Raw genomic sequence first — 461,373 nt, 5'->3', positions numbered from 1 at the left:
AATTTTGGACATGAACCCCTCTGTCTGGCATATGCTGGGAAGAGGGGTTTGTTTTATATTAGAGTAATTCTTTCACATTTGCTATAATTAACTGGTAGCTTGTTTTAAAGAAATGGGGTTGTCCTCTTATGTTCAGAATTTTATTAGCTTTAATTATAGTTGTACCCGCACTGGAAATATGGCTCCTCATTACAGCTGGTAAGCTGATTGGGGCGATTCCCACGATCATGTTGATAATCCTTACTGGAGTTTTGGGAGCTTGGCTTGCAAAATATCAGGGAGTATCTGCTCTTAGAAGTGCTCAACAAAAAATGAACAGTGGGCAGATGCCAGGTGATGTAATTATTGATGGCTTATGTATTCTAATTGGCGGTGTGGTTCTATTAACACCCGGATTTATTACAGATGCAATCGGCTTTGCCTTACTTTTACCACCTACAAGGAATTTGATTAAACCGTCCATTATGCGTGCAATCAGAAACAGAATGGATCGCGGGCAATTTATTGTTATTAACAGAAGATAAAGAGAAAGCAATTGATAATATTAGTTTGGGGGAAATGTAATGAAGCATTGGTTTAAATTGTTGCTAGTGTTGACCTTGGTTTTATCTGGCCTTACATTATCAAATGTTGTACAAGCTGCTGGCGGAGAAGATGAAGAAGAGAGCATCAATGAAAAGTTCGGACTTCCTATTGTTGTATACGGCGGGACCTTGAATGATGACCAAAAGCAGGAAGTTCGCGAGCATTTAAAGGTTAAGAACCCTGAAATGGTCGAGGAAATCACAGTAACAGGAGAAGACCTTGTTACCTATATTGAGGGAGAAGACAGAAATGCCCGCATGTTCTCCTCTGCTAAAATTACCAGAAAAGAAAAAGGGGAAGGGCTTATTATTAAAAGAGCCACTCCTGAAAACATCACACAAGTAACAGATGATATGTATGCGAATGCCCTCTTAACTGCCGGAATTGAGGATGCTGAAGTTATCGTCGCATCTCCAGTCAAGGTTAGTGGTCATTCCGCACTTGTAGGCATATACAAAGCATATGAAGTAAGCGGAGAAACACTTAACAAAGATCGCATGGAAGTGGCAAACGAAGAATTGTCCATCGCAACAAAACTTGCGGAAGAAGAAGGCATGGACAGTGAAAAAGTCAGTGAGTTGCTGACGGAAATCAAAAAGCAGATTGCAGAGCAAAATCCCGCAACAAGAGAAGATGTTGAGAAGATCGTAGAAGAGCAATTGGCAAAGTTAAATATCGAGTTAAGTGAAGAAGACCGACAACTGTTAATTGATCTCTTTGAAAAAATGCGTGAGTTGAATATCAACTTTGATAGCGTGAAGAATCAGTTAGAGCAAATTTCTACTGATATTAAGAATAAAATTGACGAAGTGGTAGGAAATGAAGGTTTCTGGCAGGGTGTTCAAGACTTTTTCCGTAACCTGTTCCAATCCATTGCTGATTTGTTTAAATAGAAACATATGAAAAAGGCTGTCCGCTCTGGACAGCCTTTTTTATGTATTGGTTATACTAGTTGATTTCCGTTCCAGGCGCTTCGCTTGCCTGCGGGCGGTCCGTGAGCCTCCTCGGCTTTGCCTGCGGGGTCTCACCTGTCCCTTCCTCCCGCGGGCGTCTGCCCGCCTTCCACTCCAATCAACAAGAGGACTTCATTTAATTAAGGTTAAAGAAATACTGAAGTTTCTAATTATTATAGCAAATAAATATGGTATTTTATGTTAATATAAAGATAAAGATGTTATTCCATTAAAGGGCAGGATTGTTGAATAATGGCTTAAGTGAAGAAAATTTGGGAAGTAATAGCTTATGAGGTGATAGTATGAGTTTTAACAAAGTAATATTAAAGTTTTTACTTTACTTTATAGTTTTTACAGCCAGTAACTTAATACTTAAAACAGTCCTTTTACCTGTACCTTTAAATATTAGTGATGTTATATCTACAATTCTTACGACAGGTACAATATCTATTGGTATTGTATGGGTTGAGTATTCTTTAAGAAATAAAGGAAAGTGATTAATTTTCCTTTTAAGCAATCTAGGAGCGATTGTTAAAAACGGAACTGTAATATAGAAGGAGGACTGAAATTGGAAAAGGAATATTTTGTACAATATTCGGACCAAAGCATAATTAATAGTTTCAACTTTCCAAAAGATATTTTTTCATCTATATCTATTGGAATGACTGACATCACATATGATTTAATTATATCGTTAGTCCAAAAAATGTTCGGTCTTCCTGTTTTCTTTGTTTTACACACAATGACCTTTGGATATGAGAAAGAAACTTTAATTTCTAATAACATTCCATTTTTTCAATTTTCGTCAGACGGAGCTGTCATAAAAGTAGACTCAACAGATAAGCTACATATTATAAGTAAGCTTGGAGAAGAACTGGTTTCCAATGGTCTGAGTGTATTCATTTTTCACGGGAATGATCTATCAGAGCAAGATTTAATTCCTCCAAAACATTGGGTGGATAAACCTTTAGTATTTGTAAACCTTGATGTAAATAAACTCGAAACTTTTCTAGATATTGAGGAGGTGGGTTTCACCATATTTACTAAAAGTAGTTTATTTGACTCTCCTGAGAAAATCCCAAACTACATACCCAATGATTATCTCCTTAATATTGATAGTAGTGATATTTAACTTATCCGTTATGGTCATTGCCCCGCAATCTAGGAGCTTTTATGGAAAAAAGGTAGTAACTCTTACTCAAACAAGCTGAATAATTCGTTTTTTCTAAACAAGCTAAGGAGGCTTAGTATTAGTATGGAAAGCTCTTGGGCAGGATTTTTAGATATAATTGGTTTAAATCAAGATATAAGACAAAAAGCGGAGTTAAAGACATTAATTGAATTCCCATTAGCAGAACCAAAAAAAGAATTATTAATAGGCTTATTTGACTTCATAAAAAGTGTTTATGGCACCGAAAAATGCACGATTCTTTGGTGGTATGAACCAAGCTGCATTAATGATAAAAACATAGTTAATCCATACACTAAAATTATTTGCAAAGATGAATTGAAATATTTACAGGGTATATGGGAAAGAATTGGTGGGGACTATATTTTGTTTTTACCAGAAGAATTCAACACAAAAATAGATATCAATGATGAAGAAGAGTTTATCGGAGTATGCTTAACAAAATACTCTCAATTGCTATTAAAAACTCCTGATGGAAATGAAGTATTATATTTACGTCTTAATGAATGATTCCTTATTCAACAAACTAGGAGCGATTGCGGAACAATGGTATTTAATAGAAGCAGGAAAAGGCTAAAAGGGAAGCAATTAGGATATTTCATATTTAAGGTAATAATTGCACATACTAAAATCTGAATTTATGATAAAAAGGATGTGGTTATTATCAAGAGAGTGAAAATATTCCTGTTATGCATTGTCTTCACCTTTTCTTTTTCATTTGTTGCTAAAGCTAACTACACAAGCGAAGAATTTCAAGAATCACTTTTTGAAATTGGCTATAAAAGCATTTATGATGCTTTAAACGAAGGTAATGAATATTTTAATCAAGAAATAGTTTTGCCAGTACAGCTACCTCCAGTTGCTTTTACGCATAGTTTCGGAAGATTCGAAAACCCAGATGGCGAAGTAAATGATAGGTACGACATTGAATACGTGAATAAAGATAAACCTCAAAACCACTTTAATATTACTATACAACCTGTTAAATATGGGGTAGATTTTAGGGATAATCAAATCGACCAAAGAATTAAATTGGGTGATGGCAATGAAGCCATATATAGTACAAAAGCCGTAAATGGATTTAATTTACTAGTATTTGAAAAGGATAAATTCCAGTACATTTTGAGTGTGGACAAAAGAATCTCTGATATAGCTACTTCCGATATATTAGTTGAGATTGCAAATTCAATTAAATAAAAAACAAAAGAGCATTGGTTGCTGTTCAACCTATGCTTTTTTTGTTGTTTGTGTGTGATCCACTATTACATACTAAGACAGAAGACCAATGAGATATTATGTGTAATATTGATATTGTTGTTGTTATTTAATTAAATAGGGCGATTGTAAAAAACTTATAGCTCCTTACTAAGGAAAAGGACGTAACTAGATTAAAATGAGGAGGGTGTGTTTTGGATAAAAGAAACCTAGGAATTATATTTGGCGTTACATCTATATTAACTGTGTTAATAAGCATTGTTATTTTTTATATACAAAGAGGTCCTAATGCTGATATTGATTTTGGTATAACAGTTTTTATCATATTATCAATTTTTGGGATTTCATTTGCTATTTTCTCTTGGTTGATGTCCAAACGCATTATTTTATTAATTGTTGGTTTATTAGGGAACGGTGCGGTTTTAGCCTTTACTTTTCTTTTACTAGTAGCAATGGGGATAAGCGAACCATAAAAAAAGCCTTCTTCAACTATCTAGGAGCGATTGCGGCATAGTGGTTCGCTCCTTACTTAAGAATTGGGCAGCATTGCGTAGCACGGTTAACTGAAAACTATTGGAATATGCAGGATGAAATTATTGTAACTAATTATTTTATAAAAATATTTTGAAACTTTTATTATACTTATTCGTACTATTAAGTAAGAATATATGGGGGTGCTTATATGGGAAAATATTTTATTGCTATCTTAATGCTTTTTACTGTATTGGTAGGTTGTTCAAATGTTGAAAATACTTCACAGATTACATTAAATGAGTACAATCAATTAGAAGAAGGTATGACATATGAAAAAGTAGTGGAAATAATTGGGAGCGAAGGGGATAAAGGTACAGTTGATACTAAAGAAGAAGACAAAGTAGAGAAATTTGTTTGGAAAGGTACAGAAGATGAGTCAATGGCTGAGATTTCTTTTCTGGATGGTAAACTTAGAGGTAAATGGGAAAATAACTTAAAATAATTTTTATGCAGAACCACACAGTAATTCTGTGTGATTTATCTTTTCAACAATCTAGGGCGATTGTTGGATAAGGATTTATTATTAATAATTTACAACTAAGAATTTCATATGGGAGAAGATTAAATAAAAGTGAAACGAGTCTTTGAAAAAGTAATATATTTTATTTTTGCTCTACTAATTTTTATCGTATTATGGAAATTGATGTCTATTTTGTGGGACACTTTTGTGCCTTGGAATTATAAAACTGACCTATTAGGACTTTTTGTGATAACACCAATACTAATAGGAGTATCATTTATTTTAACAAGCTTGTCCTTTAAAGTTATAAGGAGTTCGAGATAATCTCGTTTTTCCGCAATCTAGGGCGATTGTTGAATAATGAAATAAAGTAAAAAGGCTTAGATAGGAAAACACTCTAAGCCTTTTTAATGTAGAAAATGTCGTAGTTTTCATAGTGATTTGCCCTGTGTTTTGGTTGTTTGCACCACACAATTTTTTTTTGACAAGTATCAGAACCTGTTGGTCTAATTGAGTTTTTTAAAAGAATAAACGTTTATTTACATATTTTCTAGCTGTGTATTGGAGCAAATGGCAAAGACTCCAGCGGGGGAGTAACGGTAGGTTGAGACCCCGCAACGAAGTGAGGAGGCTCAAGCACCGTCCCGCGGAAAGCGACGCCATTTGCGAAAAGGAACAGCGGTCGTTAACCTTACAACCCAAATTAAACCACTCTATTTTTCCCAACTATAAATAGGTAAATGTCTTTAATAACTCCCGCATTCCACAGTGTGTTAAAAATAACTACTGTCACTGGACCGACTATTAGACCAAGAAAGCCAATCAGCTGGAAGCCGACAAATAAACTTACTAATGTCGCCAATGGATCAAGGCCGATACTGGATGATAATATCTTTGGCTCCATCAACTGACGCTGCACGATCACAATTAAATACAGAATGCCAAGTCCAATAGCTAAGGGCAAATTTCCGCTTATGGCTAAAAAGATAATCCATGGAACAAAAATCAATCCTGTTCCAAGATACGGAATCAAGTCTACCAAACCTATGATTAACGCAACGGTAATGGCGTATTCGACCCGTAAGATCAATAATCCTATTAAGACGATGATAGTAGTGATGGAAATAAGCGTTGCCTGTGCCCGCATGAAACCGAAGAAAGCTTTCTTTAAGCTTACAAACACTTTAGTCAGGCTTCCTTGCGCTTTAATAGGAGTAATTTTCTTCAGTCTTCCTTTTAGCTTGTACCAGTCCTTACTAATGAAAAAGGTTGCTAATAACGAGAATATTAAAACTGTGGCAACACTTGGGATCCATGTAATAAGTTTTGGAAGATTTGTAAGGAAGGACTGAATGAACTCTCCAACTGTGCTGGCAACAGTTGCACCGATATTTTCAACATTAGTTAAGAGTGACTGTTGTTGATCCTCTTCCAAACTATGAAACATGGTACTGACCTGATTAAACAAAGGAAGTATGTTATTTACAACAAACTGTTCTACATAGACGACTAACGTTTCAAAATGTCCCGGTACTACTTTTGCCAAGTACTCGGTACCTGAAACAATTTCAACAATGAGCAATGTGACAACGCCGACTACAGTAGCAAACAGCGCCATGATGGATAGAAAAACGGCCAAACTTCTTGGGAGCCGCCCACTCTTTTCAAGGAAATTGACGAGCGGGTTTATTAAAAACGCTAGAATTAATGCGATGATGAATGGATAAGCAATGGAGAAGAGATGAAAAAATGAAACAAGACCGAACGTGATGATGAGAAGCACAAGAAGGAGACGAAAAACGATATGTACATAATTCCAATTCAAGCATAACACCCCTTATGAATACCGGAATTTCCTTACTTCATATTTTACAACCTGCCATATTGTTTTCATAGTTTTATATTTAAAAATTAGGAAAATTCTGTACGGTCTTAATTCTTTTTATTTCGCATTTTATTATGGTAGTATGGAAAAAGGGTCTGGTTTTGGAAGGATGAAACAGAATGATAAGTCAAGCTACCGTGTTTTTACTAATACTTCTATTAATCGGCTTTATTGCAAAGAATCCATCCTTGATGTTTGCTGTGGCAGTATTGCTTGTTATTAAAGTTATTGGTCTGGATAATAAAGTATTCCCTTATCTGCAATCTAAAGGAATCAATTGGGGAGTAACGATCATAACTATTGCAGTTTTAGTTCCGATTGCTACTGGGGATATAGGATTCAAGCAATTACAGGAAGCGTTAAAGTCTTCCTATGCTTGGGTGGCGTTGGGAGCTGGTATAGCTGTTGCACTAATTGCCAAAAGCGGATTAACATTGCTTGCCAATGACCCACATATAACTACGGCATTGGTTTTTGGGACAATCCTGGCGGTTTCCTTGTTCAATGGAGTGGCTGTTGGCCCGTTGATTGGGGCCGGAATCGCTTATCTTGCAATGAAGGTAGTAGAGTATTTCACATAGGGAATCTTTCACAAATTATTTTTTCGTGATAATATTTTTTGCAGGACTTTCGTTCTTTTCATTCACAAAAGTCAGATAATTGTTTATAATAGGGACAAGGACACTTCCTTCCTACTAAGCAAGAGAAACATTGTTCGCCGAAAATGCGCGCACCCCCATGAACATAATGGATATGGCGCTTATTTTTTTGAATGGAAATGTAAGCATTTTCTTAGTTTGCTAGATTCTGAATTAATGAATTACTCTAAATATTTATGCAGAGCATTAATTTTTATCATTATGGTGAGCAAGCGTTCGGGTGGGCAATGGTAGATAAGGATTTGAAGAAATTTTTCACATAAAGGAGAGGTTTGAAATGACAACAACTAAAGGTCTAGAAGGAATTGTAGCAACAACTTCCGCTATCAGTTCCATTATTGACGACACACTAACGTATGTTGGCTACAACATTGATGACTTAGCAGACTATGCTAGCTTCGAAGAGGTAATCTATCTTTTATGGCATCAAAAATTGCCTAACAAGGAAGAATTGGCTTCCCTGAAGAAAGAATTAGCTGAAAATGCTGCGCTTCCTGATGAAGTCATCAATCACTTTAAAACTTATCCAATCGATAAAGTTCACCCTATGGCTGCATTACGTACGGCAGTATCATTATTAGGTCTATATGATGCAGAAGCAGATAACATGGATCCTGAAGTAAACTATCACAAGGCTGTTCGTTTGCAAGCTAAAATGCCGACAATTGTGACAGCGTTCTCAAGAATCCGTAAAGGGTTGGATCCTATTGCTCCAAGAACAGATCTTGGCATGGCAGCTAACTTCTTATACATGTTAACTGGAGAAGAGCCATCTGAGGTTGCCATTGAAGCATTCAATAAAGCATTAGTTCTTCATGCTGACCATGAGTTGAATGCATCTACTTTCACTGCACGTGTATGTGTAGCGACATTATCTGATGTTTACTCTGGTGTTACTGCTGCAATTGGGGCGTTAAAAGGTCCATTGCACGGTGGAGCAAACGAAGCGGTTATGAAGATGCTTTCTGAAATTGGGGAAGTAGAAAATGCGGAAAGTTATATCCGTGAAAAACTAGCAAATAAAGAAAAAATCATGGGCTTCGGTCACCGCGTATATCGCCAGGGTGATCCTCGTGCGAAGCATTTACGTGAAATGTCTGAGAAACTTACACACCTGACAGGTCAGCCTAAATGGTATGAAATGTCCGTGAAAGTGGAAGAAATCGTGACTTCCGAGAAACCGCTTCCGCCAAACGTTGATTTCTACAGTGCGTCTGTGTATCATTCTTTAGGAATTGATCATGACTTATTCACACCAATCTTTGCTGTGAGCCGTGTATCCGGTTGGTTGGCTCATATCCTTGAGCAGTATTCCAACAACCGCTTGATCCGTCCGCGTGCAGATTATACTGGCCCTGGCAAACAGGACTATGTACCATTAGAAAAACGTAGCTAATTAAACATAACGTTACAACAAGATACATTGATTGAATTTTTGCTATAATACATGGGGAGGGGAAATCCCTTTCCCAAACATCTATTGTCATCATATTCTTAGGAGGTTTTTACTTTGACACAAGGAACAAAAATTACAGTTACAGATGGTGTTTTAAACGTACCTAACAACCCAATTATTCCATTCATCGAGGGAGACGGAATTGGTCCTGACATTTGGGCATCTGCATCCCGTGTTTTAGAAGCAGCTGTTGAAAAAGCATATAATGGTGAAAAGGAAATTGTTTGGAAAGAAGTATTGGCTGGAGAAAAAGCATTCAACCAAACAGGTGAATGGTTGCCAAGTCAAACACTTGATGATATCCGTGAGTACATAATTGCAATTAAAGGACCTCTGACTACTCCAGTTGGTGGCGGAATCCGTTCTCTTAACGTTGCTTTACGTCAAGAGTTGGATCTATTTACATGCTTACGTCCTGTTCGTTATTTCCAAGGAGTTCCTTCTCCTATTAAACGCCCTGAAGACACTGACATGGTTATTTTCCGCGAAAACACAGAAGATATTTATGCTGGAATCGAGTATGCGAAAGGTTCTGCGGAAGTAGAAAAGCTAATCAACTTCCTTCAAACAGAAATGGGAGTTAACAAAATCCGTTTCCCTGAAACTTCCGGTATCGGAATCAAGCCTGTATCTGAAGAAGGTACTTCCCGTCTTGTTCGTGGTGCCATCAACTATGCAATCGAACATGGCCGCAAATCTGTAACACTAGTTCACAAAGGAAACATCATGAAATTCACTGAGGGTGCTTTCAAAAACTGGGGTTACGAGCTAGCTGAAAAAGAATTCGGCGATAAAGTATTCACTTGGGCACAATATGACCGTATCGCGGAAGCGGAAGGTAAAGATGCTGCAAACAAAGCGCAAGAAGCTGCAGAAGCAGAAGGCAAGATCCTTGTGAAGGATTCCATTGCTGATATCTTCTTACAACAAATTCTTACTCGTCCAAAAGAGTTCGATGTTGTGGCAACAATGAACCTGAACGGTGACTACATCTCTGATGCACTTGCTGCACAAGTAGGTGGAATCGGAATCGCTCCAGGAGCAAACATCAACTATGAAACTGGTCATGCAATTTTCGAAGCTACACATGGTACTGCTCCGAAATACGCTGGTCTTGATAAAGTAAACCCATCTTCTGTAATCCTTTCTGGTGTATTAATGCTTGAGCACCTAGGCTGGACAGAAGCTGCTAAACTTGTAGTAGATGCTATGGAAAAATCCATCGCTTCTAAAGTTGTAACTTATGACTTTGCACGTCTAATGGACGGCGCAACAGAAGTAAAATGCTCCGAGTTTGGCGACGAACTAATCAAAAACATGTAATTTCAAAAAAAGCAAAAACTCTCGAAGGGTTTTTGCTTTTTGAAAATAAGCTAGTGGTAAACGATGCACTCTAGCTGATGATTGGAGCAAAAGGCGAAGACTCCAGCGGGGGAGTAACGGTAGCTTGAGACCCCACAGGCGAAGCCGAGGAGGCTCAAGCACCGTCCCGCGGAAAGCGAAGCCGTTTGCGTAAATCATCAGCGGTGTAAGAGTTGCCCATTAATAGGTTAGGGAGGAATGAATATGACAATGAGACGTAAAAAGGTATCGGTAATCGGAGGAGGCTTCACGGGTGCAACCACTGCATTCTTACTCGCGCAAAAAGAACTCGCAGACGTTGTACTTGTAGACATCCCGCAAATGGAGAATCCTACTAAAGGAAAAGCTTTAGATATGTTAGAAGCAGGTCCAGTCCAAGGATTTGACGCAAACATTACAGGAACATCCAACTATGAAGATACAGCTAATTCCGACATCGTTGTCATTACAGCCGGGATCGCCCGTAAACCAGGTATGAGCCGTGATGATTTGGTTACGACAAATCAAAACATCATGAAAAGCGTAACGCGTGAGATTGTGAAACACTCACCTGATTGTTATATCATCGTGTTGACCAACCCAGTAGACGCCATGACATACACTGTATTCAAGGAGTCCGGGTTCCCTAAAAACCGAGTAATCGGTCAATCAGGAGTGCTAGATACCGCTCGATTCCGTACATTTGTATCTCAGGAACTAAATCTTTCTGTTAAAGATGTTACAGGATTCGTGCTTGGAGGTCATGGCGATGACATGGTGCCGCTTGTCCGATATTCCTATGCAGGTGGAATTCCGCTAGAAACATTGCTTCCGAAAGATCGTCTAGATGCAATTGTGGAAAGAACAAGAAAAGGCGGCGGCGAAATCGTCAACCTGCTTGGCAATGGTAGTGCCTATTATGCGCCTGCAGCATCGATGGTGGAGATGGTAGAAGCGATACTGAAAGATCAACGCCGAATCCTACCTTCCATCGCCTATCTTGAAGGAGAATACGGACACGATGGAATCTACCTTGGCGTACCGACTATCCTTGGCGCTGGCGGCATCGAGAAAATTATTGAACTAGAGCTGACAGAAGAAGAAAAAGCCGCACTTTCCAAATCTGTCGAATCCGTTAAAAATGTCATGAATGTCCTATCCTAAAACTATTAAGAGGATGTAGAAAGTTTTAAGAATCTCTAGCTGTTGATTGGAGCACAGGGCGAAGACTCCTGAGGGAGATAGCGGTAGCTTGAGACCCCGCAACGAAGTGAGGAGGCTCAAGCACCGCCCCTAGGAAAGCGAAGCCCGGTGCGGAAATCAACAGCGGTGTATAACAGAAGAATGTAATTGATTCGGGGAATTCTTTCCCCGAATTTTTACCACACTATTGTAAACGGTTACAAGCAACAAGGGGTATTTTCCAACATCATCAGGGGGTGTATGTATGTTACTAGGTAAAAAGAGAAAACTCGGAAGAAAACTTGCAGAAATTCAAGTCGGCGAAAAACTAGAGCTGACCGAAAAAATAGAAGACAAAGATCTATTATTATACCTTGGCTTAACTAATGACGCGAACCCTCTCTATATCCAGCATGACTATGCGTCCCAAACACCATTTAAAAAACCAATTGTACCTAGCATCATGTTAACTGGTATCATTACTTCCGCTGTATCCAAATATTTACCAGGTCCGGGAAGTCATGTTGTACACCAAGACATTTCTTTTCCAAAACCGGTCTACCACTATGGAAGCGTTCAATTTCTTTTTGAAGTGGTAGAAATTAAAGAAAAAGATCATTGTGTTGTAATGAGTGTTCACGGTACAAATGAAGAAAATCAAACGGTTGCTAAAGGCTCCATTACAGTCTGTCCTCCTCATCGTCTTGAACCGATGGAGAGCAGCGCGATGGAAAACTTTTAAAAAAGAGCTTAGGCTCTTTTTTTATTTTAGAAAACTAAATTCCCACGCGGATATCTCGAGTGGTAAGCTTTTCTTTATTGTGATGAATAATGAATACGTGTAAAATGGAAAAGTAATAATAGAGAAATTATAGAATTGCTAATTGGGTGAAAAAAATGGGTTTTCCAAAACAGTTGGTGGAGGAAAAGAATGAAAAAGATTCTTATTGTAGATGATGAACAATCGATTGTAACATTGTTACAGTATAATTTACAGCAAGCAGGATATGATGTTTCCGTTGCAATGGACGGAGAAGAAGGCTTGAATAAAGCGATGGAAGATCGATTTGATATGATCGTTTTAGATCTGATGCTTCCAAAAAAAGATGGAATAGAAGTATGTAAAGAATTAAGGCAGCAAAAAATCCATACCCCAATTCTGATGCTTACTGCTAAGGATGATGAGTTTGACAAGGTGTTAGGATTAGAATTAGGTGCCGATGATTATATGACCAAACCCTTTAGTCCGAGAGAAGTGGTTGCCAGGGTAAAGGCTATTCTTCGCAGAATGCAACAAATGACAAATAACACAGAGGCACCAAAAGTAGAAGAAGACGCCACTGAAAAGATTGTAATCGGTGATGTTAAAATATTGCCTGAACACTATGAAGCTTATTTTCGTGAAGAACGATTGGAACTTACGCCAAAGGAATTTGAGCTTTTGGTCTACTTATCTAAGAATAAGGGTAGAGTGCTGACACGCGATCAACTTTTGAGCGCGGTGTGGAACTATGATTTTGCCGGTGATACACGTATTGTCGATGTTCATATAAGTCATCTGAGAGAAAAAATAGAGACAGATACAAAAAAACCTACATATATAAAAACAATTAGAGGTTTAGGGTACAAGCTAGAGGAACCGAAAATACATGAATAGGTTTCGCTCAAGGCTGCTGTTTGCACTCATCACTTTAATTATCGTGGTGCTTGTGTGCTTGGGGCTATTGCTTGGGCAGCTCTTTAAATCCTTTTATTTAAACACCTTTAATCAGAGGCTTATCAAAGAAACAGAGCTTGTCACAATGCTGGTGGAAGAGGAGACCAGTGTGACACCGACTCTGCAAAAGCATTTAGAAGATGTTAGTAAGACCTTAGCGGCAAGAATCAGCATTACCGATAAAGATGGAACGGTAGTATATGAGACCGCAGGGCCGACTGTTTCTGGCGTGGACTCACATCAGGAAATAATAAAAGAGGCAGTTAAAAAGAATAAGAATCGTGACAGAATATTTTATGAGCAAAATAATGAAATGTATTATTACGGGAATTCCATTTCCAGAAATGGAGTTCGAGATGGATTTTTAATGTTAAGTACTCCAATAGATTCTCTCCAAAGGGTCAATCAACAAATTTGGGGACTGTTAATTGCAAGCCTTGGTGCTGCCTTTGTAGTTATTTTGCTTCTTGGTGTGAGAATCACCTCCCAATACACAAGGCCAATTGAAGCTGCAACCAAAGTGGCAACCGAGCTTGCAAAAGGAAACTATAAAGCGAGGACCTTTGAAGAGCATGTGGATGAAACAGGCATGTTAAGTCAATCCATCAACATATTAGCACGAAATCTTCAGGATATGACGAAAGCCCAAGAAATGCAGCAAGATCGCCTGCGCACTCTAATTGAGAGCATGGGGAGCGGATTGATTTTAATTGATGGTCGAGGCTATGTGAACCTCATCAACCGCGCTTATAAAGAAACATTTGATGCAAATCCTGGAGAATATTTATACAGGCTTTATTATGAAGCGATCGAACAAAAAGAAGTTGTCACATTGATTGAAGAAATTTTTATGACCGAGGTAAGTGTGCGAAAGCAAATTCTGCTTCCATTAACGATTGAACGCAGACACTTTGAAGTGTATGGGGCGCCTATCATAGGTGTTAACGATGAATGGAAAGGGATTGTCCTTGTTTTCCATGACATAACAGAATTGAAAAAGCTTGAACAAATGAGAAAAGATTTTGTCGCCAATGTGTCGCATGAGTTAAAAACGCCAATCACTTCTATCAAAGGGTTCTCAGAAACCTTGTTGGATGGAGCGATGAATGATAAAGATACCTTAGAGTATTTTCTTTCCATCATTTTAAAAGAAAGTGACAGACTTCAGTCACTCATTGAAGACCTGCTTGATCTTTCTAAAATTGAGAAACAAGGATTTAGATTGAACCCTGAATATTTAGAAATAAACGATCTATTGGAAGAGATATTTGTAATATTGGAAGGCAAGGCAAGAGAGAAAGAAATTGACCTTGCTCTATCCAAACCTAAGAAAGAGCTATATTTGTTTGCAGATGTCTCCAGGATTAAACAGGTTTTCATTAATCTTATTAACAATGCCATCGCATATACACCAGCCGGTGGAGAAGTAAAGGTGAAAGTGGAAGAGGTAGGAAAAGAGGTAATCATTGTGGTGTCCGATACTGGTATTGGGATGGAGCAGAATGAGATACCAAGGATTTTTGAACGTTTTTACCGGGTAGATAAGGCGAGGAGTCGGAACTCAGGCGGAACCGGTTTAGGACTTGCGATTGTCAAGCATATCGTGGAAGCCCATCATGGCAGTATTTCTGTTACGAGCGAGCTGAATAAGGGGACTGCCTTTACGGTGAAATTGTCTAAAGAAAATGAAGATTTACAATAGCTTTACATGTCTTTCATAACGTCTTTACAAACCTTTGTTAATATAATCTATGAAAACCCCTTCATCCAAGGAGCCAATTTTGGAAGAGGAGAGAGCCCACCCTGCTCTCTCCTTCTTTTTGTTTAAAGATAAGAAAGCATTTTATCCGGTTGATTTCCGTTCTAGGCGCTTCGCTTGCCTGCGGGCGGTCCGGGAGCCTCCTCACTCCGTTGCGGGGTCTCCCCTGTCCCTTCCTCCCGCGGGCGTCTGCGCGCCTTCCACTACAATCAACAAGGTTACTTCAATCACCTGAAATTTTGAAAAATTATTTTCCAAGTATATAGAATTTCGAGCTGTTGATTGGAGCAAAAGGCGAAGACTCCAGCGGGGGAGTAACGGTAGATTGAGACCCCACAGCGCAGCGAGGAGGCTCAAGCACCGTCCCGCGGAAAGCGAAGCCGTTTGCGGAGATCAACAGCGGAGTAAAACCAAGCAACTAAATATCCATTTAAATAATGAAACCTTCCCCTTCTTCATACGTATTAGTTATGGAGAACATAAAAAGGGGAGAATACAACTTTGATGAGTTTAAAGCGAATTTACACGACCGTTTTTCTTGTAATACTTGCTGCTGTCATAGGGTCAGTTGCTTTAACGTCATGGTACACAGTAGACCAATCAGAGCAAGCTGTGATCATGACATTTGGAAAAGTAGAAGAAGGAATCAGTGAACCGGGGCTACATTTTAAAATGCCTTGGCCTATCCAAACCGTAGAGACAATGTCCAAGGAAACATTCAGTTTACAATTCGGCTATACAGAAAGAGATGGAGAAGTAGTCGAACATACCAATGATACGAAAATGATAACAGGTGACGAAAATATCGTCTTAGCAGATATGGTTGTCATGTGGAAAATAAGCGATCCGGGAAAATACTTATTCAATAGTGACGATCCTCAGGCGGTCCTATACAATGCAACATCAGCATCACTGCGTAGTATCATCGGGAGCACGCAGATTGATGAAGCATTAACTTCAGGAAAAGCACAGATTGAAGTAGAGGTTTTTGACTTGCTTACATCTCTGATGGAAACCTATGATATTGGTATTTCCATTACATCTGTCAATCTTCAGGATGTGGAACTACCAAATGAAGAGGTCCGGAAAGCATTTACAGATGTAACAGATGCACGTGAAATGGAAAATACGAAGAACAATGAAGCGAAAAGATATCAAAACCAGCGCATGAATGAGGCTGAAGGGGAAAAGGATGCCATCATCTCCAAAGCAGAAGGTGAAAAGGCAGAAAGGATTGAACGTGCACGTGGTGACGTAGCAAAATTCAATTCCTTGTATAACGAATACGTAAACGCTCCGGAATTAACAAAAAAGCGTTTAATTTTAGAAACAATGGAAGAAGTATTACCGTATGCCGAAATCTACATTATGAACGATGACGGCAATACGATGAAATATTTCCCGCTCCGTACCGAAAATCCAGCACCAAAACCACCAGCGAACCCGGAAGGAAGTGGGAACAATGAGTGATCAAAACATTATCAATCTAGAAAAGAAAAAGCCTGATTTGCAATGGAAAACCATTATCCGCGGAGGATTAATTGGAGCTGTTATCCTTATTGCTCTTGGCTTAATCCTTGCGAATGTATTTGTTGTAAAAGAAGGAGAATATAAGGTTGTTAGACAATTTGGAGAAGTAGTCAAAATTGTAGAAGAGCCTGGCTTAAATTTCAAAACACCTTTTATTCAGTCAGTAACAACTGTGCCTAAATATCAAATGCTTTACGATGAAGCCAGTGCTGAAATAAACACTCGTGACAAGAAACGAATGCTTATTGATAATTATGTAGTATGGCGAGTAGAAGATCCTGAATTGATGATTAGTAACCTTGCAAGCCTTGTGAATGCAGAAACCAAAATGTCCGAGTTTGTATTTTCTGTTGTCAGAACAGAACTCGGACAACTTAACTATGATGATATTATCAATGATGAAAAATCATCAAGGGGAAGTCTGAACGATAGAGTTACAGAAAGAGTAAACGAACTGTTGGCAAGAGATGAATACGGAATTGTCGTCACGGATGTGCGCATGAGAAGAACCGACCTGCCGCCTGAAAATGAAGCTGCCGTGTTCACACGAATGATTTCAGAGCGTCAGTCAACGGCTCAAGAATATCTTTCTCGCGGTGATGCCGACAAAAATAGAATCATGGCAAATACAGACCGTGAAGTAAAAGAAATACTTGCAAAAGCCCAAGCGGATGCAGACACTATCCGGGGCCAGGGTGAGGGAGAAGCTGCTAAAGTTTACAATGACGCATTCTCTAAAGATGCAGAATTCTATGAGCTTTATCGCACACTAGAGTCCTATAAAAAGACCATCGATGGAGAAACCGTCATCGTTCTTCCATCCGACTCCCCATACGCCAAACTCCTAATGGGCGGAATGGAATAAGATGATTGAATTGAAGCGAAAGGCACTCGACTCCAGCGGGGGATAGCGGTAGGTTGAGACCCCTGAAGCGTTGTGAGGAGGCTCAAGCACACGCCCCGCGGAAAGCGAGTGCCTACAGCGGAAAGAAACGACCAAACTTTAAAGTGAAGCTCCACTTATAACAACAAAGCCACAACTTTTGTTTCTGTTCTTATCCATGATAGAATAGAAGAAGAATTGTGGCTTTTTATAGTTGGGATTATACATACGAAAAATCAAAAAGAAACAAAGGAGGAGTAGCAAACATGGCAAAAAACAAACTAGTACTGATCGATGGCAACTCCATTGCCTACCGTGCGTTCTTTGCACTTCCACTGTTAAGTAATGAAAAAGGAATACATACCAATGCAATTTACGGTTTTACCATGATGCTGATGCGCATTTTAGAAGAAGAAAAGCCAACTCATATGCTTGTGGCATTTGATGCAGGCAAAACTACATTCCGTCATAAAACGTTCGGAGAATACAAAGGGGGACGCCAAAAAACTCCACCTGAACTATCCGAACAATTCTCCTTCCTTCGAGAACTACTGGATGCGTATAACATAAAGAGATACGAGCTGCCTGAATATGAGGCCGATGATATTATTGGGACACTCGCTCAACAAGCTGCCAAAGATGATTATGAAGTGAAGATCATTTCAGGCGACAAAGATTTAACACAGCTTGCAACAGATAAGATCACGGTTGATATCACCAAAAAAGGCATTACGGATGTAGATTCCTACACACCTGCTTTCATTGAAGAAAAGTACGGATTGAATGTGGATCAAATCATCGACATGAAAGGTCTGATGGGGGACTCTTCGGATAACATTCCTGGTGTTCCTGGGGTTGGAGAAAAAACCGCCATTAAACTGTTAAAGGAATTTGGCACCATTGAAACACTTCTTGAATCCATTGACAAGGTTAGTGGAAAGAAACTGAAAGAGAAATTAGAAGATAATAAAGAGCAGGCAATCATGAGCAAGCAACTCGCCACCATCATGACCGAAGCACCGGTAGAAGTTACCGTAGAAGAACTTCTTTATGAGGGCTTCGATAAAAAGAAAGTGGTCGATATCTTCAAAGAACTTAGTTTCAACTCCCTGTTAGACAAGCTTGGAGAAGATGGAGAAACGCTGACAGAAGATCTTGAGGATATTTCCTTTGAAATACTTGAAGAAGTAAAAGAAGAGCACTTTGCAAAAGAAAACTTCTTTATGGTGGAAGTGCTGGATGAAAATTACCACCGTGCAGATATTCAAGGGATTGCCCTTGTGAATGAGACCGGAAATTATTTTATCCCGACAGAAGTAGCCATGCAGTCAGAAGAGTTTGCGACATTTGCATCAGACCATAAAAGAAAAAAGACGGTTTTTGATGCAAAAAGAGCAATCGTAGCATTGAAGTGGAAGGGAATTGAACTGAACGGAATTGACTTTGATTTTATCATTGCCTCTTATATCGTTAATCCGTCCGAGACGTCCACAGACCTTGCAGAAATTGCCCGTAAAAAAGGCTATTATCAGATCGAAACAGATGAAGCGGTTTACGGTAAAGGTGCCAAGCGAGCTGTCCCTGATCAGCAAAAAGTTGCAGATCATCTGGTGAGAAAGACTTTCGCCATGCAGGAAATGAAAGAGTCATTTATTCACGAGTTAAAGGACAATGAACAGTTGGAATTATTTGAAAAACTGGAGATGCCTTTAACATTGGTGTTAGCAGAAATGGAAGCACTCGGTATTAAAGTGGATAAAGCTCGATTAGAAGAAATGGGAACCGATCTTGGTGAGAAGCTGGAGAAAATTGAAGAGAAGATTTTTGAACTAGCAGGTGAAAAGTTCAATATTAACTCTCCAAAACAGCTTGGTGTCATTCTTTTTGAAAAGCTTGGACTACCGCCTGTTAAGAAAACAAAAACAGGCTACTCGACTTCTGCCGACGTTTTGGAGAAGCTTGCTGAAAAGCATGAAATAATTCAGCAGATATTACACTATCGTCAATTAGGCAAATTGAAGTCGACTTATATTGAAGGCTTATTAAAAGTTATCCATGAGGACTCTCATAAAATTCACACGCGCTTTAACCAAGCATTAACCCAAACAGGACGTTTGAGTTCCATTGATCCAAACCTTCAGAATATCCCTGTTCGTCTGGAGGAAGGTAGAAAGATAAGAGAGGCGTTTATTCCTTCTCATGAAGACTGGGTGATCTTTGCTGCCGACTATTCTCAAATCGAACTAAGGGTACTTGCACATATTGCAAATGACGAAAAACTGATTGAAGCATTTAAAGAAGATGCAGATATTCATACAAAAACCGCAATGGATGTGTTTCATGTTTCAGAAGATGAAGTCACTTCCAGTATGCGCCGTCAAGCAAAAGCAGTAAACTTCGGAATTGTTTATGGCATCAGTGATTACGGCCTTTCACAGAGCTTAGGCATTACGAGAAAAGATGCGAAAACATTTATTGATCGGTACTTGGAAAGCTTCCCTGGAGTGAAGGAATACATGGAAGACAGCGTCCTTGATGCAAAGGATAAGGGATACGTTACAACCCTACTGCACCGCCGCCGTTACCTGCCTGAGATAACAAGCAGTAACTTCAACCTGAGAAGTTTTGCAGAAAGAACAGCGATGAATACACCAATTCAAGGAAGTGCCGCTGATATCATCAAAAAAGCAATGATTGATATGGCAAACAAACTGGAAGAAGAAAATATGAAATCTAAAGTCCTCTTGCAAGTACATGATGAACTTGTATTTGAGGCTCCTAAAGATGAAATCGAAAAATTAAAGAAGATTGTACCAGAAGTAATGGAGCAAGCAGTGGAATTGAAGGTCCCGCTTAAGGTGGATTATTCCTACGGCTCTACATGGTACGATGCGAAATAATTGTTTTTGTGAGGATGTGTTACCATGCCAGAACTTCCTGAGGTTGAAACGGTCAGAAAAACACTAGTTGAGCTTGTACAAGGGAAAAAAATCAAACAAGTGAAAGTCTTATGGCCAAAAATGATAAAAGAGCCGGATGATGCCGCTCTTTTTGAAGAAATGCTTATTGGGCAAGAGATTGTGAAAATCGGAAGAAGAGGAAAGTTTCTCCTCTTCTACCTTAACGATTATTGCATGGTTTCTCATTTGCGAATGGAAGGCAAATATGGCCTCTATCAAAAAGAAGAGCCAGCGAATAAGCATACCCATGTGTTCTTCTATTTTGAGGATGGCACCGAACTTCGCTACCAGGACGTTCGCAAATTCGGTACGCTTCATCTTTATAAAAAAGGCGAGGAACTTGCAGCAAAATCGCTTGCCAGTTTAGGACCAGAGCCTTTTGAGGACGAGTTCAACCTTGATCTCCTTAAGGAAAGACTCGCAAAAACAAACCGCAATATCAAGGCTGTACTCTTAGATCAAACAGTTGTAGTAGGTCTTGGGAATATATATGTGGATGAGGCATTATTCAGAGCGGGAATTCATCCCGAAAGAACGGCAAGCAGTCTGAACGAGGAAGAGCTTATACAGCTGCAGCGCGAAATAGTCCTGACTCTGCAAGAAGCTGTCGACAAAGGTGGAAGCACCATTCGCTCTTATGTAAACTCCCAAGGTCAAATCGGTATGTTCCAACTCGAACTTTTCGTCTACGGCCGTAAAGGAGAGCCATGCAAAAAATGCGGCAATGAAATAGAAAAAACAGTCGTAGCCGGCAGAGGCACCCACACCTGCCCTAAATGCCAGCCAAAGCCATAAAACTGATATCATATAGTGCTTGGTGATTTCTAGCTATGGATTCGAGCAAAAGGCGAAGGCTCCAGCAGCGCCCCTCATAAAGCGAAGCCATTTGCGGAAATCCACAGCGGTGTCTATACAATATCTAAATTCAAAGCGAACACCCGGAGCGAAAGGCAAAAGGGAGTTAGAGTTAAAAAATATTTAGAACACATCGAATAGGCTCCTGCCATATACTATCTTAGTGATAGTTAGGGAGGAGCTCTTAATGATTCCATACATCTCACTTATCCTACTAGCCTTTGCTGTTAGTCTGGATAGCTTCAGTGTTGGCTTGACATATGGCCTAAGAAAAATGCATATGCCGCTTAAATCAATCAGTATCATCGCGTGTTGTTCGGCCGTCTCGCTTTTGCTTGCCATGTTAGTAGGCACCATACTTATGAAATTTCTCTCCCCTGCTTTTGCAGAGACAATTGGTGGAAGCATTCTAATTGTATTAGGAATGTGGGTTCTCTATCAGTTTTTCCGTGCCAGTACAGCCGAAGACAGTACCTCTTTTGCCGATGAACGCATTTTGTTCAACCTTGAAATCAAATCACTCGGTGTTGTAATTAACATTTTGAGAAAGCCAACAGAAGCCGACTTTGACCGTTCCGGTTCTATCACTGGATTAGAGGCTTTTTTTCTTGGTATTGCCCTGTCCCTCGATGCGTTTGGAGCGGGAATCGGTGCAGCTTTGCTTGGCTACTCTCCTGGGGTTATGGCGATTTCAGTTGCTGTGATGAGTTCATTATTTGTGATTACCGGGATAAAATTGGGAAGAGTCTTTTCCACCGTTTCGTGGATCAATAAGTTCTCCTTTTTACCAGGCGTATTACTTATTGTGATTGGAATTATTAAAATGTAAAAAAGAAACACTAGAGGTTGTCTAACGCAGCCTCTCTTTTATAAAGGAGGAATGGACATGCCTTTGATTATAGGACTAACAGGAGGAATCGCAAGCGGTAAAAGCACAGTGGCCAATATGCTGCGCGATAAAAATATACCGATTGTGGATGCTGATGTTGTGGCTCGAGAAGTTGTAGAAATTGGTACAGATACATATCAAAAGTTGGTCAGTGAATTTGGACAAGAAATACTTAATGACGACAAAACACTGAACCGACCTAAGCTCGGAAGCATTATTTTTCAAAATCAGGAAAAACGGGAAAAGCTCAATAACATTATGCACCCAAGCATCAGGACAAGCATGAAAGAAAAGACCCAACAATATTTAGAAGAAGGCCATGAAGTGGTTATCATGGATATTCCCTTACTTTTCGAAAGCAAACTGACTCATCTTGTAGATAAAACTTTACTTGTGTATGTAACAAAGGAAACCCAACTGAAACGCTTGATGGAGAGGAACGATCTAACCGAAAAGGAAGCAACAGACAGAATAAATTCGCAAATGCCTCTTTCCGAAAAAGTAAAACTCTCCCATGCAGTCATAGACAACAACGGATCTCTTACCAAAACAGAACAACAACTAAATGACATCTTAACCAACTGGCATATCCAGAAACCCAGTTGATCGCAGTGGAAGGCGCGCAGACTCCTCGAAAATGCTAACGCATTTTCTTCGTGCGATGAATCGCTGCCGTAGCCTTCCTTGTCCTGCGGGAGGAAGGGACAGGGAAGACCCCGCAACGAAGTGAGGAGGCTTCCGGACCGCCCACGGAAAGCGAAGCGCCTGCAACGGGGATCGACAGTAAATGCAAAATGTAAAATAATTGGTTGTGAAACAAAAAGGCATATCCCAAAATAGGGATATGCCCTTTTTGTATTTTTTACATGACATATAGAAATCAATTATGTTATACTAATTGCAGGATAACAGATTAATAAGTATAACATATATACAGAAAAGGGGAATTTACATGAAGGCAAAGGTTGCAATTAACGGGTTTGGACGAATTGGGAGAATGGTATTCAGACGCGCCATCCAAGAAGAAGGCTTAAATATCGTTGCAATCAATGCTAGCTATCCAGCGGAAACGCTAGCTCACCTGATTAAATATGACACAAACCATGGTCGCTTTGATGCGGATGTTTACGCAGAAGACAATGCCTTAATCGTAAATGGTAAGCGCATTCAATTAGTGAACAACCGTAATCCAGAAGAGCTTCCTTGGAAAGAAATGAACATAGATATCGTTATTGAAGCTACAGGAAAGTTTAACTCCCGCGACAAAGCGGCACTTCATCTTCAAGCTGGTGCTAAGCGTGTTGTACTGACAGCACCAGGTAAAAACGAAGATGTAACGATTGTCATGGGCGTAAACGAAGAAGTATTGGATATGAATGAGCACTTTGTCATCTCTAACGCTTCTTGTACGACAAACTGCCTAGCGCCGGTTGTAAAAGTGTTAGATCAACAGTTTGGTATTGAGAATGGATTAATGACAACTGTGCATGCTTATACAAATGACCAAAAGAATATTGACAACCCGCATAAGGATTTGCGCCGAGCAAGAGCATGCGGTCAGTCTATCATCCCTACCTCTACAGGTGCGGCAAAAGCATTATCCTTAGTTCTTCCACACCTAAAAGGAAAACTGCATGGTATGGCGCTGCGTGTTCCAACACCTAACGTATCGCTTGTTGATTTAGTGGTAGACTTGAAAAAACCGGTGACGGTAGAAGACGTGAATGATGCGTTCAGAAGTGCTTCGGTCGGTTCGATGGATGGGATATTAGGTGTAACAATGGAGCCGCTTGTGTCTGTGGACTTTAACACAAATCCACATTCTGCCGTCATTGATGGATTATCCACAATGGTGATGGGCGATACAAAGGTAAAAGTATTAGCTTGGTATGACAACGAGTGGGGATACTCCTGCCGAGTGGTAGATCTGGTTCAATTTGTAGCAGAAAAAATGGTAGAAGCAAAAGAGGTCATGGCTGGTTAATTCAACCAAATCAAAATTATTGTGATATAAATGTAAGCGGTTAACAGTCTGTGTTAATCGCTTTTTTGCATGTGTCGGGCAATGGAATTATTTTTTTCTAGTAATTCCTAGCTGTGGATTGTAGCAAAAGGCGAAGACTCCTGAGGGAGATAGCGCTAGGTGGAGACCCCACAGGCGAAGACGAGGAGGCTCCAGCAGCGCCCCTAGGAAAGCGCAGCCATTTGCGGAAATCCACAGCGGAGCATAACCAACAAACTAAAAGGTATTACATAGTTTTTCTTATAAATTCATAGCTTACTAGAAAAAAAGTCTTAAATGCCTGTTGCAAATCTAAAATAAAAGCATTATACTATTTTTCGTGAACTTCTTGAAACGATTATGTGGCTACTTAAAGGGTTAGGACCTCTCTGGACTAACTTTCCCCCGTGGTAGTAATACATCAATCACTCTTCACCTTTGAGGAATTCATGTATTTTAAAAAATGAAAAGGGGGAACGTGAGATGGAAACAGTAGGTCGTCACGTTATTTCAGAACTTTGGGGTTGCGATTTTGACAAATTGAATGATATGGATTACATCGAAAAAACATTTGTCGATGCTGCATTAAAATCAGGTGCAGAAGTAAGAGAGGTAGCTTTTCATAAATTTGCTCCTCAAGGGGTAAGCGGAGTAGTAATTATTTCCGAGTCCCACTTAACGATTCATAGCTTCCCAGAGCACGGATATGCAAGTATCGATGTTTATACATGCGGAGAATTAGATCCTAATATTTCAGCTGACTATATTGCAACTGCTTTAAATGCTCAGACGCGTGAAACAATCGAACTTCCACGTGGAATGGGTCCTGTTCAAGTAAACAAAGCAAAAGCTCTTTAAAATTATAACTAAATGCATTAAAATAAAAAGAGGTGTATAGCATGCACCTCTTTTTATTATACTCAAAATATATTATACATAAAAAAACAACAAGTTAAGGGGTTGTCAGGCTATAGTGGGAGCGATACAAAAGCTGAAAGGTATATTGAGCAATCACTCGGAAACGCGGGAAAATCATACAGAAGAATCCTTGCGTAGTCGTTATTATAAAACTACCAATAAGAATGCAATGAAGACCTTACAAGAATTGTTTAACAATATGGAAGGGGTAACGGTCAAATCCGTTTCTGAGGAGCACGGGGAAATGGCAGTGCAAGTGCACAAAGGCAAAAAAGCGTTTGTCATTGTCACTGTAATATCTGTCCGCCCTTTTGAAACCGCAGTTGATTTTTCCGTTACAACAGAAACCAAGCTACCTTTCGATTTTGGATACAGTCGTCAACTGATCAAACAAATGTATGAACGGATTGATAAATCGATGATCTATATTGGATCCGGGCTGAATTCGGGGAAAAAGTAGATTGGAAACGGAGTGGAAACCATCATGAAATGTCCTGCCTGTCACCATAATGGGACGAAGGTATTAGATTCACGCCCTGTAGAAGAGGGAAAATCCATCAGAAGAAGAAGAGAATGCGAATCTTGTTCCTATCGTTTTACGACATTTGAGAAAGTGGAAGAAATGCCGCTTATCGTCGTGAAAAAGGAAGGAATACGAGAAGAGTTCAGCAGGGAAAAAGTGCTGAGAGGCTTAATTCGGGCATGCGAAAAAAGACCGGTAGCCCTAAAACAATTGGAAGACATTGTGATGGAAGTGGAAAAAGAATTAAGAAATATCGGCATATCCGAAGTGAAAAGCGATATGGTCGGAGAAATGGTAATGGAGAGACTTTCTAAAATAGATGAAGTGGCATATGTGCGATTTGCCTCTGTTTACCGTCAATTCAAAGACATTAATGTTTTCTTGGATGAATTAAAGGAAATCATTGAAAAAGAAAGAAAATAAGAAGGCTGCAATAAGGAACCCTAAGGGAGAGAGGAAGTTATTTGCCTCTCTCTTTCCATTATTTCAATAAAAGAAAGGTTTGGATGTTTCATGTCTGATCGCCATTGGAAAGAGCTGGTCCCTGTAGACCGCTATATTGTCCGTTCAAACGGAGTGCTCCAACAGTTTGACCGTAAACTCCTAACAATGCTTTATCAACCTTTGCTCGGTTTCAGGGGATACAGTTTATATATGACCCTCTGGAGTGAGCTGGACCAAGATCGCTTGTGGGGCGGGGAAACGACGCATCACGGGATTATGACGACGATGCAATGCAACTTAAAGGATATCCATCAGGAAAGAATTAAACTTGAAGGCATTGGACTTTTAAAGACGTGGGTCAAGGAAGATGATCAGCTTCGAACCTTCATTTATGAACTTCAACCACCACTCTCCCCGGAAGCATTCTTTTCAGAACCCATGCTAACCATTTACTTATATAATCGACTAGGGAAAAATAAATACGCAAGTGTAAAGAAATACTTTTCCGATAAGATTATTCCTGTGGATGAATACCAGGAAGTGACTAGAAGTTTCAGTGATGTCTTCCAATCTGTTCAGTCAGAAAACATGGCATATGCGGCGAATGAGGAGATGATGGAGGAACTTCCATTGGAACAAGGAGAAGAGTGGTTGGAGCGCAAAAAGGGAAGTGAGCCAAGGGTAAATCAAGAAACCTTTGACTTTGATTTGTTCTTTGCAGGGTTATCTGAGGTGGTCATCCCGAAAAAATCGATCACCGCTAAAGTGAAAGAAGCGATTGTCAAACTGTCCTTCATTTATACCATTGATCCGATATCGATGCGCGATTTGATGATGAATGTAATTGATGTAGAAGAAAAAGTGGATTTAGAGAAACTGCGAAAGGCAGCAAGGGATTGGTATCAGCTTGAATATCAAGATACATTGCCTGGCCTTGTGGAAAAAACACAGCCGCTGAATTTAAGACAGTTTACAGATAAAAAGCCAGCAACTAAAGATGAACAGCTCATTCAACAGCTGGAGAATGTATCACCAAAGCAAATGCTGACAGATCTCTCAGGTGGATCGGAACCTTCTGCCTCAGACCTTCGAATAGTGGAAGACGTCATGTTCAAACAACAATTAACACCAGGCGTTGTGAATGTGTTACTTTATTATGTGTTGTTGAAAACAGATATGAAGCTAAACCGCAAATACGTCGAGAAGATTGCAAGTCATTGGGCGAGAAAACAGGTGAAAACTGTCAGTGAAGCGATGGAACTTGCCAAAGAGGAACATCGCCAATATCAGAACTGGGCGGATACAAAGCCAGCAGCTAAGAGCACAGGTGGAGGTAGCGCCTCAAAAGCAAAAGCAGGAAAAGTGGTGCGCAACCGTTTTGTCAGCTCAGACGGAGCGGCAACGGAGTCTGATGCCTTAGATAATCAGTCAGACAAGTTCAAAGAAGTAGAAGAAGACGAAAAACAGAAGCTGATGGAACGTTTGGCGAGAATGAAAGAGAAAAAGATACGATTAGATCCATAATGTAGAGGCCGTATGCACCTTTTAGGTGATGCGGCCTTCTTTTTTATCATGCTATTTCTCAAAAAGATGTTAATACTACCAAAAAAGGGTATCGTCTACTATAAGACTAAAGAAAAGGGGAAATAACCTTTGAAGAGAGTAGCGGTGATCGTTAATCCCAATGCCGGGAACAGAAAGTTGATCAATTCCATCGAACAGATAGAAGAAAGGTTATTGAGCACCTTTGAGGAAGTGACCATCCATCCGACCGAAAAAGAAGGGGACGGTGCCAGACTTGTGGAGAAGTTGGCAGACCATGTAGACCTTCTTATCGGTGCTGGCGGGGACGGAACCATTTTTGAGATAATCAACGCCTTGGCTCCTCTGGTAAAGAGACCTGTTTTTGCAATCATACCAGGCGGAACCTGTAATGATTTTTCAAGAACGCTTGGTATCAATCAGCATCCTATGAAAGCAGTGGAACAGATTATAGAGAAACGTACAGAAAAGGTAGATGTCGGAAAAAGTGATAATCAATATTTCTTGAATTTTTGGGGAATAGGGTTGGTATCAAAGGTTTCAGACAACATCGACAGCGGGACGAAACAGCTGCTTGGTAAAATATCTTATTATATCAGCGCCGGACAAACGGTAATGGAAGAGGAACCGTTCCAGCTTACTTTAGAAAGTGAAACACAATCTTATGAAGGGGATGCTGTCATGCTACTAATTGGTAATGGTTCCTTTCTCGGCGGTATTCAATCGTTTTTTCCCTCTTCAAGCGTACAGGACGGGGAACTGGATGTATTGATAATCAAGCAGACCTCCATTGCCCAGCTCTGGACATGGATGCAAACAAGACTTCAAAAGGAATTTCCGGCAGAAGGGAACGACGATTTAATCTATTTCCGAGCCAAACAACTAAAAATCGATGCCACTCCCAATCAGGAAATTGATTCAGATGGAGAAAAAACCTACTTTACCCCCTCTACTGTCTCCATTCTTCCAGGTCATCTAGAAGTCATCATTGGCGATTTTCCATTTGAGTAAAGAATAATAATACGCGCTGGTCCTTTTTATGGATGGACTGGCGCATATTTTTTTATATTTATTCATTTTTCCACCCTCCTGCCCATATACATTGAATTAGGTGTACCAAAGGGGGGACAAACTTGTTTGAGATTTCCTTTCGAAATGAATCGGACGCAAATGCGATATATATGAATGTATTGGAAAAAAATCCTGAGAGTGATTCTATCCTTTCTTTACATAAAGAAAAAATCGTCGTGGAATCAAAGGATGTTCATTTTTACAGAAACACCATTGTCCCGGTACTGAAGTATTACATTCACCGTACCAAAGAAAAAGAATGGATATTGTCGGTATTGGAAAATACGTTTTATTATAAAGAGGAAGAAGAACAGGAACAGATTCTCTGTATTCTGCAATCCATCCTGCTCGGAGAACGGCCGGATATTCCGAATCTCCCGGCTCTCGAACAACGTGATGCACAGTTGGAGTCTGTCATGCAGTCCTTTTTTCAAATGCCCGTATCCTTTTCATTTGATTCCTTTATAACATTCCGGTTGAAAGAATACTTTGAAGGATTGCAGGTGTTTGTAGAAGCGGCGATTGATGAGTATAAGCTGGAACAGGAATACCAATCGTTCGTCCATCAGCTGCGGGAATTGCTGACGACGACAGATTCCAAGCTTGACGAATTGCACCTTGTTTATCAATATCAATTTGATTTTTATGATAAGTCTTTCTCGCACATTCCAAAAAACCAGCTCATCAAATATATGAACAGAACTCATTTCAATAATTATTCGTATTATATAGACTCGGTCGTACTGGCTCCCTTGGTTTCAATCGCGCCGAAAAAACTCTTTCTATACACGGACAACACAGAGAATCAACTTGTGGAGACGATCCGAAATATATTTGAAGAACGTGCCGTTGTTTTACCTTTTCACTATTTTGGGCAAAATAAAAGTAAAATTGATTAAAGTGACCACTTGATTTTCCTTTAACAGGAGAATATAATAACCTACATAATCAATTTTAACTTCATAGCTCAAAAAGTATCGATGAGGACATGAGTGTTTTAAAAACGGATTTTAGAGAGGGAAGTCGCCGGCTGCAAGCTTCCTATCACGATTAAACCCTAACCACCTCTGAACTTCAACGGTGAACATCGCAGTAGCTGTTGACGGGGAAATCCCTCGTTATCCAATAATGAAGCCGTCTTTTAGACTTTTAAAAGATGGGAACTTGGGTGGAAACACGGATATTAAACTCGTCCCTTATATTAAATAAGGGACGGGTTTTTTTATTTTGGTTCGAAATAACTATTAGCAATTGCTTGGAGCAAAAGGCGTAGACTCCAGCGGGGGAGTAACGGTAGGTTGAGACCCCGCAACGAAGTGAGGAGGCTCAAGCACCGTCCCGCGGAAAGCGAAGCCGTTTGCGGAGAGCAATTGCGGCGTTATATGAACCAACAAAAATTCTAAAGAAGAGGTGACAGAGATGTCGGAATTAATGAAAATCACATTTCCAGACGGAGCGGTAAAGGAGTTTGAACGTGGTACGACAACAGAAGATATCGCTGCATCCATCAGTCCGGGTCTGAAAAAGAAAGCAATCGCTGGAAAACTAAACGGAGAACTCATTGACCTGCGTTCCCCGATTAATATAGACGGAGAAATCAGCATCATCATGCAAGACTCCGACGAAGCGCTTGGAATCATGCGACACAGTACTGCCCACTTGATGGCACAAGCGATCAAACGCCTATATGGCAACGTGAAACTAGGAATCGGTCCGGTAATCGAAAACGGATTCTACTACGATATCGACATGGAGGAATCACTAACTCCAGAAGACCTTCAAAAAATCGAAAAAGAAATGAAGAAAATCGTCAGCGAAAACTTGGATGTTGTTCGTGTGGAAGTGAGCAGAGAAGAAGCATTGCGCCGCTATGAAGAGCTGAATGATGAGCTGAAGCTTGAACTGATCCGCGAACTGCCAGAAGGAGAAACTATTTCCATCTACGAACAAGGCGAGTTCTTTGACCTTTGCCGTGGAATTCATGTACCATCCACTGGGAAAATTAAAGAGTTCAAATTGTTAAGCATTGCAGGTGCATACTGGAGAGGCGACAGCAAAAATAAAATGCTGCAACGTATCTACGGAACAGCCTTCTTCAAAAAAGCAGAACTTGATGAGCACCTTCGCCTGTTGGAAGAAGCAAAAGAGCGCGATCACCGTAAAATCGGAAAAGAACTTGACCTTTTCTTCAACTCCCAAAAAGTTGGGCAAGGCTTACCGCTATGGTTGCCAAAAGGTGCAACAATCCGCCGCGTAATTGAGCGTTATATCGTCGACAAAGAAGTGGAGCTCGGCTATGACCACGTTTATACTCCTGTAATGGGTAGTGTGGAGCTATACAAAACTTCCGGTCACTGGGATCACTATCAGGACGGCATGTTCCCTCCAATGGAAATGGATAACGAGCAACTTGTTCTTCGTCCAATGAACTGTCCGCACCATATGATGGTGTACAAAAACAGCATCCACAGTTACCGTCAGCTTCCTGTACGTATTGCTGAACTTGGAACAATGCACCGCTATGAAATGTCCGGGGCACTAGCAGGACTCCAGCGTGTACGTGGAATGACTTTGAACGATGCACACATCTTCGTTCGCCCTGATCAAATCAAAGATGAACTAAAACGTGTTGTGAACCTGGTTCTTGAAGTATATAAAGATTTCGGCCTGGATGACTATTCCTTCCGTCTATCCTACCGTGATCCAGAAAATAAAGAGAAGTATTTTGATGACGATGCAATGTGGGAAAAAGCACAAGGCATGCTAAAAGAAGCAATGGATGAGCTTGGTCTAGATTATTTCGAAGCAATCGACGAAGCAGCATTCTACGGTCCTAAGCTAGACGTTCAAGTTCGTACTGCCCTTGGAAAAGAAGAAACTCTTTCTACTGTTCAGCTTGACTTCTTACTTCCAGAGAAATTTGACCTGACTTATGTTGGGGAAGACGGCAAGCAGCACCGTCCGGTTGTTATCCACCGTGGTGTCGTATCTACGATGGAACGCTTTGTGGCATTCTTAATCGAAGAGTACAAAGGTGCATTCCCAACTTGGTTGGCGCCAGTACAAGTCCAAGTGATCCCTGTATCACCTGATGTGCATTTTGATTATGCAAAAGAAGTGCAAGACCTTCTAAAATCAAAAGGAATTCGCGTAGAAATGGACGAAAGAAACGAAAAGATCGGCTACAAAATCCGTGAAGCACAAATGCAAAAGATCCCATACATGATAGTGCTAGGAGACAATGAGATCCAAGAACGCGCAGTAAACGTCCGTAAATACGGCGAACAAAAATCCGAAACAATCTCACTAGAAAAGTTTGTGGATGAACTGGTGAAAGAAGCGAAGAGATAAGCTTTTCGTAATACGGGGGGAATGTCCTGGCTGAAGGTGCCAGGGCGTTCCCCTTTGTTGTGGTAAGCATACTGGCTGCACTTAGGGTTGTCGGAATTTGACTGAGTTTGTCGTTTGGCTTGTATTCGAGGTAGTTTGGACAGTAAATGCCTCACTTTCGCTCGTATTCTTAAATTTCGGACAGTATTCCCTCCAAACGGACAGTAAATGGGTACTTTCCGACAGTAAGCTAATTTAAATATTTATACAAACTCCCCTTGTCGACTGGAGTGTAAGGTGTGAGACTCCGGAGGGAGATAGCGGTAGTCTTGAGACCCCTGAAGCGTTGTGAGGAGGCTCAAGCACCGCCCCTCGGAAAGCGAACACCTGAAACGAAAGGAGACAAGGAGTTAACCCAAACACCTATCTTTTACACCCAACGAAAAAAACTATTGCACAATCGCAATTTATCTGATATCATTTAAAACGTTGTTTCATTTGATACGAATTCTTGACAATCAATCATCATTAATGATATATTATACAAGGTCAAATTGAATACTTGTTTGAGGACAAGAAGAAGCACCCGCTTCTCACCTGATTGACGCATCTGATGCAGTTGGCAGGTTTTACGAGAAAGATTTTATCTTTTACTTATGTAATCGTAAAGTGTGGGTGTATGTGTACATCCACACTTTTTTGTTTGTACAAAAGAGTAAATTGTTCGTCAAACGGTGTTCGGAATAAACCTTGGAGGTGGCTAATTATTAGCAAGGACATGATGGTAAACGATGGCATTCGTGCCCGTGAAGTACGTCTAATCGGTCAAAATGGAGACCAGCTAGGAATTAAGTCAAAAGTCGAAGCTCTAGAAATAGCAGCACGTGCTAACCTTGACTTAGTAATGGTTGCGCCTAATGCGAAACCTCCTGTATGCCGAATTATGGACTACGGAAAGTTCCGTTTCGAGCAACAGAAGAAAGAAAAAGAAGCGCGTAAAAACCAAAAAGTAATCAGCTTAAAGGAAGTTCGTTTAAGCCCTACAATTGATGAGCATGACTTCAACACGAAGCTTCGCAATGCAATCAAATTCCTTGAAAAAGGAGACAAAGTAAAAGCATCGATCCGATTCAAAGGACGTGCGATTACACATAAAGAAATTGGTCAGCGTGTGCTAGATCGTTTCTCTGCTGCATGTGCAGAAGTATCAACAGTTGAGTCCCATCCTAAAATGGATGGACGTAGCATGTTCTTAATTTTGGCACCTAAAAACGAAAAGTAATTCATATGAGGAGGAACTCCAATGCCTAAAATGAAAACTCATCGCGGATCAGCGAAAAGATTCAAGAAAACTGGATCTGGTAGCTTAAAGCGTTCTCACGCATACACAAGTCACTTATTCGCTAACAAGTCTCAAAAGCAAAAGCGTAAATTGCGTAAATCAGCTATGGTCAGCAAAGGTGATTTCAAACGCATCCGTCACATGTTAGACAACTTAAGATAATATTTTTTATAGGAGGTATTCATAATGCCAAGAGTTAAAGGCGGTACAGTAACACGCCAACGTCGTAAAAAAGTCATTAAATTAGCCAAAGGTTATTACGGTTCTAAACACACTTTATATAAAGTAGCTAACCAACAAGTAATGAAATCCCTAATGTACGCTTATCGCGATCGTCGCCAGAAAAAGCGCGACTTCCGTAAGCTTTGGATCGCTCGTATCAACGCAGCGGCTCGCATGAACGGTCTTTCTTACAGCCGTCTAATGCACGGTTTGAAAGTAGCTGGAATCGAAGTAAACCGCAAAATGTTAGCTGAGCTAGCAGTTAGCGACGAAAAAGCATTTGCTGAATTGGCAACTGCTGCGAAAAACAGCTTAAATAAATAATTACCCAAACAAAAGAGGCTAACAATTTGGTAGCCTCTTTTGTGTTTTGATAAAATAAGTTGAGACTGATAGATAGTTCAGTCTACATACAAAATGTGTGCACACATTCGAACGTCGGAGGATATGATGGAAGTACTCGTCGGTTATTATATCTTTATAAACATTGTAGGCTTCATTATTATGAAAGTAGATAAACAAAAAGCCATTGAACATCGCTGGAGAATACCTGAATTACATCTATGGGGAATTGCCATGCTTGGCGGTGCACTTGGGACGTGGATGGGGATGCAAACCTTTCGTCATAAAACAAAGCGCCTGTTATTCCGGATAGGTCTACCATTCATCACATTCTTACATATCGGGTTCTGGGGGTATTTTCTCATAGCCTGATAAGTTAACATAAAATATTGATAGTTGAATAAGCTTTAATATTAAAACTAGGAGGCAAGCCAAATGGACGAAAAATTGAACGTACTCTTTGTCATGATTGAAAGTCACTGGTGGCTGGCTTCTCTTGGTTTTATACTTTTCCATATATTAAGACAAGTTTTGTTTATTCCGGTAGTCATCATCTGCATTGCCGGTGGAGCCCTGTTTGGCGGAGTAATCGGCAGCATCTACTCAATGGCAGGCTTAACATTATCCAGTTTATTTTTCTACTTTTTATATCAGCAGTTTCCTAGCATATTCGGGAAAATTTTAAGAATGAAAGAAAGGTTCTTTGGCAATCGGGCAAACTTTTCCGTTGGACAGATCACTGTCATGCGTCTGATCCCATTCATCCATTTCCACTTACTTTCTCTCTGCTTGATTGAAACGACAAAAAGCTTTTCTCACTATGCAAAAGCTTCTCTCCTGACTAATATTCCTCTCGCCATAATCTATACCGTATTTGGCCAATTTATCACGGAATTTTCTCCAACTGCCATGGTTGCTGTGCTTATAGGACTGTTGCTTCTTATGTTGGTAATGAGACAAAAAGTCGTTGTCATGAAGTGGGAACAATTCTTTCATAAAGAAAAGCAATATAAAAGAGGTTAACGCTTATTTACAGTATTAATGGTTATTATGGATAAAAGATGGGGTAAATAGACTGAACTTAAATAATGATGGATATCCGATTACTTACTAAAAAAGTTCTTTAATTTAAAAAGCCTACTACCTGCAGGGTGCGGATAATAGGCTTTTTTATTTGAATTTAAACTCTGTTTGAAAACCAGGAATAAAGGAGGCTGTCTTAGCTAAAGGGGTTATCAACATAGTTGTACTGTGTAAAAAGATTTGAGGGACCAAAGTGGAACTTTCAAAGGTACATAGAGATTTTGATTTTACTATAGAACGTTTCTCATGATCCTATAGCGAGTATCTAGTCGTAGATTCTATTTGAGGATACTGGTTTTATAATGAAATTGTCTAGTAAAACTTCTTCAGCAATCATGGCCAGATTGTTGAAGATATAAATTTTACAACGTAGACGAATATCTTTAAGTATGTAGAAAAAGAGCATACTATGATGCCCTTTTTATGTGTTTTTTTTACTTAATTTTCTTTTTTACTAAAGAAATTAATATGCCGATGAAAACAACCGTAACGACTAAGCTGGACGTAACACCGAGAGTTGCTGCATGGTCACTAGATATGATGGAATTGTTTGTGACTTTTAGACTGAGAATTATACCAGTCGAAATAATGCTAAAACTAAGCAACACTATACTGAAGGTAATGAGATTAACCATTCTATCAATTTTTCTGTCTAAAAGCTTGTCACTTTGTAAATCAATAGTGATAGGTGTAGTACCTGTGGCTATATTCTTCAATGCCTTATTGACATGATTAGGGATGTCTTGAAGCGCCTCAAGCCATTCCATCTCCTTTACCTTGACCTCTTTAATCAATGAATTAGGTTGATATCTTTCTTTTAACATTTCTATTCCTGTATTTTTAATGAGGCTAGCAAGTGTTAATTCAGGATCGAGAAGGGCAATTGTTCTCTCAGCTTTTAGTAGTGCGCTACCAACCACCATCATTTCACTTGGCACATATAAGTCATATTCTTTCATAAGTTTGATTAAATCAAATAGTACTTCTCCTAATTTTACGCTTTTTACAGGAGAGTTTACATAGTTATCTGAGAATACAGAAAGATCATATACTAATTTCTTTTTAGTTTTTGCATCAAGATGCATGTCTTCTGCTAAAATTTCAGCAAGGTGTTCAAAATTTTCATTTGTTAAATGGAAAAAGAGTTTTCCCATCCACTTTCTTGTAGGGCCATAGACTTTACCTATGTTCCCGAAATCTAAGTATATGAGGTCATTGCCTAATATAAGGACATTTCCGGGATGAGGATCAGCATGAAAATAACCGTCTACAAATATTTGACAAAATAAGTGACTAGCAAACCGGTTAGCGAATTCCCTCTTCTGGGCTTGACTGGAAAACTGATGATGCGTAACCTTTTCACCTTGCATGTATTCCATAACAAGCACTTTTTTTGTAGACAAATTTCTATATACTTTAGGAACTAGAATGTTTGAACTTTTATTATATCTGGCGAAAGATTGCATATGGACCATCTCTTGTTCAAAATCTAATTCCTTTTGTAGGGAAACGGCAAATTCTCTCACAATGTCCGAATACAAAATCGTAGGGGATAGCCAGTTATCCAATTTCTTGGCCAATAAGGTAATAAGAGTGAGATCCTGCTGAATTTGTTTTTCAACACTAGATTTCTGTACCTTTATTGCTACCGTCTCTCCAGAAATGAGGACAGCTTTGTATACCTGACCAATGGAAGCATTCCCAAGAGGTTGTTCAAATATTTCTCTAAGAACGGTAGATATGGGTAGTTTCCATTCACTTTCTAATAGATGTTCTATTTCACCAAAAGGTAGTGCGTCCCCTTGATCTTGTAGTTTTTCTAATTCACGAAGAACCTCATCTGTAAACAGGTCATCTCTAGTACTTAAAAATTGACCTAGCTTAATGAAAGTAGGGCCAAGAGTCTGTAGCTGGGTGCGCAATAGGTTACCATTTAAAATTTCTTTACCCTGATAAGTTTGGAAAACTCTCGATTTCCAAATGGAATTCAATATTTGTATCAATCTTCTTAGGTGTATTACTATCATCCAATCACTCTTTTATTGTTTAGTGAATACAATTAATGCCCAAATGGCAATGAAAAGAAAAACTATCAAAAGATAATGTTTCTTACTCATCAAAAAGTTACCACGTTAAACCCCATAAGAAGCACAAGGGATAGTACCAAGAATAATAGAAGTAAGATTCCTCCATTTTTCTTTTCCTTCTTTCTCCTTACAAGAAGAATTTCCATTAGGGACACTAAGGTAACAGCCAGTAAACCTTTTAGAGTATAGTTGAAGGGATATCCCATTAAATGGAGCATCGAAATACCAGTACCCAACATCACAATGTAAAAAAGTCGCAAAACCATGTGAGCTATTTTCTTTTTGTTAATAAAATAGGTGATAAAAAAACTTATGACAAGTAACAGCCAAACACTGGCATGAATGGAATATAGAGTTTGAAACATCGTAAATTTCTCCTTTGTTAATCATTTTGAGGTATCATGTTTGTATGTGCTGAGCGTATATTCTCAAAATAAACCATGAGTATAATACTGAAAAACGTGATGAAGCTTAACACAATGAATGTCGTGACAGCATGTATGTCCAATAGGAATGTAAAAGCTAATGGTCCAATAATTCTACCGAGACTGTCCAAGGAGTAACTGATACCCGAAGCCAGACCTTGTTGATGTTCAGCCTGCAGGGTAATCAAGGAAATGGTGCACGTGCGCACGAGTGCGTTACCGGCCGAGAACAAGGCTAATGCTGCCCCAGCTATCCAAAGCTCTTGGGTAAAGGGGATTAATAATAAAGCTGCACCGGATGCTATTTGCCCTGCAATGATCCACCTAGCCTCCTGTCCACGCTTTATAAATGGAATGATTGCGCCTTGGACGATGGCATCAGCGAAACCGCTAATCATAAATAAAAGTCCTATCTGAACAGGCGTGATACCAATATTCTTGATTTCAAAAAGTTGGAAGGTAGACTCAAGTCCTGCCATCAATAAGGTAGCAATGAAGGTAAAGCTTAATAAGGCAATCATTTGATTACTGCGAAGCATCCCCCATTGCTTCTTGGACAGTAATCTATGCTTCATAGCGTTTTCTCCTTTTCTTATTGAATCTGGGAGAAACCGCCATGTGAGAATAAATAGGAGAAGAAGCAGGCCAGCTGAGGTATAAAAAGGAGCTGTCAGACTAAGGGTGCTGAGAAACCCTCCAATTGATGGGCCCAAAATAAAGCCAACCCCAATACTGATCCCGATAAACCCCATGTATTTTGTTCGGTTATCTTCATTTGTATTGTCGGCCACATAGGATATGGTCGCAGAATACAGGGCACCTGAAAATATTCCACCCAATACCCTTGATGCGTAAAGTCCGGCTAAGCTATTAAGGAATAATCCGAATAGGATAAAGGATAAAGAATAGCCCATTAATCCTATAAGCATCATGCTTTTTCTTCCAAATCGATCGGACAGACCTCCCCAGAAAGGTGCTGTGATAAATGAGGAAAGGGAATAGATTGCCAGGAGCCCCCCTAAGTGAACCGAGGTTGTGTCTAGCTTGCTAACAATCTCTGGTATGACAGGAATTATTATTCCAAATCCTAAATATATAAAGACTTGTATCATCATGAGTAATACGATACGTTTATTCATATGTCACCTCCTTCAAAACAGCTATATGTCATTATTGACATATTAATCATAAAGGGGACTTTGGATTTACACAATACATCACAGGTATCTGTAACAAACTGTTCATAGATGGAAAGGAGGATGTTACATGAGTTTAAAATATGCATTGCTTGGTCTACTCTCACAACATCCACAGACTGGTTACGAAATATATAAAACATTTAAAGAAAAAATGATATATTTTTGGAGTTCCACTCACTCTCAAATTTATACGGAGTTAAACAAAATGGAGAAGGACGAGCTAATCGAGTCGGAGTTTATTTATCAAGAAGGAACTCCTAATAAGAAGATGTACTCCATTACAAACCAAGGCAAGAAAATGTTGGTGGAGTGGCTAGTAGACGAAGCTCACAAGCCAGCGAAGATTAAGGATGAATTTCTTATAAAGGCAAGCGCTTTTCATCTCCTTACAAAAAAGGAAATTCTCACGCTGCTAGATTCCATCATCTCGAGGGAGAAACAAGTTTTAGATGGTACCTTGGCATGGCAAAAAGAACATCTGGAAAATTCTATTGGTATGATAGGAGATTTTGCCACTTCTGAATATGGGATCATGTATGCAAAAATGTATATAGAGTGGTGTGAGAAGGTGAAAGATGAGGTAATTACCCGTATGAAAGACTAGTAAAAGTATTAAAGGTACCCTTTTGGCACAAGTCCTTAATGAAGTGTATTAAGGTGAGGATGATTTTGTACAGAAGAGGATAACTCCAAGAAGCGTTATCCTCTTTCATCTTTTAAAAACTCTTTTATGGGACTTTTCCAATCAATTAAAGCATCTGGGTATTGCTTTCGTACCTCTTTTTGAATAAATTCAAAGTCATGCTTTTTTAATCCTTGCAACTTTTCGGGGTTCTTCGGCCAGATGAAAATGGAAATGACCTCGAACGCTCTGTCAGTCGTCCCCAAATATTTTTCCCCTTCAAACATGACCCCTTTGTAGGTCAGAAGAAAGTTTTTCCGTACATTGCTTTTCTGATCTAGAAGATAGAAGTTCTTCTGTTCATGCGCAATCTCGAGCTTCCTTTTCGGATTCAGGAGATACTTGAAAATGGAATAAATAATAAAAGCAAAAAGTGCAAGTAAAGCAAGACGAATGAGAATCATAAACATATTTGCTACTCCTTCGCAAAAATACAGTTTGTGTTATAAAATACCTTATATACGGGTGTAGGTATCAAAAGGTTTCATTTTTTTATAAATTTTTTTAAAAAGAAGGCGATATTTTTGAATTTAAGACGTTTATACGACATGCAAAGAGAGCTTGATGCAAAAATCGAATCACAACATGGGTTGCGGAAAGAAGATTTGGTTGAAGAAAAGATATTGGCCTTGCTTGTAGAGCTTGGAGAATTGGCGAATGAAACTCGTTGCTTTAAATTTTGGAGTGTAAAGCCACCGGCAGCACGCGAAGTAATATTGGAAGAGTATGTGGACGGAGTGCATTTTATTTTATCCCTAGGATTGACTTTTTGGTATGACGGTCCGGAAACTTCTAGAGGGCTTGCGGAGGAGGCAGCCTCGCTAACTGAGCAATTCAATAGAGTATATCAGCTGGTTTCTACTTTTAAAGACGATTTGTCTGAAGAAAATTACTATCTATTACTGGATTCCTATATTCAATTAGGTGAAATGCTTGGCTTTAAGTGGACCGAAGTGGAGCAGGCGTACTTGGAAAAAAACCAAGTGAATCACGAAAGGCAACAGCAAGGTTACTAATCCTTTTTACATTAGTAAGAGTTTTCTGTATAATAATTGTTGGATTGATATTTATTAAGGGGGTCGAAATACATGACAAAGCTAGATGAAACATTAACAATGTTGAAAGATCTAACAGATGCTAAGGGTATTCCCGGCAACGAAAAAGAACCACGCGACGTAATGAAAAAATACATAACGCCTTTCGCTGATGAGGTATTCACAGACGGATTGGGAAGCTTAATTGCTAAAAAAGTTGGAAAAGCGGACGGACCGAAAGTAATGGTCGCAGGTCACTTGGACGAAGTGGGCTTCATGATTACACATATTGACGATCGCGGATTCCTACGCTTTCAAACAGTTGGCGGCTGGTGGTCGCAAGTAATGTTGGCACAACGTGTAACGATCGTAACTTCTAAAGGTGACGTTACAGGTGTGATCGGGTCTAAACCACCACATATCCTGCCTCCAGAAGCACGCAAAAAACCGGTAGACATCAAGGACATGTTCATTGATATCGGTGCATCCAGCCGTGAAGAAGCACAAGAATGGGGAGTACGCCCTGGCGACCAGGTTGTTCCTTACTTCGAATTCACAGTAATGAACAATGAAAAAATGCTTCTTGCAAAAGCTTGGGATAACCGCATCGGCTGTGCCATCGCCATTGACGTGATGAAGCAGTTAAAAGACGCAGACCATCCAAACGTTGTGTACGGAGTAGGTACAGTACAAGAGGAAGTTGGCCTTCGCGGTGCGAAAACCTCTGCAAACCTAATCCAACCTGATATCGGATTCGGTGTGGACGTAGGTATCGCTGGAGACACTCCAGGCGTAACGGAAAAAGAAGCACTAAGCAAAATGGGGAAAGGCCCGCAAATCATCCTTTATGATGCATCCATGGTCTCCCACAAAGGTTTACGCGATTTTGTTACAGGTGTAGCTGACGAAATGGAAATTCCATATCAGTTTGACTCTGTTGCAGGTGGCGGAACAGATTCCGGTGCCATCCACCTGACAGCTCAAGGTGTACCGGCACTTTCCATCACAATCGCAACACGCTACATCCACTCTCACGCAGCAATGCTGCACCGTGATGACTACGAGAACGCGGTTAAATTAATTGCTGAAGTGATTAAGAAGTTGGATGCTGATACAGTAAGCAGATTGACGTTTGATTGATAGATTGGAGGGTCCGCCGCGGCGGGCCTTTTGTTTCTTTTCGTATTTTTTGGTCACATAATTAGTAGAAATTAGGGTGAAAATCATTTTGGCATCAACTCGTTGTGTTTTGGCACGAACTCGGGCGATTTTGGCACGAACTTGATGCATTTCGGCATGAACTCGACATAAAATGGCACGAACTATCAGGAAATCTCTTAAGAATCCTGTTATATTATGGTAAAATTAATTCAAATAAACCATTTGGAGGGAAAAATGATAATAAAACCACTAGAAAAACCGTTAACAATCAGTAAGCTAGAAACATTGTTGAGAAGAATTGATAAAAATCATCCCAAACGGCCACAAATTGAGCAGGATTTGGCAAAAAGACTGGCAGGATACAAAGGTGAGCAGTCCATGGAATATCATTTATCGTTTTTGGACGAGCGCAAATACTATATCTTGCATGCATTAAGACTACAATCATCTAGTAACTACTGCTTTCAAATGGATGTCCTCATTTTAACCTCAACATACTTCCTCATTATTGAAATAAAAAACATCATCGGCCAAGTCACTTTTGAAAATCATTTTGCTCAATTTATTCGGACACTAAATGGCATAGAAGAGGGATTTTATAATCCTCTAGATCAGGTGAAAAAACAGAATTTAAGACTATATTCTTTTATAGAAAGCCAAAAGATAAAGCGTCCTCCAATAAAGTCCCTTGTATGTTTTACCAATCCCCAAACCATTATCAGATCAGACTCCCGAGTGAAAGACTCTCAATCCGTCTTGCATGCACATAATATTTTTTCGAAACTAGAAGATTTTGAACATCAAACAGATACTTCCATCTTTACTGAAAATGAATTATTAAAAATATCACGGAAATTATTAAAGAAGCATTGCGAGGAAGATATTAACATCCTTCATCGTTATGGTATAAGGCCTGAGGAGATTATAAAAGGTGTAGCATGTCCGAGCTGTTCCTACATCCCCATGAATAGGAAGAGTGGATCATGGCTCTGTAAAGTATGCAATTTCAAATCTAAAGATGGGCATATATCAACCCTAGAAGATTATCGCTTACTTTTCGGTACAAACATCACCCATCTAGAATTAAAAGAATTCCTAGGATTAGATTCAGATTCAACCACATCTAAAATTATTTACTCTCTAGGATTAAAACACTGCGGCTCAAAATATAGGAGAATCTACAAGCTCAAATAAAAACAGCCCCTCAAAAAGGAGCTGCCTCATTTCCAATACTATTTCAATCCATCCTCTAAAGTTGAGAGCATTTCAGCTTTGTCCTGCTCAGAAGAATTCTCCCAAATCACTTCAAACAACACGCCTAAACCTGGAAGCATTTTTTCTTCGCCTTTATTAATGGCATCTAAGATTGTCTCTCTAAGCTGGTCTTGAGAATTTCCTTCCACATTCTGCCGGATCGCATGACGTAAATTTAAATTCATCCTTATCACCTCGTAGGAAAAATAGTATCAACACATAGCCTGTCCATAAGATGGTTTAATTATGTGTGCAAAATGCGTATAATAGCAGTATTGAGTAGCGGAAAAGGAGAAACAAGCATTGAAACATATAGAATCCATCAAGAACAATAAAGTGAAACAGTGGAAAAAACTGCAGAAAAAGAAAGAACGCGAACAGTCTGGAACTTTTATTATAGAAGGCTTTCACTTAGTGGAAGAGGCACTTAAAGTGGACAACCTTGTGGAAGAAATCATTATTTCTGAAGATCGCACCATCCCAAAAGAATGGGACCTCAACCATGTGGAACTCATTTACGCTGTTCCGAATGTATTAAAAGAAATCAGTGAAACGGAAACACCTCAAGGGGTGGCAGCGATCTGCCGCATACCAGAAGAAAATGAACACAAAATACAACCCAACCAAAAAATTCTTTTGCTTGATAATGTTCAAGACCCGGGAAATGTGGGCACAATGATAAGAACAGCGGACGCTGCCGGTATGGACATGGTTTTTTTAGGAGAAGGATGCGCTGATCTTTATAGCTCAAAAGTTATTCGTTCCACACAAGGATCGATCTTTCACTTACCGATAGCAAGGGGCGATCTTAGAAGCTATATTAAGCAGTGTAAGGAACTACAAACACCTGTTTACGGAACCTCCCTGCAAAATGGATTACCGTTCCAACAAGTACAACCATCCGAATCTTTCGCGCTTATTCTTGGCAATGAAGGAAAAGGAATGGCCCAGGAACATCTAGACATGACAGATCAGAACCTATACATCCCGATTCATGGTCAAAGTGAATCCTTGAATGTTGGCGTTGCAGCCGGAATTTTAATGTATTATTTACGTGGATAGAGTTGCATCTGGCACATGTTTTCAATATAATATAACAATAGTTACATACTGAACAAAGCAATGAGAGAGGCAAGTAGCTCCATTCAGACCTTATCAGGGAAAAGGTGCCGCAGACTGAAAGCATCTTAAAGGAAGAATGAGTGAAGATTTCACCTCTTGAGTGACACTTGGACCAGCAACCCAGAAAAGTTGCTGTAAAGGTGGACCGGTTAGATAGCCGTTATCTGGAACAGAGCGAACAAAGAGTATTTTTCTTTTGTTAACTAGGGTGGTACCGCGAATATCTCGTCCCTTTTTGAGGGGCGAGTTTTTTTGTTTTTTTATAGGCTCTGTTAAACGCCGCTGTTGATTTCCGCACTGGGCTTCGCTTTCCGAGGGGCAGTGCTTGAGCCTCCTCACTCCGTTGCGGGGTCTCAACCTACCGCTACCTCCCTCCGGAGTCTCCGCCCATTGCTCCAATCAACAGCTGGAAATCTAAACATCCTTTTTACTTACACTCAAAAATGAACCAAGGAGGAATAGATGTGGAACAACGATTGAAGGAATTAGAGACGCTTGCCATTGAGCAGGTAGAACAAGCACAAGATTTAAAAGCACTAAATGAAGTCCGTGTGGCGTACCTTGGAAAAAAAGGACCAATCACGGAAATTTTAAAAGGGATGGGTAAGCTGTCTGCAGAAGAACGCCCGAAAATGGGAGCACTGGCAAACGTCGTTCGTGGGAATGTTGCGGAAAAAATTGAAGCAAAACAAGCTGAGCTTGAAAAAGCAGAGGTAGCAAAGAAGCTTGCATCTGAAACAATTGATGTAACATTGCCTGGCCGCCCAGCACCAACAGGAAACCCGCACCCGTTAACAAAAGTCATTGAAGAAATCGAAGACCTGTTCCTAGGAATGGGCTACACGATCACAGAAGGACCGGAAGTGGAAACAGATTACTACAACTTTGAAGCATTGAATCTGCCGAAAGATCACCCAGCTCGCGATATGCAGGATTCTTTCTACATTACAGATGAAGTACTTTTAAGAACACAAACTTCCCCTGTTCAAGCAAGAACGATGGAAGCGAATAAGGAAAAGGGACCTATCAAAATCATATGCCCGGGTAAAGTATATCGCCGTGATGATGACGATGCGACTCACTCCCATCAGTTCACGCAGATTGAAGGACTTGTTATTGATGAAAACATCAGCATGAGTGACCTGAAAGGGACGCTTGAAACTTTTGCGAAAAAGATGTTTGGTGAAGACCGTGAGATCCGTCTGCGTCCAAGTTTCTTCCCGTTCACTGAGCCATCTGTTGAGATTGACGTGACATGTGCTAAATGTGGAGGAAAAGGTTGCAGTATGTGTAAAGGGACTGGCTGGATTGAAATTTTAGGAGCTGGTATGGTTCATCCGCGTGTGCTTGAAATGTCTGGATATGATCCGAAGAAATATCAAGGATTTGCTTTTGGAATGGGACCTGAGCGTATTGCGATGCTTCGTTACGGCATTGACGATATCCGCCATTTCTACACGAACGATCAACGTTTTGTAAAGCAATTCAATCGAGTTTAAGAGGAGGGGAAACCATGTTAGTATCTTACAATTGGTTAAAAGATTACGTAAATATAGATGATATTTCTGCGGAAGACTTGGCAGAGAAGATTACAAGAAGCGGTATTGAAGTAGAAGGCGTGGAAGTGCTGAACGACGGAATCAAAGGTGTCGTGGTTGGTCACGTGTTAGAAAAGGAACAGCATCCAAATGCGGATAAATTGAATGTATGCCAGGTGGACCTTGGAAACGGAGAGACTGCACAAATTGTCTGTGGAGCTAAAAATGTAGACAAAGGCCAGAAAGTGGCAGTGGCAACTGTTGGGGCAGTGCTTCCTGGTAATTTTAAAATTAAGCGTGCAAAGCTTCGTGGCGAAGAGTCCAATGGAATGATATGTTCTTTACAAGAATTAGGAATAGGTTCTAAGCTTGTTGCCAAAGAATTCTCTGAAGGGATTTTTGTATTCCCGAATGATGTGGAAGTTGGGACAGATGCACTAGAATATCTAAACCGCAATGACAAAGTGATGGAACTAGGGCTTACACCAAACCGTTCTGATGCATTAAGTATGCTAGGTGTGGCTTATGAAGTTGGCGCGATCCTTGGCCGTGACGTAAAATGGCCATCCACTGAATATGAAGCAAACAGTGAGCAAGCGTCTGACTATATTTCCGTAAATGTGGATGCTTCTGAAGACAACCCGTTATATGTCGCAAAAGTAGTGAAAAACGTGAAAATCGGTCCGTCACCGCTTTGGATGCAAGGTCGTCTGATGGCAGCCGGAATCCGCCCACACAACAATGTGGTCGACATCACAAACTACGTTCTATTAGAATACGGTCAGCCATTGCATGCGTTCGATTATGATCGTCTTGGCAGCAAGGAAATCCTTGTACGCCGTGCTCATAAGGATGAAAAAATTACGACGCTTGATGATGCTGAACGTACGTTAACAGAAGATCATCTTGTTATCACAAATGGTTCAGAGCCTGTCGCACTAGCTGGTGTTATGGGTGGAGCGAATTCAGAAGTTCAATCTGATACAACGACGATCCTATTGGAGTCCGCATATTTTAACGGAGTCACTGTCAGAAAAGCTTCGAAAGACCATGGTCTTCGCAGTGAAGCGAGTGCCCGCTATGAAAAAGGAATCGATCCGAACCGTACACATGAAGCGGCAGAAAGAGCAGTTGCCCTTATGGCAGAATATGCTGGAGGTGAAGTAGTCGGAGGTTCTGTGGAAGTAAACACATTAAAAGTAGAGCCTGCAGTTGTGACTACTACTGTAGAAAAGATAAATTCTGTTTTAGGAACATCCATCTCTTCTGAAGAAGTAAAAGATATTTTCACCAAGCTGCAATTCGAAGTGTCAGAAGACAACGGGAGCTTCACAGTAACCGTACCAACTCGTCGTGGGGATATCACGATTGAAGAGGATCTTGTAGAGGAAGTTGCACGTCTTTACGGATACGACAACATTCCAACAACATTGCCTGTAAGTGCGGCAACACCTGGCGTGTTGACTCCATACCAAGCGAAGCGTCGTAAAGTTCGTCGATACCTTGAGGGTGCAGGTTTGATTCAAAATATCACATACTCCCTGACAAGCGATGAGCGCGCGAAGCAATTCGCCCTTGAAGATGGAAAAGCGATCCGCCTTGCGATGCCAATGAGTGAAGAAAGAAGCACGTTGCGATTAAGCTTAGTGCCTCACCTTTTAGAAGCGCTTCAACACAATATTGCTCGTTCCTTGCAAGCAAATGCAGTTTACGAAATTGGTTCTGTTTTCATTGGAAAAGACGATGCAGTTTTACCGGAAGAAAAAGAGCGTCTCGCTGGTGCCCTGACAGGTCTATGGCAGCAACACCCATGGCAGGGAGAGAAAAAAGCGGTTGATTTCTTTGTAGCTAAAGGAATTCTAGAAGGCATGTTCTCTATGCTTGGAGTGAGTGAAACGATCACTTACACACGTGCTGAAAAAGATGGCTTGCACCCAGGGCGTACAGCGGAAATCTTCCTAAACGGTGAGAGCATCGGTTTCATTGGTCAGCTTCATCCAGAGAAATTAAATGAACTAGATCTACCTGAAACATATGTGTTCGAGCTTTCCTTAACAGCTCTACTTGGAGAAAGTATCGGAGAAATCCAGTACGAAGCAATTCCACGCTTCCCATCCATCAGCCGCGACATCGCGCTTGTGGTAGACCGCGAAACTCCAGCAGGTGAACTAGAAGCAGTCATCAAAACAACAGGTGGTTCTTTATTGAAAGAAGTTCAGGTATTCGACGTATACGAAGGAGACAAAATCGACTCATCCAAAAAATCAGTCGCTTTCGCATTGCGTTACTACCACCCAGAACACACACTAACAGACGAAGAAGTAACAAAAGTCCACACAAAAGTGCTTCAAGCAGTAGAAGAAAAATTCAACGCCGTACTAAGAAGCTAATATAAACAAAAAAGGGATTCCTAATGGGATCCCTTTTTTGGTGCTTTCTCAAAGAACAAGAAAGCAGATAACACAGTTGAACTTTCCAGGTGTATTGCTTTCCTGAGGGGTCTATACGCCTTCCACTCTAATTAAAAAGGTAATTTAATTCATTTAAAAGTAAATAAAAGCTATCTAATTGAGTTGACTGAAGAACCAGTAGAGTTTATATACCTTGTCTATAGCTATAATTTGGAGCAAATGGCGAAGACTCGTGTGGAAAAGGTAACAGAGAAGCCGCCTCAGAGCCCGAAGCTCCTTCGGAAAAGCAAAAACGGTAACAGAGAAGCCGTCTCAGAGCCCGAAGCTCCTCCGGAAAAGCAAAAACGGTAACAGAGAAGCCGTCTCAGAGCCCGAAGCTCCTCCGGAAAAGCAAAAACGGTAACAGAGAAGCCGTCTCAGAGCCCGAAGCTCCTCCGGAAAAGCAAAAATGGTAACAGAGAAGCCGTCTCAAAGCCCAAAACTCCTTCAAAAAGGGAAAAACGATGGTTATCGATTAACCAAACAAACTCAAACTCTTAGATTTAAATAAACCACTCTAATTGGCTTGTTTCTCTTAAAATCAAAACTAGGTATTTCGAATGATTTATAAGAACATGTGTTCTGTTTTTCCGATAGAATGGTATAATAGAGTGGACAGTATAATAGGAACGGGTGGTGCGGTGAATCCCTGTGGAGAACGGGGGTGACCGTATGAGCGAAATGCAGCTTTTCCTCACATCAGGACTATTCCTCTTTGCGTTTGTAAATCTAGTAATCGTGCTAATAAAAGAAATGACAAAAAAATAACCCACCCGTGACTTCTAATTCGCTGTTAGGCAGTCGGGTGAGTTACTTATTACGTTCGACTCCACAGTAGCCGTGCTTCTGCGGAACTTATACTGTTAAGTCAAAGTGCGTCCAACACTTTGGCTTCTTCAATCATGTGTATACACAAATTATAGCACAAGACAACCTACTGTAAACGAACTTTCGATTGGTAAAGTTATCTGACCAGTTTTTTTGCCTTTAATGTGTTGGCAAAATGGACTTTCGCCACTTTATTCAAAAATCCTTCTCCATGCTTTTCAATGACTCTTGCAGCTGCAGAATCTACTTTTGAACCCGCACCTTTAGGTATGGTGATTCCCGCAAGCTCGCTCAGCTTATCCATCTCCTTCAAGAAAGAATACCTCGCAATGATGGAAGCCGCTGCTACTGAAAGGTGCAGACCCTCCGCTTTTGTATGAAAATAAACATTTTCACGGACAATTTTCTTTTGCTGAGCCACATGTCTATAGTAGATCCCTGACTCCGCAAACTGATCAATCAATATGGCATCAGGTTTCTCAGGAGCGATCTTATCCAGAACATGTTGCAATGCTTTATTATGCAATAACGCCTTGATTTTCCCCTGACTCATACCACTCTGTTGCAGTTCATTATATTTTTCATTATGTAAAACTAATAGACTATAAGGAACATGCGGCAAGATTGCTTTGGCTATCCGCACAATCTTTTCATCATTTAATGCCTTCGAATCTTGCACACCAAGTTCTGTCAATTTAGCCATGTGCTCTTTTTTTACATATGCGGCACAAACAGTAATAGGACCAAAATAATCTCCTGTCCCAACTTCATCAGATCCAATGACAGAAAGGGAAGCAAAGCCAGCAGGCAGGGAGGATTTCGCTTTGTTTCCTGTTGATGACACCGTTGTTGCCTTCTTGCTAGATTTAGACGGTGCATCGGTAGCTCCAAACCCCTTCCATATGTTCGCTTCCTCGTCTGCTCCCTTTCCTTGAAACAAAACCTTCCCTGACCTGTATGCAGTAATATTACATGTAGGTGATTTGGCGACAAAAACGGCCCCTGATGGGAGTTTGTCTAGCTTATATTCCTTATAGAAACTCTCAATTTTGTTTAAAATAGTTCCAGATACCTGAATGACTTGATATGACAATTAATTCACTCCTACTACAAATTTTTACATTTTTCCATGTTTCTTTTCCACTTTAGAAAGTTTCATGGTATTATAAAGATTAGGATTTTAATGAATGGGGGCATACACGTTGTCAGAGCATAAAACTCGCACAACTGTCGACATATATGGACAACAATACTCGATTGTTGGTACGGAAAGTATAAGTCACATACGACTTGTTGCTTCCATTGTCGATGAAAAAATGAGAGAAATCAATAGCAAAAATTCAAACTTAGACATCAGTAAACTGGCAGTTCTGACTGCGGTTAACGTTGTACATGATTATATCAAATTAAAAGACGAATACGATATGCTTGAGAGAGAATTAAAGAAAAAGGGTTGAGTACGATGTTAGACTTAATTATTATCTTTCTATTTATTATGGGACTGATTGTGGGGATCCGCAGAGGATTCATTATGCAGATTGTGCATCTTTCCGGTTTTATTGCAGCTTTTGTGGTTGCGTATATGTTTTATGCTGATTTAGCGCCTAAATTAAAACTTTGGGTGCCGATGCCGAGTTTTGGAAACGCAGAGTTTTCCATGTTCTTTGAGACAATCAGTTTGGATACAGCTTACTACAGAGCTGTTGCTTTTGCGATCCTTTTCTTCGGAACAAGGATTGCGGCACAAATTATTGGCTCGATGCTAGATTTCCTTTCCCACTTGCCGATTTTAAAGCAGGTGAACAGCTGGGCTGGTGCGGTATTAGGATTTGTGGAAGTTTATTTGATTGTCTTTATTTTCTTATACATAGGAGCATTGGTTCCTTTAGAGATGGTGCAGTCATCAATCAGTGATTCTTCCATGGCGAAGGGTATTGTGGAAAATACCCCGATATTCTCAGAAAAGCTACAAGAGTTATGGTCTGGGTATATGGCAAGCAAGCAATAGTACAAACGATAAAACAGGCCTTCCTTGGGCCTGTTTTTTTATGGATGGAGTTTGTTCGATTGTACATTTGCCTCATTTATTTGTATGATTTAATAAGATAAGTCTACATAAGGTCAGGTGAGGAAACGTGAATAAAAAACAAATCGTGAAATGGCTTGAAACGATTGCGACATATATGGAATTGAAGGGTGAGAACGGCTTTAAAGTTTCGGCGTTCCGAAAAGCGGCGCTGGCCCTTGAAAATGATGAAAGAAGCTTAAGTCAAATAGAGGATTTTACAAAATTAAGCGGCATTGGAAAAGGAACGGCAGCTGTTATCCAGGAAATCTTGGAAACCGGGAAATCATCCGTTTTAGAGGAGCTTCAACAAGAAGTTCCAGAAGGATTGATTCCTCTTTTGAAGTTGCCTGGACTTGGCGGCAAAAAAATAGCGAAACTTTATCAAGAGCTAAACGTAGTAGATATGACAAGCTTGAAAGAAGCTTGTGAAGCAGAAAAAGTGCAGGCGCTTGCCGGCTTTGGAAAAAAGACTGAAGAGAAAATCCTTGCTGCAATCGAAGAAGTGGGAAAACGTCCTGACCGTTTGCCTATTTCTTTCATGACGCCAATTGCAGAGCAGATAGAAGAATTTCTTGCAAAGGTTGATGGAATAGAAGAGTACTCGCGTGCAGGAAGCTTGCGGAGATACAGGGAAACTATCAAGGATCTTGATTTTATCATTTCCACCACTGAACCTGGAAAAGTTCGGGAACAGCTTGTGGGGATGGACAGAGTTACTGAGATTATTGCCAATGGTGATACGAAAGTATCCATTATTTTAAAATATGATTATGATGTTTCGGTTGATTTCCGGATGGTGGAGCCACAGAGCTTTCCGACAACCCTTCATCATTTTACAGGCTCAAAGGACCATAATGTCCGTATGCGTCAGCTTGCGAAAGACCGCGGAGAGAAAATTAGTGAGTACGGTGTGGAAAATATAGAAACGGGAGAAATGAAGCATTTTGAAACGGAAGAAGCATTTTTCCGTCATTTTAATCTGCCATTCATTCCGCCCGAGATAAGAGAAGATGGTACAGAAGTGGATTATGCTTTGGAGCATGGCGAGATACCATTAGTGTCACTAGATGACATAAGGGGAGATCTTCATATGCACTCCACTTACAGTGATGGTGCCTACACAATCGAAGAGATGATAGAAGCAAACCGGGCAAAAGGGTATAAATATATGGCGATAACCGATCATTCTCAATATCTGAAAGTAGCAAACGGATTAACGCCAGAACGTCTTAGGCAGCAAAAAGAAGAAATTAAGAAACTTAATGAAAAATATGAAGATATTACGATATTATCCGGTGTGGAAATGGACATCCTCCCTGACGGCTCTCTTGATTATGATGACGAGCTAATGGAAGAGATGGATATTGTCATCGCATCGATTCATTCAAGCTTTTCCCAAAAAAGAGAAGTAATCATGGACCGCTTAAGAAAAGCGTTGGAAAATAATCATGTGGACATTATCGCACACCCTACAGGACGCCTGATTGGACGCAGGGAAGGGTATGATGTGGACGTGGAAATGTTGATTCAGTTGGCAAAAGAAACAGATACGGCGCTTGAGCTCAATGCCAACCCGAACCGTTTGGACCTTGCAAGCCATTATGTCCGACTTGCACAGGATGCGGGAGTGAAGCTTGTCATTAATACAGATGCCCATAGCATAGACATGCTCGATCATATGGAAGTTGGAGTGGCAGCAGCAAGAAAAGGCTGGATTAAAAAGGACAATGTAATCAATACATGGACACTAGACGAGTTAAAGAAATTTTTAACACGACACCATACGTAATGTAAAGACAGAAGGGAGTTATGGTACCGTGCAACCGAGGGTTTTAAAGGTATTAGAATTTAATAAAGTAAAAGATAAATTGGCAACTTTTTCGGCCTCCTCATTAGGAAAAGAAAAAGTGGCACAGCTGACACCTGCCACCAATTATGAAGAGGTGGTCAAGAGACAGCTGCAAACAGACGAGGCAGCAACGGTTCTCAGATTAAAAGGGGAAGTTCCGCTTGGAGGGATTACCGATATCCGTGGACATGTGAAACGCGCGGAGATAGGCGGGACATTGAACACCCATGAACTATTGGATATTGCGGGAACCATCTATGCGGCACGAAAGCTGGATCGTTTTGTGGAATCTATATTAGATGAAGATATATCCATTCCTATTTTAAAAGAGTACATGGAACAGTTAATTATCTATCCTGAACTAGAACGCAATATTAAAAATTGTATAGATGAATACGGAGAAGTACTGGATGGGGCAAGTGATAAACTGCGAGGCATACGTCAGCAATTAAGATCCACAGAATCCAGGGTGCGTGAGAAACTTGAGAGCATGATTCGCTCTTCCAACGCACAAAAAATGCTATCTGATGCCATCATCACCATTCGTAATGAGCGATATGTGATACCTGTAAAACAAGAATACCGCGGTTCCTATGGCGGAATCGTTCATGATCAATCCTCTTCTGGTGCGACATTGTTCATCGAACCGCAGCAGGTAGTAGACCTTAACAATATCCTTCAAGAAGCAAAGGTAAAAGAGAAGCTTGAAATAGATCGAATACTTGCCGAGCTTTCAGCAGAAGTGGCAGAAGTTGCCCGGGACCTTCTTGAAAATGTTCATATTTTGGCTGAAATAGACTTTATGTTTGCTAAGGCTAAGTATGGTAAGCATATTCGCGGAACAAAGCCTGAAATCAATAATGACAAATATATCAGGCTTGTCCAGGCGAGACATCCTCTGATCAATGAGGATGAGGTGGTTCCGAACACCATTGAACTTGGAAAAGATTATACCTCTATCGTGATAACCGGTCCGAATACTGGTGGTAAGACCGTAACGTTGAAAACACTTGGTTTGTTAACAATTATGGCGCAATCCGGGTTGCATGTACCCGCTCAAGACGGATCAGAAGTGGGAGTGTTCAACGCAGTTTATGCAGACATCGGTGATGAGCAGTCTATCGAACAAAGTTTAAGTACATTTTCTTCCCACATGGTTAATATTGTGGATATTCTTAAAAAGGTCGATCATGAAAGTCTGGTTCTTTTTGATGAACTAGGAGCAGGAACAGATCCTCAAGAAGGGGCAGCACTTGCTATTTCCATCTTGGATGAAGTCTATCAACGCGGTGCCTGTGTAATTGCGACCACCCACTACCCTGAGCTAAAGGCTTATGGCTATAACAGGGAAGGTGTGGTAAATGCTAGTGTGGAATTTGATGTGGACACATTAAGTCCAACCTATCGATTACTTATTGGGGTTCCAGGTAGAAGTAACGCATTTGAAATATCTAAACGACTAGGCTTAAGCATGGAAGTTATTGATCGTGCCAAAGAGTTTGTTAGCGAGGACAGCAACAAAGTCGAGAACATGATTGCTTCACTCGAAGCTTCTCAAAAAAGAGCGGAAGAGGAATGGAAAGAAGCAGAAGAACTAAGAAAAACGTCACAACAGCTGCATGAAGAGTTAGAACAACAAATGCAGGAACTTAATGAGCAGCGTGACAAACTGTACGAAAAAGCAGCCGCAAAAGCGGAGAAGATGGTCGAAGATGCCAAGGAAGAAGCAGAAAAGGTCATTCGCGAATTGCGTAAGATGCGTATCGAACAGCATGCGAATGTAAAAGAGCACGAATTGATTGACGCGAAGAAACGTCTCGAAGGCGCTGTTCCTACCGTTAAAAAATCTGCTACCACGAAAAAGCAGGAAGTTAGCAACCAAACACTTGAGCCTGGTGACGAAGTGAAGGTTATGAGTCTTAATCAAAAAGGCCATCTCGTCCAAAAAACGGGAGACAAAGAATGGCAAGTTCAAATCGGCATCATGAAAATGAAAGTAAAAACGAAGGATATTCAATATGTGAGCAGGCCAAAACCTGTGGAAACAAAGCCACTCGCAACCATCAAAGGGAAAGACTATCATGTAAGCATAGAACTTGACCTGCGAGGTGAACGTTTTGAAAATGCATTGATGAGAGTAGAAAAATATTTGGATGATGCAACACTTGCAGGCTATCACCGCGTTTCTATCATTCATGGTAAAGGAACGGGAGCATTGCGTGTCGGGGTGCAGAATTACCTGAAGAACCATCGTTCCGTCAAAAATTATCGATTTGGTGAGGCGTCTGAAGGTGGCACAGGTGTTACCGTCGTCGAACTGAAATAAGAGGGGAGCCTGATATGTCTGCTTTTTGGGAAAATGATATAGTCAGAACGGCCGCTAACTTTAGTGTGGTAGTACTATGTCTTGTTTTGTTTCTGGCAATTTTTGAACTAGTGACGAAATATAAAAACATGGAAGAAATTAAAAAAGGAAATTTTGCAGTAGCGATGGCAACAGGCGGTAAAATACTCGGAATCGCTAACATTTTCCGGTACTCGATCAGCGATCATGATTCGTTGTTGACGATGATTGGCTGGGGAGCGGCTGGGTTTGTCTTGTTGTTGTTTGCTTACTTTATTTTTGAGTTTTTGACACCAAGCTTTAACATTGATAAGGAAATTGAAAAAGGGAATTGGGCTGTTGGGTTTATTTCCTTTGTGATTTCTGTAGGGTTGTCTTTTATTATCGGGGCAAGTATTGGATAAGGAGTAGGGAATTTTGGAGACTTTAGCAAAGGTATTAATTGGTTGTTGTATTGTGTTTGTTTTAATTGGTATTATTTATCTTTTTGTAGCATAAAGAGTTAATAACAGTGAGGAAGAAGAAGCAAGTTTCACATTGCTGCTTCTTCCTTTTTTTTTCAAAAAATAATAGGGTATAAAATACTGTTGATTTCCGTTCCAGGCGCTTCGCTTGCCTGCGGGCGGTCCGTGAGCCTCCTTATTTCGTTGGAAGCCACTGAAAAAGTCTATAAATTTAGATGTAATTTAGACACCGCTGTTGCTTTCCTAGGGGCGCTGCTGGAGCCTCCTCGGCTACGCCTGTGGGGTCTCCACCTAGCGCTATCTCCCTCAGGAGTCTCCGCCTTTTTCTCCAATCACCAGCTAGAAATCATTTAAGTACATGAGTTTTTAGTTTTTCAGTGGCTTCGGTTTCGCCTTCCGGGGTCTCACCTGTCCCTTCCTCCAGCGGGCGTCTGCGCGCCTTCCACTCCAATCAACTAAGGTACTTTCATTTATCAAAGATGGGGTTAATGAAGACAATTTGGCGATCCAATTTCCGTTAAGATTGTCTTCATAGATGTGATGAAGACAATCTTGTAGGGGATTTTGTGTTGAGATTGTTATCATATGTAGAATGAAGACAATCAGATGTAAAATTTTCTTTTGACTTTGTCTTCATTGCAAGAAAATGACACACAAAGTTATATGAAAAGGCATCTAACCAATTTAACAGAATAAGCATTATCGTATCGTTCACGCGATTTTCAGCTGTGGATTGGAGCAAAAGACGTAGACTCCAGCGGGGGAGTAATGGTAGGTTGAGACCCCTGAAGCGTTGTGAGTAGGCTCAAGCATCGTCCTGCGGAAAGCGAAGTCGTTTGTGGAAAGGAACAGCGGCGATTAACCACTAACTAATGTTTTTCACTAAAAAGGACTGCGCAGTTTTTCTTCCCCCATTAAAAATTTTGGAGCAGGGAGATTAGGTTGGTTTGCAGAATATAGGTTTTATAGGAGGGGGTTCTTGAGATGCAATTTAAGACTACGGAACTACCGGGGATTGGGAAGAAGCTATCATTTGTGACGGCTGAAGGAAATATGGTGGTTTTGGTTGTTCACCATTCAGGTAAAAGGGAGATGTATTTTTTTGAAGATCCCGATCAAGATGAAGCAGACTTCTCGATTTCATTAACCTCAGACGAAACACGGGAACTTGGCGCGCAACTGCTTGGTGCCATTTATCAACCTGTAGATATGGATAAGATGAAAATATTCAAGAAACAAATCATCATTGAATGGATTGAAGTGAAAAAAGGTTCCTCTTTAATTGGGAAATCCATCGGAGAATCGAAAATAAGAACCAAAACAGGGGCATCCATTATAGGTATTGTGAAGGGAGAAGATAACATCGCCGTACCGGATGTCGATGTGAAGCTCCACGAAGAGGATGTGCTTATGGTGTGCGGCAAACAAGCGCAAATTGAAAAACTTACCAAGCTTTGCGGGGGAGGGACTGCTAACTGATGCATGACGGTACTCCAATACTTTTAAGCATAGGAGTCATACTACTTGTTCTATTTGTTATGGGGTATGTCGGGGGCAAAGTGAAAATTCCCGGCGTCATACTTTATATATTTTTAGGACTTGGCATCGGAACATTTATCTCACAAAACGAATTATTGCATACTGCAAGTGAAATTGGACTTGTTCTATTATTTTTTTTACTAGGTTTGGAATTCCCCCTGAAAAAATTAAAGAATATGGCAATCAAGATATGGAAACCAGGTCTATTGGATGTAGCCTTAAACTTTGGAATATCTACTGTCATTTGTCTATTCTTTGGACTAGATTTACTTACTTCCTTTTTAATAGGCGGGGTCCTTTATGCGACAAGCTCTTCGATTTCAGCCAAACTATTGGAAAGTACGAAACGCTTGGCAAATGCAGAATCGGAATATATCCTGGCGATTCTCATCTTTGAAGATATTGTGGCGCCAGTCATTGTTGCAGTCCTAATTGGATTAGCTTCGGACAGTGGAATAACATGGTCAGATTTTATGATACTTTTGGGTAAAATTTTGTTACTGACAGTTGGTGCAATGGTCATTGGTCGCTTCGGTTTCACTCGCTTGGAGAAATTCTTTGAGCGATTGGTCGGAAGCGATATCTTTATTATGTTAACAGTCGGGATAGCACTTTGTTATGCAGGCCTTGCATTGTTACTAGGATTATCAGAGGTTTTGGGAGCATTCTTGGCTGGTATCATGCTTGCTGAAACGAAGCGCTCAGAAGACATTGAGCAGGTTACTTTACCAGTGAGAGATTTGCTTTTGCCTATATTCTTTATGCATTTCGGAACGACGATCGATCTTGGAGAAGGAGTGCAGTATGTAGGTTTATTGCTAACATTGATTGGATGGGCTTTACTTGGGAAGGTTTTCGTCGGGATGCTTGGTGGAAGATGGTATGGGCTGACAAAAAGAGTAGCTTTGAGAGCTGGATTCTCTTTAACCCCAAGAGGAGAATTTTCCGTTGTCATTGCATCTATAGCCACTGGAGCGACCAAGGTTTTTAGTAGTGTGTTTATCTTGGCCTCAGCAATACTTGGGATTTTGATATTTATTTTTGCGCCAAAATTGACGAATCTTTTCTATGAAAAGAAAAGAATAAAAAAGAATATAAAGCTGAAAGTTCCTGGATAAGTAGTGTCATCTTTCATCATTTTTTGCAAAAATCAAAAAAATGTTATAATTTTTGTGGATTTGCTGATATACTATAACAAACAGATATGGGCCTTTTGTAGTAGTACAGGCCGATAAAGAGGAGGGAATGGAATGGAGCAAGTAGTGAATAAGCCGTGGCTATCACTTTATCCAGAAGAAATACCTCATGAGATCAACTTCGAAGAACGAACACTGCAGTCTTATTTAAAACAAGCGGCGGAAGAATATCCCGCAAAAACGGCAATTAGCTTCCTCGGCAAAAAGTTAACATTTGAAGAAGTGTATGATCAATCTTTAAAACTGGCAAACTACTTAAAAGGACTCGGCCTGGAGAAAGGGGATCGAGTGGCCATCATGCTGCCTAACTGCCCGCAAGCGGTTATCAGTTATTATGGTGTTCTGTTGGCCGGAGGAATTGTCGTACAGACAAATCCCCTATACATGGAACGCGAACTCGAATACCAGGTCAATGATTCCGGCTCCGAAATAATCATCACATTGGATATTCTGTATCCCAGAGTATCAAAAGTGAAAGCGCTCACAAAATTAAAGCATGTCATTGTAACGGGAATAAAAGACTATCTGCCGTTCCCGAAAAATATGCTTTATCCTTTTGTGCAAAAAAAGCAGTACGGAATAGTGGTGAAGGTGGAGCACAGTGGCCAAAACCACTTGTTTACCGAGATCATTAAACAATCGGAAGCTCAAACGATAGATGTACCTATCAACCCTAACGAAGACCTTGCATTGCTACAATATACTGGAGGCACAACAGGATTTCCTAAGGGTGTTATGTTAACACATATGAATCTTGTCTCCAATTCAATTATGAGTGTGAAATGGATGTACCGTTGCCAAAAGGCTCAGGAAAAGGTAATTGGAATTCTTCCGTTCTTCCATGTATATGGGATGACGGCCGTCATGAACCTTTCCATCATGCAGGCATATGAAATGGTACTATTACCTAAGTTCGACCCAGAAACAACATTGAAAACCATTCAGAAAGAAAAGCCGACACTTTTCCCTGGAGCACCGACTATTTATATTGCTCTATTGAATCACCCTGATATTAAGAAGTATGATTTATCTTCCATTGATTCATGTATCAGTGGATCCGCAGCATTGCCTGTTGAGGTGCAAGAACAGTTTGAACGTGTAACGGGAGGAAAACTGGTGGAAGGTTATGGGCTTTCTGAAGCATCACCGGTTACCCACGCCAATTTCCTATGGAATGAAAGGGTATCAGGAAGCATTGGGATACCTTGGCCAAATACAGAGTCTGTCATTCTTTCCATGGAAAATGGAGAACTGGCTCCAACAGGTGAAATTGGCGAAATAGCTGTAAGAGGTCCACAGATCATGAAGGGCTATTGGAATAGAAAAGAAGAGACCGAAGCTATCTTAAAAGATGGCTGGCTCCTAACCGGGGATTTAGGTTATATGGATGAGCGTGGTTATTTCTATGTGGTGGACCGTAAGAAAGATATGATTATTGCCGGAGGTTTCAATATCTACCCTCGAGAAATTGAGGAAGTACTATATGAACATGAAGAAATTCAGGAAGTAGTGGTAGCAGGAATTCCTGATGCTTACCGCGGTGAAACCGTTAAAGCCTATATCGTGAAAAAGGCCGGATCCAAGCTGACAGAAGAAGAGTTGGACCAATATACGCGTAAACATCTTGCTGCCTACAAGGTGCCAAGATACTATGAGTTCAGAGATGAACTGCCAAAAACCGCTGTAGGAAAAATCCTTAGAAGAGCATTGGTAGAAGAAGAAAAACAAAAAATAGCGAAATAGATAATTTGGAGAGGGAGATGAAAGTAGCCTCTCTCTCTTTTTTGTATAGTAACGAGCATAAAAATTATGATAAGATAATGATTGACAGTTCATTCATGGTACAGTATCATGAAAATATGAATGATTATTCATTCATTTTTAAAAAGGAGCGAAAAGGTTGAAACAACAAAAACCTAAATATAAACAAATAATAGATGCAGCGGTCATCGTCATAGCAGAAAACGGCTATCATCAGGCACAGGTTTCCAAGATCGCCAAACAAGCCGGAGTAGCAGACGGGACCATCTATCTATACTTCAAAAATAAAGAAGACATCCTCATTTCTCTTTTTCAAGAAAAAATGGGATTCTTTATCGAAAAGATTCGTCAAGAAATTGCAGGAAAATCGACATCAACAGAGAAATTATTAACGTTGATAGAAAAGCACTTCTCGCTGCTTGCTGCAGACCACCACCTTGCCATCGTAACGCAACTTGAATTAAGACAATCCAATTTAGAGCTTCGATTGAAGATTAACGAAGTGCTAAAAGGGTATTTACATGTTGTGGATGAGATCTTGGTTGCTGGTACAAAGAACGGTGAGCTTCGTTCCGACTTAGATGTCCGCCTTGCAAGACAAATGGTCTTCGGGACGATTGATGAAACTATCACCACTTGGGTCATGAATGACCAAAAGTACGACTTGACATCCATCGCACCAAGAGTACATGAACTATTAATCAAAGGGTTTGGAGCTACCCCTTAAGTAGCTCTGTGTTCTACATAAGGAGGGATTAATAATGGAATTCTTGCAATTGAAAGTAGAAGATAGAATTGCTCTCATCACTATTAACAAAGCCCCGGCGAATGCTTTGTCATCCGCAGTTTTGAAAGAGCTTTCATTATTGATGGATGACCTGGAAAAGCAAGAAGACGTTAGAGTAGTCTTGCTTCACGGAGAAGGTAGATTTTTCTCTGCTGGTGCGGATATTAAAGAATTCACTACAGTGGAAACTGGAGAAGAATTTGCAGAACTAGCGAAATTTGGTCAAGATCTATTTGAAAGAATGGAGAACTTCCCAAAACCGATCATCGCAGCCATCCACGGTGCAGCCTTAGGTGGAGGCCTTGAGCTTGCAATGGGTTGTCATATCCGTTTGGTCACTAAAACAGCCAAACTTGGTTTGCCGGAATTGCAATTGGGCTTAATACCTGGTTTTGCTGGAACACAGCGTTTGCCTAAACTGGTTGGTTCCGCAAAAGCTTTTGAAATGTTATTCACAAGCGACACTTTAACTGGGGAAGAAGCGGTTCAGTGGGGACTTGCGAATAAAGCCGTCGATGAAGAAGTTTTAATGGATGAAGCTTTGAAGATGGCGAAAAAGATTGCACAAAAGGGACCGATATCGGTTGCTTCTGTTATTGAATTGTCCCGCTTTGCTAAACATGAAGAATTTTATCAAGGGGTAGACAGAGAGGCACAATTATTTGGTAAAGTCTTCACATCAGAAGATGGTAAGGAAGGTATTACAGCGTTTATGGAAAAAAGAGCTCCCGAATTTAAAGGGAAGTAATTTTTTTTATAATATAAAATCTGAATATTACTAATAAAAATAATGTTTAAACAGGAGGTACTGTGATGAATATTTTTGTTTTATTAAAAAGAACATTTGATACGGAGGAAAGACTGACGGTTTCAAATGGCAGCATAAATGAAGATGGTGCAGAATTCATTATCAATCCATACGACGAGTATGCGGTAGAGGAAGCGATTCAAGTAAGAGACACGCATGGCGGAGAAGTAACAGTCGTAACGGTTGGTTCTGAAGAGGCGGAAAAAGAACTTCGTACGGCACTTGCGATGGGTGCTGACAAGGCTGTCCTAATCAACACAGAAGATGATGTAGAAAATGGAGATCAATTTACTACGGCGAAAATCTTGGCAGAATTCTTAAAAGATAAAGATGCTGACTTAATTATCGGCGGTAACGTAGCAATCGACGGCGGTTCCGGCCAAGTTGGACCTCGCGTAGCGGAATTATTGGATATTCCTTATGTTACAACCATCACAAAGCTAGACATCGAAGGCGGAAAAGCTACGATCGTGCGAGATGTTGAAGGTGATTCCGAAGTTATTGAAACATCCCTTCCATTGCTTGTAACAGCACAACAAGGTTTGAACGATCCACGCTATCCATCTCTTCCAGGGATCATGAAGGCAAAGAAAAAGCCTCTTGAAGAACTAGAACTAGATGACCTAGACCTTGATGAGGACGATGTAGAAGCGAAAACAAAAACATTGGAAATCTACCTTCCACCGAAAAAAGAAGCAGGTCGTGTGCTTCAAGGTGAATTAGATGAACAAGTAAAGGAATTAGTTTCCGCACTAAGAAACGAAGCAAAAGTAATCTAATACGATAAACAATTAGCGTTTGATTGGAGCAGATGGCGTAGACTCCTGCGGGAGGTAGCGCTTAGGTGGGACCCTGCAGGAGGCCTGAGGAGGCTCAGCAATTGCCCCGCGGAAAGCGAAGCCAGCTGCGGAAATCAAAAGCGTCTTTAAACAGATTAATTATAGATAGATACATGGACAGGAGGAGACAAACATGGCAAGAAAAGTATTAACATTAGCAGAAGTGCGTGATTCCGCATTGCGTAATGTATCATTTGAAGCAATTGCAGCAGGGAAAACAGTAGCAGAAGGTGGAGAAGTAGTTTCTGTACTAGTTGGGGAAGGCGTAGGATCACTTGCGCAAGAACTGATCGCTTACGGTGCAGACCGTGTTGTTACAATTGAACACGCAAACTTGAAAACGTACACATCTGATGGTTACTCCCAAGCATTAATGGCGGTAATCGAATCCGAAAACCCAGAAGGAATAATCTTTGGACATACAGCTTTAGGAAAAGACCTATCCCCTAAATTGGCTTCCAAATTAAACTCTGGCTTAATTTCTGATGCAACTGAAGTAGAAGAAGTTGGCGGAAACCTAGTATTCACAAGACCTATCTACTCTGGTAAAGCATTTGAAAAGAAAATCGTAACAGACGGAGTTATTTTTGCAACGGTACGTCCGAATAACATCGCTTCTCTTGAAAAAGATGAGTCACGTTCCGGTGACGTATCATCCCTTGATGTTGATGTGAAGGATCTTCGCACAATCATTAAAGAAGTTGTCCGCAAAGCAACGGAAGGTGTAGACCTTTCTGAGGCGAAAGTAGTGGTAGCTGGTGGCCGTGGAGTAAAATCTGAAGATGGTTTCGAGCCATTAAAAGAATTGGCAGACGTACTAGGAGCGGCAGTTGGTGCTTCCCGTGGAGCGTGTGACGCAGACTATTGCGATTACTCCTTACAAATCGGCCAAACGGGTAAGGTAGTAACACCTGACCTTTACATTGCATGCGGTATTTCCGGTGCTATCCAGCATCTTGCCGGTATGTCCAACTCCAAGGTAATCGTTGCAATCAACAAAGACCCAGAAGCAAACATTTTCAAAGTAGCTGACTACGGTATCGTAGGTGACCTTTTTGAAGTAGTACCAATGTTAACAGCTGAATTCAAGAAGTTATTGGTAACGAACTAAGATTGAATCATTAATCAGCCAGGCACTTTTGGGTGCTTGGCTGTTTTGTTGTGATGGATTAGGGATAACCTAGCTGGTGATTGGAGCAAATGGCGTAGACTCCTGCGGAGGAGAAGCGACAATGTTGAGACCCCTGAAGCGTTGTGAAGAGGCTCATGGTCGCCCCGCGGAAAGCGAAGCCGCTTGCGGAAATCACCAGCGGCGATTAGAGGGATTTTAGCCTGAAATAAAATGGCTGGAAACGGGTAATCCTATAACGAAGCAAATAATTAGCAACACTATGTGGTAAATGCTATACTTTAGCTATAGTAAAACTCTGAAAGATTTTCCATCTGTCAGAGAACACATTAACAGCATATATTGTTAACTGTGAGATAAAAGGCTTAGGAGGAATTTATTATGGCAATTACAAATGCAACTGACCAAAACTTTACACAAGAAACTGGCGAAGGCCTAGTTCTTGCAGATTTCTGGGCGCCATGGTGCGGACCTTGTAAAATGATCGCTCCAGTTCTTGAAGAATTAGATCAAGACATGGGTGACAAAGTGAAAATCGTAAAAGTTGATGTGGATGAGAACCAAGAAACTGCTGGAAAATTCGGCGTTATGAGCATCCCGACTTTACTTGTTATCAAAAACGGTGAAGTAGTAGACAAAGCAGTAGGTTTCCAACCGAAAGAAGCTTTGGCTGAACTATTAAACAAGCACGCTTAATGCGTTTTCGAGAAAGCCCGGTCATGTGACCGGGCTTTTTGCGTGTCTTAGGGGCATAAATAGTTGAATGAACTGGGGATATCGAGAAAAATCCAGATATATCAAGGAAAATCTCCATATATCAAGAAAATTAGAATTATATCGAGAAAAAATTAAATATATCAAGAAAAATCAGGATATATCAATAAAACCGTGAGTGCCCAACGTTTCCGTACCCTCCGTCCAAACATCCTCTCCAACTACCCTATTACTTCCAAATGGAACATACGTACGAAACAAGGTATAATAGATTACATACGAAAATCTTTGGTTGGGAGGAAAAAAACGTTGAACGAATCATTAAAAGAAAAACTTGCCATACTGCCTGACCAACCGGGATGTTACTTGATGAAGGATCGTCAAGGAACCATTATCTATGTCGGAAAGGCGAAAGTTCTTAAAAATCGTGTCCGCTCTTATTTTACAGGGAGCCATGACGGAAAAACGCTCCGACTCGTAAATGAAATTGTGGACTTTGAATATATTGTGACATCCTCCAATATCGAAGCGTTGATACTGGAACTGAATCTTATTAAAAAACACAATCCCAAATACAATGTCATGCTAAAAGATGACAAACGTTATCCTTTTATTAAAATTACGGCGGAAAAACATCCGCGTCTTTTGATTACCCGAAAAGTGCAAAAGGATAAAGGGAAATACTTTGGGCCATACCCAAATGTTCAAGCGGCAAATGAAACGAAAAAGCTGCTAGACCGGATCTATCCGCTTAGAAAATGCATGACGCTGCCAGACAGGGTTTGCCTCTACTATCACATGGGTCAATGCCTTGCTCCATGTGTGGAACATGTTTCGGAAGAAACGAACAAGCAAATGGTTGATGGAATTGTCCGGTTCTTGAATGGAGGCTATAAAGAAGTCAAAACCGAGCTTACAGAAAAAATGATGAAGGCCTCTGAAAACCTGGAATTTGAACGAGCACAAGAATTTCGGGATCAAATCATCAACATAGAAGCAACAATGGAAAAACAGAAAATGGAAATGAATGACTTTGTCGACCGAGATGTATTCGGATTTGCCTTTGACAAGGGATGGATGTGTGTACAGGTCTTTTTCATCCGTCAGGGGAAACTAATTGAGCGTGATGTGTCACTGTTTCCGATTTACAACGAACCGGAAGAGGATTTCCTCACATTCCTCGGACAATTCTATTCCAAACAGAATCATTTTGTACCTAAAGAAGTAATGCTACCTAGTGAAATTGACCTGCCGGTTGCACAAGAACTATTGCAAACCAATGTGCTTCAGCCGCAACGGGGGAAAAAGAAACAGCTGGTGGATTTGGCAAACAAGAATGCAAAAGTGGCACTTGTAGAAAAGTTCTCCTTGATTGAACGTGATGAAAGCCGAACGATAAAAGCTGTTGAGAACCTTGGGGAAATACTGGGCATCATGACCCCACACCGTATTGAAGCGTTTGATAACTCGAATATCCAAGGAACGGATCCTGTTTCTGCGATGGTTGTATTCATCGACGGCAAACCCGAGAAACGAGAATACCGAAAATATAAAACAAAAAGTGTTCAAGGACCTGATGATTATGAATCGATGAGGGAAGTGGTCAGAAGAAGATACACCCGTGTGCTAAAAGAATCTTTACCGCTCCCGGACCTGATTGTGATTGATGGTGCAAAAGGTCACATGAGTGCTGTTAGAGATGTGCTTGAAAATGAACTGGATTTATTTGTTCCGATTGTCGGCCTTGCCAAAGATGACAAGCATAGAACGAGCAACCTTCTTGCAGGCGAAGATGCCATGATCGTTCCGCTTGAGAGAACGAGTCAAGAATTCTATCTTCTGCAACGAATTCAAGATGAAGTCCACCGATTTGCGATTACCTTCCATCGTCAAATAAGAAGTAAGAGTGTCTTTCAATCAATACTTGATGAAATCACAGGGGTTGGGGCAACGAGGAAAAAGGCTCTTATGAAGCACTTCGGTTCTGTCGCGAAGATGAAAGAAGCCACAGTAGAAGAAATTCAGGCTGCGAAAATACCGAAACCTATAGCTGAAGAAATTTTTAAAAAACTTCGCGAATAGGTGTTGTAAGGAATCTTATTGTCTGATATAATCACTATTAATTTCATAATGTGCCACTTCAAATTGATGAAGTGATGATAGAGGTGCGAACTTCAAAAGTATGTAATCGGAGAAGAAAGAGCTTCCGAGATGATTACGGAAAGGGGAGGATCGCCGAAGTAAAAAAAAGTCTCTTTTTCTTTTTTTTACTGGTTCTGCGTTTAAGAAATGTAGGACTGTCAGGTTGTCTTTGTGCTGCCTGGAGAGCTATCTCACCGCGTGAACGGATTCTTTATTTTACCAATCACAGCAATGAGACATTAGCTCATTGCTGTTTTTTTATATCCAAAAAAGCTACATGGCTAAATGCGTACTGAGAACTATCTAACATTATGATGAGACTACAGATTCTGTAAATAAAATTAGTAACTTAGCTGTTGATTGGAGCACAGGGCGGAGACTCCTGAGGGAGATAGCGCTAGGTGGAGACCCCGCAGGCTTGCCGAGGAGGCTCTCGTCAGCCCCTAGGAAAGCGAAGCCCGGGGCGGAAATCAACAGCGGTGTTTAACAGAACTAATCAATGAAAAGGGAATGGTGCACATGTCAACGATTGTTGTACAGAAATTCGGAGGAACATCAGTAGGCTCGGTTGAACGAATTCAGCACGTTGCAAGTCGAGTCATCAATGAAGTGGAAAACGGCAACAAAGTGGTTGTCGTCGTATCGGCAATGGGCAAAACAACAGACGAACTGCTAACTTTAGCAAATGCAATTAACCCACACCCAAGCAAGCGCGACATGGATATGCTTTTGACAACAGGTGAACAAATCACCATCTCTCTATTGGCAATGGCATTGCAAGTTAGAGGCCATGAAGCAGTATCCCTAACTGGTTGGCAGGCAGGAATTCGAACAGAACCTGTACACGGAAACGCTAGAATTACGCATATTGAGACAGATTTGTTAAAAAGTTATTTGGATGCCGGTAAGATTGTCATTGTTGCGGGCTTCCAAGGAATTACTGCTAACAATGAGATTACCACACTGGGCCGAGGTGGTTCCGATACAACGGCGGTTGCATTGGCGGCTGCATTGAAGGCGGAGAAGTGTGATATTTATACTGATGTGACGGGAGTATTCACGACAGACCCTCGTTATGTAAAAGGGGCAAGAAAGCTTGCGGCAATTGCGTACGATGAAATGCTGGAACTGGCAAACTTAGGTGCAGGTGTACTTCATCCACGTGCGGTTGAATTTGCAAAAAATTACGGCGTACAGCTTGTTGTGCGATCCAGTATGGAAGAGGAAGAAGGAACGATTATTGAGGAGGAAGTATCCATGGAAAAAAATCTAGTTGTCAGAGGAATAGCATTCGAAGACCAAATTACCCGCATTACCGTATGTGGCTTACCAAATGAACTACATACCTTATCCACCATCTTCACTACATTAGCTCAGCACAGCTTGAATGTGGATATCATCATTCAAACGAGTATGGATAAAGATACAACAAATATTTCGTTCTCTGTTAAAACTGTAGACGTAAAAGAAACAATCGAAGTGTTGGAGCAGCATCAAAGTCGTCTTGGATTCACGGGTATCGAGCAGGAGAGCGGATTAGCGAAGGTTTCTATCGTTGGATCCGGTATGGTTTCTAATCCCGGGGTCGCAGCGGAAATGTTCCAAGTCCTGGCAACGGAAGGCATCCATGTCAAAATGGTCAGCACATCAGAAATTAAAGTTTCTACTGTCGTTGATGTTGCGGAGATGGTTCGTGCAGTGGAAGCACTACATGTGGCATTTAAGCTTGGAGAAGAGTCTGTGGAGAGAGTATTAAGCTAAAAGAATAGTAGTTTTTCATTGTGGAGTGCCCTTTTCAATGTGGAGAGGGTGCTTTTTAATGATGCGACGGGAATTTCCTGTCCGTAAAAAAGAAATACGAGCCAAACAGAGCAAAATACTGTCCGTAAAATGAAAATACGAGCCAAACTCAAACAAATACGAGCCAAACTCACCAAAATACGGTCCGAAAATAAAAAATACATGCCGTTCGACAAGGAACGACATGTTCTATCAAATTGCCACCCGGAAGGCAGTATCCCCCAACCCCAGCAACGAAACTAAACTAAGCTCAGGCCAACCACCCTGGAGGCAGCAACATTATTATTTATCCCATTGTACCGTAATCAGTATCTCTTTTTTCTTTTTTTGTTCTTCAATTGCTTCTGCAGTTTTGCCTTTTAGACGTTGAGTCTGCTCGGCAAGAAATCCTGCTTCAAGTTGGAATGTCGCGTCTTTATTCAAGTCAAGGCGGCGTGTCACCATTTCTCCGCGGATAACATACTTCACTTCATGCTTGTTCTGTTCCAATAATTCAAGTTCTCCCCAGCCTGCTTCCTTAAAGAACTGGCCGATTCCCTCTTGAGTATCAATAGTAAACTTGCGTGCGAGCTGTTTTCCTGCCCAATAGATGACCTGGGTGTGATCTTTCCCCAGTAGGTCAGGTAGGAGCATATCGCGGATCAGTTCGTACCCGAAGATAGGGACTTGAATTTGTGTGTCCATCACTTGTTGTTGGTTGTTCGATTCAGTCATTTAGTTCCCCTCTTTCTCTATGTTTATTATATACCATCCAATCGGGTTAATAAATGAAACGTATGGAGTATTTTATTCTATTAATATATTTTTATATTTTTCTGATAATTAACCAATGATAAAAGTATTTTTAAAAGTGCAATTTTTGGTCGCGTTTTCTTGACGCTACACATATAGGGGAGTAAAATAAATATGTCACATATTTGTCGATAAATCTGTAAAGGCTTTCATTTTATTGAAAGTTTAAAAAACAAGATGGAGAGTTCAATGATTTTTTACTATAATAGATAGTGAAAAGCAGAACTTACAAAACATCTAATCTATTTTCTTACTTGAAAAAGGGGGTTAAGTGATGGCAACTGAACGTGAATTTTTACTTCGTAGGCTCCACTCGTTACTGGGAGTCATTCCTGTTGGTCTTTTCTTGGTTCAGCATTTGGTGATCAACCACTTTGCGACAAAAGGGCCAGAATCATTCAACAAAGCGGCACATTTTATGGAAAGCTTGCCGTTCCGTTATGCACTAGAAATTTTTGTAATCTTTCTTCCAATCTTATTCCACGCTATCTACGGCTTATATATTGCTTTTACAGCAAAAAACAATGTAAGCAAGTATGGATTTGTACGTAACTGGATGTTTATGCTTCAGCGCTTTACAGGAATCGTTACATTAATTTTTATCGTATGGCATGTATGGGAAACGAGAATCGCAGCTGCACTTGGTGCGGACGTTAACTACAACATGATGGCAGACATCCTGTCCAGTCCGTTTATGTTCTGGTTCTACCTTGTTGGGGTAATTGCAACAATCTTCCACTTTGCAAATGGACTTTGGTCTTTCTGTGTAAGCTGGGGAATTACAGTAACTCCTCGTTCTCAACTTATTGCAACCTACGTAACTATCGGGATTTTCTTTGCTTTATCTTTCGTAGGGGTACGTGCAATTCTAGCATTCGTTTAATCAGCAACTATTAAGGAGTGAGTTACATATGAGTAAAAAAGTTATCGTGGTCGGCGGTGGACTTGCGGGATTGATGGCAACCATCAAAGTCGCTGAAGCCGGTGTACCAGTTGATCTATTTTCATTAGTACCAGTTAAACGTTCTCACTCAGTTTGTGCCCAGGGTGGAATAAACGGGGCAGTAAACACAAAAGGAGAAGGGGATTCTCCTTGGGAACATTTTGACGATTCCGTATACGGAGGAGATTTCTTAGCGAATCAGCCTCCTGTAAAAGCTATGTGTGAAGCAGCACCAGGAATCATCCATCTATTGGACCGTATGGGAGTTATGTTCAACCGTACGCCTGAGGGATTACTAGATTTCCGACGCTTTGGTGGAACACAGCATCACCGTACCGCATTTGCTGGAGCAACAACAGGTCAGCAGCTGTTATACGCATTAGATGAGCAAGTACGTCGCCACGAAGTGTCCGGTCTTGTTACAAAGTATGAAGGCTGGGAATTCTTGGGTTCTGTTATTGATGACGATGGCGTTTGCCGCGGAGTTGTCGCACAAAACCTTACAAGCATGGAGATCGTATCATTCCCGGCAGATGCTGTAATCATGGCAACTGGTGGACCTGGTATCATTTTCGGAAAATCAACTAACTCTGTTATCAACACAGGTTCAGCTGCATCCATCGTGTATCAGCAAGGTGCTTATTATGCGAATGGTGAGTTCATCCAAATTCACCCGACAGCCATTCCAGGAGATGACAAACTTCGTCTGATGAGTGAGTCAGCTCGTGGAGAAGGCGGACGTGTTTGGACATATAAAGACGGTAAGCCTTGGTACTTCCTTGAGGAAAAGTACCCAGCTTACGGTAACCTTGTACCGCGTGACATCGCAACACGTGAAATCTTTGATGTGTGTGTTAACCAAAAACTTGGTGTTAATGGCGAAAACATGGTATACCTGGATCTTTCTCATAAAGATCCGAAAGAATTGGATGTCAAACTTGGCGGAATCATTGAAATCTATGAAAAATTCATGGGTGATGATCCACGTAAAGTACCAATGAAAATCTTCCCTGCTGTTCACTATTCCATGGGCGGAATTTGGGTTGATTATGACCAAATGACAAACATCCCTGGACTATTTGCTGCAGGTGAGTGTGATTATTCACAGCATGGTGCAAACCGTCTTGGAGCGAACTCCTTACTATCTGCAATCTATGGTGGTATGGTAGCAGGTCCAAAAGCTGTAGAATATATGAATGGATTAGAAAAATCCACAGATTCTCTTGGAACGTCTCTATTCGATCGCTATGTAAAAGAAGAAGAAGCAAAGTGGAACAAAATCATGACAATGAACGGTACAGAGAATGCTTATGTGCTTCATAAAGAGCTTGGCGAGTGGATGACAGACAACGTAACAGTTGTTCGTTACAACGACAAGCTGAAGCAAACGGACGAAAAAATCCAAGAGCTTCTTGAGCGTTATGATAATATCAACATCCACGATACGGCAAAATGGAGCAACCAAGGTGCGGCGTTCACTCGTCAGCTACAACATATGCTTCAATTAGCACGAGTTATCACAATCGGTGCATACAACCGTAATGAGAGCCGCGGAGCGCACTACAAACCGGACTTCCCAGAGCGTAATGACGAGGAGTTCCTAAAAACGACAATGGCGAAATTCACAGGTCCTAAATCTGCACCAGAGTTCCATTACGAAGATGTAGATGTAAGCTTGATTCCGCCGCGTAAGCGTGACTACTCTAAGAAAAAAGGGGGTAAAGAATGATGGCTGAACAAACTAAAACTGTAACGTTTAAAGTGAAGCGTCAAGATGGTCCCGAGGGAACCCCTTACTATGAAACTTTTGAATTAGCATACCGCCCGAATATGAACGTAATCTCTGCACTGATGGAAGTTCGTCGTAACCCTGTCAATAAAGAAGGAAAAGAAACAACTCCTGTAAACTGGGATATGAACTGTTTGGAGGAAGTATGTGGAGCATGTTCCATGGTCATCAATGGCAAGCCACGTCAATCCTGTACAGCGCTTGTAGACCAATTAGAGCAACCAATCGTTCTTGAACCAATGAGCACATTCCCTGTTGTTCGTGACCTTCAAGTAGATAGAAGCCGCATGTTCGATTCCTTAAAAAAGGTAAAAGCATGGATTCCAATCGATGGCACATACGATCTTGGACCTGGTCCACGTATGCCGGAGAAAAAACGCCAATGGGCTTATGAGCTTTCCAAATGTATGACATGTGGTGTTTGCTTGGAAGCTTGCCCGAACGTTAACAGCAAGTCCGAGTTCATCGGTCCTGCACCACTTTCCCAAGTGCGTCTATTCAACGCGCATCCAACTGGGGAAATGAACAAGTCTGAGCGTCTTGAAGCAATCATGGGAGACGGAGGCCTTGCAAACTGTGGAAACTCACAGAACTGTGTGCAGTCTTGCCCGAAAGGTATCCCTCTTACGACATCTATCGCAGCGCTTAACCGCGACACGACGGTTCAGATGTTCAGAAACTTCTTTGGTTCCGACCAAGGCTAAAACAACCAACAGAACGCCTCTTTACACAAAGAGGCGTTTTTTTACAAAGTTACATGTTTGAAAATTCAGAATGATATAAACGACTGTTGATTTCCGTTCCAGGCGCTTCGCTTTTCTGCTGGCGGTCCAGGAGTCTCCTCGGCAAGCTTTCGGGGTCTCCCATGTCCCTTTCTCCCGCGGAAGTCTGCGCGCCTTCCACTACAATCAACTAGGTTTTCTGAAAGATATTAAGATATATATATTAATGCTAAAGTAGTTTCCCCTGTTGACTGAAGTGCAAGGTGTGAGACTCCAGCGGGGGAGTAACGGTAGGTTGAGACCCCACAGGCGAAGCCGAGGAGGCTCAAGCACCGTCCCGCGGAAAGCGAACACCTGGAACGAAAGGAAACAGGGAGTTAAAACTAACATATTAATATTTTTATACAAGGGGAGGAATTAGTTTATGAAAAAGCCAACTTATATAGAAGATTTGCAACAATGGGTGAATGAGTTCTCATTCAGTCACGAAGTAAGAGTGAGATTCTCAGAAACGGACATGTTCGGCCACTTAAATAACACCGTCCCATTCGTTTATTTTGAAGAAGCTAGAATCGAATTCTTCAAAAGTCTCGGATTTATGCAAGACTGGACGGACGCAGGAAGCAGCACCATTCCAGTCGTAGCGGACCTGCAATGCGATTTCCTGCAACAGGTTTATTTTGGAGAAGAACTTGAAGTTTGCGTGAAAGCACATCAAGTAGGAACATCTTCCGTTGATCTGCATTACCTAGGTAGAAAGGGGAATGGAGAACTATGTTTTGTCGGAAGAGGACGTATGGTACAACTTAATAAACTTACTGGAAAAGGGGAAGCTTGGAGTGAAGAACAACGAAATCTCTTTCTTTCCCGAGAAACACTGAAAAAATAATATAAAATACGTCTAAATACATGTAACTCCCGCCCTCCTTCTAACATATTATACCATGACTAAATATACACCCATCCGCTAGTTCAGCTCTGGCTAAGGCAAGGAGGGTTACAATTATTGAAGGAGAAAGAGTTTCAACCAAAGCCATTGCTTACCAAAAGAGAAAGAGAAGTATTTGAGCTGTTAGTTCAGGATAAGACAACCAAAGAGATTGCTGGTGAGTTGTTTATCAGTGAAAAGACAGTTCGGAACCACATTTCAAATGCTATGCAAAAGCTGGGAGTAAAGGGGCGTTCCCAAGCAGTTGTCGAGCTTCTTCGCATGGGAGAATTAGAGCTTTAAATTAAACTGCCGACTATCTTCTGACCAAACAGTTAAGAGTGGTAGTCGGTTATTTACCTTTGAATAAACCCAAGTATTTCTATGTGGGCAAATATGTTTATAAGCCTTTACATCTTGCATTTTATATGAAAACATAAGAAAATAAACATACTAGACACAGACTACATGACATCTATGTTCAGATAAGGCTATTTTTGTAACTTTGTTGCTTGACGTATTAATAAGTAACTCGTTCTACTCCTTACTGTCGTGCTCTTTTCTTGTTATTAACGAGAATAGCTGCATGCGTAAATTAAAGTAGATATATGGTAAAAAGTCCAATTGCCGACTTTTTTACGAGGATTAGCAACAATTCTTGAGAAAAGAGCTTAGATAAAAAGAAAATAGGGAAGAAAGAGGGTCGAGAATGACGAATCAGAATGAAGCAGTATTGCAGGATCCACAATTGGTAGCAGATATTGAGAAATCGTTAAGATACATAGCGACTTTAGTGAAGCAAAAGGGTCGCGAAATTTTAAGCAATTACACTATTACTCCTCCGCAGTTTGTTGCGTTGCAATGGCTTCTTGAGGGCGGAGATATGACCATTGGTGAATTGTCTACTAAAATGTATTTGGCTTGCAGTACAACTACAGACCTTGTAGATCGGATGGAAAAGAATGAACTTGTTCAACGTGTGAAAGATCCTAACGACCGCCGTGTAGTACGCATCCACCTTTTAGAAGAAGGGGAGCGCATTATTGCAGAAGTGGTGAAAAAACGTCAGGACTATTTGCAAAACATACTAAAGAACTATTCCAAAGATGAAATTTTCATGTTAGAAAAGTGTTTAGCACGATTACATCTAGAAATGAAAGAATGAGGGATTTAGTTGCAAAGACCAATTGGAGTTATTGATTCTGGTGTTGGCGGGTTGACCGTTGCGAAGGAAATTATGCGTCAGTTACCGAAAGAGCGCATCATTTACTTAGGAGATACAGCGCGTTGCCCTTATGGACCTAGGCCTGTTGATGAAGTTCGTCTCTATACTTGGGAGATGACAAGATATTTATTGACTCATGATATAAAAATGCTTGTTATTGCGTGTAACACAGCAACGGCTGTCGTGTTGGATGAAATACGAGAGCAATTGGACATTCCGGTAATCGGAGTGGTGGACCCAGGGGCCAGAACGGCCTTAAAGGTTACATCCAATTATCAGGTTGGTGTCATCGGGACTGTAGGGACAATCAACAGTGGTGCATATGCCAATGCTTTGAAATCTATTAACAATGAAGTAAAGGTAGAAAGCTTGGCGTGTCCAAACTTTGTTCCATTAGTGGAAAGTGGCGAATTTGAAGGAGAACGTGCGAAAGAAATAGTGGAAGATACCCTTCATCTTTTTAAAGGGTCTAAAATAGATACACTGATTCTTGGCTGCACGCATTATCCGCTATTAACCCCTACCATTCAAGCGGTTATGGGGGATGGCATTCAATTAATCAGTTCTGGGGATGAAACAGCTCGCGAAGTAAGTACTATCCTTAACTTCAAAAAACTGTTGAATAAAAAACAGCGTACAGAAAACCATCAATTTTACACAACGGGTTCAAAAGAGCTTTTTGAAAAGATAGCAAGCAAGCTTTTTGAACAGCCTATCGAGAATGTAAAGACGATTGTGTTGGATCCGATTGGGATTTAAAAAACAATGAAAACAGGACGGAAGCTTTTCGTCCTGTTTTTTTTGCGTTCATTTTTGTGGGGCAAAACTTTTTCCAAAGCTCGGTCTATTTTTTTGAATAGCTCGTATACATAGTAGTACAAACCGTCTTAGGAGGGAAACCTATGTCTCATAAAAAAGTAAAATTGACCGCTGCTGCTGTGCTTGCTTCTTCTGTATTGTTATCTGGATGTGGATTATTTGGAGGTGACGAGCAGGCAGGTAAAGAAGAGGATATTCCGCAAGATGTATCATATGTAGATGATGCTGCGAGTGAAACTGGTGCAGAAACAGATACAACAGGCGAAGAAATGGATGGGGAAGAAGCAGTTGTTTCGGAAAATGTGCAAAGAGAATTATACTTAATTGATAGTAATGGATATGTTGTTTCGCAAACACTGGAGCTTCCAAAAACAAATGAAGTGGCGAAACAGGCTTTAGAATACTTAGTTGCCGGAGGTCCGGTGGATGAGTTGCTTCCAAATGGCTTTAGAGCCGTCTTACCGGCTGGAACGGAAGTGGACGTAAACCTTAAAGAGGACGGTACTATTGTAGCCGACTTTTCCAAAGAATTTACTAATTATGATAAAGCAGATGAAGAAAGAATTCTTCAAGCCATCACTTGGACACTGACACAGTTTGAAAATGTGGAAAAAGTGCAAATCATGGTGAACGGGCATGAGCAAACGGTGATGCCAGTCAATCAAACACCGATTGGTGATGGGGTAAGCAGAGCCAATGGAATTAATTTTAATACTGCGAATGCAGTGGATTTAATGAATTCTCGAGCTGTAACCCTGTACTTTATGGCGGAAAGCAGTAATGGAGACCCATATTATGTACCCGTTACATCTCGTCTAAGTTTGGAAGGGAAAGACAAGTTTTCTGCGATTGTAGATGCTTTGATTAATGGCCCTTCCCATACTTCAGGTTTAACAAATGACTTGTCAAATGAAGTGGCGCTTCTAGATGAGCCGGTACTGGTCGATGGGAATCTCGTATTGAACTTCAATGAGGCTATCCTTGGCTTAGAAGGAAGAATTGTTTCAAAATCCATTGTGGACTCGCTGGTTCTAACATTAACCGAACAAACAGGGGTTGAAAGCATTGCAATTACAGTGGACGGGGAAGGCGATTTAATGGCAACAGATGGAACAAACATTTCTGAGCCTGTCGCACGCCCTGAAAAAGTAAACACAGGCAGATTTTAACGTCTGAAGTTTGTTATACTAAGGAAAGAATGATTAGAAGAGGTGCTATACTGCCTCTTCTTTATTTTATTGGAGATAAAAGGAGCTTGTAAGAATGTCTAGATCAGATGGTAGAGAGCAAAATGAATTGAGAACGGTTGAAATAATTACGGACTACATCACTCATCCTGAAGGATCTGTTTTGATTTGTGTAGGAAACACGAAAGTAATCTGTTCAGCCACCATAGAAGATAGAGTGCCTCCATTTATGCGGGGTGGGGGCAAAGGGTGGATCACAGCAGAGTATTCTATGCTTCCGCGGGCAACTGAAAAAAGAACGATGCGAGAGTCCACCAAGGGCAAGGTAACCGGAAGGACAATGGAAATACAGCGGCTGATCGGTCGTGCTCTTCGTTCGGTTGTAGAACTTGAGAAAATAGGCGAAAAAACAATTTGGATAGATTGTGATGTTATTCAGGCGGACGGAGGTACAAGAACAGCTTCCATCACCGGAGCATTTGTTGCGATGGTCCTGGCTTTTCAAAAACTCGTCGAAGCAAAGAAGATAGCAAGTCTCCCTGTTACCGACTTTTTAGCAGCAACCTCCGTTGGTGTGATGGAAGATGGTCAAGCCTTGCTTGATCTAAACTACATAGAAGATTCCACTGCCCAAGTGGATATGAACGTCATTATGACAGGCTCGTTGGATCTGGTGGAATTGCAAGGTACTGGAGAAGAGGCAACTTTTACAAGAAAACAGCTTAATGAAATGTTGGACCTGGCTGAAGAAGGAATTTTGCATCTGGTAGAAGAACAAAAGAAAGCGTTAGGAACATTAGCACAAGGTATCATTGCTAGTAGAAAAGGAGAAAATTAAGATGACGGAAATAATTATCGCAACTAATAACCCTGGAAAGGTAAAGGATTTTAAAGTGATTTTGGAACCAAGAGGATTCAAAGTGAAATCCCTTGCTGATTTTCCTGAAATACCTGACGTGGAGGAAACAGGAACCACTTTTGAAGAAAATGCTTTGTTGAAGGCGGAAGCGGTGTCAGCACACCTTGGGAAAATCGTGCTTGCAGATGATTCTGGTCTTGAGGTAGATGCATTAAATGGTGAACCTGGTGTGTATTCCGCGCGCTATGCGGGTATGGAAAAGGATGATAGAAAAAATATTCAAAAGGTACTTGATGGATTAAAGCGAGTTTCTGGTGAAAAGCGAACAGCACGGTTTGTATGTGTGCTTGCTGTGGTGGATCCTGAAGGAGAAAAGTTTACCGTTCGCGGGACATGTGAAGGAACCATCTCTCAAGAACCAATAGGAGAGAATGGCTTCGGTTATGACCCTATTTTCTATGTGAAAGAGAAACAGAGGACAATGGCCCAACTATCAAAAGAGGAAAAAAGTGAAATCAGTCACAGAGGAAATGCCATCAGTCAATTAACCAATCAGTGGGAGATGCTCTCCCGCAAAAACTAGGAGTGGAAGCATGAAAGTTTTAATTGTTAGTGACAATCATGGACAAGCAGAGGTGCTACGGCAAATAAAAGCCCGTCATCAAGGGGAAGTGGATTTATTCATTCATTGTGGTGATTCTGAACTTCCTTCTACAAGCGAAGAAATGAAAGGCTTTTATGGAGTAAGGGGAAACTGCGATTTTGACGATGATTATCCTCAACAATTAACCAAGGAAATTGGCAACCAAAGACTTTTTGCTACACACGGACACCTTTATCAGGTTAAATCTTCTTTACTGCCATTAAAGTATGCTGCTAAAGAGGAAAATGCGAATATCGCATGTTTCGGCCATTCACATATTGCAGGTGTGGAATATTTAGACGGAATCCTCTTTATCAACCCTGGCAGCATTGAACTTCCTCGTATGACACGGAATAAAACGTATGCTATACTAGATGCAAAAGATTCCTGTTATTTTGTACACTACTATAATGAAAAGGGAGAAAAACTTTCTTCCCATACATTTGAGAAGTGATAGGAGAGAGGGCTTTCCTCTCTCTATTCTCGAGAAAATAGGCCGCGGAAATTATTTGAGAAAAGTTTTTTAAAAACTGTTGACTTTAATGTGTGTATCTCATATAATAAATCTTGTCGCTGCTGATAATTAGAAAATATTTCTTATCGCAGAGTACATAATTTTAATTTTGTCCCAGTAGCTCAGTTGGATAGAGCACGATCGAATACGCTACCTGATTAAACTCCAGCGTAACGATTTTGAAAACTTCCTGAGTTATGATCCTAGCAAAATTGGGACGACGGTATAAAGAGAAATTAAAGTTATCCTATTTTAAATTTGTCCCAGTAGCTCAGTTGGATAGAGCAACGGCCTTCTAAGCCGTGTGTCGGGGGTTCGAATCCCTCCTGGGACGCCACTTATTTAAAAACACTATGTGCATTTTTATGAACATTTTTAGTAAGAGTGTTGATGAAAATGATGACATGGTGTTTTTTTTTAGAGAAGAGTGGGAATGTTGTTGTAAGGGAGCGGCAGAGTAATCTATAACTCGAAGCACTCGAAAGGTAACAGAGAAGTGGTCTCAGTGCCCGAAAACCCTTTGCACAAGCGCAAAAGGTAACAGAGAAGCCGTCTCAGTGCCCGAAAACCCTCCGTGCAAGCGCAAAAGGTAACAGAGAAGCTGTCTCAGTGCCCGAAAACCCTCCGTGCAAGCGCAAAAGGTAACAGAGAAGAGTCTCAGTGCCCGAAAACCCTTTGTGCAAGCGCAAAAGGTAACAGAGAAGCCGTCTCAGTGCCCGAAAACCCTTTGCACAAGCGCAAAAGGTAACAGAGAAGCCGTCTCAGTGCCCAAAAACCCTTTGTGCAAGCGCAAAAGGTAACAGAGAAGCCGTCTCAGTGCCCGAAAACCCTTTGCGCAAGCGCAAAAGGTAACAGAGAAGAGTCTCAATGCCCAAAATCCCCCACGTGAGTGCAAATGGTCTCCGATACACCTCCCCAATGCCCAGGTACCCACCCTTTTGCTTGTGCTCCCCTCCAAACACTGATAAACTTGTTTCAAATATTTCACAACAATAAAAATAGGACGGCTACCTACATATGAAAAAAGAGAAAAAGATCGTAGAGTTCCCCAATCTAAAACAAAGACTGCTGGAAAAAGCGATGCAAACAATGAAAGAAAAAAAGTTTTCCGAAGCGTTGGAGCTTTTTGAACAGGCCCGAGAAAATGAGTATGCGTATGCGGAAGTGGAGCTTGGGATGGTTGTTTGCTATATGGAACTAGGCCAGTTAACAGAGGCAAGAAACCGTTGCAAGAAAATGTTACGCGAGGATGTTGGCGATTATTTTCATGTGCTTCAAATATACATAACAATTCTTATTCAATTAAAAGAGTATGCGGAAGTCAAAACAACCATTGAAGCAATTCTTGAAGAGGACAAGCTTCCTGCACAATACGCACAAAATTTCTATCAGCTCTTGGAGTTTGCTAGAAAGATGCTGCCTTCAGAAGAAAATGAATCAATAGAACCAGATTATAACGATCAAGAGGAAGAACTGTTTTTGCTTCATGAAGGAAATGTCCAAAAACAATATGAACTCATCCAATCGTTGAAGCACCGCAACATTCGTCCCCTAATTCCTGAAATTGAAACATATCTAAAGGATGAACTGAAGCATCCGGTTTTAAAAACATTCTTGGTTCACATTCTGATAGAACAAGGCTGGGACAAGGAAACAGAGGTAAGCAAAATGGGGCAACAAACCATCATTGTTCCATCCAACTTAAAAAGTGGCGAGGAAGATCCTTTCTTAAATAAAATTATTTCTATATTAGAAGATACAGTGGAAAGCGATAATCCCTCTCTTTTCGAAGGGTTAAAAGAGATGCTCGTCCGGATACATACTGTTCAATTTCCTATGCCGTTCACACCAGACAAACCGGAAGTATGGGCGGCTGGATTGCATAGAGCTGGGGTGGAACTCTTTGGTTTAGATGCAAGCGACGAAGAGTTGGCAGCGCAATACCGCGTTTCGCCTCTCGAAGTTAAGGCGGTCACACGGGAGATCAATAAGCTTGAAGATTTTTCATATTTACGATTATAAGGCTATGTGTTGAACTCATCTGGGATTATGTTATAATGTAAGGGTTGTAAACTGTATATACGATATAGGTTCTTAGATTAACCTCTTGTAACAAGGGGTGTTTAAGACTGTGTACTTGCAGCAAAAATGTAGAAAACAACAACCACCATGTGTGGTTCATCAGATTAGATAGTGTTAAAATCATTATCTTTTTTGAAAATAGATGTTGGAGGGAAAATTATGTCTGCTAAATGGGAAAAGTTAGAAGGTAATCAAGGCGTATTAACAGTTGAAGTTGATGCGGAAACAGTTAATCAAGGTCTTGACGCAGCATTCAAAAAAGTAGTTACTAAAGTAAACGTACCAGGTTTCCGTAAAGGGAAAATTCCTCGTGGAATGTTCGAACAACGTTTTGGTGTAGAGTCTTTATACCAAGATGCTCTTGATATCATTCTTCCAACTGCATACTCTAACGCAGTTGTTGAAACTGGAATTGAGCCTGTTGACCAACCAGAAATCGACATCGAAACAATCGCTAAAAACGAAAAGCTTGTTTTCACTGCTAAAGTGATTGTAAAGCCTGAAGTTAAACTTGGCGAATACAAAGGATTAGAAGTTGAGCGTCTAGACGCTAACGTTACAGACGAAGATGTAGAAGCTGACTTAAAAGGTCTTCAAGAGCGTCAAGCTGAGCTTGCTGTGAAAGAAGAAGGAACTGTAGAGAACGGCGATACTGTTGTTATGGACTTTGAAGGATTCGTTAATGGCGAAGCATTCGAAGGTGGAAAAGCAGAGAACTATTCTTTAGAAATCGGTTCTAACACGTTCATCCCAGGTTTCGAAGAGCAATTAGTAGGTCTTGCAGCTGGAGCGGAGAAAGAAGTAGAAGTTTCTTTCCCTGAAGAGTACCACGCTGAAGAGCTTGCTGGTAAGCCTGCAGTTTTCAAAGTAACTGTACACGAAATCAAAACAAAAGAACTTCCTGCACTTGACGATGAATTCGCGAAAGATGTAGACGAAGAAGTTGAAACACTTGAAGAGCTTAAAGCAAAAACAAAAGCTCGCCTTGAAGAAGCGAAGAAAACTGAAGCTGACAACTACCTACGCGACACGCTAGTGGACAAAGCTGCTGCTAATGCAGAAGTGGAAATTCCTGAAGCAATGGTGAAAACTGAAACAGACCGCATGGTTCGTGAATTCGAACAACGCCTTCAAATGCAAGGTATGAACATGGAGCTTTACTTCCAGTTCTCCGGTCAAGATGAAGAAGCTCTTCGCACTCAAATGAAAGAAGATGCAGAAAAGCGTGTGAAAATGAACCTTACGCTTGAAGCAATCTCTAAAGCTGAAAACATCGAAGTAACGGATGAAGAAGCAAACGAAGAAATCGAAAAAATGGCTGGCATGTACAACATGTCTGTTGACCAAATCAAGCAAGCATTAGGTAGCTTGGAAGGTCTTAAAGAAGATTTGAAAATCAGAAAAGCAATTGATTTCCTTGTAGAAAACAGCAAAGATGTTGCATAATAGAGAATAAGAGACAAGGCGCGACTTGATCGTGCCTTGTTTTGTACCATCTAGACCTTTTTTAAAAGGATATTGTTAATCTATAAGAGCTTTATAGCTGTTGATTAGAGCATAGGGCGTAGACTCCATCGGGAGGTAGCGGTTAGAGGAGACCCCGCAGGCAAAGCCGAGGAGGCTCTGCAAGCGCCCCGAGGAAAGCGAAGCCCGGTGCGGAAATCACCAGCGGTGTCTAACAGAACTTTTTTAAAAGTAAAGTTTTCCGATTTTTCCATTCATCACTGTGTTATTAAAAGGAATTCATGGATACAATAGTACGGACCCATCTTCTAAAATATCCATACATAACCAAAGTATTATTATTAGAAATGTTAGGCTTAAATGTGGTAAAATGCAGTACATAACTATTTTTTAAAAGTGATGAGATTTTCTCATTTTTTAGGAAACCAGCCGATGGATGGGAAAAGAGAGAAATGATAAGGGGTGAAACAATTTGTTTAAATTTAATGACGAAAAAGGACAATTAAAGTGCTCTTTCTGTGGAAAGACACAAGATCAAGTTCGTAAACTTGTAGCAGGTCCAGGCGTATACATATGTGATGAATGTATTGAACTTTGTACGGAAATCGTAGAAGAAGAGTTGGGTACAGAGGAAGAAGTAGAATTTAAAGACGTTCCAAAACCAAAAGAAATTCGTGATATTTTGGACGAATATGTTATTGGTCAGGAGTCTGCGAAGAAATCTTTATCTGTAGCGGTGTATAACCACTATAAGCGTATTAATTCCAACAGTAAGATTGATGATGTTGAGCTTGCAAAGAGTAATATTGCCATGATCGGACCAACTGGTAGCGGTAAAACTCTTCTTGCTCAAACACTTGCAAGAATTCTTAATGTGCCATTTGCGATTGCAGATGCAACTTCCTTAACAGAAGCTGGTTATGTTGGGGAAGATGTAGAAAACATCTTGCTAAAGCTGATTCAAGCTGCTGATTATGATGTGGAGAAAGCTGAAAAAGGAATTATCTACATCGATGAAATTGATAAAGTAGCGCGTAAATCTGAGAACCCGTCCATCACTCGTGATGTATCCGGTGAAGGTGTACAGCAAGCACTATTGAAAATTCTTGAAGGTACTGTTGCGAGCGTTCCTCCTCAAGGTGGACGTAAGCACCCACATCAAGAATTCATTCAAATCGATACAACAAACATCCTATTTATTTGCGGTGGAGCATTTGACGGAATCGAGCAAATCATTAAACGTCGTCTAGGTAAAAAAGTTATCGGTTTCGGTACTGCTGAAACGAAAGCGGATGATTTAGAGCAAAAAGAATTGCTAGGCAAAGTATTGCCAGAGGACTTACTTCGTTTCGGTTTGATTCCGGAATTCATCGGACGTCTTCCTGTAACAGCAAGCTTAATGCCGCTTGATGAGGATGCGCTAATTGAAATCCTTACAAAACCTAAGAATGCACTTGTGAAGCAATATCAAAAGATGCTTGATCTTGATAATGTGGAACTTGAGTTTGAAGATGGTGCATTATCTGAGATTGCGAAGAAAGCAATTGAAAGAAAAACTGGTGCGCGTGGATTGAGATCTATCATTGAAGGACTTATGTTGGATGTTATGTATGAGTTGCCTTCTCGTGAGGATATCAAGAAGTGTGTGATTACAGCTGAAACGGTTGCTGATAATGTGGCACCGAAGTTGATTTTAGATGATGGGTCTGAGTTGAAACAAGACGAAAAGACTTCTGCATAATAAATGATGAGAGAGCACTTTCCTTCGGGAGAGTGCTTTTTTAAATGAAGAATTTGTTTAAACACCGTTGATTTCCGTTCCAGCCGCTTCGCTTTCCTGCGGGCGGTCCGTGAGCCTCCTCACTTCGTTGCGGGGTCTCACCTGTCCCTTCCTCCCGCTGGCGTCTGCGCGCCTTCCACTGCAATCAACTGAGTTTCTTCATGCATTTCAGTTATACCCTCCAATCTTTTCGTGGGAAGCCTATTTTATCCAAATGTTTTTTGTTGGATTATTACCCAATCCCACGGAGATACTACCATATAATCACATCAAGAATGCAGGAGGGTTTCTATGTCTTTCACGGGTATAGCACTGTTCATACAACTTTTCTTTGGGGTCATCATCGGCCTTTATTTCTGGAACCTGCTCAAAAACCAACGGACACAAAAAGTAACAATTGATAAAGAATCAAAAAAGGAAATGGAACAACTAAGGAAGATGAGAAGTATCTCACTTTCAGAACCACTGGCTGAGAAAGTAAGACCAACAAGCTTCAAAGAAATCGTCGGACAAGAAGATGGAATCAAGGCACTAAAAGCTGCTATCTGTGGGCCAAACCCGCAGCATGTTATCATTTACGGACCTCCTGGAGTAGGAAAAACTGCTGCAGCAAGACTTGTTTTGGAAGAAGCTAAAAAGAATCCAAAATCTCCATTTAGAGGCTCTGCCGTCTTTATTGAGTTAGATGCTACAACAGCTCGATTTGATGAAAGAGGAATTGCAGATCCATTGATTGGTTCTGTACATGACCCAATCTATCAAGGTGCTGGAGCAATGGGCCAAGCCGGAATACCGCAGCCAAAGCAAGGAGCTGTAACGCACGCACATGGAGGAATGCTTTTCATTGATGAAATTGGTGAACTTCATTCTATCCAGATGAACAAATTACTTAAAGTGTTAGAAGACAGAAAAGTATACTTAGACAGCGCCTATTACAGCGAAGAGAATAATCAGATCCCAACACATATTCATGATATTTTCCAAAATGGTCTACCAGCAGATTTCCGTCTTGTTGGCGCAACCACCAGAACACCAAACGAAATTCCACCTGCCATTAGGTCTAGATGTATGGAAGTCTTTTTCCGTGAGTTAGAACAAGAAGAGTTGGAGGCTGTGGCGAGAAATGCTGCTTCTAAAATCAATATGATGGTGGAAGAAGAAGGAATCAGCCTGCTTGCTTCTTATACAAGAAATGGACGAGAAGTGGTAAACATGATGCAGATAGCATGTGGACTTGCTATCACAGAAGACCGAGATACTGTAAAAGTGGCTGACATTGAATGGGTGGTACACTCCAGTCAATTGGCACCGAAATATGAAAATAAAATTAAGGAAGCAGCACAGCCTGGACTAGTCAACGGCCTCGCGGTATTTGGACCGAATTCAGGCGCTCTTCTTGAGATTGAAGTGACGGCAATCCCTACCGAAGAGAAAAAAGGGACTGTGAACATCACAGGAATCGTGGAAGAAGAAAGCATGGGTAACCAAGGCGGCAAATCCATCCGCAGAAAGAGTATGGCTAAAGGCTCCATTGAGAACGTTATTACTGTACTTAGAAAGCTGGGCGTTCCTGCAGCTGATTACGATATCCATGTGAATTTTCCAGGTGGTATCCCAATTGATGGACCTTCTGCAGGGATTGCAATGGCAACGGGAATCTATTCTGCCATTTTCAAAATTCCGGTCAGCAACCTTGTAGCAATGACAGGTGAAATCAGTATCCACGGAACAGTTAAGCCAATCGGAGGTGTCATTCCGAAAATTAAAGCGGCAAAACAGGCTGGTGCTAAGAGAGTAATTATTCCAGCTGATAACATGCAATCCATTATCAAAGAAATTGACGGCATTGAAGTCATTCCGGTAAAAGAGTTCCAAGAAGTATTAGATCTTACCTTATTAAGAGAAAAGATTACGGAAACAAACGTTGAAAGCATTTTGCACGCTCCAATGAGCATTCCAAAAACAGAATCCATGTAAAGGGTGGGCAGGCCTTGTAACGGTCTGCCTGTTTTACATATACTAAGCCTTACTTATTGCACTCAGGTCTTGAAAAGTGTAAAATTTTTACTACCATTTCTTTATTAACTAAGGCAAACTTGTAAAAGATAATAAAACAATATGCTTTTACAGGTTAAACTGTCTCTTTAATTAGACAGGGCAATTTAATTAGGATAGAATTGAACAAAGATACATAAAGGAAGAGCGTACGGGGGTGTTACCATGGCAACAAATAAGGAATATCATGTTCCATTATTGCCTTTAAGAGGACTGATGGTTTTTCCGACAATGGTTTTACATTTGGATGTCGGAAGGGAAAAATCAATAGAAGCGTTAGAACAAGCGATGCTTGGAGACGATATTGTCGTTCTTTCTACTCAGAAAGAAGTAGGAACCGACAATCCTGCTAAAGAGGACCTTTATACTTGGGGTACTTTAACAAAAGTAAAACAAATGTTAAAACTTCCAAATGGTACGGTCCGCGTCCTAGTAGAAGGTTTGGAGCGTGCAAAAATAGAAGAGTTCATTGAAAAAGATACACATTGGGAAGCTAAACTTTTGACCTATCCGGATACAGAAGAGAAAGACCCGGAAGATGAAGCTTTGATGAGGACTTTGCTGGACTATTTCCATACATACACAAAGCTCTCCAAGAAGACAACAATCGAAACATATCATACCGTTTCAGATATAACAGAGCCTGGGAGAATGGCCGATATCATTACATCTCACTTACCTGTCAACATGAAAGAAAAACAGGATATCCTGGAAACAAGAGATGTGAAAGAACGTCTGAACAAAGTGATCAAGCATGTTAATAATGAAAAAGAAGTGCTGCAACTAGAGAAGAAAATCGGCCTGCGAGTGAAGCGTTCCATGGAACGTACACAAAAGGAATATTATCTTCGCGAACAGATGAAAGCAATTCAAAAAGAGCTTGGCGACAAAGAAGGAAAAGGCGGCGAAATCGAGGATCTGAAAGAGAAGCTTGAAAAGATCGGAATGCCTGAAAATGTGAAAAAGACTGCATTGAAGGAAATCGACCGCTATGAAAAAATTCCATCCAGTTCTGCAGAAAGCTCTGTTATCCGCAACTATATTGACTGGTTATTGAACCTTCCTTGGACGGAAGCGACAGAAGATCAATTGAATATTATCAGAGCGGAAGAGATTCTTAACGAAGATCACTTCGGATTGGAAAAGGTGAAAGAACGCGTGTTGGAATACTTAGCTGTTCAACAACTGACGAAGTCCTTAAAAGGCCCGATCCTTTGTTTAGCAGGACCTCCTGGTGTAGGTAAAACCTCTCTGGCACGTTCCATCGCAAAATCACTGGATCGCAAATTTGTCCGCGTCTCCCTTGGTGGAGTTCGCGACGAATCTGAAATCCGCGGCCATAGAAGAACTTATGTAGGGGCAATGCCTGGGCGAATCATTCAAGGAATGAAAAAAGCAGGTACCATCAATCCTGTTTTCCTTTTAGATGAAATCGACAAGATGTCTAATGATTTCAGGGGAGATCCATCTTCTGCACTATTGGAAGTATTGGATCCTGAACAGAACTTCAATTTCAGTGACCACTATATTGAAGAGCCTTATGACCTATCAAATGTTATGTTCATCGCCACAGCGAACAATTTGGCGACCATTCCTGGGCCGTTACGTGACAGAATGGAAATCATCACGATTGCAGGTTACACAGAAATCGAAAAATTAAACATTGCAAAAGACCATCTGCTGCCACGTCAGGCAAAGGAACATGGTTTACAGAAGAACCTTTTGCAAATAAGAGACGAGGCATTAATGTCCATCGTCCGTCACCATACCCGAGAAGCGGGAGTGCGTAGTTTAGAAAGGCAGCTTGCTTCTATCTGCAGAAAAGCTGCCAAACTTATCGTTTCCGGTGATAAGAAAAGGGTAGTCATTACAGAGAAGAACCTTGCTGATTTCCTTGGAAAACCAAAATTCCGTTATGGTCAGGCGGAAGAAGAAGACCAGGTTGGCGTGGCAACAGGGCTTGCTTATACAACCGTTGGTGGCGATACGTTATCGATTGAAGTATCTCTATCACCAGGCAAAGGAAAACTTATGTTGACCGGTAAACTTGGGGATGTCATGAAAGAGTCTGCTCATGCAGCATTCAGTTTTATCCGATCAAGAGCGGACGAATTGAATATTGACCCCGATTTCAATGAGAAAAATGATATCCATATACATGTCCCAGAAGGCGCTGTTCCAAAAGACGGTCCTTCGGCGGGAATTACGATGGCCACTGCCTTAATTTCCGCCTTAACTGGCAGAGCGGTCAGAAGAGATGTGGGAATGACGGGTGAAATAACGTTAAGAGGGCGTGTGCTTCCAATCGGCGGATTAAAAGAAAAATCCCTGAGTGCACACCGCGCCGGCTTAAAAAAGGTTATACTACCTAAAGAGAATGAAAAAGATTTGGATGATATTCCAGAAAGTGTGCGCAAAGATTTAACGTTTGTTTTAGTATCACATTTAGATCAAGTGTTAGAACACGCATTAGCAGGAGAGAAAAAATGAAAGTAACACAAGCAGAAATAGTAATAAGTGCCGTTAAACCAGAGCAATACCCAAGTGAGCTTTTACCAGAATTCGCTTTAGCAGGCCGTTCCAATGTAGGAAAATCATCTTTCATCAATAAGATGATCAACCGTAAGAACCTTGCGAGAACATCCTCCAAACCAGGGAAAACACAGACATTAAACTTTTATCTGATCAATGAAATGCTGCATTTTGTTGACGTGCCTGGTTATGGATTCGCTAAAGTTCCGAAATCCGAGCGAGATGCATGGGGCAGAATGATGGAAACCTATTTGACAAGCAGAGAGCAGCTACGTGCTGTCTTGCAAATAGTGGACCTTCGTCACCCCCCATCCAAGGATGATGTCACGATGTACGAATACTTGAAGCATTATGAGCTTCCAGTTGTCGTCATCGCGACGAAAGCAGACAAAATCCCTAAAGGGAAATGGCAAAAGCACTTAAAAGTAATAAAAGAAACACTAGGAATGGATAAAGAGGATGAACTGATCCTCTTCTCCTCCGAAACCGGACAAGGTAAAGATGAAGTCTGGGGTATGTTACAAAAACGAATGAAGTAAAACCAAAACTGCGAATCAGAGAAAGAAATCCTCTGAACGCAGTTTTTTGGTTGTTAGAGGTAACCATAGCTTTTGATTGGAGCGCAGGGCGTAGACTCCGGAGGGAGGTAGCGGTAGACTTGAGACCCCTGAAGCGTTGTGAGGAGGCTCAAGCACCACCCCTCGGAAAGCGAAGCCCAGTGCGGAAATCAACAGCTGGTCATAAGAATATAGGAATTGGCACAGGAGTGATATTGATGGAAAAGTTATTTTATCAAGACCCTTATATACAAACATTCAACACTACATTAGCAAAACAAGCACAAGACGAAGCGGGAAAATGGTATGCGACTTTAGAACAAACCGCCTTTTATCCAAAAGGCGGCGGACAGCCATATGACACGGGAACGCTGAATGACCAAAAAGTTATCGAGGTACAAGAAATCAACGGAGAAATCAGGCATTATTTGGATCAACCGTTTTCTGAGGCCACAAAGGATGTCGCAGGCAACATTGATTGGGAAAGACGATATGACCATATGCAGCAACACGCCGGACAGCATCTTTTATCTGCTGCTTTTGAAGAACTATTTTCATACAAAACCAAAAGTTTTCATCTGGGTAAAGAAGTGTCCACCATTGATCTTGCTACAACAGGGTTGACGGAACAGGAAGTTCTGGAGGCTGAATCACTCGTAAATAGAATTATCCTTGAGAACCGTAAAATAGAGACCAAGTGGGTCACAAAAGATGAGCTATCAGATTACCCGCTAAGAAAAGAACTGTCCGTATCGGAAAATATCCGCTTAGTGATTATTCCCGAATTTGACTATAATGGGTGTGGCGGAACACATCCTCATTCAACAGGCGGGGTAGCTTCACTTAAAATTCTTTCGCTAGAAAAACAAAAGAACATGATCCGTGTATCCTTTGTTGCAGGAAATCGTGTGTTAAAACAACTTCATGATAAACAACAGGTCTTATCGGAGTTGTCCTCCTTATTAAATGCCCCTCAAAATGGTATGGGTGTTGCGGTCACAAGAATATTGGACCAGAGTAAAGAACAGGCAAAAGAGCTAAAAGATATGAAAGAAAAGCTTTTAGAATACGAGGCAGCTGCTCTTGTTTCTCAAAAGGAATTAGTTTCAGGTCGTACAATAATAAAATCTGTGCTTAAAAATAGGGAAATGGCAGAACTCCAAAGTATGGCGCGGAAATTAGTGTCTGCTAGAGATGACATCAACGTGTTTCTTGTAGCTGAAAATGTAGGGAAGTTACAATTTGTCGGGGCTAGAGGAAGCGATTCAGATATCAATATGAAGTTCATTGCCAACAAAGTCTTTGCTTTCATAAATGGAAAAGGAGGCGGCAGAGAAAACTTCGTCCAAGGTGGGGGAGAAACAACGCTAACAGGGGAAGAAGTGTTAGAAAAAATAACACATATTATAACAAACGATTAAAATTACAATAGGTTTCATAGCTTACTTGAGAAAAAGGCTATGGAATCTATTTTTTTGTTGTTAAAAAAATATGAAAAATTCTAAAAAATATGTTTATTAAAGTGGAGCAATAGGGAATAGGATGTACAAGGAGTAATTCCGAGCATACATAAGGTACATAGGTAGTCAGGTCTTCTGAAGTTAGAATTTACAGAATTATTAACAAATATGAAATTCAAGCTTATTTGTGGTAGTTTTCCGTAATTGTTAACATAAAAGGGAGACGAAAAAATGGACACTAAGGGGGATTTTGGAAATTGAAAAAAAGGGTATTGTTAGTCACATTATTTGTGCTGTCTACGATTCTAGCTGCTTGCGGCGGAAAAGTGACAACAAGTGAAGGGTATGAATTAGTAGAGGAAGGGAAGTTCAAGTTTGCTTCTTCAGGAGAATTTGCACCATTTAGTGTAACAGATGGTAACGGTAAGATGACCGGTTTTGATATTGAAGTCGGAGAAGCCATCGCTGCTGAGCTTGGTCTTGAACCTGATCAGGAGAAGTACACATTTGCGAGTATTGTTGAAGGAGTAAAAAGCGGTCGTTTTGATGCCGCAGTTGCAAGTCATACCATTACAGAGGATAGACTGAAGGAAGTGGATTTCTCCACGCCTTACTACTATTCTGGTGCACAGATTTTTGTAAGGCCTGACAGTGACATTGAAACATTAGAAGACCTGGAAGGTAAAGAAATTGCGGTTTCCAGAGGGTCTACATACGCAGACCTTGTTAGTGATATCTCTGACAATATCCAAAACTACGATAGCGATGTTGTAGCATTGGAAGCATTGAATAATGGCCGCCACGATGCCGTGGTAACAGACTTTGTCACTGGTCGTGAAGCAATTGGATCTGGCATGGAACTAGAAGGACGTGAGCTTCTCGACCGCAGTGAGCAGGCAGTTGGAGTTGCTAAAGGTAACGAAGCACTTCTTGAAGCAATCAATGACGCTTTAGAAACATTACGTGAAAACGGAAAGTTGAAAGAAATAAGTGAAAAGTACTTTGGAGAAGACATCACTACAGACCCGGATGAGCAAGAATAACAAGCTGAAACGCAGCTGACCATAAATCCAGTTCATAAAATGTGTGGTGTTCATTCACCACACATTTTTTATCAGGGATTTATATTAAGAGTTAGTAACAAAATTATAGCTGTTGATTGGAGCAAAAGGCGAAGACTCCTGCGGGGGAGTAGCGACAATGTTGAGACCCAGCAGGGCGCAGCCCGAGGAGGCTCAAGGTCGCCCCGCGGAAAGCGAAGCCGTTTGTGGAAATCAACAGCGGCGTTCAACGAATTTAAATATAGGGAGAGTGAAACCAGCATGCCCAGTTTTTTGCACTTTTTTGAAGTATTCTTAAATACATACGATATGTTTTTCAAAGGGATGATTAGAACCCTCCAAATAACAGCGGTTTCCATAGCGATTGCACTAATTATAGGGTTGTTTTTCGCTTTCTTAAAAATTTCCAAGATAAAAGCGTTAGAATGGATTGCCAATACTTATATCTTTTTAATTCGAGGGACACCGCTAATTGTTCAGATCTTTGTATTCTACTTTGGTCTAGTCACATTTGGTATTTCCCAATTCTGGTCTGTCACACTCGCTCTTGCTTTCCATAACGGCGCCTATATTGCAGAGATATTCCGTGGAAGTATTCAGTCCATAGACAAAGGACAGATGGAAGCAGGAAGATCACTCGGAATGACAGGAAATCTAACGATGAGAAGAATCATCTTACCCCAAGCGTTCAGAAGAGCGCTACCGCCGCTTGGTAACCAGTTCATTATCTGTTTGAAAGATTCCTCTCTTGCAGCATTTATCGGCTACTATGAGCTATTCAACGTTGCACAGACGCAAGGTGCCAACTCATATGACGTCATGACATATTTACTTGTCGTTTCTGTATACTACCTGATTCTTGTCGGATTAATTGGAATCGTCGTAAATCTATTAGAACGTAAATTCTCAGCGAGTGAAAGATAGGAGGTAGGACATGGGTAATAAAATTGAAGTAAAAGACTTAAATAAATCTTTTGGGGAACTGCATGTCCTCAAAGACATATCCTTAACAGTGAAAAACAAAGAAGTGGTGTGCCTCATCGGCGCGAGTGGCTCAGGAAAAAGTACGATCTTACGTTGTTTAAACTTTCTTGAGTTAAAAGATAGCGGTTCTATTGTTATTGATGGAAACGAAGTCGATGTGAAAAAAGATAACCTGAACAAAGTCCGTCAAAAAGTGGGAATGGTGTTTCAACATTTTCATCTTTTTCCGCATAAAACTGTCTTGGAAAATGTCATGGAAGCTCCTGTCCAAGTGGAAGGCTTGAAAAAATCCGAAGCGAAAAAAAGAGCTTCAGAACTTCTTGCAAAGGTTGGACTCTCCGACAAGGAAAATGTCTATCCGGAAAAACTTTCAGGCGGACAAAAGCAGCGTGTGGCCATCGCTCGTGCGCTTGCCATGAGACCAGACGTCATGCTCTTTGACGAACCCACCTCTGCCCTTGACCCTGAACTGGTAGGGGAAGTTCTTAAAACCATGAAAGAACTTGCCGAAGAAGGGATGACCATGGTGGTAGTCACCCACGAAATGGGATTCGCACAAGAAGTAGCCGACCGTGTCATCTACATGCACGACGGCAAAATCGTCGAAGAAGGCAACCCACAGGACCTCTTCAACAACCCAAAAAACCAACGAACAAGGGACTTCCTAGAAGCGGTTCTGTAACTACAAAAACAATTTTGGAGATGTAGATTCCCCCTGTTTCCTGGAGTGCAAGGTGTGAGACTCCAGCGGGGGGATAACGGTAGCTTGAGACCCCGCAGCGCAGCGAGGAGGCTCAAGCACCGTCCCGCGGAAAGCGAACACCTGGAACGCAAGGATACAGGGAGTACAGTGGTGGTTTTTAGCTGTTGATTGGAGCAAAAGGCGTAGACTCCTGCGGGGGAGTAGCGGCAATGTTGAGACCCCTGAAGCGTTGTGAGGAGGCTCAAGGCCGCCCCGCGGAAAGCGAAGCCGTTTGCGGAAATCAACAGCGGCGTCAAAACAATAACCATGACACAAAAAAGACCTACAACAACGGAATAACATCCATTGCCTGTAGGTCTCCTTTTATTTCTTCTTAAAAACAAAAAACGCACCAATCACAATCAACAAAACCGGCCAAAAAGTATGTAAACTAGCAACACCAGTCTCTACCACACCAAGCATCTCCATAAACGTATCGTAGAAAAGAAAGAAACTGGCAAGAATACATAACAGTACACCTTCAAACATCCCGCCCTTCGTCTTCTGCGAACGCAAGATAAAGCCAATCCCAATAATCAAGATAATCACCGCAAAATGATCGGGCCAAACTTCAACTATATCTTTAAGCTGAAAATGCAAACCAATTCCTAATAGGACAAAGCCGGGTAAGATATTAGGGTAATCACTCAGTTTATAAGCTTGTAATAAAAGTGCAATCCCTGTAATAACTAGGATAGTGGACCAGTGCAGCATCCCTTCCCACAACACAATGTTTAATTGTTGTAACAGGAAATATGCACCAAAAAATAATAAAAGCAAACCAGGCAGAAAGCTATTTTTCTTCATATTTTCCTCCTTGAGATCGAGGCTGAAACCTTGATTCTACAATGAAATTCTGTTAATGTACAAGTTGGTGAATAAAAGAATTGTAATGTTTGTAATATATAACTAAGAGAAACCATGAAAACGGTGTATTTTCTTGTATCCTAATTAATTAATTGGAAACTATTTGTTCACATTTTAACAAAAGTATCTAGCATTAGTCATGTTATAATTTTAGTAGATGATATTATTTTTTGTGGGGGTGTACGAACAAGTGCATATCATAGTAGTCGGTGTTAATTATAAAACGGCCCCTGTTGAAATACGTGAAAAATTGACATTTAATCCAGCTGATTTGAATAAAGCAATGGTAGCTTTAAAGGACCAAAAGTCCATCTTAGAGAACATCATTGTTTCTACCTGCAACCGTACGGAAGTCTATGCGGTAGTCGATCAGTTGCATACTGGACGTTATTATATTAAAGCTTTCCTTGCAGACTGGTTTGGTCTGGACAAGGAAGAGTTTTCTCCTTACTTGAACATATATGAACATGACGGGGCAATCGAGCATTTGTACCGCGTATCCTGTGGATTGGATTCCATGGTGCTTGGGGAAACGCAAATTCTTGGTCAAATCCGTACAAGCTTTCTTGCTGCACAAGAACATAAAACGGTCGGAACCATTTTTAATCAATTATTTAAACAAGCTATCACTTTAGCTAAACGTGCGCATTCCGAAACGGATATTGGATCCAATGCCGTATCTGTCAGCTATGCAGCGGTAGAGCTTGCGAAAAAGATTTTCGGTGATTTAAAAAACAAGCATGTATTAATTTTAGGCGCAGGGAAAATGGGAGAACTCGCCGTCCAGAATCTTCACAGCAACGGGGTAGAAAAGGTCACGGTTATTAACCGTACCTTGGAAAAAGCAACAAACCTGGCGAATCGATTCGCAGGCCAGGCAAAGTCCATGCAGGAGCTTTCCTGTGCGTTGGTAGAAGCGGATATTCTTATCTCTTCTACCGGTGCCAAAGACTATGTACTAAGTAAAGACGATATGACCTATGTCGAGCGTATGAGAAAAGGACGTCCACTTTTTATGGTGGATATTGCGGTTCCTCGTGATTTGGATCCAGAATTGGATAAGCTAGAGAGCGTCTTCTTATACGATATTGATGATCTTGAGGGAATCGTCAATGCCAACTTGGCAGAACGCAAAAAAGCGGCAGATGAGATTGAGCTGTTCATAGAAGAGGAGATTGTGGAATTTAAACACTGGTTGAACACACTTGGTGTCGTTCCGGTCATTTCCGCATTACGTCAAAAGGCGTTGGATATTCAATCCGAAACGATGCAAAGTATCCAACGAAAACTTCCTCATCTATCGGAACGTGAAATTAAGGTCTTAAATAAACATACGAAAAGCATCATCAATCAGATGTTGCGCGACCCCATTTTACGTGCGAAAGAACTTTCAGCCGAATCTGACGCAAAAGAATCTCTAGAACTGTTCACTAAAATCTTTAATATCGAAGAGGCGGTTCAACAAGAAGTTCAATCACAGTACTATGCTGTGAAAAAGGAGAAGAGTTCTTCTGCTCCTGTAGGAATTCCGCTTCCTCAAGCTGCGACATACAGGTCGTAAGAGAGGCTGTTAACTATGCTAGAGATGACAATCGCAAGGCTGTACGAATTAACGATTCTTCTTTATGCCTTAAGCGTGCTCTTATATTTTATTGATTTTCTTCAACATAACCAGAAGGCAAATAAAACAGCCTTCTGGTTACTTGCAATTGTTTGGGTATTGCAAACGGTATTCTTATTTTTACGAATGCTTGATACCGGTCGATTTCCAATACTGACTCTTTATGAGGGAATGTATTTCTATACGTGGGTATTAATTACCTTTTCGCTCGTCATCAACCGAATTTTGCGTGTGGACTTTATTGTATTTTTTACAAATGTGATTGGATTCCTAGTGATGGCACTGCACACATTCACACCAATTCAGCATGAATCACAAGTCGTTGCGCAAGCATTGGTATCTGAATTACTCATCATACATATTACAATGGCAATCCTGTCCTATGGTGCCTTTTCCCTTTCTTTCGCTTTTTCCTTGTTATATGTCATCCAATATCGACTGTTAAAGGAGAAAAAGTGGGGCAAGCGGTTATTACGCATTCAGGATTTGGCGAAACTTGATCATATGTCCTATGTTTTGAATGTAATTGGAGTACCGATGTTATTGCTGTCGTTAATTTTAGGAAGCATTTGGGCGTCTGTTAAATTGTCCGAATTTCAATGGTATGACATGAAAGTGATAGGGTCATTCATCGTCATCACCGCATATAGCTATTATTTTTATCAAAGACTTGCCAAAGGAATTAGCGGGAAGACAATTGCGAGTTGGAATATCGCAGCGTTTCTTGTCGTCCTCATCAACTTTTTCCTGTTCGGTAGATTATCAAATTTTCATTTTTGGATCTTATAGGAATCCCATCGGTTTTGGGTAAGGAGGAAATATGAGAAAAATAATTGTAGGTTCTAGAAGAAGTAAGCTTGCTTTAACCCAAACGAACTGGGTCATCGACCAATTGAAGGCATTGGGTGCGCCTTTCGATTTTGAAGTAAAGGAAATCGTCACAAAGGGAGACCAAATCCTTGATGTGACCTTATCTAAGGTTGGTGGGAAAGGTCTTTTTGTAAAAGAGATTGAGCAAGCGATGATGGATAAAGAAATTGACATGGCGGTTCACAGCATGAAAGATATGCCGGCGGTTCTACCGGAAGGATTGACGATTGGATGCATTCCGTTCCGTGAAGATCACCGTGATGCTTTTATCTCTAAGGATCATGTGAAATTTGCTGATCTACCGAGCGGTTCCATTGTTGGAACAAGCAGCCTGCGCCGTGGTGCACAGCTTCTTGCAAGACGTCCGGACTTAGAAATCAAATGGATTCGTGGAAATATTGATACACGTTTAGCAAAGCTTCAAAACGAAGATTATGATGCGATTATTCTAGCAGCAGCAGGGCTTGCAAGAATGGGATGGTCAAAAGATGTGGTGACAGAATTCCTTGATGAAGATTTGTGCTTGCCAGCTGTTGGACAAGGGGCTCTTTCCATTGAATGTCGTGAAGATGATGCAGAACTACTTGAAGCTTTAGGGTTATTCACGGACTCTGTTACAGAAAAAGCGGTTATCGCAGAGCGTACTTTCCTTCATAAAATGGAAGGCGGATGCCAGGTTCCGATTGCTGGATTTGCATCGGTTGGTCAGGATGACAATATCATCCTAACTGTTCTTGTAGGCGCTCCAGATGGTTCTGTTTTATATAAAGAGAGAATCACCGGAACAGACCCTGTAAAGATTGGATTGGAAGCTGCAGAGAGTCTTACTGCTCAAGGTGGAAAGAAATTAATTGATGATGTAAAAAAGGAGCTGGATCAGTAATGGATCGTACTTTGCCTTTAGCCGATAAACGCATTCTTATTACAAGAAGCAAAGAGCAGGCAAGGTATTTTTCCAAGCAGATTGCAGCACTCGGAGGGACCTCGCTTGAAGTCCCTCTTATTCAATTTCAGCATGTTTCAGATACCATGCAAATGCAGGCTGAGATTAAGGCAAACATTGACCAGTACGAATGGATTGTGTTCACTAGTGTAAATGGCGTGAAGTACTTTTTTGACATCTATCAAGGGTCCTTGTCAAACAAGATTGCAGTGGTCGGAGTGAAAACAAAACAAGCATTGGAATCGTACGGATATAACGTCGAGCTTGTACCAAAACGTTTTTCTGCCGAAGATTTAATAGAGAGTTTTCGAAAAGAGACAGTAAGTTCTGTCTTGCTCATACAGGGCAATCTTGCACGACCCCTTTTGCGTGAAGAACTTAGTAGAATAGGGTACAATGTTAAGCAGATAGTCGTATATGAAAACGTGATTCGAGTACCAGAGGAATTGGAATGGAAATGGGTAAAAAAGGGGAAAGTTGACCTATACACTTTTACCAGCCCTTCTACCGTACATAACTTCATAGAACTATTCGGACTGCCAGAAGGACCGGTAGCAACCATCGGTCCAATCACTAGAAATGCAGCAGAAAAGGCGGGAATACAGGTGGCAATTAGTCCATCTGAGTATACAATGAACGGTTTGCTTGAAGAAATCGTGAAATATTTTAAAAGGGAGGATACATAATATGAAAGACTTGCAATTTAATCGTCATCGCAGATTAAGAAATTCAGATAACATGCGCTCACTTGTGCGTGAAACATATTTACATAAGGAAGATTTTATCTACCCAATCTTTGTGGTAGAAGGAGAAAATATCCGAAATGAAGTACCGTCCATGCCAGGCGTGTTCCACCTTTCCTTGGATCTGTTAAATGCAGAAATGGCTGAAGTGACGGAACTGGGCATTAAATCCGTTATTGTCTTCGGTGTGCCAAAAGAAAAAGATGAAGTGGGAACGCAAGCCTACCATGACCATGGCATCGTACAGCAGGCAATTTCACAAATTAAAGAGAGTTTCCCAGAGCTTGTTGTCATTGCAGACACATGCCTATGCCAATATACGTCCCACGGGCACTGTGGAATTGTGGAAGAAGGGAAGATATTAAACGACCCAACGTTGGACTTGCTTGCGCGCACAGCTGTCAGCCAAGCACGTGCAGGAGCGGATATCATTGCACCTTCAAACATGATGGACGGGTTTGTAGCGGCAATCCGCGCAGGGTTGGATGAGAACGGTTTTGAAGATGTTCCAATCATGTCCTATGCAGTGAAATACTCATCCGCATTCTACGGACCTTTCCGTGATGCAGCGCACAGCTCTCCTCAATTCGGAGACAGAAAAACATATCAAATGGACCCTGCCAACCGCCAAGAAGCACTTCGTGAAGCAGAGTCAGACATGCTAGAAGGAGCGGACTTCCTAATTGTGAAGCCAGCCATGGCATACTTAGACATCATCCGTGATGTAAAAAATAACTTCAACGTACCAGTTGTTGCTTACAATGTGAGCGGAGAATACTCCATGATCAAAGCAGCAGCGATGAACGGATGGATCAACGAACGAGAAGTTGTAATGGAAAAACTAATTGGCATGAAACGTGCAGGTGTAGACTTGATTATCACGTATTATGCAAAAGACGTGGCGCGTTGGTTGGATGAGAAATAAGGCGGATGCCCGCAACGAAAATCCATTTCAGATAAAAGAAAGGATGATAGAAAAATGAGAAGTTATGAAAAGTCTAAAGAAGCTTTTATAGAAGCATCCAAGCTGATGCCAGGTGGCGTGAACAGCCCAGTACGTGCCTTTAAATCAGTAGACATGGACCCAATCTTCATGGAGCGAGGAAAAGGCTCGAAAATATACGATGTAGACGGGAACGAATACATAGATTATGTCCTTTCTTGGGGACCACTAATTCACGGCCACTCCAATGACCGCGTCGTGGAAGCAATTAAAAAGGTAACAGAATCAGGGACAAGCTTTGGTGCTCCAACACTTATTGAAAACGAACTTGCAAAGCTTGTTATTGAAAGAGTACCTTCCATCGAGGTAGTACGTATGGTAAGCTCCGGTACAGAAGCAACCATGAGTGCGCTACGTTTAGCACGTGGATACACAGGTCGCAACAAGATAATCAAGTTTGAAGGCTGCTACCACGGCCATGGGGATTCCCTATTGATTAAAGCCGGTTCTGGGGTTGCTACGCTAGGATTGCCGGACAGCCCAGGTGTTCCTGAAGGTGTCGCGCAAAATACAATCACTGTGCCTTACAATGACTTGGAGAGCATCCGTTATGCATTCAAGGAATTTGGAGACGATATCGCTGGTGTCATTGTGGAGCCTGTTGCAGGTAACATGGGAGTGGTTCCGCCGCAACCAGGTTTCTTGGAAGGCTTACGTGAGGTAACGACGGAGTACGGCGCAGTATTGATCTTTGATGAGGTAATGACTGGTTTCCGTGTGGATTACCATTGTGCCCAAGGATATTACGGAGTAACACCTGACTTAACATGTCTTGGTAAAGTTATCGGTGGAGGGCTTCCTGTTGGTGCATACGGTGGTAAAGCGGAAATCATGGCGCAGATTGCTCCAAGCGGCCCGATCTATCAGGCAGGAACATTGTCTGGTAACCCGCTTGCCATGACAGCTGGATATGAAACCTTGGCTCAACTGACTCCTGAAACGTATAAAGAGTTCGGCAAAAAAGCTGATCGTTTAGAAGAGGGGATTGTCGCTTTAGGTGAGAAGTACGATGTGCCTGTCTCTGTAAACCGTGCTGGTTCCATGATTGGCTTCTTCTTCAATAGTGAGGAAGTTGTGAACTATGATGTGGCGAAGTCTTCAGATTTAGGTTACTTCGCGAAGTTCTTCCGCGAGATGGCAAACAACGGTGTGTTCTTACCACCATCCCAGTTTGAAGGATTGTTCTTGTCCACAGCTCATACGGATGAGGATATAGAAAAGACATTGGATGCGATTGAAAAGTCTTTTGCTGCGATAAAGGGATAATAATGGATTTTCTTTTTGAGATGAGGTCCGCTCCGATGCATGTAAATGCATTGGGGTGGGCTTTTTAATTTATGTGGGATTTTTGTTGAAAGTGGGGGTTGTGCATTTCCCGAGCGAGCTTCTACAATTTCTCGGAAGACCTTCTACATTTCCCGGCCTCACTTCTACCATTTAAAACAAACCTTCTACATTTAACCCCAACCCCTCCAACAAAAACACCACATAGACCAAACAACCAAACATTAAACCACACACAAAATCATACAATCTACTAACCACCTCTAAATCCAAAGCCGCCTTCGACACACACCTCAAATCTCCTGCGAGGGTCTGACCCCTTTTTTTGACCCCTTTTTTTTACCCCTTTCATAAATTTCTCCCAACCATTCATATTCTCCTAAATCTCATCATACATCTTTATTGATATAGTAAATTTTTGATAGGTGTGAAAGGAGGAACCCCTTTGTCTTCAGATCAGCAATCGTGCTTGCGGTTTTCAGTAGAGGAATCTATATGGTTTCAAAAGGGACAGGAAGTATCTGAGCTCATCTCCATTGCGTTAGATCCTGATATACAAATTTATGAGCAGGACCAATATGTTTCCATACGTGGAGCTTTATTATTAGCGGGGGAATATCATGTGAATGCGGAGGCGGATGATGAGGAGGAGTATCAACCTCAAGCCCGTGTTGTCCAGGAAGTAGAGCAGCGGGAGGATGGCGTCTGTGTATTGAACCATCGCTTCCCGGTAGATATTACGATACCGAAGAACAGAATCCAGAGTTTAGACGATATTTATGTGGCCATTGAGTCATTTGACTACAGTGTCCCAACTCGAGGCTGCCTGCAATTGGATGCGGAGTTATCCATCTCTGGTATTTACGGCCATCAACAAAGCGCACCGTCCTGGGAAGAGGATCAAGACAGTCTAGAAGAATCATTTGAATATGAAGTGGAACCTAACCGGGACCATGAAGAAGCATACGCTTCACAAAATCAAGCACCGCAATACGAGCAAGATGCTCAAGCAGAAGAAACAGAAGAAGAAGAAGCATTTGAGTATGAACCAATGTATCGCAGTGCAAACTCCGATAATGAGTACGAAGAAGATACCTACCAGTACTATACAGAGGAAGATGACGACGAGGAAGAAGAAATCCTCAATCAAGATGAGATCGATAGGAATATGCAATACAATTACAATGAAGACGGCGAGTATGCACCGTTTGAGGTGGAGGCAAGAAAAGCTCCTGCAGTAGAGGAAGAAGCACCATATAATCCTGCAGATTATATTTATCAGAATAAGGCGGATGATGCTTATGCTCCGCTCCATTCCTTACATGCAGGGAACCACTATCAGGACGAGGAAGAAGCATCAAATGTTGTTTCCTTCTTTGATAAAAGGAAAGGCCAGCAGGCGGTTGCAGATCCTCAACAATATGAGGATTATGCCAATGAACCGCGAGATGAAAATGATCTATCCCTCACCAAGATTTTTGCAGATGAAGGTGGAGATGACTTCACCAAGCTGAAAATATGCATTGTCCAGCAAGGAGAGTCCATGGACCATATTGCTGAGCGATATGATGTATCCATTCAGCAGTTAATCAGGGTCAATAGGCTTTCCACAGATGATCACATCAATGAAGGGCAATTGTTATATATTCCGGTAAAGGCTTCCTCTAAGAGTCAATAACCGGCTTTGGAGGAAAGTGAGGAAGGGGTGACCTTTTCTCACTTCTTTTTTACCTGAAAATATTAGAGGAAGTGAGTTTTCGCGATGCAGACAAATGAGCAAAGCGTAGAAGAGTTGGTGTATCAATATGGCATCGTACCTGAATATATAGAGCAGCATAGCGGAGTATGGAGGGTTGCAACAAATAAAGGTGCCTTTGCCCTCAAAAAGATAAAAAAAGAACAGGCATATCCTTTGTTCCGCAATATCCATTCGCTCTTCCAACGTGGTATCAAAACAGTAGTACCTATCTATCAAACAAGGCAGGGGTATTATTTTATTGAAAGTTATTCAGATGCTTACTACTTGATGCCGTGGATAGAGGATAATGAAGAGCGGGAACTGGATTTCAAAGACAGCATGATGTTTAAAGAACTGGCCAAACTTCATAGCATGACGGTTCAAGAGAAAGAGTATCCTGAAGAGGAAATTACTACATTTTACGACCGGATTTCGGAAGAGTGGACGAAAGAGCAACAGGACCTAGAGAAGTTTGTGGATGTATGTGAGAAAAAGCTGTATATGTCCCCATTTGAGCTTCAAGTGTGCACGTATGCCCATGAAATATCGCTTGCCCAGAAATTTTCCCTGCAAAAGCTGGAAAACTGGCAGGAGGCGGTAAAGGAAACTAAAAAACATCGGGTGGCCATGACACATGGAAGGGTCTCGTTTCATCATTTTGTAAAAGATACAGAGGGCAGGGGTTATTTTATCAGCTGGGAGCGAGCCAAACAAGCTGCGCCCGCCAACGACATTATTTCTTTTTATCAACGATATTTAAGAACGTATCCGGTTTTCTGCGATGACTGTATTGACTGGTTCTATGAATATCAAAAAGGATTCAGTCTTCAAGAATATGAAAAAGATCTTACATTAAGTTATCTCTCTCACCCTGCTTCTTTCATGCAGGCAGTAACACAATTTCAACAACCTCCCAACCCTAACCAAAGAAAAGCCTATTCGGAAAGGGAATTGGTGAAAAAAATACAGGGAAGCTACTGGCAAGCCAAAAATATTGAATATGTGGCAGGCAGGATCAATCAAATTGAAGAGCAAAATAAAAACAAAGAGGCCCAAACCAGTTAAGCTGGGATGGGCCTGCTTTTTTATGCTTTGTGAACTGCTTTTGCTAACAACGTATCAGTCAACAACGACAAACTGACAGCCGATTGATTGATTTCTTTAAAAGAATTAACGATGATATCCAGGTCTGCTTTATTTTTGTTGAAACGATCGAGATAGTTATCCATCTCCATTTTTACAGTGACAATGCCGCCCTTTACTTGGACGATATTCTGTTGAGATTGCTCGGTTACTTTATGCATGGAAGACATCATGCTTGTCACATTGGTGATTTGCTGATCACTCTTGTCGATAAGTACTTTAATCTTGCTGCTTAGTTCCTTTGAGCTTTCGGCAAGTTTACGGACTTCACTCGCAACTACGGCGAAACCACGACCTTCATCACCGGCACGCGCTGCTTCAATGGATGCATTAAGGGCCAATAGATTCGTTTGATCGGCGATGTTATCAATTCCTTGAGTCATCGTGATGATTTCTTCGGAGACAGATTTCAATGTATGCATTTCCTCTAATGATTGACTGACTTCCTTCATGACTTCCTCAAAATTCCCTACCATCTTCTCCATCTGCATCTCATTGTCATTGGTTAAATGCAACAAGTTTTGGCTGCTTTTTTGTGTGAGATTGGTATCCTTCAACACTTCTTCCGCTTTTAGTGTGACGGTCTGGATAGTCTCTTCCGTCTCTGTCACAGTGCCGGCAACTTCTTCACTAATCTTAGTAAGTTCAGCCTGCAACGAACGGTTTGCTTCATTTGCCTGTTCAAGCAATTCAATACGTACATGGATGTACTCTTCAACAACCAGTTGAGAGTCAAGGTTAATAATATGTGTCAATGCGGTTAACGTGGTGACTAGGTCTTTTGGGCTGTCCTGAAGCAACTCCACTACCTTTGGAAGCAGAAGGGTCTGCATGGCGGAATAGGTCGCCAAAAACCAAGTAACGGGCAGATGAACCCCATTATGAGTTTGTCCGATACTTTTTCGCATTTTATAAAAATCGTCATCAAGCGTTCCGCTCAACAAACTTTGAAAATAGCGAACAAATACTGCCTTGAGTCTTTCCTTACTGGAATTACTTGTGGCAACCCGTTTCATCGGTGGTTGTTTATATAAATGTTCGAGCACTTTTTCAAGTACTTCATCTAGTATTTCAAATATGACAGGTTTTGCATTTTGTAAAGCTTGCAGATGTTCCTTTGTGAAGCCCATATAGTAAAGGCGGCTTGCCAGGTCGGCATCTTTTAAATGACTTACAACAGCTTGTCTTTCTGGAAACTGCATCTCAGCAGTGTAAGGAACCTTTTTAGGTTTTTGCATAAATGAAATCATGTACGTCTCCTTTAAAGTCGAAATTGGTAGAAAATTCATATCTTTATGTAGTATTATGGATGATTTTTAGGAAATATGCTATAGGTAATGTGTCGAAAGACGAAATAAAAACTGCCTCACAAAAAATCCGAGGCAGTTTTTCAGGTCGCCTAGATCCATTCCAAATGAAAACAAATGGCAACCACAATGCAAATGGCAAGAATGAGAACGTCAAAGGTTGTGGGAAGAAAGATGGTACGTATTCCTTGAAACACACAAATAGGAATAATAAATTGCGCGCATACACTTCGAACCTGTCTCAACCATGGCGGCAAGGAATAAGGGTTGTATTTTCGCATAAGGTACCTCCTAAAGACACTTTTCTCGATGTATATATACCTAAGATATGATTGTGTGCATAAGATAGTGCCCAATTTGGAACAAATATTTGATTTTGTGCATAACTTAATAAAAAATTGGAGAAGCTTATTGACTATTAGCATATCCTTTATGTAACATAGTAAGGTAATAAGATAAAGATTAAATACAGTGACAGGGAAGAGTACAATTGCAGACCCCTTTAGAGAGGGAAACCACTAGCTGAAAGGTTTCTCAGGAAAGTCGGATTGGAAGGTCGCCCTCGAGTAGTTTCAGTGAACGCATCGCGTCTAGTAGTTGAAACCGGTGGAGAGCCGTTAACAGATTTGAGTGTACAGGGGAAAGTCTATTTTTTTCACCCTGTAAAAAAAGGTGGTACCGCGAAACTTAACTCCTTTCGTCCTTTTATTTGGATGAAGGGAGTTTTTTATTTGGTTCTGGAGATTCACAGCTGGTGATTGGAGCGAAAGGCGCAGACTCCGGCGGGAGGTAGCGGTAGCTTGAGACCGCACAGGCGGAGCCGAGGAGGCTCAAGCATCGCCCCGCGGAAAGCGAAGCCTGGCGCGAAAATCAACAGCAGAGTCCAACAGAACCACATATGAGAATAGGAGGAGAAAAAGGATGGAAATGAATGAAGTAAACCTTCCGACAAAATACAATCCACAAACAATCGAAAAAAACCGTTATCAATACTGGCTGGACGGCCGCTTTTTCGAAGCGACAAACGACCAGGACAAAACACCATACACCATCGTTATCCCGCCACCAAACGTAACAGGCCGCCTTCACCTAGGCCACGCATGGGACACTACCCTGCAAGATATCATCACGCGCATGAAGCGTATGCAAGGTTTCGATGTTCTATGGTTGCCTGGAATGGACCATGCTGGTATCGCGACACAAGCAAAAGTAGACGAAAAGCTTCGTAACCAAGGGATCAACCGTTATGAACTTGGCCGTGAAAAATTCATGGAAGAAGCGTGGAAATGGAAAGATGAATACGCGCAACATATCCGCCAGCAATGGTCCAAGCTAGGACTTGGCCTTGATTACAGCCGCGAGCGTTTTACATTGGACGAAGGGCTTTCCAAAGCAGTTAACGAAGTGTTCGTATCGCTTTATAAAAAAGGCCTTATCTACCGAGGGGAATACATCATCAACTGGGATCCTGCAACGAAAACGGCTCTTTCTGATATCGAGGTAATTCACCAAGATGTTCAAGGTGCATTCTACCACATGAGATACCCACTGTCTGATGGTTCCGGCCACATTGAAATCGCAACAACGCGACCTGAAACAATGCTTGGAGATACTGCGGTAGCGGTTCATCCAGAAGACGAGCGCTACAAGCACCTAATTGGAAAAATGGTGACACTTCCAATCACAGGACGTGAGATTCCGATCGTTGCTGATGATTATGTAGACATGGAATTCGGTTCTGGTGCAGTAAAAATCACTCCAGCACACGACCCGAACGATTTTGAAATCGGTAACCGTCATAACCTGGAGCGTATCCTTGTTATGCACGAAGACGGAAGCATGAACGAAAAAGCCGGCAAGTACAACGGAATGGACCGCTTCGAATGCCGTAAGCAGCTAGTAAAAGACTTGCAAGAAAGTGGCGTTCTTTTCAAAATTGAAGAGCACTTGCATTCCGTAGGTCACAGTGAGCGAAGCGGAGCGGTTGTTGAGCCGTATCTTTCCACACAATGGTTCGTTAAAATGCAGCCACTTGCGGATAAGGCGATGGATCTTCAATCCCAAGAAGACAAGGTTAATTTCGTACCAAACCGCTTTGAGAACACATACATGCGTTGGATGGAAAATATCCGCGACTGGTGTATCTCCCGTCAACTATGGTGGGGCCACCGAATTCCGGCTTGGTATAACAAAGAAACAGGAGAAATCCATGTTGACCATAACCCACCGGAAGATATCGAAAATTGGGAGCAAGATACAGACGTACTTGATACATGGTTCAGTTCTGCGTTATGGCCTTTCTCCACAATGGGCTGGCCGGAAACAGAATCATTGGACTATCAACGTTTCTACCCAACAAGTACCCTAGTAACTGGGTATGATATCATTTTCTTCTGGGTATCCCGTATGATTTTCCAAGGACTTGAATTCACTGGCGAGCGTCCATTTAAAGATGTTCTGATTCACGGACTTGTTCGTGACGAAGAAGGCCGTAAGATGAGTAAATCCCTTGGTAACGGTGTGGATCCAATGGATGTTATCGAAAAGTATGGCGCAGATTCCCTGCGTTACTTCCTATCAACAGGAAGCTCACCAGGTCAGGACCTACGCTTCAGCTATGAAAAAGTGGAGTCTACTTGGAACTTTGCTAATAAGATTTGGAACGCATCCCGTTTTGCATTGATGAATATGGGAGATATGAAGTTTGAGGATATCGATTTGAGCGGCGAGAAGTCCGTTGCAGACAAGTGGATTTTGACTCGTTTGAACGAAACAATCGAGACCGTAACCAAGCTTGCTGAAAAATATGAGTTCGGTGAAGTGGGCCGTGCCCTTTACAACTTCATCTGGGATGACTTCTGTGACTGGTATATTGAAATGGCGAAAATTCCATTGTACAGTGAAGATGAAGCGGCGAAAAAGACGACTCGCTCTATTTTAGCTTACGTGCTGGATAACACCATGCGCCTGTTGCATCCGTTCATGCCATTCATCACAGAAGAGATCTGGCAGCAGCTTCCTCACGAAGGCGAGTCCATCACGACTGCAAAATGGCCGGAAGTTCGCGATGAGTTGACAGATAAAGAAGCGGCAGCAGATATGCGTTTACTAGTGGACATCATCCGCAGTGTACGTAACGTTCGTGCAGAAGTGAACACGCCAATGAGCAAGCAAGTTAAATTGCTTGTTAAAGCGAAAACTTCTGAGATTTCCGGTAAGCTTGAAAGCAACCGTTCTTACCTAGAGCGCTTCTGTAACCCAAGCGAACTATTAATTGGAACAGATGTTGCATTAGATGGTGGCGAGAAGGCGATGACAGCAGTAGTAACTGGTGCGGAATTGATTCTTCCGTTGCTTGGGTTAATTAACATTGACGAAGAGATTGCCCGTCTGAACAAGGAGCTTGCGAAGCTTGATAAAGAAGTAGAGCGCGTGCAAAAGAAGCTTTCCAACCAAGGCTTTATTGCTAAGGCACCTGCAAATGTTATAGAAGAAGAGAAAGCAAAAGAAAAAGATTATGTAGAAAAGCGTGATGCTGTTCAAGCTCGCATTGATGAGTTGAAAGGTTAAGAGCTTTTTGTGAGTTAGGTCCTGGGTGGATGTCCTTTTTATAGGGGGTGTCTGCTTGGGATTTTTTTGTTTTGGGGAGGATGGGGGAGATGTCGCTGATTTTGTGAGGGGGGAGGGGTGGCGGAGTAGGTGTGTCGAAAAATGTTGAATGGTTGAAGGTGGCATGTAAAGGGTAGAACCTCGCCTGTTTGTGGTAGAAGGTTTCGTCAAAAGTGTAGAACCTCCTTTGGGAAATGTAGAAGGTCATCTGGGAAATGTAGAACCTCCGCCAAAACTGATTTCCAAAACCAATTTCCTAAAAGAATTTCAGAAAAACCAAACCCAATAACTCTTCAGAAATTAAAAATAGCCCCGGCCTCCATCACAAATAGGTGGCCGAAGCATCATTTTATCCAATATCCATCAATGAATCTTTCCAAATCTCCTTGGCACTGCCGATCATCGATTGTGTTCCTACAATGAAGATGAGAGTAGGCTCCAAAGTCCGAACCTGTTCAACAGCCTCTGACAGCAAACCGACTTCCACAGCTCCTGAGTGGTATTTCTTAGCAACAGCAAGTGCATCATCCGGAAACATCTTATGCGAGTTATCTGGCTTTGTCACAACCAACACATCCGAAAACTCACTGCACACCTTTATTACCCCTTCATAATCTTTATTCGAAGGAACAGCAATGATGGTAGCAACCTTCTTTGAATCTACGAGTGGCAAAATCTCTTTTAAGTATGCTGCGGAGACACGATTAATAGAACCGTCCAGCACAACGGTCGGGTTCTCAGCAACCACCTCTAATCTGCCTGGCCATTTTAATTCCCGTAATGCCTCTTTCAGCAAGTCACCAGGCAAACCTCTTCCCATCACAGTTTCACAAGCTTGTATCGCAAGTGCTGCATTTTCCACTTGAAAGGATCCCAATAAGGGTAGTAAAAGATCATCGTATCTTGCGAACATAGTCCTTAACGTAAATGTACTGCCACTTAAACTAGTCGAGGTGAGAGAAGGAGAGTAATCCTCACCATAAAAAACCGCTGACTTCCCAACCATATCTTCCATCATTACCAACGCGTCCTCAGACTGCTTTCCAATCACGGCATACTCCGTAGACTCTTTCGCAATCCCTACTTTATGTCGTACAATATCCTCCAATGAATGCCCGAGGAAACCTAGATGTTCTTCCATGACCTTCGACACCACAGCCCATTTATTTTCCAAAACATTCGTGTCATCATACGTGCCACCGCGGCCAATTTCAATGACATTAATATCGGTTTCTTCAGATTGAAAGTGTGCAAGAGCGATAGACAACAGGATTCCGGTTGGCCCAAGGTAGTGTTGGAGATTTTCAATGGAAGCTGTAATCCTATCAATGGTTGGCGTATGCTGATTTAAATAGGTGAGAAATGCATCATCTGATATTGCTTTCCCATTCACCCGGATTCGCTCGTTATAATCAATCAGGTGGGGGGAGGTAAATAGTCCAACCTTCAATCCCATTTTGCGGAGGATGGCGGCCATCATGCGAGATGTTGAGCCTTTACCCTTGCTTCCGGTGACAAGTATGACTTTTTCACTGGAAGGGATAAGGTCAAGACAACTCAATAGTTCCTTTGTTAAATGGGGTGCGCGTGTCAGGGCATCATTTTCCTCGCTTTGAAAAGGCTTTGCTTTCAACAGTGAGGTGTAAATATAAGGAACAGCTTCTTTCATGGTCTTAAATGTCATGTAAATGTCTCTCCTGTTGAAAGCTTTTGTAAAATAAATTCTAAGTACAGTTTCACAATATTGATGTTGCTTGTTATGCATAAAGTCCTGCAGCCGACAACATCTTCTATTTCATTGAAAAGAAGTCTACCATCCTCATCAAATAAAAAGTCAATACCAACAAGGCCGAAATCAAACTGCTCTATAATCTTGTTCACGACATTCAATTCCTCTTCAGTGAGCGAGTACGCCTCTGCCTGTCCACCAAGTGTAAAGTTTGCTTTGAAGCTTTTTTGATTAGAACGCAGTACAGCTCCAACAATTTCACGGCCCAATACATAAACACGCAAGTCTTTCCCAGGTATTCCGGCAAGTGGTTGAGCGATTATGGAACGAGTGGATAGTTGATCATGTACCGCTTCTAATTGTTGCAAGTCCTCCACTTTATAAACATCCCCGCCTCCTCTGCCTGTCCGCGTTTTTATGACGAACGGGAATGGGAGAGGGCGGTTTCCGGTAAGCAGTTCGTCAGCAGTGGTGAAATATGTTTCCAACATTGATATCCCTTTGCCTGCTAAGTATTGATGCGTCCTGGCCTTATCGTTACAAATAAGGGAAACGTGATGGGAGTTGAAGCAAGGGATGCGCATCCGTTCTAGCTGCTCATTAAAAAGAGGATCAATGTTACGCATGATGACAAAGTCTGGTGAGTCAATGGATTCCTGGTCTAGTAATATCACTAATTCATTATTTTGGATTCCAAAAGAGATTCTAGATTGCAAAATGAAATCTAATTTTATTCCCAGTTCGTTTGCTTCACCCAAAAACCATTCGATAAAAGCTTTATTCTTTTCAGCATGTTTTTCTTCGTAAATAAGCCAGCCTTTAGTTTTCATGTTGGGTCTCTTTCCACTTCTGTAAAATATGTGGGACGATATAAGTCGCAACATTAATTCCGGTGCAATCAAAGATATTTTTGATATGGGCATTGGAGTTGATTTCACAAACAAGCGGGGAGCCATCTTCAGCAAACAGGAGATCTACCCCGGCAAAATCTGCCCCAACAAGTTTTGCACTGCGAATTGCTACTTCTTTTTCATAAGATGTCGGTTCATACTTCAACATTTTCCCGCCATTACTCACGTTTGCCCGGAAATCAGTTTCTGAGATTCGCATCATGGAAGCAACCACCTCGTCTCCCACGACATTTAAGCGGATATCTTTGCCTTTGCTAGAAGAGATGAATTCTTGCAACAGGAATGGGCGGTTCCCTAGTTCCTTGATTTTCACGAACAGTTCTTCTATTGTGTGTATCAAGTAAACTTGCATTCCAAATGAACCGTAAGCTTCTTTTAAAACAAGTGGAAAACCTAGAATTTCTGCCGCATGGTAAAAGGGTTCTAAATTCTCATGAGCATGGAAGACCATTGGTGTTAAAAGTGTTTTGGGCATTGGTACTCCGTGACCTGATAGCGTTTGAAAGGTGAGCGATTTGTTATCACAGATTTCAATGCAGGAAGCACTGTTATAGACCGGAATCCCCATTTTTTCTAGGTGACGGGCAAGTAAGACGTCTTTGTCCAGGAAAAAAACGAAATCTGGAAGCTCCTGATTGGGCAGAAGCATCTCTAATGTTGCTTCCCCGTTAGTCACGGTTGGGAACAGTTCATTATTTTTTATTAACTTAGTCGAAACGCTATATCTTTTAGCTTCCACATCAAACCATTCAGCTAGTTCGATAAATTTTTGCTGAGGAAGGTTTCCGTTATAGATAATCCAGCATAATAAATGTTTCATGATTGGTCCTCCATTGATGCGAGATAATGAATGACAGCCTTCATTGCATCAAGAATCTTTGCAAAGTAAGGAGAATCTGATAAATCTTTAAGTAGCTTCCAATTCATTTCAATTTGTAAACAAAAGATATTGCAGCTTTTTGAAACATCGGCAGATACCGTGTGTGGGTAGCCTGCGGTAAAGATATGATCAATAAGTACATCATTGATTCCGTGATCTAACAACGTTTTTCGAATATGATTAACAATCAACGGACCTTGAGTGTGCCTGATGTTTTTTCCTCTACCTGTGCCAAGGTCAATATTATAAGGTCTGGAAGGTGCCATAATATGAAAATCCAATAGAAAGTTAATGGAATGGTCCTCGATTTTTCTTTTTATATAATCACGATATGTGCTTTTAGAATCATAGTTGGCATCATCCATCAGATTATTCGTTTTAAAGATGGCATGGCAGTTTAATTGTTGCTGAAGGTGCATGACTATTGGACCTGTCAGAAATTCTCCCTGTTTCTCTTTTCCGTTACGTTGCTGTGTAACACTGTGAGGGGCGGATAAGAGAATCGGCAGGTCGCCTTCAATATAATGAAAGCCTTCTTGATTACCTTGAAAGCTTTCTTCAATGAATGTTTTTTCCCATAGATTAAAATTCATGAGTGGTCCATCCTTTTGTTTAGTAACTCTGTTTTTTATTGGAGATGCTATAACGAACTCTTGATAGCGTAACATACATTGATAATGGGACGAAAAGTAAGAGCAATAAAATTCGTGTCCATGTTGTAAAAATGGAAACAGATAGAACAGTGAACATGACCGCGATTATCGGTACAAATTGAATGTTCCAATTTTTCTTCAATAGAAATGTCATATCACGTTCCACAAGGATGACTTTTCCGATATTGTTCAATCCTAAGTGAGTCCTGATGGTTGACGGAACCGCAACAGATATATTCATCATGCTGCTAGAAGACATGATGTTTGTTTCTTTAATCAACTCCAGGTCATTCATCTCTAAAACTTGCGCTTTTGCGGTTTTATTGCGATAAGATAAGATTACCGTATCGGCCTCTTCAATTCCAAGCAAGGTCATGGTGCTTTTCGTCAAGCGGATGATGTTGCTTGTTTCGTCTGATGTATATGGCCTGATTACCTTTAATGAAAGTTGCTTGTTTCCGATAAAAGCAGTAAGTAGTTTGTTTGTGATTCGCTTTTTTACGGAAAGCTTTTTCGCTTCCTTGTAATAATGGTTAACAGGATACATGAATGTATGATAATATCCGGCCTTTTTCAGTACTTTTTTTAAGTTAAGTGATTCTTGGTAGCTGATCCGCTCTAAAACTTTCCCTTCCCCGTATGTACTTTTTAGTAATAGTTGTTCGGGCTCTGTCAAACTCAAATTCTGACAAAGGTCCTTTAAGACAGTGGGAGGAACAAAGTCTGGCGGCTGTTCATAATCTAAAAACTGTCTTTGTATGTAGTTCAGCTTGATAGTTTTGTCGTCTGATAGACCTGGCTGGTGAGCTAACTGAGAAATATGAAAGTCAAAGGATGCTCCGGTATGAGGATTCATTAATTCGATATATGGAGATTCCGTTGTCTTCAATGTATTCATCATGCTTTCCGATACAACAATTCGATTTAACTGAACATCACTGGCGCTCTGAGTTTGTATATGATGAACGGGAAATCTTGCCGCCTTTTGGATAAGCACGGGTTCAACAGCTGATGAACCGAACAAACTATTCTTAACCCCGATACTAAGGATAACTTCATTAGCACCTAATTCTTTCTTTGTTTCATAAACCACGCATTTACGAAAAGAGCCTGTGATTGGATTTAGAACAAAGACATAGTCATGTTCATTAAGCTCCCATTTTTCTTTCGTTTCCCTTGATAATTCCAACCGGTTAAAAGGAGTGATCATGCTTACTTTATAGGAATCGGACACAGAAGCAGCAGTCCAAGGTGCTTGATTATGCTCGATTTGGGTTGGCAACACTTTTAATAAGGAAAGAAGTACAGGTAAAAAAGATGTTGCATCGTTTTTATTGATGTAAAACTTCACAGATGGTTTATTTTCCTTGAGGCAATAATCCTCTTGCATTGTGATGGTATTGGGAACAGTTGTGTCTATGTATTTTTCTGTTATATAGTTTATGAGGGGATGAAAATGATCGTTGTACATATATTCATACCCGTTGTTTTCATTCTCCTCCACACCAATCAATCCACGGATATTGTTTTGGGCGATATACCGTTGAATCTTGTTTTCTATCTTTGGAGTCAACCTTTTTATTACCATCAAGTGACAATTGCTGATTTCTTGCAAGGTTATCCCCAGAGCCAGTAAGTTGATGTCAGTGGAGGGAATAACCATTAAGATAGGAGATGTTCCTTTAAAAAGTTTTACTTCTCCAAATGGCGATATAATGGAACGTTTAACCAGCATACTTTTATTTTTTGAGAAATCTGTCCGGATGTTTTCCGGAACAATGAAGGCATTTGGAAGTTTATTTATCATAGTTCCACCTCAATTTATTAATACTTTTCATTTTAACCTAACAGATAAACAAAAAGGAGATTAATATGTTTTTGTCATTTAAAGATTTGCAAGAGCAAGTGAGTTTTACGATAAAAAATGAAATCAATCTTGGTCTGAACAGGATGCTTCAGTTTTTAGATAAAGTGGGTAATCCGCAAAATCAAATACAAGTGGTACATATCGGTGGGACAAACGGAAAGGGCTCAACTCTGCGTTTTTTAGAGAGTGTATTATTAGAGGCAGAATTAGAGGTTGGCGTATTTCATTCGCCTGCATATCGTTTTATCAATGACCAAATATCCGTCAATGGAACACACATAACAGATAAAGAAATGATGGAAATAATTCACGTCTTTAATAAACATGGGTTAGAAGAAGCAGGGTTAACGGAATTTGAACTGCAGACGGCGATGGCGTTTTATTATTTTGCTACGATTAAAAAGGTGGATGTCGCGTTAATTGAAGTGGGACTCGGCGGGCGAGAGGATTCCACGAATGTGATGACCCCGTTGCTTAGCATCATTACCAACGTGGGCCATGATCATATAGGATTTCTTGGAACTTCTGTTGAAGAAATTGCCTATCATAAAGCAGGGATCATCAAAAGGGGAGTACCGGTTATTTCCGGGGAACGAAAACCAGCAGCCAAAGAGGTCATCCAAAAAGAAGCTTTGTTAACAGAAAGTCCGGTCTATTTCATAGGAGAAGATTTTTCTTATCAAATGGAAGAAGGAAATCTATCTTTTCAATCTGAAAAGAAGAATATGAAAGAAATAGAGTTATCTTTGCAGGGCGAGCATCAGGCTGCAAACGCTTCATTGGCCATTATGGCTTATGTACTTTTGATGGATAAGTGGAACATGAAGTATGAGGAGTGCGTGTTAAAAGCAGGGCTATTAAAAGCAGCGCATCCTGGGCGATTTGAATTAGTTCAAAAAGAACCACCTATTATTCTTGATGGTGCACATAATGAAGAGGCCGTTGACGCGTTAGTGAATACGATAAAAATGAATTTTTCTGATAAAAAGGTAGTGGTTTTGTTCAGCGCATTAAAAGATAAACCAATTGAACTGATGGTTCGCAAATTGGAACATATCGCAGATGAAATAATTTTTACTTCGTTTAATTTCCCTAGAGCGGCCCGTGCAGAAGATGTTTTTCAGGTCAGCTCCATTAAGAAAAGAGAGTTTGATGAGGATTGGAAAACAGCGTTACAGACTGCTTTATCAAGGCTTGATGACAATTCCGTGTTACTTATTACCGGTTCTTTATATTTCATTTCAGAAATTAGGACTATCCTCATATAAAACGGGGAAAAGAAATAAGGGAGAATTATCCTATTTTTGTTGTGACAAATGTTAGAAAATTTGATAATATTTAATTATTGCGAAAGTGTGTCGAAAAAAGGATAAAGAAGGGAGGGGTAAGTTTGGTGGTTCAAGCAGTAAGTCGCCAAAAAGAAATGGTCATCTGGACAAGCTTTGTTGTCATGGTTCCCATCTTTTTGTGGCTGGGATATCAGCTTTCTCCTGTTGTATTAGAAGATTTGCCGATGTGGCACCTTGTGGGATTTCTGGCGTTAGCAATCATTCTCGCCCTTATCCCAATCGTCGTCGGTGAGGTACCATTATTTCTGGCGCAGGGTGTTTCCTTGGCAGCCCTTTTATCCTTCGGTTTGTTTATTGAAATGATTGTGACATTGGTTTCTGTCCTCGCCTTGATGGCATATATGCGCTTCAACAGTGACAATAGACTCAGGATTCCAATCAATATGCTTATGTTTTCTGGCATATCCTTAATTGCTGGGTTCGTATTCTATCTATTTGGGGGGACACCGGGAGATACGAGACTATTGAATATTGGTGTAATAACGCCTATTCTTGCTCACGAACTAGTTTATTTTACCCTCAATACAGTTGCCCTTTATTTTATCCAGGTGCAAATTTATGATCGTAAAAGTAAATTCATCACTCCTGACACCAAGTGGGATGCTGTAACAAGTATTATGGTTCTGCCTGTAGGTTTAATTCTTTACATGCTATATGAACAGGTTGGCCCATTAGCACTGTTGTATGTCGGTTTACCGTTTGTCATCCTTACCCTCATTCTTCAACTTTATCATGCCAGTCAGAAGGTAAATGTTTACCTTCAGCAAGCAGCAGATGTCGGGCATCAGTTGACGGAAAGGCTTGATACACAAGGCGTTCTAGATGTTTTCTTAGATAAAATTTCAACGCTCTTTAAGGTGGATTATGCTGCCATCATTGATGTGAATGGGGAAAAAATTATGAAAGTCCTTCGCGTCATGGACAAGGAGAACAGCGTGGAGGCCAATACGATTTTGCATACAGATGATGAAGAGCTTTTGGAATATATGCTGAAACGCGGAAAAAGCGTCTGCTATTTTACTAAAAAAGAGTGGAAGCATATGTCTAAAACACATCTGCCTGCAAAAATTGAAAGCCTTATGTGTGTTCCGGTTATCCGAAACCACAAAATTGAGGGGCTTGTGTTGTTAGCCAGCACATCTAAGCGGACGTATGACAAATCCCAATTAATGATTGTCGATATCCTATGCTCTTACTTTGGAGTGGCAATGGAAAAAGCGCGACACTATCAAGAAACCAAGCAGAAAAGTGAACGCTGTGCATTAACCAAACTTTACAACTATCGCTTTTTTGAAAGTGTATTAGATAGAGAATACGATAAATTAAACAAAGGCCATTCGAAATCTCTCTCACTCATCATGCTAGACTTGGATCACTTTAAGAAAGTGAACGATGTGTATGGACATCAAAGTGGCAACGAAATCCTCATGCAAGTTGCAGACAGGCTCACTGCCCTTGTCGGCAGTAAAGGTACGGTTGCCCGTTATGGTGGAGAAGAGTTCGTAATCCTACTTCCTGATATGGAACGGGGACAATGCTTTGAACTTGCCGAACGCATCAGAGTGCACTTAGCCACAAGATCCTTTGCGCTAAAGCAACATATTCGAGAAACGCAAGGAGCTCAAATGGTGAAAGTTACGGCAAGCATCGGGTTCGCGACAGCACCGGATGATGCAGAGGACACGCTTGACTTGATCCGCCACGCAGACAGAGCGATGTATGTCGGCGCGAAAAAAGCTGGCAGAAATAAAGTTGCTGAGTATCGGAAAACTTCATAAATACAAAAACTCTCGTCGATAATGGCGAGAGTTTTTGTATTACTACTGAAACGAAAGGAAACAGGGAGTGAAAGAGATTTCTTCAATAAACAATTTTTTCAATAAAATGTTTTATCTAGTAATCTACTATTTCAAATTACCTGGCTTTATTATACAATTACAATAGTCTACTTACTTCTACAAAAAACGTAAATTACATAGAAAGCGGTGACGAGTTGGGGGACTATCTATTTGCCGGTCTGGCACTTCTACTACTGTTGGCACTATTCTTTTTATTTCCAATGAAATTTTCTAAAACTGGAAAATGGGTTATTCCCACAATTGCATTTGTGGTCAGCACGTTAGGTATATACATATTCGAACTTCTCACTCTATGGCATAGCATACTGTTAATGATACTTCTCCTGCTGCTTACTGCTATTCTTCTTCAAAGATTGCCATTATTCATATCTTCAACTGAACAACAACACACAATGGAACAAAAAAATAGCATCACAAACGGTTCATCCAAAGGTTTCTAGTAAAAAAGTTCGCAGCTATAAAAATTGATTAGGTGATTGTTTGGAGGGAAAGGGATGCAAAGTCTAAAACTATTGGCAGCTTTGCTAGTCTGTACAATATTTATTTTTGGTTTTTCACAAGTGGGAACCCTGATCACTAATCAGTGGCTGCCACACACCAATTCTTTTTCTGAATCCACCCTTATTGCGAATGCGGAAGTAAGTAATACGTCTAAAACGGATGCATTAGAGAAGGTGGAAGAGGCTAAAAACAGTTGGATAACCAATGGAACGATTTATTTAGAGTGGGCGGGTGAACTCCAACCTTTTCCGAAAGAAGCTTTTACTTTTTACATTCCTGAATCAGTAGAACTTGCGGAAGACAGTTCTCATAATCCATTAAAAGTAGAACTTCCAAATGGAAAATTGTTGGAGCAAATTGAATTGCTCTCTCAAACTTCTGATATTTTTGCTGCCATGGATACGGAAAACTTGAAAAAGGATCTGGAAGAAGTAGCTTCTCATCTAAAAGAAGGAGATCATACTTTTTCCTTTTCAGATTACCTAGTTGATGATGAAGTGATGGATCAAACAAATCTTCAAGTTACAGTGAATATTGCCGGTCAAACCGCTATGACAGAGCTTCAGGAAGTTTTGAATGGAAAAGAAATTAAACTTCTGGGAAGTGAAGCGTTCTCTGTTGAGGCATGGCTTGAGAAAGAAGAGCTAACTTTATCTGATGAGGCAGCAAGCATGTTTGCGTCCATGCTATTCGAATTAATAGCACCTACCAATTTCGGTGTAGTGGAGCGACATATTTCTAAAGAACTTCCAACTTGGGCATCAGAAGGGTATGAAGCACGTTTTCAAAAAGAAAAGATGGATTTCGCTTTTACCAATCCAAATACGAGTGAATATACCATTACCATATCAGTCAATGGCTCATCTCTTACAGGGGAATTAAAGGGCGGGCCACTTCCATACACCTATGAAGTGAATCAAGTGGAAATGCAGACTCTATCACCTAAAACAGTTATTCAGTATTCTGCTACAATTCCGGGCTCTGGAACGCGTGTAAAAGAGGCGGGGAAAAATGGTTCCTACATTCAACTCGTTCGAACAGCAACAGATGCATCCGGGCAAATAACAGAAACCATCGTTTATAGTGAGGATTTCTATGCCCCAATTCAGCGCGTGGAATTACATGCATTAACCCGTCCTGTCGTTACAACTGATCCAACCAGTCCTAATTCTATCGGGAATAATACCGGAACAAACACTAACACGAATAACGGCTCCAACATAAATACGGGAACGAATATTGGAAACACAAATACCAACACGAACACAAACACGAACACAAACACTTCCGGTACAAATAACAATACAACCGGAAACCAAAATACGAACACCGGTGAAACGAATTCGAATAACAATACCAACACAGGTAGCACTAACAACAATGATACAGGCTCAGGAAACGGGAATGCGAACGATGATGACAACGAAGACCCGGGCAGTGGCGGCTATATCGGCAAATAAGTGACACAAAAGGATGAATCCAATGGTACAAATCAGAAAAAGACTTGGTGACCTGCTAGTTGATGCCGGGATCATCACAGAAAGTCAATTGCAAAGCGCTTTAAAAGAAAAAACTCGCGAACAAAAAATTGGAGATGTCCTGCTTCAAAAAGGATATATTACCGAACAGCAGCTGATAGAGGTATTGGAATTCCAATTAGGTATACCCCATGTCAGCTTGTACCGATACCCTCTGGATGAAAAACTAATTCATTTAATCTCCAAGGATTTTGCGAAAAGGAACCTGATCATTCCTCTAAAAAAAGAACAGGATAAACTGTTTGTTGCAATGGCAGATCCAATGGATTTCTTCGCCATGGATGACCTTCGCTTATCCACAGGTTTTGAAGTCGAGCCTGTCATAGCAACAAAGGATGATATTCTCCGTTCCATCAATAAATATTATGAAACAACGGACTCCATGGACGAGCTATTGGACGGTTTCGAACCAAATGTAGAGATGAAGGTGCAGGAAGAGAGTATCACTGAAGATGATTCACCGATTGTACGGATTGTGAACCAGCTCCTGCAAAATGCTGTCCAGCAAAGGGCAAGTGATATTCATATCGATCCTCATGAAACGAAAGTGGTCGTGCGCTACCGTATTGACGGCGTGCTTCGAACCGAGAGGACATTACCAAAACACACGCAAAACGTATTGATAGCAAGAATAAAAATTCTTGGGAAAATGGATATTACCGAACACCGCGTACCACAGGATGGGAGAATCAAAACAAATATTGATTTTCACCCGGTAGATGTCCGTGTATCTACATTGCCTACCGTGTTTGGAGAGAAAATCGTAATGCGTATCCTCGATATGAGCAGCGCTTTAAACGACATCTCTCAGCTAGGGTTCAATAAAAAGAACAACGAGCGGTTTATGGACCTGATTCATCGACCAACCGGGATTATCCTAATAACAGGTCCGACCGGTTCCGGAAAATCCTCGACTCTTTATGCAGCATTGAATCACTTGAACAGTGAAGAGATAAACATCATTACCGTCGAAGATCCTGTCGAGTACCAGCTAGAAGGAATCAATCAAATTCAAGTGAATACCAATGTTGGAATGACGTTTGCCAAGGGACTCCGCGCCATTCTTCGTCAGGATCCCAATGTGATCATGGTAGGGGAGATTCGTGACAGAGAGACTGCAGAAGTGGCCATTCGTGCATCTTTAACAGGTCACCTGGTTTTGAGCACTTTACATACCAATGACTCTATCAGTACCATTACAAGATTGATTGATATGAAGGTAGAGCCATTCCTTGTGGCATCATCTATCAATGGCGTGCTTTCTCAGCGTTTGGTGAGGAAAGTATGCCGTGATTGCGCGAAAATGGAAGAGCCGACGGCAAGGGAGATTGAAATTTTCGCGAAACGCGGCTTAACCGTCGAAAAAGTTCCGCGCGGAAAAGGCTGTGGAACATGCAATATGACTGGATACAAAGGTCGTCTTGCCATTCATGAGCTATTAGTCATCAATGACAAAATGAAAAAAATGATTATGAACAACGAATCCGTATCGACCATTCGCGAACTAGCTTATGAACAAGATACCGTCTTTTTAATAGATGATGGATTAGAAAAAGTAAAAATGGGATTAACGACAACAGAGGAAATATTGCGTGTCGCTTTATCAGAGTAGGTGAATGACCATGATTGAAAAAATTAATAGTTGGCTTCATGCCGCATATGAATTCAAGGCATCCGACATTCATCTTTCTGTCGGAGTGCCACCTGTCTTTCGAGTCAATGGAGAGCTAAAGCGATACGGTGAAGATCCTCTTACTCCTGAGGACACCGAAACCCTTGCAAAGCAAATGATCCCCGAGTTTATGCTGGAGCGTTTTGAGGAAAGGGGCGAATTGGACTTTTCCTACAGTGTCCCTGGAATCTCCCGCTTTCGTGTGAATGCATACAGACAACGAAACTCTGTAGCGATAGCGATACGAATCATCCCGACTAGAATTCCTTCATTAGAGGAACTGCAACTGCCATCCATTCTTCAATCACTAATGGATAAGCCTCAAGGGTTAATTCTCGTAACAGGTCCAACAGGAAGTGGGAAATCTACCACTTTAGCATCCATGATTGATTTTATGAACAGGTCTCAGAAGAAACATATCATCACACTTGAAGACCCGATTGAATATTTGCATCGTCATAATCAATGTATGATTGATCAGCGTGAGGTTGGTATTGATACGGGAAGCTTTGCATCAGGTTTACGTGCGTCTCTGCGTCAAGATCCAGATATCATCCTAGTAGGGGAGTTGCGTGATCTGGAAACGATACAAACTGCGATTACGGCAGCAGAAACAGGACATCTTGTATTAGGCACGCTACATACGTCAAGTGCAGCATCCACCATTGACCGTATTATTGATGTGTTCCCTGGCCCGCAACAGGCACAAATTCGCATTCAACTTGCTTCTGTTCTAGTTTCAATTATTTCTCAGCGACTTTTTCCGACCATTGATCGACAGGGAAGAAAGGTGGCCACTGAGATATTAGTCAATACGCCGGCAGTAGCCAATCTTATTCGTAACGAAAAGATTCACCAGATTCAAAATGTGATGCAGACGAGCAGGGCGCAAGGGATGCACACACTTGATATGAGCATCAAAAGGCTCATTCAACAAGGCGATATAAGCCGACTGTCAGCCGAAAGCTTCTTACAGGAGTCGATGCATCATGCCTAGGTTTACCTATACTGGCAGAAATACAGCCGGCAAGCAGACAGGAAGCATCACAAGCAGCTCACGCCGGGAAGCGATTGTGACGCTAAAAGAAAAAGGAATACGTGTAATGAATTTAGAGGAAGTTCCCGAATCTATTTTCACAAAGGAAATTACTATCGGGAACCCAGTCAAGCTTCGTGACTTTGTTATCTTCCTTCGTCAATTCTCTACCTTGATCCGTGCAGGAATTTCAGTGGTAGAGGCGACAAATGTTCTGGCGCAGCAAACATCCAGCAAAGCATTGAAGCGAGTGCTATTTGATGTAGAAGAAGAGATGAAGCAGGGGAACCCTCTATCAGAAGCGGCAGCCAAGCATCCAAAAGTCTTTTCCACCATGTTTATCAACATGATCAAAGCAGGGGAAGCGAGCGGAGCGCTGGATGATACGCTAGATCGACTTGCCACACAGTTTGAAAAGCAGAACGAAACAAGGCAGAAAATTGTCTCGGCATTAACTTACCCGCTTGTGCTCGGGGTTATCGCCATTGGAGTTGTTATTTTTTTACTTGTAGGGGTGGTACCAACATTCGTTGCAATGTTTAGTGATTTTGGAGCGGACTTGCCTTTGATTACAAGATTCGTACTTGGTGCAAGTGAATGGATGCAGAGTTTTTGGTGGCTGTTTCTATTAATTGTTTTAGGTTTCGTTATGGGGATAATGGCGATGAATAAGCAGAAGCAGACGAAATACTATATTGACTATGCGTTACTGCGAGTTCCTATCTTCGGGCCGTTATTACAGAAGGCAGTTATTGCGAGGTTAACAAGAACATTGAGTTCGTTATTTTCCAGTTCTGTACCTATCCTGCAGGCCATCTCCATAGTGGAGAAGATTGTCGAGAATGAAGTCATTGCACGTGTTCTAGCTGCTAGTAAAATAGAACTAGAAAAAGGGGAGTCACTAACAGGTCCAATGAAAGAACACTGGGCGTTCCCGCCGCTTGTCACACAGATGATTACCATCGGAGAAAGCACAGGATCCTTGGATTCTATGCTTGATAAAATTGCTGAGTTCTATGAAAAAGAAGTAGACTATGCAACCGACAGATTAAAGAGTTTAATCGAGCCATTAATGATTGTTGTGCTCGCTGTCATAGTCGGGACTATAGTCACGTCTATTCTAGTTCCAATGTTCGATATTTTTAACCACATTCAAATGTAGAAACATGTAAAATCTTATTGAAAATTGAAAGATAGTATAATAGAATTATAGATAGAAATAAATACTACATATTTCCATTTAGGGAGGAAAATTACGATGTTACAAAAATGTAGAAAAATGCTTCGGAACGAAAAAGGCTTAACATTGATCGAGTTACTTGCTGTTGTTGTTATTTTGGGGATTATTGCTGCGATTGCTATACCTAGTATTGGGAATATTATTGAGAAGAGCCGTAATGATGCACATGTTGCAAATGCTCAACAAATTATGAGTGCAGCTAGATTGGCTCTTGCGAATAACGATGTTACTGTTACTGATAATAAAATTACTGTAGTCTCAACTACTGGAACCGGAGATGCTGCCGCAACTACAGTATCATCTCAAATGGCAAAATATATTGATAAAATTGACAAACAATACACGAGTGTAATAGTAAATGTTAATGGCAATAAAGTACAAAGTATTGATTTAGTTTGGGGCGATGGTAATGCCACTATTGATAAGGATGGGAAAAAATTATAGATACTAGTACTATTTATTTAGCTCAAGCTGTTTTCACTTTCGCCCTCCTCCTAGGCTCCTTCTACAACGTAGTCGGCCTCAGGATTCCAAAGGGTGAATCAATAGTCACACCAAGATCACATTGTACGAATTGCAAGACCACATTGACGGGGCTAGATTTAGTTCCCGTCCTTTCATATGTATTTCTTAAAGGGAGATGTCGGCACTGTCAAAAGTCCGTGTCTCCTATTTATCCATTATTCGAGCTTTTGACGGCTGTGCTTTTTGTCCTAGCTCCGCTTTTGATGGGTTGGACCTATGAACTGGTTGTTGCTTGGACGTTCATTTCGATGCTCATTATAATTGTCATTTCAGACTTTCATTATATGATCATCCCAAATAAGATTCTGCTATTTTTCTTAGGTCTTTTTGTTATAGAACGATTCTTCATTCCGTTCCAACCGATTCCGGAACACCTAATTGGAGTGGCTGTAGGATTCCTTATTCCATTTATAGTTGCCGTCATCTCTAAAGGCGGTATGGGTGGAGGGGACGTAAAGCTGTTTGCTGTCTTAGGTTTTGTTTTAGGGTGGGAATTAGTAATACTCACATTCTTTCTCTCTTCATTAATTGGCATGATTGCTGCACTTATAGGAATGCTGTTAGGAAAAGTGAAAAGAGGTGTCCCATTCCCGTTTGGACCTTCTATCGCTCTGGCAGCACTTATCACTTATTTTAAAGGTGAACAGATACTTCATTGGTATTTTAGCTTATTCTTCTAGTAAATCATCTTACATAAGGAGCTTTTTGGATGGAATTTTCGTTTCTGCAACCAAAGCAAAACAACTTCATAAATATTATTATCCGTGACCATGTCATTCGAATGGTAGAGTTGAAGAGTTTAGATCCTCTCACCGTTAAACGCACAAATGAGCGTTTTTTGCCACCAAATATTGTTCGTGATGGAAAGATTGTCGATGAGAATATTTTTCGTCTAATTTTAGAGGAATGTGTGGAAGACTGGGGACTGAAACGTAAGCATGTCCGTTTTGTCGTTCCAGATCAATACGTCGTCACTCGAAAACTGACCATTCCGTCTATCATTATGGATGATGAGATCATTGGTCACTTGTATTTGGAGTTAGGTTCCACCATTCACTTGCCTTTTGAGGATCCGGTATTTGATGTTCATGTTCTTCATCGCTCGGAAAAGACGGAGCTTGTGCTCTTTGCGTCTCCTGAAGAAGTGGTAACACAGATGTCCACCTTACTTGAAGAAAGTAAACTTAAGCCTGCTGCAGCAGATGTTTCCGCACTTTGTCTGTATCGCCTTTATTATGAATTTGGTCAGCGTAATGAACAGGATCATCTATTAGTCGTTCATTTTGACGTGAGCTGTATTACTCTGAGCATCTTCGTGAACCATGTTCCTGTGTTTATGAGGACCGTTGCCTTCCCTCAGGACATGAAGGTTTGGGAAGTATCGGTTACCAATACACAGCTGGAATGGGCAGGGGATATTGTTCAATTTAATGTCTTCTTAGAGGATTTCATCGTCGAAGTGGAGCGGATCATGAACTTCTTCCGTTACTCCTTAAATCAAGGAAATGAGGAAATCAACCGAATTCTTCTTCATGGTGACCATCCGAACTTTCCGTTAATATTGTCAAAACTACGAGAAAAGATTTCTGTAAAAGTAGATACGTTTGAGCAGGATGTTTATACACAAGACCAAGAGACGGTTGACCCGAAATACTACTATTCTTTAGGGTTGGCATTAAAAGAGGTGCAATGATGTTAGTTGATATCGACTTATTACCAAAGAGAAAATCACGAAATATCACCACACCTCTTGTGTATGGCATTTGTGCCTTTTTCCTATTGTTTGTAGCTATCATTCTTTTTACTTTTTCTAATATGGTTAATAATGATGTCCAAACTGCTGAACAGGATCTCGAGATGACGCAGCAATTACGGATTGCAAAAGAAGAGGCGATGAACCGTCCACAAAACTCTTCTTCGGCACAACGTTTGGAAGATACGGTAGCTTGGGCCGAGGAGTATCCGTTGGAAATGGTTCCAGTGATGCAGGATTTGATTAGGCTCTTGCCAGAACGCGGGTTCATTCAAAGTTTTTCTTATGATGAGACAGGTCTTCTAAATCTTTCGGTTCAGTTTGACGAATCAAGAGATGCAGCTTACTTTCTCTATCATTTAAATGAATCTCCTCAATATCATTCTATTGATCTTTCATCCATCTCAACTGTTGATGTTGGAGACGAAGATTCGGTGGATGTCCTGCCTAGGTATGTAGGTCAATATACGCTTGGATTTGACCGAGCTGCCTTTCAGTCAATGGATGAATTAGAAGAGGAAGAAACAGAGGACGGTACGGAGACAGAAACCGACACAGAAACCGACACCGATACCGATGAGGACGGAGGCGAAGAACTATGATGATTGAACTGCAACGAAAACATTATGTTCTTCTAAGCTCCTGTGTTCTTCTTATTGTATTAGGAATTGCCGGTTTCTATTATGTGTCCTATGCACCAAAGGAAGTACGAGCAGAACAGCTACAACAAGAAAAAGCTATTGAAGAGCAGCTTATTCAAGTGTTAGAGCAACAAGAGGAAACCGCCCAAGCTAATGGAAACACAACGGTAGAATTACAGCGTAAAATTCCTGTTACTCCTTTTTTAGAACAACTTATTTTAGAATTAGAAAAAGCAGAAGTGCTGTCTGAAAGTACAATTGTCAACATGTCTTTTGGAGAAGGGGAATTTATTCCTGCTTCTACTCTGGAAGACTATGAGACGATGCATGATGAAGAGGAAGAGACAGTGCAAGAGGAAGCGTATCTACCTGAAGGGTTAAAAAAAGTGACGGTCAATCTCTCTGTTGAATCGGAAGTATATGAGGATCTCTCAACTTTTCTTAGTTCATTAGAAAGTTTGACTAGAATCACTCAGATAGAATCGGTCAGCTTTACTGGTCAGCCGGAAGTTACCTCAACTGAACAGGAACTGCAACCATTAACGTATTCTGTTACACTTTCCGCTTTCTATCATCCAGAGTTGGAAGATCTAATAGAGGAACTTCCTCCTTTATCCGTTCCTGAACCTGCTAACCGAATCAATCCATTTCTCGACAATAACTAAATTATTTCCGTGGAAATGGTCGAAATTATTGGATCATCAAAGAAAGTGTCGGAAAAGAATTAGGACAAGACGACAAAAGTCTTGTTCTTTTTTTTATGGCCTATGATAGGATGAAACAAATCTGACCAAGACAAAAATTGTCAAAAGTACACGGAGGTGGGAAAAGTGGACAATCACCAGGTGAAAATAAAAATAAACGGGAAAGAAAGTTCATACAGCCACGGCAAAAAGAAGAAAAAGAACAAAAAGGAAAGTGTCCAATCTCAGCAAAAAGAGGTCCCGGTAAAAGATGATTTCCCTGAAGAGGAACTACCAATCATCATTGTGGATGAATCCGCAGCGGCAGCGGAGAAAAAGGAAGAAGAGTTTGAATGGGTCCTTCCAGAAGAAACACCAGCACCATCAAAAAACAATAAAGATACTTCAACTAAGCCCTCTTATATTGAAGATCTCCGCCAGCTTAATAAGGAAAAAGGAAAAGGATCCAAAGTGCGTCCGGCCCCATTTGGAAAAAAGAAAAAATTGGTCCCTCCATCTTTCTCAAAACAATTATTAGTATCTATAGGTATGGCGATTGGTATTGGTACTTGCCTCGGTTTTCTCATTCTTGGGGTTATGAACATGTCAGAATCACCGGTTAATCCTTCAGTTCCGACGGCTGCCCCGGCTACTACAGACACGACTGATACTCAAGAGACCCCTGCTTCAGTCAATGGAGATGGAACTGCGACTATCCCTGCTCAAAGTATATCCGTTCTTCAAGCAGGCGCTTTTTCCACAATGGACGGTGCCAACGCGGAAATGGACAGGTTGAAAGCTGCCGGTTTCCCTTCAGTCGCTGTCGGATCTGAACCTACTTTTGTCTTGATGGCTGTAGGACACAGTGTGGATGGAATGAAGCAAATTGCAACGGGTGTTCAAGCTAAAGGATTTGAACCTTTTGCAAAAGAACTAACTTTATCAGAAAAAACAATGGACTCACTGACGCAACAGGACACACTATTGTTGCAAGAGGGACAAGTGCTATACAATCAGCTAACGGTGGCAACAGCTCAACTTTTACAAGGCAGCTCTCTTGACAGCGCTACAGTGGAAAGCCTGAATGCTTCCTTTGAAAAAGTGGCAGCCATTAAAGAAGCAGAACTTACAGACGCAACAAAAGGCTGGAAAACATCTCTTTCCGGCGCTTTTGAAGACATCAAATCATACCAAGAATCCAACAGTGCAGAAACCCTATGGAACGCTCAACAAAAACTACTAGACGCAACCGCGTTTCTATATTAAAAGTTAAGTGGATTGGAGCGAAAGGCACTTGGCTCCTCGAAAATGCTACGCATTTTCTTCGTGTGATGAATTGCTGTCGATGTATTCCTTGTCCTGCGGGAGGAGGGGACAGGGGAGACCCCACAGGCGAAGCCGAGTAGGCTCCCAGACCGCACGCGGAAAGCAAGTGACTGTAGCGGAAAGTAACGTTAAACTTAAATCGTAAGCCTCAAAAACAATTTTTGAGGCTTTTTTCCTGCCTAAAAAACAATCTTTCCAAAACCCTATAAGATATTTGTTCTTACTACTTTTTTTGTGATAGGATTAACCTGTATCTCTCGAAAATTTTTGACTACTAGCGGAAGGTGATAAAACATGAAACCTCTTATTTTAGCCTCAGGATCCCCCAGAAGAAAGGAACTTCTCCAACAAGTACATCTCCCATTTACAGTCAAGGTAAGCAACATCGAAGAAACCTTTGACCCAGAACTTTCACCAGAAGAAATCGCCACTTCTCTTGCCTATCAAAAAGCGAAAAGTGTTTTTCAAGAAAATCAAGAAGCCGTTGTAATCGGCTCTGATACGATTGTCGTCCTTGGCGATAAGGTTCTTGGAAAGCCGGAAAGTGAAGAAGAGGCAAGAGCCACATTACGAACACTAAGTGGAAACACACACCATGTCATCAGTGGAGTGGCTATTCTCAGTCAGGATAAAGAAGTAACGTTTTATGAAAAGACATCTGTTACGTTTTGGGAACTGACAGATGAAGATATTAATTTCTACATTGAATCAGGAGAACCGATGGACAAGGCTGGTTCTTATGGTATTCAAGAAGTAGGAGCTCTTTTTGTAAAAGAAATTAAAGGAGATTACTTTTCTATTGTGGGACTTCCGCTTTCAAGAACGGTTCGTGAACTGAAAAGCTTTCGATAAAATGGCCGTTGCATGACCCTCCGCATAATAAGAGGAGGAAGAAAGAATTGGAATCCACTAAAACCACTGCACTAATGATTAAAGATTACCCAGAAGATCAACGGCCAAGAGAAAGAATGGTTCAGGATGGGCCAAAAAGCCTGTCCAATCATGAACTATTAGCAATCCTGCTTCGTACAGGTTCGAAAGAGGAATCGGTTCTGCAACTGGCAAACAAGTTATTAGTAAACTTTGAAGGCCTGAGATTGCTAAAGGACGCTTCTATTGAAGAGATTACGGATACAAAAGGAATAGGGAAGGTGAAGGCTGTCCAATTAATGGCAGCGGTGGAGCTTGGGAGAAGAATACACCGTTTGCAATATGAGGACAGGTATGTCATCCGATCACCTGAAGATGCAGCTAATTTTGTCATGGAAGACATGCGCTTTTTATCACAAGAGCATTTCGTCTGCCTTTACTTGAATACAAAAAACCAGGTTCTCCATCAACAGACCGTATTCATTGGAAGTTTGAATGCGAGCATTGTGCATCCGCGCGAGGTGTTCAAGGAAGCTTTCCGGCGTTCTGCAGCATCCTTCATTTGTATCCATAACCATCCATCAGGTGACCCAGCTCCTAGTCGTGAGGACATAGATGTGACAAAACGATTGAGTGAGTGCGGAAAGCTTATCGGCATAGAGCTTTTGGACCATTTAATCATTGGCGATCAGAAGTTCATCAGTTTGAAAGAAAAAGGCTACGTGTAAGTACTATGCTTTTTTGACATCCTACGCTATAATATTACTCATGAGTTTGGAAGGACAACCTTCTTAATCCATCAACTTTCTACAATAAACGTTATCCACATGTTAATGAAAATATAAGGGCATGCTTCGTCCGTTTAATCACTTTTCATTTACCACTATTACGCATTAGTATCAGAAAGGGAGATACACTTATATGTTTGGAACGAGAGATCTTGGTATTGACTTGGGAACAGCCAATACATTAGTTTTTATTAAAGGAAAAGGGATTGTAGTCCGTGAGCCGTCTGTTGTGGCGCTGCAAACTGACACAAGATCCATTGTTGCTGTCGGGAACGATGCAAAGAACATGATCGGTCGTACGCCGGGGAATGTTGTCGCATTACGTCCGATGAAAGATGGAGTTATTGCTGATTACGAAACAACGGCAACGATGATGAAATATTATATTAAACAAGCGTTAAAAAACAAAAGCTCCTTTTCCCGCAAGCCTTATGTGATGGTATGTGTACCATCAGGCATTACAGCAGTTGAAGAAAGAGCTGTAATTGATGCGACTCGCCAAGCAGGTGCGCGTGACGCATACCCTATCGAAGAGCCTTTTGCAGCAGCAATCGGTGCGAATCTTCCGGTTTGGGAACCAACGGGAAGCATGGTAGTAGATATCGGTGGCGGTACGACAGAAGTTGCGATCATTTCCCTAGGTGGAATTGTTACCAGCCAGTCCATCCGTGTTGCTGGTGATGAAATGGATGATGCGATCATCGCTTATATCCGTAAAAACTACAACCTGATGATCGGGGAACGTACAGCGGAAGCGTTGAAACTTGAAGTTGGATCTGCAGGAGATCCAGAAGGTATTGAACCGATGGATATCCGTGGACGTGACCTGTTAACAGGTTTACCAAAAACGGTTGAAATCACAGCTAAGGAAGTTGGAGAAGCGCTAAAGGATACAGTAACTGCTATTGTAGATTCTGTTAAAGCAACATTAGAGCGTACTCCACCAGAATTAGCATCTGACATTATGGACCGTGGAATTGTCCTAACTGGTGGCGGAGCTTTACTTCGCAACTTAGATAAAGTAATTAGTGAAGAAACGAAAATGCCGGTTATTATTGCTGAAAATCCATTGGATTGTGTTGCTATCGGAACAGGCAAAGCATTAGATTATATTGATGAGTTTAAAAAGAAATCAAGAGATTATCGCTAAGTAGGTGTTAAGTCATGCCACAATTTTTCCTCAATAAAAGGTTGATTATTTTGTTGGTGAGCTTAATTTTTCTGGTGGCATTGATTGGTTTCTCTTTAAAAGAACGGGACGATTTGACATGGCCTGAACAGTTTGTTAAAGACACGACAGGCTTTGTCCAATCTATCTTTTATAGACCCGCACATGTTGTCGCGGGTTTCTTTGATAATGTAGGATATCTAAAGGATACGTATGAAGAGAATAAAGTGCTGCGTGCTAGACTAGAAGAATATGCTCTCTTAGAAACGAAAGTCCAGAAGCTAGAACAAGAAAATGAAGAATTTCGCGAAGTGATCGGCGAGCTTGATTCACTGAGCGATTATGAACCAAAACCTGCTACAGTGATTGGCAGAAACCCAGACCAATGGGTCGAACAAATCACACTGAATAAAGGTAAGCAAAATGGCGTGGAAAAAGATATGGCCGTCATCACATCAGGCGGATTGATCGGTAAAATCAAGCAGGCCAATGCTTTCACTTCCACTGTCCAATTGTTGAGTTCATTGGATCCTAAGAATCGAATCTCTGCATACATACAAGGAGAAGAAGATATCTTCGGATTGATCGAAGGATATGACGAAGAAAAGGGAGCCCTGTTATTGAAACGGATTCCTCACCAAGCGGAAGTAAAAGAAGGAGAGACCGTGCTGTCCTCAGGTCTTGGCGGTGTATTCCCTGAAGGATTGATGATCGGAGAAGTAACTGAAGTAGTGGCAGATGAGTATGGTTTAACGCAAATGGCCTATGTGAAGCCTGCAGCTGATTTCTATGACATCAACCAAGTTATGATTGTCAAACGCACAATAATTTCCGCTGAAGAACCAGGAGAAACAGAAGAAGCAACTGAAGAGGGGGGCTCTGAGTGAGAAAATACGTCTTACCCGCCCTGCTTCTTTTCTTGTTTATCCTGGAAAGTATAAGTGTCGACTTCTTTGGACTGCATAGTTTCAATGAAAACTGGATTATCGTGCCAAGGTATATGCTGATTGTCATCGCTTTATGTGCCATCTATACAAGTCCGTATGTAGGTTTAATATGCGCGATGCTTTTCGGCTTTTTGTACGATATAGTCTACACAGAAATACTAGGTGTCTATCTGTTTGCTTTCGGAATATCGGTTTACATTGTGTCTAGTATCTTACGTTTTGTGAATACAAACTACTTGATCTCTTTCCTGATGGTCTTGGTTTCCATCTCCATAACAGAGCATCTTGTTTTTGGCATTCACTCCCTTATCGGAACGACCGAACTGACACATTCCGACTTCCTATCCATACGCATGATACCAACACTCATCTTCAATGCCATCATCGCATTGTTCCTGCTCTTCCCAATCAAACTGTTCATGGAACGCCTAGCAATCGAGCAGAAAGATGAGTTGACTTAATTTTGTAAGTGATTTTTAAGTTTAAAAGAATACCCCTGGAACGGAAATCTACAGGAGTTACAAGGGATAATATAAATTTTGTAAGTTTCCTATTAAAGCCCCATCCCCATTCAAAGGGACGGGCTTTTCCAATACATACTAATTCTAGCAATCTTTTTTTATTTTATGAGTATAGGAAAAAGGAAATAGAAGGACGATGTCGAATTATATACTTGTTGAGGTGAACGTCGTGAATAGACAAAAACAACAGTATGTAACCATTAAGGGCACAAAAGAGGGGCTAACCCTGCATCTCGATGATACATGCTCATTTCAAGAGCTTTTAGCTGAAATAGAAGCAAAACTAACGTCGAATAGCAATCCAGACGAAACCCCGCTCCTTGGAGTACGATTAAAAGTCGGGAATCGTTTTCTAACCAATAAGCAGCAGGAAAAACTGCGAGATGTAATACGAAGCAAGAAAAACTTTATCGTGGAAGATATCGAAAGCAATGTCGTCACAAAAGAACAGGCCATTCAGTGGAAAAAGGAATCAGAAATCGTTCCTGTTGCACGAATGATTCGTTCAGGTCAAGTCCTGGAGGTAGAGGGTGACCTTCTTCTTATTGGCGATGTCAATCCCGGTGGAACAGTGAAGGCAGGCGGCAATATCTTTATCCTTGGTGCATTACGCGGCAGCGCATATGCCGGGCTTCAAGGTAAAAAAGATGCCGTCATTGCAGCGAGCTTGATGAAGCCAACCTTGCTTTCTATCGATAACACGATAAACCGCGCTCCAGATTTAAGTGAGCAACTAGAAGGAAGCAGTGAAATGGAGTGCGCCTATATAAATGATTCAGATCAAATTGTCATAGACCGCTTACAATTGCTTTCACAACTAAGACCGATGTTAACACGGCTTGAAAGGAGAATGTAACAAGTGGGAGAGGCTATCGTAATTACTTCTGGTAAAGGTGGAGTAGGCAAGACAACAACATCTGCAAATATCGGGACGGCTCTTGCCTTACAAGGAAAAAGGGTATGTTTAGTAGATACAGATATCGGGCTTCGCAACCTCGATGTTGTCATGGGGCTTGAAAACCGTATTATCTATGACTTGGTGGACGTGATCGAAGGACGTTGTAAAACGCACCAAGCTTTAATCAATGATAAACGCTTTGAATGCTTAAAGCTCCTGCCTGCCGCTCAGACGAGTGACAAGTCGGCAGTAAAGCCTGAACAGATGAAGAAACTCGTTGCAGAGTTAAAGCAAGACTATGATTATATTATTATAGATTGTCCTGCAGGAATCGAACAAGGCTTCCAAAACGCCATTGCCGGCGCAGACAAAGCCATTGTCGTGACCACGCCTGAAGTTTCTTCTGTTAGAGATGCAGACCGTATTATCGGCCTGCTTGAAAAAGAAGAAAACATGGAACCACCAAGACTTGTCGTCAACCGTATTCGTAACCACATGGTGAAGAACGGTGAGATGCTAGATGTAGATGAAATTGTATCCATCCTAGCAATTGATATCATCGGAATTGTAGCAGACGATGACAGTGTCATCCGCGCTTCCAACAGCGGTGAACCAATCGTTATGGATACAACAAGTAGAGCGTCCATTGCCTATCGCAACATCGCAAGACGAATCCTAGGTGAATCCGTTCCACTTCAATCCCTTGAAGATGAGAATAAGGGAGTTATGTTTAAAATTAAAAAATTCTTTGGTGTACGCTAAGGAAATGATGAGGCCGTCTCCTATTTTAGGGGCGGTTTTGTTTTGGGAAAAGGGGTCATGAGGAAATTGAAAAAAATTAAAAAGACATTCAAATATATTGGCATAGGCATGATTTTATTGATTGGTTTTATGTTCTTGAATAACACCTCACTTTTTATGGATAAGGAGAATAGTGATCCTAAGCTACTGGCTCATAGGGGTGTTCATCAAACATTTTCAATGGACGGAATAAAGTGGGACTCTTGTACAGCGGAGAGAATTTATGAACCTGAGCATTCTTATATCGAAAACACGATTGCATCGATGGAAGAAGCTTTCCGACTTGGAGCAGATGTGGTGGAGCTGGACGTGCATCCTACAACAGACGGGGAGTTCGCCGTTTTTCATGACTGGACATTGGAGTGTAGAACAGACGGAGAAGGAGTGACCCGAGAACATACGATGGAAGAACTGCGTCAATTGGACGTAGGATATGGTTATACTGCTGATGGCGGAAAGACATATCCTTTACGTGGAAAAGGGAAGGGTTTTATTCCGACGCTCGGGGAAGTGTTGGAACAATTCCCTGATAAGGAACTTCTGATTCATATAAAAAGCGATGACCCAGAAGAAGGTGTTTTACTGGCAGATTATATAAAAAGCAATCCTCAAAGGAATATGGAGAGCTTAGCCGTTTATGGTGGGAATCAGCCTATTAATAGTCTTAAAGAAGAGATGCCTGATATGAGGGTGATGTCCAAAGGTACAATGAAAAGCTGTCTAATTCCATATATCGCCATCGGTTGGACAGGCTATGTTCCGGAAGCCTGTGAAGAAACCCAGCTGCATATTCCTGAAAAAATAGGACCGTTTTTATGGGGCTGGTCAGGCAAATTTCAGCAGCGAATGGATAAAGTGGATACAAGGGTAATCATTGTTGCAGGTGATGGTGGATTTTCTGATGGGTTTGATTCAGAGGAGGATATGGAGAGAGTTCCGGATAACTTTTCGGGGTATATTTGGACGAATCGGATTGAAGTAGTGAATGTTAAATAAATCGAAGCTAGCTCAAATAATGAGCTAGCTTTTCCTCAAGGCTTATTTACTACAGTGATTTTATTCAGGGCAGGATTTGTACAAGAGTCAGCATAAACAACAACCGGTTCAGGTTCAAAGGAGAATGAAGCTCTTCCTTCCACACAAATACTACCGTTATTCATTGTAATAGGCTTTTCAAAAATTCCAGCATTCCCTACTATTATTTTGGCTCCATTAGCGAGAGTGATCTTTTGAGCGAATAAGTTGTTTTCTACATAAAGTTCCGTGTTGCTTTTTAATATTAGATCACTCGTGAATCTTGCAGAATCACCTACATAGATGTCGGACTTTGACTCTAATGTAGTTTTAGAAGCTTGTAATCTATTTCCGATGATTAGTGAAGCATCTTTTTTTAGTTCTAGGTCTCCTGAAAGTCTAGCGTTAGAGAAGACGTTTAGTGTGGAACTTTCTTGAAGTACTGTTTTCCCTTTATTATAAAAACTTTCCGATATGTCCAGAGTCCCCGAAGATAGTTCTAAATTTTCCACAAATAAGCTCTTAGGAAAGCTACCACATTTCCCCTCTTTATTTGGTGGAAAGTTAAGAGTTCCGTTGTCTTTATAATTATGGTTTGTATCGTCGTATTTACAACTATTTAAGTCACCATTAGATAACTCTTTATATTGTGTAAAATCATCATTGTCAATTTCCTGAAACACTACTTGCTCTGTTGTTTCACTAGGGTTTGGCACTTCACCCGGAAGCTCTTCTTCATTTTCTTCCCACTCCCTTAAAACTTCATCAAGGGGTGTAATCCTCGCAATAGCTGTATTCATATCAAATTCTTGGCCTTGATTGTTTACTAGTGTGAATTTCACCAACAGTGGAGAATAAATATCTACACTATTAATACAATCATTTGTGCTTTCAATTGTTTTGTATGAGTCAGGGGTATTAACTGCATTAATGAATTCTACATTTTTAAATTTATAGTTTTCATTTCCTAAGGAATTAGTTAAAGTAGTGTCTAAATAAATTTTTTCATTAGATTCGTAACATAAAGAGTAAGAATAGGGCGCTTCATTTGAATCTGGCTCTTGATGTATTTGTCGCAATTTGGTAATAATTAAATTAGCTTCTTGTCTTAGGGCATTGTGCTCATAGGTCGTTTTATTTTGCTTAGCGGCAGAAACAAACACACTTGTTGCAAGGCCAATAACTATGGCCCCAATAACAATGGTTGCAAGCAACTCTATTAGAGTTAGGCCACGCTCATTTTGAAGATACTTTTTCATTTTTTCACCACTTTATCCACAAATTTTAAAAGAACAGTAGGTTGGTTATGTTGAAATTTACTAGGGAAAAGATAAATAATGACAGTGGTTTCACTTTGTTGGAGGTATTGGTATCAATTGTCATATTAAGTATCATAATTTTATCATTCTTAAGCTTTTTTTCACAAGCATTGCTTTTTTCTGTTAAAGAGGAGGATAATCTAGTTGGTGTAAATATTTCAGAAAGAATTTTGTATTATGTCGAAGGAAGTAGTACAATAGAATCAGTTATAAGTGCCAATACATACTCCTGTGATGCGGAACCTCATTCTTTAGTATCGTACATTGCAGATCAAGACCCTCAAGATGAATGGCAAACCTACCCTCCAGATTTAACAAAACTTTTCTTTACGCAAAATAATAGGACTTACTACTCATATGTTACCATATGTCAATCGGCAGAGGAAACAGATTTAAGGCTGCATCGTGTACATATCAAAACATATCAATCTATGAATAATTCTAACCAGGATAGATTTATTTATGAAACCTATCAATATATAAACCTGTTTGAATAGAAGGGGGATTTAAGTTGAATGTAGTTAGGAATGATAAAGGCTATACTATTCTAATTGTTCTTCTTACCATCGTAGTTATTGGTTTGATAGCACCGCCATTAATTAACAGCGTTATGAGCAGCTCCCTTCAAAATCAAAAAACAGAAGAAAATGTTCAACTCGAGAATTTAACAGAGATGGGAATCCATTATTTTAGAAATGATGTAGCGAAAAATATTACAGCTGGAGGCATGACAACAACAAAAAATCCGGATGAAATTATGTCCGCCTTAAAAAAGATAGATGAAGCGGAGTTAATTCAGCTAGATACAGACAGTGGAACGATGAAGTATCGAGTAGGTTACATTAATGAAGTTCGATTTGACCCTGAGGACTCTAACTACATATTAATTGACTATATGAGTGAAGCATATGTAAATGATGCTAAAGACGAGAAAGCTGAAACTTATCGTTTAAAGTATACAGGTCAACCTGTGAATGGTGGAGACAATGAAGATGAAGTTCAACCTCCTCCGACTAGTGGAAATGATAGAGCTTGCTTAGACTTGAACAGTAAAAATGGAAAAATACATCTCTCTGGACAAACGTATTGCTATCTTAATGGTAGTTTCGTAATTGATGAGCTAATCAAGATAACTGGTCAGGCTAAACTAGAGATTGATGGTTCTGTTGTTTTTCGCAAATCCGTTGATATTGCAGGACAAGGGACCTTAGATATATTTGGAGCAAGTCATTTCAATGAGAATGTCTTTGTAAGAGGGAATGGGATAATAGTTATTGATGGTTCTGTTCAATTTGACAAAATGCCTTCCAAAAAAGGCAACGGAAGTATCAAATATAATAACCGGGAATACAATTAAACTTTCTCTTTATAGGGAAAGTTTTTCTTTTTACACAAGACCGCCGTCATATCCTCCCCGGACAAGTCATAAAATGGTACAAACCTATTTGCGGGAAGGGTGTTTGTATGAATGATCGGATTGCGGAAATTAGAAGAAGGGCCGCAAAGAGAAGACGGCAGCGGCAGAATCAGTTGCCGAAACGAAATAACATAGGGTCAACACAACAGCTTGTGAGGGATGAGGAAAGGTATGGAGGTTCTAGTTACACCTCTTATGAGGGGGGACCTGATGGAGGTGGAGGGCATCCCTTATTTAACAAGGAGCTTTTCTTGTTTAAGATTTTGGCATCGGCGATTCTTGTGTTGGTGGTAGCCATCATGTTCCAGAATCCTACGAGTACTTTTGAAAAGCCGCGTCAGTTTGTTTCAGAAACAATGGAGCAGAGTTTTCAATTTGCAGCGTTCACATCTTGGTACGAGGAGAAATTCGGTAAGTCCTTGGCGTTGTTACCGTTACCAAACACCACAGATCAACCAAACGTCAATGCGGATGATTATGTCATCCCGGCTTCTGGACGAGTTTTCGAAAGCTTTGAGGCGAACGGGCAAGGCGTGATGGTGGAAACGATGGCCCATTCTAATGTGGAGGCCATGAATGGTGGGTTTGTGTCGTTTGTTGGGAACAGGGAGGATACAGGCAAGACAATCATTATCCAGCACCCTGATGATAGTTATACGTGGTATGGGCAGCTTGGGGAAGTAGATGTGAAGCTTTTTGACTTTATTGAAACAGGCGATGTGCTTGGCAAAACGACGGTGCTTGAGGACGGTTCAAAAGGGATGTTTTATTTTGCCATCCAAAAAGATAATGAATTTATCGACCCTATGCAGGTGATCTCATTTGAATAATAAATGGCTGAGGCTATTACAGAAGATTCATGTACATCCACTGATGTGGTTTCTCGCCGGGTTGGCCATTTTAACCGCCAATTTCCGGGAGCTGCTTATCTTATTTTTTATTGTATTTATTCATGAGTTGGGCCATGGAGTTGCGGCGACGCATTACAACTGGCGCATCAAACAGGTGTTGTTGCTGCCATTTGGCGGGGTTGCCGAAATGGAGGAGCATGGCAACCGTCCGTTGAAAGAGGAGCTGGTCGTAACACTTGCCGGTCCCTTGCAGCATGTATGGCTTTCAGCGGGCGCCTTTTTTCTTTTTAAGCTTGGCTATCTTTCCGCAGGGATGTGGGAGATGTTCTTTACTTTTAATATCATGATCTTCCTGGTGAACCTATTGCCGATCTGGCCGTTGGATGGTGGGAAAATCATGGGGCTGCTGTTTAGTCGCACGTCAGCCTTTGCGCAGGCGCACGAGCGAACTTTGCAGGCTTCCTTTGTGTTTTTAGCGCTTTTTTGTGCAACTTATCTGGTCATTGACCCGTTGCACATTAATATTTGGATTATCACAGTGTTCCTGTTTTTTTCCTTATATACAGAGTGGAAGCAGCGGCACTTTGTTTTTATGCGATTTTTGATGGAGCGGTACTATGGAAAAAATAATACGTTTTCTACCATAACGCCAATTGTGGTGGATGAAAAAGAAAAGATCCATCAGGTGCTTCAAAAATTTAAGCGGGACTGCAAGCACAATATTATCGTGATGAAGGGGAAGGACAAACAGCCTCCGCTTGATGAAAATGAACTGCTGCATGCTTATTTCAAGGAGAAGTTGACGACAATTGATATAGGAGATATCCTGTATTCATACTAGGTTCTTTTCGTATACGGTGTTGGTTGTCGTATTTTTATCACAACCGTTTTTATTGTTGCTGTCGTGCTCTTTTCTTGGAATAACAGAGAAAGGTTCCATGCCACATTTAGAGCAGCTCAGCGGTAAAAAGTCTAAAAGCTGACTTTTTACTAAAAAATAACAACAATAATTGAGAAAAGAGCCTCACTAAAACTTCACTTCGAAAGCTGAGGCTAATTCATTGATAGAGTTAATTATGGACATGAAGGCGACAGAAAAAAGAGTCGCGATAAAAGAGGATGATAAAATTGTTGAGCTGCTGATTGACCGGCCGACATCTCATCCAATAGAAGGGAATATTTATATTGGTCGCGTTGTGAATGTCCTGCCAGGCATGCAAGCCGCTTTTGTTGATTTTGGACAAAAGAAGCCAGGATATCTTCATCGCGACCATTTATGTTCTTATCAGACCTCCACGCTGTCTAAAACGGAAAAGGAACAGAAAGGGATTTCCCATTTTGTCCATCAGGGAGAAGCAATTCTCGTGCAGGTTGTGAAGGAGGGTGAAGGGACGAAAGGCGCCAAGTTGACGGGGCTGATAGAGTTTCCCGGGACACATATTGTGTACCAGCCATACGGAAAGTACAAAGCCATCTCCAAGAAAATGTCGGATGTTAAAAGGAAGGAGTGGCGTAGTCTTTTGCAAGAGTGGCTGACTTTGGATGAAGGAGTTATTTTACGAACAGCAAGTGAGCATGTTGCTTCAGAAGTGGTCGAGGCAGAACTCCTTGAGTTGCAGCGACAGTTCCTCGAGGTGCAGGAGAAACAAAGTGCGTCAGTCAAGGTGCCTTCACTTGTCCATGAAGAGGATCATTTTTTATCCAAAATAATTCGGGAGATTCCACCTGCTGAGGTGAAACTTGTAGAAGTGGATGATGCGGAGACCTCGCAACTTCTAAAAAAGAAAGGCTATCCTGTTCGCTTTTATCAAGGCAAGGAGGGCATTTTTAAAAGAAGAGGGATGGAACAGGAGCTTGAAAAAGCGTTAAAACGAATTGTGTGGCTGCCAAGCGGAGGGTACATTATTATCGAACATACTGAAGCGATGACGGTCATTGATGTGAATACTGGAAAATACATAGGAAAAACGGGGCTGCAAGAGACCGTGTTGAAAACCAATTTAGAGGCTGCAGTAGAGATTGCGAGACAGCTGCGTCTAAGGGAAATTGGTGGCATCATTATTGTTGATTTTATTGATATGGCTAGTGATGGTGAGCGGGAGCAGGTGTTGCGCAAGGTGAAGGATGCGGCTCGGAAAGATCGCTCCCATGTCAGAGTGATTGGCTTTACGGAATTAAACTTGCTTCAGTTAACCCGCAAGAAAGTTCGGGAGCCATTGACGAAGATGTTGCTGCAGCCGTGTTCACCTTGCGACGGCAAAGGTGAGGTGTTTTCATTGGATACCGTCACTTATCAGTTGGAACGCGAACTTTTGGAGTTCAAAGGAAGCGATGTTGACGCGGTTGTTGTAGAATCAAGTTCAGAAGTAGTGGACAAACTGATGGGGTTGCCTGATATAATGGAACGAAGTGGTCTTCAGATTTATTTTATAAAAAATGACGGAGTACCACGTTTTGATATACGTTTTGCCGGATCTATCGAGGATGCGAAAGAAAGGGTAAAAACGCTGTGAAACCTTATTGACATAAGGGTTTAGAATATGCTAAGATGTTCTTTGTTAGTTTGTAGCACCCGTGCTACAACCGCACAGTCCAGGTTCCGTGAAATATGAGCGTAAATTCGTTACATATACCTGATACTGGCGAGTCTGAGTCTATTGAGGAGGTGCAAGAGAATGTACGCAATTATTGAAACAGGTGGTAAACAAATCAAGGTTGAAGCAGGTCAAACGATCTACATCGAGAAACTTGATGGAGCTGCTGGAGATGTAGTAACTTTCGACAAAGTTCTTTTCGTTGGTGGCGACAATGTTAAAGTTGGTAGCCCACTAGTAGCGGGAGCAACTGTAACGGCTAAAGTTGAAAAACAAGGTCGTGCGAAGAAGCTTACTGTATTCAAGTACAAAGCGAAGAAAAACTACCGTAAAAAACAAGGTCATCGTCAACCTTACACAAAAGTTACTGTTGATGCAATCAACCTGTAATTTAAAGGTGATCGGATGATTAAAGTTACAATTAAACGAGATGATCACAAGTTGATCCAATCGTTTACCATAACTGGACATGCTAACTTTGCCAAAAAGGGTGCAGACATTGTGTGTGCCGGTGTTTCGGCCGTATCTTTCGGTGCGGTGAACGCGGTCATGTCATTATGTCAAGTTACTCCTGATATTGAGCAAGGGGCAGATGGATTTTTAAAGTGTTCGGTCCCATCCGGCTTGGATGAGTCGACATTTGAAAAAGTACAACTGTTGCTAGAAGGTATGGTTGTGTCTTTAGAGACGATTGAACGTGACTATGGAAATTATATAACCATTTCTAAGTAGGAGGTGGAATACATGTTAAGATTAGATCTTCAGTTCTTTGCTTCCAAAAAGGGAGTAGGTAGTACTAAAAACGGTCGTGACTCTCAATCCAAACGTCTTGGCGCTAAGCGTGCAGACGGTCAACAAGTTTCTGGTGGTTCTATTTTATACCGTCAACGCGGTACTAAAATTTACCCAGGAGCAAACGTTGGACGTGGAGGAGACGATACATTGTTCGCGAAGGTTGACGGAATCGTTCGTTTCGAGCGCCTAGGCCGTGACCGCAAACAAGTTAGCGTATATCCTGTTGCTCAAGAAGCATAATTCCAAAGGAACTCTAGCCTATGTTTAGGTTAGAGTTTTTTTAATGCAAGCGATTATAAGTTGATAATAAGCGATAATGAATTAGCGCTTTGTGGTTCCCTTCGACATAAAGGTCTAAAATCCTTTAGGGGTCTGACCCCCTTTTCTTCTTTTTTTGTGCTATAATCGACATAGTCAAGAAGGTATTGGAATTAAAGTTTGGACTAGGAGTACGGTATTATGAGAAATAGAGGGACGTTGGATGTGTTGCGTCATTCGAGGCATGATTGGCTTAATCGCATTCAGTTGATTAAGGCGAATTTGTCGCTTGGACGTTTGGAGCGAGTGAATAATTTGATAGAGGAGATTGTGCTTGAGGCCAATCATGAATCCAACTTGACGAATTTACAAGCCCCTGCATTTGCGGAATATCTGATTACTTTCCATTGGGAACCGAGACTCTTTTCGATGGAATATGAAATAATCGGAGAGCCTGTAAATCTGTCAAAAGCGGATGAGCTATTGTGCAAATGGATTTCTTCTTTGTTTACCGACCTGGAAAATGCGGTAAACAAAAAAGCAGATAACCATTTGTTTTTAAGTTTGCATATAGAAGAAGCGGAAGTTCGTTTCTTTTTTGATATAAATGGAATACTAGAAGATACAGACTTTTTAACGGAGTGGCTGCAAGTACAGCCGGATGGTTTCTCAGTGATTGGACAAGAAATAAATCCTGAGCAGAGTTCCATCCAAGTGTCTTACAAGCTTTAAAAAATGAACGCAAAAGGTGTTTTATCAACCTTTTGACATATCGGAGTGAATAATCAATGTTTGTCGATCAGGTCAAGATTTATGTAAAAGGTGGCGACGGCGGGAACGGAATGGTTGCCTTTCGTCGTGAAAAATATGTACCGGATGGGGGACCAGCCGGCGGTGATGGTGGAAAAGGAGCGGACGTTATTCTTCAAGTAGAAGAAGGCTTGCGTACCTTGATGGATTTCCGTTACAAGCGTCACTTTAAAGCAAACCGTGGAGAGCACGGAATGTCCAAAAACCAGCACGGAAGAAATTCTGAATCCATGATTGTTAAGGTTCCACCGGGAACTGTCGTCATGGATGACGATACAAAAGAAACATTGGCTGACTTAACAGAGCACGGCCAGCAATATGTTGTAGCAAAGGGTGGCCGTGGAGGTCGCGGGAATACACGTTTCGCGACACCAAGAAACCCAGCTCCAGAAGTTGCTGAAAACGGGGAACCAGGTCAAGAGCGCTATGTTGTTCTTGAGTTGAAAGTTCTTGCGGATGTAGGACTTGTTGGCTTCCCAAGTGTAGGGAAATCCACACTTCTTTCCGTTGTTTCTGCAGCAAAACCGAAAATCGCTGAATACCATTTCACGACTATCGTACCTAACCTTGGGGTAGTAGAAACGGAAGACGGCCGCAGTTTTGTTATGGCCGATCTGCCAGGTCTAATTCAAGGTGCGCATGAAGGTGTAGGTTTAGGACATCAATTCCTTCGTCACATCGAGCGTACTCGTGTCATCATCCATGTAGTGGATATGGGCGGATTAGAAGGCCGCGATCCATATGAGGATTACAAGACAATCAACGAAGAGTTAAAAGAATACAACCTGCGTCTGACAGAACGTGCCCAAATTGTTGTAGCAAACAAAATGGACATGCCTGATGCAGAAGAAAATCTTGAAATCTTCAAGCAACAAGTTGGCGAAGATGTGAAGGTGTTCCCTATCTCTGCCCTAACTCGCAGCGGTCTGCGTGACCTTTTATATGCGGTGGCAGATGAGCTTGAGCATGCACCAGAATATCCATTATATGAAGAGGAAGCAATCGAGCAACGCGTGGTATACAAGCATGAAGAAGAAGAACTTCCATTCATGATTACACGTGATCCAGACGGTGCATTTGTACTGTCAGGTGAAAAACTTGAAAAACTGTTTGTGATGACGAACTTCAACCATGAAGAGTCTATCAAACGTTTTGCCCGTCAACTTCGTGGTATGGGAGTAGATGAAGCATTGCGTGCACGCGGTGCGAAAGACGGCGACATCGTTCGTCTACAGAAATATGAATTCGAATTTGTTGAATAGATTGGCCGGAGGGGATAATTCATATTATCCTCTCTTCTTTACATATACGAAAAGAAGGAGAGAGATCCGATGTTAGAGGAGAAGTTCTTTTTAGTGCGGGAAGATGTCCTGCCAGAAGCGATGAAAAAGTCAATTGAAGTAAAAGAAATGCTTGCACGCGGGAAAGTGGATTCCATTGCTGAAGCCGTACAAAAGGTAGACCTCAGCCGGAGTGCCTTTTACAAATATCGTGATACCGTTTTTCCGTTTCACACCATGGTAAAAGAAAAAATCATGACTTTATTTTTTCACTTGGAAGATCAAACAGGAGCATTATCGCAACTTCTTGCAACAGTGGCAACGGTCGGTTGTAACGTATTGACCATTCACCAGACCATCCCCCTGCAAGGAAAGGCAAACGTGACACTTTCCCTTGATATGTCTGGGCTAAAAGGTGATATCAACGCTTTACTTTCGATGCTGAAGCGATTAGAATTTGTAGATAAAGTAGAGATCTTAGGGACAGGCGCTTAAGTCTATTACAAGTGCAATCCTAAGGAAGCATAGTGGAGATAGGGGAGTAGAGAGCATGACAAGAATTGGATTTTTAGGACCGAAAGCAACATTTACTGACATGGCGGTGACAAAGTTTTTTCCAAGGTTTGATAAAAAAGCATTTTCCACCATTCCTGAATGCATGGATGCGGTATTAGAGGGAAAGGTCGATATGGCTGTTGTTCCACTTGAGAATGCAATTGAAGGATCTGTAAATGTCACACTTGATTACCTTATTCACGATTGTCCCTTGCCGATTGTCGGCGAGCTGACCATCCCAATTAGCCAGCATTTATTAGTGCACCCTGATCATATAAAAAATGGCGAAGAGCTGGAAGTGATCTATTCACATTCCCACGCGATCGCCCAGTGCCATAAATACTTACATAAAAACTATCCAAATGCAGTGTATGAAACCACTTCGTCCACTGCCGCTGCAGCAAAACTGATCTCAGACCATAGACTTTCCCAAAAAGCCGCCTGCATTGCAAATTCGCTAGCTGCCAAAGAATATAACTTAAATGTGCTGCAGGAAAATATCCACGACTATGACAACAATCACACCAAGTTTATTATCCTGCATCGTGATGAGACAGTGATGCTTCAAAATGAAGAACATGCTAATATTGGTGAAAAGACAACCCTGATGGTGTCGCTTCCCACTGACCAATCTGGTGCCCTTCACCAAGTGTTATCTGTATTCGCATGGAGAAAGCTGAACCTGTCGAAAATAGAGTCCCGCCCAATGAAAACGGGTTTGGGTAATTATTTTTTCATTATTGATATTAATGAGGAAGTGGAACATCCGTTAATCCCACCCGCGATTGAGGAGTTGGAGGCATTGGGATGCTCGGTGAAAGTGTTGGGGAGATATAATAGTTATTTGTTGAGGTAGTGTTGTTTTGTTTGGAAAAACCCGTCTGGGGGTGCTGAAGTGAGGGGAATCATTGGGCGGGTTTTTAGTTTTTGTGGAGTTGGGGATCCTATATGCCCGAAGCCTAGAATAAAGCAGGTGAATGGTCAAATAGAAGGGCTCTATACGCCCGAAGCGTGGAGGGAGCAGGGTGAAAAGTCTAATAAAACGGTCTATACGCCCGAAGCCGAGGAAAAAGTAGGTGAAAGTCTAATATAAATTTGCTTCTCCGCCCGAAAACGCCCCGCGAGTAGTAAAACGGTAACAGAGAAGCCGTCTCAATGCCCGAAACACCCACGAACTCCACCAAACGGTAACAGAGAAGCCGTCTCAATGCCCGAAACACCCACGAACTCCACCAAACGGTAACAGAGAAGCCGTCTCAACGCCCGAAACGCCCACGAACTCCACCAAACGGTAACAGAGAGACCGTCTCAACGCCCAACCCCCAAACACCAAACCGGTAACAGAGCCGCCACCCTGCACTCTAACTCAAGCTCCTAAGCAAGCCTCGCCCCTCCCCAATAACCCTATTCCACAACCATCCCAGCTTCCTTCAACGCCGTACACGCCGCATCAAGCTTCTCCTCAGAATCCGCTTCAATCGTATGCAAATGCGTTCCGTCCGTCAATTGCGACAAATAGGATGCATTGGTTTGCTTTATTTTTCGGATAAAAGCGTCCACTTCAGCGCGACTGGACACCATGACGGACGCGTTCAAGTCGCCATAAACAGGGTGCTCAATCCGGACATCTTTTACCGTCACGCCGTGGTCCACCAGAATATACAGTTCTTCTTTCGTTCGGTGCGGCTCATGGAAACTAACAATTATCCGCTCTTTTTTTACCTGCTCACCGAAGGGTTTCATATAAACGTAGCCTTGGCTGGTTGCAAGGATCGGTTCGTTTTTGGCTTTTAAGAGGGAGATGTCTTGGACGATGACTTGTCTGCTAACATTCGTCCTTCCAGCTAGCTCTCCTCCAGTCAGCGGCTTGTCTTCCGTCTGCAGCCAGTGCAAAAGGAGGTTTCTGCGTTCTTCTCCTAGTACTTTCTTTTCTTGCGTCATAAGTTTAGCCGCTCCTTTTCATGCGTTCTTCTATAATTTCCTTTAGAGCCTCTACAGCAAGGTCAAGATCTCTAAGTGTGGTTTGTTTTCCAAATGAAATGCGAATGAATTCTCGTGCTTCATCCGGTGTTTTCCCGGTGGCAATCATGGTTCTGGAAGGGGATTGGGATCCCATTTGACAGGCGCTTCCTGTAGAGATCGCAATGCCTTTTCGATTGCACTCAAGCATTACGTGCTGTCCTTCGACACCGGATAGTCGCAGTCCGAGGATATGCGGCAGACCTTGTACATGCTCGCCTTCCACTACAATCGGCAGCCAAGATTGCTGAATCAACCTTAGAAAATGAATTCGCATCGTTTCATATTTTTCTTTTAAATCTTGCATGGACGCCTCCATTTGCTGTGCAGCAGTCAAAAAAGAAGCGATGCCGGGAACGTCTACGGTTCCGGGGCGCATTCCTTTTTCGTGACTCGCACCTTCGTAAATGGACTTCCAAGTTGCTTTTGGATTGATATATAATGCCCCGACACCTTTTGGTCCATAAATTTTATGCGACGATATCGAGATGCTTGTAAGGTGGAGCTTCTCCACGTCTATTGGTATTTTACCAAATGTCTGGACACAATCGCTATGAAAGTGGATATTTTTCTCCTTTAGCAGTGCGCCGATTGCTTCAAGCGGCTGTAAAATTCCGGTTTCGGAATTGGCATGGTGGATGGAAACAAGGCATGTGTCCTCCCGTAATGCAGCTTTTAATTGCGAAAGTGCAATGATTCCATTGCCGTCAACAGGCAGCCAGGTTACCTCATAGCCTTCTTGTTCTAATGACTTGCAAAGGGAGTGAATGGACGCATGCTCTGTAGAGGTGGTAATAATGTGCTTCCCTTTATCCCCACACCCTTTCAAAAGCGTGCGAATGGCCAGAAGGTTTGCCTCACTTCCGCCGCTTGTAAAGTAAATGCCTTCCTTTTTCCCTGAAATTATCCGTGCAAGCTCGCCACGGCAGGTTTCCAACAAATCAGATGCAGTGGTGCCAGTGTCGTGTAAACTACTGCTGTTTCCATAATAATTTCTTGCCACATGTTGGTATGCCTCCAAGGATTCATTGCTCATTGGGGTAGTAGCTGCGTAATCGAGATAGATCATGTTTGAAAACTCCTTCCCCTAAATAGACTGCTAAATCTAGCAAACTCTCGGTCTTGTAAAAAATCTCTTGTCATTAGTATAGAAATATGTAAATATAGGTGTCAAGACACTTATATACACAGGAGGTTTTTTTGTGTCTAGTATACAGCAAGATGTCATTGTAGTTGGAAGTGGTTTATCTGCTTTGTTGACTGCAAATTATTTAAGTGAACACATGAATGTGATTATTTTCACAAAGTCTAGTAAAAATGATAATAATTCTTTCCTTGCACAAGGTGGAGTTGCTTGTGCCATCGAACATACAGATTCTTGGCAATTACATTACGAAGATACCATGGCCGCTGGTTGTTACCATAACGAGGAAGATGCGGTAGAACTCCTTACCAAATGTGGCCCAGGCGAGTTGCAAGCATTCATTCAAAATGGGATGCAGTTTGATCGGGACGGTCTGGGTGAATATTCACTTGGCATGGAAGGTGCCCATTCCAAAAGGAGAATTCTACATGCCGGAGGAGATCAAACAGGCAAAGAATTGATGGAATGGCTTCAATCAAGGCTGTCAAAAAAAGTTCTCATGGTGGAGCATGAGACTGTTATCAAGTTGCATGTTCATAACGATCATTGTTGTGGGGTGCAAACATACAATTCCAACGGGGAACGGACAAACTATTTTGCTTCAAAAGTGATCTTGGCAACAGGTGGAGCGGGATCGCTTTATCCTTATACTTCCAATAATGAAAGCATTACCGGCATGGCATTGTCGCTTGCGTATCAGGCTGGAGCTACGCTAACAGATTTGGAATTCATGCAATTTCACCCAACAATGCTGTCAGTAGATGAAAAAGCTGTTGGGCTTGTTTCGGAAGCAGTTCGTGGGGAAGGGGCATTTCTTCAAAATGTGAAAGGCCTTAGGTTTATGGAAAATGTACACCCAATGAAAGATCTGGCACCGAGAGATGTGGTGTCACGTGCAATTTTTCAAGAACTTGACAATGGAGAAAAGGTTTACCTGAATATCTCCAAGGTGGAACAATTCCAAACAAGATTTCCTGCCATCACTAGGCTATGTGCAACAAACGGCATTGACTTGAGTACCAATCTCATACCGGTTGTGCCGGGAGCTCACTTTTATATGGGTGGTATTTATACAAATGTAGATGGAGAAACATCTCTAAAAGGTTTGTACGCAGTTGGAGAGGCTTCCTGCAACGGAGTGCATGGGGCCAATCGATTAGCAAGCAACTCCTTGCTTGAGACCATTGTTTTCTCTAAGACACTTGCGGATCACCTTTTAAAAGGAAGTCATCATGAATTCTGGCATAAAACCTCAATTGAAAAAATGGATAGGGATTTGCTTCAGCAAAGAGCTGTGCCACTTCCATCAAAAGAAGAGATTCAACATATGATGATGAAGCATGCGGGCATTGTCCGACATGAGGATGGCTTATTAGAGTTAAAGAACTGGCTGGAGCTTTACCTGCCATACTTCAAGGCGATAAACCAACTAACAGAAATTTTGCCACTAAAAGAAATAGAAACCATTCACATGCTTCAATTATGCTATCTGATTACAGAAGCGGCCTTGCAACGTAAGGAAAGTCGCGGAGCTCATTTTCGTTCAGATTTTCCTATAGCAAAAGAATCTTGGCGACAGGTCCGGATTTTGCATGTTCAAAAGGATGGTAATGCAATGCGAAAGGAGAAAGAACTAGATGAATTCAATCATGCTGCAAGAGATGCTGCATCATTTTTATAAAGAAGATATCGGTGAAAAAGACTTAACGTCTGAAGCGCTTTTTGATGAAAAAGAGACAGGATCAGGAAGCTTTATAGCAAAAGAAAACGGTATTTTTGTCGGAGAAAAGATTGTGCAGGAGGCCATGCGGTTACTGGATCCAGACGTTCAAGTGACTCTTTTCAAAAAAGATGGAGACAGACTCGAAAAAGGGGAAGTCATTGCAAGAGCAGATGGTAAAATGCGCGCGTTACTTGGTGCAGAAAGAGTGACCCTGAATTTGATGCAACGTATGAGCGGGATAGCGACGCTGACTGCTGCTGCCGTCTCCGAGCTTAATAGCAATCATACAAAAATTTGTGATACCAGAAAGACAACTCCAGGCTTAAGAATGTTGGAAAAATACGCGGTCACCTGCGGAGGCGGTTATAATCATCGTTTTGGCCTTTACGATGGGGTGATGATTAAAGATAATCATATCGAGTTTGCGGGAAGTATTACAAACGCCGTTCGACTTGTCCGTGAAAAAGTAGGACATATGGTTAAGATTGAGGTAGAAACAGAATCGTTGTCTCAAGTGCAGGAAGCTGTCGAGGCGGGTGCTGACGTGATAATGTTTGATAACCGCACACCAGATGAAATAAAAGAATACATTCAGCATGTACCAAAACATATTACTACAGAAGCTTCTGGGGGCATCAATCTTACTAATCTGGCCACCTATCGGAAAACTGGTGTTGATTATATTTCTCTCGGTTTGCTTACCCATTCAGCAAAATCACTAGATATCAGTTTTAACGTTGGGGCGAAAGGGGTTTAATAGAATGAACATACTAGATTTGGTAAAAAAAGATAACGGGCTATTGCCTGCCAAATATCGTGATATGACGATGGATGAAATGAGAGTAAGGGTGAAGGAGATAAAAGAGAAGCTTGGAGCGGATCTGTTTATTCCTGGACATCACTATCAAAAAGATGAAGTCATTGAATTCGCGGATGCCACGGGAGATTCTTTGCAACTTGCACAAGCTGCAGCGGAGACGACAGCAACGTATATCGTATTTTGTGGCGTGCATTTTATGGCCGAGACGGCAGATATTTTGACGAATGAAAATCAAGTGGTCATATTGCCGGATATGAGGGCAGGCTGTTCGATGGCGGATATGGCAGATATCCATCAAACCGAGCGTGCTTGGGAAAAGCTTGAAAAGGTATTTGGCGATACGATGCTGCCATTGACTTATGTAAATTCCACTGCAGCCATTAAAGCCTTTTGCGGAAAAAGGGGAGGAGCCACTGTTACTTCCTCCAACGCCCATAAAATGGTAGAGTGGGCCTTCACGCAAAAAGAAAGAATCTTATTCTTGCCAGATCAACACCTTGGCAGAAACACTGCTTATGATTTAGGGATACCGCTTGAGGAGATGGCGGTTTGGAATCCGATAACGGACGAACTGGAATACGACGGGGATCCTTCCAATGTGAAAGTAATCCTTTGGAAAGGACATTGTTCTGTTCATGAAAAATTCACGCTTGGAAATATCGAGCAACTGAGAATGGATAAACCCGACATGAACATTCTCGTGCATCCGGAATGTACGTGGGAAGTGGTACAAAAGAGTGATTTGGCAGGAAGCACGAAATATATCATCGAAACCATTGAAAAAGCAGATGCGGGCAGTCAGTGGGCAATTGGGACAGAGATGAACCTGGTAAACAGAATTATTCAACAGCATCCCGACAAGGAAATCGTGTCGCTTAATCCAAATATGTGCCCATGCCTTACCATGAATCGAATCGACCTTCCACATCTATTATGGGCGCTTGAATCAATCGAGACCGGACAAATCATCAATAGGATCCAAGTCGATCAAGAAACTGCAAACCAAGCCATATCCGCTCTAAACAAAATGCTCGAACACGCTTGAAAATATCAGAAACGTAAAATGTTTAATGAAATTCCTAGCTGTTGGTTGGAGCAAAAGGCGTAGACTCCAGTGGGGGAGTAGCGACATTGATGAGACTCCGCAGTGAAACGAGGAGGCTCAAAGTCGCCCCACGGAAAGCGAAGCCTTTTGCGGAAATCAACAACGTTTTTTAAGCAAACCTTAAAAATGGGCACCGCCGGAAAAATTATATTTTTCCCTGCGGTGTCCATGTTTTTTATCATAAACTCCCCTTTAGACGCATAAGTTGAGTTGAAGAATAGTGGCAAAATGCCTACACAACTCATAGACTGTAAAGACTTTGCTAAGGAGGGAAAATCCTTGAAAATCCATATTGTCCAAAAAGGGGATACATTGTGGAAGATTGCCCAGAAATACAATGTGAATTTCGAAGAACTAAAGAAATCGAATTCACAACTAAGCAATCCTGACATGATTATGCCTGGAATGAAAATAAAAGTGCCGATGGCAGGGGTACCTGTCAAGAAAGAAAGCCAAGTGATGGGTGTGACGAAAGAAGCACCAAAGCAAGTAATGGGAGTACAGGCGCCTAAAGCGCAGCATCCTTATAAAGAGATGCCGAAAAAGCCTGCGGTTAAAGAACAACCGGTAAAAGAAGCTCAGAAAACTCCATACAAACCGAAAATGCCGCAACTAAAGCCGTATTTTCCTGAAGTGGATGTAAATAATTATTTGACGGTTAATGTTCCTCACAAGCAGCCTAATGAAAAAATGCCGAAGATGCCGAACATTAAAATGCCAAATGCAAAAATGCCTAACATAAAGATGCCAAATGTGAATATGCCGAATCTTGGCATGGCAAATGAAAACATGCCAGTGAACATACCAAAACCAAAAGAGGAAAGTCCGGAAAGTCCGGAACAAGTGATGGGAGTGCAACAACCAGCAATGGAAGAGTGCTATCCTGTATCACCTGTATTGCCTGGAAGCGGATTATGTCCTCCATGTCCACCTAAACACCATCACCATCACCATGGATGGGGACCAGGTTGGGGAGGACCAGGAATGGGTATGCCAGGGATGATGCCAGGAATGCAAGGAATGGGTATGCCAGGAATGATGCCAGGAATGCAAGGAATGGGTATGCCAGGGATGCAAGGAATGGGCATGCCAGGAATGATGCCAGGGATGCAAGGAATGGGTATGCCAGGGATGATGCCAGGAATGCAAGGCATGGATGGATCACAAGTAATGGGAGTTCAACAAGGCGAAGAGTCTCCAGATGTGGACTATGGCCAAATGCAACAACAAATGATGCAGCAAATGCAACAGCTGCAACAAATGGGCCAAATGCCTAACATGAGCAATGAAGAAATGGAAAGTGCGGTAATGGGTGTTCAAGATCAAATGGCTCAAAATGGGATGCAGGGAATGGGCATGCCGCAGATGATGCCAGGAATGCAAGGAATGGGTATGCCGCAAATGATGCCTGGAATGATGCCAGGAATGCAAGGAATGGGCATGCCACAAATGATGCCTCAAGGAATGCCGATGGGACCAATGGGTGGTTATCCATGTTATCCAATGGGGCCAGTTTCTCCAGGTTCGGGATTCGGACAAATGGAGGGTGACCAACAACAGCAACAAGTTGCAGGAGCTAGCTCAGGTGGAGATTGTGGCTGTGGCGCACCTCAAGGTTATCGCAATGATGTACCTTATGGTTATGCACCGTATGGCTACCCTTTTGCTCCAGGCTATTATAATCCTCAAGGTTATGGCTACGGGGTTTCCAATGAAGAACGAAATGACGGATCCGATTTTGAAGGTCCGGAAACTGATGATGAAAACTGATCATCTGATCTTTAGAGACGATTTCAATCGAAATCGTCTTTTCTTACGTCTCGCACAGGAAACAAATCTAATCATCCATTCCTATACGAAAATAAAACATAACCTCTATAAAATCCTTACAGAAGAGGGTCTGTATATTTTAAAGGGTTATGCGGAATCAGGTAATCTGGACTCCATCATACGTTTCAGCCAACTTTTACATAAGAGCGGATTTCATACGGGGCTTATGTACGAGAAATTTAGGGATGGTCAATTCCTTCTTAATGAACAAGGTGTAGTTTGGGTACTGATAAATTATATTGCTCCTAAGAGAAAATTTAGTTTTTTAAAGGAGAAAGATAGAGAAGATGGCTTGCTTACTTTGCAAAAATTTCATCAGCACAGTAAAATCGTCCTGCCAAACCTTACACCTGGTCTCCCGAAGGAAAATACGATTGCAAAATGGCAAAATCGGCTTCTGGTTTTCGAAAATCATGTCCCTTTTTTAACAAAGTGGTTTAACCCTAATGTTATTGGTGAAATTGTATACTATAGTCATCTTTCATTGAGTAAGCTGGCGGAAGAGTACGAAGAAACAGATGAAGTGGTTCTTCACGGTGATGTGGTGAGTCATAATTTTATTAAGGCTGCAGATAATAAGGTGTATTTAATTGACTATGACCTGCTTTCCGTTGGAAGTGCAGATTGGGATTATGTTCAATATGCAAGCAGGATTCTCCCTTTTTTAAAATGGAATGGGAGCTTGTTTCACACGCATTTCAATCTAATGGAAATGGCTAAAGACCATCCGTGGTTTTGGACGGCGCTCTCTTTCCCAATGGACATTTTACGAGAAGGTAACCAGTTTTCTAAATCTATGGGTGATGAGACAATGCCAAGCAGCTTTGCCAATCTCTCCTACTTTATTTCTACTTGGGAATTACGCAAACAATTTTTGACGAATTACAACAATCTGATACAATAATTTATATTGCTAAATGGAGGGAAGAATACGTAATGGAAGAAAAAATTGCCAAGTTGGTACAATGGATACAAGAAAAAGTTAAAGATGCAGGACTGAATGGAGCAATTGTTGGGGTAAGTGGTGGAATCGATTCCGCTGTGGTCGCCCATCTAATCAAGAGAGCATTCCCTGAAGATTCTATAGGGGTTATTATGCCATGCAAAAGTGACCCGAAAGATCAGGAGTACGCGCTAGAGGTTATTGAAAGTTGTGGAATTTCCCATACGACCATCGACCTTTCTGAGACACACACCGTTCTTTTTTCTGCGATGGAAAAACAGCTTAAAGAAAAAGGCGAATGGAACGAGGAAACAGCCCGACTTGGTGATGCAAATACTCGTGCGCGTCTTCGTATGACGACCCTTTATGCAGTGGCTAACAATTATGGTTATTTGGTAGTTGGTACAGATAATGCGGCAGAATGGCATACTGGGTATTTTACTAAATACGGAGACGGTGGAGTAGACTTAGTTCCACTTGTGAATTTCACCAAAGGCGAAGTTCGTGAAATGGCGAAAGTACTTGGGGTGCCAGAGAGCATCATCAGTAAGCCGCCAAGTGCAGGACTGTGGGAAGGCCAAACCGACGAAAACGAAATGGGTACAACTTACAATATGATTGATAGCTACCTTAAGGGTGAAGAAATTCCCGAAAAAGATAAGCAAATCATCGATAGAATGCATAAACGCACAGAACATAAACGTCAATTGGCGTATGGCCCTCCAAAATTTTAAAAGCTTGGAGAGAACTAACAAAATAAAACACCCCTTAACTTGTCACCCTAATGGAGAGTACATCTATTGTACTCAACTGACTCGTTAGGGGGTTTTTACATTGAGGAAATCACTATTCACTGTAACCTCTGCGGCACTTTTAGTTGGCGGTTTAGCGGGATGCGGCCAAAAAGAAAGTGCAACAGACAATAGGTATTATGAGGAAACAAGACCTATTGGGTATTATACAAGCGAACACAATCCTTATGTAAACAATGACCGTACACGTCGCGAACCGGAAGAAAGAGGAAATGCCCGTCTTCTGGAAGATAATGATGGTCCTTTGAATGAAATCTTGGACCGTTCTGTTGTCTATGACGAAAACAGAGTAAGACGTAACAAAGATAATGGAGTCAGAAATGCAACAAATCGTAATGATGGTGGCGGGGATCTGAACATCGGATATGATACGCCGGATTACAGTCCCACAGATAAGAATTATCACGGACATCTTAACGGAATCGAGAATGTAGGCAATCCATCTTATTACAATAACTATGATGGCAACCTTGCAGATCGAATCGTGAAACGTGCTTCAAAAGTTGATGGAGTCGATGATGCCCGTGTGTTAATCAATGGGGATGAAGTGCTTGTTGCGGTAAATCCGGAGAATAGGACAGATGATACCCGTCAACTAAAACGTGAAGTGCGCGATGCAGTAGAACCTCTTTTGAAAAATAAAGAGGTGCGCGTTGCCGTTGATGCAAGTGTGTACAGTACAGTCAGAAGCGTGGACAATGACTTGCGTAATGGAGAATGGCATTTGCATGACTTGGACCACACGATGAATGGGATTTATCGTACCATGAGAAGATAACTATTTAGGAGCAGCCTCTAATAACTAGGGGCTGTTTTTTTGTTTAAGGAATCATTTTCAGGGGAGTTCTTCAAAGGCTAGATAAAGACCTCAGTGACGAGGAAAAAGGAGAAGAGGCGTTCTCATCGCGGTGATGAAGACCTTAGTGACGAGGAAAAAGAAGAAGAGGTGTCCTCATCGCGGTGATGAAGACCTTAGTGACGAGGGAAAAGAAGAAGAGGTGTCCTCATCGCGGTGATGAAGACCTTAGTGACGAGGGAAAAGAAGAAGAGGTGTCCTCATCGCAGTGATGAAGACCTTAGTGACGAGGAAAAAGGGTAAGAGGTGTCCTCATCGCAGTGATGAAGACCTTTGTAACGAGAAAAAAGGAGAAGGGAGGTTCTCATGAACGTGATGAATACATTTGTTACGAGGAAAAAAGTAGAAAGAAGTCTTCATCTTCGATTATGCAGCTAAAGGTAAGGTTCTGGCGATATTTCAGAGCATTTGAGACCATGATTTCATTTTTTGGAGTTAAACTAGGGTAAGTGTTTATTTATGTTACTAAATTTTCATGTATACTCATGGTTAATATTCCTAGATATGGTCAAACTAAAAAAGATAAGACCAATAGAATTGGAATAGAAATTAAACTAATGAGAATGTGAGGGGGCAATGTAACAATGAAACCCATCATACTTAAAAAGTGGATCCTTCTGGTAGTTGTGTTCGTTGCCGCATTTGGATTGCTTTATACGTTTACCACTTATGAAGGTGCAGCAGATGAGAATGAATATGTGGATGAAGAAGTATTGGAGGATGCGTTTGAAGTAAACGGTCCATTAACGTTGAAGGTTGTGTTGGAGCGGATTTACTTGGATGGTGAAGTAAGTGAGGAGATTGTAGACCAGACTGTATGGGCAATGGAGGACTTTTGGGCTCAATACGAAGACTGGCAAGTTATTGACCTTGACGGTGAACAAGTCGTGTTCCAACAGTACATTGATGACATATCACCACTATTGAAATCCAATGGATACTTTGGAATCTCAGAAGAGGGGATTCTTACTATCTATGAAGGTAAGCCGACAGAGGCCTCCAAGATAATCCAATCCTTTTTCCAAATTGATGTAGGGAAACTGGAAAGCCACCAGCATGAGCAATTAAAGGGTGGTATTAAAGTGGGAACCAAGGATGATTATGTTCAGGTACTGGAGACATTCAAGCCTTATACGACAAAAAAACAATAAACAGGCCGGCTTTCTGCTGGTCTGTTTTTCGCGTTGGTCTAGGACAAGGTGAAATACCTTAACAATTGTACTAAAATATGCTATCTTTTTCTTTTGAGCCGATTGTTTCTTCTATTCATGGTAAAATGAAGAGTAGAAGCTGAACGAAAAGGGGAGTATTTTTACGTTGATCGATTTTATTAGAGGTTTTGTGGAATACGTGTCACCGGAATACGTTGTGGTGGAAGTGATGGGAGTTGGTTATCAGGTGAATGCACCAAACCCTTTCATCTATCAGGTGGACCGCGACAAAGAAGTGACCATTTATACATATCAACATGTCAGGGAAGATATTCTGGCCCTATATGGCTTCAAAACAAGAGAAGATAAGAATTTGTTTATGAAGCTTTTGAACGTAACAGGCATTGGCCCCAAAGGCGCACTTGCCATTTTAGCATCCGGCCAGCCAGCTCAAGTTGTCCATGCGATAGAAAATGAGGATGAAAAATTTCTCGTGAAATTCCCTGGAGTTGGCAAGAAAACAGCAAGACAAATAATTTTAGATCTAAAAGGAAAACTGAACGATCTTGTTCCAAGTGCCTTTCCAGATCTGTTTCAGCCTGATGTAGAGGTCCATGTCACGACAAATACCAACTCTGCATTGGACGAAGCTCTAGAGGCATTGAAAGTACTAGGCTATGCTGACCGGGAAATCAAAAAAATTGTGCCTGCATTGAAAAAGGAAGACCTATCTACAGACCAATATGTTAAAAAAGCATTGCAGCTGCTTCTTAAATAATTTAGGATTTTAACCACTGTTTTAAGAAAGGGGGAACCACATGATGGACGATCGCATGGTATCGCAGGATGCAACATTAGAGGAACATTCTTTAGAATATAGCTTACGGCCTCAAACCCTGCAGCAATATATTGGCCAAGACAAAGTAAAGGAAAACCTCGAAGTATTCATCCAAGCGGCAAAGATGCGCCAAGAAACATTGGATCATGTATTGCTTTACGGCCCTCCAGGACTCGGGAAAACGACGCTTGCGGCCATCATAGCCAATGAGATGGGGGTTCAGCTTCGCACCACAGCAGGACCTGCCATTGAGCGCCCGGGAGATCTTGCCGCAATCTTGTCTGCCTTAGAGCCGGGTGATGTTCTTTTTATCGATGAAATTCACCGTCTTCACCGGTCCATTGAAGAAGTTCTTTATCCTGCTATGGAGGACTACTGTTTAGATATCGTGATAGGAAAAGGACCTACCTCAAAATCTGTTCGTCTGGATCTTCCTCCTTTCACACTAGTCGGGGCAACCACAAGAGTGGGCTTATTGACCGCACCTTTGAGAGACCGTTTTGGGGTACTCAGCAGGCTGGAGTATTATAACGAAGAGCAGCTGACAGAAATCTGTCTGCGCACTGCACAAATCTTAGAAATTGGACTAGAACTTGACGCAGCTGTAGAAATAAGCAGAAGAGCAAGGGGAACCCCTCGTATCGCCAATCGACTATTACGAAGGGTGAGGGATTTTGCCCAAGTTTTAGGAAAAGATACGATTAGTGCATCGCTTGCAAAAGAAGCGTTAGATCGCTTGCAGGTTGATAAACTTGGTCTAGATCATATCGATCATAAGTTACTTATGGGCATCATTGAAAAATTTCGTGGTGGTCCTGTTGGAGTGGATACAATCGCAGCAACGATCGGAGAAGAATCCCATACCATTGAAGATGTATATGAGCCATACCTCTTACAAATAGGATTTCTCCAACGAACTCCACGAGGCCGGGTTGTAACAGACCTAGTGTACCGTCATTTCAATATGGAGGTGCCAAACGAATAATGGAACTGCCTAAAATGCTGATGGTTGTTGGAGCAGTTCTTTTAATCGTAGGATTTCTCTGGCAAGTGGTCGGAAAAATCCCAGGAGACATCGTCGTAAAAAAAGGGAACGTAACCTTCTTCTTCCCAATCGTAACCTCCATCATCATCAGCATCGTACTCAGTCTAATTTTTTATTTCATCGGCCGATTTAGATAAAATGGATTCTACCTGTAGACTGGAGTGCAAGGTGTGAGACTCCAGCGGGGGAGTAACGGTAGCTTGAAGTCATAAAACGAAGGAAGCCGCTGAGAAACTGAAATATTATGTGCTTGTAATCTCTAGCTGTGGATTGGAGCAAAAGGCGAAGACTCCTGAGGGGAATAGCGCTAGGTGGAGACCCCGCAGGCCTAGCCGAGGAGGCTCCAGCAGCGCCCCTAGGAAAGCGAAGCCATTTGCGGAAATACACAGCGGTGTCTGAACAACACTTTAATTCAGAGATTGTTTTGAGGTTCTTCCAACACAGGTTAAGGAGGCTCAAGCACCGTCCTCTGGATAAGCGAACAACTGGAACGCAAGGAAACAGGAGTCAATGAGACTCTAAGATAGCAAACAAGAAAAGGTGACACTATGAAGATAGATTTATTTGATTTCCACTTACCAGAAGGACTGATTGCACAAACGCCACTAGAACAAAGAGAAGCATCACGCCTGATGGTACTCAACAAAGAAACAGGCAACCTAACACACGAACCAACCTTCCGCTCCATATTGAACTACGTAAAAGAAGGCGACTGCCTAGTCCTGAACGATACAAGAGTATTGCCAGCACGTCTTTTTGGCGTGAAAAGTGAAACAGGAGCAAAAATCGAAGTTCTCTTGCTGAAACAATTGGAAGGTGACACATGGGAGACACTTATTAAACCTGCCAAGCGAGTAAAAGAAGGCACTGTCGTATCCTTTGGTGACGGTCGATTAACTGCTATTTGCACCGGCGAAAGCGAGCATGGCGGCAGAAAGCTTGATTTCCGCTATGAAGGCATTTTTTACGAAGTATTAGATAGCTTGGGAGAAATGCCGCTTCCTCCATATATCAAAGAACAATTAGAAGACCGCGACCGCTATCAAACCGTCTTTGCAAGGGAAACTGGATCTGCTGCAGCTCCGACTGCAGGTCTTCATTTTACAGAAGAACTGCTAGAGGCTTTGAAGGATAAAGGAGTACATACTGCTTTCATAACCCTTCATGTTGGCCTTGGAACATTCCGCCCGGTAAGCGTGGATTCCGTGGAAGAACACGATATGCATGCAGAGTTTTACCAGATGTCAGAAGGTACTGCGAGGCTTCTGAATGAAGTTCGCAGCAAGGCCGGTAGAATCATCACAGTCGGAACCACTTCTACGCGAACGCTTGAAACGATCGCACGTGATCATGGAGAGTTTAAAGAGGTGAGCGGATGGACAAACATATTCATATACCCAGGTTACGAGTTTGCAGCCATTGATGGCATGATTACAAACTTCCATCTGCCAAAATCAACCCTAATCATGCTTGTCAGCGCCCTTGCCGGCCGCGAAAACGTGATGCACGCATATGAAGAAGCTGTTAAACAAAGATATCGCTTCTTCAGTTTTGGCGATGCAATGCTGATTTTATAATGGAACTCTCTTGAAGGGAAGAAGAAAGAATGAACATACTTATCCTTGATCCACAAGAGATCCCCGAGAATTTTCTATCAGGCTTTAAGCGGTTTCAGGAAACCAAGGACGTCTATGTGCTGGATAACAATGAACTGTTGAAAAAAGAGGATGCGTTTGTTGATGATTGGAACGAGCAACAGAAAAAGAACATCGCATCACATCTTAGAACAACCGCCGAAAAAGGTGGAGCAGTAATCTGTGTGAAAAAAGAAGGGAAGCTACTAGGCTTTTCTGTTATTGAACCAGACCACTTTGGAACGGAGTCAACCTATCTGGAACTATCCTTTATCCATGTTTCTGCAGACTATAGAGGACAAAAAATAGGAGAAAAGCTTTTTCGAAAAACCATGAAAAAAGCAAGAGAGATGGGGGCGGACAAGCTTTATATTGGTGCTCATCCAGCGGTCGAAACGCAGCATTTTTACAAAAAAATGGGCTGTTTGCCTGCTCAAGAAGTTCACCAGCCTATTTATGATCGAGAGCCGAGGGATCTGCAACTGGAAGTGACGCTTTAGTTTGACCTATGACATCAACAGCTTTAAATACTGCCCGCCTAAAGCGAACACCGAAACGGAACTCTACAGGAGTTTGCCAAAACAATGAAATGCTTTATAGAAATCCTAAGGAGAAAACAATGACAGCAATCAGATACGAACTAATCAAAACATGTAAACAAACAGGCGCACGCCTTGGAATCGTCCACACTCCACACGGAAGCTTTGAAACACCAGTATTCATGCCTGTAGGAACACTTGCAACCGTTAAAACAATGTCACCAGAAGACGTCAAAGCAATGGGTGCAGGAATCATCCTAAGCAACACCTACCACCTATGGCTGCGTCCAGGTAACGAAATCGTCAAAGAAGCAGGCGGTCTCCACAAATTTATGAACTGGGATCGTGCTATACTTACTGACTCCGGTGGATTCCAAGTATTCAGTCTGAGCGACCTTCGTAAAATTGAAGAAGAAGGAGTACACTTCCGCAACCACATGAACGGAGACAAGCTTTTCCTATCACCAGAAAAAGCAATGCACATTCAAAATGACCTTGGATCGGATATCATGATGGCATTTGACGAGTGTCCTCCATATCCTGCAACACATGAATATATGAAAAAATCAGTGGAACGTACTTCACGCTGGGCTGAACGTTGTTTAGAAGCACATCAGCGTCCGCAAGATCAAGGTCTGTTTGGAATTGTTCAAGGTGGGGAATATGAGGATCTTCGTAAGTTAAGTGCACAGGACCTAGTATCTATGGACTTCCCTGGGTATGCAGTAGGGGGCTTATCTGTAGGAGAGCCTAAAGATGTCATGAACCGAACGCTTGAATTCACGACGCCGTGGTTGCCAACAGACAAACCGCGTTACCTGATGGGTGTCGGATCTCCTGACTCCCTAATTGATGGAGCGATTCGCGGGATTGATATGTTTGACTGCGTATTGCCGACTAGAATTGCCCGAAATGGGACATTAATGACAAGTGAAGGCCGTTTGGTTGTGAAAAATGCGAAGTTTGCACGTGACTTTGGACCACTTGATCCAGAGTGCGACTGCTACACTTGCACAAATTATTCCAGAGCTTACATCCGTCACCTAATCAAATGTGACGAAACTTTGGGAATTAGGCTAACAACTTACCATAACCTTTATTTTCTGGTAAAATTAATGGAGGATGTCAGACAAGCGATCCGCGAAGATCGTCTGGGGGACTTCAAAGAAGAGTTTTTTGAGAAATATGGATTCAATAAACCGAATGCAAAGAACTTCTAAAATCTCTTCCCATACATGACTGATAAGAAAGGAGGCGTTACAACATGGAAGGAATGGCTGGTGCTATTTTACCTTTAGTATTAATGTTTGCTATTTTCTACTTCTTGTTAATTCGCCCACAACAAAAGCGTCAAAAGCAAGTTCGTGAAATGCAGACTGGCCTGCAAAAAGGGGACAAAGTTGTTACAATCGGTGGATTACACGGTATCGTGGATGCATTGGACGAGGACAAGATTGTCATCAAAGCAGGAGACGGATCTCGTCTTACATACGACCGTCAAGCGGTTAGAGATGTAGTTCAAGACTAATGAATAAAGAGCATGTTCCCGTTTTGGGTTCATGCTCTTTTTTTTAGGTTTTTGACGTATAACCACCGCTAATGTTCACTCCGATAATCCCCCCAAGAGCGGCAATCCCGATAAAGCCAAGGTGAAATAACATTTGCTGCATCGTGAAAAGAGCGTCATTTCCTAAGTACTGAAAAAGAAAAATGACAAGTGTGTAGGCACCGCCTGTTGCTCCGCCAAGTAACCAGCCTTTTTCTTTTCCGCGCCCACCGGAAATAAATCCACCAATAAACAGTGTGATAAAGGATAAGGTCACAATAATCCATGCCACACTAGTTTCTTGAAGTGATGTGAACCGTAAAAGTAGAGAAAATATAAAACTGATGACAATTGCCAACATAAAAACGGTAATTAAGCCATACATGATGGCTAAACCAAGTCGTTTTGATTCCATGCGTACTTTTCCCCTTTCATAGTACATGCTGAGTAATACAAGCATATTCACAAGAACGACATTATAGAATATAAATTTTTTTTGGGAGAAAGCTAAAGATACTATTGTCTTTTTAGGAAGAGGTGGGTGTGATGGAGGAATACGTGCTGATTATCGCCAGAACCATTTTTCTATATTTCCTTATCCTTATGATTTTTCGAGTTATGGGGAAGCGAGAGATAGGGGAATTAAGTGTTTTGGACCTGGTCGTCTTTATCATGATTGCGGAAATGGCTGTAATGGCAATTGAAAATCCAAAAGACCCACTGATTCATTCGCTTCTTCCGATGTTATTGTTGATGGGAATTCAGATAATGCTCGCTTTTGTGTCGCTTAAAAGTCAACGATTTAGAGACCTGATTGACGGGAAACCTAGCGTCATCATTAATAATGGGAAAATAGATGAGGACGCAATGAAAAAACAACGCTATAACTTTGATGACCTCCTTGTGCAACTTAGAGAGAAGAATGTGAAAAATGTGGCCGATGTCGAGTTTGCCATTCTTGAACCTTCAGGAAAACTTTCGGTATTTGAGAAAAAGAAGGAAGAAGACTCTGCTGATGGAGAAGAAGATTCCATGAACCTGCCGCTTGTTATGGACGGTGTCATTCAAGAAGAACACTTAAAACAGATCGATAAAAACAATCTTTGGCTTAGGCAACAATTAAGGTCTCTTGGATACAAAGATATTCATAAGATTTCTTATTGTAGCTATGATCATGGCGTGTTTTTTATTGATTTGATTGATGAATAAAATAAAAGGGTGTCTAGAATGGAGAACTCCAGACACCCCTGATGGCAAAACGCCTATTTTGCCAGCCACTTTTTTAAGAAAGGCAGCCTTGCAAGTTCTTCTCTTTTTACTAGTCCAAAAACTAAAAGTAGAGCCATATACAGAAGGCATGTTAGAACAATCATCAATCCGCTTCGTTGTCCCACTCCAAGCCCCAACAAGAAGTGATCAACCATCCACATTCCTGCAAAGACACATATCCCCATGGTAATGAAACTTTTTACATAATCACGGATATACAGGGAATAGTTAAGGGCCTTCATGATAGTTGCCATATGCAATAAGGTAACAAGCATCATCCCGATCACAATTCCAAGCGCCGCCCCCATGATCCCAAAAGCAGGTTTACTTGCCAAAACAAATATTACAGCTGTTTTCACTGCGGCACCAATGAAACTGTTGATCATGGCCGCTTTCGCGAGATCTAATGCCTGCAATGTAGCCTGAAGTGGTCCCTGGAAATAGTAGAACAAAAAGAATGGCGCCATGACTTTTATATAGATGGCCGCTTTGCTGCTGCCATACATTAATAACATGATAGGGTCTGCATAAACGAAGAGAAGTACGACTGCTAGTCCGCCTGTGACAAAGGAAAGTCTTAGTGCTTGTTGAAGGCGATGTTCAATAAGGATGCTATTCTTTTTCGCTGCTGCTTCACTTATGGCAGGAACGAGAGCGGTGGATAAAGAATAAGTAATAAAAGACGGAAGCATCATCAATGGAAGGGCAAATCCAACTAGCTCGCCGTATTGTTTGGTGGCCATGGCAGTTGCCACACCTGCAATAGCTAAACTTTGGGCAACGACGATTGGTTCGAAAAACCAGGCAACAGAACCAATCATTCGGCTTCCTGTCGTTGGAAGGGCAATCCGCATCAAATCACGGAATGTCTCTTTTCCTTCACCAACATAGTTAAAGAACTTTCGACGCAAACGGAATGATTTTTTATTTTTAAACACAAAAAGCATGTAAAGCAAGGACATCAGTTCTCCAACGACTGCGGAAAGCATGGCGCCTGCTGCTGCGTATTCAATTCCGTATGGTAGCAATGCTTTTGTACAAGCGGCAACTAAGGATATCCTAACCACTTGTTCAATGACTTGTGAAATGGCGGATGGTTTCATATTTTGTCTTCCTTGGAAATAACCGCGAAGGACAGATGAGATCGCGATTATCGGAACGACAGGTGCAATAGCCATCAATGGATAATAGGTTCTTGGGTCTGTAAAAAGATGATTGGATAAGTAAGGAGCAAGGAGAATCATGGCGGGAGTGAAGATAATGCTGAGTGCTCCAGTCGTGGCAAGGGATACGACCAAAATCTTTTTGATCTTCCGGTGATTACCCTGAGCTTCTGCCTCTGCGACCAATTTGGAAATGGCAACAGGCAATCCAAGTTGGGTAATAGTTATTGTCAGTACAAGTGTAGGAACAGCCATCATATATAGTCCCACGCCTTCTTCCCCGATAAACCTTGCGACTACGATCCGGTTGACAAACCCTAAAACCCTTGTAATCAATCCAGCAATAATTAGAATTAAGGTCCCTCTTAAAAATGTTTGCTTTGTCATGCCATTCCCTGCCTTCTCAATTACTGAGTTATCATATACAATTATCTATATGCACAAGAGTGGGCCAAGCATGACAAGTATTATCAAGGTGCTAGTGAAAGGAAAGAAGGTTTATAGTATAAGCATCATAATGAGAGAGTGAATTGAATGGGGGTTCAATGAACAATGAAAAAAGAAACCAATGAACATGCTTATGACCTTTTCCGGTACGACCTGGGTCCAATTTTGCAGAGCAAGCTGGAGGAATTTCAGCTTTTTGGCTATGACACCGTATCAGAGGATGAATTGTGGGAGTGCTTAACTAAAAAGAAATGGAAGCGCCCAGAAACCAAAAGACTATTTGAACTTGTCAATGATGTATACAGTTTATCGGTCACCGACTATATGAGTTACATCACCATTGAAGCGTACAAAGCACCAAATTATTTTACCTCACAAAAAGATTAAATTTTCAGCAAAAATTGACAGGCATTAATGGATGAATCATAATGGTACATGATGGCATTGAAACGGCTTATATTAACTATTTTACATAATTTTACGTGAAGCATGTAAGAAGCCAAGTGTCCATAAAACGGAAGTTATTTCATCGATTGTAAGTGCAGAAGGAGGATTTTTCACGAATGGTCAAAAGAGGAAGGATAGTAGCATTCTTTTTACTTCTTATTCTAATTGGAAGCACAATTGGAGTGTTTACGAATCCAATTACAAAAGATATTAAACTTGGTCTTGATCTTCAAGGGGGCTTTGAGGTCCTATATGAAGTAAAACCTATCAATGAAAATAGTGAAGTGGATCGTGATTTGCTTGTAAGTACGGTCAGTGCCCTAAATAAACGTGTCAACGTTTTGGGGGTAAGTGAACCGAACATTCAAATTGAGGGCGATGATCGTATTCGTGTCCAACTTGCCGGAGTGGAAGACCAGTCCAAGGCAAGGGAACTACTATCCACAGAAGCAAAATTAACCTTCCGTGATGTGGATGACAAATTATTAATGGATGGTTCAGCCCTGGCAGAAGGAGGAGCAAGCCAATCCTTTGACCAAAACAATGCTCCTAGTGTGGCCTTGACGCTTCGATCTGCTTCTGAATTTGCAGACATAACACGTCAGGTCCGTGATATGGGTGTTGGGCGCAACTTGATGGTTATTTGGTTAGATTATGAAGAAGGTGTAGATTCATATGAAGCGGAAGCCGGAAAAGAAGATCCTAAATATCTTTCGGCGGCTCAAGTTACGCAAGTTTTAAACGAAACGAATGTACAGATTACAGGGAACTTTACCATTGAATCTGCTAAAGAGTTAGCAGAACTTCTAAATGCAGGATCCTTGCCTGTTGAGTTGGAAGAAATCTATTCCACCTCTGTTGGAGCTAAATTTGGGGAAACAGCACTTCAGAAAACAGTACTGGCCGGAATCATCGGTGTTAGTGCTATCCTGATTTTCATGCTTGTATATTACCGTTTGCCAGGTCTGGTTGCGGTTGTCACATTAAGTACGTATATTTTCTTAATTTTGCTTGTGTTTGAACTGATGAATGGTGTGCTTACCCTACCTGGTATTGCAGCTTTGATACTTGGTGTAGGTATGGCAGTTGACGCCAATATTATCACCTATGAACGAATTAAAGAAGAATTAAAGCTTGGCAGATCTGCGATGTCTGCTTTCCGTGCAGGAAGCAGAAACTCATTTTCAACTATCTTGGATGCCAATTTAACGACGCTTCTAGCAGCTGGCGTTATGTTCGTCTACGGTACAAGCTCTGTAAAAGGGTTTGCGACCATGTTGATTGTCAGTATCTTACTAAGTTTTATTACAGCTGTTTTCGGCTCAAGACTATTGCTTGGTCTATGGGTTAACAGTAGATTTATGAATAATAAGCCACATTTATTCGGTGTGAAAAAAGAGGATATCCTTGATATCAATATGACGGATGAAAATACGGAACCTCCAAACCGATTTGAAAACTGGGATTTCTTGAAGCATCGCAAAAAATTCTTTATGCTTTCAGGAGCTTTGATTGTTGCCGGCATTATAGTGCTTGCTGTGTTCCGCTTAAACCTTGGTATTGATTTTGCAGCTGGAACAAGGGTTGAAATCTTAAGTGAAACAAGCCTGTCAGCTGATGAAATTACGGAAGAACTAGCTTCCATCGGCTTGCAGCCTAAAGATGTGGTTCTAGCAGGAAATGATAATGAAATCGCCGTTGCTAGGTATGTGGATGATTTTTCACAGGCCGAGATAGCAGAAGTGAAAGAATATGTGCAAAATAAGTACGGATCGGAACCAAGTGTTAGTACAGTCTCACCAACTGTTGGTCAGGAACTTGCAAGGAATGCTTTCTTTGCTATACTGATTGCTGCTGTGGGGATTATCATCTATGTAACCATTCGATTTGAGTGGATGTTTGCACTTGCTGCCATCGTGGCATTGTTCCATGACGCCTTCTTCATCGTCGCGTTCTTCAGCCTAACAAGACTTGAAGTGGACATTACTTTTATTGCAGCCTTGTTGACGATTGTTGGTTACTCGATCAATGATACAATTGTTACGTTTGACCGGATCCGTGAAAATCTGAAAAAGAAAAAGCGGGTTAAAACATATGAAGATTTAAAAGAAATAGTGAACAAAAGCTTGCAGCAAACTTTCGTCAGATCTCTTAATACGGTTGGAACGGTAGTAATTGCAGTCATCGCCTTGCTTATTTTCGGTAGTGAATCGATTACGAACTTCTCCATTGCCTTATTAGTTGGATTGATTGTTGGTACGTATTCTTCTTTATTCATTGCCGCACAGCTGTGGATGAATTGGAAGTACAAACAAATTACTAAACCAAAGAAGGCGTCTGTAGAAGATCCAGAGCCAGAGGTATAATATAAGAAATGTCACAGCGTTAAATAGATGCGCTGTGACATTTTTATTTCTGTGTTTTTTAGAAGGATTTGCCTTATTTCGGGTACAATAGAAAGTAGAGAATGCAAAGGGGTGTCGTAATGGAACATAATGAGCGATTTAAGAAGGCCGAATTTGCAGCACTGGTCGGGGTGGTGGGAAACATCGTATTGGCCGGATTGAAAGCTTGGGCTGGAGTAGTTGCCAACAGTCGGGCGCTAGTTGCGGACGCTGTTCACTCAGCATCTGATGTTGCAGGGTCTTTGGCTGTATACATAGGTTTGAGGGCAGCAAAGCAGCCACCTGATGAAGACCATCCATATGGACATGGGAAGGCTGAAAATATTGCTGCAATTATTGTTGCAGTTCTGTTGTTAATCGTCGGGTTTGAAATTGGAAAATCGTCTTTTCAGGCTTTTTTCGAACCGATTAAGGCACCCAAAGCTCTAGCTATTTATGTAGTTGTCTTTTCTATTATCGTAAAAGAAATAATGTTTCGTTATAAGTACAATTTGGGAAAAAGAATAAAGAGTGACGCCATCATCGTCAATGCATATGAACATAGATCAGATGTTTTCTCCTCCATCGCAGCTCTAATAGGTATTGCCGGTGCTGTCTTGGGAGGGTATATCGGAGTTGATTGGTTAGTATACCTTGACCCGGTTGCAGGGATTGTGGTAGCTCTTATGATTATCAAAATATCTTGGCAGCTTGGTTCGGAGTCCATTCACAATACGATGGACCATGTGATGCACGAGGAAGATACCGAGGAATTTCGCGAGGTTGTTTTAACTGTACCTGGTGTCATGAAAATTGACAGTCTGCATGCAAGGGAACATGGTCATTACGTCATCATTGATTTAAAGATTTCCGTTGATCCATACATTACAGTGGAAGATGGGCATAAAATAGGTAAAAACGTGAAGACAAAACTCGTTGAAAATAAAGAAGTACAGGATGTGTTTGTGCATATCAATCCATACTCTGAATAATTGAGGGGGAGGTTTTTGAGATGAAGACGCAATGGTATCTGTTGGCGGGAGTTCTTTTTACCATCGTTGTTGCCATTTTCGCAGTATTGAATGTTGCACCGGTGGAGGTGAACTACTTATTCGGGACAGCGGAATGGCCGTTGGTGTTAGTCATATTATTTTCGACTTTGATGGGGATTGTCATTGCTGGATCTATCGGGATTTATCAGGTGATTAAGGTTAAACGTCAGATGCAGCAGAAGCATGCAGGTGTTTCTGGCGGAGCAACTGGAGTAGAGCCGGTGGTTGAGGATAAGGATCAGAAGACGGTGGAAACAGTTGGGGAGAGACGCAGGTCGCGGTAGAGCGAAGTGCGGTACCAGACCCCAATATTTGGTATAGTGAAAATTTTATGAATTAGTTTTTGGGGTCAGGTACTTGGAAAAGGTGTGTTTTTTTAAGAAAACACGCCTTTTTTTGTTGTGGAAAATTGGTTCGGACACTTTTGATATGTGTTCGGTCAATTTTGGTTGGAATTTCGAAGGCTTCGGACATTTGGACTGATCATGTACCTGTCAAGTAGACAGTAAGATAACGGACACTATACATAATAAAATGGGCCGTTCCCATCGCGGCTTGACATGGAGCCTCTGCAGGCATGATCTCTTCTCGAAAGCTCGAAGCTCTCCTGTTTCGAGCCCCGGACAGGGTATCATGCCTGCCCCTCCATATAAAGCCGCTTAGTGTTGCTTTTTCCTGTTAGGCTGCTCCTTTCAAACGGTATGCTACTGGACTATTTTTTAGGTTTACACTAACACGTATGTTGTTATAATAATGAATATATTCTTCTACAGCTTGAGTAACTTCTTGTACTGTTTCTGGTTGACCAAAACAGTACATCTCGGATTTCAAATGTCCAAAGAAGCTCTCAATACTAGCGTTGTCCCAGCAGTTGCCTCTGCGGGACATGGATTGGGTTAATCCCATTTCTTTTACACGCTGAATGTAGCTCCGGTTTGTGAACTGAATGCCCTGATCACTATGAATGAGGGCACCTTTCGCAAACCCTTTTCTTTTTAGATAGTTAAAGGCTTTATGCACAAGCTCCATACTCTGATTGGTGCCAACGGCATATGCAACTATCTCTCCGTTGTACATGTCTTTAATGGCACACAAATATATCCACTTTTGATATCCCTTTACTTCTAAATAGGTAATATCAATGGCGAATTTTATCTTTTCTTTCACGGCCAAAAAATTTCTTTTTAATAAGTTTGGAATCATTCCATGGGGCTGAAGCCTCACCCTGAAGCCTTTTTGCCTAATCTTACAACGTAATCCGTACTTCTTCATTAAACGTGATATTCTCTTTTCACATACCTCTAAGCTGTATTCATTTTTTAATAATATTTTTATCCTTCTTCTTCCTACAGTTCCTTTGTGGTCATTAAACAACTTCTTTATATAAAGAAAGAGTTCTTCGTCAATCCGGTCTTGCCTATTTGTACCTTGCCGTTTTAGCCACTTATAATAACCAGAACGTGATACCTTTCTCTTTGTATTTTCTTCCACACTGTTGATATAATTTACTAACATTGATACAGGAAAATCCTTTGAATAAGCATGTATAAACGAAAATTCTTCTTCTTTACTTTTCACCCCCTGTTTAAGGCTATAAGCTTTTTTAAATAAGCAACCTCTAACTTCAACCGATAGTTTTCTTCTTCTAACGATTCTTTTTCCTTTTTCTTTTTCCCTGCACTGTATATTCCTCTATGGTCTTGTAGGCTAGAAAATCCATCGTTTTTAGCTTTTTTTACCCATTCATAAATCCTCTTGCGACTACTTAAATGAAACTTATCCACTATTTCGTTAATAGGTCTACCTTCAAAATACAACTCGACCACTTGCTTTTTTAATTCATAAGAATATTTTCTGTTTTTACTTGCGTTCATCCTAGATCAGCTCCTTCTATGACAAGTTATTGCCATAAAGTCCGCTTTTCTAAAACTGTCTACTTTTAGAACACCATATCAGACGCGGTCTTTGGACAATTATAATAGGGGGTTCGGTCATTTGAAATTTTGGTTCGGTCAACTTTTGAAAATCTTTGGACAAATTGGTGGAATCTTCGGTCAACTTTCGGAAAACTTCGGTCAAATTTGAGAAATCTTTGGACATTTGTTGAAAGTCACCAACAAAACTCTCATCGCTGAAAGGAAAAAAGATTAAGAGCTTAGGTGCGGTACCAGACCCCAGTATTGTGTGTAGTAGGTGCATAGGATTGTTGGTTTTTGGGGTCAGGTACCCTTTGTACCCCTCTGTAGCTCCTTTTTTCGCCCATTGAAGCTAATACAACTCTCTTGTATAATTAGATAGGCTAAGGGAGGAATTAGTTTGTTAGCTTCTAAATCTAGATGGAATGTAAGTGAATCGAGTAGAGAGCTAGTTGATCAACTGGCAGAGTCATTGAATATAGCCCCTCTTATTGCTTCCCTTTTGGTAAACAGAGGGTTTGACACGATAGATACAGCACGAGAATTTTTATATACAAATGATCAAGAATTTCATGATCCTTTTTTAATGGAGGATATGGACAAGCTTGTGGAGAGAGTCAATCAAGCAATTAATAACGAAGAGAAGATCCTTGTGTTTGGAGACTATGATGCAGATGGAGTCAGCAGTACCACCGTTATGGTGACTGCGTTACGTGAAATCGGCGCACTGGTTGATTTCTATATTCCAAACCGCTTTACAGAAGGCTATGGCCCAAATGAAAATGCCTTCAAGCAAGCAAAAGAAAACGGATATTCTGTCGTTATTACAGTCGACACAGGAATCTCCGCTCTTTATGAGGCTAAAGTTGCGAAAGAACTAGGATTGGATCTTATCATCACCGACCACCATGAACCAGGACCGGAATTACCTGATGCTTATGCGATCATTCATCCTAAAAAAGAAACATGCTCTTATCCATTTGATGACCTGGCTGGTGTTGGTGTTGCATACAAGGTCGCACATGCACTCCTAGGGAAAAACCCAGAGCATCTGTTAGATGTGGCAGCCATCGGAACCATTGCCGATTTGGTCCCATTAATCGGGGAGAACCGATTGCTTGCGTCTAAAGGAATTAAAAAGATGCAACAGACCACAAGAGTCGGACTGAAGGCGCTTCTTCAAAAATGCGGGGTTGAATTGCACACGGTAACAGAAGAGACGGTAGGGTTTTCGATCGGACCGAGAATCAATGCGGTAGGTCGACTGGATAATGCAGACCCCGCGGTTCATCTACTTATGACAAATGATCCGGAAGAAGCGAAAATGCTTGCAGAGGAAATGGAAAGTTACAACAGAGAGAGACAGCAAATTGTGACTCAAATTACCGAAGAAGCTATTCAACAGGTGGAGGAGAAATATCCCCCAGAAGATAATGGATTCATTATTGTGGAAGGGAACAACTGGAATGCGGGAGTAATTGGGATTGTCGCATCACGCCTGGTGGACCGTTTTTACCGACCAACCATCGTTTTAAGCCTAGATGAAGAAAAAGGCCTTGCAAAAGGGTCTGCGCGTTCCATTGCAGGTTTTGACCTATTTGAAAACCTTTCGGAATGCCGGGATATTTTGCCTCATTTCGGTGGACATCCAATGGCCGCTGGGATGACGTTAAAAATAGACGATGTTGCAGAACTCAGACGAAGAATGAATCAAAAGGCGTTAGAAATTTTGACAGAGGAAGATTTCACTCCTATTACGGACGTCGACATTGAATGTAAAGTGGAAGAGGTCACACTCGCAACGATTGAGCAGTTGGAAATGCTTGCTCCATTCGGAGTGGCCAATCCGAAACCGAAAGTGCTGGTCAAGGATGTATTGCCGCAGCAAATCCGCCAAATCGGAAACAAAAGCAACCATCTGAAACTGATCATTGAACAGGATGGCAGTTCACTGGATTGTGTAGGGTTTGGCTTTGGAGAAACGTATCATCACGTATCCCCTGGGGCATCTCTTGACGTTTTGGGAGAACTCTCTATCAATGAATGGAATAATTTCCGCAAACCGCAACTTTTTTTGAAAGATATCAGAGTGACAGATTGGCAGCTTTTTGATATTCGTTCCATTAAACAGTTAAATCAAGCACTAAATGGAATAGATAAAAATAAACTCCACATCCTATATTTTAACGAATCAACGCCAGATGAAATAAATCTGAATGATGATTTACGGCCATATGCAAGTTTGGTAACAGAGGGTACAACAGAAGATTTGACAGGAAACTACGTTGTCATTTTGGATATCCCATCTGAAGAAGCGCTTCTATCAAACTTATTACAAAACAGTATGCCTGAGCGGATTTATGCTTCTTTTTATCAAAAAGAGAATCATTTCTTCTCTACGATCCCAACAAGGGAACATTTCAAATGGTTCTATGGATTACTTGCGAAAAAAGGTTCTTTTGACCTTAGAAAACATGCAGAAGATATTGCCAAACACCGCGGCTGGTCAAAAGAAACAGTGGATTTCATATCACAGGTGTTTTTTGACTTAGAATTTGTTACAATAGACAAGGGTTTTATCGCATTAAACCATGCAGCGAAAAAAAGGGACTTTGAGGAGTCTCCAACTTATCGTAAAAAGCAACAGCAAGTGATGCTTGAAAACTTGTTTTTATATTCTTCATATAAACAATTAAAAGTGTGGTTTGATCAGCATCTAACCAAGCAATGCACTGTTCATTCATAGGAGGAAAATAGAAGATGGATTTAAAGAAATTCGTAACAATCGTTCCTGATTGGCCAAAACCTGGTATACAGTTCAAGGATATTACAACGTTGATGGACAATGGTGATGCATACCGTTATGCAACAGACCAGATCGTTGAATATGCTCGCGATAAAGAAGTAGATCTAATTGTTGGACCGGAAGCACGTGGATTTATCATTGGTTGTCCAGTAGCGTACTCTTTAGGAGTTGGCTTTGCGCCAGTTCGTAAAGAAGGAAAACTTCCACGTGAAGTAGCTCGTGTTGAATACGGTTTAGAGTACGGTAAAGATGTACTGACTATTCATAGAGATGCAATCAAGCCTGGTCAACGCGTATTAATTACAGATGATTTACTTGCAACAGGTGGTACAATCGAAGCGACAATCAAGCTTGTTGAAGAGCTTGGCGGAGTTGTTGCAGGTATTGCATTCCTTATCGAGCTATCCTACTTGGATGGACGCAGCAAATTAGACGGTTTCGATATTCTTACATTAATGAAATATTAATTTTTAAAAAGAACTAGGGCAATCGGATTGCTCTAGTTTTTTTCATATCTAATGGTAACGGCCTAGTACTATTTTCTGTTAGTATAAATAAAATGAAATGATAGGTAAAAAGACCGCTTTTATTAGAAAAGTATATTTTTTACACCAATTCCTGAAAAATCTGTCGACAAATCTTTATTTTTCCCTCATAATCTCTTTACATCTACATAAAATTTCACGATAATAAAAACAATATACTTTTTTGTTCTATTCAAGTAAAGAACGAAAGATTTCTGTCCATAATGGTAAGAAATTCAGTAGAATATAATAGGCGATTGCGCTTTTTTAATAGGATATGTCTAGTAAAATAAAAAAAGAAAGTCAAAAAGGTGAGTAGAAATATGGCAAATGAGCAAGTATTAACTGCAGACCAGGTGATAGATAATGCGAGGCGCTATCTAAAGGGTGAGGACATTGCCTTTTTGGAAAGAGCGTATGAGTTTGCGAAAAACGCTCATGCAGAACAGTATCGAAAATCCGGTGAGCCTTATATCATACATCCCATACAGGTCGCAGGAATCCTTGTGGACCTTGATCTAGATCCATCCACCATTGCGGCTGGGTTTCTTCATGATGTGGTGGAAGATACGTCCGTTTCCTTGGAAGAGATCAAGGAAGCCTTTAATGCCGAAGTGGCGATGCTTGTGGACGGTGTGACCAAGCTTGGGAAAATTAAGTATAAGTCCCAAGAAGAACAACAAGCTGAAAACCATCGAAAAATGTTTGTGGCGATGGCTCAGGATATCCGCGTTATTTTAATTAAGCTGGCAGACCGTCTGCATAATATGAGGACTTTGAAGCATCTTCCGCAAGAAAAACAACGTCGAATATCAAACGAAACCCTGGAAATTTTTGCGCCGCTTGCTCATCGCTTGGGGATTAGTAAAATTAAGTGGGAGCTTGAGGATACTGCATTACGTTATCTAAATCCACAGCAGTACTACCGCATTGTTAACCTCATGAAACGAAAGCGTGCCGAGCGTGAAGAGTATATTTCTGAGGTTATGAATGAAGTAAATGACCGTCTGGAAGAGGTGGAAATCACTGCAGAGCTTTCCGGTCGTCCTAAGCATATTTATAGTATCTATCGTAAAATGGCTAAACAGAACAAGCAGTTTAGCGAGATTTACGATTTATTAGCTGTCCGCATCATTGTAAACAGCATTAAAGATTGTTATGCCGTTCTTGGAATCATTCATACATGCTGGAAACCGATGCCTGGCCGCTTTAAAGATTATATTGCCATGCCAAAACCTAATATGTACCAGTCCCTGCATACAACTGTGATCGGACCTAAAGGAGATCCTTTGGAAGTGCAGATCCGTACAAGTGACATGCATCAGATTGCAGAGTACGGGATTGCTGCACACTGGGCGTATAAAGAAGACAAAGAAGCAGATGACCGTGCCTCTTTTGAAGAAAAATTAACATGGTTCCGCGAAATTCTCGAGTGGCAAAATGATGCGACAAACGCTGAAGAATTCATGGAGTCGTTAAAAATTGACCTGTTCTCTGATATGGTGTTCGTTTTTACACCAAAAGGAGATGTCATTGAGCTTCCTAGCGGATCTGTGCCGATTGATTTTTCTTATCGTATTCACTCGGAAATCGGAAATAAAACAATCGGTGCTAAAGTAAACGGCAAAATGGTCACATTGGATTATAAATTAAAAACAGGTGACATTATTGAGATCCTGACGTCCAAGCATTCCTACGGACCAAGTCAAGACTGGTTGAAGCTTGCTCAGACCTCCCAGGCTAAGAATAGAATCCGACAGTTCTTCAAGAAGCAGCGTCGTGAGGAAAATGTGGAAAAAGGCCGTGACCTTGTTGAAAAAGAAATCAAGGGTATGGACTTTGACCTCAAGGAAATTCTCAATGCCGAAAACATTAACCGCGTTTCGGAAAAATTCAACTTTATGACACCGGATGATATGTTTGCCGCAGTCGGCTATAACGGAATCACTGCTCTTCAGGTGGCAAACCGTCTGACTGAAAAGCAGCGTCGTCAGCGTGATAAAGAACAACAAATCACGGATATAACCGAAAATGCCGAGAAAAAGAAAACTGCTCCTGTCAAAAAACGCAAAGACGCAGGTGTCGTCGTTCAAGGGATTGACAGCTTGCTTGTACGCCTTTCTAAGTGCTGTAATCCTGTTCCTGGGGATGAGATTGTAGGTTTTATTACAAGGGGCCGTGGTGTGTCCGTTCACCGTGCAGATTGTGCAAACGTTGAAGCGGAAGGCACCACCGACCGTCTTATTGATGTTGACTGGGAAAGCGATGTTAAAGACAACCGCGAGTACAATGTGGAAATAGAAATAACAGGCTACGATCGCCGAGGCTTGTTAAATGAAGTGTTGCAGGCGGTTAACGAAACAAAGACCGATATTACGGCAGTTTCCGGCCGTTCTGATCGTAACAAAATGGCAACCATCCATATGGCTATTGCAATTCATAATATCAATCATTTGCATAAAGTCGTGGAGCGAATCAAACAGATTTCCGATATTTATGCTGTTCGAAGAATAATGCAGTAAGTGAGGTTCTTTTGACATGAGAGTTGTATTACAAAGAGCGAAGAGAGCGGAAGTGCGTGTGGACGGCGATGTAGTGGGAAAAATCGATCGTGGATTGATGTTACTCGTAGGCGTCACGCATGAGGATACGATGGAGGATGCCGCGTATGTTGCTGAAAAAGTCGCAAACCTCCGTATTTTTGAAGATGAGCAGGATAAAATGAACCTTTCCTTACTTGATGTGAAAGGTCAGATTCTGTCTGTCTCTCAATTCACTTTATATGGCGACTGCCGAAAGGGCCGCCGTCCTAATTTTATGGACGCTGCAAAGCCTGACCATGCAGAAACCATCTATAAAGCGTTTAACGAAGAGTTACGCGGCAAAGGTATTGTCGTGGAGACAGGCAGGTTTGGTGCCATGATGGACGTGGATTTTGTCAATGATGGACCTGTTACGTTGATTGTGGAAAGTAAATGATTTTTGAAGCTGGTTGTATGCCTTTAATTGGAGGTGTGCGGCTGGCTTTTTTTGTGAGGAAGTTGATCAAATTGTACCATTGTCACAATAACTGGTGGAAAAGTCACAATAACCTCCGAAAAAGTCACAATAGACGCTAAAAAGTCACAATAACCAAAAATATTCTGTCACAAACACAAATAAGAGGACCTTAAACTTCACAGGTCCTCCTTCATTCTTTTCAGCCAGTTAATTCCCTCTAAAATACTGTGCCAACCCCTGATAAATAGCAGTGGATGCCCGTTCTTGAAAATCACCCGAAAGGACGGTTATTTCCTCTCCACGGTTACTGATATACCCAAGTTCTAAAAGCAGGGAAGGTTGCATGCTTTCTCTCAAAACAAGATAGTTTTCTTGGCGTACTTCTCTGTCTCGTAAATTTGTAAATTGTACAAGAGAGGAATGTACACTATCAGCCAAGTCTTGGTCAGAAGGGCCGTAATAGTAAGTAGTGGTCCCTGTTACGCTCGTATCATCAATACTATCATAATGAATGCTTAGAAAAATATCTGCGCCATGATAGTTTGCCATTTGCGGTCTAGATTGCAAAGGTACTGATGTATCGGACATTCTAGTCATGTAGACTGTAGCACCTGCAGCTTTCAATTTGTCTTGCAATAGAAGCGCAGTCCTAAGTGTCAGGTCCTTTTCAAAGGTTCCTTGTGCTCCGATTGCTCCAACATCCCTGCCGCCGTGACCAGGGTCAATTACTATAACCCTATTGGATAAATATTGTTCCGCACCAGCCCTTTTTATGCTGGTGGCGTTTCCTTTCGTTGCCACGATCCAACCGGCAACATAGCCTTCTGATCCGTCTTGCAACTTGATTTTATACCAATTGTCTTCCACAGTTACAATGGAGAATTCTTCTCCTTCATCTGCACGCAATATCACTTTGGAATCGGTGGAAGGTGCACTTCTGATATTTGTGGCATCATCAACGATTACAATTGTTCCATCACTGCTTTGAGATGGAGTGGGAGATGAAACACCGCTCTTTTCTAAAAACCATCCAGCGATCCAACCTGTTTTTCCATTGTCATACTCTATTTCACACCAGTTATTTTTCTCACTGATAATGCTGACAGTTGTCCCCTGTGGTAGTTGGTCCAATACTTTCCCGTTAAGAGTCGGTTCACTTCTTACATTTAGCCCGGCCACTTTAATGGTTGCTTCTGCTTTAGGTGAGATTGAGGCTTGCGTGCCAGAAGGGGGTTCATTAATATTCGCGTAATCACTATGTATCCAGCCGACTGTTCCGTCATAAGAGATATTCAACCAATCTCCCCGAATGGCAAGTAGCTCTACCTCTTGACCACTTGTTAATGTACCTAGCACTTCGCTTTGTGTCGAAGGTTCACTCCTGATGTTCAACCCGTCAGTAGTGATAGTGGCACTTTGTCCTTCTGATTCTTCCGTTGACTCGGTAGGTTCAGGCTGTGATTTCTTCTTCTTTTTAGCCAGAATCGTCACAAACTCTTTTGAGACCCAACCTTCTACTCCGTCAGAATGAACCTTTACCCAGTTTTCATTTTCTTCCAAGTATTGCACTGATGGCGCGCTTGCATGAAGAAAGCCGACCACAGAAAAATTTGTGCCTGGACCTGAACGGACACGAAGGTCATCGGTCAGAATTTGTACATTGGCACCATCGCTTGATCTTGATGCTGTGGAACGAGCACCATCGCTGCTTTCTGTAACAAGGAAAGATGCCACCCATCCCGCCTTAGAAGAAGTGACTTGTATCTTTAGCCATTCTCCTTGACTGTCCACAACAGGATAGGATTCGCCTCGTTGTACTTTAGAAATGATGACGCCATTTGCATCTGGAGTCTCCCTTACGTTCAATACATCTGTTGCCACTACGACCGTTCTATTCGCCTGCACAGTGGAAGGGTCCAAAAAAGAAAAGATAGTAGAAAATAATAAAAGGGCAATAAGAAAACTATGTACTTTGTGACCCAAATTTTGTCCTCCTCATTTTTTTGTTCAAACTTTCTTTTTCTATAAAAGTGAAAAAAATCCTGCTATTTTTGAAAGAAACAGGCAAAAAAGGGACAGGATAGATACTAGTGTAACAAAAAAGGAGCGTAAAAAGATGAAATTTAGTGATAAACATAATCGTGCATACGGAAGTAGAGATGTTTTTGGGGTAAGTTTTCATGATTTCATTGAAAAAGAGAAGGATTCCACCTACGTGGAACTGGCATCTGAGTTCGGAATTACGATGCGTGATGTGAAATCGTTAAAAAAACAATTGAATCGAATTCAATAAAGCCTTGACAATTAGATTTGAAAGTATATATACTAGCAAGTATCTTACATAACAACTAGTCGCGTTAATGGACTAAAATACAAGATACCGATGATGGAGAACAGTAGTTGAGAACCACATGGAAAGAGAAGAAATGCCCTGGGCTGAAAGCATTTCCCCTTGATGACTCAATGAATGAACACTCCGTAGGATCCGCTCTGAAAAAGCTTAATCTCACAAATCTGCCTTAATAGTCATTACGCAGCAGGTCGTGAAAAACGCTCTACTAGGAGATGGACGTTGCAGGCGTTAACTGCTTGAGTGGAAGTAACCGAAGGAAATAGCATCATACTTACATGCTAAGCCTTCAAACTACTTCAATTAGGGTGGCACCACGGGACATACAACTCCCGTCCCTTGTTTAGATAATAAACAAGGGACGGGAGTTTTTTATATGTAAATTGCTTTATTGATGTAACGAATTAACGTAGAGAGGGTCAGACCCCTCTTTACCACTTTAAATAACGAAAGAGGGGCTTTGACCCCTTTAGAAGGAGGAACCGTAAATGGCGATTCAGATACCGCGTGGTACGCAGGATATTTTACCTGGTACGGTGGAGAAGTGGCAGTATATTGAGGCGAAGGCGAAGGAGATTTGTGAGTTATATAATTATAAGGAGATTAGGACGCCGATTTTCGAGAGCACGGAGTTGTTTTTAAGAGGTGTGGGAGACACAACCGATGTGGTACAGAAAGAGGTTTACACATTTGAGGATCGAGGTGGCAGAAGCCTTACACTTCGCCCAGAGGGAACCGCTGCAGTGGCGCGATCTTATATAAACAACAAAATGTTCGGTTCACCGACGCAACCGACAAAACTTTATTATATCGGCCAGATGTTCCGATATGAGCGTCCACAGGCAGGGCGTTTCCGCCAGTTCGTTCAATTTGGAATTGAAGCACTAGGAAGTAATGACCCGTCCATTGATGCAGAAGTAATTGCGTTAGCAGTGGAATTATATAAAAGCTTAGGCCTCAATAACTTAAAAGTTGTCATTAACAGCTTAGGGGACAAGGAAAGCCGTCAAGCACACAGAGATGCGTTGATCAATCACTTCCAACCGAGAATCAACGAGTTCTGCGGTGATTGCCAAGGACGTTTAGAAAAAAATCCTCTCAGAATTCTTGATTGTAAGAAAGACCGCGACCACGAATTGATGGCAACAGCGCCGTCTATCCTAGATTACTTGAATGAAGAATCCAAAGCTTATTTTGATAAAGTGGTAGCTTATCTATCGGCTCTGGGCATTCAATATGAAATCGATCCAAACTTGGTGCGAGGACTTGATTACTATTACCACACAGCATTTGAGATCATGAGCACATCAGAAGGTTTCGGTGCAATCACGACTCTTTGTGGCGGGGGACGATACAACGGACTTGTTCAAGAGATTGGTGGACCAGAAACACCTGGTATTGGATTTGCACTAAGCATCGAGCGCCTTATATCTGCAATGGAAGCAGAAAATGTGAAGTTTCCATTTGAAGAATCCATTGATTGTTATGTGGTCGCACTTGGAGACAAGGCAAAAGAAACTGCAGTAAAGCTGCTTTTTGATTTAAGAAAAGCAGGAATTGTAGCCGAAAAAGACTATCAAGATAAAAAATTAAAAGCACAATTCAAAGCAGCCGACCGCCTGCAAGCAAAATATACCATCGTATTTGGAGATGATGAGTTAGAAAAAGGCGTCGTCTCCATCAAAGAAATGGAAACAGGCGAACAACAGGAAGTTGCATTTGAAGATGCAGTCGCATTCTTAACAGCAAAGAAAAGTGGGGAGAGATAAATGATGCAAGGTAGAACATATAACTGTGGCGAAGTCCCACAATCATCAATCGGAGAAACAATCGAATTAAAAGGCTGGGTGCAAAAGCGCCGTGACCTAGGAGGACTTATTTTCTTAGACCTTCGTGACCGTACAGGACTTGTTCAAATAGTTTTCAATCCCGATGTTTCCGCAGATGCTTTAAAAACTGCTGAAAGTGTACGTAACGAGTACGTTTTATATATTAAGGGAAAAGTGGTTGCCCGAGATGAAGCAACAGTAAACCCTAACCTGAAAACAGGTGCAATTGAAGTGCAGGCAGAGGCAATTGAAGTCTTGAATGCTGCGAAAACACCACCATTCGTATTGGATAGCAAGACGGAAGTAAATGAAGACATTCGTCTAAAATACCGTTACTTGGACCTTCGCCGTCCGGTAATGTTTGACACATTGAAAATGCGTCATGATGTAACACGTTCCATCCGTGAATTTTTGAACGATCAACAGTTTATGGAAGTGGAAACGCCTATATTGACTAAAAGCACGCCAGAAGGTGCACGTGACTACCTAGTACCAAGCCGTGTACACCCAGGTGAATTTTACGCGTTGCCACAGTCTCCGCAAATCTTCAAGCAACTATTGATGGTTTCCGGTGTGGAGCGCTATTATCAGATTGCTCGTTGCTTCCGTGACGAAGACCTTCGTGCAGACAGACAGCCTGAATTTACACAAGTCGACATTGAGACTTCTTTCTTATCACAAGAAGAAATTATCGGCATGATGGAAGACATGATGAGAATGGTCATGAAAAATACAAAGAGTGTGGATGTTCCAGAAACATTCCCTCGTATTACGTATCAAGATGCTATGAACAGATACGGTTCCGATAAGCCAGACACTCGTTTTGAAATGGAACTTGTGGACCTGTCCGAGCAGGTTGCTGACTGCGGATTCAAAGTATTCAGCGCAGCTGTAAATAATGGCGGTCAAGTAAAAGCAATCAATGTAAAAGGAGCGGCAAGTAAATACTCTCGCAAAGATATCGATGCCTTGACTGAGTTTGTTGCTGTATACGGAGCAAAAGGGTTAGCTTGGTTAAAAGTAGAAGCAGAAGGATTAAAAGGACCGATCGCAAAATTCTTCAATGAAGAACAACAACAAGGCTTCATTCAATCCCTAGACGCTGCAGAAGGGGACTTGATCCTATTCGTGGCAGATAAAAAATCTGTTGTTGCAGATGCACTTGGTGCTCTTCGCTTAAAGCTAGGAAAAGAACTTGGTCTAATCGACGAAAGCAAGTTCAACTTCTTATGGGTAACGGACTGGCCATTACTTGAGTACGATGAAGAAGCGGGCCGCTACTTTGCTGCTCACCATCCGTTCACGATGCCTGTCCGCGAAGACCTTCCATTACTGGAAACAAACCCAGGGGAAGTTCGTGCTCAAGCTTACGATTTAGTATTAAACGGTTATGAGCTAGGAGGAGGTTCTTTACGTATTTATGAACGCGACATTCAGGAAAAAATGTTCGAAGTACTTGGCTTCAGTAAAGAAGAGGCAACGGAGCAATTCGGTTTCCTACTAGAAGCATTTGAATACGGAACTCCTCCACATGGTGGAATCGCGCTTGGATTAGACCGTTTAGTTATGCTATTGGCAGGAAGAACCAATCTTCGTGACACCATTGCATTTCCTAAAACGGCAAGCGCAAGCTGTATCCTGACAGAAGCGCCAAGTCCAGTTGCAGGTGGACAATTAGATGAGTTACATTTGTCGCTAGCTGTCAAAAAAGAGTAGATTTTGCTAGACGGTGATAGCTTGAAAATAGAATTCCTGTGTGTTAAGATTACTTCAAGAAGTCGCAAGTCCTGATGTGTTCGTCGTATAACCTATTGTTTTGACCGAACAATAGATTATACGGGAGCTCAGAGTTTTCGTTGCTGCGTACATGCCTTCCTCGTGAGGACTTACTACATGCATGAAACAGAGCACCCACCTGCTGTGAGCGGGGATCAAAACGAAGGCATCGACGACGGCACGATTGGGACTTGCCTACATACGGATTAAAAACCGGTATTTCGCATTATTGCGGGATGCCGGTTTTTTTGTGGAAGATGGCTATGTCTCCCCGAGTTGCTTAAATCACGTGAACATTGTCCTCATAGAAGGCGTATGACTCCCGTAGCAGCCAAAATCCGGCGAACATTGTCCTCATAGAAGGCGTATGACTCCCGGAGTAGCCAAAATCACGCGAACATTGTCTTTATAGGAGATGTATGACTCCCGGAGTAGCCAAATCACGCGAACATTGTCCTCATAGGAGGTGTATGACTCCCGTAGCAGCCAATATCCCCCAAACATTGTCCTCATACCCCGCCTTCCAATACACAAAAAAACAACCCTCACTCAATATGAAGGTTGTCCCATAAACAATCATTACCTCGCAGACTTCCGATACCCTTTAGCCTGCGCCTCTTCTTCTGTATGAAACCATTCCACTGGGGTCGTCCGGTTATAGAAAACGCCGCCCGGAACGTGATAAATATACTCGCCACGCGCATTCTTGTTCGCTTTTATCAAAGGGGGATTTTCTTGTTGTTCCTCAGCAACTTCTTGATCGTTCTCCTCAACTTCAATATCCGAAGTCATCACTTCCGAACTCCTATCTTCTGCAAGCTCCAAAGTTTGTTGCTTACTTTCTGCTGGGGTAGAATGCGCGGACTCTTGTGTCTTCTCCAACGTCGCAGCAATCGCTTCAAGCGTCTGTTTCACCTGAAATGACGTTGTTTCCCGTGCCATTAACTGTTTATTCGTTTTGTTCAAGCGAAAGATTGTTACTAAACCACTGCCAATAACTAAGAAGTAAGATAAGGCCTTTAATAGATTTTTCAATACAAACTCCCCGCTTTCAATAAAAAAATAATATTCAGTTACTATTCCCTTCATTATAAGGTATTGAAACCCAATTCGTAAAAAAGAAAAATTCCTATCCGACTACTTGCTTTTCACCCAAAGTATGTTATATTCGATTTCGGGTACAATCTTTAAAAGACATTAAAAATGAAACAAGCGATAAATGGAGTTGATATGCAGTGTTACACCAATTTTCACGAAACGAATTGGCAATAGGTAAAGAAGGTCTAGAAACCCTTAAAAATAGCACGGTTGCAGTATTAGGAATAGGCGGAGTAGGTTCTTTCTCGGCAGAAGCATTAGCACGTTCCGGCGTCGGACGCCTTATTCTAGTGGATAAAGATGATGTGGATATTACAAATGTTAACCGTCAAATTCATGCACTTATGTCCACAGTGGGTCAACCAAAAGCCGATCTAATGAAAGCACGTATCCAGGACATCAATCCTGACTGCGAAGTAATTGCACTGAAAATGTTCTACACGGAAGAAACGTATGAAGAGTTCTTCAGCTATGGCTTGGACTATGTCATCGATGCTTCTGATACAATTTCTTATAAAATTCATTTAATGAAAGAGTGTCTAAAGCGCAAGATTCCGATGGTTTCCAGTATGGGAGCGGCAAACAAGATGGATCCAACGCGTTTCAAAATGGCGGACATCTCCAAAACGCACACAGATCCTATCGCAAAAGTCATCCGAACTCGACTTCGTAAAGAAGGGATTCACCGTGGCATTAAAGTGGTATTCTCTGATGAGAGCCCAATTGTCATTCGTGAAGATGTTCGTAAAACGGTCGGAAATGATAATGCAGAAATTCGTAAAGCAAAAATGCCGCCTTCCTCCAATGCATTTGTACCGTCTGTAGCGGGACTTATCCTAGGTGGCTATGTCATTAATGATATTTTGAAAGATGTTAAAATTCAACGTGTCGGTGGAAAGCAATAATTAATAAAGAGAAGGCCTCGTCAACTCATGACGAGGCTTTCTCTTTTATTTCACATTACTTCATCCTGCATGCTGTTACCGGTCAATCTTCTTGCACGATCCATGATTTGGACGAGCATTTCATAGTCTTCATTTATCGCAACTTGTTGTTCTTCTAAATTCTTAAGCTGCTTTTCAAGTGATTGGTTTTTCTGTTTTAGCAACTGGTTTTCCTTTTGTAATCTTTCACTTTCCAACTGCAAGCGATAATCGGAATTCTGGTTTTGTTGAAAGTTTTGTAAAAAGGTAATGCAGTCGTCAAGGGTAATGGAAGCCGCAGCCGATGCAGCTGAAAAAGTCGCTGTTGCATTTCGCACTGGAAGCGGTGCATACTCTTCATCTTCCATATCATATTCAAATGGCAGGCTGACTTTTTCCACAGAATCTACTTTTGGTGCAGGTAGCCATTCCATCTCCAATGGTTGATTGGTAGCTTTTTTGGCTGGAGCTGACTCGCTTTTTTGTTGCATTTTTGCTATCTTATCTTGCGCTCGTTTTTTCTCTTTTCGTTGCTTCTTTGCTATGGCAACGGCAGGTTCATACTTTTTCCTTACTTCGGCATTCCACCTGAATCCACATGCGGCTGATGTGCGGTTTAACGCATCCCCGACTTCTTCAAAGGCGGCAAGTTGTGTGCCACCATCTCTTATGTATCGTAAAACAGTCTCTGCAAGTAATAGATCATCTTCATGAGACCATGCATCTTGTCTTACTTTCATCCAAATCCACTCCTTAAAACGGTCGTTTTTTACCATCTTTTCCAGAAAAGGAGAAAAATATACGAAAGTTTACTAGATTAACATAAAAAATAAGGGGAAGCAGAGTCCCCTTATCTTTTCTTCTTTGTTTTCTCATATATTTGCCCAAGGGCTGTTTCGAATTTGCTTGTATCTTTGGGCTTGTAATAGGATTTATGTTTTAGCTTGTCTGGCAAATATTGTTGAGCTACCCACCCGCTCGGGTAGTCATGCGGATATTTGTATTCAATTCCTCGGCCAAGTGCGGAGGCACCTTTATAATGTGCGTCCTTCAAGTGGGCAGGTACTTCGCCGACCAGTCCTTTTCTGATATCGGCCAATGCCTCATCCAATGCTTTATAGGCGGAATTGGATTTAGGGGACAGGCATAATTCAATGACTGCATTGGCAAGCGGAATTCTCGCCTCAGGAAAACCAAGTCTCTCAGCGGCTTCAATGGCAGACAATGTGCGTGCACCGGCTTGAGGATTTGCCAGGCTGATATCTTCATAGGCGATAACAAGCAGGCGCCTTCCAATGCTTACAAGGTCGCCGGCTTCAATCAACCGTCCCAAATAATGAAGTGCTGCATCCACGTCACTGCCGCGAATGGATTTTTGGAACGCGGACAGTACGTCATAATGACCATCACCGTCCTTGTCATGATAGAAGCTTTTCTTTTGCAGGCATTCTTCAGCCGTTTCAACACCTATCGTTATTTTTCCATCATCATTTGGGGTGGTGGAAAGTACCGCTAATTCTAGTGCATTTAACGCAGAACGAACATCGCCGCCGCATCCGTTTGCAAAATGCTCCAAAGCTTCTTCATCAAGAACAACTTGGTAATCTCCTAAACCTCGTTCCGTATCTCCCAATGCTTGCATGATGACATGTTTGATTTCCGCTACAGACAATGGATGAAGCTCGAAAATTTGGCATCTGCTTCGAATGGCAGGGTTGATCGCATGATAAGGGTTGCTTGTGGTAGCCCCAATCAGAACAATTCGACCATTTTCAAGGTGTGGCAACAGAAAGTCTTGTTTTGCCTTATCAAGTCGGTGTACTTCATCCAAAATAAGAATGACCTTGCCTGACATCTTCGCTTCTTCCGCTACAATTTCCATATCTTTTTTATTGTGTACTACCGCATTCAATGTCCGGAATGCATATTGAGTACTGCCGGCAATGGCAGTGGCGATGGACGTTTTTCCTATACCAGGCGGACCGTAGAGAATCATAGAGGAGAGATGTTTTGCCTTTACCATTCTCTGAATGATTTTGCCTTCTCCTACAAGATGCTCCTGTCCTACCATTTCATCTATCGTCCGAGGCCTCATCCGAAAGGCCAGTGGTTTATTGTTCATTTAAACACCTTCCTGCATACAATGACATCTAGTGTCCCATACCCACTGTACCACAATTGTTATCATGCATTAAAACAAAACAGACAAAATGTAAAACCTTTGAAATTATGCTATAATAGGATAGATTTTAACTTGAGACAGAAAAGAGTAAAGACAGAAGGGTAGAGGCTGCATGCAAGGAGAGCGGAGTATAGGCAGAAGGTTGTTTTTGGCAAAATGGGCCATCTATTTCATTGGGCTATTAATTATGGCCTTTGGAATTGTCTTAATGATACGTGCTGACTTGGGCAGTGCGCCATGGGATGTCTTTCATATCGGACTTTTTTACCAAATCGGACTTACGATTGGTACTTGGTCCATCATTGTGGGCTTTTTTATTTTGATGATCTCTACCATGATTACGAAAAAGCTGCCTCCTTTAGGAGCTTTTTTGAATATGCTGATGGTTGGAATTTTCATTGATTTGTATATGATGATTCCACAGTTGAACACGCCTGATAACTTTATAGGAAAACTGACCATGCTCCTATCCGGGGTAATGGTCATTGGAATCGGAATAGGCGTCTACATTTCCTCACGTTGTGGTGCAGGACCAAGGGATAGCCTGATGATTGCTCTGACGGAAGTGACAGGATGGAAAGTGCAATATATTAGATTAGGAATGGAATTAGTAGTATTATGTTTAGGTTGGCTTTTAGGTGGCCCTGTCTTTATCGGTACCATACTATTCAGTCTAACCATCGGCAGCATCGTAGGTCTGACGCTGCCTGCCTGTCAAAAGGCAACGGACTCATTACTTGATAAAATTCAACATAAAAAAGATAACAAGGTAACCTTTCAAATATAGAAACAGAATAGAAAGAGTAGAGGTGTTCGGAGATGAAAATTTCAACTAAAGGACGATACGGTTTGACCATCATGATTGAACTAGCAAAAAATGTGGGGGAAGGTCCTCTATCATTAAAAACGATTGCGCAAACGCATGACCTTTCAGAACATTATTTAGAGCAATTAATTGCTCCCCTTCGTAATGCAGGGCTCGTAAAAAGTATAAGAGGCGCATATGGTGGTTATATTTTAGCAGACGAACCAGCGAAAATTACGGCTGGAGATATCATTCGTGTACTAGAAGGACCAATCAGCCCGGTTGAAGTGATTGACGATGAAGAACCAGCGAAACGAGAGCTGTGGATCAGAATCCGTGATGCGGTAAAAGACGTCTTGGATAGTACAACTCTTGATGATTTGGCAAATTATGAAGGCGGAGATCAAGAAGCATATATGTTCTACATCTAAGCAGAGCAAAAGGGAACATTAACTAGTAGGAAAGGAGGCGTCCTCATTGAAACAGATATATTTAGACCATGCAGCAACCGCACCCATGCATCCAGCTGTCCTCGATAGTATGCTTCCTGTAATGAGGGAGGATTTCGGCAACCCTTCCAGTATTCATGGATTTGGAAGAAAAACACGGCACCTCGTGGATGAGGCAAGGCACGTAGCAGCCACTTCCATTGGTGCGAAAGAAACAGAAATTATTTTTACAAGCGGCGGGACAGAAGCGGACAATTTGGCCATCATCGGGGTCGCTCGCGCCAACAAATCACGTGGAAATCATATCATTACAACGAAAATTGAGCACCATGCAGTCCTTCATACATGTGAACAACTTGAAAAAGAAGGCTTTGAAGTAACCTATTTGCCTGTGGATGAACAAGGTCAGATTAATCTACACGATCTAAAGGGTGCACTTACCGAGCAGACCATTCTTGTCACCATCATGTATGGAAATAATGAGGTAGGAACGGTTCAGCCTATCAAGGAAATAGGAGAAATCGTAAAAGAACATCAAGCTTATTTTCATACAGATGCTGTACAAGCTTTCGGACTTCTTCCAATCAATGTGGAGGAACAAGGCATTGATTTTCTTTCTATGTCTTCCCATAAAATCAATGGTCCTAAAGGAGTCGGTTTTTTATATGCAAAAGCTGGAGCAACCTTCTCTACCTTAACTTATGGCGGCGAACAAGAACGGAAACGTCGTGCAGGTACGGAAAATGTCGCTGGAATCGTCGGCTTGAAAACAGCGATCGAATTAAGCATGGAGCAAGCAAAAGAAAAAGTGGCATTGTATCAAAGTTTTAAAGAAATGATGCTTCAAGTTTGGCACGAAGAAGATGTCTCGTTTCAGATTAACAGCGGTTCAGAAAAAACATTGCCGCATGTACTGAATGTTTATTTTCCAGGAACAAATGTAGAGTCCTTATTGGTTAACATGGACTTGGCAGGTATCGCGGTGTCGAGTGGATCTGCATGCACAGCAGGCTCCATCGACCCGTCCCATGTTCTTGTTGCCATGTTCGGAAAAGACTCAGACAAAATTGCTTCCTCGATCCGATTCAGCTTCGGACTCGGAAACACAACCGAAGACATCACACACGCAGCCAAACAAACAGCCAAAGTAGTAAAAAGATTAACACGAAATAGTAGATAAGATCTCCCTGTAGATTGTAGTGCAAGGTGTGAGACTCCTGAGGGAGATAGCGGTAGCTTGAGACCCCGCAGCGGAGCGAGGAGGCTCAAGCACCGCCCCTAGGAAAGCGAACACCTGGAACGGAAATCTACAGGGTGTAAACGGAATAATTAAATTAATTTAATACGGGGTGATCAAGATGACAAAAGCACCAAAAGATACCCGTGTAGTAATAGGAATGTCTGGTGGAGTAGATTCATCCGTAGCAGCCCTTCTTCTAAAAGAACAAGGCTACGATGTAATCGGTATTTTCATGAAAAACTGGGACGACACCGATGAATTTGGAGTATGTACGGCAACAGAGGACTACAACGACGTAATCCGCGTCTGCAACCAAATCGGAATCCCTTATTACGCGGTAAATTTCGAAAAACAATACTGGGACAAAGTGTTCCAATACTTCTTAGATGAATACAAAGCAGGTCGCACACCAAATCCTGATGTGATGTGTAACAAAGAAATCAAATTCAAGGCTTTCCTTGAGCATGCATTGGACCTTGGAGCAGACTATTTGGCAACAGGCCACTATGCTCAAGTTGCATTCCGCGATGGCGAATACAAAATGCTCCGCGGCCTTGATGACAACAAAGACCAAACCTATTTCTTGAACCAACTGGGCCAAGAACAACTATCTAAAGTAATGTTCCCAATTGGCAATATTGAAAAATCTGAAGTTCGTGAAATTGCTAAACGGGCTGGTCTAGCTACTGCAACGAAAAAAGACAGCACGGGTATCTGTTTTATTGGAGAACGCAATTTCAAAGAGTTCCTCAGCGGTTACCTTCCAGCTCAACCTGGCAACATGTTGACGATGGACGGGGAAGTAAAAGGAAAGCACGATGGGTTGATGTATTATACGATTGGACAGCGTCACGGTCTTGGGATCGGCGGAAGCGGGGATCCTTGGTTTGTTATCGGAAAAGATTTAGAAAAGAACGTCCTTTATGTGGGACAAAGCTTCCATAACGAATTATTATACTCAGATTCCATCACTGCTACAGATATCAGCTGGGTGTCTGATAACCCTCCTGTAGATGGTACAGAGTGCACGGCTAAATTCCGTTATCGTCAACAGGATAACAAGGTGACGATTCAGCATTTGGAAGATAACAAAGTGAAGGTTATCTTTGATGAGCCGGTCCGAGCGATTACTCCTGGACAAGCCGTTGTCTTTTACAATGGTGATGAGTGTCTTGGTGGGGGAACGATTGACCATGTCTTTAAAAACAATGAAAAGCTTTGGTATGTAGGATAAAAGTGAAAACCTCGATTCCATAAGGAATGGAGGTTTTCTCTATGATATACTAAAAAGACTGATGAAATGGATGAGGTGTACGTACAAATGAAAGATAATAATGCATTAGGTATTCAATACCTTCAAGAAGGAAAATACGAGGAGGCACTTGCGGCTTTTTCAAAAGAAATAGAAGAGAATCCGGAGAATGCCGTAGCATATGTGAACTTTGGAAATGTGCTAAGCGCTGTCGGGGAGCTAGAAAAAGCAATGAAATTTTTCGAACGAGCTTTGGAAAAAGACGACACCATCGGTACTGCGCACTACGGACTTGGAAATGTCTATTATCAGCTTGAAAAATGGAATGAAGCAAAAGATCAGTTTGAACTTGCGATGAAGAAAGGTGTTAATGATAGTGATATCTTTTTCATGTTAGGGATGACTTTATTGCAATTTGAACAGCCAAAGCTTGCCCTTCCTTATTTTCAACGTGCAGTCGAATTAAAGCCTGAAGATGCAGAAGCAAGATTCCAATACGGACTTTGTTTAGCTGGACAAGGGCTCATCAAAGAAGCGACAACGGAGTTTGAAAAGGTAGTAGAGGAAGATCCAATGCACGCGGATGCTTATTATAATTTAGGCGTTGCCTATGCATATCAAGAGAATCGGGAAAAAGCAATGGAGAATCTGGATAAAGCATTGGACGTGCAAGAAGATCATATGTTGGCGGCCCATGCGAAAAAGATTCTCACAGAAGAAAACTAGGGAACGGAGGGAAATCCCATGAAGGACCAGAAGCAGCAATCCTCCCTCGATTTGTTCGAGGAACATGAAAAGTTTATCAAAGGATCGCATCTCGTCACCATCTTCCATAATGAATCTAATATGTATTCAGTGGTGCGAATCAGAGTGACGGAGACGAATGTTGCGTATGAAGAAAAAGAAGCGGTCGTCACTGGTTATTTCCCTCGCATTCATGAAGACGAGACTTACATATTTTTTGGACAAATGAAGGAACATCCCAGATTTGGGCTGCAATTTCATGTAGAACACTTTCGGAAGGACATACCCCAAACACGACACGGTATTGTTCAGTATCTTTCAAGCGATCTGTTTTCAGGCATTGGAAGAAAAACAGCTGAAAAAATTGCAGATGCACTTGGTGAAAATGCCATCTCCAAAATTCTTGAAAATCCATCTGTGTTGGATTCCATCCCAAAGCTTGCCGGTGATAAAGCCAAATCGTTATATGACACGTTGATGGAGCATCAAGGGTTGGAGCAGGTCATGATTGCCTTGTCCCAGTTTGGTTTTGGCCCTCAATTATCCATGAAGATTTATCAGGCCTATAAAGACCAGACAATTGAAACGCTCCAAAAGAACCCGTATGAGCTTGTGGAAACAGTAGAAGGAATTGGCTTTTCCAGAGCAGATGAGCTTGGAAATCACTTCGGGATATCCGGAAATCATCCAGACCGCATCAGGGCAGGCTGTCTGTATATGCTTGAACAGCATTCCATGCAAGAAGGTCACTGTTACGTTGTCGAGGAACAGCTTACCGAAGCAGTCGTCAGACTATTAAACGAAAAGCAGCATGGTCTTGTCGCAGAGTCTGACATTTCTCGGGAAATTATGCAATTGACAGAAGAAGGAAAGCTTAAAGCAGAAGATGGAAAAGTGTATTTACCCAGTCTCTATTTTTCCGAGCAAGGGGTGGTTACCAATATTAAAAGGGTGATGGAACAAACTCAATATGCCGAGCAGTTCCCTGAATCAGAATTTCTTCTCGCCTTAGGGGAACTGGAGGACAGATTGAAGGTCCAGTATGCGCCTTCTCAAAAGGAAGCCATTCAGCAAGCATTGATGACTCCAATGCTTCTTTTGACAGGTGGACCTGGGACAGGTAAAACGACCGTCATCAAAGGAATTGTCGAACTATACGCAGATCTACATGGTTGTTCATTGGAACCTAATGATTATAGCAAAGATGATCCTTTTCCAATTATGCTTGTTGCTCCAACAGGCCGTGCTGCCAAGCGAATGAGTGAAGCGACAGGACTGCCTTCTCTCACCATTCATAGGCTCCTCGGTTGGAATGGTTCGGAAGGGTTTCAACATGACGAAGAAAACCCTATTACAGGTAAGCTTCTGATTGTGGATGAAGTGTCAATGGTGGATATTTGGCTTGCCAATCAACTGTTTAAGTCTCTGCCAGATGATATACAAGTTGTATTGGTGGGAGATGAAGATCAGCTTCCTTCTGTTGGTCCGGGTCAAGTATTGAAGGACTTACTCGCGTCTAGCGTGATTCCTACTGTTCAATTGACGGATATTTATAGACAGGCAGATGGTTCATCCATTATTGAGTTGGCCCACTATATGAAGGATGGGGTAGTGCCATCAGACATTTCATCTGGACAGAAGGACCGGTCGTTTATCAAATGCGGACAGTCGCAAATATTGGATGTCGTAAAAAAAGTATGTGCAAACGCGCAAAGTAAAGGCTATACTGCTCGCGATATCCAGGTGCTTGCACCAATGTACAGAGGGACAGCCGGTATAGATAAGCTTAATGAAATGCTTCAAGAACTTTTCAATCCCAAAAGTGATCAGCGGCGTGAATTAAGTTTTGGAAATGTGGTGTATCGGACCGGTGATAAAGTACTGCAGCTTGTCAATCAACCGGAAAGTCATGTTTTTAACGGTGACATTGGTGAAGTTGTTTCCATTTTCTATGCGAAAGAAAATACTGAAAAGCAGGACATGGTCATCGTTTCTTTTGATGGCAATGAAGTTACTTATACAAAGCAGGATCTTGGGCAGATAACTCACGCTTATTGTTGTTCCATACATAAGTCTCAAGGAAGTGAGTTCCCTATTGTCGTATTGCCGGTGGTGAAAAGTTATTACAGGATGCTCAGGCGTAATCTACTGTACACTGCTGTGACACGTGCGAAGCGGTTTTTAATTCTTTGTGGGGAAGAAGAGGCATTAAAACTTGGCGTGCAACGTGCAGATGAAATGGCAAGGCAAACATCCTTAAAAGAAAGGCTTCAAACAAAAGAGTCCGGAACTTTAGCAGACGAGGAAGTCATAGATCCTGTACTTCAAGAAGTACCTTTTTGGAAAGATGCTAACATCGGCATGGAAAATGTCAGTCCATATGATTTTATGGATGACGAATAATGGCTGTGTTTAAAAGGGAAAATACCAATGGGAAAGAAGCTTGTCCACCAATGGGCAAGCTTCTTTGGGCTTTTACGTGTTCATCTTACTGTTTTATTTCTGCAGCAGTAAAAGTGATCGGACCATATGCATAGACACCTAAGACCTCAGAACCCGGACCTTTTTGAGCTGTCAGATAATAGGTCACATATTTTGCATCAGCAGGAATCACATCTACGAATTGAGTAACAGCTTCTGTTGCGTCAGCATCTCCTTCTGCATCGATTTCAACAATGCTTTGATAAATTAGGTTTCCGGGAGAAATGCTACCACGATAAATTCTTGTATACAAATCTGCAAATTCCGCCGAGTTGTTGTTCACATGGTAAAGACCATTTAGCCATACGACATTCCCTTTTTCGACATCCTTTAGAGTGGCTGTAGCAACGACTTGTGGTTGCGTACTTAGTGGGAAGGTTAGAGGTAACGGTAATGTTGTAATGGGGTCGGATGTTTGATAAGCAAATTCCACTAATTTTGATCTATCCTTCTTATGGTCTTTTTTATAATAATTGTCACAATGATCCTTCTTATCATGCTTCTTGTAGTCAAATTCTGCTGAGTCGTCAGCAATAGCCATGTTGTGTTCACTTTTGTAGTAATAATAATAATTAGGCATAAATTTTCACCTCCTTTCAATGAAGTCTTTACATACTATTCGACTTACGAAATACTGCTTGGTCAAAGGTGGAGAAATATGGCCTGTTTTTCAATCTAAACACCTATTTTAAAATGGAAAACCTTTCGCAGTATCAACACAACCAATCAAACAAAAGCTAGTAATGTTCGAAAAGAGGTGGATTCTTTGAGAACATTTTCTCGAGTGATTGGGATGCTAATTTACGATATGGCATCAGGGAATAAGATTGGCCGTGTGAAAGATTTTTGTATTGAAGAACCTGGGCACATCAAAGGGCTGATAATTGATGGAAAAGGCCTGTTCCATCGAGCCAAGTTTCTACCTTTTGAATACATTCATTCTTTTGGTGATGAAGGAATTATGGTGGGAGACCATGCTCTTACACCCATTGCTAAAGAGGACGGGCAAGTGTATTATCACCACTTCCACGGTATAAAAGGAAAGTCTTTTATAACAGGTGAAGGCGATAAGCTTGGGTTGTTGGATGATGTATATTTCGAAGAGGAAACGGGCACAATCGTAGGATATGAGGTAACGGACGGTTTTTTCGCAGATTTGTCGGAAGGAAAGAGAATTGTTAAGAATCCTTCAGATCTTGTCATCGGAAAAGATACCGTCGTCGTTTCTGTATTATCTTAACGCGAGGTGTCAATGATGGTCCTTTGTTGTCCTAATTGCAAAAGTAAAGATATCGGTAAAATCGGTGTGAATCAGTATTATTGTTGGGGCTGTTTTATTGAGCTTTCTGTATCCAAAGGAATGGTCCATACTCATCAGGTGGAAGAGGACGGGACGTTAAGTTCTTTGGATGATTTGTTTCATGAAGACGATCGACAAATTAGTATGTAACTAAAACTTGGGAGTGAGTCGCATGAACAGAGCTATGACATCCTTGTTAATGATTGGCCTTGGAGCCGCTGCCACTCGACTTAGCCGAAATAATGATGTGCAAAACTTTTTGGGAGATATGACTTCCAAACGCAATATGAAGAAAATGAGAAAGCAAGCCAAGAAATTGTTTTCTTAATGTGTGAGCCCGTTCCTTTTCAGGAGCGGGTTTTCTTACGTCTAACTAGGCGCTTCGCTTGCCTGCGGGCGGTCCGTGAGCCTCCTCTCTTCTTTAAAAGCCACTGAAAATATCACTGATATAAGATGTTGTTTAAAGACCGCTGTTGATTTCCGCAAATGGCTTCGCTTTCCTAGGGGTGCAGCGTACTTCGCCTGCGGGGTCTCCACCTAACGCTATCTCCCTCAGGAGTCTTCGCCTTTTGCTCCAATCCACAGCTAGAAATCACTAATCACATTATAGTTTAGTTTTTCAGTGGCTTCCTTCGTTGCAGGGTCTCACCTGTCCCTTCCCCCCGCGGGCGTCTACGCGCCTTCCACTACAATCTACTAGGATACTGTCGTTTTACATTGTGGACAGTCTTTGCCTTGTATCATTTGACATTATGTATAGTGAAATACAAGCCTAAAGACAGTAGAATATACATAAAGTTCTAATTATTCTAATAATTTATTTTTTGCATGCAATCATCAAAAGGAGGTTCTTAAATGTCCGACAAAGTGATGATAGGTTTAATTCAGGCATCCAATGATGTGGATGGCTCGGAGGCCGTGGCGGTCCATAAAAAGGCTGCCATCGAAAAGCATATTAAACTTGTAAGGGAAGCAAAAGCAAAAGGGGCACAAATTATCTGCCTTCAGGAAATCTTCTATGGTCCATACTTTTGCAGTGAACAAAATGCCAAGTGGTACGAGGCTGCCGAGGAGATTCCAAATGGTCCGACAACAAAACTGTTCCAAGATCTTGCTAAGGAACTTGGAGTGGTTATTGTCCTACCAATCTATGAAAGAGAAGGCATTGCCACGTATTACAATACCGCAGCGGTGATTGATGCGGATGGTAAATATCTTGGTAAATACCGTAAACAACATATTCCTCAAGTTGGGGTAGGAGATCAAGGTCACGGCTTTTGGGAGAAATTTTATTTCAAACCGGGCAACCTTGGTTATCCGATTTTTGATACAGCATATGCAAAAGTTGGTGTGTACATATGCTATGACAGACATTTTCCTGAAGGAGCACGCTTGCTTGGCTTAAAAGGTGCAGAAATTGTATTCAATCCATCTGCTACGGTGGCAGGACTTTCTGAATACTTATGGAAGCTTGAACAGCCTGCTCATGCAGTGGCTAATGGCTATTATGTCGGTGCCATCAACAGGGTCGGGGTGGAAGGTCCATGGAAAATGGGCGAGTTTTATGGGCAGTCCTATCTAGTTGATCCAAGAGGCTCCTTTGTTTCCATCGGAAGCAGGGATCAAGACGAAGTAATCATTGGTGAAATGAACAAAAAATTAATCCGTGAAGTGAGAGATGTGTGGCAATTTTACCGTGACAGACGACCGGAGACATATGAAGAAATGACCGCACTTTTGCCGTAAAGGACAAGAGGTAATTCATTCGCAGTTTGTGAACCTGATTCCAGTATTTAATATTGGGCACATCCGTCGATATGAATTACCTTTTTTTCTTGCGAGATTGAATAAAGGGGAGTGGGTATGTGAAAGGGGCAATGAAACGAATCGATTTAGAAGATTTGGCAGTAAATTTTATGGAAGCAAAACCTGGTTTAACAGATCGGGAAGCGTTAGAAGAGGCTAACCGATGTTTATATTGCTACGATGCACCGTGTATTGTAGCGTGTCCAACAAGTATTGATATCCCTTCTTTTATTAAGAAAATTGCTTCAGGCAACTTAAAGGGTTCAGCAAAAACGATTATGATTGCCAATCCTGTCGGAGCAAGTTGTTCGAGGGTATGCCCAACGGAAGAATTGTGTGAAGGGGCATGCGTCCTAAACCACCATACAAAACCGATTGTAATAGGTGATCTTCAGCGTTATGCGACAGATTGGGCCATTAGAAATGAGCAAGTTCTTTTTCAGAAAGGGAAATCCAATGGCAAAAAAGTAGCGATTGTCGGCGGCGGGCCAGCAGGGCTTTCTGCAGCTCGTGAACTGGCACTACTTGGTTTTCAAGTCACAATATTTGAGGCAGAGCAAGAAGCAGGCGGTCTGAATACGTATGGGATTGTCTCCTTCCGACTGCCTAAAAGTGTTTCTTTTTGGGAAGTGAAACAGGTTAAAAGCTTGGATGTGGAGATACGCACCAATACAAGAGTGGGAGTGGACATTTCCGTAAATGACATTCTGACTCAATATGATGGGGTTATTTTAGCAGTTGGCATGGCAAGTGTTCCTAAGCTTGGAATTGACGGCGAAGATTTAAATGGAGTGTATGATGCCATTGATTTTGTAAAAGAAACAAAGACCAACAGCATTACCGATAAATTCAAAGGGAAAAATGTCGTGGTCATTGGGGCAGGTAATACTGCCATTGATGGTGCTACCTGTTCGGTTAGGCTTGGCGCAGAAAATGTGAAAATATTATACCGAAGAACTCAGGAAGAAATGACTGCTTATGACTTTGAGTATGAATTTGCAAAACAAGATGGTGTGGAATTTCGCTGGCTTACAGCGCCAAGCAAAATTATTGGAAACGATAAAGGCGAAGTAACGGCCATCGAATGTGTAAGGATGGAACTTGGAACTTCAGGAGCGGATGGTAGAAGAAGACCTGTGAAAGTGGAAGGTTCGGAATTTACATTGCAAGTTGACGCTGTCATTAAGGCAATTGGTCAGACGAGATACACCAACCTTATAGAACAATTCGGTCTCATTCATGACGATGGAGTAGTGATGATAGATAAGCATACCCATCAAACCTCTAATGAAAAAGTATTTGCCTGTGGTGATGTTGTGTTTGGCAAGGGGCAAGGAGAGGCAATGGTGGTAACTGCAGCAGAGCAAGGAAAGCTTACCGCATATGCTTTGTATGAAAAGCTCGTAAAAAACAAGGTGGAGACAGCTTAAAACTTAGCGTGAGGGGGGAAAGCATTTGGCAGATCTATCAATAAATTTGGCAGGTATTAAAGCACCTAATCCATTCTGGCTTGCTTCAGCACCGCCTACTAATTCTGGATATCAAGTACAGCGTGCTTTTGAAGCAGGGTGGGGTGGTGCTGTGTGGAAAACTCTTGGAGATCCCATCATCAATGTGTCTTCTCGGTTTGCGGCAGTCAGTTTTAATGGACAGCGAGTAGCGGGCTTTAACAATATTGAACTTATTACTGACAGACCCTTGGAAGTGAACTTACGAGAAATTGAGGAAACAAAAAAGAAGTTCCCAGATCGGGCGGTCATTGCTTCTTTGATGGTAGAACCCAAACAAGAAAAATGGCATGAAATAGTGAAAAAGGTAGAAGCAGTAGGGGTGGATGGACTTGAGTTGAACTTCGGCTGTCCGCACGGAATGGCCGAACGGGGAATGGGTTCTGCATCCGGCCAGGTTCCAGAACTTGTGGAAAAACAAACGTATTGGGCAAAAGAAGCCGCAAATACGCCTGTCATCGTAAAATTGACACCAAACATCACAGACATCACCGTGACGGCAGAGGCAGCAGTCAGAGGAGGAGCTGATGCTGTCAGTATGATCAATACCATCAACAGCCTCGCTGGTGTAGATATTGACAGCTGGAACACAATACCTCATGTTGGCGGTAAAGGAGCTCATGGTGGATATTGCGGGCCTGCTGTTAAACCGATAGCCCTGAATATGGTGGGAGAATGTGCAAGAAATCCACGAATAAATGTACCGATCTCCGGAATGGGCGGCGTCTCTAATTGGCAAAATGCCGTGGAGTTTATGCTGATGGGTGCAACTGGTGTTCAAATCTGTACAGCAGCGATGCATCATGGATTCCGAATTGTAGAAGACATGTTGGATGGGCTCAACAATTACTTAGATGAAAAAGGAATTGCCAGAGTCATGGATCTTGTAGGAAAATCTGTACCGAAATATTCGGACTGGGGCAATCTCGATTTGAACTACAAGATTGTAGCAAGAATCAATCAAGATACCTGTATTAACTGCAATAAATGTCATATCGCCTGTGAAGACACTTCCCATCAGTGTATTGATATGCTGAAAGATTCCTCAGGTAAATCATACTTGCAGGTAAGAGAAGAAGATTGTGTTGGTTGTAATCTTTGTTCTATTGTCTGTCCGGTGGACGACGCTATCACGATGGTGGAGCTGCCTCATGAACAACCGCCTATGACATGGAATGACAGGCAGTCTGCTCTTGGTTTATTGAAGCAATGCGAAGTGGATACGGTTAAATAAGGGGGAATAGAACAAATGGCAGCAAAAAAACTAATAAAAAACGGAATTATTGTGACAGCAAGCGACCAGTATGAAGCAGATATTTTAATCGAAGGGGAAACGATCTCTTCCATCGGGATCGACCTTTCCTCAGCCGACGCAGAAGTGATTGATGCAAAAGGCTGTTATATTTTCCCTGGGGCGATTGATCCTCATACACACTTGGATATGCCTTTTGGGGGCACTGTTACAAAAGATGATTTTGAAAGTGGAACAATGGCGGCAGCTTTTGGAGGAACGACATCCATTATTGATTTCTGTCTGACAGAAAAGGGCCGTCCGCTTCAGGAAGCTATTAAAACATGGCATGACAAGTCAAAGGACAAAGCGGTTATCGACTATAGCTTTCATTTGATGATTGGTGAAATGAATGAAACGGTCATGAAGGAACTTCCACAAGTAATTGAAAAGGAAGGCATCACATCATTTAAAGTATTTATGGCATATAAAAATGTGTTCCAAGCAGATGATGCAACCCTCTTTCGTACGTTAAAGGCAGCGAAAAATCTTGGTGCTCTGGTCATGGTTCACGCGGAAAATGGAGATGTCATTGATTACTTAACAAAGGAAGCGTTGGAAAAAGGAAATACCGATCCAATTTACCATGCCTTAACAAGGCCGCCAGAGGTGGAAGGAGAAGCGACTGGAAGGGCAGCACAACTTACTTCGCTTGCAGATTCTCAACTATATGTGGTTCATGTATCCTGTGCGGAAGCGGTAGAGAAAATCGCCGAAGCAAGAAACAAAGGAGTGGAGATTTGGGGAGAGACATGTCCGCAATATCTGGCTCTAGATAAAAGCTATTTGGAAAAACCAAACTTTGAAGGTGCCAAATATGTCTGGTCACCTCCACTGCGTGATAAATGGCATCAAGAAGTTTTATGGAATGCCTTAAAAAGCGGTCAGCTTCAGACGCTGGGATCTGATCAATGCTCGTTTGACTTTGAAGGCCAAAAATCTTTAGGTAAAGGTGACTTTACTAAAATACCAAATGGAGGACCTATGATTGAAGACAGAGTTAGCATTCTGTTTTCAGAAGGAGTGAAAAAAGGACGAATATCCATTAATCAGTTCGTCGACATAGTATCCACAAGAGTCGCAAAACTTTTTGGCATGTTTCCGAAAAAAGGAACCATTTCCGTTGGCGCCGATGCCGATATCGTCATTTTTGACCCAAACCATGAAAGGGTGATATCCGCTTCGACCCACCACATGGCCGTTGATTATAATGCATTCGAAGGAATGAAAGTAACCGGTGAACCTGTTTCTGTTTTGGTGCGAGGTGACTTTGTCGTTCGTGATAAGCAATTTGTCGGTAAAGCAGGAAGCGGGCAATATATCAAACGCAACAAATATGGAGCAACATCCCAACTAAAACAAAACCAGACCTTGTCCATCTGACCTAACAAACCTAACAATTCTATTCAACAAACCTCCGTATGCTTGACCTACAAAATCACCCTAGGTCAAGCATTTGTTATATCAAAAAAGATTTCCTTGCAGTTCGGAGTGCAGGGTGAGAGACTCCGGCGGGAGGTAGCGGTAGGTTGAGACCCTTGAAGCGTTGTGAGGAGGCTCAAGCACATGCCCCGCGGAAATCTATTACCCGGAACGCAGATCTGCAAGAGTTAAAGGATACCTTAAATTTTATAAAATGGGGTGTTGTGATGAAAAAGAATGAGAGTTACCTAAAATCGCCTGACCTACTCCCAATCTCTCACGCAAACAGAAAAATCGGCACAATCGGGTTTGCAGTCATGTGGGTCGGAATGGCAGTAGTACTCGCTGCATTTGCAATCGGAGGAGCAGGTGTACAAAGTTTATCCCTAGGCTGGGTAATCGTCGCTACCATCATCGGAAGCGTAGCTATCGGCTTGTTCATGACCATTACAGGGGACATAGGAATCGAACACGGCCTCTCTTTTCCGGTCTATATGCGGGCACCATTCGGAACGATAGGGACACATATCCCTTCCATCATCCGCGGTTTGGCGGCATCCTTCTGGTTTGGTATCAACACTTATTTCGGTGCCACTGCAATGAATGCCATCCTTTTTACACTAACAGGTTTTGATAACTGGTTTGTGTGCTTTCTCATTTTTGCTGCTGTTCAACTTCTTAATACCGCACTTGGCATTAAAGCGGTTGAGCGCTTCGCTGATCTGGCGGCACCAATCATTATCATCATCTCTGCTTGGATGTACACCACCCTTTCTGACAGAGCATTGGAGCAGGGAAGGGAAGTTTGGTCATGGATTGAAAGTCCTGTAACAGGTGGTGCTGCCGTAACGGCTTTCCTGATCGTCATATTCAGTAACATGGGATTCTGGGCAACATTGGCAGCGGATATCCCTTCCATCTCACGTTTCATTAAAGCGCCTAAATATGAACGAAATTGGTTGAAACGGAATAAATCCAGTATTGTTGGAAGCGTCATTGCATTGCCTATTACTCAAACTTTCATGGTAGCGATCGGAGGAGTTTCTTATATCGCAGTATCAAATTATGATCCTGTAATCGCATTGCAGGAGGCTGCAACCGGAATTGTTCTAGGTGTTCTTTTATTAATGATTATTTTCGCCCAATGGTCTACTAATGCGTCAGCCAACCTTATTCCGGCTGCAACCATCTTTTCTAATGTTGGAGGGCCAAAAGTTCCTTTCTGGGCTGGGGTTGTCATTGCAGGGATTGTAGGTTCTGTTGTTCAACCGTGGAACCTTTTTGGAATATTGATACCTGTTCTATTGATTGTCGGAGGAATTCTATCTGCCATTGTAGGGATTTTGTTTGCAGATTACTATCTACTGAGGAAACGCCGTGTGAATGTTCATGACCTTTACGAAAACGATGGCCAGTTCAAATATACAAAGGGCTTTAATTTAGCAGGATTTATCTCTTGGTTTGTAGGTGGTGCTGCAGCATACTATCTTGCAAACTACTCTTTCATCGTCGGCTTTGTTGTAGGGGGAGGGTTATATTACATCTTGGCAAAATATTGGTACTTTAAAAAGTATCAGCAGGCAGAAATAGAAGACCCAGATGATGAGAAGTATCTCGGTATTACAGTTGGAAGAGACTGGGTGATTGTAGAAGAAACGGATGCCTTTGAGGAACCTAAAGAGCTTTCGAGCTAATTAGAAAGGAGGAATATATTTTGAGTGATTATCAACAATATATAGCAGAAAAAGAGAAGATAGACTTTTTCATTAATAAAGGGTTTCGCATTAAAGATGTAGAAGAAAACTTAGAAGGTTCCTTTCTTGTTCTAGAACGAAACGATGGCAAGAAAGAAATTTCCCATGAAGAGACCCTACACATTAAGCATGCAGATTCCAGGAAGTACTTTGCCTCCCTTTTGATTAAGCAACAACGGCAAGAAAATTAAAACGAAACCTTCATAGTTTGAACGTGCTGTGAATAAAATTTTGTAAACTGCATCGTGAAAGGAGTATTCGATGGAATATCAATTAAAATGCAAAGAAAGCGCCTACCCTTGCGAGGTAACAATTGATGAGGATAACAACAGGTTTACGATCCGTAAAGCAGATTCAAGTGGAGAGTTCTTTAATTCACCTGAAGAACTAGTAAATTGGATATTGGAGAACTGGGATTCAAGTGATTTCAATGATGAAGGTGAATTTCAAGAAATGGTCCAGGAAATTCAATTATATTTTCCAATAAATAACTAAATGAAAAAGTAGATGACATGTTGAGAAACCATCAACATGTCATTTTTTGTGTTTTAATGTCAGAATGTTTAGTTAAATAAACCCTCTGCATACGGTATAATTAAATTATCGTTTTAGGACCTAGTCATACATAAAGCTAACAACCAATTTTAAAAAAAGAGGTGAACGGATGAAAACCATGTTGTCCCTACAGGAGATCATGAAGCGGAAACAGTTTGAAAAAGCTGAAGTAATCGCAGGAGGACAAGGTATACATCGCCAAGTAAAATGGGTACACGTTGTGGAAATAACCAATATTGAAAAGCTGTTGAATGGACAAGAACTTATTTTATCCACTGGAGTATCTTTTGGAGATAATACGATAAAATTCAAGTCTTTTGTCCAACAACTAATAAACTGTCAGGCTGCCGGATTATGTATTGAAAAAGGTGCTTATATTCCCTCCATCCCACAAGAAATCATTGATTTAGCCGATTCACAAGCATTCCCTCTCATCCTCTTTCATCATGAAGTGTCATTTGTAGATATTACGCAAGATATTCATTCTGTGTTGATCAACCAGCAATATCAAATGATCTCTCAACTCGAAAGCTACTCTCAAACGTTAAACAAGAATCTATTGACCATCACCCATGAATTTGAAATACTACACTATCTTCAAAAACACTTGGAAACTCAAATAATATACGAAAATAAAACGGGAGATAGGTTCTTTATCCCTGACGTTCCTATTCACGAGCGGAAAAAAATTATATGCTCAATGAAATCTGATTCGGTCAAAGAAAGATACTTAATGGAGTCCGTTCAAGTATTGGATAAGCAACATGGATTCATTCATATTCTTTCCCAAGACCGCGTACTGAGCGAGTTTGATCATTTGCTTTTGGATCGAACGATAACAGCACTTGCTCAGCATATTTTAAGAGGGTTGTATGTGGAGGAGAAAAGAAGACTAGAAGAAAGTGAATGGCTTCGCAGTTGGCTAGAAGGTGGTCAGAGCAAAGAAGCCATTCGGGATTTCCTTGGTCGCAATGAGGCTGTTTTTCATAAAGGCGGAGTTGTTCTTCTTTGTAAAAAGAAAAACCAACAGGCTCCCGCGCTTGACATAACCTATCTCACCCTTTTATTTCGTTCCATTTTTGAACAACAAGGTTTTTCTGTTTTCTTTACGGAAATGAAAAATACGCTTACGGTCATTCTCATTAACAGAAGAGAGGAGAAGGGTTGGAGGGACAGGCTATCTGAAGGAATAACTAACATTCTCAGCAAACAAAAGGACGCCAAAGGGAATTATTCGCTCCGTTTTGCAGTCGGGAAATATTTTTTGCCGCTTGATCAACTTTCTAAAAGTTATCAGTCTGCATGGGAAGCTATGCAAATTCAGGAGCAACTATTAAAGGATGAACATTTCTCCTTTTTTGAGGACCTTCATATTTACCGCTTGATTTCGTTCATGCAAAAACATCACGATCTTCGTGATTTTGTTATGGAATATTTGGAGCCTGTCATTGCTTACGACCAAAAGCATAATGGTAAGCTTCTGGAGACATTAAAGATCTATCTCTCCTGCAATGGATCAAAAAAAGAGACAGCAAGTAAGCTTTTTATTGTAAGACAAACTCTCTACCACAGGATTCAAAAACTTGAAAGCCTGCTAGGGGAGGATTTTATGATCTCTGAAAAGAGACTTGTTATAGAATTCATGGTGATTGTATATGAATATTTGAATACCACCAATTCGTATTTGGATGGAGATAGCAAAACATATAGTCTTTAAAAAGCTTCCAAAGTTGGTTTCCAAAGGGACCAGCTTTTTTTCTTGCAAAATGTCAGGAGTAAAACCTTATCCATTTTACATTTTGTCTAATGAAAGCCTTTCTATTTTGTCAGATAATAGTCATAAGTTCTAAATATTCTATTAACGAATGAGGAGGACAATATCATGACAATTACTTCAAAAGACACAAGGGTATTGCAAAATTTCATAGATGGAAAATGGGTAGATTCTAAAGGTTTAGAGAAGATGGAAGTCATCAACCCTGCCACAAAAGAGTGTTTGGCAAAGGTGCCGATATCAACTAAAGAAGATGTAGAAGAAGCGGTGAGAGCAGCCAAATTAGCATTTAAAACATGGAAGGATACGCCTGTACCTAAACGTGCACGCATCATGTATGCCTATCATCACTTGTTAACGAAAAATCATGACGAATTGGCAAAGTTGATAGTACTAGAAAACGGTAAAGCCTTCAAGGAAGCGCATGGAGAAGTGCAGAGAGGGTTGGAGTGTGTGGAATTTGCAGCAGGTACTCCAACCTTGATGATGGGGGAGACCTTATCCAATATTGCAGAAGATATTGATTCTAGCATGTATAGATACCCTCTTGGCGTGGTTGGGGGAATAACGCCTTTTAACTTCCCGATGATGGTTCCGCTATGGATGTTCCCGCTCGCCATCGCATGCGGAAATACATTCGTCTTGAAGCCTTCCGAACGGACCCCGATGCTTGCCAATCGATTAGTGGAGCTTTTCGCAGAAGCGGGTGCACCAGACGGGGTGTTGAACATTGTCCACGGAGCACATGATGTGGTAAATGGTTTGCTAGATCATGAGGATGTTAAAGCGATATCCTTTGTCGGTTCCCAGCCGGTTGCGAAATATGTGTATGAGACGGCGGCGAAAAATGGGAAGAGGGTTCAGGCATTATCTGGTGCGAAAAACCATCATGTTGTGATGCCGGATGCCAATATTGAAAAAGCAGCACAGCATATCCTGACATCTGCATTTGGAAGTGCGGGGCAGCGTTGCATGGCCTGCAGTGCTGTAGTGGTTGTCGGGGATAACGATAAATTTGTGGAAGAACTGAAAAACAAAGCAAATTCCCTGACAATCGGAAACGGTATGGATGAAGACGTATTGTTGACCCCTGTTATTAGGGAAAGCCACAGAGAAAAAGTACTAGGCTATATTAAACAGGGAGTTTCGGAGGGAGCATCTCTAATTCGTGATGGGCGTAAAGAAATGGATGAGATGCCAGAAGGAAATTACCTTGGGCCAACGATCTTTGATCATGTGACCCCTGAAATGACGATTGCCAAGGAAGAAATTTTTGCACCTGTTCTTAGTCTCTTGCGGGCTAAAGACCTTGACGAGGCGCTTGTTCATATCGAAAAATCCCGATTCGGAAATGGCGCAACCATCTACACAAAAGATGCTAAAGCTGTAAGGCAGTTCAGGGAAGAAGCGGATGCCGGGATGATCGGGGTTAATGTAGGAGTTCCAGCAACCATGGCTTTCTTCCCATTCTCCGGCTGGAAAGATTCCTTTTACGGAGATCTTCATGTAAACGGAAAAGACGGCGTCAACTTCTTCACCCGCAAAAAAATGATCACATCAAGATTCGATTTCTAAAATATGGTGTACAGTATAGAAAAATTTCTAGCTGGTGATTGGAGCAAAAGGCGGAAATCACCAGCACTGTAATGAAGATAGAAAGGGTGTTTCCGTTGGGTAAAATAAATCAAACGCAAGAACAAAATTTATTGGCTCAAGATGACCGCTATCTATGGCATTCCATGAAACCCTATAGTCCATCCTCCACCATGGTCGTAAAAGAAGCAAAAGGCGCTTGGATTACTGATATTGATGGAAACCGCTATTTGGACGGGATGTCAGGGCTTTGGTGTGTAAACGTCGGCTATGGCAGAACAGAACTTGCAGAAGCCGCGTACGAACAGCTGAAAGAACTGGCTTATTTTCCACTTACACAAAGTCACGTCCCGGCGATAAAGCTTGCTGAAAAGCTAAATGAATGGCTTGGAGAAGAATATGTCATTTTCTTTTCCAACAGCGGCTCGGAAGCAAACGAAACAGCCTTTAAAATTGCAAGACAATATCATGCTCAACGTGGTGAGAGCAACCGTTATAAAATTGTATCCAGATACCGTTCTTATCACGGAAACACCATGGGGTCTCTCGCAGCAACTGGCCAGGCGCAAAGGAAATATAAATATGAGCCGCTCGCACCAGGATTTGTGCACATCCCACCACCTGACACATATAGAATGGAAGACGCGCAAACAGAAGATCCGCTGAAAATGCGATGCGTAAAAGATGTGGATCAAGTGATGACCTGGGAGCTCAGTGAAACCATTGCAGCGATGATCATGGAACCAATCATTACAGGTGGAGGAATCCTTACTCCCCCGGATACCTACATGGGAGCAGTCTCTGAAATCTGCAAAAAACATGGTGCTCTTTTAATTGTAGACGAAGTAATCTGCGGTTTTGGGAGAACCGGAAAACCATTTGGGTTCATGAATTATGGGGTGAAACCAGACATTATCACCATGGCTAAAGGAATTACAAGTGCTTATCTGCCACTTTCAGCCACTGCTGTAAAAAAAGAGATCTATGACCAATTCAAAGGCTCTGAGGAATACGACTACTTGCGTCATGTGAATACTTTTGGCGGCAGTCCGGCATCATGTGCCTTGGCATTAAAAAACTTAGAGATTATGGAAAATGAAAAGTTGATAGAGCGCTCTGCAGAAAAAGGGGCAGTTTTATTAAGTGAATTAAAATCCCGTCTGTCAAATCATCCTTTTGTTGGGGATGTTCGTGGAAAAGGGCTTTTAATAGGATTGGAGCTTGTTAAAAACAAGGAAACAAAAGAACCGATTGAAATAGACAAAATTAACGGTGTCATTGCCTCATGTAAAAAGAAGGGCTTGATAGTCGGGAAAAACGGAGCGACAGTAGCAGGCTTTAATAATGTCCTGACTCTGTCACCACCATTGTCCATCAGTGATGATGACCTGCAATTTATCATTAAGACGGTGGCAGATTCTATTTTAGAGTTGAAGTAAAAGGCCTGTATAAATACGATAAACTAAATAGAGAATAACGAGTAGGAGGCGTTTCTCTTGGAAAATCAGAAGAAATGGCTGTTACGGCTGGGTACACTTCTACTCGTTATGATAATTTTGTATGTTTTTATGAAACTTAGTCCGTTGTGGGCGCCCGTTTTAAGGGTTGTGTTCATCATTAGCATCCCGTTTTTCATCAGCATTTTCATTACATATCTGCTCCATCCTGTTGTAGAATACACACACAACAGGGGGATGCCAAGGCCAATTGCTATACTAATTATTTATCTCTTATTTTTTGGTGGAATAGGTCTCATTGCTTACAAGGGGATACCGGTCATCATTGATCAGCTTTGGGAACTGTCAGAAAACTTTCCCAGATTAGCTCAAACATATAGTGGTTGGATCAAGCAGATTCATAGTTCTACTTCTGGATGGCCTGATGGTATCCATGAGAGGGTGGACCAGACCTTTAGTGAATTCGAAGCTATGTTGTCAAACCTGATGACAAAAGTTGTGGCTGGGTTGAAAGGTTTGTTAAACTCCTTTTTCATCTTGATTGTCATTCCTTTTATCGTGTTTTATCTTTTAAAAGATTATGATCAAGTGAAAAAAACAGTTTGGTACTTGACTCCTCGTAAATGGAGGGAGCCTGGTATCGCCTTTTTAAAGGATGTAGACATCTCACTGGGCAGCTATATAAGGGGACAGTTGACGGTATGCTTGATTATAGGCATTTTGGCTACCGCAAGCCTCTGGATGACCGGCATGAAATATCCCCTCGTACTAGGTGTCATTATAGGAATCACCAACATCATCCCTTATTTTGGCCCGATTATTGGGGCGTTTCCGGCAGTTATCATCGCTGCGACTATTTCAGTGAAGATGGTCCTATTAGTAATCATCATTATTTTTGGACTCCAATTTATAGAGGGAAACATTTTATCGCCATTGATTGTGGGTAAAAGTCTTCATATTCACCCTGTATTCATCATTTTGGCTCTATTGATTGGCGGAGAGGTGGCAGGGGTGGTAGGATTGATTTTGGCAGTACCTGTATTCGCTGTGATGAAGGTTACTTTAACGCATCTTACTGCTCATTTCATCAAACATTGACAACGGTCTTTCTGTTGCATATAATCGAAGCATAACTAGCTACATAAACCAATTCAAAGAAGGATCTGAGTACATTACAGACCATCCTGAAAAGAGAGGAATTCCAAGGCTGAAAGAATTCCAGGGTGAAGGGTAATAGAAAGCTAATCCGGAGAGCAGGGTAAAATCCTGCCGGCTTGCACCGTTAAAGCAATCTGAGAGATGACAGAATTATTCTGTCATAATCAGGGTGGTACCGCGAGAACACTCTCGTCCCTGTTATTAGGGACGGGAGTTTTTTGTTTTCTTCAAATTTCCCTGTTGACTGAAGTGCAAGGTGGTCGACTCCGGCGGGAGGTAGCGGTAGACTTGAGACCCCGCAGCGCAGCGAGGAGGCTCAAGCACCGCCCCGCGGAAAGCGACCACCTGGAACAAAGGGAAACAGGAGTTTAAACAGTATCAATCAAAGGAGGAAAATCAAATGAAACATCTAACATCCGCTCAAGTACGACAAATGTTCCTAGACTTCTTCAAAGAAAAAGGACATGCAGTTGAACCTAGCGCATCCCTAGTCCCACACGAAGACCCATCCCTATTATGGATCAACAGTGGAGTTGCAACCTTAAAAAAATACTTCGACGGCCGTGTCATCCCAGCAAATCCCCGTATTTGCAATGCACAAAAATCGATCCGTACGAATGATATTGAAAACGTAGGAAAAACAGCCCGACACCATACATTCTTTGAAATGCTTGGAAACTTCTCCATTGGAGAGTACTTCAAAAAAGAAGCAATCGACTGGGCTTGGGAATTTCTTACGAGTGAAAAATGGATTGGCTTTGACCCTGAAAAGTTATCCGTCACCATTCATCCAGAAGACGAAGAAGCATATAAGTACTGGAATGAAGTAATTGGCGTTCCTGCTGAAAGAATTATCCGCTTAGAGGGTAACTTCTGGGATATCGGAGAAGGCCCAAGTGGACCAAACACAGAGATATTCTATGACCGTGGTGAAAGCTATGGCAACGATCTAAATGATCCAGAATTATATCCTGGTGGAGAGAACGAACGCTACCTTGAAATTTGGAACCTTGTATTTTCTGAGTTCAACCATAACCCAGACCATACATACACGCCGCTCCCAAAGAAGAATATTGATACAGGTATGGGCCTTGAGCGTATGGTTTCCGTTATTCAGGATGTACCAACGAACTTTGATACAGACCTTTTCATTCCTATTATCGAAGCAACTGAAAGTGTATCTGGTGAAAAATACCGCACAAACGTAGAAAAAGATACGGCGTTTAAAGTAATTGCTGACCATATCCGTACAGTGACATTTGCAGTTGGTGATGGTGCGCTGCCTTCTAATGAAGGTCGTGGCTATGTACTTCGACGCCTACTAAGAAGAGCTGTTCGTTATGCTAAACAACTTGGCATCAACCGTCCTTTCATGTATGAACTTGTACCGGTTGTAGCGGAAATCATGGTTGATTTCTATCCAGAGGTAAAGGAAAAACAAGACTTTATCCAGCGTGTGGTGAAAACAGAAGAAGAGCGTTTCCATGAAACTTTGAATGATGGTTTGGCGATCCTTTCCACTGTCATTGCAAAAGCTAAAGAGGAAGGAAATACAGTAGTTTCCGGTGCAGACGCATTCCGACTGTATGATACGTACGGGTTCCCAGTTGAACTGACTGAAGAATATGTGGAAGAACAAGGTATGACGCTTGATCACGATGGTTTCGAAAAAGAAATGGAAATGCAACGTGATCGTGCTCGTTCCGCTCGTCAAGACTCCAGTTCCATGCAAGTGCAATCAGGTGTGCTTGGGGAAATCCGTACAGAGAGCAGTTTTGTCGGATATGACCAGCTTGTGGCAGAAACGACTTTATCTGTCATTGTTAAAAATGGCGAGCTAACAGATTCAGCTCAAACAGGGGATGAGGTTCAAGTAATATTGGCGGAGACACCTTTTTACGCAGAAAGCGGAGGTCAGATTGCTGACCACGGCTACATCGTAACTGAATCTGGCAGAGGATTTGTTAAAGATGTTCAAAAAGCTCCAAACGGCCAAAACCTTCATACCATTGTCGTGGAAGAAGGCGTGTTAAATAGACAGCAGACCGTTAAAGCGGAAGTGCATGCGAAAAACCGTGCACAGATTATTAAAAACCATACAGCTACACACATTCTCCATCAAGCATTAAAAGATGTGCTGGGGACACATGTAAACCAAGCGGGATCACAAGTGACTGCTGATCGCCTTCGTTTTGACTTCTCACATTTTGGTCAAGTGACACAAGAGGAAATCGAGAAAATTGAAGCGATTGTTAATGAAAAGATCTGGGCAAGTATCAATGTTGTCATTGAAAACAAATCCATCACAGAAGCAAAAGAGATGGGTGCAATGGCATTGTTTGGTGAAAAGTACGGAGATATCGTTCGTGTTGTACAAGTCGGAGAATACAGCCTTGAGCTTTGCGGCGGTTGCCATGTTCCAAACACATCTGAGATCGGATTATTCAAGATTGTTTCTGAGTCTGGAATCGGAGCAGGAACACGCCGTATGGAAGCTGTCACAGGTGAAGGGGCTTATCGTTTACTAAATGATCAAGTTCAACTGTTAAAAGAAGCAGCTGCTAAGCTTAAAACGAAACCACAGGAGGTTGGAACAAGAATCGATGTTCTTTTATCTGACATGAAAGAACTGCAAAGAGAAAACCAATCCTTGGCTTCAAAGCTTGGAAACATTGAAGCATCTAGCCTGTCTTCCAAAGCGAAAGACGTCAATGGAGTAACGATGCTTGTGAGCAAGGTAGCAGGTACAGACATGAATAACCTTCGTACGATGGTGGATGATTTAAAAACCAAGCTTGGTTCTGGTATCATAGTACTTGCAAGCGTACAAGACGGAAAAGTAAACATCTCTGCAGGAGTAACAAAGGATCTAATTGAAAAAGGTTACCATGCCGGCAAGGTTGTAAAAGAAGTGGCTACACGTTGCGGTGGAGGCGGCGGAGGTCGTCCTGACATGGCTCAAGCAGGCGGAAAAAACCCGGAACAAGTCGATTCTGCATTACAATCTGTTGAAGATTGGATAAAATCCGTTTAACATTGCCGACATTTGGTGTACAATATAGGTAACAATTGACAAGCAGATAGAAAAGGCTACGTTAAAATGATTTCGTTTGAAATTGCGATATTAGAGCTGTTGATTGAAGCTCTGAGCGAAGACTCCTGAGGGAGATAGCGCTAGGTGGAGACCCCACAGGCGTAGGCCGAGGAGGCTCACGTCAGCCCCTAGGAAAGCGAAGCTCGGGGCGGAAATCAACAGCGGATTTAACGGATGCTAGAAAAAAAGAAGTCTAAGAGAGAGGTGCAAATGATGAGCTCCTTTGACAAAACAATGAAGTTTAACTTTCCGGAAGATGCATTGGAAGCTAATGTGGATGACGTATTAATAACAGTTTATGAGGCGTTGCAGGAAAAAGGGTACAACCCTATCAACCAGATAGTCGGTTACTTGTTATCTGGAGATCCAGCATACATTCCGCGTCATAAAGAAGCAAGAACGCTTATTCGGAAAATTGAAAGGGACGAGCTAATTGAAGAATTAGTGAAGTCTTACCTAGAACAGCACCGCAAGGAGTAGTACATGCGCATTTTGGGCTTAGACGTCGGTTCCAAAACAGTCGGTGTTGCCATCAGTGATGAAATGGGATGGACAGCACAGGGGTTGGAAACGATAAAAATTGATGAAGCAATAAAAAATTTAGGTTTTAAGCGATTGAAGCAGATTATCGCTGAATATAAGCCTGAAAAAGTCGTAATTGGCTTACCAAAGAATATGAACGGTTCCATCGGTCCCCGCGGCGAAGCAAGCAAGCATTATGGCGAAATGCTGACTGCCAAAACGGGACTACCGGTCATCTATTGGGATGAAAGGCTTTCTACTGTAGCAGCAGAAAGAATATTGCTTTCTGCTGACGTAAGTAGAAAAAAAAGAAAGCAAGTAATAGACAAGATGGCTGCCGTTGTCATTTTACAAGGATATCTTGACAGCCAACAATAAATTAGAGGTGAGCATAATGGAACACGGAGAACAAAATATTACAGTAGTAGACGAAAACGGGAATGAGCAATTATGTGAGGTGCTTTTCACATTTGATTCTGAGGAATTTGGAAAGTCCTATGTCCTTTATTACCCAGTAGGAGCGGAAAACGATGACCAAGATGACATCGAAATCCATGCATCAAGCTTCGTTCCTAGCGAATCAGAAGAAGGTGGCGATCTTCAACCGGTAGAAACGGATGAAGAGTGGGACATGATTGAAGAAATGTTAAACACTTTCTTGGCTGAAGAAGAAGAGTAAGAAAAAAGAGAGCAAACAGGTTAGTCCTGATTGCTCTCTTTATTTTTGTCCGCTTTCTTTTCATCTGGAAACAATAGAGTGGTCAATTGCTCTTTGTTTGAAATTAAATCCGCTAAAGTATATTGATCCAACACAGAAATAAACGCCTGTGTTGCTTTATATAATACCCCTTTTAACTTACAGTGTGGTGATATTATACAAGACTCATGATCTTGAAAACACTCGACAATATGAAAGTCTTCCTCTGTTTGCCGCACTAATTCGCCGATAATCACTTCCTTGGGTTCCTTTGCTAACAGCAATCCCCCATTTCTGCCTCGAATGGTCTCCACATAGCCTAACTTTCCAAGATGAAAAGTAACCTTCATAAGATGATTTTTTGATATACCATAAGCTTCAGCAATTTCTTTAATTTGGATGAGCTTGTTGTTTTCCGGTGCACTTGCTAAATATAATAGAACTCGTAATGAGTAGTCTGTGTATAGTGTAAGTTTCATCATCTACCTCCAATTTTATTTTACCATACCCTTTATTCTGAATGAAAATGGTAAAACTACTAAATGAATGTAAGTCAATCACCCTAATAAATTCAAAATATTTAGGAAAAAAGTAATGCTTATCGCGAAAAAAATGGTAAAATATGATGTAGGAATGTGTCGGAAAAGAGAAAAAACATGCTTTTTGTCAAAAAAATAATGAATTTGTTGTATAATTGTTAGGTGTACGAGAGGGGGTATTTTTTTGTCTGAAAAAAATAACAAAGACTATATTCAAGAAAAATTGAAAGAAAAACATTTTGAAGCAAAGATTGTGCGCCGCATTGTCTTTACAGTATTTGTCATACTCATGCTAGCCCTGACTGGAGTGATTGGCGGCGGTTATTTTTATATAAAAAATGCATTGCAGCCTGTAAGTGAAGAAGATACTACAACGGAAAAAGTGGATATTCCAATTGGTTCCTCCCCGAGATCAATCGGACGCATTTTGGAGGAAAATGGTATTATAAATAATGGGAAAATATTCCGTTACTATGCAAAGTTTAAAAACGAATCAGGATTTATGGCAGGAGAATACGAGCTAAGTCCTTCTATGACATTAGACGAGATTATCGGACATCTAAAAGAAGGAAAAGTCCAACAGGAGGTGCTCTTCCAGATTACGATTCCTGAAGGGCGTCAATTGGAGCAAATTGCTGTAATCCTGGAGAATAGAATGGGGCTTTCGGAAAAAGAATTCCTCGAAAAAGCAAATGACAAGGATTTCCTCGAAAAGATGAAAAAGAAATATCCGAACGTTATTAAGGATGAAATGTTTGATGAAGATGTAAAGTATGCATTAGAGGGTTATTTGTTCCCTGCTACCTATCCTTTCTATGTGGAAAATCCAACGGCCGAAGAAGTTATTGATATAATGCTTCAAAAGACGGATGAGATACTACAAGATGACGAAGTAAGAATAGGCATGGGGAATATGGACCTTACACCACATGAATTGCTGACGATGGCAAGTTTAATAGAAGCAGAAGCTACTATGACAACAGATCGTGAAAGAATTTCAAGTGTATTCTACAACCGTCTTGACGTAGGAATGCCGCTTCAAACAGATCCAACGGTGTTATATGCGCTTGGTGAACATAAAGACCGAACGTTATACGAGCACCTTGAAGTGGACTCACCGTACAATACTTATAAGAACCAAGGTCTGCCGCCGGGACCTATCGCAAATGCCGGTTTGACATCTATTCAAGCCGCATTGAATCCTGCTGAAACCGAGTTTTACTACTTCTTAGCAACACCAGATGGCGAAGTGTTATTCAACGAAACGTTAGAAGAGCACAACATCGATAAAAATGAACATATCACAAGTCAGAACAGTGAATAAGTCAAATAGGGTAGTGCGAAATTAATTCGCATTCCCTATTTTTTTGTGGTAAAATATATCGAGTTGTTTTGAACTGAAATATTTTAAAATAAAAGAGGGTTCCTCCACTGAGGTCACCTCTATTTTCTTTGTTTTTAGCTTTGTGAAGATAATAAAATTTATAGTGAATCCTAGCTGTTGATTGGAGCATAGGGCAAAGACTCCTCGAAAATACTACGCATTTTCTTCGTGCGATGTATCGCTGTCGAAGCCTTCCTTGTCCTGAGGGAGATAGCGCTAGGCGGAGACCCCGCAGGCTTGCCGAGGAGGCTCACGTCAGCCCCTAGGAAAGCGAAGCCCGGGGCGGAAATCAACAGCGGAATTCTAACAGAGCTTTGTTTTTAGCAAGATTAAAGGAGGCGTCCACCGTTGGAAGCCAATGAAAATAAAGTAATAACCTATTTGAATAATCTCACTCCCACTAGAAATGAACTTGTCAGCAAAATGGAAAACCTTGCCCGAAAAGAGAATGTCCCAATCATGGACCTAGTAGGAATGGAAACACTCCTGCAACTCTTACGTCTATCCATGCCAAAAAGAATCCTAGAAATAGGCGCAGCAATCGGATACTCAGCAATCAGGATGGCACAAGCTTTACCTGAAGTGACCATTGTGACAATAGAGCGGGATGAACACAGATACTTGCAAGCAAAAGAGCATATAGAAAAAGCCGGCCTCCAAGATAGAATTCAACTGATCTTTGGAGACGCATTGGAAGTATTCGACCGAGTGGACAAGGAAGCGCCGTTTGATTTCATTTTTGTTGATGCAGCAAAAGGGCAATACGAGCGGTTCTTTACCATGTATGAAACCCTGTTAAACGAAGCGGGCATCATCATCACCGATAACGTCCTCTTCCGTGGGATGGTAGCAGAAGACCACGAGTCGATCGAACCGAAAAGAATCAGAAACCTGGTCAAAAAAATAGACAAATACAATAGATGGTTGATGGAACACCCAGACTATATCACTACAATCTTGCCTGTTGGTGATGGGGTGGCAATCAGTAAAAAAAAGAGGTGAAGAAAGTTGAAAAAACCTGAGTTATTAGTGACACCCTTAGACTTAACGAACTTAAAGGACCTGATAGATGCAGGTGCAGATGCATTTGTTGTTGGAGAAGAACGCTATGGTTTACGTTTGGCCGGAGAATTTAATAAGGACGAAGTAAAAGCGGCCATTGAACTTGCACACCAGCACGGAAAAAAGGTGTATGTGGCAATGAACGCACTGTTTCATAATGAAAAAGTGGACGAGTTATCCGACTATCTTCAATTTTTGAATGAAGCAGGCGCAGATGCGGTCATCTTCGGAGATCCGGCTGTATTAATGGCAGCAAAAGAAGTTGCTCCAAACATGCCGTTGCATTGGAATACAGAGACGACAGCAACCAACTACTATACCTGTAATTATTGGGGCAGAAAAGGCTCCAAACGTGCCGTGTTGGCCAGGGAACTTAACATGGATGCCATCGTGGAAATAAAAGAAAACGCAGAAGTGGAAATAGAAGTACAAGTCCACGGCATGACCTGTATGTTCCAATCCAAGCGTTCCTTACTAGGGCACTATTTTGAATACCAAGGCAAACAAATGGAAGTCGAAAAAGGCAAGGAACGCGCCATGATCCTTCATGATAAGGAACGAAGCAATAAATATCCTGTATATGAGGATGAAAACGGCACTCATATCATGAGTCCAAATGACATGTGCATCATTGATGAACTAGAAGAAATGATGGATGCAGAAGTGGACAGCTTCAAAATTGACGGTGTGCTTCAAACACCTGAATATATCGTGGAAGTAACAAAAAGTTATAGAAAAGCAATAGACCTTTGTGCAGATGAAAGAGAAGCATATGAAGATATAAAAGATGAGCTGTTAAACAAAATGGAAGAACTTCAACAAGACCACCGTCCACTAGACACGGGATTCTTCTTTAAAGAAACAGTCTATTAATGTGAAAAGGAGGTAGCCTTTTATGACAACCTATGTAAATGATAAAATCTCCAAGATAGTTGACGGAAAACGAGTAATCGTCAAAAAGCCAGAATTACTTGCGCCAGCTGGAAACCTGGAAAAGCTAAAAATAGCTGTTCAATACGGTGCAGACGCTGTATTCATCGGTGGTCAAGAATACGGATTGCGTTCCAATGCTGGAAACTTCACTTTTGAAGAAATGGCTGAAGGTGTTCAATTTGCAGAAAAATTTGGCGCTCGAATCTATGTAACCACCAATATTTTTGCACACAATGAAAACATGGACGGTTTAGATGATTACCTACGCGGCATTGAAGGTGCAGGGGTTCACGGAATTATCGTGGCTGACCCGCTCATCATTGAAACATGCAGAAGAGTAGCACCTAAGCTTGAAGTTCACTTAAGTACGCAACAATCCCTGTCCAACTGGAAAGCAGTCCAGTTCTGGAAAGAAGAAGGCTTGGAGCGTGTCGTTCTTGCTCGTGAAACAAGTGCAGAGGAAATTCGTGAGATGAAAGAGAAAGTGGACATTGAGATTGAAACTTTCATTCACGGTGCCATGTGTATCGCATACTCTGGACGTTGTACGCTAAGTAATCATATGACGGCCCGGGATTCTAACCGTGGAGGCTGCTGTCAGTCTTGTCGTTGGGATTATGATTTGTATGAATTGGACGGCGGCGAAGAAAAACCGTTATTTGCAGAGGGTGATTCACCATTTGCCATGAGTCCAAAAGATTTAAAGCTTATTGAATCGATTCCTAGAATGATTGAACTTGGAATCGACAGTTTGAAAATCGAAGGCCGCATGAAATCCATTCATTATGTAGCAACAGTAGTAAGTGTATACCGCAAAGTAATCGACGCTTATTGCGCTGACCCTGAGAACTTCACCATCCAACAAGAATGGCTAGAAGAGCTTGATAAATGTGCAAACCGCGAGACGGCACCTGCTTTCTTTGAAGGTGTTCCAGGGTATAAAGAGCAAATGTTTGGCAACCATAGCAAGAAGACAGACTTTGACTTCGTTGGATTGGTGCTAGATTATGATAAGGAAACTCAAATGGTAACCTTACAACAAAGGAACTTTTTTAAACCAGGCGATGAAGTGGAATTTTTCGGTCCGGAAATTGAAAACTTCACACAAAAAATAGAGAAGGTTTGGGATGAGAAAGGCAATGAGCTAGATGCTGCCCGCCATCCACTACAAATCGTGAAATTTAAAGTGGAAAAGCCGATTTATCCGAACAACATGATGCGAAAGGGGCAGTAAATACCATGGGGAAAAAACCGATCGTAATCGGTGTAGCCGGAGGATCTGGCTCAGGAAAAACGAGTGTAACAAAAGCTATTTTTGACCATTTTACAGAGAAGTCCATTTTAATGCTGGAACAAGATTATTACTATAAAGACCAGACAGACGTGCCAATGGAGGAGAGGTTAAACACAAACTATGACCACCCTTTGGCATTTGATAACGATTTATTGATTGAACACATTCAGCATTTATTAAACTATGACACAGTCAATAAACCTGTCTACGACTACACGCTTCATACAAGATCATCACAAGTAATCGAAGTAGAACCAAAAGATGTTATCATTGTTGAAGGAATATTGGTATTAGAAGACGAACGTTTGCGTAACTTAATGGATATAAAGCTATTTGTAGATACAGATGCAGACTTGCGCATCATCCGCCGTATGCTGCGTGACATTAAAGAACGCGGACGTACGATTGATTCTGTCATCGAACAATATGTGACGGTTGTCCGTCCAATGCACAATCAGTTCATTGAGCCAACGAAGCGATATGCAGATATCATCATCCCTGAAGGGGGACAAAATCACGTTGCCATTGACCTGATGGTAACAAAAATTCAAACAATTCTTGAACAAAAAGAGATTTTGTAATAACATATGAGAAGCTAGAGAATTTTCCAATTGTGGAAGGAGCGACGATGTATTCCATTTAATGGGTACATCTTTTTCCACATTTACATAGGCTTTGAACTTTATTGCCATAAAGATACAACGTAAATTGGGGAATGCAATTACTAGAAGGAGTGAAAAGTCATGGCACAAGAGAAAGTATATCCAATGACACAAGCAGGGAAAGACAAGCTTGTGCAAGAATTAGAGCACCTGAAATCTGTAAGACGTAAAGAAGTAGTAGAGCGTATTAAGATAGCACGTAGCTTTGGAGATCTTTCTGAGAACTCTGAGTACGATTCTGCAAAAGAAGAGCAAGCATTCGTAGAAGGACGCATTACGCTTCTTGAGCAAATGGTCCGTAACGCAAAAATTATCCAAGAAGACAAGGATACAGACGCAGTCGGCCTTGGTAAGACTGTAACGTTTGTGGAGCTGCCAGACGGCGAAGAAGAAACGTACACCATCGTAGGTAGCGCTGAAGCTGATCCGTTTGAAGGCAACATTTCTAATGAATCTCCAATGGGAAGCTCCCTAATGGGCAAACGCGTAAACGATGAAGTAACAATCCAAACTCCAGGCGGAGAAATGAACGTGAAGATTGTTTCTGTAAAATAAGCAAGGCTGTATATGAAAGATACTTGCAATCTAAAAGTTAGATGGAAGAGTGGATTGTAGCGAAAGGTACTCGACTCCGGCGGGAGATAGCGGTAGACTTGAGACCCCTGAAGCGTTGGGAGGAGGCTCAAGCACCGCCCCGCGGAAAGCGAGTGGCTGTAGCGAAAACAAACGTTCAACCTTACAAGCCGATAACATCGGTTTTATAGAAAACAGCCGACTTGATTAAAAAGAACTCACCTCGTCAACAATGTTGATGAGGTGTTTTTTTATGCAACGGTTAATCAAAGGGAGAATCAATAAACTCGGAATCTGTGTCGTACTGCTCTTAAGCCTGCTTGTCGGAAGGCTTGTACAATTGCAGCTCATCAGCACAGAGTCCTTCACAGACCAACATATAAATTTAATAGAAGCTAGCGTCAAACAACGAACACAGTCTCTTGTGATTGATGAAGGGCGCGGCAGGTTCACCGACCGCAATGGACTCCCCCTAACACATGACTATTTTCCAAGTGTCATCTTATTTCCATTCTTAAGTGGACTAGATTGGCCGAAAGGTGAGCTCGCTGGAATACTCGAGATGAACACATCTGAGATTGACAGACTTCTTGCTGATGCAGAAAAACCCGTCGTACTATCAGAAAGTTTAACAGATGAGAAGATTGAACAAATTAATGAGCTTGATTATCCTGGAATTGTCGCCTTGTATCGCCAGTTTGAACTTGATGAAAAGATAGCAGAACACGTCATCGGTTTGACTGGGGAAGACGCCGATACATTTATGAAACGTTATGCCGATAAAGTGGAGAAAGAAAATTATTCGCCACATACACCTATCGGGGTTTCCGGCTTAGAAGAGGCTTTTGATGAAATTATTTTACCAGAGGGCTCTACAAAATTACTCTACCATGTTGATCGTTTTGGTGGCCCGTTGTTCGGGATCGATGTAAGGTATATGTCGCCATCCAATCCCTATTATCCGCTTACTGTCCAAACGACTCTTGACCGGAACATCCAGCAACTGGCGGAGAAAACCCTTAATGAATATAAGGTCAATAAGGGTGGGCTGGTCGTCATTGATATAGAAACCAATGAAGTGGTCGCAATGGTGTCCAAACCGGCGCTGGACCCTGAAAATCCTTCAAAGGGAGCCGGTGCACATAACTTCATGCTAGAACCGCATTTTCCTGGTTCTGTTTTCAAAACGGTCGTAACGGCAGCAGCGATTGATGAGAACGTGGTAGACAATGAAATGGTGTTTAACTGTGATTTGGATATAAGGGGGGAATTGCTTGAGGATGAAAAGAAGCGTATGGGTACCCTCAATCTTGAAAAAAGCTTTGCCCAAAGTTGTAACTATACTTTTGGTGAGATTGGAAAGCAATTGGTTGGTAAAGATAAAGACGTATTAGATAAGTATGCAGCAATGCTTGGGCTAACAGGAACCGTTGGATGGAAGGGGGATATGTTTGGCTTCGATGATTTTGTTCAGATCCCTCAAGAAAAAGAAAATGTGGTTTGGGATAACGATGAAGATAAAGGAGTTCCCCTCGCGGTTGCGCAGACTTCCATCGGGCAAAAAGATGTTAAGGTAACGCCGCTTGCCGTGGCGAACATGATGGCAACGATTGCCCGTGGTGGAGAATCAAAAGAAGTTAAACTGGTCAGTGACATCCTATATAAAAACGGGACGACCTTGTATACATTCCCTGAGCATGATAGAGATGTTGAAAAGCTTTCTTCCTATACGGTCATGCAGCTTCAGCATCTTTTAAGAGAAGTAGTGGAGGGAGATACTGGGACTGGCTGGAGAATGAAAGGCCTCTCTTACGAAGTTGCTGGAAAAAGCGGTACGGCACAGACGGGAAAATTTACAGAAGATGGTCGGGAGTTATACAATAGGTGGTTTGCAGGGTATTTTCCAATCAAAAGTCCTAAGTATGCCATGGTCATGGTCGAATTAGATGTCGTAGATGAGAACAATGTCTCATCTGTTTATGCGAAAATGGTCGAAGAAATATACGACTGGGAAAACCAAGAAAGATAATGGCAATCCTTTTCACTGTGCTTTTTATAGTATTGATGGTACAATAAGCTATTGTAATTATACTATATATGGCTTTGACTAGGAGGGACTGTCGTGTCTTTAGACTTTAACAAAGGTGGCTCACGTTACGGCCGAACAACCAAACGCAAAAAAACAAACATGATCTTGAACATCCTGATTGGTGTTGTATTCATATTTATCGTTGTGCTTGCTTCTTCCCTGTTCTTTGGAAAGAATGACCCAGCAACTGATGGCGAAAATCAGCTTGCTACAGAGGAACAGGAATTAAGTGAAACAGAAGAGAACGAAACAGAGCAAGAATCCGAGGAAGCTGCTCCAACTGACGAGGAAGAAGCTGAATCTGAGGAAGCGGAAGAATCTGCTGAGAAAGACGCGGAAAAAGAAAAAGATAAAGATAAAGAAAAAGATAAAGATAAAGAAGAGGAAGAGTCCAACGAAGCGGACGATTCCGAAACAGAGGTTTCAGAAAACTCCAATGATCCTAACGTCATCAAAACAATGACAAATCCAGGCTGGGGACCTGTTGGAACCTCTCAATCTGAGCCACATACATCCGTTTACGACCAAGGGCATGTAGACTGGGATGAAAAGTTAAAAGCTGTGGAAGCAGCTACCCGTTTAAGCAGCGGAGAGTACACTTTATACTTCCTAGGCAATGGCGGCAGCGAGCACTTATCTGTTGCGTCGATTAAAGACAAATCCACCGGTGAGAACTTCAAAGTCTATCTGGAGTGGGTAACTAACAAAGGTTGGAAACCAACAAAGGTGGAGCAGGTTAAGTCGTTGTAAAGTATGTATGAATTTTGATCTTGGTGCGGACCTATCCCAATTGGGGTGGGTCTTTTTTGTCATGGGTTTGGTGCTCAGCTTTTGGGAAGGTCAAGGGATTGAAGTGTTGAAGGGCTTTTGGTGGTGGAGCTTGAGGTTTTGGGTGTCTCTTTTTCGAAAATAGGTAATTGAGGGGTTGGGTTTTGGATTACCCAAACATACAGCGGATGTCGAAATCTTACGGAATTTGTCGGTTGGCATGTATTTTGCCTAGTTTGGACTGTATTTCAAAATCTCGGACAGTATTTTGTGAATTTCCGCTTGTATTTGACCCGAATCCGACAGTAAATGTCTGTTTTCCGACAGTATTTTTTAGGAGATGATTTCTTACGAAAAACATAGAACTTAACTTTTTGAAAAATACCCACTTTTTAGCAGGAAACTACCCTTTGTACAGAGAAATAACAAGAATCGACAAAAAAAGGAGGACTAAAATGATAAAAAAACAACGAGAAAAATCTCATAAATTACTGACCCATGAAGCTGCCATGCGAAGAGTTCCAAAAAGTCATCCAAAGTATCCAATTTTAGAGCAAGAGCACGGTAAATTGTCATATGGGCATAAGGGGGAAGAGGCGCTAGATTATTTTTTAACCTATTTACCAAATGACAACTATTTGATTCTTAATAGTCTTAGGTTAGAAGATCCAAAAGGTAGGTATTTTCAAATAGACAGTTTATTATTGGCCCCAACACATTGTATAATCCTTGATTCAAAATATATGTCTGGAAAGTTAGAATTTGATGAAAGTGCTAACCAGCTTTTAAGACATTTGCCAGGTAGCGAAGATATTGAGAAAATAGGAGATCCGCTTTCGCAGATAACTAGGCAACGACATCAACTGTCCCTTTGGTTAGAAAAGAATGGCTTTCCCTCTATTCCTATCGCAAGTTTAATTGTTCTGACCCACAATAATGCCGCACTCATAAGGACAACTCCTTCCATCAATAAAAAGGTTACCTTCCATACCAACTTGCCCAATCGCTTGAAAGAAATAGATGAAAATATCTCTAAAGGAAATATCGTGTTAAGTAACAAAGACCTCCAAAAACTCTCCAAGACGCTCATAAAAAAGCATACACCAGACCACTTCCGATTACTCAACAACTATAATATAGCTGAAAATGAACTGATAACAGGTGTGATTTGTATAAATTGCTCGACTGCCCCTATGCTTCGAAAAAGAGGAGTTTGGTGTTGTCAGAGGTGTAGCGCCTATTCTAAGGACGCTCATTTAGAGGCGATTAGAGATTACAAACTTTTGATTGGAGAGACGATCAGCAACAAGGAGCTAAGGAGTTATCTTAGGTTACCTTCTGCTTCTGTTTCATCTAAGTATTTAATTTCTATGGGGTTGAAATTTGAGGGTAGCTTTAAAAATAGGAGATACTTTCTATGAAACCTCCACTAAAACACTTATAACCAAACAAAAAAACGCCCCCATCCCGAGCGTTTCCATCCATTCCTATTATTTTCCCTTCAACCTAAAATGCACCACTGCGCTATAAAAGCGTCTGCCTTCCTCATCCACATGCATCTGATGAGAAACAGAGTGAACGCCGAGCATGATGGCACGGTTATGATCAATTTGTTCATTTATCTTCTTTTCAAGTGTTTTTAATTCAAGTGCTTCAAAAAACTCCACTTTATCTTCTAATAAACTAAATTCAAAGTTCATCACTAATTATTCCAAGTCCTTTCATCGGGTTTTATTAGGGAAGTTGTGAGTGAATATGGAATCGCTCCAACCCCTTTTCTATCAACTGTCCAACTATATCCTACCAAACATTTTCATTGAAGAAAATAGAAAGATATGTTAGATTGAGAACAGTTAATTTTTAAAAACATACTATACTGATAGGAATTATATAAATTGTAGTGGAGTGATCATCAATGGGACGTGAATTCGTCGAACTGTTTAATGACTGGGCAAATTATTATGATGCGACGGTAAGCGGCAAGGATCAAGAATATGCGGAGGTTTTCCGTGGGTATGATGATATATTGAAAGATGTAGCCACTAAGGCGTTGAGCCCTGTCGTAGAATTTGGTGTAGGTACTGGGAATCTTACAGCTGAACTTTTGAAAAAAGGCAAAAAAGTGTATGCGATTGAGCCTTCAAAAACGATGAGGGAAAAGGCGGCAGAAAAGTTACCACTGACCGTCAGCATCGAGGATGGGGATTTTCTAAACTTTCCTGAACCAAATGATCAGATTCAATCCATTGTCAGCACCTATGCGTTTCACCATCTGACAGATGTAGAAAAGGAAGAAGCGGTGGCGCACTATGGAAAGTTACTTGATAAAGGTGGTAAAATAGTATTTGCTGATACGGTCTTTGAAAATAAAGAGGCGTACAGAGCGACAATTGAACAGGCAGAAAAGCATACGTTTTTAAACTTGGCGAACGATTTGAAAACGGAATACTATACAACGATAAGCGTACTCACTGATATTTTTGAAAAACATGGGTTTGAAGTGGAGTACCAGCGTTTTAATCATTTTGTCTGGGTAATAGAAGCGACGAAACAATAGTAGGCGGGCAATCACATTCTCTCTTTTTTGAAAAAGTGAGTCGATCCGTCCACTAATTTTATGAAAAGAGGGATTCTTATAATGAAAGTAGCAATTATCGGAGCAATGGAAGAAGAAGTAACCATCATGCGTGAAAAGATTGAAGGTATGGAGACAACAACTGTTGCAGGTTGTGAATATTATACAGGTACATTGAACGGTGTGAATGTTATTCTTTCAAAATCAGGAATTGGAAAAGTAAATGCGGCACTTAGTACGTCTTTACTTTTAGAGCGTTTCAAGCCGGAAGTAGTTATTAATACTGGATCCGCAGGCGGGTTCTCGCCATCATTGAATGTTGGAGATGTTGTCATTTCAACGGAAGTTCGTCACCATGATGTGGATGTGACGGCTTTTGGATATGAATACGGACAAGTCCCTGGTTTGCCGGCAGCATTTGAAGCTGATGCAAAGCTTATGGCTGTAGCGAAAAAGGCTGCTGAAAATGTAAGTGGCATGCAGGTTGTGGAAGGGCTAATCGCAACAGGTGATTCTTTTATGAATGATCCGATACGCGTGGAGGCGGTTCGTGAAAAAATGCCTGAATTGCAAGCTGCTGAAATGGAAGCAGCTGCCATTGCACAGGTTTGCCATGCGTTTGAGGTACCGTTTGTGGTAATCCGCGCCCTGTCTGACATCGCAGGAAAAGAATCCAATATCAGTTTTGATCAATTCTTAAGCAAAGCAGCATTGCATTCTTCCATGTTAATTGAAAATATGCTAACTGAGCTAAAAAACGCTTAACACAAAGATGTAATGTCTGCGGGGGGATAAAGGATGAACGTTTTTAAAAATGTCCATGGCTTGATTGGCAATACACCTGTCGTGGAATTGACTAATTTTGAAGTACCAGAAGGGGTTCGCCTCTTTGCAAAGCTTGAATTTTATAATCCTGGCGGAAGCATTAAAGACCGCTTAGGGAAAGAGTTATTAGAAGATGCTGTTCGTTCCGGAAAGCTGAAAGAAGGCGGAACCATCATCGAACCGACAGCTGGCAATACAGGGATAGGCCTTGCGCTTGCTGCAGTTGGCACGAGCTACAAGGTAATGGTATGTATGCCGGAAAAATTCAGTGTGGAAAAACAGGATCTTATGAAGGCCCTTGGTGCAACAATCGTTCACACACCAACACCACTTGGAATGAAGGGTGCGATCGAGAAAGCCAAAGAGCTTAACAAGGAAATTCCTAATTCCTATTGTCCGCAACAGTTCGGTAACCCTGCCAATCCTGAAACCTACTACAAAACACTAGGTCCTGAGCTATGGGAGCAGTTGGATGGCCAGGTTGATGTGTTTGTAGCTGGAGCAGGTACTGGTGGAACCTTCATGGGAACGGCCAAGTTTTTAAAAGAAAAGAATCCTGATGTGAAAACGGTCATCGTCGAACCGGAGGGATCTATTTTAAATGGCGGCGAGTCCGGCCCGCATAAAACAGAAGGCATCGGAATGGAGTTCCTTCCAGGCTATATGGATGAGACGTATTTCAACGCCATTCACTCGGTTTATGATGTGGATGCGTTTGACCGCGTCAAGGAATTGGCGCAAAAAGAAGGTTTATTGGTTGGAAGCTCATCAGGGGCAGCACTTCATGCAGCCTTAGAGGAAGCTAAAATTGCACAACCTGGAACCAACATTGTGATGATTTTTGCCGATAGTAGCGAACGCTATTTAAGCAAAAAGATTTATGAAGGAGGAATTTGATATGCATAAGAAAACAAAATTGATACATGGTGGAATATTTGGAGATCCTCATACTGGGGCAGTTTCCACTCCCATTTATCAAGTTAGCACATATAAACAGGAGAGTGTAGGGAATTTCAAAGGTTATGAGTACTCTAGAACTGGAAACCCGACACGTCATGCGCTTGAAGAATTAATCAAGGACCTAGAAAACGGAAAAGCGGGCTTCGCTTTTGGTTCTGGTATGGCGGCCATTACGGCGGTTATGATGCTGTTTGACAGCGGTGATCACGTGGTCCTTACAGATGATGTGTACGGTGGAACATACCGTGTCATGACAAAGGTATTAAACAGAATGGGAATCAGTTCCACTTTTGTGGATACTAGCAAAGTGGAAAATATTGAAGCAGCTATTCAAGAGAATACGAAGGCGCTTTTCATTGAAACACCGACAAACCCATTGCTAAAAGTGACAGATATTCAAAAAGCGAGTTTAGTTGCGAAAAAGCATAATCTATTAACAATCGTTGATAACACATTCAGCACGCCATATTGGCAAACTCCAATCAACCTTGGTGCAGACATTGTGCTTCACAGTGCGACGAAATACATTGGAGGTCACAGTGATGTGGTAGCAGGTCTTGTGGTCGTCAATTCAGAGAAATTGGCAGAAGAGCTGCATTTCGTTCAAAACTCTACCGGAGGCATCTTAGGGCCGCAAGATTCATGGTTGTTAATGCGAGGAATTAAGACACTTGGATTGCGCATGGAGGCGACAGAAAAGAACACTCGCCGCATTGTGGATTTCCTAGAAAGCCATCCTTTTGTTGGGAAAGTGTATTATCCTGGATTAGAAGACCATCCAAACCACGAGGTTGCCAAGCAGCAAGCTGGCGGTTTTGGAGGCATGGTGTCCTTTGACATCGGAAGTGCTGAGAAAGCTGATAAGCTATTAGCGAGAATTAAGTATTTCACGTTGGCGGAAAGTCTAGGAGCTGTGGAAAGTTTGATTTCTGTTCCTGCACGTATGACGCATGCATCCATTCCGGCTGAGCGTCGTGCGGAACTTGGAATTGTTGATGGCTTAGTACGTATTTCCGTTGGTATTGAAGATGTAGAAGATCTTATTGCAGATCTGAAGCAGGCGATTGAAGGTTAATATGAGACTTACGGCCCTATGAGAGTATAGCTCTTATAGGGCTTTTTTTGTAAGCAGTTGGTTAGCGTTCTGTTAGAAATCTGATATAATATATAAAGAATACATAATTTTCATACTATTTTTACTAGGAGGATTATCATGTCTACAGTACCTGTATTAGAAAAGAATGTTCAGGAAAAAGTGGATGCATTCAACAGATTGGATGAGAAGCTTTGCCATTATAATGATGTGTTGGGCCTGCTTAGCTGGGATTCTAAAACGAAAGCACCTAAAAAAGGGCGTTCCTTATTTGGAAAAGCACGAGGAACATTGTCAACGGAAGCTTTCAAACTAGAAATCTCAGAAGAAATGGGAGAATTGCTGACCTTCTTAACAGAGGAGAAGGTTTGGGAGCAGTTAGATGAAGCAACAAGGGCTTGTGTGAGCGAGAGGAAACAAAACTATGACAAGTCTATAAAAATCCCGGCAGATGAGTATCAGGAGTATGTCATTCTTGTTAATGACGCAAATGAGGCATGGGAGGATGCGCGAGAAAAGAATGATTTCGCCTCTTATGCACCTGTACTGGAAAAAGTATTGGCGTTCAAGAAGAAGTTTGGTGAATATTACGGCTATGAAGGGCATCCTTACAATGCAATGCTGAATGAGTTTGAGCCAGGATTGACGGTTGAAAAACTAGATCCATTGTTTAAAGAGCTACGTGAAAAAAGTGTAGAGCTTTTGAATAAAATTAAAGCTTCAGAGTCTCAACCACGTGAGGATATTTTCGCACAGGAATACGATATAGAAGCTCAAAAGAAGTTCAATCAATATATTTTGCCGCTAATCGGTTTTGACATGGACGGCGGGCGTTTGGACGAAACAGTCCACCCTTTCGCTTCTTCTGTCAATACGGGGGACGTTCGTATTACGACCCGTTATTTAAAGGATAATGTCCGTTCTGCTATTTTTGGCACTATCCATGAGGCAGGACACGGAATGTATGAGCAAGGAGTCAATCCTGCATTTGAAGGAAGAGTGATTCGTCGTGGGACATCCTTTGGTATCCACGAATCTCAATCTCGTTTCTTAGAAAATATGGTGGGACGCAGTAAGGAATTTTGGACTTATTTTTATAAGGATTTGCAAGATCATTTTCCACACCAGCTGCAAAATGTCTCATTGGAAGATTTCTATGCTGCCACAAACAGAGTGGATCCATCTTTCATTAGAGTAGAAGCAGATGAACTGACTTACAATCTTCACATTATGATTCGCTATGAAATTGAAAAAGGTTTATTTGCCGGGGAATATGAAGTGAAAGATCTTCCGAAGGTTTGGAATGAAAAAATAGAGGAATACCTAGGAATCACCCCTCCTACAGACACGCTTGGTGTTCTTCAGGATGTGCACTGGTCCTTTGGTGGGTTCGGCTATTTCCCTTCCTATTCATTAGGTAACCTTTATGCAGCGCAGATCCTTTATACTTTTATAAAAGAAATGCCAGATTTCTATGACAAAATCGAGCAAGGCGATTTCATGGCAATTCGCGGTTGGTTAAGAGAGAATATCCATCAATATGGAAAACTTTATTCTCCAAACGAATTGATTGTAAAAGTGACAGGGGAAGAACTGGATGCGAAATATTTGGTGAGATATTTAGAAGAAAAGTATTCCGCAATCTATCAATTTTAACTAAAGGAAAAGCCTTCTGCTTAGCTGCAGAAGGCTTTTTACATGGGTTTAGGAAGAAATTACATACCGGAAAACCTAGGAATCTATGTTAAAGTGAATATTAGATGGGGGGGAATCTAGATGATGAATACAAAGGCCTTACAAGCGAAGATTCAGGATTATACTAGATATGCCATGATATTAACGACCGTCAGTGTGTTTTTATATATTGGAGTAGCTTTTCAGCATGCAGGAAAAGAAGCTTTGCAGATTTTTACGATGATGGGTGCCACTGTTGTTTTACTTGGTGGGGCTGTGTTTTTTGTATTGAGAGCGAAAAAGTTAAAGAAGTTGTTGCAAGAACAGGATGAACAATAAGAAGAGGAGCCCTCAGATAAGGTTCCTCTTCTTTTTTTGCTGATTTCCGTTCCAGGCGCTTCGCTTGCCTGCGGGCGGTTTTTGAGCCTCCTCGGCTTGTGCAATGGCCACTGAAAAAGTTTTTGACTTTAGATTTTGATAAGATACCGCTGTTGATTTCCGCAAACGGCTCCGCTTTCCACGGGGCGACCTTGAGCCTCCTCGGGCTATGCCCTGCGGGGTCTCAACATTGTCGCTACTCCCCCGTAGGAGTCTCCGCCTATTGCTCCAATCAACAGCTATAAATTATCCAAAAGATAGGTTATTGGGTTTTTAGTGGCCTCAGCTTGCGCCTGTGGGGGCTCACCTGTCCCTTCCTCCCGCGGGCGTCTGCGCGCCTTCCACTCTAATTAACAAGGGACTCCATTCGCCTAAGGATATAATTATCTCATTGACTTCCGGTATCCGGCTTTTTCTGCTTCTTCTTCGGTGTTGAAGCATTCTTCTGGAATGGTCCGGTCATAGTAGGCTCCTGATTCTACATGATAGATTTTTTCTCCGCTCGAGCTGATATTACCTTTTACCGTGCATTTGTCTGTAACAGGCTTTTCCTCGGCTGGAGCTTTAAGCTCAGGATCCTCAACAAATTCAGGATAAAATCCATCCTCCTGTGCATAATTCTCCACACTCCAAATACCAACACCTTCAGCTTGCGCGTTTTTTTGAATGGCTTGATAGCTATCTACGTATCTCGTATTAGGTGGGAAAATATATGCTACGCGTGCCAACCCGCGCTTTAAAAGCTCTTCCTGTGCTGAGACACCGTTCACATAAACATAAGCTAAAATTCGTCCATAGTGGTCTCGTTCGCTTACATCCAACTCAATTTCCACCATTTCGCCTTCCATGAACTCTTCCATAAAGTTCTTCGCATCGTGCCCAAATGGCTGGGGACCGTCCATTCTAGGGTGATTCGTTTCTGGAGTGTCTACAAGCAAGAATCGGATATTCTCCTCTTTATTATTAATGATCACCTTTATCGTATCACCATCAATGACACGAACAAGTGGAACCTCCGTTCTTTCATATTCAGGTTCGGTATCTTCAAGACTCTCTGTCTCTGTTTCATCAGAATTCTCATCAGGTGGATCAACTTGCTCCTGAACTGGCTCAGGTGAATCATTCTCTGTTACAGTGGAGGAGCTCTCATCCAAAGAACAGCCTGCCAACATAAGAACAAGAATTAAACACCATGTATATAATTTAATTCTCATGGGTGACTCCTTTCAACGCAAAAGTATTCCTTATTATACCATGCGACGGGAAGGACTTCGTGGCCTTTTATAACGAAGTTTGACACTTACATAAGTAGGGTATTTATAGTTTGTGCTTTTAGGAAATACTGTAGAGAAATAATAATTGTATGGGGAGTGAGAAGGTTTTGATAACCTTTCAAGACGTAACTAAAACATATGAAGACGGGACGACCGCCGTCCAATCCTTTAATTTGGAGATAAAAAAAGGAGAATTCTTTGTTCTAATAGGACCGAGTGGATGCGGAAAAACAACCACCTTAAAAATGATCAACCGATTACATAATGTAACAAATGGGGATATCCTCATTGATGGAAAGAGTATCTCAGAACATAATATCCATGAACTTCGGTGGAATATTGGCTATGTTCTTCAGCAAATTGCGCTTTTTCCACATATGACAATCGAGGAGAACATATCCATCGTTCCAGAGCTTAAATCTTGGAAAAAAGGAGATATTTCCAAAAGAGTGAACGAGTTGCTCGATCTTGTTGGATTAGATCCGTCTACCTATAAAAAAAGAAAGCCATCTGAATTATCAGGAGGTCAACAACAAAGAGTCGGAGTGGCAAGAGCTCTAGCTGCCAATCCACCTATCATCCTGATGGACGAGCCATTCAGTGCCCTTGATCCGCTTAGCAGGGAACAGTTGCAACAAGATTTCTTGAGCTTAAAAAAGAAAATTCAAAAAACGATTGTGTTTGTCACTCATGACATGAACGAAGCATTAACGCTTGGCGACAGGATTTGCCTGATGAAAGATGGGGAGGCGGTACAAGTAGGAACCCCAGAAGAGTTTGTCAATAACCCGAAGAACGATTTTGTGAAGTCCTTTATCGGGAATAGACGCAGCGTTCTTCAGAAAACGATTGAGGAATTATTAGAGGATTTTAAAATGGATCCTTCTGTTACACCATTTAGAGCAGTAGACAGTAAACTGACACTTGGAGAACTTCTTGCCATCTTGGCTGAAGAAGAGGCTGTTACGGTCATGCAAGCAAATGAACCTTTAGGCGTCCTATCCCGAAAAATTGTACTGCACTTCCTTCATAAGCAAAGCGAAGAAGGGGGGCAGATATAATGACATTCCTTCAAGAACTATATGCAGCACGCGGCGATCAACTTTGGACAGCGCTATTAGAACATATACAAATATCAGTCATTGCACTGGCCATAGCAGTTTTTATATCTGTACCACTTGGTGTGCTATTAACAAGAAAAGAACGAATCGCAGAGCCAATAATTGGTATTACGGCGGTCATGCAAACAATTCCATCTCTTGCGTTGCTGGGTCTCTTGATCCCCCTCGTTGGAATCGGATTTGTCCCGGCTGTCATTGCACTATTTCTCTATGCATTGCTACCAATTTTAAGAAATACCTATACTGGGATAAAAGAAGTAGATCCATCCTTGCGTGAAGCGGCAAAAGCCATGGGGATGACATCTATGAAAAGATTATTCCGTGTGGAACTGCCACTTGCATTGCCAGTTATAATGGCAGGCATACGAACAGCTATGGTATTGATTATCGGTACAGCAACCATTGTGGCTTTAATTGGAGCCGGAGGGTTAGGTAGCCTCATTCTTCTTGGGATTGACCGAAACGACAACGCGTTAATTTTGCTAGGGGCAATCCCTGCAGCACTTCTTGCCATTTTATTTGATATCATTCTACGCATGATTGAAACCGCTGCAAGAAAAGGATCTGGAAAAAAGGCACTCATCATTGGGCTTGTCGTGGTTCTTCTTTTCCTATCTCCTTTTGCAGTGATGAAAGCAACAGAAGCGGATCTTGTGATCAGTGGGAAAATAGGCGCAGAGCCTGATATTATCATCAATATGTACAAACTCTTGATAGAAGAAGAGACAGATCTGAAAGTTGAATTACGTCCGTCACTTGGGAACACTAGCTTTGTGTACCGAGCGCTGAAAAATAAAGACATCGACATCTATCCGGAGTATTCTGGAACAGCCATTGTAACCCTACTAGAAGAAGAACCAGTCAGCATTGATGATGAGGAAGTTTTCGAACAGGCGAAAAAAGGTTTGATGGAACAGGATGAGTTGGTGTATTTGCAACCAATGGGCTTTAACAACACATATGCCCTGGCAATTCCTGAAGACTTTGCTGAACAAAACGACATAAATACTATCTCTGATCTGAACGGTGCAAAAAATGAGATAAAGGCAGGATTCACCCTTGAGTTCTCCGACCGTCAAGATGGATACCGAGGTATCCAAGAAGTATACGGTATCACGTTTCCTAACCTGACCACCATGCAAGCAAAACTGCGCTATCAAGCAGTGGAAAATGGTGATGTGAATTTAGTAGACGCATATTCTACAGATGCAGAAATCAAGCAATTTGATTTACGTGTGTTGGAAGATGATAAAAACCTTTTCCCTCCATATCAAGGTGCGGCATTGCTCAGAAAAGAAACCCTTGATGAGCATCCAGAAGTAGAAGAAATCCTAAATCAATTGGAAAACCAAATAAACGATGACGAAATGCGTGACATGAACTATCAAGTAACCGTAGAAGGAAAAACCACTTATGAAGTGGCTAAGGATTTTTTGGAGAAGAAAGGGTTGTTGGGGGAATAATCGCAAAAAAACTAGGCTGTGAGGCCTAGTTTTTTTGTTAATCAATTAAGACAGATAGTTCATCTATTTTCTCTTTAATATGCTTAACAAAAACCTTGTTCTCTTGAATCATGAAAATTTGGATGGACTTGTTGTAGTACTCAATGGCTATGTCACTATGGTTTAATAGACTATAATTATAACCGATATGATAATATAGGTTCCCTAAACCATATAAACTGTTCTGTTTTACACACCACTTTACCGCAAGTTTACATGTGTTATTCGACTCTTCAAGTTTATTTAATCTTGTTAATGTTTTGGCTTTATTGTAAAGGATCCTTGTTTTTATAGTAGGATCATGATGATAAGGGATTTTCATATAACTATTTATTGCTAAGTTGAAAATTCTCAGGGCTTCTTCACAATTCTTTGTCTCGAAATGAACAATTGCCATGCTGTTTAATATTTCAATCTCTCTCTCTCCTAATAGTTTTGATGTCATTTTTGTCAGATCCAAAGCACTCTGCATGAGCTTTAATGCTTCTCGTTTATTCTTTTTTAAGTGATATTCACATATTCCTTCAGTCCATAGGAGGAATTGCTTATTATTACGATTATTAATAAATAGGGGGTTTTTTCTTTCATTTTCAACTATTATTGAAATTTCTTCAAATTGACTACGATTTAACAACTCCCTTACCTGAGAAAAAACCTCTTTTACATAGGATAATTGTGGGTTAGTTGCTAAATCATAAAAATAATTTATATCCACGCCTAGTCTTTCTGCTATATAATATAAGGTATTAGCAAGAGGAAATACTTCCCCTTTCTCTATCTTACTGATCTGTGATTGCGTACAGATCCCTTCACTCAACTCAGCTTGTGATAAGTTTAGTGCAGACCGCAGGATTTTTATCTCTTTCCCTATCAAAGAAAAATCCACAATATATCACATCCTAACTAATAAAATATTCCTAGAGTTATAATTTGAATCGAAAATCGAAGAAAACAGAAGGAAACCATAGATTATTTGGGTATAACATTCAATATTGAGGAAAATTCGAATTTTCAATATAGTGTAAAATACTTATTAAAGATAGCTTAATAGTAATACAAATAAAAAAGTAGAAAGAGGTAATGATAATGAAGAAGTTTATCTTAACGTTTCTAGTAGTTTCCTTAACTTTGTTTGGTGCAAATGCAGTTACTTCTCATGCAGGTCCTACTGATAATTACAAAACGAATGAGTTACCGCCTTTACATTAATAAATAATTTAACAAAGGAAGGTTGATACCCATGTCAGCTGCTAGTACAAACGCTTTTGAGCTTACATGCTTTTGGTTTATCGTTGTTGATCGTGAGCAAAAGGCGCGTAGGCATTACCGTGTTGCCCAGCTTGTAGATTACAAAAATAAAACATATGCAGAAGTTTCTAAGTGGTTTGAAACATTGTTTCAAGAGTACAGTGTGGTGAAAGTAGGCAAAGGTACTATACCTTCTAAGTTGAAAAAGTATCCTTATATTAAGTATTAAAATCTTCCTATTTAATAGGGAGATTTTTTTATTTCTTGAACATTTGTTCTTCTTACATAAATTGTACCATTAATCGTCAGAATTGTAACATAAATATAACATTTTGATGACGTGTTGATATGACATTTTTTTTTGGATTAATTTTGAAGTGTACTTGCACAGGAATGCCTTTTCCTACATAAGAATTATTACTAGGCTCTTGCCTAAGCATTTCTATGGAGGTGAAAGTGTGTCAAGCATACTAGCATCGGTAGGATACTTAATCAAAGAACTTGTTTTCCTAGTTTCTTACGTCAAGAACAATGCATTTCCACAACCATTGTCATCAGGGGATGAAGCAAAATACCTGAAATTGATGGCAGAAGGGAATGAAGAGGCAAGGAATCTACTTATTGAGCATAACCTGAGACTTGTGGCACATATTGTGAAAAAGTTCGAAAATACTGGGGAAGATTCAGAGGATCTTATTTCCATTGGGACGATTGGATTGATTAAAGCAATCGAGAGCTTCCACTCCGGAAAAGGGACGAAGCTAGCAACCTATGCTGCCCGTTGTATTGAAAACGAAATACTTATGCATTTGAGAGCGCTAAAGAAAACGAAAAAGGATGTTTCCTTACATGATCCAATTGGTCAAGATAAGGAAGGGAATGAAATCAGTTTAATAGATGTGCTGAAATCCGAATCCGAGGATGTCATCGATACCATTCAACTTAATATGGAATTGGAAAAGATAAAGGTATATATTGATGTGTTGGATGAACGGGAACGAGAGGTCATTGTCGGCCGATTTGGACTTGATCTTAAAGATGAAAAAACACAACGTGAAATAGCGAAGGAACTGGGCATTTCCAGAAGTTATGTATCACGGATCGAAAAGCGTGCTCTCATGAAAATGTTCCACGAATTCTACCGTGCCGAAAAAGAAAAGAAAAAACAATAATACAAACGACCCCCGTGGCTATCAAAACTGCCAGGGGGTTTCGACATGGAGGGCGAAATTCCTGTGGGGGTCTGACCCCCACACAGGATTTTAATCTCCCTGTAACACAAATATCATGAACTTCCCCGAAATTTATTTGGTTTTCTCCGCGTTTGCCCTGTCTCTTTTGTGGGATGTGCATATGGTAGTAGTGTAGATACCTAGTTGGAGAAAGGGGTTGTTGGTATGTACGGGTACCCTTATGGAGGGTTCGGTTGTTGTCCTCCTCCTTATCCTGGACCATGCGGACCTGGATATTATGGCGGATGGTTGTATGGGCTACTAGTAATTCTGTTTATCTTGTTGCTTATTGGCGGCGCTTATTATTGCAAGAATCACTTATACAGATAAGCTTATGCTTTCGGGCATAGGCTTTTTTTTTTATTCATTTAATTTCTAATAATAACTTCGCAACACGAAACTTTCGCCAATCAAATAGTTTAGAATTGTAGAAATATTTACACTCTTCGTATATAATAGACACATAATGCTAAAAGGGGGAATTACAACGTGACAACAAAAACATACAGTGAAACTTGGGATTTAGATGTATTTTTCCAAGGTGGAAGCAATTCAGAAGAATTTCATACATATCTAGTAGATATCCAATCAGAACTTAACAAATTTGAAAAACAAATAGAAGCATTCTCTACTGATAAGCTTGAAGAAATCTTAGTTTCCTATGAGAGTGTCGTTAAAAAAGTGGTACAGGCATCCGCTTTCATCAGCTGTCTATTAGCACAGGATGTAAAAGATAAGGCTGCTTCACAGCTTCAAGGTAAAGTAGCACAATTGCATGCGAAATTACAGGTTCAGCTAGGTGCATTGGATGAAAAGCTGGTTGAAATTGATGAAGCGTCATGGGCAAGTCTCATTCAACGAGATGTGTTTCAACCATTAGAATATGTATTAAATGAAAGAAGACGCAGAGCTGGCGATAAATTACCTGCTGCACAAGAGAAATTGGTTACTTCATTAGCTGTGGACGGTTATCATGCATGGGGTAAATTATATAACTCGATCGTAGGTACCATTAAGATACCTGTGGAAGAAAACGGAGAAGTGAAGGAGCTGTCTGTTGGACAAGCTCATAATCGTTTTTCAAATGGTGATCGCAGTGTTAGAAAGAAAGTTTCTGATGCATGGAAAAAAGCATGGGAAGGTCAAGCAGAAACAATCGCAGCTGCTTTAAACCATCTTGCAGGATTCCGCCTTCAAGTATATGAACAAAGAGGCTGGGACTCTGTACTAAAGGAACCGCTTGAAAACAACAGAATGAAGCAAGAGACGTTAGATACGATGTGGCAAGTGATCACGGACCATAAAGGAACATTGAAAAAGTATCTGGAACGCAAGGCGGAGCTTTTAGGACTTGAGAAATTGAACATGTATGATGTTTCTGCTCCTCTTTCTGCAGAAGAAACCATCCTTTCCTATCAGGAAGGCGCTGATTTCATTATAGAACAGTTCTCCAAATTTGGTCCGGAACTAACAGAATTCACAAAGAAATCATTTGATGACCGTTGGATTGAGGCGGAAGATAGAGCAGGAAAGCGACCTGGTGGCTTCTGCACAAGTTTTCCAGTCTCAGGTCAATCAAGAATTTTCATGACGTACTCTGGTACTCTTTCAAATGTCTCTACTTTGGCACATGAACTGGGACACGCTTTCCACCAGCATGCTATGCACGGCGTTCCAACCTTGAACCGTTTTTACGCAAGTAATGTGGCAGAAACGGCCTCCACGTTTGCTGAAATGATTGTTGCAGATGCTGCAGTTAAATATGCAAAAGATGAGCAAGAGAAGATTTCTCTTTTAGAAGACAAGATCCAACGCAGTGTAGCATTTTACATGAATATACATGCTCGGTTCCTTTTTGAGACAAGGTTTTATGAAGAACGCAAAAACGGATTGGTTAGTGTTGAAAAGTTAAACGAACTAATGGTAGAAGCACAACAAGAAGCTTATTGCGACGCTTTAGGGGAGTACGATCCAACATTCTGGGCTTCCAAAATGCACTTCTTTATTACACAGGTACCGTTCTATAACTTCCCTTATACGTTTGGGTACTTGTTTTCATTGGGCATCTATTCCCAAGCTTTAGAAGAAGGAACGAACTACGAGGAAAAGTACATCGCCTTACTAAAAGATACGGCTTCCATGACTGTAGAAGACTTAGCAATGAAGCATTTGGGTGTCGACTTGACACAAAGAGACTTCTGGGAAAAGGCAGTCAAAAAATCGCTTGAAGATGTGGAAGAGTTTTTACAACTTACAAACAAATAGGTAGAAGTAAAGGCATTCCTTAATATGGGGATGCCTTTTCTGATGTTGAAATGTTATAATATCACTCATGGAGTTTAGTAGACTAACGGACACAACTGATTCACTCATTTATATAAATACGAAATATTATCTTGGAGGAATGCATTTTGTTGAAAAGTATATACAGACTTGCTATTGAGTTGACGAATCATAAGGTCTCTTCAATGGTTGTTAAGCATTTTGCCAGTTCGAAGCTTAGCAAGCGGTTTATCCCCTCGTTTGCGAAGGTATACAATATTAATACGGAAGAAATGCAAGAAAAGATGGATACATTCCCTACCCTACAGCAATTCTTCATTCGAAACTTAAAGCCGCATGTTAGGCCGATAGATTCAGGGAAGAGCTCGGTGGTAAGCCCGGTAGATGCGGTCATTGAGAAGAAAGGGTACATTACGGAATCTCTCCAACTGAGAGCAAAAGGAATTGATTACTCTGTCGGGGAAATGCTTTCAGAACCGGAGTTAGAAAAAAAATATATGGGTGGTTCCTATATGGTCCTTTATTTAAGTCCAAGCCACTACCATAAAATTCATACACCTATATCAGGGAATGTTACAAAACAATGGACACTAGGTGGAAAATCTTATCCTGTTAATCAGATGGGATTAAAGTACGGAAAAGAACCGCTTGCCAAAAACTATCGCAGGTTAACAGAGATTGAACACGATGGTAAACACGTTGTGGTGGTAAAAGTTGGCGCGATGTTTGTGAATAGCATCGAGTTGACGCATGAAAGCGAGCAGCTTGTTAAGGGAGAGGAAATGGCATACTTCTCATTTGGCTCCACGGTTATTTTGTTGTTTGAGAAAGACGGTTTTCTGATAGAGGATACATTGAAGGAGAAGGAAGAGGTAAAGGTCGGTCAAAGAATCGGTACTTGGCTAAGCTAGTGAGAGCACTAGCTTTCTTTCTTTTTATGCCGCTGTTGATTTCCGCAAAAGGCTTCGCTTTCCTAGTGGCACTGCTGGAGCCTCCTCGGCAAGCCTGCGGGGTCTCCACCTAGCGCTATCTCCCTCAGGAGTCTTCGCCTTTTGCTCCAATCAACAGCTAGAAACCTATTTATACAAAAAAAGAGCCAGAAGACCGGCTCTTTTAGGAAGTTGCTTTTATTTTGTAGCTTAGGGAACGGCGTTTGATTTCTAACTCGATCAGTAGAATAAAATCTGTGCTTAATTTTAATTCAGTCGCTTTGTGATAGGATTCTAGTAAAAGTTCATCAGAAAGTTTTCTCATCAGATTGGCCTCTGCCCTGCACCTCCTATTATTACGTCACTATGTATGGCTGTATGCATTATGTTTTATCGTATGTTCTAATTGTTATTTAACCTGCATATAATTGTAAGTTTTGTTAGCTTGTACGATAACTCTACCACGTATTAATTTTTAGAACAACCGTTCTATTATCCACAGTTAACAGTGGATAACATGTGGGTATATTGTTTATAATTACCAGTAAACGTTATGGGGCACACTGTATAATGTAGATAAGTTTATCCACAGGTGTTGAAACCGACAGGAATTTGTCGAAAACTTTTTATTTTGATTATTTTTAATTAGAAAATAGAAGCATGCTAACACTAGAAATATCAATAATATGCTTAACATGGAGAAGGAATTTAGGTAAGATGGTAAAGTGTTAATTTTGAACGTGAAACGTCAATTTAAATATGTAACATTATCAACTATCGAAACCAATTGAGGGTGATTAAATGATTAAGTATTTTCTGCCTGCACAACACGTAAAGAGCGTGTTTGAGATAAAGCCGTTGGAATTAAAGGAAAAGGGCATTAAGGGTATTATTACAGATTTGGACAATACGCTTGTAGAATGGGATCGCCCGGAAGCGACACCTGCCTTGATTGAATGGTTTAAAGAAATGCAAAAGGCCGGCATCTTAGTAACGATTGTTTCTAATAATAAGTTGAAAAGAGTGAAGATGTTTTCTGATCCACTTGGTATCAATTATATCTATGGAGCAAGAAAACCGATGCGCCGTGCATTTCGAAGAGCACTGAGAGATATGAAACTTAAAAAAGAAGAAGTGGTTGTAATTGGGGACCAACTTCTAACAGACGTACTCGGAGGCAATCGGATTGGGTTACATACCATCCTTGTTGTTCCTGTTGCCCAAACGGACGGTTTTATTACAAAGTTCAACCGCCGTGTAGAAAGACGAATTCTTTCTTGGATGAAACGAAAAGGTATGATTAATTGGGAGGACTAACATATATGGAAGAACAAATAGTATGTATCGGGTGTGGAGTGGCCATTCAAACAGAAAACCCAAATGGTTTGGGGTATGCGCCTCCTTCTTCATTAAATAAGGAAGCGGTTATCTGTAAAAGGTGCTTTCGCCTGAAACATTACAATGAAATACAAGATGTTTCTCTGACAGATGATGACTTTATCCGAATATTAAATTCGATTGGCCAGACTCAAGGCCTTGTGGTAAAGATTGTAGACATATTCGATTTTGACGGCAGTTGGTTGCCGGGCTTACACCGATTTGTCGGGAATAACAAAATATTATTAGTCGGAAACAAAGTGGACTTGCTGCCAAAGTCCGTAAAGCCAAATAAAGTGATTAATTGGATGAAGCAAGCAGCAAAAGAGCTTGGCATGAAGCCAGAGGATGTGTACCTGATCAGCGCGGATAAAGGAACTGGAGTAAAAGAATTAGCCCAGGCCATTGAAGACTACAGGGACGGTAAAGATGTGTATGTGGTTGGGTGTACAAACGTCGGGAAATCGACTTTTATTAACCGCATTATCCGAGAGTTTTCAGGTGAAGAAGATGTCATTACTACATCCCAGTTTCCTGGAACAACGCTTGATATGATTGATATCCCTCTGGATAACGGAGCATCATTGTTTGATACGCCAGGTATTATCAATCGTCATCAAATGGCGCATTTTATAGATAAAAAAGAACTAAAAGTCATTTCGCCTAAAAAGGAAATCAAACCAAAAATCTTTCAACTAAATGAAGGTCAAACGTTATTCTTTGGTGGTTTGGCACGATTTGATTATGTAAAAGGCGGCCGTAATTCTTTTACATGTTACGTGTCCAATGACCTTTATATTCATCGTACTAAGCTTGAGAATGCAGACAATGTTTATAAAGAACACTTGGGAGATTTGTTGCAGCCGCCTGGTAAAGATTTTGTGAAATCTTTCCCGGAACTGGTTGCACATGAGTTTACAATCAAAGACGAGAAAACAGATATTGTCTTCTCAGGACTCGGCTGGGTTACAATCAATGAGCCTGGAATCAAAGTCGTGGCTCACGTACCTAAAGGCGTTGGGGTCATGGTAAGAAAATCATTGATCTAAAAGGGAGGAGATGCTGATGAAGCGTCTTTACGGAGTAATCGGGTCTCCCATTGCACATTCCATGTCTCCACTCATCCATAATGACGCCTTTCTCCAAAATGGGGTGGACGCACATTATCATGCCTTTCACGTGGAACCCGATCAGTTAAAACAGGCAGTAGCCGGTATGCGTGCCCTTGGAATAGATGGATTTAATGTGACCATACCTCACAAAGAAGCGATTATTCCATTGTTAGATAGTGTGGAAGATGCAGCCATTCAAATTGGCGCTGTTAACACGGTGGTAAATAAAAATGGAAAGCTCATCGGGTATAATACCGATGGCAGAGGATTTGTTGAGGCTTTAAAAGAAGTGGCGGAGCTTAAAGGTAAGCATGTACTTATTATCGGTGCCGGTGGGGCTGCCAGGGCAATCTTTTACACACTGGCATTGGAAGAAGGTATACAACTCGATATTTGTAATCGAACCGTTTCCAAGGCAGAGGATTTAATTAAAGAATTCTCGTTGGAGCGGATTGCACGAAGTATAACCGTCGATCAAGCCGCAAGTGAGATGCAAAGTTATGATGTGGTAGTTCAAACGACGTCGGTGGGGATGTTCCCTAAAGTCAATGACATTCCGTTACCATTGAAACCGATTAAACAACATGCAGTATTCAGTGATATCATTTATAACCCGCTAGAAACCAGATTACTACGAGAAGCCAAAGCGCTTGGTGCTATCACTCAAAATGGCATTCATATGTTTGCCTATCAGGCAGCTCTAGCGTTTGAAATTTGGACAGGGAAGTTTCCCGATACAGATAGAATGAAAAAACTAGTAAAAGAACATCTAGGAGGAAAAACATGTTAACAGGTAAACAAAAACGATTTTTACGAGCAGAGGCACATCATCTTGATCCAATCTTTCAAGTAGGAAAAGGTGGAGTAAATGAAAATATGACAAAGCAGATTTCAGAAGCTTTAGAAGTAAGGGAACTGCTGAAGGTCAGTGTGTTGCAAAACTGTGATGAAGACCGCAAAGATGTGGCTCAAGAACTTGTTGCCGGGACAAAGGCAGAACTAGTACAAGTTATCGGAAGCACGATTATTCTTTACAAAGAATCCAAAGAGAACAAGCAAATCGTTTTACCAAGATAAATGGATGGAGGGATTCATCATGAATAAAGTGGGCATAATTGGCGGGACATTTGATCCGCCTCATGTTGGTCATCTTTTAATTGCAAATGATGTAAGGCAGAAGCTTTCATTAGATGAAATCTGGTTTATGCCAAATCATATTCCTCCCCATAAGCAAAATAAATCCATTACCCCGACACCCATTAGGGTGAAAATGATAGAAGCTGCTGTTGCATCAAACAGCAGCTTTCGGGTGGAAACCATTGAGCTTCAAAGGGAGGGTCCCTCCTATACATATGATACAATGTTGTTGTTAGCAGAAAAGTATCCAGATACTAGCTTTTATTTTATAATAGGGGCAGATATGGTCGAGTACTTGCCTAAATGGCACAACATAGAAAAACTGCTTGAAATCATCACTTTTGTTGGCGTGAAACGGCCGGGATATACTTTCTCAACGGAATACCCAGTGATTGAAGTGGAAACTCCGCAAGTGGACATCAGCTCAACCTTAATAAGGAAGCGTGTACAAGAAGGATGGACCTCTCAATACTTGGTGCCAAATCAAGTAAAAGAAATCATAGAGGAGAAACGCCTATATGAATAGAGAAAAAGCGTTAAGACTGGTGAAAGAACAACTAACGGACCGGCGTTATGTTCATACAATCGGAGTCATGGAAACTGCTTTAGAACTTGCCGAGCGATATGGTGTTGATAAAGAGAAAGCAGAGCTCTCAGCAATCTTCCATGACTACGCCAAGTTTCGGGATAAAGAGGAGATGCGCCGGATCATCATCGATCAAAAGATGCCACAGGATTTATTGCAGTTTCATGACGAACTATGGCATGCACCGGTTGGCGCATATCTAGTTGAAAAAGAGGCAGGGATTTCGGATCCAGAAGTCCTAGAAGCAATACGATGTCATACTTCGGGTAAAATAAAGATGAGTATGCTGGACAAAGTTTTATATGTTGCAGATTATATCGAGCCAGGCAGGGATTTCCCTGGTGTAGAACAGGTTCGGGAATCTGCCAAGACTTCTCTTGATATAGCTGTTATCCAGTCCATGAAAAACACGATCACCTACTTACTAAAGCGAAATCAACCGGTTTATCCCGATACATTCCATGCTTATAACGATATGACTATGAAGGTAAAAGAAAGGAAGTTAACATAAATGTCAAACGAATTATTACAGCTTGCAGCAAAGGCTGCAGATGATAAACGTGCAGAAGAATTAGTTGCATTGAATATGCAAGGGATTTCCCTTGTTTCGGATTATTTCTTAATTTGCCACGGTAACTCAGACAAACAAGTCCAGGCAATTGCCCGTGCCATTAAAGAAGCTGCAGAAGAAAACGGACAAAACGTTCGCAGAATGGAAGGCTTTGATGAAGCACGCTGGATCCTTGTGGACTTAGGAGATGTCGTTGCTCATGTATTCCATAAAGATGAGCGTGGATATTACAATCTAGAACGTCTTTGGGGAGATGCTCCTCGTGAAGATATTCAACTTGAGTTAACGTAACATGGCTTACGGACAATTTGCCCATATTTATGACCAATTGATGCAGGATGTCCCTTATGACAAGTGGGTCTCCTTTGTCCAAACTGTTAAACAAAAGTATATGACAGATGATTCTAATCGTTTTTCCGTCGTAGATGTTGGCTGTGGGACAGGGGAACTTGCGATTCGTTTTGCTCAAGAAGGTTGGGAAGTGTCAGGTGTCGACCTATCGGAAAGTATGTTGGCCATTGCACATGAAAAAGCTTCGGCTTCTGGGCTTTCCATCCCGCTTTTCGAGCAAAACATGGCAGAACTTGAAGGCTTTAAAGATGTGGATTGTATCACTATTTTCTGTGACTCGTTAAATTATTTGGAGTCAGAAGAAGAAGTGAAAAACACGTTCCAATCTGCTTTTAATCAATTGAAAGATGGCGGATTGCTGCTCTTTGATGTTCACTCTCTTTATAAAATGACACAAGTGTTTATGAACAATACTTTTACAAGTGTAGAAGAAGATGTTTCTTATATTTGGAACAGTTTTCCTGGAGAACATCCCAATAGTGTGGAACATGAGTTGTCCTTTTTTGTAAAAGAAGAAGAAACAGACCGCTACTTACGTTTTGACGAACTGCATTTCCAAAGGACGTTCGATGTGGAAACATACAGAAAGTGGTTAGAAGAAGCAGGGTTCATCGTCAAATCTATAACAGGCGATTATTCTACCGAACATTTGGCTGAGCATACAGAAAGAGTGTTCTTTGTCGCACAAAAATAGGCGTCCTTTTATAGGGCGCCTTTTTTAAAAGATAAGAAAGTATATAATTCCGGTGATTTCCGTTCCAGGAGCTTCGCTTGCCTGCGGGCGGTCCGTGGGCCTCCTGAGGGAGAGATAGCGCTAGGTGGAGCCCCCCCCACAGCGCAGCCGAGGAGGCTCCAGCAGCGTCCCTAGGAAAGCGCGAAGCCTTTTGCGGAAAGGGAACAGCGGCGACCGACAGAATACTATGGTTCTATGTAAGAGAAAACCGGGCGTTGTTTTGCCCGGATTTTCTTATGAAAAATTTATAATATTTTAAAGGAATTTGTCGATTGGTAACGAATACCTTAATTAATGAAACTGTTTTTTTACCTCTGAAATATCTTCATCAAACTTCTCATGCGTCTTCTGAATCACATGATGGAACACATCACCAAGCTCATTTTCTAATACCTTAATGCCTTCTCCGGTGACACCGCCCTTTACACAAACCTTTTCTTGTAAAGTCTGTAATGTATAAATATCCTTTTCAATTAATTTCCCCATGCCGATAATCATCTGGCTTGCCAAATCTGTCGCCTGCTCCTTTGAAATAGCTGTTTCACTTACAGCTCCGTCAATAAACCTTTGTAAAATATAGCTGAAAAATGCAGGTCCGCAGCTCACTATGTCAGAGGCAACTCTCGTTACGTTTTCCTTAATATGAATAGGTGTAGAGATCTTTGAACAAATGGTTAGAAGAAACTCACGATATTCCTCTTCCACATTTTCGCCGAACGTTACTAAAGTGACACCGGCTAATGCCCGGTTGGTGATACTTGGGATAATCCTTGCCACCTGGCATGTTACTAATGTTTGCAACTGTGCAACTGATACAGGACTTGTGATGGAAATGACACATTTATCAGACGTAAGGTTTTTATTGATTTTAGTTAAAAGGGGGTGAATATCCAATGGCTTTACACACAAAAAAATAATATCAGAAGCACTAACCACCTCTTCGGCAGTCTCCGCAACATGTAGGTCAGGGTATTTACTTTGTATTTTAAACGCCTTCTCTATTGAGCGATTAGTAATTGTAATATTTTCAGGAGGTACTGCTTTCGAGTCGACAAATGATTCAACCAAGATTCTCCCCATGTTGCCTGTGCCGATCAATCCAATCTTCATGTTTATTCCCTCCTCCATCCAAAAAAGTTTCTCATACACTATATGTTTTCAGGCTTACTAATATGAATAGAAGGTGAAATCGATGATAGAACTATGGTCTGTCCATAAAATAAAAGTATTGATATCTATCAGTGTACTAGCGGTGATCTCCATCCTCGGTTGGTCTAACCTGAGTGAAGGTGAATCGGATACTGCGATGCAACAGATAAGTTTTATCGAAGAAGTGCAAGGGGAGGAAATGGAAGGAAACAACTCTGAAGAAATAGAGGAGAGTGAAGAAGTAGAGGTTGTGGAACAAGAAGTACTCATTGATATAAAAGGTCAAGTCATGCAGCCTGGTGTCTATCGGATGAAAATGGGAGACAGGGTAATCGATGCGGTGGAAAAAGCAGGAGGGTTTATGGAGGGAGCCGATTCAGATAAGGTGAACTTAGCAGCGCTGTTAGTTGATGAAATGGTCATAATCGTTCCCGCTGAGGGCGAAGAGGCGGAGGAAGTGATCATACAACCGGTGACAAATGATAGCGAACACAAGGAAGCCTCTGGCGGACTAGTCAATATCAATACCGCAACCGAGGAGGAGTTGACAAGCTTAACCGGAATTGGTCCTTCAAAAGCTAAAGCAATAGTGGATTATCGAAGTGAAAATGGTCTATTTAAAAAAGAAGAAGATATCATGCAGGTTACTGGCATCGGGGAAAAGTCTTTTGAAAAGTTAAGAAAACAAATAACAGTTGCCAATTGAATTGACGAAATGAAAGGATAGCCGATACACTAGAGTTATTGTATATGTTATTAGAAACTGGAGGACAGATGGATGACGACGAGAATATCATGGGATCAATACTTTATGGCGCAAAGCCATTTACTTGCATTACGCAGTACATGTACAAGGCTTGCCGTTGGAGCAACCATTGTCCGCGACAAACGTATCATAGCCGGTGGGTATAACGGTTCGATAGCAGGCGGTGTTCATTGCATCGATGAAGGTTGTTATGTCATTGACAATCATTGTGTACGCACCATTCATGCTGAGATGAATGCCTTGCTTCAATGCTCTAAGTTTGGTGTTCCTACAACAGGTGCGGAAATTTATGTCACACATTTTCCATGCCTTCACTGTTGTAAAGCCATCATTCAAGCGGGAATCAAAACCGTCTATTTCGCAATGGAATACAAAAATCATCCATATGCGTTGGAAATGTTTGAGCAAGCCGATGTCAGAGTGGAACAGGTGGAATTGGATGAGATGGCGGTTAGTTTAAATGACCCTGAAAAAATAGGATTCATCAACAGTCTGATTGAAAGACTGGAGGAGTCTGGTGCAAGTGATGAAGAAATAAAGAGCTGGTATGAGCGTTCTACCGATTTATTCAGTAAAAAAGGATAGCCTGCGATGAAATTTAGGACAGGCTTTTATGCCTATTTAGCTATCGCAAGCAGTTTGGGAATTGCAGTCTCCAGGTCGAACTTCCATTGGGGGCTGCTCACCCTTTCCCTCTTATTTTTCTATATGATTTACCGTCTTGACGCCAAACCACGAAGGTTGTTTTATCTGGCGATTCTCTTCATGACAGGTTTCTCTGGCTATATGACGTATGTAGACAATAATAATATCTCCTTGCATCATGAAAGTGAAACTCACTTCCAAGGCACTGTTCATTCTCCAATTATAATAGATGGAAATAAGTCAAGCTTCCAAATGAAAAGCATCCAAGATGAAGTGTTATTAGTGGAATATTATATGAAGTTAGAGGAAGAAGTACTTCAGCTGAGTGAATTAAATGTTGGCAACAGATGTAACTGGACAGGAGTATTAAAGCAGCCTCAACAAGCAAGCAACCCTCACGCCTTTGACTACAAAAATTATTTATATGAACAGAAAATCCACTGGATACTTTCGTTGAACTCCCTTCCAGAATCATGCCTCACTCCATCAAAAACACCCTTCTTAACATCAATAAAACAATACAGGCAACAAGGCATTAAAATAATTTATCAGTATGTAGATCAGCCGAATGCAAGTTTTATGATTTCGTTAATCTTTGGCGATCGTAGCGGGCTGGAAGACGACATTCTTGATGCTTATCAAGAGTTGGGGCTTGTACATCTGTTGGCGATATCCGGGCTGCATGTCGGAATCATCACTGCGGCAACTTTCTACCTTGGAATCAGGGTCGGAATTACAAGGCAGTGGATGAATATTATTTTGATAGTCCTTTTGCCCTTATATGTCTTACTGGCAGGCGGTGCCCCATCTGTGATGAGGGCAGCAACCATGACAGGGGTGGCACTCACCTTCATGCTTATGAAAAAGAAGGTTTTTTCAATTGATACCATTGGTTTGGCATGCATATTTGTTTTGCTCCTAAACCCCTATTATCTTTATCATATTGGATTTCAGCTCTCCTTTTCGGTCAGCTTGTCTTTGCTATTAGCTTCTCGAATCCTTCAAAAAGTGCAAAATGGGATCGCGCAACTATTCATCGTCTCCTTAATTGCTCAAGTTGCCTCTTTGCCTTTACTTCTTTATCACTTTTATCAGTTCTCTATCTGGAGCCCGCTTCTTAATGTCATTTTTGTTCCCTTCTATTCCCTTTTCGTGCTTCCTAGTTCTTTTTTTCTGTTTTTTGTCCTTTTGCTTTCTCCTGGTTATGTCTCGTTATTTGTACCTTTTTTTTCCTACCCGCTGGAATTAATGAACTCCTTGGTAGTTTGGATTGCTGAATTTTCAATAGGTACCTTGGTTTTCGGAAAACCTCCCACCTTCTTAATGGTCATATACGTTATTGTTGCTATTTTCTTTTTTTACATGTGGGAATTAAATAAAAGAACATCTGGTGTGATCATTTTGCTGATATGCTTGGTATTTCACTGGAACTTCAATTACTTCAATTTTTTTGGAAAAGTAGTGGTGTTGGATATAGGTCAAGGTGATGCGATTTACATATGCCTGCCATTTCATAAAGGCAATTATTTAATTGACACAGGCGGTGCGTTTACATTTCCGCAAGAAGAGTGGAAGGAGAGAAAGAAGACATATGATACCGGTACGGATGTATTGGTTCCGTTTTTAAAAGCAGAAGGAGTCAGGCGGCTTGATAAATTAATTCTTACACATGGGGATTTAGATCATATCGGAAATGTGAACAGTCTTTGGGGAGAGGTAGAAATAGGGGAGGTTATTGTGCCCCGAGGGTTTGGAGTGAGTGAAATGGAGAAAGAGGTGTTGAAGAACGCGAAACAGAGGGGAATAAGTACCGGTGTTGCTGTGGCTAACACGGGGTGGAATGTGGGAGGTGCTAGCTTTTTATACCTGCATCCAACAAGATTTTATGATAATAAAAATGAGGGGTCCATTGTGCTTCTGGCTATGTTGGGGAACAAAAAATGGCTGTTTACAGGAGATATGGAAGAGGAGGGGGAGCGTGATTTAATGCATCACTACCCAACTCTTGATGTGGATGTGTTGAAGGTAGGCCATCACGGAAGTAAGACGTCCTCTACTAACGGCTTTCTTGGAACTATAAGCCCTGATGTTGCCATTATTTCAGCAGGAAGGAACAATCGTTTTGGACACCCGCATCAAGAAGTATTGGAACGTTTGTCTCAAGTTGAAGCAGAAGTATATAGGACAGACCTTCAAGGTGCTATTATCTATAGATTTACACATCGGAGAGGAACGTTTTCCACCTTAATCCCATAGGATACAGTATCAAAAATGAAAAAGAGACTGCACCATGTAGACGCAGTCTCTTTTATAGCGAAGCTTTTTTGAGTTATCCTCATTCTTTTCACAACTGGCTTTGGAAAAGAATCACGACGGTATGTATCATTATGCCGTCATTAAGATCCTAGGTACTGAATCAATGTTGCCATTGCAAAGATTGTTGCGAAAAAACCGAAGGATACGATAAAACCGACACCAGAATCTACTGCATCGTTTCGTTTACTTTGGACGCTTTTCTCAAATTCGTTCATAAGTATCCCTCCTATCACACATTAGTATAAGCTATACAGCAAAAAAAATCCACCAGTCATTTTTGCTTTTCCTCCATTGACAAGAGTTGTCACAAATAGTTCAGAAATTCGAGGAGAACATAGTATTACACCCAAACGGGGCAATCGTTGACGGGCGAGTTACCTGGGGCTTGCATCGTTAACGTTTATATAAAATGGAGATTAGTTCTTTGTAGGTGAGAACTAGTCTCCTTTGCATTTTGGTACTGTTTTGATGCTTGTCAATGTACATAATTGTCATGTACGATAAGGGAGAACAGAAACAGATGACGGGAGCAAAAAAATGGGAATCGAAGCATTGAAAAAAATTAAGGCTAAACACTTTGCGCCAATATACTTATTATTGGGAACGGAAACATTTCTAATGAAAGAAATTAGAAATTCTATCATAGAACATGCACTCAATGAAGAGGAGCATGATTTCAATCTTTCTTTTTATGATATGGAAGAACAACCAGTGGATGTAGCCATTGAAGACGCAGAAACATTGCCCTTTATGGGAGAAAGAAGAGTGGTGGTGTTATCAAATCCATTCTTTCTGACTGCAGAAAAAAGTAAAAGTAAAGTCGAACATAATACAGACCGATTTCTTTCTTACATACAAGAAGCAGCACCATATACCATATTTGTCATTCAGGCATCATATGAAAAACTGGATGAGCGGAAAAAAATAGTCAAACAGTTAAAAAAACAAGCTGAGGTTATTGAAGTTCAGCCATTGGGTGAGCGAGATCTTAAAATGTGGATGAAGGAAAAAGCAATGCAAAACGGAGCCGATCTAAGTGATGCGGCTGCGGAAGAACTGCTGAAGATCGCAGGTGTCAACCTGTCCGTACTTTCACAGGAAATCAATAAAATGGCGATGTATATTGGCGTTTCGGAACCTGAGATTTCCGTTGATACTGTGAAGCTGTTGGCAGCGAAGTCCATTGAACATTCGGTTTTCGAGCTGATTGAGAAAATGGTACATAGGCGAGTGGACGAAGCATTGGAGCTGTTTTATGATTTGGTACGAAACAATGAAGAGCCAATCAAATTACACGCGTTGATTGCAAATCAGTTCCGGCTGTTGTATCAGGTGAAAGATTTGAGTGAGCAAGGATATAGCCAGCAGAAGATGGCAGGTGTTTTGAGGGTGCATCCTTACCGTGTAAAATTAGCGTCCCAACAAGGCAAGTATTTTGAACGAGCGGAACTAATGAAAATGGTGGACGACCTGGCTGAGGCTGATTATTTGATGAAGAGCGGGAAAATAGATAAACAGCTGGCGATGGAAATGCTGCTGATTAAACTTGCCCCGGTGAAATGAATGAACAAGGACTAAAAAACAAAAGTGAGATAACTAGCCGCCGAACATATGAAGTTCGGTGGTTTTTTGGTGTTTGGTGGTATTTTGTAGTGTGGAAATCTGGATATCGGAATATGAAGTTGAAAACGTTGGTTTATTAAAAAAAGAGTGGTTTTTTGGTCATTTTTGAACTTCTGGAAAAGCAATCGGACAACTCTTTATATGGTTCGGACAACTAACTAGCTATTTCTGAGGGGGTTCGGACATTTTTACCACCGGGTTTGGTCAAAAATTTTGTTGGTTCGGCCATTTGAAAAATTGGTTCGGTCAAAAAGCCTGAAACTTCGGTCAACTTTGCAAAATCTTTGGAGGTAGTATGGAAAGTGGACACAGGGATTGGCGTCATGTTTTAATCAAAACTAACAGATAAAAGGACGTGTTAAACATGACGAAAAAGAAAAGCTACTCTCCAGAGTTTAGGGAATATGTGGTGAAACAAATCGTATTGGATGGACATAAGATTGTTGACGTTAGTCAAAAACTAGATATCCCCTATGATACATTACAAAAGTGGGTATATCGTTTTAAGAAAAGACAGAAAGAAGCTGCTCAACAAGCTCAAAATCAATTATTAACAGCATCTGAATACAAGGAAATGTATGAAGCTGAAAAGAGAACTAAGCTTGAATTACAGGAAGAGATAGATATCTTAAAAAAGGCTATGCACATCTTCACGCAAGAAAAGAAGTGATCTTCGAATTCATTCATTCCCACCGGAATGAACACACCGTGGTGTTGATGTGTAGAGTTCTTGGTGTGTCTACATCTGGCTATTATTTATATGTGAAGCGATTGGATCGTGAGGAAACGGAAAGAGAACAATGGAGAAAGTACGTGGATGAACGTATTCTCTTTCATTTCGCTGATAACCACGAAACATATGGTAGTGTGAGAATTCACCGTAAGTTAGTGAAAGAAGATAAAATAAATGTTTCTTCTAAAACGGTTGCCAATCGCATGAGAGTGTTAGGTTTGTTTGCCACACCGCCTAAAATATATACCGTCACAACAGATTCTAATCATTCTAATCGCACGTATAACAATAACTTGAACCGTCAGTTTAACCCAGATGCCCCTAACAAAGTTTGGGTGACGGATATCACATATATCCCTACTCATGAAGGTTTCTTATACTTTAATCCAATCCTGGATTTGTTCGGCAGGAAGGTCATTAGTTATGCCATAGACGACAAAATGGACCGTTCCTTGCCTCTTCGAGCTTTAAAAGAAGCCATCAAGCTGCGTCAACCGAAAGAAGGTTGGATACATCATTCGGATAAAGGAACTCAGTACTGTTCCAAAGACTATATTGATGAGCTTAAAGAAGCACAAGCGAAAATTAGTATGAGTAGGAAAGCCACTCCCTATGACAATGCCTGTGCGGAGTCGTTTTTTGCATCCTTGAAGAAGGAGTATCTGAATAAATTTGTGTTTAGGACAAAGGCAGAAGCAATGGGAGCAGTGCAACTTTACGTTGAGTTTTACAATAGAAAGAGGATGCATTCCACATTAGAATACGCCACACCCAATGAGTACGAATTGGCATACTTCAAGGCGCAAAAAGAAGACGCCAATAAATCTCATTTAACCTCTGCTTAAAGGATCAATTTGATTTTTAATTGATCCTTTAAGTAGAGGCGTGCAAGCGAAGTGGAACACGTAGCGCGGAAGAAAAAATACGCCAATCCAGTACAGATTAATGTCTATTTTATTGACAGAACTCCATCTTCGGACAACTTAGCGAAATCTTCGGTCAAAAACCAAAAACCTTCGGACAATTAAACTCTTCACTCCATATCACCACCTAAAAATGCAGAAAACCGCAGTATCATAAGGTATTCGACATAAATCAAAAAAATCCTTTGGGGGTCTGACCCCCAAAGGACAAAAAATAAAAAAACGACCCGTCCGGATCGCCCTTTTATTATGCAGTAGCTCCGTTTACTTTTTTCGCTAGGCGAGATTTTTGACGGTTTGCTGCATTTTTGTGGATGATACCGTTTTGCGCAGCTTTGTCTAAACGTTTAGCAGCTTCTAGGTAAGCAGTTTTTGCACCTTCAACATCGTTGTTAGCAACAAAAGCTTCTACTTTCTTCACAGCAGTACGCATAGAAGACTTGATAGTAGCGTTATGAGCACGACGTACATCGTTAGTTTTTACACGTTTGATAGCAGATTTAATGTTTGGCATATCTTTCACCTCCATACAATTCAACGATCGAGAATATATAAACTCGACATTTCTATACTTATGAGAACAAGTGATATTTTATCAAATCCAACATGATTATGCAATAGGGAGTCAAGGGAATTTTCTTGAATGTTAATTCCGCGGGTTTTCCTATGCATGAAAAACGATCGGTAGGTCAAAATAAAACTAAAATTTGGCAATGCTGGAGGCGTGTATAGAGATGAATCAACCAAAACCACAACAACCGTTGGATTTAAGTAAATATGAAGTAAGAACCGATTTGGCGGTGGAAGCAAATCAGATGGCGATTGAAAAACAAAATCGTCAAAATGAAGCGAATCAGAATGCTCAAAATCAAACAAAAGCAAACAACCAAACTAACCCCAACAATCAAACAAATGAAAACAACCAAACATCAGCACAACCCGTTTCCGCAATTGAAGGCGTAGTGGTAAAGGAACGGCAAACAGACGGAATCAATATTACTACCGTTACCATCTCTGACAAAGGGGCAGAAATGACTGGCAAGAAACCGGGAAACTACCTCACCCTTGAAACAGTGGGGATACGCCAGAAGGACAGTGATCTTCAAAAGAAAGTGGAAGAAGTATTTGCAAAAGAATTTAGTGCATTTTTAAATTCGCTTAATATCTCCAAGGATGCAAGCTGCTTAGTAGTGGGACTTGGAAATACCAATGTTACGCCTGATGCACTTGGTCCTTTAGTTTGTGAAAACCTATTAATAACTAGACATCTTTTCAAGCTCCAGCCAGAGTCGGTACAAGACGGATTTAGGCCGGTAAGTGCGATCATTCCGGGTGTTATGGGAATTACTGGAATCGAAACAAGTGACATCATTGTAGGGGTAGTAGAGAAAACCAAACCTGACTTTGTCATTGCGATTGATGCATTGGCAGCAAGGTCAATTGAGCGAGTAAATGCGACCATCCAGATTTCCGATTCAGGAATACATCCAGGATCAGGGGTTGGCAACAAGCGTAAAGAGCTTAGTTTGGAAACGCTCGGAATTCCGGTCATTGCCATCGGTATTCCAACGGTGGTAGATGCAGTTTCAATGGCTAGTGATACGATTGATTTCATCTTGAAGCATTTTGGTAAAGAGATGAAAGAAGGAGACAGTCCTTCCAGATCACTTGCTCCTGCTGGGATGACGTTTGGGGAAAAACGGACGCTTACCGAAGAAGACCTGCCTGGGGAAGAGCACCGCAAAAACTTCCTAGGAATCGTGGGGACACTTGAAGAAGAGGAAAAGCGTAGATTAATCCATGAAGTACTCTCTCCGCTTGGTCATAATCTGATGGTAACACCAAAAGAAGTGGATGACTTTATAGAAGATATGGCAAATGTCGTGGCAGAAGGTTTGAATGCAGCGCTGCATTATCATGTCAACCAGGATAATGTAGACGCCTATACTCATTAAGCGTCATAGTTCTACTTTTCACCCTTTCTCATATATATAGTAGCAACAAGTATGTGAAAGGGTGAGAAAATGAAGGGCTACCGCTCCTCACGCATCGTAATATTAAATGGGACAAGCTTAAAAAAATCAGTCGTAGCAGTGATCTTAGGATTTATTCTCGTCTTTGCGGTATCCGGTGTCATGACCTCTCTAAAACCAGAATATCGAGTCAGCTCAAGCTCCATCCATGAGTTCTCCAAACGTTTCTCAGGGGAGTCGCTGTTACATATATTCGGTTATACCAATGCTTATTTTACACAAGGACTTTCAAGTGAGGCAAAGGCGCCGAACTATGCTTCCGCTTTGTTTGAATTGACAACAAGTATCAACCTTGATGATCCGCGCAGCCTGATTCGAAATGAAATCCCGGGTTTTGCTCATTATGACGGAGAAATTCTTGTAGCAGGATCTGGAGTCAATTATACAGATATGCCAGTGGAATCTTCGCCTCCGATGGAAGTGTTGTTAGAAGAGAGACAAGCTTCCATTATTGAAGTAGAGGAGGAAGAAGGGGACAATGCACCTCCGCCTGCCCAGACAACGGGAGATAAGCGAACCGTATTTATCTATCATTCTCACTCGAGGGAATCCTTTTTGCCATATTTAGAAGGTGTGACAAGCCCGAATGCTGCAAGTCACCCTGAAGTCAACGTAACGAGGCTTGGTAAAAAGCTTCAGGAAGAATTAATTCAACGCGGAATCGGCACCGATATAGATACTACTGATACGGCTTTAGCGTTAAAGAATAGAGGTTGGGTGTATGGCCAATCTTATGATGTGACACGACCGATTGTGGAAGAGGCCATGGCAGGCAACCAAGACCTGAATTACCTGATCGATATTCATCGAGATTCTGGTAGAAGGAAAAGTACCACAATGGATATTAACGGCGTCCCGCATGCGCGTTTGTATTTTGTAATCGGAAAGAAAAATCAAAACTATGAAAAGAACCAATATTTAGCTGAGCAAATCCACAATAAATTAGAGAAGCTGCACCCTGGCTTAAGTAAAGGTATATTTGTCCCACCTGCTGTCGAAACTCGTAATGGCATCTATAATCAAGACCTTTCCCCTAATTCTATGTTGATAGAGGTTGGGGGAGTAGATAATACGTTTGAAGAGATGAACCGTACCCTTGAAATCTTTGCAGATGTTTTTGGTGAAATCTACTGGCAGGCTGAAAAGGTAGATGGGGAGCCTGAAGGGGACGCCCAATAATAAATAGACAGGAGCTGAAAGTGCGATGAAGAGGTTTATGGTAAAGTGTTTATTCATTTCCCTGGTATTATTTCTTGGAGTGCTTTTGGGAATGCAACAGGCCAATGATGGAATGCGGAAAATGAAGGGGTATGATGATCCCGCCTTTCAAGAACAAGCATTTCATGTAGCGGAAACGGCAGAAGGCTATAATGGAACCATCTTGGGTCGCCAACTGGATTCCCAAGATATGAAAGAGAAACAAGAAAAACTAGAAGGCATTAAAGCCTACAATGTTTTCTCATCTGCAGGGAAAAAACTGGCAGACGGAGTTTCTGGCTTAATGAGTGGACTCTTCAACAAAGTTCAAGACACCGTAGAGGAGAAAACTGGGTGATTTTAGAGTTCTAAAGCTGTTGATTGGAGCAAAGGGCGGAGACTCCTGAGGGAGATAGCACTAGGTGGAGACCCCGCAGGCTTGCCGAGGAGGCTCCAGCAGTGCCCCTAGGAAAGCGAAGCCATTTGCGCAAATCAACAGCGGTGTTGTATGAAAAAAAGAAGCTTCCACCATTAGGAGTCCTCAAATATCCTAGGTGGAAGCTTCTTTTTATCTGTGAAAACCCAAACCCTTCAAATATCATTGAATCTTCTTGTCCGTATTGATATAATCAGAAATAGTGTACGTTGCCGAAAGTGTAGGAGTGAAACAGATAATGAACAGAGAAGAACGGTTAAAACGACAATCAAAGATAAGAAACTTTTCCATCATCGCCCATATTGACCATGGGAAATCAACATTAGCAGACCGTATTTTAGAAAAAACGTCTGCATTGACTCAAAGGGAAATGAAGAATCAATTGCTTGATTCCATGGACCTTGAACGTGAACGCGGGATTACGATTAAATTGAATGCCGTTCAATTACGATATAAAGCAAATGATGGTGAAGAATATATTTTCCATCTTATTGATACGCCTGGACACGTCGATTTTACATATGAGGTTTCCAGAAGTTTGGCTGCATGTGAAGGAGCGGTTCTTGTCGTGGATGCGGCACAAGGAATTGAAGCGCAGACATTAGCAAATGTGTATTTGGCACTTGATAATGAACTCGAAATCATGCCTGTTATCAACAAAATTGACCTTCCTAGTGCCGAGCCTGAGAGGGTTCGTCAAGAAATAGAGGATGTAATAGGACTTGATGCATCGGATGCAGTATTGGCAAGTGCCAAGGCTGGTATTGGTATCAGTGAAATCCTTGAACAAGTAGTGGAGAAAATCCCTGCCCCTCAAGGCGACCCAGACGCACCTTTAAAAGCACTTATTTTCGATAGCTTATTCGATCCATACCGCGGAGTTGTAGCATATATCCGTATCGTGGAAGGGACAGTCAAAGTTGGAGATAAGATTCGTATGATGGCTACAGGTAAAGAGTTTGAGGTGAATGAAGTAGGTGTATTCACACCAAAACCTGTTCAACTTAAAGAGCTGACAGTCGGGGATGTTGGTTTCCTGTCTGCATCCATCAAAAATGTTGGAGACACTCGTGTTGGTGATACGATCACACATGCGAAAAATAGAGCTGTGGAACCTCTTCCTGGTTACCGCAAACTCAACCCGATGGTATTCTGTGGACTATATCCAATCGACTCAGCAAAATTCAATGATTTGCGTGAAGCCCTTGAAAAGCTTGAACTTAACGACTCAGCGCTTCAATATGAGCCGGAAACGTCACAAGCATTAGGCTTTGGTTTCCGTTGTGGTTTTCTAGGATTGCTTCATATGGAAATCATCCAAGAGCGTATTGAGCGTGAATTCAATATTGATTTGATTACAACAGCACCTTCCGTTATCTATCATGTACATTTGACTGATGGGGAGGAATTGCGTGTGGACAACCCGTCTAACATGCCAGATCCTCAGACAATCGATCGTGTAGAAGAGCCTTATGTAAAAGCTACGATCATGGTGCCGAATGATTATGTTGGAGCAGTTATGGAACTGTGCCAGGAGAAGCGCGGAAACTTTATTGATATGCAGTATCTTGATGATATTCGCGTGAGCGTTATTTATGAAATTCCATTAGCGGAAATTGTTTATGATTTCTTCGATGCATTGAAATCCAATACAAAAGGTTATGCATCATTTGATTATGAACTAATTGGTTACAAACCTTCACACCTTGTTAAAATGGACATCCTGCTTAACGCTGAGAAAGTCGATGCCCTTTCCTTTATCGTTCACCGCGATTCTGCTTATGAGCGTGGAAAAATCATTGTGGAAAAACTAAAGGAACTTATTCCAAGACAGCAATTCGAAGTACCAATCCAAGCGACAATTGGTCAGAAAGTTGTTGCAAGGTCAAACATTAAAGCGATGCGTAAAAACGTTCTTGCAAAATGTTACGGAGGAGATATCTCTCGTAAACGTAAGCTTTTAGATAAGCAAAAAGAAGGTAAAAAACGCATGAAGCAAGTTGGTTCTGTAGAAGTACCGCAAGAAGCATTTATGGCTGTCTTGAAAATGGATGACAACGCCAACAAAAAATAATAAGAAAAATACCGCAGCTCATTCTGCGGTATTTTTTCATACATGCGCCACATGTGTTATGCTAAAAGGTACGAAGTAAACAAACGAAAGTGTGATCTTATGATTAAATCAGCCTATATCCATATCCCATTTTGTGAACACATTTGTCACTATTGTGATTTCAACAAAGTATTCCTAAAAAACCAACCAGTTGATGAATACTTGGCATATATGGAAACAGAAATGAAGAATACGTTAGAAAAACACCCTGCTACAGCTCTTCAAACCATTTTTGTTGGCGGGGGAACGCCTACTGCATTAAATGAAAAGCAACTAGCCTACTTGCTAGATTCAGTTCAGAGGCATTTTCCGGTTAAACCAGAAATGGAGTACACATTTGAAGCCAATCCTGGTGACCTTTCACTCGAAAAACTTCGCCTACTAAAAGAAGGCGGGGTCAACAGGCTTAGTTTTGGTGTGCAAAGCTTTAATGATGACCTTTTGAAAAGAATTGGTAGGTCTCATAGAAAAGCAGATGTCTTTAAGTCCCTCGAACATGCGAGAGAAGCTGGATTTGAAAACATCAGCATCGATTTAATTTATAGCCTTCCAGATCAAACAGTGGCTGACTTCAAGGACACCTTGCACACAGCTTTTTCCTTAGAGATGGAACACTATTCTGCCTATTCCTTAATTATTGAACCAAAAACGGTTTTTTATAATCTCATGAACAAAGGTAAGCTCCCTTTACCGACTCAAGAAGAAGAAGCGGAAATGTATGAGGTGTTATTGGATGAGATGGCGAAAAACGGCTATCAGCAATACGAAATATCCAACTTTGCAAAAACGGGCTTTGAAAGCAAACATAATCTTACGTATTGGGACAATGAGTCCTATTATGGCATCGGAGCGGGGGCACACGGATATCTAGATGGTGTGCGAATTGCTAACCACGGGCCGTTGAAAAAGTATATGGACGCAATAGAAGAAACGATGTTTCCTTATAAAGAAGAACATACGGTAACGAAGACAGAAAAAATGGAAGAAGAAATGTTCCTAGGGCTTAGAAAAAATCAGGGAGTCTCTTGCTCAACATTTTATAGAAAGTTTCAAGAAAATCTGCTGACCATCTTCCAAGCTCCAATTGCTGAAAATCTTGAAAAAGGTCTTCTAGAACATGATAACGATCATATTCGTCTGACGAGAAAAGGAAAATTTCTTGGTAATGAAGTTTTTCAAGCTTTTATTGGTGCGATCTGATTGACATGTGAATAGGTATTTGGTAATTTATTTATAGAATTAGCACTCGATGAATAGGAGTGCTAACAGAGGTGATGCTGAGTGCTTACAGAACGACAGTTGTTAGTCTTGCAAGTTATAATTGACGACTTTATCCGATCTGCACAACCTGTTGGCTCCAGAACGCTCTCGAAGAAAGATGAAATTTCGTTCAGTTCAGCCACTATCCGAAATGAGATGGCAGATTTGGAGGATTTAGGATTTATTGAAAAGACACATACTTCCTCAGGAAGAGTTCCGTCAGAAAAAGGGTATCGCTATTATGTCGATCACCTGCTTTCTCCCGAAAGGCTGACAAAGAGGGATGTTTTTGAAATTAAATCCATCTTTCGCGAGCAAATATATGAATTAGAGAAAACTGTTCAAAAATCAGCGCAAATTCTTTCTGATTTGACTAAATACACATCCATTGTCCTTGGACCTGGTGTAAGGGATCATAGGCTTAAAAACCTGCAAATCATCCCGATAAATGCGGAACAGGCAGTTGCCATCATTGTAACGGATACCGGCCATGTGGAAAACCGAATGTTTTCTTTTCCTGCCACCATGGACTCATCTGATATACAAAAAATGGTCAACATCTTAAATGAACGTTTAGTCGGAGTGCCCCTCTCAGAGCTTATCAATAAGCTTTACAAAGAAGTGGCAACTCTGTTAAGGTCTCATATTGGGAACTACGAAAATATACTGCAATCCTTGAGTTCTACTCTCTATATGGAGGAAAAGGATAAAGTGTTTTTTGGTGGCAAGACGAACATGCTTGCCCAACCCGAATTCAATGATATCAACAAGATTCGTTCATTGATGTTACTAATAGACCAAGGCAAGGACCTGTCTCAGCATATTCGTGCTAAAGAAGCTGGCATCCATATAAAGATAGGTAGTGAAAATAACATTCCTGGTATGGAGGGCTGCAGTATTATTTCAGCAAGTTATTCCATCGGACCAGAACAGCTTGGAACCATCGCATTGCTCGGTCCAACCAGAATGGAATATTCCCGTGTCGTCAGTCTCTTGCAACTTGTCAGTTCCGACCTTTCACAGGCGGTCAATAAACTGTATCAAAAAGACTGAGCATGGAAATATTGTTAGGGGATGGAGTTCTTGCTCCGTCCTATCACCATGCAAAAACATCATGTTTTTTACACTTTAAGGGAGGTGAAACCATTGGTAAACGAGAACAACGAACAAGCAACAGTTGAAAATGAAGAAGTATCAACAGAGGAAACAGAAGAAACGACGGAAACAGTTGAAGAAGTAGAAGTTTCTGCAGAACAACAAAAAATTTCTAAATTAGAAGCTAAGCTTGAGGAGTCGGAAAACCGCCTACTTCGCTTACAAGCGGATTTTGATAACTACCGTCGTCGTGTGAGACTTGACCAAGAGGCTGCACAGAAATACCGTGCACAAAATCTTGTTACAGATATACTTCCTGCTCTTGATAACTTTGAGCGTGCGCTTAAAGTAGAATCAGAGGATGAGAAAATCAAAACATTTTTACAAGGCATGGAAATGGTGCACCGTCAATTAGTGGAAGCACTTAAATCAGAAGGATTAGAATCCATCGAAGCAGTTGGACAGTCATTCGATCCACACCTACACCAAGCAGTCATGCAGGTGGAAGAGGGAGATGCAGAATCCAACACCGTTTTGGAAGAGTTCCAAAAAGGGTATAAGCTAAAAGACCGCGTCATCCGACCATCTATGGTAAAAGTAAAGCAATAACTTGTTGATTGTAGTGGAAGGCACGAAACTCCTGCGGGGGAGTAGCGACAATGTTGAGACCCCGCAGCGGAGCGAGGAGGCTCAAGGTCGCCCCGCGGAAAGTGCCTGCAACGGAAATCAACTGTGAATGTAATATATAAAAAACTACATATTAATGTAAGTTGCAATAGGAGGAAAAACAAAATGAGTAAAATCATCGGTATTGACTTAGGTACAACAAACTCATGTGTAGCTGTGCTTGAAGGCGGCGAACCAAAAGTAATCCCTAACCCAGAAGGTAACAGAACAACTCCATCTGTTGTTGCTTTCAAAAACGGCGAGCGCCAAGTGGGAGAAGTGGCAAAACGCCAATCCATCACAAACCCTAACACTATCATGTCTGTTAAGCGTCACATGGGTACAGACTACAAAGTAGAAGTGGAAGGAAAAGAATACTCTCCACAAGAAGTTTCTGCCATCATCCTTCAACACTTAAAAGGTTATGCAGAAGAATATCTTGGAGAAACAGTTACAAAAGCTGTTATCACCGTTCCTGCATACTTCAATGATGCTGAGCGTCAAGCAACAAAAGATGCTGGTAAAATTGCTGGCCTTGAAGTAGAGCGTATTATCAACGAGCCAACTGCTGCAGCTTTAGCATACGGTCTTGATAAAATGGACGAAGATCAAACGATCCTTGTTTATGACCTTGGTGGCGGAACGTTTGACGTTTCTGTACTAGAGCTTGGAGATGGCGTATTCGAAGTACGTTCTACAGCTGGTGACAACCGTCTTGGTGGAGATGACTTTGACCAAGTGATCATTGACTACCTTGTAGCGGAATTCAAAAAAGAGAACGGCATTGATCTTTCTAAAGATAAAATGGCATTACAACGCTTGAAAGATGCAGCAGAAAAAGCGAAAAAAGACCTTTCTGGTGTAACAAACACTCAAATTTCTCTACCATTCATCACAGCTGGAGAAGCTGGACCACTTCACTTAGAAGTAAGCATGTCTCGTGCGAAATTTGATGATCTTACTGCTGGACTTGTAGAACGTACTATGGGACCTGTTCGTCAAGCATTGCAAGATGCAGGAATCTCTGCTTCAGAACTTGACAAAGTTATCCTTGTAGGTGGATCTACTCGTATTCCTGCCGTACAAGATGCGATCAAAAAAGAAACTGGTAAAGACCCACACAAAGGGGTTAACCCGGATGAAGTAGTTGCTCTAGGTGCAGCAATCCAAGGTGGAGTTTTAACAGGTGACGTGAAAGACGTAGTACTTCTTGACGTAACACCACTTTCTTTAGGAATTGAAACAATGGGCAGCGTGTTCACAAAGCTTATTGAAAGAAACACCACGATTCCTACAAGTAAGTCTCAAGTGTTCTCAACAGCTGCTGACAACCAAACAGCGGTAGACATTCACGTTCTTCAAGGTGAGCGTCCAATGGCAAGCGACAACAAAACATTAGGTCGTTTCCAATTGACGGATATCCCGCCAGCACCACGTGGCGTGCCACAAATTGAGGTATCTTTTGACATCGACAAAAACGGTATCGTAAACGTTCGTGCGAAAGACCTTGGAACAAACAAAGAGCAAGCAATCACAATCAAATCTTCTTCTGGTCTATCCGAGGACGAAATCAACCGCATGGTTCAAGAAGCGGAAGAGAATGCGGATGCTGACAAAAAGCGTAAAGAAGAAGTAGAATTACGCAACGAAGCAGATCAGCTTGTATTCACAACTGAAAAAACACTTAAAGAAGTAGAAGGTAAAGTGGAAGAAGCAGAAGTGAAAAAAGCAGAAGACGCTAAAGAAGAATTAAAAGCTGCGATCGAAAAAGGCGACCTTGAAGAAATTCGCACGAAGAAGGATGCTCTTCAAGAAATCGTTCAACAAATCTCCATGAAGCTATACGAGCAAGCTGCACAAGCACAACAAGCGGCTCAAGGAGCAGAAGGCGCTGCGAACAACGACGACAACGTAGTCGACGCAGAATACGAAGAAGTAAACGACGATAAAAAGTAAGATAAAGTCCTAGGGCTTTTCTGATAAAGATAAAAAGAAAGTCGAAGCCATGGCTTTGGCTTTCTTTTTATGTAATGGGATAACCCCTTGTTGCCTGTAGTGCAAGATGTGAGACTCCTGAGGGAGATAGCGGTAGCTTGAGACCCCGCAACGAAGTGAGGAGGCTCAAGCACCGCCCCTAGGAAAGCGAACATCTGGAACGAAAGGCAACAAGGAGAACAACCAGACAGAGGGTAAGAGCCATAACTTTTATTGCTTTTTCCCTCTTTCAGGTGATACAATAACCTTTATGTGAATGAAACGGGAGTGGGTATTTAATGAGTAAACGCGATTACTATGAAGTGCTTGGCGTCAGTAAAAGCGCGTCGAAAGATGAAATAAAGAAAGCTTACAGAAAGCTATCCAAACAATACCATCCGGACATCAATAAAGCAGACGATGCAGCGGACAAATTTAAAGAAATCAAAGAAGCTTACGAAGTACTAAGTGACGACCAAAAGAAAGCGCACTATGACCAATTTGGACATACTGATCCTAACCAAGGATTCGGAGGCGGTGGTGGATTTGACGGCGGCTTCGGCTTTGAAGATATCTTTGAAACATTTTTCGGCGGTCAAGGCGGCGGACGTAGACGTCGTGATCCAAACGCTCCAAGACAAGGGGCAGATCTTCAATATACAATGACGCTTTCTTTTGAAGAAGCAGCATTCGGAAAAGAAACAACCATTGAAATCCCTGTGGAAGAAACATGTGATACATGTTCAGGAACAGGCGCTAAACCTGGTACAAAAGTGGAAACATGTTCTCAATGTCGTGGAACTGGACAAGAGAGCGTAGAACAGAACACGCCATTCGGTCGAATTGTTAACAGAAGAACCTGTTCGAAATGTAACGGCTCCGGGAAATCCATCCCTAACAAATGTACAACATGTCATGGTGCGGGCCGTGTGAAAAAACGCAATACCATTAAAGTCAACATACCTGCTGGTGTGGACGAAGGACAACAATTGCGCGTAGCAGGTAAAGGGGAAGCTGGAGTGAACGGCGGACCTGCTGGAGACTTATATGTAGTATTCCATGTACGCAGACACGAATTCTTCGAGCGTGACGGCGATGATGTATACTGCGAAATGCCGATTACATTTGCACAAGCAGCACTTGGGGATGAAGTAGAAGTTCCAACGCTGCATGGTAAAGTGAAGCTAAAAGTACCGGCTGGAACACAAACTGGCACTAACTTCCGCTTAAAAGGAAAGGGAATTGCCAATGTTCGTGGTTATGGTCAAGGGGATCAACACATCAAGATCAGAGTGATCACCCCTACAAAACTTTCAGAAAAACAGAAACAATTAATCCGTGAATTTGCAGAAACTAGCGGGCAAGCTCCGGACGAACAAGAAGATAGCTTTTTCTCAAAAGTGAAACGTGTCCTAAAAGGTGAATAAAAAGTATCAATAGCTTTCAGTAAGCTAGGATTGGAGTTGGTATGTATGAAATGGTCAGAAATTAGTATCCATACAACAAATGAGGCGGTGGAACCAATATCCCATATTCTTCATGAGGCAGGCGCTAGTGGAGTGGTTATAGAGGATCCATTCGAACTTACTAAGGAAAGAGAAGATCAATTCGGAGAGATATACCAACTCAATCCAGATGATTACCCAGAAGAAGGCGTTGTAATGAAAGCTTACCTTCCTGTGAACAGCTTTTTAGGGGAAACAGTGGAAGGTATAAAGGATGCAATCAATAATCTTTTGGTCTATGATATCGACCTAGGGTTGAACAACATCTCCATCAGTGAAGTGAACGAAGAAGAATGGGCAACTGCATGGAAAAAATATTACAACCCTGTGAAAATTTCTGAGAAGTTCACAATCGTTCCAACTTGGGAAACGTATGAACCAGTTAGCTCCGATGAAAAGATTATTGAACTTGACCCGGGAATGGCATTCGGTACAGGTACCCATCCAACAACAGTGCTTTGTATTCAAGCAATTGAAAGAACGGTCAAGCCTCAAGATAAAGTCATTGATGTAGGTACAGGTTCTGGAGTTTTAAGTATTGCAGCAGCCATGCTAGATGCAAAGGAAGTACTTGCTCTGGATTTGGATGATGTAGCAGTGGAGTCTGCTAAACTTAATATCAAACTCAACAAAGTACATCCAACAGTGACGGTGAAACAGAACAACTTGCTTAAAAATGTAGAAGGCCCAGTTGACGTGGTGGTTGCCAATATTTTGGCAGAAGTTATCGTCCGTTTTACCGATGATGTGTATCGCGTGTTGGAAAACGGAGGGACATTCATTTCTTCTGGAATCATCAGCATGAAAAAACAAGAAGTAAAAGACGCCCTCATCAAATCAGGTTTCAAGATTGAAGAAACGATGATGATGGAAGACTGGGTAGCATTTATCGCCAAAAAAGAAGAATAAGCGAGGTTGAAGATCGTGCAACGTTATTTTGTTAACTCCAATCAAATAGATGAATCATCCATCACCATAACAGGTGAAGATGTTCATCATATCACACGGGTTATGAGGATGAACGAGGACGATCAACTCCTATGCAGCTGTTCGGAAACTAGGCAAACAGCTCTTTGCAAAATTGCTGAAATTACCAATGATATGGTAGTAACAGATATTGTAGAATGGATAAAGGCTGAAACGGAAATTCCGGTTCGTGTTACGATTGCGAACGGGTTGCCTAAAGGGGATAAATTGGAGTTAGTAATACAAAAGGGAACAGAACTCGGAGCAGAGTCGTTTATCCCTTTTAATGCTGCTCGTTCGATTGTAAAGTGGGACGAAAAGAAGGGCCGAAAGAAAGTAGAACGTTGGAATAAGATTGCCAAGGAAGCAGCGGAGCAGTCTCATCGTTCGATGGTGCCAGTAGTAGAGGAACCTGCTACACTAGCCAAACTTATAGAGAAGAGCAAAGACTATACCTATAAAATTGTCGCCTATGAAGAGAGTGCAAAGGATGGGGAAAGTTCTGCATTTGCAAACACCCTAAAAAGCATGAAGCAAGGGGAATCGATTCTTTGTGTGTTCGGTCCTGAAGGAGGCCTCACCGAAAAAGAGGTCGATAAATTGGTGGAACATGGCTTTGTTCCTTGCGCGCTTGGGCCAAGAATATTAAGAACGGAAACGGCACCGCTTTATGTGCTTGCCGCGATTTCGTATCATTTTGAATTAATGTGAGGTGGAAAACATGCCAACTGTTGCCTTTCACACACTAGGGTGTAAAGTGAACCATTATGAAACAGAAGCGATCTGGCAGCTTTTCAAAGCAAATAATTATGAACGTACAGAATTCGAAGGTACGGCAGATGTGTATGTCATCAATACCTGTACCGTTACAAATACAGGAGATAAAAAGAGTCGTCAGGTGATCCGTCGTGCGATCCGTAAAAATCCTGACGCTGTTATTTGTGTAACTGGATGTTACGCACAAACTTCTCCTGCAGAAATCATGGCGATTCCTGGAGTCGATGTAGTTGTAGGAACACAGGACCGCGTGAAAATGCTTGAGTATATCGAGCAGTTCAAACAAGAGCGCCAACCAATTAATGGCGTAGGAAACATCATGAAGGCTCGTGTCTATGAAGAGTTGGACGTACCGGCATTTACGGACCGCACACGTGCTTCCTTAAAGATTCAGGAAGGTTGCAATAATTTCTGTACTTTCTGTATCATCCCTTGGGCTCGAGGACTAATGCGTTCCCGTGATCCGCAAGAAGTTGTCACACAAGCACAACAATTAGTTGATGCAGGATATAAAGAAATTGTGTTGACTGGAATTCACACCGGCGGTTATGGCGAAGACATGAAGGATTACAACTTTGCCATGCTTCTTCGTGAATTGGATGAAAAAGTAAAAGGCTTAAAGCGTATCCGTATCTCCTCCATTGAAGCGAGCCAAATCACGGATGAGGTTATTGAAGTACTGAACAATTCCGATAAAATTGTCCGTCATTTGCATATTCCAATCCAATCCGCTTCCAACACTGTTTTGAAAAGAATGCGTCGTAAATATACGATGGAATTCTTCGCAGAGCGTTTGGACCGATTGAAAGAAGCTTTACCTGGACTTGCGATTACTTCTGATGTCATCGTTGGATTCCCTGGTGAAACAGAAGAAGAGTTCTTGGAAACTTACAACTTCATAAAAGAACATAAATTTTCCGAGCTGCATGTATTCCCTTATTCCAAGCGTACAGGAACACCAGCTGCAAGAATGACGGACCAAGTGGATGAAGAAGTGAAAAATGAACGAGTTCATCGCCTAATTGCACTTTCTGATCAACTGGCAAAAGAATATGCTTCCACTTTTGAAGACGAAGTGTTAGAAGTCATCCCAGAAGAAATCTACAAAGAAGCACCAGACCAAGGCTTATATGTAGGCTACACAGACAACTATCTAAAAGTTGTTTTCCCTGCAACGGAAGAAATGGTCGGAAAGCTTGTTAAAGTAAAAATTACTAAAGCTGGATATCCTTTCAACGATGGGCAATTCGTTCGCGTTCTTGAAGATGCGCCACGACTTGAAGAAGAGAATATTCGTTTAAGTTCATAAGAATTAGTAGAGAGTGATTCCATAATTATGGAGTCACTTTTTTGTTGTGAAGAAAAAGTTACAGGCAATACTAACATGGTACTCGCCAAAATAATGAAATCATGTTATGATGTGAGAGGTCAGACCTCTTAATTCGAAAGGAGTATTAACATGCATACAAACATTGGAGAAATGATTGATCATACATTATTGAAAGCCGATACAAAAAAAGAACAAGTAGAAGTACTATGCCAAGAAGCGAGAGAATATAACTTTGCGTCTGTGTGTGTTAACCCGACTTGGGTAAAAACATCTGCAGAGCTTTTAGAAGGTAGCAATGTAAAAGTTTGTACAGTAATTGGTTTCCCTCTGGGAGCAAACACTCCTGAAGTAAAAGCATTCGAAACGACTAATGCGATTGAGAACGGTGCCACTGAAGTGGACATGGTTATCAACATTAGCGCACTTAAAGACGGTGACGATGAGCTAGTAGAAAGAGACATTCGTGCAGTTGTAGACGCCGCAAAAGGTCGCGCTTTAACTAAAGTCATCATCGAAACTTGCCTGTTAACTAACGAAGAAAAAGTAAGAGCATGCCAGTTGGCTGTAAAAGCTGGAGCTGACTATGTGAAAACTTCTACTGGTTTCTCAACAGGTGGAGCAACTGTTGCAGACATCGCTCTAATGAGACAAACCGTAGGACCTGAAATTGGAGTAAAAGCTTCCGGTGGAGTTCGTGATGCAAAAGGTGCGGAAGAAATGATCGCAGCTGGAGCGACACGTATCGGAGCAAGCTCTGGTATCGCTATTGTTAAAGGATTAACTGCTGATACGGATTACTAGGATATGCGAAAAGTACTCTCTTAAGCAATTTATGCTTGAGGGAGTGCTTTTTTTTGTTCTAGTGTGGGCAGAAGGTTGACATTGTATTGGGGAAGACTATCAAAAAGGGAATAAAAGGATTCTATATGCCCGAACACAGAACCGTTTTGCCTTAAAAGTCGTATAGGACGGCTCTATATGCCCGAACGCGGAGCAAATTCTGGGAAACGGTCGTATAGGACGGCTCTATACGCCCGAACAGGAAGCGAAAAATTGCAAACGGTCTTATAGAACGGTTCTATAAACCCGAATAGGTCACCAACTCTGGAAAATAGTCGTATAGAAGGAAAAAATAGGAAATTTAACGCCTGAACAGGCAGCAAATCTCATCAAACGGAAGTAGAGAGCGCTTCTCAACGCCTGAACAGCAAGCAAATCTCATCAAACGGTCATAGAGAGAGCCTTTCAACGCCCGACCCGGCAACAAGTCTGATCAAACGGTAGTAGAAAACGCCTCTCAACGCCCGACCCGGCAACAAGTCTGATCAAACGGAAGTAGAGAACGCCTCTCAACGCCCGAACAGCAAGCAAACCTAATCAAACGGTCGAAGATGACCCTCCCCGCTTGCTCCGGCAGGAAACCACCGGACCACAAGACCCACCAGTCTCCTCAACAACGCTATCACCCATGCAACCTCTCCACAAACCTTGCAAAAGGCCGCACAAACGGCAACGCCAAAGCGGAACTTATTACATTGAAAATCAAACTCGAATGAGCAAGCTGTACATCAGCACTGGAAGCGAGCAACTCTACAAACCCGCCCAGCCAAGGAATCAAAGGGAAAAACACCGCAACCCCAATCACATTCAACCATATATGCGCATACGCGGTTAACTTAGCCTCGCGAATCGAACCAATACTAGCTAAATACGCAGTCACACAAGTTCCGATATTAGCCCCAAGCATAATCGCAATCCCTGCAGGAAGAGATAACAAATCATTATTTAAGAAGCTCATGCTGATACCTGTAGTGGCGGAGCTCGATTGGATGATTGCTGTAAGTAGCGTTCCGATACCTACCCCAAATAGATGGTGATCATTGGTCATCGCAAGCATATCCTGAACAGATGGAAATCCTGCCAAAGGTATAGCGAGGGACTCAAATCCATTCATAGCGACAAACAAACAGCCAAGCCCGAACAAGCTAGAACCAAAACTGAAGGGCAATTTCTTTTTAGAAAACAAAAAAATAAATCCGATAATGAGCATGGGGAAAATAAGCTGTGAAATATCTATAGTTATGAGCTCTGTAATAAAAGTAGATCCGATATTGCTGCCGAGCATAATGCCGATGGACTGATAAAAGGTTAGGTAGCCTGCAGCTACCAGACCGACAGTAATAACCATGACAGCAGAACTGCTCTGCAATAGTCCAGTGATGAATATTCCAATCAACAGGCCTTTCCAGGGCATATCTGTGAACTTGGTGAGATATCCTTTAGTTCTCTCTTCGGACAATTGAAGGAGCCCTGATCTCATAACGGTCATTCCAATTAAAAAAATCGCTAAGTAAACAGCCATTAACGTTATAATAGAAAACAAGCCCATCACCTCTATCACAATATATGCTGGTGGTGGACAAGAATGACTAGAAAAGAAGAGGGGAGATTACATACATGAGGGAATGGACAACAAATACTGTTATGCATAGCTACCCAGGCATGGTGGCTTTAGTCACAGCAAAATGGAATGGAGAACAAAATATAATGGCTGCAGGTTGGCATAGTTACATTTCATATGAACCGCCTATTTATGGAGTGGCCATTGCAAAAGAAAGATATACACATCACTTAATACAACACTCCAAAGAGTTCGCGATAAACTTTGTGCCGGAAAAGTTTGCGCATTACATACAGCAGTCCGGCATGCTAACAGGAAAAGAGCATAATAAATTCGAAGAACTAAATATAGAATTCGAACAAGGGAAAACAGTTTCGGCGCCTATTTTAAAAGAAGCCTACATTGCCTATGAATGCAAATTGATGGATCAGCAGACATATGGAGATCATGACTGGTTTGTAGGGGAGATGACCGGATTTTACAAGGATAAAGGATTATTTGCGGAAAATGGGCTGCCTGACTGGGATAAACTTTCGATCCCCCTATATCTAGGAAGATCTCAATACATGTTGGCAGGCAAGGATTCTAAGGTGATAAACCTATATCGGAATAATAGTTAATGAAGATTGTTTTAAAGCATTTCCTTATAATTGTTGACCAGCTATAGTGAATATATTATAATTGGTAAGTACATGTTCTATACATGCTTTTTTGCATTTATGGGATCATGTTTTTTCTGAAAATGTTAGTGGTTGTTCTGGAGGGAGGGAATTAGAATGTCAAAAACAGTTGTTCGTAAAAACGAATCGCTTGAAGATGCTCTTCGCCGTTTCAAACGTTCAGTTTCAAAGACTGGAACGTTGCAAGAAGCAAGAAAGCGTGAATTCTATGAAAAACCAAGCGTAAGACGCAAGAAAAAGTCTGAAGCTGCTAGAAAGCGTAAATTTTAACAAGAGGGTGTAAGAATGAGTCTTCTCGAGCGTTTAAATACCGATATTAAGCAAGCTATGAAGGATAAGGACAAAGAGAAGCTTTCCGTACTCCGAATGGTTAAGTCTTCGATTCAGAACGAATCGATCAAGCACGGCAGAGACTTATCCGAGGAGGAAGAACTTACCGTATTGTCTCGTGAATTAAAGCAACGTAAAGACTCCCTCCAAGAATTTGATAAAGCCGGTCGTGAAGACTTGGTTCATAAATTACAGGGTGAAATTGCAATAGTTGAACATTATATGCCTGAGCAGTTATCAGAAGACGAAGTATCAGCAATTGTCCAACAAACAATTGCTGATGTGAATGCTACTTCGAAAGCTGACATGGGCAAAGTAATGGGAGCACTTATGCCTAAAGTTAAAGGCAAAGCGGACGGTAGCCTTGTTAACAAACTTGTACAACAACATCTTTCATAAAAACCCAAAATAGCACCTTACTTATGTAAGGTGCTATTTTTTAAGTGAAAGCAAATCCCTTTCATTTCCTTCGTAATCATTTTGTTCACATATCCGCCACACTTTTAAGCTTACATTTAAAAAAATTCACCATAGTGAAACTTTGAGGTTTTTCGTGCGTATTACATATTGGATACGGTGATTATAAAAAATGAAAAGGTTTTGGAGAGGAGGACATGATGAAAAAAGTTCTTCGAATTAGTTATGTTACAGCGTTTATACTTGCATTTATTTTATCGGCATTACCGCTTTTACCATCACACACTAGCGGTGCCGAGAAGCTTGTTCATGTTATCCCCGTAAATGGCACGGTTGAGAAAGGTTTACTCTCTTTTGTTAACAGGTCCATTCAAACTGCTGAGGAGGATGGAGCGGACTTAATTGTCTTTGATATCCATACACCAGGTGGATTGGTGGATGCAGCCACGGAGATAGCAAATAAATTCGAAGGGACTTCTATTCCGACAGTTGCTTTTGTTAACAGTCAGGCGTTGTCTGCAGGAGCTTACTTGGCCTTGTATGCTGATGAGATCTACATGACGCCGAACGCTTCAATGGGAGCAGCGGCTGTTATCACAGGTGATGGAAGTGCGGCAGAAGATAAAGCTCAATCCTTTTGGTTAAGAGAAATGCAAAATGCAGCAGAGTCTAATGATCGTGATCCTAAATATGCGATCGGAATGGCGGATAAAGATTTAAATCTTCCTGAAGTTGAGGCACCTAAAGGTGATCTGGTTACGCTTGGAGCATCTTCGGCGCTTGAAGTAGGATATTCAGAAGGAACTGTAGCCAATCTGGAAGCTCTGTTAAGTGAATTGGGCTATGAGGATGCCGAGGTTGTTACTTCAGAAGTTACATTTGCCGAAAATGTGGCAAGGTTTTTGACTAATCCTGTTGTTGTTCCTATTCTTTTATCAATAGGTTCGCTTGGGTTAGTACTTGAGCTGTATTCTCCGGGATTTGGCATTCCTGGTGCAATGGGTATTAGTGCCTTACTGTTGTTCTTTTACGGACATATGGTGGCTGGGCTTGCCGGCATGGAAACAATCATTCTATTTGCGGTGGGAGTCGTGCTTATTGTCCTAGAGCTCTTTGTGCCGGGAGGAATACTTGGAATACTTGGCCTTGGTGCTGTAGTGACGAGTTTCTTTTTGGCAACAGATGATATTGCAGGAATGGGGTTATCCTTATTGATTGCTATGCTTGTAACGATTATTGCCATGGTATTGTTATTTACGGTATTCGGTAAGAAAATTCGATTGTTTGATCGGATTGTACTCCGTGATTCCACCAATACAGAGCAAGGATATGTTTCAAATGTATCCAGAATCGAATTGGTGGGGCAAGAAGGAATCACAATGACACCGCTGCGGCCTGCAGGAACCGCTGTTATCAACGAAGAAAGAATTGATGTTGTCACAGAGGGGAACTTTATTGGAGCAAACAAAAAAGTGAAAATTGTAAAAGCGGAAGGCTCTCGTATTGTCGTACGGGAAATCCATTCTGTTGAATAATATTTAGGAGGAATTTTATTATGGATCCAGGTACTTTAATTATTTTATTAGCAGTTGTTCTTGGGATTATCTTTTTATCTGTATTACTTACATTTGTACCAGTTATGCTGTGGATTTCCGCATTGGCAGCTGGGGTTAGAGTAAGTATTTTCACGCTTGTAGGGATGAGATTAAGACGTGTTATTCCTAGTCGAGTAATCAATCCGTTAATTAAAGCGCATAAAGCAGGTTTAGCGGTTACAACAAACCAATTAGAGAGTCACTACTTAGCTGGTGGTAATGTGGACCGCGTAGTAAACGCACTTATTGCGGCACAACGTGCAAACATCGAATTGACTTTCGAACGTGCGGCAGCGATTGATTTAGCAGGCCGTGATGTATTAGAAGCAGTGCAAATGTCCGTTAACCCTAAAGTTATTGAGACACCTTTCATTGCCGGTGTAGCGATGGATGGAATTGAAGTAAAAGCAAAAGCTCGTATTACGGTTCGTGCCAATATTGAACGCCTTGTCGGTGGTGCTGGTGAGGAAACGGTTATCGCGCGTGTAGGTGAAGGTATTGTAAGTACAATCGGTTCTGCTACAGACCATAAGAAAGTCCTTGAAAATCCTGACATGATTTCTCAAACAGTCCTATCCAAAGGTTTGGATGCAGGTACTGCGTTCGAAATCTTATCTATTGATATTGCCGACATTGATATCGGGAAAAATATTGGTGCGGAACTACAAACGGACCAAGCGGAAGCAGATAAGAAGATTGCACAAGCAAAAGCAGAAGAACGTCGTGCAATGGCTGTTGCGCAAGAACAAGAAATGCGCGCTCGCGTAGAAGAAATGCGTGCAAAAGTTGTGGAAGCAGAAGCAGAAGTACCACTTGCGATGGCAGAAGCTTTACGTTCTGGTAACATCGGAGTAATGGATTATATGAACATCAAAAATATTACAGCTGATACGGATATGAGAGATTCTATCGGCAAACTGACAGATCAGCCAGAAGACGGTGAAAAATAAGCAAGAATAAACGAAGCAGGAGAAGAATGAACTATTCTCCTGCCACTCCTTTTAAGGAAGGGAGGATGATGTTCAAATGGAATGGATTTTTGATATTCTACAGCAGGCGCCTTGGCTAATTTTTGTGTTGCTTGGTATTTTCTCTACCCTTTTCAAAGGGGGGAAACAAGAAGAACAACAGAAAAAGCAACAACAGCAAAGGCAACAACAACGACAACGTCAGCAAACAGCCACACAATCATCTCAAAGGCAAGAAGATTATGAGGATTATCGTCGGGAGAGTGCGCCAACCCCTAAGCGGGAAGATAAGCCTCGTTTCGATTGGGATATTGACATTTTTGGAGAAGGGAAACTTGAAGAACTGGAGCAAAAAGTCCGGAAAAAAGTGAACCCGTATCTAGAGAAGGTAGAACAAAAGAAAGAACGAGCTAGCTCCATTCAGAAACAATTGAAAGATGAGGTAAAGGAGTTGTCCATTAAAGGACAAGAGATCTCCAAGGACAGTCCGATCCTAAAACAGGAACTTCAACTATCGGAAGGGAAAGTTGTTTCTTCCCGTCACCGCATTAAGCCTAACAGAGTGGTGGAAGGGGTTATGTGGTCTGAGATTCTGGGCCAACCGCGCTCAAGAAATCCACATCGTCCTGTTTATACAGAACATTTTTCAAAAAGAAAATAATCAATTTGAAAACCCCTGCACAGAGGAAACTTTGTGCAGGGGTTTTTTAGTAGATTAGAAATCAAAAAATCTTGTTGATTACCGTTCCAGGCGCTTCGCTTGCCTGCGGGCGGTCCGGGAGCCTCCTCGGCTAGCGCCTGGGGGTCTCCCCTGTCCCTTCCTCCCGCGGGCGTCTGCGCGCCTTCCACTCCAATCAACATTAAGCCTAACAGAGTGGTGGAAGGGGTTATGTGGTCTGAGATTCTGGGCCAACCGCGCTCAAGAAATCCACATCGTCCTGTTTATACAGAACATTTTTCAAAAAGAAAATAATCAATTTGAAAACCCCTGCACAGAGGAAACTTTGTGCAGGGGTTTTTTAGTAGATTAGAAATCAAAAAATCTTGTTGATTACCGTTCCAGGCGCTTCGCTTGCCTGCGGGCGGTCCGGGAGCCTCCTCGGCTAGCGCCTGGGGGTCTCCCCTGTCCCTTCCTCCCGCGGGCGTCTGCGCGCCTTCCACTCCAATCAACAAGGTTACTTCGTTCATTTAGGGTTTAAAAATCTCCTAATTGAGTTATCTGAAAAGGCATAATCATATCTTTACGTAATTTCTAGCTGTGGATTGGAGAAAATGGCGAAGACTCCAGCGGGGGAGTAACGGTAGCTTGAGACCCCGCAGCGCAGCGAGGAGGCTCAAGCACCGTCCCGCGGAAAGCGAAGCCATTTGCGAAAAGGAACAGCGGCGATTAAGTAACAACTAATGTTTTATGCCAATAGGGACCGAGCGGTTTTACCCAACTATTTTTATTCTCACCTCACTCTTTCCCGCCAGAAAAATTCTGTATTAAACCCTCTTCCTTCTTCATACATATGAAAGGAAAGGGGGTTTTTCCATGCTCAAGAAGTTTCGTTCCCGCATGAATAATTGGATCACCAACAATATGGAATTACCCGCAGATGTCATGATGGATCTGCCGAGGATTACAATGATTGGACAAATACATATATATATTGAAAATCACCGAGGTTTATTAACGTTTAGTGATAAGGAAATTCGCTTGCTTTTAAAGCAGGGGCAGTTGCTTGTTAAAGGAGATTCCTTTGTGATCAGGACCATCTTACCAGAAGAAATCTTACTTGAAGGGAAAATAAGTCAAGTGATGTACCTGGAAGAATAAATTAGGAGGATACGCATGAAAAATCAATGGATGAACTTTTTTTCTGGTACCGTAAAAATTATTATTCATGGGAATGGTGTAGAGAGATTCCTCAATGACTGCACTAGAAACGGCATACAGGTTTGGCATGTGAAAAAGATGGGAGAAGAGGCATATACATGCCATGTGCTGCTAAAGGATGTCCATAGGCTAAGGCAATTAATTAAAAAGCAGGATTGCAAATTCCGTTTTCTTACGAGAAAAGGGTTGCCTTTTCTAACTCAATATTCACTTAAAAACAGTGGATTAATATTTGGGATTATAGCGGCTTTTCTTACCGTTTTTTTATTATCCAATATGGTGTGGAGTATTGAAATCAAAGGAGCAGAGCCGGCTACAGAACATAAAATTATGCAAGAATTAGACAAGCTGGGTGTCAAAAAAGGGAAGTTTCAATTTTTCGTTCAAGATGTAGAAAGTATTCAACGCTATTTAACGGACACAATAAGTGAAATTACTTGGATTGGTGTTGTTTTAAATGGGACATCCTACCATTTCGAAGTGGTAGAGAAGAATGAACCGGAAAAGTTGGAATCATTATCCCCAAGAAGTTTAGTGGCAAAGAAAAAAGCAATGGTTGCAAAAATTTACGTAGAAAAAGGACAACCACTCGTTCAGGTAAATGACTATGTCGATAAAGGACAAGTCTTGGTTTCAGGATTAATTGGAAGAGAAGATAATAAAACGTCAATAGCAGCTATAGGGGAGGTCCTCGGTGAAACATGGTACCTTACCAGTGTGGATGTACCAATCAAGACCACTCTCCCGGTCTTGACAGGGAAAGCAAATAATAAACACTATTTGAAAGTAGGCAGTGTTAAAATTCCGGTATGGGGTTTCTTTCAAGAGAATTTCGAACAGCAAAAGGAATATGAAGCCGAGCGGCCATTTTATTTCTGGAAGTGGAAAATGCCCTTCTCCTATGTAGGAAAAACCGTTCATGAACAAGAAATTGTGGAGCGAATATACGATGACGAGGAAGTCATTGAGGAGGCTTTGGAGATAGGAAGAGATCAGGTACTTTCCAATCTGGGGGAAGATGCAGAGATAAAAGGTGAAAAAGTTTTGCGCACCTCTAAGGAGAATGGTAAAGTAAGTGTAGATATACATTACCAAGTCATTGAAAATATTGTAAAAATCGAACCAATTATTCAAGGAGACTAATGAATGTCAGAAGAACTAGTGATGATGAATCAACAACTAAATAATCCAAATGAAGCAATTGCTCTTTTTGGGAACCAAGATGTCAACCTGAAGAGAATTGAAGAAGAATTGAATGTATCCATTGTGACTCGCGGCGAAACAGTCAATGTATCCGGTGATGTCAAACAGGTAGAAATGGTGGATAGCGTCATTCAGAATTTACTAGAAGTTATACGTAAAGGCATCACAATCAGTGAGAGAGATGTCATCTATGCAATACAACTAGCTAAAGAAGACAAAATGCATTCTTTCCAAGAACTGTACGATGAAGAACTAACAAAGAACGTAAAAGGTAAATCAATTCGAGTTAAAACATTAGGGCAAAGACAGTATGTTTCTGCCATTAGGAAAAAAGATCTTGTTTTCGGTATTGGTCCTGCGGGAACCGGGAAAACCTATTTAGCCGTGGTTATGGCTGTTACCGCTTTAAAAAATGGTCAGGTGAAACGGATTATCCTGACTCGCCCTGCTGTAGAAGCTGGGGAGAGCCTGGGCTTTCTTCCAGGAGATTTGAAAGAGAAAGTTGACCCATATCTACGCCCGTTATATGATGCGCTGCACGATGTATTTGGTTCTGAACATACCCAACGCTTAATAGAAAGAGGGACCATTGAAATTGCTCCCTTAGCGTATATGCGGGGCCGTACATTAGACGATGCATTTGTCATTTTAGATGAAGCGCAGAATACTACTGCCGCCCAGATGAAGATGTTTTTGACAAGGCTTGGTTTCGGGTCGAAAATGGTCATTACAGGTGACATATCACAAGTGGATTTGCCAAAAGGGATGAAATCGGGCCTAGCGGTAGTGCGTGATATCTTGAAAAACACATCAGGCATTCAATTTATTGAACTCGAACAATCAGATGTAGTTCGTCATCCATTGGTTGCGAGAATTATCGATGCCTACGAAAAGTTAGAATCAAAATAAAGCCCCTTTATTGGGGCTCTTTCACTTGTAGAGGATTTTATTTTTGGGGATGTCGTTTACGGAGGGAGTCAATTTACTGTGAAAAAGAAATCGAAATCCAGGAAAATTTCTTTTCAACACTTGAAGGCCTTTAAGTTTTACCATGTCATTATCTATGTGCTGTTGGGACTTATCATGTTTGGCATTATGTTCAGTAATGTTAAGCCTGAGAAGATAAATGTACAACTATTCAGCAATGCGGAAAAAACAATTGTGGCACCTCATAGTTTTGAAGATAGAGAAGCCACGGAACTACTCAGAAAAGAAGCGGCAGATAAAGTTCCCGATCAATTTATCAGGGACAAGGATAAAGCATATCAGCAAATTGCAAGAGTTGAAAACTTTTTTGAAGTGCTGATTGAAACAAAAAATAAAATAGCGGAACTCGAAAAACTTCCGGAAACTTCTCCTCCCGCTGAGGAAGAAGGGGACTCAGCCCAACCTCAAGTAGAGCCTGAGCCTATTATGCTGACAGATGCAGAGAAGTTAAACCTCCTAGAAGAAGCACTTGAAGGACAAGTTCCAGACCGTTGGAAAAATGAATTGAATGATGAAAATCTACTCTTCTTACTTGGTTCAAAGGAAGCAGACCTCACTAGGTATAAAAATGCCTCAGTAACGGCAATTAACAACGCGATGTCTAGGGATATACATACAGTTGAAGATGCGAGTGAAGCAAAGAACCTTGCAAGAACCGAGCTTTCACAATCCGGAAATGTCCCAAGTGTTATCATAAATATTTCGAGCATTTCTGTTATCCCAAATGTTATTTATGATTCCGCTCAAACGCAGGAAAAGAGGCAACAGGCAATCGATGCTGTTGAACCTGTACGGATATCACAGGGAGATACACTTGTAAAAGCGGACCAATTTATTGACCGGGAAACCTATAGACTTCTTACTGTTGCCGGCTTTGTCAATCAGTCTGACAATCTCGCGCCGTATGCGGGTTTATTAATTATTATTGGATTAATGATTTTTGCTTTAATTTACTTATTTAAAAATATCGATACAACGATTCACAGCAAAAATACGTATTTGACCATGTATTTATTAATTTTTTCCATTACGTTAATCTTATTAAAAATCTTTAGTTTCTTCCAAACCTTGAATACGACGGAAATCGGTTATATTGCCCCAGTTGCAATGGGTGCCATGTTAATAAAAATGCTGATTAACGATCGTATTGCCATCTTTTCGAGCATTATATTTGGGATTTGTGGAAGTTTTATTTTTAATATGGTTCCGGGAACTATGAACTATACTGTCGGATCATACTTAATTATTTCAGCAGTTGCATCGGTATTATTTTTGAATCAGCATAACAGACGACTTACCATTCTTCAAACCGGCCTATTTGTTTCATTCATTAACGTAGTGACGGTCATAGCGTTGGTTCTATTGACCAACAGGGACCTCACTGGCATGAATGAATTATTGGACCTTGGTATCAATGGAACGATGGCGGTCGGGTCTGGTGTTGTATCGGCCGTTCTAACGATTGGAATCCTTCCATTCTTTGAGGTGGGCTTTGGTATGCTGTCAACGATGAAGTTGCTTGAGCTGTCCAATCCGAATCATCCATTGTTGAGAAAAATTTTAATGGAAACACCTGGGACGTATCACCATAGTGTGATGGTGGCCAATTTATCAGAGTCTGCCTGTGAGGCCGTTGGTGCGAATGGATTGCTTGCAAGGGTTGCTTCTTATTATCATGATATAGGCAAAACAAAAAGGCCGCATTATTTTATTGAAAATCAAATGGGCCGAGCGAATCCTCATGATAAACTTCCGCCTCAGACGAGTAAAAATATTATTATTGCACATGCAACAGACGGAGCTCAAATCCTCAGGGATCATAATATGCCTAAAGAGATTGTGGACATTGCAGCACAGCATCATGGGACAACCTTATTGAAGTTCTTCTATCATAAAGCAAAAGAACAAAATGAAAATCTGAAAGAAGAAGAATATCGCTACCCAGGACCGAAAGCGACTTCTAAGGAAGCAGCGATAGTAGGGACTGCAGACAGTATCGAAGCAGCAGTTAGGTCATTGAACAACCCTACTCCCGATAAAATTGAAACAATTGTAAAAGCTATCATTAAAGACCGCCTTCAAGATGGTCAGTATAGCGATTGTGATTTAACTTTTAAAGAACTTGAGGAAATTGGCAAGTCCTTCTGTGAAACGTTACAAGGAATTTTCCACTCAAGAATAGAGTATCCGAAAGGAGAGGAAGAAGAAGCATGATAGAAATTGATATGTTAGATGAAACGTCAAGACTGACAGATGAGCAGTGGAACGATATTAAGGATTTATTATTATTTGCTGCTAAAAAAGAGACTATCCAAGCAGGTGCTGAACTATCCGTTACCTTTGTGGATAATGATAGAATTCAGGAAATCAACCGTGAATATCGCGACAAGGACCGTCCTACAGATGTCATTTCTTTCGCAATGGAGGAGATGGGAGAAGGAGAAATCGAAATCAATTATGACGAAGATGCCCCTCGTATGCTCGGAGACATCATTATCTCCATTCCAAAAGCGGAAGAACAAGCAGTAGAATACGGTCATTCTGTAAAACGGGAGCTTGGATTTCTTGCACTGCACGGTCTTTTGCACCTACTGGGTTATGACCATGAAAACGAAACCGATGAAAAAATAATGTTTGATAAACAGAAAGAAATCTTAGATGCCTATGGACTCACACGATCGTAATCGTAAGGGATATCGGGGTTCATTTACTTCTAGTTTTTCATATGCTTTTGAGGGACTAATGTTTGTTCTCCGAACGGAAAGAAATATTAAATTCCATGTTTTCATAGCTGTCGTGATGATATGCTTGTCCTTATTCTTTCAAATTTCAAAAGTAGAGTGGCTCATTCTTTTTCTCGTTATTGGCGGGATGTTTGTCATTGAAATTATTAATACTGCGATTGAAAATGTGGTGGATTTGGTGACGGAGGAGTTCCACCCGCTAGCAAAAACGGCAAAGGATGTGGCTGCATCTGCGGCCTTAGTTTTTGCTTGTATCTCTGTTATAATTGGTGTAATCTTATTTGGCCCTTATATTGTGGCTTATTTATAAATAAATTGAAAATTTAAAATTTTTTAAAATTTAAGGGTGATTTAAGAAGCGAATTAAGGTAAAATATAAGTAACGCGCACCTGAAGCTTACAGAAGAAAGGAAGAGTAACTGTGAACATCGAAGCTTTAATCCAAGAAGCAAAAGCAGCAAGAGAAATGGCTTATGTACCCTACTCCAAGTTTAAAGTAGGCGCGGCATTATTAGGTAAAGACGGCAAGGTCTATCGCGGATGCAACATTGAAAATGCTGCATATAGTATGACTAACTGCGCAGAAAGAACCGCACTTTTTAAAGCGTATTCAGAAGGCATCAATCAATTTGATGCAATTGCGGTTGTGGCCGATACGAAACGACCTGTCCCACCTTGTGGAGCTTGCCGCCAAGTAATATCGGAGCTATGTGCACCTGAAACGAAAGTGATCCTGACAAACCTTCACGGTGATATTCAGGAACTGACAGTAGCAGAACTACTGCCTGGAGCCTTTTCACCGGAGGATTTAGATGCATAACACTTCTACAAACTATAAATCAGGGTTTGTTTCCATCATTGGCAGGCCGAACGTTGGAAAATCAACATTCTTGAACAGAGTAATCGGCCAAAAAATTGCGATAATGAGTGACAAACCACAAACAACTCGAAATAAAATTCAAGGTGTATATACGCAAGATGATGCACAAATTGTTTTCATCGACACACCAGGCATCCATAAACCAAAGCATAAGCTTGGCGATTTTATGATGAAGGTGGCGCAAAATACGTTAAAAGAAGTCGACCTAGTTCTATTTATGATCAATGCAAAAGAAGGTTTAGGAAAAGGCGATGAATTTATTATCGAAAAGCTGAAGGAAACGTCAACACCAGTATATTTGGTAATAAATAAAATTGATGAAGTCCATCCAGATGACCTATTGCCATTGATGGAAACTTACAAAGCGTTGTATCCTTTCAAAGAAATAGTTCCGATTTCTGCTTTACAAGGTAACAATGTAGAAGTTTTACTCGATCAAATTAAGAAATTCCTTCCAGAAGGTCCCCAGTATTATCCAGCTGATCAGGTGACTGACCATCCGGAACGTTTTATTGTTGCAGAGCTGATCAGGGAGAAAGTGCTTCATTTAACAAGAGAGGAAGTTCCTCACTCCATAGCTGTAGCCATTGATTCCATGAAGAAGCGCGAAAACAAGGATATGGTCGATATCCAGGCTACCGTTGTAGTGGAACGCGATTCACAAAAAGGGATTGTCATTGGAAAACAAGGAAAAGTCTTAAAAGAAGTGGGACAAAAAGCCAGAGTGGACATTGAAGCACTACTCGGATCCAAAGTGTTTTTGGAATTGTGGGTGAAAGTCCAAAAGGATTGGCGTAACAAGCAGTCGCAACTTAGAGATTTTGGTTTTAATGAAGACGAATACTAATTGGGAAGACGAGCGGAATATAGTTAATTCGTAGCATTGAATTTACAAAATTTATCTAACATGTTTTGACCCTTCTACGGTCATCATAGTCATATAGGAATTGGAATAGGCATGCTGGTCTTTACTACAGAAAGGGTGGAGTTTACAATGTTGGATTTTACCTGGAAGGTCTTTAAAGAAACAGGTAATATTGATACCTATCTTCTCTTTAAAGAACTTGAGAAAGAAAATGGCGATTTACCCGAACAGACAGAAGAGCTAGCGAATAGTGACTTACCAATTTCATAATGACAGATGACCAACAATTAAGGCAGTTTACACACGCAAGTGTTGTAGATTGCCTTTTTATTTTGTAAACCGTACAATTAATAAAAGCCAGAAAAATGGACGGTGTACGAATTGCTACATAAATGTGAAGGTATTGTCATCAGAACAAATGCCTATGGTGAAAATAATAAGATTGTTACCATCTATTCAAAGGAACTAGGAAAAGTAGGGGTGATGGCGAGGGGTGCCAACAAGCCAAGCAGCCGGTTTACCGCTGTCTCTCAGCTGTTTTCCCATGCTACCTTCGTCTTCCAAAGGGGAACCGGACTAGGAAGCCTCCAACAAGGAGAGATCATGGATTCCATGAGGTCTATCAGAGAAGATATCTTCCTGACAGCCTACGCATCTTTCATCGTGGAATTATTGGACAGAACTACGGATGAGGGCAAACGAAATGCGGCGCTATACGACCTGCTTTATCAAGTGTTGCATTATATCAACGATGGCTTTGATGCGGAGATATTGACATTTATTTTTGAAATGAAAATGTGTGATGTTATCGGTATTACACCTGAACTAAATCGTTGTGCTTCTTGCGGTGCGACGGAAGGTACCTTTTCCTTTTCCATAAAAGAGGGCGGATTCCTTTGCAACAGATGCTTTCATAAAGACCCATATTTAATAAAAGTCTCCCCTGCTACGCTTAGGCTTTTACGTACATTTTATTATTATGACCTCAATAGAATCGGAAACCTGTCGCTAAAAGAAGAAACAAGAAAAGAACTGCGTTTCATTATCGACGAATATTATGAAGCTTATTCTGGGATAATGTTAAAATCCAAACGCTTTCTGAAACAATTAGGTTCTCTACAAGCAAATCTTCCCGAAAAAAAAGGAAAACCAGATTGACTTTGTGATAGAAATCATTTATTATCCAATTACATCTATAATGATTGCGTTGAAGGAAAGTAGTACTTATCAAACTCGATTAAAGCGAACCTAGGATGGTGTGAGCTAGGGAATCAAGAGATAAGGAAGGCGTTCTGGAGCAATACGGATAAAGTGGTAAAAAGGCTATCCCTTTTTACAAATAGGGTGGAACCGCGGGAGAACCTCTCGTCCCTATGCTGACAACAACTGTTGGCATAGAGACAAGAGGTTCTCCCTTTTTGTCCTTAAGCCAACAAAAGAAAATCTATATTAGTGGTGGCATAACGATGAATAAGTTTCCCTCTAGATTGGAGTGCAAGGTGTGAGACTCCAGCGGGGCAGTAACAGTAACGGTAGATTGAGACCCCTGAAGCGTTGTGAGGAGGCTCAAGCACCGTCCCGCAGAAAGCGAACACCTGGAACGGAAATCGAAAGGAGTCACCAGCAAAACACAAAAAGGAAGGTGTCAAAATGAACATCCAAAACATGATTCTGACCCTGCAAAACCACTGGTCAGAACAAGGCTGTATCCTCATGCAAGCCTACGACGTAGAAAAAGGTGCCGGCACAATGAGCCCATATACATTCTTAAGAAGCATCGGCCCTGAGCCATGGAACGTAGCATACGTCGAACCATCCAGAAGACCGGTAGACGGCCGTTATGGCGAAAACCCAAACCGTCTATACCAACATCACCAATTCCAAGTAATCATGAAACCATCGCCAGACAACATTCAGGAACTATACTTGGAATCACTTAAAAAACTTGGAATCGATCCGCTTAAACATGACATTCGCTTTGTAGAAGACAACTGGGAAGCTCCAACTCTTGGAGCAGCAGGACTTGGTTGGGAAGTATGGCTAGACGGTATGGAAATCACGCAATTTACTTACTTCCAACAAGTCGGAGGAATAGAATGTAAACCGGTTTCTGTAGAAATCACTTATGGTATTGAGCGATTGGCATCATATATCCAAGACAAAGAAAATGTATTTGATTTAGAGTGGACAGAAGGTTTCACCGTTCGAGATATTTTCCTTCAACCGGAATATGAACATTCTAAATATACATTCGAAACATCTGATCCAGATATGTTGTTCTCATTGTTTGATATCTATGAAAAAGAAGCGCACCGCCAGATGGACCATGGTCTTGTTCACCCGGCATACGATTATGTATTAAAATGCTCCCATACATTCAACCAATTGGACGCACGCGGCGCTATTTCCGTAACCGAGCGTACTGGCTATATCGGCCGTGTAAGAAATCTAGCCCGTAAAGTAGCAAGAACTTTCTATGAGGAAAGAGAAAAGCTAGGTTTCCCAATTTTGAAAAAGGAGGAGAGCACCAATGAGTAAGAGAGACTTTTTATTTGAGATCGGTTTAGAAGAGATGCCGGCTCGCTTTGTAACAGATTCTATGAATCAGCTTCAGGATAAAGTAAAATCTTGGCTAGAAACAAATCAGTTGACCTATGATAACATTCACGCTTACTCTACTCCAAGAAGGCTAGCCGTATTAATTGAAGGCCTTGTAGAACGACAAGAAGATGTTACTTTAGAAGCAAAAGGACCTGCGAAAAAGGTTGCCCTTTCAGCTGACGGTGAATGGTCAAAAGCTGCTCAAGGCTTTACAAGAGGTCAAGGACTAACTGTCGAAGATATCTATTTTAAAGAAATCAACGGTGTGGAATATGTGCATGTAAATAAGCATGTAGAAGGAAAAGAAACGAAAGAAATTCTAAGTGGCATTGCTTCTGTTGCTACAAGCTTGCACTTCCCAAAAAACATGCGCTGGGCTGATGAAGATTTAAGATATGTACGACCAATCAAATGGTTAATTGCTCTATTCGGTGAGGAAGTTATACCAGTAGAGATTGCAAAGGTAAAATCTGACCGGGTATCTAGTGGACACCGTTTCCTTGGAGGTCAAGTCGAATTAAAAGATGCCAGTAGCTATGTGGAAGAGCTTTTATCACACTATGTAATCGTTAATGCTGAAGAACGAAAAGAAGCGATCAGGAAACAATTATCCATTATTGGAGAAGAGAATGGTTGGACAATTCCTGTGGATGAAGATCTTTTAGAAGAAGTAAATAATCTAGTAGAGTATCCAACAGCATTGTTTGGAACGTTCGAATCTGAATATCTAACCTTGCCGGAAGAAGTGCTGATTACATCCATGAAGGAGCATCAACGTTATTTCCCTGTTAAGAGTGAAGAGGGAACTCTATTGCCTTATTTTGTAACTGTGCGAAACGGAAATCATGAGAATCTAGACAATGTTGCAAGAGGAAACGAAAAAGTATTGCGTGCAAGGCTATCTGATGCTGCATTTTTCTCCAAAGAAGATGAAAAGCTTGTTATTGATGAAGCAATTAAAAAGCTCGATAAGATCGTATTCCATGAAGAAATCGGAACAACAGGCGATAAAGTGCGACGTGTACAGACCATTGCTACAGATTTAGCGGAAATTGTAAATGTGAACAATGAAACGCAAAAGCATGTAGAACGTGCAGCTTCCATTTACAAGTTTGATTTGGTATCTCACATGGTTTATGAATTTCCGGAACTGCAAGGAATCATGGGAGAGAAGTATGCGTTGGCAAAAGGGGAAAGCCCGGTCGTTGCAAAAGCGATCAATGAGCACTATATGCCTCGCTCTGCAGAAGACCAAACTGCTTCCTCTGATGTTGGTGCAATCCTAAGTATCGCAGAAAAAATGGATACCATTGTCGGTTTCTTTGCTATTGGTGTCATCCCAACAGGTTCACAAGATCCTTATGCATTAAGACGTCAGGCATCTGGAATCATTCAGACAATCTTGAACAAAGAGTGGACCTTCTCATTGGAAACGTTCATGCACTCAGTAGTGGAGCGTTATGTAGAAAAAGGAATCGCTAAGAAAGATGCAAATGCGATCATGGAAGACCTTTTAGTGTTCTTTAAACTACGACTGAAGAACAACCTTTCTGAGCGTGGCGTTCGTTACGATATTGTAGAGGCTTTGTTAGAGCTCCCGCTTGAAAATGTTTGTTCCACTGTGAAGAAAGCAGAAACGCTTGAATCGAAGAAAAATGAAGCAGACTTTAAAGAAACGATGGAATCACTGAGTCGTGTATGCAACATTGCGAAAAAGGCAACTGCATCTGCAGAAGTTCAAGAGAACTTGCTTAGCCAAGAGCAAGAACAAGAGCTTTATAAACAATTTAACAACAAAAAAGATCTTGTGGTCCGTGCAGCGGAAGAACAAAACTTCTCAGCAGCTTATGAAGAACTTGCTTCCTTAAAACCTTCCATCGATGACTTCTTCGATAACATCATGGTCATGACAGATGATGAAGCAATAAAGGCAAATCGCCTAGCCCTTATGGATGATATGGCTAAGGTTATCTCCATTTTCGGAAATGTTAATGGAATCATCGTTAAGTGATTAAAAAAGACAAACCTATAACCCTATGTTAAAATAGTTAAACACAAGAAAGAGGCTGACTAATGCAATCCTCATAATATTTAGTCAGCCTCTTTCCAATTCTTCTGTTTATCAGTATAATTAGTATATAATATTTACATATACAGTATGTCACAAATGGAAAAGCGTAGGGCACCCGTTCAGCGAAGTGCACCTTATAACCCAATAGGTGGTGAACAAAAATCGAACTGAATAAGCGGCAAGAAACTATTTTGCAAATAGTCAAAGAACAAGGACCGATTACCGGTGAAGCGATAGCCGATCAACTAAACTTGACTCGGGCAACCCTTCGTCCCGATTTAGCTATTTTGACCATGGCCGGATATTTAGATGCCCGTCCCCGTGTTGGCTATTTCTACACTGGAAAAACAGGATCGCAATTATTATCCGATAAGATAAATAAGATTCAGGTGAATGACCACCAGTCCATACCGGTTGTTGTCCATGAAAGTGTTTCTGTTTATGATGCAATCTGCACCATGTTCTTAGAAGACGTGGGAACCCTTTTTGTAGTGGACAACTTCTCCATTATTGTTGGAGTGCTATCAAGAAAGGACCTTTTAAGGGCCAGCATCGGAAAACAGGAGCTGACTTCCATACCGGTTAATATAATCATGACTAGAATGCCTAATGTAACGTACTGCTTTAAAGAAGACTTGATTATTGATGTAGCAAAAAAACTGATTGAAAAACAAATAGATGCTCTTCCAGTCGTTAAGCAAACGGATAAAGGCTATGAAGTAGTCGGTAGAATTACAAAAACGAACATTACAAAAGTGCTGGTTGCCTTGGCACACGATGAAATTATCTAGATTGGAGGAGAATCATGGAGAAACGTACCGTATATATCGTATCTGATTCAGTCGGAGAAACTGCAGAGTTGGCAGTAAAAGCGGCGATCAGCCAATTTAATGGAGCGAACTTCCATCTCAAAAGAATTCCTTACGTAGAAGACATTGCCACACTTTCAGAAGTAGTCTCAATTGCAAAACTTAATCAGGGTCTCATCGCTTTTACACTTGTTGTCCCTGAAATGAGAAAGCATCTTGTGGAGTTGGCCATGAAGGAAGGCGTCCAAGTCTATGACATCATTGGCCCTCTTGTGGACTTAATGGAGCAGGAATACGGCGTTAAGCCGAAATACCAACCTGGACTTGTTAGACAGTTGGATGATGATTATTTCAAAAAAATTGAAGCAGTAGAGTTTGCTGTGAAATATGATGATGGAAGAGATCCAAGGGGAATCATTAAAGCAGATATCGTGTTAGTGGGGGTTTCTAGAACGTCTAAAACGCCATTATCCCAATACCTTGCGCATAAACGTCTAAAGGTGGCGAATGTACCAATCGTTCCGGAGGTAGATCCACCAGAAGAGCTTTTTAAAGTTAATCCTGAAAAATGCTTCGGTCTGAAGATCTCGCCTGAAAAGCTGAATGATATTCGAAAAGAAAGATTAAAAGCATTGGGGCTCAATGATAAAGCAGCCTATGCTAATCTTGAAAGAATAAAAGAAGAGTTGGCATTTTTTGAAACAGTCGTAAATAAAATAGGTTGTGACGTGATAGATGTTACGAATAAGGCCGTAGAAGAAACGGCTAATCTTATCTCTAACATCTATAATAACCGTTTAAAGTAAAGAGCGCTTTTAGGAGTGCTCTTTTTCTAAGGGAAAAAAGCATAAATCCCGTTGATTTCCGTTACAGGCGCTTCGCTTGCCTGCGGGGGTCCGTGAGCCTCCTCGGCTTTCAGCCTGTGGGGTCTCACCTGTCCCTTCCTCCCGCGGGCGTCTACGCGCCTTCCACTTCAATCAACAAAGTTATTTCATTCACCTAGGGTTTATGAAAGGCATTTAACCAGGTTAACCGAGAAAGCATTAATTTTACGTACTTGTATTTTATAGCTGTTGATTGGAGCAAAAGGCGAAGACTCCTCGAAAATGCTACGCGTTTTCTTCGTGCGATGTTTCGCTGTCGAAGCCTTCCTTGTCCTGAGGGAGTTAGCGCTAGGTGGAGTCCCCGCAGGCTTGCCGAAGGAGGCTCACGTCAGCCCCTAGGAAAGCGAAGCCATTTGCGGAAATCAACAGCGACGATTAAACAATCGACTATAGGACCGGGCGGTTTTTTGCCCAGTTTTTTTTATGATTTTAGATTACTCATTATTCGATGTGAAACAGTAGTCAATTTGAAAAGTTTATATTATAATAAAAAATTGTGATAAAAAATTCCTCGATAGGGTTTAGAGTGATGGATTATCGAATAAACTAAAAATAGCTATAAGTCAAGGGCAATATAACAGTTTCGTTCGACAACTACAAAAAAACATATCGAAAAAAGAAGGTTTTTGGGAAGGGATGTAGAAACCATTTAACATGCAAAATAATCGCAAACCTATTATTTTGGTGGATGCAGATGCGTGTCCCGTTAAAGAAGAAATAAGTAGAATAAGTCATACATATAAAGTTGATGTGTGCTACGTAGCTTCTTACTCCCATGTCATGACCAATAAAACTGAAGGAAATTGGGTCTATGTGGATGATGAAAAAGAATCTGCAGATCTTTATATTTTGAATCATGCAAAGAAGGATGATGTAGTAGTCACTCAAGATATTGGTCTAGCAAGTATGCTTGTGTCTAAAAACGTTTATGTTCTCACTCCTCGTGGAAAACAGTATGAAGAGAGTGAAATGGAACTGAGCTTGCATATGAGATTTCTATCTGCGAAAGAACGGAGAAAAGGGAACTATTCCAAGGGCCCGAAAGCTTTTTCAGTGAATGACAGAGAAAGATTTGTTCAATCACTTAAAAAAACTTTGTCGAAAATTGCAGGAATTATCGAGTAGAGATAGAAATAGTAAGTCACGGAGTGTTGTTATGAATTATCGAATTCCTGAACAAACAATTGATCAAATTAGACAGTCTACCGACATTGTTGATGTAATAAGTGAATATGTACAGTTGAAAAAGCAAGGCCGCAACTATTTCGGACTTTGCCCTTTTCATGGTGAAAGTACTCCATCTTTCTCTGTTTCCCCAGACAAGCAAATCTATCACTGCTTCGGTTGTGGTGCCGGTGGGAATGCTTTCAATTTCATCATGGAGATCGATGGCATCAGTTTTGTGGAAGCTGCTCAAAAACTTGCCAAGTCCTCCAATGTAGAAGTGGAAGTACCAGAATATACTGCCACAGAACAAACTGGCCAATCGAAAGAAACGAAATGGATGATGGATGCCCATTTGCTATTGCATAAATTTTACCATCATTTACTGTTAAATACAAAAGAAGGCCAGGAAGCATACGATTATGTGACCGGAAGAGGATTCACCGACGAAACATTAAAGAAATTCGGGGTTGGCTATGCACTTAACAGTTGGGACTTTGCTTTGAAGTTCCTTACGAAAAGGGGCTACAACCAGCAGCTGCTGGAGAAGGCAGGTCTTTTAATTGAGAAGGAGCATACAGCTGAATATTTTGACCGTTTCAGAAATCGAATCATGTTTCCGATTCATGACCATAAAGGAAATGTTATTGCCTTTTCTGGAAGAGTACTTGGAGAAGGTGAACCGAAGTACTTGAATTCACCAGAGACCCCACTTTTTAATAAAAGTAAGATCCTATACAATTTCCATCAGGCCCGGCCTCATATAAGAAAGCAGGAACAGGTTATCCTTTTTGAAGGATTTGCCGACGTCATCGCTGCGGATGGAGCGGGATTACCTAATGGAATTGCAACAATGGGAACTTCTTTAACAGAAGATCAAGCCCGCATTATCAGGAGACATGTTGAAAATGTCACCATCTGTTATGACGGAGATAATGCGGGGATAGAGGCGGCGTACAGGGCAGCGAACATCCTCATTCAACAAGGATGTTATGTAAGAATTGCCATGATGCCAGATAAAATGGACCCTGATGACTATATCCGTAGTAAAGGATCAGACTCATTTAAGCAGGATGTAATAGGGGCAAGTTTAACGTTCATGGCATTTAAGCTCAGGTACTTACGTAAGGGCAGGAACATGAAAGATGAAGGCGAACGGATGCGGTATGTGGAAGACGTTCTGAAAGAGATTAGCTTACTGTCCAAAGCGGTTGAGCGGGATCATTATATTCGTCAGTTAGCAGATGAATTTTCCATCTCCTTGGACGCCTTAAAGCAGCAGCAGTTTCAAGTGTATAAATCTTTAATGCAAAAAAAGGATTATAACGAGCAGAATAGAATAAATATACCTAACAAGCCCAAAATCTTCACGCAAGCGTTAAAACCGGCTTATTTAAATGCAGAACGCTATTTGCTGGCACATATGCTTAAAGATAGGACAGTATCCGAAAAGGTGCAAGCTTCAATTGAAGGCTCCTTTATCATCGAAGAGCATCGGGCGATCGCCACCTATCTATATGCTTTCTACGAAGAAGGCTATGAGCCGAATATCAGTATATTCATGGAACGTATCCCTGAGCAATCGCTCAAGAAAATCATTTCCGAGCTGGGTATGCTTACACTTGAGGAAGAATTAAGTGATGCAGTGTTACATGATTATATGAAACAGGTGTTTAATTATCCAAAATTGTTAACAATAAAAGAAAAAGAGCAAGATAAGAAACAAGCAGAAGCACAAAATGATTATTTAGGTGCTGCACAAATCGCGATGGAAATAATCCAAATGAAAAAAGAGTTAAAACAATAAATATACCTCTTTATCGCGTTCAATGTTGGAAGGAGGGGACAGTTGATGGCTGAAAAATCAGCACAATCAAAAGAGATGGAAACAGAATTGACCATCGAACAAGTAAAAGAACAACTAACCGAAGTAGGTAAAAAGCGTGGTGTCCTAACATATGAGGAGATAGCCGAGAAAATGGCTGGCTTTGAAATAGAGTCCGATCAGATGGATGAATACTACGAATACCTTGGTGAGCAGGGTGTGGAAATCATCGGTGAAGCAGAATCTGATGATGATCCGAACACGCAGCAACTTGCTAAGGAAGAAGAATTCGACTTGAATGATCTTACTGTACCGCCTGGTGTGAAGATCAATGACCCGGTTAGAATGTACCTTAAGGAAATCGGACGTGTGGACCTACTTTCCGCTGAGGAAGAGATCAGTTTTGCAAACCGAATCGAAGAAGGTGACGAAGAGGCGAAACGTCGACTTGCAGAAGCCAACCTTCGTCTGGTTGTAAGTATTGCCAAGCGTTATGTAGGCCGCGGAATGCTGTTCCTTGATTTGATCCAAGAAGGAAATATGGGTCTGATCAAAGCGGTAGAAAAATTTGATTATCGTAAAGGGTTCAAGTTTTCTACATATGCAACTTGGTGGATTCGCCAAGCGATAACCCGTGCAATTGCTGACCAAGCGAGAACGATTCGTATCCCTGTGCATATGGTAGAAACCATCAACAAGCTTATCCGTGTTCAACGCCAATTGTTGCAAGATCTTGGACGTGAACCATCTCCGGAAGAAATTGCAGAAGACATGGATCTTACACCAGACAAAGTGCGTGAAATCCTTAAGATTGCACAAGAGCCCGTTTCACTGGAAACACCAATCGGTGAAGAGGACGACTCTCATCTTGGAGACTTTATTGAAGACCAAGACGCAACTTCGCCTTCCGATCATGCGGCATATGAATTGTTGAAAGAACAACTGGAAGATGTTCTGGATACACTCACAGACCGTGAAGAAAATGTTTTAAGACTACGATTTGGCTTGGACGACGGACGCACTCGTACTCTTGAAGAAGTAGGAAAAGTCTTTGGAGTAACAAGAGAGCGTATCCGACAAATCGAAGCTAAAGCACTTCGTAAGCTAAGACACCCTAGCCGCAGCAAACGTCTGAAAGATTTTCTAGAATAGAATTAGGCATATGGAAATAGTTTGCTTTTTCTAAAAAAGAGTAAGCTATTTCTCTTTTTTTGCAATTCGATACTTTTATAATATTCAGTTATTAATATTTACACCTGTAATTGGAGTGTTAACAAAGTGAATAAACAGCGAAAAGAAACCATTGTTCAAGAAATCGAGTATTGGAAAAGAAACCGACTCCTGCCAGATCAATATTGTGATTATTTGATGGCCCTCTATACAGAAGGGGAAGGAATAAAACAAACCGCTAAAAAAAGAAGAAAGGTATTTTCTCTCTTATTTGCATGTCTGATATCTTTACTTGTTCCTATAACATTTCTTGTCATTTATTTTACTGAAATGCCAGTTCATTTGCAAATGCTCCTGGTAACTTTTTTTGTTCTTCTTTCCATAATCGGATATTTTATTTTTCGAAAAGAAGAATCTTTCATACATATACCGGTCTTTGTAACTGCTTTGCTTATACTTGTTTTTTCCATCAAATCCCTTGAAGTACTGTCAGTTCAGTTGCCTTTAACCTTTACTGTCATCACTTTTCAGACAGTTTTGTGGTTTATTATCGGGTACATAAAAAAATGGTACTATTTAAATATCTCTGCGATAATAACGTTGGTTTTATTTGTTATAAATATTATATCAATGTAACTTCTTGATAATTTAGGCATTTTAAAAAGTTGTGAAAATTCCCTCATATCTATTATAATAAAAATGAAAGCGTATTCAAAGCGTTGTAGGATGGAAGAGAAATACTAGCTCATGCTAATGTTTTCCAAACAACAAGGGGGGAAAGATTTTGAACTTTGATTTAACGTCAGAACAAACGATGATTAAGAAAACAATTAGAGAGTTTTCTGATGAAGTAGTTGCACCGGGGGCTCTCCAACGAGATCGGGATAAAAAATTCCCTGTTGAAGTGTTTCAACAGTTATCACAATTAGGCATGATGGGACTTCCTTTCCCGGAAGAATATGAAGGAGCAGGCGCTGATACGGTCAGCTTTGCCATTGTGGTGGAAGAGTTGAGCAGAGCTTGTGGATCGACTGGTATCACATACTCCGCTCACGTATCATTAGGTGGGGCACCGCTTAACCTTTTTGGTACAGAAGAACAGAAGCGTAATTATCTTGTGCCTATTTGTACAGGTGAATCACTCGGCGCTTTCGGCTTGACCGAACCTAATGCGGGTTCTGATGCAGGCGGTACCAAAACAACTGCAGTTGAAGATGGTGAGGATTTCATCATCAATGGTAACAAGTGTTTCATTACCAATGCTTCCTATGCCAAGCATCTGGCATTAACGGCTATCACCGATAAAAAAGGCGATGAAAAGGAAATCTCTGCTGTCATCGTTCCAACAGATGCCAAAGGATTTCAAGTGATTGATAACTATGAAAAAATGGGACTGAACGCTTCCAATACAACAGAACTAGTTCTTGAAGATGTGCGTGTACCGCAGGAAAACCTTCTAGGTAAGCGTGGAGAAGGGTTCAGACAGTTCTTAATTACCCTTGATGGAGGCCGCATCGGAATTGGTGCCATGGCTGTAGGAATTGCACAGGCAGCTTTTGAGCGAGCGCTCGCTTACTCTCAAGAAAGAAAACAATTTGGAAGATCCTTATCAAGTTTTCAGATTAACCAATTTAAACTTGCTGACATGGCTATGAAACTTGAACTTGCCAGAACGATGGTTTATAAAGCTGCTTGGTTAAAAGATCAGGGAAGACCATTCTCCAAAGAGGCATCTATGTGCAAACTATATGCATCTGAAGTATGCATGGAAATTGCAGATCAAGCCGTTCAACTCCATGGCGGCTATGGATACATGAAAGAATACCACGTAGAACGTTTCATGCGCGACGGAAAACTTCTAGAAATCGGCGAAGGAACCTCCGAAGTCCAAAGAATGGTTATTGCAAGGTCTTTAGGTGTATAGTAAAACGGATTTCTAGCTGTTGATTGGAGCAAAAGGCGAAGACTCCTGAGGGAGATAGCGCTAGGTGGAGACCCCGCAGGCGAAGCCGAGGAGGCTCCAGCAGCGCCCCTAGGAAAGCGAAGCCATTTGCGGAAATCAACAGCGGAGTTACACGTATTCAAAATTATTTTTCCAAAAACACATCACTTTTCATAATTTGAGGTACAATATAATCAACAAACATAAAAACCTTCATCTTTCATGATGAAGGTTTTTGTCTAAACTGTGAATTTAAGAGAGAAGTTCGCATTTAAGTCTTTTCCTATAGTAAAATATAAAGTAAAATAGAGAGTGCTTGTATAAGATAAGACACACGTACATGTACATAAGGAGGTTTGAATAGCATGAATCGTAATCCGCTTATTCCTTTTGCATTTATCGCGGTATTAGGTCTTGGACTAATGTTCCTATTATCTTTCGTTGGACTTGATCAGGCTGAAAAAATTGCATCCGGTGAAGACGAAACTGTAGAATTGTCTGCAGAAGAGCTTTACCAACAAAACTCTTGTATCGGCTGTCACGGCGGTAACTTGGAAGGGGCAGGTGCTGCACCTGCATTGACAGATGTTGGTGAACGTCTATCCCAAGAAGAAATCCAAAACGTTATTGTTAATGGACAAGGCGCTATGCCTGCTGGCTTGGCTACACCTAAGGAAGCTGAAGTTCTTGCTGAGTGGCTGGCTAACGGCGCTAAAAGTGAAGAAAGTAAAGAAGGCGAACATTAAGATTTGTTTTTTTAGAAAAATGTTACACATATAAAAGATCCTTTGCATTTGTGAAGGATTTTTTTTTATACTTGTTATATAGGAATTCAAATACATAAGTAAAGAGGAAACAGACATGAATGAATTAAAACTTTCAAAACGTTTAGAAGCAGTAGCTTCTTTTATACCAAAAGGCAGTGTGTTGGCAGACATCGGTTCAGATCATGCTTACCTACCTTGTTACGCCTATTTGCAGGGAATGATTAAAAGAGGTATTGCCGGAGAAGTGGTAGAAGGTCCCTTTCAATCTGCCATCCAGCAGGTCCGTAAAACCGTATTGGATAAGGTGATTGAAGTGAGAAAAGGGGATGGGTTGGAAGTGATCTCTCCCAATGAGGTTACTTGCATCACTATTGCCGGAATGGGAGGGACTTTAATCCAATCCATTCTTGAAAAAGGAAAGGATAAACTGGCAGGAGTTCAAACGCTTATCCTTCAACCGAATATAGGTGCCAAAAAGATCAGGGTATGGCTTCTTGAAAATGGATGGGAACTTGTTACAGAACAAATTCTGCTTGATGATGGTAGGATCTATGAGATTCTTGTGGCAGAACGTGGAGAAAGTGAAAAACCATACTCGGTGAAAAAAGAGACGTATCTGCTTGTTGGCCCGTTTCTTGCAAAGGAACGGAATGATGTATTTGTACAAAAGTGGACACATGAGCTTGCGCATTGGAAAAAAATAGTGGCGCAGCTCGATGCAGCCGGTCAAACAGAGGCGAATGAACAAAAAAGAAAAGAACTAACAGAAAAAATCAGACTGGTAGAGGAGGAACTGGGATTTGAAAACAGTTAACGGCTTGCAGGTTATCGAGTGGTTCGAACAGTTTTCCCCTAAAAAATATGCAGTCGAAGGGGATAAAATTGGTCTTCAGATTGGTACATTGAATAAACCGATCCATAAAGTAATGGTGACGCTAGATGTTCTTGAAGAGGTAGTTGACGAGGCAATAGATCAGAATGTTGACTTAATTATTGCTCATCATCCGCCTATCTTCCGCGCGCTGCCGACTGTTACAGATAATTCAGCTGCCGGCAAAATCGTCACTAAATGCATTAAGCATGATATCAGCGTGTATGTGGCGCATACGAATCTTGATGTGGCACAAGGAGGCGTGAATGACCTGCTTGCAGAAGCTCTAGAGCTTGAAGATATAGATGTATTGGTACCGACTTATCAAGAGGAACTTCGAAAATTGAGCGTATTTGTTCCAGTTTCTCACGCAGAAACGCTTTTAGATGCTCTTGGTGAAGCTGGAGCAGGGCATATAGGAAACTATAGTCATTGTTCCTTTACAACCGAGGGTGAAGGGCGTTTTCTTCCTTTAGATGGGACAGACCCTTTTATCGGGAAAAAAGGTCAGCTTGAAAAAGTAGAAGAGGTGAAGGTGGAAACTGTATACGCAATCTCTATGGAAAAACGTGTCTTGAAGGCCTTGTTTAAAGCGCACCCATATGAAGAAGTAGCTTATGATATTTACAAGCTTGAAAACGGTATGAACTCCCTTGGTTTGGGGCGCGTTGGAAAGTTAAAGTCAGGAATGTCGCTTGCTGATTTTGCTTCTCATGTGAAAAAAGGACTTGAAGTGGAAAATGTCCGTGTGGTCGGTGATTTAAACAGTGAGATTAAAAAAGTAGCGGTATTAGGCGGAGACGGAAATAAATATATCCATGCTGCAAAGTTCGCAGGAGCGGATGTGTATGTGACGGGGGATCTTTATTTCCATACCGCACATGATGCCATGGCAATCGGCTTGAACGTTGTAGACCCTGGGCACTATGCTGAGAAGATTATGAAAAAAGGTGTGGCGCAGCGGTTAGAGAAGGCAGTTCAGGAGAAGAATTGGGAGCTTGAAGTTATTGTTTCTGAGACGAATACAGATCCGTTTACATTTATGTGATGTTTGTTTGGAGAAGCGATCCTTTGTGGGTCGTTTCTTTTTTTTCGGAGGAGGGTGTCTCTCCGCTCCGAAAATCTCGGGAAAAGGTGAAACGGTAGGAGAGAGGATGTCTCTCCGCCCGAAAAGCTACGTGGAAAGGGAAAACGGTAGGAGAGAAGGTGTCTCTCCGCCTGAAAAGCTTTGGGAAAAGCAAAAACGGTAGGAGAGAGGGTGTCTCTCCGCCTGAAAAGCTTTGGGAAAAGCAAAAACGGTAGGAGAGAAGGTGTCTCACCGTCTGAAAAGCTACGTGGAAAGGGAAATCGGTAGGAGAGAAGATGTCTCTCCACCCGAAAAGCTACGGAGAAAGGAAAAACGGTAGGAGAGAAGGAGTCTCTCTGCCCGAAAAGCTTCGGAGACAGGAAAAGCGGTAGGAGAGAAAATCCCTTAACGGCCAAAGCTCCTCTGTAAAAACAGTAACGGTAATATAGACAGGTTCTATACGCCCGAAGCCCCTCGAAAACAGGAAGAAAGGTAAAATAGAGCGGTTCTAAACGCCCGAAGCCCCTCGAAAACAGGAAGAAAGGTAAAATAGAGCGGTTCTATATGCCCGAAGCTCCTCGAAAAAAGCCGCAAAGGTAACATAGAACCCAATTAATCCTAAACTCACCTCATCTCCTCACTAACCTCAATCCAACGACGCGCCACCAAAAAAAACACCCTCCAAAAAGAGGGTGCAAACAACCTTACGAAGTTTTCGCCTTCTTCACTTTCGGCAAAATCTTTTGCAAAGGTACATTCTTCGTCGTCTTCCACGTATCTTTATTGAACGGATCAAACTGCTCCACAAATTGAATAACTTCTTTTGTGATCGGAGTCGGTGTTGAAGCGCCTGCTGTAACGGCAACCGTGCTTGCGTTCATTAACCACTCTACATTTAACTCGCTGATATCGGAAATGCGATAGGCAGGAGTGCCTGCAATTTCTTGGGAAACTTGAGCCAATCTGTTGGAGTTATTACTCTTTGGGTCACCAACAACGATCGTTACATCGGCTTGTCCTGCTTGTTCTGCCACGGCTTCTTGTCTAACTTGAGTAGCGAGGCAAATTTCTTTGTGTTGCTCGACATGCGGGTATTTTTCTTGGACCTTAACCATGATGTCGGCTACATCCCACTGACTCATGGTAGTTTGGTTGGTAACAATAATTTTCTCACTGTCTATTGACAATGCTTCCACGTCTTCAAGCGTCTCCACTAGATGCACGATAGAAGGAGCAACGCCTACTGCACCCTCTGGCTCTGGATGTCCTTTTTTCCCGATGTAAATAACTTCATAACCTTGTGCTTCTTTCATACGGATCAGGTCATGCGTACGGGTAACATCTGGGCATGTCGCGTCAATGGTGGTTAGACCTTTTTCCTTTGCACGAACCTTCACTTCCGGTGAAACACCGTGAGCAGTGAAAATAACGGTACCTTCGTTAATTTGATCAAGAATTTCAAGGCGGTTCGCACCGTCCAATGTGATGATTCCTTCTTCTTCAAACGCGTCTGTAACATGTTTATTATGAACAATCATACCTAAGATGTAGATTGGTCGTGGTAAAGTTTTGTCTAATGCTGCATTTCTTGCAATCACCATAGCATCCACTACACCATAGCAGTAGCCACGAGGGGCGATTTTTATTAGTTCCATATAGGGATAGCCCTCCTTACATCAAATAAGAGAGTGATAAACACTCTCTCACTACTTACGTCTATTATAGTATAAATAAGAAGGTTAGTACAAAAGAAGATATTAGGAACTTCAGATATAAAGCTTAGGAGCGGAACCTCCTGCTGGTTTTACCTCTGACTCAGTAGCTTTAGGCTTTGGTTTTCCCTTCTTTACTTTCTTTTTTTTGTTGCTTTCCGCTGCACTGTCACTTTCAACCTCTTCCGTTTTTGCTTCCTCGGTTGACTCGTTATCAGTTTCATCGTCATCATCGACATTTTTCAGTTCATTGTAAAGCTTATACATGGCTGGCATATTTCTTACAAGAGGTCCATATTGCTGAACCATCGGCATGACACCTTCTGCCATTTTTAACGCTTTTTGAACATTTCCAAGCATTCCTGTCAGGTTGTTTGGATTAATTAGTTGCTGAAGGGTTCCTGCGTTCGCGAGTTGGCCGAGTCCTCCACCGGCACCTGTATTGGCCAGTTGACCGAGTCCGCCCATATTCCCTATGCTTCTAGCTCCAGTTCTTCCAAAGAGTTTCGCAAGCAGGCCACCGCCACCGCCACGGCTATTTCCGCCTAATAAGCCCATTCCTCGCCCGGCTCCTCCCCCAGCTCCTCCCATAAATGAAGAGGGGTTTCTAAACATTGGATTGGGCATATTGGACATAGGTGGATTGGGCATATTAAACATATTGAACATATTATTATGTGGCTGTTGCATAAATGAAGAGGGACCTGGACCCATGCGGAATGGGGAAGGCCGCATCGGTTGCTGCATTGGTGGCATTGATCGATTTGGTCCAAAAAACATGGTAATCCTCCTTTCTTTCTTGAAAAGAATCATTTTATATAATTGCCGGAATTTAAGTAGCTTTTCTGGTCTCCTATAATTTATGCGAATAGAGCTTGGCATGTTTATTGTCTGGAAAGAATGGGCACAACCGTAGTGTAGCCAAAAAACCAAAACTGCTTTATAATAGTTGTTTGGGGTTAAACAGAACGTAACGGAACGCGAATAACTCATGAATGAAAATAGAAACTTTAAAATAATGACATAGATACATATTCCATGCATGATTTTAAAAGTGGAGGTAAATAAATGAATACAACGTTTGAAAAGTTTAATTTAAAGCCGTTTATTTTAGAAGCGGTAAAAGAACTTAGATTTCAAAAGCCAACAGAAGTTCAAGAAAGAATGATTCCTTCCTTATTAAATGGAGAGAGTGCCATTGGACAGTCTCAAACAGGAACAGGGAAAACACATGCTTACCTTATTCCAATCTTGAGTAAAATTGATCCTTCCCTACAGGAAGTACAAGCTGTTATCACAGCGCCAACAAGAGAACTGGCTAATCAAATTTACCAAGAAGTATTAAAAATCACTAAGTTTTGTTCTAGTGAAGACATGATAACAGCACGTTGTTATATTGGCGGTACGGATAAACAACGTACGATTGACCGTCTTAAACAGCAGCCGCATATTGTAGTTGGGACACCTGGCCGTATTAAAGATTTAATGGTGGAAAATGCTCTTTTAGTCCATACTGCGAGAACAATAGTGGTGGATGAAGCCGATCTTATGCTTGACATGGGGTTCATTGAAGATATCGATAAGGTAGCTGCGGCAATGCCGAAAAATCTTCAGATCATGGTATTTTCAGCCACAATTCCTGAAAAGTTGAAACCTTTCTTACGCAAATACATGGAAAATCCAAAATATACACATGTTGCACCTAAACAGGTGACTGCAGCAAAAATCAAGCACTTACTTATTCCGGTTAAATCCAAAAGCAAAACGAAATTATTGCATGATGTTCTTGTGCAATATAACCCGTATCTGGCGATTGTTTTTACCAACACGAAGAAAAAAGCAGATGAAGTGGCAGATGCATTGCTTGAGCAAGGTCTAAAAGTAGGTAGAATTCATGGGGACCTTAATCCGCGTGAACGTAAAAAGATGATGAAGCAAATCAATGACTTGGAATATCAATATGTGGTGGCAACAGACCTTGCTGCAAGAGGTATTGATATCGAGGGAGTCAGTCATGTTATCAACTATGAACTTCCCTCAGACCTGGATTTCTATGTCCACCGTGTTGGACGTACTGCACGTGCCGATTACTCTGGAAATGCTATTACACTATATGAACCAACAGACGAGAATGCTTTAGCGCAAATCGAAAAATTGGGAATAGAGTTCACGCAGATGGACTTAAAAAACGGTGAGTTGGTTGAAATCGGCCCACGAAACAAACGTCAAAACCGTAAAAAACAGATCAATGAAATTGATGTTGCTGCGAAAACAGCTGTGAAAAAATCCACAAAAGTAAAACCAGGTTACAAAAAGAAACACAAGTATGAAGTAGAACAGTACAAAAAGAGGCAACGCCGTCTGAAGAAAAGATAATCATGGGCAATCCGATAACCTTTCATGGCATCCTTATGATAAAATAAAGGCTGATTGTTAGAAGAGGTGATGTTATGGAAAACTTACTAATTGGATCTCACGTATCCATGAGCGGGAAAAAAATGCTGCTTGCTGCAAGCGAAGAGGCTGCTTCATATGGTTCTAATGTATTTATGATCTATACAGGTGCTCCTCAAAATACGCGAAGAAAAAAAATAGAAGACCTTAACATAGAAGCAGGTCTTGCACATATGAAAGAGCATGGATTAAAGGAAATTATTGTACATGCTCCTTATATCATCAATATTGGTAACTCCCAGAAGCCGGAAACTTACGAGCTTGGAGTGAATTTCCTAGCGGAAGAAGTAAGAAGAACGGATGCTATCGGAGCAAAACAGATTGTCCTTCACCCAGGTGCTCATATTGGTGCAGGAACGGAAGTAGGCATCAGCCAGATTATTAAAGGGTTGAATGAGGCACTGACTAAAGAGCAAAATGTTCAAATCGCATTGGAGACTATGGCTGGAAAGGGTTCTGAATGTGGTCGTACTTTTGAAGAATTGGCTGCCATCATTGATGGTGTCCACCTTAACGAAAAGCTTTCCATTTGTCTAGACACTTGTCACGTACATGATGCAGGATACGATATTGTAAATGATTTTGATGGGGTATTGAAGCAGTTTGACGATATCATTGGTTTAGACCGCCTGAAAGTCCTTCATATCAATGACAGTAAAAATGTGTGTGGTGCTAGTAAAGACCGCCATGAAAACATCGGATTTGGTCATATTGGCTTTGATGCAATTAATTATATTGTTCATCATGATCAATTAAAACATATCCCGAAAATATTGGAGACGCCATACGTTGGTGAAGATAAGAAAGACCGCAAACCGCCATACAAGCATGAAATTGCCATGCTAAAGAACAAGCAGTTTGATGAAGAACTATTGACGAAAATCGTGAATGATTGATTAATAAAAAAGAAGCAAGGGACATGAAAAATGTGCCCTTGCTTCTTTTTTTAATAACACCAGTTGAGTTCCTTTCCAGGCGCTTCGCTTGCCTGCGGGCGGTCCGTGAGCCTCCGGGGTCTCACCTGTCCCTTCCTCCCGCTGGCGTCTGCGCGCCTTCCACTGCAATCAACAAGGTAACTTCATTCTGCTAAAGGATAGCAAAAGAAAAGCTACATAACTGAGTTAACTGATAGGGTATTAACGTTAATTCAACCTAGTATCTAGCTGTGAATTGGAGCAAATGGCATAGACTCCAGCGGGGGAGTAACGGTAGGTTGAGACCCCTGAAGCGTTGTGAGGAGGCTCAAGCACCATCCCGCGGAAAGAGAAGCCATTTGCGGAAAGGAACAGCGATAATTAATCAATACTAAAGTTCTTTTGTTCTTAAGCTGATTATTTCTTACTTTGTAAACTCTAAAAATAACTGATTCACTTTTTTCGCTGTCTCATGTCCGGTTATTTTTGCGACTTCCTTCATCAATTGAATTCTCTCAGACGTGTTAAATACATTTACTTTTTTGGAATTTAAAAGAGCAGATACCTTCTTTGCTTGGTCCGGTGTCAAGGAGATGTTATACTCCCCGCTATACTTCATCAATTCTTCTGCCGTAATGTTGTGAAGCTTCTTGTTTACGATTTGTTGATAAATGTTCATCATATTATCCCTCCCATTTTAGCCTATGATAGAAAAACAAAATGGCTACCTTTACGAAATAATATGACAACTGTTGGGAAATTATTGTATAATTAAAATATTCCATGAACGAAAGATATTTAAAGGGTAACGAGGGGGAGTCACCTTGTCGTTTATTATAGATAAAAAAGAACAAGATATATTTCAGCATTTAAGTTCAGATTTACGACTTATCTTGAATGCGAATGGCTTTATTGAAGAGTGGAATGAGAGAGCTAGCACGTTTCTTTCCATATTGGAGGAGAACCGCTCTTTTTTTCTGAGCTTTCCATCAAGCTATCGCCAAGAGGTCTATACATATTTAAAGGATATCTCTGAATCGCCTGGGAAAGAGATAAAAAGGATTTTGTTTCATCGAATAAACGGCAGTTTCTATGAAGTCGTCTATACAGGCATCCTGTCTGAAGAGCGTATATATTTGTCAGGGCACATAATTGAAAATAAGAATAGTTCGGTAGTTCTTCCACTCCATTACGGCACGATTGAACAATCATTGAAGGTCAATGAATTTATGACCAATTCATTGGATATAGCCATATTGGTTCTCTCACAGGGAGGGAAGATTGAATACATTAATAACCGGTGTTTAACATTATTGGAGCTTGATGTTGGTGAGGACTATATCAATCTTGAGTTCGATGATCTATTAACTCCTGTCTTTTTAAAAGAGAAGTTATATGAGATTTACGAAGAAGTTATTCAAAATAAGAAGTTCAAAGAGCGAATCTGCTATGACGATGAAGTATTATATCAAATTCAAGGAATCTTGTTTGAACGAACAGAGAAGGTATTCTTTATCATCCATGACCGCTCTTATCAGCAGAAATTCGAAAATCTCCTTGTTTACAAACAACAGATGGAATCTGTATCTCAAATCTCTGCAGGAATGGCACATGAATTAAGAAATCCATTATCTGTTATTAAGGGATTTATTCAACTATCCCAGATAACGAATAATTGGAGTAAATATTACGATACCATCATGGCTGAAATAAATCGGATGAATTCCATCATCGAGGACTTTTTATCTGTTTCCAGAAAAAAAGTGAAAAAGCAGCTTATTGAGCCGCAACATATTTTTCAGTCCTTGGTTTATATTTTTCAATCAGAATGTTTATTACATAATATAGATTTTGACTTTGAAATTGAGGCAGTAGAAGAGCAGGTATTGGTCAATGAGGCCATGATTAAACAAGTCATGCTGAATTTCTTAAGGAATGCCATCGAAGCCTTCTTACCGGAACAGAAAAACAAGTTGTTTTTATTACGAGCCAAGAAGTCAGATACCTTCTATGAAATTACCGTCGTAGACAACGGGAAAGGCATGGCGGATGATGTATTAGATCGTATTGGCAAACCGTTTTTCACAACAAAAGAAAAGGGGAATGGACTGGGCATTCCGCTATGTAAAAAGATAATAGAAGATCATGATGGCGAGTTATTTATCGACAGCAAATTAGGAGAAGGATCCACCTTTTGCTACCGTTTGCCACTGATCAAGGAAAAGCCTGAATAGGGCTTTTTTTGTTTGAAGAATTAGAACCATATATAATCCGTTTGCGGAAGTTATAGCGGTTTGTTAACCAAACAACTAAAACTTTGTTAGCATTAAAAGGACCTAGCTTATTTTGCCCGGTTTTTCATATGTATAGTTGTTCTGAGATAAGGTATGAAGACAATCTCATCAAGCAAATTCGTCTAGAAACGTCTTCATTAGGGGTATGAAGACGACTTTCGATAGTAAAATCGTCTAGAATTGTCTTCATCATTAGTATGAAGACAATTTCGGCAAGAGAAATCGACTGAAACTGTCTTGTCTTCATTATCAAGTAAACTGAGCAAAACCAAAACAAGCCTCTTTATTTACTTTTCCACCCAGCTGTTGTATACTAACTTATTGTTATAAAATCGTAATGATTCTTATCTTTTAAGGTGTGATAAAGTTGGAAAATGTATTAGAAATCAAAGGACTATCCTATAAATATGAAAAACAAAACGTCATTGAAAATATAAATTTAAGCATACCTAAAGGTGCTTTCCTGGGTCTTGTCGGACCAAACGGTTCCGGTAAATCAACACTTTTAAAATGTATCCTTGGACTTTTACGTCCTCAAAAGGGGACCATCGAACTGTTTGGAAAGGATATCCGCAAGTTTAAGGATTGGAGTAAGATCGGCTTCGTCTCACAAAAGGCGAACAGTTTCAACTCCGGTTTCCCGGCAACAGTTTTTGAAGTAGTCTCAACGGGTCTTGTTTCAAAGGTTGGCTTATTGCGTTTCTTCAACAAACAACACAAAGAGCAAATCTTAGAAGCCATTCGAGCGGTGGGAATGGAAGACTTTATGGATAGAAATATTGGAGATTTGTCTGGTGGCCAACAGCAACGAATTTTTATAGCTAGAGCGTTAGTGAGTGAGCCTGAGCTCCTAATCTTAGACGAACCTACAGTGGGAGTCGACATCAAAAATGTACAAAACTTCTACTCCATGCTTTCCCATCTAAACAAAAAGCTAGGCATCACATTGATCCTAGTCACACATGACGTTGGGACGATCACGGAAAAAGTAACGCATGTGGCCTGCTTGAATAAAAATCTACATTTTCACGGTGTGACAGATGAGTTTGAAAAATTACGTACGAATGACCTTTCTCAGTTTTACGGGCATGATGTACATGTTTTAAGTCATGATCATCATCACCATGATGGAGGGCATATGTAATGATATCAGCTTTTATGCAATTTGAATTTTTAAGGAATGCATTTTTTACAGGAATATTAATTGGCTTTTTAGCACCTCTATTAGGTGTTTTTGTCGTGGTAAGGAGATTATCGTTGATTGCAGATGCTTTAAGCCATGTGACCTTGGCCGGGATAGCGGCAAGCTTGCTGGTGGAAAAGCGTTTCGGCTTGATGGTAGGTGTGAGCCCTATTTATTTCGGGATGGCGTTTTCGGTGACAGGTGCACTGTTTATTGAAAAGCTTAGAGGAGTTTATAAACACTATCAAGAGCTTGCCATTCCCATCATTCTGTCATCAGGAATTGGGCTTGGGGTAATCTTTATTTCACTTGCAGATGGTTTTAATACAGATCTTTTTAACTTCTTATTCGGGAGTGTAAGTGCAGTAACATCATCTGATTTTTGGACGGTCTTTATCGTAACTATCGGAGTACTGGTCACCATCATGTTATTTTACAAAGAGTTTTTTATCCTTTCGTTTGATGAAGAACATGCCAAGGTGTCCGGTGTGAATGCACGAGTATTTCATTTGGTATTCATTATAATGGTGGCACTTGTTATTGCAGCTTCTATGCGTATTGTTGGTATCCTTTTAGTATCTTCCCTAATGACTTTACCAGTAGCAGCGAGTATGCGATTGAGCAGAGGTTTTAAGCAAACTATCGTTCTGGCGATAATATTTGGAGAAATTGCAGTGATCGGTGGATTAATTTCATCTTTCTATTTTGATCTTGCTCCCGGTGGAACCATTGTCATTCTATCCGTTCTCATTTTGATTGTCACCATTCTTTGGAATAAAGTAAGGGGTGTAAAAAAATGAATGTATCACAAGCACTCACTCTAATGAAAGATAAGGGATATAAGTATACGGGAAAAAGGCAGGAAATGCTTGAATTGTTTGCTACAGAAGATAAGTATTTGACTGCAAAAGATGTCTTGGATTCCATGAAGGACAATTATCCTGGTTTAAGCTTTGACACCATCTATCGTAATCTTGGGGTTTTTGTGGACCTCGGAATTTTAGAGAGCACTGAACTTTCAGGTGAGAAACATTTCCGCTTTACCTGCTCAACAAAACATCATCATCATCATTTTATCTGCATGGTATGTGGGAAGACAAAGGAAATTGAAACCTGCCCGATGCAAGACCTGGAGGATAATTTGAAAGGCTATGATGTTACAGGCCATAAATTTGAGATCTATGGAAAGTGCCCGGAATGTGTCTAAAGTAACAAATTAAGAATTATCTCATATATAGTAATTACCACCTATTTTTAGATGTGTGCCCTCTAAAAATGGGCGGTTATGGACGAAACATGTTCTAAAAGATGCGTAAGGGTGTATGAGATGACAACAGAGAGTGCACAGCTTTCCTCTTTGAAAAGAGAGGATTTTGTTGACATTATGATTAGAATCCGAGAAATGGGATCTAACAGAAAAGATATTAGCACAGAAGACTTTGTGAAGGCGATTGAAAGCCAGCTTCTGCTTGCGATGTCTCGATCAAAATAAAAAGGAGAGTGGATGCTAGATATCCACTCTCCTTTATCATATTTATCGGGAAGCGCTTATTGTTTGAAGCAAGGACTGTACTTTTTGGTCTGCTTCTTGCCAATTAGCTACTCTGTGAACATTTGCAGGTATTGGCTCCCTATTGTATGGAGTATCGAATAATATAACAGGGATGTCACATTCTTCGCTTATATCACAAGCGTTATCATGTTTATCTTCAAAGAATAACTCTATGTTATGTTTTTTAACGGCAGCAATTTTATTGTGTGAACCAATCAATTCTATATGGTCGTAATCAATCTCTTGTTTGGAAAACCAGTTCTCTGTAACTTCAAGAAGGTGGTTTCTGCGGGCGCTTATAAAATATAAGTCGAATTCATTTTTCCAACGTTTTACAATTGATTTAGCTCCTTTGGCAAGAGGGGCATCTTTATAGATGATTGGCTCCATTTCGTCCATCCACTTCCAAAAGCCAGCTTCATCTAAGCCCATAAGAGGGGTCAGGTCATATTGTTTCATATCTTCAAGGGTAATATTTTTTTTCAATGTTTTATTGATGAAGGGTACAAAAGTCGAAGGGCAAGTTAATGTCCCGTCAATATCGATTCCGAATCTTTTTCTCATAATTGCCTCCAGTCCTATTGCTACACTTATTTTATCATATTTTGTCCTTTTTTCCCTGATTTTGTTGGTTGATTTAATAAAGGGGACATAACAAAACTTAACAAAGATTGACATCCATGATTTTGCGCTGTCTTGCTCATACTAAATAATGCTCCTAACTTCTTAAGAAAGCGAGGGATACGAATGGCAAGTGAATTTGAGAAAAACGAAGAGAAACTTGACCGTTTTGATTCAGACTTGGCTTATGAAGAACCTCATGTTTCTAGAGCGAAGGGACATCGGGACTTTTTAGAAGAGCATGCAGCTGAGGTTGCAGTGCCTCCTGTTGTACAATCAGATAGAAGCAGGGAACGAGAAGCAATTTTTGAAGAAGAGCGCAGTGACGTAATGGGGATGAGTGGAAGAGGACTAGGGATTCTAGGGTTAGCCTTATCTATCCTGTCGTTATTCTTTCTGCCAATCATTATGGGAGCTGCCGGTATTATCGTCGGCTTTATTGCCCGCAAGCGTGGGGCAACAGGGTTAGGAGCATGGGCAATCGGAATCGGTATCGTTTCCATTGTTGTTGGGATCTTTGTACTACCATTGTTTTAACACCACCTAAATGGTTCATCCATTTAAAGGCAGCAAAAAAGCTTGGCACCAATTGGTGTCAAGCTTTTGCCTTTTCTTCTTCTTGTTTTGCAAAATATTCTTCTGCAATTTTATCGATTTCTTTCTTCAGTTCATCAACCATGGTAGCTTCAGGCACTTTACGGACAATTTCTCCTTTACGGAAAAGTAGTCCTTCGTTACGGGCACCTGCAATTCCGATATCTGCTTCACGTGCTTCACCAGGACCGTTTACCGCACAACCTAGTACTGCAACTTTAATTGGCGCTTTTATTGTAGAGATGTATTCCTCTACTTCATTTGCAATACTGATCAAGTCAATTTCAATGCGTCCACATGTAGGACAAGAAATAAGTGTAGCTGCGTTAGAAGATAAGCCAAATGACTTCAATAATTCACGAGCAACCTTTACTTCCTCCACAGGATCTGCACTTAAGGAGATACGTAATGTGTTACCGATTCCCTTGCTTAAAATGGCTCCTAAGCCCGCTGCGCTTTTCACTGTACCTGCAAAAAGGGTCCCAGACTCTGTAATACCTAAATGAAGCGGGTAGTCAAAAGCTTTGGCTGCTTTTTCATATGCTTCAATGGCAAGATTAACATCAGAAGCCTTCATGGACACAATGATATCGTGGAAATCAAGGTCTTCTAATATTTTAATGTGGTGAAGAGCACTTTCCACCATGCCGTCTGCAGTTGGGTAACCGTATTTCTCAATGATACGTTTTTCCAAGGAACCTGCATTAACACCGATTCGAATTGGAATTCCTTTTTCTTTACATGCTTTTACAACAGCCTCAACCTTTTCGCGGCGACCAATATTACCAGGATTGATACGGATTTTGTCCGCTCCGCCTTCAATGGCTTTAAGCGCAAGCTTGTAATCGAAATGGATATCCACAACTAGTGGGATGTTGATTTGTTTTTTTATGTCTGCGATGGCATTTGCTGCGCGCTCGTCCGGACATGCAACTCGGACTACTTGACAGCCTGCTTCTTCCAAACGCTTTATTTCTGCAACCGTTGCTTCTACGTCATGTGTTTTAGTGGTTGTCATACTTTGGATAAATAGTTCGTTACTGCCGCCGATTGTTATGTCTCCAACTTTAACAGGGCGGGTTTTTGTACGATGTATTATTTCATTCACGAGTGAATCGCTCCTTTAGGAATGATCTACAGATCAAAACATCTTTCTTTCATAAGAGTAGCTTGTAATGAGAGAAAAAGCTAGTATTATCCACTAACTCCCAACATATTTTAACAATCGTAACCACATCTGACAAGTGAAAAAGTTTCCTGGCTCTCTGGAGACTGGGGCTAACTGTAGATTTCCGTTCCAGGAGCTTCGCTTGCCTGCGGGCGGTCCGTGAGCTACTCGGCTGAGCTGAAGCCACTCAGAAGTCTATGATTAAGGTGCACAATCATACACCGCTGTGAATTTCCGCAAATGGCTTCGCTTTCCTAGGGGCGCTGCTGGAGCCTCCTCGGCTTTCGCCTGCGGGGTCTCCATCTAGCGCTATCTCCCTCAGGAGTCTTCGCCTTTTGCTCCAATCCACAGCTAGAAATAATTAAGTACATGAGAATACAGTTTTTCAGTGGCTTCTTTGATATTTGGGGGTTCACCTGTCCCTTCCTCCCACGGGCGTCTGCGCGCCTTCCACTTCAATCAACTGGTTGTTTATTTCACAATAAATGCATAGAAAAAGTTTCCTGGCTTTTAGTAGACAGGAAACTTGTAGGTTTTGCCAATTTGGATTTTTTCTGGGGATATGCCTTCGTTTAAGTTTTGGAAGTCTTCTATTAGTTGTGTGATGGAAACGGGAATAGGTTTGTTGGCAATTTTCTCTGCGACAGTCAATACCGTATCGCCAGCTTTAATTTCCACTTCTATGTAAAGGTTGTTAGTAGGTGAGGATAGGGCGGAACTTTCTGATACAGTCTCCGAGTTTGTTATTGGGACTGGAGCGGCAACAGGAGCAGCGGGCTCAGGAATAGTGCCGGATGATAAATCGTAATAGATGCTGTATATGGTGACGAGAATGAGAGCTGCAACGAATAATCGGATCATTTTTATTTTTCCTCCTCAGTCAAGCTTACTTAACTATATGCTTGTCCGAGAAAAAGATGACAAAAAAACACCGACAAATTAGTTGAATTTGTCGGTGACATATACTAATTAATTGGAGGTGTAGGCAATTTAACTTTTACTTCCTTGATAATGAGATATAGAACAAAAAGAGAAACAGCAAAGCTTATTAATGAAGAAAAAGGAATAACTAAACCGCTTGCCTGCATGAGAGTGAAAATTAGCGTTGGAAGCGTGACAGCATAAGCAGCCAAAACCCATGTATGGCGATATTGCAATTTATTTCTTTTTAACACATTTTTAAGTAGTAATCCAAACAAACCTAAAATAGAGATCTGCACGAATTTAGTTGCTGTAAAGAACAGATAACCTACTATCAATAAAACAGTAATGATAATAGGGAATGCACTTCCCACAGAATCCATAAATTGAAGTAGATTCTCTTTTGTTACTTCTGTTCCTTGAAAATCACTGAGAGGTACGAAGTCTGTCTTTCCAGCTCCTTTAAAAATAATTTCATTTGATTGTACAGCCACAACTTCACCGTATGAGCTGATCTCCTCTATCGATAACTCATTTTCAGGATCCAATATAATGGTGAAGCCTTGGTCATCGGCGATAAACGGTTCATCTACATCTGCAAAAAATTCTCCATTCTGTATATAAAAGTCTGGGGTTTCATTTTGCAAAAATTCTTCTGTACTATTAACTAAATTCACAGCACTAGTTCCAAAAGTAATAAACATGGGAATAGAAGATATAAGAACGAGAAAAAATACGTACAGGATGGTTTTGCCTATTCCTTGAAAGCGGAAGGAGGCCATTGCTTTCGGGGAATACAAGCTCTTTACAAATTGAGATAAAATATTCAATTCCTATCAGTCCTTTTTAAAGTAATATACCAACTTCATGTTACCTTAACTAGGGTATGTGAACAATAATTAATTTCATAACAGTCACTAATGTAAATTTCAAGTTACGGTTTGTAAAGATAATGTAAATTTATCATCAATTCTATTTACATTAGAATCATATTAGGTTAATAATTGTATTTGGTTTTGTAGATTTTTGTCGATACTATATTGTTTTTGATTAAGGGGTTGAATTTATTGGACTTGGATGTTCAGAAGTTAATTTTTGAATTTATTGGTGGTCTGGGTATTTTCCTTTTCGGGATTAAATACATGGGTGACGGACTGCAAAAATCAGCTGGAGATAAGCTGAGAGATATTTTAGATCGTTTTACTACGAATCCGCTAATGGGTGTATTTGCCGGTATTCTAGTTACAGTTCTTATTCAATCAAGTTCCGGAACCACGGCACTGACAGTCGGTTTGGTTAGTGCTGGATTCATGACGCTTCGCCAAGCGATTGGTGTAATTATGGGTGCCAATGTTGGAACTACTGTTACAGCATTCATCATCGGTATTAAAATTGACGAGTATGCCTTGCCGATTATTGCAGTAGGTGCCATCTTGTTATTCTTCTTTAAAAATCAAAAAATACAATATTTCGGTCAGATTGTTTTTGGTTTTGGTACGTTATTCTATGGTTTAAAAATCATGGGAGGTGGACTTAAACCACTACGAGAGTTGCCAGCTTTCATTGACTTAACGGTAACTATGAGTGATAACCCAATTCTTGGGGTAGTAGTTGGAACGGTCTTTACCGTTATTGTTCAGAGTTCAAGTGCTACTGTAGGGATTTTGCAAGAACTTTATGGACAAGGTGCAATGGATCTTAGTGCTGCATTACCTGTACTTTTTGGAGACAATATTGGTACAACGATTACAGCAGTTTTAGCTGCTCTTGGGGCAAGCGTTGCCGCAAGACGTGCTGCTTTATCACATGTAATGTTTAATGTCTTGGGAACAGTAATTGTTTTGATATTGTTGATTCCTTTTCAAATGTATGTAGAATTCCTTCAACAAAAGCTAGATCTGAACCCTGAAATGACGATTGCATTTGCACACGGTTCTTTTAACATTGCCAATGTTCTTATTCAATTACCGTTTATTGGTCTACTAGCGTTGATTGTTACAAAAATCATTCCTGGAGAAGACAGCTTTGTTGAATATAAGCCAAAGCATCTTGATCCAATCTTTATTGAACAATCACCTTCACTAGCTTTAGGTCAAGCTAAAGAGGAAGTTCTGCGAATGGGTGAGTATTCTGTAGTAGGACTAGAATCTACACATGAATATTTAAAATCTGGTGTAACTAAGTATTCAGAACAAGCTTATCAAGTGGAAGAAGCTATCAATAATCTTGATCGAAAAATTACGGACTACTTAGTGAAGCTTTCTTCTAGCTCCTTATCTGATCATGAATCAGAAGAGCATTCCGTATTAATGGATACTGTTCGTGATATCGAGAGAATCGGTGACCATTTCGAAAACATCGTGGAGTTAGTTGATTATCAAATTGCCAACAAAGTGGAATTAACGGAAGCTGCTGAAACAGATCTTGAAGAAATGTTTACACTGACTCAATCAACTGTTAAAGAAGCTATTGAAGCTTTAAGATCGAATAATAAAGACTTAGCGAATGAAGTAAGATTGAAAGAAGACAAAATCGACAAAATGGAACGCTCTCTTCGTAAGAAACATATCTTGCGTATGAATGAAGGATTATGTTCCGGTCAAGCTGGAATTGTGTTTGTTGATATTATCAGTAACCTTGAGCGTATTGGGGACCATGCTGTAAATATTGCGGAAGCAGTTTTAGGAGAAGACCACGAAACTTTATAAAGGTTAAGAACGTATTAAAAACCAGACTCTTATGGGTCTGGTTTTTTTAAAATGTTTAAAGGAGGTTTTGTAATGGAAATCCTGTATTGGGCAATAATCATTGCATTATTTGTTATTGCTTTTGTTGGGCTGGTTTATCCCATCATTCCAAGTGTGCTCTTTTTAGTAGGTGGATTTCTTCTTTATGGGGTGTTTTTCTCTTTTGAAGAATTGACTTTATTATTCTGGATCATCACCGTGTTATTTGTTATTTTGCTATTTGTTGCGGACTACTTTGCAAATCTTTTAGGAGTAAAAAAGTTTGGCGGAAGCAATGCATCTATATGGGGAAGTACCATCGGATTATTGATTGGTCCTTTTGTTATACCGATAGCTGGTATTATTCTTGGCCCATTCTTGGGAGCGGTTATTGGTGAACTATTATTTAATAAAAATGGTTTAAAAGCGTCCATGAAAGCAGGTTTCGGATCTGTGGTCGGCCTGTTTAGTAGTGCATTGGTTAAAGGAATTATCCAGGGAATCATGATCATTATATTCTTTATTTTCGTATAAACAAGGTTATACTAGAAGTGTTTGAAAGAGATACATTTGTGTTATAGCAATAATATGTGCGAAGAAGGAGTGGGTGGCTTGAAGACGATTGGAGTTTTAACAAGTGGCGGTGACTCGCCTGGAATGAATGCGGCAGTCAGGGCTGTAGTAAGAAAAGCAATTTACCACAACTTGAATGTATATGGTATCTACCAAGGCTATGCAGGTCTTATGGCCGGCAATATCAAAAAGTTGGAGCTTGGATCCGTTGGGGATATCATCCACCGTGGTGGAACTGTTTTATATACGGCTAGAAGTGAAGAATTCAAAACCCTTGAAGGTCAACAAAAAGGAATAGAACAGTTAAAAAAACACGGAATTGAAGGCCTTGTTGTCATTGGTGGAGATGGCTCATATCGTGGGGCCCAAAAGCTTACAGAACATGGCTTTCCTTGTATCGGTTTGCCAGGAACCATTGACAATGACATTGCGGGAACAGATTATACCATCGGGTTTAATACAGCACTTCACACTGTCATTGATGCAATCGATAAAATTAGAGATACGGCAACCTCCCATGAACGTACATTCATTATTGAAGTAATGGGCCGCCATGCAGGGGACATCGCATTATGGGCAGGTCTAGCAGGTGGAGCTGAAACCATTATCATTCCTGAGATAGGCTTTAAGCTAGAGGATGTAGTCGGCCGAATTAAGAGTGGGCAAAAACGAGGCAAAAAGCATACGATCATTGTCCTTGCAGAGGGCGTTAGCAGTGGAATGGATTTTGCTAAACTGATTGAAAAAGAAACACAACTGGAAACCCGTGTGTCGGTTCTTGGTCATATCCAAAGAGGCGGAACACCAACTGCGTTTGACCGAGTTCTGTCAAGTCGTCTTGGCGGACGGGCTGTTGAGTTGTTGATGGATGGAAAAGCAGGCAGGGCAGTGGGAATGGAAAAAAATCAGATTGTTGATTATTCCTTTGATGAAGTATTCTCCATGCCGCACAAGATCGATGATAGTATGTATCGCTTATCGCAGGAGTTATCGATCTAGCCCAAAATAAATAATTTAATGTAGGTAAGCAGATTAATTGAAAGATTGTACAAGTTTTGGTAATCTGAAATTAACGGATCAAAAGGGTCATGCTTTTTTGGTTCAATATTAATACATAACAATTAGGAGGAGATAATTATGGCATACGAACTACCACAATTACCTTATGCATACGACGCATTGGAGCCTCACATCGACAAAGAAACAATGAACATTCACCACACAAAGCATCACAATACTTACGTAACAGGTATTAACGCTGCTCTTGAAGGACAAGCTGAACTTCAAGGTAAAAGTGTAGAGGAGTTAATCTCCAACATGGACGCAGTTCCTGAAAACATTAAAACAGCTGTACGCAACCACGGTGGTGGACACGCAAACCACAGCCTTTTCTGGAACATCTTGACTCCAGGTGGCGCTACTTCTCCAAACGGTGAATTGGCTGACGCTTTAACAAGCAAATTTGGTAGCTATGACAACTTCAAAGACGAGTTTGCAAAAGCTGCAGCTACTCGTTTCGGATCTGGTTGGGCATGGTTAGTAGTAAACAACGGTGAACTTGAAATCACAAGCACACCAAACCAAGACTCTCCATTAATGGAAGGTAAGACTCCAGTTCTAGGCCTTGATGTTTGGGAGCATGCTTACTACCTAAACTACCAAAACCGTCGTCCTGACTACATCAACGCATTCTTCAACGTAATCAACTGGGATGTAGTAGGAAAACTATACAACGAAGCAAAATAATAACCACCCCAAAAACTCTCATCCCTATGTGGATGGGAGTTTTTTTATGTAAAAAATGATGAGTGTATTGGAGCGGAAGGCACTCGACTCCAGCGGGGGAGAAACGGTAGGTTGAGACCCCTGAAGCGTTGTGAGGAGGCTCAAACACCGTCCCGCGGAAAGCGAGTGCCTGCAGCGGAAAGAAACGGTCAAACTTCAATAAGTCTAAAAAAATCAAAGTACATAACTCCCACTCCTTTAAGCCACAATAAACGTAGATAAAGGAGCGGGGTAATATGGCAGTACTAAAAAAACTTATCGGCGATGTCGAAGTCAACAAAGACCTGATGCTACTCTTAATCATCGGTGGACTCTATTCCCTCAGCATCGCGCTTTCCAATACATTCGTAAATGTATACCTTTGGAAGCAATCAGGTGAATTTAGCGACCTGGGCTTCTACAACTTAGCAATCGTCGTCTTTCAGCCGTTAACATTCATACTGGCAGGTAGATGGGCAAAAAAAATTGATCGAGTCATTGTGCTACGTTTAGGAGTCGTATTCTTAGCACTTTTTTATTTGTTCGTTTTGTTCATTGGAGACAAGGCTTCCACCTACTTATTGCTACTTGGTGCTCTACTTGGAATAGGCTATGGGTTTTACTGGCTTGCTTTTAATGTATTAACATTCGAGATTACAGAACCGGAAACAAGAGATTTTTTCAATGGATTTCTAGGAATTCTAACTTCAGTTGGCGGAATGATTGGACCCATAGCGGCAGGATATATTATTTCTACATTAGAAAAATTCACAGGATACACCGTGATCTTCACCATTTCCCTCATATTGTTCTTTGCTGCGGTAATTTTAAGTTTGTTTTTACAAAGGCGAGGGGCAGAAGGAAACTTTGAACTCCGACGCATCTTGCAGGAAAGAAAAAACAATGCAAACTGGGGATACATAACAAATGCTCATTTCTTTCAAGGATTACGTGAAGGTACGTTTCTTTTTGCCATCTCTGTTTTGGTATTTATCACAACCAACAGTGAATTGGCACTTGGAACGTTCGGACTGTTAAACTCAGCTGTGGCATTTGTCTGTTACTATCTAGCTACACGGCTTATCAAAAAAGAGTTCCGAAAAAAAGCTATCCTTCTGGGAGGACTGATATTGTATGGCGCTATTTTCTTTCTTATCTTTGAACTCACGTATGTGAAGTTGCTGATGTATGCAGTCACAATCGCAATTGCCTACCCATTGTTATTGGTCCCATATGTATCATTAACATACGATGTGATCGGGAGAGGATGGAAAGCGGCAGAAATGCGTATTGAATATATTGTTGTCAGGGAAATATTTTTGAACTTAGGACGTATTGCTTCAATTATCCTGTTTCTAATAGCCGTTATCTTTTTTGATACGCAAAAGAGTATTCCAATACTAATGTGTGTGATTGGAGCGGGTCATGCCTTGATTTATCCGTTCGTCCGAAAAGTAGAACTTGAACCCGTACCTTCTCCAAAGGAAGAGCCACATCCAATTGTGACAACTTTGAGAGACGGGGAAGGAGAATCAACTCCTTAAAAGATATTTAATAATAGAAATTTATTGAGATTTCCTATACAATAGAAAAAGACACAGACACCTATACAAACCAACGTAGGTGTCTCTTACTTTTTATAAAACATGTTGCTTAATAAGCCTATCGAAATAATTAATGAAAAGGTGTAAAGTATGACCAATCAAAAGCAAAAAAAGAAAAAGAAAAATTATGTCCCCTCACGCTTAAACCTTTTGTTTTTTGCGGTTTTTTTACTGTTCTCTGCCCTAATACTTAGACTAGGATTTGTCCAGATTGTTTTCGGGGAAGATTACCGCAAAGAAGTAGATCGGACCGAAAATGTTACGGTAAATACATTAGTACCAAGAGGGAAAATATATGATCGCAATGGGAATGTTGTAGTTGATAACACCCCATTAAATGCCATTACATATACACGCATGCAGTCAACAACCCAAAAGGAACAGTTGGAGGTTGCAAAAAAACTTTCAGAAATTATCACGATGGATATTGACAAGATTCAAGAAAGAGATAAAAAAGACTATTGGATTCTAACTCGTCCTGAAGAAGCGGCAAAATTGATAACAGATGAAGATCGAAAGAAGGTTGCGGATGGGGATTTAGCAGAAAGTGACTTATACGATTTGCAATTGGATAGAATTACGAAACAGCAACTAGATGAAATCACGAAAGAAGAAAAAGAGGTACTGGCTATTTTTCGTGAGTTCAATAAAGGGTATGCACTGACCCCGCAGATTGTTAAGAACCAAGATGTTACGGCCAAGGAATTTGCAATGGTTAGTGAGATGTTGACAGATTTACCTGGTGTGGATATTACAACAGATTTCATTAGATCTTATGCATATGGAACTACCCTGAATTCTGTTTTTGGAAATGTTTCAACTTCTGAGTCTGGCATACCAAGTGAGAAGATAGATGAGTTCCTCGCTCGTGGGTATAGTAGGAATGATCGTATTGGAACCTCTCAATTAGAAGCTCAATACGAAAATGTTCTTCAAGGCCAAAAAGCTAGAGTTCGCAATGTAACAGATACCGGTGGAAACTTGCTGCGTCAAGAAAAAGTATATGACGGTCAGCGCGGAAAAGATTTAATCTTATCTGTTGATATGGAATTGCAGCAGAAAATAGAAGAAGCTTTAATTGATGAGATGCTAAAAACACGAGCAGATCCTAACGCAAAAGCAAGATTCCTAGATCGTGCTTTTGTAGTTGTCATGAATCCTAAAACTGGTGAAGTTCTTTCACTTGCAGGAAAACAATTGATTCGGGATGAAGAGGATGGCCAACTTAAAATTTATGATAATGCATTGGGTGCCATTCAAGAAGCTTATGAACCAGGTTCAACGGTGAAAGGAGCTTCAGTGCTAGCAGGTTATCAGCATGGCGTCATCCAACCTGGTTCTTATCTATATGATTCACCTTTATATATTGGCCGCGCCCCAAATTCTTTAAAGAAAGCTTCATATACTAATATGGGGAGTATTAATGATTTAACAGCACTTGAAAGGTCTTCCAATGTCTATATGTTCAGAATTGCAATGGCAATTGCCGGTGCTAATTACTCGCCAAGGCAACCGTTATATATACCTCCAGCCGCATATGATACGTTTAGGTCCTACCTAGCTCAATTCGGTTTAGGTGTTGAAACGGGTATTGACCTTCCTCGTGAATCTGCGGGTTTTGAAGGAACAGATACCAGTCTGCCTGGTCTTCTTCTAGATTTATCCATTGGACAGTATGATACGTACACTACTCTTCAATTGGCTCAATATGTTTCTACCATTGCAAATGGCGGTTATAGAATGCAGCCGCAATTAGTTAAAGAAATCAGAGAGCCGAATAATGGAGAAGGTCTCGGTCGTGTAGTCGAACCATTTGAACCTAAAGTGTTGAACAGAGTAGATATGTCAGATAGTCAAATTAAGCGAGTTCAAGACGGTTTTATCAGGGTTTATCATGGATCAAGAGGAACAGCAAAAAGTTCTACAATGAAGGAATTTAAACCTGCAGGAAAATCAGGAACAGCACAATCAAGGTATATAGAGTATCTTCCTAATGGAGAACGACGCTCCTATGAAACGCTTAACTTTAATCTAGTAGGTTATGCTCCTTACGACAATCCAGAAATTGCTTATGCCATTATGGTTCCTTATGCATCTACTGACTTTAATGTAACAGGAGGAATCAGTACCCGTATTGGTGATGCTGTTTTGGATGCTTACTTCAACCTGAAGAAAGAACGAGCTAAAGAAAAACCGGAAGAAGAACAAACAGTTGAAGAGGCAGAACAAACTTCCGAAGAAGATACAGAATAATAGTCAAAAAGCACTCCATTCGGGGTGCTTTTTTGTGTCTTAATGCCACCTTTTTAATTTTGCAATAGCAAACTTACACTAAATTCCTCCATTATTCCCGATAAAACTACAGAAAAACCGACATTTACAAAACCTTTACACTTGATTCATACCCAGTTAACACACAAGTTATATTCTGTTATTCGTAGGGCAAGATAAACAGAAACATCAACAAAAACAAAAACCTTAGGGGGAATTAAGAAATGAAAAGCTTCAAACGTTTTTTATTACTAGCTATCGTTGCATCACTTGCAGTATTCGCTGCAGCGTGTGGCAATGCAAACAACAACGGTGGTAACGAAGGATCTTCAGAAGGAGCATCTGCTGAAGGTGGAGAAGAACTTGAAGGTAGTGTAGTAATTGATGGATCTGGTACAGTATTTCCTTTCATGTCATTAATGGCTGAAAAATACATGACAGAAGCTCAAGAAGGTGTATCTGTTGAAGTGAGTCGTGCTGGTACATCTGCTGGATTTAAGAAATTTCTAGTAGAAGACGGAACTGATTTCAATAACGCATCTCGTACAATTAAAGATGAAGAGAAAGCACAAGCTGATGAGCTTGGCATGGAAGTAAAAGAAATGAAAGTTGCACTTGACGGATTAACAATCGTAATCAACAAAGAAAACGATTGGGCAACTGAATTAACGGAAGAAGACATTAAAAAAATCTTCTTAGCTGAAGGTAATATTAAAAACTGGTCTGATATTAATCCAGATTTCCCTAATGAGCCAATCAAAGCTTACGGTCCAAACGAAAACCACGGAACATATGAGTTCTTCTGGGAAAAAATTCTTGAAGAAAAAGATTTAGTTGAAGGTGTTAACTTACAACAAGAATACTCTACATTAGTAGACCTTGTTTCTAAAGATAAAAACGCAATTGGATTCTTCGGTTATGGTTACTATGCAAGTAACACAGATAAATTAACAGCTGTGAAAGTTGACTTTGGTAACGGTCCTGTAGAACCATCACTTGATACAATCGCTGAAGATGGTGACTATGCTAACTTTACTCGTCCAGTATTCACTTACTTGAACGTAGATATGGCGAAAGAGAAGCCACAAGTACTTGACTATGCGATCTACACAATGGAAAATGCGCAAACTGTTGCAAGTGAAACAGGATTTGCTCCGTTGACAGATGAAGAGATCAAAGCTTCTGTAGAAGAGCTTGAAGGTTTAAAGTAAGTTATCAGGGAAGATGAGGGGCTCCTTGCTGCTCATCTTCCTCTATGTATTTTTAATATAGGCTTTGGATGGTCCTTGTTACGTTAGGGTAAAGGATGAAAGGGGATTTCAAATTGGCTAATCAGAAAGATAGCATCAATGTGAGAGAGTTAATCAATAAGAAAAAGACAACTCTTAACACGAATAGATTTATTGAAGCGTTTGTACCCAAATTTCTTTTGGGTATCGCAACAATTTCTATTTTTACAACATTAGGTATTATTTTTACATTATTATTTGAGACAGTAGAATTCTTTTCTAGAGTTCCGTTTCTTGATTTCTTTACAGGTACCCAATTAAAACCTTTAGGTGAAAATGCACAATTCGGTGTGCTTCCTTTATTGACAGGAACAATTATTTCTTCTGTCATTGCAATGGTTGTGGCGATTCCTATCGGTTTAATGAGTGCTGTTTTCTTAAGCGAATATGCCTCAGATAGAGTCAGAAGAACTTTAAAACCAGTTCTTGAAGTGCTAGCAGGTATTCCGACAATTGTGTACGGATTCTTTGCATTCACTTTTGTAACGCCTCTATTAAGACAAATTATTCCTGGTTTAGAACCAACGAATATCCTCAGCCCGGGTATAGTAATGGGTATTATGATTATTCCAATGGTTGCCTCTTTATCGGAAGACGCGATGAGCTCTGTCCCCAATGCAATGAGAGAGGGAGCATTGGCGCTTGGATCGACGAAACTTGAGGTTGCTTGGAAGGTTGTAGTTCCTGCAGCTATGTCTGGAATTGTCGCATCATTTGTTCTGGCTATTTCCCGTGCAATCGGTGAAACGATGATTGTAACCATTGCGAGCGGAAGTACAAAAAACTTTACGTTTGACGTTACACAATCTATGCAAACGATGACCGCATACATTGTGGAAGTAACCGGTGGGGATGCACCAGCTGGTTCAACTTTATATTATAGCTTGTATGCTGTCGCGATGACGTTGTTCGTCTTTACTCTTGTCATGAACCTGATCGCACAGTATATCTCTCGCAAGTATAGGGAGGAATATTAAGATGAAACATGTTGATGCAGCGCAAGTACAAAAGAAAATGAATTCAAGATTAGCGGTGAACAATATTGCTAAATCATTATTTTTAGCAGCAACATTAATTGGTCTTGTTGTACTCGTCATTCTTTTTTACCGTGTTATTTCGCAAAGTATGGGTTGGATTGATTTTCAATTTATTACGAATAAACTATCTACAATGGCGGACCGAGCTGGAATCATGGGTGCCATTATGGGTACTGTATGGCTGATGGTAGTTGTTGCGCCTATAACATTGTTTCTAGGTGTTGGAACGGCTATCTATTTAGAAGAGTATGCAAAAAAAGGACGCCTACAACGCTTTTTACAAACAAACATTTCAAACCTTGCAGGTGTACCTTCGATTGTATTTGGTATTTTGGGATTAACTATTTTTGTTAGAGCGGCTGGCCTTGGAAATATTGTTCTGGCTGGTGGTCTGACAATGGCATTATTAGTTCTTCCTATCGTAGTTGTAGCGAGTCAAGAAGCAATTCGCTCAGTTCCTGGTTACTTAAGAGAAGCATCTTACGGAATGGGTGCGACTAAATGGCAGACAATCAAGAATATCGTTTTGCCAGCTTCATTACCGGGTATTTTAACAGGAGTTATCCTTGCGCTATCCCGTGCCATCGGGGAAACAGCTCCACTAGTTGTATTAGGAATTCCAGCATTGTTGATTCCGCTACCTGAGGGGATTTTCGACAAATTCACGGTACTTCCAATGCAAATTTACTATTGGACGATTGACGCAGCTCTTGTAGCAGAATATGCGAACCTTGCAGCAGCAACTATCGTAGTACTACTTTTCATTTTATTAGTCATGAATTCCATTGCAGTCATTATTCGAAATAAATTCCAAAGAAGATTTTAATCCTAGGAGGAATCATCTATGCAAATTGCAGTGCCTGAACGTGAGACGAAGAACAATACTTCTTCTAAAACCAACACTCCAAAAAATAAAAATATTGTTTATCATACAAAAGATTTAAACTTATGGTACGGGGAAAACTTGGCATTGAAAAACATCAACTTGCCGATATACGAAAACGAAGTTACGGCAATCATCGGTCCATCCGGTTGCGGTAAATCCACTTATATCAAAACGTTGAATCGTATGGTGGAATTAGTACCAAGTGTAAAAGTTTCTGGTGATATCCTATATCGTGAGAAGAATATTTTAGGAAAATCGTATAAAGTGGAAGAATTAAGAACGAATGTAGGGATGGTTTTTCAAAAGCCTAATCCGTTCCCTAAGTCCATTTATGACAATATTGCTTACGGACCAAGAATCCATGGAATCCGTAACAAAAAAGTCCTTGATCAAATCGTAGAAAAAAGCTTACGTGGAGCGGCTATCTGGGATGAAGTGAAGGACCGTCTAAAAGAAAATGCTTATGGTCTATCAGGTGGACAACAGCAACGTTTATGTATTGCTCGTTGTTTGGCTATTGAGCCAGATGTCATCTTAATGGATGAACCAACATCGGCACTTGACCCTATCTCTACCCTAAAAGTGGAAGAACTCGTTCAAGAACTGAAGAAAGACTATAGTATCGTCATTGTTACGCATAATATGCAACAGGCTGCACGTATATCCGACAGAACCGCTTTCTTCTTAAATGGGGAAGTGGTAGAATATTCTGAAACAGATAAATTGTTCTCAAATCCGTCAGATAAGCGTACAGAAGACTATATTACTGGTCGTTTCGGATAATAAAGGTAGAGAGGAAGAGGTAGATGGTATTGCGTCAATTTCATGTGGATTTAGAAACGTTAAGAGATAAATTATTGGAACTTGGAAGTTTGGCTGAAATTGCAATGGGAAAATCCATTGACGCCTTAACAAATCAAAATGTAGATCTTGCTCTTCAAATTATTGAAGAGGACAACAAGGCAGACCGTTTAGATGAAGAGATCAATGACTTTGCCATTCTTCTTATTGCCAAACAACAGCCAGTGGCGATTGATTTACGGAGAATTTTTGTAGCAATTAAAATCTCCACGGATGTTGAACGTATCGCAGATTTTGCTGTAAATATTGCAAAGTCTACGATAAGAATAGGTAAAAATTCTCAACCGTTAATTCAGATTGAAAAGATAGAAAAAATGCATAGCATCGCAACGGAAATGCTATCTCTTGCATTAAAGGCCTATTATGATGAGGATGTAGTCCTTGCGAAGAAAGTAGCAGACATGGATGACCAAGTGGACGAGCTATACGGTCAAAACATTCGTGAACTGCTTCAACTGACAAAAGATTATCCAGACATGATCCCTGAAATTACTCAATTGAGCTTCATTTGCCGTTATATTGAGCGTATGGCAGATCATACGACTAATATTTCAGAGAATATTTTCTACCTTGTAAAGGGAAGTCATTATGAATTGAATGATTGAATCGATGAGCTCTGTTCTTAAATGAACAGAGCTTTCTTTATTTCTTAAATGTCTATTTTTTTACAGACATACAAAAACATTAGATAAGCTGAGAAAAAGTGAGAAAGTAAGAGGTAAACTCTTATGTTCCCGTTTTCATAAAGATTTTCAGCTTAGATAATATATGGTATGATTCATTCTGTTGCAAACGGACCCGACTTTCTTGAGAGTAGAAAGTCACAAAACTAAATAATAAAGAAAGAGGTGTGCTATGAACGTAGCAAACTTAAAACAAGAATGGTTTGGCAATGTGCGTGGAGACGTACTAGCCGGTATGACCGTAGCATTAGCCCTCATTCCTGAAGCAATCGCATTCTCTATCATCGCTGGTGTTGACCCGATGGTGGGACTTTATGCGTCCTTCTGTATTGCCGTGGTTATCGCCTTCACAGGTGGACGACCAGGGATGATTTCTGCTGCAACTGGAGCGATGGCTTTACTCATGGTTACATTAGTTGCAGACCATGGAATTGAATATTTGTTCGCAGCTACAGTGTTGACGGGGATCATACAGATTTTGATGGGTGTATTTAAACTTGGTAAATTTATATCTTTTCTCCCTCAAGCAGTAATTATTGGTTTTGTTAATGCATTAGCAATTTTAATTTTCACCGCACAATTAGTGCATTTTACTCCGGAAAAAGGTGGATCTTGGATAATGGTCGGTTTTGTCATTGCTACCCTTGCCATTATATATCTGCTACCAAGAATCACAAAAGCATTACCATCTGCATTAGTGGCAATTGTCGTTATCACAGCCATTACCCTATTTGGTGGAGGGTTTGGTCTGAGTACAGTAGGAGATCAAGGAGAGATTTCTAGAACCTTGCCTTTCTTCCATATCCCTATGGTTGAGTTGTCATGGGAAACACTTATGATCATCCTTCCGTATGCATTCACGTTGGCGATCGTGGGTAACCTTGAGTCGTTACTGACGGCAACAATTGTCGATGAAATGACAGATACTAAGAGTAATAAGAACCGAGAAATGAAGGGGCAAGGTATTGCAAACGTCGTAACCGGCTTCTTCGGTGGTATGGCTGGTTGTGCCATGATTGGACAATCTGTTATCAACGTTAAATCCGGTGGGCGGGGAAGGCTTTCTGCTTTAGTTGCAGGGACTTTCCTATTATTCTTAATCATGGTATTAGGTGATATCGTTGTACAAATCCCAATGGCTGCACTTGTTGGAGTAATGATCATGGTTTCAATCGGAACATTTGATTGGCAGTCCATCCGCGAACTTCACAAAATACCTCGCGCAGATGCGGTAGTAATGATCGTAACGGTTGCAATTGTTGTGTACACACATGACCTTGCAAAAGGTGTAGCGGCAGGGGTTGTCTTAAGTGCATTAATTTTCGGCTGGAAGATGGCGAAGATAAAAGCTACTATGACGTTAAAAGATGAGGTTATGCATTATCAAATCTCTGGGCAAATGTTCTTTGGAACGATGAGTCATTTTGTGGATTTATTTGATTATAATAATGATCCAAAAGAGGTTGTCATCGACTTTAGCAATACCCATATATGGGATCAATCTGCAGTAACCGCAATTTCAAAAACGGTGCAAAAATATCAAAGATTAGGTAAGAACGTAAAAATTATAGGCCTTAACGATGAGAGTAAAACACTAATAGACAGAGTGGGTTTATCTGCTACTTCTGGTCATTAAATAATAATTAATTGACGGGACAATTCATTTTGTCCCGTTTTTTGTGCAAATAGACATAATAAAAAGGAGCACAGAAGCTCCTTAAGGTGTGTGATGAATGAAAGAAAAGAATGCGGCTATCGAAGCCAACATTGATTTGGATTTTTTTACTTTTTGTTCTAAGTCAATTTTTGCTTCTTCTTTTTCCACATGTAGGTTTTGAAAAGCTCGTCGTCTGTACTGATAGTCCATCATTATACAGCATCACCTTTCCCACTCATATGTTATTGAAAACGCTTTCTAATAATATCATAACAATTAACAGATAATTCTGCAATTAAACTTCACGTTTTCTTTACAAAAGAAAGCTTGAAACCAGTATATAAGTGTTTTATTATATAAGCATATTGTTATATAAGCGTTTGATTATATTACTTATCCTTTCCAAAGGTAGGTGTACGTATGCAACAAGTACTGAGAATGGACGAAGCGGCAGCCACCCTAAAAATCTTAGGAGATAAAACAAGGCTTTCTATGTTGGCACTACTGCAGGACCATGATTGCTGCGTCTGCGAATTTGTGGAAATCTTCCAAATGAGCCAGCCTTCTATTAGTCAGCATGTAAAAAAACTGAAAGAAGTCGGCCTTGTTAAAGAATCAAGAAAAGGTCAGTGGATTATGTATTCCATCAATACAGAACATCTACACTACGAATTAATCAAATCAATTCTTGTGCATGTTCCTTCACTCGAAGAGAAGCTGAAGGAACTGGAGGAAAAAGGACTTAGAATTACTTGTTGTTAGTTTAAGGGGGGAATATTTTGCTGGATATAATTTTGGCATCTGTGATTTTTTTACTTACATTGGTTTTTGTTATCTGGCAGCCTAAGGGATTGTCTATCGGGTGGTCAGCCTGTGGAGGTGCACTCTTGGCATTGCTTTTTGGTGTCGTAACCTTTACAGACGTTATTGATGTGACAAGCATCGTTTGGAATGCAACATTGACGTTTGTGGCATTGATTATCATATCCCTCATTTTAGATGAAGTAGGATTCTTTGAGTGGTCTGCCTTACACATGGCGCGATTCGCTAAGGGAAGTGGAGTGAGGATGTTCATCTATATCACCTTGCTTGGGGCAGTAGTTGCAGCATTCTTCGCAAATGATGGAGCGGCACTTATCCTGACTCCGATTGTTCTTGCAATGGTGAGGAACTTGCAGTTTAAAGAAAAGATGATCTTACCGTTTATTATGGCTAGTGGGTTCATTGCTGACACCACTTCGCTACCACTAGTGGTTAGTAACCTTGTGAACATCGTTTCTGCAGACTTTTTCGATATAGGGTTTGTGGAATATGCTTCACGAATGATTGTTCCGAACTTCTTTGCGCTTGGTGCAAGTATTGTAGTGCTTTACTTGTTCTTCCGTAAAAGCATTCCGGAAAACTACGATATTTCCGTATTGAAGGCACCGAGAGAAGCAATAAAAGATATGAAGCTTTTCAATCTTTCATGGATAGTGTTAGCTGTCCTTCTGATAGGATATTTTGCTAGTGAATTTGCCGGTATTCCTGTTTCATTTGTAGCAGCATCTGTAGCTATTATTTTTCTATTAATAAGCAGAAACAGTCCAGTCATTAACACGAAGCAGATCTTAAAAGGCGCGCCTTGGGCCATCGTGTTCTTCTCGATTGGGATGTATGTGGTTGTATATGGGCTAAGAAACGTAGGATTGACAAATCTACTTACAGATGTCATCCAAATGGCAGCTGATGAAGGACTTTTCGTTGCAACGTTATCCATGGGGTTCATTGCAGCTATCCTTTCATCTTTCATGAATAACATGCCGACTGTCATGATTGATGCATTGGCAATCAAAGATACAGTTACAACCGGAACCATCCGGGAAGCGTTAATCTATGCCAATGTTATTGGATCAGACCTTGGCCCGAAAATTACACCAATCGGTTCCTTGGCAACATTACTATGGCTACACGTTTTAAGTCTTAAAGGTGTAAAAATCAGTTGGGGCTATTACTTCAAAGTAGGTATCATCCTAACTATACCAACTCTATTCATCACGCTATTAGGCCTATATTTCTGGCTTTTAATAATTGGTTAAGAAGTTTCCCTGTTGATTGTAGTGAAGGGAATGAGAATCCGGCGGGAGGTAGCGGTTGACTTGAGACCCCACAGGCGAAGCCGAGGAGGCTCAAGCACCGCCCCGCGGAAAGCGAATACCTGGAACGGAAATTAACAGGAGTCGGAGTAAATATCAAAAAACAAATAAAGGAGTTTTTCATCATGACTAAAAAAACAATCTACTTCCTATGCACAGGTAACTCTTGCCGCAGCCAGATGGCAGAGGGCTGGGGGAAAAAATACTTAAGCGACGAGTGGGACGTATACTCAGCAGGTATCGAAGCACACGGTGTAAACCCAAACGCAGTAAAAGCTATGAACGAAGTGGACGTAGACATCACCAACCAAACTTCTGACACAATTGATCCTGAAATCCTGAAAAAAGCTGACCTAGTCGTAACACTTTGCGGTCATGCTGCAGATGTGTGCCCCGCAACACCACCAAACAAAGAGAGAGTTCACTGGGGATTTGATGATCCTGCGAAAGCGGAAGGAACAGAAGAAGAGAAGTGGAAGTTCTTCCAACGAGTACGTGACGAAATTGGTGACCGTATCCAAACGTTTGCTGAGACTGGAAAATAATTAAAATGGCCGAGTGAAATATCTCGGCTATTTTTTCTATAACGGAAAGGGGAAATAAGAAATGGCTAAAATTGAAATTTTTGACCCGGCAATGTGCTGTGCAACTGGAGTATGTGGGCCTAGTGTTGACCTGGAATTAACAAGGGTAGCAAGTGCTATATTTTCCATGCAACAAAAAGGGATCGACATTTCCCGTTACAATTTAGGCTCAGAGCCAGAACCTTTTGTAACGAACCAAAAGGTGAATGAATTGCTAATGGAAAAAGGACCGGAATGTCTTCCGGTTATTCTAGTAGATGGTGAAGTTGCCAAAATGGAGGATTACCCTACAAATGAGGAGTTTGCTAAATGGACCGGTGTGAAAGTAGAGGAAATGGTTCAGGAAAAACCAAAAAAGAAACTCAACATTACTCTAAACTCAATCAACTAGGAGGGTGGCTTTATGCTCCCAACATTCCAACCAAAAACAAATATACAAACACCATATCTATTTTTTACTGGTAAAGGTGGGGTTGGTAAAACGTCCACAGCATGTGCCACTTCTATCGCTCTTGCCGAAGAAGGGAAGAGGGTATTGATAGTCAGCACCGATCCAGCTTCCAACCTACAGGATGTGTTTGAAACGGAACTGACAAATGATATATCCGAAATTCCTAGTGTGGAGGGACTATATGCCTGCAATCTTGATCCAGAGGAAGCCGCGAGAGATTACAGGGAAAGTGTGATTGGTCCTTATAAAGGAAAACTCCCTGAATCGGTATTAGCTACCATGGAGGAACAGTTATCAGGGGCATGTTCGGTTGAGATTGCAGCTTTTGACCAATTTTCAACATTGCTTACACAAGAAGAGATAACCGGTCAGTTTGATGTGATTGTATTTGATACAGCTCCAACTGGCCATACACTTAGGTTGCTCTCCTTACCTTCTGCATGGAACACCTTTCTTGAGGAAAGCACGCATGGTGCTTCCTGTTTAGGGCCACTTTCTGGGCTTGGTGCAAAAAAGGAGCTCTATGAACAGACAGTAATGGCATTGGCTGATCCTACACAGACTCAATTGTTTCTCGTAACTCGTCCTGATGAATCACCAATATTCGAAGCTGCTCGAGCATCTAAGGAGTTGCGAGAAATAGGGCTACACAACCAGCAACTTATTGTAAATGGTTTATTGGAAAAACCAGTTATCAATGATGAAGTGTCTTTGGCATTTTTTGATAAACAGCAGAAAGCCATGGATGTTGCCATTAATACATTTAAAGAAATACCGATGACATATTTACCTTACATCTCATACTCATTAACAGGGACTAGTGCGTTAAAAGCTTGGTTAAATGGAGAAACGGTTCAAGTTGACGCAGGTAATATAAACCCTAGCATACTAACTGAACTCGCAAAATTTGATCAAGTAGCTGAGGAAATCATAAGCCAGAATCTCCGTGTGATATTTACAATGGGGAAGGGCGGAGTCGGAAAAACAACCCTTGCTGCGAAGCTTGCTATGACACTTGCTGAGAAAGACATGAAAGTCCATCTCACTACAACCGACCCAGCTGCCCATCTTGAATATGTTTTAAAGGACAAAAATTTAAAAGAACATATACAGGTCAGTAAAGTGGATCCGAAAGCTGAAGTAGAAGCATATAAAAAGCAAGTACTTCAACAAGCTGGAAATGGATTAAGTGAGGAGCAACTTGCATACCTTGAGGAGGATCTTAATTCTCCATGTACAGAGGAGATAGCGGTATTTCAGAAATTTGCTAAGATAGTTGGACGAGCAGACGAAGAAGTGGTCATCATTGATACTGCACCTACAGGGCATACCTTGCTGCTCCTGGACGCGGCCCAATCGTATCAAAAAGAATTACTGCGTTCAACGGGCGAAGTTTCTAAAGAAGTGGCAAACCTGCTGCCTCGACTTCGTAATGCAAAAGAAACAGCCGTACTCATTGTGACCCTCCCAGAAGCAACACCAGTACTTGAAGCAGAAAGGCTACATGCTGATTTAGAGCGTGCTTCTATTGTCCCGCGTTGGTGGATCATCAATCAGAGCTTTGCGATTACAGACACAAAAGATCAATTGCTCTCAGGAAGAGGAAAGCATGAAATACCATGGATTGAAAGAGTAAAAGCAAGGAAAGTGAAGTGTGCTATTCTACCGTGGGAAAAAGAGAACCTTTTATAGGAGTGAGAAATTATGACAAGCGAGAAGAGCTATCAAGAATTAATGGAGAATGTTTTTATCGGTGGTGCAGATCAAGTTAAAGAAGCACATACAAATGAAGGTCTGGATGTTATTATAGACTTACGTGCCAAAACCGTTAATGTAGAAGATAATCTACCTAGAATCCATATGCCAATCGTGGACGATACGGCCAAACAGGATGAATCAGTGAAAGCAGCTATTAAGTATGTGGTACAAGCTCAAAAAGAAGGAAAGAAAGTATATTTTCATTGTTCCGGTGGGCGTAACAGAACAGGCACGGTTGCAATGGGTACCCTGCTTCACATAGGGAAAGCTAGTACTGTGGAAGAAGCGGAAAAGCTTGCAACTTCCATCCGTCCTGTTATTAATATGAAGCCGGAATTAAAAGTAGTGCTTCAAAACATGTACGAAAAAAATTAAGAGTTAAACGACCTTTAGAAAAAATAATTAGAAGGCTGGTGACTGGCCGTGAAGGTTTCAAACGAAGCAAGAGACGTACTGACGGATATCCTGCGTGAAAACGGGGCAAGTAATATACGTGTCTACTTTGCAGGCTGGGGCTGAGGAAGCCCACAATTAGGATTGTCTCTGGATGAGGCAAAAACAGAAGATAAAGTAGAAACATTAAATTCAATCATAGTGGCAATCGATCCGAAAATCGAAAGCATGACAACCGACCTTGTATTGGATGTTCAAGAAACACCACAAGGGAAAGGGTTAGTATTGTTGGGAATGAAGGATAGTGATTGTTGTTAAATTAATTGGAAGAGTAAGCATAAAGTTAAGCTTGCTCTTTTTTTCGTAAATAGCCAAAAAAGGTTTATACTATAATTGACGATAAATGAAAGAGAGAAAGGTGTTGTCTATATGAAGGCGGTCCAAGTAACCGGATATGGGGATGTTGAAATGTTGGAAACAGTAGACATACCAATACCTGATCCAAAAGAAAATGAAGTACTAGTAAAGGTGAAAGCCTGTGCGATTAATAATACTGAAATCTGGATGAGAGAAGGGGCTTACGGCACCGATTCTAAGTCCGGGTGGAAGCCAGAAGGAGTACAATTCCCACGTACACCTGGATCTGACATAACGGGAACCATTGTAAAAGTCGGAAGTCAGGTGGAAGAATCTATGATGGGAAGAGATGTTGTTTTATTTCCTTTTACATCTAGTGGAGAAGAAGGTAAGGAACATATTTCAGCAGATATGTCCTTTATCGGTTCGGAATACGATGGTGGTTATGCGGAATATGTGGTGTGGCGTGCTGACCTTTGTTATGACATGCCGCTTCCAAGTTATTCAGAAAGTGCGGTTTTTTCCGTGAGCGGATTAACTGCATGGCATATGGTCAATCAGATTCAAATTCAACCTGGTGAAACAGTGATGGTAACAGGCGCTAATGGTGGGGTGGGCTCCTTAAATGTACAAATTGCCTCTAAAGTTTTCGGCGCGAAGGTTATTGCAATCGTAGGGGACCTGAATGGCGAGGAAAGAATGAAGGAATTAGGTGCGACTCATGTTTTATCCTACAAATCCGATAATCTTTCTGAAGAAATATTAAAAGTAAATCAAGGCCCGATAGATTCGGTATTAGATGTAGTGGGAGATGCTTTATTTTCTACATCCCTTAAAGTGTTGAAAAATGGAGGGAAGTTTTGTATATCAGGCTCTGCGGGTGGCCAGAAGACAAATCTTGACTTTAGAACACTTTATCTTAAACATATCACCATGTATGGATCGGTCTTGGGAACAAGAGAAGAATTTAAAGATATGCTTCAGGCAATAGCAGAAGGTAAATTAAAACCTGTCATTGATAAAACATTTCCGTTAGAGAAAGCTAGAGAAGCCCAGACTTACTTTAAGGAGAAAGGGAAGTTAGGGAAAATATTGTTGTTGCCGGAAGGAAAATAACCGTTTCCTGTCAGCGTTAATTATAGATATTTGGCGCTGATAAGGAAATTTATTTCCGGAATATAGTTGTAAAATGCAAGTATTTAAGTATAATAAAAGAAAGAGGTGAAAACAATGGAAGACGTTAGAGCGATTCTTCAGATTACGATGCGAAGGTTTGGTATGTTAAATAAAAACTGCTGCTCAGTTGAGGAACAGGAAATATCTCAAGTCCAAAGCCATATTCTTTACGAACTAGCCCGAACAGAAGGGCCTTCCATGCAACAAGTGGCGGAAACGATTGGCATGGATATCACGACATTCAGCAGGCAGATTCAAACCCTGGTAAAAATGGAATTGGTGGAAAAAAGACAATCCAATGAAGATAAAAGAATGTACCATTTATACCTCACTGAAAAAGGCGATAAACTGGAAGATGAAATCAATCAACAAATGCATCATTACTTAACAAATGTTTTTTCTAATTTAAATGAAGTAGATAGAGTTAAAGTGGTAGAGTCTTTAAAAGTATTGAATGCAGCGATGAGTAAGAGTAGCATGTGCTGTAAGCCGTTATATTGAGCAAGTTTCAAAGCTTGCTTTTTTATAGGATCAATACTTGCAAAGTGCAAATAAAAAAGGAGTGATCTTTATGTGGAAAGAAGTAATTGCAAGTTTTATGTATATCGCCTTGGAATTGACGGTCCTGTTTGTTCTCATTACCTTTTTGGTTTCCATCATTCAGTCTGTTGTTCCGTTTCATAAAATGGAGAAGTGGTTAAACAAGGGAAATACGCTTCTAAGTGCGTTATTTGCTGTCTTGTTCGCTTTTATAACCCCATTCTGTTCTTGCTCCACCATCCCGATGGTTGTCACCCTGCTGAGAAAGAAAGTGCCATTTGGTATTGTGATGGTATTCCTTTTTGCATCACCAGTTTTAGATCCGACCATCCTTACCATTATGACAGCTTTGCTTGGGTGGAAAGTAACTTTAATATATACACTAACCACTACTGTTCTATCTATTGTAATCGGTTTGTCTCTAGGAGTATTGGGGTTTGAGAAGCAATTAAAGAAAGTATTGCTAAAGAACTATCAACCAGAGATTAAAGGACTTAATCTTAAACAATCTCTGGCAGAAACGCTAACCTTAATAAAGACAGTTTATCCATTTTTGTTAATTGGTGCAGCCATTGGAGCTATTATACATGGCGCAGTTCCCACATCTTTCATTACACAATATTTAGGAGGAGACAGCTGGTGGCTTGTACCGATTGCCGCGATCATTGGAATTCCGCTGTATATCAGGCTTTCTACCATGATTCCCATATCTCAGATGATGATAGCCAAAGGAATGGCTTTGGGGCCAGTCATGGCATTGCTAATTAGTTCAGCTGGAGCGAGTCTGCCTGAAGTCGCATTATTAAATAGCATTTTCAAGAAAAAACTAGTGGCAGCGTTTGTCATTTCTGTCATAAGTATGTCCACCATTTCAGGATTCTTATTTTATCTTATTTGAACCGGATTGAATGTATTGACTATTTTAGCTGGGGTGGCATATACTAATATTCAAATGAATGTTTGAATATAAAGGGGAGTCTATTATGTCGACCAAGTCTAGTTCGGAAGTTTTGACGGTGCAACAGTGTCAGGAAGAATGTGCAAATGAAACAAAAGTGAAAAATGTGAAGCAACAAATAGATGATACGATGACAAATGATGTGGCAAAGATATACCGAGCGCTGTCTGATCCAACAAGGTTGAAAATAGCGCAGGCACTGAATTTGGCAGAGGAGCTATGTGTGCATGATGTTGCAACAATTACAGAATCCACTGTCGCAACGGCTTCCCATCACTTAAGACTGTTAAGGGATTTCGGGTTGGCAAAGTACAGGAAGGAAGGAAAGCTTGTCTATTATTCATTGGATGATGATCATGTCAGACAATTAATTGATATTGCCTTTACCCATCAAAAAGAGGTGAAGACACGTGAAAAATAAGGAAGAGCAAACTTACCGAATTCAAGGATTAACTTGTGCAAACTGCGCACAAAAATTCGAGAATAATGTAAAAAAGATAGAAGGTGTTACGGAAGCACGAGTTAACTTCGGTGCATCTAAGATTTCAGTAAGTGGATCTGCAAGTATCAGTGATATAGAAAAAGCTGGGGCGTTTGACAAGTTAAAGGTTTCTTCAGAACAAGAGGTACTACCAGAAGAGCCGGCTGTTCCTTTTTACCAAAAACATGCAACCGTGCTTCTTTCATTCCTTTTTCTTGTTGCAGGCTGGGTGGCATTTTTTCAGCAAGGAGAAGAGCACCTATCTACTATTATTCTATTCGCTGCTTCCATTGTAATAGGTGGATACAGACTGTTCTTCACTGGGATCAATAATCTAATCAGGCTTCAATTCGATATGAAAACCCTCATGACGATTGCAATCATCGGTGCTGCGATTATTGGGGAGTGGGGCGAGGGTGCCACTGTCGTCATTCTGTTTGCAATTAGCGAGGCGTTGGAATCTTACTCGATGGAAAAGGCACGAGCTTCTATTCGATCCCTAATGAATGTCTCTCCTAAACAGGCGACTATTTTAATAGAAGGAACTGAAAAACTGATATCTGTTAAGGATGTTAAGATTGGCGACAGGATGCTTGTAAAGCCTGGTCAAAAAATCGCAATGGATGGCATCATTGTGAAAGGCGGAGCATCCATCAGTGAAGCTGCGATTACAGGGGAGAGTATTCCTGTATCCAAAGGCGTGAATGATGAAGTATTTGCAGGAACCTTCAATGAAGATGGATTATTGGAAGTGGAAGTCACGAAGCTGGTAGAGGACACCACCATTTCTAAAATTATTCATCTAGTGGAAGAGGCTCAAGCGGAAAGGGCACCTTCCCAGGCGTTTGTAGATAAGTTCGCGAAATATTATACCCCGCTTATTATTGTTATCGCCTTTTTTGTGGCAATAGTGCCTCCATTGTTCATGGGATTGGATTGGAATACATGGATTTATCAGGGCCTTGCGGTTCTTGTTGTAGGGTGTCCATGTGCCCTTGTCATTTCCACTCCGATAGCCATTGTAACAGCAATAGGAAACGCAGCACGAAATGGCGTCCTGATCAAGGGTGGAGTATTCCTTGAGGAAGTGGGCCGTATTAAAGCGATTGCTTTTGATAAGACGGGAACCTTAACTCAAGGAGTGCCAGAAGTAACAGATGTTCAGGCTTTTCACATAACAGAGAAAGAGTTGCTTAGAATCATCGCAACACTTGAGGGTGGTTCCACTCATCCGTTAGCTTCAGCAATTCTCAAGAAAGCTGAAGATGTTGGAGTAGTTGATACAGGTTATAGTATGGAAGGTTTTGAATCAGTGGCCGGGAAAGGGATAAAGGCTTCTATTGATGGTATTCTTTATCAAGCGGGAAGTCCGAATTGGTTCTTGGGTCAAAAGCATCCGGAAATAAAGGGGCTTTCTGAAAGTATCCATTTACTTCAAAATGCAGGAAAAACAGTGATAGTAGTCGGAACTTCTGACAAGATCCTTGGTGTTGTTGGAATCCGGGATGAGATAAGAGGAAGTAGTGCTTTAAGCGTGAAGAAGTTGAAGGAAATAGGTATTCCTCATTTATACATGCTGACAGGAGATAACGATAGGACTGCCGAAGCAATTGGGCACGAGGTGGAGATCGACCATGTAAAATCGAGTCTGCTGCCGGAAGATAAACTTCAGTATATTAAAGAACTACGTGAGAAACACGATAGCATAATGATGGTGGGGGACGGTATTAACGATGCTCCTGCCCTTGCAGCTTCCAATGTAGGAGTTGCGATGGGAGGAGCGGGAACTGATACCGCACTTGAAACAGCGGATGTGGCATTGATGGGAGATGACCTGCGGAAGCTTCCGTTCACTATCAGGCTGAGTCGAAAAGCATTAACCATCATTAAGCAGAATATTTCTTTTTCATTGGGGCTGAAGATTTTGGCGCTTCTGCTCGTTATTCCAGGCTGGCTCACCTTATGGATTGCGATCTTTGCCGATATGGGGGCAACACTACTTGTAACGTTAAATAGTTTGAGACTTCTGAAGGTAAAAGACCAAATAAAGAGATAGCTGATAGCAGCAGCCTTCCCGACCGTTTTAGAAACATCCGGATCGGGTGGCTGCTGCTTTTTTATGGAGGAGATTGCTGCAAAGTTAATTTGGGGTATATAGGGAATCGCCCGTAATTTTATATTATCGCCCGAAACGGGTTATTTTTCGCCCGTAATTTTGAAAAATCGCCCGTAAATTCAGATTATCGCCCGATTTGGTTTGGAGGCTATTTCAGGGCATCTTGCTTATGGGCAAACCATCTGTTGCCTCCGCTGAAAGCTACAAAAAAGCACCGTCCAAAGTGGAACGGCGCTTTTTCAACAGGAATTATTTAATCAACACGTCTGCTGCTTCTTCATAACTCATACCTTTTTTCATGGTAAACGTACCAGAACGCACCTTGGTAGCAATGTTCTTGTCTTCAAGGTAAGCGTCAAACTTCTTGTCATCCTCAATGATCCCTTCACGTGCTAATAACGCGGTAATCTCATAGGTTGCCATTCCGTCCGGTATCACGATTTCAAAAGGTTCATTCTCTTCTTCTTTTTCTTCCACAACTTCAGTGTCTTCTTCTTTGTTCTTACTCTCTTCTTTCACTTCTTCTTTTTCTTCTGTCTTTGTTTCCTCTACTGGTTCTACTTCAGGCAATAACTCGTCATACTCTTCCTTTGATAACAGGTGAAGGTCATTTTCTGCTGCATATGCCTGTACACTTTCTGCATTTAATGTAGTAGCTCCGGCGCTAACAATAGAATAGGCAACTCCCATAACTCCTGTAGCGAAGAGGATCCCAATTGCGAATGCTCTAAGATTAGTTCTCATTGGCTACATTCCCTTTTAAGTTCGCAGAATGAAGGATTTGTTCCACTTTGTCCATAGAAGTGGAAGTGAATTGAGAGATTTGAGAAGGTGTGTATCCTTTTTGGTAAAGGGAAATAGCAACATCTTCTTCGCTTACATTTTGGTGGCTTGCTTGTCTTTTAGTTTTAACCTTATGTATAGGAGTAGTTCCACCTAATAGTTCTTCTTCTAATACTTTCATTTTTCTTTCCAACTTATATTTGTCCTGAACAACATCAAAGGATAACTGTTCCATTTCCTTTTCTAAGTCAGCAAACTTGTCATCCACAAAGAAGGAAATTACAATCACTGCGACTGCAATAATGATCAAACTTATACTTGCGATTAACATTTTTTCACCTCGATAAAAGTTTCTCTCTTTTTTATATCATAGGAGTAGGGATGGAAAAATAGTCTTTCGACAAATTCCTCAGAAACATATGACGGTTTTGTGAACGTTTTTTGTCAACGGACATAAAAAATTTACGCTTTACCACAAAAGACGACAAAAACCGGCTGTTGTGGAAAAGAAAATTCACATGATAAGATGAAAGAAAAGATAGATTCGTGGGGGAAGAGGTTTGACCATGAGCATCATAGAGCCAAAAAAGGAATTTATTAGGTTGATAGTTGGCGATGACGGAGATATGAAAGTTGAATGGGTCGTGCATCAATGGAGGGAAGATTTCGTTAAGGTCTATCAGTCATTAGGAGAGGAAGGGCTGAACATCAGACTGATAGGATGGAAAGGAAGCTCACAGGTCAGTAGAAATGACGTCTTCTTTTTGGATATAATAACCGAAATGAATCATGGCAGCATATCACTTCCAGAATATAGAAAATGCAAATTTATTCGAGCGGAGATAGGTGTAGGAAGAGCCGACAGATTTTTCCCTTTTTTTGAAAGCAACACGCTGAAAGTAGAGGGTATGAAACGTGCAACTGAAACAGCGGACCTGGTATGGACTCCCTTAAGGATGATTGGTAAAGGGAAATGGCAACAGTTGGCTGCCGGTTATACTTATTATGAAAAACCGTCTTCTGAACTTCAAAAAGCACGTCAGTTTAAATCTGGAACATTTCAGGAAACAGTTACTTCTGATGTATTCTATTCTGTTCATTCATCACATAATCTTTTGTTACATGAAGAAATAAAATATAAATATCATATTATTATGTTATCTTGGGAGTGCCCTCCTGCTGTTCTAGGAGGGCTCGGACAGCACGTTTGGCAACTTTCTAAACAATTGGCAAAGGCAGGACATATCGTGTCACTTGTGACTCCTCATTGCCTTGGAGCGCCTGAAACTGAAACCGTGGAAGGGATAACCGTCTACAGGGCTAAAGAAGTGGAATGCACATATGATGATTTTCACCTCTTTGTCGCCCAGACCAATATGAACTTAGTAGAACGGGTTAGGAATTTTCCAAGTAACAAGAAGTTTACCCTCATTCATGCCCATGATTGGCTTGTTGGATTTGCTGCAAGGGCTTTGAAAGGTTTTATGACACTTCCTTTAGTATCGACAATACATGCGCTTGAACAGGGCAGAAGCAACCTTGAATACCCTATCCAGATTCAAACCGCTAAATGGGAAGAATCCTTGATTCATAATTCAGATGCGTTGATAGTTTGTAGCTCTTTTATGAAAAGAGAAGTGGAAAATAAGATTCATGGTAAAAAAGAAGTTCGTGTAATCCCAAATGGAGTTTCCCTTTTAAATGAGGAAAGTGATAGTGTATCGGACTTTTTGAATCGTAAATCATACACCTTTCTTGCATTATTTTTAGGCAGAATGGTACCTGAGAAAGGGATCACCACTTTAATAGATGCTGCAAAAAAAATACATGTAACCCATCCGGAATGTTTGTTTATCCTAGCTGGAAAAGGCCCTTATTTGTCTGACTACCAAGCATTAGTCTGTCAGGCCGGGCTAGAGAAAACTATATTATTTGTCGGATATTTAAATGAACGTGAAAAAGCAACGTTACTAAAACGATGTGACTTGCTTCTTGTACCAAGTATTTATGAACCATTCGGAATAGTTGCCATCGAAGGTATGGCAGCTGCCAAACCTGTTATAGCTGCTAGGACTGGAGGTCTTTCTTCTATTATTAAAGATGGAGAATCCGGACTGATGTTTGAGCCAGGGGATGCCGATGATCTAAGTAAAAAGATTCTATCTATAATAGAGAACCCAACTTTAGGTGCTATCCTCGGTGAAATGGCGTTGAATGAAGTGAAGCAAAAATATAACTGGGAAGATGTAAGAGATCAGACAGAGAAGGTTTATGAGACAACAGTTACTACTTCTTCCGTCCAGTAGGAGGGATAAAGCTTATGAAAGCAGTCATATTGGCTGGGGGGAAAGGTACCCGGCTGTTGCCATTAACACAAAAACTCCCAAAACCATTGGTGCCACTGCTTAATAAACCTGTCATGGAATACAGCATTGAACTCTTGAAAGAACATGGAATTACAGAAATTATCATCACCCTCCAATATTTAAGCGATAAAATTAGAAGCTATTTTGGAGATGGTTCCCAATGGGGCGTGCAAATAACGTATTTGCAGGAAACACTTCCGCTTGGAACTGCCGGGAGCGTAAAAAATGCAGAGCATCTTCTTGATGAACCTTTTCTGGTTATAAGCGGGGATGCATTGACTGACTTTGATTTGATGGCCGGAGTGCGCTATCATATGCAAAAACATTCCTTGTTCACTATTTTTACAAAGGAAGTCAAAAAACCGAATAAGTTCGGTATTGTAGATACGGATGAACAAGGTCATATCAGGAGATTTGTGGAAAAACCACAAAAAGACGAGGAATTCAGTAAGGTTGTAAACACTGGAATTTATGTGGTAGATCCTTTTGTATTATGTATGATGGAAAAAGGAAAAGCGTACGATTTTAGTAAAGATATCTTTCCAAGGCTAATTAAAAACGGTATGAGTCTCTATGGCTATCACACAAATGGATATTGGAAGGATATTGGAAGTCATGAGGATTACCGTCAGGCGCAGTACGACATGCTTGATAAAAAAGTACGTGTCAATATAGCGGCTGAAGAGGTATTGCCTAATTTATGGGTTGGCTCTAATGTGAAAATGGAAGACAATGTGACCATCAACAGGCCTGCATATATCGGTAACGATTCTTATCTGGGTGCACATGTGGTTATTGGCAAGTACACAATCATCGGTAAGAGTTCCAAAATAACAAAGGACTGTGAGTTAAGCAGAAGCATTGTTTGGGATGATGTTACCATTGAACAAACCTCTCCATCATCAATAAGAAACGTAACCATTGCCCCAAGGTATCAGGTTAGTGAGGGATATAAAGCGGGAACATCTGTAAAGGTCAAAAATAAAAAGAATATAAGCCCGGTAGAAGCAGGTTAATGGGCAAAAAAAATAAGCAGACAGGAAAATCCTGCTGCTTATTTTGTTTCACGGTGTACAGTTACTTTTTTCAATCTTGGGCTGTATTTTTTAAGCTCAAGACGATCTGGGTTGTTACGTTTATTTTTAGTAGTGATATAGTTACGATCACCAGTTTCAGTACAAGCTAAAGTTACGTTTACGCGCATCGTTATCCCTCCAAACATATAGTGCATTCAATTCAGACCTTACTATAATATCATTATTTTTTTTATAATGCCAGTTTTTTTTCGGGTAGGGGAAAATAAAGTTCGGGGGGGTGTAAAAACTCCCTGTTTCCTTCCGTTTTGGTGTTCGCTTTCCGCGGGGCGTGTGCTTGAGCCTCCTCGCTGCGCTGATGGCCACTGAAAAAGTCTTTGACTTTAGATTTTGTAAGATACCGCTGTTGATTTCCGCAAACGGCTCCGCTTTCCACGGGGCGACCTTGAGCCTCCTCGAGCTACGCCCTGCGGGGTCTCAACATTGTCGCTACTCCCCCGTAGGAGTCTCCGCCTATTGCTCCAATCAATAGCTATAAATTATCCAAAAGATAAGTTATTGGGTTTATCAGTGGCCTCCTTCGCTGTGGGGTCTCAAGCTACCGCTACCTACCGCTGGAGTCTCACACCTCCACTTCAGTCAACAGGGTAGTTTTGTTTAACCCAATGAATATCTTTAACTGGAAAATCCTATCGTTTTAGGTGTAGGTATAAATAAAATTTGGTATGGTAAGAGTAAGAGTGTCTTAGGAGGCAAGGTAATGAAGGAGAAGAGTACAATAAGGGAAGAGATGAAAAAAACACTGGGGAACATGGACCCTTTAAGCCATGAAGCAAAATGCAAAGCGATTCATGAAAAGCTGTTTGCTTCAAACGAATGGCAGGATGCACAAACAATTGCTGTGACCATCTCCCGTTTTCCAGAAGTGGACACAGAAGCCATTATCATGCGCGCATGGCATGAAGGAAAGAAAGTGGCTGTGCCGAAATGTTTCCCAAACAACAAAGGCATGGAGTTTTATTTCCTAGAAAACTTCAACCAGCTAGAGTCCGTCTACTTTGGTTTAAAAGAGCCTATCGTCACAGAAGTGGAAATATGCCTGAAAGAAAAGCTCGAATTCATTCTGGTTCCCGGTCTGATTTTTGATGAGGAAGGATATAGAGTAGGCTTCGGCGGTGGATATTACGACCGTTATCTGGTTGATTACACCCGCTCTAAAGTTGCATTGGCATTTACTGAACAGCTGGTTAAAAAAGTCCCGACCGATCATTATGATATACCCGTACATAAAATTGTGACGAATGAGGTCGTGTATGACTGCACTATTAGAAAATGAGATTCTATTAATTATTGGCATTATTGTGTTGGCTTTGGGAGGGTATAAACTAAAGGCCTTGGCTGTTTCGGGAGCTTTTGGAACCTTCCTGGTTGGAATGTTGATTGCTTTAGGTTTTAAAGGGTATGGTCTTGTATTGATTGGACTGTTCTTTGTGACATCCAGTTTATGGAGCAAATACAACCGTAAGCAAAAGGAAAAGATTATAGACATGCATGAAAAAGGGTCGCAACGTGATATTTTTCAAGTTTTCGCAAATGGTGGCGTGCCTGCACTGATTGGAATATTAGCATACGTGTTTCCTGGGGACTTTTGGATATATGGATTTATCGTCTCCATTGCTGTCGCAAATTCAGATACATGGGCATCCGAAATAGGATCCTTGAGTAAGAAGAGGCCTTTATCTCTCATGAAAATGAAAACAGTGGAGCCAGGAACTTCCGGAGCGATATCTGTACAAGGTACCCTAGCAGCAGTAGCTGGTTCTGCGTTAATCAGTGTTGCTTCCTCCTTTTTATGGAGTGAAATAACGATGGAACTCGTTTTTTTCATTACCGCAATGGGTGTAGTCGGCTGCTTTATTGATACATTTTTAGGTGCAACCGTGCAATCCGACTACCAGTGTAAAGTGTGCGGAAAACATGTGGAAAGAAAAGAACACTGTCAACAGCCCACAAGACTTGTAAAAGGAAAAGTGTGGGTGAACAATGATGTGGTCAACATAGCATCCATATTCATTGCAAGTATGATTACTATCTTGGTCCTAATGTAACAAATTATATATAATTTGCTCAGTATTTCACAATATTTCTTGGTATAATAAAATTGTAAACGTAACCTAGGTGAAAAGAGGAGATACCATGAGAAACGGAATTAGTCGTGTTGCTTTAATAGGAACAGGATTTGTCGGGTCAAGTTATGCATTTGCCTTATTGAATCAAGGTGTGACAGAAGAGCTTGTATTGATTGATCTGAACAAGGAAAAATCAGAGGGCGATGCAATGGACCTAAATCATGGAATAGCATTTGCGCCAACACCAACAAAGATCTGGTATGGTGATTACAAAGATTGTCAGGATGCCGACATTGTGGTGATTTGTGCAGGTGCCAATCAAAAACCAGGTGAAACTAGATTAGATCTTGTCGAAAAGAATACGAAGATATTTAAGAGTATCGTAGAAGAAGTGATGGGGAACGGATTTGACGGCATTTTTCTTGTCGCAACAAATCCGGTGGATATCTTAACATACGCAACTTGGAAATTCTCAGGTCTGCCTAAAGAGAGGGTTATCGGTTCTGGAACCATTCTGGATACGGCAAGATTTCGCTATGTACTCGGTGATTATTTTAAAGTGGATGCGCGCAATGTGCATGCGTATATCATTGGGGAACATGGAGATACGGAACTGCCTGTATGGAGTAAAGCTGATATTGGCGGAAAACCAATTTTAGAGCTGATGGAGAAACAGGAAAGATACAAAGAGGAAGATCTGAATGATCTATTTGTCAGTGTCAGAGATGCAGCCTACCAAATTATTGAGAGAAAAGGTGCAACTTATTATGGAATTGCCATGGGACTTGTCAGGCTGACAAAAGCGATCCTCCAAAACGAAAATTCCATTTTGACCGTTTCAGCCTATTTGGATGGTGAGTACGAGAGTAATGATATTTATATCGGAGTCCCTGCAATTGTCAACCGAAATGGAATCAGAGAAATTCTCGAACTTGACTTAAGTGAAAAAGAGACAAAGCAGTTTCAACACTCTGTCAAAGTACTATCAGAAATAAAAGATAAAGTATTCTAAGACATGCCTTTTTGTGGGCATGTTTTTTTTATTTTTAAGCAAGATATAGATAGGAGGGATGAAGATGGGATTCTTACTAAGAATTTTTCTGATTGGTGTCGGTACATATGCCATTTACCAAAGTCGTTATAAAATCCTAAATTACATTTTAGGAATCGGTAGTATTAGGAGATTTGTGGTTGCCTTTGGTATGGATATTCCATTTGTACGCGACCGCTTTTTACAAACCGTATTTCGTGGATAAACTGCCAGTGGCTGCTGGTGGTTTTTCTTTTGGCATTAAAATTACATAAAATTAACATTAGATTAATATTTTTCCTCTATAATTTATTCTGTTAGACGAATAGGAGTTACAGGGGGATTAACTGGATGAAACAACTAGCAATCGATAAAAACAGAATCATACAGAAAGTACAACATTATTTAGGAAAGATAAATCTGGGTACGAGACTATTCATTCTCTTTATTTCACTAATGTTAGCGTCCATAACGGCAGTGGGATTCGTTTCCTATACCAAATCTAAAGAAATGACTATTGATAGTATAGAAAATCGTCTAGTTAGAGAAGTTGAACTTATGGGGTATATTGCAGAGCCTTTAAAGTTCACATATATAAGTGATGAAGCATACTTTATGCAGCAGTTAGAGATGAACATACGAGCTCAAAGAGATACTTTGAAAGAGGATGGCATCTCTCCGGAGTTTTTTTACATAGCCAATAACACTGTTCAACCTTTCAAAGTAAGTGAAGGGAATCTTCCGTCTATGAGTGATAACTTGGTGGAATCGATAGTCAACAGTAAAGAAGGTATATTAAAAGAATCCATTGACGGGGTGGAATATACAGTCACCTACCAAGAGATGAAAGAACTGGGTGGAATATATGCATTAATTCTTCCGACTACATCTTATTTAAGCCCTGTTCATGATATGGGTATCTTCATACTCATGGTCATTATAGGCAGTATCATTCTTTTTACGTGCATCACCATTATCTTTGTACGAACCTTAACAAAGCCTCTATCTGTCCTTAGGGAAGCGATGAGAGAAGGAAGAGAAGGAAACCTTCGTCCTACAAAAAATATTAAAACATCCATTCCTGAACTAGTGTCACTAAATAAAAGCTATAATTCCATGATCCATAACATGACTCAGGTTGTAAAAGAAATAAAACAAACGACGAGAGAATTAGAAGAGACAGGTACCCAACTTGGACTTTCAGCAGAAGACTCCATGGTTTCTACCCATCAATTAATAAGCTCTATTCATATGGTAAAAGAAGGGGCTATGCAAACTGCTTCTAGTTCTGAGAGCAGCGTGGAAAGTATTAAAGAAATGAAAGACATCATCAGGGAAATGCAGAACAATATGTCACGTGTTTTTTCTAGTTCCAACAGAATGGATGACTCTTCCGAAATTGGGAAAAAACACATGAATACGCTCATTACGACAATTATTAAATTTGAAAAAGACTTTGAAGCGTTGTCCAACACGGTGAAAAATGTAAAAGACTATTCTGTTTCCATCACCGGGTTAGTAGTCTTGATTAAAGGAATTGCCGAACAAACGAAATTATTGGCACTGAATGCGACTATTGAAGCCGCCAGGGCAGGGGATGCAGGTAAGGGGTTTGCTGTCGTAGCTAACGAAGTAAGAAATCTTGCAGAACAATCTACGTCTGCTGCAGAGGAAATTACGAGTTCCATTGGGCGTATGGAAGATGTAACAGCAAATGCGGTAAATGAATTTGAAAGCATGCATAATAAGATTAAAGATAATTTAGCCACTGCAAACCTATCTAAAGTGACTTTCGATGAATTGATGGCTGAAATGGAAGAAGTGAGCGAAAACTTAACGGTCATTAATGGAGACTTAAAAGGATGGCAGGAGTTTTTACCGAATTTGGAATCAGCAACGGACAGTTTGCTTTCTGTCTCTCAAGAAACTTCCGCAAGTTCAGAAGAAATGCTATCAGCGAGTGAAAATCAAGTAGGACAGATGGAATATACAAATGAAATAGGAAAGAAACTAAATGCCTTATCCAAATCCCTTTCTGTCATCACATCAAGATTTGAGTTTGATAAATAATCAATATAGTTATTTTTTTACTTTTCTCCTTGGACCATTTAAAATATAGGAACGAGGAGGTGGGCATTTGAAGCAAGATATCTTATTTTGGCAGCTTATTCAACATTACGTAGTAAGTAAAGAATATCGAATTTTACATATCTCTCCAGATCAAAATGAACTCTGGCTAGAAAACCTTACACATAAGAAAGCACCGATTATTAGAATTTATCGACATGATCTGGATTGGAGCACATGGCTTCAACGTGACATTGAAAATGCATCGGGACATGTCGTTAATTTCAAGCAACAGCTGAGAAAACGCCATTTGCATGCGTTCAATATTTATGTTTCATCATACCCGCCTGTGGATGATTGGGAATTCAGGGTAAATGAACCTTTTGAAAACGAAAAAACAGAGCTTCATTCTATTGTTATGCATGAAGGAAATACTCAAAGTGCACTAAATAGAATTTCACATTTAACTGGGGATGAGATTACAGTAAAAGAAGAGGTCGAACTAGACGATCTAGGATTATACCATCTTAAACAGACCGTCCTAAACGCTTCTACTCAAAGAGATAAAAAGGAGAGGTCCTTATTTCAACATGGAAAACCCTTTTTCACCTACTTTTTTATCTTTTTACACCTTGTGATGTTTTACTTATTGGAGACAAATGGAGGAAGCCAGAATCCTGAGACATTGGTTAAGTACGGGGCAAAATATAACCCAGCCATCTTGGAAGGGGAGTGGTGGCGTTTTTTCACTCCAATTGTCCTTCATATAGGGTTTCTACATCTTATACTTAATACAATGGCCATCTATTATCTTGGCACAGCTGTTGAGAGAATATATGGAAATGTCCGTTTTTTAGCCATTTATTTGTTTGCCGGATTTGCCGGTTCATTAGCTAGTTTCGTATTTACTTCATCACTATCTGCAGGTGCTTCCGGCGCAATTTTTGGTTGCTTTGGTGCTCTCCTGTTTGTTGGAATCAACCATCCAAAATTGTTCTTCCGTACAATGGGTACGAACATACTAGTATTGATAGGAATAAACTTAGCGATTGGATTTACCATCCCAGGTATTGATAATGCCGGTCATATTGGTGGGTTAATTGGTGGATTCCTAGCATCAGCTGTTGTACATTTACCAAAGCATAAGAAATTCGTCCATAGAATACTTGGTTTAGCGGTAAGTGCTGGATTAATATATTTTATGCTGCAAGAAGGTTACAATGGAGAAAATCCAACAGCCCAAATTAAACAGGCAGAAATGTTAGTGCAACAAGAGCAATATGAAGAAGCTTATAATCTCCTTATCGATTTGGAAGATAGAGAAGAGGAATTTCCTGAGGTTCTTTTCTATCTTTCCTATATTGATATTCAAGAGGGGAAAATAGAAGATGCGAAAAATCGTTTAGAAAGACTTACAACCCTTCAGCCGACTTTTCATGAAGCGCACTACAATTTAGCATTAGTGTATCTTGAGCTAAATGAAACGGAAAAGGCGTCAGATTCGATTGATAAAGCTATTGAACTTGATTCCACTGTGGAAGCTTATAATAATTTGCGCACAGAAATAGATGGGTTGGAATAAACTTTCATGACAGCAAGGATTACCGTTCCTGAGGGCGGCAGTTCTTGCTGTTTTTTTATGTATTCTTGTATTTTTTTGCTAACAATAGCAGAAAATGAAAAGATGAGAAACACTTCATACCTAATACATTAAGAATTAGGAGGAACTCATTTTGACTTGGGATAAACCAACAAGAAAAATGTCGGGAAACTTCGATGAGGATGTTGGATATTTAAAAGAAAGAATGGCTGTGGATAAAAGTTTTGATTTAATCTTTTTAGACCTCCATTATGCAGGTAGAAAAATCGGAATGTTCCTAGTGGATGGTTTCGGCAAAGATGATATCATGCTTTTTTTAATGAAATTTTTGTCCGACCTTTTGCCTGAAGATTTAGATGAAAAACCTCTCGATAAATTATTAAAGACATACATACCTTATGTCGAAATTGGTAAAACCGATGATTTGGAAACCGTTGTAGATCAAGTCCTTGCAGGTCCAACTGTCATTATTGTTGAAGGACTTGAGGAAGCGATTATTATTGACTCAAGGACTTATCCTGTCAGGGGGCCACAAGAACCTGACATGGAAAGAGTGGTTCGAGGGTCTAGGGATGGTTTCGTCGAGACGATGATATTTAACTGTGCATTGATTCGCAGAAGGATTAGGGACAGTTCACTAAGAATGGAGTATTTACAAGTTGGAAGAAGATCAAAGACAGACATTAGTATCTGTTATATGGACGAACTTGCAGATCAAGATTTGGTAAAGAAAATTAAAGAATCTTTGCAGAATATTGACACGGATGGACTGCCGATGGCTGAAAAGACATTGGAGGAATTTGTTGGCGGGCGGCATTGGAACCCATATCCTACAGTCAGGTACACGGAAAGGCCGGACACAGCAGCAGCCCATTTATATGAAGGGCATGTTCTAGTTATAGTAGATGGTTCCCCGAGTGTCATTATAACTCCTGCTACATTTTGGCATCATCTGCAACATGCCGAAGAGTATAGAAACAAACCGGTGGTTGGGGCTTATTTAAGGTTGGTTAGATTCCTTGCAGTGTGGGCATCTATATTTATTTTGCCATTATGGTTTTTGCTTGCAACGAATACACAGCTATTGCCTGAACAATTATCTTATATCGGACCAACCGAAACAGGAGAAGTACCTTTAATTGCACAAATTCTTATAATAGAAATAGGAATGGATATGCTCAGGATGGCAGCCATTCATACGCCAACTTCTTTAGGTACCGCTCTTGGACTAGTGGCGGCAATTCTTATAGGGGATGTTGCGGTAAAAGTAGGACTTTTTGTACCAGAAATAATTCTTTACCTGGCTATTGCGGCAATAGGGACATTCTCGACCCCAAGTTACGAACTCAGTTTGGCAAACAGGTTATTTAGGATTGTACTCCTCCTGCTGACTTACATGTTTGGGGTCATTGGGTTTATGATCGGGCTCGTTATCCTTGTTGTGTTCTTGATGATGATGAAGTCCTACAATGTCCCATACTTGTGGCCATTTATTCCATTCAATTACAGAGGGTTCCGAGATGTGTTAATACGTTCACCAATTCCGTTGAAAAACAGAAGACCGACAATCCTACACCCAGAAGACCCGGATAGATAAAAAGAATTATACATGGAAGACGGATGGTTATCACTCCATCCGTTTTTTCGTTGTTAAGAAAGTAATGAAAATGGAATGCAGGAATAGTCTTCAGAGTCATTCATGTGCGTTGGGATGAAGACCTCAGTGACGAGGAAAAAGGAGGAGAGGGGTTCTCATTGCCGTAATGAAGACCTCAGTGACGAGGAAAAAGGAGGAGAGGGGTCCTCATCGCCTTTATGAAGACTTCAGTGACGAGGAAAAAAGAGGAGAGAGGTCCTCATCGCCTTTATGAAGACCTCAGTGACGAGGAAAAAGGAGGAGAGGGGTTCTCATTGCCGTAATGAAGACCTCAGTGACGAGGAAAAAGGAGGAGAGGGGTTCTCATTGCCGTAATGAAGACCTCAAGTGACGAGGAAAAAGGAGGAGAGGGGTTCTCATTGCCGTAATGAAGACTTCAGTGACGAGGAAAAAGGAGGAGAGAGGTCCTCATCGCCTTTATGAAGACTTCAGTGACGAGGAAAAAGGAGGAGAGAGGTCCTCGTCTCCAATATGAATACCTTGATAACAATGAAATTTCATTTAAATGGTCAGAGATGAAGCGCAAAGGCAAGATTCGAGCAAGGCCAATATGTCAAAGCTATGTGAAAAGCAAGCAACGTCCCAAGAGGTTATAAATTTACTTGGTACGTGGTTTTACGTCGCGTTAGCTATTTTGTTCCGTTTTTATTAGAATAAGAAATCATATAATCCGGTTGATTTCCGTTCCAGACGCTTCGCTTGCCTGCGGGCGGTCCGTGAGCCTCCTCGGCTGCGCCTCCGGGGTCTCACCTCTCCCTTTCTCCCGCGGTTCTCTGCGCGCCTTCCACTACAATCAACTTGATGACTCTATTCACTTAAGGGTTTTAAAAAATCATTTAACGGTGTTAACTGTAAAAGCACTAACACTTCGTTTTCATATTTTCTAGCTGTGAATTGGAGCAAATGGTGGAGACTCCAGCGGGGGAGTAACGGTAGCTTGAGACCCCTGAAGCGTTGTGAGGAGGCTCAAGCACCGTCCCGCGGAAAGCGAGGCCATTTGCGGAAAGGAACAGCGGTGGTAAACCATGGTTTCCCTTTTTTTCTTATGTATTCTTGCTTGACGTCGCAAGTGAATCCTTTATACTAAAAATGGAGCGTAAACCCTTTCAACTAGTAAAGCAGAAAAGGTGAAGTCATGAAAACAATGATCGACATAAGACAACTCTTAAAAAGCTATGGAGCCTTTATCTACACAGGTGACAAAATAGCAGATCTAGAGCTAATGGAAGATGAAATAAGGGAGCTCTACCGTTCAGGGGTATTGGACGCAGCTGTATTCCAATCCGCCATGATCATCTTGCGACAAGAATTATCCAAATTAAGATAAAGAAAAGGTGAAACAAATGGAAAACAAATGGTTAGTTGGTGTCGACTTAGGAGGCACAACAATTAAAATGGCCTTTATTACGCAGTATGGTGAAATCGCTCACAAATGGGAGATTGTCACTGACATAAGTGAAAAAGGAAAAAATATTACAACAGATATTGCGAAAGCCATAGATAGTAAATTAGAGGAATTAGGCGAGTCAAAATCAAAACTTAGAGCACTTGGAATGGGTGCACCAGGTCCAGTCAATATGGCAACAGGATTAATATATGAAGCAGTAAACTTGGGCTGGGAAAACTACCCACTTAAAGATTTGTTAGAAGTTGAGACAGACTTGCCAGTAGTAGTGGATAATGATGCAAACCTTGCTGCAATCGGCGAGATGTGGAAAGGTGCCGGTGAAGGCTCTAAAGACCTCATTTGCGTTACCCTTGGAACAGGAGTAGGTGGAGGCATCATCACTAATGGGGAAATTGTTCATGGTATCAATGGGGCTGGCGGAGAAATAGGCCACATTACGGTCATTCCAGAAGGTGGAGCACCATGCAACTGTGGAAAAACAGGCTGTCTGGAAACGATTGCATCTGCCACTGGAATTGTTCGTCTTGCTAAAGAAGCAATGGAAAAATCCCCGGGTAGCAAGCTTGAAGAATTAGCACAACAAGAAGGATTAACAGCGAAATTAGTATTTGAGCAGGCTGACGCAAAAGAAGAAATTTCGCAATATGTAGTCGATAAAGTTGCTTTTTATTTGGGACTGGCTCTTGCGAATTTGGCAAATGCGATGAACCCAGAGAAAATCGTTATTGGCGGCGGGGTTTCAAAAGCAGGGGACAAGTTATTAGATCCTGTTCGTAATCATTTTGTTAAATACTTATTTCCAAGAACAAAGGTTGGCGTGAAAATTGCTGAGGCGACTTTAGGAAATGATGCAGGAGTAATAGGGGCGGCGTATTTAGCAAAAACAAAATTGTAAAAAAGTGTATAGTTTATTCTCTCTTTCTCTTGGGTAAAAAGATAGAAAGAAGCAGGAATAGCGCGTTTTGGAGGCTTCTTAGCAGAAGTCTCCTTTTTGTTTGACTATTTAGAATAAAAAAACATCTATATTTTTGAAACTTTTTGGCTTGTACTGCGTCTATTATATATAGTTGCAAACAACGCCAAGACTATTATTCTAGCTCTTTAATATAAATACAGTATTAATTATCCATTGATTTTTTGTAAAAAAAGTTTTAAGATATGTCGTAGCCAAATTTTTAGAGTAATGAAAAGTTGGTCATGGATACATCTAAAAAGTTTTTTAAACAATACTAAAATAAAGAGCTTCCCTGTCTTTGCTATAAGGAGGTAAAAAGATGAAGCAAGCTTTTAAATCAAAAGTGCCTTTTATCCTGATTGCAGTCGTTCTGCTTTGGATAAAAACTTACATCGTATATAAAACAAGTTTTAACATTACAATTGAATCCCTTAAACAAGAATTTATTCTATTTATTAATCCGTTGAGCTTTATATTGCTTATTGCCGGTTTTGCCCTCTTCTTTAAAGAAAAGGGAATGAAGCGATACCTGATTGTTACAAGTTTTATCGTATCGTTTGTCCTTTATGCAAATGCCGTCTATTACCGTTTCTTCAATGATTTCATCACCATCCCGTTACTTTTTCAATCAGGTAACATGAGTGATCTTGGCGGTAGTATTACGGAATTGATGACACCAGTAGATTTATTAATGTTCATTGATGTTATCATTCTTATTGCAATTGCTAAATGGACTCCATCATTTGTAAATATGAGCACATGGAGACCTAAAGTTCGCAAGATGTATTTCTTGTCCATTGTGGGTATTTTTCTTTTCAACTTAGGCTTGGCAGAAACAGAAAGACCTCAATTATTGACTCGTACATTTGACCGAGAAATTCTTGTGAAAAACTTGGGGACATACAACTACCATGTTTATGATGCAGTCATCCAATCCAAAACACGTGCGCAACGTGCAATGGCGGATGGAAGTGAACTTGCTGAAATTCAGAACTACATCAATGCTAGCTATAAAGCACCTAATGACGATTTGTATGGTGCTGCAAAAGGAAAGAATGTCATTGTAGTCAAATTAGAATCCATGCAGAGCTTTGTTATCGATAAAGAAATTAACGGTGAACCGATTACTCCGTTCTTAAATGAATTAAAAGACCAAAGTTATTACTTTAATAACTTTTATCACCAAACAGGTCAAGGAAAAACATCAGACTCTGAATTTTTATTAGATAATTCCTTGTATCCTGTAGGACGCGGTGCCGTGTTCTTTACTCATGGAACAAATGATTTCCATACAGCTACTCCTAATGCAATTAAAGAAGAAGGTTATACTCCTGTAACATTCCATGCAAACAACAAAAGTTTCTGGAACCGCGATGTGATGTATAAATCACTTGGATATGACCAATTCTTTGATATTGCAAGTTATGATGTCAACGAAGAAAACTCTGTAGGTTGGGGCTTAAAGGATATTGAGTTTTTCCAACAATCAATCCCCTATATGCAGGATTTAGAAAAACCTTTCTATGCTAAATTTATTACGTTAACTAATCACTTCCCGTTCGTATTGGATGAAGAAGACAGATTTGTTGATGAATTTGATTCAAACAGTCGTACGTTGAACCGTTATTTCCCAACGGTTAGATATAGTGATGAGTCAATTAAGGTCTTGTTTGATGAGTTGAAGAAATCAGGTCTTTATGAAGATTCCATCATCATCTTGTATGGAGATCACTATGGTATCTCCGAAAATCATAACGAAGCAATGAGCCAGTATTTAGGAAAAGAGATTACTCCTTTTGAAAATGCTCAATTGCAACGCGTTCCAATGTTTGTACACATCCCAGGTGTGACAGATAAAAATCCGAAAGAATTTGATACAGTTGGTGGTCAAATCGACCTTAAGCCTACTATCAAACACTTACTTGGAATGGAAACGAAAAATGATATTCAATTCGGTGCTGATCTTTTCTCCGAAGACAGAAATGATTTTGTTGTATTCCGTGACGGAAGCTTCGTTACCGACAAAGTAGTTTATACGGAAAATGCATGCTACGATAAAGAAACAGAACAAGAGACAGACCAATCAGCTTGTGAGCCTTATATGGAAAAAGCGAAAAAAGAACTTCAATACTCTGATGAAATTGTGTATGGAGATCTGCTGCGTTTCTATGATGGGACTTCCATTCAAGTTGATGAAAGCAAAATAGAAGAATAATTAAAAAACACCGAAAGCAGGTTACATGCTTTCGGTGTTTTTCATTTTGAGACACCGTTCTAAATTTAACCTTCACACCATATGGTTAGTATAAATGCTTATGGTGGGCAGGTGATTTAGCATGAAGGTCTATACAAGAAGAGGGGATTCTTTATGGTACTATAGTCAACTATTTGGGCTGCCGTTGCAATTATTATGCGATTCCAATCAAGAGATACCATCAGGCTCAGAACCCCTGAAAACTGGAAAAGAGATAGCTATTCCGGGTTTTACATATAGAGATTATAAAGTCCTAAAAGAGGAGACCGTTCAAACAATTGCATACAAACTAAATTTCACAATGGATTGTATCTTGTTGGTGAATCAAGATAAAGATTTGACCCAATTAAAGAGCGGAGAAACTATACAAGTGCCTTACAGGATAACACGAAATATTGTTAACCCTAAAAAATCATACGATTATGAAACATTGGTAAAAGACGTAGCTAGCTTAAATGAAATCTATCCATTCATTCAATGCACTTCAATAGGACAATCTGTGATGGGAAAGCCGTTGCATCACATTCGTATTGGTAAAGGGAAAAAGAAAATTCATTGGAATGGCAGCTTTCATGCAAACGAGTGGATTACCAGTGCGGTAATCATGAATCTGATCAATGATTACCTCAGATGTTTAACAAACTTTATACCATTAAGAGGGATACCGTGTATACCTTTGTATGATGAAACAGAGCTTTCCATTGTTCCGATGGTAAACCCTGATGGAGTAGATCTTGTACTGAATGGCCCACCATCTGAAACACCTTACAAGGAATTGGTGGAAAATATAAATCAAGATCGTCTCGATTATTTAGGTTGGAAAGCCAACATAAGGGGAATTGACTTAAATAAGCATTTTCCTGCCAATTGGAAAATAGAGAAGGTAAGAAAAGAAGAGAAAGTTCCTTCTCATCGGGATTATCCAGGAGACTTGCCCTTGACGGAGCCCGAGGCACTGGCGATCGCGAGCCTTGCCGATAAAGAAAACTTTGACAAAGTGATCGCTGTCCACACCCAAGGGGAGGAGTTCTACTGGGGTTATGAAGGATTGGAACCTAAAGAGAGTGAGACGATTGCTGAGGAATTTGAAAGGGTCAGTACCTATAAAAGCGTTCAGTATGTCGACAGTCATGCTGGTTTCAAAGATTGGTTCATTCAGGAATATAAAAAACCGGGATTCACGTTGGAACTTGGTAAGGGAATTAACCCGCTTCCATTATCGCAATACGATACAATCTACCGAAAAACTCTCGGTATTTTTCTAGCCTCTCTATACCTTTAACGGCAAAGCTCCTAGCTTGCCGTTTTTGGTGGGAGTAAATAGTGTGGTGAATACTAAATCTTCTTTTATGTCGTTGCGATTGATGTTTGTTTGGAAAACGCGTCATTTCAAAAGAAAATGGGCCTGTTTTTGTTGGTGATATTTGATTCGGACATTCCAAAACTTCGGTCAAAAATCGAAAATCTTCGGACATTTAGTTTAGAAACACTAGCGGGTTGGCTAGAAATGCCTCCGCAGACATCGAAGCCGCAAGGAAACGTTAAATTGGTAAAAATATTCCTGTAAGAATATAAATTTTTTTAGCTTGTATTGAAACCTTTCCTGCCTCATAATCGTTATTAAGATAGGAAAAAAGGAGGGGTGCAATGAAAAAGATTTTTTGGGTAGTCTGTATCATCATTTGTTTTTTAATAGGATGTCAATCTCCTCCTCACCCCAAGGAAGTTAGCAATGCGCCTGCACTCTCAAATCAGGAAAAACAAAAACCTTTCAATCAAACAAACTTTCATAATGAACCACTTAAAAAGCTCTCATTGCCATCTGATCAATTCAGTACTGTTTCAGAATGGCTGAATGATGAAACTATATTATATATAGCAAATGAAGAGGTCGGTTCTGTTGTCCATTCCTTTCATCTGATCTCAGGTGAAACAGATGTGTTTTATAAATCTGAAGAATTGATCATGTCAGTGGAAGCTAATAAGACGTTTGACATGTTTCTTGTTCGCTCTGCTGTTTCTACAACGGAAGGGACACTAAGAGTTCTATCGGACAAAGGAGAAGAACTTGCAGAATGGAAATTTGATAACTCTATAGATCTCGTCTATTCTTGGGATCCTTTTTCACCACAACAGCTAGTTGTTTCCTCTTTTAAAGAGGACTGGTCCTATGAAACCTTTCTGCTTGAAGTTTATCATAAAAGTATGGTAAAAAAAGATGTGTCAGATCCGTTTGTGCAATGGCTACCAAATGGAGAAATAGGTTATATAGACTGGAATCATGAGATGCCTGCCTTAGAAGCACCTTTATATGCAAAGAATTTAGGGACGGAAGATAAGAGAGAGCTCATGGAAAGTGTCGTAATGTTTCATACCTATGAAAACCTGCTAATTACCGTAGGGAGAGTGAATGATGCGGGAATAGCTTCCTATTCATTTTATGGAACTCCAGAATTGGAAGAAATTCAGTCTTATGAAGCACCATTACTAACGTTATATTCAAATTACTTTATTCCTTATTATGATTTTGTGGAAAACTCAAAGTTGTTTTATACATTTGAGTCCACTCGCGCCGGAAATGCAGATGGATATTCTGATGGTTTTCAATTAATATCGTTTGACACTACAAACGGGGAAAAGATGGTGCTGGCAAAGGATTTAGAAAATACGCCTTTGAAATGTTCTCCAAGTGGAGTTTATTGTTTGTATGGCTATCAATTGGAGCAAATAATAATTCCTTCAACAAAGGAAATAGTAAATCTAGTGGATTTATCCTAATAGAGGTGGCGAAAAGAATGGCAATCGTTGATGTTACTGTTATTCCTATAGGAACTAATGGGCCAAGTGTAAGTGATTATGTTGCAGATATTCAAGATATCTTGGAAGGATTTAAAAATGAAGGGAAAATCAACTATAAATTAACTCCAATGAGTACCATTATCGAGGGGGAGCTCCCAACGTTAATGCATGTAGTACAGGTTATCCATGAAGCGCCGTTTCAAAAAGGTCTTCATCGTGTAGCAACCAACATAAGAATAGATGATCGCAGAGACAAAAGCGTACAAATGGATGATAAGCTACGCGCAGTGGAGTCTAAACGTTCCATATAATCAAAATGAAATGCCAGACACCTCGTAATTGAGTGCCTGGCATTTATAATATTTACTTCACTAAATATAGAAGCTCTTTGTTAAACGGCCGTGCCCTTTACACTTCGTACATTTTTTATAGAAGGGTAGCATAAAGAGCTTTTTTCTCCCTGTCCCACTGCAACTCCCACACAATGTCCTTAATGCCAACCATATCACCCTCCTACTATTTATTAATAAATAGTATTTCCTATAACAACCTAATTTATAGCTGATGAGTTTACTATCAGTATATTCGGAGATCCAATTTTTGCTTAAATATTTCAAACCCACGCAAAAAAAGAGTATCCCTCCCAATACGGGAAGAATACTCTTTTTCATGCATTAACAACTTAGTGTGCTACAGGGTAACCGTGTTCGATAATTGTCATAACTGTAAACCAACCAAACACTGCAACTGTTCCAAATGCGAAAAGAACTGCTAAAAAGTTTTTTTCTTTAAGGGAACGGACAAGAGCAAATACGCATAAAAGTGTTACAAGTCCAAAAATAATAACTAATGGCAAGGTTAACGCCCCTTTCAGAGATCATTTCCATTTCTATTTAAAAGAAATTCCATAAAATAAGTATGTAATGGAACATTACACTACACTCCATTTACATTTTAAATGTTTTCTCACTATTTGTCGAGGTCAAAAATTGACACTTCTATGTCATAAGCTCGAGCTACTTTCAGCATAAATTCTTTATTTTCTTTATCGATAATGTAGGATTTTTTATATTGTTCCTCAATAGCAATAATTGATTCCTCCATTTGGATAAGAAACATATCAATATCAGCTTTTTTACCGCTTTCAATTCGAAATATGGATATCATATCTTGATACAAATAGTGATTATTTTTTTCTGAAACAAACCCATAATCAGTAAATAGTCTGGTGGCAACTGGGTTTTCAATTAAGGAAAGGGAATACGTTTCCTCTAAGATACTCCGGTCCATCAACATGTTTTTTACAACCTTCGCCTCCATGGCGGAATCGGTAATAAGCATGCTGTCATCTGAATCAAAAATACTGGCTATGTGTTTAAGCTGCAAGAGAAGGTTCTGAAAGTATTGCGGTTTATCATCTGAACATTGTATTTCCAAACCGAACATCGATTTCATAGGCAATTTCCTTTCGTTTCTCAAGTTCTACTTCTTAGTGTAAAATAGATGGATAGATACTTCAAGGAAAGGTGTGGAAAGAAATGAAATGGAAACAGCTACCACTTGGTCCGCTGCAAACAAATGCGTACATACTCATAAATGAAAGAAAAGAATGCCTCATTTTTGACCCGGGAAGTGAAGGGCAAGCATTCAATTCCTACTTGGAAGAAAATGCACTTAAACCTTTAGCTATATTATTGACACATGCTCATTTTGATCACATAGGAGCAGTAGATGCCGTTCGCAAACACTGGAATGTTCCAGTTTATGTACATAAGAAAGAAAAGAATTGGTTAGGTGATCCAAGTCTTAACGGCTCTCAGTTCTTCCAACTTGGTCCCATTACGGCTATGCCGGCAGACCACCTAATTCAATCAGAAGAAAAACTGGTCATTTCCAATTTTGAACTGGAAGTGTTGTTTACTCCGGGTCATTCACCAGGCAGTGTAAGCTTTTATCATCAACCTAGCAAAGTAGTATTTGCAGGAGATGCTCTTTTTGCCGGCAGCATCGGAAGGACTGATCTTCCAGGGGGCAATCATGATCAGCTTATACAAAGCATACACAATAAACTGTTGACCCTGCCGGAAGAAACCACTGTTCTATCTGGCCATGGTATGACGACAACCATTGAAAAGGAAATGGATAGTAACCCATTTCTTAATGGATTTTAAAATGATTCCAACATTTCTCCAAGAAAAGATAGAAAAGGCGCCGGGAGAAAAATTGGATTTTGCCGAATATATAACTACTGTTCTCTATCATCCTTTAGAAGGCTACTATATGAAACCTAAAAATAAGGTGGGTACAAAAGGGGATTTCATCACAAGCAGCAATGTCCATAATGTTTACGGCAAGCTATTTGCTAAACTGATGGTAGAGTATTTTAATAAAACTCTTATCCCGCCAGTAATTATCGAGGTTGGAGGCGGAAATGGAAGATTTGCAAAGCATCTATTGGAAGAATTTAAGCTCCTTGATACTCAGCTTTATGGCCGCTTGAATTATGTCATGGTGGAGACAAGCCCATATCACATTCATTTGCAGAAAACCACTATCCCAGAGTCTGAACCTGTTAGCTACTTTACCTCTTCAGGAGATGTCCCTGAGAGCCTCAGGAAGGGTGTCCTGTTTTCCAATGAACTATTTGATGCCTTGCCAGTTCATGTGATTGAATACAAAAATGGAACATTAAATGAAGTATATGTCACAATAGGTGAAAACGGAGAGCTTACTGAAAAAAGCGTGCAGCTTGATAATGAGGAAATCCACGCTTATATCAATAAGCACAAATTGTTTTTTTCAGAAGGACAGCGGATGGAAATCCCTTTAGCAATGGTGGAATATGCAAATATACTTGGAAAATGGCTGCATGCAGGGACCATAATAACAGTTGATTATGGATATCGTTTTCCCGAGTTATCAAATCAGGATCTAAAAGAGGGCAGTCTTCGTGGTTATTATCAGCATCAACTTATAAAGAATCCCCTGAAATATCCTGCTGAGATGGATTTAACGTCACATATACACTTGGATACGTTAGAATCCTGCTTTCTTGCCTGTAAGTTCCGCCATGTAGGAACGATGAGGCAGGGGGAATTTCTGGTGGCGGCAGGCATACTTGATTACCTTCAAGAAAATCAGGATCCAAATCCGTTCTCGGAAAAAAGCAAGCAGAACAGAGCGATTAGAAGCCTTATAATGGATAGCAGCTGGAGCAATTCTTTTCATGTGCTTATACATGAAAAAGGAACAAACATATGGAACAAGTTAATAGGTTCGAAACCACAATAAAAAGCGATGACATAAAGTCAATCGCTTTTTATTGTTTAGCTACGTATGTTTAATGACCACCAGATCCAGGCACCATCATAAATGTTGTCCAATACGAGAAGGCAACAAAGAAAATTGTTAAATATGCTCCGAAAATATAGATGTACATACGTTCAGATAGCTTAAGATAACTTAATAAAATGAAGAATACCGTTTGTCCGAAGAAAAGTAAAGACGTTTGAGTCATGTGGCCAAGATAAAACATAACCGCGAAAATCCCAGTCCAGAAACCCATTACACGGTACATACGATCCATATGTATCCCCTCCTTACGCACTAATCCTTATGCTTGTCACTTTCCTATTATAATGTACCAATACTTTACTTGTAAATAAGCGTTTGTTTCTAGTTTGTGACGATTACAAGATAAGTACATTTTTCACCAGATCCATAATGATTATGCAACTATTTTTCTATCATACCTATTTCCATTATAGTGCAAAGTTAAACAGAAAGCCTTCTTTTTTAATAAAGAAAAAATGTTGTCGCAATTTGTTCATAAAATAGTTATCTTTTTACTGTACAAAAGTTATACAACTGGTATACAATGAGATTAACATAAAATACTAAAGAAAATAAAAAGAACGGGGAGGTAAGCATGATGAATGAAATCATTTTTTACAGTTACCCAAGTTGTACGTCATGTAGAAAGACAAAGAAGTGGTTGAAAGGGAATAATATTCCATTCCAAGAGAAGCATATTTTTAGGGAAACACCGAACAAAGAAGAGATGATGAAGATCCTTTCCTTAACAACAGAAGGGATAGATGAGATATTAGCAACTAGAAGCCAAACTTTTAAGGACCTGGGAATTGATGTAAATGAATTATCTCTTTCCCAACTAATAGAATTAATTATTGAGGAGCCAAAGCTACTTAGAAGACCTATCATTACTAGCGGGAAAAAGTTGATTGTTGGCTATAACGAATCTGCGCTGCAAAAGCTTTCCAGACAAAAAGCTAAACTTGAACTAAAGCAATCCGTTTCATAAAGCCAAATAAAGCCATTCCATTTACTTTTGTAGATGGAATGGTTTTTTTGTTAAGAAAGCCTGTTATCCAGTTGATTTCCGTTCCAGGCGCTTCGCTTATCCGAAGGGCGGTCCGGTAGCCTCCTCGGCTTAGCCTCCGGGGTCTCCCCTGTCCCTTCCTCCCGCGGGCGTCTACGCGCCTTCCACTCCAATCAACAAGGTTACTTCGTTCAACTTAGGTTTTAAAAACTTTCTAATTGAGTTATTAGAAATGCATTTACATATCTTTACGTAATTTCCAGCTGTGGATTGGAGCAAATGGCGAAGACTCCAGCGGGGGAATAACGGTAGATTGAGACCCCACAGCGCAGGAAGCCGCTTAAAAAATGAACTCTCATTTACGTATTTGATTTCTAGCTGGTGATTGGAGAAAAAAGCGGAGACTCCAGCAGCGCCCCTAGGAAAGCGAAGCCTTTTTCGGAAATCAACAGCGGTGTTAAACCAAACAACTAAAATTTTTTAGTAAGTTTATAATTGTTCACTACTTTTCTCCTTTAACTTTTTATATAGAAGGTGAAAGGGGGTGAGAGCATGGCAGATTACGCAGTAGAAAATGTTCAACTTCGTCTAATGTATGAATTAGGAGAAGATGAAAAAGGGAATTTGTTGTTCCGTTCCAAAAACTACAACAACATTAAAGTAGATGCAGAAGCGACTGCGCTATTACAAGCAGCGGGAGCAATCTCAGGTCTTCAAACAACACCTGTATCTAATGTAAGACGTAGTGAGTTACACTACCTAGGCTAAGAAGTGTGACTAATTCATGAAAGAAAGGAGGTGGATGCATGTTTACACTAGAATTATTTTTCCTAAACGAAGAAGGGAAAAAGGTGAAGGTGTCTGTTGATGACCCTAGAGCGGATTTAACACAGGTGGAAATCGAAGCGGCGATGGATACTATTATTGCTGCCAATGTTTTTACATCTAAAGGTGGAAATTTCATTACAAAAGATAGTGCACGAATTGTTGAACGTAATGTGACAGAATATGAAATAGCTTAACGTACTCTCGAAGGGTCTACTCTAAATCAGTAGGCCCTTCTTATTTTAAAAGGAAGGGGGGAGAGATCATGGACCAGTGGTGGACATGGATAAGTGATGTTGGTTTCCCGATTGTGGTCACGTTTTATTTGTTGCACAGGATAGAACAAAAACTTGAACATGTAACAAAAACGTTGCAACAGCTTCCATATCAATTATCTAGGGAAACACTGCCTTCAAGGAACATCAAATAGAAAACAGGCTATTGAACGAGCAATATGGTTCAATAGCCTGTTTTACGTTTCATGCGGTTTGTGATAACGTCGATGATGACATAAACTCTTTGCCTTTAAGACTTTTTTCGTTAATAATAAGAAGAAAGAGAATGACATGAAGGATGTTGATACCATGACAAGTAAAAAAATCGTCTTTACCGGCGGCGGCTCTGCAGGGCACGTCACACCTAATATAGCCATTATGAATAAATTAAAAGCCACAGGGTGGGATATTACATATATCGGTTCAAGAAAAGGAATTGAAGAAGATATTATTGGGAAGGAAAATATTCCTTTTCACGGAATTTCAAGTGGTAAGCTTAGACGCTATTTTGATTGGAAGAATTTTTCCGATCCACTTAGAATTATTAAAGGGGCAATGGAAGCTTTAATGATTTTAAGAAAGGTAAAGCCAAAAGTTGTATTTTCCAAAGGTGGATTTGTAACAGTTCCTGTGGTGATGGCAGCTAAAATGCTAAAAATACCGGTTATCATTCATGAATCAGACATTACACCTGGTCTTGCCAATAAAATTGCAACCAAATTTGCGACAAGAGTTTTTGTCACATTTGACGAGACTTTAAAGCACTTTCCGTCTGAAAAAGTTTTATTTACTGGTTCACCGATCAGAGAAGAGTTATTCCAGGGAAAAGCTCAAGAAGGAAGAGCATGGCTTGGATTTCATGAGAAAAAACCGATCTTAACCATAATGGGTGGAAGTCTAGGGGCTAAAAAAATCAATGAAACCTTACGTCAAGTTTTAATTCAATTAACAGAACAATATCAAATTGTCCACTTATGCGGAAAAGGAAACATGGACCGTTCCCTTGAAGGTGTAAAAGGGTATAAGCAATTCGAATATATGAATCAAGAATTACCAGATGTTCTTGCAGCATCTGAGTTCATTATCTCAAGAGCGGGTGCGAATTCTATTTTTGAATTTCTGGCATTGCGTAAACCGATGCTATTAATCCCACTTTCTAGGAATGCCAGCAGGGGAGATCAAATCTTAAATGCCCAATCATTCGAGAAAAAAGGGTTTGCAAAAGTATTATTTGAAGAAGATCTCACCACTGACACCCTGTTAACTCAATTAGAGGCACTCAAGAATGATAAAGATCAACTGCAAAAAAACATGTCTGAAGACAGTGCACCAAACACACTGGAAATTATCTTAAAAGAAATCATAAACACAGCAAAATAATTAAAAAAGAGCAATCTATTATTAGGTTGCTTTTTTGCTATATAAAGAAAGCATATAATCCGGTTGATTTCCGTTCCAGGCGCTTCGCTGGCCTGCGGGCGGTCCGTGAGCCTCCTCGGCTTGCGCCTGTGGGTGCTCACCTGTCCCTTCCTCCCGCGGGCGTCTACGCGCCTTCCACTCCAATCAACAAGGTGACTGCATTCACTTTAGTCAAATACTAACCGAGTTACTGCAAAACCAAAAACGTTACTTTAACTAAATTTCTAGCTGTGTATTGGAGCAAATGGCGAAGACTCCTACGGGGAAGTAGCGGCAATGTTGAGACCCCGCAGCGAAGCGAGGAGGCTCAAGGTCGCCCCGTGGAAAGCGTAGCCATTTGCGGAAAGGAACAGCGGCGTCGATTAACCACTAACTAATGTTTTACGCTATAAAAAGACCGGGCGGAATTTGCCCGGTTTTTCTTGTAAAATAATTCTAAGTTTAATAAGTAGGATTTTCCATTAGAGGGTAAACTACGATAGTAGTAATTCCATTTATAAGAAAGAGGCCGATACCGATGAAAAAACAAACTTTAAAACTATTCACAATCTCCCTAATAGGATTTGTCATCATCATATCCGTCCTTTTATATTTCTTCTCAGAACGATTTACACGCTCATGGCTCCCTATTGATAACGGGTTTGGAGAAACCGTCACCTTGTCCCCTGATGACAAGTCCATCGTTTTCCCATTTTATCAAAGCGGGGATGGAGCACTCTATAAAGCAAATGTAGATGGCAGCAATGTTAATCAATTAACCTACCCAAGAGAGGAAGAAAGTCATGTACATCCACGGTATTCATCCAGTGGCGAAAAGATTCTCTTTTTATCACAAGAAAAAGGCGAGAACACATTAACAAGGTCACTCTACATAATGAACAATGATGGAAGTGAACTCATTCGTCTTTCCCAAGAGGACGAACTAATAACGGATGCTATTTTTTCACAGGACGATCAATCCATCTATTATTTAGCGGCAAAGCGATATCAGGAAGGCAATGAAATGGAGGAAGGTCCAACTAGCATTGATTTGTATTCTATTTCTATAAAAGGAGATAAAAAGGAACGGCTCACTCATGATGAAAGTTTAAAAAAGCGGAGTCTGTCACTTACAGAAGACGGGGCGAAACTAGGATATGTGGAGTGGAGCATAGATGAAGAAAAAGGTCTTCATTCTTCTTTTGTTGTGATGGATACTCAGACTATGGAGCGGGAGTATGTAAACCCTGATTTTAATACAAATATTATCTATAGTGGCAAACTCTCTCCGGATGGTAACCTTATTGCGTTTTCAGCAGCAAGCGAAAATCCACGTGAAAAATCGGAATTCATTTACGAAATGTACACAATGAGCACGAGTGGAAAAGAAGTACAACCTATTACAAGCTTTCGTACCTTAATTACAGAACCAGTATTTTTCCGCGACAAAGAGAGGGTATTATTTATTCAAGATCAGAGTTGGTTGAGGGGAAAACCTAACTATAAGTTGTGGGCTGTGAATATCAATGGGGAAGAAATTCAATCCATTACCTTACAAATGCCACAGTTTTCTGGTACCATCCTTTAGTTTAAATAACCATAACAAAACCCAAGTCGATCAAGACTTGGGTTTTGTTTATCTTATTAGAACATTGGTAGAAGATAACTGATAATGAACCAGATGATTCCGAAAAATATAATGAGGTAGGCAGTATATTTAATAAATGTTGAAGCAACTAAACCACGATCTTCTTTTGTTTCCCGTTTATCAACTCTTACATCTCTATCTTCCATGTGGATTCCTCCCTGAATAGCTTTGTTTACCAATATATACCCTGCTGGAACTAGCTTAAACCTTCCCAATTATTTGCGGGAAAGGAAACTATACTGCGAAAGTAACTAGAAATTATGGGGTAGGAAAGTGTATAATGATTTTCGGGTATAATTCAATGGATTTCCATCTGACTTTCCCAAGCGGGACTTTATATCTATATTTAAAATAAAAAGATATAATAAGTGGACCAACCGAATTTATGAGAATCTCAATGGAAATAAACTATTTTTAGGGATATAAGAGGTATTTTATGAAGAGGAAATGGCTGAAGTTTATACCTTTAATCTATTTGTTCTTTGGAATCGTATGGATAACACTTACGGATTATTGGTTATATGTTTTAAAGCAACATAACAATTATGTTATCGCAGAATATATCAACCTGTTAAAAGGTTGGCTTTTTATACTAATCACTACACTATTATTATTTTTGATGCTAAAAAAGCATTTGGCACTGAAGGAGCTTGAACAAAAGGAACAAGAGCTTTCAACCCTTATAAACAATATGCCTGACTTTGTCTGTTTTAAGGACGGAGAGGGTAGATGGCTGCAAACGAACGAATATGGGCTTGCGCTATATGACCTGGAAAAGGTTGATTATAAGGGTAAGACGGATATAGAGCTGGGAGCCTATTCCCCATATTTCATGGAGGCTTTTGAATACTGTATGAAAACGGACGAGCAGACTTGGAAGGAAGGAAAGATTTCACGCGATGAGGAATCTTTTTGCCTTGCGGACGGGGAAAGAAAAACCTTTGATGTGATTAAAGTCCCTTTGTTTCATAATGATGGACGGAGAAAAGCACTTGTTACGATAGGCAGGGACATATCATCTCTAAAGAAAACAGAACAATTGTTAGTGACAAAAGAAAAACTATCGGTAGTTGGTGAACTATCTGCAGGTATTGCCCATGAAATAAAAAATCCATTAACCTCCATTAAGGGATTTATTCAATTAATTCAAAGGTCAGGAAAAGCAAACGAAAATCATGTAGATATGGTGCTATCTGAAATTGATAGAATAAATGATATTGTATCGGAGTTACTAGTTCTATCCAAACCTCAAACAAAGGAACTAACGCTGATACCGATACTGGAAGTACTTCAGTATGTAATAAAATTAGTGGGAAATGAAGCTAATAATAATAATATTTCCTTTTCCATAAAAAATATTGGCTCTGATACGTTGGTAAGAGGGGATAAGAATAACCTCAAACAAGTTTTTATCAACCTTATCAAGAACTCCATGGAAGCAATGCCTGACGGAGGAACCATCCTAATTACCGGGTTTCCGGAAACAGGTGGTAGAAAAAGTATTCAGGTTAAAGATGACGGGTTAGGAATTTCATCCTTTAACATGGATAATATCGGCAATCCTTTTTTCACTTCCAAGGAAAAAGGAATGGGACTTGGGTTGACAATAACTAAAAAAATTATTGAAGAGCATCAAGGGAATATTCGTTTTGAAAGCAAGGAAGGATACGGTACAACTGTCACTATTGATTTGCTAACACATTAAAAAATGTGCTTTTGATAAGAGATAGATGACCAAGCAGTTCATAGATTTATGCATAGAATATATCGTGTGCAGCTTCCTTCTCCTTTCGTACACGGGATTTTTGGACAGAGACTCAGTCTCTGTCCCTTTTTTTGTGTGTAACATTTTATATGAAGGGAGAAAATGTATGGAAACAGGGTATAAATAAGACAATACAATATAGATAAAAGTGGGGGAATGAAAATGTCCGAAAAAAAACCCTTTGACCTTATTGGTATTGGAATAGGGCCATTTAATTTGGGGTTAGCAGCATTAGTCGATGATGTCCCAAGTATTTCAACTATCTTTTTCGATAAAGAAGAAGCGTTCAATTGGCATCCAGGCATGCTAATTGAACAATCTGATTTGCAGGTGCCATTTCTAGCAGATCTGGTCTCATTTGCTGACCCGACAAACAAATACAGCTTTTTAAACTTTGTTCATCAACAGAATCGATTATTTCAATTTTTCTTTTATCGCCGCTTTGACATTCCAAGAAGAGAATACAACTTATATGCTAAATGGGTATCGGAAAACTTGCAGAACTGTCATTTTCAATCCGAAGTAATTTCGGTGGAATTTACAAATGATGGGTATAGGGTGAAGGTAAAGAGAACGGATACTGGAGATGTTTCTACTTACCATGCCAAACATGTAGTAGTAGGTACTGGAAGTATCCCATTTATTCCGGATGGCATAGAGAAAAATGATCAGGTTGTGCATACAAGTGAGTATTTACATAAAGAAAAAGAGATGAAAGCTTCCGATTCAATAGTCGTTGTCGGGTCTGGACAAAGTGCAGCGGAGGTTTTCTATGAACTATTGGAAGAACAAAAGCATAACAAGTATTCGTTAAAATGGTATACGCGTTCCTCTTTATTTTCTCAGCTTGAAAGTGCAAAGCTGGGGCAAGAGGTCTTTTCTCCCGATTATGTTCAGTATTTTCATGGACTATCTTATGAAAAAAGAAAAGAAGCATTAAATCGACTGGGTACTGTTCGTAATGGAGTAGATAAAGAAACATTGGTCAAAATTTATGACTTGCTTTATAACAGATCTGTTGAAGGGCGAGATGAAAAAATCACCATTCAGCCCTTGACAGAAGTGAAGTCAATAAATGAAAGTAATGGCGTATTAGAAGTAGCATGCAAACAGTGGGAGAAAGAAAAAGACTTTAAAGTTAAAGCAGAATATGTAGTATTGGCGACAGGGTATAAGCCCCATATACCACAATGGCTCTGGGATATGAGAGAACAACTGGTGTGGGAAAGTGATAAAGAATTTAAAGTGGATGAAATGTATCGGTTAGTGTGGAAGGAACCTAGACATAATCATATGTATATTTCCACTAACCTTGAACACTCACATGGGACGGCAGCCACCAATTTGAGTCTTGCCGTTATGAGAAACCAGACGATAATCAACGATGTGTGCAAAACAGAAATATACCCAATCCAAACAGAAACCATCTTCCAACAATTCATGCCCGATGCGTAATCCTACGTTTAACCTGCCCTCTGACGGGTACAAGAACATATATACACGGGACTCATAGCTGTTGATTGTAGCAAAAGGCGAAGACTCCTCGAAAATGCTACGCATTTACTTCGTGCGATGTTTCGCTGCCGAAGCCTTCCTTGTCCTGAGGGAGATAGCGCTAGGTGGAGACCCCGCAGGCTTGCCGAGGAGGCTCCAGCAGCGCCCCTAGGAAAGCGAAGCCATTTGCGGAAATCAACAGCGGTGTCCAAACAAAGCCCATAACTTAAAGAGGAGATGTTCCATAATGAGTAAAAAAATCGCAGTACTACTAACCAACGACTTTGAAGACTCCGAGTACACAGAACCAGCAAAAGCCTTTAATGAAGCAGGACATCAATTAACAGTAATCGAAAAATCAAAAGGTGAAACAATAAAAGGGAAAACTGATGGAGTAGAAATTACAACAGATGCCGGTATTGATGATGTAAGTCCAGAAGACTTCGATGCACTATTAATACCTGGAGGATTCTCCCCAGATATCCTCCGGGCAGATGATCGATTTGTTGCATTTACTAAAACGTTCATGGACGATCAAAAGCCTGTTTTTGCAATCTGTCATGGACCACAATTACTTATTACAGCAGAAGCACTGAAAGGAAGAGATATTACCGGCTTTACTTCCATAAAAGTAGATCTGCAAAATGCAGGCGCTCACTATCACGATAAAGAAGTCGTTGTCTGTCATGACCAACTCGTTTCCAGTAGGACACCAGACGACATTCCTGCATTTATCCGAGAATCTTTGAAGCTTCTCAAATAAAGGTTGGAAGGATCCAGACAAGGAGTAATACTCCAGTCTGGATCTTTTTTATGAAACAAAATTCCAAAATATACTAAAAAGTTTTATTAAAATACGTTTTTTATAAGATTCTCTAACATATTCATCCATAAACTTGCATAAAAATTGTTGATTGTTTCAAAAAATCTCCTTGTTTTAAAAGGATTTATTACATAAGTATAAAAAGCGTGAATATTTAGACTCATATTTTCCTAGATTCATTGAATGATAAACATAATACTGTTATAATATTAAGAAAATTGTAACACGAAAGGAGGGAAATGGATGAATTTATATATATCGGTTGATATGGAAGGAATTAGTGGTCTAGTAGATCATACCCATGTCGATTCAAGGCTACATAACTATGAACGCGGCCGAAAAATAATGACCCAAGAAGCCAATGCAGTTGTGAATACGGCTTTTGAAAAAGGTTTTAAGGAGGTTGTTGTCAATGACAGCCATTCCAAGATGAATAACATTCTTATTGAAGACCTGCACCCTGAAACCAAATTGATCACAGGAGATGTGAAACCATTCTCCATGGTGCAGGGATTGGATGACAGCTTTGATGCTGCAATTTTTGTAGGATATCATGCCAGGGCATCCATGAAAGGTGTCATGACACACTCCATGATTTTTGGTGTAAGAAATATGTACATAAATGATATGCAAATTGGGGAACTAGGATTTAATGCCTATGTAGCTGGCTATTATGGTGTACCAGTCATCATGGTGGCAGGAGATAATCAGACGGCACTGGAAGCAGAATGCCTCATCCCTGGTATACATTGTGCGGTTGTCAAGGAAGCGGTTTCACGTTCTGCTGCGAAGTCACTTACTCCGTATAAAGCACAAGAGTTAATCAAAGAAAAAACGTCCAAGGCATTGGATGACATACATAATATAAAACCGTTGGTACCGCCTGATCATCCAACACTTCGCATTGAATTTGCGAATTACGGCCAAGCGGAGTGGGCAAATCTGATGCCAGGAACGGAAATAGAGCCAGGGACGACTATCGTCAAGTTTCATGCAAATGATATCAAGGAAGCCTATCAAGCTATGCTTGTTATGACAGAATTGGCGATGAGAACGACATTCTGTTAATAAGATTACTTAGTATTTACATAAAAACTCAATAGGAAAGAAAGTGTGAGTGGGAGAATGGGAACATTTATAGCAAAAAGATTACTAGCAATGCTCATAACTTTATGGGTCATCATCACATTGACCTTCTTTTTGATGCATGCCATACCGGGTTCTCCGCTTAATGAAGAGCGCTCTACTAGTGATGTAGTTCAACGTAACCTTGAAGCGCACTATCATTTGGACAAGCCGGTACCGGTTCAGTATGTGATGTATTTAAAAACATTAGTGACATTGGATTTTGGTCCGTCAATTAAACAACCGTCCCAAACGGTGAATGATATGTTGGGGCGAGGTTTCCCCATTTCTTTCGAGCTTGGGATGATCACTTTAACTATTGCCGTAATTTCAGGCATTTTCCTTGGAGTGATTGCAGCACTTAAACGAAATGGCGTTATTGATTATATGGCGATGACTTTTGCCGTTTTCGGAATTTCCATACCGAACTTTGTCCTTGCAACCGTGTTGATCCAGCATGTTGCTGTCAACTGGGGATGGCTTCCGCCCGCCACTTGGTCAAGCTGGAAGCATATGATTTTGCCGACATTAGCTCTTGCAACAGGTCCGATGGCAATCATTGCGAGATTGACGAGAGCAAGCATGATGGAAGTGTTAACACAAGATTATATTCGGACGGCAAAAGCAAAGGGCTTATCACCGGTGAAAATAGTCTTCAAACATGCGCTTCGTAACGCATTATTGCCGGTTGTCACCATACTGGGTACCCTTGCTGCCGGGATTTTGACAGGGACATTTGTAATCGAAAAGATCTTTGCCATTCCTGGCATGGGCAAATATTTTGTGGAAAGCATCAATACGCGTGACTATCCAGTCATTATGGGAACAACAGTATTTTATAGTGCATTCTTAATTTTAATGCTTTTTCTTGTAGATATAGCTTATGGGATATTAGACCCTCGTATTAAGCTTCATAAAAAGGAGGGGAACTAATATGGTGGAGCGTAAACTTCAAGAAAATCAGCAAAATACTGTTCCTGATGAGTGGTTCACCCCACTTGATAAGAACAAGGGAGAGGCAGAGGCTGTAGTCCGTCCGAGTCTTTCTTATTGGCAGGATGCTTGGCGCAGATTGGTTAAGAACAAACTCGCGATGGCAGGGTTGATCTTTCTTTTATTCTTGACCATCATGGCCATCTTTGGTCCGATTTTTTCACCTTATAGTGTCATGCAGACAAATTTACCAAACCAGAATCAGCCCCCTTCATCCACCCATTTCTTTGGTACAGATGAACTGGGTAGAGATGTTTTCACTCGTACCTGGTATGGTGCAAGAATTTCGTTGTTTGTTGGATTGATGGCTGCGTTGATAGATTTTATCATTGGAGTAATCTATGGGGGAATCGCAGGCTACAAGGGTGGTAGAACCGATAATGCAATGATGCGTGTGGTGGAAGTTTTATACGGCCTTCCATATCTATTGGTCGTGATTCTATTAATGGTTGTGATGGGTCCGGGATTATTGACCATTATCATCGCACTAACTGTTACCGGATGGGTTGGAATGGCAAGGATTGTCCGTGGCCAGGTACTGCAAATAAAAAATTATGAGTTTGTGCTTGCGTCTAAAACTTTTGGTACGAAGACTTCTAGGATTATTAGAAAAAATCTTCTCCCTAACACGATGGGACCTATCATTGTTCAAATGACATTGACGGTACCGGCTGCAATTTTCGCAGAAGCATTCTTAAGCTTTCTTGGTCTTGGTGTTAGTGCCCCGTATGCCAGTTGGGGTGTGATGGCCAATGATGGTTTATCAACAATTATTTCAGGACATTGGTGGCGCCTGTTCTTCCCGGCATTCTTCATCTCCATGACCATGTTTGCCTTTAACGTGTTTGGAGACGGATTACAAGACGCACTAGATCCAAAGCTGAGGAGGTAAGTGACATCATGGAAAAAGTACTGGAAGTAAAAGACTTACATGTATCCTTTACAACATATGGAGGCGAAGTGAAGGCTGTCAGGGGAGTCAGTTTTGATTTGCATAAAGGAGAGACGCTCGCAATTGTAGGGGAATCCGGGTGTGGGAAGAGTGTGACGTCCCAAAGTATCATGCGATTGATTCCACAACCACCAGGACGAATCACGCAAGGATCAGTTCTTTTTAAAGGCAAGGACCTGACCAAAGTGTCTGAACCTGAAATGAGAAAAATTAGGGGTGCAGATATTTCAATGATTTTCCAAGACCCCATGACGGCATTGAACCCTACGCTTACAGTTGGGGATCAGATCATGGAGGGGATCATCCAGCATAAGAAAGTTTCGAAAGCAGAAGCGAAGAAACAGGCGGTGGACATGCTGAATCTTGTCGGCATACCAAGTCCGACAGAACGGTTGAAACAATACCCGCACCAGTTCAGTGGAGGTATGAGGCAACGTATCGTGATAGCGATGGCGCTTGTATGTCAGCCCGAAGTATTGATTGCAGATGAGCCAACAACAGCACTGGATGTAACAATCCAGGCGCAGATTTTAAATCTTTTTAAGGATATTCAAAAGAAAACCGGGGTTTCCATCATCATAATCACGCATGACTTAGGGGTAGTAGCGCAAGTAGCAGACCGTGTGGCTGTTATGTATGCAGGAAAAATAGTGGAATCTGGAAATAGGAGAGAAATCTTCTATAGAGGAGAGCATCCATATACGAAAGGTCTATTAAATTCAGTTCCCCGTCTTGATTTGGAGGATGAAGAGCTGGTGCCTATTGTCGGCTCTCCACCTGATCTATTTTCACCACCGACAGGTTGTGCATTTGCAGCAAGATGCGAGTATGCCATGGAAGTATGCGAGCGCGTATATCCGATGAAGACACATCTGTCCGAGGAACACCACGTAGACTGCTGGCTCCAGGACCTAAGAGCTCCTAAACCAGTAAAAACAGTAATTTCAACTATAAGATAAGACTTATAGTGAAATAGAATCATAGCTGTTGATTGGAGCACAGGGCGAAGACTCCAGCGAGAGGTATAGACCCCGCAACGAAGGAGGCCACTGAAAACCCGATATATCATGTGTTTAGTGATTTCTAGCTGTAGATTGGAGCAAAAGGCGAAGACTCCTGAGGGAGATAGCGTTAGGTGGAGACCCCGCAGGCGAAGCCGAGGAGGCTCCAGCAGCGCCCCTAGGAAAGCGAAGCCATTTGCGGAAATCAACAGCGGTGTGTTAACTACATCCTAAATCAATGAAATTTTCAGTGGCTTTCAACGAAGTGAAGAGGCTCCAGCACCTCCCCTAGGAAAGCGAAGCCCAGTGTGGAAATCAACAGCGGCGTCTTACAGAACCACAATTGAAAAAGGGGGAGTAACACATGAAAAAGGTATTGTCATTACTAATGACCGCCATGCTAGTATTCGTCTTAGCAGCATGTACAGCCAGCAACAACGCAGGCACCGACACAAACGATAACTCTAACAACAACGAAAGCGCATCAGGAGAAAAGGTACTTCGCCTGAACAACGGATCTGAACCAACATCACTAGATCCGCCAATCGGCTTTGACTCCTATTCTTGGAACGCACTAAACAACTTGATGGAAGGTCTGACTCGCCTAAATGACGAACACCTGCCACAAGAAGCAACAGCGGAAAAATGGGATGTATCCGAAGACGGAAAAACGTACACATTCTATATTCGTGACAATGCAAAGTGGTCTAATGGGGACGACGTGACTGCAGGTGACTTTGAATTCGCATGGAAACGTCTTTTAAACCCTGAAACAGCATCTCCCGCTGCATTCCTTGGTTACTTCATCGAGGGTGGAGAAGCATACAACAACGGAGAAGGCTCTGCTGATGATGTACAAGTAAAAGCTTTGGATGAAAAGACATTAGAAGTAACACTTGTTGCTCCACAAACGTATTTCCTAAGCGTTATCACGAATCCGGCCTTCTTCCCAATCAATGAGAAGGTTGCTACAGAAAATCCAGAATGGTTTGCTGAAGCGGATTCTTTTGTTGGAAATGGTCCATTTAACCTTGCGGAATGGGAGCATGAAAGCCACTTTGTTATGGCGAAGAATGACAAATATTGGGATGCAGACACAGTGAAATTGGATAAAGTTCATTGGGCAATTGTAAATGATACGAACACGGAGTATCAAATGTACCAAGCGGGTGATCTGGATACTTCAGGAGTGCCTGCTGATGCAAGTGAAGCGTTATTTGCAGAAGGAAAAGTAAATATTGGCGAGCAGGCTGGTACGTACTTTTTCCGATTTGGAGTAGACAAAGCGCCATTCCAAAATGCAAACATCAGAAAGGCTTTCGCAATGGCAGTTAATCAGCAGGATATTGTTGATTATGTGACAAAACGAGGAGAAGAAGCTGCAAAAGGATTTGTCTCTTCAGGATTCACAGATCCATCTGGAAAAGATTTCCGTGAAGTGAATGGAGACCTTGTTACATTTAACGCAGAAGAAGCAAAAGCTTTATTGGAAAAAGGTATGGAAGAAGAAGGATATGAAACATTACCGGAAGTTACATTAACGTATAACACAAGTGATGAGCACAAACGTATCGCTGAAACGATGCAACAAATGTTCAAGGACAATCTTGGAGTTGATGTGAAGCTTGCTAATATGGAATGGAACGTGTTCCTTGATATGCAGACAGCTCTTGAATTCCAATTTTCCCGAAGCTCATTCTTAGCGGACTATGCTGACCCTATCAACTTCCTTGAAAACTTCCAAACTGGACACTCCATGAACCGTACAGGTTGGAGTAACTCGAAGTATGATGAGCTAGTTCAATCGGCTCTTAACGAATCCGATGAAGCAGCACGCTATGAGCAAATGTACGAAGCGGAGAAAGTGTTATTTGAAGACATGCCAATCATTCCGTTGTATTTCTACAATCATGTATATCTTCAAAACGAAGCGGTAAAAGGTATCGTTCGTCACCCTGTTGGATACATCGAACTTAAATGGGCGGACAAAGAGTAACAGGTTATATGTTTTAACAGGAGAAGGGTGTTCACTGAACACCCTTTTCATTGAAATTGTCATACATACTAAAATCAGCAACACCATACATATACATAGCTTGACGGAATTTATTAAAGGAGAGGAGTGGCGAAACATGAAGCCGCTGCGTTTAAAAAAAGGAGACACGGTTGGTGTCATTGCACCTGCAAGTCCGCCTAAACAGGAGAAATTGAAACGAGCACTTCCTTTCTTGGAAGAGGAACTGGGCCTGAAAGTAAAGCTGGGCAAATATGTGGATGCTCCCTACGGCTACCTTGCATCCAAGGATGAAGAAAAACTAGAAGATTTGCATGCTATGTTTCAGGATGATGAGGTAAAGGCAATTTTCTGTGCATGCGGCGGATTTGGAACGGCAAGAATTGCTTCCAACATAGATTATGACATTGTAAAAAATAATCCCAAGATTTTCTGGGGTTACAGTGATATCACTTTTTTACATCAGGCATTTTACCAAAAGGCCGGATTAACTTCTTTCCATGGTCCGATGCTGAGCTCGGATATCGGGCTCGATAGCATTCACCCTCTATCAAAAGCCTATTTCCAACAGTTGTTTGAACCAACTGAACTAGTATATACCGAAGAACTCTCCCCCCTCGAAGTGATGAATGAAGGCGTTGCGACAGGAGAGCTTGTTGGCGGCAACTTAACTTTGCTAGTAAGTTCACTTGGAACTCCGTTTGAACTACAGACAAAGGGGAAAATCCTCTTTTTTGAAGATATTGATGAACAGCCATACAAAGTGGACAGAATGCTAAATCAGTTGAAAATGGCAGGAAAGTTCTCCGACGCAGAAGGGATTGTTATTGGGGACTTTCATAATTGTGTACCTGATGAAGGAAAGGCATCCTTGACGCTTGAAGAGGTTATTTCTCAACACGTAAAAGATGCAGGGAAACCGACTATGAGCGGTTTCCAATTCGGACATTGCTCTCCTAATATCGCTATACCGCATGGAGCAAAAGCGGAATTAAACACATACAACAAGACATTGACTATACAAGCAGGAGTGGAATGAGAGGAGAAGGAATAATGAAAATACAACATGTTGAGACGTTCCGCACCGCAGTACCTCTGTCAAAACCGTTTAAGACGGCATTGCGTACCGTGTATGTTGCGGAAGCCGTGGTAGTGAAGATAACCTGTGATAATGGTCTGGTCGGTTGGGGAGAGGCACCACCTACCCATGTCATCACAGGAGACAGTCTGGATAGTGTAGAATACGCCATTCAGCAAATTTTCAAACCGACTCTATTAAACGAGAACCTCTTAAACTATGAACCTCTATTGCAACAACTACATAAATCGGTTGTTCGGAATACTAGTGCAAAGGCTGCAGTCGATATGGCCATTTATGATTGCCTGGCTCAACATAGCAGGCTGCCTCTGTATCAATACTTGGGCGGGGCCAAGAGTGAGCTGGAAACTGACTTCACTGTCAGCGTCAATTCCCCGAAAGAAATGGGAGACGACGCTATTGGTTATGTGGAGAAAGGTTTCCGTGTCCTAAAGGTGAAAGTTGGGAAAGACGATATGGCCACAGATATAGCTAGAATAAGAGAAATCAGAAGTCGTGTAGGAGATATGGTAGAAATTCGCCTTGATGCCAATCAAGGCTGGACGGCCAAGGAAGCCATACGCGGCATTCGCAAAATGGAAGATCTGGGGTTGAATATCGAGCTTGTTGAACAACCTGTCATTGCCCATGATATGGAGGGATTGAAACAGGTTACCGATGCAGTGGAAACACCAATCATGGCGGATGAAAGCGTCTTTACTCCCGAACAGGCAGTTCAAGTACTTAAAACACGGAGTGCCGATCTGATCAATATCAAACTTATGAAATCAGGCGGCATTTTCCAGGCGGAAAAAATTAATAGTATTGCACAGTCCTTTGGAGTGGAGTGCATGGTAGGAAGTATGATTGAAACCAGGCTCGGGATCACGGCTGCCGCCCACTTTGCCGCGAGTAAGAGCAATATCACTCGATTTGATTTTGATGCACCGCTTATGTTGGCTGAAGATATCGTAACAGGAGGTATCATTTATAACGGGCGAACAATCAGTTTCCCGGATACGTACGGATTAGGAATTAATGATGTAAAAGTCAAAGGAGGAGTCAGCATTGAGTAAATACGTCATAAATGTACCGGTTGCTACCATTTGGACCTCTTATGATTCAGCAAGAATATTAGATGAAAAAGCCATTTCAAATCCTACAGATATCAAAAGCTGGCTCGATTCACTAAATTTTGAAACAAGGCTAGAACTTTGTGACGCCAACTTAATCCAATCCCAACTGCTATACGGGCAGGAGGTTCTCGTTCTAGAGGAAAAGGAAAATTACTTTCATATTATTGCACTGACCCAAGGCTCATCAAAGGATGACAGAGGATATCCTGGCTGGGTCCCAAAATGCCAGATTACCAAAGTAGCGGACTGGAAGCTTGAAGATAGTCCGGTTGCAGTGGTGACAAGCAATCTGACCACTTTATTCTCTGTGGAGGATAAGGAATTACTGGAGCTGAGCTTTCAAACCATTTTGCCGGTAGTGGAGAATGGGAAAGAAAAGGTGAAGGTTCAACTTCCTGATGAAACTTTAGGACTGCTGAATACTGCTGACACTTCTGTGTACGACGGTCTTTCTTCCATCCCAAAAGGGTCTGGAACGGATATTGTAAGGAGTGGTGAAAGATTCCTCGGTCTTCCATATTTATGGGGAGGCATGAGCGGATTCGGTATGGACTGCTCTGGTTTCAGCTACACGATGTGTAAAGCTAATGGCTATATCATTCCGCGCGATGCCCACGACCAGGCTAAAGAGGGGGAGGCAGTGCCGCTAAACGCTTTAGAACCTGGGGACTTGTTGTTCTTTGCTTATGAAGAAGGCAAGGGGAAAATTCATCACGTTGGAATTTATTATGGAGATGGGAAACTGTTGCACTCACCAAAAACAGGTAGAGATATTGAGATCCTACCTATGGAAAACACCATTTATGAAAAAGAACTATGTGCAGCAAGAAGGTACTGGCAGAAGGACGGGGAATAAACATGCAAAAGAAACTACTTCAAGTGAAAAAATTGCAAAAATATTTTTTTCTAGGGAAAAATCAAACTCTAAAAGCAGTAGACAATGTCTCATTTGATATTTATCAGGGTGAAACTTTTGGGCTGGTTGGAGAGTCTGGATGCGGTAAATCCACTACAGGAAGGACCATCATCGGACTTTATGGCAAGACGTCAGGAGAAGTAAATTTTAACGGAAAAGATGTTCATAAACTTACTGAAAAAGAGAAATTTGCTTTCCACAGGAACATGCAGATGATTTTTCAAGATCCATATGCTTCTTTAAACCCTCGTTCAACGGTAAAAGAAATCATCTCAGAACCGATGGAAGTACATGGGATTTACAAAAATAGTAAAGAACGCACAGAACGCGTCTATCAACTATTGGAAGATGTGGGGTTGAATCGGGAGCATGCCAACCGTTATCCGCATGAATTCAGTGGAGGACAAAGGCAGCGTATCGGAATTGCTCGTGCATTGGCGTTGGATCCAGATTTTATCATTGCCGATGAACCAATTTCCGCTTTGGACGTATCGGTGCAAGCCCAAGTGGTGAATTTAATGAAACGTCTCCAGAAAGAAAAAGGGTTGACTTACCTGTTCATTGCCCACGACCTTTCCATGGTTAAGCATATCAGTGACAGGATAGGGGTTATGTATCTTGGTAAAATGATGGAATTGACGGAGAGTAAGGCACTTTATAAAAAGCCGTTGCATCCATACACACAAGCATTATTATCTGCTATACCAATACCGGATCCAGATATAGAGGATAAGCGGGAAAGGCAAATTGTTCAAGGGGAGATTCCAAGTCCGATTAACCCACCAAGCGGCTGCGTCTTCCGTACCCGCTGTCCCCACGCCATGGAAGCTTGCAGTCAATCGGTTCCAGAGTGGCAGGAAGTAGAAGAACGTCATTATGTGGCCTGTCATTTATATAATGAAAAGATTGTTGGACCGGATAAAGTGAGGGAAATGGTGGCAAGTGCGCATGATGGGAACTGACACCAAGTTGCAAATTTTGAAAGAACGTGTCCAGGCAGTGGTAGACGCCACTGCGGGAAATGTTAGTTTTGTAATTGAGGACGGCAGTGGCCAGCGTCTCGAAAAAGATGCTGATATTACGAAAAAAGCGGCAAGTCTCATAAAGATTCCTATCATGATGGCGGCATTTAAACAGATAGAAGCAGGCAGGTTGAATCTTTCTGACAGATTTTCTATAGATCCAGAAAATGTAGCAGGTGGAGCAGGTGTTATTCCATTTATGAATGCTGACACGAGTTTTGCTTTAAACGACTTGTTATCGCTAATGATTATTGTATCCGATAATACGGCCACCAATAAGGTGATTGACATTCTCGGGTGGGATCTAGTGAATGATTTCTGTAAAGAGCAGGGTTTAACGAATACGAAACTTGAACGAAAAATGATGGATTTTAAAGCCTCAGCTGTCGGATTGGAAAACAAGACATGTGCCCGAGAAATGGGAGATTGTCTAAAGCTCCTATATGTGGAAGACGACAAGAAGCCTGTGTTTTCCAATAAGAGCAGACAAACTATGCTGCAAATTCTTGGTGGTCAGCAGCTTTTAGATAAGCTTCCATTTTACATGGATCTTGATTTGATTAAAATTGCCAATAAGACCGGCGAGCTGCCAGGTGTGGAGCATGATTGCGGAATTGTTACCTATAAGGGAGAGAAAATTTTAGTAGCCGTTCTTATCGACGACTTGGTTGATAACTCCATTGGTAAAAGGGCGATACAGGAAATAGGCAAGTTAGTAGAGGAATATATAATGGGGACCATATCTTTTTGTTGAAAAGGATAGGTCTTCTTTTTTTGAAAAAAATAAATAATCTTGCAGGAATATGTCAATCGTTGTAGAAAATTATAAAGGCAGACCTGTACCCCATCCTTTTTTACTCTCTTTTCCTCTAGGCAAGAAAGCTCATTCTCTTCCATCCAACAACCAAACCAACAAAAAATGAGGTGACAAATGAATATTGAAAAAAAGTGTGAAGAAATCATTCGCCAAGCTATCCGTTTGCGTGTATCAGATATTCACATCAAACCACATGAAACGTCCGCCAAAGTACTTTTCCGTCTGGACCACTACCTCTATGATCAAGAAGATCTCCCACTAGAAATTTATGAACGGATGTTATCCCACCTTAAATTCCAAGCCGAAATGGACATAGGTGAAGCAAGAAAGCCTCAAAATGGCGCATTAAACCTTTTTATCGACTCCAAACCTATCAATCTACGACTCTCGACCTTGCCCACTGTTAACCAAGAAAGTCTCGTCATCCGAATACTGCCGCAAGATGACAGCCAATACCCTTTAAAACGCCTATCCCTTTTTCCAAACTCCACAAGAAAACTATTTTCCTTAATGAAGCACTCACATGGCCTTATTCTGTTTACCGGCCCGACCGGCTCGGGGAAAACCACCACTTTGTATTCCATTTTGGAAGAGTCAAAGGGGATGTTGCAACGGAATATTATTACGCTTGAGGATCCGGTGGAGCGGAGAAGCAGAAATGTGCTTCAGGTGCAGGTGAATGAAAAGGCGGGGATCACCTATGCGACAGGTTTAAAGGCTATTCTCAGACATGATCCAGACATTATTATGGTTGGAGAAATCAGGGATGAAGAAACGGCGAAGATCGCTATAAGGGCATCGCTAACAGGTCATTTAGTATTGAGCACCTTGCATACGCGGGATGCAAAAGGAGCGGTGCATCGGCTGTTGGAGTTTGGGGTCACACAACAAGAATTGGAACAAACATTAATTGCTATTTCGGCGCAAAGGCTAGTGGAGTTGAAATGTCCATATTGTCATGGGGAATGCACGTCTTTCTGCAGAAAATACAGGCAACACCGATTGGCTAGTGTATACGAACTTTTATATGGACGGGAACTGTCCAAGGTGATGGATGAGTGTAAAGGGGCAAAGGTGGAATTACGCTATCCCACACTGAAGGAAGTAATTAAAAAGGGAATAGCACTAGGCTTTATTCATCATAGGGAATACGAAAAATGGGTGAATGATGGCAAAGGGCAATAGGGACTGGCCGCTCAAAGTTCAGGAGGATTTCCTTAAAAGGATGGGGGACCTGTATACAAATGGCTATTCCCTTTTAGAAGCATTGGAATTGATGAGTATTCACTTCGAAGCGGAAAAGAAAAGAAGCTTGCTGGAGGCCATTGAGGAACTGAAAAAAGGGTACAGTGTACACCAAGTTTTAGAAAGTCTGCATTTCAATCAGGATATTTTATCTTTGCTATTCTTTTCACAGAAGCATGGAAACCTAGGACAGGCATTTCGGTCAGGGGGAGCACTGCTTGAACGGAAGAGGTATTACCGAGATAAGATTTTCTCTATACTCAGGTATCCAATCATGCTTTTATTTCTCGTAATTATTATGCTTGTTTTTGTTCAATTGGTCCTGTTGCCACAGTTTCATCTATTGTTTTCCCAAATGAACATTTCTCTAAGTCCAATCATCTCCGTATTTTTCTTTTTAGTTGTTCAAATACCTATTTTACTAATGTGGTGTGTACTCGGAATTTTCGCAGCCTATCTATTTTATAAACTCTATGAAAGAAAATTGACCCCGTCTCAAAAGGTAGCTATGCTGCTGAGATTACCTCTTGTCAAAACCTTTCTCTCCCTTCATTTTTCCCATTATTTTACGCAACAATTAAGCAGCTTGCTTTTAAGTGGTTTAACGATCAATGAAGCTATAGCTGTGTTCGAGCAGCAACGCTACCATTCTTTTTTCCATTGGAAAGCAAGAGAATTTCGTAAGCGTTTAGTAGAAGGAGCGAAGTTGGAAAAATTGGTGGGAAGCGAGAAAGTATTTGTAAAGGGGCTGGATGTAGTAATTGTGCACGGACAAAAGAATGGGAGATTGGGACAGGAACTGGAGCAATACAGCAAGCTGTTGTTGGTAACGATGCAGGAAAAAAGCGAAAAGCTATTGGGAAGAGTTCAGCCAATTTTATTTTTAGGAATCGGTTCATTTGTTTTTGTGTTATATCTCTGTATCTTCATTCCCATGTTTCAATTATTAGGAGGATTATAGATGAGAAAACTATTCAAAGATGATCGTGGATTTACGTTGGTGGAAATGCTTTTAGTTATGTTGGTTATTACCGTGTTGCTCTTAATCATGATTCCAAATGTGACAAAGAATTCTAGCCTAATTGGGGATAAAGGGTGTGAGGCGCTGCTTAGCATGGTCGATGCTCAAATTCAGACGTATCGATTGGATACAGGCAGCGAGCCGGCAACCATTGATGACTTGAACTCGCCAGAATACCTGGAAGACCGTTTTGATGATGCCGGCACATTAAGCTGCCCGAACGGAGATACCGTTACTATTGTTAACAGCAAAGCGGAAGCTAATGGTGGGTTATAGGCCCTTAGATTCCAAGGGATACTCCCTTTTGGAATCGATGCTGGTTCTTTCTCTCATTTCCATCATTCTATCGGTGACAGTCCTTAATCTTAATGGAACCAATAAAAACAAAATTGGAGAACAATTTAGCGAGCAATTAACCAACGACCTTTTGTTTGCGCAACAATATGCAATAAGTACGAAAACAAGTGTAAGTATTATTTTCACCCCCCAAGAAAACTATTACCGTATACATCAAGGCACTTTTCATATTAATGAAATGGTATATCGGGAATATCACCGGGATATAAGAATAGATACTCGCACCATGGGAGAAAGACTGATATACAATGGCAACGGAAGCATAAATAAGGCTGGTGCAATTGGTATCTATGTGGACGAAATGGAAGGCTATCGATATGTTTTCACTTTAGGAAAAGGCCGTTTTTATGTGGAAAAGCTCTAAAGGATTTACATTATTGGAGGTATTAGGGGCTTTGGTTATTTGGATGGTAATTGTCTCGGTTTTGCTTCCTGGGCTGGTGCGAATGAGTCAGGAACGTAAGGGGTTTTTCCTTGATCAGCAAGCAAGGTTCCTCTTAACGGTGGAATTGGAGGAAATCCGTACGGAGGCAAAATCATTTGAGGGAAATACCGTAAACAGAAATGGCACCACCTATTCCCTGACATTGGTGGAAGAAACAGTTCCGCCACTGTTGTGTGTGACCTATAAGAATTATAGATCGTTGGAGGAGGAAAGGTGTATTTATGTCCATCTTCCGTAAAAATGGCGGTTTTACCTTATTGGAGGTCTTGGTCAGTTTTTCAATCATCCTCATTCTTACGGCATTTTTCCCTCTATTACTTAAAAGCCTTTCATCTTTAACTGAAAAGGGAGATGGAATTCATCCTTTGGAACTTGAGGTGTTCATTCAGCAGGCTAACAGAGAGGTTCGAAATGCTAAGAAAGTTACAGTAGAGGGAAATGTGATGGTCATCATTAATCAAGCCGACCAAAGAGTAACTTATGAATTTTATCAAAAAAATATCAGACGGAGAGTCAATGGAACTGGTCATGAATTACTCTTGCATGGAGTAGAGAGTATTTCTTTTGAAGAAGTGAGAAATGGCGCTATAGTGAATGTGAAGGGGAGCGATGAAATAAGCCATGAATTTAAATTGGGGGCTATCCGAACCAGCTGGAGTGAGGGATAAACAGGACAAAGGCTATATTTTTCCCGTCACACTGGTCTTGAGTGTAATCATCTCTTCCTTCTTGCTTCATCAAGTCGAAAACTACCGGCTTGAAAAAATGTTTTATCATGAATCGGATCAACAATTCGAGTTGGAAGTGATGATGAAATACACCTGGGACATAGTGGAGGAACAGTTGAAAGAAGAAAGAGAGGAAATTATTTCGTCTGTTGAAATGCCAAGGGGAGAGGCGACAGTTACTGTGAAGGAACTTGGTACAGAGAGTGAGCTTGTTATTGTCTGCACAACGAGGACAGGGAGAGAGTACAAAGCAACCATCCTTTACGATATGGAAGAAAAAAAGGTGCTCGGCTGGTATGAAACGATTAAATTAATCACATAAACTCACCATCCCATTGTCCCAATCATATAAATGTACCGTGTAACAAAGGAGGTAAATACCTAATGAATCAAGCGGACAATGGGATGCCCATTCAATATATGGTGATAGAACCCTATGTGTACCATACCTTAAGAAGCATTGTAGGAACCGAAGTGGTCATTGAAACAACGCGAGGATCAATTAGAGGTAACCTGAAGGATGTTAAACCAGATCATGTTGTTTTGGCTGCTGGAGATTCCAGCTTCTTCATTCGAACTGCAGAAGTTATCTGGGTTATGCCTGATAACTAGAAAGCAAATTAGGCAGAAGTGTCTCCTATTGATGGAGGCACTTTTTTAAAAGTGGAGGGAGTGCGAGATTTGCCATATAATAAAACAATAAAGAGGCATCTCAAAAGAAAGAGAGGCATGAAGATGAAGAGCATCTATCTTACAGGGTTTATGGGAGCGGGGAAAACCACAATCGGACAGGCATTGGCAACTAACCTAAATCTCCCTGTCGTTGATACAGACACACTGATTGAACAGAATATGAAAATGGAAATAAAGAATATCTTTGAACAACATGGAGAGAGCTATTTTCGCGAGCTGGAAACAAATACCTTACAAGAACTACCGGTGAATGATACCCTAGTGACAACTGGTGGAGGAATAGTAACAACTCAGAAAAACATTGACTGGATGAAGAAATTCGGCTGTATGATCTTTCTATACGCAGACCCGGAAGTTATTTTGGAGCGCTTGGAAAATGATACAACCAGACCACTTATAAAACAGAAAAAGAAAGAAGAAATCATAGAGCTTTTTAACAAACGTCTCCCTTTATATAATCAAGCACACATCAAGGTGGATACAACCGGGCTGAGCATAGAAGCTGCTGCGGAAGCTGTACATAATGCGATTAAAACATGGAATAACCGGCAACAATAAAGGAAAAAGGATTCCTTTGGCGGTGAAGTAAATTGAAAACAAATGACTATGTAAAATATGTGACACAGCAGTTGGTAACCTACATGGACCAACCAAAAGAAGTAAAACGAGAGCAAAGGCAACAGAGAAAGCAGGAGCGTTCTCCAATCGCCTACCAACTGTTCGGCGTTATTCCATTTGCCATCATGATGATTTTCAAAAAGAACAAGAACTAAGGCAAAAGTATTGCCAAACTTTTGTTTTTTATGCTACAATCTCATCGGACAGTTAAGAAGCGTTCAACTAAATGTTCATGCAAATGCTTTCAACATAGATAAGAACTTTACGTGTTACTGATACGATCAGGCATGAGTGAAGAGGTTTTGATCCATACTAAGGGGACGAGTGTACCCTTTTATAGAGACAAGCCCTCACTCATGCCTTTTTCTATATTCTTACCTACATATTCACCGCGATTACTGGTGAAAGCTACAGGGTATAGGAATAAAGGGAAACAAAGTTCTTTTAGTTGAATAGTTTCTAATCAGGTTTTTCTCTGTATCCTATCAGTTGAAACAGTGTGAAAAACCATGTACATTATGTACTATCACAAAAATACACATATCCCAAAGGAGTTTGATTACAATGGCAGAAAAAACATTTAAAGTAACAGCAGATTCAGGAATTCACGCACGTCCAGCAACTCAATTGGTACAAACTGCAGGTAAATTCGATGCAGACGTAAACCTTGAGTACAACGGTAAATCTGTAAACTTAAAATCCATCATGGGTGTTATGTCTCTAGGAATTCCTCAAGGAGCGGAAATCAAGATCGTTGCAGAAGGTTCTGATGAGAGCGAGGCAATTTCTGCGATTGAAGAAACTTTGAAATCAGAAGGGTTAGGGGAATAATGTCAAACACGATTCAAGGTATACCTGCTTCTAGCGGTATTGCCATTGCGAAAGCATATCGTCTTGAGAACCCAGAGTTGTCTGTGGAAAAAAAGACGATTGACAATGCCCAAACAGAAGTAGAAAGATTTGAAAAAGCAGTAGAAATCTCCAAAACTGAATTGGAAAAGATCAAGGAGCACGCACATAAAGAGCTTGGAGCAGACAAGGCTGAAATCTTTTCTGCACACCTTCTTGTATTAAGTGATCCTGAACTTTTAAATCCAATTAAAGATAAAATTAAAAGCGACAGTGTAAATGCTGAGTATGCATTGGATGAAACAGCAGGCATGTTCATCAACATGTTTGAACAAATGGACAATGAGTACATGAAAGAGCGTGCTGCGGATATCCGCGATGTGACAAAACGTGTTCTTGCGCACCTTTTAGGTGTAACAGTTTCCAATCCTGCACTTATTTCTGAAGAAGTCATCATCATTGCAGAAGATTTAACTCCTTCTGACACTGCTCAGCTTAACCGTCAATACGTAAAAGCATTTACAACTGATATCGGTGGACGTACTTCTCACTCTGCGATCATGGCTCGTTCAATGGAAATTCCAGCAGTAGTTGGAACAAAGAACGTTATGGAAACTATCCAAAATGATACAATGGTTATTATTGATGGTTTGGACGGTGCGGTAATCGTCGACCCGACAGAAGAAGAAATTGCTACTTACAAAGAAAAGCAAGAGAAGTACGAAGAGCAGAAAAAAGAGTGGGCTAAGCTTGTCAACGAGAAGAGTCTTTCTTCTGACGGACAAGAAGTCGAACTTGCTGCAAACATTGGTACTCCTAAAGATGTGAAGGGTGTTCTTGCCAATGGCGGAGAAGGTGTTGGCCTTTACCGTACAGAATTCCTTTACATGGGTAGAACCGAACTTCCGACAGAGGACGAGCAGTACAAAGCATATAAAGAGGTTCTTGAAAACATGGAAGGAAAACCGGTTGTTGTCCGCACATTAGACATCGGTGGAGATAAGGAACTTCCTTACCTGAACCTTCCAAAAGAAATGAACCCATTCCTAGGCTTCCGTGCGATTCGCCTATGCCTAGAGGAACAAGACATTTTCCGTACACAGCTTCGTGCATTATTGCGAGCTAGCTCTTACGGAAACCTGAAAATCATGTTCCCGATGATTGCAACATTGGACGAGTTCCGCCAAGCAAAAGCAATTCTTATGGAAGAAAAAGAAGAGCTTGTGAAGAACGGTACTACTGTAAACGAGAATATCGAGATTGGTATCATGGTGGAAATTCCATCAACAGCGGTCATGGCAGATATTTTCGCTAAGGAAGTAGACTTCTTCAGCATCGGAACAAACGACTTAATCCAATACACAATGGCAGCGGACCGTATGAATGAGCAGGTTTCCTACTTGTATCAACCATACAACCCTGCAATCTTGCGTCTAGTGGACAATGTCATCCAAGCTGCACACAAAAACGGCAAATGGGCTGGCATGTGTGGAGAAATGGCTGGCGACCCAATCGCAATTCCAATTCTTCTAGGACTAGGACTTGACGAGTTCAGCATGAGCGCGACATCCATCCTGCCTGCAAGAAGCCAATTGCGTGGCATCTCTAAAGAGGAAGCTGCTTCCTACCGTGAAGAGATCCTTAGCATGAGCACAGCAGAAGAAGTTGTGGAATTTGTGAAAGAGAAGTTTAATGTGTAATTGGTAGAGCGAGGCCAACTTTCCTTATTGGGGGAGTTGGTCTTTTTTTTGTGGCTATCTATATTTATGGTATAAGGCGAAAGTCACAATAAGTTTTGGAAAAGTCACAATAACGCTTGAAAAAGTCACAATAAGCTTCGGAAAACTCACAATAACGCTTGAAAAAGTCACAAAAAGCTTCGAAAAACTCACAATAACCTCAGGGGCCATTTAAGTACCCCTCCAAAAGTTAATAAAACTCCCCAATCCTATACCGCGTAATCCTATGATACAATATTCTCATCAGCCAAAAGGAGGAAATACATAGTGATACAAGAAAAATTGACCAAATACGCGGAACTTGCGCTAAAAGTTGGGATAAATCTGCAAGAAAACCAACCTCTAGTCATCAATGCCCCGATAGCAGCAGCACCATTTGTAAGAGAGGTTGCAAAAATCGCATATAAGCTGGGTGCTAAATATGTACATACCGAATGGAACGACGAACAACTAACAAAGATTACATATGAAACTGCTTCGACGAACTCCCTCCAAACTGTTCGAGAGTGGAAAGTTAAAGGAATGGAGGAAATGGCAGAAGAAGGAGCGGCATTTATGTCCATCGTTGCTTCCAACCCAGATCTTCTAAAAGACGTGGATCCTGAACGAGTTTCGATCTCTAACAAAGCGCAGGCAAAAGCAATGCAAAATTACCGTAAATACATTCAAACAGCACAGGTAAGCTGGGCGATTGTTTCCGTGCCATCTCAAGAATGGGCAGCCAAGCTTTACCCGGACAAATCTCCGGAAGATCAGGTCGCAAGCCTATGGGAAAACATTTTCCAGGTAACGCGCGTCAATGAAAACGACCCTGTTGAAGCGTGGAATGCCCACATCAAAACCCTTCAAGAGAAGTTACAAGTGCTAAATACGAAAAAATACAAAAAGCTACATTACAAAGCACCAGGAACCGACCTGACAATCGAGCTTCCAAACGAACAAGTTTGGCTAGGTGGTGGAATGAACAATGATCAAGGTACTTATTTCGTTCCGAACCTTCCAACAGAAGAAGTGTTTACGGCACCTGTGAAAACCGGAGTAAATGGTGTAGTGTCATCTACTAAGCCATTAAATCTAAACGGAAACTTGGTAGACAACTTCAGCCTTACATTTAAAGAAGGCAAAGTGGTGGAGTATACCGCAGAGCAAGGATATGAAGTGTTGAAAAAGCTTTTAGAAACGGATGAAGGAGCCCTTCATTTAGGAGAAGTAGCGCTTGTCCCACACAGTTCACCAGTTTCCAAGCAAGAAGTGATTTTCTATAATACACTGTTTGACGAAAATGCATCTTGTCACTTGGCGCTAGGTTCTGCCTATCCGATTAATATCAAGGGTGGGGCAAAAATGACTAAGGAAGAGCTAGAAGCTAAGGGAATCAACACGAGCATGATCCATGTTGACTTCATGATTGGTTCAGAAAAGCTGAGCATAGAAGGAGAAACGGAAGACGGTGTCAAAGAAACGATTATGACAGATGGAGAATGGGCTATTTAAAAATAGAGCAGGAGAATTTCTTTTCTAAAAAGAAGTTCCCCTGCTTTTTCTTTTGGTAAAATAAAAGAAAGATTTTCCAAACTTTCCAAAGGGAAGTGTCGTCTAACTTTTATTAATGAAAGAATGGAAGAGAGGGTGATGGCTGCCTTGGAAGAACTTTTGCATGATGTTATTGACCATAAGGAAAGACACTTAGAAGGTGTGATGAATCAATACGGAAGTAGTATTGTTAAGCTGGCCTATTCTTATGTCAAGGATTTTAATATAGCTGAAGATATTTCGCAGGAGGTATTTGTAACCTATTACAATAATCTGGATCAATTTCGCGGTGAGTCCAGCGTGAAAACCTATCTTTACAGAATCACCATCAATAAATGTAAGGATTATTTGAAAAGTTGGAACTATAGAAAAGTGAAAATTTCTGAAATGTTTGGAAGAGTGATTGCGGACCATACAAGCACACCTGAACAAACGATTTTAGAAAAAGAGCATATTACTGATTTGGCGGATTTTGTGTTAGCTCTACCATTAAAATATAGGGAAGTCGTTTTCCTCTTTTATTATGAGGAACTTAGCTTGAAGGAAATAAGTAGTTTTCTTCATACCAACCTCAGTACTGTCAAGACCAGACTGACTAGAGGGAAAGAGCTATTGCGAGTTCACTATACGGATGGAGGTAGGGGTAATGATTGAACAAGAGTTGAAGCAACTTCGAAAAAAGATGGATACGACTGTCTTTCAATATGCCGCATTTTCAGAAGAACGTAAACAAAGTGTATTAAAAAATATTAAGAAGTATCCTTCCAAAAAGAAGCCTGTCTTTCTTTCATTTGGAATAGCGATGTCGATTTCTGTCTCCTTATTGGTAGTAATACTTTTTTTAAAGCCTATATTGGAGCCGACCTCTTCCGTAATTACCGATTCAATTACTTCACCCGATATTGAGAGAGTAGTGTACGAGGATGACATGATTTTATATGAATGGCATAGTGATGCCATGGATAGGGGAGATCACCATTTCTATAAAGATCTGCTTGTCATCGATCCGGCATATTATGAAGTGAATAGCGTGAACCGTGGAGATGTAGTGTACTTTACGTATCCTGAAGAAATAAAAAACGATTCGAGTATGGTTGATAAGTACAATGAACCGAAAAGTATTTCAAGAATTGTGGGGTTGCCCGGAGAAACAATTTACTTAAAAGATGCTCAGGTTTATATAGATGACAAGGAATTAGATGCATTTTATGGCAGAGGTTTGGATAATGTTTATAATCGTCCTTTATTCGAGGATGCGAAAGAAAATGATACAGAAAAATACACCATTCCTGAAGGTCATGTCTTCTTATTGGGAGATGCGTGGTGGAGGAGCTTTGATAGCAGAAATTTTGGAGCGGTTCCGATTGAAAATATAAACGGGAAGGTTTTAGGCTATCGGAAGTGGAAGTAATAGTATGGACTTTAGTCGGGGGATAGTGAAATGAAAAAGGGTCTATTATTTTTCTTAATTTGCTTCACGGTAGCTTCCTCAACTGCTCATGCGCTTAGTTGGGCATATAAGTTTGTGGTATGGGAAGGTGGAGTGTACGAAGTCACAGAGGAAGTTGTGGAAGCATCAGACATAGGTAAAAAGATTGGCGAGGTAAAAAGGATGGCTGATGATAGGACGGGGTCTTATTATGGAGACGCGTCCAACTTTTATGAAAAGGGTACGAAGTATTACGCTATTGATGGAATCGACACTGGTATTGCCATAGCAGTAGAGGAGCAGCAAGACAAATGGGTAAAAGCAATCTACCTCCATGAAACTCCATTTCATTGGACGGATATCCTACCATATATTCTGCTGGGAATTGCGGCTTTTGTCCTTTTTATTGTCTTATCCTTAAGGTACGCAAGTAAAAAAGAGCCACGTAACCAAAAACAGGGCCACCCATAAATCTTCAATTACTCTTTAGCTTATAAGTGTAAGGAGAAAAATTTAAGAACAGATAAGAGGGACAAGATTATGAATATCACACTACGGCAAATAACAGCTAAAAATTGGCAAAAGGCAATTCAATTAAAAGTGTCTGAAGACCAACAAAACTTCGTAGCATCCAACCTTTATTCCCTTGCTCAAGTTCAATTCTTAACGGATTTTAAAGCAATGGGAGTTTATGCGGAAGAGGAGATGGTTGGTTTTGCAATGTATGGTATTGATCCGGATGACGGCAATTACTGGATTTACCGACTGATGATCGACGAAAAATCACAAGGAAAAGGATATGGAAGAGCAGCGCTTGATGAAGTGTTGAATGACATTAAAAATATAAATTCCACTGCTATTCCGTATGTCGTGCTTGGCTTTGAACCAACAAATCACGTAGCGAAAAAAATGTATAAGGACGCTGGTTTTGTAGAAACGGAGATGGCTTCGTGGGGGGAGCAGCTTGCTAGGCTGGAGCTTCAATCATCAGTAGAGAGTACGGATGACAACGTCGTATTTGCTTCAAACAATTATTTGGCACAATACACTGAAATGGCGTTAGATCTGTGGCCGGAAAGCACAGAGGAAGAGCTTCATGAGTCCTTTCATGAAATCATGGCTTCCAATCGGGACAAGATTTTATTTTACCGTAAAGGTACTGAATTGGTTTCTTTCATCCACCTTTCTATACGAGTGGATTATGTGGAAGGTACAGAATCTTCTCCGACAGGATATATAGAAGGAGTCTATGTGAAGCCAGAGCATCGGAGGAAAGGTTACTCTGCAAAGTTAGTTGAAGCTGGAGAAAAATGGCTGATTCAGAAGGGTTGCAAGCAAATCGGATCGGACATCCATTTGGACAACCAAGTTAGCTATGACTTCCACATCGGGATGGGATTTAAGGAGTCAAGTAGATTAATTGCATTTATTAAAGACTTAAAGGGGGTATGATGATGAATCAATTATTGGAAAGCAATCGTAAAAGCTGGGACAAGGTCGCCCATTATTTCAACGGAGTGGATGCCCTTCCAAGTTACGGGCCCTTTACTCAAACGGAAGATGAATTGAAACTGTTAGATAATCTTCAAAATAAAAAGGTGTTGGATATCGGATTTGGAAGTGGCCATTCTTTAAAATATATGGCGGAGGAAAAAGGCGCAAGTGAACTATGGGGAGTGGATTTTTCCGCCGAGCAGAAATCAGCTGCACATAAGACTCTTCAAGGACTGGAACCCCGCTTGTTTTGTGCGCCGATGGAACAAGAAGTCGACCTTCCAAAAGATTATTTTGATTGTGTTTATTCCATTTATGCGTTGGGCTGGACGACGGATTTACAGGCAACCTTGAAGCTGATCTATTCGTATTTAAAACAAGGAGGAAGCTTCCTTTTTAGCTGGGATCATCCCTTATATGCTCATATTAGTAACGAAAATGGTGTCATGACTTTAAGTGGATCCTACCAGCAAGAAGGCCAGCATACCTTTGAAAAATTCAAAGGAGAAGATGCACCGATGACCATCCACACTAGAAAACTGGCAACCTACATAAATGAACTGATTCAAGCAGGCTTTACCATTGAGAAGGTAGTGGAAAGTGATGCGGGAGCCCGTTTTAAAGATGAGGACGCTCCGGTATCTGACCGCTACTATTCTCTTTACAAAACTCGCAGATTTCCATCAACACTAATTATTAAGGCGAGAAAATAAGGGGGAGATAGTGATGTTTTTCATTAATGTAGAAGGTGCTGTGTACAGAGGGGACAAATGGTTAATGATTGAGCGTAGTCACAAGGAGGAGCATGCAGGTGGGATGCTTTCCTTTGTTGGCGGGACGGTTGATCTAGAAGGTGCTTCTTCTAATATTTTGGAGCGGACTTTGAGACGTGAGTTAATGGAAGAAGTGGGTATCAGCGTTCATGATAACATGACGTATGTCCGCAATACTTCTTTCGTTTTACCAGATGGCCGGGAAGTTGTAGACATCGTATTCCTGTGTGAATGGCAAAATGGCGAGCCCTATCCGAAGAGTCCGGATGAGGTGGAGGCTGTTCATTGGATGACGACCGAAGAAATAATCAATCATCCTAAAACGGAAGCTTATTTACATGACAATATTAGCGAAGCGGATCGATTAAGAAATCTGCCAAAACAAAGCACAAACGAACAGGAAATCAATCGTTCACGCTGATAAGATAGACACAAGGAGTGAGGCAATATGGCGATGGTAGAGTCGATTCAGCAGGCAATCGAATATATGGAAAAGAATCTGACCGAAGACATTACGATTGAGGATATAGCTAGACATGCAAATGTATCTTCCTTTCATTTTCAACGTACTTTCGGATTGTTGACGGATACATCGGTTGCAGAATATTTGAGAAGAAGAAGGTTAACGCTTGCTGCACAGGAATTGCATACAACGGACAACAAGATCATCGATATCGCCTGTAAATATGGTTACGACACTCCCGAGGCTTTCACGAAGGCATTCCGCAGGCAACACGGCACTTCTCCAACTGAAGTGCGGAGGCATGAAGGGAAGCTGCAAACTTATAACCGCCTGGTAATCCAGGTGACATTGGAAGGGGCAGAACCGATGAAGTATAGTGTAGTGAATAAAGAGGCATTTACAGTAGCAGGGAAAAAGCGAAGATTTTCATGTGCAAATGATGAGCAGTCCAGAGAAATACCGAAGTTTTGGCAGGACGTGAATGCAGAAGGTTTCACAGATAAGCTGTTCACATTAAATAATGGTGCCATTAAAGGTGTCCTTGGTGTCTGTGAAGGAACAACAGAAGAGATGAAATCAGAACAGGTGATGGATTATTGGGTGGCTACAGCGATTGATGGTGAAATTCCGAAAGAATTGGATAAGTTGGAGATTCCTGCTTCAAAATGGGTAGTCTTTGAAGTGCATGGTCCGATGCCGCATGCCATGCAGAATACTTGGAAGCGAATCTTCTCTGAGTGGTTTCCATCCAATAGCTACGAGCATTCTGGAGCACCTGATTTTGAATTGTACACAGATGAGGATCCGTCAAGTCCGGACCTTTACTCGGAGATATGGATACCGATAAAATAGATAGTAGACCGTCCACCTTTTCGTGATAAGGTGGACTCTTATTTTTTGAAAATAGAAAGGAAGAATACCATGGAAGAGTATATTGCTAATGCGCACAAATTCAGTAGCCATCATAAAAAAGAATTAGAAAAGAATAAGATATGTGGGTGTTTTTTCTGTCTGGAAACTTACAATCCTTCGCTTATAACGGAATGGATTGATCAAGGTCAAACTGCGGTATGTCCCCATTGCGGGATTGATTCAGTTATTGGGGAAAGTTCAGGGTTTCCTATTACTAAAGAGTTTTTGGAGAAAATGAATCAAGCTTGGTTTTGATACTACAGGGTCTATAGATGCCAGAAAATGGGGAAATTCTTTAAGTCTGGCATCTAAGAGGCGGAACGATGCCAGAAAATGCAAAATATTGTTAAGTTTGGCATCTGAATAGCGGAACGATGCCAGAAAAAGCAGAAATCTGTAAACTTTGGCATCTAAGGCTACGAACGATGCCAGAAGAAGCAAAATGTCGTAAAGTTTGGCATCTAAGAGCCAGAACGATGCCAGAAGAAGCAGAAATCCATAAAGTCTGGCAACTAAGAGCCAGAACGATGCCAGAAGAAGCAGAATCCCACAAACTCTGGTATCTAAGAGCCAGAACGATGCCAAAAAGTGCAGCCCTCTTTAAATTCTGTCATCATACAGACTTAAGCCCCTTAAAAAAAACTCCCACGCCGTCTCATCACCTTATAATCCTACCCAAAAAGGAAACAATGGAGAAATAGTACTGATTATTTGTTCTTTAAAAAGAACAAAATACTTGCTTATCAATGAGAAGTAAAGGTATAATTGTTCTTATTTAAGAACATTCCACAATAAGGAGGTGTGCCATGATCAAAAAGCTACTAATCGCGCTGTTACTATTAAACATTTTTGACGGAGTTGCTACATTTTTTGGCCTTCACTTTCAATTAATTAACGAAGGCAACCCGCTAATGAAATCCCTCTATGAAACAAGTCCGGTCTTATTTTTACTCTTTAAACTTGGCATCTCGATACTTCTACTGTTCTTCATACAAAATAATCTCAAACTTAAATCAGCCATTCTTAAAGTTGTCTGCCTTACCGCCGTTTGTGTGTACAGCATGGTCAATATCCTCCATATGTACTGGATTTATTACTATATAACTTAAATAACATACACAGTGGTCTTCATCTACCACTGTGTATGTTATTGATAAAAGATGGGCCCAAATAGAAGAGTCCTCCATTAATGATTGATACGTGAATTTTCGGTTCGTATTGCTCTTGAAGTGCCTTCATTTCGGTTTCATAAGACTCCGGTTTTTCTTCATCATCCTCATAAAAATGTTTTAGAAGCTGAAGATCTTGATCCCATCGTTTCCTCGCATCTTCTGCCCATTGATGATCTTGACTTGCAATATAGCCATTAACATAATGTTCAAGCCTTGAAAGTCCGCTTGCAGGCTTGATAATCGGAGTCATAGTGAAACAAAAATCAGGAATCTTCGGTGTCAGATTAATCTTTTCCGCTTCATCTTGAAACTTTTCCAAGATCGTCCCCGTGATTAGGTGAATTCCCAGAGACATGATCACATCTTTTTTGCGGTCACACTGATAACTTATTTTCATATTTACATTCAACCACGGGTGAAGAGGAAGATGGCCCCCACCGTTATGAGAAGGAATATTTTCATACAACCGAATATAACCCGCAAGGCTTTTAGTGGATTCAAATATTTGGTGCATTCTTGGAGAGCCAAAATGGACATGATCACCTTTTAGGTCTTCAGGCGCCTTGTTGCTGTCCGTAATCAATGTCATTTTCATTGGATTCGGCACACCACCTGTTTTTTCGAGATAATGCCAATAGAAGGGGCGGTTCATCAGTTCTTTGTCCATATCGATGGTCAATTGCACGGCAAGATGGCTGTTCGTATTTTCGACTATTTCACAGCTGTTGGCTGTAAAATAACGTTCCAAAAACCTATGAATTTCCCGCTGCTGCATGTGGGCCGTCCTCCTTTTTTAACTGATCGGCAAACTCAATAATAGAGGAAAGGTTCTCCATCTTTATCTTCATTTCACCCTCTGTTTTAGAATGAAGCATGATGTCTTGAATATGCTCTTCAAGGTTCTTGATTTCCATCTTCGTCAAGATATCGTCAAGCTCGCCGATAACACGTTCAAACAGATTAATTTTTTCATATAACAACTTTAAGATATGTTCCTCAACGGTATTGCTTGTGGCAAAATTATAGATGTTCACATCACGCTCTTGTCCAAGCCTGTGAATCCGCCCAATTCGCTGCTCAAGTCTCATAGGGTTCCATGGAAGATCGTAATTAATTATATGGTTACAGAACTGCAGGTTGATCCCCTCGCCCCCGGCTTCTGTTGCGATAAGCACTTGTACATGGTTTTTAAAGAGTTCCCTCATCCAATCCTTTTTCCCTCGCTTAAACCCGCCGCGGAAGGGAACGGAGGTAATGCCATTTTGTTTTAAGAACCATTGCAGATACATTTGAGTTGCCCTGTATTCCGTGAAAATAATGACTTTATCATTTACTTTTTGGATCAGCTCTAACACTTTCTCAGCTTTAGAGTTCCGTCCAACCAAATCAATCTTTTCAAATATATTTAACAGCCCCTGTGTAGGCTGATAATGTGGATTTTCCTGTTGTTTTCGTTCAATCATATTTTTTACGGTGTAATAGACGGCCTCTCTGCTGCTGCATGCTTCGCGCTGCAAGGTCATGATCGAGAATTGACTGGTAATCGGTACATAAGGATCTGTCTTCAGCTGATTAATGGCATCATAAAGGTCTTGTTCCTCTTTTGAAAATTCAATAATACAAGACTCCACATTCCGTTTTGGCCAATCGATTCCTGTATCTCCGCGTCTGTTTCGGATCATCACTTTATTGACGAGCTCTTTTAAATAATCATCGTTTTCAAGCTTTCGATCTTTCGCACGAAATACCTCGGTGAAATTGCTCTCGCTCCCCAGATGACCAGGTTTAAGAAGGGACACAAGATTGAAAATCTCCTCCACTTTATTTTGAATAGGAGTGGCTGTTAACAAAAGACAAAACTTCTTTTTTAAATTCTGGACAAATTCATAGTTTTTGGTTTTATTATTTTTCAGTTTATGAGCCTCATCAATGATGACCATGTCATATTCCAAACTATTGATGATTTCGCGATGCGGGCTTCTTTTTGCCGTATCAATAGAAGAAACAACTACATCGCATTGCTCCCAAACATAACTCTTTTTCTGGCCGATTGCTGGGATATAGAATTTTTGATTCAATTCAATAGCCCATTGTGAAACAAGTGATGCCGGAACCAATATCAAAACCTTCTTCACTAGTCCGCGAATCATATATTCTTTAAGAATCAGGCCTGCTTCAATGGTTTTACCAAGCCCCACTTCATCTGCAAGTATCGCTTTTCCGTTCATCTCTTCCACCACGTTTCTGGCTACTTCCAACTGGTGGGGAAGGGGAGTAAGTTGTGGCAGATGGGAAGGAGCGAGTAACCCTTCAAATTCTGGGATGCTAAGGTGGTTCTCCACTTCTAATGCAAGCTTGAATAGTTCGTAATTAGCCCAAGGACCATCATCTTCCATACGTTTAAGTAGTTCGTCCTGCCATTCCTTGTCAAAAACAATCTCTACATTCATTGTTGTGCATCCTTTCTGAATTATCCAATTTATAGTATGTTGAAAAAGGATAGCGTTTTCATTAGAAAATATTGATAATCTACTTGTTTAAACACGAACGTTTAGCTATATAAAAATAATAATAATAAGTGTTTTTATATTGCCAGAATCCTTTATCTAATGGTAGGATAATAGTGAGCTTTTTAAGGCAGTTTGCCTGGCAATATAAACATGAATGTTGTAGCTTCCTATTAGTATGACCATGTTTAGAGAAAATATTATATTGCGAATGAGAACAAGGGGAGAGACTGCCATCAAAAATACGGCAGCGCCGAAGGAGCAAGCAGAATGACTGTGAATCTCTCAGGCAAAAAGACTCTTGTTGGACGCAACTCTGGAGAGTGTTTATTCTAATATTTTAGAATAAACCACCAAAGGGGAAAGCCTTTTACATAAGGTAAACTTTCAGGTGCAAAGGACAGAGAACTCTTTTTTGAAAAAGGAGTTTCTCTGTCCTTTTTTGGAGCAAAAAGGGAAAAGCGTAGGTTAACATTCTTTTAGTTAGTAAAAGGAGGAGAAAAGTAATGACTGAACTTAAAAAAACACCATTATATGACGTGTATAAAGAACATGGTGCGAAAACAATTGATTTTGGCGGATGGGATCTGCCGGTTCAATTTTCAAGCATCAAAGAAGAGCATGAAGCGGTTCGTACAAAAGCTGGATTATTCGATGTTTCCCATATGGGAGAGATTGAAGTAAAAGGAAAAGACAGTCTTGCTTACCTACAGAAAATGATGACAAATGACGTTTCCAAGCTGAAAGACGGTGGGGCACAATATACAGCAATGTGCTATCCGGACGGCGGAACAGTAGATGATTTACTGGTTTACAAAAAAGCAGATGAGGATTACTTGCTTGTTGTAAATGCCTCCAATATTGAAAAAGATTTTGACTGGTTAAAAAGCCATGCCATAGAAGAAGTAGAAGTAACTAATATCTCAGAAAGCATTGCACAGCTGGCTATTCAAGGACCAGTAGCAGAGAAAGTTTTGCAAAAGCTGACAAGCACGGACCTTTCAGAGATCAAATTTTTTAAATTTAAAGAAAATGTAGATATCGACGGAGTCTCTGCTTTGGTTTCCAGAACCGGCTACACAGGGGAAGACGGTTTTGAAATCTATTGTCAGCAAGAAGACGCGGTTCAGCTTTGGAACACGTTACTTGAAGCTGGAAAAGATGACGGGCTAGTTCCTTGCGGATTAGGTTCCCGTGATACCTTGCGCTTTGAGGCAAAGCTTGCTTTATACGGTCAAGAGCTTTCTAAAGATATTACACCAATCGAAGCTGGTATCGGTTTCGCGGTTAAAACGAACAAAGAAGAAGATTTCTTCGGAAAAGAAGTATTAAAAGAACAAAAAGAAAACGGAGCGCCTCGCAGTATCGTTGGGATTGAAATGATAGACAAAGGCATCCCGCGACACGGCTATGAAGTATTTGTCGGTGACGAGCAAGTAGGGGAAGTAACAACAGGTACGCAATCTCCAACGTTAAAGAAAAACGTCGGTCTCGCACTATTAAAGAAAGAATTCACGGAGCTTGATACAGAAGTGGAAGTGCAAGTTCGTAAAAAGCGTCTAAAAGCAAAAGTGGTCAAAGCACCATTCTATCAACGCCCGAAAAACTAACCGGAGAGGGGAACTCACATGAAACATCGTTATTTACCGATGACAGACCAAGACATCCAAGAAATGCTGCAAGTAATAGGAGTACAAAATATTGACGAACTATTTTCAGACATCCCGGAAAGCGTACGCTTTGACGGAGAACTGAAAATCAAACAAGCAAAATCTGAATCAGAATTGATGCGCGAGTTAAGTGAACTTGCTGCTAAAAATAAAGACTTACGTAAGCACGCTTCCTTCTTGGGAGCTGGGGTATACGATCATTACATGCCAGTCATTGTGGACCACGTTATCTCCCGTTCTGAATTTTACACAGCATACACACCTTACCAGCCTGAAATTTCACAAGGGGAATTGCAAGCAATCTTTGAATTCCAGACAATGATATGTGAACTAACAGGCATGGACGTTGCAAACTCCTCCATGTATGATGGCCCAACAGCCTTTGCAGAAGCTGCTATGCTTTCATGCGGTCATACGAAAAAGAAAAAAGTGCTTATATCAGGTGCTGTACATCCTGAAGCAAAAGCAGTTGTATCCTCTTACGCAAAAGGTCAATATGTCGAAGTAGTGGAAATTCCAACGAAAAACGGTGTAACCGATGTAGCGGCACTAGAAGATATGATGTCATCTGATGTTGCAGCAGTTATGGTTCAATATCCAAACTTCTTTGGTCAAGTCGAACCTCTACAAGAAATTGAAAAATTAGCACATACAGACAAAGGCATGTTCGTCGTTTCTTCTAATCCTTTGGCGCTAGGTGCTTTGACTCCTCCAGGAAAGTTCGGCGCTGATATCGTAACAGGTGATGCACAGCCATTCGGTATCCCGACACAATTTGGTGGACCTCACTGTGGTTATTTTGCGGTGACATCTAAATTAATGCGTAAAGTTCCTGGTAGATTAGTAGGACAAACGGTGGACGAGGAAGGCCAACGCGGGTTCGTTCTGACGCTTCAAGCACGTGAACAACATATCCGTCGTGACAAAGCGACCTCTAACATTTGTTCCAATCAAGCGTTGAATGCACTAGCTGCTTCTGTTGCCATGACTGCCCTGGGCAAAAAAGGTGTGAAAGAAATGGCCGTACAAAATATCCAAAAAGCGCAATATGCGAAGCGTTCACTGGAAGCGGCAGGTCTTGAAGTAACATTCAGCGGACCATTCTTCAATGAATTTGTTGTAAAGCTTTCCACTCCAATCAAAGAAGTCAACCGGAAGCTTCTGGAAAAAGGATTAATCGGTGGCTACGACTTAGGAACGTACTACCCAGAACTTGAAAATCATATGCTGCTTGCGGTTACGGAGTTGCGTACAAAAGAGGAAATCGACACACTAGCGAGAGAAATGGGGGCTCATCAACAATGAAAAAGCAAAACCAACCACTCATTTTTGAAATGTCCAGAGAAGGTCGTATCGGATACAGCCTGCCTGAAAACGATGTACCAGAAGTAGATTTAGCAGAACTTTTCCCAGCTGAATACATCCGTGAGGAAGCACCTGAACTGCCGGAAGTTTCCGAACTTGATATTATGCGTCACTATACTGCATTAAGTAATCGTAACCACGGTGTGGACTCTGGCTTCTACCCGCTAGGTTCTTGTACGATGAAATACAACCCGAAAATCAATGAAAACGTAGCACGCTTCCCAGGCTTTGCACATATTCATCCATTGCAGGATGAGTCCACTGTACAAGGTGCGTTGGAATTAATGCACGATCTTCAAGAGCACTTAATTGAAATTACCGGAATGGACGAAGTGACGTTGCAACCTGCGGCCGGAGCTCACGGTGAGTGGACTGGTCTAATGATGATTCGCGCCTTCCATGAAGCAAACAATGACCATAACCGTACTAAAGTTATCGTTCCTGACTCCGCACACGGAACAAATCCGGCATCTGCAACAGTAGCTGGTCTTGAAACCATTACGGTAAAATCGGACGAAAACGGTTTGGTAGATTTAGAGGATCTTCGCAGAGTGGTAGGGGAAGACACGGCTGCTTTGATGCTGACGAACCCGAACACGCTAGGTCTTTTTGAAGAGAATATCTTGGAAATGGCACGCATTGTCCATGATGCAGGCGGAAAGCTTTATTATGACGGAGCAAACCTAAATGCTGTACTTAGCAAAGCGCGTCCTGGCGACATGGGCTTTGATGTGGTTCACTTGAACTTGCACAAAACATTTACTGGCCCTCACGGTGGCGGTGGCCCTGGTTCCGGTCCAGTCGGCGTAAAAGCTGATTTAATTCCTTATTTGCCAAAACCACTTGTGGTGAAAAAAGAAGATGGCACGTTCGGATTCGATTACGATCGTCCACAATCTATCGGTCGCGTGAAGCCGTTCTACGGGAACTTCGGCATCAATGTTCGTGCTTACACATATATCCGTTCTATGGGTCCAGATGGATTGAAAGCAGTAACGGAATATGCAGTACTGAACGCGAACTACATGATGCGCCGTCTGGCAGAGCACTACGACCTGCCATTTGACAGACATTGTAAGCATGAATTCGTGTTAAGCGGTAAGCGTCAGAAGAAGCTTGGTGTTCGTACATTGGATATTGCCAAACGCCTGCTTGACTTCGGCTACCATCCGCCAACCATCTACTTCCCATTGAATGTGGAAGAGTGCATCATGATCGAGCCAACAGAAACGGAATCAAAAGAAACATTGGATTCCTTCATAGAAGCGATGATTCAGATTGCTCGTGAAGCGGAAGAAAATCCGGAAGTAGTGCAAGAAGCACCTCACACAACTGTGATTAAGCGATTGGATGAAACTTTGGCAGCGCGTAAGCCAGTGTTGCGTTATAAGAAGGAAGCTTGATTATAGGATTTGATTTTGTTTAGAGAGAGGACAGGGCGACCTGTTCTCTTTTTTGTGTGTTGTGGGTAAGTTGTATGAGTGTCGAATTATGTTTAGTTGTGTCGATTTCTTGATATAATCTGATTTTTCTTGATATATCTCGTAAATTATTGATATATCCCAGATTTTATTGATATATTGAAATTTTTCTTGATATATTCCAATTTTTGTTGATATCCTCTGCATTCGGCCCCCGTACTACCCCTCAAATCCCTAAAATCAGCACGCCTCATCTCTTTTCACTTCTCAAACTCCCCAAAAACCCGTAAGATATAATTAGAACCAAAGGGAGGGAAAGCAAATGTACTATGAGCAAACCTATAAAGCCCGAGAAGAGCTGCTGGAATTACTAAATGGAATCTCAGAAGAACAACTGCACCAAAAGCACGAAAACCTCTGGACAGTCTCTCAAAACGTAGAGCACTTATACCTGATCGAAAACAAGATTACCAACGGCCTGAGAAAAGCGATTGAAGTAAAGCATGAAGTGGAAGAGAAAGAATTAAATCTGGCAAAAATCCTAGCCAACAGAACATATAAAGTGGTAGCTCCGGAAGACATTACTCCATCCGAACACCCTTATACAAAAGCAGAACTAGTGGAGCTGTTGGAGCAATCCAGAAATAACTTAAACACATTCATCCAAGAAGTGGACGATGAATCATTACATAAATACGGATTCAATCATCGTTGGATCGGGGACCTTTCCGCACAGCAATGGGTACAATTAATCGGTTTCCATGAGCGTCGTCACATTGATCAAATCAATCAAACAATAAACAACACCGTCCAATAAACACAAAAGAGCACTCACAAAATCAAAATGTGAGTGCTCTTATCTATTAATTCTTCGTTCTAATCTTACCGCCCCATTGCTTGAAGCCGCCCTTAAGTTGATAAAGCTGGGTGTAACCTTTACGCTTTAACATTTGAGCTGCACGACCACTGCGCATGGTGTTCTGGCAATAAATATAGACCGGCTGGTCTTGACGGACCTCTCTTATTCTCATTTTCATTTGAGAAAGAGGAATATTTCGTGCGCCAAGGATATGTCCGCCTTCGTACTCTTTTGGTTCACGGACATCAATCAATTGCGCTTTACGATATCCAGCGCGAAATTCTTCTTCCGTTAAGGTTGTTAGAATTTTACGTTGGTAGATGAACATGATCACTGAATAGACAATAAATGCTGCCAAAATTCCTAATGTTACGTACAAAGCCAAACTAGACAACCCCTCTTTTTCTTTTTATACCAAAGTATATTATATAAAAGCTTGGACGAAATGTCATCCTTTTCTACTATTCCCCATAAAAAACTGCCAAGCTTTAACTTTGAAATCCTCGTGCACTTTTGGTAGACTAATTCATCATACAAACATAAATGAGGTACATAATATGACGAAGGAAACTTGGAGATTTATTGATTCTCAAAATCAATCTCCAGCATTTAATATGGCGCTTGATGAGAAGTTATTGGAATGGCACAGCGAAGGATTAATTCCACCAACGATTCGTTTCTACGGTTGGAACCCTGCGACACTATCTGTCGGCTATTTTCAAAAAGTAGAAAAAGAAATAAATATGGATCGTGTAAAAGAACTTGGCCTTGGGTTTGTTAGAAGACCTACAGGCGGACGCGGTGTTCTTCATGACAAGGAACTAACATATAGTGTCATCGTGTCTGAAGAACATCCAGAGATGCCTCAAACGGTCACAGAGGCTTACAGAGTTATTTCAGAAGGCATACTAGAAGGGTTCAAGGCGCTTGGACTGGATGCATACTTTGCAATTCCAAGAACAGAAGAAGAAAAACAAGGGTTAAAGAATCCGCGTTCCTCTGTATGTTTTGATGCACCTTCCTGGTACGAGCTTGTAGTAGAGGGTAGAAAGGTTGCCGGCAGTGCACAGACACGTCAAAAGGGCGTGATCCTACAGCACGGTTCCATTCTACTAGATATTGACGAGGACATGCTGTTTAGTCTCTTCCACTATCCAAGCGAGCGAGTGAAAGAACGCATGCAGAAGAATTTTAAAAATAAAGCGGTGGCAATTAATGCCTTACGCGAAACTCCCGTAACAATTGAAGAAGCAAAAAAAGCTTTTTATGAAGGATTTGAAAAAGGATTAAATATTACGCTTGAGCCATATGAGCTGACAGAAGCGGAACTGACTGAAGTTCACACCATAATGGAAAAGAAATATTCCGCAGACGAGTGGAATTATAAAAGATAACGAGGAGCATATTTCTCGTTATCTTTTTGTTTTGCACTACATGTAGTGGGGTAGTGAAAAGAGTCGACTAGATATACAAAAGTCAAATAAGAAAAATAAAAAAATATTTTTCGTCAAAAAGGAAGGATTTTCTTAAAACGTTGGTATAATAGGCTCGCTATATTTCGTAAAAATGCGCAAGCGACAAAAAAAGTGGTTGTGCCTCGAAAATAGATAATAATCTTCGTTTCTCTTGATTTTCCTCCTTAATTTGACCCTTTTACAATTTGACAAATTTAGATTCTTTCTGCAGAAAATCAATATATAGTAGTGTCGAAAATAATTCATATACTATATGTTGATATTTTATTAGGAGATATGATACCTTATCTATACAAACAAATTTTACAGAAGTAACTTTTGGTAGAACTACTAGTTTTAGAGGAGTTGTAATAATGACGATCGCTATTAATGAATCCAAATTGAAAATCAATGTAGAACGCTTGAACAAGGACATCAACTTGTTTCCTCAAGTACATCCCATTACAGAGGACATGACCACCACTCATAAAGGTGTTTCCCGCCTGGTCATGCTCGATCGTTACGCATTCAAAGATACAGAGAAAGTAACCCTTACAGCTGGAGATTTTGTTGTATTAACGATAAAAGAAGATCCTAAATTCCCTGCAAGAGGTCTTGGTTTCATACAAGACATAGACTGGTCTACCAAGAAGGCTTCTGTACTAATTGAAGAAGAGTATCGTGGAGTTCTGACAAAGCAAGGAGAAGCCGAAACGGGCGTTGTCGTTCGTTCCCTGGATGTCATTGAAAAGCCTCTAGAAGTCTTCTATGAGCAAATTGCCAAACGTAACGCCAAGGGCTTGGCAGCAGTAGAAACGACAGAAGAGAAGCGCCAGGAATGGTTTGAGAAGTTCTATCATGAATTGGTTAACATGAACTTTGTACCGGCTGGACGAGTGTTATACGGAGCTGGAGCAGACACAGATGTAACTTACTTCAACTGTTACGTGATGCCGTTCGTACAAGATTCCCGTGAAGGAATTTCGGAACACCGTAAACAAGTAATGGAAATTATGAGCCGCGGAGGCGGAGTTGGTACAAACGGATCAACGCTTCGTCCACGAAACGCACTTGCAAGAGGGGTTAACGGTAAATCCTCCGGTAGTGTCTCCTGGTTGGATGACATTGCAAAATTGACGCATCTTGTGGAACAAGGTGGATCAAGACGTGGAGCTCAAATGATCATGCTAGCAGACTGGCACCCAGATATCGTAGAATTCATCATCTCCAAAATGCAAAACCCTAGAATTCTACGTTACCTGATTGAAAATACAAACGACGAGAGCATCAAAAAAGCTGCTGAAGATAAGCTGAAGTTTACACCATTAACAGATCAAGAAATCACAATGTACCAATCTGTTACAAACTTCAAGCACATCCCTGGATACGGTGGATTTACAGAAGCCATCATCAAGGATGCAGAGCAGAAGTTAAAAGTAGGTGGAACGTACACGGTTCATAACTCAGAGTTTCTAACAGGAGCGAATATCTCCATTACCCTAACAAAAGAGTTTATGGAAGCTGTTGAAAACGACGCTGACTTTGATCTTCGTTTCCCTGATGTGGAAGCATACGATAAAGACGAAATGGCTATTTATAATGAACAATGGTCGGAAGTTGGAGACGTGCGAGAGTGGGAGAAACTTGGTCACAAGGTGAGAGTGTACAGAAAGATTAAGGCGAAAGAGCTTTGGAACCTAGTCAATATCTGTGCAACATACTCAGCAGAACCAGGAATCTTCTTTATCGACAATGCCAACGATATGACCAATGCAAAAGCATACGGACAAAAGGTTGTAGCAACCAACCCATGTGGGGAACAACCCCTCGCACCATTTTCAGTCTGTAACTTAGCAGCGGTTAACTTGGCTCAATTTGCAGACAAGGATACGAAAACAGTAAACTTTGAAAAGCTGAAACAAACGGTTGAAGTTGGCGTAAGAATGCAAGATAACGTTATTGATGCGACGCCTTACTTCTTAGAAGAAAATAAAAAACAAGCATTAGGAGAGCGCCGTGTAGGCTTAGGAGTAATGGGCCTTCATGATCTTCTAATCTATTGTGAAACAGAATACGGTTCTGAAAAAGGCAATGAGCTTGTAGATAAAGTATTTGAAACAATCGCAGTTACTGCATATCGTGCTTCTGTGGAACTTGGAAAAGAAAAAGGAAGCTTCCCGTTCTTAGAGGGCGCAACAGCAGAAGAAACGAATCGTCTTCGTGACGCATTCACGAAAACAGGCTTCATGAGCAAAATGCCGGAAGATATCAAACAAGGCATTCTAACTTCAGGAATCCGTAACTCTCACCTTTTAACAGTAGCTCCAACTGGGTCTACAGGAACAATGGTAGGGGTATCTACAGGGCTTGAGCCATACTTCTCCTTCTCCTACTTCCGCAGTGGACGATTAGGGAAGTTCATTGAAGTAAAAGCTGATATCGTTCAAGAATACTTGGATGCTAACCCAGAAGCGGATGCAGAGAACCTTCCAAACTGGTTCATCTCTGCTATGGAACTTGCTCCTGAAGCACATGCTGATGTTCAGTGCATCATCCAAAACTGGATTGACAGTTCTATTTCCAAAACAGTGAACGCGCCGAAAGGATATACAGTAGACCAAGTTAAGAAAGTATACGAACGTCTTTATAAAGGCGGAGCAAAAGGCGGTACCGTTTATGTGGATGGAAGCCGTGACTCTCAGGTGCTGACGCTAAAAGCAGAAGAGAACACGATGGATGAAGGCGAACAGATTCAGATGGAAGATGTGGTGAAAAAGCCGGTCGTGCTTGTAGAAACAATCAATGATCTTCGTTCTACAAATGTACAATATGGATCAGAAGTAGGGAACACATGCCCTGTATGCCGTATTGGAACGGTTAAAGAGATTGGTGGTTGCAATACTTGCACAGATTGCGGTGCGCAGTTGAAGTGCGGATTATAATAGAAATAGTACGAGTATGGGATATTAATGTATTCCATACTCGTTTTTTTGTTTCGTTATATATTAGGAGAGAAGGCCTCTCTACGCCCGAAATGACCCAGGAAAAGTCCAAACGGTAAGAGAGAAGGCCTTTCTACGCCCGAAATGACCCAGGAAAAGTCAAAACGGTAAGAGAGAAGACCTTTCTAAGCCCAAAACGACGCAGGAAAAGCAAAAACGGTAAGAGAGAAGGCCTCTCTACGCCCGAAACGACCCAGGAAAAGTCCAAACGGTAAGAGAGAAGGCCTTTCTACGCCCGAAACCATCCACGATAGGATCAAACGGTAAAAGAGTCGTCACCGAAAACTCAAATTAACAGTCCGGACAAAACCTCTTTTATAATAAATGTTGAATTGGCATATTTTATCAAATCTAGGTCATCATAAATATATCTATTAGAACCTGGAGATGACCCATGCAGAACGTTACAAAAATTCTAATCCCAAGACAGTTGTTCATGATGCTGGTATTATCAACAGGGTTACTCAATCACGTAATCCTGATTCCGAATCTATTAAATGCTGCAGGCAGGGACAGTTGGATAGGTGTGCTCATAGCTTACCCAATCGCCCTCGTCTTTTTATGGTTAGTATATTTTATAACCAAAAACTGCTCTGAAAAGGGATTTTTCGCAATGGTTGAGAAACGGTTCGGTAAAATTGTATCTGCAATCATTTCACTGCCAGTCGTCCTTTATTTATTGTTGAGTGCATATGTCACCTATAGAGATTTAATGATTTGGCTGAATGCATACTTTTTATCAGATGCTTCGGTTACAATGATTAATTTCATAATGATAATAGTTTGCTGTGTGGTTACACTTGGTGGAATAAAGTATATGGCTATTTCTAGCGGATTTTTGCTTCCTTTAGTGATGGTTTTTGGAATTTTCATCGCTATTACCAATTCGACTATAAAAGATCCAAGCTTGCTATTCCCATTGCTGAGTGAAGGATACACACCAGTGATAAAAGCGATTATCTATTCTCTTTCAGGACTTCTTGAAATCTACCTTGTCGTTTTGTTGCAACCATATACACAATCTCCGATAAAATTCCGGCACCTTTTCATATTGATTACTTTATTAATGGGGTTGATTCTTGGTCCATTGACGGCTGCTATTATGGAGTTTGGGCCAGTTGAATCAGCGAATTTCCGCTATCCGGCTTATGAACAGTGGCGGGTCCTCAATATTGGCGATTATATCTCACACATGGACTTTTTTGCCCTCTATCAATGGCTTAGTGGGGCTATTATTAGAATTGGGTTATTTATCTATCTTGCAGCAGCTTTTTTCAACAAGAAGAAAAAACAATATCAATTGAATCCTATATTAGTTGCAGGTATCTACCTGATTTTCTTTGGTGTTATGTGGGTAGAAGTAGAAACCTTTTATTTCTATGAGTTTATTTATCGTTATTTTTTACCAGCATGTATGGCATTTTTTCTTTTTCAAATACTAATATCAGCACTACTGATACTAGTTATAAGGAAAAGAGAGGATTCACATGGAAAACAAAACAAACCTGGAATGTAAAGATGAACTCACTGAAAAAGTGTATCAACTTAAATCTCTATTCAATCAAAGCCAGGATTTCGTTTGTACAAAGCATAAAAATGACTGTGAATCATTTGAACTTTTATACATAGATAGCCTCGTTAACTTACAATATTTAGATCAATACATTTTGCCTAAGCTTAATGAATGTGGGAATGCATCCATCAAGTTGCAGCTCCAGACATTATTTCAAGTAGAAGAGGTCACCTCCAAATCGTTGGAAGATGTGGCTTCTTTGCTATTTGACGGAAATGTAATTTTTTATGTCGAGGATAGTCTGTTAAGTATCAGCGCTGGTGAATTTCCAAAGCGTCAACCTGAGGAATCTGCATTAGAAACCTCTATCAGAGGCCCTAAGGATGGGTTTGTAGAGGACATCAAAACAAATGTTTCGTTAATCAGAAGAAGACTTAATACCCCCTCATTATGCATGGAAAAATTCACAATTGGGAAACGGAGCAAGACAAAAGTAGTATTAATGTATCTGGATGATGTCATTGATAAGAAAATTCTCCATGAAATAAGAACGAAACTGAATAAAGTAGAGCTCGACATTTTAACAAGTGCTTATGAATTAGAATCCTTGGTGCGGGACCGCCCTTATTCTCTTTTTCCTACGATGGACTTTTCGGGTAGACCAGACTTTGTAGTACAGGTTTTGAACCAAGGACGATTTGCCCTCCTAGTCGATGGTAATCCAACGGTCTCATTTGCACCAGTAAATTTGTTACTGCAAACTAAATCACCAGAAGATACCTATATAAATTTTTTTTATGTATCGCTTGAACGGATAATTAGAATGCTTGGGATCATGGTTTCTGGTTTTTTACCAGGAATTTGGATTGCTTTTTCCGCCTTTAATATTGAGCAAATACCATATTTACTTGTTGCAACAATTTCTGTTTCCCGTTTTGGTTTGCCTTTGTCTGCTCCAATAGAGATGTTCATCATTTTATTTCTTTTTGAGTTATTTAATGAAGCAGGAGTTCGCCTTCCTAGGGCAATTGGTCAGACGGTAGCGGTTCTTGGTGGATTAATCGTTGGAGATGCTGCAATTAGAGCAGGTTTAACATCGCCGACTATGTTAGTGGTAGCGGCCATCACCTATATCGCTTCCTTTACCTTGGTGAATCAATCACTTAGTAGTGCTATTACCATTATTCGCTTTACCGTTATATTGATGAGTACATTTTTTGGATTGTTTGGTGTGATTCTAGGTTTTATACTGACTGTTTTCTATTTTTCCACGTTAAGTTCATTTGGAGCGCCATACTTTGGTTCCTTGGCTCCAATTAGCTTAACAGAAGTGGTCAAATCCTTTTTAAGAGCTCCTATACAATTTTACAAATCAAGAAATGAGTCTACAAGTCCGGATGACGCATCAAGGGGGAATCAAAATTGAGCTACAAAGGAGTATCTTCCATTCTTCTAAGTATATTTCTGCTTACCGGGTGCGGGGGCATTAAAAATATCCAAGACCTCACCTACATTGTGGCCATAGGTATGGACTATGATGAAGTAGAAGATGAGTATATCGTTTACCTTCAAGGGTTGAATTTTGCTAATGTGGCAAAACAAGAAGGCGGGAAACCTGTTGAAAAAATCCCTAGCTTTGTTGGGTCTGGAAGAGGCAAGACATTGAACCTTGCTGTTAGTGAGTTATATGGTAAGTCGGAGCCTCCGATTTTTTTTGGACATGTTAAAACGCTAGTCCTTAGTCAACGATTGATCAATAAGAAATCAAAGGAAGTCTTAGAGGAGGTGGCCAGAAATAGATCACTAAGACATAGGTTGAGGATTGTAACGACGGAAGAAAGCATAGAGGAGATTTTTAACATTAAAGCTTTATTCAATTATCCTTCTGTATACACTGTTCTTTTTAAAGGAAAAGCAAATGGAATGGCACAGGATGAGTTACAACCAACATCGCTATTATACTTTCTAAGGTCCTATTATGAACCAATGGGAGTTGCGAAAATTCCTATAGTGACAATCAATACAAGTGCATGGAAATCAGAAGAGGAATTTCCAGTACTTTATTACGATGGATACACTATGTTTCAACGGCAATCGTTTGTTAAAAACATTCCTCTAGAAGATTCCGTCTTTCTAGATTGGATGGTAGAGAAGGATTTAGCCCTAAATCGCCCAGTTAAGGATAGTGAAGAGTTGATAGCAGCAGTAAAGCTGTCCAGTCCTAAAATGAAGATTACTTACGAAAAAGATAGTAAAGAACCCTCTTTTTCCATTGAGGTTTCTGCCAGTGCCGACTTGCTTGAAAAATTAAAGGATGTCTCTGTAGACGAGCTGAAAAAACTATTGGATGAAGATATTAAAAAGCAAATTATCAAGCTTTTTGAACAAGGAGTGGAGAGTAAACTTGATTTGTTAAATGCTGGTGAGAAATGGTATCGACAACACCCAAAGGCTTTTAAAGAATTAAATGATTCCAAGAAATTTTATCTCCAAAAGGATTCCTTGAAAGATGTAAAAGTCGATATACAAATCTTCCACTTCAACAGTTATGAATATGAAAAGAATTAAATAGCTATCAGACAGTAATGTAACAAAACCCTAACTTGTCATCCCCCATGAGTTAGGGTATCATTTTAAATGACGGCTTAGAACGTGGATTGGAAACGGAGGGATATTATGCCTACCCCAAGTATGGAAGATTACATAGAACAGATTTACATGTTGATTGAAGATAAAGGATATGCAAGGGTCTCAGACATTGCAGAAGCATTGGCGGTACATCCCTCTTCTGTAACAAAAATGGTTCAGAAACTTGATAAGGACCAGTACTTAATATATGAAAAATATCGCGGACTAGTTCTTACCTCTAAAGGCAAGAAAATTGGTAAGCGATTAGTATATCGACATGAATTACTCGAGCAGTTCTTGAGAGTGATAGGTGTAGATGAGAAAAATATTTATGAAGATGTGGAAGGCATTGAACATCACTTGAGTTGGAATGCCATCGATCGCATTGGGGATCTTGTTCAATATTTTGAAGAAGAAAAAGAACGGGTGGAAGCACTGCAAATTATCCAAAAGCAAAATGAAGACAATCAATAAGGAGATAGACCTTGCCATTTGGCAGTGAGGTCTGTCTCTTTTTTTGCTCTCAAGAAAGAAAACGGTATATTTCCCCTTTCTTCTTATTAAAGATGTAAAAGGAAGATATCCGTTCAATGTGATGGAGGGGTTCCATTGAAGATAGATGGTGTTTTTTCTGGAGGCGGAATTAAAGGGTTTGCACTTATCGGAGCTCTGCAGGCGGTGGAGGAAAGGGGATTAAAGTTCCAACGGTTAGCAGGGACAAGTGCTGGCTCTATTGTAGCTGCGTTTACAGCAGCAGGATATACTGCAAATGAAATCCGCAACATGCTTGATGAAACAGACATCATGAATTTTTTGGATCAGAGGAGAACATTTCTGCCATCCCCCATTACCAAGTGGGTACTTTTATATTGGAGGCTTGGATTATATAAGGGGGAAGTGTTGGAGAAGTGGCTAGAGAAAAAGCTTGCTGCAAAGGGCGTAAGGACATTTGCGGATCTGCCTAAGGACCATCTCAGAATCATTGCATCTGATCTTACAAGTGGGACGATTGCCATCCTTCCTGATGACCTCCCCAAATATAACATGGATCCCAAGAAGTTTTCAGTAGCCAAGGCGGTAAGGATGAGTTGCAGCATTCCGTATTTTTTTGAACCTGTCAAACTAAAGGGGAAAGGTGTCACCTTTTTATTTGTAGACGGTGGGGTATTAAGCAATTTTCCTATTTGGTTATTTGATAATGATCGCATACCTAAAGTACGCCCTGTACTTGGTATCCAGTTAAGTGCAAAGCAAGAGGATCGACCGGTAAACAAAATCGATAATGCCATCACCATGTTTGGCGCGTTGTTTGAGACGATGAAGGATGCTCATGATGCCAAACATATCTCTAGTCGCCATGAAAAGGATGTGATTTTCATCCCAATGGATCATATTGCTGTGACGGAATTTGCGTTAACAGAGGAGCGGAAAAGGGGACTAGTGGAAATAGGGCGAAAAAGAGCAGAAGCATTTCTAATGAAATGGTGTTACTAAAACAGAAAAAACCGAGCTTCCTTATTTAAAAGAAAGCACGGTTTTTCTTTTTGCCCTTTTTCCCTTCAATGACGGTCAAATGGGATGGGGCTTTGCGTTTTGGTGTAGAAGGCTTGGAGCTTGCACGATCTCTGCTAGATGTAATTGGACTGACAGTCGGTCTTGAGCTAGCTGTGGCAGCGTATTTCTTTTTAGACTGTTTCACAGCTTTACTATACCGGGCATCCGTTTTGGCTCCGATTTTCCCTTGGATAAAATAGCGGAAAATCAGATAAAATACGGTGGCACCCCCTACAATTAATAGTAGACTCGTAAATAACCCACCAGGATTAGTAAATAATTGAATGATCAAATAAAAAGCTGCTAAGGAAACGAGTGCATAAAAAATTGGTTTTCGATAGCTTCTTTTCATCTTCGCCACCTCCCAGGTAACCAGTATGCTTGTTTTCGATGGTTACCACCACTGATTGTTTTAATAGTATATTTTCTAGGATAAGGCTTGTTGCGGATTTTTATACTATTTCTTCGGTAATCTTTTTCTCAGAATCTTGTTCTAGCTCCAATAGTCTGTTGAAAGAAAGGATAGCAACCTCGACTTGGTCGTCCGTTGGTTCCTTCGTGGTTAACAGTTGCAACCATAGGCCGGGATACCCTAAAACTTTTAAAACAGGAATATCGCGGACTTTGTTTGTAAGCTGTAACACTTCAAATGAGATACCTAAAACAACAGGGATGAGCGCCAAACGATTCAGTACACGCACCCATAAAGGATCTGTCGGCACAAGAAGGTATACGAAGAAGCCTACAACCACTGTGAACAGGATAAAACTGCTGCCACATCTATAATGCAATCTTGATTGAGCTTGAATATTGCTTACAGTTAATTCTTTCCCGTTTTCATACGCGTTAATCACTTTATGTTCCGCACCGTGATATTGAAATACCCTTTTAATGATAGGGGTAAAGGAAATAAAATATATGTATGCCAACAACAGCATCAATTTAAACACAGTTTCTACTAAAACTTGAGCAAAATCACTCGGGAAAATGGGCTTGGTGAGTTCTGCCAAGAAAACGGGAACTAGGGTGAAAATGAATTTCCCGAAAATAAAGGACAAAACACCAACTGCTGCTACACTAAGAATCATTTCAAGCTTGGAAGGCTCTTTTTTGTTATAAATCTCTTCCTCATCTTGACTCGGATCCACGTCATAACGCTCTGTAGAGAAATTCAGATGCTTAGATCCATTCCCTGCAGCTTCCACTATTGCAACAATTCCACGAATAAAAGGAATCTTCTTTAAAGACTGTAATGTCGGATTTACTTTTCTTGGTACATGAAGGTACTCAATGGAATCATCTTTTCTGCGTATCGCTGTAACGTAATGGCGTTTTCCACCAAACATCACACCTTCTACCACAGCCTGCCCTCCATAAACAGGTTTTGAATCTTTTGACATAAATAGCACCAACCTAACTTTTCTAAGAAGAAAAAATTTCTATTACTTAATATTCTACCCGAATCTTCAAAAAACCTCTACTCCCTGAGATTCTTTGTTTTAAAAAGTTGGTTAGTTTTGTATGGTTCTCTCGTTCTTATGGAAAGATATGTGTAAAGATGCAGAAGAAAGGAAGCCAAATGATGAGTGATAAAAAGAAATTGGAGCAAAACCAAAGAGAAGAACCAATGGGTTTTATGACAAAAGTGATTATTACCGGATTTGTCGGTGGGGTGCTGTGGAGTATTATCGGCTATATTGCCTACATTTTCAGCTTTACTGAAATCAGCCCAAATGTTGTGCTTCAGCCATGGGCGCTTGGTGATTGGAAAAAAGGATGGCTCGGTCATATTATTAGTATCATCTTACTCGGATTGTTTGGTATAGGCGCTGCTCTTATATATGCAGCCATATTGAAGAAGTTTCAACAGTTCTGGGTCGGAATTGTTTACGGGATTGCCCTCTGGGGTCTAGTCTTCTTTTTATTGAATCCAATGTTCCCTTCCATAAAAACAGTCGGAGAACTTACCCTTGATACAAATGTGACAAATGTATGCCTATATATATTGTTCGGTGTCTTTGTCGGATATTCCATCTCCTTTGAACACAATGAAATGCAACACCAGAATCAACATTCCAAACAACAATCACAATCCTCATCGAATGAGTAGTAGGGAATACAAGAATGTGATAGAATGTTCAGTAATTGGACATTCTTTTCTTATTGAATGGGAGTGTTTTCCTTGTCGATTGTAGTGCAAGGTGTGAGACTCCTGCGGGAGGAAGGGACAGGGAAGACCCACAGGCGAAAGCCGAGGATGCTTCCGGACCGCCCTCTGGATAAGCGAACACCTGGAACGGAAATCGACAAGAGTTAAAAAGGGGAGATCGCAGCATGCGCTTACTTGTTCTCAACGGCCCTAACCTAAACCGATTAGGACTTAGGGAACCCACAGTATACGGCAGTCAAACATTGCAGGATTTAGAAGCGCAACTTCAAGCATTCGCAGGCAAAAATTCGTGTGAATTAACTTGTTTCCAAAGTAACCACGAAGGAGAGCTTATCGATAAGCTTCACGATGCGGAAGGCCAATATGACGGGATTGTCATAAACCCAGGCGCCTTCACCCACTATAGCTATGCGATCCGCGATGCCATTGCAAGCATATCTGTACCGGTAATGGAAGTGCATATTTCCAACATACATAAGCGGGAAGAATTCAGACATACATCTGTTACCGCACCTGTAACCATAGGCCAAATTATCGGCCTAGGCTTTTATGGATACGAACTCGCACTACTAGCTTTATTGAACCAGAACAAGGGGGAATAGCAAGATGACAAAGTTAACTAAACTTAGAGAAAGCTTTCAAGCGTCAGGTATTGATGCATTACTAATTACAAGCAGCAAAAACCGCCAATATATTACAGCTTTCACCGGCTCATCAGGTGTGGCAGTCGTAACAGAAGACAAAGCTGTATTCATCACGGACTTCCGTTACACCGAACAAGCTGCCAAACAATGTGAAGGTTTTGAAATTGTCCAGCATAAAGGTGGACTGGTAGAAGAAATCGCAAATGTTGTGAAAGACCTTGGAGTAGCAAAGCTTGGATTCGAGCAAGACCATGTTACTTTTTCTACTTATTTAAACTACAAAACAACCATTAAATCAGATCTTGTCCCTGTTTCTGGCGTTATTGAAAAGTTACGCTTGATTAAGAGTGAACAAGAGATTAAGATATTAAAGGAAGCTACACAGATTGCTGACGCAGCTTTTGAACATATTCTTACATACATCAAACCAGGTCTGACAGAATTGGATGTATCCAATGAGTTGGAATTCTTCATGAGAAAGCAAGGCGCTGTATCTTCATCCTTTGACATTATCGTTGCTTCAGGTTACCGCTCAGCCTTACCACACGGCGTCGCTTCTGATAAAGTGATTGAAAAAGGTGAGTTTGTAACACTTGATTTCGGTGCTTACTATAAAGGCTATAACTCCGACATCACACGTACACTTGCTGTGGGAGAGCCAAGCGATGAGCTGAGAACAATTTATGATACTGTATTGGAAGCACAGTTACGAGGCATGAGAGGCATCAAGGCAGGCATCACTGGTCGTGAAGCAGATGCACTAACACGTGATTACATTACGGAAAAAGGATATGGAGAATACTTCGGCCATTCTACAGGTCACGGACTTGGAATGGAAGTGCATGAAGGTCCTTCTCTATCTCTGAGATCTGACACAGTCCTAGAACCGGGAATGATCGTAACAGTAGAACCTGGTATTTATGTTGCTGGATTAGGCGGAGTGCGTATCGAAGACGATACAATCGTTACAGAAACAGGTAACGAAACACTTTCCTTCTCTACAAAAGAACTTATTATTTTGTAAAAATGTATCTCACGTGATGTAGACTAGAGTAAGGTTCTCAAGGATACAATACGTGTAGGGCATTATTTTACATAGCTTTAGGAGGAACTAATAAATGATTTCAGTAAACGATTTTCGTACAGGTTTAACAATTGAAGTAGACAACGGCATTTGGCGTGTAATGGATTTCCAACACGTTAAGCCAGGAAAAGGAGCAGCATTCGTACGTTCTAAATTACGTAACCTACGTAATGGTGCTATCCAAGAAAAAACGTTCCGTGCTGGCGAAAAAGTAGCAAAAGCACAGATCGACAACCGCAAAATGCAGTACCTTTATGCAAACGGCGACATGCACGTATTCATGGACAACGAGTCCTATGACCAGTTGGAGCTTCCATCTGCTCAAATCGAATATGAATTGAAATTCTTGAAAGAAAACATGGAAGTTGCCATCATGATGTACCAAAGCGAGACGCTTGGAGTCGAGCTTCCAAATACAGTAGAACTAAAAGTAGCTGAAACAGAGCCAGGAATCAAAGGCGATACAGCTTCCGGCGGATCTAAGCCAGCAGTGATGGAAACTGGTGTAACAGTTAACGTACCGTTCTTCGTAAACGAAGGAGACGTATTGATCATCAATACAACTGACTCTTCTTACGTTTCTAGAGCTTAAATTTGTTTTGATTTGATGAAAGAAAGGAGAAGATCCCATGTTGGTGGGGGCTTCTCCTTTTTTGTTTTTTGTTTTTTGGTGGAGGGGAGGGCTGCGTGGTGCGGGTGTTTGTTTTCTAATATAAGGATTCTATGTGCCAAAACGCCAGGGGAATCCGTTTGATTTGTCCAATAGTAGAGTTCTGTACGCCCGAACGGCATGGAAGTGTGTGTGAAATGTCTTATAGAAGCGTTCTATACGCCCGAATGGAAGTGAAATCTAGTTGAAATGTCTTATAGAAGCGTTCTTTACGCCCGAATGGAAGTGAAATCTGACTGAACTGTCCAATAGAAGGAAATAAAAGGAATCTCAACACCCGAACAGCAAGCAAATTCCCGCAAATGGTCAAAGAGAAGCCCTCTCAACGCCCGAACAGCAAGAAAATTCCCGCAAACGGTCAAAGAGAAGCCCTCTCAACGCCCGAACAGCAAGCAAATTCACCAAAACGGTCAAAGAGAAGCCCTCTCAACGCCCGAACAGCAAGAAAATTCCCGCAAACGGTCAAAGAGAAGCCCTCTCAACACCCGAACAGCAAACAAATTCCCGCAAACGGTCAAAGAGAAGCCCTCTCAACGCCCGAACAGCAAGAAAATTCCCGCAAACGGTCAAAGAGAAGCCCTCTCAACGCCCGAACAGCAAGAAAATTCACCAAAACGGTCAAAGAGAAGCCCTCTCAACACCCGCACCACAACCTACCCCCGACAAACCCTCCAATAGAAACTGCCGCCAACCTCACTTTCCAAACCAAACCACATCAAACACATTCTCCACAACCATCCGACCGTCAGATCCATCCACCTTACTCATCCAAATATGCCTTCTGCCATCCTCGTCTACCCGAACCCATGCCAACAACGCCGACGAACCCACCTTCAACACCACAGGCTCCCCATCAGAAGAACCCTCAGGCGCTTCCACAATCTTAACCGCCTCTTTTTCCTTCAAATCCACCATATACAACGACGACTTAAACTTCGCAGAACTGTCACTAGTTTCTCGACCACGCGCCACCACCATCTGTTCATCGTCCACCCAGTCAAAATCCACATCTGCAAACCCTTTTGGGGTATGTGTCTTTTTATAATTAGGGATAATGGTGCTTGTCGTCAGTACTTTATTTTTGACACCGCCACTGGTCATCCTGCCGCCGCCCTGAATGGAAGCAAGAAGAGGCTTAGTTGGTGCCCACTTTATCCAATTGGGATTAAGAAGAACCTCCCCAAGAGGTATAAACAGCTTGTTTTCTTTTACATAGACGCTCAGCATGTTGCTGTCAGCAGACCAAGAAGCAGTTGGGGATACAACCAATGCTAAACTTTTTCCGTCATGTGACCATGAGAAGTTCTCCGCATCCACTGAGAGGATAGAGATATCTTCATACTTTAGTGGAGAGCCAATCGTGTGGAGAGGTGTAACTTTTACATCCATCTCATGTGCTTCTTTTTCTATCCCCCAATGGACTTCGTATAGTCTTGGGTGACTCCAACCATCAGGGAACAAAGTCGCACTGGCAGAGGCAATTAAGTTGACACCTTCTGCATCCCAAGAGAAATTAGACACACCACCTGTAAGCTGGTGAATGATTGGATTACCAGAAGCAAGTTCTACAACACAAAGAATAGATCCAGTCAGAAAAGCAAATGAACGGTCTGCGGGATTCCACTGTGGATCATGTCCGGTAATCTTTAGTTTAGTAGAACTCATTGTTTCGGTATTATATAACCAAATGTCATATTCCTCTGATTCTGATGGCACATCTAATTGCCTTGCTTCATAAACAAGCCATTTACCATCACTTGACCAACTAAATTTCCCAACTTCGATGTTCTCATGCAAAGGAACTTCCTTCGTACCATCAAACAGCCATAAAGACTGGTATCTTGTGAAAGCTGCTTTTGATTCTTCAGTGGTTGCTGCAAAGCTAGATAGTGGTGAGAAAACAAAGGATGCAGCCAATAAACAAACCAATAAATATTTCATAGTTAATCCTCCTAAAATATTCCTACACCTTAGTGTTACCAGCTCCCATCATTTCATGAATAAAACAAAATCAGAATTTAAGTTGAAATTAGTGAAAAAGATGGTATAGTAAAGTAGTGGAATTATTCCAAGTGATATTTTTTTTGTAGATTTGTGCAAACGGTTACGCAATCATGCAACCGTTATCATAGCAAAGAGCGTCGTTAATAAGGGAGTGTATCAAGATTGAAAAAGATATGGTGGAAAGAAGCAGTTGCCTATCAGGTATATCCTAGAAGTTTCATGGATTCCAATGGGGACGGTATTGGTGATTTACGAGGAGTTATTTCTAAATTAGATTATTTAAAAGATATGGGTATAGATGTTATTTGGATCTGTCCGATGTATAAGTCTCCGAATGTTGATAATGGCTATGACATCAGTGATTATCAAGACATCATGGAAGACTTCGGGAACATGGCTGATTTCGATGAGTTACTAGAAGAAGTGCATAACCGCGACATGAAGCTTATTATTGATTTGGTTATTAACCATACATCTGATCAGCATGAGTGGTTCATTGAGTCTGCGTCTTCTAAAGACAATCCAAAGCGCGATTGGTACATTTGGGAAGATGGAAAAGATGGTAAAGAGCCGAACAACTGGGAAAGTATTTTCAATGGCCCTGCTTGGAAATTGGACGAGAAGACTGGCCAGTATTACATGCACATCTTTGCAACAGAACAGCCTGACTTAAACTGGGAAAATAAAGATGTTCGCTTTGCATTGTACGATATGATCAACTGGTGGCTGGACAAAGGTATTGACGGATTCCGTGTAGATGCTATTTCTCATATTAAAAAAGAGCCTGGATTCCCAGACCTGCCGAATCCAAAAGGGTTAGATTATGTTCCATCTTTTGATTACATGATGAATGTTGAAGGAATTCAAAAGCATCTTGAGGAATTAAAAGAGCAAACGTTTGCACGCTATGACATCATGACTGTCGGAGAAGCAAATGGTGTGAAGCTGAACCAAGCAGATGAGTGGGTTGGCGAAGAGAACGGGAAATTCAACATGATCTTCCAATTTGAACACCTTGGCCTTTGGGAAAAAGGAACAGAAGGTGGCGTAGACCTTCTTCAATTGAAAAAAACATTGACGAAATGGCAAAAAGGATTGGAAGGGAACGGCTGGAATGCATTATTCCTTGAAAACCATGACCAAGCTCGTTCTGTTTCTACATGGGGAAATGATAAAGAATACCTAGTAGAAAGTGCGAAATCTCTTGGCGCATTGTATTTCCTAATGCAAGGAACTCCTTTCATCTACCAAGGTCAAGAACTTGGTATGACGAATGTGAAGTTTGACAGCATCAATGATTATGATGATGTTGGAATGAAAAACCTTTATGACATCGAGAGTGCAAAAGGCGAAGAGCACGCTCAAAAAGTGATGGAAATCATCTGGGCGAAAGGCCGTGACAACTCTCGTACTCCAATGCAGTGGAACGATGAGCCTAACGGAGGATTCACTACTGGCACTCCATGGATGGGCGTTAATGAAAATTACAAAACGATCAATGTGGAAAAGCAATGGAATGACCCGAATTCCGTATTAAGCTTCTATCGCGACATGATCAAAATCCGTAAAGAAGAAGAAGTATTTGTATACGGAGAATACAACTTGATTCTTGAAGATGACACACAAGTTTACGGTTACACACGAACACTTGATAACAAAGTGGCAGTTGTATTATGTAACTTATGCGAAGAAGAAGTAACGGTAGAGCTTGAAGATCTTGAAGTAGCTTCAACTGACCTTCGTCTTCAAAACTATGAAGTTGCTGCACATGAAGGTGTGTCCGAATTGACTTTGAAGCCTTATGAAACTCGTGTTTATGTTTCAACGAAGTAAGATATAGCAGGGGGAAGTCTCACCATTCTGGGTGAGGCTTTTCTTTTTTTGGCGGTAACGGTAACGAATCATCTAGGCGGCGATGAAGACCTCTGATTTGATAAAATCTCATGAAAGAGGTCCTCCTTGGCCTTATGAGGACGTCAGTTTGAGGAAAAAGGCAAAAGTGACATCCTCATCGACCTTAACAAGGCGAGGTGGATCACAACTTTAAACTACCAACCGTAAATTTGACTTTTCTTCAAAAAAGTCATTGACACTTCTCCTTTGAGGCGGTAAAGTAATACTTAATTCTTTTAATAAACTAAATATTTCGATCTCTTATCAAGAGTGGCAGAGGGACTGGCCCTATGACGCCCAGCAACCGTTCCGTTTGGAATTGGTGCTAAATCCTGCAAAACAGTGATGTTTTGAAAGATAAGAGAGGGACAAGTCTTTTTGTTTTCAATTAGCGCTCAAACCTCTCTTTTCTAGAGAGGTTTTTTATTTTGAGTTCGTACAAACACCGCTGTTGATTTCCGCACTGAGCTTCGCTTTCCTAGGGGCGCTGCTGGAGCCTCCTCGGCAAGCCTGCGGAGTCTCCACCTAGCGCTATTTCCCTCAGGAGTCTACGCTCTGTGCTCCAATCAACAGCTGGGTTATTCCAAATTAACAAAAGACAAATTATGCAAAAAGGGGAGTAAAGAAATGAAAAAGAACTTTTTAAAAAAAGGAATTTTGGCATTAACAACAGCGACTTTATTATTAACAGGATGCAGTGGAGGCGGCGATTCTGCAGCGAGCAGTAAGCCGACGGGACCGATTGAGAATGTACCCGAGAAGTTTGCTGAAGGAGAAGGTGCGAAAATAAAGGTCATCCGAAAGATTGGTGGAGATGATCATACGGCGCAATTTTTAGCTGGGGCGAAAGAGGAAGGAGAGTCACTCGGGTTTACAGTGGATGTGTTTACTGCAAATGGTGACAGTGCCAAATTCCATGATGCAATCAACCAGACAGTAAACCAAGATTATGACGGGGTGATTATTTCACACGGTGATGATGCGGCAACAGTGGAAGGTGTACAGCAGCTTGTCGACAGCGGCAAAGAAGTGGTGACTTTCGATTCCAATGGAGACCTTGCGAATATTGAAGGAATTACACTAACGTCTCAAGATGATGAGGAGCTTGCAAAGTTGGCACTTGATCAACTCGTCAATGATTTTAACGGGGAAGCAAATGTTGTGTACCTGTGGGTTGACGGTTTTCCGCCGATGGTTCGACGTAACAATGTGTATAAAGAAACGTTAGAAAATAACCCTGGACTGAACGAGGTGGAACGCTTTGGCGTTGCGGCGGCAGATACTTCCGTTCAAACACAGAACGCGGTTGCGGCAATGTTAAACAAGCACCCTAAAGGGAGCATTGATGCTATTTTTGCTACATGGGATGCATTCGCAGTCGGAGCGGCTCGTGCTTTGAAAGAAGCAGGTCGCGAAGAAATCAAGATTTATGGAATCGATGTTTCCAATGCGGATCTTCAGGAAATCGGCACAGAAGGAAGTCCGTGGAAATATACAGCTGCTGTGGATCCGAAGTTAATCGGTGCGGTAAACCTTCGATTACTTGCTAAAAAGCTTGCTGGGGAAGAAACGCCGCAAACTTATGACTTGGAAGCTTCGTTGATCTCACAAGAAGATTTACAGCAATCAAGCGAAGCTGTGAACATGGGCAACCTTTCATCCGTCGTGGAAGGCTGGGGAGAGTCTGATGCCTTTTTAGAAGAATGGATGAACACATTGAAAGAGCATTACAAAAAATAATAGAGGACACTCTCTTCAAAAGGAGAGAGTGTTTGTATTTTTGTAGAGAGGGGGAGCAGAATGACCAACACAACACTTGAAATGAAAGATATATCCATTGAATTCCCTGGAGTGAAAGCACTGGACCAAGTAACATTTACCGCGAAACCTGGAAGTGTTCATGCGCTAATCGGAGCCAATGGTGCTGGGAAGTCGACGTTGATGAAAGTACTGGCTGGAGCGTACGATCATTTTAGCGGGGAAATCAAACTCGGAGGAAAGCAACTTTCTATTTCTAAACCAACTGACTCTCAACGGGCAGGCGTTCAAATCGTTTATCAGGAAGTAGATGCGGCATTGATTCCTACTCTGACGGTAGCGGAAAACATCATGCTCCAAGAGACGGTGCAGCACTCTGGAAGCAAGCAGTGGATTCGTTGGAGAAATGTACATAAAAAAGCAACCGAACACCTGAAAAAATTGAATAGTAATATCTCAACCAAGCGTCTAGCAAGCTCTCTGACACTAGCAGAGAAGCAGATGGTCCTCCTGGCAAGAGCCATTTCAACAGATTGTAAGTTTTTGATTTTAGATGAGCCAACAGCACCTCTTAGCAACAGGGAGACAGAAAAACTCTTTTCCATTATAAAAAGTTTGAAGGAAGAAGGGGTAGGGGTCATCTTCATCTCCCACCGGATTCCTGAAATTGTCGAGATCTGTGATGAGATAACCATTATGAGAAATGGACAGGTAGTTAATCGGGACTTGGTTGAAAATCTTACTCCAGAAAAGATAGTTGAGTGGATGCTGGGGCAAAAACTAGAGCAGCAGTTTCCGGAACACAATCCAACCATAGGCGAGACATTGCTAGAAGTGGAAGGACTGAGCGACCATACAATAGTGAAAGATGTAAGCTTCCACGTAAAGGCTGGAGAAGTAGTGGGGATAGCTGGTTTAGTTGGAGCGGGGAAAACGGAGCTGTGCAAGGCGCTCTTTGGAGATTCCTCCAAAAACTCGGGGACTATTCGAATCAAAGGGGAAACGGTCAAGGTTAAAAACCCTTATATAGCAGTACAAAACGGAATGGCATTTATTCCTGAAGAACGGAGAAAGGAAGGCCTCATCCTCCACGAATCCGTACAAACTAATTTAATTTCCGCTAATCTTCACGCATTCACGAAAGCCCTGCATTTCCTTGATAAAAAAGCGCAGAAAAACAAATCCCAAGAGCTTATCCAAGCATTAGGCATTAAAACACCGTCACCCGACACAAGTGTCCACACACTATCAGGAGGAAATCAGCAAAAGATCGCGATTGGCAAATGGCTTATCTCTGATGCGGATATTTATATATTTGATGAACCGACAAAAGGGGTGGATGTTGGTGCGAAACGTGACATTTTCGAACTGATTGCCGCCCTTGCTAAACGCGGTAAGGCCATTCTCTATGCCTCGTCTGAACTTTCAGAGATTGTCGGTCTGACCAATAGGGTCTATGTCTTATACGACGGCAAGGTTATCAGTGAACTTTCCACCGCAGATACAGACGAGCAAGAGCTTCTATACTTTTCAACAGGGGGACAAAGACATGAAAACTGACATACCAGTCCAGGCGAACGCCAAACCGGCCTTCCGCTTTGAACTGTTCCACTTCTTATATAAATACGGTACGATTATTACCATTTTTGTGTTGATTGCCGTGTTTGCCCTAGCGAATCCAGCTTTCATCCAATCCAATAATGTCATCAATATTTTAAGGTCCATTTCGATCGTTACGATTATTGCGATTGGCATTACCATCTCCCTAACCGTAAATGGCTTCGACTTATCCGTTGGTTCTGTTGCTTCCTTGTCCAATGCGATTGTCATCTCCATGTTTGTCTGGTTTTCGCAAAATACGGCAGTGGCGATCTTTTCAGCAATCGCAGCAGCACTGTTAGTAGGAGCTTTCAATTCATTTATGATTGTAAAATTAAAAATTCCTGATATGCTGATGACCCTTGCGACCATGTTCATCATCCAGGGAATTGCGTTGACTTATACGAAAGGTTCCACGATCTCGCAAAATATGGTTATGCCTGACGGAACGTTTGCAACGGGAACCATCAGCCCACTGTTTCAAAAATTTGGACAGGTCCCATGGATTATCGTCATTATGTTAACGATTGTGGTGGTTGTTCATATTTTCCTTACCTACACTAAACACGGAAGATTCATGTACATCATCGGTGGAAACGCTGAAGCGGCCAAGCTATCTGGAATTGCCGTGAACAAATACAAAATAGCGGCTTATTTATTTTCCGCCTTATTGGCTGCAATCGGCGGAATGGTGCTTGCTTCGAGGATTATGACAGCTGAAATCAATGCAGGCACTCCTTATCTAATGGATTCTGTAGCAGCTGCATTCATAGGCTTTGCCGTCCTAGGAGCAGGCAAGCCAAATGCATTCGGCACATTTATTGGAGCGGTATTAATTGGTATTCTGCAAAATGGTCTTGTCATGATGTCTGTCCCTTACTATGCGATGGATATTGTCAAAGGTCTTGTGCTCGCATTTGCTTTAGGGATTACGTATTATAAGCAAAAATAAATTGTGGTTATGTAATTGAATAATGTCTTTATCATGGCGCATTCCCGCAAGGAAGCGTCTTTTTTTTAGAAAAAAGATTGAGATTTTTGGCTGGTTTATGTAGGGTAGAATGGAAGTGGGGGTGGGGTTATGGAAATTACTTTAGAGAAAACTAGATGTGAAGATGCGTCTTTTATTTTTGTGATGCAACAGAAAGCTTTTAAACCGTTGCTAGAAAAATACAGAGATTTTGAAACAAGCCCAGCAAATGAAACGGTTGATAAAGTCATCACAAGAATAAATAATCCTAATGGTGAATTTTTAAAAATATTAGTAGATGACACCATTGTGGGTGCCATTAATGTCGTTAAAAAAGAAAGCTCCCATTGGATAATTCCGATGTTTATTCTTCCTGAATACCAAGGTAAAGGAATAGCACAAAAAGTCATCAACTCCGTTGAAGAAATGTTTATCGATGCAACCAGTTGGGAATTGGCTACTATTTTAGAAGAAGGACGCAATTGCTACCTGTATGAAAAAATGGGATATGTCAAAACAAATATTACAAAAAATATAAATGAACATACTAATTTGATATTTTATAAAAAAGAGATTGTAAATTAGATAATAATACATTTGTTACCATGATGTGAAACAGATAATCCAAGTGATTATTGTGGGCTTTAACATAGCCCAGAATTAAAAAAGTTATAAATGTAACTGTACATATGAAATTAGATATTGACATACCAAATTATTAAAGGTAAATTAATAAATAAGTTAATAACCGACAGATTGAAATCCTTTCTGATGATCTAAGAATTCTTTAGCACACCTTTAATATTGGATTGATTGTGTGAAAAAGCTTTTCTGAATCAAACTTAGAAAGAGATGAAGATAAATCGGTATATTTCTTAACAAGGGAATATTGTTAAGAAGTATACCGATTTTTTGTGGTTATGTAAGGGAGGTACACATATGAAATCAAAAGGCTCCATTGAATCAGAAATTAGCAAAGCCTTAACACAGTGGGAAAAGGATTATTTGGGACGCGGCTCAGTGTCTGTTAAGACGGATATATTGCGCGATATGATTATTGTAAATTTAAAGGGAGTTCTAACGCCCGCCGAGCTAGCGATATGTGGTACGAGAGAAGGAATGATATCCATAAAAAGAACCCGCTCTGACTTAGTGGAGTCTGGGGTTGAAGGTCTCAAAGAAATAATTAAGAATATTACCGGAGAAGATACGAAAAGCTTTTATACAGATATTAGTACTGTTACAGGAGAGCGGGTCATGGTCTTTAAGTTAGGTAATAACTTCGAAGAGCTAGTTGGAAAAAAATAAAAGTAAGCAGGGAGACGTTCCAAGGGTTTATAAACAATTGGAAGTAAACCGGCAAATTTGATGAAAAAATAGCTGTAACCGGCTATTTTCTCTTAAAATTTGTCGGTTTTTTTATTGAATCAAACGTAGGAGGGAAGCCTGCAATGTCAGACATTATTGTACAAAACTTATTATCACCAGTCGTCCTATTCTTTGTATTAGGACTTTTAGCAGCAATTTTTAAATCCGATTTAAAGTTTCCGAATGGACTAAGCGAAGGTTTGAGCATTTACCTTCTGATTGCCATCGGGCTTAAAGGAGGGATTGAACTATCTCAATACTCCCTTCATTCTGTGATTAAACCTATTGTAGCCACGCTTCTGATAGGAGGGATAATTCCATTTATCATACTGTTTATTATGCGTTTGATGAAGATGGATTTTAAAAACTCTATAGGTCTTGCAGCTACCTATGGCTCTATTAGTATCGTAACGTATGGGGCTGCCGTTTCTTTTTTAGACAGCAATGGTATTCATTATGAAGGGTTTATGAATGCAATGGTTGTATTGATGGAGAGCCCTGCAATCTTAGTTTCTATCTTTTTGATGAAAGTAATGGAGAGAAACGATACTACGCTAAACATACCGACACATAGTATAGGTTTTATGCCAGCATCCGTGAAAATGATTGATAAAGAAGTTATTAGGGAAAGCCTTTTTGGTAAAAGTATCTTGCTACTACTTGGAAGCTTGGTAATCGGCCTGTCTCTTGGTGAAGAGATAAAACCAATAGTGAAACCTCTATTCATGGATTTATATAGTAGTATTCTGATTCTTTTCTTATTAAACATGGGATTAATAGCAGGTGAACGATTACCAGAAGTTAGGCAGCATGGAATGAAGCTCTTAATATTTGGTTTAAGTATTCCATTGTTTTTGGGCACATTGGGTGTATTAATGGGAAATAGTATAGGTTTATCACTAGGGGGAGCTACATTAATGGGAGTCTTAGCAGGAAGTGCTTCTTATATCGCTGCGCCAGCCGCATTAAAAACATCTGTACCAGAAGCGAATCCCTCTATTTATTTGGGATTATCGCTGGGTGTAACTTTTCCATTAAATTTAATTATAGGAATTCCTTTTTATTATGAAATAGCAAAATTGCTTAATTAGGAGGTAATTAATATGGAGAATAATAAAGCGCTGGTATTAACAGGTTTAGACAGAAAGTTGGAAAGACATTTTGCAAACATTACAAAAAGAAACCTAGAAGACTTAATCATTATCAATAGCTATGAAGAGGAAATTTCACAAGGCTTTAGCTCTCTTATGAGGAATATAATATTGGCAGTTTATATGGAGAAAATAGCGGACATTTATATTATTGTGGAAAAGTACGACAAAGGGATCTCCATCGATCCAGAAGATCTTTATGCTCTCATGGAAGAAGGAGGAGGAAGGGTAGAGGTCATTCAAACGCTAAACTATATAAAAACATTTGGACAAAAAGATATGATGGAATGGCTTAGTGTACCAAACCATCCAGAGAGTATAATTCAGAATAATATAGAGTTTATAAAAAAGCATCCTTTAATTCCAAGGACAGTTAAAGTTCATGGTTATATCGTTAATAAGGATTATTATTACCCTTACCAAAATTAAGTGGGCAGAAAAATTTCTATTTTTATAGAAGATTTATTAGATTAATAAACAAGAAAATGACCTTGGTAAATAACTGGGGGTCATTTTCTATTTATCAACTTTTAAATATATAATTAGTAGTGTTTGAATCAAAGTGGATTCACTTGGCACGTTGAAAACAACGTGTCTTTTTAGTTGGTAAAGCTCTATATACAAAAAATATTTAATTTAAGTGAAAGTTTAAATGAAAACTATCGTCTAATTAGTATATGGTTTCACGGGGGAGAAGGAATGAGAGACGAAAACGTGATAAGGGACTGGTTTCAAGAATATCATAATGACATTTACAATTTTCTAATCTATTATACGGGAAGTATGGATGTGGAGGACTTTGTACAGGAGACTTTTGTGAAGGCCGTAAGAAATATACATAAATTTAAGGGGGAGTCAAACCCTCGAACTTGGCTGATAAGTATTGCCAGGAACGTGGCAATTGATGAAAGTAGAAAGAAAAGGAAAGAAGAGATAAAAAGAAAACGATATTTTCAATTCAGTTTGACAGCAAAGGGTTCGGATTCACCTGAGGAAATTGTGGGTTTAAGTGAAACGAAACTGGAACTCTATATGGAAATTAGGATGTTAAAGCAAAGCTATTATGACGTACTCATGTTAAGAGGAATCAACGAGCTGTCAGTTCAAGAGACTGCGAAAGCGCTGAATTGGACAGAGAGTAAAGTGAATCTCAGCTACCATAGGGCTTTGAAAACGCTGGAGAAAAAGATGGGGGGCCGAGAAATATGAAAAATTCTAGACTCCACGATGAGATACAATCATTTCCTAAGAATCATAGTTTAAAAAAACAAAGCCTAAAAAGTATTTCTAACCGAATAAACAAGGAACTAGCAATGAGTCAGACTAAAGACCAAAAAGGAATACCTATAAATGGAAAGATAGTTGCTACTGCATTGCTAACTTTGACTATGGCAGCAATTCTCATTTGGAGCATTGGTGGACAACATAATGACATTCAAAACCTTGCGGGAATTCATAGTGATAAGGTACTAATCATAGAGAACAAACAGAATGTTAGCATTCAGGAAGAAATTAGCCCAGAGGATATTTATTCGGTTTCTCAAAGCCAAAATAGCTGGGCGGTGGATCCTAGAGAACCTAGGAATTTACTATTTGAGGGGACATCTATTGTACACTTAAAAGTTCTTAACATTAAAGAGGCCGAAATACTTCCTAAATATGAAAACTTTTATACCTATATGCCCTATACACCATTGGAAGTGGAAATCCTTGATACTATACATGGAAATGATTTATCCGGTAAAAAGACGATTTTCAGCGAAGGGGGAGACATCAGGATTTCCAACCTATTGAATTCATGGGTTGGAAGTGAATATGTAGGATTAGAAAAAATGGGCTTAACCAAACTTTCCAGAGAAGAACAAGAAACTAAGTTTATTTCATACACATCTGAATACGATTACAAAATGCAGCCAGGCAAGGAATATGCGGTAATTCTAGCGAGACAACAAACTGAAGATGAAATCTATACAGTCATGGCGCGAGGATACGGGATCTTTGAAATAATACAGACAGATCAAGGAGCAATGATTTATAGAAATGTAATAACTGGTAAGACTTCAGAGTTGAATTTTTAAATATAGTTCAAGAGTTTATGCTATTCCAACAAGTAAATAAGGAGGATACATAAAAGGCGCTTACTGAAAAATGGTGAGCTTCTTTTTTATGGAAAATACCTTGAGTATATTTTCTTCATTTGAAATAATTGGTATTGAGCAATCGGGCAGGATTATTGAAGAAGGAATTGATACTTAATTATTAAAATTATTTCATTGAGAAGTTTCCGAGGTGTGATATGGGAAAACAAATTACATTTTATATAGATAAAGAAATTGAAAAAGACTTAGTTCATTATGTTATCACCAATGGTGGAGAAATATTATTTGAGGGCGATAATCCTAAGCCTAAAAGTGTAACATCATTACCTGAACCCTTTTCGGTAAAAGCATGGTTCAAATTATATCTTTATAAAGCAGATTTAGGTGACTTGAAATTTATAACGCTTCCTAATAACAGAAAGATAATCGATTCTACCGCATCCCCCGTCATTGAGTTTTCAAGAACCGAGAGAGGTAGGGAAGAATAAGGAGATTAGTGGCGGAAGGTTTTGGGTGGAAATGAAATATTGGGATGTCGAAAATCAACTTGTTCAGAAATCACTAGAACTGGATGATTGGTATAAAACACTTTCAAAGTGGATTAAAAAGAATGTTCCAAAAGAAAAAGAATGCAATTCTTATGTAAGCCCAACAATAAAAGATTTAGTATCACAGGGTTTTAAATTAATGTAGTTAGACAAAGGATATTGAACAATCTAGGGCGATTGCCGAAAAAAGGCTTGCTCCTTAGATAAGTATTGTGCAGCATTCCTGTAATGAAGAAAAATGAGAAGTGGAGGATGATTTTATGAAAAAAAGTAAACCTGTATATGAATTAACCATTGAAGACTTAAAAGAATTTCCTATATGGGAGTGGACAATAGATGAAGAAGAATATGAAGAACAAGACGAGACGTGGGTAAGCCCTTCTGAACAACGGAACTTTACAGAAGAGTTGAACGGTTCAATTGTATTAGGAGAATTAAACACTAATAATGATGAAAAATTTCCTATGATGTGCAGTCTTGATATCGAAGGGGACGAGGTATCAATTAGTTCTGTTGTTTATTATAACGATAAACAAAATGAATATTATGCTTTAGAAGATATGGTTAAAGAAATCGATTTGCCAATCTATATTAATATTGAGCTCATAATCAACGAAGAATTACAATTTTTAAAATTTACTGCGAACAAAGTGGACGTTTATAAAAAGAATATTAAAACAAATCTAAATTAAGCTCTTGTTAAACTAAATAGTAGCGTTGGCAGCATAGCTTATCGCTTCTTACTTTGGATTAGGGCAGTATTAAAGAATAAGGGAGGGAGAATACGATGACAAATAGAGTGAAAAAAGAATTAATTTCACTTTCCATATTCATAGTTGTTGTTGTGGCATTCCTATCAGGATGGTATGTAATTAAACCAGATCATCGAGGTATAGTAGGAGAATTAGAAGAGAATAAATTTATCCTATATCCTATAAAAGTAAATCCAGAAGAGGAACCATTTACTCCTGAAATTTATTTTTTGAAGAATACTAAAGTATCAGGAAAAATAAGTAGCATTCAAGATTTGAATGAAAATCAAGAGGTTAAAGTGTGGATAAAAGTATTTGAAGGGCAGTACATTGCGAAAAAAATTAAAATAACTAAAAAATAGCTTTCTTCCAGAATCTAGGACTGTAACGCAATATGTAGGTCTGTATCTCTAATAGGGGGGAGTTATTATCAAATTTATAAAAACTATTATTCAGTTATTTTGTATTACTCTACTTTTTGGCTGTACATCAAATGTAGAAGATAATGATTATTATGTTGAAGATATAGAAAACATTATAAACAGTAAATTTTCAGAAGAAAACGTTTTAAAAACTCAATTAAAAGAAAATAGTGACATTATTATATATGAGGTGAAGGAGACAATTTACTTTTTTTACTTTTTGGATAATACTCTAAGAAACCACCATAGGATTTCTTTAGAGCTTGTTGTTAAAGAAGGTATTTGGTGGAATGCTGGAACAGAAATAGAAGGTGATTCCCATGTATGGGGGATTGTTAATGAAAACGAAGAAGTTCCAGTGGGGTTATCCAATCATGATATGAAATTTCTTCACTTAGATTTCGAAAATTACACTATCTTTTTTATTGTGACAGAAGAGAATATTAACTCTCCGATCCAATTTACATATTAGTATTAGTAGAATTTCTATCGCACTCTAGATTTCTTTCTATTTAGTGTATAGTGCTACTCCAATCATAAGAAAAGGGCAGCATTTGTTTAATAATATGTAACTTTTGGTAGATAATTTATGTCTATATAAAAGGGGTAGGTTAATTGGAATTTTTAAAGAAGTTATTCTATGTTTCGATAATCTTAGCTTTATTGATGATTACAGGATGCAACAATCAAGGGGGAACTACAACTGTATCAAGTGATAATATTGATGCTGAGGAAGTTTTAACATTAGATTCTGAAGCGGATATTTTTCAGTATGATGGAGTAATCTACAAAACTAATATTGATTGGGTAGAAGAGTTAACTTTAACAAAAGATGTTCAAATTGGTGAAATACAAACAAAAAATGATACTAATACAGATTTTAAAGATGAAATGTCGAATAAACTCCCTGTTGGTTCAAAGATTTTTACCACTAAAGAAAGAGGGGATATCTTAATTGTTGAATTTCCAGGAAAAATAAAAAAATACCTTGCGATAGTTGAAGGGTAAACTCATTATCTTATTACGCAATCTAGGAGCTTTAATGCAATAACTGTAGGTGTCGTTACTGTAGCTCCTTATTGTGCTAACTGACAGGGAGGTTTTATTTATAAAAAAAATGTGTTTGGTCTTATTTTTATTTCTAATATCAATTAGTTTATTTGGCTGTCAGCAGCATAGTGAAAGTTTAAAACTGATAACAATTGAACCAATGGAGAGCAATTCCGAAACATTAGTTATAGAGGATACAGAAACAATTGAAATGATTAAAGAAGCAGTAAGTAATTCAAAAAAACAACCAGGTATTGTCGATATGGCAGACCCTGAATATAAAATTAAAATTGGGGAGGAAACTTATTTCCTGTGGGCTGACGAAAAATCTGGAACAATCATGAATACAGAGGATACACATACGATTTACTCTTTATCTGTTAGTTCAATTAAGCAAATCAACAATATTATCTCATCTAATTATTCGAAGATTAAAGAAATAGCTTGGAACTTCTTAGAAGAAAATGGTTGGAGTAATAGTGCCAAAAAAGAATGGAAAAGTGCAACAGTCACGAAAGTTATAGTTAATAAAGATTATGAGTTGTTATATAAGAATTATAAAGGCAAAGAAGTATGCTCTGTTTCATTTAAAGACAAAGAAAACATTGTAGCTAGTACACCGATTATACTGGTTGATGCAGATACAAACAAAGTAATTGGCTATATGCCAGGGGAATAACATTTTCTTGTTTAGGCTAACTACGAGCGGTTACACCATAATAGGATCAGTGGGATCGCTCCTTATTTTTGAATTGCGCAGGATTGAGGCGTTTTATATTTATTGCATGTTGATAGGGGATTGGTGCATGAGAAAGCTGATGTTTTTTATAGCAATAAGTATCCTTGTAATAACTGCAAGTTGTTCAGGAAACAAATTAGAGGGGACTAAACCACAATTCCTGATGTTTAAATAGACTCAGTTGATATTACTGTTGTAAGGGGAACTTATTGTTGGTATGAATGTGCTAAATACCCTTCTATTCCAGAAATTGTTGAAAAAGTAGAACCAATAGTAGTTCCTGGAGCTTCTAAATTTAACATCAGCTTTCATTACAATCCTAGACCAAGCAATATTTCCATAGCTCGAATGAAACAAGGTGAGGAAAAATTGTATAACCAGTCTTTGGTAACGCCTTCTGAACAAGGTGTGTACTATTATGAAATAGATGCAAGATGGAACTATGATAATTTAGAAGCTGACTCGCTCTAAGCATTTGTAATAGAGGTCAAATAGTCTTTATACAAAAATGAACGTTAATAAACCTACAAGAAAATGAATAAGGTAAAGCAGTATATTCTTGTAGGGGGAGTTTAATTGAAACACTTTACAAAGTGGATAAATCGTGCGTTCAAACATTATCCAAGAAAAGAAATGACTCTCATTATGGGATCCCATTACGAACCACAAACATTTGAACAGCCAGTTGAACGAAACAAAACTTCTTCAATAACTAACAGTAATGCCGAAAAATATTTTCGTCCTTCCCGCCTCCCTATAAAAAATACCCTTTTTAAAAACACCCAATTTTTTGATCCCTATTATGAATTAAATTACAAAGAGATAAAACTACCTGCAACATTAACCCGGAATCCTTACGAAACGATTTTAAACTACTTTAGTATTTTAAGAGAGGCAGAAAACCTCAACCAAAACCAGTTGGGTGGGTGCGGAACTGTAGGGATGGCAAAATTGCCATTTCCAATTGCTTATAACTTTTTTACTAAAGACTATCAAAATAGAGTTTCCTATGATGAATATCTTCAATCGTTTGCTGGAATTGGACACCTAAATTTAATTAAGTTGAACAGACTGCCAGATGAAAACGGCATGGTTCCCTATTTCATTGAGTTGGAAAGCATTGAAGGTTCATCAAAAGGTGTCACCTATTTTGCTTACTATTATGGCTATGTCCAATTAAAAAAAGAACATAACTTATACAAAATTGACCAGATGAAATTGTACGGAGAAGACTTCCTTTGTGCAGCCTATCATCTGTGGCAACATGATGCGGAAGCCGTAGTTGCTATTATGTATGGAGAATGGTGCAAATTAATAAAAAAGCAGTTACCTGCAAAACAAGACGGTTACGTTAAAACAATAGATTTTATTGGTACGGATGGAGTCGTTTACCGTTTTATCTTTTATCAATTAACAAATGATACAGATGTATTAATTTCTCAATTCAAAAAGAATACTGAAGGCAACTGGGAATCCATCAGGATTGATCCTTACGAATGTCTTAAAAACTAAGCATGAAGTATTGTATTTGAAGAGGCACTATCCCCTGTAATAGGGATTAGCGTTTATTTTTTTTGGCCTGGACGAAGAATAACTTATTGTAGGAATTTTTAGATTATGAAATAATTGGTATTAGACAATAGATTAGATTAGTGTGAGAAGCTACTTAAACTAAAAATATTGGAGTAAAGACTTATGTGGGTAATATTTGGGATTATTGCAATAGTTGTAACAATTATAAATTTATATATGTATGCAGCAGGTTAGGATTATAAGCTTGCTATGGCGTTGGGATTGTCATTTACAGCATTGACGCTTTGTGCAGAATACAGTCTTGTATCGGATTGGGTAGAAGTGAAAGATTGGGCAGCTTTAATGGATGTAGTACCTGGTATGGAGTGGGCATTGTGGTTTTTAACAATTGTTTCTATCTTTCTGAATATAACACCGATATTTTTAGAACGAAAAGGTAAGAAATAATGACTGAGTGTCTCATCAGAACAAAACTGAAAAAGAATATTCCTAATAAAATTCATATCATAGGATCAGTTGGTAGCGGTAAAACAACCTTAGCGAGAGTCTTATCCATTAAGCTAAATATTCCATTCTATGAATTAGATAACGTCGTTTGGATTAGGCAGAAAAATGGTGATGTTAGAAGAAGTGAAGAAGAAAGAGATAAATATTTGAATACAATTATAAATAATGAAAGCTGGATAATAGAGGGGGTTCATAATGATGCGTGGGTGTCTGATAGCATCGAGAATGCCGAATTAATTATCTTTCTAGATATAAACTATTCAGTGAGAACTTATCGAATTGTAAAGAGATTCTTCTTACAAAAACTCGGATTGGAAAAGTCACACTACAAACCAACATTTAAAATATTCTTAAAGATGTTTAAGTGGAATAGACATTTTGAGCAAGTAGGGAAACCAAACTTCCATAATAAGTTTGGTATATATAGTAATAAAATATTAGTAATAAGTAATAAGAGTGAGGCTAAGAGGTTTTTAAACATATAGCCGGAAGGTTTCTGGAAACTGTGGAGCAAAGGGGTTTACTAAATGAAGTTTCTACTAAGCTACATTCTGTTGATTATTGTTTTAGCTTTCGGACTATTTGTTTTCGTAAAAAGTAATAACAGTGAGGAGAATGTAAAAGATGAATCGTATATCAAAACTCTCAGCATGTAGATGACTTTAAAGTTTCAATAATTGTTGAAAAAAGTGAAGAAAATCTTGATATTTATGGCACCATTACTTATACGGGAGAAGAAGCGGCAATAGATATTTATCACGGTGGGGAAATTTTCTTCTTTAATGTTTATCAACAAGATGGGGATTTTGAATTTAATGGTGCTATGGACGATCCACAATTAATAACAACACTTTTCCAAAATAAACCTCACACAGTAACTTTTAATGTGTTAGAAATGCCCAGGTTAAACCCAGGAACTTATGAGTTTGAAGCTATTGCTTCATTTTCGTTGAATTCAGAAATAGCGGCAGACATCGAGATTCCTGTGTATAAAGTTGAGGAAATCAACTAATTAGAATGTGCCATACTTGGTATTACGCAGTATGGCAGTATAACGATTATATATGAAAAAAGAAAAAGTAACGTGGGTGGAGGTTTTTATATGTTTATATTAATATCGGCAGCATTACTTTTATTAACTTTTGGATTGGTGAAATATTTTTCTGTAAAGCGTCCTCTAACTGTTACGCTTATTGTTGGTTTAGTACTTTCAAGTATATCTACAATAAGTTTGTGGTTGAATTATAAAGCGAGCAGCGGGAACCATGATGGTATTGCCATCTCAAATCAACTTAGTTATTGGATTATTACCGATAGTGTTAGATGGTCTCAGGAATTGTTTTTGGATTATTTTATTTATGCATTGGTTGTTACGGTACTTATAGCTTTATTGATTGGTATCACTTTTTACTCAAATAAACAGACAAGAATAGCTTAATTACTCCTTAATATACTTGGAGCATTTGCTGCAAAGTGCCTCGTTACTTACATAGAATTGGGCATGGTTTGCTAGTAGTGATTTCTCAATTTAGAGGTGTTTAAATGTTTTATCTAACTTTAATTGGAACAGAAAACTGGTTAGGACTTCTAACTTCAATACTGATCGCTTTTTGCCTTTATTTCAGCCTTTCCTTTTTCCAACATTTAAAATTAGGCGATGAACGTCTTATAAGACAGTCTAAATTAGCAGCAGCTTATTGCCTAGCTCTAGCTTTGTTAATACCTGCACTTTACAGCCTGTATATTTCAATGCAATAAGGTATTTAACCCGAAAACCTTGTGTTCAATAAAATGGAGCAATTGCAGTACAATGGATAGCTCCATACATAAGAGTTGGACTGACATAGGGAGGAGGAGAGTTTGGAATGCTAATTAGAGAAATTAGAATGCAAGATGCAGAAAACCTATTAATCTTAATAAAGGAAGTTGAGCGTACATCTGCTTTTATGCTTATGGAGCCAGGGGAAAGAGAAATGACTCTTGAACAACAGCAAAAACGGATAGAAATAATGGACAAGCAAAACAATTCAACGATATTTGTAGCAGAAGAAAATGGGAAATTGATTGGATACTTATTTGTTATGGGCGGAAGCACTAAAAGAACAAAGCACTCTGCATATCTTGTAATAGGGATCTTACAAGAACATAGAGGAAAAGGAATAGGTACAAAACTGTTTGAACATGTTACAACGTGGGCTTCAAATCATGACATTTCACGGTTAGAGTTAACAGTTGTGACCGAAAATGAGTCTGGTGTAGCACTCTACAAGAGAAGTGGGTTTGATATAGAAGGAACGAAAAGAAACTCACTTATGATAAATGATAGAGCTTATGATGAGTATTATATGTCAAAATTATTGTAGTTTCTTTTTACTTTTGAAAATCATATTATTCACCAAGTTCCATTATTTTTCTTTCAATAAGGAACAATGAAATCTCAAATGCTTCAATTCTCCTTTTGGCTAAAGTAATCTGAGATTTATATCTATTAGGATTTTCTTTACCTTCCAGAGTTTTTACAGCTTCTCTTAATTTGTTAAGCGTAGAGTCAATTTGACGTTTTGCTTCAACCAAGTCAGATACCTTAATTTCCATCTGAATACACTCCTTTATCGATTTTTAAAAATCAGAATAATAAAGATATCTGAGTTTGAGAGATCTGTCAATGCACTATCTATTCGTTTTTACACCAATTAGTATTCATGAAGAACCAATTAAAAAATGAGGGGATTGGTTGTATGCAAGTTGTAACAAAAATGATTTTAGAACAACTCGATATGCATTGCCATGAGAATGAGTGGTTTGCATCCATGGATCAGGCGCTTCAAGGAGTCACTGCAGCAGAGGCAGCATGGACAAGTTCTGGAATTAGCAATTCGATTTGGCAGATTGTCAACCACTTGATATTTTGGAATGAAGATGTAATCCATCGAATTCAGGGAACAGAAAATCCTTATAAGGCAAAAGACAATGAAGAAACCTTTGGAAATCAGGGGGATCCAGAAGACGAAATTGGGTGGCCCCAGCCAGTGCTGCGCCTTAATGAAGTCATAAATAAATTAAAAAGGTTCATAGCGGACCTTGACGATGAAAAGTTAAAAGCTCCGTATGCAGATAACCGGTATTCTACTGAGCGCTTACTCAGCAATATTATGATGCACGATACATACCATATCGGCCAAATAGTCCTTTTGCGCAAGTTGCAATCCTCTTGGGGTGGCGTTGATTGGTCTTAAAGCATTTGCTACAGGCGATGTATATTTAATTTCCCACTCAAAGATTCTGAAATTGGATGTGATCTGTAGTTTTTATTAAAACTCAATATTAAAAGTGAGGTGTTAAAATGCTTGAATTACAAAACCGCTTAAATGAATTCAAAGAAATGCATGATGAATTTCTTTGTGATTGGAACTATGCCATGAGTTCAGGGGACACATCCTCAGTAGATAGAATGTCCGATGATTATTATGTATCCTTTTTTAATGATGGAAGTAAAAAACCAATTTTTTTCACGAGACAAGAAGCTATTGAAGGTATGGAACAATCTGTTAGGCATTTCTACGGTGCTAACAAGCGGTTTGAAAATAGAATCATTCGACTAAGAGATTACGAAAATGCAGTAGTGTTCTATGAACAATTAATTGTTAAAGATGAGAATGTATTAGCTCGATTATTTACCATAGAAAATTGGAAATTCATTAATGAGAAATGGATGGTAATAAGGGAAACAGAAGAATCAATCAATTAGTTTCATCCTTAGACTATTCTCCTATTCTCATAATCTAAATTCAATATGGAAGTTAGTTAAATAATAATGGGCACAATCCTTAGACCTGGATGAGTGCTCATTTTTATTTTTAGTCCATTTAATTAATTACTTATTGTGGAAATACTGGGAATTTGAGATGATTGTTATAGATTATACAAACGGAACATTACGTAAAGAGGGGGAGTTTGATGATATTCAAAAAAATATTAACATCCTTAACTACAACGGGAATGGTTTTTGTCATTTTTACAATATTTGATGAAATGGCTTTTAGTCTTTTTATACAGATGTACCTGCTTCCCACTTTACTATTCTATGGTGTACCAGTTTCTTTATTTGCTGATTATCTGCTAAAAAGTATTGATGGTTTTTTTAGGGTTTTGATTGCCATGTTTATTCACCTTCTATTCGCGGTGGTTTTTATTTTAGTACCGACAATATTAGGTTGGAAGTGGGATGTTTTATATTTTGAAAATTTAACTGCAGCATTCAAGAGTTTTATAATGCTTCCTGCAATTTTGTCAGCTTTTATATTCTGGTGTTTTGATGAAATACATAAAACCAAAGCCTTTAAAGATAAATGTAGATATATTCTAGGAAAGATTGGTGAATTAAGAATTTAACAATTAAGATGATCGAAAAATTTTAATGCAGAGGAGATTGCAAGTGAGTACACATATAAAAACATATTGTTTTATATTACTAGTATTTGCACTAACAGCTTGTAGTCAAAATCCAGTATTTAACTTGTATGAAGGGGGAATTTTAGACATAGCAGTTGTTGGAGAACCACCTGAAATAAAAGAATAACAAGTAACTTTTACAGAAATAACATTTGATGAAATGACACCTGAAGATCTGAGTTCTTATGATGCTGTTTTTATTAGAGAGAATAATCTTTCGAAGGCGGCTGAAGACCAATTCGCAGATGTTTACTCAGTCTCTGGCATTCCATTTTACTTTATTGGAACGGATAATTTTGTTCCTTTTACTGAAAAAGATTTGGAGTACGACAATTCATCAGAATGGACAGCTGGCCTGAGTTATGCGGTGGGTGTTCTTATCTCACAAGAAGGAGATACATTAAAACATTGGGGATTTGGTCTTCACAATGACATAAAGAATGATGAGCATCTTAAAGAAATGTATTCAAGAATATTTATGTCAATTGAAGAGGGGAATCGTTAATTTAGTCTTCAAGGTTTTAGGGGGAGCAAAATGCAAATGAAAAATAGAAAGCTGTTCTTATGGTTTGTGGCATTGGTTATAGGAGTGAGTTTTTTAGCTTATAACTACCTCAATAGTTCCTTTTACAAAAATGGAAATGATGAGGAATCCATTGTCCAAACAATCCAGTCAATAGATATGTACGCAGACACTTCAATAGATATTATAGATATCAAAGATGTAGAGGATGAGAGGTTAGTAGCATTTTTAAGCAATAACCTTCCAGCATACATTCACTTTATAAAAGATAAGTATGGTAATTATATATGGATTTCTGCTGAAATAAAAGGAGAGCCCCTTTCCCACTTTTTTATCCACTTGACTAATAGGATGGACAATCATTCCAATCTATGGATTCTTACCATTGCAACTTATGATAACGAAATCTCAAAAATGGAGTTGCGTGCCAATCAACACGTATACGTTGAAGAGTTTTCCCTATACAAAAACTCGACAACTTGGCTAGAGCTGCCTAAAGAGGAGAAGGATTTTTCATATGATTATATTTACTACGATAAGAATGGAAAGTTAATAGAAAGCGAGGATCTATCTACCAATGAACCAGCTGAAGTAAAAAAGGAAGAAGCGCCTTCTAGTTTAAAAGAAACGTATCTCCAACAATTAGATGATACTAAAAAAGAAGCGGAAGAATTGGAACCAACCGATTCATCTACATATGCCTTGAAAAAGGTGGAAAATGACAGATGGGAACTTTGGGATGAATTATTAAATGAGATTTATGGTGTATTAAGGGAGCAACTGTCTGAAAAAGAAATGAGTCAATTAAGAAAAGAACAAAGGGACTGGATAAAATTTAGAGATGATCGTGCATTAGAAGCATCGCTCGAATTTAAAGGTGGTACCCAAGAACAACTTGAATACGTAGCTGTGCTGGCGAACCTAACGGAAGAAAGATGCTATGAGTTAGTCGAGGATTATATGAAGTGACTGTGACTTATAGTCTCAACGGACCGACTGTTAAGGTAGGAGGGTTGATGATGAAAATAAAAATTATATCTATGGTACTTTTACTGTCTTTTGTGTTAATGGGATGTGGAAACAATAACCTGAATCTTGAGGGTGCAACCAGAATAGAGGTTTATGATTGGGAGAATAAAAGCCTTATACATACTATGGAGGATACTAGCTCCATTGATGACCTGGTTACTAAGTTAAATAAGGCAGATGGAGAAAAGATATCTGACACGGCAGATATTGCAATGCTTCCGTATAAAATTCAATTCAAAAACAAAGAAGATACAATATTGGAACTAGGTTTTGACCAAACGGAAGATGAATCTCATTATATGGATTATGAAAACAGCGTTAGATACATTGTTGACATCACCGTACCAAATGTTCCACTTTCTACAGCTTCTCCTAAAACAAAAGAAGAAATAGATGAAGAGAATAAAAAGGAGTTAGAATTAAAGAAACAAAATCAAGAAAAACAGAAGGATAATGAATGACTAAGGTTCTTTTGTTAAAAAGGGGATTGAATATGGAAATTAATTGGATGTATAGAGTTTTCTTTATAATTATTGGGGCAGTGTCTTTTTTTACGGGTGAGATAATAACTTTTGTTATGTTATTGTTTATCTTTTTCATTTTGAATGATATTCACCTAACATTACAGCAGATCTATATACAGAATAAAGAAAAGAACAATTAAGGATAAACGATGATTTCTCTAAAGCTAGATTTTGGGTCTAGGTAGTAGAGTTATATAAATTGAACACATTGCGTAATTCATAATTTGAGGTGAACAAATTGCCAAATATAGCACTCCTAACAGTTACACACGATCCTTCGGGAAAAAACATTAAGCTGTTTAAGGAATTGCAAACAGAATTGGAGAATATCTATACAGAACTATATATCACTATTAGTGATGAATCATCTAATACACTCTTGGACCATATTCAAAAAAGTAGATTTAAAGTAAAGGTAATTCCTAAAAAAGGAGCGGCTGCAGCAAGGAGGGAAGTGGTCAGCCTAGGACTTTCTGGTCATGGTGATTATTATCATTACTGCGACCTGGACAGACTTTTAACTTGGGGCGCAAACCATCTTGATGAGCTGAAATTATTAACCTCTAATATACCGAGTTGCGACTATCTTATTTTAGGCCGTTCAGTAAGAGCAATGAATACACACCCACAGGAATGGATTCTAACGGAAGAGATTACAAACAAAATTTGTTCTCTGGAGTTGGGAATGAACGTTGATATAACAGCTGGATCCTGCTTGTTTTCTAGAGAAAGTGCAGAATATATAAACGACTACTCGAAAGAAAAAATGACAGATGCTGAATGGGCAATGATTGTACATAGAATAGCAAAACTAGAAATCGGTTACGCTCCTGTTGAAGGTTTAGAATACCACGAAGAAATTAACGGAATTACCAGAAGTTTAAGTGAATCGGAAAAGTGGCTGGGTCGGCTCAAACATAGTTCCATTATCAGTGAAACGGCTATAAATACTGGGAAGTAAACTTTATATTAAAATGAGGGAAGTGAATGATAATATCTTCTTTTCTTTGTAACTGTTTAATACTTGTTTTTTTATTCAACTTGATAGGATGTAATTCTGATATTAGTGTAAGTTCAGATATAACCATTGATGGTGAGAATATAGATTACATAGGTTTTTCTGGTATACCAATAGAAGAGATAGACACCAAAAAGCCTCCACAAGATTACAAAGATATAGAGCGGATGGTTGTAAAGCCCAATGAATTAATCAAAATTAATTATCATGAAGTGCCAAAAAAGGTTTATTTATCGTATTGGAAAGATGAAATTCTTCAGGAAGAGGATGTAGTCTTGACTAATTTTGAACTTACTGCGCCTGAAAGTAACGGGGTATATGTCTATAAAATAGCTACTAAATGGAACTCTAGGGTTGCAAGGAATTATTTGTTTGTGGTTGAAGTGAAAGGTAAAGATTAATTGGATAAAATAAAGATCATCTGTAAATTTAATACTTGTTTTTAATATAAGAGCAGAAATACTGCTCTTTTTTTTGTCCCAGTTATAAGAAAAAGAGTTTATTCTCTTATTTTATGTGTCAGGATTTCTATCAGACTTTTCTAAAAACTTAGCAAGGATGTTAAATAGTTAACATCTTTAGTAAGAAAGAGAGGTTATTATTATTTTAAATAATTTGAAAATTCAAACGACAGAGAGGGCAATTTATGGACTGGATGAGTGTGAAGGAAGAAGCTACCTTGTACTTGCAGAGGTTGATACAGTTTGATACCTCTAATCCGTGTGGAAATGAGCTTCCTGCAGCTGAATACCTGGCTAGGTTGGCGATTGAAAATGGCCTGTTTGCTCGGGTGGAAGAGACTGGAGAAAATAGGGGGAATCTAATTGTATCTTACAATGGGACGTTCCATACACCAATTATTCTATTGTCTCATCTTGATGTTGTTCCAGCTAGAAAGCAGGATTGGTCTGTTGACCCTTTTGCAGGGGAAATCATAAATGATGTGCTTTGGGGGAGAGGTACTATTGATACGAAACAACTTACAATTATGCACCTTATGACCTTGTTCCTTTTAAAGAGAGAGGGCGCCGTATTTCCTTTTGATATAGTTCTTGTATCGACGGCGGACGAAGAGAATGGCAGCGTGCATGGGTTAAAGGCAATTCTTCCAAAATATGAGGGAATGTTTAAAAATGCATATGTATTGAATGAAGGTGGAGGATTCCCAATAACAATCCGCGATCATCACTATTATCTTTGTGAAACAGGGCAAAAAGGAGTATGCCGCATCCGATTATCTTTTCCGAAGAAGATAGAGCAGAACCCTTATTTTCCCTTGCAGGAAGAATTGAAGATGGCTTCTACAGTTATTAAGGAAATTGCCTCATCATTAAAGCTACCTGGAGATTTACCACTTACTACGAAAAGTTTAATAGAGACGCTCACGGCAAGTGTACAGGATGAAGCAACAAAAGAGTTCCTTTCCCATGAGGAACAATTAATGCTTTTAAAACCTTATGTAAGTCCCTTCCTCTATCAGTTGTTCAGAGCGATGTCAGAGACGACCTTTACGGTTACTAAGTGGAATGGAGGAAGAAAAAACAAGGAGCTCCAAGGAGATTGTGAAATCTTTCTTGATTGTAGGACTGTACCGGGAATTACCAAGAAAGAGATAGAAACAGAGCTTGAAAGATTGATAGCTGGGAGAGATATCGAATTTGAGATACAAAGCTTTGAGGAGGGCTATGAGTCTACCTTTGAAAGCAGTCTATTTAGACAGATGAATATTGTATTACAAGGATACATACCAAATGCTACCGTTGTTCCTTTCCTGTCGGTTGGAAGCAATGATGGCAGGCATGTCAAGCACCTACAAAGTAAGGTGTATGGTTTTTCACCAATGCTACCGGATATGACTTTTGAAAGGGTCCTACCAATGGTGCATGGTGTGGATGAGCGGCTGCCATTGGAATCATTGAAATTTGGCATTCAAGTATTATATGGAACACTTACAGGAATGGAAGGGAGCGATTTGCATGAAAACGAGTAATCGAACAATCTCAAAAGAGAAACTGGATCAAGCTGTTGTACTGTTGAACAAGCATAATATTGATACATGGATGATTGTGACAAGGGAAGGAACCGATCCTAGTCTTCCTCTTTTAGTGGGAACGCGCTCGATTCACCAGGCTGTTATTTTCCTGAACAGGCATGGTCGACATAAGGTGGTAACGTCAGTAAGTGACAAGGAGGCGTATGTGGAGACGGAACTTTTTGAAGAAGTAATTATCTACGAAGCTTCTATCGATGATGTGTTTTTGCAGGAATACAAAAAGGAAGATCCGAAAAGATTCGCGTTGAATATTTCAAAGGATGACCATTTATGTGATGGATTGACGCTTGGATTGTACAGATGGTTAGAGCGGGTGCTTGGAAAAGAGGAATTGCAGAAAAAAGAAACCTCCAGTGAGGAGATTTTAAAAGAGCTTCGCAGTGTGAAGTCTACTTCCGAGCTGAAAGCGATGCAGCGTGCAATCGATTTGACGACGGACATTTACGAGGAAGTCTTCCAGCTGATAAAGCATGGAATGACAGAAAAGGAGATAGGTCAGCTTTTTGTTGAAGGAATGAAAAAACGCGGAGTGACGAATGGTCTAGGGAATCCTTATGATCCTCCACTTGTCTGCACGGTTCGAAATGGATTGGCACACCGAAAGCCAGGCGATTATGTGGCAGAACCAGGGGATATTGTAATCATTGATTTTAGTTTGAAGTATGAGGATTATGTTTCGGACATTGCCCGTACCTGCTATTTGTTGAAGCAAGGGGAAACGGAACCGCCAGCTGATGTGACAGCTGCTTTTGAAGCTGCATTTGCAGCCATTACGGAATCAATTGAGGCACTATTACCAGGAAAAAAAGGCTATGAAGTGGATGCGGTCGGAAGAGCATGTATCGAGCGGCATGGGTATCCGACAATCCGTCACTCTGTCGGGCACCAGGTAGGACGGGAAACACATGATGGTGGAACAATCCTTGGACCGCGAAGAACTCCTCCAAGAAAATCTGTCGAAGGGACAATTCGGATAGGGGAAGTGTACGCGATTGAACCTACCGTCATACAGGATGAGGGTCTTCCTTGTATGCTTGTTGAGGAAAATGTTCTCGTGACAGAGAATGGGCCGAAGATATTAAGCAAACGTCAAACCTCTTTGATTACGATTCCTTATGTGTGAGAGCCGTTCAATGAGAATGTTGGAAGAAACAGAACAGCAGGCACTGACCATTTTCAAGAAACTATTAAAAATTGATACAACTAATGGAGAGAAAAAAGAGCGGGAGGCTGCGGAGTATTTGGAAGAAATTCTGCTCGAAGTAGGTATCCCGGTTCATTTTTACGAGAAGACCTCTGGGAGAACGAACCTAGTAGCGAAGCTTGTGGGTGGAGAAGAAGAGCCTCTTTATCTAATCTCCCACCTTGATGTAGTCGGGGTAGAAGAAGCCAAGTGGGAACAACCGCCATTCTCGGGAGTGGAGGTAGATGGTGTGATTTGGGGTAGAGGAACCCTTGATACGAAACAGCTGACGGCGATGCAGGTAAGTGCCTTTCTTGAATTGGCCAGGATGAAGGATTCGTTGAACCGCGATGTTTATTTGCTGGCAACTGCCGATGAAGAGAATGGTAGCAGTGAGGGGATGGAATTTCTAAAAAAAACACATCTGGAGTTGTTTCAAAAAGGCATGGTAATTAATGAAGGTGGAGGATTCACAGTAAATTATAAAGGTCACACTTATCTGCTATTTACGGCAGGTGAAAAAGGGGTAGCTAAAGTGAAGGTCATTGCTAGAGGGCAGGGAGGCCATGCGTCCTGTCCCCCTGAAAATCAAGCTATTCTCACTCTTGCTATGGCAATGGAACGCCTTCTCTCCTGGTCCTATCCGAAGCATTCAACCAAGGTCTCTAACAAATATAAGCAAGTCCTAGGAATTAAAGATGTAAGCTTCGTTTCAAAAACAGAGGATGAAAAGTTGTTGGTGGATTTGTTGGAGTATATGGAAACTTCAGGACCATTTGTAAATCAATTAGAAATAGGCTCTGTGGTGAATGCCATTCCATATCTTGCGGAGGTCGAATTGGAGTTTCGCCTTGTTCCTGGGATAACTAAGGAGCAGTTATCAAGATGGATGGCGGAGGCTCTAAAAGGTGTGGACGTAGAATTTGAGATTACGAGCTTAGAAGAAGGATTTGAGTGTGCACTTGATTCCCCTTATCTGGAAATGATGGGAAAGGCGTTAAAGGATGCTGGTTCAAAAGCAACACTCCTACCGTTTCTTGCACTTGGAAGAACGGATGGACGTTATTATGGAGATACAAGGTCCGCTATCTATGGTTTTTCTCCGCTAACAGAAAAGGATTCATTTGTCCGTGTTCTTAAGAAAGTGCATAACCATAATGAAAATATTACTAGAGAGTCCTTTCTTTTCGGAACGAACGTACTCTCTTTGCTTATACAATCAATTTGCAGGAAGTGAGGGATGGAACCATGAAGTACTCTGTTAATTTTGAGAAGATGGAACAAGCAGTTCAGTATTTAAACCAGCAGGACATCGATCTATGGTTAATTGTGACAAGTGAAGGAAGTGATCCTTGTCTGAATCTTGTTACTGGTGTCAAAACGGTTGGGCCCGGAGCGTTTGTTCTGACGAGAACAGGAGAGAAGCTGGCACTGTGCAGTTCCATAGATGCACAGGACATTGAAGAATCAGGATTGTTTCAGGAGGTAATTAAATATACCACTAGCTTGGCAGAACCTTTGAAAAATGTGGTTAGACGATTTCAGCCAAAAAAGATAGCGCTCAATTATTCAGAAGATGAGCATCTGGCTGACGGTTTGACTGTTGGACGTTTTCGTTGGCTAAAGGAGACGCTCGAGGAAGATTTCACAGGTGATTTTGTATCGTCCCAGCCATTCTTATGTCGATTGAGAAGTATTAAGACTGACAGGGAAGTAGACACAATCTACCGAGCCATTCGATTAACGCATAAAATCTATGATTCAATTATTAGTAAACTAAAGGTTGGATTAAGTGAGAAACAGGTTGGTCAATTGTTCGTGGATGAAATGGAACGTCATCATGTTGTCAATGGAATCGATCGTGCACTATCCATGCCGATTGTATTGAAGGAACGGATTGCGCATCGTTCTCCGAGTGATGCAGTGATTGAACCAGGGGACCTGCTTATTATGGACTTTAGCATTGACATTGATGGCTATGTATCTGATATTGCTAGAACCGTCTATTTCCTGAAAAATGGGGAAAAAGAAGCTCCATCGCATGTGAACCGTGCATTCGCCACCATCTATGAGGCAATCACAAAGGCTGCTGAAGGACTAAAGCCTGGGGTAACTGGCCATCAAGTGGATGCAATAGCCAGGACACATCTGACAGCAAATGGCTATCCAGAGATAACTCACGCAACAGGTCATCAGATTGGAAGAGATGTTCATGATGGAGGGGTATTGCTTGGCCCGAAATGGGCTCGTTACGGGTCTTCACCTTATGGTCAAGTGGAAGAAGGGATGGTCTTCACGTTAGAACCAACCTTATTCACTGATCAAGGACTTCAATTTATTGTAGAAGAGAATGTTCTTGTGACGCAAGATGGTGCGGAATTTCTCACAGAGCGTCAAAAAGAACTGATTCTCATTCCAGCCACTTGATTTATCGATAGGAGGTGAAAGCTCGTGGGAGTTTATATTGCAAAACGGATTCTTCATGCCATTCCCATTCTGATTGGAATAACAATTCTTACCTTCCTTATTATGCAGCTAGCTCCGGGAAATCCCATGCAGACAATGATTAATCCAAAAATATCAATGGAAGAAATGGAAAGAGCACAAGCAAACCTAGGATTTGACCAACCTAAAATTGTTCAGTATTTCAGCTGGTTGAAAGAGATCCTGCAAGGAAACCTTGGATATACCATTAAGACCGGACAATCTGTAAGTGATCTAATTCTGGAAAGACTGCCTGCGACGTTAACACTTACCGGTTCAGCCTTCATCATGGCGTTTGTAATCGGTGTGCCTCTTGGGGTATTTTCTGCGACACATCGTTATAAGCTACCAGATTATGTTCTTACGGTATTTGCCTTTATCGGAATTTCGATCCCATCCTTTTTCTTTGGGCTTGGACTGATCTTTATTTTCGCCTTGAAGCTTGGATGGTTCCCGACTTCCGGAATGACCTCAATAGGTGCAAATCTGACCGGGTTGCCCCTTTTTATAGATCATTTGAAACATATTATCCTCCCTGCCGTTGTTCTTTCTTTGCCAACAGTAGCGGTCGTGATGAGATTTACGAGGTCAAGTCTTTTAGAGGTGCTGCATCAAGATTTTGTTCGTACAGCAGATTCAAAAGGGTTAAGCCGGAAAGTGGTCATTGTAAAGCATGCGTTAAGGAATGCACTAATTCCGGTAATTACTATATTTGGCCTTTCCATACCTTTCTTATTTGGTGGTGCGTATATTACAGAGCATATCTTTAATTGGCCGGGAATGGGAAGCATGGGTATCCAGGCAATTGTAGGAAGAGAGTACCCCGTTATTATGGCATTGAATCTGTTTACATCTATTCTAGTTCTTATGGGAAATCTGCTCGCCGATGTTCTCTATGCTTGGGCTGATCCAAGAATTAGATACAACTAATGAAAGGAGGGAAGCCGAATGAATGGAAGTGTGGAAATACAAAATGAACCACCTTTGCTCCCCAGCAAGCCTGAATGGAAAAGAAAAACATTTCGGCAAGCAGCTTGGAACCGTTTTAAGAAAAACAAATTAGCGTTATTTGGTGCCATCGTATTAGCGTTATTGATACTGTCTGCTCTAATGGCCCCACTTATCGCTCCATATAATCCTTATACTTCCCAGGAAAACGATCTCGGGTTAATTAATGTACTGCAGGCTCCTAATTCAGAGCATATGCTAGGTACCGATAGCCTCGGCAGGGATTTGCTCAGTCGTATCATCTACGGAGGAAGAGTTTCCTTGAGTGTGGCCTTGGTAGCAGTATGTATTTCATCTTTTATTGGAATTGTGATGGGATTACTTGCCGGTTATTACGGGAGGTGGGTTGATGTAGTCGTCATGAGGATCACGGATGTCGTCATCTGTTTTCCGGTATTATTCCTGGTCATCTCCGTTGCCACTCTACTTAAACCTAATCTCTATAATGTCATGATTGTAATTGGACTTGTGAGCTGGACAACAATGACAAGATTGGTTCGTGGGGAAGTCCTTCGACTCCGAGAAATGGAGTATATCGAAGCCTCCAAGGCGCTTGGTCAGAATAACTTAGTTATTATCGGAAAACATATCTTGCCAAACATCATGGCGCCTATTACTGTTCAGGCGACACTCCAGACCGCAGAAGCGATTTTAACAGAGTCTGCTCTAAGCTTTCTTGGTGTCGGGGTACAGCAGCCCATCCCAAGCTGGGGGAACATGTTGAACGAGGCTACCTCTATCACAATCTTGCAGTTTAAGCCGTGGGTATGGGCTCCACCAGGATTTGCCATTCTATTAACAATCCTATGCATAAATTTTTTAGGTGACGGCTTGCGTGATGCACTCGATCCAAAGATGAAAACATAGGCACCATACATACCATTGAAAGGAGGGGTGAATGTCGCAGGCTGCCATTTTCATGTCATGTATCCATTGGCTGTTTTCGCTTCCTGTGTTGCTTCTATTATTACAATGTCATTCTACGAAAAGAACCTATTCAATCAATGATTAAGGGGGATTTATATGAAAAGAAGATTGAATATTTTGTCAATATTTGCGCTTGTATTGATTCTACTGATAGGTTGTACTTCCGAAAGTAGTACGGACAATAATACAACTAACAAACAAAACGACAATGCAGATACAGAAGAGCCGAAGCAGGGAGGATCCATTACGATTGCCTCAGCAAGCGAACCGGGTAACTTGAATCCGCTGATCTGGGCTACTTCTTCTGATACACTTGTCACACACATGGTCTTCGATTCTCTGGTGATTCCGGATGAAGAATTAAAAATGATAGGAAGCTTGGCTGAAAAATGGGATGTTTCAGAGGACGGGAAAACATATACCTTCTATTTAAAAGAGGGTGTTACATGGCATGACGGCAAACCATTTACTGCCAAGGATGTAGAATTCACCTATACTTCTCTTGCTCATCCTGACTATGACGCAGGCGCCTACTGGAGAGTAGATCCAGTAGTGGGTGCGGCAGAATACAAAGCAGGTGAAGCGGAATCTGTAGAAGGAATCAAAGTCATCGATGATTATACTATTTCGTTTACGACAAAAGAGCAGTTTGCTCCGTTCATTTCCGGGCTATTCATCGGAGTTCTGCCAGAGCATATCCTGTCAGGGGTTTCCCCGGCAGAATGGGCAAAGCATGATTCCAACCGTGCTCCTGTAGGAACCGGACCATTCAAATTTGACTCTTGGGAAACAGGGCAATTCATTCAACTAAGTGCAAACAAAGACTATTTTAAAGGGGCACCACATCTTGATAGTTTAGTAGTGCGCTTTGGAGATGCCAATACTATGTTGGCGGCATTCATGAACAAGGAAATTGACATTACGTCTGTACCGATTGCCGAGATTGAATCGATTAAGTCACTTGATTATGCTGATGTCGTACTGTCAGATCAACTAAGCGTGTATTATGTAGGATTTAATGCTAAAAACGACCATTTCGCAGATGTGAAAGTTCGTCAAGCGTTGGCTCATGCGACAGATAAGCGTGTGATCGTTGCTTCCATTCTGGGAGAATACGGAGAGGTAGCCGATGACATTTTCCCTTCGAAGCACTGGTCGCATAGTCCGGACCTTCCAATCTATGACTTTGACAAAGATAAAGCCGAGTCACTTTTAGAGGAAGCTGGTTATAAAAAGAACAGCAAAGGCTTCTTCGAGAAGAACGGCAAGGAGCTTAGCTTTACCCTGCAAGTACCAACAGGGACTAAAGAAAGAGAAAAAACGGCTGCACTTCTCAAACAGCAATATGAAGCAATTGGCGTGAAAATGGAACTGCTATCCTTGGATTTCCCAACGCTTGTCACAAAGTTGCTTCCACAAACGGCAGATGGGAAACAGCGAGAAGTGACAAAGGATGACTATGATGCTTATATCCTTGGATTTGGAATAGAAGCGGATCCGGATGAATATCGTAGTTACTTCGGTTCGGCGTACATGCCGCCAAATGGATATAATTTTGTCGGTTATTCTGATCCACTCGTCGATGAACTCCTTGACAAACAATCTAAGGAAGTGAATTTTGAACAGCGTCAGCAGTATATTTGGGAGGTCAGTAAGAAACTTGCGGAAGATGAAATCTGGATCCCGATCTATGAGCAAAGCGCCACATACGTTGCCAATACGAAAGTGGCAGGATTTACTCCGGATTTCAGGGGTGTCACTTTTAACGCTCGCGAGTGGAGTGTTAAATAATAATTTTCCTAACAGACAAAGAGATCGGATTCGTTCGATTTCTTTGTCCCTTTTAAAGAATACAATTCCAAATTATTAAAAGGAAAGATGCCTATGTTACGACGTATCGAGAAGCTGAGAAAATGGCTTAATGAAAATCACTGTGATGCTTTTTTCTTAAACACGGTGGAAGATTACCGGTATTTCTCGGGTTTCACGGGAAGCAACTGTTATTTGTTTGTCTCCAAAAAAGACGCAATTCTTGTTACGGACCAACGATATTCGCAACAGATACAAGAGGAGACGGAAGGATATAAAATTTATATCCATGAAATTAATCCGTTTACAACTTTAGAAAAAGTAATGAAGTTTTTGGAGGTAAGCTCCATTGCCTATGACGGGAAAAAGACTTCAGTATCTCTATTAAAAACATTAAGGAATTTAAATGACAAAGTGGATTGGGTGTATACAGAAGATGTAAGCCTGGGCATTCGTCAATACAAAGAGCCTTCTGAAGAAGCTGCCATTCAACGGGCTGCTGAAATTGGAGATCTTGCATTTAAAGATTTGTGCCAAAAAATAAAACCAGGCATGACGGAAAAGCAAATTGCAGTGGAGCTTGAATACCTTCTCGCCAAGCACGGCAGTGAAGGACCGACATTTGGAACGATTGTTGCAGCAGGAGATAGAAGCGCATTGCCACATGCGACCCCAACTTCTCGGGTGGTGAAGGAAAATGATATGCTTTTAATTGATTTTGGAGCTCGTTTTGAAGGCTATATGTCAGATATGACGCGTACCTTGTGGATTGGGGAGCCCAATGTGAGAATGCAGGAAATTTACATGGTCGTTTTAGAAGCATTGGAAAAAGCCATCGTTGCAGTATCACCAGGTGTGACGTGTCACGAGTTGGATAATGTAGCCAGAAAAGTCTTTATCGAAGCCAATTTAGAGGAATACAGTCTTCGTGGATTGGGGCATGGTGTCGGGTTGGAGATACATGAATGGCCTCGGGTGGTCATGCAACAGGATACACCGATTCAAAAAGGTCATATTTTTACGATCGAGCCAGGGTTGTACATACCGGAGTTAGGCGGCGTACGTATTGAAGAGTTAGTTTCAGTAACAAAAAGCGGGTGTAAGCTGCTGACCGGTACACCTCGAACAATCAGATTAACTTAACGACTACAAGTATTGGAGGTGAGCAAGTTGACGGAAACATTACTGGAAGTCAAAAACTTAAAAACTTATTTTCATACAGAAGATGGGATTGTTCCAGCTGTTGATGGGGTATCTTTTCAACTTAAAAAGGGGGAGACACTTGGGATAGTGGGGGAATCAGGGAGCGGAAAAAGTATCATGTCGCTCTCCATCCTCCAATTGATTCCAAAACCGCATGGAAAAATTGAGGGCGGCGAGATCCGCTTCAGAGGTCAGGATCTATTGGAACTTGCAGATAAAGAAATTCGAAAAATTCGTGGAAACGACATTTCTATGATTTTTCAGGAGCCGATGACTTCTCTTAACCCTGTTTACACCGTTGGAGACCAAATTATGGAGGTGCTTCGTCTCCATCAAGGGCTTTCCAAAAAGGAGGCGTTGAAAGCTTCAATTGAAATGCTCAAGCTTGTAGGTATCTCTCTCCCAGATCAACGTGTCCATAACTACCCCCATCAGCTGTCGGGGGGGATGAGACAACGTGTGATGATTGCCATGGCGCTTGCTTGTAATCCGCATCTCCTAATAGCCGATGAACCGACTACTGCGTTAGATGTGACTACACAAGCCCAAATCTTAGAGTTAATGAAGAACCTAAAAGAACGATTGAACACGTCCATACTACTTATCACTCATGATCTCGGGGTAGTTGCGGAGGCTTGTGACCAAGTAGCGGTCATGTATATGGGGAGAATTGTCGAATATTCGGATGTTTATTCTTTATTCGAAAAACCCAAGCACCCTTACACAATTGGTCTTTTAAACTCCATTCCGATGATAGAGGACAACCGATTAAGGCTAGAGCCTATACGAGGATATGTACCAAATGCATTGGATGACTTGAAAGGCTGCCGCTTTTGTACAAGATGCAATGAGGTCAGGGATCTCTGCTATATAGAAGAGCCACCACTACTGCATCTCGAAGACCAGAAAGTGCGATGTTGGAAGTACACAGAGCGATGGGAAAAGGCAAAGGAAGTGGATGGGAGGTCAATCAGTTGAACGATACAAAAGAAAAGCTATTAGAAGTGCAGAATCTTTCGACATGGTTTCCTACAAAAGATAAAAAGAGCTTATTCTCCGGTGGAAACTCCTTTGTAAAGGCTGTGGACGGGGTAAGCTTTTATATTGAAAAAGGCGAAACTCTTGGCCTTGTAGGGGAATCTGGTTGTGGAAAATCCACAACCGGAAGAACTATCCTAAGGTTAATCCAAGCAACAAAAGGAGAAGTTCTGCTTGAAGGAAAGGATATATATAAACTCAACTCCTCTCAACTGAAAAGAATACGAAAAGACATGCAAATAGTATTTCAAGATCCGTATGCCTCTCTAAATCCGAGGCTAACCGTCAGAAATATCATCGGAGAGGCGTTAACCATTCATACAAAGCTATCCAGTAAAGAGAAGGACGATTATATTGCAAAACTCTTGGAGGATGTTGGATTGAACACTTCATATATGAATAGGTATCCGCACGAGTTTTCGGGTGGGCAAAGACAACGTGTTGGGCTTGCCAGGGCATTGGCTGTCAATCCCAAGCTCATCATTATGGATGAACCAGTGTCTGCCCTGGATGTTTCCGTTCAGGCTCAAGTATTGAATTTGATACAGGATCTTCAAAGGAAGTATGACCTTACCTATTTGTTTATTACGCATAATTTAAGTGTTGTAAAACATATTTCAGACAGAATTGCCGTGATGTACCTTGGGAAAATAGTAGAAGTGGCAACAAAAGAGGATTTTTTTTCAAACCCGATTCACCCTTATTCCCAAGCATTACTGTCAGCCATCCCGCATCCCAATCCAAGACGTAAGCGAGAGAGGATCATTCTTCAAGGGGATGTGCCAAGTCCCGTCAATCCACCAAAAGGATGCCGATTTCATACAAGGTGCCCGCTCGCAGAAGCTATTTGCCGGGAGTCGGAGCCACAGCTTGTTTCCAAGGAGGGCCAACAACACTTCGTTGCCTGCCATTTAAAATGAACAATTATAAG

General features: G+C 40.7%; 456 protein-coding genes, 1 tRNA gene, 1 other RNA gene, 2 pseudogenes, 4 riboswitches and 7 other annotated features (1 of these 471 cut by a window edge). Of the genes and pseudogenes, 400 read left to right on the top strand and 60 right to left on the bottom strand.

Going from position 1 to position 461,373, the window contains the following annotated elements; genetic code table 11:
- From pyk to LC091_RS03775, 8 genes are all read left to right on the top strand, one after another.
- Window positions 1–2 carry a 2-nt sliver of a pyruvate kinase gene (gene pyk, locus LC091_RS03810; protein ID WP_226680345.1) on the top strand. The gene continues 1,753 nt to the left of window position 1, outside the view, so a 2-nt sliver of its 1,755-nt coding sequence is all that appears in the window; its start codon lies beyond the left edge, outside the window; only part of the stop codon is in view: it crosses the left edge, with 2 bases visible at window positions 1–2.
- A 126-nt stretch (window positions 3–128) separates the two neighbouring features.
- Complete coding sequence (locus LC091_RS03805; protein ID WP_226680343.1) at window positions 129–524, top strand: FxsA family protein; 396 nt, start codon at window positions 129–131, stop codon at window positions 522–524.
- Window positions 525–563: 39 nt separating this feature from the next.
- The gene (locus LC091_RS03800; protein WP_226680340.1) at window positions 564–1,478 is read left to right on the top strand and encodes a DUF1002 domain-containing protein; all 915 of its coding nucleotides are present in this window, start codon (window positions 564–566) and stop codon (window positions 1,476–1,478) included.
- 628 nt (window positions 1,479–2,106) lie between these two features.
- Complete coding sequence (locus LC091_RS03795; RefSeq protein ID WP_226680339.1) at window positions 2,107–2,670, top strand: hypothetical protein; 564 nt, start codon at window positions 2,107–2,109, stop codon at window positions 2,668–2,670.
- Between the two features lie 123 nt (window positions 2,671–2,793).
- A complete protein-coding gene (locus LC091_RS03790) occupies window positions 2,794–3,237 on the top strand; it encodes a hypothetical protein (protein WP_226680337.1) in 444 nt (147 codons plus the stop codon).
- A gap of 162 nt (window positions 3,238–3,399) precedes the next feature.
- A complete protein-coding gene (locus tag LC091_RS03785) occupies window positions 3,400–3,924 on the top strand; it encodes a hypothetical protein (protein WP_226680335.1) in 525 nt (174 codons plus the stop codon).
- A gap of 212 nt (window positions 3,925–4,136) precedes the next feature.
- The gene (locus LC091_RS03780; RefSeq protein ID WP_226680334.1) at window positions 4,137–4,415 is read left to right on the top strand and encodes a hypothetical protein; all 279 of its coding nucleotides are present in this window, start codon (window positions 4,137–4,139) and stop codon (window positions 4,413–4,415) included.
- Between the two features lie 209 nt (window positions 4,416–4,624).
- Window positions 4,625–4,918: a hypothetical protein gene (locus LC091_RS03775; RefSeq protein WP_226680332.1), complete on the top strand. Its 294-nt coding sequence runs from the start codon at window positions 4,625–4,627 to the stop codon at window positions 4,916–4,918.
- Window positions 4,919–5,639: 721 nt separating this feature from the next.
- Here the strand turns inward: LC091_RS03775 and ytvI are convergent.
- Window positions 5,640–6,761 carry a sporulation integral membrane protein YtvI gene (gene ytvI, locus LC091_RS03770; protein WP_226680330.1) on the bottom strand — a complete coding sequence of 374 codons (1,122 nt, stop codon included), beginning with the start codon at window positions 6,759–6,761 and terminating at the stop codon, window positions 5,640–5,642.
- Window positions 6,762–6,940: 179 nt separating this feature from the next.
- Here ytvI and LC091_RS03765 point away from each other — a divergent pair, with 179 nt between their 5' ends.
- The 26 genes from LC091_RS03765 to LC091_RS03640 all read left to right on the top strand — a co-directional run bounded on the left by LC091_RS03765 (window position 6,941) and on the right by LC091_RS03640 (window position 34,811).
- Complete coding sequence (locus tag LC091_RS03765) at window positions 6,941–7,402, top strand: DUF441 domain-containing protein (protein ID WP_060664804.1); 462 nt, start codon at window positions 6,941–6,943, stop codon at window positions 7,400–7,402.
- A 355-nt stretch (window positions 7,403–7,757) separates the two neighbouring features.
- The gene (gene citZ, locus LC091_RS03760) at window positions 7,758–8,876 is read left to right on the top strand and encodes a citrate synthase (protein WP_226680329.1); all 1,119 of its coding nucleotides are present in this window, start codon (window positions 7,758–7,760) and stop codon (window positions 8,874–8,876) included.
- Between the two features lie 114 nt (window positions 8,877–8,990).
- Window positions 8,991–10,259, top strand: a complete 1,269-nt coding sequence (gene icd, locus LC091_RS03755; RefSeq protein ID WP_088019116.1) for an NADP-dependent isocitrate dehydrogenase — start codon at window positions 8,991–8,993, stop codon at window positions 10,257–10,259.
- Between the two features lie 243 nt (window positions 10,260–10,502).
- Complete coding sequence (mdh, locus tag LC091_RS03750) at window positions 10,503–11,441, top strand: malate dehydrogenase (protein WP_226680327.1); 939 nt, start codon at window positions 10,503–10,505, stop codon at window positions 11,439–11,441.
- 283 nt (window positions 11,442–11,724) lie between these two features.
- A complete protein-coding gene (locus LC091_RS03745; RefSeq protein WP_226680325.1) occupies window positions 11,725–12,201 on the top strand; it encodes a MaoC family dehydratase in 477 nt (158 codons plus the stop codon).
- Window positions 12,202–12,390: 189 nt separating this feature from the next.
- Window positions 12,391–13,116, top strand: coding sequence for a response regulator transcription factor (locus LC091_RS03740; RefSeq protein ID WP_226680324.1), 726 nt, complete (start codon window positions 12,391–12,393; stop codon window positions 13,114–13,116).
- Window positions 13,109–14,878: a two-component system histidine kinase PnpS gene (gene pnpS, locus LC091_RS03735; RefSeq protein WP_226680323.1), complete on the top strand. Its 1,770-nt coding sequence runs from the start codon at window positions 13,109–13,111 to the stop codon at window positions 14,876–14,878. The genes LC091_RS03740 and pnpS overlap by 8 nt, the downstream gene beginning before the upstream one ends.
- A gap of 561 nt (window positions 14,879–15,439) precedes the next feature.
- Window positions 15,440–16,405, top strand: a complete 966-nt coding sequence (hflK, locus tag LC091_RS03730; protein WP_404819652.1) for an FtsH protease activity modulator HflK — start codon at window positions 15,440–15,442, stop codon at window positions 16,403–16,405.
- Window positions 16,398–17,330 (top strand): protease modulator HflC, encoded by a 933-nt coding sequence (hflC, locus tag LC091_RS03725; protein WP_226680319.1) that lies wholly within the window; start codon window positions 16,398–16,400, stop codon window positions 17,328–17,330. Before hflK ends, hflC begins: the two co-directional genes overlap by 8 nt.
- Window positions 17,331–17,614: 284 nt before the next feature.
- Window positions 17,615–20,248 (top strand): DNA polymerase I, encoded by a 2,634-nt coding sequence (gene polA, locus LC091_RS03720; protein WP_226680318.1) that lies wholly within the window; start codon window positions 17,615–17,617, stop codon window positions 20,246–20,248.
- A 24-nt stretch (window positions 20,249–20,272) separates the two neighbouring features.
- Window positions 20,273–21,103: a DNA-formamidopyrimidine glycosylase gene (gene mutM / locus LC091_RS03715; RefSeq protein ID WP_226680316.1), complete on the top strand. Its 831-nt coding sequence runs from the start codon at window positions 20,273–20,275 to the stop codon at window positions 21,101–21,103.
- A gap of 247 nt (window positions 21,104–21,350) precedes the next feature.
- Window positions 21,351–21,992, top strand: a complete 642-nt coding sequence (gene ytaF / locus LC091_RS03710; RefSeq protein ID WP_226680315.1) for a sporulation membrane protein YtaF — start codon at window positions 21,351–21,353, stop codon at window positions 21,990–21,992.
- Between the two features lie 57 nt (window positions 21,993–22,049).
- Window positions 22,050–22,658, top strand: coding sequence for a dephospho-CoA kinase (gene coaE, locus LC091_RS03705; protein ID WP_226680314.1), 609 nt, complete (start codon window positions 22,050–22,052; stop codon window positions 22,656–22,658).
- Window positions 22,659–23,004: 346 nt separating this feature from the next.
- Entirely contained in the window at window positions 23,005–24,036 is a 1,032-nt protein-coding gene (locus LC091_RS03700; RefSeq protein WP_226680313.1) for a glyceraldehyde-3-phosphate dehydrogenase, read from the top strand.
- Window positions 24,037–24,537: 501 nt separating this feature from the next.
- Window positions 24,538–24,912, top strand: a complete 375-nt coding sequence (gene speD / locus LC091_RS03695) for an adenosylmethionine decarboxylase (protein WP_010195679.1) — start codon at window positions 24,538–24,540, stop codon at window positions 24,910–24,912.
- 115 nt (window positions 24,913–25,027) lie between these two features.
- A complete protein-coding gene (locus LC091_RS03690) occupies window positions 25,028–25,432 on the top strand; it encodes a cytosolic protein (protein ID WP_226680312.1) in 405 nt (134 codons plus the stop codon).
- A gap of 24 nt (window positions 25,433–25,456) precedes the next feature.
- On the top strand, window positions 25,457–25,918 hold the full coding sequence (nrdR, locus tag LC091_RS03685) for a transcriptional regulator NrdR (RefSeq protein ID WP_223490629.1): 462 nt from the start codon (window positions 25,457–25,459) through the stop codon (window positions 25,916–25,918).
- A gap of 90 nt (window positions 25,919–26,008) precedes the next feature.
- Complete coding sequence (locus LC091_RS03680) at window positions 26,009–27,463, top strand: replication initiation and membrane attachment family protein (protein WP_226680311.1); 1,455 nt, start codon at window positions 26,009–26,011, stop codon at window positions 27,461–27,463.
- 129 nt (window positions 27,464–27,592) lie between these two features.
- The gene (locus tag LC091_RS03675) at window positions 27,593–28,492 is read left to right on the top strand and encodes a diacylglycerol/lipid kinase family protein (protein WP_226680310.1); all 900 of its coding nucleotides are present in this window, start codon (window positions 27,593–27,595) and stop codon (window positions 28,490–28,492) included.
- Window positions 28,493–28,614: 122 nt separating this feature from the next.
- Complete coding sequence (gene ytxC, locus LC091_RS03670) at window positions 28,615–29,451, top strand: sporulation protein YtxC (RefSeq protein WP_226680309.1); 837 nt, start codon at window positions 28,615–28,617, stop codon at window positions 29,449–29,451.
- A 520-nt stretch (window positions 29,452–29,971) separates the two neighbouring features.
- A complete protein-coding gene (gene thrS, locus LC091_RS03665) occupies window positions 29,972–31,903 on the top strand; it encodes a threonine--tRNA ligase (RefSeq protein WP_226680308.1) in 1,932 nt (643 codons plus the stop codon).
- 547 nt (window positions 31,904–32,450) lie between these two features.
- Window positions 32,451–32,589 (top strand) — a sequence feature (ribosomal protein L20 leader region).
- Between the two features lie 56 nt (window positions 32,590–32,645).
- Entirely contained in the window at window positions 32,646–33,164 is a 519-nt protein-coding gene (gene infC / locus LC091_RS03660; protein ID WP_082380810.1) for a translation initiation factor IF-3, read from the top strand.
- A 21-nt stretch (window positions 33,165–33,185) separates the two neighbouring features.
- Window positions 33,186–33,386: a 50S ribosomal protein L35 gene (gene rpmI, locus LC091_RS03655; protein WP_010195692.1), complete on the top strand. Its 201-nt coding sequence runs from the start codon at window positions 33,186–33,188 to the stop codon at window positions 33,384–33,386.
- A gap of 24 nt (window positions 33,387–33,410) precedes the next feature.
- On the top strand, window positions 33,411–33,770 hold the full coding sequence (rplT, locus tag LC091_RS03650) for a 50S ribosomal protein L20 (protein WP_010195693.1): 360 nt from the start codon (window positions 33,411–33,413) through the stop codon (window positions 33,768–33,770).
- 126 nt (window positions 33,771–33,896) lie between these two features.
- Window positions 33,897–34,160: a DUF1294 domain-containing protein gene (locus tag LC091_RS03645; protein ID WP_319003638.1), complete on the top strand. Its 264-nt coding sequence runs from the start codon at window positions 33,897–33,899 to the stop codon at window positions 34,158–34,160.
- A 63-nt stretch (window positions 34,161–34,223) separates the two neighbouring features.
- Window positions 34,224–34,811 (top strand): TVP38/TMEM64 family protein, encoded by a 588-nt coding sequence (locus LC091_RS03640; protein WP_226680306.1) that lies wholly within the window; start codon window positions 34,224–34,226, stop codon window positions 34,809–34,811.
- A gap of 494 nt (window positions 34,812–35,305) precedes the next feature.
- Here LC091_RS03640 and LC091_RS03635 read toward each other — a convergent pair whose 3' ends face one another.
- The 3 genes from LC091_RS03635 to LC091_RS03625 form a co-directional block, all read right to left on the bottom strand.
- Entirely contained in the window at window positions 35,306–36,874 is a 1,569-nt protein-coding gene (locus LC091_RS03635; protein WP_226680305.1) for an ABC1 kinase family protein, read from the bottom strand.
- A 113-nt stretch (window positions 36,875–36,987) separates the two neighbouring features.
- Entirely contained in the window at window positions 36,988–37,323 is a 336-nt protein-coding gene (locus LC091_RS03630) for a YisL family protein (protein ID WP_226680304.1), read from the bottom strand.
- Window positions 37,324–37,340: 17 nt separating this feature from the next.
- Window positions 37,341–38,522, bottom strand: a complete 1,182-nt coding sequence (locus tag LC091_RS03625; protein WP_226680303.1) for an MFS transporter — start codon at window positions 38,520–38,522, stop codon at window positions 37,341–37,343.
- 127 nt (window positions 38,523–38,649) lie between these two features.
- Between LC091_RS03625 and LC091_RS03620 the strand changes: the two genes are divergently transcribed.
- Window positions 38,650–39,186 carry a PadR family transcriptional regulator gene (locus tag LC091_RS03620; RefSeq protein WP_226680302.1) on the top strand — a complete coding sequence of 179 codons (537 nt, stop codon included), beginning with the start codon at window positions 38,650–38,652 and terminating at the stop codon, window positions 39,184–39,186.
- Window positions 39,187–39,281: 95 nt separating this feature from the next.
- Here the strand turns inward: LC091_RS03620 and LC091_RS03615 are convergent, their stop codons facing one another.
- Window positions 39,282–39,674 (bottom strand): hypothetical protein, encoded by a 393-nt coding sequence (locus LC091_RS03615; RefSeq protein WP_060664827.1) that lies wholly within the window; start codon window positions 39,672–39,674, stop codon window positions 39,282–39,284.
- Between the two features lie 114 nt (window positions 39,675–39,788).
- On the opposite strand from LC091_RS03615, the gene LC091_RS03610 reads away from it, so the two are divergent.
- From LC091_RS03610 to LC091_RS03600, 3 genes are all read left to right on the top strand, one after another.
- Window positions 39,789–40,280 (top strand): dUTP diphosphatase, encoded by a 492-nt coding sequence (locus LC091_RS03610; RefSeq protein WP_226680301.1) that lies wholly within the window; start codon window positions 39,789–39,791, stop codon window positions 40,278–40,280.
- Between the two features lie 72 nt (window positions 40,281–40,352).
- Window positions 40,353–41,438 (top strand): M42 family metallopeptidase, encoded by a 1,086-nt coding sequence (locus LC091_RS03605; protein ID WP_226680300.1) that lies wholly within the window; start codon window positions 40,353–40,355, stop codon window positions 41,436–41,438.
- Between the two features lie 255 nt (window positions 41,439–41,693).
- Window positions 41,694–42,653 carry a nuclease-related domain-containing protein gene (locus LC091_RS03600; protein WP_226680299.1) on the top strand — a complete coding sequence of 320 codons (960 nt, stop codon included), beginning with the start codon at window positions 41,694–41,696 and terminating at the stop codon, window positions 42,651–42,653.
- A gap of 38 nt (window positions 42,654–42,691) precedes the next feature.
- Here the strand turns inward: LC091_RS03600 and sspI are convergent, their stop codons facing one another.
- Window positions 42,692–42,898, bottom strand: coding sequence for a small acid-soluble spore protein SspI (gene sspI, locus LC091_RS03595; RefSeq protein WP_010195705.1), 207 nt, complete (start codon window positions 42,896–42,898; stop codon window positions 42,692–42,694).
- Between the two features lie 118 nt (window positions 42,899–43,016).
- On the opposite strand from sspI, the gene LC091_RS03590 reads away from it, so the two are divergent.
- From LC091_RS03590 to pheT, 3 genes are all read left to right on the top strand, one after another.
- On the top strand, window positions 43,017–43,775 hold the full coding sequence (locus LC091_RS03590; RefSeq protein ID WP_226680298.1) for a TrmH family RNA methyltransferase: 759 nt from the start codon (window positions 43,017–43,019) through the stop codon (window positions 43,773–43,775).
- Between the two features lie 51 nt (window positions 43,776–43,826).
- Window positions 43,827–44,071: a binding site (T-box leader), on the top strand.
- Between the two features lie 228 nt (window positions 44,072–44,299).
- Window positions 44,300–45,334: a phenylalanine--tRNA ligase subunit alpha gene (pheS, locus tag LC091_RS03585; protein WP_148987843.1), complete on the top strand. Its 1,035-nt coding sequence runs from the start codon at window positions 44,300–44,302 to the stop codon at window positions 45,332–45,334.
- Window positions 45,335–45,348: 14 nt separating this feature from the next.
- On the top strand, window positions 45,349–47,763 hold the full coding sequence (gene pheT, locus LC091_RS03580) for a phenylalanine--tRNA ligase subunit beta (protein WP_226680297.1): 2,415 nt from the start codon (window positions 45,349–45,351) through the stop codon (window positions 47,761–47,763).
- A 1,024-nt stretch (window positions 47,764–48,787) separates the two neighbouring features.
- Here the strand turns inward: pheT and rnhC are convergent.
- The gene (gene rnhC, locus LC091_RS03575; RefSeq protein WP_226680296.1) at window positions 48,788–49,744 is read right to left on the bottom strand and encodes a ribonuclease HIII; all 957 of its coding nucleotides are present in this window, start codon (window positions 49,742–49,744) and stop codon (window positions 48,788–48,790) included.
- Between the two features lie 94 nt (window positions 49,745–49,838).
- On the opposite strand from rnhC, the gene zapA reads away from it, so the two are divergent.
- From zapA to LC091_RS03500, 15 genes are all read left to right on the top strand, one after another.
- Entirely contained in the window at window positions 49,839–50,108 is a 270-nt protein-coding gene (gene zapA, locus LC091_RS03570) for a cell division protein ZapA (protein ID WP_060664833.1), read from the top strand.
- 5 nt (window positions 50,109–50,113) lie between these two features.
- On the top strand, window positions 50,114–50,659 hold the full coding sequence (locus LC091_RS03565; RefSeq protein ID WP_223490521.1) for a CvpA family protein: 546 nt from the start codon (window positions 50,114–50,116) through the stop codon (window positions 50,657–50,659).
- Between the two features lie 127 nt (window positions 50,660–50,786).
- Window positions 50,787–52,508, top strand: coding sequence for a DNA polymerase/3'-5' exonuclease PolX (gene polX, locus LC091_RS03560; RefSeq protein ID WP_226680295.1), 1,722 nt, complete (start codon window positions 50,787–50,789; stop codon window positions 52,506–52,508).
- Window positions 52,509–52,536: 28 nt separating this feature from the next.
- Window positions 52,537–54,894, top strand: a complete 2,358-nt coding sequence (locus tag LC091_RS03555; protein WP_226680294.1) for an endonuclease MutS2 — start codon at window positions 52,537–52,539, stop codon at window positions 54,892–54,894.
- A gap of 14 nt (window positions 54,895–54,908) precedes the next feature.
- On the top strand, window positions 54,909–55,316 hold the full coding sequence (locus LC091_RS03550) for a DUF350 domain-containing protein (protein ID WP_226680293.1): 408 nt from the start codon (window positions 54,909–54,911) through the stop codon (window positions 55,314–55,316).
- 1,044 nt (window positions 55,317–56,360) lie between these two features.
- Window positions 56,361–56,855, top strand: a complete 495-nt coding sequence (locus tag LC091_RS03545; RefSeq protein WP_226680292.1) for a cation:proton antiporter regulatory subunit — start codon at window positions 56,361–56,363, stop codon at window positions 56,853–56,855.
- Window positions 56,855–58,033, top strand: coding sequence for a cation:proton antiporter (locus tag LC091_RS03540; protein ID WP_226680291.1), 1,179 nt, complete (start codon window positions 56,855–56,857; stop codon window positions 58,031–58,033). Before LC091_RS03545 ends, LC091_RS03540 begins: the two co-directional genes overlap by 1 nt.
- A 132-nt stretch (window positions 58,034–58,165) precedes the next feature.
- Window positions 58,166–59,854: a long-chain-fatty-acid--CoA ligase gene (locus tag LC091_RS03535; protein WP_226680290.1), complete on the top strand. Its 1,689-nt coding sequence runs from the start codon at window positions 58,166–58,168 to the stop codon at window positions 59,852–59,854.
- 157 nt (window positions 59,855–60,011) lie between these two features.
- Window positions 60,012–60,599 (top strand): TetR/AcrR family transcriptional regulator, encoded by a 588-nt coding sequence (locus LC091_RS03530; protein ID WP_226680289.1) that lies wholly within the window; start codon window positions 60,012–60,014, stop codon window positions 60,597–60,599.
- A 34-nt stretch (window positions 60,600–60,633) separates the two neighbouring features.
- The gene (locus LC091_RS03525) at window positions 60,634–61,407 is read left to right on the top strand and encodes an enoyl-CoA hydratase (protein ID WP_226680288.1); all 774 of its coding nucleotides are present in this window, start codon (window positions 60,634–60,636) and stop codon (window positions 61,405–61,407) included.
- 65 nt (window positions 61,408–61,472) lie between these two features.
- Window positions 61,473–62,246: an electron transfer flavoprotein subunit beta/FixA family protein gene (locus LC091_RS03520; protein WP_226680287.1), complete on the top strand. Its 774-nt coding sequence runs from the start codon at window positions 61,473–61,475 to the stop codon at window positions 62,244–62,246.
- A gap of 193 nt (window positions 62,247–62,439) precedes the next feature.
- Window positions 62,440–63,417 (top strand): electron transfer flavoprotein subunit alpha/FixB family protein, encoded by a 978-nt coding sequence (locus LC091_RS03515; RefSeq protein ID WP_226680286.1) that lies wholly within the window; start codon window positions 62,440–62,442, stop codon window positions 63,415–63,417.
- 399 nt (window positions 63,418–63,816) lie between these two features.
- On the top strand, window positions 63,817–64,131 hold the full coding sequence (gene trxA, locus LC091_RS03510; RefSeq protein WP_010195744.1) for a thioredoxin: 315 nt from the start codon (window positions 63,817–63,819) through the stop codon (window positions 64,129–64,131).
- A 327-nt stretch (window positions 64,132–64,458) separates the two neighbouring features.
- The gene (gene uvrC, locus LC091_RS03505; protein WP_226680285.1) at window positions 64,459–66,231 is read left to right on the top strand and encodes an excinuclease ABC subunit UvrC; all 1,773 of its coding nucleotides are present in this window, start codon (window positions 64,459–64,461) and stop codon (window positions 66,229–66,231) included.
- A 70-nt stretch (window positions 66,232–66,301) separates the two neighbouring features.
- Window positions 66,302–66,488: riboswitch (Lysine riboswitch) on the top strand.
- A gap of 322 nt (window positions 66,489–66,810) precedes the next feature.
- Entirely contained in the window at window positions 66,811–68,052 is a 1,242-nt protein-coding gene (locus tag LC091_RS03500) for an aspartate kinase (protein WP_226680284.1), read from the top strand.
- 321 nt (window positions 68,053–68,373) lie between these two features.
- Here the strand turns inward: LC091_RS03500 and LC091_RS03495 are convergent, their stop codons facing one another.
- The gene (locus LC091_RS03495; RefSeq protein WP_226680283.1) at window positions 68,374–68,805 is read right to left on the bottom strand and encodes a YslB family protein; all 432 of its coding nucleotides are present in this window, start codon (window positions 68,803–68,805) and stop codon (window positions 68,374–68,376) included.
- 352 nt (window positions 68,806–69,157) lie between these two features.
- On the opposite strand from LC091_RS03495, the gene LC091_RS03490 reads away from it, so the two are divergent.
- From LC091_RS03490 to LC091_RS03385, 22 genes are all read left to right on the top strand, one after another.
- Window positions 69,158–69,766: a succinate dehydrogenase cytochrome b558 subunit gene (locus LC091_RS03490; RefSeq protein ID WP_060664849.1), complete on the top strand. Its 609-nt coding sequence runs from the start codon at window positions 69,158–69,160 to the stop codon at window positions 69,764–69,766.
- 28 nt (window positions 69,767–69,794) lie between these two features.
- Window positions 69,795–71,555: a succinate dehydrogenase flavoprotein subunit gene (sdhA, locus tag LC091_RS03485; RefSeq protein WP_226680282.1), complete on the top strand. Its 1,761-nt coding sequence runs from the start codon at window positions 69,795–69,797 to the stop codon at window positions 71,553–71,555.
- Entirely contained in the window at window positions 71,552–72,319 is a 768-nt protein-coding gene (gene sdhB, locus LC091_RS03480; protein ID WP_226680281.1) for a succinate dehydrogenase iron-sulfur subunit, read from the top strand. Before sdhA ends, sdhB begins: the two co-directional genes overlap by 4 nt.
- A gap of 442 nt (window positions 72,320–72,761) precedes the next feature.
- Window positions 72,762–73,226, top strand: coding sequence for an acyl-CoA thioesterase (locus LC091_RS03475; RefSeq protein ID WP_226680280.1), 465 nt, complete (start codon window positions 72,762–72,764; stop codon window positions 73,224–73,226).
- A 117-nt stretch (window positions 73,227–73,343) separates the two neighbouring features.
- Window positions 73,344–73,568: a spore germination transcription factor GerE gene (gene gerE / locus LC091_RS03470; RefSeq protein WP_047972062.1), complete on the top strand. Its 225-nt coding sequence runs from the start codon at window positions 73,344–73,346 to the stop codon at window positions 73,566–73,568.
- A 406-nt stretch (window positions 73,569–73,974) separates the two neighbouring features.
- Entirely contained in the window at window positions 73,975–74,430 is a 456-nt protein-coding gene (locus LC091_RS03465; protein WP_063560031.1) for a MarR family winged helix-turn-helix transcriptional regulator, read from the top strand.
- A gap of 9 nt (window positions 74,431–74,439) precedes the next feature.
- The gene (racE, locus tag LC091_RS03460; protein ID WP_226680279.1) at window positions 74,440–75,249 is read left to right on the top strand and encodes a glutamate racemase; all 810 of its coding nucleotides are present in this window, start codon (window positions 74,440–74,442) and stop codon (window positions 75,247–75,249) included.
- A 143-nt stretch (window positions 75,250–75,392) separates the two neighbouring features.
- Window positions 75,393–76,478 carry a GerMN domain-containing protein gene (locus tag LC091_RS03455; protein ID WP_226680278.1) on the top strand — a complete coding sequence of 362 codons (1,086 nt, stop codon included), beginning with the start codon at window positions 75,393–75,395 and terminating at the stop codon, window positions 76,476–76,478.
- Window positions 76,479–76,572: 94 nt separating this feature from the next.
- Window positions 76,573–77,334, top strand: coding sequence for a ribonuclease PH (gene rph, locus LC091_RS03450; RefSeq protein ID WP_226680277.1), 762 nt, complete (start codon window positions 76,573–76,575; stop codon window positions 77,332–77,334).
- Between the two features lies 1 nt (window position 77,335).
- Window positions 77,336–77,938 (top strand): XTP/dITP diphosphatase, encoded by a 603-nt coding sequence (locus LC091_RS03445; protein WP_226680276.1) that lies wholly within the window; start codon window positions 77,336–77,338, stop codon window positions 77,936–77,938.
- Between the two features lie 10 nt (window positions 77,939–77,948).
- On the top strand, window positions 77,949–78,452 hold the full coding sequence (locus LC091_RS03440; RefSeq protein ID WP_226680275.1) for a metallophosphoesterase: 504 nt from the start codon (window positions 77,949–77,951) through the stop codon (window positions 78,450–78,452).
- Window positions 78,453–78,772: 320 nt separating this feature from the next.
- Window positions 78,773–78,849, top strand: a tRNA-Arg gene (locus tag LC091_RS03435).
- 680 nt (window positions 78,850–79,529) lie between these two features.
- A complete protein-coding gene (locus tag LC091_RS03430; RefSeq protein ID WP_226680274.1) occupies window positions 79,530–80,534 on the top strand; it encodes a tetratricopeptide repeat protein in 1,005 nt (334 codons plus the stop codon).
- A gap of 219 nt (window positions 80,535–80,753) precedes the next feature.
- Complete coding sequence (gene tig / locus LC091_RS03425) at window positions 80,754–82,040, top strand: trigger factor (RefSeq protein WP_226680273.1); 1,287 nt, start codon at window positions 80,754–80,756, stop codon at window positions 82,038–82,040.
- A 490-nt stretch (window positions 82,041–82,530) separates the two neighbouring features.
- Window positions 82,531–83,799 carry an ATP-dependent protease ATP-binding subunit ClpX gene (clpX, locus tag LC091_RS03420; protein WP_148987816.1) on the top strand — a complete coding sequence of 423 codons (1,269 nt, stop codon included), beginning with the start codon at window positions 82,531–82,533 and terminating at the stop codon, window positions 83,797–83,799.
- A gap of 330 nt (window positions 83,800–84,129) precedes the next feature.
- Window positions 84,130–85,815 (top strand): ATP-dependent protease LonB, encoded by a 1,686-nt coding sequence (gene lonB, locus LC091_RS03415; RefSeq protein WP_226680272.1) that lies wholly within the window; start codon window positions 84,130–84,132, stop codon window positions 85,813–85,815.
- Window positions 85,816–86,058: 243 nt separating this feature from the next.
- Window positions 86,059–88,383, top strand: coding sequence for an endopeptidase La (lon, locus tag LC091_RS03410; RefSeq protein ID WP_226680271.1), 2,325 nt, complete (start codon window positions 86,059–86,061; stop codon window positions 88,381–88,383).
- On the top strand, window positions 88,380–88,964 hold the full coding sequence (yihA, locus tag LC091_RS03405; RefSeq protein ID WP_088019034.1) for a ribosome biogenesis GTP-binding protein YihA/YsxC: 585 nt from the start codon (window positions 88,380–88,382) through the stop codon (window positions 88,962–88,964). Before lon ends, yihA begins: the two co-directional genes overlap by 4 nt.
- A gap of 179 nt (window positions 88,965–89,143) precedes the next feature.
- Window positions 89,144–90,403 carry an alanyl-tRNA editing protein gene (locus LC091_RS03400; RefSeq protein WP_319003631.1) on the top strand — a complete coding sequence of 420 codons (1,260 nt, stop codon included), beginning with the start codon at window positions 89,144–89,146 and terminating at the stop codon, window positions 90,401–90,403.
- Between the two features lie 296 nt (window positions 90,404–90,699).
- Window positions 90,700–91,485 carry a transporter substrate-binding domain-containing protein gene (locus tag LC091_RS03395; protein ID WP_226680270.1) on the top strand — a complete coding sequence of 262 codons (786 nt, stop codon included), beginning with the start codon at window positions 90,700–90,702 and terminating at the stop codon, window positions 91,483–91,485.
- A gap of 279 nt (window positions 91,486–91,764) precedes the next feature.
- On the top strand, window positions 91,765–92,427 hold the full coding sequence (locus LC091_RS03390) for an amino acid ABC transporter permease (RefSeq protein ID WP_226680509.1): 663 nt from the start codon (window positions 91,765–91,767) through the stop codon (window positions 92,425–92,427).
- A gap of 10 nt (window positions 92,428–92,437) precedes the next feature.
- Window positions 92,438–93,169: an amino acid ABC transporter ATP-binding protein gene (locus tag LC091_RS03385; RefSeq protein WP_226680269.1), complete on the top strand. Its 732-nt coding sequence runs from the start codon at window positions 92,438–92,440 to the stop codon at window positions 93,167–93,169.
- A 384-nt stretch (window positions 93,170–93,553) separates the two neighbouring features.
- On the opposite strand, the gene LC091_RS03380 is transcribed toward LC091_RS03385, so the two are convergent.
- A complete protein-coding gene (locus LC091_RS03380) occupies window positions 93,554–94,036 on the bottom strand; it encodes a LiaF transmembrane domain-containing protein (protein ID WP_226680268.1) in 483 nt (160 codons plus the stop codon).
- A 250-nt stretch (window positions 94,037–94,286) separates the two neighbouring features.
- Between LC091_RS03380 and hemA the strand changes: the two genes are divergently transcribed.
- The 8 genes from hemA (at window position 94,287) to ysxE (ending at window position 103,363) form a co-directional block, all read left to right on the top strand.
- Window positions 94,287–95,657, top strand: coding sequence for a glutamyl-tRNA reductase (gene hemA / locus LC091_RS03375; protein WP_226680507.1), 1,371 nt, complete (start codon window positions 94,287–94,289; stop codon window positions 95,655–95,657).
- Window positions 95,658–95,672: 15 nt separating this feature from the next.
- Window positions 95,673–96,506 carry a cytochrome C assembly family protein gene (locus LC091_RS03370; RefSeq protein WP_226680267.1) on the top strand — a complete coding sequence of 278 codons (834 nt, stop codon included), beginning with the start codon at window positions 95,673–95,675 and terminating at the stop codon, window positions 96,504–96,506.
- A 31-nt stretch (window positions 96,507–96,537) separates the two neighbouring features.
- Window positions 96,538–97,470 carry a hydroxymethylbilane synthase gene (gene hemC / locus LC091_RS03365; RefSeq protein WP_226680266.1) on the top strand — a complete coding sequence of 311 codons (933 nt, stop codon included), beginning with the start codon at window positions 96,538–96,540 and terminating at the stop codon, window positions 97,468–97,470.
- Window positions 97,470–98,216, top strand: a complete 747-nt coding sequence (locus LC091_RS03360) for a uroporphyrinogen-III synthase (RefSeq protein ID WP_226680265.1) — start codon at window positions 97,470–97,472, stop codon at window positions 98,214–98,216. Before hemC ends, LC091_RS03360 begins: the two co-directional genes overlap by 1 nt.
- 1 nt (window position 98,217) lies before the next feature.
- Window positions 98,218–99,198, top strand: a complete 981-nt coding sequence (gene hemB, locus LC091_RS03355; protein ID WP_226680264.1) for a porphobilinogen synthase — start codon at window positions 98,218–98,220, stop codon at window positions 99,196–99,198.
- 54 nt (window positions 99,199–99,252) lie between these two features.
- On the top strand, window positions 99,253–100,542 hold the full coding sequence (gene hemL / locus LC091_RS03350; RefSeq protein WP_010195825.1) for a glutamate-1-semialdehyde 2,1-aminomutase: 1,290 nt from the start codon (window positions 99,253–99,255) through the stop codon (window positions 100,540–100,542).
- Between the two features lie 463 nt (window positions 100,543–101,005).
- Window positions 101,006–102,238 carry a stage VI sporulation protein D gene (spoVID, locus tag LC091_RS03345; protein ID WP_226680263.1) on the top strand — a complete coding sequence of 411 codons (1,233 nt, stop codon included), beginning with the start codon at window positions 101,006–101,008 and terminating at the stop codon, window positions 102,236–102,238.
- Between the two features lie 84 nt (window positions 102,239–102,322).
- Entirely contained in the window at window positions 102,323–103,363 is a 1,041-nt protein-coding gene (gene ysxE / locus LC091_RS03340) for a spore coat protein YsxE (RefSeq protein WP_226680262.1), read from the top strand.
- 20 nt (window positions 103,364–103,383) lie between these two features.
- Here the strand turns inward: ysxE and LC091_RS03335 are convergent, their stop codons facing one another.
- Window positions 103,384–104,691, bottom strand: coding sequence for a globin-coupled sensor protein (locus LC091_RS03335; protein ID WP_226680261.1), 1,308 nt, complete (start codon window positions 104,689–104,691; stop codon window positions 103,384–103,386).
- 149 nt (window positions 104,692–104,840) lie between these two features.
- Window positions 104,841–105,029: a hypothetical protein gene (locus LC091_RS03330; RefSeq protein WP_226680260.1), complete on the bottom strand. Its 189-nt coding sequence runs from the start codon at window positions 105,027–105,029 to the stop codon at window positions 104,841–104,843.
- 181 nt (window positions 105,030–105,210) lie between these two features.
- Window positions 105,211–105,456 (top strand) — a binding site (T-box leader).
- 213 nt (window positions 105,457–105,669) lie between these two features.
- Between LC091_RS03330 and LC091_RS03325 the strand changes: the two genes are divergently transcribed.
- Window positions 105,670–108,318 (top strand): valine--tRNA ligase, encoded by a 2,649-nt coding sequence (locus LC091_RS03325; protein WP_226680259.1) that lies wholly within the window; start codon window positions 105,670–105,672, stop codon window positions 108,316–108,318.
- A 388-nt stretch (window positions 108,319–108,706) separates the two neighbouring features.
- On the opposite strand, the gene LC091_RS03320 is transcribed toward LC091_RS03325, so the two are convergent.
- Genes LC091_RS03320 through LC091_RS03300 form a run of 5 tightly spaced genes read right to left on the bottom strand, consistent with a single transcriptional unit; the run spans window position 108,707 to window position 114,337 of the window.
- Window positions 108,707–110,041 carry a bifunctional folylpolyglutamate synthase/dihydrofolate synthase gene (locus tag LC091_RS03320; protein WP_226680258.1) on the bottom strand — a complete coding sequence of 445 codons (1,335 nt, stop codon included), beginning with the start codon at window positions 110,039–110,041 and terminating at the stop codon, window positions 108,707–108,709.
- Window positions 110,038–110,916: an ATP-grasp domain-containing protein gene (locus LC091_RS03315; RefSeq protein ID WP_226680257.1), complete on the bottom strand. Its 879-nt coding sequence runs from the start codon at window positions 110,914–110,916 to the stop codon at window positions 110,038–110,040. Before LC091_RS03315 ends, LC091_RS03320 begins: the two co-directional genes overlap by 4 nt.
- The gene (locus LC091_RS03310; protein ID WP_226680256.1) at window positions 110,906–111,817 is read right to left on the bottom strand and encodes an ATP-grasp domain-containing protein; all 912 of its coding nucleotides are present in this window, start codon (window positions 111,815–111,817) and stop codon (window positions 110,906–110,908) included. The genes LC091_RS03315 and LC091_RS03310 overlap by 11 nt, the downstream gene beginning before the upstream one ends.
- A complete protein-coding gene (locus LC091_RS03305) occupies window positions 111,814–112,470 on the bottom strand; it encodes a hypothetical protein (RefSeq protein WP_226680255.1) in 657 nt (218 codons plus the stop codon). The genes LC091_RS03310 and LC091_RS03305 overlap by 4 nt, the downstream gene beginning before the upstream one ends.
- A gap of 19 nt (window positions 112,471–112,489) precedes the next feature.
- Complete coding sequence (locus LC091_RS03300) at window positions 112,490–114,337, bottom strand: hypothetical protein (RefSeq protein ID WP_226680254.1); 1,848 nt, start codon at window positions 114,335–114,337, stop codon at window positions 112,490–112,492.
- A 71-nt stretch (window positions 114,338–114,408) separates the two neighbouring features.
- Here LC091_RS03300 and LC091_RS03295 point away from each other — a divergent pair, with 71 nt between their 5' ends.
- From LC091_RS03295 to LC091_RS03195, 21 genes are all read left to right on the top strand, one after another.
- Window positions 114,409–115,665, top strand: coding sequence for a bifunctional folylpolyglutamate synthase/dihydrofolate synthase (locus tag LC091_RS03295; RefSeq protein ID WP_226680253.1), 1,257 nt, complete (start codon window positions 114,409–114,411; stop codon window positions 115,663–115,665).
- A 125-nt stretch (window positions 115,666–115,790) separates the two neighbouring features.
- A complete protein-coding gene (locus LC091_RS03290; protein ID WP_226680505.1) occupies window positions 115,791–117,524 on the top strand; it encodes a sensor domain-containing diguanylate cyclase in 1,734 nt (577 codons plus the stop codon).
- A gap of 215 nt (window positions 117,525–117,739) precedes the next feature.
- Window positions 117,740–118,045 (top strand): hypothetical protein, encoded by a 306-nt coding sequence (locus LC091_RS03285; RefSeq protein ID WP_226680252.1) that lies wholly within the window; start codon window positions 117,740–117,742, stop codon window positions 118,043–118,045.
- Between the two features lie 54 nt (window positions 118,046–118,099).
- On the top strand, window positions 118,100–119,566 hold the full coding sequence (locus tag LC091_RS03280) for a VanW family protein (protein ID WP_226680251.1): 1,467 nt from the start codon (window positions 118,100–118,102) through the stop codon (window positions 119,564–119,566).
- Between the two features lie 22 nt (window positions 119,567–119,588).
- Window positions 119,589–121,256 carry a GspE/PulE family protein gene (locus LC091_RS03275; protein ID WP_226680250.1) on the top strand — a complete coding sequence of 556 codons (1,668 nt, stop codon included), beginning with the start codon at window positions 119,589–119,591 and terminating at the stop codon, window positions 121,254–121,256.
- Window positions 121,257–121,266: 10 nt separating this feature from the next.
- Window positions 121,267–122,313 carry a type IV pilus twitching motility protein PilT gene (locus LC091_RS03270; RefSeq protein WP_226680249.1) on the top strand — a complete coding sequence of 349 codons (1,047 nt, stop codon included), beginning with the start codon at window positions 121,267–121,269 and terminating at the stop codon, window positions 122,311–122,313.
- Window positions 122,306–123,514, top strand: a complete 1,209-nt coding sequence (locus LC091_RS03265) for a type II secretion system F family protein (protein WP_226680248.1) — start codon at window positions 122,306–122,308, stop codon at window positions 123,512–123,514. Before LC091_RS03270 ends, LC091_RS03265 begins: the two co-directional genes overlap by 8 nt.
- 96 nt (window positions 123,515–123,610) lie before the next feature.
- Window positions 123,611–124,036 (top strand): type II secretion system protein, encoded by a 426-nt coding sequence (locus tag LC091_RS03260; protein ID WP_226680247.1) that lies wholly within the window; start codon window positions 123,611–123,613, stop codon window positions 124,034–124,036.
- Window positions 124,037–124,047: 11 nt separating this feature from the next.
- Window positions 124,048–124,797, top strand: a complete 750-nt coding sequence (locus tag LC091_RS03255; protein WP_226680503.1) for a prepilin peptidase — start codon at window positions 124,048–124,050, stop codon at window positions 124,795–124,797.
- A 29-nt stretch (window positions 124,798–124,826) separates the two neighbouring features.
- Window positions 124,827–125,810 carry a type IV pilus biogenesis protein PilM gene (gene pilM, locus LC091_RS03250; RefSeq protein WP_226680246.1) on the top strand — a complete coding sequence of 328 codons (984 nt, stop codon included), beginning with the start codon at window positions 124,827–124,829 and terminating at the stop codon, window positions 125,808–125,810.
- Window positions 125,807–126,472: a PilN domain-containing protein gene (locus LC091_RS03245; protein WP_226680245.1), complete on the top strand. Its 666-nt coding sequence runs from the start codon at window positions 125,807–125,809 to the stop codon at window positions 126,470–126,472. Before pilM ends, LC091_RS03245 begins: the two co-directional genes overlap by 4 nt.
- Window positions 126,469–127,176, top strand: coding sequence for a pilus assembly protein PilO (locus LC091_RS03240; protein WP_226680244.1), 708 nt, complete (start codon window positions 126,469–126,471; stop codon window positions 127,174–127,176). The genes LC091_RS03245 and LC091_RS03240 overlap by 4 nt, the downstream gene beginning before the upstream one ends.
- Before the next feature lie 165 nt (window positions 127,177–127,341).
- Window positions 127,342–128,460 carry a hypothetical protein gene (locus tag LC091_RS03235; RefSeq protein WP_226680243.1) on the top strand — a complete coding sequence of 373 codons (1,119 nt, stop codon included), beginning with the start codon at window positions 127,342–127,344 and terminating at the stop codon, window positions 128,458–128,460.
- A 354-nt stretch (window positions 128,461–128,814) separates the two neighbouring features.
- Window positions 128,815–129,372 carry a Maf family protein gene (locus tag LC091_RS03230; RefSeq protein WP_226680242.1) on the top strand — a complete coding sequence of 186 codons (558 nt, stop codon included), beginning with the start codon at window positions 128,815–128,817 and terminating at the stop codon, window positions 129,370–129,372.
- A gap of 74 nt (window positions 129,373–129,446) precedes the next feature.
- Window positions 129,447–130,118 carry a RadC family protein gene (radC, locus tag LC091_RS03225; RefSeq protein WP_226680501.1) on the top strand — a complete coding sequence of 224 codons (672 nt, stop codon included), beginning with the start codon at window positions 129,447–129,449 and terminating at the stop codon, window positions 130,116–130,118.
- A 193-nt stretch (window positions 130,119–130,311) separates the two neighbouring features.
- The gene (locus LC091_RS03220; RefSeq protein ID WP_010195904.1) at window positions 130,312–131,328 is read left to right on the top strand and encodes a rod shape-determining protein; all 1,017 of its coding nucleotides are present in this window, start codon (window positions 130,312–130,314) and stop codon (window positions 131,326–131,328) included.
- 14 nt (window positions 131,329–131,342) lie between these two features.
- Window positions 131,343–132,233: a rod shape-determining protein MreC gene (gene mreC, locus LC091_RS03215; RefSeq protein ID WP_226680241.1), complete on the top strand. Its 891-nt coding sequence runs from the start codon at window positions 131,343–131,345 to the stop codon at window positions 132,231–132,233.
- Entirely contained in the window at window positions 132,230–132,754 is a 525-nt protein-coding gene (mreD, locus tag LC091_RS03210; RefSeq protein WP_226680240.1) for a rod shape-determining protein MreD, read from the top strand. Before mreC ends, mreD begins: the two co-directional genes overlap by 4 nt.
- 196 nt (window positions 132,755–132,950) lie before the next feature.
- Window positions 132,951–133,670, top strand: a complete 720-nt coding sequence (gene minC, locus LC091_RS03205) for a septum site-determining protein MinC (protein ID WP_264179202.1) — start codon at window positions 132,951–132,953, stop codon at window positions 133,668–133,670.
- 3 nt (window positions 133,671–133,673) lie between these two features.
- On the top strand, window positions 133,674–134,474 hold the full coding sequence (gene minD, locus LC091_RS03200; RefSeq protein ID WP_226680239.1) for a septum site-determining protein MinD: 801 nt from the start codon (window positions 133,674–133,676) through the stop codon (window positions 134,472–134,474).
- A 57-nt stretch (window positions 134,475–134,531) separates the two neighbouring features.
- Window positions 134,532–135,509, top strand: coding sequence for a glycerophosphodiester phosphodiesterase family protein (locus LC091_RS03195; RefSeq protein WP_226680238.1), 978 nt, complete (start codon window positions 134,532–134,534; stop codon window positions 135,507–135,509).
- A 35-nt stretch (window positions 135,510–135,544) separates the two neighbouring features.
- On the opposite strand, the gene LC091_RS03190 is transcribed toward LC091_RS03195, so the two are convergent.
- The gene (locus LC091_RS03190; RefSeq protein WP_226680237.1) at window positions 135,545–136,786 is read right to left on the bottom strand and encodes a PulJ/GspJ family protein; all 1,242 of its coding nucleotides are present in this window, start codon (window positions 136,784–136,786) and stop codon (window positions 135,545–135,547) included.
- A 47-nt stretch (window positions 136,787–136,833) separates the two neighbouring features.
- Here LC091_RS03190 and LC091_RS03185 point away from each other — a divergent pair, with 47 nt between their 5' ends.
- From LC091_RS03185 to pheA, 12 genes are all read left to right on the top strand, one after another.
- Window positions 136,834–137,343: a prepilin-type N-terminal cleavage/methylation domain-containing protein gene (locus LC091_RS03185; RefSeq protein ID WP_226680236.1), complete on the top strand. Its 510-nt coding sequence runs from the start codon at window positions 136,834–136,836 to the stop codon at window positions 137,341–137,343.
- A gap of 14 nt (window positions 137,344–137,357) precedes the next feature.
- Entirely contained in the window at window positions 137,358–138,203 is an 846-nt protein-coding gene (locus tag LC091_RS03180; RefSeq protein ID WP_226680235.1) for a hypothetical protein, read from the top strand.
- A gap of 107 nt (window positions 138,204–138,310) precedes the next feature.
- On the top strand, window positions 138,311–139,093 hold the full coding sequence (locus LC091_RS03175) for a M23 family metallopeptidase (RefSeq protein ID WP_226680234.1): 783 nt from the start codon (window positions 138,311–138,313) through the stop codon (window positions 139,091–139,093).
- Window positions 139,086–139,955, top strand: coding sequence for a M50 family metallopeptidase (locus LC091_RS03170; RefSeq protein WP_319003630.1), 870 nt, complete (start codon window positions 139,086–139,088; stop codon window positions 139,953–139,955). The genes LC091_RS03175 and LC091_RS03170 overlap by 8 nt, the downstream gene beginning before the upstream one ends.
- Before the next feature lie 241 nt (window positions 139,956–140,196).
- A complete protein-coding gene (locus tag LC091_RS03165) occupies window positions 140,197–141,627 on the top strand; it encodes an Rne/Rng family ribonuclease (RefSeq protein ID WP_226680233.1) in 1,431 nt (476 codons plus the stop codon).
- A gap of 58 nt (window positions 141,628–141,685) precedes the next feature.
- Window positions 141,686–141,774, top strand: a sequence feature (ribosomal protein L21 leader region).
- Window positions 141,775–141,789: 15 nt separating this feature from the next.
- On the top strand, window positions 141,790–142,098 hold the full coding sequence (gene rplU / locus LC091_RS03160; protein WP_226680232.1) for a 50S ribosomal protein L21: 309 nt from the start codon (window positions 141,790–141,792) through the stop codon (window positions 142,096–142,098).
- Between the two features lie 15 nt (window positions 142,099–142,113).
- Window positions 142,114–142,440 (top strand): ribosomal-processing cysteine protease Prp, encoded by a 327-nt coding sequence (locus LC091_RS03155; protein WP_226680231.1) that lies wholly within the window; start codon window positions 142,114–142,116, stop codon window positions 142,438–142,440.
- Between the two features lie 12 nt (window positions 142,441–142,452).
- Window positions 142,453–142,743, top strand: a complete 291-nt coding sequence (gene rpmA, locus LC091_RS03150) for a 50S ribosomal protein L27 (protein WP_010195927.1) — start codon at window positions 142,453–142,455, stop codon at window positions 142,741–142,743.
- A 219-nt stretch (window positions 142,744–142,962) separates the two neighbouring features.
- Window positions 142,963–143,493 carry a Spo0B C-terminal domain-containing protein gene (locus LC091_RS03145; protein WP_226680230.1) on the top strand — a complete coding sequence of 177 codons (531 nt, stop codon included), beginning with the start codon at window positions 142,963–142,965 and terminating at the stop codon, window positions 143,491–143,493.
- 56 nt (window positions 143,494–143,549) lie between these two features.
- Window positions 143,550–144,833, top strand: a complete 1,284-nt coding sequence (gene obgE, locus LC091_RS03140; protein WP_226680229.1) for a GTPase ObgE — start codon at window positions 143,550–143,552, stop codon at window positions 144,831–144,833.
- A 69-nt stretch (window positions 144,834–144,902) separates the two neighbouring features.
- Window positions 144,903–145,346 carry an ACT domain-containing protein gene (locus LC091_RS03135; protein WP_010195933.1) on the top strand — a complete coding sequence of 148 codons (444 nt, stop codon included), beginning with the start codon at window positions 144,903–144,905 and terminating at the stop codon, window positions 145,344–145,346.
- A gap of 55 nt (window positions 145,347–145,401) precedes the next feature.
- On the top strand, window positions 145,402–146,262 hold the full coding sequence (gene pheA, locus LC091_RS03130) for a prephenate dehydratase (protein ID WP_226680228.1): 861 nt from the start codon (window positions 145,402–145,404) through the stop codon (window positions 146,260–146,262).
- Window positions 146,263–146,810: 548 nt separating this feature from the next.
- Here the strand turns inward: pheA and LC091_RS03125 are convergent.
- A complete protein-coding gene (locus LC091_RS03125) occupies window positions 146,811–147,347 on the bottom strand; it encodes a transcription repressor NadR (protein ID WP_226680227.1) in 537 nt (178 codons plus the stop codon).
- Between the two features lie 4 nt (window positions 147,348–147,351).
- On the bottom strand, window positions 147,352–148,494 hold the full coding sequence (locus tag LC091_RS03120; protein WP_226680226.1) for an IscS subfamily cysteine desulfurase: 1,143 nt from the start codon (window positions 148,492–148,494) through the stop codon (window positions 147,352–147,354).
- A 133-nt stretch (window positions 148,495–148,627) separates the two neighbouring features.
- On the opposite strand from LC091_RS03120, the gene nadB reads away from it, so the two are divergent.
- The 15 genes from nadB to yajC all read left to right on the top strand — a co-directional run bounded on the left by nadB (window position 148,628) and on the right by yajC (window position 163,393).
- Window positions 148,628–150,250 (top strand): L-aspartate oxidase, encoded by a 1,623-nt coding sequence (nadB, locus tag LC091_RS03115; RefSeq protein ID WP_226680225.1) that lies wholly within the window; start codon window positions 148,628–148,630, stop codon window positions 150,248–150,250.
- Window positions 150,207–151,049, top strand: a complete 843-nt coding sequence (nadC, locus tag LC091_RS03110; protein WP_226680224.1) for a carboxylating nicotinate-nucleotide diphosphorylase — start codon at window positions 150,207–150,209, stop codon at window positions 151,047–151,049. The genes nadB and nadC overlap by 44 nt, the downstream gene beginning before the upstream one ends.
- Window positions 151,050–151,053: 4 nt before the next feature.
- Entirely contained in the window at window positions 151,054–152,157 is a 1,104-nt protein-coding gene (gene nadA, locus LC091_RS03105; protein ID WP_226680223.1) for a quinolinate synthase NadA, read from the top strand.
- Between the two features lie 339 nt (window positions 152,158–152,496).
- Window positions 152,497–153,987 carry a SafA/ExsA family spore coat assembly protein gene (gene safA, locus LC091_RS03100; RefSeq protein WP_226680222.1) on the top strand — a complete coding sequence of 497 codons (1,491 nt, stop codon included), beginning with the start codon at window positions 152,497–152,499 and terminating at the stop codon, window positions 153,985–153,987.
- On the top strand, window positions 153,974–154,951 hold the full coding sequence (locus tag LC091_RS03095; RefSeq protein WP_226680221.1) for an aminoglycoside phosphotransferase family protein: 978 nt from the start codon (window positions 153,974–153,976) through the stop codon (window positions 154,949–154,951). The genes safA and LC091_RS03095 overlap by 14 nt, the downstream gene beginning before the upstream one ends.
- A gap of 32 nt (window positions 154,952–154,983) precedes the next feature.
- Window positions 154,984–155,724, top strand: a complete 741-nt coding sequence (nadE, locus tag LC091_RS03090) for an NAD(+) synthase (protein WP_226680220.1) — start codon at window positions 154,984–154,986, stop codon at window positions 155,722–155,724.
- A 100-nt stretch (window positions 155,725–155,824) separates the two neighbouring features.
- On the top strand, window positions 155,825–156,580 hold the full coding sequence (locus tag LC091_RS03085; RefSeq protein ID WP_226680219.1) for a YhcN/YlaJ family sporulation lipoprotein: 756 nt from the start codon (window positions 155,825–155,827) through the stop codon (window positions 156,578–156,580).
- 662 nt (window positions 156,581–157,242) lie between these two features.
- Window positions 157,243–157,809, top strand: a complete 567-nt coding sequence (locus LC091_RS03080) for an intercompartmental signaling factor BofC (protein ID WP_226680218.1) — start codon at window positions 157,243–157,245, stop codon at window positions 157,807–157,809.
- Window positions 157,810–157,975: 166 nt separating this feature from the next.
- A complete protein-coding gene (ruvA, locus tag LC091_RS03075; protein ID WP_226680217.1) occupies window positions 157,976–158,587 on the top strand; it encodes a Holliday junction branch migration protein RuvA in 612 nt (203 codons plus the stop codon).
- Between the two features lie 43 nt (window positions 158,588–158,630).
- A complete protein-coding gene (ruvB, locus tag LC091_RS03070; protein WP_226680496.1) occupies window positions 158,631–159,632 on the top strand; it encodes a Holliday junction branch migration DNA helicase RuvB in 1,002 nt (333 codons plus the stop codon).
- A complete protein-coding gene (locus LC091_RS03065) occupies window positions 159,629–159,829 on the top strand; it encodes a DUF2905 domain-containing protein (RefSeq protein ID WP_034774776.1) in 201 nt (66 codons plus the stop codon). Before ruvB ends, LC091_RS03065 begins: the two co-directional genes overlap by 4 nt.
- Before the next feature lie 411 nt (window positions 159,830–160,240).
- A complete protein-coding gene (gene queA, locus LC091_RS03060) occupies window positions 160,241–161,269 on the top strand; it encodes a tRNA preQ1(34) S-adenosylmethionine ribosyltransferase-isomerase QueA (RefSeq protein ID WP_226680216.1) in 1,029 nt (342 codons plus the stop codon).
- Window positions 161,270–161,298: 29 nt separating this feature from the next.
- A complete protein-coding gene (locus LC091_RS03055) occupies window positions 161,299–161,826 on the top strand; it encodes a GNAT family N-acetyltransferase (protein WP_226680215.1) in 528 nt (175 codons plus the stop codon).
- 119 nt (window positions 161,827–161,945) lie between these two features.
- Window positions 161,946–163,085, top strand: a complete 1,140-nt coding sequence (gene tgt, locus LC091_RS03050; RefSeq protein WP_010195974.1) for a tRNA guanosine(34) transglycosylase Tgt — start codon at window positions 161,946–161,948, stop codon at window positions 163,083–163,085.
- Between the two features lie 44 nt (window positions 163,086–163,129).
- Window positions 163,130–163,393, top strand: coding sequence for a preprotein translocase subunit YajC (yajC, locus tag LC091_RS03045; protein WP_226680214.1), 264 nt, complete (start codon window positions 163,130–163,132; stop codon window positions 163,391–163,393).
- A gap of 43 nt (window positions 163,394–163,436) precedes the next feature.
- On the opposite strand, the gene LC091_RS03040 is transcribed toward yajC, so the two are convergent.
- Entirely contained in the window at window positions 163,437–163,826 is a 390-nt protein-coding gene (locus LC091_RS03040; protein WP_226680213.1) for a TIGR04086 family membrane protein, read from the bottom strand.
- Window positions 163,827–163,957: 131 nt separating this feature from the next.
- On the opposite strand from LC091_RS03040, the gene LC091_RS03035 reads away from it, so the two are divergent.
- Window positions 163,958–164,620, top strand: coding sequence for a DUF421 domain-containing protein (locus tag LC091_RS03035; protein ID WP_226680212.1), 663 nt, complete (start codon window positions 163,958–163,960; stop codon window positions 164,618–164,620).
- 53 nt (window positions 164,621–164,673) lie between these two features.
- Here the strand turns inward: LC091_RS03035 and spoVB are convergent, their stop codons facing one another.
- A complete protein-coding gene (gene spoVB, locus LC091_RS03030) occupies window positions 164,674–166,230 on the bottom strand; it encodes a stage V sporulation protein B (RefSeq protein WP_226680211.1) in 1,557 nt (518 codons plus the stop codon).
- Window positions 166,231–166,395: 165 nt separating this feature from the next.
- Here spoVB and LC091_RS03025 point away from each other — a divergent pair, with 165 nt between their 5' ends.
- The 4 genes from LC091_RS03025 to LC091_RS03010 all read left to right on the top strand — a co-directional run bounded on the left by LC091_RS03025 (window position 166,396) and on the right by LC091_RS03010 (window position 170,457).
- A complete protein-coding gene (locus LC091_RS03025; protein ID WP_169292471.1) occupies window positions 166,396–166,677 on the top strand; it encodes a post-transcriptional regulator in 282 nt (93 codons plus the stop codon).
- Window positions 166,678–166,853: 176 nt separating this feature from the next.
- Window positions 166,854–169,103 (top strand): protein translocase subunit SecDF, encoded by a 2,250-nt coding sequence (secDF, locus tag LC091_RS03020; RefSeq protein WP_226680210.1) that lies wholly within the window; start codon window positions 166,854–166,856, stop codon window positions 169,101–169,103.
- A 119-nt stretch (window positions 169,104–169,222) separates the two neighbouring features.
- Window positions 169,223–170,113 carry a cation diffusion facilitator family transporter gene (locus LC091_RS03015; protein WP_226680209.1) on the top strand — a complete coding sequence of 297 codons (891 nt, stop codon included), beginning with the start codon at window positions 169,223–169,225 and terminating at the stop codon, window positions 170,111–170,113.
- 20 nt (window positions 170,114–170,133) lie between these two features.
- The gene (locus LC091_RS03010) at window positions 170,134–170,457 is read left to right on the top strand and encodes a LapA family protein (RefSeq protein ID WP_226680208.1); all 324 of its coding nucleotides are present in this window, start codon (window positions 170,134–170,136) and stop codon (window positions 170,455–170,457) included.
- A 394-nt stretch (window positions 170,458–170,851) separates the two neighbouring features.
- Here the strand turns inward: LC091_RS03010 and LC091_RS03005 are convergent, their stop codons facing one another.
- Together LC091_RS03005 and LC091_RS03000 are read right to left on the bottom strand one after the other, a co-directional pair.
- Window positions 170,852–171,751 (bottom strand): IS3 family transposase, encoded by a 900-nt coding sequence (locus LC091_RS03005; RefSeq protein WP_319003629.1) that lies wholly within the window; start codon window positions 171,749–171,751, stop codon window positions 170,852–170,854.
- The gene (locus LC091_RS03000) at window positions 171,748–172,047 is read right to left on the bottom strand and encodes a helix-turn-helix domain-containing protein (protein WP_226680207.1); all 300 of its coding nucleotides are present in this window, start codon (window positions 172,045–172,047) and stop codon (window positions 171,748–171,750) included. Before LC091_RS03000 ends, LC091_RS03005 begins: the two co-directional genes overlap by 4 nt.
- Before the next feature lie 442 nt (window positions 172,048–172,489).
- On the opposite strand from LC091_RS03000, the gene recJ reads away from it, so the two are divergent.
- From recJ to dtd, 4 genes are all read left to right on the top strand, one after another.
- Window positions 172,490–174,835: a single-stranded-DNA-specific exonuclease RecJ gene (recJ, locus tag LC091_RS02995; protein ID WP_226680206.1), complete on the top strand. Its 2,346-nt coding sequence runs from the start codon at window positions 172,490–172,492 to the stop codon at window positions 174,833–174,835.
- A 14-nt stretch (window positions 174,836–174,849) separates the two neighbouring features.
- A complete protein-coding gene (locus LC091_RS02990) occupies window positions 174,850–175,362 on the top strand; it encodes an adenine phosphoribosyltransferase (RefSeq protein ID WP_010195994.1) in 513 nt (170 codons plus the stop codon).
- Window positions 175,363–175,742: 380 nt separating this feature from the next.
- Window positions 175,743–177,941, top strand: coding sequence for a RelA/SpoT family protein (locus tag LC091_RS02985; RefSeq protein ID WP_226680205.1), 2,199 nt, complete (start codon window positions 175,743–175,745; stop codon window positions 177,939–177,941).
- A 16-nt stretch (window positions 177,942–177,957) separates the two neighbouring features.
- Window positions 177,958–178,398, top strand: coding sequence for a D-aminoacyl-tRNA deacylase (dtd, locus tag LC091_RS02980; protein WP_226680204.1), 441 nt, complete (start codon window positions 177,958–177,960; stop codon window positions 178,396–178,398).
- A 228-nt stretch (window positions 178,399–178,626) separates the two neighbouring features.
- Here dtd and LC091_RS02975 read toward each other — a convergent pair whose 3' ends face one another.
- Window positions 178,627–180,402: an SH3 domain-containing protein gene (locus tag LC091_RS02975; protein ID WP_226680203.1), complete on the bottom strand. Its 1,776-nt coding sequence runs from the start codon at window positions 180,400–180,402 to the stop codon at window positions 178,627–178,629.
- 133 nt (window positions 180,403–180,535) lie between these two features.
- Between LC091_RS02975 and LC091_RS02970 the strand changes: the two genes are divergently transcribed.
- The 4 genes from LC091_RS02970 (at window position 180,536) to ssrS (ending at window position 184,569) form a co-directional block, all read left to right on the top strand.
- Window positions 180,536–180,712, top strand: a complete 177-nt coding sequence (locus LC091_RS02970) for a hypothetical protein (protein WP_010196002.1) — start codon at window positions 180,536–180,538, stop codon at window positions 180,710–180,712.
- Between the two features lie 81 nt (window positions 180,713–180,793).
- Window positions 180,794–181,112, top strand: a binding site (T-box leader).
- A 145-nt stretch (window positions 181,113–181,257) separates the two neighbouring features.
- The gene (hisS, locus tag LC091_RS02965) at window positions 181,258–182,538 is read left to right on the top strand and encodes a histidine--tRNA ligase (RefSeq protein ID WP_226680202.1); all 1,281 of its coding nucleotides are present in this window, start codon (window positions 181,258–181,260) and stop codon (window positions 182,536–182,538) included.
- Between the two features lie 3 nt (window positions 182,539–182,541).
- Entirely contained in the window at window positions 182,542–184,314 is a 1,773-nt protein-coding gene (aspS, locus tag LC091_RS02960; protein WP_226680492.1) for an aspartate--tRNA ligase, read from the top strand.
- Between the two features lie 65 nt (window positions 184,315–184,379).
- A non-coding RNA gene (gene ssrS / locus LC091_RS02955) (6S RNA) lies at window positions 184,380–184,569 on the top strand.
- 384 nt (window positions 184,570–184,953) lie between these two features.
- On the opposite strand, the gene LC091_RS02950 is transcribed toward ssrS, so the two are convergent.
- Window positions 184,954–185,409, bottom strand: a complete 456-nt coding sequence (locus LC091_RS02950) for a sunset domain-containing protein (protein ID WP_226680201.1) — start codon at window positions 185,407–185,409, stop codon at window positions 184,954–184,956.
- Between the two features lie 200 nt (window positions 185,410–185,609).
- On the opposite strand from LC091_RS02950, the gene LC091_RS02945 reads away from it, so the two are divergent.
- Window positions 185,610–186,377, top strand: a complete 768-nt coding sequence (locus LC091_RS02945; RefSeq protein WP_060665145.1) for a tRNA threonylcarbamoyladenosine dehydratase — start codon at window positions 185,610–185,612, stop codon at window positions 186,375–186,377.
- 50 nt (window positions 186,378–186,427) lie between these two features.
- Here the strand turns inward: LC091_RS02945 and LC091_RS20480 are convergent, their stop codons facing one another.
- The gene (locus LC091_RS20480; protein WP_319003628.1) at window positions 186,428–187,135 is read right to left on the bottom strand and encodes an RsfA family transcriptional regulator; all 708 of its coding nucleotides are present in this window, start codon (window positions 187,133–187,135) and stop codon (window positions 186,428–186,430) included.
- A gap of 110 nt (window positions 187,136–187,245) precedes the next feature.
- Window positions 187,246–188,517: a replication-associated recombination protein A gene (locus tag LC091_RS02935; RefSeq protein ID WP_226680200.1), complete on the bottom strand. Its 1,272-nt coding sequence runs from the start codon at window positions 188,515–188,517 to the stop codon at window positions 187,246–187,248.
- Between the two features lie 172 nt (window positions 188,518–188,689).
- Here LC091_RS02935 and LC091_RS02930 point away from each other — a divergent pair, with 172 nt between their 5' ends.
- The 6 genes from LC091_RS02930 (at window position 188,690) to recD2 (ending at window position 195,470) form a co-directional block, all read left to right on the top strand.
- Window positions 188,690–189,364: a YczE/YyaS/YitT family protein gene (locus tag LC091_RS02930; RefSeq protein WP_226680199.1), complete on the top strand. Its 675-nt coding sequence runs from the start codon at window positions 188,690–188,692 to the stop codon at window positions 189,362–189,364.
- 32 nt (window positions 189,365–189,396) lie between these two features.
- A complete protein-coding gene (gene cymR / locus LC091_RS02925) occupies window positions 189,397–189,813 on the top strand; it encodes a cysteine metabolism transcriptional regulator CymR (RefSeq protein ID WP_088018959.1) in 417 nt (138 codons plus the stop codon).
- 46 nt (window positions 189,814–189,859) lie between these two features.
- Window positions 189,860–191,011 carry a cysteine desulfurase family protein gene (locus tag LC091_RS02920; RefSeq protein WP_226680198.1) on the top strand — a complete coding sequence of 384 codons (1,152 nt, stop codon included), beginning with the start codon at window positions 189,860–189,862 and terminating at the stop codon, window positions 191,009–191,011.
- A gap of 178 nt (window positions 191,012–191,189) precedes the next feature.
- Window positions 191,190–192,305 carry a tRNA 2-thiouridine(34) synthase MnmA gene (mnmA, locus tag LC091_RS02915; RefSeq protein WP_226680197.1) on the top strand — a complete coding sequence of 372 codons (1,116 nt, stop codon included), beginning with the start codon at window positions 191,190–191,192 and terminating at the stop codon, window positions 192,303–192,305.
- An 87-nt stretch (window positions 192,306–192,392) separates the two neighbouring features.
- Entirely contained in the window at window positions 192,393–193,049 is a 657-nt protein-coding gene (locus LC091_RS02910; protein ID WP_226680196.1) for a tetratricopeptide repeat protein, read from the top strand.
- Window positions 193,050–193,067: 18 nt separating this feature from the next.
- The gene (recD2, locus tag LC091_RS02905) at window positions 193,068–195,470 is read left to right on the top strand and encodes an SF1B family DNA helicase RecD2 (RefSeq protein WP_226680195.1); all 2,403 of its coding nucleotides are present in this window, start codon (window positions 193,068–193,070) and stop codon (window positions 195,468–195,470) included.
- Window positions 195,471–195,555: 85 nt separating this feature from the next.
- Here the strand turns inward: recD2 and LC091_RS02900 are convergent, their stop codons facing one another.
- The gene (locus LC091_RS02900) at window positions 195,556–196,128 is read right to left on the bottom strand and encodes a hypothetical protein (RefSeq protein ID WP_226680194.1); all 573 of its coding nucleotides are present in this window, start codon (window positions 196,126–196,128) and stop codon (window positions 195,556–195,558) included.
- A 186-nt stretch (window positions 196,129–196,314) separates the two neighbouring features.
- On the opposite strand from LC091_RS02900, the gene LC091_RS02895 reads away from it, so the two are divergent.
- From LC091_RS02895 to LC091_RS02810, 18 genes are all read left to right on the top strand, one after another.
- Window positions 196,315–196,788: a PRC-barrel domain-containing protein gene (locus LC091_RS02895; RefSeq protein ID WP_226680193.1), complete on the top strand. Its 474-nt coding sequence runs from the start codon at window positions 196,315–196,317 to the stop codon at window positions 196,786–196,788.
- A gap of 15 nt (window positions 196,789–196,803) precedes the next feature.
- The gene (locus tag LC091_RS02890) at window positions 196,804–196,998 is read left to right on the top strand and encodes a hypothetical protein (protein WP_047969446.1); all 195 of its coding nucleotides are present in this window, start codon (window positions 196,804–196,806) and stop codon (window positions 196,996–196,998) included.
- A 22-nt stretch (window positions 196,999–197,020) separates the two neighbouring features.
- Window positions 197,021–197,176, top strand: a complete 156-nt coding sequence (locus tag LC091_RS02885) for a YrzQ family protein (RefSeq protein WP_010196047.1) — start codon at window positions 197,021–197,023, stop codon at window positions 197,174–197,176.
- 527 nt (window positions 197,177–197,703) lie between these two features.
- Window positions 197,704–198,594, top strand: a complete 891-nt coding sequence (locus LC091_RS02880) for a nitrilase-related carbon-nitrogen hydrolase (RefSeq protein WP_226680192.1) — start codon at window positions 197,704–197,706, stop codon at window positions 198,592–198,594.
- A gap of 131 nt (window positions 198,595–198,725) precedes the next feature.
- A complete protein-coding gene (locus LC091_RS02875) occupies window positions 198,726–200,084 on the top strand; it encodes an NAD(P)-dependent oxidoreductase (protein ID WP_226680191.1) in 1,359 nt (452 codons plus the stop codon).
- A 25-nt stretch (window positions 200,085–200,109) separates the two neighbouring features.
- On the top strand, window positions 200,110–201,396 hold the full coding sequence (gene preA / locus LC091_RS02870) for an NAD-dependent dihydropyrimidine dehydrogenase subunit PreA (RefSeq protein WP_226680190.1): 1,287 nt from the start codon (window positions 200,110–200,112) through the stop codon (window positions 201,394–201,396).
- A gap of 15 nt (window positions 201,397–201,411) precedes the next feature.
- Complete coding sequence (gene hydA / locus LC091_RS02865) at window positions 201,412–202,836, top strand: dihydropyrimidinase (protein WP_226680189.1); 1,425 nt, start codon at window positions 201,412–201,414, stop codon at window positions 202,834–202,836.
- 266 nt (window positions 202,837–203,102) lie between these two features.
- A complete protein-coding gene (locus LC091_RS02860) occupies window positions 203,103–204,569 on the top strand; it encodes an NCS1 family transporter (protein ID WP_226680188.1) in 1,467 nt (488 codons plus the stop codon).
- Window positions 204,570–204,589: 20 nt separating this feature from the next.
- Window positions 204,590–204,820: a hypothetical protein gene (locus tag LC091_RS02855; protein WP_010196064.1), complete on the top strand. Its 231-nt coding sequence runs from the start codon at window positions 204,590–204,592 to the stop codon at window positions 204,818–204,820.
- Between the two features lie 70 nt (window positions 204,821–204,890).
- Window positions 204,891–205,124, top strand: coding sequence for a hypothetical protein (locus LC091_RS02850; protein WP_010196066.1), 234 nt, complete (start codon window positions 204,891–204,893; stop codon window positions 205,122–205,124).
- Between the two features lie 169 nt (window positions 205,125–205,293).
- Window positions 205,294–206,901, top strand: a complete 1,608-nt coding sequence (locus LC091_RS02845) for a PucR family transcriptional regulator (RefSeq protein WP_226680187.1) — start codon at window positions 205,294–205,296, stop codon at window positions 206,899–206,901.
- Between the two features lie 165 nt (window positions 206,902–207,066).
- Window positions 207,067–208,533 carry a CoA-acylating methylmalonate-semialdehyde dehydrogenase gene (locus LC091_RS02840; RefSeq protein ID WP_226680186.1) on the top strand — a complete coding sequence of 489 codons (1,467 nt, stop codon included), beginning with the start codon at window positions 207,067–207,069 and terminating at the stop codon, window positions 208,531–208,533.
- 71 nt (window positions 208,534–208,604) lie between these two features.
- Complete coding sequence (locus LC091_RS02835; RefSeq protein ID WP_226680185.1) at window positions 208,605–209,990, top strand: aspartate aminotransferase family protein; 1,386 nt, start codon at window positions 208,605–208,607, stop codon at window positions 209,988–209,990.
- Between the two features lie 57 nt (window positions 209,991–210,047).
- Window positions 210,048–211,106, top strand: coding sequence for an AI-2E family transporter (locus tag LC091_RS02830; RefSeq protein WP_226680184.1), 1,059 nt, complete (start codon window positions 210,048–210,050; stop codon window positions 211,104–211,106).
- 47 nt (window positions 211,107–211,153) lie between these two features.
- Window positions 211,154–211,366 (top strand) — a binding site (T-box leader).
- 200 nt (window positions 211,367–211,566) lie between these two features.
- The gene (gene alaS / locus LC091_RS02825) at window positions 211,567–214,200 is read left to right on the top strand and encodes an alanine--tRNA ligase (protein WP_226680183.1); all 2,634 of its coding nucleotides are present in this window, start codon (window positions 211,567–211,569) and stop codon (window positions 214,198–214,200) included.
- 273 nt (window positions 214,201–214,473) lie between these two features.
- Window positions 214,474–214,740 carry an IreB family regulatory phosphoprotein gene (locus LC091_RS02820; protein WP_010196077.1) on the top strand — a complete coding sequence of 89 codons (267 nt, stop codon included), beginning with the start codon at window positions 214,474–214,476 and terminating at the stop codon, window positions 214,738–214,740.
- A 3-nt stretch (window positions 214,741–214,743) separates the two neighbouring features.
- Entirely contained in the window at window positions 214,744–215,160 is a 417-nt protein-coding gene (gene ruvX, locus LC091_RS02815; protein ID WP_226680182.1) for a Holliday junction resolvase RuvX, read from the top strand.
- 16 nt (window positions 215,161–215,176) lie between these two features.
- Window positions 215,177–215,461: a DUF1292 domain-containing protein gene (locus LC091_RS02810; RefSeq protein WP_010196082.1), complete on the top strand. Its 285-nt coding sequence runs from the start codon at window positions 215,177–215,179 to the stop codon at window positions 215,459–215,461.
- 20 nt (window positions 215,462–215,481) lie between these two features.
- Here the strand turns inward: LC091_RS02810 and LC091_RS02805 are convergent, their stop codons facing one another.
- A complete protein-coding gene (locus LC091_RS02805) occupies window positions 215,482–215,958 on the bottom strand; it encodes an Rrf2 family transcriptional regulator (RefSeq protein ID WP_226680491.1) in 477 nt (158 codons plus the stop codon).
- Window positions 215,959–216,202: 244 nt separating this feature from the next.
- Here LC091_RS02805 and mltG point away from each other — a divergent pair, with 244 nt between their 5' ends.
- From mltG to LC091_RS02760, 9 genes are all read left to right on the top strand, one after another.
- Window positions 216,203–217,342 (top strand): endolytic transglycosylase MltG, encoded by a 1,140-nt coding sequence (mltG, locus tag LC091_RS02800; RefSeq protein ID WP_226680181.1) that lies wholly within the window; start codon window positions 216,203–216,205, stop codon window positions 217,340–217,342.
- 408 nt (window positions 217,343–217,750) lie between these two features.
- On the top strand, window positions 217,751–218,404 hold the full coding sequence (locus LC091_RS02795; RefSeq protein ID WP_226680180.1) for an O-methyltransferase: 654 nt from the start codon (window positions 217,751–217,753) through the stop codon (window positions 218,402–218,404).
- A gap of 6 nt (window positions 218,405–218,410) precedes the next feature.
- Window positions 218,411–219,337 (top strand): peptidase U32 family protein, encoded by a 927-nt coding sequence (locus LC091_RS02790; protein WP_226680179.1) that lies wholly within the window; start codon window positions 218,411–218,413, stop codon window positions 219,335–219,337.
- A gap of 22 nt (window positions 219,338–219,359) precedes the next feature.
- The gene (locus tag LC091_RS02785; protein ID WP_226680178.1) at window positions 219,360–220,631 is read left to right on the top strand and encodes a peptidase U32 family protein; all 1,272 of its coding nucleotides are present in this window, start codon (window positions 219,360–219,362) and stop codon (window positions 220,629–220,631) included.
- Window positions 220,632–220,636: 5 nt separating this feature from the next.
- A complete protein-coding gene (gene udk / locus LC091_RS02780) occupies window positions 220,637–221,272 on the top strand; it encodes a uridine kinase (RefSeq protein ID WP_226680177.1) in 636 nt (211 codons plus the stop codon).
- Window positions 221,273–221,434: 162 nt separating this feature from the next.
- Window positions 221,435–221,908, top strand: coding sequence for a transcription elongation factor GreA (gene greA / locus LC091_RS02775; protein ID WP_060665120.1), 474 nt, complete (start codon window positions 221,435–221,437; stop codon window positions 221,906–221,908).
- A 271-nt stretch (window positions 221,909–222,179) separates the two neighbouring features.
- Window positions 222,180–223,955 (top strand): peptidoglycan D,D-transpeptidase FtsI family protein, encoded by a 1,776-nt coding sequence (locus LC091_RS02770; RefSeq protein ID WP_226680176.1) that lies wholly within the window; start codon window positions 222,180–222,182, stop codon window positions 223,953–223,955.
- 93 nt (window positions 223,956–224,048) lie between these two features.
- Window positions 224,049–224,765 (top strand): YrrS family protein, encoded by a 717-nt coding sequence (locus tag LC091_RS20475; protein ID WP_226680175.1) that lies wholly within the window; start codon window positions 224,049–224,051, stop codon window positions 224,763–224,765.
- Window positions 224,766–225,238: 473 nt separating this feature from the next.
- Entirely contained in the window at window positions 225,239–226,204 is a 966-nt protein-coding gene (locus tag LC091_RS02760; RefSeq protein ID WP_226680174.1) for a nuclease-related domain-containing protein, read from the top strand.
- 69 nt (window positions 226,205–226,273) lie between these two features.
- Here the strand turns inward: LC091_RS02760 and LC091_RS02755 are convergent, their stop codons facing one another.
- Window positions 226,274–226,483, bottom strand: a complete 210-nt coding sequence (locus LC091_RS02755) for a YrzA family protein (protein WP_226680489.1) — start codon at window positions 226,481–226,483, stop codon at window positions 226,274–226,276.
- Window positions 226,484–226,698: 215 nt separating this feature from the next.
- Here LC091_RS02755 and LC091_RS02750 point away from each other — a divergent pair, with 215 nt between their 5' ends.
- From LC091_RS02750 to LC091_RS02725, 6 genes are all read left to right on the top strand, one after another.
- Window positions 226,699–227,340, top strand: coding sequence for a class I SAM-dependent methyltransferase (locus LC091_RS02750; protein WP_226680173.1), 642 nt, complete (start codon window positions 226,699–226,701; stop codon window positions 227,338–227,340).
- 81 nt (window positions 227,341–227,421) lie between these two features.
- Complete coding sequence (mtnN, locus tag LC091_RS02745) at window positions 227,422–228,123, top strand: 5'-methylthioadenosine/S-adenosylhomocysteine nucleosidase (RefSeq protein WP_226680172.1); 702 nt, start codon at window positions 227,422–227,424, stop codon at window positions 228,121–228,123.
- Window positions 228,124–228,156: 33 nt separating this feature from the next.
- A complete protein-coding gene (locus tag LC091_RS02740) occupies window positions 228,157–229,080 on the top strand; it encodes a PLP-dependent cysteine synthase family protein (RefSeq protein WP_226680171.1) in 924 nt (307 codons plus the stop codon).
- Window position 229,081: 1 nt separating this feature from the next.
- A complete protein-coding gene (locus tag LC091_RS02735; protein WP_226680170.1) occupies window positions 229,082–230,218 on the top strand; it encodes a bifunctional cystathionine gamma-lyase/homocysteine desulfhydrase in 1,137 nt (378 codons plus the stop codon).
- Between the two features lie 138 nt (window positions 230,219–230,356).
- Window positions 230,357–231,892: a carboxypeptidase M32 gene (locus LC091_RS02730; protein WP_226680169.1), complete on the top strand. Its 1,536-nt coding sequence runs from the start codon at window positions 230,357–230,359 to the stop codon at window positions 231,890–231,892.
- A gap of 120 nt (window positions 231,893–232,012) precedes the next feature.
- Window positions 232,013–232,249, top strand: coding sequence for a YrhC family protein (locus tag LC091_RS02725; RefSeq protein ID WP_226680168.1), 237 nt, complete (start codon window positions 232,013–232,015; stop codon window positions 232,247–232,249).
- Between the two features lie 422 nt (window positions 232,250–232,671).
- On the opposite strand, the gene LC091_RS02720 is transcribed toward LC091_RS02725, so the two are convergent.
- Window positions 232,672–233,502 (bottom strand): thermonuclease family protein, encoded by an 831-nt coding sequence (locus LC091_RS02720; RefSeq protein ID WP_226680167.1) that lies wholly within the window; start codon window positions 233,500–233,502, stop codon window positions 232,672–232,674.
- Between the two features lie 167 nt (window positions 233,503–233,669).
- Here LC091_RS02720 and LC091_RS02715 point away from each other — a divergent pair, with 167 nt between their 5' ends.
- Together LC091_RS02715 and LC091_RS02710 are read left to right on the top strand one after the other, a co-directional pair.
- Window positions 233,670–234,623, top strand: coding sequence for an ABC transporter ATP-binding protein (locus LC091_RS02715; protein ID WP_226680166.1), 954 nt, complete (start codon window positions 233,670–233,672; stop codon window positions 234,621–234,623).
- Window positions 234,623–236,146, top strand: a complete 1,524-nt coding sequence (locus LC091_RS02710) for an ABC transporter permease/substrate-binding protein (protein ID WP_226680165.1) — start codon at window positions 234,623–234,625, stop codon at window positions 236,144–236,146. The genes LC091_RS02715 and LC091_RS02710 overlap by 1 nt, the downstream gene beginning before the upstream one ends.
- Before the next feature lie 37 nt (window positions 236,147–236,183).
- Here LC091_RS02710 and LC091_RS02705 read toward each other — a convergent pair whose 3' ends face one another.
- A complete protein-coding gene (locus LC091_RS02705; RefSeq protein ID WP_226680164.1) occupies window positions 236,184–237,071 on the bottom strand; it encodes a helix-turn-helix domain-containing protein in 888 nt (295 codons plus the stop codon).
- Between the two features lie 200 nt (window positions 237,072–237,271).
- On the opposite strand from LC091_RS02705, the gene LC091_RS20315 reads away from it, so the two are divergent.
- The 5 genes from LC091_RS20315 (at window position 237,272) to LC091_RS02680 (ending at window position 241,859) form a co-directional block, all read left to right on the top strand.
- Entirely contained in the window at window positions 237,272–237,394 is a 123-nt protein-coding gene (locus tag LC091_RS20315) for a hypothetical protein (RefSeq protein ID WP_264179200.1), read from the top strand.
- A 31-nt stretch (window positions 237,395–237,425) separates the two neighbouring features.
- Window positions 237,426–237,662, top strand: a complete 237-nt coding sequence (locus LC091_RS02700) for a hypothetical protein (RefSeq protein ID WP_226680163.1) — start codon at window positions 237,426–237,428, stop codon at window positions 237,660–237,662.
- A 229-nt stretch (window positions 237,663–237,891) separates the two neighbouring features.
- A complete protein-coding gene (gene sigK, locus LC091_RS02695) occupies window positions 237,892–238,605 on the top strand; it encodes an RNA polymerase sporulation sigma factor SigK (RefSeq protein ID WP_010196129.1) in 714 nt (237 codons plus the stop codon).
- 549 nt (window positions 238,606–239,154) lie between these two features.
- The gene (locus tag LC091_RS02685; protein ID WP_226680161.1) at window positions 239,155–240,930 is read left to right on the top strand and encodes a M3 family oligoendopeptidase; all 1,776 of its coding nucleotides are present in this window, start codon (window positions 239,155–239,157) and stop codon (window positions 240,928–240,930) included.
- A gap of 146 nt (window positions 240,931–241,076) precedes the next feature.
- The gene (locus LC091_RS02680; RefSeq protein ID WP_226680160.1) at window positions 241,077–241,859 is read left to right on the top strand and encodes a phosphatidylserine decarboxylase; all 783 of its coding nucleotides are present in this window, start codon (window positions 241,077–241,079) and stop codon (window positions 241,857–241,859) included.
- A gap of 202 nt (window positions 241,860–242,061) precedes the next feature.
- Here the strand turns inward: LC091_RS02680 and sda are convergent, their stop codons facing one another.
- The gene (sda, locus tag LC091_RS02675) at window positions 242,062–242,202 is read right to left on the bottom strand and encodes a sporulation histidine kinase inhibitor Sda (RefSeq protein ID WP_010196138.1); all 141 of its coding nucleotides are present in this window, start codon (window positions 242,200–242,202) and stop codon (window positions 242,062–242,064) included.
- Window positions 242,203–242,678: 476 nt separating this feature from the next.
- Between sda and LC091_RS02670 the strand changes: the two genes are divergently transcribed.
- The 8 genes and pseudogenes from LC091_RS02670 to LC091_RS02635 all read left to right on the top strand — a co-directional run bounded on the left by LC091_RS02670 (window position 242,679) and on the right by LC091_RS02635 (window position 247,705).
- Entirely contained in the window at window positions 242,679–243,194 is a 516-nt protein-coding gene (locus LC091_RS02670) for a YqeG family HAD IIIA-type phosphatase (RefSeq protein WP_226680159.1), read from the top strand.
- A gap of 5 nt (window positions 243,195–243,199) precedes the next feature.
- Window positions 243,200–244,303 (top strand): ribosome biogenesis GTPase YqeH, encoded by a 1,104-nt coding sequence (gene yqeH, locus LC091_RS02665; protein ID WP_226680158.1) that lies wholly within the window; start codon window positions 243,200–243,202, stop codon window positions 244,301–244,303.
- A 16-nt stretch (window positions 244,304–244,319) separates the two neighbouring features.
- A complete protein-coding gene (aroE, locus tag LC091_RS02660) occupies window positions 244,320–245,156 on the top strand; it encodes a shikimate dehydrogenase (protein ID WP_226680157.1) in 837 nt (278 codons plus the stop codon).
- A complete protein-coding gene (gene yhbY / locus LC091_RS02655) occupies window positions 245,150–245,443 on the top strand; it encodes a ribosome assembly RNA-binding protein YhbY (protein WP_010196148.1) in 294 nt (97 codons plus the stop codon). Before aroE ends, yhbY begins: the two co-directional genes overlap by 7 nt.
- Window positions 245,444–245,462: 19 nt before the next feature.
- Window positions 245,463–246,026: pseudogene (locus tag LC091_RS02650) on the top strand (nicotinate-nucleotide adenylyltransferase); the annotation flags it as partial.
- On the top strand, window positions 246,022–246,600 hold the full coding sequence (gene yqeK, locus LC091_RS02645; RefSeq protein ID WP_226680155.1) for a bis(5'-nucleosyl)-tetraphosphatase (symmetrical) YqeK: 579 nt from the start codon (window positions 246,022–246,024) through the stop codon (window positions 246,598–246,600). The pseudogene LC091_RS02650 and the gene yqeK, both read left to right, overlap by 5 nt.
- Window positions 246,601–246,951, top strand: a complete 351-nt coding sequence (rsfS, locus tag LC091_RS02640) for a ribosome silencing factor (RefSeq protein WP_226680154.1) — start codon at window positions 246,601–246,603, stop codon at window positions 246,949–246,951.
- A gap of 1 nt (window position 246,952) precedes the next feature.
- Window positions 246,953–247,705 carry a class I SAM-dependent DNA methyltransferase gene (locus LC091_RS02635; protein ID WP_226680153.1) on the top strand — a complete coding sequence of 251 codons (753 nt, stop codon included), beginning with the start codon at window positions 246,953–246,955 and terminating at the stop codon, window positions 247,703–247,705.
- Between the two features lie 330 nt (window positions 247,706–248,035).
- On the opposite strand, the gene comER is transcribed toward LC091_RS02635, so the two are convergent.
- Window positions 248,036–248,854: a late competence protein ComER gene (gene comER / locus LC091_RS02630; RefSeq protein ID WP_226680152.1), complete on the bottom strand. Its 819-nt coding sequence runs from the start codon at window positions 248,852–248,854 to the stop codon at window positions 248,036–248,038.
- 82 nt (window positions 248,855–248,936) lie between these two features.
- On the opposite strand from comER, the gene LC091_RS02625 reads away from it, so the two are divergent.
- The 3 genes from LC091_RS02625 (at window position 248,937) to LC091_RS02615 (ending at window position 252,560) form a co-directional block, all read left to right on the top strand.
- A complete protein-coding gene (locus LC091_RS02625) occupies window positions 248,937–249,599 on the top strand; it encodes a helix-hairpin-helix domain-containing protein (protein WP_226680151.1) in 663 nt (220 codons plus the stop codon).
- 72 nt (window positions 249,600–249,671) lie between these two features.
- Window positions 249,672–250,244 (top strand): ComE operon protein 2, encoded by a 573-nt coding sequence (locus LC091_RS02620; protein WP_223490278.1) that lies wholly within the window; start codon window positions 249,672–249,674, stop codon window positions 250,242–250,244.
- Window positions 250,245–250,250: 6 nt separating this feature from the next.
- The gene (locus LC091_RS02615; protein WP_226680150.1) at window positions 250,251–252,560 is read left to right on the top strand and encodes a DNA internalization-related competence protein ComEC/Rec2; all 2,310 of its coding nucleotides are present in this window, start codon (window positions 250,251–250,253) and stop codon (window positions 252,558–252,560) included.
- A 140-nt stretch (window positions 252,561–252,700) separates the two neighbouring features.
- On the opposite strand, the gene LC091_RS02610 is transcribed toward LC091_RS02615, so the two are convergent.
- Window positions 252,701–252,835, bottom strand: coding sequence for a YqzM family protein (locus LC091_RS02610; protein WP_010196171.1), 135 nt, complete (start codon window positions 252,833–252,835; stop codon window positions 252,701–252,703).
- A 322-nt stretch (window positions 252,836–253,157) separates the two neighbouring features.
- Between LC091_RS02610 and holA the strand changes: the two genes are divergently transcribed.
- The 3 genes from holA to LC091_RS02595 all read left to right on the top strand — a co-directional run bounded on the left by holA (window position 253,158) and on the right by LC091_RS02595 (window position 255,821).
- Complete coding sequence (gene holA / locus LC091_RS02605; protein WP_226680149.1) at window positions 253,158–254,183, top strand: DNA polymerase III subunit delta; 1,026 nt, start codon at window positions 253,158–253,160, stop codon at window positions 254,181–254,183.
- A gap of 424 nt (window positions 254,184–254,607) precedes the next feature.
- Complete coding sequence (locus LC091_RS02600; RefSeq protein ID WP_168862612.1) at window positions 254,608–254,913, top strand: transposase; 306 nt, start codon at window positions 254,608–254,610, stop codon at window positions 254,911–254,913.
- Window positions 254,910–255,821, top strand: a complete 912-nt coding sequence (locus tag LC091_RS02595) for an IS3 family transposase (protein ID WP_319003627.1) — start codon at window positions 254,910–254,912, stop codon at window positions 255,819–255,821. The genes LC091_RS02600 and LC091_RS02595 overlap by 4 nt, the downstream gene beginning before the upstream one ends.
- Window positions 255,822–256,146: 325 nt before the next feature.
- Here the strand turns inward: LC091_RS02595 and rpsT are convergent, their stop codons facing one another.
- Window positions 256,147–256,413, bottom strand: coding sequence for a 30S ribosomal protein S20 (gene rpsT, locus LC091_RS02590; RefSeq protein WP_010196181.1), 267 nt, complete (start codon window positions 256,411–256,413; stop codon window positions 256,147–256,149).
- Between the two features lie 220 nt (window positions 256,414–256,633).
- On the opposite strand from rpsT, the gene gpr reads away from it, so the two are divergent.
- The 13 genes from gpr to deoC all read left to right on the top strand — a co-directional run bounded on the left by gpr (window position 256,634) and on the right by deoC (window position 272,052).
- Window positions 256,634–257,854, top strand: a complete 1,221-nt coding sequence (gene gpr, locus LC091_RS02585; RefSeq protein WP_226680148.1) for a GPR endopeptidase — start codon at window positions 256,634–256,636, stop codon at window positions 257,852–257,854.
- Between the two features lie 69 nt (window positions 257,855–257,923).
- Window positions 257,924–259,111, top strand: a complete 1,188-nt coding sequence (gene spoIIP / locus LC091_RS02580; RefSeq protein ID WP_226680147.1) for a stage II sporulation protein P — start codon at window positions 257,924–257,926, stop codon at window positions 259,109–259,111.
- 25 nt (window positions 259,112–259,136) lie between these two features.
- Entirely contained in the window at window positions 259,137–259,487 is a 351-nt protein-coding gene (locus tag LC091_RS02575; RefSeq protein WP_226680146.1) for a DUF3679 domain-containing protein, read from the top strand.
- 316 nt (window positions 259,488–259,803) lie between these two features.
- Window positions 259,804–261,639: a translation elongation factor 4 gene (gene lepA / locus LC091_RS02570; RefSeq protein WP_226680145.1), complete on the top strand. Its 1,836-nt coding sequence runs from the start codon at window positions 259,804–259,806 to the stop codon at window positions 261,637–261,639.
- A gap of 99 nt (window positions 261,640–261,738) precedes the next feature.
- A complete protein-coding gene (gene hemW, locus LC091_RS02565) occupies window positions 261,739–262,878 on the top strand; it encodes a radical SAM family heme chaperone HemW (protein ID WP_226680144.1) in 1,140 nt (379 codons plus the stop codon).
- Window positions 262,879–262,959: 81 nt separating this feature from the next.
- The gene (hrcA, locus tag LC091_RS02560; RefSeq protein ID WP_226680143.1) at window positions 262,960–263,991 is read left to right on the top strand and encodes a heat-inducible transcriptional repressor HrcA; all 1,032 of its coding nucleotides are present in this window, start codon (window positions 262,960–262,962) and stop codon (window positions 263,989–263,991) included.
- A 48-nt stretch (window positions 263,992–264,039) separates the two neighbouring features.
- Window positions 264,040–264,642 carry a nucleotide exchange factor GrpE gene (gene grpE / locus LC091_RS02555; RefSeq protein ID WP_226680486.1) on the top strand — a complete coding sequence of 201 codons (603 nt, stop codon included), beginning with the start codon at window positions 264,040–264,042 and terminating at the stop codon, window positions 264,640–264,642.
- 183 nt (window positions 264,643–264,825) lie between these two features.
- Window positions 264,826–266,655, top strand: coding sequence for a molecular chaperone DnaK (gene dnaK / locus LC091_RS02550; RefSeq protein WP_226680142.1), 1,830 nt, complete (start codon window positions 264,826–264,828; stop codon window positions 266,653–266,655).
- Window positions 266,656–266,972: 317 nt separating this feature from the next.
- The gene (gene dnaJ / locus LC091_RS02545; RefSeq protein ID WP_226680141.1) at window positions 266,973–268,100 is read left to right on the top strand and encodes a molecular chaperone DnaJ; all 1,128 of its coding nucleotides are present in this window, start codon (window positions 266,973–266,975) and stop codon (window positions 268,098–268,100) included.
- 45 nt (window positions 268,101–268,145) lie between these two features.
- Window positions 268,146–269,087 carry a 50S ribosomal protein L11 methyltransferase gene (gene prmA / locus LC091_RS02540; RefSeq protein WP_010196205.1) on the top strand — a complete coding sequence of 314 codons (942 nt, stop codon included), beginning with the start codon at window positions 268,146–268,148 and terminating at the stop codon, window positions 269,085–269,087.
- A 15-nt stretch (window positions 269,088–269,102) separates the two neighbouring features.
- Window positions 269,103–269,855 carry a 16S rRNA (uracil(1498)-N(3))-methyltransferase gene (locus LC091_RS02535; protein WP_226680140.1) on the top strand — a complete coding sequence of 251 codons (753 nt, stop codon included), beginning with the start codon at window positions 269,103–269,105 and terminating at the stop codon, window positions 269,853–269,855.
- 10 nt (window positions 269,856–269,865) lie between these two features.
- On the top strand, window positions 269,866–271,230 hold the full coding sequence (gene mtaB / locus LC091_RS02530) for a tRNA (N(6)-L-threonylcarbamoyladenosine(37)-C(2))-methylthiotransferase MtaB (protein ID WP_226680139.1): 1,365 nt from the start codon (window positions 269,866–269,868) through the stop codon (window positions 271,228–271,230).
- Window positions 271,231–271,380: 150 nt separating this feature from the next.
- The gene (deoC, locus tag LC091_RS02525; protein ID WP_148987651.1) at window positions 271,381–272,052 is read left to right on the top strand and encodes a deoxyribose-phosphate aldolase; all 672 of its coding nucleotides are present in this window, start codon (window positions 271,381–271,383) and stop codon (window positions 272,050–272,052) included.
- Between the two features lie 661 nt (window positions 272,053–272,713).
- Here the strand turns inward: deoC and LC091_RS02520 are convergent.
- Window positions 272,714–273,640: a Na/Pi symporter gene (locus tag LC091_RS02520; RefSeq protein ID WP_226680138.1), complete on the bottom strand. Its 927-nt coding sequence runs from the start codon at window positions 273,638–273,640 to the stop codon at window positions 272,714–272,716.
- Window positions 273,641–273,708: 68 nt separating this feature from the next.
- On the opposite strand from LC091_RS02520, the gene LC091_RS02515 reads away from it, so the two are divergent.
- The 6 genes from LC091_RS02515 (at window position 273,709) to LC091_RS02490 (ending at window position 278,303) form a co-directional block, all read left to right on the top strand.
- Entirely contained in the window at window positions 273,709–274,272 is a 564-nt protein-coding gene (locus tag LC091_RS02515; protein WP_226680137.1) for a flavin reductase family protein, read from the top strand.
- 156 nt (window positions 274,273–274,428) lie between these two features.
- Window positions 274,429–274,602, top strand: a complete 174-nt coding sequence (gene rpsU / locus LC091_RS02510; RefSeq protein WP_010196218.1) for a 30S ribosomal protein S21 — start codon at window positions 274,429–274,431, stop codon at window positions 274,600–274,602.
- A gap of 15 nt (window positions 274,603–274,617) precedes the next feature.
- Window positions 274,618–275,061 (top strand): GatB/YqeY domain-containing protein, encoded by a 444-nt coding sequence (locus LC091_RS02505; RefSeq protein ID WP_226680136.1) that lies wholly within the window; start codon window positions 274,618–274,620, stop codon window positions 275,059–275,061.
- Window positions 275,062–275,276: 215 nt separating this feature from the next.
- Window positions 275,277–276,614 (top strand): NfeD family protein, encoded by a 1,338-nt coding sequence (locus LC091_RS02500; RefSeq protein WP_404819647.1) that lies wholly within the window; start codon window positions 275,277–275,279, stop codon window positions 276,612–276,614.
- A 20-nt stretch (window positions 276,615–276,634) separates the two neighbouring features.
- Window positions 276,635–277,624, top strand: a complete 990-nt coding sequence (floA, locus tag LC091_RS02495) for a flotillin-like protein FloA (RefSeq protein ID WP_226680135.1) — start codon at window positions 276,635–276,637, stop codon at window positions 277,622–277,624.
- A 76-nt stretch (window positions 277,625–277,700) separates the two neighbouring features.
- Window positions 277,701–278,303, top strand: a complete 603-nt coding sequence (locus tag LC091_RS02490; RefSeq protein ID WP_226680134.1) for a hypothetical protein — start codon at window positions 277,701–277,703, stop codon at window positions 278,301–278,303.
- Window positions 278,304–278,584: 281 nt separating this feature from the next.
- Here the strand turns inward: LC091_RS02490 and LC091_RS02485 are convergent, their stop codons facing one another.
- Window positions 278,585–278,830: a hypothetical protein gene (locus tag LC091_RS02485; RefSeq protein WP_226680133.1), complete on the bottom strand. Its 246-nt coding sequence runs from the start codon at window positions 278,828–278,830 to the stop codon at window positions 278,585–278,587.
- 346 nt (window positions 278,831–279,176) lie between these two features.
- On the opposite strand from LC091_RS02485, the gene yqfC reads away from it, so the two are divergent.
- The 22 genes from yqfC (at window position 279,177) to LC091_RS02375 (ending at window position 301,352) form a co-directional block, all read left to right on the top strand.
- Window positions 279,177–279,461 carry a sporulation protein YqfC gene (yqfC, locus tag LC091_RS02480; RefSeq protein ID WP_010196237.1) on the top strand — a complete coding sequence of 95 codons (285 nt, stop codon included), beginning with the start codon at window positions 279,177–279,179 and terminating at the stop codon, window positions 279,459–279,461.
- A gap of 15 nt (window positions 279,462–279,476) precedes the next feature.
- Window positions 279,477–280,664, top strand: coding sequence for a sporulation protein YqfD (yqfD, locus tag LC091_RS02475; protein ID WP_226680132.1), 1,188 nt, complete (start codon window positions 279,477–279,479; stop codon window positions 280,662–280,664).
- A 3-nt stretch (window positions 280,665–280,667) separates the two neighbouring features.
- The gene (locus tag LC091_RS02470) at window positions 280,668–281,633 is read left to right on the top strand and encodes a PhoH family protein (RefSeq protein ID WP_168864381.1); all 966 of its coding nucleotides are present in this window, start codon (window positions 280,668–280,670) and stop codon (window positions 281,631–281,633) included.
- Between the two features lie 78 nt (window positions 281,634–281,711).
- Window positions 281,712–283,925, top strand: coding sequence for an HD family phosphohydrolase (locus tag LC091_RS02465; RefSeq protein ID WP_226680131.1), 2,214 nt, complete (start codon window positions 281,712–281,714; stop codon window positions 283,923–283,925).
- Window positions 283,922–284,395: an rRNA maturation RNase YbeY gene (gene ybeY / locus LC091_RS02460; RefSeq protein WP_226680130.1), complete on the top strand. Its 474-nt coding sequence runs from the start codon at window positions 283,922–283,924 to the stop codon at window positions 284,393–284,395. Before LC091_RS02465 ends, ybeY begins: the two co-directional genes overlap by 4 nt.
- On the top strand, window positions 284,370–284,765 hold the full coding sequence (locus LC091_RS02455; protein ID WP_226680129.1) for a diacylglycerol kinase family protein: 396 nt from the start codon (window positions 284,370–284,372) through the stop codon (window positions 284,763–284,765). Before ybeY ends, LC091_RS02455 begins: the two co-directional genes overlap by 26 nt.
- A 111-nt stretch (window positions 284,766–284,876) precedes the next feature.
- Window positions 284,877–285,275, top strand: a complete 399-nt coding sequence (locus tag LC091_RS02450) for a cytidine deaminase (RefSeq protein WP_226680128.1) — start codon at window positions 284,877–284,879, stop codon at window positions 285,273–285,275.
- Window positions 285,268–286,182 carry a GTPase Era gene (era, locus tag LC091_RS02445; RefSeq protein WP_226680127.1) on the top strand — a complete coding sequence of 305 codons (915 nt, stop codon included), beginning with the start codon at window positions 285,268–285,270 and terminating at the stop codon, window positions 286,180–286,182. Before LC091_RS02450 ends, era begins: the two co-directional genes overlap by 8 nt.
- 147 nt (window positions 286,183–286,329) lie before the next feature.
- Window positions 286,330–286,470: a YqzL family protein gene (locus tag LC091_RS02440; RefSeq protein WP_010196251.1), complete on the top strand. Its 141-nt coding sequence runs from the start codon at window positions 286,330–286,332 to the stop codon at window positions 286,468–286,470.
- 111 nt (window positions 286,471–286,581) lie between these two features.
- A complete protein-coding gene (recO, locus tag LC091_RS02435) occupies window positions 286,582–287,358 on the top strand; it encodes a DNA repair protein RecO (protein WP_226680482.1) in 777 nt (258 codons plus the stop codon).
- 40 nt (window positions 287,359–287,398) lie between these two features.
- Window positions 287,399–287,576: a binding site (T-box leader), on the top strand.
- 274 nt (window positions 287,577–287,850) lie between these two features.
- Complete coding sequence (glyQ, locus tag LC091_RS02430; protein ID WP_148987640.1) at window positions 287,851–288,738, top strand: glycine--tRNA ligase subunit alpha; 888 nt, start codon at window positions 287,851–287,853, stop codon at window positions 288,736–288,738.
- Complete coding sequence (gene glyS, locus LC091_RS02425; protein WP_226680126.1) at window positions 288,731–290,812, top strand: glycine--tRNA ligase subunit beta; 2,082 nt, start codon at window positions 288,731–288,733, stop codon at window positions 290,810–290,812. Before glyQ ends, glyS begins: the two co-directional genes overlap by 8 nt.
- Before the next feature lie 221 nt (window positions 290,813–291,033).
- On the top strand, window positions 291,034–291,663 hold the full coding sequence (locus LC091_RS02420) for a helix-turn-helix transcriptional regulator (protein WP_223493666.1): 630 nt from the start codon (window positions 291,034–291,036) through the stop codon (window positions 291,661–291,663).
- 14 nt (window positions 291,664–291,677) lie between these two features.
- Complete coding sequence (locus tag LC091_RS02415; protein ID WP_226680125.1) at window positions 291,678–292,487, top strand: pyruvate, water dikinase regulatory protein; 810 nt, start codon at window positions 291,678–291,680, stop codon at window positions 292,485–292,487.
- 732 nt (window positions 292,488–293,219) lie between these two features.
- Entirely contained in the window at window positions 293,220–293,690 is a 471-nt protein-coding gene (locus LC091_RS02410) for a YaiI/YqxD family protein (protein WP_226680124.1), read from the top strand.
- 31 nt (window positions 293,691–293,721) lie between these two features.
- Complete coding sequence (gene dnaG, locus LC091_RS02405; protein WP_226680123.1) at window positions 293,722–295,536, top strand: DNA primase; 1,815 nt, start codon at window positions 293,722–293,724, stop codon at window positions 295,534–295,536.
- A gap of 45 nt (window positions 295,537–295,581) precedes the next feature.
- Window positions 295,582–296,706, top strand: coding sequence for an RNA polymerase sigma factor RpoD (gene rpoD, locus LC091_RS02400; RefSeq protein WP_226680122.1), 1,125 nt, complete (start codon window positions 295,582–295,584; stop codon window positions 296,704–296,706).
- 126 nt (window positions 296,707–296,832) lie between these two features.
- A complete protein-coding gene (locus LC091_RS02395) occupies window positions 296,833–297,360 on the top strand; it encodes a hypothetical protein (protein ID WP_226680121.1) in 528 nt (175 codons plus the stop codon).
- A gap of 148 nt (window positions 297,361–297,508) precedes the next feature.
- Complete coding sequence (locus tag LC091_RS02390; protein ID WP_226680120.1) at window positions 297,509–298,648, top strand: acyl-CoA dehydrogenase family protein; 1,140 nt, start codon at window positions 297,509–297,511, stop codon at window positions 298,646–298,648.
- A gap of 383 nt (window positions 298,649–299,031) precedes the next feature.
- The gene (cccA, locus tag LC091_RS02385; RefSeq protein WP_226680119.1) at window positions 299,032–299,412 is read left to right on the top strand and encodes a cytochrome c550; all 381 of its coding nucleotides are present in this window, start codon (window positions 299,032–299,034) and stop codon (window positions 299,410–299,412) included.
- 115 nt (window positions 299,413–299,527) lie between these two features.
- Window positions 299,528–300,247, top strand: coding sequence for a tRNA (adenine(22)-N(1))-methyltransferase (locus LC091_RS02380; protein WP_226680118.1), 720 nt, complete (start codon window positions 299,528–299,530; stop codon window positions 300,245–300,247).
- Window positions 300,234–301,352: a Nif3-like dinuclear metal center hexameric protein gene (locus LC091_RS02375; RefSeq protein ID WP_226680117.1), complete on the top strand. Its 1,119-nt coding sequence runs from the start codon at window positions 300,234–300,236 to the stop codon at window positions 301,350–301,352. The genes LC091_RS02380 and LC091_RS02375 overlap by 14 nt, the downstream gene beginning before the upstream one ends.
- Before the next feature lie 722 nt (window positions 301,353–302,074).
- Here the strand turns inward: LC091_RS02375 and LC091_RS02370 are convergent.
- Window positions 302,075–303,025 carry a 4-hydroxy-3-methylbut-2-enyl diphosphate reductase gene (locus LC091_RS02370; protein ID WP_226680116.1) on the bottom strand — a complete coding sequence of 317 codons (951 nt, stop codon included), beginning with the start codon at window positions 303,023–303,025 and terminating at the stop codon, window positions 302,075–302,077.
- A gap of 111 nt (window positions 303,026–303,136) precedes the next feature.
- On the bottom strand, window positions 303,137–303,862 hold the full coding sequence (locus tag LC091_RS02365; RefSeq protein ID WP_226680115.1) for a YqfQ family protein: 726 nt from the start codon (window positions 303,860–303,862) through the stop codon (window positions 303,137–303,139).
- 288 nt (window positions 303,863–304,150) lie between these two features.
- On the opposite strand from LC091_RS02365, the gene LC091_RS02360 reads away from it, so the two are divergent.
- Together LC091_RS02360 and LC091_RS02355 are read left to right on the top strand one after the other, a co-directional pair.
- Entirely contained in the window at window positions 304,151–305,458 is a 1,308-nt protein-coding gene (locus tag LC091_RS02360) for a DEAD/DEAH box helicase (RefSeq protein WP_226680114.1), read from the top strand.
- Window positions 305,459–305,532: 74 nt separating this feature from the next.
- Window positions 305,533–306,432 carry a deoxyribonuclease IV gene (locus LC091_RS02355; RefSeq protein ID WP_226680113.1) on the top strand — a complete coding sequence of 300 codons (900 nt, stop codon included), beginning with the start codon at window positions 305,533–305,535 and terminating at the stop codon, window positions 306,430–306,432.
- A gap of 442 nt (window positions 306,433–306,874) precedes the next feature.
- Here the strand turns inward: LC091_RS02355 and LC091_RS02350 are convergent, their stop codons facing one another.
- Window positions 306,875–307,132 carry a DUF2624 domain-containing protein gene (locus LC091_RS02350; protein WP_226680112.1) on the bottom strand — a complete coding sequence of 86 codons (258 nt, stop codon included), beginning with the start codon at window positions 307,130–307,132 and terminating at the stop codon, window positions 306,875–306,877.
- A gap of 142 nt (window positions 307,133–307,274) precedes the next feature.
- Between LC091_RS02350 and LC091_RS02345 the strand changes: the two genes are divergently transcribed.
- The 5 genes from LC091_RS02345 to LC091_RS02325 all read left to right on the top strand — a co-directional run bounded on the left by LC091_RS02345 (window position 307,275) and on the right by LC091_RS02325 (window position 311,419).
- A complete protein-coding gene (locus LC091_RS02345) occupies window positions 307,275–308,684 on the top strand; it encodes an ATP-binding protein (protein WP_226680111.1) in 1,410 nt (469 codons plus the stop codon).
- Window positions 308,685–309,111: 427 nt separating this feature from the next.
- Entirely contained in the window at window positions 309,112–309,888 is a 777-nt protein-coding gene (locus tag LC091_RS02340) for a metal ABC transporter ATP-binding protein (protein ID WP_226680110.1), read from the top strand.
- Window positions 309,888–310,727 carry a metal ABC transporter permease gene (locus LC091_RS02335; protein ID WP_226680109.1) on the top strand — a complete coding sequence of 280 codons (840 nt, stop codon included), beginning with the start codon at window positions 309,888–309,890 and terminating at the stop codon, window positions 310,725–310,727. The genes LC091_RS02340 and LC091_RS02335 overlap by 1 nt, the downstream gene beginning before the upstream one ends.
- On the top strand, window positions 310,724–311,134 hold the full coding sequence (locus LC091_RS02330) for a Fur family transcriptional regulator (RefSeq protein WP_226680108.1): 411 nt from the start codon (window positions 310,724–310,726) through the stop codon (window positions 311,132–311,134). Before LC091_RS02335 ends, LC091_RS02330 begins: the two co-directional genes overlap by 4 nt.
- A 120-nt stretch (window positions 311,135–311,254) precedes the next feature.
- Window positions 311,255–311,419: a hypothetical protein gene (locus LC091_RS02325; protein ID WP_226680107.1), complete on the top strand. Its 165-nt coding sequence runs from the start codon at window positions 311,255–311,257 to the stop codon at window positions 311,417–311,419.
- Between the two features lie 42 nt (window positions 311,420–311,461).
- Here the strand turns inward: LC091_RS02325 and LC091_RS02320 are convergent, their stop codons facing one another.
- A complete protein-coding gene (locus tag LC091_RS02320; RefSeq protein ID WP_226680106.1) occupies window positions 311,462–312,043 on the bottom strand; it encodes a 5' nucleotidase, NT5C type in 582 nt (193 codons plus the stop codon).
- Window positions 312,044–312,226: 183 nt separating this feature from the next.
- Between LC091_RS02320 and LC091_RS02315 the strand changes: the two genes are divergently transcribed.
- Entirely contained in the window at window positions 312,227–312,637 is a 411-nt protein-coding gene (locus tag LC091_RS02315; RefSeq protein ID WP_226680105.1) for a DUF4190 domain-containing protein, read from the top strand.
- Between the two features lie 58 nt (window positions 312,638–312,695).
- Here LC091_RS02315 and ispG read toward each other — a convergent pair whose 3' ends face one another.
- The 3 genes from ispG to LC091_RS02300 form a co-directional block, all read right to left on the bottom strand.
- Window positions 312,696–313,802, bottom strand: a complete 1,107-nt coding sequence (gene ispG / locus LC091_RS02310) for a flavodoxin-dependent (E)-4-hydroxy-3-methylbut-2-enyl-diphosphate synthase (RefSeq protein ID WP_148987621.1) — start codon at window positions 313,800–313,802, stop codon at window positions 312,696–312,698.
- Between the two features lie 570 nt (window positions 313,803–314,372).
- A complete protein-coding gene (locus LC091_RS02305) occupies window positions 314,373–314,723 on the bottom strand; it encodes a hypothetical protein (RefSeq protein WP_226680104.1) in 351 nt (116 codons plus the stop codon).
- Window positions 314,724–314,827: 104 nt separating this feature from the next.
- A complete protein-coding gene (locus LC091_RS02300) occupies window positions 314,828–315,613 on the bottom strand; it encodes a DUF1189 domain-containing protein (protein WP_226680103.1) in 786 nt (261 codons plus the stop codon).
- Window positions 315,614–315,850: 237 nt separating this feature from the next.
- Between LC091_RS02300 and LC091_RS02295 the strand changes: the two genes are divergently transcribed.
- The 12 genes from LC091_RS02295 (at window position 315,851) to LC091_RS02240 (ending at window position 330,113) form a co-directional block, all read left to right on the top strand.
- Window positions 315,851–317,491 carry a Na/Pi cotransporter family protein gene (locus LC091_RS02295; protein ID WP_226680102.1) on the top strand — a complete coding sequence of 547 codons (1,641 nt, stop codon included), beginning with the start codon at window positions 315,851–315,853 and terminating at the stop codon, window positions 317,489–317,491.
- Window positions 317,492–317,563: 72 nt separating this feature from the next.
- Window positions 317,564–318,043 (top strand): DUF456 domain-containing protein, encoded by a 480-nt coding sequence (locus LC091_RS02290; RefSeq protein ID WP_226680101.1) that lies wholly within the window; start codon window positions 317,564–317,566, stop codon window positions 318,041–318,043.
- Between the two features lie 78 nt (window positions 318,044–318,121).
- On the top strand, window positions 318,122–319,081 hold the full coding sequence (gene pfkA / locus LC091_RS02285; protein ID WP_226680481.1) for a 6-phosphofructokinase: 960 nt from the start codon (window positions 318,122–318,124) through the stop codon (window positions 319,079–319,081).
- A gap of 138 nt (window positions 319,082–319,219) precedes the next feature.
- Window positions 319,220–319,828, top strand: coding sequence for a superoxide dismutase (locus tag LC091_RS02280; RefSeq protein WP_148965875.1), 609 nt, complete (start codon window positions 319,220–319,222; stop codon window positions 319,826–319,828).
- Between the two features lie 275 nt (window positions 319,829–320,103).
- Entirely contained in the window at window positions 320,104–321,390 is a 1,287-nt protein-coding gene (locus LC091_RS02275) for an MFS transporter (protein WP_226680100.1), read from the top strand.
- A gap of 150 nt (window positions 321,391–321,540) precedes the next feature.
- Window positions 321,541–323,703, top strand: coding sequence for a peptidoglycan D,D-transpeptidase FtsI family protein (locus tag LC091_RS02270; RefSeq protein ID WP_226680099.1), 2,163 nt, complete (start codon window positions 321,541–321,543; stop codon window positions 323,701–323,703).
- A 242-nt stretch (window positions 323,704–323,945) separates the two neighbouring features.
- The gene (locus LC091_RS02265; RefSeq protein WP_226680098.1) at window positions 323,946–324,932 is read left to right on the top strand and encodes a PstS family phosphate ABC transporter substrate-binding protein; all 987 of its coding nucleotides are present in this window, start codon (window positions 323,946–323,948) and stop codon (window positions 324,930–324,932) included.
- 95 nt (window positions 324,933–325,027) lie between these two features.
- A complete protein-coding gene (gene pstC, locus LC091_RS02260) occupies window positions 325,028–325,987 on the top strand; it encodes a phosphate ABC transporter permease subunit PstC (protein WP_226680097.1) in 960 nt (319 codons plus the stop codon).
- A 1-nt stretch (window position 325,988) separates the two neighbouring features.
- Entirely contained in the window at window positions 325,989–326,873 is an 885-nt protein-coding gene (pstA, locus tag LC091_RS02255) for a phosphate ABC transporter permease PstA (RefSeq protein WP_226680096.1), read from the top strand.
- A gap of 18 nt (window positions 326,874–326,891) precedes the next feature.
- Window positions 326,892–327,716: a phosphate ABC transporter ATP-binding protein PstB gene (gene pstB / locus LC091_RS02250; protein WP_226680095.1), complete on the top strand. Its 825-nt coding sequence runs from the start codon at window positions 326,892–326,894 to the stop codon at window positions 327,714–327,716.
- Between the two features lie 23 nt (window positions 327,717–327,739).
- Window positions 327,740–328,399, top strand: a complete 660-nt coding sequence (phoU, locus tag LC091_RS02245) for a phosphate signaling complex protein PhoU (protein WP_226680094.1) — start codon at window positions 327,740–327,742, stop codon at window positions 328,397–328,399.
- Between the two features lie 250 nt (window positions 328,400–328,649).
- Window positions 328,650–330,113 (top strand): SulP family inorganic anion transporter, encoded by a 1,464-nt coding sequence (locus LC091_RS02240; protein ID WP_226680093.1) that lies wholly within the window; start codon window positions 328,650–328,652, stop codon window positions 330,111–330,113.
- Window positions 330,114–330,194: 81 nt separating this feature from the next.
- On the opposite strand, the gene LC091_RS02235 is transcribed toward LC091_RS02240, so the two are convergent.
- Window positions 330,195–330,347: a hypothetical protein gene (locus LC091_RS02235; RefSeq protein ID WP_226680092.1), complete on the bottom strand. Its 153-nt coding sequence runs from the start codon at window positions 330,345–330,347 to the stop codon at window positions 330,195–330,197.
- 207 nt (window positions 330,348–330,554) lie between these two features.
- Between LC091_RS02235 and LC091_RS02230 the strand changes: the two genes are divergently transcribed.
- The 12 genes from LC091_RS02230 (at window position 330,555) to LC091_RS02175 (ending at window position 341,023) form a co-directional block, all read left to right on the top strand.
- Complete coding sequence (locus LC091_RS02230; protein WP_226680091.1) at window positions 330,555–330,896, top strand: ArsR/SmtB family transcription factor; 342 nt, start codon at window positions 330,555–330,557, stop codon at window positions 330,894–330,896.
- A gap of 17 nt (window positions 330,897–330,913) precedes the next feature.
- Window positions 330,914–332,212: an arsenic transporter gene (locus LC091_RS02225; protein ID WP_264179196.1), complete on the top strand. Its 1,299-nt coding sequence runs from the start codon at window positions 330,914–330,916 to the stop codon at window positions 332,210–332,212.
- A gap of 182 nt (window positions 332,213–332,394) precedes the next feature.
- Window positions 332,395–332,814 (top strand): arsenate reductase (thioredoxin), encoded by a 420-nt coding sequence (gene arsC / locus LC091_RS02220; protein WP_226680090.1) that lies wholly within the window; start codon window positions 332,395–332,397, stop codon window positions 332,812–332,814.
- A 61-nt stretch (window positions 332,815–332,875) separates the two neighbouring features.
- On the top strand, window positions 332,876–333,244 hold the full coding sequence (gene arsD, locus LC091_RS02215; protein WP_226680089.1) for an arsenite efflux transporter metallochaperone ArsD: 369 nt from the start codon (window positions 332,876–332,878) through the stop codon (window positions 333,242–333,244).
- A 12-nt stretch (window positions 333,245–333,256) separates the two neighbouring features.
- Window positions 333,257–334,996: an arsenical pump-driving ATPase gene (gene arsA, locus LC091_RS02210; RefSeq protein ID WP_226680088.1), complete on the top strand. Its 1,740-nt coding sequence runs from the start codon at window positions 333,257–333,259 to the stop codon at window positions 334,994–334,996.
- A 12-nt stretch (window positions 334,997–335,008) separates the two neighbouring features.
- Window positions 335,009–335,437 (top strand): protein-tyrosine phosphatase family protein, encoded by a 429-nt coding sequence (locus tag LC091_RS02205; RefSeq protein WP_226680087.1) that lies wholly within the window; start codon window positions 335,009–335,011, stop codon window positions 335,435–335,437.
- A gap of 162 nt (window positions 335,438–335,599) precedes the next feature.
- Window positions 335,600–335,773 (top strand): hypothetical protein, encoded by a 174-nt coding sequence (locus LC091_RS02200; protein ID WP_226680086.1) that lies wholly within the window; start codon window positions 335,600–335,602, stop codon window positions 335,771–335,773.
- A gap of 111 nt (window positions 335,774–335,884) precedes the next feature.
- Window positions 335,885–336,928: a zinc-binding dehydrogenase gene (locus LC091_RS02195; RefSeq protein ID WP_226680085.1), complete on the top strand. Its 1,044-nt coding sequence runs from the start codon at window positions 335,885–335,887 to the stop codon at window positions 336,926–336,928.
- 114 nt (window positions 336,929–337,042) lie between these two features.
- Window positions 337,043–337,489 (top strand): MarR family winged helix-turn-helix transcriptional regulator, encoded by a 447-nt coding sequence (locus tag LC091_RS02190; protein ID WP_226680084.1) that lies wholly within the window; start codon window positions 337,043–337,045, stop codon window positions 337,487–337,489.
- Window positions 337,490–337,559: 70 nt separating this feature from the next.
- Window positions 337,560–338,426 carry a permease gene (locus LC091_RS02185; RefSeq protein ID WP_226680083.1) on the top strand — a complete coding sequence of 289 codons (867 nt, stop codon included), beginning with the start codon at window positions 337,560–337,562 and terminating at the stop codon, window positions 338,424–338,426.
- A gap of 85 nt (window positions 338,427–338,511) precedes the next feature.
- A complete protein-coding gene (locus LC091_RS02180) occupies window positions 338,512–338,907 on the top strand; it encodes an ArsR/SmtB family transcription factor (protein ID WP_319003625.1) in 396 nt (131 codons plus the stop codon).
- Window positions 338,897–341,023, top strand: a complete 2,127-nt coding sequence (locus LC091_RS02175; RefSeq protein ID WP_226680082.1) for a heavy metal translocating P-type ATPase — start codon at window positions 338,897–338,899, stop codon at window positions 341,021–341,023. Before LC091_RS02180 ends, LC091_RS02175 begins: the two co-directional genes overlap by 11 nt.
- A 309-nt stretch (window positions 341,024–341,332) precedes the next feature.
- Here LC091_RS02175 and LC091_RS02170 read toward each other — a convergent pair whose 3' ends face one another.
- Both LC091_RS02170 and LC091_RS02165 read right to left on the bottom strand, forming a co-directional pair.
- Window positions 341,333–341,827 (bottom strand): endolytic transglycosylase MltG, encoded by a 495-nt coding sequence (locus tag LC091_RS02170; protein WP_226680081.1) that lies wholly within the window; start codon window positions 341,825–341,827, stop codon window positions 341,333–341,335.
- Entirely contained in the window at window positions 341,817–342,197 is a 381-nt protein-coding gene (locus tag LC091_RS02165; RefSeq protein ID WP_226680080.1) for a hypothetical protein, read from the bottom strand. Before LC091_RS02165 ends, LC091_RS02170 begins: the two co-directional genes overlap by 11 nt.
- 235 nt (window positions 342,198–342,432) lie before the next feature.
- Here LC091_RS02165 and LC091_RS02160 point away from each other — a divergent pair, with 235 nt between their 5' ends.
- Together LC091_RS02160 and LC091_RS02155 are read left to right on the top strand one after the other, a co-directional pair.
- Window positions 342,433–344,172, top strand: a complete 1,740-nt coding sequence (locus tag LC091_RS02160) for a glycosyltransferase family 4 protein (RefSeq protein ID WP_226680079.1) — start codon at window positions 342,433–342,435, stop codon at window positions 344,170–344,172.
- A 14-nt stretch (window positions 344,173–344,186) separates the two neighbouring features.
- Window positions 344,187–345,248 (top strand): sugar phosphate nucleotidyltransferase, encoded by a 1,062-nt coding sequence (locus tag LC091_RS02155; RefSeq protein WP_226680078.1) that lies wholly within the window; start codon window positions 344,187–344,189, stop codon window positions 345,246–345,248.
- 38 nt (window positions 345,249–345,286) lie between these two features.
- Here LC091_RS02155 and rpmG read toward each other — a convergent pair whose 3' ends face one another.
- Window positions 345,287–345,436: a 50S ribosomal protein L33 gene (gene rpmG, locus LC091_RS02150; RefSeq protein ID WP_010194590.1), complete on the bottom strand. Its 150-nt coding sequence runs from the start codon at window positions 345,434–345,436 to the stop codon at window positions 345,287–345,289.
- A gap of 590 nt (window positions 345,437–346,026) precedes the next feature.
- On the opposite strand from rpmG, the gene LC091_RS02145 reads away from it, so the two are divergent.
- From LC091_RS02145 to LC091_RS02080, 14 genes are all read left to right on the top strand, one after another.
- Window positions 346,027–346,602, top strand: coding sequence for a 5-formyltetrahydrofolate cyclo-ligase (locus tag LC091_RS02145; protein WP_226680077.1), 576 nt, complete (start codon window positions 346,027–346,029; stop codon window positions 346,600–346,602).
- Window positions 346,580–347,374 carry a DUF92 domain-containing protein gene (locus LC091_RS02140; protein WP_226680076.1) on the top strand — a complete coding sequence of 265 codons (795 nt, stop codon included), beginning with the start codon at window positions 346,580–346,582 and terminating at the stop codon, window positions 347,372–347,374. Before LC091_RS02145 ends, LC091_RS02140 begins: the two co-directional genes overlap by 23 nt.
- Before the next feature lie 88 nt (window positions 347,375–347,462).
- Entirely contained in the window at window positions 347,463–348,407 is a 945-nt protein-coding gene (locus LC091_RS02135; protein ID WP_226680075.1) for an L-lactate dehydrogenase, read from the top strand.
- Window positions 348,408–348,471: 64 nt separating this feature from the next.
- Complete coding sequence (locus LC091_RS02130) at window positions 348,472–348,651, top strand: hypothetical protein (protein ID WP_168864109.1); 180 nt, start codon at window positions 348,472–348,474, stop codon at window positions 348,649–348,651.
- Window positions 348,652–348,776: 125 nt separating this feature from the next.
- Window positions 348,777–350,495, top strand: a complete 1,719-nt coding sequence (locus LC091_RS02125; RefSeq protein ID WP_226680074.1) for a methyl-accepting chemotaxis protein — start codon at window positions 348,777–348,779, stop codon at window positions 350,493–350,495.
- Between the two features lie 67 nt (window positions 350,496–350,562).
- Entirely contained in the window at window positions 350,563–352,074 is a 1,512-nt protein-coding gene (locus tag LC091_RS02120; RefSeq protein WP_226680073.1) for a rhomboid family protein, read from the top strand.
- Window positions 352,075–352,252: 178 nt separating this feature from the next.
- The gene (locus tag LC091_RS02115; RefSeq protein ID WP_226680477.1) at window positions 352,253–353,689 is read left to right on the top strand and encodes a spore germination protein; all 1,437 of its coding nucleotides are present in this window, start codon (window positions 352,253–352,255) and stop codon (window positions 353,687–353,689) included.
- A 479-nt stretch (window positions 353,690–354,168) separates the two neighbouring features.
- Window positions 354,169–354,345 (top strand): hypothetical protein, encoded by a 177-nt coding sequence (locus tag LC091_RS02110; RefSeq protein WP_226680072.1) that lies wholly within the window; start codon window positions 354,169–354,171, stop codon window positions 354,343–354,345.
- Window positions 354,346–354,884: 539 nt separating this feature from the next.
- Window positions 354,885–355,076 carry a YqgQ family protein gene (locus LC091_RS02105; protein ID WP_226680071.1) on the top strand — a complete coding sequence of 64 codons (192 nt, stop codon included), beginning with the start codon at window positions 354,885–354,887 and terminating at the stop codon, window positions 355,074–355,076.
- 16 nt (window positions 355,077–355,092) lie between these two features.
- Window positions 355,093–356,052, top strand: coding sequence for an ROK family glucokinase (locus tag LC091_RS02100; protein ID WP_226680070.1), 960 nt, complete (start codon window positions 355,093–355,095; stop codon window positions 356,050–356,052).
- A gap of 379 nt (window positions 356,053–356,431) precedes the next feature.
- Window positions 356,432–358,327: an LTA synthase family protein gene (locus tag LC091_RS02095; RefSeq protein WP_226680069.1), complete on the top strand. Its 1,896-nt coding sequence runs from the start codon at window positions 356,432–356,434 to the stop codon at window positions 358,325–358,327.
- Between the two features lie 121 nt (window positions 358,328–358,448).
- The gene (locus LC091_RS02090; protein ID WP_226680068.1) at window positions 358,449–359,648 is read left to right on the top strand and encodes a M14 family metallopeptidase; all 1,200 of its coding nucleotides are present in this window, start codon (window positions 358,449–358,451) and stop codon (window positions 359,646–359,648) included.
- Between the two features lie 365 nt (window positions 359,649–360,013).
- Window positions 360,014–361,144 (top strand): YqgU-like beta propeller domain-containing protein, encoded by a 1,131-nt coding sequence (locus tag LC091_RS02085; protein WP_226680067.1) that lies wholly within the window; start codon window positions 360,014–360,016, stop codon window positions 361,142–361,144.
- A gap of 17 nt (window positions 361,145–361,161) precedes the next feature.
- The gene (locus LC091_RS02080) at window positions 361,162–361,476 is read left to right on the top strand and encodes an MTH1187 family thiamine-binding protein (protein WP_226680066.1); all 315 of its coding nucleotides are present in this window, start codon (window positions 361,162–361,164) and stop codon (window positions 361,474–361,476) included.
- A 371-nt stretch (window positions 361,477–361,847) separates the two neighbouring features.
- Here LC091_RS02080 and LC091_RS02075 read toward each other — a convergent pair whose 3' ends face one another.
- Entirely contained in the window at window positions 361,848–362,021 is a 174-nt protein-coding gene (locus LC091_RS02075) for a DUF2759 domain-containing protein (RefSeq protein WP_226680065.1), read from the bottom strand.
- 113 nt (window positions 362,022–362,134) lie between these two features.
- Window positions 362,135–362,620 (bottom strand): hypothetical protein, encoded by a 486-nt coding sequence (locus tag LC091_RS02070; RefSeq protein WP_226680064.1) that lies wholly within the window; start codon window positions 362,618–362,620, stop codon window positions 362,135–362,137.
- Window positions 362,621–362,703: 83 nt separating this feature from the next.
- Between LC091_RS02070 and LC091_RS02065 the strand changes: the two genes are divergently transcribed.
- Entirely contained in the window at window positions 362,704–363,336 is a 633-nt protein-coding gene (locus LC091_RS02065; RefSeq protein ID WP_226680063.1) for an MBL fold metallo-hydrolase, read from the top strand.
- Window positions 363,326–364,456, top strand: coding sequence for a class I SAM-dependent methyltransferase (locus tag LC091_RS02060; protein WP_226680062.1), 1,131 nt, complete (start codon window positions 363,326–363,328; stop codon window positions 364,454–364,456). Before LC091_RS02065 ends, LC091_RS02060 begins: the two co-directional genes overlap by 11 nt.
- Window positions 364,457–364,505: 49 nt before the next feature.
- On the opposite strand, the gene LC091_RS02055 is transcribed toward LC091_RS02060, so the two are convergent.
- Window positions 364,506–364,751, bottom strand: coding sequence for a DUF2626 domain-containing protein (locus LC091_RS02055; protein ID WP_010194612.1), 246 nt, complete (start codon window positions 364,749–364,751; stop codon window positions 364,506–364,508).
- A gap of 345 nt (window positions 364,752–365,096) precedes the next feature.
- Between LC091_RS02055 and LC091_RS02050 the strand changes: the two genes are divergently transcribed.
- The 6 genes from LC091_RS02050 to LC091_RS02025 all read left to right on the top strand — a co-directional run bounded on the left by LC091_RS02050 (window position 365,097) and on the right by LC091_RS02025 (window position 369,590).
- The gene (locus tag LC091_RS02050) at window positions 365,097–365,486 is read left to right on the top strand and encodes a Spx/MgsR family RNA polymerase-binding regulatory protein (RefSeq protein ID WP_319003637.1); all 390 of its coding nucleotides are present in this window, start codon (window positions 365,097–365,099) and stop codon (window positions 365,484–365,486) included.
- 570 nt (window positions 365,487–366,056) lie between these two features.
- Entirely contained in the window at window positions 366,057–366,272 is a 216-nt protein-coding gene (locus LC091_RS02045; protein WP_226680060.1) for a DUF1659 domain-containing protein, read from the top strand.
- A gap of 38 nt (window positions 366,273–366,310) precedes the next feature.
- On the top strand, window positions 366,311–366,526 hold the full coding sequence (locus LC091_RS02040; protein ID WP_226680059.1) for a DUF2922 domain-containing protein: 216 nt from the start codon (window positions 366,311–366,313) through the stop codon (window positions 366,524–366,526).
- A 68-nt stretch (window positions 366,527–366,594) separates the two neighbouring features.
- A complete protein-coding gene (locus LC091_RS02035) occupies window positions 366,595–366,759 on the top strand; it encodes a YvrJ family protein (RefSeq protein WP_226680058.1) in 165 nt (54 codons plus the stop codon).
- 154 nt (window positions 366,760–366,913) lie between these two features.
- On the top strand, window positions 366,914–367,984 hold the full coding sequence (locus LC091_RS02030; protein ID WP_226680057.1) for an undecaprenyldiphospho-muramoylpentapeptide beta-N-acetylglucosaminyltransferase: 1,071 nt from the start codon (window positions 366,914–366,916) through the stop codon (window positions 367,982–367,984).
- 556 nt (window positions 367,985–368,540) lie between these two features.
- A complete protein-coding gene (locus LC091_RS02025; protein ID WP_226680056.1) occupies window positions 368,541–369,590 on the top strand; it encodes a TolB-like translocation protein in 1,050 nt (349 codons plus the stop codon).
- Window positions 369,591–369,646: 56 nt separating this feature from the next.
- Here LC091_RS02025 and LC091_RS02020 read toward each other — a convergent pair whose 3' ends face one another.
- Window positions 369,647–369,796, bottom strand: a complete 150-nt coding sequence (locus tag LC091_RS02020; RefSeq protein WP_226680055.1) for a hypothetical protein — start codon at window positions 369,794–369,796, stop codon at window positions 369,647–369,649.
- Window positions 369,797–370,086: 290 nt separating this feature from the next.
- On the opposite strand from LC091_RS02020, the gene LC091_RS02015 reads away from it, so the two are divergent.
- From LC091_RS02015 to LC091_RS01835, 37 genes and pseudogenes are all read left to right on the top strand, one after another.
- A complete protein-coding gene (locus LC091_RS02015) occupies window positions 370,087–371,355 on the top strand; it encodes an ATP-binding protein (protein WP_226680054.1) in 1,269 nt (422 codons plus the stop codon).
- 222 nt (window positions 371,356–371,577) lie between these two features.
- On the top strand, window positions 371,578–372,870 hold the full coding sequence (locus tag LC091_RS02010; protein WP_226680053.1) for a lysine N(6)-hydroxylase/L-ornithine N(5)-oxygenase family protein: 1,293 nt from the start codon (window positions 371,578–371,580) through the stop codon (window positions 372,868–372,870).
- Between the two features lie 286 nt (window positions 372,871–373,156).
- A complete protein-coding gene (locus LC091_RS02005) occupies window positions 373,157–373,672 on the top strand; it encodes a type 1 glutamine amidotransferase domain-containing protein (RefSeq protein ID WP_226680052.1) in 516 nt (171 codons plus the stop codon).
- A 303-nt stretch (window positions 373,673–373,975) separates the two neighbouring features.
- Window positions 373,976–374,800 (top strand): M55 family metallopeptidase, encoded by an 825-nt coding sequence (locus tag LC091_RS02000; protein WP_226680051.1) that lies wholly within the window; start codon window positions 373,976–373,978, stop codon window positions 374,798–374,800.
- A gap of 57 nt (window positions 374,801–374,857) precedes the next feature.
- On the top strand, window positions 374,858–375,790 hold the full coding sequence (locus tag LC091_RS01995; RefSeq protein WP_226680050.1) for an ABC transporter permease: 933 nt from the start codon (window positions 374,858–374,860) through the stop codon (window positions 375,788–375,790).
- 1 nt (window position 375,791) lies between these two features.
- Window positions 375,792–376,742 carry an ABC transporter permease gene (locus tag LC091_RS01990; RefSeq protein ID WP_226680049.1) on the top strand — a complete coding sequence of 317 codons (951 nt, stop codon included), beginning with the start codon at window positions 375,792–375,794 and terminating at the stop codon, window positions 376,740–376,742.
- An 8-nt stretch (window positions 376,743–376,750) separates the two neighbouring features.
- Window positions 376,751–377,761: an ABC transporter ATP-binding protein gene (locus tag LC091_RS01985; protein ID WP_226680048.1), complete on the top strand. Its 1,011-nt coding sequence runs from the start codon at window positions 376,751–376,753 to the stop codon at window positions 377,759–377,761.
- Window positions 377,762–378,167: 406 nt separating this feature from the next.
- The gene (locus LC091_RS01980; RefSeq protein WP_226680047.1) at window positions 378,168–379,799 is read left to right on the top strand and encodes a peptide ABC transporter substrate-binding protein; all 1,632 of its coding nucleotides are present in this window, start codon (window positions 378,168–378,170) and stop codon (window positions 379,797–379,799) included.
- Window positions 379,800–379,911: 112 nt separating this feature from the next.
- On the top strand, window positions 379,912–380,856 hold the full coding sequence (locus LC091_RS01975; RefSeq protein ID WP_404819651.1) for a S66 peptidase family protein: 945 nt from the start codon (window positions 379,912–379,914) through the stop codon (window positions 380,854–380,856).
- Between the two features lie 14 nt (window positions 380,857–380,870).
- A complete protein-coding gene (locus tag LC091_RS01970; RefSeq protein WP_226680045.1) occupies window positions 380,871–381,971 on the top strand; it encodes a dipeptide epimerase in 1,101 nt (366 codons plus the stop codon).
- Entirely contained in the window at window positions 381,964–382,887 is a 924-nt protein-coding gene (locus LC091_RS01965) for a C40 family peptidase (protein WP_226680044.1), read from the top strand. Before LC091_RS01970 ends, LC091_RS01965 begins: the two co-directional genes overlap by 8 nt.
- Window positions 382,888–382,889: 2 nt before the next feature.
- Window positions 382,890–383,909: an ABC transporter ATP-binding protein gene (locus LC091_RS01960; RefSeq protein WP_226680043.1), complete on the top strand. Its 1,020-nt coding sequence runs from the start codon at window positions 382,890–382,892 to the stop codon at window positions 383,907–383,909.
- Complete coding sequence (locus tag LC091_RS01955; RefSeq protein ID WP_226680042.1) at window positions 383,896–384,723, top strand: serine hydrolase; 828 nt, start codon at window positions 383,896–383,898, stop codon at window positions 384,721–384,723. The genes LC091_RS01960 and LC091_RS01955 overlap by 14 nt, the downstream gene beginning before the upstream one ends.
- A gap of 177 nt (window positions 384,724–384,900) precedes the next feature.
- Entirely contained in the window at window positions 384,901–385,971 is a 1,071-nt protein-coding gene (comGA, locus tag LC091_RS01950) for a competence type IV pilus ATPase ComGA (RefSeq protein WP_226680041.1), read from the top strand.
- The gene (gene comGB / locus LC091_RS01945) at window positions 385,952–386,992 is read left to right on the top strand and encodes a competence type IV pilus assembly protein ComGB (protein WP_319003624.1); all 1,041 of its coding nucleotides are present in this window, start codon (window positions 385,952–385,954) and stop codon (window positions 386,990–386,992) included. Before comGA ends, comGB begins: the two co-directional genes overlap by 20 nt.
- The gene (gene comGC / locus LC091_RS01940) at window positions 386,993–387,328 is read left to right on the top strand and encodes a competence type IV pilus major pilin ComGC (protein ID WP_226680040.1); all 336 of its coding nucleotides are present in this window, start codon (window positions 386,993–386,995) and stop codon (window positions 387,326–387,328) included.
- Window positions 387,315–387,773 carry a competence type IV pilus minor pilin ComGD gene (gene comGD / locus LC091_RS01935; protein ID WP_226680039.1) on the top strand — a complete coding sequence of 153 codons (459 nt, stop codon included), beginning with the start codon at window positions 387,315–387,317 and terminating at the stop codon, window positions 387,771–387,773. Before comGC ends, comGD begins: the two co-directional genes overlap by 14 nt.
- Window positions 387,757–388,092, top strand: a complete 336-nt coding sequence (locus LC091_RS01930) for a type II secretion system protein (RefSeq protein WP_226680038.1) — start codon at window positions 387,757–387,759, stop codon at window positions 388,090–388,092. The genes comGD and LC091_RS01930 overlap by 17 nt, the downstream gene beginning before the upstream one ends.
- A complete protein-coding gene (comGF, locus tag LC091_RS01925) occupies window positions 388,076–388,522 on the top strand; it encodes a competence type IV pilus minor pilin ComGF (RefSeq protein WP_226680037.1) in 447 nt (148 codons plus the stop codon). The genes LC091_RS01930 and comGF overlap by 17 nt, the downstream gene beginning before the upstream one ends.
- Complete coding sequence (gene comGG, locus LC091_RS01920; protein ID WP_226680036.1) at window positions 388,476–388,904, top strand: competence type IV pilus minor pilin ComGG; 429 nt, start codon at window positions 388,476–388,478, stop codon at window positions 388,902–388,904. The genes comGF and comGG overlap by 47 nt, the downstream gene beginning before the upstream one ends.
- A gap of 62 nt (window positions 388,905–388,966) precedes the next feature.
- Window positions 388,967–389,194: a YuzF family protein gene (locus LC091_RS01915; RefSeq protein ID WP_226680035.1), complete on the top strand. Its 228-nt coding sequence runs from the start codon at window positions 388,967–388,969 to the stop codon at window positions 389,192–389,194.
- Window positions 389,195–389,317: 123 nt separating this feature from the next.
- Complete coding sequence (locus LC091_RS01910) at window positions 389,318–389,833, top strand: shikimate kinase (RefSeq protein WP_226680034.1); 516 nt, start codon at window positions 389,318–389,320, stop codon at window positions 389,831–389,833.
- A 32-nt stretch (window positions 389,834–389,865) separates the two neighbouring features.
- On the top strand, window positions 389,866–390,048 hold the full coding sequence (locus tag LC091_RS01905; protein WP_226680033.1) for a YqzE family protein: 183 nt from the start codon (window positions 389,866–389,868) through the stop codon (window positions 390,046–390,048).
- A 409-nt stretch (window positions 390,049–390,457) separates the two neighbouring features.
- Entirely contained in the window at window positions 390,458–390,724 is a 267-nt protein-coding gene (locus LC091_RS01900; RefSeq protein WP_010194663.1) for a phosphocarrier protein HPr, read from the top strand.
- Entirely contained in the window at window positions 390,724–392,442 is a 1,719-nt protein-coding gene (ptsP, locus tag LC091_RS01895; RefSeq protein WP_226680032.1) for a phosphoenolpyruvate--protein phosphotransferase, read from the top strand. The genes LC091_RS01900 and ptsP overlap by 1 nt, the downstream gene beginning before the upstream one ends.
- 306 nt (window positions 392,443–392,748) lie before the next feature.
- A complete protein-coding gene (locus LC091_RS01890; RefSeq protein ID WP_226680031.1) occupies window positions 392,749–393,975 on the top strand; it encodes an aminopeptidase in 1,227 nt (408 codons plus the stop codon).
- Window positions 393,976–394,098: 123 nt separating this feature from the next.
- Complete coding sequence (locus LC091_RS01885; protein ID WP_226680030.1) at window positions 394,099–394,668, top strand: sigma-70 family RNA polymerase sigma factor; 570 nt, start codon at window positions 394,099–394,101, stop codon at window positions 394,666–394,668.
- Window positions 394,661–395,425 (top strand): signal peptidase I, encoded by a 765-nt coding sequence (lepB, locus tag LC091_RS01880; protein WP_226680029.1) that lies wholly within the window; start codon window positions 394,661–394,663, stop codon window positions 395,423–395,425. The genes LC091_RS01885 and lepB overlap by 8 nt, the downstream gene beginning before the upstream one ends.
- Before the next feature lie 30 nt (window positions 395,426–395,455).
- Window positions 395,456–395,914 carry a hypothetical protein gene (locus tag LC091_RS01875; RefSeq protein WP_226680028.1) on the top strand — a complete coding sequence of 153 codons (459 nt, stop codon included), beginning with the start codon at window positions 395,456–395,458 and terminating at the stop codon, window positions 395,912–395,914.
- 66 nt (window positions 395,915–395,980) lie between these two features.
- A pseudogene (locus tag LC091_RS01870) lies at window positions 395,981–396,424 on the top strand (GNAT family N-acetyltransferase); the annotation flags it as partial.
- Between the two features lie 54 nt (window positions 396,425–396,478).
- Window positions 396,479–396,895 (top strand): aminoglycoside 6'-N-acetyltransferase, encoded by a 417-nt coding sequence (aac(6'), locus tag LC091_RS01865; RefSeq protein WP_319003636.1) that lies wholly within the window; start codon window positions 396,479–396,481, stop codon window positions 396,893–396,895.
- A complete protein-coding gene (locus tag LC091_RS01860) occupies window positions 396,895–397,650 on the top strand; it encodes a class I SAM-dependent methyltransferase (protein ID WP_404819650.1) in 756 nt (251 codons plus the stop codon). Before aac(6') ends, LC091_RS01860 begins: the two co-directional genes overlap by 1 nt.
- Before the next feature lie 13 nt (window positions 397,651–397,663).
- Window positions 397,664–398,131: an NUDIX hydrolase gene (locus LC091_RS01855; RefSeq protein WP_226680026.1), complete on the top strand. Its 468-nt coding sequence runs from the start codon at window positions 397,664–397,666 to the stop codon at window positions 398,129–398,131.
- A gap of 27 nt (window positions 398,132–398,158) precedes the next feature.
- Complete coding sequence (locus tag LC091_RS01850) at window positions 398,159–399,025, top strand: AraC family transcriptional regulator (RefSeq protein ID WP_226680025.1); 867 nt, start codon at window positions 398,159–398,161, stop codon at window positions 399,023–399,025.
- Between the two features lie 69 nt (window positions 399,026–399,094).
- Window positions 399,095–399,340, top strand: a complete 246-nt coding sequence (locus tag LC091_RS01845; protein WP_226680024.1) for a cytoplasmic protein — start codon at window positions 399,095–399,097, stop codon at window positions 399,338–399,340.
- Between the two features lie 119 nt (window positions 399,341–399,459).
- The gene (locus tag LC091_RS01840; protein WP_226680023.1) at window positions 399,460–399,786 is read left to right on the top strand and encodes a hypothetical protein; all 327 of its coding nucleotides are present in this window, start codon (window positions 399,460–399,462) and stop codon (window positions 399,784–399,786) included.
- A gap of 105 nt (window positions 399,787–399,891) precedes the next feature.
- Complete coding sequence (locus LC091_RS01835; RefSeq protein WP_226680022.1) at window positions 399,892–400,194, top strand: DUF5658 family protein; 303 nt, start codon at window positions 399,892–399,894, stop codon at window positions 400,192–400,194.
- A 19-nt stretch (window positions 400,195–400,213) separates the two neighbouring features.
- Here LC091_RS01835 and LC091_RS01830 read toward each other — a convergent pair whose 3' ends face one another.
- Complete coding sequence (locus LC091_RS01830; RefSeq protein ID WP_226680021.1) at window positions 400,214–401,032, bottom strand: YqhG family protein; 819 nt, start codon at window positions 401,030–401,032, stop codon at window positions 400,214–400,216.
- Window positions 401,010–402,707 (bottom strand): DEAD/DEAH box helicase, encoded by a 1,698-nt coding sequence (locus LC091_RS01825; RefSeq protein ID WP_226680020.1) that lies wholly within the window; start codon window positions 402,705–402,707, stop codon window positions 401,010–401,012. Before LC091_RS01825 ends, LC091_RS01830 begins: the two co-directional genes overlap by 23 nt.
- Before the next feature lie 268 nt (window positions 402,708–402,975).
- A riboswitch (glycine riboswitch) is annotated at window positions 402,976–403,075 on the top strand.
- Between the two features lie 3 nt (window positions 403,076–403,078).
- A riboswitch (glycine riboswitch) is annotated at window positions 403,079–403,170 on the top strand.
- 100 nt (window positions 403,171–403,270) lie between these two features.
- Between LC091_RS01825 and gcvT the strand changes: the two genes are divergently transcribed.
- From gcvT to LC091_RS01805, 4 genes are all read left to right on the top strand, one after another.
- Window positions 403,271–404,374: a glycine cleavage system aminomethyltransferase GcvT gene (gene gcvT / locus LC091_RS01820; protein ID WP_226680019.1), complete on the top strand. Its 1,104-nt coding sequence runs from the start codon at window positions 403,271–403,273 to the stop codon at window positions 404,372–404,374.
- 18 nt (window positions 404,375–404,392) lie between these two features.
- Entirely contained in the window at window positions 404,393–405,739 is a 1,347-nt protein-coding gene (gene gcvPA, locus LC091_RS01815; RefSeq protein ID WP_226680018.1) for an aminomethyl-transferring glycine dehydrogenase subunit GcvPA, read from the top strand.
- Window positions 405,736–407,202 carry an aminomethyl-transferring glycine dehydrogenase subunit GcvPB gene (gene gcvPB / locus LC091_RS01810; protein WP_226680017.1) on the top strand — a complete coding sequence of 489 codons (1,467 nt, stop codon included), beginning with the start codon at window positions 405,736–405,738 and terminating at the stop codon, window positions 407,200–407,202. The genes gcvPA and gcvPB overlap by 4 nt, the downstream gene beginning before the upstream one ends.
- A 340-nt stretch (window positions 407,203–407,542) precedes the next feature.
- Complete coding sequence (locus LC091_RS01805; protein WP_226680016.1) at window positions 407,543–408,037, top strand: DinB family protein; 495 nt, start codon at window positions 407,543–407,545, stop codon at window positions 408,035–408,037.
- Between the two features lie 46 nt (window positions 408,038–408,083).
- On the opposite strand, the gene LC091_RS01800 is transcribed toward LC091_RS01805, so the two are convergent.
- The gene (locus LC091_RS01800; protein WP_148988075.1) at window positions 408,084–408,464 is read right to left on the bottom strand and encodes a rhodanese-like domain-containing protein; all 381 of its coding nucleotides are present in this window, start codon (window positions 408,462–408,464) and stop codon (window positions 408,084–408,086) included.
- Between the two features lie 172 nt (window positions 408,465–408,636).
- On the opposite strand from LC091_RS01800, the gene LC091_RS01795 reads away from it, so the two are divergent.
- The 7 genes from LC091_RS01795 (at window position 408,637) to LC091_RS01765 (ending at window position 418,170) form a co-directional block, all read left to right on the top strand.
- Complete coding sequence (locus LC091_RS01795) at window positions 408,637–409,473, top strand: lipoate--protein ligase family protein (protein ID WP_226680015.1); 837 nt, start codon at window positions 408,637–408,639, stop codon at window positions 409,471–409,473.
- A gap of 434 nt (window positions 409,474–409,907) precedes the next feature.
- Window positions 409,908–412,475: a vitamin B12-dependent ribonucleotide reductase gene (locus tag LC091_RS01790; protein ID WP_226680014.1), complete on the top strand. Its 2,568-nt coding sequence runs from the start codon at window positions 409,908–409,910 to the stop codon at window positions 412,473–412,475.
- A 454-nt stretch (window positions 412,476–412,929) separates the two neighbouring features.
- Window positions 412,930–414,051 (top strand): GerAB/ArcD/ProY family transporter, encoded by a 1,122-nt coding sequence (locus LC091_RS01785; protein ID WP_226680013.1) that lies wholly within the window; start codon window positions 412,930–412,932, stop codon window positions 414,049–414,051.
- Entirely contained in the window at window positions 414,023–415,474 is a 1,452-nt protein-coding gene (locus tag LC091_RS01780; protein ID WP_226680012.1) for a spore germination protein, read from the top strand. Before LC091_RS01785 ends, LC091_RS01780 begins: the two co-directional genes overlap by 29 nt.
- Entirely contained in the window at window positions 415,471–416,616 is a 1,146-nt protein-coding gene (locus LC091_RS01775; protein WP_226680011.1) for a Ger(x)C family spore germination protein, read from the top strand. Before LC091_RS01780 ends, LC091_RS01775 begins: the two co-directional genes overlap by 4 nt.
- A gap of 108 nt (window positions 416,617–416,724) precedes the next feature.
- Window positions 416,725–417,150, top strand: a complete 426-nt coding sequence (gene mntR, locus LC091_RS01770; protein ID WP_226680010.1) for a transcriptional regulator MntR — start codon at window positions 416,725–416,727, stop codon at window positions 417,148–417,150.
- 135 nt (window positions 417,151–417,285) lie between these two features.
- Complete coding sequence (locus tag LC091_RS01765) at window positions 417,286–418,170, top strand: patatin-like phospholipase family protein (protein ID WP_226680009.1); 885 nt, start codon at window positions 417,286–417,288, stop codon at window positions 418,168–418,170.
- Window positions 418,171–418,195: 25 nt separating this feature from the next.
- Here the strand turns inward: LC091_RS01765 and LC091_RS01760 are convergent, their stop codons facing one another.
- Together LC091_RS01760 and LC091_RS01755 are read right to left on the bottom strand one after the other, a co-directional pair.
- Window positions 418,196–418,582, bottom strand: coding sequence for an SA1362 family protein (locus LC091_RS01760; protein WP_226680008.1), 387 nt, complete (start codon window positions 418,580–418,582; stop codon window positions 418,196–418,198).
- Window positions 418,583–418,682: 100 nt separating this feature from the next.
- Window positions 418,683–419,630 carry a DUF1385 domain-containing protein gene (locus LC091_RS01755; protein ID WP_010194737.1) on the bottom strand — a complete coding sequence of 316 codons (948 nt, stop codon included), beginning with the start codon at window positions 419,628–419,630 and terminating at the stop codon, window positions 418,683–418,685.
- 179 nt (window positions 419,631–419,809) lie between these two features.
- Between LC091_RS01755 and LC091_RS01750 the strand changes: the two genes are divergently transcribed.
- The 4 genes from LC091_RS01750 to efp all read left to right on the top strand — a co-directional run bounded on the left by LC091_RS01750 (window position 419,810) and on the right by efp (window position 422,720).
- Entirely contained in the window at window positions 419,810–420,340 is a 531-nt protein-coding gene (locus tag LC091_RS01750; RefSeq protein WP_226680007.1) for a YqhR family membrane protein, read from the top strand.
- A 224-nt stretch (window positions 420,341–420,564) separates the two neighbouring features.
- A complete protein-coding gene (gene aroQ / locus LC091_RS01745) occupies window positions 420,565–421,002 on the top strand; it encodes a type II 3-dehydroquinate dehydratase (RefSeq protein ID WP_226680006.1) in 438 nt (145 codons plus the stop codon).
- Between the two features lie 4 nt (window positions 421,003–421,006).
- Window positions 421,007–422,068 (top strand): M24 family metallopeptidase, encoded by a 1,062-nt coding sequence (locus LC091_RS01740; RefSeq protein ID WP_226680005.1) that lies wholly within the window; start codon window positions 421,007–421,009, stop codon window positions 422,066–422,068.
- A gap of 94 nt (window positions 422,069–422,162) precedes the next feature.
- Window positions 422,163–422,720, top strand: a complete 558-nt coding sequence (efp, locus tag LC091_RS01735) for an elongation factor P (RefSeq protein ID WP_060664926.1) — start codon at window positions 422,163–422,165, stop codon at window positions 422,718–422,720.
- A 771-nt stretch (window positions 422,721–423,491) separates the two neighbouring features.
- On the opposite strand, the gene LC091_RS01730 is transcribed toward efp, so the two are convergent.
- Window positions 423,492–424,739, bottom strand: a complete 1,248-nt coding sequence (locus LC091_RS01730; protein ID WP_226680004.1) for a TolB-like translocation protein — start codon at window positions 424,737–424,739, stop codon at window positions 423,492–423,494.
- A gap of 225 nt (window positions 424,740–424,964) precedes the next feature.
- Between LC091_RS01730 and LC091_RS01725 the strand changes: the two genes are divergently transcribed.
- The 23 genes from LC091_RS01725 to LC091_RS01620 all read left to right on the top strand — a co-directional run bounded on the left by LC091_RS01725 (window position 424,965) and on the right by LC091_RS01620 (window position 443,554).
- Window positions 424,965–426,635, top strand: coding sequence for a glycoside hydrolase family 13 protein (locus tag LC091_RS01725; RefSeq protein ID WP_226680003.1), 1,671 nt, complete (start codon window positions 424,965–424,967; stop codon window positions 426,633–426,635).
- A 318-nt stretch (window positions 426,636–426,953) separates the two neighbouring features.
- Window positions 426,954–427,059: riboswitch (SAM riboswitch) on the top strand.
- Window positions 427,060–427,322: 263 nt separating this feature from the next.
- Window positions 427,323–428,435, top strand: coding sequence for a sugar ABC transporter substrate-binding protein (locus LC091_RS01720; RefSeq protein ID WP_226680002.1), 1,113 nt, complete (start codon window positions 427,323–427,325; stop codon window positions 428,433–428,435).
- A 60-nt stretch (window positions 428,436–428,495) separates the two neighbouring features.
- Window positions 428,496–430,013, top strand: coding sequence for a sugar ABC transporter ATP-binding protein (locus tag LC091_RS01715; protein WP_226680001.1), 1,518 nt, complete (start codon window positions 428,496–428,498; stop codon window positions 430,011–430,013).
- The gene (locus LC091_RS01710; RefSeq protein WP_226680000.1) at window positions 430,003–431,004 is read left to right on the top strand and encodes an ABC transporter permease; all 1,002 of its coding nucleotides are present in this window, start codon (window positions 430,003–430,005) and stop codon (window positions 431,002–431,004) included. Before LC091_RS01715 ends, LC091_RS01710 begins: the two co-directional genes overlap by 11 nt.
- Before the next feature lie 129 nt (window positions 431,005–431,133).
- Window positions 431,134–431,607, top strand: coding sequence for a GNAT family N-acetyltransferase (locus LC091_RS01705; RefSeq protein WP_226679999.1), 474 nt, complete (start codon window positions 431,134–431,136; stop codon window positions 431,605–431,607).
- A gap of 354 nt (window positions 431,608–431,961) precedes the next feature.
- Window positions 431,962–432,330 carry a DUF2294 domain-containing protein gene (locus LC091_RS01700; protein ID WP_226679998.1) on the top strand — a complete coding sequence of 123 codons (369 nt, stop codon included), beginning with the start codon at window positions 431,962–431,964 and terminating at the stop codon, window positions 432,328–432,330.
- Between the two features lie 143 nt (window positions 432,331–432,473).
- Window positions 432,474–433,481, top strand: coding sequence for a sodium-dependent bicarbonate transport family permease (locus tag LC091_RS01695; RefSeq protein WP_226679997.1), 1,008 nt, complete (start codon window positions 432,474–432,476; stop codon window positions 433,479–433,481).
- 12 nt (window positions 433,482–433,493) lie between these two features.
- Window positions 433,494–433,970: a carbonic anhydrase gene (locus tag LC091_RS01690; protein ID WP_226679996.1), complete on the top strand. Its 477-nt coding sequence runs from the start codon at window positions 433,494–433,496 to the stop codon at window positions 433,968–433,970.
- Between the two features lie 270 nt (window positions 433,971–434,240).
- The gene (locus LC091_RS01685; protein ID WP_226679995.1) at window positions 434,241–434,750 is read left to right on the top strand and encodes an RNA polymerase sigma factor; all 510 of its coding nucleotides are present in this window, start codon (window positions 434,241–434,243) and stop codon (window positions 434,748–434,750) included.
- Window positions 434,747–435,619: a hypothetical protein gene (locus tag LC091_RS01680; RefSeq protein WP_226679994.1), complete on the top strand. Its 873-nt coding sequence runs from the start codon at window positions 434,747–434,749 to the stop codon at window positions 435,617–435,619. The genes LC091_RS01685 and LC091_RS01680 overlap by 4 nt, the downstream gene beginning before the upstream one ends.
- Before the next feature lie 218 nt (window positions 435,620–435,837).
- Complete coding sequence (locus LC091_RS01675; protein WP_226679993.1) at window positions 435,838–436,128, top strand: hypothetical protein; 291 nt, start codon at window positions 435,838–435,840, stop codon at window positions 436,126–436,128.
- Between the two features lie 31 nt (window positions 436,129–436,159).
- Window positions 436,160–436,333: a hypothetical protein gene (locus LC091_RS01670; RefSeq protein WP_226679992.1), complete on the top strand. Its 174-nt coding sequence runs from the start codon at window positions 436,160–436,162 to the stop codon at window positions 436,331–436,333.
- Window positions 436,334–436,448: 115 nt separating this feature from the next.
- Window positions 436,449–436,880 (top strand): hypothetical protein, encoded by a 432-nt coding sequence (locus LC091_RS01665; protein WP_226679991.1) that lies wholly within the window; start codon window positions 436,449–436,451, stop codon window positions 436,878–436,880.
- Window positions 436,881–436,975: 95 nt separating this feature from the next.
- Window positions 436,976–437,302: a hypothetical protein gene (locus tag LC091_RS01660; RefSeq protein ID WP_226679990.1), complete on the top strand. Its 327-nt coding sequence runs from the start codon at window positions 436,976–436,978 to the stop codon at window positions 437,300–437,302.
- Window positions 437,303–437,582: 280 nt separating this feature from the next.
- Entirely contained in the window at window positions 437,583–437,834 is a 252-nt protein-coding gene (locus LC091_RS01655) for a hypothetical protein (protein WP_226679989.1), read from the top strand.
- Between the two features lie 143 nt (window positions 437,835–437,977).
- Window positions 437,978–438,370, top strand: a complete 393-nt coding sequence (locus LC091_RS01650; protein WP_226679988.1) for a hypothetical protein — start codon at window positions 437,978–437,980, stop codon at window positions 438,368–438,370.
- Window positions 438,371–438,485: 115 nt separating this feature from the next.
- On the top strand, window positions 438,486–439,091 hold the full coding sequence (locus LC091_RS01645) for a hypothetical protein (protein ID WP_226679987.1): 606 nt from the start codon (window positions 438,486–438,488) through the stop codon (window positions 439,089–439,091).
- 636 nt (window positions 439,092–439,727) lie between these two features.
- Window positions 439,728–440,663: a hypothetical protein gene (locus LC091_RS01640; protein WP_226679986.1), complete on the top strand. Its 936-nt coding sequence runs from the start codon at window positions 439,728–439,730 to the stop codon at window positions 440,661–440,663.
- A 270-nt stretch (window positions 440,664–440,933) separates the two neighbouring features.
- Complete coding sequence (locus tag LC091_RS01635; RefSeq protein ID WP_226679985.1) at window positions 440,934–441,131, top strand: hypothetical protein; 198 nt, start codon at window positions 440,934–440,936, stop codon at window positions 441,129–441,131.
- Complete coding sequence (locus LC091_RS01630; protein WP_404819644.1) at window positions 441,131–441,676, top strand: AAA family ATPase; 546 nt, start codon at window positions 441,131–441,133, stop codon at window positions 441,674–441,676. The genes LC091_RS01635 and LC091_RS01630 overlap by 1 nt, the downstream gene beginning before the upstream one ends.
- Window positions 441,677–441,718: 42 nt before the next feature.
- Window positions 441,719–441,847 carry a hypothetical protein gene (locus LC091_RS20310; RefSeq protein ID WP_264179193.1) on the top strand — a complete coding sequence of 43 codons (129 nt, stop codon included), beginning with the start codon at window positions 441,719–441,721 and terminating at the stop codon, window positions 441,845–441,847.
- Window positions 441,848–442,293: 446 nt separating this feature from the next.
- Window positions 442,294–442,629, top strand: coding sequence for a hypothetical protein (locus LC091_RS01625; protein ID WP_226679984.1), 336 nt, complete (start codon window positions 442,294–442,296; stop codon window positions 442,627–442,629).
- 427 nt (window positions 442,630–443,056) lie between these two features.
- A complete protein-coding gene (locus tag LC091_RS01620; RefSeq protein WP_226679983.1) occupies window positions 443,057–443,554 on the top strand; it encodes a GNAT family N-acetyltransferase in 498 nt (165 codons plus the stop codon).
- A gap of 25 nt (window positions 443,555–443,579) precedes the next feature.
- Here the strand turns inward: LC091_RS01620 and LC091_RS01615 are convergent, their stop codons facing one another.
- Window positions 443,580–443,786 carry a hypothetical protein gene (locus tag LC091_RS01615; protein WP_226679982.1) on the bottom strand — a complete coding sequence of 69 codons (207 nt, stop codon included), beginning with the start codon at window positions 443,784–443,786 and terminating at the stop codon, window positions 443,580–443,582.
- 143 nt (window positions 443,787–443,929) lie between these two features.
- On the opposite strand from LC091_RS01615, the gene LC091_RS01610 reads away from it, so the two are divergent.
- From LC091_RS01610 to LC091_RS01520, 19 genes are all read left to right on the top strand, one after another.
- Window positions 443,930–444,427 (top strand): DinB family protein, encoded by a 498-nt coding sequence (locus tag LC091_RS01610; RefSeq protein ID WP_226679981.1) that lies wholly within the window; start codon window positions 443,930–443,932, stop codon window positions 444,425–444,427.
- Window positions 444,428–444,534: 107 nt separating this feature from the next.
- Complete coding sequence (locus LC091_RS01605) at window positions 444,535–444,939, top strand: hypothetical protein (RefSeq protein ID WP_226679980.1); 405 nt, start codon at window positions 444,535–444,537, stop codon at window positions 444,937–444,939.
- A 209-nt stretch (window positions 444,940–445,148) separates the two neighbouring features.
- Window positions 445,149–445,583, top strand: coding sequence for a hypothetical protein (locus tag LC091_RS01600; protein WP_226679979.1), 435 nt, complete (start codon window positions 445,149–445,151; stop codon window positions 445,581–445,583).
- 43 nt (window positions 445,584–445,626) lie between these two features.
- Window positions 445,627–445,770: a hypothetical protein gene (locus LC091_RS01595; RefSeq protein ID WP_226679978.1), complete on the top strand. Its 144-nt coding sequence runs from the start codon at window positions 445,627–445,629 to the stop codon at window positions 445,768–445,770.
- A gap of 33 nt (window positions 445,771–445,803) precedes the next feature.
- A complete protein-coding gene (locus tag LC091_RS01590; RefSeq protein ID WP_226679977.1) occupies window positions 445,804–446,148 on the top strand; it encodes a hypothetical protein in 345 nt (114 codons plus the stop codon).
- A 30-nt stretch (window positions 446,149–446,178) separates the two neighbouring features.
- Window positions 446,179–447,135 (top strand): lysozyme inhibitor LprI family protein, encoded by a 957-nt coding sequence (locus tag LC091_RS20470; RefSeq protein ID WP_319003623.1) that lies wholly within the window; start codon window positions 446,179–446,181, stop codon window positions 447,133–447,135.
- A 47-nt stretch (window positions 447,136–447,182) separates the two neighbouring features.
- Window positions 447,183–447,656 carry a hypothetical protein gene (locus LC091_RS01580; protein WP_226679976.1) on the top strand — a complete coding sequence of 158 codons (474 nt, stop codon included), beginning with the start codon at window positions 447,183–447,185 and terminating at the stop codon, window positions 447,654–447,656.
- Between the two features lie 301 nt (window positions 447,657–447,957).
- Entirely contained in the window at window positions 447,958–448,680 is a 723-nt protein-coding gene (locus LC091_RS01575; RefSeq protein ID WP_226679975.1) for a hypothetical protein, read from the top strand.
- Between the two features lie 26 nt (window positions 448,681–448,706).
- Entirely contained in the window at window positions 448,707–449,138 is a 432-nt protein-coding gene (locus LC091_RS01570) for a hypothetical protein (protein WP_226679974.1), read from the top strand.
- 245 nt (window positions 449,139–449,383) lie between these two features.
- Entirely contained in the window at window positions 449,384–450,727 is a 1,344-nt protein-coding gene (locus tag LC091_RS01565) for a M20/M25/M40 family metallo-hydrolase (protein ID WP_226679973.1), read from the top strand.
- A complete protein-coding gene (locus LC091_RS01560; RefSeq protein ID WP_226679972.1) occupies window positions 450,714–451,913 on the top strand; it encodes a M24 family metallopeptidase in 1,200 nt (399 codons plus the stop codon). The genes LC091_RS01565 and LC091_RS01560 overlap by 14 nt, the downstream gene beginning before the upstream one ends.
- Window positions 451,914–451,923: 10 nt before the next feature.
- Window positions 451,924–453,210 (top strand): M20/M25/M40 family metallo-hydrolase, encoded by a 1,287-nt coding sequence (locus tag LC091_RS01555; protein ID WP_226679971.1) that lies wholly within the window; start codon window positions 451,924–451,926, stop codon window positions 453,208–453,210.
- 38 nt (window positions 453,211–453,248) lie between these two features.
- Window positions 453,249–454,400: a M24 family metallopeptidase gene (locus LC091_RS01550; RefSeq protein WP_226679970.1), complete on the top strand. Its 1,152-nt coding sequence runs from the start codon at window positions 453,249–453,251 to the stop codon at window positions 454,398–454,400.
- Between the two features lie 24 nt (window positions 454,401–454,424).
- On the top strand, window positions 454,425–455,387 hold the full coding sequence (locus LC091_RS01545) for an ABC transporter permease (RefSeq protein ID WP_226679969.1): 963 nt from the start codon (window positions 454,425–454,427) through the stop codon (window positions 455,385–455,387).
- A gap of 18 nt (window positions 455,388–455,405) precedes the next feature.
- On the top strand, window positions 455,406–456,332 hold the full coding sequence (gene opp4C / locus LC091_RS01540) for an oligopeptide ABC transporter permease (protein WP_226679968.1): 927 nt from the start codon (window positions 455,406–455,408) through the stop codon (window positions 456,330–456,332).
- A 156-nt stretch (window positions 456,333–456,488) separates the two neighbouring features.
- A complete protein-coding gene (locus tag LC091_RS01535; protein WP_226679967.1) occupies window positions 456,489–458,183 on the top strand; it encodes an ABC transporter substrate-binding protein in 1,695 nt (564 codons plus the stop codon).
- A gap of 93 nt (window positions 458,184–458,276) precedes the next feature.
- Window positions 458,277–459,344: a M24 family metallopeptidase gene (locus tag LC091_RS01530; protein WP_226679966.1), complete on the top strand. Its 1,068-nt coding sequence runs from the start codon at window positions 458,277–458,279 to the stop codon at window positions 459,342–459,344.
- A gap of 18 nt (window positions 459,345–459,362) precedes the next feature.
- A complete protein-coding gene (locus tag LC091_RS01525; RefSeq protein WP_226679965.1) occupies window positions 459,363–460,382 on the top strand; it encodes an ABC transporter ATP-binding protein in 1,020 nt (339 codons plus the stop codon).
- Window positions 460,379–461,362, top strand: coding sequence for an ABC transporter ATP-binding protein (locus LC091_RS01520; protein ID WP_226679964.1), 984 nt, complete (start codon window positions 460,379–460,381; stop codon window positions 461,360–461,362). Before LC091_RS01525 ends, LC091_RS01520 begins: the two co-directional genes overlap by 4 nt.
- The last annotated feature ends 11 nt before the right edge of the window (window positions 461,363–461,373 follow it).

The organism is Sutcliffiella horikoshii (assembly GCF_020524325.1).
In the GTDB taxonomy this organism is placed as follows: Bacteria; Bacillota; Bacilli; order Bacillales; family Bacillaceae_I; genus Sutcliffiella_A; species Sutcliffiella_A horikoshii_D.
This window is presented reverse-complemented; position numbering and strand designations above follow the sequence as displayed.

Coding starts and splice junctions, on each gene's coding strand:
- LC091_RS03805 (WP_226680343.1), top strand. CDS start 129: ATGTTCAGAATTTTATTAGCTTTAATTATAGTTGTACCCGCACTGGAA.
- LC091_RS03800 (WP_226680340.1), top strand. CDS start 564: ATGAAGCATTGGTTTAAATTGTTGCTAGTGTTGACCTTGGTTTTATCT.
- LC091_RS03790 (WP_226680337.1), top strand. CDS start 2,794: ATGGAAAGCTCTTGGGCAGGATTTTTAGATATAATTGGTTTAAATCAA.
- LC091_RS03775 (WP_226680332.1), top strand. CDS start 4,625: ATGGGAAAATATTTTATTGCTATCTTAATGCTTTTTACTGTATTGGTA.
- LC091_RS03765 (WP_060664804.1), top strand. CDS start 6,941: ATGATAAGTCAAGCTACCGTGTTTTTACTAATACTTCTATTAATCGGC.
- citZ (WP_226680329.1), top strand. CDS start 7,758: ATGACAACAACTAAAGGTCTAGAAGGAATTGTAGCAACAACTTCCGCT.
- mdh (WP_226680327.1), top strand. CDS start 10,503: ATGACAATGAGACGTAAAAAGGTATCGGTAATCGGAGGAGGCTTCACG.
- LC091_RS03745 (WP_226680325.1), top strand. CDS start 11,725: ATGTTACTAGGTAAAAAGAGAAAACTCGGAAGAAAACTTGCAGAAATT.
- LC091_RS03740 (WP_226680324.1), top strand. CDS start 12,391: ATGAAAAAGATTCTTATTGTAGATGATGAACAATCGATTGTAACATTG.
- pnpS (WP_226680323.1), top strand. CDS start 13,109: ATGAATAGGTTTCGCTCAAGGCTGCTGTTTGCACTCATCACTTTAATT.
- hflK (WP_404819652.1), top strand. CDS start 15,440: ATGAGTTTAAAGCGAATTTACACGACCGTTTTTCTTGTAATACTTGCT.
- hflC (WP_226680319.1), top strand. CDS start 16,398: ATGAGTGATCAAAACATTATCAATCTAGAAAAGAAAAAGCCTGATTTG.
- polA (WP_226680318.1), top strand. CDS start 17,615: ATGGCAAAAAACAAACTAGTACTGATCGATGGCAACTCCATTGCCTAC.
- mutM (WP_226680316.1), top strand. CDS start 20,273: ATGCCAGAACTTCCTGAGGTTGAAACGGTCAGAAAAACACTAGTTGAG.
- ytaF (WP_226680315.1), top strand. CDS start 21,351: ATGATTCCATACATCTCACTTATCCTACTAGCCTTTGCTGTTAGTCTG.
- coaE (WP_226680314.1), top strand. CDS start 22,050: ATGCCTTTGATTATAGGACTAACAGGAGGAATCGCAAGCGGTAAAAGC.
- LC091_RS03700 (WP_226680313.1), top strand. CDS start 23,005: ATGAAGGCAAAGGTTGCAATTAACGGGTTTGGACGAATTGGGAGAATG.
- speD (WP_010195679.1), top strand. CDS start 24,538: ATGGAAACAGTAGGTCGTCACGTTATTTCAGAACTTTGGGGTTGCGAT.
- nrdR (WP_223490629.1), top strand. CDS start 25,457: ATGAAATGTCCTGCCTGTCACCATAATGGGACGAAGGTATTAGATTCA.
- LC091_RS03680 (WP_226680311.1), top strand. CDS start 26,009: ATGTCTGATCGCCATTGGAAAGAGCTGGTCCCTGTAGACCGCTATATT.
- thrS (WP_226680308.1), top strand. CDS start 29,972: ATGTCGGAATTAATGAAAATCACATTTCCAGACGGAGCGGTAAAGGAG.
- rpmI (WP_010195692.1), top strand. CDS start 33,186: ATGCCTAAAATGAAAACTCATCGCGGATCAGCGAAAAGATTCAAGAAA.
- rplT (WP_010195693.1), top strand. CDS start 33,411: ATGCCAAGAGTTAAAGGCGGTACAGTAACACGCCAACGTCGTAAAAAA.
- LC091_RS03645 (WP_319003638.1), top strand. CDS start 33,897: ATGGAAGTACTCGTCGGTTATTATATCTTTATAAACATTGTAGGCTTC.
- LC091_RS03640 (WP_226680306.1), top strand. CDS start 34,224: ATGGACGAAAAATTGAACGTACTCTTTGTCATGATTGAAAGTCACTGG.
- LC091_RS03630 (WP_226680304.1), bottom strand. CDS start 37,323: ATGTTTCAAACTCTATATTCCATTCATGCCAGTGTTTGGCTGTTACTT.
- LC091_RS03625 (WP_226680303.1), bottom strand. CDS start 38,522: ATGAATAAACGTATCGTATTACTCATGATGATACAAGTCTTTATATAT.
- LC091_RS03620 (WP_226680302.1), top strand. CDS start 38,650: ATGAGTTTAAAATATGCATTGCTTGGTCTACTCTCACAACATCCACAG.
- LC091_RS03615 (WP_060664827.1), bottom strand. CDS start 39,674: ATGTTTATGATTCTCATTCGTCTTGCTTTACTTGCACTTTTTGCTTTT.
- LC091_RS03605 (WP_226680300.1), top strand. CDS start 40,353: ATGACAAAGCTAGATGAAACATTAACAATGTTGAAAGATCTAACAGAT.
- LC091_RS03600 (WP_226680299.1), top strand. CDS start 41,694: ATGATAATAAAACCACTAGAAAAACCGTTAACAATCAGTAAGCTAGAA.
- sspI (WP_010195705.1), bottom strand. CDS start 42,898: ATGAATTTAAATTTACGTCATGCGATCCGGCAGAATGTGGAAGGAAAT.
- pheT (WP_226680297.1), top strand. CDS start 45,349: ATGTTAGTATCTTACAATTGGTTAAAAGATTACGTAAATATAGATGAT.
- zapA (WP_060664833.1), top strand. CDS start 49,839: ATGGGGGCATACACGTTGTCAGAGCATAAAACTCGCACAACTGTCGAC.
- LC091_RS03565 (WP_223490521.1), top strand. CDS start 50,114: ATGTTAGACTTAATTATTATCTTTCTATTTATTATGGGACTGATTGTG.
- LC091_RS03550 (WP_226680293.1), top strand. CDS start 54,909: ATGTCTGCTTTTTGGGAAAATGATATAGTCAGAACGGCCGCTAACTTT.
- LC091_RS03545 (WP_226680292.1), top strand. CDS start 56,361: ATGCAATTTAAGACTACGGAACTACCGGGGATTGGGAAGAAGCTATCA.
- LC091_RS03540 (WP_226680291.1), top strand. CDS start 56,855: ATGCATGACGGTACTCCAATACTTTTAAGCATAGGAGTCATACTACTT.
- LC091_RS03535 (WP_226680290.1), top strand. CDS start 58,166: ATGGAGCAAGTAGTGAATAAGCCGTGGCTATCACTTTATCCAGAAGAA.
- LC091_RS03525 (WP_226680288.1), top strand. CDS start 60,634: ATGGAATTCTTGCAATTGAAAGTAGAAGATAGAATTGCTCTCATCACT.
- LC091_RS03520 (WP_226680287.1), top strand. CDS start 61,473: ATGAATATTTTTGTTTTATTAAAAAGAACATTTGATACGGAGGAAAGA.
- LC091_RS03515 (WP_226680286.1), top strand. CDS start 62,440: ATGGCAAGAAAAGTATTAACATTAGCAGAAGTGCGTGATTCCGCATTG.
- trxA (WP_010195744.1), top strand. CDS start 63,817: ATGGCAATTACAAATGCAACTGACCAAAACTTTACACAAGAAACTGGC.
- LC091_RS03500 (WP_226680284.1), top strand. CDS start 66,811: ATGTCAACGATTGTTGTACAGAAATTCGGAGGAACATCAGTAGGCTCG.
- LC091_RS03495 (WP_226680283.1), bottom strand. CDS start 68,805: ATGACTGAATCGAACAACCAACAACAAGTGATGGACACACAAATTCAA.
- LC091_RS03490 (WP_060664849.1), top strand. CDS start 69,158: ATGGCAACTGAACGTGAATTTTTACTTCGTAGGCTCCACTCGTTACTG.
- sdhA (WP_226680282.1), top strand. CDS start 69,795: ATGAGTAAAAAAGTTATCGTGGTCGGCGGTGGACTTGCGGGATTGATG.
- sdhB (WP_226680281.1), top strand. CDS start 71,552: ATGATGGCTGAACAAACTAAAACTGTAACGTTTAAAGTGAAGCGTCAA.
- LC091_RS03475 (WP_226680280.1), top strand. CDS start 72,762: ATGAAAAAGCCAACTTATATAGAAGATTTGCAACAATGGGTGAATGAG.
- LC091_RS03465 (WP_063560031.1), top strand. CDS start 73,975: ATGACGAATCAGAATGAAGCAGTATTGCAGGATCCACAATTGGTAGCA.
- LC091_RS03455 (WP_226680278.1), top strand. CDS start 75,393: ATGTCTCATAAAAAAGTAAAATTGACCGCTGCTGCTGTGCTTGCTTCT.
- rph (WP_226680277.1), top strand. CDS start 76,573: ATGTCTAGATCAGATGGTAGAGAGCAAAATGAATTGAGAACGGTTGAA.
- LC091_RS03445 (WP_226680276.1), top strand. CDS start 77,336: ATGACGGAAATAATTATCGCAACTAATAACCCTGGAAAGGTAAAGGAT.
- LC091_RS03440 (WP_226680275.1), top strand. CDS start 77,949: ATGAAAGTTTTAATTGTTAGTGACAATCATGGACAAGCAGAGGTGCTA.
- LC091_RS03430 (WP_226680274.1), top strand. CDS start 79,530: ATGAAAAAAGAGAAAAAGATCGTAGAGTTCCCCAATCTAAAACAAAGA.
- tig (WP_226680273.1), top strand. CDS start 80,754: ATGTCTGCTAAATGGGAAAAGTTAGAAGGTAATCAAGGCGTATTAACA.
- lonB (WP_226680272.1), top strand. CDS start 84,130: ATGTCTTTCACGGGTATAGCACTGTTCATACAACTTTTCTTTGGGGTC.
- lon (WP_226680271.1), top strand. CDS start 86,059: ATGGCAACAAATAAGGAATATCATGTTCCATTATTGCCTTTAAGAGGA.
- yihA (WP_088019034.1), top strand. CDS start 88,380: ATGAAAGTAACACAAGCAGAAATAGTAATAAGTGCCGTTAAACCAGAG.
- LC091_RS03390 (WP_226680509.1), top strand. CDS start 91,765: ATGCCCAGTTTTTTGCACTTTTTTGAAGTATTCTTAAATACATACGAT.
- LC091_RS03385 (WP_226680269.1), top strand. CDS start 92,438: ATGGGTAATAAAATTGAAGTAAAAGACTTAAATAAATCTTTTGGGGAA.
- LC091_RS03380 (WP_226680268.1), bottom strand. CDS start 94,036: ATGAAGAAAAATAGCTTTCTGCCTGGTTTGCTTTTATTATTTTTTGGT.
- LC091_RS03370 (WP_226680267.1), top strand. CDS start 95,673: ATGCTAGAGATGACAATCGCAAGGCTGTACGAATTAACGATTCTTCTT.
- hemC (WP_226680266.1), top strand. CDS start 96,538: ATGAGAAAAATAATTGTAGGTTCTAGAAGAAGTAAGCTTGCTTTAACC.
- LC091_RS03360 (WP_226680265.1), top strand. CDS start 97,470: ATGGATCGTACTTTGCCTTTAGCCGATAAACGCATTCTTATTACAAGA.
- hemB (WP_226680264.1), top strand. CDS start 98,218: ATGAAAGACTTGCAATTTAATCGTCATCGCAGATTAAGAAATTCAGAT.
- hemL (WP_010195825.1), top strand. CDS start 99,253: ATGAGAAGTTATGAAAAGTCTAAAGAAGCTTTTATAGAAGCATCCAAG.
- ysxE (WP_226680262.1), top strand. CDS start 102,323: ATGCAGACAAATGAGCAAAGCGTAGAAGAGTTGGTGTATCAATATGGC.
- LC091_RS03335 (WP_226680261.1), bottom strand. CDS start 104,691: ATGATTTCATTTATGCAAAAACCTAAAAAGGTTCCTTACACTGCTGAG.
- LC091_RS03330 (WP_226680260.1), bottom strand. CDS start 105,029: ATGCGAAAATACAACCCTTATTCCTTGCCGCCATGGTTGAGACAGGTT.
- LC091_RS03325 (WP_226680259.1), top strand. CDS start 105,670: ATGGAAATGAATGAAGTAAACCTTCCGACAAAATACAATCCACAAACA.
- LC091_RS03320 (WP_226680258.1), bottom strand. CDS start 110,041: ATGACATTTAAGACCATGAAAGAAGCTGTTCCTTATATTTACACCTCA.
- LC091_RS03315 (WP_226680257.1), bottom strand. CDS start 110,916: ATGAAAACTAAAGGCTGGCTTATTTACGAAGAAAAACATGCTGAAAAG.
- LC091_RS03310 (WP_226680256.1), bottom strand. CDS start 111,817: ATGAAACATTTATTATGCTGGATTATCTATAACGGAAACCTTCCTCAG.
- LC091_RS03305 (WP_226680255.1), bottom strand. CDS start 112,470: ATGAATTTTAATCTATGGGAAAAAACATTCATTGAAGAAAGCTTTCAA.
- LC091_RS03300 (WP_226680254.1), bottom strand. CDS start 114,337: ATGATAAATAAACTTCCAAATGCCTTCATTGTTCCGGAAAACATCCGG.
- LC091_RS03280 (WP_226680251.1), top strand. CDS start 118,100: ATGCAAAGTCTAAAACTATTGGCAGCTTTGCTAGTCTGTACAATATTT.
- LC091_RS03275 (WP_226680250.1), top strand. CDS start 119,589: ATGGTACAAATCAGAAAAAGACTTGGTGACCTGCTAGTTGATGCCGGG.
- LC091_RS03270 (WP_226680249.1), top strand. CDS start 121,267: ATGATTGAAAAAATTAATAGTTGGCTTCATGCCGCATATGAATTCAAG.
- LC091_RS03265 (WP_226680248.1), top strand. CDS start 122,306: ATGCCTAGGTTTACCTATACTGGCAGAAATACAGCCGGCAAGCAGACA.
- LC091_RS03260 (WP_226680247.1), top strand. CDS start 123,611: ATGTTACAAAAATGTAGAAAAATGCTTCGGAACGAAAAAGGCTTAACA.
- pilM (WP_226680246.1), top strand. CDS start 124,827: ATGGAATTTTCGTTTCTGCAACCAAAGCAAAACAACTTCATAAATATT.
- LC091_RS03245 (WP_226680245.1), top strand. CDS start 125,807: ATGATGTTAGTTGATATCGACTTATTACCAAAGAGAAAATCACGAAAT.
- LC091_RS03240 (WP_226680244.1), top strand. CDS start 126,469: ATGATGATTGAACTGCAACGAAAACATTATGTTCTTCTAAGCTCCTGT.
- LC091_RS03230 (WP_226680242.1), top strand. CDS start 128,815: ATGAAACCTCTTATTTTAGCCTCAGGATCCCCCAGAAGAAAGGAACTT.
- radC (WP_226680501.1), top strand. CDS start 129,447: ATGATTAAAGATTACCCAGAAGATCAACGGCCAAGAGAAAGAATGGTT.
- LC091_RS03220 (WP_010195904.1), top strand. CDS start 130,312: ATGTTTGGAACGAGAGATCTTGGTATTGACTTGGGAACAGCCAATACA.
- mreC (WP_226680241.1), top strand. CDS start 131,343: ATGCCACAATTTTTCCTCAATAAAAGGTTGATTATTTTGTTGGTGAGC.
- minC (WP_264179202.1), top strand. CDS start 132,951: ATGTCGAATTATATACTTGTTGAGGTGAACGTCGTGAATAGACAAAAA.
- LC091_RS03195 (WP_226680238.1), top strand. CDS start 134,532: ATGAGGAAATTGAAAAAAATTAAAAAGACATTCAAATATATTGGCATA.
- LC091_RS03190 (WP_226680237.1), bottom strand. CDS start 136,786: ATGAAAAAGTATCTTCAAAATGAGCGTGGCCTAACTCTAATAGAGTTG.
- LC091_RS03185 (WP_226680236.1), top strand. CDS start 136,834: ATGTTGAAATTTACTAGGGAAAAGATAAATAATGACAGTGGTTTCACT.
- LC091_RS03175 (WP_226680234.1), top strand. CDS start 138,311: ATGAATGATCGGATTGCGGAAATTAGAAGAAGGGCCGCAAAGAGAAGA.
- LC091_RS03165 (WP_226680233.1), top strand. CDS start 140,197: ATGAAGGCGACAGAAAAAAGAGTCGCGATAAAAGAGGATGATAAAATT.
- rplU (WP_226680232.1), top strand. CDS start 141,790: ATGTACGCAATTATTGAAACAGGTGGTAAACAAATCAAGGTTGAAGCA.
- LC091_RS03155 (WP_226680231.1), top strand. CDS start 142,114: ATGATTAAAGTTACAATTAAACGAGATGATCACAAGTTGATCCAATCG.
- rpmA (WP_010195927.1), top strand. CDS start 142,453: ATGTTAAGATTAGATCTTCAGTTCTTTGCTTCCAAAAAGGGAGTAGGT.
- LC091_RS03145 (WP_226680230.1), top strand. CDS start 142,963: ATGAGAAATAGAGGGACGTTGGATGTGTTGCGTCATTCGAGGCATGAT.
- obgE (WP_226680229.1), top strand. CDS start 143,550: ATGTTTGTCGATCAGGTCAAGATTTATGTAAAAGGTGGCGACGGCGGG.
- LC091_RS03135 (WP_010195933.1), top strand. CDS start 144,903: ATGTTAGAGGAGAAGTTCTTTTTAGTGCGGGAAGATGTCCTGCCAGAA.
- pheA (WP_226680228.1), top strand. CDS start 145,402: ATGACAAGAATTGGATTTTTAGGACCGAAAGCAACATTTACTGACATG.
- LC091_RS03125 (WP_226680227.1), bottom strand. CDS start 147,347: ATGACGCAAGAAAAGAAAGTACTAGGAGAAGAACGCAGAAACCTCCTT.
- LC091_RS03120 (WP_226680226.1), bottom strand. CDS start 148,494: ATGATCTATCTCGATTACGCAGCTACTACCCCAATGAGCAATGAATCC.
- nadC (WP_226680224.1), top strand. CDS start 150,207: ATGAATTCAATCATGCTGCAAGAGATGCTGCATCATTTTTATAAAGAA.
- nadA (WP_226680223.1), top strand. CDS start 151,054: ATGAACATACTAGATTTGGTAAAAAAAGATAACGGGCTATTGCCTGCC.
- LC091_RS03095 (WP_226680221.1), top strand. CDS start 153,974: ATGATGAAAACTGATCATCTGATCTTTAGAGACGATTTCAATCGAAAT.
- nadE (WP_226680220.1), top strand. CDS start 154,984: ATGGAAGAAAAAATTGCCAAGTTGGTACAATGGATACAAGAAAAAGTT.
- LC091_RS03080 (WP_226680218.1), top strand. CDS start 157,243: ATGAAACCCATCATACTTAAAAAGTGGATCCTTCTGGTAGTTGTGTTC.
- ruvB (WP_226680496.1), top strand. CDS start 158,631: ATGGACGATCGCATGGTATCGCAGGATGCAACATTAGAGGAACATTCT.
- queA (WP_226680216.1), top strand. CDS start 160,241: ATGAAGATAGATTTATTTGATTTCCACTTACCAGAAGGACTGATTGCA.
- LC091_RS03055 (WP_226680215.1), top strand. CDS start 161,299: ATGAACATACTTATCCTTGATCCACAAGAGATCCCCGAGAATTTTCTA.
- tgt (WP_010195974.1), top strand. CDS start 161,946: ATGACAGCAATCAGATACGAACTAATCAAAACATGTAAACAAACAGGC.
- yajC (WP_226680214.1), top strand. CDS start 163,130: ATGGAAGGAATGGCTGGTGCTATTTTACCTTTAGTATTAATGTTTGCT.
- LC091_RS03040 (WP_226680213.1), bottom strand. CDS start 163,826: ATGGAATCAAAACGACTTGGTTTAGCCATCATGTATGGCTTAATTACC.
- LC091_RS03035 (WP_226680212.1), top strand. CDS start 163,958: ATGGAGGAATACGTGCTGATTATCGCCAGAACCATTTTTCTATATTTC.
- spoVB (WP_226680211.1), bottom strand. CDS start 166,230: ATGACAAAGCAAACATTTTTAAGAGGGACCTTAATTCTAATTATTGCT.
- LC091_RS03025 (WP_169292471.1), top strand. CDS start 166,396: ATGAAAAAAGAAACCAATGAACATGCTTATGACCTTTTCCGGTACGAC.
- secDF (WP_226680210.1), top strand. CDS start 166,854: ATGGTCAAAAGAGGAAGGATAGTAGCATTCTTTTTACTTCTTATTCTA.
- LC091_RS03015 (WP_226680209.1), top strand. CDS start 169,223: ATGGAACATAATGAGCGATTTAAGAAGGCCGAATTTGCAGCACTGGTC.
- LC091_RS03010 (WP_226680208.1), top strand. CDS start 170,134: ATGAAGACGCAATGGTATCTGTTGGCGGGAGTTCTTTTTACCATCGTT.
- LC091_RS03000 (WP_226680207.1), bottom strand. CDS start 172,047: ATGAACGCAAGTAAAAACAGAAAATATTCTTATGAATTAAAAAAGCAA.
- LC091_RS02990 (WP_010195994.1), top strand. CDS start 174,850: ATGGATTTAAAGAAATTCGTAACAATCGTTCCTGATTGGCCAAAACCT.
- LC091_RS02985 (WP_226680205.1), top strand. CDS start 175,743: ATGGCAAATGAGCAAGTATTAACTGCAGACCAGGTGATAGATAATGCG.
- dtd (WP_226680204.1), top strand. CDS start 177,958: ATGAGAGTTGTATTACAAAGAGCGAAGAGAGCGGAAGTGCGTGTGGAC.
- LC091_RS02970 (WP_010196002.1), top strand. CDS start 180,536: ATGAAATTTAGTGATAAACATAATCGTGCATACGGAAGTAGAGATGTT.
- hisS (WP_226680202.1), top strand. CDS start 181,258: ATGGCGATTCAGATACCGCGTGGTACGCAGGATATTTTACCTGGTACG.
- aspS (WP_226680492.1), top strand. CDS start 182,542: ATGCAAGGTAGAACATATAACTGTGGCGAAGTCCCACAATCATCAATC.
- LC091_RS20480 (WP_319003628.1), bottom strand. CDS start 187,135: ATGAAAGTAAGACAAGATGCATGGTCTCATGAAGATGATCTATTACTT.
- LC091_RS02935 (WP_226680200.1), bottom strand. CDS start 188,517: ATGAACAATAAACCACTGGCCTTTCGGATGAGGCCTCGGACGATAGAT.
- LC091_RS02930 (WP_226680199.1), top strand. CDS start 188,690: ATGCAAGGAGAGCGGAGTATAGGCAGAAGGTTGTTTTTGGCAAAATGG.
- cymR (WP_088018959.1), top strand. CDS start 189,397: ATGAAAATTTCAACTAAAGGACGATACGGTTTGACCATCATGATTGAA.
- mnmA (WP_226680197.1), top strand. CDS start 191,190: ATGACAAAAGCACCAAAAGATACCCGTGTAGTAATAGGAATGTCTGGT.
- LC091_RS02910 (WP_226680196.1), top strand. CDS start 192,393: ATGAAAGATAATAATGCATTAGGTATTCAATACCTTCAAGAAGGAAAA.
- recD2 (WP_226680195.1), top strand. CDS start 193,068: ATGAAGGACCAGAAGCAGCAATCCTCCCTCGATTTGTTCGAGGAACAT.
- LC091_RS02900 (WP_226680194.1), bottom strand. CDS start 196,128: ATGCCTAATTATTATTATTACTACAAAAGTGAACACAACATGGCTATT.
- LC091_RS02890 (WP_047969446.1), top strand. CDS start 196,804: ATGGTCCTTTGTTGTCCTAATTGCAAAAGTAAAGATATCGGTAAAATC.
- LC091_RS02885 (WP_010196047.1), top strand. CDS start 197,021: ATGAACAGAGCTATGACATCCTTGTTAATGATTGGCCTTGGAGCCGCT.
- LC091_RS02880 (WP_226680192.1), top strand. CDS start 197,704: ATGTCCGACAAAGTGATGATAGGTTTAATTCAGGCATCCAATGATGTG.
- LC091_RS02875 (WP_226680191.1), top strand. CDS start 198,726: ATGAAACGAATCGATTTAGAAGATTTGGCAGTAAATTTTATGGAAGCA.
- hydA (WP_226680189.1), top strand. CDS start 201,412: ATGGCAGCAAAAAAACTAATAAAAAACGGAATTATTGTGACAGCAAGC.
- LC091_RS02860 (WP_226680188.1), top strand. CDS start 203,103: ATGAAAAAGAATGAGAGTTACCTAAAATCGCCTGACCTACTCCCAATC.
- LC091_RS02850 (WP_010196066.1), top strand. CDS start 204,891: ATGGAATATCAATTAAAATGCAAAGAAAGCGCCTACCCTTGCGAGGTA.
- LC091_RS02845 (WP_226680187.1), top strand. CDS start 205,294: ATGAAAACCATGTTGTCCCTACAGGAGATCATGAAGCGGAAACAGTTT.
- LC091_RS02840 (WP_226680186.1), top strand. CDS start 207,067: ATGACAATTACTTCAAAAGACACAAGGGTATTGCAAAATTTCATAGAT.
- LC091_RS02835 (WP_226680185.1), top strand. CDS start 208,605: ATGAAGATAGAAAGGGTGTTTCCGTTGGGTAAAATAAATCAAACGCAA.
- alaS (WP_226680183.1), top strand. CDS start 211,567: ATGAAACATCTAACATCCGCTCAAGTACGACAAATGTTCCTAGACTTC.
- LC091_RS02820 (WP_010196077.1), top strand. CDS start 214,474: ATGAGCTCCTTTGACAAAACAATGAAGTTTAACTTTCCGGAAGATGCA.
- ruvX (WP_226680182.1), top strand. CDS start 214,744: ATGCGCATTTTGGGCTTAGACGTCGGTTCCAAAACAGTCGGTGTTGCC.
- LC091_RS02810 (WP_010196082.1), top strand. CDS start 215,177: ATGGAACACGGAGAACAAAATATTACAGTAGTAGACGAAAACGGGAAT.
- LC091_RS02805 (WP_226680491.1), bottom strand. CDS start 215,958: ATGAAACTTACACTATACACAGACTACTCATTACGAGTTCTATTATAT.
- LC091_RS02785 (WP_226680178.1), top strand. CDS start 219,360: ATGACAACCTATGTAAATGATAAAATCTCCAAGATAGTTGACGGAAAA.
- udk (WP_226680177.1), top strand. CDS start 220,637: ATGGGGAAAAAACCGATCGTAATCGGTGTAGCCGGAGGATCTGGCTCA.
- greA (WP_060665120.1), top strand. CDS start 221,435: ATGGCACAAGAGAAAGTATATCCAATGACACAAGCAGGGAAAGACAAG.
- LC091_RS02770 (WP_226680176.1), top strand. CDS start 222,180: ATGCAACGGTTAATCAAAGGGAGAATCAATAAACTCGGAATCTGTGTC.
- LC091_RS02760 (WP_226680174.1), top strand. CDS start 225,239: ATGATAAAAAAACAACGAGAAAAATCTCATAAATTACTGACCCATGAA.
- LC091_RS02755 (WP_226680489.1), bottom strand. CDS start 226,483: ATGAACTTTGAATTTAGTTTATTAGAAGATAAAGTGGAGTTTTTTGAA.
- LC091_RS02750 (WP_226680173.1), top strand. CDS start 226,699: ATGGGACGTGAATTCGTCGAACTGTTTAATGACTGGGCAAATTATTAT.
- mtnN (WP_226680172.1), top strand. CDS start 227,422: ATGAAAGTAGCAATTATCGGAGCAATGGAAGAAGAAGTAACCATCATG.
- LC091_RS02740 (WP_226680171.1), top strand. CDS start 228,157: ATGAACGTTTTTAAAAATGTCCATGGCTTGATTGGCAATACACCTGTC.
- LC091_RS02735 (WP_226680170.1), top strand. CDS start 229,082: ATGCATAAGAAAACAAAATTGATACATGGTGGAATATTTGGAGATCCT.
- LC091_RS02730 (WP_226680169.1), top strand. CDS start 230,357: ATGTCTACAGTACCTGTATTAGAAAAGAATGTTCAGGAAAAAGTGGAT.
- LC091_RS02725 (WP_226680168.1), top strand. CDS start 232,013: ATGATGAATACAAAGGCCTTACAAGCGAAGATTCAGGATTATACTAGA.
- LC091_RS02720 (WP_226680167.1), bottom strand. CDS start 233,502: ATGAGAATTAAATTATATACATGGTGTTTAATTCTTGTTCTTATGTTG.
- LC091_RS02710 (WP_226680165.1), top strand. CDS start 234,623: ATGACATTCCTTCAAGAACTATATGCAGCACGCGGCGATCAACTTTGG.
- LC091_RS20315 (WP_264179200.1), top strand. CDS start 237,272: ATGAAGAAGTTTATCTTAACGTTTCTAGTAGTTTCCTTAACTTTGTTT.
- LC091_RS02700 (WP_226680163.1), top strand. CDS start 237,426: ATGTCAGCTGCTAGTACAAACGCTTTTGAGCTTACATGCTTTTGGTTT.
- sda (WP_010196138.1), bottom strand. CDS start 242,202: ATGAGAAAACTTTCTGATGAACTTTTACTAGAATCCTATCACAAAGCG.
- LC091_RS02670 (WP_226680159.1), top strand. CDS start 242,679: ATGATTAAGTATTTTCTGCCTGCACAACACGTAAAGAGCGTGTTTGAG.
- yqeH (WP_226680158.1), top strand. CDS start 243,200: ATGGAAGAACAAATAGTATGTATCGGGTGTGGAGTGGCCATTCAAACA.
- aroE (WP_226680157.1), top strand. CDS start 244,320: ATGAAGCGTCTTTACGGAGTAATCGGGTCTCCCATTGCACATTCCATG.
- yhbY (WP_010196148.1), top strand. CDS start 245,150: ATGTTAACAGGTAAACAAAAACGATTTTTACGAGCAGAGGCACATCAT.
- yqeK (WP_226680155.1), top strand. CDS start 246,022: ATGAATAGAGAAAAAGCGTTAAGACTGGTGAAAGAACAACTAACGGAC.
- rsfS (WP_226680154.1), top strand. CDS start 246,601: ATGTCAAACGAATTATTACAGCTTGCAGCAAAGGCTGCAGATGATAAA.
- LC091_RS02635 (WP_226680153.1), top strand. CDS start 246,953: ATGGCTTACGGACAATTTGCCCATATTTATGACCAATTGATGCAGGAT.
- comER (WP_226680152.1), bottom strand. CDS start 248,854: ATGAAGATTGGATTGATCGGCACAGGCAACATGGGGAGAATCTTGGTT.
- LC091_RS02625 (WP_226680151.1), top strand. CDS start 248,937: ATGATAGAACTATGGTCTGTCCATAAAATAAAAGTATTGATATCTATC.
- LC091_RS02620 (WP_223490278.1), top strand. CDS start 249,672: ATGACGACGAGAATATCATGGGATCAATACTTTATGGCGCAAAGCCAT.
- LC091_RS02615 (WP_226680150.1), top strand. CDS start 250,251: ATGAAATTTAGGACAGGCTTTTATGCCTATTTAGCTATCGCAAGCAGT.
- LC091_RS02610 (WP_010196171.1), bottom strand. CDS start 252,835: ATGAACGAATTTGAGAAAAGCGTCCAAAGTAAACGAAACGATGCAGTA.
- holA (WP_226680149.1), top strand. CDS start 253,158: ATGGGAATCGAAGCATTGAAAAAAATTAAGGCTAAACACTTTGCGCCA.
- LC091_RS02600 (WP_168862612.1), top strand. CDS start 254,608: ATGACGAAAAAGAAAAGCTACTCTCCAGAGTTTAGGGAATATGTGGTG.
- rpsT (WP_010196181.1), bottom strand. CDS start 256,413: ATGCCAAACATTAAATCTGCTATCAAACGTGTAAAAACTAACGATGTA.
- gpr (WP_226680148.1), top strand. CDS start 256,634: ATGAATCAACCAAAACCACAACAACCGTTGGATTTAAGTAAATATGAA.
- spoIIP (WP_226680147.1), top strand. CDS start 257,924: ATGAAGGGCTACCGCTCCTCACGCATCGTAATATTAAATGGGACAAGC.
- LC091_RS02575 (WP_226680146.1), top strand. CDS start 259,137: ATGAAGAGGTTTATGGTAAAGTGTTTATTCATTTCCCTGGTATTATTT.
- lepA (WP_226680145.1), top strand. CDS start 259,804: ATGAACAGAGAAGAACGGTTAAAACGACAATCAAAGATAAGAAACTTT.
- hemW (WP_226680144.1), top strand. CDS start 261,739: ATGATTAAATCAGCCTATATCCATATCCCATTTTGTGAACACATTTGT.
- grpE (WP_226680486.1), top strand. CDS start 264,040: ATGCAAAAACATCATGTTTTTTACACTTTAAGGGAGGTGAAACCATTG.
- dnaK (WP_226680142.1), top strand. CDS start 264,826: ATGAGTAAAATCATCGGTATTGACTTAGGTACAACAAACTCATGTGTA.
- dnaJ (WP_226680141.1), top strand. CDS start 266,973: ATGAGTAAACGCGATTACTATGAAGTGCTTGGCGTCAGTAAAAGCGCG.
- prmA (WP_010196205.1), top strand. CDS start 268,146: ATGAAATGGTCAGAAATTAGTATCCATACAACAAATGAGGCGGTGGAA.
- mtaB (WP_226680139.1), top strand. CDS start 269,866: ATGCCAACTGTTGCCTTTCACACACTAGGGTGTAAAGTGAACCATTAT.
- deoC (WP_148987651.1), top strand. CDS start 271,381: ATGCATACAAACATTGGAGAAATGATTGATCATACATTATTGAAAGCC.
- LC091_RS02520 (WP_226680138.1), bottom strand. CDS start 273,640: ATGGGCTTGTTTTCTATTATAACGTTAATGGCTGTTTACTTAGCGATT.
- LC091_RS02515 (WP_226680137.1), top strand. CDS start 273,709: ATGAGGGAATGGACAACAAATACTGTTATGCATAGCTACCCAGGCATG.
- rpsU (WP_010196218.1), top strand. CDS start 274,429: ATGTCAAAAACAGTTGTTCGTAAAAACGAATCGCTTGAAGATGCTCTT.
- LC091_RS02505 (WP_226680136.1), top strand. CDS start 274,618: ATGAGTCTTCTCGAGCGTTTAAATACCGATATTAAGCAAGCTATGAAG.
- LC091_RS02500 (WP_404819647.1), top strand. CDS start 275,277: ATGATGAAAAAAGTTCTTCGAATTAGTTATGTTACAGCGTTTATACTT.
- floA (WP_226680135.1), top strand. CDS start 276,635: ATGGATCCAGGTACTTTAATTATTTTATTAGCAGTTGTTCTTGGGATT.
- LC091_RS02490 (WP_226680134.1), top strand. CDS start 277,701: ATGGAATGGATTTTTGATATTCTACAGCAGGCGCCTTGGCTAATTTTT.
- LC091_RS02485 (WP_226680133.1), bottom strand. CDS start 278,830: ATGAACGAAGTAACCTTGTTGATTGGAGTGGAAGGCGCGCAGACGCCC.
- yqfC (WP_010196237.1), top strand. CDS start 279,177: ATGCTCAAGAAGTTTCGTTCCCGCATGAATAATTGGATCACCAACAAT.
- yqfD (WP_226680132.1), top strand. CDS start 279,477: ATGAAAAATCAATGGATGAACTTTTTTTCTGGTACCGTAAAAATTATT.
- LC091_RS02470 (WP_168864381.1), top strand. CDS start 280,668: ATGTCAGAAGAACTAGTGATGATGAATCAACAACTAAATAATCCAAAT.
- ybeY (WP_226680130.1), top strand. CDS start 283,922: ATGATAGAAATTGATATGTTAGATGAAACGTCAAGACTGACAGATGAG.
- LC091_RS02455 (WP_226680129.1), top strand. CDS start 284,370: ATGCCTATGGACTCACACGATCGTAATCGTAAGGGATATCGGGGTTCA.
- era (WP_226680127.1), top strand. CDS start 285,268: ATGCATAACACTTCTACAAACTATAAATCAGGGTTTGTTTCCATCATT.
- LC091_RS02440 (WP_010196251.1), top strand. CDS start 286,330: ATGTTGGATTTTACCTGGAAGGTCTTTAAAGAAACAGGTAATATTGAT.
- glyQ (WP_148987640.1), top strand. CDS start 287,851: ATGAACATCCAAAACATGATTCTGACCCTGCAAAACCACTGGTCAGAA.
- glyS (WP_226680126.1), top strand. CDS start 288,731: ATGAGTAAGAGAGACTTTTTATTTGAGATCGGTTTAGAAGAGATGCCG.
- LC091_RS02415 (WP_226680125.1), top strand. CDS start 291,678: ATGGAGAAACGTACCGTATATATCGTATCTGATTCAGTCGGAGAAACT.
- LC091_RS02410 (WP_226680124.1), top strand. CDS start 293,220: ATGCAAAATAATCGCAAACCTATTATTTTGGTGGATGCAGATGCGTGT.
- dnaG (WP_226680123.1), top strand. CDS start 293,722: ATGAATTATCGAATTCCTGAACAAACAATTGATCAAATTAGACAGTCT.
- rpoD (WP_226680122.1), top strand. CDS start 295,582: ATGGCTGAAAAATCAGCACAATCAAAAGAGATGGAAACAGAATTGACC.
- cccA (WP_226680119.1), top strand. CDS start 299,032: ATGAATCGTAATCCGCTTATTCCTTTTGCATTTATCGCGGTATTAGGT.
- LC091_RS02380 (WP_226680118.1), top strand. CDS start 299,528: ATGAATGAATTAAAACTTTCAAAACGTTTAGAAGCAGTAGCTTCTTTT.
- LC091_RS02370 (WP_226680116.1), bottom strand. CDS start 303,025: ATGGAACTAATAAAAATCGCCCCTCGTGGCTACTGCTATGGTGTAGTG.
- LC091_RS02365 (WP_226680115.1), bottom strand. CDS start 303,862: ATGTTTTTTGGACCAAATCGATCAATGCCACCAATGCAGCAACCGATG.
- LC091_RS02360 (WP_226680114.1), top strand. CDS start 304,151: ATGAATACAACGTTTGAAAAGTTTAATTTAAAGCCGTTTATTTTAGAA.
- LC091_RS02355 (WP_226680113.1), top strand. CDS start 305,533: ATGGAAAACTTACTAATTGGATCTCACGTATCCATGAGCGGGAAAAAA.
- LC091_RS02350 (WP_226680112.1), bottom strand. CDS start 307,132: ATGATGAACATTTATCAACAAATCGTAAACAAGAAGCTTCACAACATT.
- LC091_RS02335 (WP_226680109.1), top strand. CDS start 309,888: ATGATATCAGCTTTTATGCAATTTGAATTTTTAAGGAATGCATTTTTT.
- LC091_RS02330 (WP_226680108.1), top strand. CDS start 310,724: ATGAATGTATCACAAGCACTCACTCTAATGAAAGATAAGGGATATAAG.
- LC091_RS02325 (WP_226680107.1), top strand. CDS start 311,255: ATGACAACAGAGAGTGCACAGCTTTCCTCTTTGAAAAGAGAGGATTTT.
- LC091_RS02320 (WP_226680106.1), bottom strand. CDS start 312,043: ATGAGAAAAAGATTCGGAATCGATATTGACGGGACATTAACTTGCCCT.
- LC091_RS02315 (WP_226680105.1), top strand. CDS start 312,227: ATGGCAAGTGAATTTGAGAAAAACGAAGAGAAACTTGACCGTTTTGAT.
- LC091_RS02305 (WP_226680104.1), bottom strand. CDS start 314,723: ATGATCCGATTATTCGTTGCAGCTCTCATTCTCGTCACCATATACAGC.
- LC091_RS02290 (WP_226680101.1), top strand. CDS start 317,564: ATGGAAATCCTGTATTGGGCAATAATCATTGCATTATTTGTTATTGCT.
- LC091_RS02280 (WP_148965875.1), top strand. CDS start 319,220: ATGGCATACGAACTACCACAATTACCTTATGCATACGACGCATTGGAG.
- LC091_RS02275 (WP_226680100.1), top strand. CDS start 320,104: ATGGCAGTACTAAAAAAACTTATCGGCGATGTCGAAGTCAACAAAGAC.
- LC091_RS02270 (WP_226680099.1), top strand. CDS start 321,541: ATGACCAATCAAAAGCAAAAAAAGAAAAAGAAAAATTATGTCCCCTCA.
- LC091_RS02265 (WP_226680098.1), top strand. CDS start 323,946: ATGAAAAGCTTCAAACGTTTTTTATTACTAGCTATCGTTGCATCACTT.
- pstC (WP_226680097.1), top strand. CDS start 325,028: ATGAAAGGGGATTTCAAATTGGCTAATCAGAAAGATAGCATCAATGTG.
- pstA (WP_226680096.1), top strand. CDS start 325,989: ATGAAACATGTTGATGCAGCGCAAGTACAAAAGAAAATGAATTCAAGA.
- pstB (WP_226680095.1), top strand. CDS start 326,892: ATGCAAATTGCAGTGCCTGAACGTGAGACGAAGAACAATACTTCTTCT.
- phoU (WP_226680094.1), top strand. CDS start 327,740: ATGGTATTGCGTCAATTTCATGTGGATTTAGAAACGTTAAGAGATAAA.
- LC091_RS02240 (WP_226680093.1), top strand. CDS start 328,650: ATGAACGTAGCAAACTTAAAACAAGAATGGTTTGGCAATGTGCGTGGA.
- LC091_RS02235 (WP_226680092.1), bottom strand. CDS start 330,347: ATGATGGACTATCAGTACAGACGACGAGCTTTTCAAAACCTACATGTG.
- LC091_RS02230 (WP_226680091.1), top strand. CDS start 330,555: ATGCAACAAGTACTGAGAATGGACGAAGCGGCAGCCACCCTAAAAATC.
- arsC (WP_226680090.1), top strand. CDS start 332,395: ATGACTAAAAAAACAATCTACTTCCTATGCACAGGTAACTCTTGCCGC.
- arsD (WP_226680089.1), top strand. CDS start 332,876: ATGGCTAAAATTGAAATTTTTGACCCGGCAATGTGCTGTGCAACTGGA.
- arsA (WP_226680088.1), top strand. CDS start 333,257: ATGCTCCCAACATTCCAACCAAAAACAAATATACAAACACCATATCTA.
- LC091_RS02205 (WP_226680087.1), top strand. CDS start 335,009: ATGACAAGCGAGAAGAGCTATCAAGAATTAATGGAGAATGTTTTTATC.
- LC091_RS02195 (WP_226680085.1), top strand. CDS start 335,885: ATGAAGGCGGTCCAAGTAACCGGATATGGGGATGTTGAAATGTTGGAA.
- LC091_RS02190 (WP_226680084.1), top strand. CDS start 337,043: ATGGAAGACGTTAGAGCGATTCTTCAGATTACGATGCGAAGGTTTGGT.
- LC091_RS02185 (WP_226680083.1), top strand. CDS start 337,560: ATGTGGAAAGAAGTAATTGCAAGTTTTATGTATATCGCCTTGGAATTG.
- LC091_RS02180 (WP_319003625.1), top strand. CDS start 338,512: ATGTCGACCAAGTCTAGTTCGGAAGTTTTGACGGTGCAACAGTGTCAG.
- LC091_RS02170 (WP_226680081.1), bottom strand. CDS start 341,827: ATGAGAACTAATCTTAGAGCATTCGCAATTGGGATCCTCTTCGCTACA.
- LC091_RS02165 (WP_226680080.1), bottom strand. CDS start 342,197: ATGTTAATCGCAAGTATAAGTTTGATCATTATTGCAGTCGCAGTGATT.
- LC091_RS02160 (WP_226680079.1), top strand. CDS start 342,433: ATGAGCATCATAGAGCCAAAAAAGGAATTTATTAGGTTGATAGTTGGC.
- LC091_RS02155 (WP_226680078.1), top strand. CDS start 344,187: ATGAAAGCAGTCATATTGGCTGGGGGGAAAGGTACCCGGCTGTTGCCA.
- rpmG (WP_010194590.1), bottom strand. CDS start 345,436: ATGCGCGTAAACGTAACTTTAGCTTGTACTGAAACTGGTGATCGTAAC.
- LC091_RS02145 (WP_226680077.1), top strand. CDS start 346,027: ATGAAGGAGAAGAGTACAATAAGGGAAGAGATGAAAAAAACACTGGGG.
- LC091_RS02140 (WP_226680076.1), top strand. CDS start 346,580: ATGACTGCACTATTAGAAAATGAGATTCTATTAATTATTGGCATTATT.
- LC091_RS02135 (WP_226680075.1), top strand. CDS start 347,463: ATGAGAAACGGAATTAGTCGTGTTGCTTTAATAGGAACAGGATTTGTC.
- LC091_RS02130 (WP_168864109.1), top strand. CDS start 348,472: ATGGGATTCTTACTAAGAATTTTTCTGATTGGTGTCGGTACATATGCC.
- LC091_RS02125 (WP_226680074.1), top strand. CDS start 348,777: ATGAAACAACTAGCAATCGATAAAAACAGAATCATACAGAAAGTACAA.
- LC091_RS02115 (WP_226680477.1), top strand. CDS start 352,253: ATGTCGGGAAACTTCGATGAGGATGTTGGATATTTAAAAGAAAGAATG.
- LC091_RS02110 (WP_226680072.1), top strand. CDS start 354,169: ATGAAGACTTCAGTGACGAGGAAAAAGGAGGAGAGAGGTCCTCGTCTC.
- LC091_RS02105 (WP_226680071.1), top strand. CDS start 354,885: ATGAAAACAATGATCGACATAAGACAACTCTTAAAAAGCTATGGAGCC.
- LC091_RS02100 (WP_226680070.1), top strand. CDS start 355,093: ATGGAAAACAAATGGTTAGTTGGTGTCGACTTAGGAGGCACAACAATT.
- LC091_RS02095 (WP_226680069.1), top strand. CDS start 356,432: ATGAAGCAAGCTTTTAAATCAAAAGTGCCTTTTATCCTGATTGCAGTC.
- LC091_RS02090 (WP_226680068.1), top strand. CDS start 358,449: ATGAAGGTCTATACAAGAAGAGGGGATTCTTTATGGTACTATAGTCAA.
- LC091_RS02085 (WP_226680067.1), top strand. CDS start 360,014: ATGAAAAAGATTTTTTGGGTAGTCTGTATCATCATTTGTTTTTTAATA.
- LC091_RS02080 (WP_226680066.1), top strand. CDS start 361,162: ATGGCAATCGTTGATGTTACTGTTATTCCTATAGGAACTAATGGGCCA.
- LC091_RS02070 (WP_226680064.1), bottom strand. CDS start 362,620: ATGAAATCGATGTTCGGTTTGGAAATACAATGTTCAGATGATAAACCG.
- LC091_RS02065 (WP_226680063.1), top strand. CDS start 362,704: ATGAAATGGAAACAGCTACCACTTGGTCCGCTGCAAACAAATGCGTAC.
- LC091_RS02060 (WP_226680062.1), top strand. CDS start 363,326: ATGGATTTTAAAATGATTCCAACATTTCTCCAAGAAAAGATAGAAAAG.
- LC091_RS02055 (WP_010194612.1), bottom strand. CDS start 364,751: ATGGATCGTATGTACCGTGTAATGGGTTTCTGGACTGGGATTTTCGCG.
- LC091_RS02050 (WP_319003637.1), top strand. CDS start 365,097: ATGAATGAAATCATTTTTTACAGTTACCCAAGTTGTACGTCATGTAGA.
- LC091_RS02045 (WP_226680060.1), top strand. CDS start 366,057: ATGGCAGATTACGCAGTAGAAAATGTTCAACTTCGTCTAATGTATGAA.
- LC091_RS02040 (WP_226680059.1), top strand. CDS start 366,311: ATGTTTACACTAGAATTATTTTTCCTAAACGAAGAAGGGAAAAAGGTG.
- LC091_RS02035 (WP_226680058.1), top strand. CDS start 366,595: ATGGACCAGTGGTGGACATGGATAAGTGATGTTGGTTTCCCGATTGTG.
- LC091_RS02030 (WP_226680057.1), top strand. CDS start 366,914: ATGACAAGTAAAAAAATCGTCTTTACCGGCGGCGGCTCTGCAGGGCAC.
- LC091_RS02025 (WP_226680056.1), top strand. CDS start 368,541: ATGAAAAAACAAACTTTAAAACTATTCACAATCTCCCTAATAGGATTT.
- LC091_RS02020 (WP_226680055.1), bottom strand. CDS start 369,796: ATGGAAGATAGAGATGTAAGAGTTGATAAACGGGAAACAAAAGAAGAT.
- LC091_RS02015 (WP_226680054.1), top strand. CDS start 370,087: ATGAAGAGGAAATGGCTGAAGTTTATACCTTTAATCTATTTGTTCTTT.
- LC091_RS02010 (WP_226680053.1), top strand. CDS start 371,578: ATGTCCGAAAAAAAACCCTTTGACCTTATTGGTATTGGAATAGGGCCA.
- LC091_RS02005 (WP_226680052.1), top strand. CDS start 373,157: ATGAGTAAAAAAATCGCAGTACTACTAACCAACGACTTTGAAGACTCC.
- LC091_RS02000 (WP_226680051.1), top strand. CDS start 373,976: ATGAATTTATATATATCGGTTGATATGGAAGGAATTAGTGGTCTAGTA.
- LC091_RS01995 (WP_226680050.1), top strand. CDS start 374,858: ATGGGAACATTTATAGCAAAAAGATTACTAGCAATGCTCATAACTTTA.
- LC091_RS01990 (WP_226680049.1), top strand. CDS start 375,792: ATGGTGGAGCGTAAACTTCAAGAAAATCAGCAAAATACTGTTCCTGAT.
- LC091_RS01985 (WP_226680048.1), top strand. CDS start 376,751: ATGGAAAAAGTACTGGAAGTAAAAGACTTACATGTATCCTTTACAACA.
- LC091_RS01980 (WP_226680047.1), top strand. CDS start 378,168: ATGAAAAAGGTATTGTCATTACTAATGACCGCCATGCTAGTATTCGTC.
- LC091_RS01970 (WP_226680045.1), top strand. CDS start 380,871: ATGAAAATACAACATGTTGAGACGTTCCGCACCGCAGTACCTCTGTCA.
- LC091_RS01960 (WP_226680043.1), top strand. CDS start 382,890: ATGCAAAAGAAACTACTTCAAGTGAAAAAATTGCAAAAATATTTTTTT.
- LC091_RS01955 (WP_226680042.1), top strand. CDS start 383,896: ATGATGGGAACTGACACCAAGTTGCAAATTTTGAAAGAACGTGTCCAG.
- comGA (WP_226680041.1), top strand. CDS start 384,901: ATGAATATTGAAAAAAAGTGTGAAGAAATCATTCGCCAAGCTATCCGT.
- comGB (WP_319003624.1), top strand. CDS start 385,952: ATGATGGCAAAGGGCAATAGGGACTGGCCGCTCAAAGTTCAGGAGGAT.
- comGC (WP_226680040.1), top strand. CDS start 386,993: ATGAGAAAACTATTCAAAGATGATCGTGGATTTACGTTGGTGGAAATG.
- comGD (WP_226680039.1), top strand. CDS start 387,315: ATGGTGGGTTATAGGCCCTTAGATTCCAAGGGATACTCCCTTTTGGAA.
- LC091_RS01930 (WP_226680038.1), top strand. CDS start 387,757: ATGTGGAAAAGCTCTAAAGGATTTACATTATTGGAGGTATTAGGGGCT.
- comGF (WP_226680037.1), top strand. CDS start 388,076: ATGTCCATCTTCCGTAAAAATGGCGGTTTTACCTTATTGGAGGTCTTG.
- comGG (WP_226680036.1), top strand. CDS start 388,476: ATGAATTTAAATTGGGGGCTATCCGAACCAGCTGGAGTGAGGGATAAA.
- LC091_RS01915 (WP_226680035.1), top strand. CDS start 388,967: ATGAATCAAGCGGACAATGGGATGCCCATTCAATATATGGTGATAGAA.
- LC091_RS01910 (WP_226680034.1), top strand. CDS start 389,318: ATGAAGAGCATCTATCTTACAGGGTTTATGGGAGCGGGGAAAACCACA.
- LC091_RS01900 (WP_010194663.1), top strand. CDS start 390,458: ATGGCAGAAAAAACATTTAAAGTAACAGCAGATTCAGGAATTCACGCA.
- ptsP (WP_226680032.1), top strand. CDS start 390,724: ATGTCAAACACGATTCAAGGTATACCTGCTTCTAGCGGTATTGCCATT.
- LC091_RS01885 (WP_226680030.1), top strand. CDS start 394,099: ATGGAAGAGAGGGTGATGGCTGCCTTGGAAGAACTTTTGCATGATGTT.
- lepB (WP_226680029.1), top strand. CDS start 394,661: ATGATTGAACAAGAGTTGAAGCAACTTCGAAAAAAGATGGATACGACT.
- LC091_RS01875 (WP_226680028.1), top strand. CDS start 395,456: ATGAAAAAGGGTCTATTATTTTTCTTAATTTGCTTCACGGTAGCTTCC.
- LC091_RS01860 (WP_404819650.1), top strand. CDS start 396,895: ATGATGAATCAATTATTGGAAAGCAATCGTAAAAGCTGGGACAAGGTC.
- LC091_RS01855 (WP_226680026.1), top strand. CDS start 397,664: ATGTTTTTCATTAATGTAGAAGGTGCTGTGTACAGAGGGGACAAATGG.
- LC091_RS01850 (WP_226680025.1), top strand. CDS start 398,159: ATGGCGATGGTAGAGTCGATTCAGCAGGCAATCGAATATATGGAAAAG.
- LC091_RS01845 (WP_226680024.1), top strand. CDS start 399,095: ATGGAAGAGTATATTGCTAATGCGCACAAATTCAGTAGCCATCATAAA.
- LC091_RS01840 (WP_226680023.1), top strand. CDS start 399,460: ATGCCAGAAAAAGCAGAAATCTGTAAACTTTGGCATCTAAGGCTACGA.
- LC091_RS01835 (WP_226680022.1), top strand. CDS start 399,892: ATGATCAAAAAGCTACTAATCGCGCTGTTACTATTAAACATTTTTGAC.
- LC091_RS01830 (WP_226680021.1), bottom strand. CDS start 401,032: ATGCAGCAGCGGGAAATTCATAGGTTTTTGGAACGTTATTTTACAGCC.
- LC091_RS01825 (WP_226680020.1), bottom strand. CDS start 402,707: ATGAATGTAGAGATTGTTTTTGACAAGGAATGGCAGGACGAACTACTT.
- gcvT (WP_226680019.1), top strand. CDS start 403,271: ATGACTGAACTTAAAAAAACACCATTATATGACGTGTATAAAGAACAT.
- gcvPA (WP_226680018.1), top strand. CDS start 404,393: ATGAAACATCGTTATTTACCGATGACAGACCAAGACATCCAAGAAATG.
- gcvPB (WP_226680017.1), top strand. CDS start 405,736: ATGAAAAAGCAAAACCAACCACTCATTTTTGAAATGTCCAGAGAAGGT.
- LC091_RS01805 (WP_226680016.1), top strand. CDS start 407,543: ATGTACTATGAGCAAACCTATAAAGCCCGAGAAGAGCTGCTGGAATTA.
- LC091_RS01795 (WP_226680015.1), top strand. CDS start 408,637: ATGACGAAGGAAACTTGGAGATTTATTGATTCTCAAAATCAATCTCCA.
- LC091_RS01790 (WP_226680014.1), top strand. CDS start 409,908: ATGACGATCGCTATTAATGAATCCAAATTGAAAATCAATGTAGAACGC.
- LC091_RS01785 (WP_226680013.1), top strand. CDS start 412,930: ATGCAGAACGTTACAAAAATTCTAATCCCAAGACAGTTGTTCATGATG.
- LC091_RS01780 (WP_226680012.1), top strand. CDS start 414,023: ATGGAAAACAAAACAAACCTGGAATGTAAAGATGAACTCACTGAAAAA.
- mntR (WP_226680010.1), top strand. CDS start 416,725: ATGCCTACCCCAAGTATGGAAGATTACATAGAACAGATTTACATGTTG.
- LC091_RS01760 (WP_226680008.1), bottom strand. CDS start 418,582: ATGAAAAGAAGCTATCGAAAACCAATTTTTTATGCACTCGTTTCCTTA.
- LC091_RS01755 (WP_010194737.1), bottom strand. CDS start 419,630: ATGTCAAAAGATTCAAAACCTGTTTATGGAGGGCAGGCTGTGGTAGAA.
- LC091_RS01750 (WP_226680007.1), top strand. CDS start 419,810: ATGATGAGTGATAAAAAGAAATTGGAGCAAAACCAAAGAGAAGAACCA.
- aroQ (WP_226680006.1), top strand. CDS start 420,565: ATGCGCTTACTTGTTCTCAACGGCCCTAACCTAAACCGATTAGGACTT.
- LC091_RS01740 (WP_226680005.1), top strand. CDS start 421,007: ATGACAAAGTTAACTAAACTTAGAGAAAGCTTTCAAGCGTCAGGTATT.
- efp (WP_060664926.1), top strand. CDS start 422,163: ATGATTTCAGTAAACGATTTTCGTACAGGTTTAACAATTGAAGTAGAC.
- LC091_RS01730 (WP_226680004.1), bottom strand. CDS start 424,739: ATGAAATATTTATTGGTTTGTTTATTGGCTGCATCCTTTGTTTTCTCA.
- LC091_RS01720 (WP_226680002.1), top strand. CDS start 427,323: ATGAAAAAGAACTTTTTAAAAAAAGGAATTTTGGCATTAACAACAGCG.
- LC091_RS01715 (WP_226680001.1), top strand. CDS start 428,496: ATGACCAACACAACACTTGAAATGAAAGATATATCCATTGAATTCCCT.
- LC091_RS01710 (WP_226680000.1), top strand. CDS start 430,003: ATGAAAACTGACATACCAGTCCAGGCGAACGCCAAACCGGCCTTCCGC.
- LC091_RS01705 (WP_226679999.1), top strand. CDS start 431,134: ATGGAAATTACTTTAGAGAAAACTAGATGTGAAGATGCGTCTTTTATT.
- LC091_RS01700 (WP_226679998.1), top strand. CDS start 431,962: ATGAAATCAAAAGGCTCCATTGAATCAGAAATTAGCAAAGCCTTAACA.
- LC091_RS01695 (WP_226679997.1), top strand. CDS start 432,474: ATGTCAGACATTATTGTACAAAACTTATTATCACCAGTCGTCCTATTC.
- LC091_RS01690 (WP_226679996.1), top strand. CDS start 433,494: ATGGAGAATAATAAAGCGCTGGTATTAACAGGTTTAGACAGAAAGTTG.
- LC091_RS01685 (WP_226679995.1), top strand. CDS start 434,241: ATGAGAGACGAAAACGTGATAAGGGACTGGTTTCAAGAATATCATAAT.
- LC091_RS01680 (WP_226679994.1), top strand. CDS start 434,747: ATGAAAAATTCTAGACTCCACGATGAGATACAATCATTTCCTAAGAAT.
- LC091_RS01675 (WP_226679993.1), top strand. CDS start 435,838: ATGGGAAAACAAATTACATTTTATATAGATAAAGAAATTGAAAAAGAC.
- LC091_RS01670 (WP_226679992.1), top strand. CDS start 436,160: ATGAAATATTGGGATGTCGAAAATCAACTTGTTCAGAAATCACTAGAA.
- LC091_RS01665 (WP_226679991.1), top strand. CDS start 436,449: ATGAAAAAAAGTAAACCTGTATATGAATTAACCATTGAAGACTTAAAA.
- LC091_RS01660 (WP_226679990.1), top strand. CDS start 436,976: ATGACAAATAGAGTGAAAAAAGAATTAATTTCACTTTCCATATTCATA.
- LC091_RS01635 (WP_226679985.1), top strand. CDS start 440,934: ATGGCGTTGGGATTGTCATTTACAGCATTGACGCTTTGTGCAGAATAC.
- LC091_RS01630 (WP_404819644.1), top strand. CDS start 441,131: ATGACTGAGTGTCTCATCAGAACAAAACTGAAAAAGAATATTCCTAAT.
- LC091_RS20310 (WP_264179193.1), top strand. CDS start 441,719: ATGAAGTTTCTACTAAGCTACATTCTGTTGATTATTGTTTTAGCTTTC.
- LC091_RS01625 (WP_226679984.1), top strand. CDS start 442,294: ATGTTTATATTAATATCGGCAGCATTACTTTTATTAACTTTTGGATTG.
- LC091_RS01620 (WP_226679983.1), top strand. CDS start 443,057: ATGCTAATTAGAGAAATTAGAATGCAAGATGCAGAAAACCTATTAATC.
- LC091_RS01615 (WP_226679982.1), bottom strand. CDS start 443,786: ATGGAAATTAAGGTATCTGACTTGGTTGAAGCAAAACGTCAAATTGAC.
- LC091_RS01610 (WP_226679981.1), top strand. CDS start 443,930: ATGCAAGTTGTAACAAAAATGATTTTAGAACAACTCGATATGCATTGC.
- LC091_RS01605 (WP_226679980.1), top strand. CDS start 444,535: ATGCTTGAATTACAAAACCGCTTAAATGAATTCAAAGAAATGCATGAT.
- LC091_RS01600 (WP_226679979.1), top strand. CDS start 445,149: ATGATATTCAAAAAAATATTAACATCCTTAACTACAACGGGAATGGTT.
- LC091_RS01590 (WP_226679977.1), top strand. CDS start 445,804: ATGACACCTGAAGATCTGAGTTCTTATGATGCTGTTTTTATTAGAGAG.
- LC091_RS20470 (WP_319003623.1), top strand. CDS start 446,179: ATGCAAATGAAAAATAGAAAGCTGTTCTTATGGTTTGTGGCATTGGTT.
- LC091_RS01580 (WP_226679976.1), top strand. CDS start 447,183: ATGATGAAAATAAAAATTATATCTATGGTACTTTTACTGTCTTTTGTG.
- LC091_RS01570 (WP_226679974.1), top strand. CDS start 448,707: ATGATAATATCTTCTTTTCTTTGTAACTGTTTAATACTTGTTTTTTTA.
- LC091_RS01565 (WP_226679973.1), top strand. CDS start 449,384: ATGGACTGGATGAGTGTGAAGGAAGAAGCTACCTTGTACTTGCAGAGG.
- LC091_RS01560 (WP_226679972.1), top strand. CDS start 450,714: ATGAAAACGAGTAATCGAACAATCTCAAAAGAGAAACTGGATCAAGCT.
- LC091_RS01555 (WP_226679971.1), top strand. CDS start 451,924: ATGAGAATGTTGGAAGAAACAGAACAGCAGGCACTGACCATTTTCAAG.
- LC091_RS01550 (WP_226679970.1), top strand. CDS start 453,249: ATGGAACAAGCAGTTCAGTATTTAAACCAGCAGGACATCGATCTATGG.
- opp4C (WP_226679968.1), top strand. CDS start 455,406: ATGAATGGAAGTGTGGAAATACAAAATGAACCACCTTTGCTCCCCAGC.
- LC091_RS01535 (WP_226679967.1), top strand. CDS start 456,489: ATGAAAAGAAGATTGAATATTTTGTCAATATTTGCGCTTGTATTGATT.
- LC091_RS01530 (WP_226679966.1), top strand. CDS start 458,277: ATGTTACGACGTATCGAGAAGCTGAGAAAATGGCTTAATGAAAATCAC.